We start from the raw sequence: 461,373 nt of genomic DNA, 5'->3' as shown, positions 1-461,373 counted from the left end.
CTACGACGTTGTTCCATTTGAGCCGTTGTCCGTATCCCACCTGAACGATGGCACCAGCGTCCTGGCCTTGCTGCCAATAGCCACCTACGCCAGCCAGACCTTGCTGCGTCCACACGGTGTCATAATGGCGGTAAAGAACCTGCTCCGCGCTCAGACCCGGTACCACGGAAAAATCACTCTTCGGGTTGTAATACGGCACATTCTCTTTGGTGTTGGTGCTCCCGCCGATGCCCGGGGTAAAGTCCAGGGTGAAGCGCGGCGTTGTCCACATGCGCTCTTTTCCGCTGAGTCCGTATTCGATGCGATCGTTACCATCTGAGAAATGTGATGCGGCAAACGACAGTTGATATTCACGTCGTTCGTTTTGATACCAGCGAACAAACATATCGCCGCCGTTGGCATACACGCCGCTACGCAGCGCGCGCAGTGGCGTATTACGCGACAAGCGCTCGGCCGAACCGCCTACGCGCCAGTTGTCATTGAAGTCATGCCAGCCGGAAAGACGACCGCCAATTTTCTGACCATCGCCATAATTTCGGCCAGAGACTTCCATTTCTGCCCAGTAGTCGCGGGAAGTCCATTCCGCCCCCGCCGCCAGATCGCGGCTGATGCCTTTACCTTCCTCAAATTCGCCAGTAGCAAAGTTGAATCCAGTAAACAATCGCCAGTTGTCGTTAATTGGCGGACTGTAAATGGCAGTATTGATATTGAAGTCATTCTTACCGCTGACCGGGCTATCGGACGAGATCCCTTGTGTGCCGCTAATGCGCACTTCCGACATTTTGTGGACATCACGAATACGCGCGAGGCGCAGCGTCGCTTCATCATCCGGGCTACGGGCGATGACGTCATCCGTCAGTTCATCGGCCTGCCTCCATTCCTGGAGATCCAACGCAACATAAGCCTGCTGACGCTCCAGTTCCAGGTTACTTGGCTCAATCACTTCCGCCAGCTTCAGCTCTTTCTCCGCCGCATGCGGCAAGCCACGTGCTTCAAGAACGGAGGCATAAGATATGCGCAGCCCCTGGTTACCTGAACCTGTTCGCGCCAGATGCTCTGCGAGCTTTTCAGCCTCAGGTAGTTCATTGGCAGCAATATAATATTGCGTCAGCATCGACTGTCCGAGCAGCCAGTTATCGTTAGGCTGCGGCGTTGGCGAACCATAGATGCGTCGCAGGTACGGACTCTCTTTGATTAGGTTCTCGGCCTGTTTTTTAGCGGCATCAAAGTTTTCATTATCGATATGCGCGTAGAACAGATCCTGTTGATCCTCAGGACCAAGCGGCGTAACGGGAATCGGTCCATTCGGGTAGTAGATGCTCATCAGCATCGCTTCGGTTTTTTCTGGCTGGCGTTCGCTTAACCATGCCGATGCTACCCAGCGTTTTGCGTAGTTTGGCACTTCGCCGCTCGCAGAAAGCGATTCGTATTCCTTAATCACTTCAGACGTTCGCTTACGAACCAGCAAAGCCCCCATGCGGTCAATTCTCGCCCGACGGACATCATTCTGCGCGGACGGCTCATCCTTCCAGGCAGCCAGCAACTGGTCATAACGGGCCAGCGCTTTATCCGCCACGATAAACCGCTCTTCTTCATTACGTGCGGACGTATAGGAGGAACGTACCATTTCGGCGGCCGCATCAAGCTCAAGGCGGCGCTTCACAGGATCTGCCGTAGGCACTACCTCCGCCATATTTAAGGCGGGCCCGGAAACACGGTTTGCTGACAGAGCAGACAGCAGCGTAGATTTTGCATTTTTGTTGCCAGGATCAACGTCATCCGCCTGGCTGGCAACCAACAGCGCGTCCCAGTTTTTTCCCTGAGAATGATATACGTAGGCAAGTAGCGCATCGGAGTCAGCCCCCGGATGTGCCTGTGCCCATTTATTCGCTTCAGTAAGGGCTTGCTGATTGTAGCGAGCATCTGCCAACGTCATTATCCAGCCGGTGCGTACGTCAACGTTGTCAGGCTCTTCCTGTAAAACGCTTTCCCATACCGCCAATGAATCATTCCAGTTTTTCTGGTTACGGTACGCACGTGCAGCGGCGACTTTGCCGCGTGCAGGCACATCCATCTGCCCACGATAGCGCCGCCAGATTTCAATAGTGGCTTTATCGTTGTTATCAACCCAACTGGAAACTTGCAGCCAGTCGGCAACCTGATTTGGCGTTAGCGCGCTTTGCTTTCCCTGATCCTCTAGATAACGCAATAACGGTGCACTATTACCACCCCGCGCTTCAATAACCAAAGCGTCATAATCTGATGTCGCTGCAGAGATTTGCATAGGGAAAAGAACGCTTGCCGTAAATAAACAGCTTAAAGACTTAAAACGTTTAATGAAGTTGGCATGTCGACGCATACTTAACATATCTGCCCTTATAACTTACATCAGAGTAAAAATAAGCGTTTTCAATATATTACAGTCGGTTACTAACGATACCCGACCATGTAAGATGCACTGCCGCTTATTTTGCAATAGGGTTATGAAGCAATTAACTCTTTCGTCTTATTGACTACCCGCGCCTCGCCCTCTAATCGTGGGAAAGCAGGCGTAAACTCGAAAATTTTATCACTCAGCGTAGTTCGTGGCTATGCGATACGAAAACTCTTAGACAAAAAAGTATTTTAGACTAAATAATCCTAATACTCTTGGGATTGAATTCTGGATTTAGATTAAGTTTGCATGACGAAACCTTGTGACGATGATAACTATTGCTGGTTGGCATAGCTACACCGCGCAACTGTTTGCATGGTAACTATTGTGTGCGGATAGAGAAAGTTCTGATAATAATGCCCCTGATAACAACAAAGATAACAATGTAAATAATATAACCTAATTTTAAGTTTCGAACAGGGTCGATAAAATGAAATTAAAGGTACAGTCATAAGCAGAACTAAGTACAGTAAAAACTCAATAAAATCAAATGACTTCTTAACCTATCATTGAAATCTACCAAAATTGGTATTTTGGTATCCGCCATAATACGTGCGCGAAGAATTGTGCATTGCTCGACTCGCTAAAATATTTACCACTCTTGCGTATTATTGACAGTATCAACCACACTCACTTTACCCTTACAATTTGAAAGCTTATTTACATTGAAAATAATTTATATACCCTAAATAATTCGAGTTACATGAAGGCGGCAAGTGAGTAAATCCCCAGGAGCATAGCGAACTATGTGACTGAGGCGAGCTAGCGTAGCCAACGCACATGCAGCTTAAAGAATGACGGGTATAGACGCATAATTTTTTGCACTTACCTTCTCTCCAGCCTTTGAGGTAATTTGGACAAAGATGCCAATGGGAGCTGGTCAATGAAAATCGTTAACGCTGAAAAAAAACACATCCCCGCCATACGCGATATCTACGCCCATCATGTTAATCACGGTACCGGCAGCTTTGAAACTGACCCGCCGGATACCCGCGAGATGCAGGATCGTCTGGAAAAAATCCGCAGTCTGGGACTGCCGTGGGTTGTCGCATTGCAAGAAGATAAGGTCATCGGGTATTGCTATCTCACCCGCTACCGCGAGCGTTATGCCTATCGCTATACCCTCGAAGATTCGATTTATATTGACCCGACGGCACAGCGTCAGGGGGTGGGAAAAGCGTTGCTACGCCATGTAATTGAGTGGGCTGAAACGCAGGGTTATCGGCAGTTGATCGCTATCGTCGGCGACAGCAATAATCAGGGATCGCTGAAAGTCCATCAGCAGGCCGGATTTACGAAAATAGGCACGCTGACGAACATTGGATTCAAGCATGGGCTCTGGCTTGATACGGTATTAATGCAACGCAGCCTGGGCACAGGTAACAGTACGCTACCAGCGGATTTCGATGCCGCTATTTAACATCGCTAAGGGATGACTTCAGGATACTGTCTTCTGGTAACCCTCAGACAAACAGAACCACAATCAGGTATAACGTAGCTATTATATAATTCTCCGTTTTTCAGCTCGTTAGAACGAAAAAAGCACCCGAACGTTAATGAACGGATGCTTTCTAAATCGAATAACTCAGTTTTACTTAGCGGGCGGCCCCGCCTGGTGCGCCAAAGGCATCACGGGGCAAACGTCTTTTCAGCCCGAAGATGTTTCATCCCTGCGCGTGATATTTCGCCAAATCCCCCCCGACAGTCTCAGATTTTCAGGCCCGCTATTCAGGATTTGGGTTACACATTTCAGGTAATTGTCTTTCCAGCGCTCAATAAAAGAAGACTGGCTTTCGAACCTCTGCGGATCGACCATTTTCTCCAAAACAAAATGGATGCGCCCGTCTCGCCACACCGGAACACCAAATACGGTGGGTAAGTGCATTTTCCAGGCAAGTCGAGAGCAAAAGGTGGAGTAGGTAATCTGCTGGCCGAAAAAGTCGATAGTCGGCGCGCTCAAATTCAGCGCGCCGTCGATCGCCACAACAAGCGACTGCCCACTATGCAAGGTCTGTATGCAGGCTCTGACCACGTCCGCTTCGCTTTTGTCACTAACCGAAATCAACCGCTCACCGTAGCCCCCTTTGAGCACGCCAGGCGTGGAAGCCACCCATTTGCTGTTCATTTCCAGCAAGGAGAGGATCATCGGCCCGGCATACATTGCGCCCATATGAGCCGATACAACAATGCAACCACGCTTATCGAGCTGCAGCCGTTGGAAAAACTGCTCGACATGCGATATATCGGCCAACCGATACATCGGTTCGTCGGCCTGCTCTCCACGGCATTCAAGCCAGTCGAGGAGATAATTATCGGCAAGATACCCCCACTTCGCCCGGCGTTCCCATTCATCGCGCTCGATACCGGACTGTCTGCCGGCAACTTCCCATGCCCAGTCAAGGCGCTCAGGCGGTAGATTAACGGCAGATATTTGCCCATCAAGCGCCAGCAGCCCCTCTTCGAATGACTGAGGCAGATGGCTTGCTCTGGCCTGAATATAGTGCTCAAAGACGCTTTCCGCTTCGCTTGTTTTCCCCGCCTGTAACAACGCCGCCGCGGCATAACGGTTCCATTTACTGGTCGCCCCTTTTTCCCTTGCCAGTTGTACAAACTCATCGCTGGCAGCAGCGTATTGCCCAACCTGGCGCAGTGCTCGGGCATACATGGCTCTGACATAAGGAAGATCAGGATGAGTCGCGAGCGACTGCTGCAGTAACGGAATGGCTTTCTCATTCTGACCCGTTCTGATTAAGGCATCGGCATACAGGGTCACGATCCGTAAATTATCAGGGTTAAAATCCAGGGCATGACGCCAATGCTCAGCGGCTTGAAGCTTCGCTTCCCGGCTGCGGTCGGATTGATAGTAGGCAAGCCCCAGGCTACGACGCAGCGCCGCACCATCCAACCCACGGCCTAATGCGGACTCCCCAGTCTGAATGGCTTCCTGATATTTACCGACAGCGCACAGCGTATCAACCGCCAGCCCCGCCGACTCCTGGCTTTCTAACGCGAAGAAAGGGAGCAATGCGCGGGCCAGGTCATGATCTTCTGGTAGGCGGCTTTTATTTAAGAAACGGAGGCAGGTCTCAATCATATCTCCCCGCGGGGGAACTTCCTGCGCCTGTGTTCTGGCCAACGAGATTGCCTGTAACTCTTTATCCACCAGCGTCAGGCTGCGCAGATGGAGAGCAAAAATTTTGCTATTGCCCGAAAAAGCGAGCCATGCCCGCTCGGCTAAGTCAGCAACAGTCGCATATTGTTTACTCTTAAGCAGCACGCTTGCGACCAGCAGGACATCCTCCGGCTGGCACACATTCACCGCCAGCAGTTTGTTAACCACCTGTAGTACAGCGTCCCGATGATGTGATGCCAGCGGCGAAATAATCCAGCGTCGCAATAAATCACGGCTATTCTTTGCCGTCAGCACACGGTCTGACAACAAAGTCAGCGCGGCATCTGTTTCATCTTTACGCAAACACGCGATAGCGAAGAGAAGAATGTTTTGCTCATTTCCAGCACTATCTCGTACTTTTTCGGGATGCTGACCGAAATAGTGACATAGCCCCTCCCAATCCTCTTGTTTGAGCAGGGTGGTTGGCGATATTTTTTTACATGTAGAGTGCAAGCTCATCGTATTTCCTTACTCCGCCTTATTCACGCATCCGCCTGATGGTTATCAGGAGAGAAGTCACCAGGTACGCGATGCCCAGCAACACGAAGAACAGTAACCACTTTGTTCCATCGGCATAGCGAGTGGTGTCAGACACCACCATCGGTTGAGAAATGATCAGCAAATACCGTCTCTCACGTAGCGCTTGAAGCTTCCCTTGCTGTAAGGTCTGCAAGGCAGATTCCCAGCGTGTTTTGGCGATCTCACTCTGCAGGCGAAGATCTTCAAACAGGGACAGACTTTCTGAAGAACCTTGCGACCCTAACTTATTTGACAGGCGGTTACGTTGTTCGCCGATCTGCTTTTCCAGGACCTTGATTTTGGCCGACAGGCGAGGAATAAGGGGGTTCTGATCCAAACCATTAGCCATTAATTGCGCGTATTCCGCTTTCGCCTCCGCCAACTGCGTTTCAAAGCCAGCAATTAATTGATAAATCGCGGTCACGGTTTCCTGCGGTTCAATATCTTTCTGTATATGCTGTATTTTTAGCAATTCAAGCCGAGCGGCCCCCAGATTTTCCTGGGCCGATTTAACATCGTTTTCCAGCCATAAAATCCGTTCCTGCTGCATCCGCGCTGAAACGGTATTAACGTGCTGTTCAGCAAAAGCCAGAATGCGCTGGGCAAAAAACTCAGCCTGTTTCGCACTCCGCGCCTTGACGTTTAAACGCAGCATGCCCTGTTGAATATCGACAGCAACCGAGACTTTCGATAAATAGTAACGATAAGGATCATCATTAATACCCAGCGGTGCGAGGTAGCGGGAAAATAATGCGATATCGTCTTGCGCGAAATAAGATAAAAAACCGAGCTCTTTTTCCATCCGCTCCATCATTTCTTTCGAAAGTATAAACTCGCGAACCTGAAAGCCCTCCGACATCTCATTGCCTGCACCAAAGAAAGCTGTTCCAGAAAAATTATCCTGGCTGGCATCAGTTTGCACAATAAAGGTGGCATCCGCGCTATAAAAACGCGAAGTTAATAGCCACGACATAAGCATAATAACCAGCAGCGGCAAAGCAATATAAAGAAAGAGCCGACGTAGCGATTGTTTGGCTTGCTGAACACGCCGCTCTTTAATAACCAATGACGCTCTACGGACGGAATCAGCATCCGTCGCGGACCACCCGGCGTCTGGGCGATGATGACTTTTCGCATCGGCCGTTTTTTCCGTCTGGCGAAGGGCGCGTTCATCCTCTTTTTGTTGTAGTCGCGAGGCTCGGCTTTCTTCTGCTACCTTCGCCCTTTCCTCTTTCCATTTTTTAATACGTTCTGAATTTTCCACACTCTATCCGTATATTTTCTAATTATATATCAAAGGAATAATCATCAGTTTGAATCGTCGCCTGATTTGACTGATATTGTTCAAAAAGCGCAGATGCCTGTGCTAAATCTTCACACATCGTAATTTTTCCATGCAGCAGTACGCCAAACGCATGACAGTGTTCTTTAATAAGCCGAGGGTTGCGCGTTAGCACAATCAACCCTTTCTGTTGCAGCTCATAAGCTAGTGCCGCCTGCATACGCAACTGTGTGGCATTATCCCCGGTGTACAGCTTGTCATCGGCAATATAAAGGCGGCAGGGAAGCAGTAAATTAATGGCAAATGCCAGATGCGCTTTCATCGTGACAGAATATTCACTCACCCTGTCGGTATAGCGCTGTTCAAGCTGGGTCAATTGATAGCAGAAATGTGAAAACTCATCGCCATCCAGGCCATAAAGACTGGCCATCATGCGCGCATTCTCTTCGCCGGTTAACCCCGGCAGAACAAAAGCATTTGCCCCCAGTGGGAGCGCATCACCCCGTAGCCCAATAAAATCCCCTTCATCAGGAGCATCTATACCGCACAGCAATCGGGTTAGCGTCGTTTTGCCTGAACCAGGGGCCGCCAGAATACCGATATGCTCATGGTAATCCATGATAAAATCTGTTTTATCAAGGACCACCCGCGGGCCCTTATCAGACTCAAAATAGCGTGTACAACCTAATAAACCGAACACGAACGCGTCTCTCCTGAAGCTAAAGTCAGTGATTTTCAGTGTCACAAATCAGGTGAAAAATGATGCCCGCGAGGAATAACGTAGCGGAAAATGCCAGAGGGTAAAGAGGCTCAAGGTACAAGGAGTTATACCCCTCAAACATTCCTTCTCTGACTATCTCATTAGCATGAAGTAGAGGGTTCCAGCTGAATATGCTTAATAATGAATAGGGCAATTCATTCGCCGTATAAAAGACAGCTGAAATCAAAAACATCGGTCTTAGCACTACAGGAACGGCTTTGTAGACCAGCGGAAACCGTTCAGACAGTGCGTCACAAAAGTAACCAAACGATAATCCCAGAAGCCATGCGATAACCATCCCTTCAAAAATCAGGATCGGTTTCTGGGCTTCCCAACGGGAGAAGATAAGAAAGTTAATTAATGAAACAATAATATAAATGATAACCGCATTAACAAATTCGACTGCGGCAAGAGCAAAAATCACATGTCTTTTCTTAACCTGCGAGACAACCGCCAACGATGTAAAGAATGAACGGGTGCGCATGGTTGCGGTAATGGTATAACGAAATAACAGATACGGTAATATACCTGCAATAACAAAGCTGATATCGTCAGTGAATATTGGCACGGTGCGATTTAAATATTGAAAAGAAATAACGGTAATGGTTATCCATACCAATGGTACGGCCAGCACCATCATATAGTTTAGCAAATTACCGTTATAGCGTGTTTTGATATCGCGTGACATTAACAAAATGATTAACTCACAGACGGTAATGAGTTTCATAAAATAATAAGTATTATTTTTCAAAATATTCATATGGCGCGTTAGAAAGAATTAGAGCCGCGGATCAAAAAGCTATCGAATGCGGCTTTCACCTTAGCGAAATCAGTCAAGGAGGCGTTCGAGATATAGATAACATCGCCGTCTTCCACCCGCATGGCCTGTGCTAAAAACACCGAGTCAGGTTGGCTCATATCGACATGATAGATATTCAGCTTACGCATCTGCTGTTTCGCTTGCTCCGCTTCGTCATGCTTGTACAGAAAAACCGCCTGCGGATCGGCAAGATTGTCGTTTAATCCTTTCGCCAGCGCCAAAGCATCCACTACGCTGGAATGACGCTGAACCAGAGCATGTTTTCCCTGAACACCCGCCGCGCCGAGCACATTAACATACTCGGTCACTTGACGCAGAGTGATACGGTCATCCGGCTGTAAGACAATATCCAACCCGGGATACTGATAAATATCTGACAGTCGCGCATTGAAATAATGCTGCTGGCGCGTCACGTGAACTTCCATCATATCTGCGCTGGTATTTTCTACTGCCGCCGCCGTTGCCAAAAAATGACTAAGACGATTCATACTCTGTTCGAGAGGGTAGCGACCCGTTTTCCCGCTGCCCTCGACCGTCACCATAGCTCCGGTGCGGGCGGTAAGCGTCACCAGCACCTGAGGATTCAGGACAACGCGCGAAAGTCGCTTTCTGATCTCTTCAGCCAGTTGTGTCACATCCAGCCCGGTAACCGGAATGATCCCGGCATAAGGCACCTGAACGATATTACCGTCAGTCACAAGAATATTTTCAAAATCCGCCCGGTCGCCGTTCGCGTTATTGGATAAATACCCCGCCCCGCCCGAGGATAAAATAGTGATATGCAGCACATCGCCTTTAGCCAAAGATGTCCAGTGCCAATTATTTTCGGCAAAGACCGGATCGACAATAGTTTTCGGCACAGTATCGGCATCACTCAGTTTTAATGTCGGCGTGACTTCGACCAGATGATAATGAGGATCGTCCTGATTAATCAGGCTGGATTTAAATACCGCCCTGGGAATAGTGCATCCCGAAAGCAGAAAAAACGTCGTTAATAATATAATAATTTTTTTCATAACTTATTTTATAAATGAAATAGCTGAAAAAATGCTGCCCATTAATTAACGAGGCTGAGAGGCAATGGTTTGTACAAACGTTCCCACCATATGTTCCACGGTGAAGCGTTCTTGTAAAAATGACTGCGTCTGTTGGCAAATACCGGTTCTGCTGCGCCATAAATTGACCAACTGTTCTGCATAGCGGCAAGCCTGGTCAAGATTGACCGTCTGTGCATCATCAAGAATGAAACCCGAAACACCCTCAATAAAGCATTCTGCCGATCCACCTGCAGGGGTTGAAATCACCGGCACCCCGACCATTTGTGCTTCAATGAGCACATTGGGTAGCCCTTCATAACGCGAAAACAAAATGAATACGTCCATTTTTTGCAGCCAATACCCCACGTCACGCGAGACGCCAACGAATAGTATTCTCTCCAGAATCCCCAACTGTTCGGCGCGTTTCTGCGCTTCAGCGCGCAAATCACCATCGCCTACCAGCACAAAGCGTGTGGCGGGGTGGTGCTGTAAATAGCGTGCTGCAAAATCAATCCATGCAAAAGGGTTCTTATCGCCTACAAAGCGGAAAACGCCACCAATAGTCGTGTCCGCATCCTGTGTTTTTTGCGTAAACTGCTGCCAGATTTTATGTGGCACCTCAGAAGAGGGTTCGGTAGATGGCGGTAAGACGCCGTTATATACAACCTGGAAGTGCTTCGCCTCCAACTTTAGCCAGTCGGCATAATGGCGGGTCACACAATGGTTGTTACTCATAAAATCAACGCCAGGCACGACCGCCAGCGCCTGGTAGAGAGGCTCATATTCCGGCTTGAACAGACGCTTTCTCACCACCGGCGGTAAGCCACGTAATCCCAGTTGAATTCTGGGCACGCCAGCAATCAGCGCTGCAAGCGCAATCATCAGACAAGCGCCATCCTGCCAAACGGAGAGATAATCCAGCTTGCGCTCGCATAAGTGGGGGACCAGATGCTTGATACCGTAGTTACACACCGGCGGCAGATGAGAGAGCAATAAGCGCAACTCCGGAGATTCTATTGTCGTATCGTCAAAGAAGTTTCCGGTAATCTTCGCGATTTCAAGCACCTCGACCTGTTCTTCCAGCACTTCTTTCAGGAAAAAGTCTTGCCTGAGTTCCGGTGCCAGGGAGCGAATAATGAGCTCTACCGGCTCTTCTACTTTCAGGCCGCCAATTTTCCCCTGTTGCCGATATTTTCTGGCGATCTCAATAGCCAGCCTGGAAATCTGACGCTCTGCACCGCCGCTACCTAGCGAGCCTGTACAGAGCGCAAGGCGACCAAAAGATCCGACGGGAAGCTGCCGCGGCTGACGATTTCGATAGAACAAGATGGCATGCTTCATTGCAATAATACGGGTGTTGGTTCCCACAGGGATCGCTTCCCCTTCAAGGCGTTCAAGCAAATCGCAGATCTTATTTATTTTGCCTAAATAATTGTTATATTTTTTCTGCACGCCGGTGCTAACCTTTTTAAGAATTAGCTGCGCATCTTTGGCTAGCCCCGTATTATATAAACGACGCGCATACTCATAACGTGCTTCATCATTGTTTTGTGCAATCAGCGTTTCGTAGAGCGCGTATGCACGCGCCGTTTCATTGAAATCATGAAGAAATTCTGCTTTTTTTAGCATCGCTAATGAAGTTAAAGCCTCAGCCGGTAATTCGCTGTCAATTAACGCAACAGCTTGCGCAAGCTTCTTCTCTTGTTTCAATGTTAAAAGCGTTTTCCCTAGCGCAGCTAACTTTTCTTCCTGCGTAATCATTACGACTTCCCTGATGTATTTTTTTGTAATGCGGTAATGCAGGTCGAGATCTGCCTTGTCACCGGCTCCGTTGGCCCATTCACTTTCTCCAGTCGCTGCCAATACTGCAAAGCCTGGGTGTAGTCGCGTAAATGCATTGCGTTTAATGCGGCATATTTCAAGGCATAGGCATTTTCGCTATCAAAAACGAGTAATTTTTTCGCATAATCTAGATGTTCATAAGACGCGATAGTGCTACCGCCATCCTTCAGTGACTCATTAAATAATCTGATAATTTGCTTATATTCACGCATCAGGCGAGAAACATCAGGATCAATTCGTTTCAGGCTAATCAATACAGACAATGCTTCATCCAGACGCCCTTCAGTTTTCTTCTGGCGTACATATTTAAGGGCTCTGGTTGCAACATTGCGACACTCTTTCTCAAACAGCTCGTTCATCGAGGCATTCTGGAATGATGGAGAAATGCTCATGACGTTAGCAATCAAATCAATGAGGAACGGAATGTCGTTAATATGACGTATACTGCGTAACATAATCGACTGCAGGCTGGTAATATTCGAATTACGAATCAAGGTCATATGGGCCAACGTGCACGCGTCTTTCCAGGCACCAAGATTCACCAGCGTTCTTGCACAATATACGGTGCTAACGGGGTCGAACTCCAGAAGTGGCCACACTATTTTCGCCCCTGCCAGGATATTTTCATAATCCTCACGCTCATACATTTCTCTTAATTTCTCGCGCCATGCCATTTTAACTTCATTATTAAAGCGAGAAATACGTGCATGGGGATAAACCATAAATGCAGAGTAGCTGTAGACCAGCGAAGTACTCAGTGAGACAAAATCATCAACCGAATGTAGCGACAGCGCAGTATTGTTCCATGCCTCAAAAACGTCGTGGAGTTTATCTTTATACGAGGTGCTAAGCGCCTGATGATAGCTCATATTCTTGATGCAGAAAGCTGTGCGGATAACGAGACCGGTATCATGAATCGTCGACAATACCGTCAGCGCAAATTCTGACTCATGGCGGAGTAGCTGCTCGAGCGCATTCATGAAAATCAATTCATCACTGAATTTGATTGCCAAAGATAACGCTGTTTCCATAAACGCATCATTTAGGCGCTGCGATTGAATGCCGGCATGGAAAGCTTCGGAGAATGCGTTGCCATCATTGAAATATTGCGTGCTGCTCAGGAAATTAACCCATCCGCTTTGGGTTTCAGGATTTAATAACAGTACACGTTTCCAGTATTGATATGACTTATCAAACAGATGTAAAGCATCGGCTGAGCCGGCGGCAACGGTAAGGACTTCTTCATCTTCAATTTCATTGGAAAGCATCATCTCGGCCGTCGATAAGGCTTCCCGCCAACGCGCTAATCCATGTAGAGACCTCAGCCGACAACGTAATGTACTGTCCGTCGTACCGATAATTTTCTCAACATCACTAATATCCTGATAAGCCTGTTCATAATAACCTAAACGGCTGAAGATTACGGACCGAAGTTGGATTAGAACAGGCTCTTGCTGCTGATTTCTTAATGCGGCAAAAAGTTGCTGTGATGCAGTAATAATGTCGCCATCGGCAAGCAGCTTAGTGATCGATAGGGTAATCTCACGTATTTGGTCCTGTTTCTCTTGTCGCCCCTCATCAAGATGATGATTAGTATTATTGATCACTCCCTTAAAAATAGCCGCAACGATCGCGTCACCAAACATGTCGGTATAATGAGTAAGATCGTCGCCATTTTTTTCCAGGGCTCTTTTCTGTCCCCACTTTTCCATCAAATTTGTCGGATTAACGCAGGGAATATCCATCCTGGTGGCGATGGTCTCGACATTTTTAATCAATCGACTGCGGGACTGAATGACGGTTCCAGCACGAGTCACGGCATCAACATGGGTCATAAACATAACGCGATCGCGACCAAGAAGCTGAACGATTTCCATCATGTCCTGTTCGATAGCATGCTCATCCATCTGCTCAACATTGATATTGCTTAATAAGGCACGATCGTCTTCCGACATTCCGGCAAAACAGGGATCGTCTTTGAGATAGGCCAGCAGTTTGTGTTGATTTCCTTGCGTGGCCAGCGACCAGTACACACGCGCCCGCTCTGTTTGGCTAAAAAACTCATAGAAATGACGAGTTAAATAATTTATTTGTAAGCAGAACCCATAGGCCATAATCTTCTTCTGACTTGAAATCTCAACGATATAGAAATCAGAACGACTATGAACGTCGGTATTTGAATAATTTACGGCAGGTCTAAAAATAAAAGGCCGGACCTTTTCAGGAATATCTATCAAGCCTAAAATAAAACGAACCTGCTGTAATGCCTCGCTGCTCGTATGCGTAAAACCATATATCCTTTTAAAATTAGCCTTGAAATTAAAATAAGGCTGAGCTCGTTTTACCGGACTCACAATACGGCAACTACCAATGGCTGTAAGCGTAAACATCCCTGACGATTTCATTAAATTCATCCACGTGAAAGGAAAGTGAGTAGTTTTACTCAGGAATACAAAGCAGTCTTTTTATCGATATACCATTTTAGAGTCTGCTTAAGTCCTTCTTTGATATCAAACTCAGGCTCATATGAAAGAAATGTTTTTATTCTGGTAATATCTGCCTGACTATGCTTAACGTCACCGTCACGAAAATCTTTATAAATTGGTTCAGCACTAATTTGTTCGTCCCGCCATAAATTCAACCCATCGCGGATGAGATAATAAAGCTCATTTAGCGAAGTTCTGTCTCCAACAGCCACATTATAGACTTTATTTTTTGAGGCTAAATCATTAGTCGTTGCTGATAATAAATTGGCCTGAATCACATTTTCTATATAGCAAAAATCCCGGCTTGTTGAACCATCGCCATTGATATAAATTGGTTCATCTTTAAGAAGCGATAGTATCCAGCGAGGAATGACTGCAGAGTATGCTCCGTTAGGGTTTTGGCGACGGCCAAATACATTAAAGTAGCGTAGGCCAATAGCGTTAAAATCATAGCTGCGAGCAAACACCTCGGCGTACAATTCATTGACGTATTTTGTAACCGCATACGGGCTTAATGGCCGGCCGATCCGTTCCTCAATTTTAGGTAAGTCGGGATGGTCACCATAAGTACTACTGCTTGCGGCATAGGTGAAACCAGATACATGTGCATCTCTCGCCGCCGTCAACATATTTAAAAAACCATCAATGTTAGCGCTATTTGTCGTGATAGGATCCTGCAAGGAACGTGGTACGCTTCCCAGAGCGGCCTGATGTAAAACGTAATCGACATTCTTACAAACAGCCTGACAATCGGCAAACGACCGGATATCCCCATGAACAAAGGTAAACCGCGACCATTGTTCTTCACTGACAGCGGCACGCACATCCTCTAAATTATGTTGATAGCCAGTTGAAAAGTTATCCAACCCAATTACTGTTTGATTTAAATAGAGTAGTTCTTCTAATAATCCAGAGCCGATAAAACCTGCTACGCCAGTAATAAGCCAACGTTTTGGTTCAAGAACGAGTTGTATTCTTAATTCATCATAGGCTGTCATGATTATAACCTCACATCTGACTGCTCAGGCGAAAGGATATACTTCAAATCATAAAGCACATGTTTATCTTTTCCAAAGCCACGAATATCAGTACTCCCCATCTTCTTAAACTGCTCATGGCCAACGGCAACAATAATGGCATCATAAGAAGCCGCCTTGATTTCCGATACAGGTATAATCCCATATTCCTCTTCGACTTCCTCAGCATCCACCCAAGGGTCAAAAATATCAACATTACAGCTGTAATTGCCCAACTCTTTTACAACATCGATAATGCGGGTATTCCTGATATCCGGGCAGTTTTCTTTAAAGGTGAACCCCAGAATCAGAACGTTAGAACCCTCAACATTAATTCCTTTTTTGATCATGGCTTTGATCAACTGTCCCGAAACATAGTTACCCATATTATCGTTCAGTCGACGACCCGCGAGGATAATTTCCGGATAGTAACCGATGCCCTGAGATTTATGAGTCAGATAATAGGGATCGACGCCAATGCAGTGACCACCAACCAGTCCCGGACGGAATGGCAGGAAGTTCCATTTACTTCCCGCTGCTCGCAGCACGGCTTCAGTGTCAATCTCTAATCGGTTAAAGATAATCGCCAATTCATTTACCAGCGCGATATTGAGATCGCGTTGGGTATTTTCAATCACCTTTGCCGCTTCCGCGATCTTAATGCTTTCCGTTTTGTACGTTCCTGCCGTGATGATCTGTCGATAGATCTCATCAACCAGACAGGCCGTTTCTGCAGTTGAACCTGAGGTAATTTTCTTGATAGTTGTCAGACGATATTTTTTATCGCCGGGATTGATGCGCTCTGGGCTATATCCGACAAAGAAGTCTTTGTTAAATGTCATCGCTGACATACGCTCAAGGATCGGCACGCATTCTTCTTCAGTACACCCTGGATATACCGTAGATTCATACACCACGATATCCCCCGGCCTCAGTACTTTGCCAACAGTTTCACTTGCCATAATCAAAGGGGTGAGATCTGGTTGCTTATAATCGTTGATCGGCGTCGGGACGGTAATGATGTAAAAATTGCATTCTCTGATTTCATCAATTGATGAGGTAAACGTCAGATGGCGAGCATCACGTAGCTCTTCTTCTGTGGTTTCGAGATTGACATCGATCCCTTCTTTTAGCTCGAGTATACGTTTATGATTAACATCAAAACCAACCACCTGACGAATTTTCCCAAATTCAGCAGCCAATGGTAAGCCAACATACCCGAGTCCAATAATGGCAATTTTTACATCATCTTTGCTGATCATTACTGATAAGTCCCTTATTTAATAATTATTAACTTTAAATAAATCCCAGATGTTTTCTGGAACGCTACCGCCCCTGACGTTCTTAGCCAGCGTATCTATTCTTATCGAAATCACGACAGTTTCTAGTCTAAGCAAGGCTAGAAATTTTATATTTCCTAATTTTAGTTAAATGGAAGTCGTATGCAGTATCCGTTCTAAAACAACAATTAAAGATCGGATCTTTAATTGTAATTCTTAATGAGAAAACGCATAGCATTTTATTCTGGCAATAGAAGATATCGAGGGTCTCGCACGCCAAATTTAAGGGCAATCTCTTTTCTCCAACGATACAATGTTGACGGCGAGTTCATAAATCTATCCTGAAGCTCCTCCATACCGCTTTCGGTTAAGAAGTACTTCATCTTCATGATATCTTTGTTGCTAATCTTAAAGTTACATTCCCTTCGCCCTGCCGTTATCTTGTCACCATTTCGTCGATATAGGCTTATTTTCTTAATCATCTCCGACACAGATGTTGAGGTATCGAAAACAGCAATAACATTTTTGATATTATCCAGCCAAAAAAGAGCCAAAGGCATCAACCGTGAGCTGGAAATGATGATTATGATTTTATTGATATTTTTATTCCGTGAGAAAAAAACCAAGGTGCTACGTAAGCTATATTGATTAAGATTCACGAATAAATAATTTCTTTCGTTTGTAATCAGTGACATTTCATCAATAACACTAGCGACACCACCCCCAAAGTAAATATCATTAGGTGGCCAGAAATGTTGATACTTCATGAAGCCTCCATAACCTCAAAAAACTCTATTTCATCCATGGAAAGGTAAGTGTGTACTTTTAAGCACACCGACCCTCTAAAAAATACCTAACAATCGAGTAATTGATTTTATTAATATTGCTAAATACATGAGATGAACTTTTACACAACAAGGATGTGATATCAACCCCTCGCCATTCATAGCTAAAAGCTATCAATCACTCATTCTTAGATTTGAATTACTAATGGATACCGGCATTTCAATACGATTATTGGTTGTATTATTAGCACCACCTGTGAAACCGCACTTTCATCTTTTATTCAAAATGAGAAAATTCCCAAAACACAATGAAACATTTTCTTACAAATTACCAGCATACATACTGTGGTTAAAGGTAGCCTGACTGAATTGTCACCCATATATCTACCTTTAAATTCGTAGCTATACCGTGTGAGATTTTAATCAGTACAACTGAAGTCTATCTAACTATATTTGCTATATTTTTCAACAACAATGACAGAATATACACAAGGCTAACGAGCCCCCCGGCATAGCAAGCATTCAAAATGGTACAAAGTACTAAACTAACTCGTATATTTTTGTGTATCTACATAATTTCGTGACCGGATAATGAGAACAAAACTAGTCACCTTAAGAAGGTATTACTAATGATAAAACTACTGAAGATATTTTTAACAAAATAGATGTCCACCATGTTTATCCAGGTAAGATCCTACCAAGTCTAAACCATTTAAAACCTGTTACTACCGATTAGAGAAAATTGACCTACAAAAAGAATACATTACTTATTTATGAAGAATGACCAATCTTATATCGTGTTCAAAAAAGATAACTATTGAATTATAATCTAACAATTAACTACGTGACCTATATTAGCGTTGATATATTTTCAGACAGACAATCAAACATACTCCTTAAAATTTCTTAAATAAATTCAATTGATTGATAGTTGATTTTTTGTACCACGGGAGAAATGCGATATTTAAGACACCAGTATCGCGAATTGTAAGGATTAACCAGCATATACAAAGCTCTACTATCCGAGAGCGTCAAAGATTTCTCTTTGGCCCCTGTGGATAGTTAGTTTCATATGAGGTATCTCCCGCCAGGGGGGGCCTATCGTCTCCCACAATCGCTTTAGCCTGCATAGTCGTGCATTGAGTCTGTCTGACCGTTAAACAAAGAAACACATTGAGATTACGAAGGATAATTGAATCAGGAGAGTCAGTGAGAAGTAAGTCGTGGAGCGGGCGAAGGGAATCGAACCCTCGTATAGAGCTTGGGAAGCTCTCGTTCTACCATTGAACTACGCCCGCATTGGAGTGCGTAAGGGATTATAAACCTTACGCTCTTCTTGGCAAGGGACTAACTGACTGACTGGCGATTAATTCACCGTCAGCATTTTGGCTTACTGCCCTTTGGTGGCAAATAACGCAGCGGATCGATAGCCGTCGCCCGATAGCGGATCTGGAAATGCAGCCGCACCGTGGTCGCATCCGAGCTGCCCATCGTCGCGATCTTCTGCCCGGCTTTCACGTTTTGACCGTTGTTCACCAACATGGTGTCATTATGCGCATACGCAGTGATGTAGTCCTCACTGTGCTTAATCATAATGAGATTACCGTAACCCCGTAGCTGATTACCGACATAAACCACCTTCCCGGCTCCGGCGGCATAAATCGGCGTACCGCGCGCAGCTGAGATATCAATGCCTTTATTGCCGCCGTCCGCGGTTGAATAAGGCAGAATCACTTTACCGCTGGCAGGCCACTGCCAGCAACGCTGTCCGACCGGTGGCCAGGAGGACTGCGGTACGGACGAAGATGGTCTGACCGCCGCCGTTTTGGTTGAGGATTTCTTAGTTGTTTTGCCAGAGCCTGAACTGGTTTTTGCGCCGCCGCTGACCTTCAGCTTTTGCCCCACTTCAATGGTATAGGGCGGCGAGATATTATTCAGGCGTGCAAGCTCTTTTACGCTGGTCCCGGTGGCGCGCGAAATACGGTATAGCGTATCTCCCCGCTTCACGGTATACACGGAGCCGGAATAACTTCCTGTATCAGACGACTTGCTCCCGGAACAGCCTGCTAACAGCAGACCGACACACAGCAGCATCGCGATACTCAGGCCATTTTTCTTCAGGCGTCCTGCACTCAAAACAATACCTCGCAACATTTTCAGACGCTTTATCATAGCAGCCAGAAACCGGATGCCAAATCATATCGCGCAACTAAGCGTCGACTCTGGCATTTCACACCCTCTGTTAATCATTCTGACTTAATAAAGCATATAATGTGAATGCTTAAGATTGATGGTGGACGCTATGCGACAGGAACATGTCATTTTATTGAATGAGCAGGGCCAGCCCTGTGGAACACTGGAAAAGTATGCGGCGCATACCGCCACAACCCCCCTGCACTCTGCTTTCTCATGCTGGATATTTAACGAGCAGGGTCAACTGCTGGTCACCCGCCGTTCGCTGCACAAAAAAGCCTGGCCAGGCGTCTGGACCAACTCTGTCTGCGGTCACCCGCAGTTGGGTGAAACCACCGAAGCCGCTATTATCCGCCGGGCTTGCTTCGAACTGGGTGCAGACATCGACTCGCTCAGCCCCGTGTATGCTGATTTTCGTTATTGCGCCACGGATCCGAGTGGAATAGTGGAAAACGAAGTATGCCCGGTTTATGCCGCACATATCGTCAGTGAGCTACAGCTAAACCCAGATGAAGTGATGGATTCCCAGTGGAGCAAGCTTGAGGATGTTTTAAGCGGGATTGACGCGACGCCGTGGGCTTTTAGCCCGTGGATGGTAATGCAGGTTTCAGATGTTAAGGCGCGAGAGTTACTGCGCAAGTTTGCCAACGGGAATTGATTGCCTGACGGGGCTACGCCCATCAAGCCTACATAACGCATCGTAGGCCTGATAAGGCATCAGCCGCCATCCGGCATTTCACATCTTACTTAACCGGGCGCATTGCCGGGAACAGGATTACGTCGCGGATAGTATGGCTGTTTGTGAACAGCATAACCATACGGTCGATACCAATGCCCAGGCCCGCAGTCGGCGGCAGACCGTGTTCCAGAGCGGTAACATAGTCTTCGTCGTAGAACATCGCTTCGTCGTCACCTGCATCTTTGGCGTTAACCTGATCCTGGAAACGCTGCGCCTGATCTTCTGCATCGTTCAGCTCGCTGAAGCCGTTACCGATTTCACGTCCGCCAATGAAGAATTCGAAGCGATCGGTGATTTCCGGATTTTCATCATTACGACGCGCCAGCGGAGAAACTTCTGCCGGGTACTCGGTAATGAAGGTCGGTTGAATCAGGTGCGCTTCTGCAACTTCTTCAAAGATTTCTGTCACGATACGGCCCAGACCCCAGCTCTTCTCAACTTTGATGCCGATAGATTCCGCAATCGCTTTTGCAGAATCGAAGTTATCCAGATCGGCCATGTTGGTTTCCGGACGGTATTTCTGAATCGCTTCGCGCATCGTCAGTTTTTCGAACGGCTTACCAAAGTCAAAGACTTCTTCGCCGTAAGGCACTTCAGTCGTTCCCAGAACGTTCTGCGCCAGCGTACGGAACAGCGATTCGGTCAGTTCGATCAGATCTTTGTAGTCCGCATAAGCCATGTAGAGTTCCATCATGGTGAACTCTGGATTATGGCGAACAGAGATGCCTTCGTTACGGAAGTTACGGTTAATTTCGAATACGCGTTCGAAGCCGCCAACCACCAGGCGCTTGAGGTACAGTTCCGGCGCGATACGCAGGTACATGTCCAGATCCAGCGCGTTATGATGGGTGATAAACGGACGCGCTGCCGCCCCGCCAGGGATCACCTGCATCATCGGGGTTTCTACTTCCATAAAGCCACGACCAACCATGAACTGGCGGATACCAGCCATAATCTGTGAACGCACTTTAAAGGTATTGCGGGATTCATCGTTAGAGATGAGGTCCAGGTAGCGTTGACGATAGCGCGCTTCCTGATCCTGCAGACCGTGGAATTTATCCGGCAATGGGCGCAACGCTTTCGTCAGCAGACGCAGCTCGGTGCAGTGGATAGACAGCTCACCGGTCTTGGTCTTGAACAACTTACCTTTCGCGCCGAGGATATCGCCCAGATCCCATTTTTTGAACTGCTCGTTGTAGACGCCTTCCGGCAGATCGTCGCGAGCAACGTACAGCTGAATACGGCCGCCAACATCCTGCAGCGTAACGAATGATGCTTTACCCATAATACGGCGGGTCATCATGCGGCCAGCAACGGATACCTCAATGTTCAGCGCTTCCAGCTCTTCGTTTTCTTTCGCGTCGAAGTCAGCATGCAGTTGGTCTGAGGTATGATCGCGACGGAAATCGTTCGGGAAGGGGATCCCCTGCTCGCGCAGGCTCGCCAGCTTCTCACGGCGCGTTTTCAGTTCATTGTTAAGGTCGGCTACCGCGTCAGCGCCCTGTACGTGTTGTTCAGACATGTTGGTTCCTCATAACCCTGCTTTCAAACTTGCTTCGATAAATTGATCCAGGCTGCCATCCAGCACCGCCTGCGTGTTGCGGGTTTCAACCCCGGTACGCAGATCTTTGATGCGGGAGTCATCAAGGACATAAGAACGAATCTGGCTACCCCAGCCGATATCTGATTTAGTATCTTCCATCGCCTGTTTCTCGGCATTCTTCTTCTGCATTTCCAGTTCATAAAGCTTCGCTTTCATCTGCTTCATGGCCTGGTCTTTGTTCTTGTGCTGGGAACGGTCGTTCTGACACTGCGTCACAATCCCGGTCGGGATGTGGGTGATACGCACCGCAGATTCGGTACGGTTAACGTGCTGACCGCCCGCACCAGAAGCGCGGTAAACGTCAATACGCAGGTCCGCCGGGTTGATATCGATATCAATATCATCGTCAACTTCCGGGTAGACAAACGCAGAGCTGAACGACGTATGGCGACGACCGCCGGAGTCGAATGGGCTTTTACGCACCAGGCGATGTACACCGGTTTCGGTACGCAACCAACCGTAAGCATATTCGCCAGCAATTCTGATGGTCACGGATTTAATACCCGCCACTTCACCTTCAGATTCTTCAATAATTTCAGTCTTAAAGCCGCGCGCTTCAGCCCAACGCAGGTACATACGCATCAGCATGCTTGCCCAGTCCTGTGCTTCCGTACCGCCTGAGCCAGCCTGAATATCGAGATAGCAATCTGCGCTATCATATTCACCGGAGAACATACGACGGAATTCCAGCTGGGCCAGCTTATCTTCCAGCGTATCAAGTTCTGCTACGGCTTCGTTAAAGGTTTCTTCGTCGTCGGCTTCTACAGCCAGTTCCAGCAGGCCGGAGACATCTTCCAGGCCCTGGCTCATCTGATCGAGCGTATCGACGATGGCCTCAAGGGAGGAACGCTCTTTACCCAGCGCCTGCGCGCGTTCGGGTTCGTTCCATACGTCCGGCTGTTCCAGCTCGGCGTTTACTTCTTCCAGACGCTCTTTCTTGGCATCATAGTCAAAGATACCCCCTAAGAACGTTAGAGCGCTCCGTGAGGTCCTGAATGCGGTTATTTACCGGATTAATTTCAAACATTGTCTGATTTCTTTTATTGGACTAGTCAAAATGCGGTTATAAGAGCGGGATTGTAACGAATCCACACCCTTTTTTATAGCGAATATACACATCATCCTTCAAGCTGCCTCTTTGTTGGCTGCGCGATTTCTCCCCGGTCACGTACTACTCGTACGCTCATGGAGACTCATCCACTTGCCGCCTCGATGCAGCTTGAATGATTTTGTGTAAAGTGACGCTAAAGTGGCCAGATATTATCGATTATAATCTGCAGGCTGCGGTTGCCGCGAAACTCATTAATATCCAGTTTGTAGGCAAGCTGAACTTCGCGAACACCGTTATCCGGCCAGCAGGTGGTATCAACGTTAAACGCAATACCGTCCAGCAACGGTCCACCACCGACGGGCTCCACCATCACCTTCAGATGACGCTCACCGACCAGACGCTGCTGAAGCAGACGGAAATGCCCGTCAAACAGCGGTTCCGGGAACATTTGTCCCCACGGTCCGGCATCACGCAGCATTTGCGCGACCTCCATGGTCATCTCCGCCGCGCTCAGAGCACCGTCTGACACCACTTCGCCCTGCAGTAAGGCGGGGTCCAGCCACTCGGTTACCAGTTCGCCGAAACGCTGCTGGAAACGCTCAAACTGCGCCTCTTCCAGCGACAAACCCGCCGCCATAGCGTGACCGCCAAACTTGAGGATCATACCTGGATGAAGAGTGTCCAGGCGCTCCAGCGCATCGCGCATGTGCAACCCCTGAATCGAGCGCCCGGAGCCTTTCAGCGTACCGTCACCGGCCGGGGCAAACGCAATTACCGGACGGTGAAAGCGCTCTTTAATACGCGATGCCAGAATCCCCACCACTCCTTGATGCCACTCGGGATGGTACATCGCCAGACCGCCCGGTAGCGTATCGCTACTGCGCTCCAGCTTTTCACACAGAGTCAGCGCTTCCGCCTGCATACCCTGCTCGATCTCTTTACGCGTCTGGTTGAGTGCGTCCAGCTCATTGGCCAGCACGCGTGCTTCACCAATGTTGTCGCACAGCAACAGCGCCACGCCAACGGACATATCGTCCAGACGCCCCGCTGCATTCAGCCGTGGCCCGAGGGCAAAACCTAAATCACTGGCAGCCAATTTGAGTGGGTCGCGATTGGAAATCTCCAGCAGCGCTTTTATACCAGGGCGGCACTTTCCGGCACGAATACGGCTTAAGCCTTGCCACGTCAGAATGCGGTTATTGGCATCCAGCGGGACCACGTCGGCCACCGTACCAAGCGCAACCAGATCGAGCAAATCCGCCAGGTTCGGCGGCGCAATTCCTCGTTCATCAAACCAGCCTTTGTCACGCAGGAAGGTGCGCAGCGCCAGCATCAGATAGAAGGCCACGCCAACGCCAGCCAGCGATTTAGACGGGAATTCACAATCGTGCAGGTTAGGATTGATGATCGCTTCAGCGCCCGGCAGCGTGTCCCCTGGCAGATGGTGATCGGTCACAACGACCGGGATCCCCAGCGTTCTGGCATGTTCAACACCCGCGTGGGACGAGATGCCGTTGTCGACGGTGACAATCAGTTGAGCGCCACGGGCATGGGCCTGATCAACGACTTCCGGGCTTAAGCCATAACCATCTTCAAAACGATTAGGCACCAGGTAGTCCACGTTACTGCAGCCCAACGCGCGCATCGCCAGAATGCTGAGCGCGGTGCTGGTCGCGCCATCGGCGTCAAAATCGCCGACCACGATGATTCGGGTTCCTTCGCGAAAAGCGTTATAGAGGATTTCAACCGCTTTTTCGACACCGTTCAAATGCTGCCACGGCAGCATGCCTTTCACACTACGCTCAAGCTCCTGCGCGCTGCGCACACCGCGGCTGGCGTATAAACGGCGCAGCAATGGCGGCAAGTCGGCAGGTAGCTCGGCGGTCTCGTCGGCTTCACGCCGACGAAGTTGTATCTGTTGTTTCACGCGAATTATTTACCGCTGGTTTGTTTTGCATGTGCGTCGAGGAATTCTTTCATCTCTTTCGGGCCCTGATAGCCAGGCACTACATAGCCATTGCTCAGCACAATCGCCGGCGTACCGCTGACGCCGAACTGTACGCCCAGCGCGTAGTGGTTAGCGATGTCCACATTACAGGTCGCTGGCTTCACATCTTTGCCAGCCATGGCGTCGTCAAAGGCTTTGTTTTTGTCCTTCGCACACCAGATAGATTTCATATCCTGCTCGGCCTGGCTTTCCAGTCCCTGACGAGGGAAGGCCAGATAGCGTACGGTAATCCCTAACGCATTGTAGTCTTTCATCTCTTCATGCAGCTTGTGGCAGTAGCCACAGGTGATGTCGGTGAAAACGGTAATGACGTGTTTTTCCTGCGGCGCTTTGTAGACGATCATCTCGTTTTCCAGCGCGTTCAAATGCTTCATCAGCAGTTGGTTGGTGACGTTTACCGGGCTTGCACCGCTCACGTCATACATCGGTCCCTGAATAATATGTTTACCGTCTTCGGTAACGTACAACACGCCGCTATTGGTCAGTACAGTTTTCATGCCCGCAACCGGAGCAGACTGAATCTCGGTACTCTTAACACCCAGCTTCGCTAATGACTGGCGAATCGCCGCATCGTCTGCATGTACCATGCCGGAAAACGCCGTCGCCAGCAGGGTGAATATCATAAAACGTTTTTTCATAACCTATCCTTTCCTGTCAGCACTCACGCTCGCGGGTGATGCTGTTGATGTAGTTGCCGCAAGCGCTCCGTTGCGACATGAGTATAAATCTGCGTTGTCGAGAGGTCGCTATGCCCCAGTAGCATCTGCACCACGCGCAGATCAGCGCCATGGTTGAGCAGATGCGTGGCAAACGCATGCCGCAGAACGTGCGGGGACAGCTTTTCGCTGTCGATTCCAGCCAACACAGCATAGTGTTTGATACGATGCCAGAAGGTTTGACGAGTCATCTGTTGCGCCCGCTGGCTGGGAAACAGCACATCTATTGATACACCGTTGAGCAACCACGGACGCCCATGCTCCAGGTACGTTTCCAGCCAGTACACCGCCTCCTCACCTAACGGGACAAGGCGCTCTTTATTACCTTTACCGATCACCCGAACCACGCCCTGACGCAGGCTGACGTCACTCATCGTCAGCCCCACCAGTTCAGACACGCGCAGGCCTGTGGCATACAATACTTCCAGCATGGCTTTGTCGCGAAGTTCCAGCGGTTGTTCTATCAGCGGCGCCTGCAGAAGTCGTTCGACCTGTGCTTCGCTGAGATCTTTGGGCAGACGCTGCGGAAGTTTAGGTGATGCAAGCGAGGCGCTGGGGTCATCTTCGCGATATTTTTCACGGTACAGATGCTGAAAAAAACGCCGCATTGCACTGAGCAAGCGTGCGGAACTGGTGGCTTTATATCCCCCATCCATCCGCTCAGCCAGCAATGCTTGCAGGTCATCACTCTGCGCGGTCGCAAGCGAGGCGCCGCGGTGATGTAGCCATTCAACAAGCATGGTCAGATCGCGACGATACGCACTTAGCGTGTTTTCCGCCAGATTTCGTTCCAGCCACAGGGCATCAAGAAACTGCTCGATGCGCGCCAGATCCTGTTCCACTCGCGCCCCTTATTTCACTCTCATTTTTGATGCATTATGCCTCATTGTGCCGAGAATGCGGCGATTCTGTTACACTACCCGCAACGCTACAGCAGAATTGAGATGTTTACGTCATGAACATGGGTCTTTTTTACGGTTCCAGCACCTGCTATACCGAAATGGCAGCAGAAAAAATCCGCGATATCCTGGGTCCCGAACTGGTGACACTGCACAACCTCAAAGATGATTCCCCGACCTTAATGGAGCAGTATGACGTGCTCATTTTAGGCATCCCAACCTGGGATTTCGGTGAAATCCAAGAGGACTGGGAAGCGGTCTGGGAGCAACTGGACGACCTCAACCTGGAAGGCAAAATTGTTGCGCTTTACGGTATGGGCGATCAGTTGGGATACGGTGAATGGTTCCTGGATGCGCTGGGTATGCTGCACGATAAACTGGTCACCAAAGGCGTAAAATTTGTTGGTTACTGGCCAACCGAAGGGTATGAATTTACCAGCGATAAGCCCGTCATTGCCGATGGACAGCTGTTTGTTGGCCTGGCACTGGATGAAACAAACCAGTACGATCTCAGCGATGAACGCATTCAGGCCTGGTGCGAGCAAATCCTTGGTGAAATGGCCGAACACTGGTCCTGATAACCATTTTGCCGGATGTAGGCTTAAACGCCATATCCGGCCTACATGCCGCACCGAACCGTAGACCTTAACGCTGCACGCCATCAGGCATTCATCAGCATTATCCCTGCTTCGCCTGTTGCAGTATTAACCGCCGCAAATCCCGCCACTCCGCGTCATCCATACTGTCTGCCGCCAGCCACAAATGCTGACGTTTTCCGGCATCGGAACGTAAACGCAGCATCATGCCTGTTTTGACCATCCAGGGTGCGCTAGCAATAGTCCACTCTTGCCCTTGCCAGCGCAGACGACCGTCCATCAACAGCCGAATCTCGCCCTGACAGGCATTGATTCGGCGCTGGCTACGGACGCTATCGAACACCACCAGAGAGAGCAGAACCAGCCATAATGGGGTGTAGCTCAATGGCCAGGGCATCAATAATATAAATACCGCGACCAGCCCATGAATGAGCAACGAAAGCCATTGCGCGCGCCATGAAACGCGTAAATCAGATTGCCACTGGACCACGTTCCCGATTCCGTGTCTGGATAAGTCGCACCATCTGCTCTAGCTGAGCATCAGCCGGTTTCCCATGATTCATCAACCAGTTAAATAAGTCTGGATCATCACATTCTAGCAGACGGATAAAGATACGTTTTTCTTCATCACTTAAGCTGTCATATTCATGTTCGAAAAACGGCATGATCGAGATGTCCAGCTCACGCATACCGCGACGGCATGCCCAATGAATACGTGCTTTGTTGTTAATATCCATGTTCTTCTTCCTGTCTCGCGAAAACGAAGTATCCCGCTATTGTAACGTGTTTTTCCCTCATATTTACGGGAATATCAGCAAACGGAAGCGTGCTCGCTAAATAAAACCACATTAAGTCAAAGGATTCAGCATTTTTGGATGTCTCCTCGCAAAGCTTAATATATGGCACAAATAGCCTGTTTAAACCGCTTGCAATGGGCCATAGCTCTTTTACCATTAGTCATTATCACTGCGTTAAGCAAATCAGGACATTAATTATGGCTTTTATATCTTTTCCTCCTCGCCAGCCTTTCGCGTCAACGCGCTTGCCTCTGACGCTAATGACGCTCGATGAATGGGCGCTCGCCACCATCACCGGTGTCGACAGTGAGAAGTATATTCAGGGTCAGGTCACAGCGGATGTCAGCCAGATGACTGAGCATCAGCACGTGTTGGCAGCACATTGTGACGCCAAAGGTAAAATGTGGAGCAACCTGCGTCTGTTCCGCCAGGGTGACGGTTTTGCATGGCTTGAGCGCCGTAATCTGCGCGATGCGCAGCTCACCGAACTGAAAAAATATGCGGTCTTCTCGAAAGTGGCGATTGCCCCGGACGACGAGCGCGTACTGCTGGGCGTCGCGGGATTCCAGGCGCGCGCAGCGCTGGCCAATCTCTTTAGCGAATTACCAAACAGCGATAAGCAGGTCATTACTGAAGGTTCTTCCACCATATTGTGGTTCGAACATCCCTCTGAGCGTTTCCTGCTGATCGTTGATATTGCAACGGCGGAAACCCTGGTAGAGAAGCTGCGCGGTGAAGCGGAGTTAAATAACAGCCAACAGTGGCTGGCGCTGGATATCGAAGCAGGTATTCCGGTGATTGATACTGCCAACAGCGCACAGTTTATTCCGCAAGCCACCAATCTGCAGGCTCTGGGCGGGATCAGCTTTAAAAAAGGCTGTTATACCGGTCAGGAAATGGTTGCTCGCGCAAAATTCCGCGGAGCCAACAAACGTGCCATGTGGACGCTGGCAGGTGCGGCCAGTCGGGTACCGGAAGCAGGTGAAGACCTGGAGCTGAAAATGGGTGAGAACTGGCGTCGTACCGGCACCGTACTCGCCGCGGTGCAACTGGCGGATGGACAGGTACTGGTGCAGGTTGTGATGAATAACGACATGGAAGCCGACAGCGTGTTCCGCGTTCGTGACGACGCGAAAACGCTGCATATCGTACCGCTGCCTTATTCGCTGGAAGAGTAAATCGCCGGGTGGTGACTTTATCTTACCGGGTCACGAGTTTTAAAGACCCGGTAAGCACAGCACCGCTGGGTAATAATAATTACGCCTGCCCCACGTACAGGTAGATCGCCAGGAAATGGCAAACGCTGCCACCCAGCACAAAGCCGTGCCAGATCGCATGGTTGTATGGAATGCGCTTACAGACGTAGAAAATAACGCCCAGCGAATACACCACACCACCAACTGCCAGCAACGTCACACCACCCACCGCCAGCTTAACCGCCAGTTGATACACCACAATCAGCGATAGCCAGCCCATCGCCAGGTAGGTTACCAGCGACAGGACCTTAAACCGGTGCGCAATGGTCAGTTTGAATAAAATACCGAGCAGCGCCAGGCTCCAGATAACAATCATCAGTCCACGTGCCAGCGGCGAATCCAGCCCCACCAGCAGAAATGGCGTGTAGGTCCCGGCAATCAGCAGATAAATCGCGCAGTGGTCGAACTTTTTCAGCCAGACTTTCGCTCTTTGATGGGGGATCGCGTGATATAAAGTTGAGGCAAGGAACAGCAGGATCATGCTGCCGCCATACAGGCTATAGCTGGTTATCGCCATGGCGCTGGCGTTGGTATCCACTGCCTGAACCAGCAACAATACCAGTCCGACAATCCCAAACACCAGCCCGATACCGTGACTGATGCTATTGGCTATTTCCTCTGCCAGCGAATATCCCTGCGCAATTAATGGCTTCTGAACCATATTTTACTCCCGAGAAACGAACACTATCGTGATTGCTCCTCTAGCGTAACTGAGAATGGTTCCAGTGAACACCTGTTAGCTAAAATATTTGCCAACTAAATAACAATCCATAAAAATCATGACATTATATTTTAATATTCAGCTAACAGGCGTACCGTTAAAATCAAAGACATTTAAAATCAATCACATAAAATTGTGTTTGATCCGGGTAAATCTCGGCAATCACGTGTTTAAGTTCTTCTAGCGTCATGTTTTCCTGGCGAGCATGTTTCTCCGTCAGCGTATCCAGCGTGACGGTTGAGGTGCCAACAACCTCAATCGTGCAGAAGTACCCCTCATCTTCGAAGCGCCCAACCCGTAGAATGTCACCGGCTTTGAAGTGTGATTCGGACTCGTCACGAATCGTAATGGTTTTGCGTCCGGCCAGAATGTCATCCTGGAAACGCTGAAAAAAAGTGATGTCATTTGGCTGCATGTTATTATTCCCTGTAGATGAAGTCTGATGAGTGAGTTTTGCCATTGTGAGTATGTTCTCCCACGCTGCCATCGCCAGTCTCAACAATCTTGAGATGCTGGTCTACAACTATGTCATCAAAAACCGTGACAAAGTCATGTACATGACCATTCGCGAACTGGCGGATGCCGTGGGCGTTTCCACCACCACCGTACTGCGCTTTTGCCGCAAGCTTAAGTGTGAAGGTTACTCAGAATTTCGCGTACGCTTCAAATTATATTTAGAGCAGAATGAACCGCAACAGGCTAATTTCGGTGCCAGCGAAATTATCAGCTTCTTTAAAGGCGTCAATAACGACGAGTTCGACAAACTACTCGATCAGGCTGTTGATATTATATTATCTTCCGAGCGTATTATATTCGTCGGGGCGGGAACATCCGGAGCCCTGGCAAAATATGGTGCACGATTTTTCTCAAACGTCGGAAAATTCAGTAATCACATCGATGATCCTTATTTCCCGGTAACAAATGATATGGCCAGAAACGCGCTGGCGATTGTGCTTTCCGTTTCTGGAGAAACCGAAGAGATCCTTCGCTTTGCCAGCCAGTTCAGCCTGCATAACTGTAAGGTTCTGTCGGTCACCAGCCATGAACATTCGCGCCTCGCGAAACTTGCCGACTTTAATCTCTCCTGGCACGTTCCACAGACGCGCATTGCCGGGGTATACGATATAACCACGCAGATCCCCGTTATTTATATTCTGGAATCACTCGGTCGCAAACTGGCGAAAAGAATAGCGTAAAAAAACAATATGTTTTTTTGATGTAACAAATCACATTAACGCTATTTTGTTATATCGTGACATTTATCTTTCCTTTGTTAGACTCAAAATCAGATTGTATTAATTTGAGACTGAGCGCAGATGAAAAAAATTACCTTACCAAACGATTTTTTATGGGGCGGCGCGGTTGCGGCGCATCAGGTTGAAGGCGGCTGGAATAAAGGTGGCAAAGGGCCCAGCATTTGCGACGTACTGACCGGGGGGGCACACGGAGTTCCGCGAGAAATCACTCAGGACGTCGTGCCAGGTAAGTACTACCCCAACCACGAAGCCGTCGATTTTTACGGTCATTACAAAGAAGACATTAAGCTGTTTGCCGAGATGGGCTTCAAATGCTTCCGTACGTCAATTGCCTGGACCCGTATCTTCCCCAAAGGGGACGAAACCCAGCCAAACGAAGAAGGGCTAAAATTCTACGACGACATGTTTGATGAACTGCTGAAGTACAATATCGAACCGGTCATCACCCTTTCCCACTTCGAAATGCCGCTACACCTGGTTCAACAGTACGGTAGCTGGACCAATCGTAAAGTCGTCGATTTCTTTGTCCGTTTTGCTGAAGTGGTCTTTGAGCGCTACAAGCACAAAGTCAAATACTGGATGACCTTCAACGAAATCAACAACCAGCGTAACTGGCGTGCACCGCTGTTTGGCTATTGCTGCTCCGGCGTGGTGTATACCGAGCATGAAAACCCGGAAGAGACTATGTACCAGGTGCTGCACCACCAGTTCGTGGCCAGCGCTCTGGCGGTGAAAGCCGCACGTCGCATCAACCCTGAAATGAAAGTCGGCTGCATGCTGGCAATGGTCCCACTATACCCGTTCTCCTGTAAGCCTGAAGATGTGATGTTCGCGCAGGAATCGATGCGTGAACGCTATGTATTCACCGACGTTCAACTACGCGGCTACTATCCATCTTATGTACTGAACGAGTGGGAGCGCCGCGAATTCAATATTCGAATGGAAGCTGGCGATGAACAAATCCTGCGTGAAGGTACCTGCGACTATCTCGGATTTAGCTACTACATGACCAACGCGGTAAAAGCGGAAGGTGGTAGCGGCGATGCAATTTCCGGTTTTGAGGGCAGCGTGCCGAACCCGCACGTCAAAGCATCCGACTGGGGCTGGCAGATTGATCCGGTCGGCCTGCGTTACGCCTTATGCGAACTGTACGAGCGTTATCAGAAGCCGTTGTTTATCGTTGAAAACGGATTTGGCGCTTACGACAAAGTGGAAGAAGACGGCAGCATCCACGATGACTACCGCATCGACTATCTGCGCGCCCACGTCGAAGAGATGATGAAAGCGGTAACGTATGACGGCGTAGATCTGATGGGCTACACGCCGTGGGGCTGCATCGACTGCGTCTCGTTCACCACCGGCCAGTACAGCAAACGCTACGGTTTTATCTACGTGAACAAACACGACGACGGCACCGGCGATATGTCGCGATCGCGTAAGAAAAGTTTTGAGTGGTATAAAGCGGTGATTGCCAGCAACGGCGAGAATCTGTAATTTTTTGCCGGATGGCGCTGCGCTTATCCGGTTTACGGGAACTGAACCTGTAGACCAGAGCAGACATTTACGCCGCCATCCGGCAAGCAACGCATTACTTCCCGCCGGCCAGGTCCAAAAAACTGCCCGTGACGTAAGACGCCTTCTCACTCAGCAGCCAGGTTATCGCCTGCGCGACCTCTTCCGGCTGTCCGCCGCGCTGCATAGGCAACATGGATTTCACGCGATCCACCCTTCCCGGCTCGCCGCCTGACGCATGCATTTCCGTGTAGATAAGACCGGGTCTCACGCAGTTCACGCGTATCCCCTGCGCCGCAACCTCCAACGCGAGGCCGGTGGTAAGCGTGTCCACCGCACCTTTTGAGGCTGCATAATCAACGTATTCGAACGGGGCGCCAAGCCGTGACGCCGCCGAAGAGACATTCACAATCGCCCCGCCCTGACCGCCGTGCTTAAACGACATGCGCTTTACAGCTTCCCGACAACACAGAAAATAACCGGTAACATTAGTCGCCAGGACGCGATTAATACGCTCAGCGGTTAGACTTTCCACCGTGCTCTGTTCAAACAAAATCCCGGCATTGTTCACCAGCGCAGTCAGCGGCTCACCCTCGCGGTCAATGGACTCAAACATCGCCCCGACCTGGCTTTCATCGCTGATATCTGCCCGCAGAGCAAACGCCTTTCCTCCCGCAGCGGCGATATTGTTCACCACCTCCGTTGCCGCACGAATATTGTGATGAAAGTTAACGGCGACCGTGTAACCCTCTAGCGCTAACTGCAGCGCGGTTGCCCGACCAATACCGCGACTGCCCCCCGTAACCAGTGCTATAGCCATCACTATTCTCCCCAAAAATAAAGGCGCCGAAGCGCCTTTAAAAGATAGCTGAATCAGTCGATTACTGATAATCGCTCAGCGGCACGCAGGAGCAGAACAGGTTACGGTCACCGTAAACGTCATCAAGGCGTTTCACGGTCGGCCAGTATTTGTTCGCTACGCCCGCCGGGAAGACGGCGATTTCGCGGCTGTAACCGTGATTCCACTCCGCGACCAGCTCATTTTGCGTGTGCGGGGAGTTAACCAGCGGGTTATCTGTAAGCGACCATTCACCGGCTTTCACGCGATCGATCTCAGCGCGGATTGCAAGCATCGCATTGATAAAGCGATCCAGTTCCACTTTGCTTTCCGATTCAGTCGGTTCCACCATCAGCGTACCCGCTACCGGGAACGACATGGTCGGCGCATGGAAACCGTAATCGATCAGACGCTTGGCAATATCCAGTTCGCTGATGCCGGTCTCTTCTTTCAGTGGGCGAATGTCGAGAATACATTCATGTGCCACTCGACCATCGCGACCGGTATACAGCACCGGATAGGCATCTTTCAGACGGCTGGCAATGTAGTTAGCATTGAGAATCGCCACCTGGCTTGCCTGCTTCAGACCTTCTGCCCCCATCATACGGATGTACATCCAGCTGATCGGCAGAATGGATGCGCTACCGAACGGTGCCGCAGAAACCGCGCCCTGACGGGTGAGCATCCCTTCAATCTGTACTACGCTATGACCCGGCACGAACGGCGCCAGATGCGATTTAACACCGATTGGACCCATACCTGGGCCGCCGCCGCCGTGCGGAATGCAGAATGTTTTATGCAGGTTAAGGTGTGAGACATCGGCACCGATAAAGCCCGGTGTGGTGATCCCAACCTGAGCATTCATGTTCGCGCCATCAAGATAAACCTGGCCGCCAAACTGGTGCACAACGTCGCACACTTCACGGATCGTTTCTTCATACACGCCATGAGTAGAGGGATAGGTCACCATGATACAGGAGAGGTTTTCACCCGCCTGCGCCGCTTTTTCACGCAGATCGCCAAGATCGATGTTGCCGTTTTTATCACAGGCGACAACCACTACCTGCATACCCGCCATCTGTGCGGAGGCCGGGTTGGTACCGTGGGCAGAGGCCGGGATTAGACAGATATCGCGATGGCCTTCGTTACGGCTTTCGTGATAATGGCGAATCGCCAGCAGACCCGCATACTCGCCCTGCGCGCCGGAGTTCGGCTGCATGCAGACTGCGTCATAACCGGTCAGTTTTACCAGCCATTCGGAAAGCTGGCCGATCATCTGGTGATAACCTTCTGCCTGCTCTGGCGGGCAGAACGGATGCAGTTCAGCGAATTCCGGCCAAGTGATAGGGATCATCTCGGCGGCAGCGTTCAGCTTCATGGTGCAAGATCCCAGCGGGATCATTGCCTGGTTCAGGGCCAGATCTTTGCGCTCCAGCGAGTGCATGTAACGCATCATCTCGGTTTCGCTGTGATAGCGATTAAACACCGGATGGCTGAGGATCGCATCATCACGCAGCATGCTGTCCTGAATGGAACGGCTGTCGAGCGCCACGTCTTTGTCCAGCGTATCGATGTTCAGACCGTGGCTGTCTCCCAGCAGAACATTGAACAACTGCACCACGTTTTCACGGGTGGTGGTTTCATCGAGCGTAATACCTACCGCGTTATGGATATCGCTACGCAGGTTGATTTCTGCCGCTTCAGCACGCGCCAGTACCGCAGCCTTATCGGCCACTTCAACACACAAAGTGTCAAAGTAGTGCGCATGACGCAGCTTTAATCCTTTTTGTTGCAGACCGGCTGCCAGAATATCGGTCAGACGATGGATGCGATTAGCGATGCGTTTCAGGCCAACCGGGCCATGATAAACGGCATACAGGCTGGCGATGTTGGCCAGCAGAACCTGCGAGGTACAAATGTTGGAGTTCGCTTTCTCGCGGCGGATATGCTGTTCGCGAGTCTGCATCGCCATGCGCAGGGCGGTATTACCCGCTGCATCTTTGGAGACGCCGATAATACGGCCTGGCATGGAGCGTTTGAATTCGTCTTTAGCGGCAAAGAATGCCGCGTGCGGGCCGCCGTAGCCCATCGGTACGCCGAAGCGTTGCGCAGAGCCGAAAACGATATCCGCGCCCTGTTTGCCCGGTGCAGTCAGCAGTACCAGCGCCATAAAGTCGGCAGCGACGCTGACCACTATTTTACGGGATTTCAGCTCAGCCATCAGGGCGCTGTAGTCGTGCACTTCACCGGTGGTGCCAACCTGCTGCAACAGCACGCCGAACACATCCTGATGATCCAATGCTTTTGCCGCGTCATCAACAATGACGTCAAAACCAAAAGTTTGCGCACGAGTACGCACTACGTCCAGCGTTTGCGGATGAACATCAGCCGCCACAAAGAAACGGTTGGCGTTTTTCAGTTTGCTGACGCGTTTGGCCATCGCCATGGCTTCAGCTGCAGCAGTAGCTTCATCCAGCAGAGAAGCGGAAGCCATGTCCAGGCCGGTCAGGTCCAGCGTCACCTGCTGGAAGTTCAGCAATGCTTCCAGACGGCCCTGGGAGACTTCCGGTTGATACGGGGTGTAGGCGGTGTACCAACCCGGGTTTTCCAGCATGTTACGCAGGATAACCGGTGGCAGCTGCACGGCGGTGTAGCCCATGCCAATGTAGGACGTGAAGCGCTTGTTACGCCCGGCGATGGCTTTTAATTCAGCCAGCGCAGCGTATTCGGTCGCCGCCTCGCCCACCTGTGGCGGGGTTGCGAGCTGAATGTCTTTCGGCACAATCTGGCCGATCAGCGCGTTTAACGACTCGGCGCCAACCGCATTCAGCATCTCTTGCTGCTGCGCGGCGTCCGGTCCGATGTGGCGTTCAATGAAAGCGCCGCTATTTTCAAGCTGGCTTAACGTCTGTGTCATGGGCGATGGTTCCTGAAACGTGCAGTGAATCGTAGGTGTCTCTACTTACCTGAATACGCAAAAAATTCGCGTTGCAGGAAGGCGGCGACGCAGCACATCCCCAGGAGCTTACATCAGTAAGTAACTGAGGTGTGCAAGAAAGCCAACACACCTGCAACGTGAAGAATGAAGCGTATTTATTCGTCTTCTAACAAAGCTTCATATGCAGTCGCATCCAGCAGCGATTCAATTTCGCTTTCATCGCTGGCTTTGATTTTGAAGATCCAGCCCCCTGCATACGGCTCGCTGTTGACCAGTTCCGGGGAGTCGCTAAGCGCGTCGTTAACCGCAACAATCTCACCGCCTACTGGCGCATAAATATCGGATGCCGCTTTTACGGATTCCGCAACGGCGCAGTCATCGCCCGCGCTGACGGTTGCGCCAACTTCGGGCAGGTCAACGAAAACCATGTCACCTAACAGCTCCTGAGCATGTTCGGTGATCCCAACGGTGTAAGAGCCGTCAGCTTCTTTGCGCAGCCATTCGTGTTCTTTGCTGTATTTCAGTTCTGCAGGTACGTTGCTCATCAATCAATCTCCAAAAAAGGATGAATTACGCGACGGCTTTGCCGTTACGCACAAAAACAGGTTTAGTCACTTTTACCGGCATTTCGCGGTTACGGATCTGTACGATCGCATTCTCACCAATACCCGCAGGGACACGCGCCAGCGCGATGCTGTAACCCAGGGTTGGGGAGAATGTCCCGCTGGTGATAATGCCTTCCTGCTGATTGCCGGAAGCATCGGTGAAACGCACCGGCAGTTCATTACGCAGTACGCCTTTCTCGGTCATCACCAGTCCAACCAACTGTTCGTGGCCTTTTTCACGCTGCATTTCCAGCGCTTCCCGACCGATAAAGTCGCGGTCAGTCGGTTCCCACGCGATAGTCCAGCCCATGTTGGCCGCCAGCGGGGAAATGCCTTCGTCCATCTCCTGACCGTACAGGTTCATGCCGGCTTCCAGACGCAGCGTGTCGCGCGCGCCAAGACCGCAAGGTTTGACACCTGCTTGTACCAGCGCACGCCAGAAGTCTGCCGCCTTTTCACTCGGCATGGCAATTTCATAGCCTGCTTCGCCGGTATAACCGGTGGTTGCGATAAACAAATCACCCGCCTGAACGCCGAAGAACGGCTTCATGCCTTCTACCGCCTGGCGCTGCTCGTCAGTAAACAATGTGGCTGCTTTTTCCTGCGCGTTTGGGCCCTGCACCGCAATCAGCGATAGATCGTCTCGAACGGTGATGTCGATGGCGTAAGGTTCAGCGTGTTGGGTAATCCAGGAGAGGTCTTTTTCGCGGGTGGCGGAGTTTACAACGAGGCGGAAGAAATCTTCAGTGAAGTAGTAGACAATCAGGTCATCTATCACGCCGCCCGAAGCGTTGAGCATACCGGAGTAGAGGGCTTTACCCGTCTTCGTTAGCTTCGCGACGTCGTTTGCCAGCAGATAACGCAAGAACTCCCGGGTGCGGCTACCGCGCAGGTCGACGATGGTCATATGTGACACATCAAACATTCCGGCATCGGTGCGAACAGCATGGTGTTCATCAAGCTGAGAACCGTAATGCAGTGGCATCATCCAGCCATGGAAATCTACCATGCGCGCGCCACATAGCGTGTGTTGTTCGTACAAAGGAGTCTGTTGAGCCATCTTTTCCTCGTTGAATAAGCGGGGCTACCAACTCTTTCGCGGTGAAATTTTCGCCACGAAACCCAGCACCGCAGCCGCTCCAGGGGCCACGACGCAAACGTTCTCTTTGTCCTGAACTTACCACCGAAACAGACGCTAAACCATAAGGCAAAATTAACCATCACATTAGCTTATGGCCAAAAACAGCAAAATCACCGGCAGAACAAAACCCCATCCATACGGCAAATAATCAGAATAAAAAATAAATACAAGCTGGAATTAACAGCACCAACCAACATTAAATGTGGAAAAATTGTCAAAAATGGCGTTATGAAAAAAACGTAATATAAAAAAAACTAATGCGAAAAAAGGCGTGGAATTAGATTATTTCAAATGAGAGAAGCACCCCGGCGCTCAGGCCGGGAGTGGAAAGTGTGACGGGTCTCAAACTCTTAAGATTGTCCTTACGGACGCTAGCGTAACCACTCAGGAAGATCGTTCAGTCCCATCGCCTGGCGGATGAGCTGTGGTTTTACGCCTGGCAGGGTATCGGCCAGTTTCAGACCAATATCACGCAGCAGTTTTTTCGCCGGATTCTCGCCTGCAAACAGTTCACGAAAGCCCTGCATACCGGCCAGCATCATCGCTGCGCTGTGCTTACGGCTGCGCTCGTAGCGGCGCAAATAGAGATACTGACCAATATCTTTGCCCTGACGCTGGAGCCGCTTCAGCTCATCGATCAGCTCCGCCGCATCCATAAATCCAAGGTTAACCCCCTGACCCGCCAGCGGGTGGATGGTATGCGCCGCATCCCCCACCAGCGCCAGACGATGAGCAGCGAACTGACGGGCATAGCGTCCCGTCAGCGGAAACGCCTGACGCTCGCTTTCAAGGCTGCACAGCCCCAGGCGATTATCAAAAGCGATATTCAGCGCCTGATTAAACTCGTCAACGCTTGCCTGCTGCATGCGTTCTGCTTCCTGCGGCGAAAGCGACCAGACGATAGAGCACAGGTGCGGGTCACTGAGCGGCAGGAACGCCAGGATCCCCTCACCGTGAAACGCCTGCCGCGCAACCGCGCCGTGAGCTTCCTGCGTACGGATAGTCGCCACCAGCGCATGATGACGGTAATCCCAGAAAGTGAGCGGAATATCCGCTTTGTTGCGCAGCCAGGAGTTAGCGCCATCGGCGCCGACCACCAGGCGAGCTGTCAGCATTGCGCCATCTTTCAGGGACAGAAATGCCTCATTCTCACCCCAGGCTACCTGCTGTAACTCAGCGGGCGCCATCAGCGTAATATCCGCTGAACGCTGCGCTTTTTGCCAGAGTGCGTAATGGATCTCTGAGTTTTCAACGATGTGGCCTAAATGGCTGTAGCCCATGCTCTGGTCATCAAACGCAATACGCCCAAAGCTGTCTTTGTCCCAGACTTCCATGCCGTGGTAGCAACAAGCGCGACGGGCAACAATGTCGGACCAGACGCCCAGTCGGCTAAGCAGTTTTTCACTGGCGGCATTAATGGCCGATACGCGAAGCTGAGGAGGTGCATCCGCCGCCAAAGGCTGCGGAACATGTTGTTCTAACACTGCAACGCGCAACCCGCTGCCCTGCAAGCCGCAGGCAACCGCCAGCCCCACCATGCCGCCACCAACAATTGCTACATCAACACTTTGCACTGTTTGCTCCTGAAAATAGGACAATCAAAAACCGTAGGCAGGATAAGGCAAAGCCGCCATCCGGCATTACTTCCGCGACATTGCCTGATGGCGCTGCGCTAATCAGGCCAACTTCTTTAATTCGGCCTACAGGATATATCTATCGCGCAACCCAACCGAGGGTCCGCTCCGCCAGCGCATCGCGCGCAGGCGTGAATAATTCCATCGCCATCAGCCCGACATTACGCCCAACGACCAGCGGGGCCCAGCGATTGGCAAACAAATACACCAAATTGTTGGTCACACCAATCGTCGTTTCGCGATCGCGTTCGCGGCGCTGCTGATAGCGTGCTAGCACCGCATAATCACCGATATCTTCCGCGCAGTTTTGCGCCTGCGTCAACGTCTCAGCCAGGCTCATCACGTCGCGCAGACCAAGGTTGAAACCTTGTCCGGCAATGGGATGCAGCGTCTGTGCTGCGTTCCCCACCAGCACAGTACGATGGGTAATGGCTTTTTGCGCCGAGGTTAATGAAAGCGGATAGGCGTTGCGTTTACCGGCCTGGGTAATACGCCCCAACCGCCAGCCAAACGCAGTTTGCAGTTCGCGGCAAAATTGTTCGTCGGACCAGGCCATAATCTCATCACGCCGCTCCAGCGGATGGCACCATACCAGCGAGCAGCGACCATCAGACATCGGTAGCATTGCCAGCGGACCATATTGCGTGAAACGTTCGAACGCTCGCCCGTCATGCGCAACGGAGGTCGTGACGTTGGCAATCACCGCCAGTTGTTCATAGGGTTGTTGCTGCCAGTCAACGCCGCAGGCGGTAGCCAGCGCGGAACGCGTGCCATCGGCGGCCACCAACAGGCGACCATTGATCATCTCGCCATTTTCCAGCGTAACCTCAACGCGTTCCTGCGTGCGTGACACGCTGGCTACACGGTCGGGGCAGTGCAGCGTGATGCCCGGCGCTTTACGCAGCAGCGCAAACAAACGCAGCCCGACATCGTGCAGTTCCACCACCTGGCCCAGCGCCGGAATACGGTATTCCTGCGCATCCAGCGTCACAAATCCGGCATGGCCGCGATCGCTGACGTGAACCGTTTTGATCGCCGTTGCGCAATCGGCAATCGCCTGCCATACGCCAATTCGCGCCAGCTGTTGGCAGGTCCCTGCCGCCAGCGCGATCGCCCGGGCGTCAAACCCTGGATGGCGGTCAGTTTCAGGTTCGCTCGCTTCTATCAGGTGAACAGGCAGAGTCCCGTGGCTGAGCTGAGAAATGGCCAGCGCCAGCGTCGCACCGACCATACCACCACCAACGATAATCACGCTCATTGCAGTCGCGCCGCAGCCATTAAGGCTTCAATGTCATCCGCTTTCTTCACCACGCTGGCGGTCAGGTTCTCATTGCCGTCCTCGGTGATGAGGATGTCATCTTCAATACGAATGCCGATACCACGATAAGCAGGCGGCACATCGGCGTCCGGCGCGATATACAGCCCCGGTTCGACGGTGAGCACCATTCCTGGCTCGAGAATACGTGAGCGGTCCTGACCATAAACGCCAACGTCGTGCACATCCAGTCCCAGCCAATGGCTAAGACCATGCATAAAGAATGGGCGATGCGCATTTTCGGTAATCAGTTGGTCGATCTCGCCGTGCAAAATGCCAAGCCTCACCAGACCCGTAATCATGATGCGCACCACTTCGCCGGTGACTTCCTGGATGGACGTCCCCGGGCGATACAGGCGCAGACTGGTCTCTAATGACTCCAGTACGATGTCGTAGATTTCACGCTGAGCAGGGGAAAATTTGCCGTTTACCGGGAAGGTACGCGTAATGTCGCCCGCATAACCTTTGTATTCACACCCGGCGTCAATCAACACCAGATCGCCATCGCGCATTGCACTTTCATTTTCAGTGTAATGGAGAATACAGCCGTTTTCGCCGCTGCCGACAATCGTGTTATAGGATGGGTAACGCGCGCCATGGCGAGTAAACTCGTGGTGAATCTCCCCTTCCAACTGGTATTCAAACATTCCCGGACGGCATTTTTCCATCGCGCGGGTATGCGCCAGCGCACTGATCTCTCCGGCACGGCGCATGACCGCAATTTCTTCTGGTGATTTGAACAGGCGCATTTCATGCACCATTGGACGCCAGTCGATGATCGCGGCGGGTGCGTGCAGATTTTGTCTGGAGCCTTTACGCAGTTTATCCAACGCCGTGCATACAATCTCGTCTGCCCAGGCATATTCGCCCTGCGCGTGGTACACCGCGTCCAGGCCATTGAGCAACAGATGCAGCTGTTGGTTGATTTCACTGAAGGCCAGCGCCCGGTCAACGCCGAGTTTTGCCGGTGCAGCATCCTGGCCCAGACGACGGCCAAACCAGATCTCCGCCGTCAGATCGCGAACCCGATTAAACAAAACGCTGTGGTTATGAGTGTCATCACTTTTAATCAGCACCAGCACGGCTTCCGGTTCGTTAAAACCGGTGAAGTACCAGAAATCACTGCTTTGGCGGTACGGGTATTCACTGTCCGCGCTGCGCGTCGCTTCAGGCGCGGCAAAAATCAGCGCGGCGCTGCCGGGTTGCATTTGTGCCAGTAAAGCCTGGCGACGACGCTGGAATTCTTGCTGAGATATCTCGCTCATCACACTCTCCTTTGCGTTTCGTTCTTAGTGCAGAGTCGGTTTACGGACTTCCGGCGCGGTCGGCTGCTGACGCGTAAACGTGTCATGACACAGCAAGGCGGCTACGCGCACGTATTCGATAATCTCTTCGAGCGACATTTCCAGCTCTTCCTGATCTTCGTCTTCGTCATATCCCAACTGAGCGATATTGCGCAGGTCGTCAATCGCTTCACCGGTTTCACCGGTCACTTTGTCGAGCTTTGGCTGCGTAACGCCAAGGCCCAGCAAAAAGTGGTTTACCCACCCCGCCAGCGCATCGGCACGATCAAACACGCTAACGTCGTCGCCTTCAGGCAGATAAAGCTGAAAAAGGAAACCGTCGTCCTCGAGGGCATCGCTGGTGGCAGAGTGCATTTTCATCAGTGCCTGAGCCAGCTCGTGACCGAAGGCCAAACCTTCGTTCGTCAGGTCGTGCAGCAGCGGCTGCCATGAGCTGTCGTTGTTGCCGCCGCAAATCATCCCGCTGATCAAGCCGTGCATTTCGGCCGGGGTTAATCCAGCCCCTTGTTGGTTCAAAAACTGGCTAACGTCGTTGTAGCCAGGCATTTCGTTCTGTATAGACATAAGCATTCGTCATCAAAGGGAGGAATATTCATGGTATGCTACCACTTTGGGCCCTGGTGGACCAGAAAAGGGCTTGTATCTTGATACCAGGGTAGCTATAGTGTCGCCCCTTCGCGGACCCAAGGTCTGGAGACGAAGGCAGCGCAGTCAATCAGCAGGAAGGTGGCATGTCTGCACAACCCGTCGATATCCAAATATTTGGCCGTTCACTGCGAGTGAATTGCCCGCCTGAACAAAGGGATGCGTTGAATCAGGCTGCGGACGATCTTAATCAGCGATTGCAAGATCTGAAAGTTCGCACTAGAGTCACAAATACTGAGCAGTTGGTTTTCATCGCCGCGTTGAACATCAGCTATGAATTAACTCAGGAAAAAGCGAAGACGCGTGAGTACGCGGCGAGCATGGAACAACGTATTCGGATGCTACAACAGACCATCGAACAGGCGTTGCTTGATCAGGGTCGCATAACCGAAAAAACGGGCCAAAACTTTGAATAACACTTTTCGGTTTACTGTGGTAGAGTGACCGTGAAGACAAAATTTCTCTGAGATGTTTGCAAGCGGGCCAGTCCCCTGAGCCGATATTTCATACCACAAGAATGTGGCGCTCCATGGTTGGTGAGCATGCTCGGCCAGTCCGAGAAGCCTTAAAACTGTGACGACGCATTCACCTTGAACCAAGGGTTCAAGGGTTACAGCCTGCGGCGGCATCTCGGAGATTCCCTTCTACCTGGCAACAGCCATGACACTACTTTCTGAACTCCCTTTATCCCGGCAAGAAATTCGTCAACTGATTCGACAGCGTCGTCGCGCGTTGACCTCTGAACAGCAACGACAATACGGTCAGCAAGCCGCGACCCGAATGCTCAGTTTTCCCCCTGTTGTACTCGCGCATACTGTGGCGGTATTTCTCTCGTTCGATGGCGAACTCGATACCCAGCCGCTGATAGATCAGCTGTGGCGAGCGGGCAAACGCGTTTACCTTCCGGTTCTTCATCCCTTCAGTCCCGGTAATTTACTGTTCCTGCACTATCATCCGCGCAGCGACCTGGTGACCAATCGCTTAAAGATCCAGGAACCACGGCTTGATGTACGCGACGTATTGCCGCTGTCAAAGCTGGACGTACTGATTACGCCGTTAGTGGCATTTGATGAGGACGGGCAGCGCCTGGGCATGGGCGGTGGATTTTACGACCGCACGCTACAAAACTGGCAGCAGCATAAGATCCAACCCGTGGGCTACGCGCATGACTGCCAGTTGGTAGAAAAATTGCCGGTTGAAGAGTGGGATATCCCGCTACCAGCGGTGGTGACGCCGTCCAAAATCTGGGAGTGGTAGCCGTTTTTTGCCGATTGACAGCGCCGTTTTTTTGACCTAAATTCCTCGGTGAAGGGTGAGGGAGGCGAACCTCCCTCCTGCGTACTCTCTGTTAATATGCTGGGCAAGCGATGATTAACAGGATCAGCAGCATGATGACGTATCTCATCATCGTCCCTTTCCTTTTTAGAGCCCCTGCTTCGGTAGGGGCTTTCCCGTTTCAGCGCTATGCTGCGCCCCTATCGTAAATTCCTTTTATTGCTGTACAACACGCAATGCTGCCTTTAGTTGCCAACTGCGGCAAAGCTCGAAAACAGAATGTATGCGTTACAGAAAGAGATTTTGAGGCAGGGAAATCAGAGGAAAGATGGGCAGGTCAACCGCCTGCCCATGTAGAGGAAATCAGTACAGCAGACGAGCGCGAATGGTTCCCGGAAGGGCTTTCATCGCCAGCAGCGCTTTCTCCGCCACATCTTCATCCGCTTCAATATCAATAACCACATAACCTACCTGCGCTGAAGTCTGCAGATACTGCGCGGCAATGTTGACGCCCTGCTCGGCAAAAATCTGGTTAAGTGCCGTCAGTACGCCCGGACGGTTTTCGTGAATGTGCATCAGACGACGACCACCGTGCAGCGGCAGCGAAACTTCCGGGAAGTTTACCGCAGACAGCGTAGACCCGTTGTCGGAATACTTGGTCAGTTTCCCAGCTACTTCCAGACCGATGTTTTCCTGCGCTTCCAGCGTTGAACCACCAATGTGCGGCGTCAGGATCACGTTATCGAAATCACACAGCGGCGAAGTGAAAGGATCGCTGTTAGTTGCCGGTTCGGTTGGGAATACGTCGATTGCAGCCCCCGCCAGATGTTTAGTCGCTAACGCGTCGCACAACGCAGGAATATCAACAACCGTACCGCGTGCGGCGTTAATCAGCAGTGCACCCGGTTTCATCAGCGAAATCTCACGCGCGCCCATCAGGTTTTTGGTGGAGGCATTTTCCGGCACGTGCAGACTCACCACGTCGCTCATATTGAGCAGATCGGAAAGATGCTGTACCTGCGTGGCATTGCCAAGCGGGAGTTTATTTTCAATATCATAGAAAAAGACATGCATCCCGAGCGATTCCGCCAGAATGCCCAACTGAGTACCAATGTGGCCGTAGCCGATGATCCCCAGTTTTTTACCACGCGCTTCAAAAGAGCCGGTAGCCAGTTTATTCCACACGCCGCGGTGCGCTTTGGCGTTCGCTTCGGGTACGCCACGTAGCAGTAGCAGCAGTTCACCAATCACCAGCTCAGCAACGGAACGTGTGTTAGAGAATGGTGCGTTAAACACAGGGATCCCGCGCTTTGCCGCTGCACTTAGATCAACCTGGTTGGTGCCAATGCAGAAGCAGCCAATCGCGACCAGTTTCTCTGCGGCGTCAATCACATCTTCAGTCAGATGGGTACGGGATCGCAGGCCAATGAAGTGGGCATCACGGATGGACTCTTTCAGTTGTTCAGTGTCCAAAGCACCTTTGTGAAACTCGATGTTGGTATAACCTGCTGCACGAAGGCTTTCGAGTGCTTTTTGGTGCACGCCTTCAACCAGCAGAAATTTAATCTTATCTTTCTCCAGTGATACCTTTGCCATTTCCCCGACCCTGTCTTTTTTTGTTCAAACTGATGTGTTGTGTGTGGGATTTTCATCCGTCTCTTCAACATATCAAAAAATAATATTGCGGCAATATGAACGTTTGCGTCGCCGTGCTGAAGAAATGTCATTCAACGGGAAATGTCAGAGGAAAATACTGGCGATAACTTTTTCTTTGGAGAGATCGGCAGGACAATATTATAAACGTGACACAAGTCACCAAATTTGCCCTGCCAAAATTTTTTTAACGGGAGAAGACGCTCCCGTCAGATCATTTTACGATAGTTTTCACGCCGTCAGGCGTACCGATCAGCGCGACATCCGCGCCACGGTTGGCAAACAGGCCGACGGTTACCACACCTGGAATCGCATTGATGGCATTTTCCAGCGCGATGGCGTCGAGGATCTCCAGACCGTGCACATCGAGGATCACGTTGCCGTTGTCCGTCACGACGCCCTGACGGTATTCAGGACGACCGCCCAGCTTCACCAACTGGCGAGCCACAGCGCTGCGCGCCATTGGGATCACTTCGACCGGCAGCGGGAAGTTGCCGAGAATATCGACTTCTTTAGACGCATCCGCGATGCAAATAAATTTCTTCGCCACGGAAGCAATGATTTTTTCACGGGTCAACGCTGCGCCGCCGCCCTTGATCATCTGCATGTGACCGTTGATTTCATCCGCGCCGTCAACGTATACGCCGAGGCTATCCACTTCGTTAAGATCGAACACGTGGATGCCAAGGCTTTTGAGTTTTTCAGTCGATGCGTCCGAACTGGATACCGCACCTTCAATCTGACCTTTCATTGTGCCCAGCGCATCAATAAAGTGTGCGGCTGTTGAACCTGTACCTACGCCCACAATGGTGCCGGGCTGTACATACTGAAGTGCCGCCCATCCTACTGCTTTTTTCAGTTCATCCTGCGTCATGATCGTTTCGCCTGTGGTGTGAATATGGTGGGAAAATTCACGCGCATTATAGAACATTGTGCAGAAAAATGTCCCCACACCCGCTCGCAAGCGGCGGATTTCGTCTTTACCCAATCAAAAATTGTGTCATAGTGCAGAACAAGCAAAAATTTCAGGAGTGCGTCAAAGCAATGAAACGTCCGGACTACAGAACACTACAAGCACTGGATGCGGTTATTCGTGAACGAGGATTTGAGCGCGCGGCGCAAAAGCTGTGCATCACGCAATCCGCTGTTTCACAGCGCATAAAACAGCTTGAGAATATGTTCGGACAACCGCTGCTGGTGCGCACCGTACCGCCGCGCCCAACGGAACAGGGACAGAAACTACTGGCGCTTCTGCGCCAGGTTGAACTGCTGGAAGACGAGTGGCTGGGCGATGAACAAACCGGCTCGACGCCGCTTCTGCTTTCGCTGGCGGTGAACGCCGACAGTCTGGCGACCTGGTTACTTCCGGCGCTGGCCCCGGTACTGGCTAATTCACCGATTCGACTGAACCTGCAGGTTGAAGATGAAACCCGAACCCAGGAACGTCTGCGTCGTGGTGAAGTAGTCGGTGCGGTGAGTATTCAACATCAGGCGCTGCCAAGCTGTCTGGTGGATAAACTGGGCGCGCTGGACTACCTGTTTGTTGGCTCTAAACCTTTCGCCGAGCGTTATTTCCCAAACGGCGTCACCCGTTCCGCCCTGCTGAAAGCCCCGGCGGTCGCGTTTGACCATCTTGATGATATGCACCAGGCGTTCTTGCAACAAAACTTCGACCTGCCGCCGGGCAGCGTACCGTGCCATATCGTTAACTCGTCTGAAGCCTTCGTCCAGCTAGCCCGTCAGGGAACAACCTGCTGCATGATCCCACACTTACAGATTGAGAAAGAGCTGGAAAGCGGTGAGCTTATCGACTTAACGCCAGGCCTGTTCCAGCGTCGAATGCTGTACTGGCACCGCTTTGCGCCAGAAAGCCGCATGATGCGCAACGTCACCGACGCGCTGCTGGCCTATGGCCACAACGTACTGCGTCAGGATTAATTCCTCGAACAGAGGCCGGATAGCGGCGTAACGCTTTATCCGGCCTACAAGCCTTTCCCCTCATTTCATGCTATTCCCGCCACGTCTTTGAAATACATCACAAAATAAAACACGCCACACGGCAAAAAACGACGCCCTGTTGGCTATTTTTTGCTGGCGACAAGCCAAATGAAAAAGCACACCGTATTCGCAAAGATTCAACTTATTGCGTAATACGGAGCAAAAAATGGCAAACGTGCAGGAGTGGCAAACACTCGCCAATAAAGAACTCAGTCGACGGGAAAAAACCGTTGAGTCGCTGGAAAGACAGACGGCGGAAGGGATTGTCATCAAGCCGCTGTACACCGAAGCGGACCTCGATAATCTGGAAGTCACGGGCACCCTGCCCGGTCTGCCGCCTTACGTGCGTGGCCCGCGCGCCACTATGTATACCGCGCAGCCGTGGACGATTCGCCAATACGCCGGTTTCTCTACCGCCAAAGAGTCCAACGCTTTTTACCGCCGTAACCTCGCCGCTGGGCAAAAAGGGCTTTCCGTCGCCTTTGACCTTGCCACTCATCGTGGCTATGACTCAGACAACCCGCGCGTAGCGGGCGACGTCGGCAAAGCCGGCGTGGCGATCGATACCGTCGAAGATATGAAGGTGCTGTTCGACCAGATCCCGCTGGATAAGATGTCCGTTTCGATGACCATGAACGGCGCGGTACTGCCGGTGCTGGCGTTTTATATCGTCGCGGCGCAGGAGCAAGGCGTGACGCCGGAACAGCTCACCGGGACCATTCAGAACGATATTCTGAAAGAGTACCTGTGCCGCAACACCTACATTTATCCGCCAAAACCCTCCATGCGCATTATCGCCGACATCATCGCCTGGTGCTCAGGCAACATGCCGCGCTTTAACACCATCAGCATCAGCGGCTATCACATGGGTGAAGCCGGGGCAAACTGCGTACAGCAGGTGGCGTTTACGCTGGCAGACGGTATTGAATACATCAAGGCCGCGCTTTCCGCCGGACTGAAAATTGATGACTTCGCCCCGCGCCTGTCATTCTTCTTCGGCATCGGCATGGATCTGTTTATGAACGTCGCCATGCTGCGCGCTGCAAGGTATCTGTGGAGCGAAGCGGTCAGCAGTTTTGGCGCGACCAACCCGAAATCTCTCGCTCTGCGTACCCACTGCCAGACCTCAGGCTGGAGCCTGACCGAGCAGGACCCGTACAACAACGTGGTACGAACCACCATTGAAGCGCTCGGCGCTACGCTTGGCGGCACTCAGTCTCTGCATACCAACGCTTTTGATGAAGCGCTCGGTCTGCCCACCGATTTCTCCGCCCGTATTGCGCGTAATACGCAGATCATCATTCAGGAAGAATCAGAGATCTGCCGCACCGTCGATCCGCTGGCCGGATCGTATTACGTCGAATCACTCACCGATCAAATCGTGAAGCAGGCGCGCACGATCATCAAGCAGATTGATGAGGCAGGCGGCATGGCGAAGGCGATTGAAGCCGGGCTTCCTAAACGGATGATCGAAGAAGCGTCCGCGCGCGAACAGTCGCTGATCGACCAGGGTAAGCGCGTTATCGTCGGGGTGAACAAATACAAGCTGGATAAAGAAGACGACACGTCGGTACTGGAGATCGACAACGTGAAGGTGCGCAACGAGCAGATTGCCTCACTGCAGCATATCCGCGCCACCCGCGACAATGATGCGGTTAAAGCCGCGCTATCCGCGCTGACCCACGCCGCGCAACAGAATGAAAATCTGCTGGCAGCCGCCATCAACGCCGCCCGCGTTCGCGCCACGCTCGGCGAAATCTCCGATGCGCTCGAGGCCGCCTTTGACCGTTATCTGGTTCCCAGCCAGTGTGTTACTGGGGTGATTGCGCAAAGCTATCACCAGTCCAACAAATCCGCCGATGAGTTCGATGCCATTGTTGCGCAAACCGAACAGTTCCTCGCAGAAAATGGCCGCCGCCCGCGTATTCTGATCGCCAAGATGGGTCAGGACGGCCACGATCGCGGCGCAAAAGTGATCGCCAGCGCCTACTCCGATCTCGGCTTCGATGTCGATCTCAGCCCGATGTTCTCCACACCGGAGGAAATTGCCCGTCTGGCGGTAGAAAACGATGTGCATGTCATTGGCGCATCATCGCTGGCGGCGGGTCATAAGACATTGATCCCGGAGCTGGTCACCGCGCTCAAAGGCTGGGGACGCGAAGACATTTGCGTCGTCGCCGGCGGGGTTATTCCGCCACAGGATTACGCTTTCCTGCACGAGCATGGCGTGGCAGCCATATATGGCCCAGGCACGCCAATGCTCGACAGCGTCCGCGATGTGTTAACCCGTATCAGTCAGCATCATGATTAACGCCGCCACGCTTGAGGATACCGTCCGCCGCTTGCGACTCGGTGAACGGGCTACGCTCGCCCAGGCGATGACGCTGGTCGAAAGCAATCACCCGCGCCACCAGCCGCTGAGTACGCAATTGCTGGACGCGATTATGCCGTTCACCGGTAACGCCCTGCGTCTGGGGATCACCGGCACGCCGGGCGCGGGTAAAAGCACCTTTCTGGAAGTATTCGGCATGCTGTTAATTCGCCGCGGGTTACGGGTAGCGGTGATCGCCGTCGATCCCAGCAGCCCGGTCAGCGGCGGCAGCATTCTTGGTGATAAAACCCGCATGACGGAACTGGCTCGCGCAGAATCTGCGTTTATACGTCCGGTTCCTTCCAGCGGTCATTTAGGCGGCGCCAGCCAGCGCGCCCGCGAATTAATGCTGCTGTGCGAGGCGGCGGGCTTCAACGTGGTGATTGTGGAAACCGTCGGCGTTGGGCAGTCAGAAACCGAAGTCGCAGGCATGGTGGATTGCTTTCTCTCACTGCAAATCGCCGGCGGTGGCGACGATTTGCAGGGCATCAAAAAAGGCCTGATGGAGATGGCGGATCTGGTCGTCATCAACAAGGACGACGGTGATAACCGTACCAGCGTTACCATCGCCCGCCATATGTACGAATCCGCCCTGCATATTCTGCGCCGCAAATATGACGAGTGGCAGCCGCAGGTTCTGACCTGTAGCGCCCTGGAAAAACGCGGCATTGAGGAGGTTTGGCAGGCGATAACCGACTTTAAAACGTGCCTTACCGCCAGCGGTCGACTGGAAAAAGTCCGCCAGCAGCAGGCGGTGGAATGGCTACACAAGCAGGCTGAAGAAGAAGCCCTGCATCTGCTGTTTGCCCGGGCTGATTTCGACCAGTATTTCCAGCAGACGCTGCTGGCCGTCAAAAACAATGATCTTTCGCCGCGCACCGGCCTGCGGCACATCAGCGAATTTATTCAGCATCATTACTTTCAATAAAGAGAACATTATGTCTTATCAATACGTCAACGTGGTCATCATCCAGAAAGTCGCGGTCATTGAGTTCAATTACGCCCGCAAGCTCAATGCCCTGAGCAAAGTGTTTATTGACGATCTGATGCAGGCGCTGAGCGACCTCAATCGTCCGGACATTCGCTGCATCATTCTTCGCGCCCCGAGCGGGGCCAAAGTGTTCTCTGCCGGGCATGATATTCATGAGCTCCCCACCGGACGTCGCGATCCGCTCTCTTATGACGATCCGCTGCGTCAGATAACTCGCATGATCCAAAAATATCCGAAGCCGGTGATCTCCATGGTTGAAGGCAGCGTCTGGGGCGGCGCGTTTGAGATGATCATGAGTTCCGATCTGATCATCGCAGCCAGTACGTCTACCTTCTCCATGACCCCGGTCAACCTCGGCGTGCCCTATAACCTGGTGGGCATCCACAACCTGACCCGCGACGCTGGTTTTCACATCGTTAAGGAGCTGATTTTTACCGCCTCGCCCATCACCGCTCAACGCGCCATGGCGGTCGGGATCCTCAACCATGTCGTTCCAACCGAGGAACTGGAAGATTTCACCCTGCAAATGGCGCATCACATCTCGGAAAAAGCGCCGCTGGCAATCGCCGTCATCAAAGAAGAACTGCGCGTGTTGGGCGAAGCACACACCATGAACTCTGACGAATTCGAGCGCATTCAGGGCATGCGCCGCGCGGTGTATGACAGCGAGGATTATCAGGAAGGGATGAACGCGTTTATGGAAAAACGTAAACCTAATTTTGTTGGCCATTAATCACGTCCGACGAAGGAGACGGCCATGAAACGGATGAGCGCCGAACAGGCGGCAGAAATTATCCAGCACGATGATATGGTGGCGTTCAGCGGCTTTACCCCCGCGGGTTCGCCAAAAGCGTTACCCACCGCAATTGCCCAACGCGCCTGCGAACGGCATCAGGACGGGCAGCCTTTTCAGATCCGCCTGCTGACCGGGGCGTCAATTGGCGCCGCCGCTGATGATGCACTATCCGCGGCGGATGCCGTTTCCTGGCGTGCGCCTTATCAAACCTCATCTGGCCTGCGCGAGAAAATTAACCAGGGCCAGGTGAGGTTTGTCGATCTCCATTTGAGCGAAGTCGCGCAGATGGTTAATTACGGCTTTTTTGGCGATATCGATGTTGCCGTCATTGAAGCTTCCGCCATTGCGCCGGATGGCCGGATTTGGCTTTCCAGCGGTATTGGCAATGCACCCACCTGGCTGCTGCGGGCGAAAAAGGTGATTATCGAGTTGAATCATTACCATAATCCACGCGTGGCTGAGTTTGCCGACATCGTAATACCCGGCGCACCGCCGCGGCGTAACAGCGTGCCCATATTTCATACCATGGATCGCGTGGGCAGTCAGTGCGTGCAGATAGACCCCAGGAAAGTGGTCGCGGTGGTGGATACCGAGCTGCCCGATGCCGGGAATGTGTCGGATAAAACCAATCCGGTCAGCCAACAAATTGCCGATAACGTCGTCACTTTCCTACTGGCAGAAATGGCGCACAAACGCATTCCAGCAGAGTTTCTGCCCTTACAAAGCGGCGTGGGCAATATCAATAACGCGGTAATGGCGAGACTGGGAGAGAATCCGGATATCCCGCCCTTTATGATGTATTCAGAGGTGTTACAGGAATCGGTGGTGCATCTGCTGGAAACGGGCAAGATCACCGGTGCCAGCGCCTCCAGCCTGACCATCTCAGCCCCGTCGCTACAGAAGATTTACGACAACATGGACTTCTTCGCCAGCCGAATTGTGCTGCGCCCGCAGGAGATCTCCAATAACCCAGAAATCATCCGTCGGCTGGGGGTCATTGCACTCAACGTTGGGCTTGAGTTTGATATCTACGGCCATGCCAATTCCACGCACGTTGCGGGCGTGAACCTGATGAACGGTATCGGCGGCAGCGGGGATTTCGAGCGCAACGCCTATCTGTCTATCTTTATGGCGCCGTCGATTGCCAAAGGCGGGAAAATCTCAACCATCGTGCCGATGTGCAGCCATGTCGACCACAGCGAACATAGCGTTAAAGTGATCGTGACCGAACAAGGGATTGCCGATCTGCGTGGGTTATCTCCGATGCAGCGGGCGCACACGATTATCGATAACTGTGCGCATCCCCTTTACCGGGACTACCTGCACCGCTATCTGGAAAAAGCGCCTGGCGGGCATATCCATCACGATCTCAGCCATGCGTTCGATCTGCATCGCAACCTTCTCGAGACAGGATCGATGCTCGGTTAACTTGCCGTACCGTCACGATCTTCAGCAATATGCTGGAGCATGGTGCCGGTATAGCGATGATTTTTCAGCGAATAGAGAAACTCCTGCATATACATGGGGCTGCCGGGCGCGTCGAAATACTTTAGCGTCGACGGATTCACCAGCCGCCAGGCAAAATGAGGGATCACCGTCAAAAACTGCCCGCGCTCCACCGCGCTAATCTTGGCCATAAAGCTGTACGGACGGTAGATAATCGTCGGATTGATCCCACAGGGCTGCATATAAGCATCCAGCATTGCCTCAAAGTTGGCGCGATTCTGGAAGCGCATTTGCAGCCAGGGTAGCTCGCGCAGCAGATCCTGCGGCTGTTTCTCTTCGTAGCGCCGGGAAACGAGAAACCCCAGACGTAGCGGAGGCAGTTCGCTGATCGCCAGATTTTCCAACTCCTGTACGCGGGGGGAAACGTGCTGTGGCGAGATAATGAAATCCAGTTTGCGGTCGAACAGATTATCAATCACCCCATTCTCACTGAATTCAACGGCCTGGGCCGTCACGCCGTCATATTTATCGCCAAGGCTAATCAACTGGTCAAAAATAATCGTTGGATAAGTATTATCGATACCGATGACGATTTCCCGCGAGCGACAAGAGGCGTTATGGATTTCGTTATCAATAGCAGAGAGGCGTTGATAGACGGGAAACAGCTTCTGATACAGCTCCTGTCCGGCTTTATTCAGGCTGATGTTGTTATCTTTACGGGTAAACAGCGTATAGCCGATTTGATCTTCCAGTGCAGCAATGCTTTTACCGAAAGGCGATGCGGTCATATGTATTTTTTCTGCCGCTCTGGCGATGTTATTGGTTTGCGCCAGCAGAATGAAATTACGCATCTTTTTCGAGATAAAAATATCCATAGCGTCCCCTTAAAAATCGCTATGGCCTATCCTCATTACCACGAAAAAAAAGACTGAATGTGAGGTCTCATTTTTACAGTTGCTCACAGAAAAAACCGGCTGGAATATTTTGTCGGCCTGATGAGACGCGTAAGCATCGCCATCAGGCTAAAAACTTGCCGGATGGCGACTTACGCCTATATCAAGACTACTTATTGGTTACTGTAGGCTCAATCTGGAAGACGACATCAACCTGATCATCAAACTGAATAACCGGCTGTTCGTAGGTTTCCTGAGCGGAGGTTGCAGGCGCTGCATCTGCTTTCATCATCCGTACCATCGGGCTCGGTTGATAATTGGAAACGTGGTAACGCACACTGTAAACGGGACCCAGTTTGCTATTAAAGCCCGCGGCCAGCTGTTCAGCCTGATGAACCGCATCATCAATCGCCGCTTTACGCGCTTTGTCTTTGTACGCATCCGGCTGGGCAACGCCCAGCGATACCGAACGAATCTCATTCAGACCGGCCTTCAGCGCGCCATCAAGCAGAGCGTTGAGTTTGTCCAACTGACGCAGCGTGACTTCAACGGTGCGCACTGCACGATAACCTTTGAGGATGCTTTTGCCGTTCTGGTAGTCGTAGTCCGGCTGCGTACGCAAGTTTGCAGCGCTAATGTCTTTCTTCGCTATCTGGTTCTGTTCAAGGAAAGACAGATATTGCGCCACGCGCTCATCGGCCTGCTTCTTCGCGGAAGCCGCATCCTTTGCAGCAACGTTCACTTCAATCGCCAGGGTGGCGATGTCTGGTGTTGCATCTACGCTTGCCGTTCCGGAAGTCACGATGTGCGGTCCATTTGGCAACTCATTTGCCTGTACCGATAGTGCGCTGAATCCGACTAATGCCGCCAGGGCCATTATTTTGAACTTCACGGTCGTTCCTCCATGTTTCATTAATTACCCCAAAACTCAGGGCACATGCAGGCAAGCTTAGCCGATCTCGCTGCGTTGTCCATCAGACAACACTTAGTTGAACAGCGCTTGAACGTGCGCAACACCTTCTTTTGCCAGCTGAAAAGCAATAAACCACATCACTAATCCTACCAGCGTATTGATGATGCGCTGTGCTTTCGCAGTTCGCAGACGCGGTGCCAGCCAGGCCGCCAGCAATGCCAGACCGAAGAACCACAGGAACGAAGCGCTGACGGTTCCCAGTGCAAACCAGCGTTTAGGCTCAACGTCCAGTTGTCCCCCCAGACTCCCGAGCACCACAAAGGTATCCAGGTAAACATGTGGGTTGAGCCATGTCACCGCCAGCATAGTGGCGATGATTTTCCAGCGCCCCTGCTTCATCACCTCGGCGCTGGCCAGTTCCAGATTACTGCTCATCGCCGTTTTTAGCGCACCGAATCCGTACCAGAGTAAAAATGCGACCCCGCCCCAGGTGACCAGCGCCATCAGCCATGGCGACTGCATCAGCAAGGCGCTACCGCCGAAGATACCCGCGCAAATCAGCACTAAATCGCTGATGGCGCAGAGTAAAGCAATCATGATGTGATACTGACGACGGATCCCCTGATTCATCACGAAGGCATTTTGTGGACCAAGCGGAAGTATCATGGCTGCACCAAGCGCAAGCCCTTGAAAATAGTAGGATAACATGTAAAACATCTCACATAATTGTCTTGTGGGCAGACTATACTGCGCGGGATTCATTAGAGGAAATGGATAATATTAATCAGTAATTAGCATTATTAATAATACCGTGCACACTCCCCTCCATATTCAGTCTCTGACAATAGCGATTGTGCGTTACCCGGGGTATGCTGAAAGATAAATCTGTCTATACCAAAGGAATGGGTATGAAGCATAACGCGAACATTTTTCTCTTCTGTGCCTCGCTGATAGTTACCAGTTTGTGGCCCACTGTCGCCAGCGCAGACAGAACGCTGCGCTATACCGATCACGAGCCATATGGCAACATGCGTACCCGGCTCATAAAAGAGACTTTTTTTCGTGCGATCGAACAAGAGTCGCTTGGACGTTTGAAAATCGACGCTCACTGGAACGGCGAGCTGTCCACCAGCTATGACGCCTTAAAAACGATCGGCCAGGGCAGCGTGGCGGATATGGGGATCGTGGTCCCTGAGTACACGCCCGAACAACTGCCGCGACACCAGATTTTTAAGAGCTTCCCCCTCGGACCGGGCCGTGGTGAAGCGCAGGTTAACGCCTTTCAGCGGATTTTCCGCGAGTATCGCCAGTTTGGTCGCGAGCTGGAAAACAACAATCTGGTGAATCTTCAGTTTTTCCTCGGCTATCCGGTTGGATTTTTTACTACCAAGCCGAACGTCGATTTGGCACAGCTGAATGCAAGCCAATGGCGGACCGCCAGCTTTTGGCATCAATCATTTTTACGCAACGCGGGCGGCGTGCCGGTCAGCATGCCATGGAATGAAAAAATTATCGATGCGCTTCAGACCGGACAGCTTGACGGCCTGATGGTTAACCTCGACAGCGGAGATGATATCCATGCCCAGCGGGCGGCCCCCTATATTCAGCTCTCCCCTTCGCTCTGGCTCGGACACGTTTATCTTCTGGTGATGAATAAAGACGTCTGGGATAGCCTGGATGTGAAAGATCGCGCAGCCATCAATCGGGCCGCCGCCATGACGCAAAAGCGTATTGGCGCAGTGCAGGACGCAAGCCTGACCGCAATGGCGAAAAAGATGGCAAAAGAGGGCGCACACGTTCACTACCTGAGCAACAGCGAGCTGAATGCGTGGCAAGCCGCTACCGGTTATCAGCACGTTCAGGCCGAATGGATTGCTCAACAGGAAAGTAAAGGAATAAGCGATGTTGGCGAGCTGATGCAGGGTGTCAGCGCAATTCTTAACAAGACGAGATAAATCAACGCCCGCCTCTCTCTGGCGGGCGTTTTTAGCTGAAGTTACTCGGTCGCGTTCTCTTTCACGCGTTTAAAGTTCACATCCATCTGCGGGTACGGGAAGCTGATACCGTTGGCGTCAAACTCGCGCTTAATACGCTCCAGTACATCCCAGTAGACGCTTTGCAGATCGCTGCTGTTACTCCAGACACGTACGACGAAATTAATCGAGGAAGCGCCCAACTCATTCAGGCGTACCGTCATTTCACGGTCTTTTAGGATGCGATCTTCAGACTGGATGATATCAGTGAGGATTTTTTTCACCTGATCGATATCGGAGTCGTAGGCCACGCCGATAATAAATTCGTTACGACGGACCGGCTCGCGAGAGAAGTTAATGATGTTCCCGGCAATGATTTTACCGTTTGGGATCACCACAATCTTACCGTCTACGGTACGCATAGTTGTGGAGAAAATCTGCACGTTAAGCACGGTTCCCGCAACGCCGCCAAGGTCTACATATTCACCCGCACGGAAGGGACGGAACATCACCAGAAGCACGCCTGCGGCGAGGTTGGACAGCGACCCTTGCAGTGCCAGACCGACAGCTAAACCTGCGGCACCGAGAACGGCGATCACGGAGGCAGTTTGCACCCCAACGCGACCCAGCGCGGCAATCAGCGTGAAAGCGATAATACCGTAGCGCACCAGTGCAGAAAGAAAGTCGGCAACGGTGGCATCAATTTTACGCGCCAGCATCAGGCGGTTAACGGTGTTTGATACGATACGCGCCACGATCATACCGATAATGACAATCGCGATGGCCGCAACGATGTTGACGGCATAGCTCAACAGTAGCTCCTGATTGCGGACCAGCCAGGTGCCCGCACCGTTTATGCTGTCGACAACATTCAAATCTTCCATTCAATATTCCTTTTTTGCTTACCCAAACGGGAGAAATAAAGCCGCCCTAACGGGACTGGCAACCTGACAAGGGTAAACAATAAACTCAGATTTTGCCAAACAGATCACAGAATTCTCTGTCAGCAGCACATTGAAATGGCAATAAAAAAGGCCCGCATTTGCGGGCCTCATGTCACGTTGGACGGCGTAAATTACAGAACGTCAACCGCGTTCAGTTCTTTGAAAGCCTGTTCCAGACGGGTGATCATAGTTGCCTGACCAGCACGCAGCCATACGCGCGGATCGTAGTATTTCTTGTTCGGCTGATCTTCGCCTTTCGGGTTGCCCAACTGACCCTGCAGGTAAGCTTCGTTTGCTTTGTAGTAGTTCAGAACGCCTTCCCAGGTAGCCCATTGGGTATCGGTGTCGATGTTCATTTTCACTACGCCGTAGCTTACGGAGTCTTTGATTTCCTGAGCAGTAGAACCGGAACCACCGTGGAAGACGAAGTTCAGGCTGTTATGAGGCAGGTTATGTTTCTTAGAAACATAGTCCTGAGAGTCGCGCAGGATGGTCGGGGTCAGAACTACGTTACCCGGCTTGTAAACGCCGTGTACGTTACCGAAGGACGCTGCGATGGTGAAACGCGGGCTGATTTTGCTCAGCTCGGTGTATGCGTAGTCAACGTCTTCCGGTTGGGTGTACAGTGCAGAAGCGTCCATGTGGCTGTTGTCCACGCCGTCTTCTTCACCACCGGTGCAACCCAGTTCGATTTCCAGAGTCATGCCCATTTTGGACATGCGCGCCAGGTATTTGGAGCAGATTTCGATGTTCTCTTCCAGAGACTCTTCAGACAGGTCGATCATGTGAGAAGAGAACAGCGGTTTGCCTGTTGCTGCGAAGTGTTTTTCACCCGCGTCCAGCAGACCGTCGATCCACGGCAGCAGTTTCTTCGCGCAGTGGTCAGTGTGCAGGATAACCGGAACACCATAGTGTTCAGCCATCTGGTGAACGTGATGCGCACCAGAGATAGCACCCAGGATTGCAGCGCCCTGAGGAACGTCAGACTTCACGCCTTTACCCGCGATGAAAGAAGCACCACCGTTGGAGAACTGGACGATTACCGGCGCTTTAACTTTTGCAGCGGTTTCCAGAACGGCGTTGATGGAGTCGGTACCAACGCAGTTAACAGCTGGCAGAGCAAAGTTGTTTTCTTTAGCTACCTGGAAAACTTTCTGTACGTCATCACCAGTGATTACGCCTGGTTTTACGAAATCAAAAATTTTAGACATGTTGCGAGTCCTGTATCTTCGGCCTTGGAAAGGGGGCGCGCTCGACAGCGCGCTAATAATTGGGCAGGTTTCCCTGCCCATCAATGTCTTACTTTTTAGCACGCTCTTCGAGCATGGCTACTGCTGGCAGTACTTTGCCTTCCACGAATTCGAGGAATGCGCCGCCGCCAGTAGAGATGTAGGAGATTTTGTCAGCAATGCCGAACAGGTCGATTGCTGCCAGGGTGTCACCGCCGCCTGCGATAGAGAATGCTTCGCTGTCTGCGATAGCATTAGCAACGATTTCAGTACCTTTGCGGAAGTTCGGGAATTCGAACACGCCAACCGGGCCGTTCCACAGAATGGTTTTCGCATTCTTCAGAATGTCAGCCAGCTGCTGTGCAGAAGCGTCGCCGATATCCAGGATCTGCTCGTCTTCTTTTACATCGCTAACGGATTTAAGCGTAGCCGGTGCAGTTTCAGAGAATTCAGTCGCTACGCGAACGTCAGTCGGGACCGGGATATCGCAAGTCGTCAGCAGACGCTTAGCTTCATCAACCAGGTCAGCTTCGTACAGGGATTTGCCGACGTTGTGGCCTTGAGCAGCAACGAAGGTGTTCGCGATACCACCACCAACGATCAGCTGGTCAGCGATTTTTGACAGAGAGTCCAGAACGGTCAGTTTGGTAGAAACTTTAGAACCACCAACGATAGCCACCATCGGACGAGCAGGTTCTTTCAGCGCTTTACCCAGCGCATCCAGCTCAGCAGCCAGCAGCGGACCAGCGCAAGCTACGTCGGCGAATTTACCGATACCGTGGGTAGAAGCCTGCGCACGGTGAGCGGTACCGAAAGCGTCCATTACGAATACGTCACACAGCGCAGCGTATTTTTTGGACAGTGCTTCGTCGTCTTTCTTCTCGCCTTTGTTGAAGCGAACGTTTTCCAGAACAACCAGTTCACCGGCAGCGACTTCAACGCCGTCCAGGTAATCTTTTACCAGGCGAACCGGAGCAGACAGTTTGTCTTTCAGGTAGTTAACAACCGGCAGCAGAGAGAATTCTTCGTTGTACTCGCCTTCGGTAGGACGACCCAGGTGGGAAGTTACCATCACTTTAGCACCCTGTTTCAGGGCCAGTTCGATGGTCGGCAGGGAAGCACGGATACGCGCATCGCTGGTTACTTTCCCTTCTTTAACTGGTACGTTCAGGTCCGCACGGATAAAAACGCGTTTACCAGCCAGATCCAGATCGGTCATCTTAATTACAGACATGGTGAATCCTCTCGTTGATTCATAAAGTTTTGTCGACGCTCAAGCGTCGAGCCTGAAACCAATAGCAGCCATCGCTAACGTTGTATCGAGCATACGGTTAGCAAAGCCCCATTCATTATCACACCAGACCAGCGTTTTGATCAGGTGAGCGCCACTCACGCGCGTTTGCGTACCATCAACGATGGCGCTGTGCGGGTCGTGGTTAAAATCTACAGAGACCAACGGTAATTCCGTATAGTCAACTATACCATGAAATGCACCTTGTGCTGCTTTTTGCAGCAACTGGTTGACTTCACTGGCTTTTACTGGTTTTTTCACCGTCACGCTTAAGTCGATCGCCGTCACATTTATGGTCGGTACACGCACCGCAATCGCTTCAAAACGATCGTTAAACTGCGGGAAAATTCGCGTGATGCCCGCCGCCAGTTTGGTATCAACCGGAATAATAGACTGGCTGGCCGCTCGCGTGCGACGCAGGTCAGGATGATAGGCATCAATAACCTGCTGATCGTGCATCGCGGAGTGGATCGTGGTGACGGTACCAGACTCAATGCCGTAAGCATCATCCAGCAATTTAATGACGGGTATTATGCAATTCGTGGTGCAGGAGGCGTTGGAAACGATCCGGTGTTCAGCGCGCAGCTGATCCTGATTAACGCCATACACAACGGTTGCGTCGATGTCGTGACTACCAGGATGTGAAAAGAGCACTTTTTTTGCACCTGCGGCAATATGCGCCTCGCCGTGTTCGCGGTTGCCGAAGACCCCCGTACAATCCAGCACAACGTCGACACTCAGTTCGCGCCAGGGAAGCGCATCGAGCGTTCGCTCATGCAGAATGCGGATCGCGTCATCGCCAACGATGAGCTGGTCACGTTCCTGACGAACATCCCAGGCAAAACGTCCATGGCTGGTGTCATATTTCAACAAATGCGCCATGCCTGCAGCATCCGCCAGTTCGTTGATTGCCACCACGGTGATTTCCGCCCGACGCCCGGATTCATACAAAGCACGAACCACGTTGCGTCCGATGCGACCGAAACCATTAATCGCTACGCGTACGGTCATAGGTCTCCTGCAAGGATTTCTCAGAAACGATGTGGCAGACAGAGTAATGCAGCAAATCGCTCAGGGAAACCTTACCTGTCGCAAACTGCGACTAATTGGTTAATTGTCGAACATTTAATCGACTGAAACGCTTCAGCTAGAATAAGCGAAACGCGGAATAAAAGGAATGATTGTCCAGCCAAAGAAAACAGTTATCTGACGTACATCACATTTTTCCCGCTGAGACCGGGGGAAATTATTCCAGTAAACCGTAATAATCATTACGGCTTAACAGGAATAATTGGCCTTCACGCAATCCGATATTCACCAGATTCCAGCATCTCCAGCGTCAGGTCTCCAGGGAGACTCGCTTCCAGTACCCGACGAACATTCGGTCCGTCGGTACGCTCATAAAACGCCTCAGCGTCTGCTTGTGATAGTCCGCCCGCCAGTTTACGGCCTACCAGTCGTGTACGGAGCGCGTTGGCAGGTGCACGAATAAACAGCGAGTAATCACAAAACTCAGCTAACGCCCGCCACCTTTCATCATCGCGTAATAACCAGTTTCCTTCCACAATCACAATCGGCGCGGTCACTGTTATAGCCGCTTCTACCGGATCGTGTTTTTGCCGGTCGTACTGAGGCCAGGTGCCCTCCCCTTCCCTTATCAAACGTAGATTCTGTGCAAGTTTATCCACATCAAAGGTTTCCGGCGCACCTTTGTATGCTCGCAGGTTATGAGCATCCAGCCAGGTGTTGTAGTGATGGAAGCCATCCATCGGCAGCGTCTGGATCTCCGGCAGGCCAGGCTCCTGACGGGAGAGATATTCCCAGAAAGTGGTCAGCGTCGATTTACCCGTACCAGGCGGTGCGCTGAGAAAAACGATCGTTCGTCGCTGCGGGTGAGTGGCATGTATTTTTGCCAGCTGTTGTAATAACGGTTTGTGGACGTTCTCTATCTCATCATCACGGTAATGTGCTTCAACCTGTAGCCCATTCACCGTTAGTTTGATTTTCACGGCGTTAATTCCTTTAAAATCGCCGTCACTGCCAGCGTCATTGCCGTCTTGACCATTGCGCTAAAGCGCACTTCGGACCACGCAGCAAAGTCGGCAAATTTCATCGACTCCAGCGCACCGTAGAGCGTTGCGTTGCGGGTGATACTGTTCACGTTGCTGACAAAATCCCAGGTAATGTCATCGGCAAAACCGGGGATATTATCCTGCTCGTTCAGGTACTGATAAAACTGAGAGAAATGGGTGATGTCGGCATAAAGCCATTTATCCATTTTTCCCAACGCATAAATCAGACGTAACGCAACGTCGATATCGTCAAGCGGTCCACTTTGGGCGAGTAACGGCTTCACTGCATATTCCACGATCTCTTCATCGTTATTAACGAACAGCGACGGTAGAAAGCGCTTAATGCCCTGGAGCAAAATGTTATGTGCCGTCGTCATAAACGAGAGTAAATTATTTTGAGCATCCAGTTGCTCAAGCACATCGTCTTCTGTCAGCGTCGTCATTCGTTTCTCGATAAATCACCATGAATGCAGAGAGTCTATTATATTACACGTTCGATCCGCGCCGCCGATCAGTAAAGTTTGCGTGCGCACACCATTCGCAACCTGTTGGATCCCTTTCACAAGATCGCCGCCCGTGACTCCTGTCGCGCTGAATAGGATCTTATTTCCCCCTACCAGTTCGTCCAGCGCGTAGATCCGGTTGATCGCAACGCCCATTTCCGCGCAGCGCTGATGTTCCTGTGCCGCAATCAGACGATTATCTGCGTTATTTCCTTTCGCTTCGCAAAAATCAATCAGTTCAGCCTGCATATCGCCCCCCAGCGCTTTAACCGCACAAGCTGAAATAACCCCTTCAGGCGCGCCGCCAATGGTATACATCAGATCATAAGGATTCTCCTGCATACAGGCCAGCACGCTGGCGGCCACGTCGCCGTCGGACAGAGCAAAGACCTTGACGCCAAGCCGTGTCGCCTCGGCAATCGCTGGTTGAAGGCGCGGCTTATCCAGCGTCACCATCCGCAGTCGCTCCAGCGGTTTACCCAACGCCTCTGCCACATTACGCAGATTATCTGCCAACGGCAGCGCCAGATTAATCGCCCCTTTCGCAAACCGATTAACAACCAGTTTTTTCATGTACATATCAGGAGCGTGTAACAAACTGCCGCGAGGGGCAAACGCCATGACGGCCAGCGCATTGCTTTGCCCCATAGCCACCATTCGGGTTCCTTCAATAGGATCAACGGCGATATCTACCTCAGGTCCGGTGCCGGTTCCCACTTCCTCACCAATCCACAGCATCGGGGCTTGATCAATCTCCCCTTCGCCAATAACGATGCGTCCGCGAATGGCAATACTGTTCAATGCTTCCCGCATTGCCGTCACAGCCAGACCATCAATCTTGTTTTTATCGCCGCACCCGGTTTGCGGCCAGGCTGCCAGTGCAGCCTGCTCCGTGATACGAAATAGCGGCCATGCCAGCGACATCATATCGCCGCCTCCCCGATATCAACGCCAAAGTGTGCCAAAAGGTATTTTTCTGCCTTTTCATTCCAGATACCGTGCGTCTCCTCCACCAGTAGCGCCAGTTCTTTGAATAATGGGTCAGTTTTCCCTTTCTCGGCAAAATCAGCAATGGCGGTTAGTGGCATGATAACGCCGTTATATATCAGCTTCTTACCGCCGGGGATCGCCGGTAAATTCAAAACAGTTTCCGGAACTGCATCAAGGCCGCCAATGTGCGTCACCATAAACGACGGTTGCAGTTGGCCAGTTGCACTGAGTGCAATGGCCTCTTTCATATCATCCGTTGAACCACCGGATGTCCCGACAACGTGAGTGCTGTTGTAGTGCACGTTATAAAAATTAAACGGCACTTTGAAGTTACTGTCCGTAGGACCGGCAAAAAAATTCAGGCAACCATCTTCCGCGAGTAAATCATCAGCCATCTCAACAACTGCAGGCACTGCCGCATACACAAAAACATCATCAAAACCTGCGTCATGAGTTAACGCTCGCAGCATCGCTGTCGGAGAATCCATGCCAGTAGTATTCACATAGATGAGCTCAATCCCCTTTTCTGCCGCCAGCTCAACGGGCAACAGTTTTTTAGCCTGAGCCAGTCGTGCTTCGTCAATGTCGACCACCACCACGCGCGACGGCTGAATATTCCCGTTAATGGCATAATCTATTGCACCAATACCCATCGGCCCGGCGCAGGCCAGAAGCGCAATGTTCCCCCCTGGCTTAATCCCCATGCGATGCTCATAAACGTAAGGCGTGGTGTGAAAATTCGCGTTATACGCGCCAATAATACAGCACATCGGTTCTGCCAATGAGGCGGCGGCAAAATAAGAGCCGTGGTAAGGCAAAACGCATCCCAGGTTAATCGCCACTTCCGGGATAATCATATATGTCGCATTGCCGCCAAAATATTCATAGCTGTATCCCGCTGAATATCCACTTGGCAATCCCATCGCGGGTTGCAACACAAAACGCTGACCTTTCTTATATTTATCCGTCAGGTTTTTTCCCACCTCAACAATAATACCTGCACATTCATGTCCGGTAATCACCGGATGGTTTTCCAGATCGTCCGGTACGCGTTTATGATCGCTCCCCAATGCTGCTGCTTTCCAGGTGGACAAACAAACGCTATCGGATATTACGCTTACTAACAATTCATTATCTGTAATTGCAGGCAGTTCAAATTCGCGGATACGAATATCCTGCTTGCCATATATGGCAGCAACTTTCGTTTTCATATTCACTCCAAAAATATAAGAAGGCTAGTTCGCAGTAATGCGTTTAAATAAATCATCCAACAATGGGTCACCAATATAGTTCTTAATCAGCACTAATGGCTTTTCACTTACACGTTTAACACGACCTTCAAGACTGGCATGGGTGACAATAATATCGGCATCTTGCGGAACGTTTTCGATAGCATAATGCGTCACAGTAATATTCAATCCCGCTTTCTCCAGACGCTTACGAAACGTGGTTGCCCCCATAGCACTGGAACCCATTCCTGCATCACAGACAAAAGCGACGCGTTTAATGTTTTTATAAGAGAATTTCCCTTCCTGCTTCATCGCTTTGACGGTTCTGGCTGATTCAGCAAAGTCATCTTCACTTTCTGTTTCAACGTTCTTTTCCATTTTCAGGATGACAGAGGTAATAACAAAAGTAACAACGGTTCCCGCGGTGACTCCTGCAATGGTCGCGAGGAAAGAACCTTTCGGCGTTAATGCCAGATAGGCGAATATGGATCCTGGGCTTGGCCCCGCAACTAACCCACCGTCCAGCAGGTGGAATACCCACGTCCCGGTCATTCCCCCGGCAATCATCGCGATCAGGGTCAGAGGCTTCATCAGCACATACGGGAAATACAGTTCATGAATACCACCGAGGAAGTGGATAATCATGGCGCCTGGCGCAGACTTTTTACTCATCCCTTTGCCAAAAATAGCAAAGCCGAGTAACAAACCTAATCCCGGCCCTGGGTTAGATGCCACCATGAAGAAAATTGATTTTCCCGTTTCAGAAGCTTGCTGCATCCCCAGCGGATAATACACCCCCTGATCGATGGCATTGTTCAGAAAGAGGATTTTTGCCGGCTCATTGATTACGGATAGCAACGGCAGATAGCCCGCATGAACCAACGCTTCAATACACTCCTTCACGAAATTATTGGCAATGAGAACCGCCGGGCCGATAACTTCAAACCCCAGCAAGCATAAAAGCATTCCCGCAATACCAAGAGAGAAATTATTGATAACCATCTCGAAGCCTGCAGGAATGCGTTTTTCCAGCAGACGGTCGATATGCTTAATCACCCAACCGCCAAGCGGCCCCATTACCATCGCGCCAAGGAACATCGGGATATCCGCGCCCACAATAACGCCAATAGAACCAATGCCCCCCATCACCGCACCACGTTTCCCGCCAACCAGATGTCCCCCAGTGGAGCCAATCATGACGGGCAGTAAATAGGTAATCATCGGACCGACAATTTTGGCGAAATGCTCATTCGGCATCCAACCAGTAGGAATAAATAATGCGGTAATAAAACCCCAGGCAATAAATGCGCCGATGTTGGGAATGACCATTGCAGTCAAAAACCCACCAAAAGCCTGGACTTTGGCACGAGCAGACTTGTTTTCCATAATAATGTCCTGAAAGGAAACCGTTAATTATGCTTGAGCGATAATATCCGCCAATTGTTTTTCTGATTTAGCCGCTAACAAAGCGGTTAGTGCTTCCTCTTCACATAATAATTCGCTTAAGGCCTGAATAGCGCCAATGTGTGAATCAGCATTAGCCGCCGACAATCCGATTAATAATCTGATACCTTCATCGTCTTCGGCAAATTTCACTTCCTGTTTGAGAAGCGTTAATGACATACCGGTTTTTAACGCGCCACACTCCGGTCGAGCGTGCGGCATGGCAACGCCTGGCGCTAAAATATAATAAGGACCATTGTTAGTCGTTGAGTCTTTAATGGCCTGAATATAATTTGAATTGACATAATGATTGGCAAGTAAGGATGACATAGAAAAGTCAATTGCCTCCTGCCAGTTCTTTGCTGAATTTTTTATTGAGATAGATGATTCGGGAAAGTAATCAATCAGCCGCATACATTTTCCTTATTTTATTTTTAGGGTACGAGTTAGCGTTAAAAATAAAATACGCGCACGGCGAAATGAAATCAATCGAGGAGAAAACTACATACAGCGCAGAATGTTTTTTGGTGATGCCTTTAAAAACAATGAATTGAGAAAAGAAATATAAAAGTCAACAGAAATAATGTGATTCAAGCTACAAATATAAAACATCGCTAAATATCATATTTGTGATGCAAATCTACATTTTCGGGTTGCGCACGACCAAATAAATTTAATTACTTTAAAAAAACGGGCCGCATAAGCGACCCGTTTTCACCTGTAATCAAAATTACAGCAGTTCTTTTGCTTTCGCGACAACGTTGTCGACAGTGAAGCCAAACTCTTCAAACAGCAGCTCAGCCGGTGCAGACTCACCAAAGGTAGTCATACCAACGATAGCGCCGTTCAGGCCCACGTATTTGAACCAGTAGTCTGCGATACCCGCTTCCACTGCAACACGTGCGGAAACAGCTTTCGGCAGTACAGACTCGCGATAAGCGGCATCCTGTTTGTCGAACGCGTCGGTAGACGGCATGGAAACCACGCGCGCTTTAACGCCTTCAGCGGTCAGTTTGTCCCAGGCAGCCACAGCCAGCTCAACTTCAGAACCGGTAGCGATGAAGATCAGTTCCGGCTGACCGGCGCAATCTTTCAGCACGTAACCACCGCGCGCGATGTTCGCCAGCTGCTCTTCGGTACGTTCCTGCTGTGCCAGGTTCTGGCGGGAGAGGATCAGCGCGGTTGGACCGTCCTGACGCTCTACACCGTATTTCCATGCAACGGCAGATTCAACCTGGTCACACGGACGCCAGGTGCTCATGTTCGGGGTCACACGCAGCGAAGCTACCTGCTCTACCGGCTGGTGAGTCGGGCCATCTTCGCCCAGACCGATGGAGTCGTGGGTATAGACCATCACCTGACGCTGTTTCATCAGCGCAGCCATACGCACCGCGTTACGGGCATATTCCACAAACATCAGGAAGGTGGAGGTGTACGGCAGGAAGCCACCGTGCAGAGAGATACCGTTAGCGATAGCGGTCATACCGAATTCACGTACACCGTAATGGATGTAGTTACCGGCAGTATCTTCATTGATAGCTTTAGAACCAGACCACAGAGTCAGGTTACTTGGTGCCAAGTCAGCGGAGCCGCCGAGGAATTCAGGCAGCAGAGGACCAAACGCTTCAATCGCGTTCTGAGACGCTTTACGGCTGGCGATTTTCGCCGGGTTAGCCTGCAGCTTAGCAATGAACTCGTTCGCTTTTGCGTCGAAGTCAGACGGCATTTCACCTTTCATACGACGGGTGAATTCAGCGGCTTCCTGCGGGAAGGCTTTCGCATAAGCAGCGAACTTCTCGTTCCATGCAGCTTCTTTTGCCTGGCCTGCTTCTTTCGCATCCCACTGCGCGTAGATTTCAGACGGAATTTCAAACGGCGCGTATTTCCAGCCCAGCTGTTCGCGGGTCAGTGCGATTTCTGCATCACCCAGCGGCGCACCGTGAGAGTCGTGGGTACCAGCTTTATTCGGGGAACCGAAACCGATGATGGTTTTGCACATCAGCAGGGACGGTTTGTCGGTCACAGCGCGAGCTTCTTCAACTGCGCGCTTAATCGCGTCAGCATCGTGACCATCAACGCCACGAACCACGTGCCAGCCGTAAGCTTCGAAACGCTTAGCGGTGTCATCGGTGAACCAGCCTTCAACGTGGCCATCGATAGAGATGCCGTTGTCATCGTAGAACGCTACCAGTTTACCCAGCTTCAGCGTACCGGCCAGGGAACATACCTCGTGAGAGATACCTTCCATCATGCAGCCGTCGCCCATGAAAGCATAGGTGAAGTGGTCAACGATGTCGTGACCAGGACGGTTAAACTGCGCCGCCAGCGTTTTTTCGGCGATAGCCATACCCACAGCATTCGCAATGCCCTGACCCAGAGGACCGGTAGTGGTTTCAACACCCGCGGTGTAACCCACTTCCGGGTGACCCGGCGTTTTGGAATGCAGCTGACGGAAGTTCTGCAGCTCGGACATCGGCAGATCGTAGCCGGTGAGGTGCAGCAGGCTGTAAATCAGCATGGAGCCGTGACCGTTGGACAGCACGAAGCGGTCACGGTCAGCCCAGGACGGGTTAGTCGGGTTGTGGTTCAGGAAATCACGCCACAGGACTTCGGCAATGTCAGCCATACCCATCGGGGCACCCGGGTGACCGGATTTGGCTTTCTGTACTGCGTCCATGCTCAGCGCACGAATAGCATTGGCAAGCTCTTTACGTGAGGACATTTTGACTCCAGATCGGATAATGAAGGCTGAGCCCTTAACGACTTGACGACAGCGCGTTTTGGGCTACGCCGGAAAAAAGTGCCAACAATGTAACCCAAGCCGCGTGTCATGTACATGGAGCATCCTTTTACCGCTTCAGAAATCTCTGGATCATGCGCGCAAGTTGCGCAATCTTCTCGCCCACTGAATGTTCTTTTCTTTATACTAAGGCCGAGCGTCGGTTTACCTGCAAGCGACGCATTTTTTAGAAAAATCCTGACTTTGTGCGGAAGAGAAAAAATGAAAATTCGCGCTTTACTGCTTGCTACGAGCATGGCGGCGGCATTGACCGGCTGCCAGAACATGGACTCAAACGGACTGCTTTCTTCTGGCGCAGAGGCTTTTCAGGCCTATAGTCTGAGCGATACTCAGGTAAAAGCGCTGAGCGATCAGGCCTGTAAAGATATGGACAGCAAGGCTACTATCGCCCCTGCCAGCAGCGAGTACGCAACGCGTCTTGGCAAAATCGCCGCCGCGCTTGGCGACAACATTAACGGCCAGCCGGTGAACTACAAAGTCTATATGGCGAAAGATGTGAATGCCTTTGCCATGGCGAACGGTTGTATCCGCGTGTACAGCGGCCTGATGGATATGATGACCGATAACGAAGTCGAAGCGGTGATCGGCCACGAAATGGGCCACGTCGCGCTAGGTCATGTGAAAAAAGGCATGCAGGTCGCGCTGGGCACTAACGCCGTACGTGCAGCAGCGGCTTCCGCTGGCGGCATTGTCGGCAGCCTGTCGCAGTCGCAATTGGGCGATCTTGGCGAGAAACTGGTGAACTCGCAGTTCTCCCAGCGTCAGGAATCCGAAGCGGATGATTACTCGTATGATTTGTTGCGCAAACGTGGGATCAATCCGGCAGGACTGGCCACCAGCTTTGAGAAACTGGCTAAACTGGAAACAGGACGCCAAAGCTCAATGTTTGACGATCACCCGGCATCTGCAGAACGTGCGCAACACATTCGCGATCGCATGAGCGCAGACGGGATAAAATAATCCTCGAACAGTGCCGGATGGCGGCGTGAACGCCTTATCCGGCCTACAAATTCAGCAATAATGTAGGCCGGACTAGCGTCAGCGACATCCGGCAAAATAGTCCGAAACCCGTTATTCGCCTTTCTTCGCCGCCTGGATATACAGCATTTCCAGTGCCAGCGTAGCCGCCGCCAGCGCGGTGATCTCTGACTGATCGTAGGCCGGAGCCACTTCCACCACATCCATCCCGACGATATTCAGATCTTTCAGACCACGTACCAGCTTGATCGCGCGATCGGAAGTCAGACCGCCGATCACGGGCGTACCGGTTCCTGGAGCAAACGCCGGATCGAGGCAGTCGATATCAAAGGTCAGATACACCGGCATATCACCAACAATCTGCTTAACCTGGGCGATGACGTCATCTACGCCGCGATCGTTCACCTGGCAAGCATCCAGCACGGTAAAGCCGTTATCTTTGTCGAACTCGGTACGAATACCGATCTGCACAGAGTGATTCGGATCGATCAGACCTTCGTTCGGCGCAGTGTAGAACATGGTACCGTGGTCGAATTCACAGCCGTTAGCGTAGGTGTCGGTGTGGGCATCAAAGTGCACCAGCGCCATTTTACCAAAGTGTTTAGCGTGCGCGCGCAGGAGCGGCAGCGTGACGAAGTGGTCACCGCCGAAAGAGAGCATGCGCTTACCGGCAGAAAGCAACTTCTCAGCATGCGCCTGCAGTTTTTCACTCATTTCACGGGCATCACCGAACGCATAAACCAGATCGCCGCAGTCCACCACGTTCAGACGCTCGCGCATATCGAAGTCCCACGGGAAGCGATTGTGTTCCCACGCCAGGTTAGTGGAAACCTGACGGATCGCAGCCGGACCATGACGACCGCCCGCGCGGCCAGACGTTGCCATATCAAACGGTACGCCGGTGATCACCCAATCGGCGTCGCTGTCATACGGCATGAAGTTCATCGGCAGACGCAAAAAACCAAAGGCGTTAGAAACCAGGGAGTTGTCGTATTGATGACCTAAGGTGCTCATGGCAAAAACCTCATATTCGTCGGTATAAAAAAACCCTTCCGCGTCGTTAGGCCCGACGAGGAAGGGTTAGATTTTTTAAAACAGATTTTGTGTAATTATCGCCTTAAAACTTCCCCGCTTCAAGCAGCGCTTTTATTGACGACATGGCGGCGGGGCATAACCATTACTGTCCGCCGGGAATGCCTGCGCAGAGCAAGGCGGGAGCGTTTTAACGACCAGGCCCTGCAAAGCAAATGCGGCGAAACCAATCACTCCGATGTTGCGCTTGTCACCCTGCGCAGAGTTAGCGGCGTAGGAGTTTGAAGCATCAGAAAACCGAAATTCGGCTTCAGTATACTTATCTTTTCGGAACCCTTTGATTGCCAGCGAATCTCCCGCATTAACAATATAACCGCTGTTATTCAGCGAACCAGGTTTGCCGTTAAGTACATCAAGCCCATCTACAGTCGCGACGATTTCATAGTTCGTATCTCGACTGTGATTGCGCACATACAATTGATAATTTGTCCCCACCCTGGCAGGAAGACTATATTGCCATTGCCCAACAGAAGAGTTGTAAAGACGGGTAATAGGGATAGAATTAAAATTAGCATCGCGAACAGCATATTCCAAATCACTAATGCGTATGCTGTATACTCTATCGTAACCCGTCGAATACTTTGCAGAATAATTTATTAATATGACTTCGGCAGGGTCGCGCTCCGCACGTTCTACAGATACGCCCGTTACCGTTGAGTGCACGTCGCCGCCCCAGGCCGTTCCCACGCCTGGCGAAGGTGCACTGCTATAATATGCAGGCACGGAACAGCCACCAGCAAGTAAAAAAATTACGGCAAAAAACACGTTCCACTTAAATCCCTTCATCTCGATTCCTTTTCTGTTTCCGAGTTATTACATCGGCAACAGTAGAGTTCTAAAAAGATAAAAGAAAGAGTTGCCACCATATTTCAGATTTCATTAATAAAAAAAGAGCCGGTTTATATAAATAAGCCGGCTCTCAAGCAGATATATCTTAATTACTCGTCTTCGAGATAGGTGTATCCGTACAGACCTGCCTCAAACTCTTCGAGGAACTGCTGCTGCAACTCGGTATCCAGATCGGTGTTTTTCACCTGGTCACGGAACTGCGTTAGCAAGGTGTTCGGATCCAACTGCACGTATTGCAGCATATCCGCCACGGTATCCCCTTCGTCAGACAGCTCAACCTCCACGCTGCCGTCAGGGAAGACGAACACGTCAACCGCTTCGGTATCACCGAACAGGTTGTGCATGTTGCCAAGGATCTCCTGGTACGCACCCACCATAAAGAAGCCCAGCATCGGCGGGTTCTCCGGGTCGTATTCCGGCATCGGCATGGTGGTCGCAATGCCGTCACCATCAACATAGTGGTCGATAGCGCCATCAGAGTCACAGGTGATATCCAGCAGCACCGCACGGCGCTCAGGAGCCTTGTTCAGCCCTTCCAGCGGCATCACCGGGAACAGCTGATCGATCCCCCACGCATCCGGCATCGACTGGAACAGCGAGAAGTTGACGTAAATCTTATCCGCCATACGTTCCTGCAACTCGTCGATAATCGGACGGTGCGCGCGGTTGCTCGGGTCGAGTTGTTTTTGCACATCGTGACACATGTTCAGATAGAGCTGTTCTGCCCACGCGCGTTCCTGCAGGCTAAAGGTTCCTGAAGAGTACCCAACGTGAATATCGTGCAGATCCATCTGGCTGTCGTGCAGCCATTCACGCAGCGAACGACGGGTTCCCGGCTCATGCATCTCTTGCCAGGTTTCCCACATGCTTTGCAGGGCACGCGGCGCATCGTCAGCCGGAGGCGTTGCTTCGGTATGCTCGCTACGCTCAACGCCGATAATATTAGACACCAGCACGGTATGATGCGCGGTAACAGCGCGACCGGATTCGGTAATTACCGTCGGGTGCGGCAGACCGTGCTCTTCACAGGCGTCGCCAATGGCCCAGATGATGTTGTTCGCGTATTCGTTCAGGCCGTAGTTTACGGAGCAGTCAGACTGCGAACGGGTACCTTCGTAGTCCACGCCCAGGCCACCGCCCACGTCGAAGCACTGGATATTTACGCCAAGCTTGTGCAGCTCAACGTAGAAACGCGCCGACTCACGTACGCCGGTGGCAATATCACGAATGTTCGCCATCTGTGAGCCGAGGTGGAAGTGCAGCAACTGAATACTGTCCAGACGACCGCGCTCGCGCAGCATTTCTACCAGTTGCAGCACCTGGTTTGCCGCCAGGCCGAATTTCGATTTCTCTCCGCCGGAGGACTGCCATTTGCCGGACCCTTGCGACGCCAGACGCGCACGCACGCCCAGACGCGGAACAACATTCAGTCGTTCAGCTTCATCCAGCACGATAGCGATTTCAGACATCTTCTCGATGACCAGATAGATCTTATGGCCCATCTTTTCGCCAATTAGCGCCAGGCGGATGTATTCGCGGTCTTTATAGCCGTTACACACGATCACGCTGCGGGTCATTCCGGCATGAGCCAGAACGGCCATCAGTTCAGCTTTAGAACCGGCTTCCAGCCCCAGCGGTTCGCCGGAGTGGATCAGCGATTCAATCACGCGACGGTGCTGGTTAACCTTGATCGGGTAAACGAGGAAATAGTCACCGTTGTAGCCGTAAGACTCACGGGCGCGCTTAAACGCGGCGTTAATCGAACGCAGACGGTGTTGCAGGATCTGCGGGAAGCAGAACAATGCAGGCAAACGCTGGCCCTGCGCTTCACGGGCTTTCACCAACTCAGCAAGGTCAACGCGCGCTTCTGGTACGTCGGGATCCGGGCACACGCTGATGTGGCCCAGTTCATTGACGTCATAGTAGTTATTACCCCACCAGGCAATATTGTAAGTACGCAGCATCTTGCTGGCTTCCTGGGAACTCATTGCAACCTCCTGCATGGAGCGTAGTACACCGTGTTCGCCTGCTGACGAAGGCGAACCCAAAGAAATGTCGTCAGACATAGCGAACCTCAAATTTTATTAACAAGTGTAAAACAGTTGACTACTATCGCAATCCGAAGACGCGATAACAACCCAAATACAGGCAGAATTTCCAGCAGATAGTGCTGACGCTCCGACTGTGCGACCGGTTTCTTTTTCATATCAATGTAAACACGTAACCGAACTTAATGCTGACGGTTCGGCGAAACCACGAGAAAACTCTTGTTTACCAAGAGCGCCCTTGTTCAGTTCTTAGTGACCGTTGCCGGCCCTGGAGTCCTGAGAAGCGCCGAGATGGGTATAACATCGGCAGGTATGCAAGATGCAGATTGCGGGGGACATATGTACACCAGAACGGTGCGACAGATTCAGCAGAATACAACGGTTCATTATCTCGTATCACCTCCACGGTTGCTCCTGACGGAACGAACCCACAAGCCAAAGCTAAAGTTTTAACCCGGCTGGAAGTGGCAACACGATGAAAACGTCGTGTGCTTTTTTGTCTATCCTCAATAAATCGAGTTGCGGGAAGGCGGCAACGCAGTGAATCCCCGGGCGCTTACAGGAGTAAGTGACTGGGCGAGTATTGCCAACGCACATGCAACTTGAAGTATGACGGATATGAGCCGCGCGCCGCGTTTTATACCGACAACAGTACGAAAAAGCAAAAGATAAATACGCGCATTGCCAGCACCGTCAGGAAAAATTTCCAGTTACATTTTCAGTACAATGCGAGCTCAATCAAAAAAAGCTGGAAATCAGGCGCAGAACCGCCTTAAAATAGCCGTCCAGATGTTAATCCATCTATACCGATTAACACTCAGACTGCCAGTGTCCGTCATCTGCAGACTCATGGTAGAATCTTCTACACATGGCTATTCCACTCGACAGTTTGAGCTAACTACATTCTCCTTAGGTGAAATTAAATATGGCAAAACACCTTTTTACGTCCGAGTCCGTATCAGAAGGGCATCCTGACAAAATCGCTGACCAAATCTCTGATGCCGTGCTGGATGCAATCCTGGAGCAGGATCCGAAAGCACGCGTTGCCTGCGAAACCTACGTCAAAACCGGTATGGTTTTAGTTGGCGGTGAGATCACCACCAGCGCATGGGTTGATATCGAAGAGATCACCCGTAACACGGTTCGCGAAATTGGCTATGTGCATTCCGACATGGGCTTTGATGCCAACTCTTGTGCGGTACTGAGCGCGATTGGTAAACAGTCTCCGGACATCAACCAGGGTGTTGACCGTGCGGATCCGCTGGAACAGGGCGCAGGCGACCAGGGTCTGATGTTTGGTTATGCAACCAACGAAACCGACGTGCTGATGCCAGCCCCGATTACCTATGCTCACCGTCTGGTGCAGCGTCAGGCTGAAGTGCGTAAAAACGGCACCTTATCCTGGCTGCGCCCGGATGCAAAAAGCCAGGTAACCTTCCAGTATGACGACGGTAAAATCGTCGGTATCGATGCGGTTGTTCTGTCGACTCAGCACTCTGAAGATATCGATCAGAAATCGCTGCAAGAAGCCGTTATGGAAGAGATCATCAAGCCGGTACTGCCGACTGAATGGCTGACAGCTTCAACCAAGTTCTTCATCAACCCAACTGGTCGTTTCGTTATCGGCGGTCCAATGGGTGACTGCGGTCTGACGGGTCGTAAAATCATCGTTGATACCTACGGCGGCATGGCCCGTCACGGCGGCGGCGCATTCTCTGGTAAGGATCCGTCTAAAGTTGACCGTTCCGCAGCTTATGCAGCCCGCTACGTAGCGAAAAACATCGTTGCCGCTGGCCTGGCTGACCGTTGTGAGATTCAGGTTTCCTACGCAATCGGCGTGGCTGAACCGACCTCTATCATGGTGGAAACGTTCGGTACTGAAAAAGTGCCTTCAGAACAGCTGACCCTGCTGGTGCGTGAGTTCTTCGACCTGCGCCCGTATGGCCTGATTCAGATGCTGGATCTGCTGCACCCAATTTACAAAGAAACCGCCGCTTACGGTCACTTTGGTCGCGAACATTTCCCATGGGAAAAAACCGACAAAGCCGCCCTGCTGCGTGAAGCTGCCGGTCTGAAGTAATTCCCCGACGGCTCAATGCTTATGAAGACCAGCCTCATGCTGGTCTTTTTTATGTCATTTGCTCTCCCATCCCCCATCGCTATAACCACGCTAATTTCATTTGCTTCAATAACAAATGAAAGCGATTACATAGCACAGTATTTCTATCTACCTTGAATTCACATCTCTTCGTTACCAGCATTGCATCACTGTTACATCATATTTCAGCAATGTCTTAAAATCAGCCAATCAACTTTATTCTATAATAATAAATAATGTTAACTTTCAACTCATTAAACAATAATCCACATGAATGCCAGTGTAACCGATTACACTAATGTGATGTGATTCGCATTTTTTTACCCCGTACTCACCTACCCTTAACATCAACAAAACTAGCTACCCAACGGAGGGCATCATGCCTGACAATAAAAAAACGGGGCATTCCAACAAAGCCATGACATTTTTTGTCTGCTTCCTGGCAGCCCTGGCTGGATTACTTTTTGGCCTGGATATCGGTGTTATTGCCGGTGCTTTACCATTCATCACCGACGAGTTCCAAATTACCCCACACACTCAGGAATGGGTGGTGAGTTCCATGATGTTTGGTGCGGCAGTGGGCGCCGTCGGCAGCGGTTGGCTCTCCTTTAAGCTGGGGCGTAAAAAAAGCCTGATGATCGGCGCAATCCTGTTTGTTGCCGGTTCGCTGTTCTCCGCCGCAGCGCCAAACGTTGAAGTGCTGCTGGTTTCCCGCGTGCTGCTCGGCCTGGCAGTCGGCGTTGCGTCTTATACCGCACCGTTGTACTTGTCCGAAATCGCCCCGGAAAAAATTCGCGGCAGCATGATTTCTATGTATCAGTTAATGATCACCATCGGTATTTTAGGTGCGTATCTTTCCGATACGGCATTTAGCTACAGCGGCGCATGGCGCTGGATGCTGGGCGTGATCATCATCCCTGCCCTGTTACTGCTGGTTGGCGTCATCTTCCTGCCGGACAGCCCGCGTTGGTTTGCGGCTAAACGTCGTTTTGTCGATGCCGAACGCGTTCTGTTGCGTCTGCGTGACACCAGCGCTGAAGCCAAACGCGAGCTGGATGAAATTCGTGAAAGCCTGCAAGTGAAGCAGAGCGGCTGGGCGCTGTTTAAAGAAAACAGCAACTTCCGCCGCGCAGTTTTCCTTGGCGTTCTATTACAGGTGATGCAGCAGTTCACCGGGATGAACGTCATTATGTATTACGCGCCAAAAATCTTTGAGCTGGCGGGTTACACCAACACCACCGAACAGATGTGGGGGACCGTTATTGTCGGTCTGACCAACGTGCTGGCAACCTTTATCGCCATTGGCCTGGTTGACCGCTGGGGCCGAAAACCTACGCTGATCCTCGGCTTTATCGTCATGGCCGTCGGTATGGGCGTGCTGGGTACAATGATGCACGTGGGTATTCACTCGCCAGCCGCACAATACTTCGCTGTCCTGATGCTGCTAATGTTTATCGTTGGCTTTGCGATGAGCGCCGGTCCGCTGATTTGGGTACTGTGCTCTGAAATCCAGCCGCTGAAAGGTCGCGATTTCGGCATCACCTGCTCTACCGCAACTAACTGGATTGCCAACATGATTGTCGGCGCAACCTTCCTGACGATGCTGAACTCGCTGGGCAGCGCCAACACCTTCTGGGTCTACGGTGGCCTGAACGTACTGTTCATCTTCCTGACCCTGTGGCTGATCCCTGAAACTAAAAACGTCTCTCTGGAACACATTGAACGTAACCTGATGAAAGGTCGTAAACTGCGCGAAATTGGCGCACACGACTAATCTCGTTAGGCTTCCTCCCCCGTGGGAGGGAGCCTTCCTCTTGCAGTCCCTTCCCTGTCGCACTATCCTCTGGCGTTATGAAAACCTCCCGTCTCCCGATCGCCATCCAGCAAGCCGTTATGCGCAGCCTGCGGGAAAAACTCGCTCAGGCCAATCTCAAGCTCGAACGCCAATACCCGGAACCAAAGCTGGTTTACCAACAGCGCGGAACCGCCGCGGGTACCGCGTGGCTACAAACCTACGAAATTCGTCTTAATCCAGTTTTGCTGATGGAGAATGTTGACGCGTTCGTTAACGAAGTGGTGCCCCATGAACTGGCGCATCTACTGGTGTGGAAACACTTTGGCCGCGTACCGCCGCACGGGAAAGAGTGGAAATGGATGATGGAGAGCGTGCTGGGCGTACCGGCCCGGCGCACGCATCAGTTTGAGCTGCAATCCGTGCAGCGTAAGACCTTTACATACCGCTGTAAGTGTCAGGAGCACCAACTGACCGTCCGCCGCCATAACCGCGTTGTACGCGGCGAAGCCACCTACCGCTGCGTTCACTGCGGTGAACCGCTGGTTGCAGAATAATCTTCAGAATTATCAGGAACTTTTCTGATCTAACTGATTGCATACAGGAATGACTTTCGCTACGTTGCGGGCTCGTTTTGACACGGAGTTCGTGATGTACCGTAATCTTTCTTTTGCTGCGGCCCTGTTAGCCGCTGCGTTTTCAGGCTCGGTTTTAGCCGAAGGCATCAACAGTTTTTCTCAGGCAAAAGCAGCAGGCGTTAAAGTTAACGCCGATGCGCCAGGCGATTTCTATTGCGGATGTAAAATTAACTGGCAAGGAAAAAAAGGGGTCGTTGACCTCGAATCCTGCGGCTATAAAGTGCGAAAAAATGAAAACCGCGCCAGTCGAATTGAATGGGAACACGTTGTCCCCGCCTGGCAATTTGGTCATCAGCGCCAGTGCTGGCAGGACGGAGGGCGTAAAAACTGCGCTAAAGATCCGGTCTATCGCAAAATGGAAAGCGATATGCATAACCTGCAGCCCGCGGTGGGTGAGGTCAATGGCGATCGCGCAAACTTTATGTACAGCCAGTGGAACGGTGGTGAAGGCCAATATGGACAATGCACCATGAAGGTTGACTTCAAAGAGAAAGTTGCCGAGCCGCCAGCCCGCGCCCGTGGCGCCATCGCGCGTACCTATTTTTACATGCGCGACCAATACAACCTGACGCTCTCCCGCCAGCAAACTCAGCTTTTTAATGCCTGGAATAAGCAGTATCCGGTCACCGATTGGGAGTGTGAGCGCGACGAACGCATTGCGAAGGTACAGGGGAACCATAACCCCTATGTGCAACGCGCTTGCCAGGCGCAAAAGAGCTAACCTACACTAGCAGCAATATTTTTTAACCATGCCCTGGCCTTTTGCAGCCCAGGGCCATGACGCGGATGTTTAACTATGCGCATTCCTCGCATTTATCACCCTGAGCCACTCACTTCCGGCAGCCAAATTTCACTGTGTGAAGATGCAGCCAACCATATCGGCCGCGTACTGCGTATGGGGCCAGGCCAGGCGCTACAGCTGTTTGATGGCAGCAATCAGGTATTCGACGCCGAAATCACCCACGCCAGTAAGAAAAGCGTGGACGTGAAGGTGCTTAACGCTGAACTCGACGATCGAGAATCGCCGCTGCACATCCACCTGGGCCAGGTGATGTCGCGGGGTGAAAAAATGGAATTTACTATCCAAAAATCGATTGAACTGGGTGTAAGCCTCATTACGCCACTTTTTTCTGAGCGCTGCGGCGTTAAACTGGACAGCGAACGCCTGAACAAGAAGCTCCAGCAGTGGCAGAAAATCGCCATTGCCGCCTGCGAACAGTGCGGTCGTAATCGGGTGCCTGAAATTCGCCCGGCGATGGATCTGGAAGCGTGGTGCGCCGAACAAGATGAAGGTCTGAAACTGAACCTGCATCCCCGCGCCAGCGCCAGCATCAATACGCTGCCGCTCCCGGTGGAACGCATCCGCTTGCTGATTGGCCCCGAAGGTGGGCTGTCGGCAGATGAAATTGCCATGACCGCACGATATCAATTTACTGATATTCTGTTAGGACCTCGCGTTCTGCGTACTGAGACAACTGCGCTCACCGCCATCACCGCGCTACAGGTGCGTTTTGGCGATCTGGGCTAACGGAGAAGAACAATGATCAAGCTCGGCATCGTGATGGATCCCATCGCAAGCATCAACATCAAGAAAGATTCCAGCTTCGCTATGCTGCTGGAAGCGCAACGTCGCGGTTACGAAATTCATTATATGGAAATGGCCGATCTCTATCTTATCAACGGTGAAGCCCGCGCCCGTACGCGTACCCTGAGCGTAGAGCAGAACTACGACAAATGGTATGAGTTCAATAGCGAGCAGGATCTCCCGCTGGCAGATCTGGACGTCATTCTGATGCGTAAGGATCCGCCGTTTGATACCGAGTTCATCTACGCAACCTATATTCTGGAACGTGCAGAGGAGAAAGGGACGCTAATCGTCAACAAACCGCAGAGCCTGCGCGATTGTAACGAGAAGCTGTTCACCGCATGGTTTGCCGACCTGACGCCGGAAACGCTGGTCACGCGTAACAAAGCGCAGCTGAAAGCCTTCTGGCAAAAACACAGCGACATCATTCTCAAACCGCTGGACGGCATGGGCGGCGCATCTATTTTCCGCGTGAAGGAAGGCGATCCGAACCTTGGCGTTATTGCCGAAACACTGACCGAGCACGGTACCCGTTATTGCATGGCGCAGAACTATCTGCCGGCAATTAAAGACGGCGATAAACGCGTGCTGGTGGTCGATGGCGAACCCGTTCCGTACTGCCTGGCGCGTATTCCACAAGGCGGCGAAACCCGTGGCAACCTGGCAGCCGGCGGTCGTGGCGAGCCGCGTCCATTAACCGACAGCGACTGGGAAATTGCACGTCGCATTGGGCCAACGCTGAAAGCAAAAGGTTTGATTTTTGTCGGTCTGGATATCATTGGCGACCGTCTGACGGAAATTAACGTCACCAGCCCAACCTGTATTCGTGAAATTGAAGCGGAGTTCCCGGTTTCGATTACCGGTATGCTGATGGACGCCATCGAGGCACGTTTGCAGAAATAAATAAGTTGCCGGATGGCGATGCCTTCGCGTCTTATCCGGCCTACATTTGCACCCCGTAGGCCGGATAAGGCAAAGCTGCCATCCGGCAAAGCTATCTTCAGAGGGTGACATCTTCGCGCTTTGCCCACATACTGGGCTCTGTTGCTTTTTTGAACCAGGAAACAGAACCTCTGACAATGAATTTACAGCATCACTTTCTAATTGCCATGCCTGCTCTCCAGGATCCGATTTTCCGCCGTTCCGTGGTGTATATCTGTGAACACAATGAGAACGGAGCAATGGGGATTATCGTCAATAAGCCTCTGGAAAACTTACAAATTGAAGGGATTCTGGAAAAGCTAAAGATTACTCCAGAAGCACGCGATCCTGCCATTCGTCTGGACAAACCGGTGATGCTCGGCGGCCCGCTGGCGGAAGACCGTGGATTTATTCTACACACCCCGCCGTCACGCTTTGCCTCCAGTATTCGCATTTCAGATAACACTATCATCACCACCTCCCGCGATGTACTTGAAACCCTGGGTACGCAGGAGCAGCCATCCGAAGTGCTGGTTGCGCTGGGCTATTCATCATGGGAAAAAGGTCAACTGGAACAAGAGCTATTGGATAACGCCTGGCTCACTGCTCCCGCAGACCTGAACATCTTATTTAAAACGCCGATTGCCGACCGCTGGCGCGATGCGGCGAAGCTTATCGGGATTGATATTCAGACCATGCCTGGCGTGGCGGGACACGCCTGATGAGCGGAACATTACTCTCTTTTGATTTTGGTACGAAAAGTATCGGCGTCGCGGTTGGTCAACGCATTACCGGTACGGCGAGACCCTTGCCCGCCATCAAAGCACAGGACGGCACGCCAGACTGGAGTTTGATTGAACGTCTGCTAAAAGAGTGGCAGCCGGACGAAATCATTGTCGGCCTGCCGCTCAACATGGATGGCACTGAACAACCCCTTACTGCGCGCGCACGCAAATTCGCTAACCGCATTCACGGTCGCTTTGGCGTAACCGTAACGCTGCACGATGAACGTTTGAGCACCGTCGAAGCCCGCTCAGGCCTGTTTGAGCAAGGCGGATACCGGGCGTTGAATAAAGGCAAAGTAGATTCCGCTTCTGCCGTTATTATCCTTGAAAGCTATTTCGAGCAGGGCTACTAAAGTCGTCCCTGCGCCTGGCGCTGCTGCTGACTTTGTGCAAACGTCTGCATACCTGTCTGCTGCCCGGTTTGAATCACACCGGGTAGCTGATGCGTTTTCCCTTCGCGGATCAAATTGCCCACGGCGGGCGTGTTGACGAGCAGTTCGAATAACGCCACGCGTCCTCCCTGCTTATCTTCCTCCAACTTTTGCGAAAGTACCGCCCGCAGGCTGTCTGCCAGCTGGTTACGCACCGGATCTTTCTCCTGAGCGGGAAAGGTGTCCACCAGCCGCGCGATGGCCTGCGCCGCCCCTCGCGTATGTAAGGTTGCCAACACCAGATGCCCGGTCTCCGCTGCCGTTAAGGCCAAACGAATAGTTTCCACGTCGCGCAGCTCGCCCAGCAAAATGACGTCGGGATCTTCGCGTAACGCGCCGCGCAAACCGGCAGCAAAAGAAGCGCAGTGTACGCCCACCTCCCGCTGTTGAATAAGACAACGCTGGCTGGTGTAGCGATATTCAATCGGATCTTCCAGCGTCAGAATATGCCCCGCAATATGTTGATTAAGGTACTCCACCATCGCCGCCAGGGTGGTTGATTTACCGCTGCCAGTGGCTCCAGTGACCAGAACTAATCCATTTTCACCGTGCAGCAGTTCAGGTATGGCCTCCGGAGTCTGAAGATCGTCTAAACGAGGACATTCAAGCGGTAGCAATCTTAGCGCCAGCGAGGTGCCCTGCTGATGAGCAAATGCGCTGGCGCGTAGACGCCGGGAGTCCGCCAGCGTAAGGGCAAAATCAATCTGCCCCTGTTCCCGCCACTGTACCTGTTGTTGCTCACTGAGCCAGCACATCAGCAGATTCTCCACGTCAGGGGGAGTAAATGGTGCTATTTCGACTTTTCCACGTATGCGCCAGCGCGCAGGCCATGCATTGCACAGGTGTAGATCCGACACGTTATGCTTTACACTAAGGGCCACTATTTCTTCCATATTCATATGAACATCCTCGGAAAATGAACGATATCGCGCATAACCTGGCACATGTCCGGGACAAAATCTCAGCCGCCGCGACGCGTTGCGGGCGGTCTTCAGAAGAAGTTATGTTGCTTGCAGTCAGCAAAACCAAACCTGCGAGCGCCATCGAAGAAGCCATGACCGCAGGGCAGCGTGCCTTCGGTGAAAACTATGTCCAGGAAGGGGTGGATAAGATCCGCTACTTTCAAGAAAACGGCGTTAACGATCTGCAGTGGCACTTTATCGGTCCGCTGCAATCGAACAAAAGTCGTCTGGTCGCTGAACATTTTGACTGGTGCCATACGATTGATCGTCTGCGTATCGCTGCCCGTCTGAGCGAACAGCGCCCGGCGGAACTGCCGCCGCTCAATGTGTTGATTCAGATTAATATCAGCGATGAGAACAGTAAGTCAGGTATTCCGCTTGCAGAGCTTGATGCACTGGCCGCTGAAGTCGCCGCGCTGCCACGCATTACCCTGCGTGGCCTGATGGCGATTCCGGCGCCAGAGTCAGATTATGTAAGGCAGTTTGAAGTTGCACAGCAAATGGCGGTAGCATTTGCCGGGTTGAAAACACGTTACCCAAGTATCGACACGCTCTCACTGGGGATGTCTGATGATATGGATGCCGCCATTGCGGCGGGTAGCACGATGGTGCGCATCGGCACTGCCATTTTTGGTGCTCGTGATTACACTAAAAAATAAGGAAAACTAAGGAACACCATGAATACGTTGACCTTCCTGCTCTCAACGGTAATTGAGCTGTATACCATGGCGCTGCTGCTGCGCGTGTGGATGCAATGGTCTCGCTGCGATTTCTACAACCCGTTCTCGCAGTTTATTGTGAAAATCACTCAGCCCATTATTGGGCCGTTACGCCGTATCATTCCCCCGATGGGGCCAATTGACAGCGCATCGGCATTAGTTGCGCTCGTTCTGAGCTTTATCAAGGCCATCGTGCTGTTTAAGGTGGTTACGTTCCAGCCGATCATCTGGATCGCCGCCGTGCTGATTGTCCTGAAGACTATCGGACTGCTGATTTTCTGGGTTCTGCTGGTGATGGCGATTATGAGCTGGGTCAGCCAGGGCCGCAGCCCTGTGGAGTACGTGCTGATTCAACTGGCGGATCCGCTGCTGCGTCCTATTCGTCGCTTACTTCCAGGCATGGGCGGGATCGATTTCTCGCCAATGATCCTGGTTCTGCTGCTGTATGTCATTAACATGGGCATCGCAGAAGTGTTACAGGCGACAGGTAACATGCTGCTGCCGGGGCTGTGGATGGCGCTATGAGTGCCGTTACCCCCTGCGATGACGGTCTGGTTTTACGGCTCTACATTCAGCCTAAAGCCAGCCGTGACAGTATTGTAGGTTTACATGGCGACGAACTAAAAGTCGCCATTACCGCCCCACCGGTTGATGGGCAAGCCAATAGCCATCTGGTGAAGTTTCTCGGCAAACAGTTCCGCGTGGCAAAAAGCCAGGTCGTCATTGAGAAGGGCGAGCTTGGTCGTCACAAACAGGTTAAAATCATTCATCCGCAACAGATCCCGCCCGAAATTGCGGCGCTAACTGATTAGGTATCCCATGCAAAAAGTTGTCCTCGCGACCGGCAACGCCGGTAAAGTGCGTGAACTCGCCTCCCTTCTAAGTGATTTCGGTCTTGATGTTGTTGCTCAAACGGATCTGGGTGTTGATTCTGCAGAAGAGACCGGGCTGACGTTTATTGAGAACGCCATTCTGAAGGCACGTCATGCCGCGCAAATTACCGGTTTACCCGCCATTGCTGATGACTCTGGTCTGGCGGTAAATGCCCTTGGCGGCGCGCCGGGCATCTATTCAGCCCGCTATTCCGGCGAAGATGCAACCGATCAGCAGAACCTGGAAAAACTGCTCCACACCCTGCAGGATGTTCCTGATGACAAGCGCCAGGCACAATTCCACTGCGTGCTGGTGTATATGCGCCATGCAGACGATCCAACACCTGTGGTTTGCCACGGACGCTGGCCGGGCGTTATTGCCCGTGAACCTGCCGGAAACGGTGGTTTTGGCTACGACCCAATCTTCTTTGTGCCCTCCGAAGGGAAAACCGCCGCCGAACTGACCCGCGAAGAAAAGAGTGCGATTTCTCACCGCGGACAAGCACTGAAGCTGCTGTTGGATGCCCTGCGTAATGGTTAAGCTTCCGCCGTTAAGTCTTTACATACACATCCCGTGGTGCGTGCAGAAATGCCCGTACTGCGACTTCAACTCGCATGCGCTTAAAGGCGAAGTCCCTCATGACGACTATGTGCAGCATCTGCTGAGCGATCTGGATTCTGAGGTGGCCCACGCCCAGGGCCGCGAGGTAAAGACGATTTTTATCGGTGGTGGTACGCCGAGCCTGCTTTCTGGCCCGGCAATGCAAACGCTGCTCGACGGCGTGCGCGCACGGCTGAATCTCGCCGCAGATGCAGAAGTCACGATGGAGGCGAATCCCGGTACGGTGGAAGCTGATCGCTTTGTGGATTATCAACGTGCTGGCGTAAACCGTATCTCCATTGGTGTACAGAGCTTTAGCTCCGCCAAACTCGAACGTCTGGGACGTATTCACGGGCCGGAAGAAGCCAAACGTGCAGCGCACCTGGCGAGCGGTCTGGGACTACGCAGCTTTAACCTCGACCTGATGCACGGTTTACCGGATCAGACGCTGGAAGAGGCGCTGGGCGATTTACAGCAGGCCATCGCGCTCAACCCGCCGCATCTTTCCTGGTATCAGTTGACCATCGAGCCGAATACGCTTTTCGGGTCCCGACCACCGGTATTACCGGACGACGACGCGCTGTGGGATATTTTTGAGCAAGGCCACCAGTTGCTGACCGCCGCGGGGTATCAGCAGTACGAAACCTCAGCCTACGCCAGACCGGGTTATCAGTGTCAGCACAACCTAAATTACTGGCGTTTTGGCGACTACTTAGGCATTGGTTGCGGCGCGCACGGCAAAGTCACTTTCACAGACGGTCGCATCCTGCGCACTACCAAAACGCGACATCCGCGCGGATACATGCAAGGACGTTATCTGGAAAGCCAGCGAGATGTCGCCGAGGCCGATAAGCCGTTTGAGTTCTTTATGAACCGTTTCCGGCTGCTGGAAGCCGCGCCTCGCGCGGAGTTCACGCAATATACCGGGCTTACCGAAGACGTTATTCGTCGACAGATCGATGAGGCCATTGCCCAGGGCTATCTGAGTGAATGCGATGAATACTGGCAGATTACCCAACACGGTAAGCTATTTTTGAATTCTCTGCTGGAGCTGTTTCTGGCGGAGTGATCTCTGTGCGCCTGTCGGTGCATTTTCTTCTACAAATTCCTTTAAATATTGTACTCGGAAAAACCGAGTACAATGCACGTCATTTATTGACAATAACCATATTAATTATTTTATTCATTTTAAATAGCCTCTTCACCAACGGTGATGCTGCCAACTTACTGATTTAGTGTATGATGGTGTTTTTGAGGTGCTCCAGTGGCTTCTGTTTCTATCAGCTGTCCCTCCTGTTCAGCTACTGACGGGGTGGTGCGTAACGGCAAAAGCACCGCCGGACATCAGCGCTATCTCTGCTCTCACTGCCGTAAAACATGGCAACTGCAGTTCACTTACACCGCTTCTCAACCCGGTACGCACCAGAAAATCATTGATATGGCCATGAATGGCGTTGGATGCCGGGCAACCGCCCGCATTATGGGCGTTGGCCTCAACACGATTTTCCGCCATTTAAAAAACTCAGGCCGCAGTCGGTAACCTCGCGCATACAGCCGGGCAGTGACGTCATCGTCTGCGCGGAAATGGACGAACAGTGGGGATACGTCGGGGCTAAATCGCGCCAGCGCTGGCTGTTTTACGCGTATGACAGGCTCCGGAAGACGGTTGTGGCGCACGTATTCGGTGAACGCACTCTGGCCACACTGGAGCGTCTTCTGAGCCTGCTGTCGGCCTTTGAGGTCGTGGTATGGATGACGGATGGCTGGCCGCTGTATGAATCCCGCCTGAAGGGAAAGCTGCACGTTATCAGCAAGCGTTACACTCAGCGCATTGAGCGACATAACCTGAATCTGAGACAACATCTGGCAAGGCTGGGACGGAAGTCACTGTCGTTCTCAAAATCGGTGGAGCTGCATGACAAGGTCATCGGGCATTATCTGAACATAAAACACTATCATTAAGTTGGAGTCATTACCTTCACCAACATAAATATATTGAACACAGCGCACAAAATAAGATCAAACTGCTGCCATGCAAAAGGTATGTGATCTATATAGTGGATAGATGTCTGACAACTATATTAATTTATCATACAGAAAAAGGTGAACCATCATCAGATGTCAACCAATTACTGTACCTTAAAGCACGGAGCTTACTTATGAAAATCAAAACCTTTTCCCGCTCGCTAGTCTGTGCGTCCTTGTTGGCGCTACTTAGCACTGGCGCAAATGCTGCTGAAAAAGTGACTCTCAAACTGGCACACAACCTTGAACGTAGCCATGTGGTTCACCAGGCTTTCGAAGAAATGGCCAAAGAGGTAAAACAACTCTCCGACGGTAAAATGATTGTACGTATATATCCCAGTAGCCAAATGGGTAATGCCCGAGAAACGATGGAGTTGTTACAAAATGGCGCGTTGGATATGACAAAAGGTTCTGCCAGTGATTTAGAGTCATTTGATAATATTTATGCCATTTATAATTTACCTTTCTTATTTAAAGATCAAAACCATTTCAATAACGTTGTATTTGGTGAGGTAGGTAAAGACATTATGGAATCCACAAAAGAAAAGGGATTCTTTGCGTTATCTGCTTACGTTGCCGGCACGCGTAGTTTTTATGCCAAAAAACCTATTACCAAACCAGAGGATCTGAAAGGTCTGAAAGTCCGCGTTCAACCCAGCCCCACAACCATTAAAATGGTTGAACTGATGGGCGGATCGCCGACCCCTATTTCCTTCGGTGAGGTTTATACCGCTATGCAACAAGGTGTAGTGGATGGCGCAGAGAATAACGTTCCATCGTGGGTGCAAACACGTCATATCGAAATAGCTAAAGTCTTCTCCGAAGATGAGCACGCCTCTATTCCAGATTTTCTCGTTATCTCAACCAAAACATGGAATAAGCTGACCCCGGAGCAACAACTGATCCTTCGTCAAGCGGCTAAAAATTCCGAGGCTTATCAACAAAAGTTGTGGGATAAAATCGATGCTGATACCCGCGCTCAAGCAAAAGCTATGGGTGGCGAGATTATCAAAGTTGATAAAGCCCCTTTCCGCGCCGCTGTTCAACCGCTGTTTGATGACTTCAAAAAAGACCCAAAACATGCAGCCCTGCTGGCGAAGTTTGAAGACGCAGTACAATAACCCTTTGGGCCATTGATTGGCCCTGTTTCACCAGGAAACTCACCATGATATTTAACCGCCTTAAGCTTGCGGTAGACCGCGTCATTGCCGCATTTTCGGTCATCGTAATGATTGCGCTGGTAGTGTGCGTAGTCTGGCAAGTTTTTAGCCGCTACGTGCTCAATCAGCCCAGCACCTTAACTGACGAACTGGCACGCTTCTTAATGATCTGGGTCGGATTATTAGGTGCAGCCTATACCGTAGGCGCCCAGCGCCACCTGTCTATCGATCTACTGTTCATGTCGATTAATAAACGTAAACAGGCGTTATTGAGCTTATTCATTAATCTGCTGATTTTTGGCTTTGCAGGTTCAGTCATCGTTACCGGCGGTATCAAGCTGATTAATAAAACGCTGGCAACGGTGCAAGTTTCTGCGGCTATGCAAATTCCAATGGGTTACGTGTATATCATCCTGCCGCTCAGCGGCGCAGTCATGATGTTCTATGCCCTGTGGTTTATTCACCAAAATATTCAGCAACTGAAACAATCTTCGCAGGGAGTAATTTGATGGAAGGCTATATCGCACTAACCCTGTTTGGCTGCTTCTTTGTCCTGGTGTTCATTGGCGTACCTATTTCGTTCTCCATCGGTATCGCCACTGTAGCCTCAATGCTGCTGATGTTTCCTTGGGATGTTGCCGTTATCACTGTCTCTCAACGTCTGGCAAACGGATTAGATAATTTTGCCCTATTGGCGATCCCGTTTTTCATTTTCGCAGGTACGCTGATGAACAGCGGTGGGATCGCCATCCGGCTAATTAACCTGGCGCAGGTGATGGTTGGGCGAGTTCCCGGCTCACTTGGTCATGTCAACGTGCTGGCAAACATGATGTTTGGTTCGATATCCGGCTCTGCCGTTGCCGCTGCTGCAGCCGTTGGCGGTACGCTTAATCCTATTCAGACAAAGCAAGGATACGACCCAACCTTCTCGACAGCCGTTAACGTTTCCTCCTGTATTACCGGGCTGTTAATTCCACCATCAAATGTGTTAATTGTGTTTTCTCTTACTGCTGGCGGTGTTTCAGTTGCTTCGTTGTTTATGGCGGGTTATTTACCAGGGATCCTGATGGGGCTTTCGATCATGGTGGTATGCGCCATTATCGCCAAACGCCGTGGTTATCCCCTGTCGGAAAGGCCAACCTGCGCACAGGCAGTAAAAGCACTTCTGGATGCGCTACCGAGTCTGTTACTGGTCATCATTGTGATGGGGGGTATTTTAGGTGGGATCTTTACCGCAACAGAAGCCTCAGCGATTGCGGTCGTCTACACCTTCATTCTCTCGGTGCTGATTTACCGGGAAGTAAAATGGCGTGATTTACCAAAGCTGATCCTGGAATCAGTCGTGATGACCTCTATCGTACTGTTACTGATCGGCTTCTCTGTCGGCATGTCCTGGGCGATGACCAATGCCGATATTCCCTACATGATCAGTGACACATTAATGGGTATTTCCGATAATCCACTGATCATCCTACTGTTAATCAATATTGTACTACTGGTTGTTGGGATCTTTATGGATATGACACCGGCAGTCCTGATCTTTACCCCCATTTTCTTGCCAATCGCTCAAGAGTTAGGTATGGATCCGGTACATTTCGGCATCATGATGGTCTCCAACCTGTGCATTGGTCTGCTGACACCGCCGGTAGGAAGTGCATTGTTTGTAGGCTGTTCGATTTCTGGCGTGAAGATCCAGCAATTGATCAAACCCCTGCTGCCGTTTTACGCCGCATTGCTGGTCGCACTCATGATGATCGTATACATTCCACAGATCTCTCTGTTTATTCCACAGATGCTGGGGTTGATGTAAATACGAAGAGTAACTGCTTCTGGAGAATGCCCCAACGCTACGGTAGGGGCATTTTTTATGCCATTAATACTGATTAAACATTTCCTGGATCTGCTTAGGATCCTTGGTTTGGGTCAGAGCCAATTGCAGCAGAACACGCGCTTTTTGCGGGTTCAGAGAGCCTGACGCCACAAATCCGTATTTCGCATCATCAACTTCAGCATCCTGGGTGGTGGCGCCCGTTGGTACACGGGATGAACGCACTACAACGGTACCTTTATGCGCGGCAGTAGCCAGCGTGTCGAAAATGGTTTTATACAGGTTACCGTTACCTACACCCGCACTGACGATCCCGGCGTAACCCGCGTCTACCAATGCTTTGGCTGGCAGATCGGAGGCGTTAGCGTAGTTGTAAACAATCCCAACTTTCGGCAGCTCGGTCAGCTTAGATACGTCGAACGGCGTGGATGTGGTGTGCTTACGCGCAGGCGTACGCTGGTAGTCGATTTTACCGTTATGGATATACCCCAGCGGACCATAGTTAACGGATTTGAAAGTAGCGACATCCGTAGTGTTAGTTTTGGTCACGTCGCGACCATCCATAACGGTGTCGTTCATCACCACCAGCACACCACGGTTGGCAGAGGCTTTGTCCGCGGCGGTTACCACGGCGTTATACAGGTTGAACGGGCCATCAGCGCTCATACCTGTAGACGGACGCATTGCGCCGACCAGCACCACCGGCTTGTTGCACTTGACGGTGAGATCGAGGAAATAGGCGGTTTCTTCCATGGTATCCGTACCATGTGTTACCACGAAGCCGTCAGTTTTATCACACTCGGTATTAATCTTTTTCGCCAGCGTTAGCCAGACTTCGTCATTCATATCCTGGGAGCCGATGTTTACCACCTGCTCGCCTTTCACAACGGCGATATCTTTCAACTGAGGTACGGCATCAACCAAATTTTCTACGCCGACTTTGCCTGCCGTGTAGTTAGATTTTGTTGCGGAGTCACCACCGCCGGCAATCGTCCCGCCGGTAGCTAAAATAGTGATGTTTGGCAGTGCAAGCGCCGCGCCGCTGAAACCCATAACCAGTGCGGCAAGTGCCGTTCTCTTGAAAAACTCCATGTTATTTCTCCAGTTACTTGAATTTGCAGCATTATGTCTATCTTACAGATGAATAATGTGACGCCATCCAATTAACCAGATTTATATCTCCATCAAATTGTTATTCTTAGAGATGGATATCAAAAAAACAGAAAAATACAAAATAAAACGGCACAGAATGTTTCTGTGCCGTTAAAAAGAGGTGAAGATTATTTCAGATTGCTAACCAGCGTCTTACGATCGTTTTCCAGCGTCACGACGCGGGCGCAGACATCTTTGCCAAACTGCTGGAAGTCTTGTTCCTGATTCTTCCATTCGTTCTGAATTGAGGTTTGCAAACCTCCGAGGCTTCCGAGCACGCCCTGCAGCGGATTACCACCGCCTTTGAGCACGGCTTTCGCCCCCATCTCGTTGATGCTGTCCTGCAAAATACCGCCCATCGCCTGATTGACCAGCTGTTGTCCATCCGCGCGGACCTGATCAATCGCCTTATAATGGAAGGTCAGGCCGTCAGTGCGATGCTCAATAATGCGGTTCATCTGCTCTTTCAATTGCGCATCCAGCTTAGTTAAGCGGCCACGCATGTTGCTGCTTTCGCCGACCTCTTTGGCGATGATTTTATCCAGCGCCACGCGACCTTTCTCCACGCGCGCTCTGGCACCTTCGTCAATCCACGGCAGGCTGCTACGCAACGCCGCCTGATAATCTTTAGCCTGCTCACGCTGCGCGGCGTTCAGGTTGTACTGTTTACCGTTAAAGGTGACATCACCGGCCTGGGTAATGACCAGGTTGCCGTTCTCACCCTTCACCTGTACCGTTTGTGGACTCAAAATCACATCGTCACGCGGGGTGACGCTGCACTGATAATCAGCATGTGCGGCCATCGCCGTGAACGTTAGGACTGCCGCCAGCAGCGTTTTGCGCATCATATCTTTCCCTCAATACAAATTGGGCCGGCATTTGCCGACCCTTTGCTACTTAGTCCCACCAAATATCGAAAAGTTCGCTGGTGCGCACTTCTTCGAGTTTGTGCTCTTCCAGCCACTTACGCACGATAGCCTGATGTTCTTCGGTGCATTTGCCGATTTCCTGCAGACAGATCAGACCTTCCCAGGCCAGATAGCCGCTGCCGTCAAAGGCCAGCTTGTTCGGTTCGATAACTTCATTGATAAAATCATCAACGATTTGATCGACCTGCTCTCCAGATGTACCTTCCGGGAAACGCCATGCAACCGAAAATCCTACTTCCTGGAATTCGTCGATGTGCATTTTTTTACGCAGACGACGGCTACGGTTCTTTGCCATTATTTCACCCTCTCGAACATTAAGTCCCATACGCCGTGGCCAAGACGATGACCACGTTGTTCAAATTTGGTTACCGGGCGCGATTCCGGGCGCGGTACATAATCGTTACTCTCTGACTGGTTTTTATACCCGTCAATCGAGGACATCACTTCAAGCATGTGCTCCGCATAGGCTTCCCAGTCGGTTGCCATGTGGAACACGCCGCCCAGCTTCAGCTTGCTTAAGATATGCTCAGCAAACGGTACCTGAACGATACGGCGTTTATTATGACGTGCTTTATGCCACGGGTCAGGGAAAAACAGCTGAACCATAGATAAAGAATTGTCAGGAATCATTTTATGCAGGACTTCGACGGCATCATGGCACATGACACGCAGGTTCTCGACGCCCTCTTCATGAGCTGAAGCCAGACACGCGCCAACGCCCGGTGAGTGAACCTCAATGCCGAGGAAATTTTGCTCCGGACGCGCTTTCGCCATCGCCACCAGCGAAGCCCCCATACCAAAACCAATTTCAAGCGTGACTGGCGCATCGCGACCAAACAGCGCAGCGAAATCCACAGGTTCTTCGCTGAACTCAACGCCCATCACCGGCCAGTAGTTTTCCAGCGCGTGTTCCTGCCCTTTCGTCAGTCGCCCCTGGCGACGAACAAAACTACGAATCCGGCGCAGAGGGCGGCCGTTTTCATCAAATTCCGGTGAAATGACGTCGTTCTTCATAAAAGTTTAGTCTGCTGTGTTTGAGTTCTGAAAACGGGCATTATCCAAAGTTAGTTGCCGGATGCAAGTAAAGGAAGAAAGTGAGCAGCGGAAAGTTCCGGTTTACACCCCGTTGCCGCTGTGCTGCAATCTTGCCCCCGGCAATAATGAAACGGTAATCATGCAAGCGTCTCAATTCTCGGCTCAGGTTTTGAGCTGGTACGACAAATACGGGCGGAAAACGCTGCCCTGGCAAATTGATAAGACGCCTTACAAAGTATGGCTCTCTGAGGTGATGCTGCAACAAACTCAGGTTGCGACCGTTATCCCCTACTTTGAGCGCTTTATGGCGCGCTTCCCAACGGTAACGGATTTAGCCCATGCGCCGCTGGATGAAGTCCTGCATTTATGGACCGGGCTGGGCTATTACGCCCGAGCGCGTAATCTGCATAAAGCCGCGCAACAGGTTGTGACGCTGCACGGCGGCTCATTCCCGCAAACCTTTGATGAAGTGGCCGCCCTGCCAGGCGTCGGACGTTCAACTGCAGGCGCGATCCTTTCTCTCTCCCTGGGTCAGCATTTTCCGATTCTTGACGGTAACGTCAAACGAGTGCTGGCTCGCTGTTATGCTGTAAGCGGCTGGCCGGGTAAAAAAGAGGTCGAAAAGAAACTGTGGGAATTGAGCGAGCAGGTTACGCCAGCCCATGGGGTGGAGCGGTTTAATCAGGCGATGATGGATTTAGGCGCCATGGTCTGTACGCGCTCAAAACCCAAATGTTCCCTGTGTCCGTTGGAAAATGGCTGTGTGGCGAGCGCCAATGCAAGCTGGGCGCTGTACCCGGGTAAAAAGCCCAAACAGACATTACCAGAACGGACGGGCTATTTTTTACTGATGCAGCATGAAAACGAGGTGTTGCTCGCGCAGCGACCACCCAGCGGCTTATGGGGTGGCTTATACTGTTTTCCGCAGTTTGATGATGAGGATGGGCTACGCGACTGGCTGGCGCAACGGCAAATTAACGCAGATAATCTGACCCAACTTAATGCGTTTCGCCATACCTTTAGCCATTTCCACTTAGATATTGTGCCTATGTGGCTTCCCGTGTCCTCATTCACCTCATGCATGGATGAAGGCAACGCGCTCTGGTATAACTTAGCGCAACCGCCGTCGGTCGGACTGGCGGCCCCCGTGGAGCGTTTGTTACAGCAATTACGTGCCGGCACACAGGTTTAACGTACCGGTCGATAAAGAGGATTTTTTATGAGCAGAACGATTTTTTGCACTTTCCTGCAACGCGAAGCAGAAGGACAGGATTTTCAGCTGTACCCGGGCGATCTGGGAAAACGCATCTATAACGAGATTTCTAAAGAAGCATGGGCGCAATGGCAGCATAAACAAACCATGCTGATTAACGAGAAGAAACTCAATATGATGAACGTTGAACACCGTAAGTTACTGGAACAGGAGATGATTAACTTCCTGTTTGAAGGTAAGGATGTGCATATTGAAGGCTATACGCCTGAAGAAAAAAAATAAGCATCGCTTGCTGGCAATCTCGTAGGCCGGATAGGGTGCTTGCACCGCCATCCGGCAAAACGATACAACAACAAACACAACACGCACTCCCGGAATGATGAAAAAATTTCTCGCGCTTGCCGTTATCGCGCCGTTGCTCATCTCCTGTTCCAGTTCGACCAAAAAAGGCGATTCCTATAACGAAGCCTGGGTCAAGGATACCAACGGTTTTGATATTCTGATGGGGCAATTTGCCCATAACATTGAGAATCTGTGGGGATTTAAGGAAGTGCTGATTGCGGGTCCGAAGGACTACGTAAAGTATACCGATCAGTATCAAACCCGCAGCCATATCAATTTTGATGACGGTACGATAACCGTCGAGACCATTGCCGGGACAGATCCCGCCGGACATCTGCGTCGAGCGATTATCAAGACGTTGCTGATGGGTGATGATCCGGGTTCTATCGACCTCTATTCCGATGTCGACGACATTAAGATTTCCAAAGAGCCGTTCCTGTACGGGCAGGTAGTCGATAATACCGGCCAGCCTATTCGTTGGGAGGGACGTGCAACCAACTTTGCCAACTACCTGCTACAAACGCGACTGAAAAAGCGCAGCAATGGCTTGCGTATCATCTATAGCGTGACGCTCAATCTGGTCCCGAACCACCTTGATAAGCGCGCGCATAAATACGTCGGCATGGTACGTCAGGCTTCACGTAAGTATGGCGTCGACGAGTCACTGATTCTGGCCATCATGCAAACCGAATCCTCGTTTAACCCGTATGCGGTCAGCCATGCCGATGCGCTGGGACTCATGCAGGTGGTACAACACAGCGCCGGAAAAGATGTGTTCCGTTCCCAGGGGCGCTCAGGCACGCCAAGCCGTAGCTTCTTGTTTGACCCGGCCAGCAACATTGATACCGGTACTGCCTATCTGGCAATGCTGAATAATGTCTATTTGGGCGGCATTGATAATCCGACCTCACGTCGCTATGCGGTGATCACCGCGTATAACGGCGGTGCGGGCAGCGTGCTGCGCGTGTTCTCGAACGATAAAATTCAGGCCGCAAACATCATTAACAGCATGTCCCCTGGGGACGTTTATCAAACGCTGACCACCCGACACCCATCTGCTGAATCACGCCGATATCTTTACAAGGTCAATTCCGCACAAAAATCATATCGTCGCCGCTAATGTATCCCTCTCTTGCCCCCTAAAACGGGGGCCTGAAGGAGGAAAAACGTTAACTCCATCACTCTTTTGCTTTGCAATCCGAAATTGTTTGCAAATATTTGTCACAGGTAACAAAAAAAGAGTGCCTCTCGTTGATAGAATCACATCATATAGCCACGGCAAATGTGCCTTTTAAAACATTCATCCGCATTACGGTGTGAGGAAATTAACATGAATCTTAAGCTGCAGCTGAAAGTTCTCTCGTTTCTGCAGTTCTGCTTATGGGGTAGTTGGCTCACTACCCTCGGCTCCTATATGTTTGTCACCCTTAAATTTGATGGTGCATCCATTGGCGCGGTGTACAGCTCGCTGGGGATCGCCGCCGTGTTTATGCCTACGCTGTTAGGGATCGTGGCTGACAAATGGATCAGTGCAAAATGGGTGTACACCATTTGTCACCTGGTCGGCGCAGCAACGCTGTTCGCCGCAGCCGAAGTCACCACGCCAGGTGCCATGTTCTTTGTGATCTTGCTTAACTCCCTGGCCTATATGCCAACGTTGGGGTTAATCAACACCATCTCTTACTATCGCCTGCAATCAGCCGGGATGGATATTGTTACAGACTTCCCGCCAATCCGTATCTGGGGCACCATCGGCTTTATTCTGGCGATGTGGGCGGTAAGCTTCTCCGGCTTTGAACTGAGCCATATGCAGCTGTATATCGGCGCGACGCTGTCCGTCGTATTGGCGCTGTTTACCCTGACGCTGCCGCATATCCCGGTCGCCAATCAGCAGAAAAACCAGAGCTGGTCTTCCATGTTGGGCCTGGATGCCTTCGCGCTGTTTAAAAACAAGCGTATGGCGATTTTCTTCATCTTCTCTATGATGCTGGGCGCAGAGCTGCAAATTACCAATATGTTCGGTAATACCTTCCTGCACAGCTTCGATAACAATCCGCTGTTCTCCGGCAGCTTCATCGTTGAACACGCGTCGGTGATGATGTCGATTTCGCAGATCTCCGAGACGCTGTTTATCCTGACCATCCCGTTCTTCTTAAGCCGTTACGGTATTAAGAACGTGATGCTTATCAGTATCGTGGCGTGGATGCTGCGCTTTGGCCTGTTTGCCTACGGCGATCCAACACCGTTTGGTACCGTGCTGCTGGTTCTGTCGATGATTGTTTACGGCTGCGCCTTCGACTTCTTCAACATCTCTGGCTCCGTGTTTGTAGAGAAAGAAGTTCGCCCTGAAATCCGCGCCAGCGCACAAGGCATGTTCCTGATGATGACCAACGGCTTCGGTTGTATTCTGGGCGGTCTGGTGAGCGGTAAAGTAGTTGAACACTATACGCTGAACGGTATTACCGATTGGCAGACCGTGTGGCTGATCTTCGCAGGTTACTCGCTGGTTCTGGCTTTTGCCTTCGTTGCGCTGTTTAAATACAAACACGTACGCGTTCCGGCAGGCGCCCAGACTATCGCGCACTAATCTTTATTGATTAAATAGGGTCACCTGATGGTGGCCCTATTTGGTCAGATGACGCTTACTTCAGAACATATCCATACAGACGTTTAATACCGTCTGCATCCGTTTCACTGTAAACCCCTTGCAGCTCCGGCGAGAAGCCCGGCAGCAGGTTTATGCCCTCTTCCAATGCCAGGAAGTAACGTTGCACCGCCCCGCCCCATACTTCGCCCGGTACCACGCACAGTACGCCCGGAGGATAAGGCAGCGCGCCTTCTGCCGCAATGCGACCAGCGGCATCACAAATACGCACCAGTTCAACATCACCGCGGATAAAGGCGCTGTTAGCATCCTGCGGGTTCATCGCCACGGCAGGTAAACTCTCCTGACGGAACATCGCTTTTTGCAGATCTTTCACATCAAAGCTGACGTACAGTGAGTGCATCTCCTGACACAGTTCACGCAGCGTGTAATCCCGGTAACGTACCGGATACTTGTTGAAGATGGTGGGCAGTACGTTTGCCAGCGGCGTATCGTCTTCAATATGTTGTTCAAACTGCGCCAGCATCGCGACCAGTTGCGCCAGTTTCTCAGCGCTTTCTGCCGGGGTCAGCAGGAACAGAATCGAGTTAAGGTCGCATTTCTCCGGCACGATACCGTTTTCACGCAGATAATGCGCCAAAATCGTCGCCGGAATGCCAAACTCAGTATATTGCCCGGTTTGCGCATCAATGCCCGGAGTGGTTAACAGCAGTTTGCAGGGATCGACAAAATACTGGTCGCGCGCATATCCAGAAAAACCATGCCATTTAGCACCAGGTTCAAAGCTAAAGAAGCGACGCTCGCTGGCAATCACCTGTGTCGGATAGCTTTCCCACGGTTTGCCATCCACTACCGGAGGAATAAACGGTTGAAGCAGCTTACAGCGGGTAATAATCGCTTTGCGGGCCTCGATCCCCAGCGTCACACATTCCGCCCATAGCCGACGGCCGCTCTCGCCTTCATGGATTTTGGCGTTAACGTCCAGCGCCGCAAACAGCGGGTAAAACGGGCTGGTGGAAGCATGCAGCATAAACGCATTGTTCAGACGCTTATGCGGGCAGAAGCGCGCCTGGCCGCGAATATGGTTATCCTTTTTATGGATCTGCGAGGTTTGCGAGAATCCGGCCTGCTGTTTGTGTACCGACTGAGTGACAAAGATCCCCGGATCGTTAGCATTGAGCTCTAGCAGCAGCGGCGACCCATCGGCCATCATCGGGATAAATTGCTCGTAACCGACCCATGCGGAATCAAACAGGATGTAATCGCACAGGTGACCGATCTTGTCGATCACCTGCCGGGCGTTGTAGATCGTACCGTCATAGGTACCCAACTGAATGATCGCCAGACGGAACGGGCGCAGTTGATCAGCCTTTTGCGGCGCAACTTCTCGAAGTTGCTGGCGCAGATACTCCTCATCAAAGCAGTGCTCATCAATGCCGCCAATAAAGCCAAACGGATTACGCGCCGCTTCCAGATAAACCGGCGTAGCACCCGCCTGGATCAGCGCCCCGTGGTGGTTCGATTTATGATTGTTGCGGTCAAACAGCACCAGATCGCCGCGCGTCAGCAGCGCATTGGTGACCACTTTATTGGCCGCAGAGGTCCCATTCAGCACAAAGTAGGTTTTATCCGCGTGGAAAACTTTCGCAGCAAATTTCTGCGCATGTTTCGCTGATCCTTCATGAATCAACAGATCGCCAAGCTTAACGTCAGCGTTGCACATATCCGCGCGAAACAGATTCTCACCAAAGAACTCATAGAAATGTCGGCCCGCAGGATGCTTCTTAAAAAACTCACCGTGTTGGTGTCCCGGGCAGGCAAACGTGCTGTTCCCCATTTCGACATACTGGGTAAGCGTGTCATAGAACGGCGGCAGCAGCTCTTCCTCATACTGACAGGCAGCAGATTCCAGCTCCAGCCAGTCCTGAGCCTGACCGCGAATTACCGCATTAACGCCCGCAGGCACATCAACATCAGACTCTGCGAACAGAAACACCGGTAGATGAAAACCGGTGCGTTTCAGCAAAGCCAGGATCCCACTGCGGCTGTCCGCAACGGTAATGACGACTGCCGCAACGTCAGTAAAATCAGTACTGTCCAGCGACACCACCTGACGATGGCTGGACAGACGAGAAACCAGTTCACTACTGGCGGCAATTTTCATTGATTTCATAAGCGCAATAACCCGTTTCGGGAAAATCAAAAGTCCCGGACAACGCCGCATGGCTTTGCCCACGAAATGACAGGTCAAACTGGTTACCAGCCCCGCCCGCCAGACATCAGTAAAAGCAGATAGCCTCTGATTTTACTGTTATCCTGCAGTGAGCGTGCGCTGCCCTCACCGCATGGTGGGAGCGTAAAGATAAGTCGCGGGAAGGGGCAAACGTCGCGCAAAAAGGCGATGTTGAAGGCGATGTAGGGGGAGTAATATCATCCCAGGCAGCCCCATTCAGACAGAAGAAAATTCGCGCAATCATGGCACCTTTCACTTACAGGCGCAAGATAAAATCCTGTGCGAAAACCTTACAGATAAGCAAGCATTTCGTCTGAAAGTTGCGGCATAATAATGCAATCTGAAACATAATTTCACCCAGCTAATTGCCTTTAGTATCAAGACGATGATGGGTATGCAGGAGCAAATGTGGTAATCGGACCCTTTATTAATGCCAGCGCCATTTTATTTGGTGGCATTCTCGGCGCGCTGCTCAGCCAGCATATACCAGAACGCATTCGGGTCTCCATGACCTCTATTTTCGGGCTGGCCTCGTTAGGGATTGGTATCTTGCTGGTTATCAAATGCGCCAATCTACCGGTGATGGTTCTGGCAACGCTCGTCGGCGCGTTAATTGGCGAGTTTTGTCATCTGGAAAAAGGGATCAATGCTGCGGTAGCCAAAGCGCAGCAGCTTTTCACCCGCTCGGACGCCAACGTTACGCACGAATCCTTTATTCAAAGCTATGTGGCTATCATTGTGCTGTTTTGCGCCAGCGGTACCGGGATCTTCGGTGCGATACATGAAGGGATGACCGGCGACCCGAATATTTTAATCGCCAAGTCATTTTTGGATTTCTTCACGGCCATCATTTTTGCCTGTTCATTAGGAATCGCGGTATCCGCCATTTGCATGCCGATGCTGGCAATCCAGTTAACGCTTGCCACCTGTGCAGCACTGATTTTACCCCTGACGACGCCAGCTATGATGGCCGATTTCAGCGCCGTAGGCGGTCTATTGCTGCTAGCAACCGGTTTGCGTATTTGTGGCATCAAGATGTTTGCGGTTGTGAATATGCTTCCTGCCCTGCTGCTGGCAATGCCGCTTTCCGCCGCCTGGACGGCATTTTTTGCCTGAGAATGCGTGCATTAGCAGCAATGTGGTGATAGATTGTGCAGTCTGCATTGATTTGAAGAAATTTCGTTGACGAAGCGAAGCGAATCGGGTTTAATGCGCCTCGTTGCCCGGATAGCTCAGTCGGTAGAGCAGGGGATTGAAAATCCCCGTGTCCTTGGTTCGATTCCGAGTCCGGGCACCACTAATTTTGCATCAAAGCACGCTGGTTAGGAGATGAGAACCTTAACGGGCGGTTAATACAGGGGCCGGTCATTACGGAATGTCCTCCGGTGTAGGCGTATCTGCACTGGTTAACGTTTCTGAATCAGTCCCTCAAGTGAGGGAGCCTGTTCGCGCAGGCTCCCTTCTCTCGATCACTGGCAATAATCCCAGTCAATCAGTTTTGTGTCAATAGTTGTAATTCCCTTTCTACACAGAGATCTGTGTGCAGGGACAATTCTTCTTCCAGTGTTTTTCCCACAATGTCCATCTTGAGTTCCACATATTCCATTGTTGTGCTTACGCTACGATGACCCAGTAAATCTTTAACCAGCTGAAGATTCCTTTCCGGTGCTTTCATCAGTTCTGTAGCCAGGGTATGTCTGAAACGGTGCGGCGAAACGGCAAAACCACATTCCTTTGACAGACGGCGAAAAAAGGAGCGGATCTTTTGATGCATCACTGTCACATCATTTCTGTCAAATTTTGCTTTTTTCCCGGCAATGTAAAAACTGACATCGAAGAGGTTATCTTTTGGCCCGGCTCCAGCCTCCGTTGCCCGTGTAAGAAGAAGCTGTAGCCGCAAACGCAGCTGCTTAACAACGGGAACGCGCCATTCCCTGTGCGTTTTACTCCCCTCAAGGCGCAGATCTATATAGCCTTCTGTCAGATTGACGTCCCTGAGCTGAATATGCAGCAGTTGATTTTGCCTCATTCCCGTATATCTGAGCGTATCCAGGACGGTTATCCAGAACCAAGCCGGGTAAAGCGCACTCCGCCCGCCACGTGCGAAAATTTTCCGGTTGGATTCAATTTCAGCCTGCTGCATTATCAGATAAAGGCGGGTTAGCTGAGAGCGGTTTAAAGTCCGTTTTTTCTTTCTGTCCCGCTGTACAGTGCAGTTGTTAAAAGGGTTTTTGCCCGCAGGCAATAAACCACTTTCCATAGCATAGTTATAGAGGGCCCTGAGATGTGCAATTTTATTGTTCCAGGTCTGCGCCGATTGTTGTTTTTCTCTGAGTACATATCGCCGCCATCTTAGAACTTCATGATGAGTAACCATTGATGGGGTTATGTCAGCCCCCGTAAATTTCAGGAACCCCTTTACAACCTTTGCGTAGCTCCATTCTGTTGCAGCGCGCAGGTTTCGGGCGAAGAAGTACTCCTCAAGCAATTCTTCCCATGTCGTATAATGGTTTTTGTCAGACATACAGCATTTCCTTTTTCTAAATCAAGCTGCCCTTAAGGGCCCTCATGGACTGCCCCTCCTTCACAGGAAAGACAGAAGCCCGCTGTCTTCAGGGGAAGACGCTCCTCTGAAAAGGTGTGTAGTCTTGACAAGATATCCACTTACAGGTTTAAACGTGCCTTCTTTGCCAGGAGAGTGGTACAGTTTCGCTTTAATAAAACGCTCTCCCCGGCGCACCTTGTGAATATGCAGCTTCTCAAATTCCATTTGTATGGTATCCCTGCTTAGCTCTGCTCCGCTTTCTCTGATGTAAAGATAAAATATGTCCGGAACCCTGAGAAAGATGAACCCTGCAACTGCATGCGCCCTCGAATCAGGCTGATTAATGTCAATTCGCTTGCTCTTAAGTCCTTCAGAAAGCCACCTGAGAAATTCAGTGCCAGTCTGTTTTTTTATCACTGTTTTTTGTGCGTCAATGTTAATGCTGTGTAAAGGGATGTTATCCTCTACAGCGTGTTCAGGGAAAGAGTCTTCTGCTACTGTCTGATTTATCTCAGGCTTATCAGCATCTGGAAGTAGTTCATTAAGGGGGGAAAATTCTGGCTCATTTTCTGTTCTCGTACTGATTGAAGACTCTTCATCACATGCTTCAGTCCCGGTCATATCAGGCTCTTCAATGGCACTGAAAAGGCTTAGCAGCATCTCTGTATCAGCCTTCTCTGTTTCGTTTGGATCACATTCCGTACTCTCGCCTGCCTTTTCATTGCTGACGAGATTGCTGCCATCAGCCATCGGCACCGGTGCAATAGAAGATGCGAGTTGAATTCCCTGCAAATCTGCAGCTTCTGGCGATGTAGTTTTCAGTGTTGTTTCTTCTGACGGTTCTAATTCAATCTCTTGATCAGACGGCGTTTGCGGAACTGAAAGAGCCGGCTCTATGAGGGTGTTAACTTTCTCATTTGCCCCGGATACCTCCAGCGAAGGCGATTCCACCTTTTCGGCAGCTTGCTTCATTAAGCTTCTGATAAGTGGCATCGCCGGATGCTGATTCCATAAGGAACCGGCAAGATTACCCAGAGCTTCGGGATTTTCTGCCAGCCATCCTGTAGCCTCTGCTGGCATAAGTTGTCCGGCTGCCAGCGCTGCAAAAGCTGAAGAGTTGTCAGCTTCACGGAAGCGAAATCGATAAGGCGAGTCCGGAACGGTTATTCCCGGAAGCCAGCGTTTACCGTCAAGCAACTCACCCTCCAGAGACGCCAGGAGCGGCAAATGCCAGAACAGTGCAGACCAGAAAATGACCGCATTCCACATCACGTTTTGCTCTGCCTGCTCTTCTGGCGCAGCGCCGGGTGGAAACATGTATCCTTTAGCCAGTCTGACCGCACAGGTTGTGAACTGCAGCGTAAGGTCCCCGAAGCCGTCTGACTGCGACCACTTTCCCTGCTGTGTTGCCGGCACATTCTGTACCCTGGCCAGTAAGCCATGCATTGGCGTTATATAAAGCCGGTGATAAACATCCGCCGGAAGTGAGCTGTTTTCCCATATTTGTTGCAGGCAGGTTTTTCTTAACGGACTACGGCACAGCGTATCGACCGTACGCGGAGTGTGGTAGCCGGCAGGTGTGACAACGGATACATGATGTACTGGTTCCGGTTCACCTTTTGAAAACAGAAACCTCAGGGTCCTGATTCTGTCGCGCATGATTTTCTCCTGGTATAGGGCTGCCCAGTGTTGTGACACTCCTCGCGCTTCACCATAAAAAACCAGTTACTCACTCTCAGAAGTTTTTCCCGTTTCTTCGTGCCTGTCGGCGCTCTCTCCATTTCCGGACGGTACGGTTTCGTACGTCGTCTCGCGGTTTTTTCCGACTTCATCGCTCAGCCAGCGCATCAGCTCGTTAAGCACAAGCGTTCTTCTGGCCCGGGTGACAGCCACGTACAGCAGGTTAGTCTCATCCTGCCGCTCATCCTCCGAAAGAAGCGGGTCGGTAATGTCAGTAAAATCCTCACTCAGCATTACCACCGGCCATTCCAGCCCTTTGCTGCGGTGTGCGGTTGAAACCGTGACCTGAGCGTCTTTTTCATGAGTGACTACCTGACGGCGCATAATGGCCAGCTTTTGAGGGAGCGGGAAAAAGTCATCGAGCAGGCGAATAGCCTGGTTCATCTCCACGTCCTGCGTGGCTTTGGCTATCGAGCAGTACTCGTCAAAATCCCGGTAGTCCCGGCTCAGGCGCGGGGACTGCATCTTTACAGGCATATCGGCGGAGAACCAGTACAGGTCTTCCAGCTCCTCCGTTTTGTAGCCTTCAATCCCTCCGACCCAGAAGACTTTTTTTTCCATGAGGCTTGCCGTCAAGGCGCTGCCAATCACGCCAGACACCGTCCGGCTCAGTACAGCTACGTGCTCAGCCTCATCCGGGATGCTGCTGACGACGGCGTCCTGCCCCCCGTTACCCGTCACCCGCTTTTCTTCTCCGGCACGCTCCAGCAGGATGTTGGCCATCCGCGCGACCTCAGGACCAAACCGAAAACTCGCTGTCAGCCACAATCTGTCTGCCTGCGCCAGCTGAGGGGCATTGAGCGCGTTATCCGCTCCGCGAAACCGGTAAATTTGCTGGTAGCGGTCGCCGACCAGGATGACCCGGCAGGGCTGATTTAGTACAAACACACTGGTCACCGGATTGGCGTCCTGTGCCTCGTCGAAGAGGATGGTGTCCCAGCGTTTTGACAGGTCAGGATGAGAGAGCTGGAACAGTTTAAGGTAGGTGTCGTGCGTGACGGGAAAGACTGAATCAGTACGGCTCATTTCATACCAGAGGATTTGGATTGCCCCCAGAATTTTACCTGCATCGAGACCGTGGCGATCATCCTCAGACGGCAGATGTATCATTCCCGGCTCGGGATCAGCACTGCAGAGGAACATGTTCAGCCCGCTGAGCGCCAGCCGCGCCAGCGGCCAGTGGCGGGTATTGAGCTTTCTGGCCACATCCGTAATGCGCAGACTGGCTGTCAGCCGGTCACGAAAATGCCTGCCGAAACGGGCCCATGCAAGCTGATGCGACGTTTTACACTCTACGTTAAATGGGAATTTGCGTTCAGCCTCATCCCGCACAGCGCGATTATAGGCGAGGTAAAGCATCTTACTTTCCGGGTTGGCTTCAGCGTAGTTCACTAACGTGGAGGTTTTTCCTGTGCCTGCAAACGCATTTACCACAAGATGATTACCCTTCCATTCGATGATGGCGTTTTGTTCAGCTGTTGTTTTCCAGGTCATAGGGTTCTCCGGAATCTGCATATGAAGATGCCAGACTGACAGTGGCCAGAGTAAACCGATATGAAAAACCAGAAACTGTTTTAAGAAATTGAATTGCTTAAGTCTAGTGAGGAAATGTTTCTGAAAAGAGGGGGGTTACTTCATGCGGGCACACCAGTTCAGGCGAAATCTAAGTAACCTCCTCTAACATGAATGGTCAATTCCAAGAATAAATGAAAATATGAGTTTCAATCAGCTTTTTCTATCATAAAATTCAATAATTTGCATGGCTACAGCAGCTATTTGTACCATCTCCTCTCGGGCTGTGCCGGCATGCTTACCACCGTAGAAATCATGTAAAATTGACTGGTTAAATTCACCTACTTCCTCACCAAGAATCGCAGCCCATAAAAAGGGATCCAAATCACGGTTAGCACCCCATTTTTCATCCTGGCGATCCATTTCTGCTAAAACCGACATGATCGCTTTTGAAGCTAAGCGTTTATTTTTCATGGTCTTAATAAGTTAGGTTCATTTTAGATATAGACTTTACATGATTACCATCAAAGAAGCTAATAATCTATACTCAAAAAAAAGTTCAATCTTTTGAGATTATTGGATTTATTTGCTATAAAAGATTAAAACATACAGTTGAATTGAAAAATGCTCGAAATCTCATTTCAAAGCATACATCTTAGGAATTTATGTGCAAGCGAACACTTTGCTAATACCTTACTAGGTGTAAAAGTTGCAACTAAGTTGAGAGCTCGCCTTTCAGACATATCTGTGTCTGAAAAACTGACTGATCTACCTGTAAGTAGACCTCAGTTTAGCTTTATCGATAACGTTGAATATATTATAATTAAGATAGACGCTGATATCGAGGCTGGTTTCATCTGCGTCCAAAGCAAGCCCCCGAAAAATCCAGATAATACAATAAATTGGGACTTAGTCAAAAGGATTAAGCTAATGTTTATAGGTACAGAAAAATGATTGTTACTCAGGACTTTAACCCAGACTGGGTCTCCCCGCCCGGAGACACGATCATCGATCTGATGGATGAACACGGTTTGTCTGATGAGCAGCTAAGCAGAAAAATGGGACTTCCCCTGCCTAAAGGTCAAAAGCTGCTTAAGGGTGAAATTTGCCTTGATGAAGTTATTGCCACAAAATTACAGGATATTTTTAACGTCTCCATTTCCTTCTGGTTAAAAAGGGAAATGGCTTATCGGTCCCAAGTAGCTTACATCAATAATGTTAATGATGAATGGTTAGCCTCTCTTCCCGTTAAAGATATGACAAAACTCGGGTGGATTGCTAAATGCAGTTCTAAAGAGTTAAAGTTAAAAAAATGCCTAGAATTTTTTGATATTAACTCTGTCAGAGATTTTTACGATAAGATAAATACTGAAGCTCCACTTGTTGCATTCAGAAAATCCTTAAGCTTCAAGACGGAACCTATGGCTGATTTAGCTTGGCTAACACGAGCTGCACAAATCAGTAAGCAACGGGATCATGTAGCCTGGTCTAAAGAAAAATTAAAATCTCTAATCCCAGAGATAAGAAAACTAACGACAGAACCTAAATTGAGTACGTTTATTCCTGCGTTAGAACAAAAACTTGCAAGTGCGGGTGTATCTTTTGTTGTTTTGCCTACTCCAGCTGGATGCAGAGCAAGCGGGGCAACTTGCTTTTTTGAATACAACAAACCAACTGTCATTGTTAGCTTCAGATATCTGACTGATGACCATTTTTGGTTTACACTCTTCCATGAGCTAGGGCATTTAATCTTACATGATGAACTGAGCGTGCGGCTTGAAGGAGATATCGATGTTTCTAATAAAGATGAACAAGAGGCCAATCGCTTCGCTGCAGACACGCTTATACCTTGCGAATTCCGAAAGCAATTGGAAAATTGTAGTGTAAAGAACTGGAAACCTATATTGCGTATAGCAAGAAAGATCGGAGTCTCTAAAGGGATTTGCTTAGGTTATCTTCAGCATAGAGAAATCATCCCTTATACTCACCTTAATAAGTTTAAGGTGAGATATAAAAAAGAAGATATCATTTAATATTTTAACCACCGAAATATAAATACTCGCTTGGGGATTTTTGCCAGTTACATAAAGAATCCTCAAGCACTTGCATTTTTAAATAAGGAATATCCAATATTTCCGCAAGAGCTTTCAATTTCTCGTCTAATAAATCCACTCTATCCCCATTCAATTTATCTCCGTTAAACAAGAGCCTACAACCTTTTACAGGCCCAGTCGATCCGCGCAAGAATAAATGCCCTGGTTCAACATCGAGTAATGATATTTTTTTTAGCATTGTAAGATAATCAAATTTTGCAGTTCTGCCGAAAGAAAGCACTGAATTCATATTTGAATATAACAGACTGAAGAGATCTTCAGGTGTTTTAGCTATGGTTTTTGCCTCCTCGAATCGTGCTTCATGGCTTTTCGTATTTCCTATAAAGTCCAAATAAGACCTAAATACTTTTGGTATTGAACGTTTTGAATTAGCCTTTAGTGTCTCATACTTTCTATGATTGCCATATTGTCTTAGAGTGCTATTTCTGACTAATTCTTGACTAGCATCGTTATACCATTTTTCAAAACCCACAAAATCATCTGTTATCTTATACCAGCTCCATATTTCCGTTCCTAATCCGCTATAAATATCACGACACAGCTGCCATTTCGTAGATATATTTTTGCCAAAGTGAGTAGCCAAAAAAACATTCCAGCATGCTTCATCGTACTCCCCCTTATTTAGATGTATATATGCTGCACGCAATGGGTCAAATATTTCAGAATTCGGATCTGCTCTAAGTTCATGAATTTTTTTATGAGAAGGAGAAATCTTTTCTACATATTCAATCCTTCTAATACTGTCAGCGATTTGTTTTGCAAAAGTAACAAAATGCATTTCACTTTTAAGTCCTTTTAGCAAAAAATCATGTTCAGAGAAATATTCAAGTTTTTTGATAATATCTGGAACAGCAACATGACGCCTCGGATTGGTATTTTCATAGCTCATATTATCTACTCTCAAAGAAAAGTCTATAATTTGTATTAGAAAGCTGCTTTATTTCATAGTCGGCAAAAATTTTATCCACTTGATTTTTTGACTTTAGTAAGAAATAAATCTTTATTATTCTAAATAGATCCTTCCAATAATCATCAATATCCAGTGAAAAAATATCGAGCATCTTGTCTTCCCTTAACAACTTCTCGATGGTCATGATTTTGTCAATAAAATCGAGCCCACTTATATTAGGCATTTCTCTCATGAGCGGCTTTGTACTCATGAAACCTTCATTTTGAAGGTTTTTTATTTTATCAACATCACTCTTGTAAATATGCATGCTCGCAACATAATGGTGATAATTACCGAGTTCGCATTTTAGCAATCTGGCTACAAACTCCTGTAACATAGTGAAGGCAAATACATCATGTGTAAAACCCTTAAAAGCATCATTGGAACGCATATTCACAAATAACTCTAGTTTATTTTCTCTTATAATGAACTGAAGTGAAATTGTGCATGGTATATCCTTATACTCTTCTATATTTTTATCTTCAGGGACCAAATCCTTTGCATCAAAAAGTTGGATTACCGTTCTTCTTGTTGAGTTCTTTTTTTTAAGGGTATTAATGATATTCTTTAACTGGTTAATATTCCCATGCATATTCATTATACGTGGGCCATAACCACCATGTACTTTATCATCAACCTCAGCAAATTCATGATAATTAGGAATATAATGCTTAATAAAACCTAATTCATTTTGTCCAGAAAAATACCATAGCAGCTCACCTAAGCAACTGATTATTTTACTGCGTGACTCAGTTCTACTAATTCTGGATATGGGATTGGTAAGAACAAGGTAAGCCCCTAATATTTCGTAGTTTTCTCCCTTTGTCGGAGAAACTAACGAACCGTTTTCTAAGATTTCCGCATGTAGAGAATGTATCAAATCATCAATGCAATCTTCTTTGATTAAAATAGGCATAGTTTTAGTTTTTCTAATGTATTTTGTTTTTAATATCACCACCCTGCTCATGCGTCAATGAAAATGTATGTCTTTTAAGTTAAACCTTTCCTACGTTAAAAAAATTGTGCAGTACTTTCCATAACTGAGATTAACATGTTAGTCAGGAGTGTGATTCTCAAGTCATCTGGCTTTTACGATAAAAAAGCCACGGCAGAGCCGTGGCTGGGTTAACGGAGGAACAGGCTTTTACCCCCGGACCTCACGATAAGATACTGCTTCCTGAGCCGGTAACGCCGGCTCATCGCTGACGAGATAAAGCACCTGTCCGGGTTGAGGCGCGCCGGACGCGCCTTTGTGTCCGTCAACATGTTCACCGCCGTCATAGCAGTCGTAACCGCTGAGCCCGCTCACGGGCTCGCTGTAGCTGTGACGCACCTCGCAGTCAAACACCGCTGAAATTTCCCCGACAACCTCACCTGACGGTGGGAGCCAGGGCGTATCCATCTGCAGCGTAAGACTGTTTAGCGTATGGCGCTGCCAGTTGACATTGTGCCCGGCCGGCCACTCCATGCCGTACTGCCGGCAGTAGAGGCTGGTTGTGGTCGACACACCGGACATCAGCCCACCGGCACCGTTCAGCTCTGCTGCCAGCCGCGTGGGTATGACGGCCAGCATATCGCAGGGCTGGGAGCGTTCAGGATACTGGCTGAGCCGCTCCCAGGCAGTTGCGGCATCAGACTCATCGCCGGCGCTGACCAGACCAAACCAGTCGGTGTACTGTCTGGCAATCAGCTTCGCCATAACCTCACGTGCCGGGTCGGGAATATTCTTCCATTTCAGCGCACCAAGACCTGACTGGTGATACAGCCGGTCAATGGCCCTGATAGTTTCCGCATCGAGGACAGCATCCTTCAGCAACAATATCAGCCAGCTTTCAAACGCCTGATTGGCCGCAGTGGAAAGCCCTGTGCCTGCACGGACCAGCCCCTGACAGGGCGGATACGACGTGGTCCGCACCGGCTTGAGTATCCCCGCCGCGCCGGCCAGAAACAGCTTTATGCTCTGCTGCACGGCGTGGCGGTGACGCGATACGTCAGTGCCGTTTATCCACTGCAGCATGACATCGATGCAGACGGATTTACCGGTGATTTCCAGGCGGTTATGACACCATTCGGACATAGTGAATACTCCTCTTTCATAAAAAAAAGAGGACACAGCCCCGTGAGGAGCGGTGTCCTCACGGGACGGCGACAGTTACGGAATAACCGTCACCGGATAAGTTAATTACGCCGCCACAGCCTGACTTTCAGGCAGTGCCAGCAGATATTCCGACGCTTCCCGGGCATGCCGGCAGGCGCGGAACAGGGCCTTTTTGTCAGATTTCAGCACCTTCAGCCAGTGGTCCACATAGCTGTCGTGCTGAACCTCACCGAACACCCCGAGTTGGGCACACAAAAACGCACTGCCCATTTCGGCGATGAGCTCCTCAAAGGCATACACCGGATCCCCGAACTTGCGGGATGAGGAGGTTATCCCCTCCCGGTTAAGTCGCTTCGCATGACCGGTACTGTGTACCAGCTCATGCAACAGCGTGGACCAGCAGTCCGCCTCCGTAAAAAACTGCTCAGCCACCGGCATCACAATTTCATCCGTCAGCGGGCGGTAATAAGCCCGGTTCTGAGGCAGCATCCGGTGTTTAACCCCTGTGGCGTTAAACATCCGGATCACCCTGTTCATCACGTCCGGACAGAGTATGCCGTCCTCATCCACCGTCGGGGGCTGTTCAGGAGAAGCCGCAACCTCTGCCGGCAACCCCTCACACTGCTCAGCGTTGAACAGCTGCAGGGGTTTGAGCATCGGCACAGTTTCCATCAGCGGTTTACCGTCACTGTCATAAAGGCGGTTGCCTTCGCGATCCTCCGCCTGCTTCGTCCAGTCCTTATAAACCACCGCCAGGGTGGCTTTCTCTCCCTTACACACCTGCCCGCCAGCCTGCTGCGCCTGCCGGTAAGTCATCCAGCGGTTATTGCGGAAACCCTGCTCTTCCGCTGACATCCAGAGAAGCAGGACATTCACGCCGCTGTAGTGACGTCCGGTTGTGGCATTCAGGGGCAGACCGGCCAGACCGCTGCCGGAAGCCGCGCGCCACGGCTTACGCCAGGGCGCGACGCCGTTTTCCAGCGCGACAACAATGCGGTCGGTGATCTGGCGATAAAGGTCAGTCTGTTTTGCCGGACGGCGGGCCGCCTTGTGTGAAGTCGTTTTTTTCATGAGATATACCTTTAATCAGAGGCATACCCCTGCGCCGGCGGGCGCAGAGATACGCCCGTCGACGGGAAATTCAGAAGTCAGTTACCATGCGGCATAAAACCACAGGTATTCATGTTCAAAGTCAAAATCACTGAGCAGGCTTTCCAGCCTGTCACGCAGGGTGAAAACGTACTGCAGCCGGCGTTGAAGAAGCGGATTATCCTCATTACCCTCTGTAAATGTCGCAATCGCACAGTCCAGCCTCTCTTTCAGTTGCTGAATATGCTCGCGTGACAGTTCCAGACAGGTCGCGTTTTCCACCTCACCGACATGCTTATCCACCCAGGTAATCAGTGAAAAATCGCGGCTCAGTTCACACACCGGATGATACGGTGCCGGTACTGCGACGATCTGCCGGTGCTGGCTGTAGAGAAAAATATCCAGTCCCATACGGGCCTCCTTCGGTTCAGAAAGAGGCAGGAACCTTTCCGGCAGGAAAAGTCCCTGCCGGGGTGAATTAACGTCCGGTTATTCTCAGCGCACCCTGCGGGGTCACCTGCGATAACCTGGCCTACAGCCTGCCACAGGCGTTCAGAAAGGTTTGATGATCTTCAGGCTTCGCCCGCTTACAGCTGATGAAGGCCGCCTGCGTCAGCAGACGCACGGCGTTTTCACGCCAGCGGCAGAGTTCATCAGGCCCGACACAGGCACTGAAGTGACAGACTGCACTCGCCAAAAGCTGATCGGCCTTCTGGCGATACTGCGCCACTTTCACCCGGTCAGTCGCTGCGGTGAGCACCTGTATCTGTGTGTCGGTAATCAGGATCCTCAGGTCCGTCCTGCCGGACAGTACAGAGGTGGCGATCGCGTCGCTTATCGTCAGTGATTCAATGAAATCATCGCCGCCGGCAAGCAGGCGCGCCGTGTCGTACCAGTCCTCATTTTTCTGAGGGTGACACCCTGCGGCATACGCAATACGCGGCACCGGATCGTTGCCCTGCCAGGCACCGGTGGCCGGCATCAGATAAACACCCTCATCCTTTGCCAGATGAAGCTGGCCTCCCTGCATGCGGGCGGTCAGCAGGACGTTCGTCAGGTCTTTATTGTCGAAAAAAAGCATGGGGCTCTCCTGTAAAAACGGGAGAGCCGCTCCGTCCGGAGTCATCTCTCCCGACGGGGTTAAAGTCATTACTGTTTAAAACGAGTCAGATGTTTCCGCGACCCGCTTCAGTTCGTACAAATGGAATTCCGCCAGCACGAATGCGTTCCAGTCCTCATTGCTCAGCACCCGCTCACCACCGGAGAGCAGCTGCAGCAGCAGGGAATCAAACGCGCCCTCGCCTACCGGTGTTTTTAGTACCGGCTGAGGCGCGCTCAGCGTCGGTTGCTCAGGCAGGCCGAGATGTTGTTCAATCCAGCGTAACGGTAACGCCCAGCTGCGACCCTCGTCTGAAGAATGTATCCGGAAGCTGTCCGGACACAGGTTATGCAGCAGGACCATCACAACACGCGCAAAGAAATCGCAGGGCTGATGCTGAAAATCCAGCTCCTGGATACTCAGCGTATTGTGGCTGCGCTCCCGCTCAATGGTCATGTTGACCGGCCAGAAACAGCCGCCTGAATCGCCACAGAACGCCATGACATCAGCAACCGGAAACAGGTCAGCCGCGCGGTTAAGCGACGGCAGATACATATTTCCCGGACGCAGACGCACCGGCAATTGCCAGAAGGTTTCTGTTACGGCCAGAACGAAAGCATGCCAGTGACGCAACGGAACCGTGCTGACGTGCTCGATGGTGTAGACAACCGACATGGAAGCCGGGGAAGAAGACAGGTCTTTCATTGATAAATCCTCCGCGAAGAAAAAAAAGGGGGATTTATCCCCCGGACGGGAGTAAATCCCCGTCAGGGTGTGTTCTGTCTGCTGGTTACATCCGTTCGAGAGCCGCTATAGCCCGATCACACCGGGCATCCTGGATACCTTCATCCACGGCCTTCTCCCAGAAGGGCCGGTTAATTTCTTTTCCCAGCTCGTCCAGCGTGAAGAGCAGATTTTTAGACGTATCAGGCAAAGGCGGAATATCGCCTTCCCCAAGTAAAAAGACAAACCAGCCATAAGCTGTGCCGGTCCCAATGATGGAATCTTCCAGAAACGTCAGTTCATTCGGTTCATCCCGGTCCGTATGTAGATCGAGACGCTGAAATGCCCTGATGCTCAGGAGTTCACTCTCAAGCAGGCAAAGCCAGCTGAGCGTGTCCAGTGGAGTTTTAAGCGTATAAACGTCTGTGTGCATGGGTATATCCTCAGGTAAATAACGGGATATTCCCTCCGACGGAGAGATATCCCCGTCAGGGTCCACAACATTTTACGGTCACGGCCTTCATCAGCCGATCAGTTCAGTGCATATGAATCAGATTGCTCCTGATACACATATTCAGGATTAAAGCGGAGGCGTTGCAGCACAGCTAACGACAGTGGATCGGTGAGATTTATGCCAGAAACGGCCACACCATCCAGTATGTCGCCGGCCTTAACCCGGGAAGAATATCCGTAATACTGACACCAGACACAGAGTTCGGGGTCAGCTGGATCACAATCACCGAGCGGTGCGACAAAAACCTGTTCGCCACAGGAGACGTTATCTCTGAGGATTTCGCCCCGGATGAAAACGCCACTTACGAGGCCATACTGAGCGGGACATACATCCCGTCGCGTCTCAGACATCGACAGAATACGGAAAGTGACATCGTGCAGTGCTTCAGTCATGAGAATGCCCTCCGGAAAGAAAACGGTAGCGCAGGTGTGCCAGATGCTGTGCCTGACGGCAGGCATAGAGGTATGCGTTTCGACGACCTGTGATTCCCTCAGGAAAGGAAACCGGCAGGCGGTGAAATACATACTCAGCGCGGTGGCAACCTGTACGAACGGTAAGAAAGACGTTAACGCCCTGATCTTTGACAGAAGAGATATGCGCACGGACGGCATAATTGCCCGAGCCGTTGACATACCAGCTGCTGTTGCGATGCAGATAAATGAAAGATTTCAATCTCCGGACAACTGCGTCAGCAGACTGCTGAAGCTGAGTAAGGAGATGTTCAGGGAAAACCGCAGAAGAGATGACAGACATTGTGTTTCTCCATAAAAAAAGGAAACACCTGCCTGACCGGGAAGTGTTTCCCGTCGGGGAGTCAGAAAAGACAACATTCTGACTGTCTGGTTAGTACAGAAGGAACCTTTATCGTCGCGTCATAGTGCGCTTACATTGACGATATCTGCTCTCAAAGGTGTGCAGATTTACCAAAGTTTGCTCCCTTTCAGGTTGCAGGAGCTTTTTTGTAGCCACCCGAGGGCGATTCTCACAGGCTACTGAACCATTGGTGGTTGCAAAAGCAACGTATAAGCCTGTTCATTTTCAGAGCAAATGGAGCTTATGTCAACTGTGGTATCAAATGGGTATGCTCTATATATACCACCCGAAAAAATACTGGCGAATGTTATTGTTACCACATAAGTGATACCATTATAAGCAAGACCACTTAAAAGTTACCAGAAGGACAAAATATGTTCGTTTTTGGTTACCTCCGGGCATCCACTTCAGAGCAGGATGCCAGCCGCGCAAAAAATGCGCTGAAGGCATTTGCAAACCAAAATGGCCACCGTATTGCTGGCTGGTATATCGATAATGTCTCCGGTACGACAATGAACCGTCCTGAACTGATCAGGCTTCTTGGTGATGCGGAACCTGGTGATGTGATTCTCATAGAACAGGTCGACAGGCTTACCCGCCTGGATGATGCAGGCTGGGAGACACTCAGAAAGCAAATTACCGATAAGCAGCTGGCCATCGTCAGTCTTGATCTACCGACCAGCCATCTGGCGCTATCCAGCACAGTAAGTGATGACTTTACCCGAAGCATGCTGAAGGCCGTAAATGGCATGATGCTGGATATGCTCGCCGCTATTGCCCGAAAAGATTACGAAGACCGTCGACGCCGTCAGTCAGAGGGTATCAGTAAGGCGAAAGCTGAAGGAAAATACCGAGGCAGGGTGGCCGATGCACAGAAACATGAATTGATACGCACTCTGCGTCTGGCCCACGGAAAATCACTGCGTGAAACAGCCCGGCTAGCTGGCGTATCAAAGATGACAGTAATCAGAGTCTGTAACGGCAATCATAAACAGGATACTGATTGACGATACTTATTCACGTTAGGTTCAGAACAAACAATTAAGCTTATGGGTAATGACTCCAACTTATTGATGGTGTTTTATGTTCAGATAATGCCCGATGACTTTGTCATGCAGCTCCACCGATTTTGAGAACGACAGCGACTTCCGTCCCAGCCGTGCCAGGTGCTGCCTCAGATTCAGGTTATGCCGCTCAATTCGCTGCGTATATCGCTTGCTGATTACGTGCAGCTTTCCCTTCAGGCGGGATTCATACAGCGGCCAGCCATCCGTCATCCATACCACGACCTCAAAGGCCGACAGCAGGCTCAGAAGACGCTCCAGTGTGGCCAGAGTGCGTTCACCGAATACGTGCGCCACAACCGTCTTCCGGAGCCTGTCATACGCGTAAAACAGCCAGCGCTGGCGCGATTTAGCCCCGACGTATCCCCACTGTTCGTCCATTTCCGCGCAGACGATGACGTCACTGCCCGGCTGTATGCGCGAGGTTACCGACTGCGGCCTGAGTTTTTTAAATGGCGGAAAATCGTGTTGAGGCCAACGCCCATAATGCGGGCGGTTGCCCGGCATCCAACGCCATTCATGGCCATATCAATGATTTTCTGGTGCGTACCGGGTTGAGAAGCGGTGTAAGTGAACTGCAGTTGCCATGTTTTACGGCAGTGAGAGCAGAGATAGCGCTGATGTCCGGCGGTGCTTTTGCCGTTACGCACCACCCCGTCAGTAGCTGAACAGGAGGGACAGCTGATAGAAACAGAAGCCACTGGAGCACCTCAAAAACACCATCATACACTAAATCAGTAAGTTGGCAGCATCACCCGGGATATGAACAAGCCAGAACCGCACTTTTCTAGCCTGTATCTCCATCGATGACTCATCGCTTTTTTACTGGATTGTGCCCGACTGAGAAGCTGCTAACTGGGGGCCGGTCGGAATGCTGTGGCGCTCAGTGCGGGTGTGAACGGCATTTATCTCTTACGAGCCAATCTCTATGTCGCTTTACAGATAAATCCGTTGACAGCGTGTCTGACGGGGGAATGTGGCGAGGTGATGAAGCTGTTTAATCGCTGTGGCTGGCTGAACTTGAGTCTGGTGACTCCCTGCCCCACCAGTATTCGCTGATGACCAGACAGGGAGTGCCAGGAAAGGGTGATTAGTGGCGGATCTGCGCCAGGTCGTCTTCAGTCAGACCAGTCATTTTTATGACGGTATTGCGGTCAATGCCGTTCTGGAGCATGGTTCGTGCAATTTTAAGGGTGGCTTCGCGCTCGCCTTTTTCAATGCCGCGTTGTTCACCGAGCTGAATCCCCTTCTCGATGCCCTTCTGTTCAAGCTGTTGTGCGATGGTCATAAGTGCGTCTCCGTGTTGCGGCACACGCTGTGCCAGTTCGCGTACAAAGGCTTCGGCGTCGGATGTTTCGCCTGCCTGCACTATATAGTGTACCAGCGATATCACCTGCGATGAAGACAAGTATCCCGCCAGCAAGATGGGTGCCAGCCGGTCGACCAGTTCTGCCAGGTCCCGCTGGTGAATATGCTTTTGCAGTAAAGTCAGGGCGGCCATGCTGCGATGGCCAGCGATTTCATCATCCGGAATGATCGTAACGTCTACCAGCGGGAAAGCGTTGCTGTAGAGTTTGCCTGCCAGCTCGGGAGCGTCAAATTCATCCAGCCAACGAGTAGAGTACGGATACGGGCTGCGCTTACCCGTATAGAACAGCACCGGTATCACCAGTGGCAGTTTTTTATGCCCTGCCTCCAGGTGGCGCTGCATGGCGGCTACCGCATAGCGTATGAGGCGGAAAGCCATATGTTTGTCCGGCGTTGACTGGTGCTCGACCAGAACATGAATATAGCCGTCGCCGGCTGTAGTTTTCAGGCTATAGAGGACGTCGCTGAAATACTGGCGGAGATCATCCTCAACGAACGAGCCTGATTCCAGTTTCAGCGTGCTGAGATCGCAGACTGCTCGCAGCTCTGCAGGCAGGTGGATTTCCATGAAATCCCGGGCAATATCCGGTTGCGTCAGGAACTGCCTGAACGTGGCATCGTGAGGAGTGGGTGTGCTGTTTTTCTTCTTCATCTGCCCTGGCTCTGAAAAATGACCCGGAGATGTTATCACAGCCTGGAAAAAGCTAATATTGGCGGTGAACGGAATTGCCATTCCTTCAGGGGGCCGTTCCGGGGTGGTTCGGTCCCCTCCCTAAACCATCTTTACTCATCATCAATTACTGCCTTAGCAACTTTCTTCCCTCTCTCAGATATTCTAAAACCTCTTCTCTCCGTCCTTCTGCGGCAGCTGTATATAATGTCGCGATACCGCTGACAGCCTGATGGCGGGTTATACTGCCTTTACTGAAATCATCCAGAACAGTACAAAGGAATTCCTCCAACAACTCCTGTTCTCTTTGAGATATTCTTTCAGCCATATTCGCTCCATAAGCTTGGTAATGACTCCAACTTAATGATAGTGTTTTATGTTCAGATAATGCCCGATGACCTTGTCATGCAGCTCCACCGATTTTGAGAACGACAGTGACTTCCGTCCCAGCCTTGCCAGATGTTGTCTCAGATTCAGGTTATGTCGCTCAATGCGCTGAGTGTAACGCTTGCTGATAACGTGCAGCTTTCCCTTCAGGCGGGATTCATACAGCGGCCAGCCATCCGTCATCCATACCACGACCTCAAAGGCCGACAGCAGGCTCAGAAGACGCTCCAGTGTGGCCAGAGTGCGTTCACCGAATACGTGCGCCACAACCGTCTTCCGGAGCCTGTCATACGCGTAAAACAGCCAGCGCTGGCGCGATTTAGCCCCGACGTATCCCCACTGTTCGTCCATTTCCGCGCAGACGATGACGTCACTGCCCGGCTGTATGCGCGAGGTTACCGACTGCGGCCTGAGTTTTTTAAATGGCGGAAAATCGTGTTGAGGCCAACGCCCATAATGCGGGCGGTTGCCCGGCATCCAACGCCATTCATGGCCATATCAATGATTTTCTGGTGCGTACCGGGTTGAGAAGCGGTGTAAGTGAACTGCAGTTGCCATGTTTTACGGCAGTGAGAGCAGAGATAGCGCTGATGTCCGGCGGTGCTTTTGCCGTTACGCACCACCCCGTCAGTAGCTGAACAGGAGGGACAGCTGATAGAAACAGAAGCCACTGGAGCACCTCAAAAACACCATCATACACTAAATCAGTAAGTTGGCAGCATCACCCAACAGTGCCCCTAATCGTGTTCAGCAGAATAGCCGGAGGAAGTTTCCTACTGTCGATAAGAAAGGATTGGCACAGGGAGTGTGAATATCGAAACACCATCACAGAATAATGCCAGATAGAAATGCGATAGTAGGGTTGGATATTTAAATAAGGAGCATCCCGACTTAAAATGAATATGACTGCGTAACCAGGCGCAATAAAAAAAGCGAAAGAATCGCTTTTATTCTGGTTGTTTTTTCGAAGAGTGACCGTTTTCTGAGATGACAAGAAATAAGGAAGTCCTATGATCGCTAGCGGAATAGTTCAAAAACTGAATGCGCAAATGAATCAGGAGTTTTATACCTCAAATTTGTATCTTCAGCTCAGCCAGAGGTGCAGCGAGAATAGCCTTAATGGCACCGCACTATTTTTGCGTCATCAGGCGCAAAATACGGTGACGCAAATGATGCGCATGTACGAATACATCAAACAGAGCGGCGCCACGCCGGTGTTACAGGAGCAACACGCCCGGTGCGGTGAATTTTCCACGCTGGAAGATCTGTTTGAGCAGACGGTAAGCGATTACCAGAAGCGCATTAATGCGCTGACCTCTTTGACGGAAGACGCCCAGGCAGCAAACGATAAGTCAGCGATTAACTTCCTGAAGCGATACAGAAAAGAGGAAATCGTGGACGGGACGCTGTTGCAAATCATTCTGGATGAAGTCCGCAGCGCTAAAAAAGCGGGCATCAACATGCAGCAAACCGACCACTATCTGGTTGGCGTGATCGATCGCTATCACTAAATCAATTTCGCAGTACGAGGAGGTTTTACGCCTCCTCAGAAAATCTGTTTTACATCAGAAACAGAGGTTTATGCCAGTGAACATTTGATACCCAACACGTCATAGTGATTTTTTAACTTAGCGTTTTTATATCGTGCCAAAAATGTCTCTGCTTGTGTCTTTATATTAAGGAAGGTGCGAATAAGCAGGTCATTTCTTCCCAAGCTGACTCGCTGATTAAAATTTCGCGGATCTGGGCCGATTTTTTTCCCGCAAACACATCGAATCAGCCTATTTAGGCTATTTTTTCCACCATTTCTGGCGTTATTTCCGGTTTTTACTGAGATCTCTCCCACTGACGTATCATTTGGTCCACCCGAAACAGGTTGGCCAGGGTGAATAACATCGCCAGTTGGTTATCGTTTTTCAGCAGCCCCTTGTATCTGGCTTTCACGAAGCCGAACTGCCGCTTGATGATGCGAAACGGGTGCTCCACCCTGGCACGGATGCTGGCTTTCATGTATTCGATGTTGATGGCCGTTTTGTTCTTGCGCGGATGCTGCTTCAAGGTTTTTACCTTGCCGGGACGCTCGGCGATCAGCCAGTCCACATCCACCTCGGCCAGCTCCTCGCGCTGTGGCGCTCCTTGGTAGCCGGCATCGGCTGAGACAAATTGCTCCTCTCCATGAAGCAGATTACCCAGCTGATTGAGGTCATGCTCGTTGGCCGCGGTGGTGACCAGGCTGTGGGTCAGGCCACTCTTGGCATCGACACCAATGTGGGCCTTCATGCCAAAGTGCCACTGATTGCCTTTCTTGGTCTGATGCATCTCCGGATCGCGTTGCTGCTCTTTGTTCTTGGTCGAGCTGGGTGCCTCAATGATGGTGGCATCCACCAAAGTGCCTTGGGTCATCATGACGCCTGCTTCGGCCAGCCAGCGATTGATGGTCTTGAACAATTGACGGGCCAGTTGATGCTGCTCGAGCAGGTGGCGGAAATTCATGATGGTGGTGCGATCCGGCAGGGCGCTATCCAGGGATAATCGGGCAAACAGGCGCATGGAGGCGATTTCGTACAGGGCATCTTCCATGGCACCGTCGCTCAGGTTGTACCAATGCTGCATGCAGTGAATACGCAGCATGGTCTCCAGCGGATAGGGCCGTCGGCCATTGCCCGCCTTGGGATAAAACGGCTCGATGACAGCGGTCATATTCTGCCATGGCAGAATCTGCTCCATGCGGGAGAGGAAAATCTCTTTTCGGGTCTGACGGCGCTTAGTGCTGAATTCACTATCGGCGAAGGTGAGTTGATGGCTCATGATGTCCCTCTGGGATGCGCTCCGGATGAATATGATGATCTCATATCAGGAACTTGTTCGCACCTTCCCTAAGGTACCAGCACTGGCTCAATGGCTACATACGGCACCTGGTTTACGATTACGATATAAAAGCTCAAGGATGATGAATTCTTTTCTTTATGATTTCGACGTTATTTGTCTCCTGCAACACCACGGGGTTGCTATAACCAGCGACGAACCCGTTGGGTATAGCGTTCCCATTCCAACCCGAAACGTTTTCGAAGCTGTACCTCTTCAACATGGATATGTAATCTGGCTACTACAAACATAAACAACGGTACAGCAAGTATCCCCACCAGGCTGCCAAAGCAGAGAGCAACGGATAACTGGAGCCCGCTCATTCCAAGGTAAATAGGGTTTCGACTCCATGCGTAACAACCGACAGTTACCAGCTTGGTGGTTCTATCCGGATGAATCGGATTAAGCGTCGTGCCGTTCGTGCTCATCTGCCAAGCGGTGTGCAGTATCATGGTAATACAAACACCGGTCAGCAACACGCTTAGCACTATATTCACGATGTCGAAGGTAAAACGCGGGATTGCAGTCAACACATCAGTGACGAAAAACAGCAATAAGATGAGTGGGGGCGGAAACCATACTCTCAATCGAGTCACGAAGTTACGCATTACACAGACCTATCTCTGAACTAAGCAGCCTGAAGGCTGCAAAATGAAAATCCAGTCCTTGCCATTCCTATAGTGACCATGAATCTGACATTATACGCCTGATCTGAAAAGTTATTTTTTTCATAACTGTCCTTATAACGGTGCGGGGTCAGTCCACACCTCTGTTCAGGTGAACAAATTCAGCAGACCACTTCACTGTTAAACCTGTGGCGATTCAGGGTGCCATGTGTATGGCACCTCATCTCTTATTTACTTATTGACTCCGTTACCGCCTGCCAGGTTATAAAGCCACCACTCAGATTATATGTCCTGAAGCCGTGGGCCTGAAGAATACGGTATGCCACATGCCCGCGCAGGCCACTCTGGCACCCTATAAAAATCTCTTTATCTTTAGGCACTTTTTCAAGATTCTCCCGCAGGGAATCCAGTGGAATGGATAGCGCGTCAGGATATTCGCCAAATTGTTTCAGTTCTGCAGGAGAGCGAATATCAAGTAAACAATAACTACCCGGTACCCGTTGTAACACATCGCGGACATGACAGATGACCGTATCTCCCTTGATGACATTTGCCGCCACCATTCCAGCCTGGTTAACAACGTCCCTTGCACTGTTAAAAGGAGGAGCATAAGTCAGCTCCAGATGCTCAAGATCGTTGACGGTAAGTCCCGCACGCTGTGCGACAGCCAGGACATCGATGCGTTTATCAACCCCTTTTTTCCCTGACGCCTGGGCCCCGAGAATTTTGCCAGTATCGGGGCTGAACAGCAGTTTAAGACTGATCATCGTTGCCCCCGGGTAGTAACCGGCATGATCAGCAGCATGGACGTAAACCTTCTCGTATCGGGTGCCGTGGGCTTTCAGTTGCTTTTCATTCGCACCGACGCTGCCAATACTCAGCGAAAATACCTTACAAATGGATGTCCCCTGACTGCCATGGTAAAGGCTGTGGTGATCAAGCATGTTATCAGCAGCAATGCGTCCCTGGCGGTTGGCGGGCCCAGCCAGAGGAATATTAGCGGGTTCCTGAAAAACAAGGTCAGGTGTTTCAACTGCATCCCCCACGGCGTAGATGTCAGGGATACTGGTCTGCATACAGGCATTGACACTTATGCCTCCACGTTTACCCACTTCGAGCCCGGCTAATGTGGCAAGGCTGTTCTCAGGTTTTACCCCGATGGCGAGAATAACCATGTCGGTCTGCACAAAGCCACCGTCAGACAGTGCAACGCGGAATCCCGTTTCTGTCCGCAGTACCTCGGTGAGTGCCGTTCTGAGACGCAGATCCACGCCATGATTCCGGATTTCCTGATGCAGGACTGATGCCATTTCAGGATCAACCGGAGCCATAACCTGTTCCCCCATCTCCAGCAGAGTGACACGGATCCCCCGTTCGCTCAGAGCCTCCATCACTTCAAGTCCGATGAACCCCCCCCCGACAAGCGTGGTGTGAGCTACGTTATGTTGCTCAATCCACGCCAGGATAGCATCCATGTCAGTAAGATTTCGGAGCGTAAAGACTCCCTCTTGCTGTAGCCCGGGCAAAGGAGGGACAACCGGCGCGGCTCCGGTACTGAGGAGCAGACGATCCCATACTTCGGTATGGATCTCGCCTGAGATCAAATTATTAACTGTTACAGTTTTATTAACCGGATCCACTGACGTCACTTCATGGCAGGTACGGACGTCTATGTTAAAGCGGGATTTAAAATCCTCCGGAGTCTTAAGAATAAGTGACTGCCGTAAGGGAATATTTCCGCCTATATGATAAGGCAATCCACAGTTGGCGAAAGAGACATCGCTTCCCCGTTCAAACACAACAATACTGACATCCTCTGACAACCGGCGAGCCCTGGCTGCAGCGGATGCGCCACCGGCAACACCACCAACTATCACTATTTTCATTACATCCTCTCTGTTCACTCGGGGCAAAATGCCTACCAGATATAATTAGTTACCCGGGTCAGCTGGACGCTGCAGACCTGGCGAACACGGTGGCAAAATTATGCCACTATCAGTATACTAAAATATATTATATAAAAACACATAATATGAGAAATCATCAATGCAAATGAATGAAGACACAAAACGTCAGACTGATATGAAAAATGCGGCCCTGAGGGCAGCGGATGTTTTACGGGGACTAGCCAACAGCGACCGGTTGCTGTTGATGTGCCAGTTAAGCCAGGGAGAAGCGAATGTGTCCGAACTCGAAGCGGCGGTCGGGATTACTCAGCCGACGTTGTCTCAGCAGCTTGGCGTCATGCGCCGCCTGAAGCTGGTTGAGACCCGACGGGCTGGTAAAATGGTATATTACCGTATCGGGGATAACCGGATCATGACGTTGTTAAATACCTTATATACTCTTTACTGTCCGCAGGCCGGGACAGGTAAAGGAAACCATAACAACGAATAATATGATTCTGCTTTCTCTGCAAACCGTTTTATCAGTGGATCATAAACTTGTTGAGGCTATGAAGTGCCTGGACGAAACTGTAACGGGAAAACGACAGTGATTCGGATATACCCGCCGGCAATCCCTTTCCGGACTGTTTAATCACTTGCCCGCTCACAGGTTTACTGGTTGATTTATCGGTTTTTATACTATTCCGGTCAGATAAAAGAGCCACAGGCACGCAGTGATACTGCTGCGTCAGAAATGGCCTGTGGCTGACAAACTGTTTATCTCTGCTGCTACCGGGTGACATCATTCAAGCAGGCTACGCAACATCCAGGCGGTTTTCTCATGCAACTGGATACGTTGTGTAAGCAGATCCGCAGTGGCTTCATCATTCCCACTATTAACGATCGGGAATAAAGAGCGTGCGGTTTTAACCACGGTCTCCTGGCCCTGGACAAGATTTTCAATCATGTTTTTTGCTGCCGGAATATCCTTGTGTAAGCGTGCAGTGAGAACCGTATTGACGAAGTGAAGCTGGTCAGGCAGGCAGAGTAACCCGCCACGGGAGCAGAGCACCCACCCGGTTCACAGGCCAGTCGGCGATGACATCAAGTACATAATGCAGATAGCGTTCCGGATCCACGCCGTTTAATTTGCACGTCCCGATAAGACTGTACAGTGACGCACCGCGCTCACCACCATGATCCGAGCCGAAGAACAGCCAGTTTTTTCTCCCCAGACTGACCCGTCGTAGGGCGTTTTCGGCAATGTTATTATCCACCTCCACCCAGCCATCTTCTGCATAGCGGATCAGCGCCGGCCACTGGTTCAGCGCATACCCGAACGCCTTCGCCAGTTCTGAGTGCCTTGAGAGGGTTTTCTGTTTCTCCCGCAGCCACCCCTCCAGTGACGCCAGCAGCGGCAGCACTTTTTGGTGCCGGACTGCCTGCCGTTCCTCTGCTCTTTTACCTCTGAGCTCCGACTCGATGGCATACAGCTCGCCGATCCGTTTCAGCGCCTCCTCCGTCAGGGCTGACGGGGTACGGACGTGAACATCGTGGATTTTTCGGCGGGCATGGGCCCAGCACGCGGCTTCCTTTATATGGCCGTCGCGGTAGAGCTCGTTGAACCCGGCGTAGGCATCAGCCTGCAGTACGCCACTGAAGCCTGCAAGATGGGTCTGAGGGTGGATACCTTTTCTGTCCGGGCTGTAAGCGAACCACACTGCGGGGGCCAGCGCTGATCCGGCGTTGCGGTCGTCTCGAACGTACGTCCATAAGCGCCCGGTCTTCGTCTTCTTATTGCCCGGCAACAGCACCGGGACAGGCGTATCGTCAGCATGGAGTTTGCCGTCGGTCAGGACATAGTGCTGAAGGGCTTCATCCAGCGGTGCCAGCAGACGACAACACGCATCCACCCAGCCCGACAGTACAGAACGACTCAACACTACACCCTGGCGGGCATAGATCTCCGACTGGCGATACAGCGGTGTGTGCTCTGCATACTTTGAGGTCAGCACTCGGGCCAGCAGCCCCGGTCCGGCGATCCCCCGTTCGATGGGGCGCGAAGGAGCCGGGGCCTGAACGATGCGATCGCACCGACGGCAGGCATGCTTTTCACGGACTGTCCGGATAACCCGGAAGGCGCTGCGCATCAGCTCCAGCTGTTCGGCGGCATCCTCACCCAGGTAACTCAGCGAACCACCGCACTCCGGGCAACACGGCTCAGTCGGCAGCAGCCGCTTCTCATCCCGTGGGAGTGACTCAGGGAACGGTTTGCGGGTGCGGGTCTGACGCAGCGGGCGCTGCACTGCCGGGTCATCCACCCGGCCGGTCAGCGTATCGCTTTCCTGCTGCAGCAGGTTCAGGTCAGCTTCCATTTGCGCGATACGGCGGGATACCTTTTCGGAACGACTGCCGAAGTTCATCCGGCGCAGCTTATCCAGTTGCGCCTGCAGATGGTCTATTTCGCGTTCCCGGTTGCTCAGCTTTTCCTGCAGGGCGTGGATCAACGCTTCCTGTTCGGCCAGGCGCTGTTTCAGCAGAAGGATGTCGTCAGAAGAGGTGTCGTTCATAAGCCTGTATTTTACCAGGCTTATTCTGCGACAACCAGGATAAAGAGCGCTACAACATGGTCAGGGATGTCAGTAACCGCTTTGGCTGTCGCCAGTCGATACCTTCCATCAGCATCGCCAGTTGCGCCGGCGTCAGGAACACTTTGCCATCGCGGGCTGAGGGCCAGGCGAAGCGACCACGTTCCAGTCGCTTTGTCAGCAGGCACAGACCATCGCCGGTGGACCAGAGCAGTTTTACCTGACTGCCGCTGCGTCCCCGGAAGATGAAGACGTGGCCGGACATCGGGTCATCTTTCAGCGCGGTCTGCACCTTTGCGGCGAGGCCATTGAAGCCGTTGCGCATATCGGTGATACCGGCAACCAGCCAGATTTTTGTGCCTGCGGGAAGATTTATCATACCGGCCCCCGCATCAGTTCGCGCAGGACAGTGCTCATGAGTTCAGCAGAGGGATGAGTCAGTGTTATTTCTCCTCCCCGACATTTTATGTGGCAGGTAGCGGGAGGAGAGCAGGATGGTAGTTCGAAGGTTGGGAGAGAAGAGCCCGCCTGAAGCTGCACGGGTATCAGGGCAGGAAGCGACGATGAGTTTTTTCGGGGCCGACAGACCCGCCCTTCACGCTGCCAGAGCCTTATCCATTTAAAGAGCAGGTTATCATTGACGTCATGTTTCCGGGCCAGTGCGGCAATACTGCCTTCTTCTTCAAGAGCCAGCCTGACCAGTTCCATTTTGAATTCAGGGGAATAGTGTTTCCGGGGAAGTCTTTCTTTAGCGCGCATGAGGTGTCCACCTGCAAAATAAGTGGGTGCTTAAGTTACAGGATCCTGGATTCGGGACCAGACGGTACTCAGACGACGCTTACATCCTTGTCTTCATTAACCGCAGTTAAACGTGAAAATTCATGATATGTGCCGGGCGCGAAACATCCGAGCGAGCGTATACGTTCAGCAATATCATCAACGGCGGTGGCCAGCTCATTGTATTGATTTTCAAACATTAAATGTAAGCTATTAAACATGGGGCCAGTTACATTCCAGTGATAGTAATGTGTTTTTATATACAGGGTATAGGTGTCAGCAAGAAGCCGGGACAGACCGTCTGCAATCTCCACCCGGGATGATTCAGCAATACCAATATCAATGATTTGTTTACTCATAACTACCTCTTACACGGTTTCAGTGGAATATACGATATGCGATTATTCTTTCCGGTCTGAGCAAAACACGCCTCAAATTTTTATAATAACCAGGTACACCTGTCGTCTGTCACACTAGCGATGCGCCAGAGCAATATCCTGCGACGGAACAATGAATTTCGCCGTGGCACGTGCCACTGTCTGCTGTCCTTTTGTCAGCCATGCTTCAAGCAGGTAAATCCCCCTGCGTTGCCCAAGCAGTCTGGCACATACCATCAGTTTGTCTCCGGTACAAACGGGTGAAATGAATCTTACCGTCAGTTCAGCCGTCAGGGCTTGCACACCCTGCATGAACAAACAATGAGTCATTGCTGCATCCAGCAGGGTACTCGTCATTCCGCCATGTAAAAGACCCGTATACCCCTGATGCCTGTGATTGGCCGTGTAGTCCGCACATACAGAGCCATCCGGGTGCTCTGAAAACATTAAGTTCACCGTATCAGGGTTGTTGTCGCGGGAACTACAGACCATACAACAGGTATGGGCCTTTCTGGCATCAAGATAACAATTCATCTGTTTCTGCTCAGCGTCCGGTTGTACTGACGGGAGGCATCCGGAATTCAGTCAGCTGAGGGGCTCCCCCGGCATCATTACTGCCTCCTCCACACATTCCGGCTCCTGGTTTATACACAATACGGGTCTGATAAAAATCACCGCCCGTGATGAAATAAACTCATGAATGGCAACAGCGCCCGTTTCCGTGATGATGCTGACGCCCACCCTGGCACGCATTTTCTGCTGTGTTCCCGTCAGAGTGACAGCATTTTTTCCCTTTCGCCTCATGATGAAAGGACTGGCGTCCCTGCTCCGGCTTATTCAGTTCAGTCAGAACACGGGTATCCGGATCACACAGTTCAGTGAACAAACGACGACCACAGTCAGTCTGGTACACCGCGATCTGATGCCCCAGTAATTTACCCAGCATCCGTTCCCCGATGTTACGGACCACAACGCGGCTGACTTGCTGTTGAACCAGCAGGTCAACCAGCTTCCGTTTACCTGAACAATCTGCGCCCAGCGCGGGATTTTCTGTCCGGCTGAGCTCCACACCGCGCTCATCCACCAGGACAAGGTGACTCGCTTTGGTAAAATGATTTGCTACCCGGTCGTCATTCACTGGAATGGCTGTGATCATCTTGTGTAACTCCTTCCCTTTCAGAGTGCATTATTAAGGCCTTGCCCTGAGTGAGACAGTCCACAACCTTAAAACGGGCTGCTTTCAGGACATTGGCCAGTGTCTGCCTTGAAACCCCCATTGCAACAGCCGCTTCCTGCTGTTGCATGCCCAGTAAATCGACTAGCCGTAACGCTTCAAACTCATCTTCTTTTAAATGAACATGTTCAAGCTGGCTCATCGGTCGCGCATTGGGCTTAAAACAGGTATCCGCAGGGCGGCCACAGATGTTACGGGGAATTCTGGGTCTTGGCATGAAGGCTCCTTATTGGCATATGCTATATATACACTCATAAACTGGCATATGCAATATACTCTGCTCACCGGTGGAGAATTTTTTGCTTTACCCTGGAGTCTGTAAGTGGGCAGCAGGTCATGAGAGATGAAGAGAAAGAAAACAGATACTGTATGAGACTCAATTTAAAGTGCTGCCATAAGGGGGTCGTCTCAGAAAACGGAAAATAAAGCACGCTAAGCCGGTGGCAGCGGTCGCAATGGCCTGAACTTCCCCGCACCGACCTTGGCACTGCTGCGCCATAGGTAATCGCCGGTCAGGTTGATATGCTCCCACCCCAGCGGGGACAGATAGGGCGAATGATTGGATCACCGCCTTGCCGTCGCTGCTCGCAGCAGCCAGCTTCATGGCCAGCGCCGCCTCGTGAGTCTGCGCGTCAAAGTTTCTGAACTTGGTCGCATCAGCGCCGAGGTAAGCAAGGATGCGCATTTTTTCAGTAAGCGGTGGCTCGGGGTGTGCAGCAACTTTTGGGGCGAGCTGAACGACCTGAACCCATTCCTCCTGCGAAATCGCACCGGTAATAGCCTGCATGTTGCGCCCGAGTTCCTGCATGATCTTGCGTAGCGCCAGTGGCTCAACCTGGGTAGCGTCACCAGCCCAAGCTGGCAACTGAAAACCCCATAAAAGCAGGCAGGCCGTAACGGTCAGGGTGATAGTTCCAAATGCGTGGCTGTGTTTGCGGTGGGTCATGAAATTCTCCTGTAATTCAATCGTTCTCTCATTCGAACTCCCGCCCTTCGCCAGCTTCCTCATGGGTCACGCCGTCGCGGATGTGGTAGATGCGCTTGAATGTGGGGATGATCTTTTCGTCATGGGTGACGACGATGATGGCGGTCTCGAACTTCCGGGCCATGTCGTTGAGGATGCGGATTACAGCCATGGCGCGCTCGGAATCCAGCGGCGCAGTGGGTTCATCGGCCAGGATCACCGGCGGACGATTGACCAGTCCGCGCGCGATGGCGACCCGTTGCTGCTCGCCACCGGAGAGTTGCGAGGGCATTGCGCGAGCTCGGTGTTGCACATCAAGCGCTGTGAGCAATTCCAGTGCCTTCGCGCGCGACTCTCCATTCGCGACGCCTGCAAGCATCGGCAGCAGCGCCACGTTGTCGGTGACATCGAGAAACGGAATCAGGTACGGCGCCTGGAAAACGAAACCGATCTTGTCACGCCGTAAGGCGCGCAGGTCGCGGACTTTCCAGCCATCGGCGTAGATCACTTCATCGTCCAGCGTCATGCGACCGGCGGTCGGTTCGATCACCGCACCCAGACACTTGAGCAGCGTGCTCTTGCCGGACCCGGAAGGGCCGATCAGTCCCACCACTTCACCAGGCGCAACATGCATATTCACGTCTCTCAAGGCAAAGACAGCGGTGTCACCATCGCCATACCGCTTGCTTAAACTTTCGATGTGTATCCCTTTGCTACTCATCTCAACCTCCAATGGCTTCGGCCGGATCGACCTTGAGTGCTATGCGAATGGCGACGAGGCTAGCTAGAACGCAGATCACGAGCACGGCAAAAAAACCGGCGACAGAATCCATTGGCGTGAGCAGGACATATTTTGGAAAAGCCGGTGCTGAAAAGGTGGCTGTGATCTTGCCGACCACGAAGCCAATCACGCCCAGGGCGAGCGCCTGCTGCATGATCATCGCGGCGATGGTTCGGTTGCGTGTGCCGATGAGCTTCAACACCGCGATCTCACGGATTTTGTCCATCGTCAGCGAATAGATGATGAAGGCAACGATGGCCGCGCTAACGATGGCCAGAATCACAAGGAACATGCCGATCTGCTTGGCCGAGGTGGCGATCAGCTTGCCGACGAGGATGTCTTCCATCTGTGCCCGGGTGTAGACCGTCAAACGCTTCCAGCGCTGGATGGATTCGGCAACCTCGTCCGGCGCATGACCAGGTTTCAGAGTGACCAGCACGGCATTGACGAACGCGTTGCTGCTCTGTGAAGCAATCACGGCATCCAGCAAACCTGGATCACCGGGTCGATTGAAGACCGGGTTGGCTTCGGTGCGACGCCGGCTTTGCCAGATGGCATCGTTGTCCTTGAGGAACTGGGCCTCCTGGGCATCTTTGAGCGGAATGAATACCATCGGGTCGCCGCTGGACGACACCATGCGCCGTGTCAGCCCCACGACGGTGTAATGATTGCGGCGAATGGCAAGACGATCTCCCAGTTTGAAGCCGGTGGCGATGTCGGCCACAGCCTCGTAGTGACCGCGCGTGATCTGGCGTCCAGCGACGAGATAAGGAGGCCATCCGGGTGTAGCCCCCAACGCACCGGGCGCGATGCCGACCACCATGGTGCGTACATCACTCTCGCCCTTGCGTACCTGCATGGTCAGGTAGGTCGCGTTCGCAGCCTGTGAGACTCCCGGCATGGCGAGAATGGCGCGATACACGTCATCGTTGAGGCTGGACGACTCCGCATAAGGACCCAGAGTATCCTTTTGCACCACCCAAAGGTCAGCGCCACTGTTGTCGAGCAACGCCTTGCCGTCGTCCACCATGCCTCGGTACACCCCAGCCATGACTAGGGTGACGCCGATCAGCAGACCCAGACCGATGCCGGTGAAGACGAATTTCCCCCAGGCATGGAGAATGTCGCGGCCGGCCAGGCTGATCATCGTGAAACTCCCGGGATATGCTCGACCACATGGATGCGGCTGCGCGCCGTCAGTGCCTTTTCGCTATAGGTCACAACCTGGTCCCCATTCTTGAGCCCTTCGCGCACCTGCACGTAACCATTGAGGTCGGAAGTGCCGAGCTTGACCGGGGAGAAATGCAGATCACCATCCACGATTTGCCAGACACCAACTTTATCGCCTTCACGCTGGACGGCAGCGTTGGGGATCAGTGGAGCGGCCGGGAGCGCCGGCAAGTCAACCGTGACTTCGGCCAGTTCACCCACTGGTGGCAAAGGTTCTGGTTTGTTATCGAATGTCACCTTGGCAAGCGTTTCCTCGGTTACCGCGTCGGCCTTGGGTTCCACCCGCAGCACGCGACCTTTCAAGGTCTGGCCACCACGCGAACGCAGGACGATATGAGCCGGCAGCCCCCCAGCCAGCCCCGATGCGCTGATCTGGTCGAAGCGCACATTGATCCACAAACTCTTGGGGTCGATCACTTCCACCACGGCCTGGCCCGCGACGATGGTCGTGCCGGGATCGGCATCGCGCACGGCGACTACACCGTCGACCGGCGCGATCAGGCGCAGATTGCTCCGCTGCGCGACGAGTGCTTCGCGGTCGGAGCGTGCCCGGGCAATATCTTCCCGAGCGGCGGATAGGGCGGCATCGGCGATCTGCAGTTCCTGCCGCTTGGTGGTGACGATTTCCTCGCTGGTCGAGCGCACCGCAAACAATTGCTCATAGCGGCGCGCCTGGGTTTGCGCGTAGGCTTGCCGGGCTTCTGCCTCGCGCAAAGCCGCTTCCGCCCGCTTGAATACAGACTCCTGTGAGCGCACCCGATCATCAAGGTCGACCGGCTCCATCTCGCCGAGCACCTGTCCGGCCTTGACCTGGTCGCCTACATGCACCTCCAGGCGTTTGACGCGCCCGGCAAACGTCGGTCCGATCTTGTAGGTGTAGCGCGCCTCCACCGTGCCGATGCCGAACAGCGCCGGTGTGATAGCCTGTGATTCCACGCTTGCCACCGTCACAGCGACCGGGGCGAGCGGCCCTGATCGCAGACCGACATAAATAAAAAGCACCAGCAAAGGAATGATGACGGCAAGCAGTGCCAGGGTGCGGCCTTGCAAGGGTAACTTTTTCATTGCGCACTCCTTATGCCACGCCGATAAATTGCAAAGACGCGCGGCGCATCGCGGTGCATACGTCCCACATCACCCGCCAACAGCGATTGCATGACCAAGCCCTGGATCGTGCCAATGAACAGCGTTGCCGCCGCCTCGTTGTCAAGCGAGGGAGACAACTCGCCGCTGGCCTTGCCTTTCTCGATGAGACGATGCAAACGTTCGCCGTAGCGCTGAATCAAGGTTTGCACCATGCGCTTGGCCGGTGTCGATTCGGCACGCTGAAGCTCACCAAACATCATTCTTGGCACGCCTGGGTGCTCAGCTACGAATTCGATATGACTCATGAACATCGCCTCCATGGCTGCCAAGGGCGACTCGATTCCTTGTGCGGATCGATCGATTCTGGCTAATAGGCGCTCTGCTACCCACTCCATGACCGCCTGCCAAATGGCTTCCTTGTTCGGGAAGTGCCGAAACAGCGCACCCTGGGTCAAGTTCATGTGTTTAGCGATAGCCGCAGTGGTTATCTCGCTTGGGTTTTGTGAACCGGCAAGCGCCACGACGGACTCGACAGTTACGGCACGACGTTCATCGGCCGGCAGATGCTTTGGATGGGTGTCCACGAGCACTCCTGGTAAGATAGTAATTGATTACTATCTTACCACAAGAGGCAACTCAAACAAGAGAAAACCCGACGTACTCGTCAATATCTAGAGTCTGCAATGGGCTTAACGTGCTTTATTTTCCGTTTTCTGAGACGTCCCCAGTATGGCAACCACGATCAGTTGTGTAGAGACATTAAAGTTGTATCCTTTAACCTGAAAAAGACTTTAAAGTTGTAAACTTTTAAAAAAAACACATACAAAACATGATACTAAGTGTGTATCACACGCTGTTCCAACATTATGCCTTGATGTTCTTGCAGGAACTGCAATTTACAGGAGGAAAAAGGTGTTTTTGTAGTTATCTGGCGTTACGTGACAGTGTTGGTCAGATACTTCCACCTCTTCAGAGTTAAAGTTTGATATATGGGAAAAAAACGCTCCCGGACGGGAGCGTAAGCCAGTGACTTCGGCGTCAAATGAGGGTCTAACAAGTGGAGCTGCGGGTTAATTCTGGGTGATCTGGCTGCGATGCTTTTCAGCCTGCTGCTGATGAATAACGGAAGATTGACCATTATTCGCCTTCTCATGCATAACAGCGGCTTTCTCATGCTCGTTCATTTCGGAAAATGATTTTGCTGTTTCGTTAGAAGCTGCTGGCTTGGATTTCATCATTTTTTTATGCATTTCAGCCATGTCCTGATGGGCAGCAGAATTGCCGTTTTGCATCATTTCATGGGACATTGCGGCCTGATCGTGACCGCTCATATCCATCATTTTCATGCTCTCCCCCTGAACTGCACTTTTTTCAGCGGATGATTGCATCTGATGGGCAGGCGCCTGGGCATTATTTACCTGGTCATGCATGTTCATTGTCTCTGCAGCCCAGGCAGATGAAGCGACAGCCATCATGGCAATAAAGGATACAAGGATCTTTTTCATGGTTGGGTCTCCGGTGTTTTCATACCCGAACAATCAATGCTTATAACAGAGAAAGCATTTGATCTCAGGGCTGGTTGATCATCACGCCAGGAACCGGGCGATTGAATTATCACGCTGTCCTGATTTATGGCTGATTATAAAAAACCGCCTCTGTTTATCGCGTGACTGAACGATGACATTTTTGTCACCTTCCGGGTTTCTCCTGAATAACGGTATTAATCCATTAACAGACGCACACTGAACACAATTTCCCGCCCCTGCTGTTCTGCTGACAGCTCGCCGCCGTGAGCATGAATGATCGACCTTGTAATTGATAATCCCAGCCCCGCGCCTTCCGTGTTGTAGAACCTTGATGAGTCTGCGCGATAGAACCGGTCAAACAAACGTTCCAGATTAGCGGGAACCTGGCCGGATATCGTATTCGTAATCATCACGTTCACACAGTCACTGTCACGCTCAAGGTGTATCGCTGTACAGGTGTTATCGGGAGAATACTTGATTGCATTGGAAAGCAGGTTACTGAAAGCACGTCGGAGCATATCGCTGTCTCCGGCAACAACGCCCTCTCCTTCAACCGTGATTGTCTTTCCTGTTTCGTCTGCCAGGGGCTCGAACAACTCACGTAATTCATTCAGTTCGGCTGCCAGATCCACATCATGTTTATCCAGCCGCAGCAGACCATGCTCTGAACGTGCCAGAAAAAGCATGTCACTGGTCATTCGTGACAACCTTTTCAGTTCTTCCAGGTTAGCGAATAAAATTTCGCGGTAATGCGAAACATCCCTTTCCTTAGCCAGTGCAAACTGCGTCTGCATCATCAGATTACTGACTGGTGTGCGCAGCTCATGCGCGATGTCAGACGAGAAATCTGACAGTTTCCGGAATGCCCCCTCCAGGCGATCAAACATATTATTGAACTCCTGCATGGTCTCAGAGATTTCCGGCGGAGCCAGATCGGGATTTAGACGCTGATCCAGGCTGTGTACAGTCATGGAGGAAGCCAGACTGGTCATTTCCCGTAACGGTTTCAGACCAATACGTGTGGTCAGCCAGCCCAGAAAAACAGAAATAAAGACCAGACCGATATTGAACCAGAACAGCCAGGTACTGAGTTTGTCCATAAACAGGGTGTGATACCCAGTATCCGTGGCAACCGTAATGATGACATGTTTGCTTTTACCCTGTTCCGGCGTCACGGCAACCCGCCGCGAGATACTGCGGTACACGGTGTTATTTTCTTCCGTCTGGATCATATAGTCGAGAATATCACCCGACTTATTAAGCAGGACCGCTGGAACAACAGAATTTTTGGCATAGAGTTCAACAATTTTTTCATTTTCCATGTTTTTTATAGAAATGAATAAACCATTGTGCCCTACCATCGCATCGTTTATTTTTTCTGATAATGACTTAATATCCGTTTTGTTCCGGAACGTCTCTGTTTTAAGAAACTCTTCGGTGAGCTGAAGTTTACCTGTCAGAAAATCGCGGTCCTGATTATCGAAATAGCCATTAAGGGTGCTAATCAGGATAAAACTTGATAACCACCATACCGTAAGCATCACCGCAGAAAAAATCAGGCTCAGGCGTGTGGTCAGGGAAATTTTGAACCTCACTCTTCTCTGATCTCCAGGACATATCCGGCACCGCGAACGGTATGGATCAGTTTTGGCTCAAAGTCATCATCAATTTTACTTCTCAGACGTCTCACGGCGACATCAATCACATTCGTATCACTGTCAAAATTCATGTTCCAGACCAGGGACGAGATAAGACTCCTGGGTAACACTTCTCCGGTGCGTTGCAGCAGCAACTCAAGCAGAACGTATTCTTTACCGGTGAGATGGATCTTCTTCCCCGAACGGATCACGGTCCGGCGCACCATATCAACGGTCATATCGGCGATGGTGCAGACTGTTGCGGCCTGCGAGCGTGCCCGGCGCAGTAGGGTTCTTACACGTGCAACCAGCTCCGTAAAATCAAAGGGCTTAATCAGGTAGTCATCTGCGCCAAGCTCCAGTCCTTTCACTTTGTCCCGCACGTTGTCCTTTGCGGTTAAAAACAGGACCGGTTCTTCGTGCCCGGACTCCCTCAGTGCGCTGATGATTTGCCACCCGTCGAGGAAAGGCAGCATCACGTCCAGTATTATCAAATCATACTGTCCCTTCGACGCGGCCCCGAGACCATCGCGGCCATTATTAAAGAGATCGGCCTGATAGCCTTCCTCAACCAGTCCCTGCTGCAGGTAACGACCTGTTTTTTGTTCGTCTTCAACGATTAAAATACGCTGCATGGTCAACTCGCTGATATGAAAGTAAAAATCTCACGCATGAGCTTTGGCTGTCCCCTAGCTGACCTGAGACGGAGCAAGCATTCCGAGCCACGCTACGGCGCCCAGAATGATAATCGCAACAACGAATTCTGTCAGGATGCTGTTTCGCATCAGGGCAACGCTGCGATCATAATTCCCTTCCCTGACCATAACTTCAAGCCGGGGACCCAGGTGAAACCGGTTTGCTGCAGCCAGAAGAAGCATCAGAACAAACAGAGCCGTCTTGGCAAGCAATATCCTCCCCCAGGAACTGTTGAATAAGGGAGTTAAGTTACCCTCAGCAATATACAGATAGTTGACCAGCGCACTCAGGATCAGGGCTACAACAATCACCGTTCCTGCCGTGGCAAATTTTGCCAGGGAGTCAGATATCACAATGACGCTCTGTGCATTATGCTCGTTTCTGCGCATCAGCAGGATAGCAAATGCAACCAGAGCACCTGTCCAGGCACCTGCAGCGCCGAGATGGGTCAGATCGCTCAGTAAATGGAGATAGTAATGCAGACCGTCATGCATAACGGCGTGTCCTCCCCAGGCAAGTGTAGCCAGCGCCACGCCCCCACTCATCGTCATCAGCAGGCAGGACAATACTCTCTTATTAGTGTAAAGGAACAAAGCACCGAGTGTGGTAAACAGGGCACAGAGCCTGACAATCCAGCTAATACCCACATCAGTTTCTTCTATCACCATCTCGATAACATGGATGGATAATTCTCTGAGGTCAGTTACTCCACTCATGGCATTAGATACCAGGAGCATATTAATGCCAGTAAGAATGATGCCTGTAACAACAGCAAAGGTTATAAACGACCTGAAATTAGTCAGGTTATAGGTTTCATATCTGACACCGCTTATTCCATATATCTGAAAAAATGGCAATCCAAATATTACCATCAAATCCAGATAAAGAAGAAAACGAATAACAATCATAATCAGGTCGTTCATAATATTACTTCACTGTAAAGGTGTAATTACCGGTAATAGGGTGCGTATCTGAAGAAACCGCGCGCCAGTCAACACGATAAGTGCCAGCGGGTAAAGGCTCTCGCGGAATAATGACCATCGATTTAGGGTCAGCGCCTGGCGCCACTTTTGCCGCGACCGGCATCGGAGAATGTGATGACATGCCTTTCATACCCGTCATCGTTAATTTTGCACCTGAGAATTTCACGGTCAGATTTTCCGAGAAATTAAGCTGAATCTTTTCCGGGGCCGCTACGGCTGAATCAGCCTGTGGCACAGAGCTTTTTAATTCCGGATGGGCCATAGCAGAGAAAGCAACGCCCATAACGAGGCCACCTGTAAGAATGGCTTTATTTAAAATCGACATTTTATTTACCTGTTTAGTTGAGTGTTTTATATCAGTGCGTTAAAACCAGATTCTGGCTCCCGCCAGGAATACTACCTGATGGTCTTTCTCACCTTCTCTTTTCGCCATATCGGATGTTTTCCCGTAAAGTTGATTCCAGGAAACGCCTATATAGGGTGCAAACTCACGGCGTATTTCATAGCGCAGCCGGAGCCCCAGCTCTGTGTCAGTCAGTCCCCTGCCGCGACCCCGCGATTCATCATCCTGACTGTAGAAATTCACCTCATAGGATGGCTGGAGTATGAGCCGGTTAGTCAGTAAAACGTCGTATTCTCCTCCCAGACGAAGGGCTGCTTTTCCGCCATTACTGACAAAACCCGTAATTTCAGACTCAAAATTATAGAGTGCCAGCCCCTGAAAACCGACAGCAGCCCAGGTCCGGGCAGAAGCAGGTCTGAAATCCTGCCTGACACCCGCAACCAAATCCCACCATGGGCCAACCGCATGTCCCCAGAGTAACTGCGCTTCAGCCGCCTCCGTTTCCCCATTGCTTCGTTCACCTTCACTCTTTAGCCAAATCCGATCTGTGTCGCCTCCAATCCAGCTGTTAACACTCCAGCTGAAATTGTTGGTGTTATCCGACCGTTGCCATTCCAGTTGATCCAGCAGAACCAGATAATTAATCGCACTGTCGTGAATCGCATGCCCCTGTAAATTGCCGAATGCAGCCTTCCGGTCGGCATCGGTAACAGGCGGAATTGGCGTTCTGCTCTCAGTTACAATGGGCTCCATTGACGTCATCTCAGTGAAATTCTCATCTGCTGGCATCTGCATGGCAGACATGTCGTGCCCGGCGTGGGGATCTGCAGAGACGGAGCCCGCCGCAATAGAAAGCTGTGAGGTAAACAAACCGGCGACCAGAACAGGTATGGCCTTCAAATTTCTCTTCATTCGCATCATTCCTCCACCCGGACTTCACGAAACATTCCCATTTCCATGTGATAGAGCAAATGGCAGTGATACGCCCAGCGGCCAAGCGCATCTGCTGTCACTCTGTAACTGCGTTTTGTACCAGGGGGAACATCTATTGTGTGTTTACGAACCATGAAATTACCGTTTTCATCTTCCAGATCGCTCCACATACCATGCAGGTGAATGGGGTGAGTCATCATGGTATCGTTGATCAGCGTGATCCTGAGCCGCTCACCGTATTTCAGCAGCACCGGTGCGGCATCTGAAAACTTGATTCCGTTAAATGACCAGGCAAACTTTTCCATGTGGCCGGTTAAATGCAGTTCTATGGTACGGCCAGGTTCACGTCCGTCAGGATCCTCAAAGCGGCTTTTCAAATCCGCGTACGTGAGAACCTTTCTTCCGTTATTTCGAAGACCAATACCCGGATCATTTAATTTCGGAGAGACGCTCATCGCCTGCATATCAACCAGTGGGTTATCCGTTTCTGACGCAGGATGACTTTGCATACCCGGCATTCCGGCCATCCGGGAATGATCCATACCGGCCATGCTGCTGTGATCCATGGGCGCGGAGGATGTCCCGCTATCCGGAAGGTCAGCACCGTCCATAGACATCATCTCTCCGCTGTTATCCATGCCTCCCATCTGGCTGTGGTCCATTCCTGCCATATCATGTCCCATTCCCCCCATACCCATATCTTCCATGGTCAACAGAGGACGGGGATCGAGGGGGGGAACGGCAGCACTTAACCCCTCTCTCGTGGCCAGTGTCCCTCGAGCGTAACCGGTCCTGTCCATGGATTGTGCGAAGATGGTATAGGCCTCACCCTGAGGCTCCACAATGACATCATAGGTTTCGGCAACGGCAATCCTGAATTCGTCAACGGTAACCGGGTTTACATACTGGCCATCTGCAGCCACGACCGTCATTTTCAGCCCGGGGATACGGATATCGAAATAGGTCATTGCCGAGCCGTTGATAAACCGTAAGCGTATCTTTTCACCGGGACGGAACAGTCCGGTCCAGTTTTTCAGCGGGGCCTGCCCGTTCATGAGATAGGTGTAGGTGTAGCCACTGACATCCGCGAGGTCAGTCGGATTCATTTTCATTTCAGCCCACATTTTCCGATCGGCAATGGTGGCTGACAGCCCCCTGGTATTCACGTCGCGGAAAAAAGAGCCAACGGTTGGTTTATTGAAATTGTAGTAATCCGACTGTTTTTTTAATTTTTTCAGCAGGCTGTGAGGATTTTCATCGGTCCAGTCAGACAACATGACCACATGCTCACGATCGTAAGCAAACGGTTCTGGCTCCCTGGCATCGATGATAATGGCACCGTATACCCCCTCCTGTTCCTGCAGACCGGAATGGCTGTGGTACCAGTAAGTCCCGTTCTGCTTAACCTTAAAGGTGTAAACGTAGGTATCATCAGGCTCTATGCCCATAAAACTCAGCCCCGGAACACCATCCATATTGGCCGGAAGAATAATGCCGTGCCAGTGAATGGACGTCTGTTCATTAAGACGGTTTTTGACCTTCAGGGTAATGGTGTCACCTTCTTTCCAGCGAAGAACGGGCCCCGGCAGGCCTCCATTGATTGTTTTGGCCTGACGCTCACTGCCCGTGATATTGACGGCCGTTTCACCAATGGTCAGGTCAAACTGAGTACCCTGCAGGGATGCGGCAACTGGCAGGCTCAGACTGGAACGCGCATTGAAACTCCATACGCCAAGACTTCCGGCTACGCCAGAGAGGGTTAACCCCTTCAGGAAAGTTCGTCGAGACGTTTTCAACAGCATGCGCATTCCCTTATTTAAAGTATGGTTACTGACAGAATTCGAGAACCGATTTAAATTAAATTACTGGTTCATCCACTTACAATGAAATGAATCTAGCACACCTTAAGAAACAAATTCATTACAATCGTGTAATGTACATAGCTGTATTACATTTACGTCATCTTCCCCACAGGTTGATTATTTTTATATATGATCATAAGGACATCTTTTATGTACCTCAGAAGGTAATTACACATGAATATATTAATCACGACCACTGCGTTTACAGCTTTATTTTGTGGGGCAGCTTTTGCTCAGTCCAGTGATATTGCCCATGAAGCACATCGATTTGTTAATAATGCCTCAGCCGTCAGTCATGTGAATTCCTCGACGCATGAAAACTTACCGGACAGGGTTAATAAAAACAACACGCCCTCATTCTCTGAAATGAATGAACATGAAAGGGCCATTGTTGCTCATTCATTTATGAACAACAGCGCGTCCTATGCGCATCAGAAAATGATTGAGGAACATAAAAAAATGCTGTCCGGCAGTGATGCAAATTCAAAGACCTCGTCTTCTTCTTTTAACGAACTGAATGCCGGAGAAAAAGCCGCTCTCGTGCATGAGCAGGTCAATAATGCCGGTGCGGAAGCACATCAGACGCAGGCAAGAAAGCTTCGCGGGCTGTATTCGACCAGGTAACTGCAGGCGGGTTAGTGCTTAGCGTCAGGTGCGCAGCAGGGCTTTACTGACGGGTTACGTAGCAGGACATGAGCCCCATATTGCTCTGCCGTAACCTGTTTCAGTCCCGTTAATCATCACCGTCGGGCTGGTCATACAGTTCCCAGAGCTTCAGGAGCAAACGGGAAACAAGATATGTTACAAAAATGACGACCATCAACGGTGCTCCCGATTAACTGACAGATGACACGCCTCCTGAAAACCCCTAGCATACGCCGCAGTGTTCATGCTAACGGCGAATTCCAGTAAATGTATTCTACCGATGTCGTAAAAGAAAATGCCTACCTTTCAGCCACCCGCTCGGGGCTGGAATCGAACGAGATCGCTACTCTTCAGCGCTCCTTGCCTTCCCGGTTTAATCTGCGGCATTTGAAAAAAAATGAATCATTAAAACTCGTACTGCAAAAGAAAGCGGGAAAATCACGTGTCGTGGCCTATAAATTTACGTCCGGTTCATTTAATTACACGGCGTATCGTATATCAGATAAAAAGTTCTATAACCTTTCCGATACTTCCGGGAAAGGCAGTCTCGATTATCCGTTACCGGCCACAGCAAGACTCAGTTCGCCTTTCAATCCTGCAAGACTTAACCCGGTATCGGGAAAAGTGAGTCCCCATAATGGCATTGATTATTCCATGCCCATGAACACGAAAATAGTCAGCGTCATCGACGGAAAAATCACCCGGGCCGAATACAACAGTACCATGGGATATTTTGTTGAAGTAACGGGAAAAGCCGGTGTTAAAACTCGCTATCTCCACCTCAATAAAATACTCGTTACTAAAGGGGCCAGGGTTACACGGGGAGGTGCTATTGCGTTATCCGGTAACAGCGGACGTTCATCCGGTCCTCATCTGCATTACGAGCTGGTCATCAATAACAACCCTGTTAACTCTCTGGCGTTCCGGGCAGCGGCACCCGCTGATAACAAACTCGAACAGCATGCCTTTGCGCATGCCAGAGACTACGAACGATACCTGGACTGATAACGGGACCGCGACGCGGCCCCGTCTGCCGGATTAATTTTTTTTATCGTTTTCACTTCCGTGATGTTGATGATCTCCATGCCCTCCGTGGCCGTGGAAAAGATGCATTAGCGGGCAGACCAGCAATAACAGATATGGCCAGTAACCTGCCACATGTGACCAGTGTTCGCGCAGGAGGGCAAATGCCGCGATCGCGGCGACAGCAATAAGCGCATAGGTGGTACTTTTCATACTGGACTCCTTCTGTTCGTAACTGACCCTTCACTCAGTGTTATTTCCCGAGCCTGACACTTTTCAGACGCAACGCATTCACAATGACGCTGACGGAGGAAAGAGCCATGGCCGCCGCCGCAATAACTGGCGACAGCAGTATTCCATACACAGGATAAAGCAGACCTGCAGCCACAGGCACGCCAAGTGCGTTGTAGATAAATGCAAAAAACAGATTCTGACGGATATTTTTCATGGTGATCTCTGACAGATGACGGGCCCTGTTCAGTATCATCAAGTCGCCTTTGAGAAGGGTGACTCCGGCACTTTCAATTGCCACATCTGTACCCGTTCCCATGGCTATACCCACGTCAGCCGCTGCCAGCGCCGGGGCATCATTCACACCGTCTCCGGCCATCGCAACCACATGGCCAGACTCTTTCAGTCGGGTTATCACTGCTTTTTTGCCATCCGGCAGAATTCCGGCTTCAACCTCATCTATTCCCAGTTTCCGTGCGACTGCTTCAGCAGTAAGCTGGTTATCCCCGGTGAGCATAACAATGCGGATCCCCGCCTGACGCAAAGCTTTAAGCGCATCCGGCGTGGTTGTTTTCACGGGATCCGAGATAGCTATCAGGCCTGCAAGGTCCCCGTCTGTGGCCACATAGATAACGGTAGCGCCTTCCATCCGCAACGTATCCGCAACGGCCTTTTGATTATCAATAACGATACTGTTTTCCTGCATAGCCAGTTCATTACCAATAACAACCCGTTGACCTTCGACATCGCCTGAGACACCTTTACCCGACGGTGCATCGAAATGAGTGACTGCGGGTATTGCGATCCCCTTTTCCTGTGCTGCTTTAACTACTGCCATACCCAGCGGATGCTGCGAGCCTTTTTCCACTGCGGCTGTTACACGCAAAAGAGATGTTTCCCCACCCGGATTGAGACTGATAATCCCTGTCACCGTAGGCGAACCTTCCGTGAGCGTGCCTGTTTTGTCGACAACCAGCGTGTCCACTTTTTCAAGACGCTCAAGGGCTTCGGCATTCCTGATTAACACCCCGGCCTGGGCTCCTTTGCCCACCCCCACCATTATCGACATCGGCGTGGCCAGCCCCAGCGCGCAGGGACAGGCAATAATCAGGACCGACACAGCCGCAATGAGACCGTGCGCCATCCTGGGCTCGGGCCCCCAGACAGACCAGATCACGAAAGCAACAACCGCGATAAGTATCACCAGAGGAACAAACCAGCCTGAAACGCTGTCAGCCATTCTCTGGATGGGGGCACGCGAACGCTGTGCATCAGCGACCATCTGAACAATTCGTGAGAGCATTGTTTCATCACCGACTTTCTCTGCACGGATGATGAGACTCCCTGTCTGATTAATGGTCCCCCCGATGACAGGGTCACCCTCCGTTTTGGTAACCGGCATAGATTCCCCGGTCACCATCGATTCATCAACGGTTGTTTTGCCTTCGATCACAATACCGTCGACCGGAATACTCTCTCCTGGTCTGATGCGGAGCTTATCGCCAGGCAGAACATCTTCCGCATTAATATCCGTTTCATGACCGTCATGATCCAGCCGCCTGGCGGTTTTGGGGGCAAGATTCAGTAGTGCAGTAATGGCACCTGAGGTTTGTTCCCGTGCCCGCAGCTCAAGAACCTGTCCCAGCAGAACAAGCACCGTAATAACTGCTGCGGCTTCAAAATAAACGGCCACCAGGCCATCCATGTTTCTGAACGATGCAGGAAACCAGGAGGGGAAGACGGTTGCAATGACGCTGTACACCCAGGCTACGCCGGTGCCCATTGCAACAAGGGTAAACATATTCAGGGAGCGGTTACGTAACGACATTCCGGCCCGGGCGAAGAATGGCCAGCCACACCACAACACGACAGGAGAGGCCAGAAGCAGCTGCAGCCATGTGTTGTACTGTGGCGGTACTGTATTCCTCAAGGCGGGAAACAGATGAGATCCCATTTCGAGTACCAGAACCGGAAACGCCAGCAACAACCCCAGCCAGAAGCGTCTTGTCATGTCGCGAAGTTCATCACTTGGCCCCGTGGATGCCGTAGCTACGAGCGGCTCCAGTGCCATTCCACAGACAGGACAGCTTCCGGGACCACTGCGGCGTATCTCCGGGTGCATCGGACATGTCCACACACCTTCAGAATTCTCTTTCTCCGCCTGGTGGTGAGGCTGTTTTATCTGATCAGGGCTGACTTCGTGATGATCGTGGTGATGGTGATGGGAATGTTCACTGGCATCTTCGGTAAGATAACGATCGGGATGGGCTTTAAATTTACTCTCACAGCTGGCGGAGCAGAAATAAAGTTGATGGTCCTGGTATCGAATGCTGCTGTGCGCCCTGTCGGGCAGGATGTCCATCCCGCACACGGGATCTCTCACCTTATGCAATACGTGGCCCTCGTCCGGGGATAATGTCTGCTCAGAAGCAGTCTGGTTGTTGTGTTGCACTGCATTGTCATTTTTCACAGTAACTCTCCTTATGCATACCGAAGCATCTTCTGTCTTCAGGGTATGTCATGGATGCGATTACCACGAATGCCGCCGGCATAAGAGTGCCTGCTGCCGGCGTCCCGTTATCAGCCGTTCCGCTGACTATTCGATTCGCTGGAAGACTTTTTTACTTCCATCCGGTGAGAATGCGATAACATCGTAAGCCTCTTTTCGGGCTCCCATCTCCATTCCAGGACTTCCTGCTGGCATACCGGGGGTGGCGAGACCGTATATACCTGAACCAGACTGCATTGCCTTATGTATCGTTGTCGCAGGCACATGGCCTTCAATGATCAAATTACCGGCAACCGCGGTATGACAACTTCGCAGTCCTGCAGGAATAGCATGCTTTTCTTTCAGGGCTGACAGCGCCTGATCATTCATGACGTGAGTTCGTACTTCAAACCCGTCTTTTTCCATCGCCTTGCCCCACAGGGAACAACAGCCACAGTTTTCAGATTTGTACATATCAATCACTTTTTCACTCGCCATCGCGGGCAGTGAAAGGCCGAGAGCCAGCGCCATCAGAACCACTTTTTTCATACTCACCTCTGTATATTATCGATTTAAACCCTGACGTCAGGGTGAATCAGTAAAGAAGGACACCCACAGGGGGTGCCCTTTCAGGTTCAGGACACGCTTTTTTTATGTCTGCGCAGCCAGATTAATTTGTAGGCGGCAGGAATAATGAACAGGGACAGCAGCGGAGCCGTGATCATCCCACCAATCATGGGTGCCGCGATACGGCTCATGACTTCTGAACCTGCACCGGTTCCCCAGAGTATTGGCAGCAGACCCGCAATGATCACCGCCACGGTCATGGCTTTCGGCCGGACACGCAGTACGGCACCATGATAGAGGGCTTCATCAAGGCCTTCCGGTGTGAACGTCTCTTTACGGGACAATTCCGGGTGCGCTTCAATGGCATGACGCAGATACATCAGCATGACCACGCCAAACTCTGCTGCCACCCCGGCCAGAGCGATAAACCCCGTTCCGGTTGCGACAGACATATGGAAGCCCTGCCAGTACAGGAACCATATCCCGCCAACCAGGGCGAACGGCAGGCTCATCAGGATCAGCAGGGCTTCATCAACCCGGCGGAATGCCAGATACAACAGGATGAAGATGATCATCACCGTCATCGGCACCATCAGCTTCAGTTTCTTGTTGGCATGCTCAAGCAGTTCAAACTGTCCGGAGAATGACACGCTGGTACCCGGTCTCAGTTTCACTTTCTGACTGATCGCCGTTTTAATGTCATTAACCACCGACACCATATCCCTGCCGCGCGCGTCAATGTAAATCCAGCTGGCTGGACGGGCATTTTCCGTTTTCAGCATAGTCGGCCCGGAAACGACCTTAATATCCGCAACATCGCCCAGCGTGATCTGCTGCTTCATCGGGGTCAGGATCGGCATCTGTTTCAGGGCCTGCGGGCTGTTCCGGTAATCCTGCGGATAGCGGATATTAATCGGGTACCGGGCCACGCCTTCAACCGTCTCACCCACCATAGCCCCACCGATGGCTGATGAGATGAACAGCTGCACATCGCCCACCGTCATTCCGTAGCGGGAGGCTTTTTCCCGGTTGATATCCACATCAATGTAGCGCCCGCCTTCCAGTCGCTCTGCGAGAGCAGACACTACGCCGGGTACGGTTTTGGCGACCGCTTCGATACTCTGCGCCGTTGCATCGATATCGGACAGAACCGTTCCGGACACCTTGATACCTATCGGGCTTTTGATCCCGGTTGAGAGCATATCAATACGGTTACGGATTGGCGGCACCCAGAGGTTTGCCAGCCCCGGTAAACGGACGGTCCTGTCGAGTTCTTCAATAATCTTGTCAATCGTCATGCCTGGACGCCACTGATCCTCAGGTTTGAGCTGGATCGTGGTTTCAACCATTTCGAGCGGTGCGGAATCCGTGGCGGTCTCTGCTTTACCGGTCTTGCCAAATACAGAGGCCACTTCAGGAACGCTTTTGATTAACTTGTCCGTCGTCTGCAGGAGCGCTGCAGCTTCAGCCGGAGAGACACCCGGCAGGGTCGACGGCATATACAACAGGTCGCCCTCGTTAATCTTCGGCAGAAACTCACCGCCCACCTGGCTCAGCGGCCAGATAACGGTGAAAATGGACAAGGCCGCAACCAGCAGGGTTGTTTTTGGCCAGTGGAGAACCCGCAACAGCAATGGATGATACGCTTTGATCAGTACCCGGTTCAGGGGGTTACTGGTCTCTGCAGGAATTTTCCCCCGGATCCAGAATCCCATCAGAATCGGAATGACGATGATGGCCAGCGCGGCCGCGCCCGCCATGGAGTACGTTTTCGTGAATGCCAGCGGGCCAAACAGACGTCCTTCCTGACCTTCCAGGGTAAAGATAGGAATAAAGGACAGGGTGATGATCAGCAGGCTGATAAACAGTGCGGGTCCCACTTCAACGGAGGCATCGGTAATCACCTTCCAGCGGGTGGCGTTGTCAATCTGCTCACCAGGATGCTGATGATCCCACTCCTCAAGCCGCTTATGCGCATTCTCAATCATCACAATGGCGGCATCCACCATCGCACCGACGGCAATCGCTATCCCTCCCAGCGACATGATATTGGCGTTCAGTCCCTGGAAGTGCATGACGATAAAGGCGATACACAGACCAAGCGGCAGAGAGATAATCGCCACCAGGGCAGAACGTACGTGCCACAGGAACAGGGCACAGACGATGGCCACCACGATAAACTCTTCCAGAAGTTTGGAACTGAGGTTATCAATCGCCCGGTCGATGAGCTGGCTGCGATCGTAGGTGGTCACGATTTCAACGCCTTCCGGCAGGCTGGCCTTCAGCGTCTCAAGTTTATCCCTCACTGCCGTGATAACGTCGCGTGCATTTTTACCCGACCGCAGGATCACCACGCCGCCAGCGACTTCGCCCTGGCCGTTCAGCTCGGCAATACCACGCCGCATTTCAGGCCCGGTCTGCACTCGGGCAACATCCCGCAGATAAACCGGCACGCCGTTCTCGCCTGTTTTCAGGACGATGTTATTAAAATCATCAATGCTCTGAAGATAACCGCTGGCACGGACCATATACTCAGCTTCGGCCATTTCAACGGATGAGCCACCGGCCTCCTGGTTAGACGATTCAAGGGCCTGTTTCACTTCGGGCAGGCTGATACCATACTGAGACAGTTTTACCGGATTGACCTGAATCTGGTACTGTTTCACCACGCCGCCAACCGAAGCGACCTCAGCCACGTTCGGGATGGTTTTCAGCTCAAATTTCAGGAACCAGTCCTGCAGAGAACGCAGTTCTGAAAGGTCGTGTTTTCCGCTGCGATCGACAAGGGCATATTCAAATATCCAGCCCACCCCCGTGGCGTCCGGACCGATTTCAGAACTCACACCGGCGGGCAGTTTTCCCTGTACCTGGTTCAGGTACTCCAGCACGCGGGAACGGGCCCAGTACAGATCGGTGCCGTCTTCAAAAATGACATACACATACGAATCACCGAACTGTGAAAAACCACGCACGGTTTTTGCGCCAGGCACGGACAGCATGGTGGTGGTAAGTGGATAGGTGACCTGGTTTTCTACAATCTGCGGGGCCTGGCCGGGATAGCTGGTTTTGATAATGACCTGCACATCTGACAGGTCAGGCAAGGCATCGACAGGCGTGTTAATAATCGTCCATGTGCCCCAGATGCTGAGAAACAGGGCCCCCATCATGACCAGGAAACGGTTGGCGACAGAGCGCCGGATAATCCATTCAATCATCGTCGTCTCCTCAGTGCCCTGAATGCATATTTACAGGCTGGTCAGACATTGCTGGCATACTGCTTTCTGTTTTTTCAGGGTGGCGCATACGTTCCAGTGCGCCCGTAATATTGGCTTCAGAGTCAATGAGGAACAGGCCACTGACCACCACGGTATCGCCTTCATTCAGGCCGGAGCCGATGCCGGACTGTTGCTGTGACTCATGCAGAACGTGGATCTGTTTCGGCACAAACTTGCCTTCATCATCAACAGTAATCACGCGCTGTTCTTTGCCGGTATCGATAACGGCCTGGCTTGGTATCAGCAGCATCTCCTGGCTTCTGGTATTCAGTTTCAGATAGGCATTCATGCCCGGCTTGAGAAACTCATCCTTATTAGAAACCTGGAGACGGACCTGAAGCGTACGGGTTGTCTGATCCACGCTGGGAAGAATATTCCATTTTTCGACATGGAATGTTTTATCCGGATAAGCCGGTACCGAAATTTCAAACTGCGACGTATCTTTCAGCAGATAGGCGATAGATTCTGGCACTGCAGCGCTGATCCAGACCGGGTCCATTCCCTGAATCTGAGCCACCACCTTATCTTTCGAAATATTCATGCCGGTGCGCAGGTCAAATGCAGTAATGACACCATCAATAGGTGCTTTAATGGTAAAACGGGTCTGAATGCTCCGGGTAGAACGCAGTCTCTGAATATCCTCTTCCGGCATACCTGCCAGGCGAAGCCGTTCCAGAACGCCTTTAATTTGCGTGGAAGTACCACCGGTGCTGGATAACAGAAGGAATTCACTCTGTGCTTCCACCCAGTCCGGAATGGTAATATCGATAAGTGGCGTCCCCTTCTTCACATGATCGCCAATCGTCATGGGGTAGACTTTTTCGACAAACCCGTCAGAACGCGCCTGCACAATAACAAACTGATACTCGTTATAGCTGACATTAGCCGGGATTGTCTGAGAATAATTCAGCATTCCTCGCGTGACTTTTTGCGTTTTTAATCCCAGATTCTGAACCTGGGTTGGGTCGATACGGATCCCGCCACTGCTTTTATCGCCACTGTCATCAGCATATTTTGGCACCAGGTCCATATCCATAAAGGGCGATTTTCCGGGTTTATCAAATTTGGTATCCGGTTTCATTGGGTCATACCAGAAAAGCACCTTTCGTTCCGGTGCCTTTTGTTCTGTTTTTTCTGTCTTTTGTGCTGAGTTTACATACTGCCAGGCAGTAACCGATATCAGCCCCCCTGCTATGAGGCTGCTGATAATTATTGCAGCATATTTTATCTTTAAAGAAGCCATACAATTTTCCGCTAAAAAATCAAAACACCTGGCATATGCGCCTGACGGTTAACTCACACATATACCTATGTGAATGTACAGGCGCACAGGATGTAATCGCTCCGGACAGCCAATCAGGACTGCGTCACGTTAATGCTTTTGAGTAAGGAGATATTGCCCTGCTGAATAAACGAGAAATCGACATGGTTGCCTGTTTTCAGGGCATTAATAGCATCGTCTGCATTAACAAAAGTAAAGCGCATGGTCATTGCAGGCCAGCCCACCGCTGGAATTGCTTCATGCGAAATGGTGATTTTCTTAGTATTCATATCAATGTCTTTAACGACACCGGTGCCCTTGATAACTTGCTGTACCGAAGCATCACTGGCAGTATTCATATCGCCATGCTGATGTGTTTCAGCATGAAGACCGGCAGAAAACATGACAGAGAAGGCACCAAATAAAACGGCTTTAAGTGAATTACGCATTTTAATTTCCTGATTAATTAAATAAATTTACTCTACCCAACCGCCACCCAGCGCGGTAAACAGATTAATTTCGTTAACCTGCCGGGAATAGGTAAGATCGAGAATGGTTTGCTGGGTAGCGAAGAGGGAACGTTCTGCATCCAGCACTTCGATGTAACTGACAGCACCACTTGCATACAATCCTCTGGCACGCTGTAGAGTTATCTGTAGTGAATCAAGATAACGCTGCTGTGACTCAAGTTGCTGGCTAAGGCTGTCGCGCAGCGCAAGCGTGTCGGAAACATTTTTAAAGGCTGACTGAATTTTTTGTTCGTAATTAACCACCGACTGTTGCTGGCGAATTTCAGCCAGCTTCAGATTGGCTTTGTTCCTGCCAGCATTAAATATAGGAATTTCAATTTTAGGAATAAAATTCCACATTCCACTTCCTGACGTAAAGAGGCTGGACAGCTCCGTACTGCTTGAGGAGAGACCACTGGTCAGGGTAATGGACGGGAAAAAAGCCGCTCGCGCTGCGCCAATATTGGCATCAGCCGCTTTCAACTGGTATTCCGCTTCCATAATATCCGGACGCTGCAGCAATATTTGTGACGACAGATTTGGTGGCAATTTTACTGGTGCGATCTCCCCACCTTTCATCCCTTTTTCTGACGGAACTGCGCGGTACGTTCCAAGCACCAGTTGCAGGGCATTGTTTGCCTGAGCCAGATCGCCTTCTCGTTTGGCTATTTCGGCGCGGGTACTTTCGATTTGCCCCCTGGCTTGTTCAAGCGCCAGAACGTTCGTACTCCCGGTCACCAGTTGTTGCTCAACGAATGCATAAGACTGTTCATAATTTTTCAGCGTTTCCCGCGCAATACGGAGTTGTTCGTACGCCAGTTGCTGGCTGAAATAGCTCTGTGAAACGTTGGAGACCAGCAGGATGTGTACGGCACGACGGGCTTCTTCGCTGGCAAAGTAGTTCTGGCGATCAGCCTCACTCATGTTCTTAAGTTTGCCAAAAAAATCGAGCTCATAGCTGAGCTCCAGACCCGCGTCGTACTCCTGCGTGGTCGGCTTGTCACCTTTCAGACCACCGCTGTATGTAATCCCGGATGAGGCATTCAGTTGGGGATAACGATCTGCATCCGTGACGTTGAACTGGGCCCGGGCCTCTTCAACCTTCAGGGCAGCCATTCTCAAATCACGGTTATTATTCAGGGCTTCACCGATCAGCCTGCTGACCTGGGGATCGACAAAAAAGTTTCGCCAGCCCGTATCCTGATAGCTGTTTACCGCAGGCGTCAGACTGTTTTTAGACAATGAAAACTGCTGGGGAACCGGAGCTGGCGGACGCTGATATTCAGGTGCCAGAGAAACACAACCTGCCAGGATGAATATGGTACTGATGCTAAGTAATTTTAATTTGAACATAACGCTTCTCGTACAGGCAGACCTGGTAAATGGTTCAAATGAAGTTCAGAGTATTACCAGGGTTACTTTACCGAACGCTCTCTGTTTGCCGGGTGACAGGATAATGACAATGTTGTCATTTTTGCTGTAATCCGTTGATAACGATCGTGGGCGCAATAGAATGACATTAGCAGCCAGCCGGGGAGCAAGATGAAAATATTGATCGTCGAAGACGAAATTAAAACAGGTGAATATCTCAGCAAAGGGCTTACAGAAGCAGGGTTCGTAGTGGATCACGCTGATAATGGTCTTACCGGATATCATCTCGCCATGACCGCCGAGTATGATTTAGTCATTCTGGATATCATGCTACCTGATGTGAACGGCTGGGATATCATCCGTATGCTGCGCACTGCCGGAAAGGGTACGCCGGTCTTACTGCTGACGGCCCTGGGCACGATCGAACACAGGGTCAAAGGACTGGAGCTGGGTGCGGACGATTATCTGGTTAAACCCTTTGCGTTTGCCGAACTGCTCGCCCGGGTGAGAACTCTTCTGAGGCGGGGAAACACGATGATCACGGAAAGCCAGTTTAAGGTGGCTGACCTCTCTATTGATCTCGTATCCAGAAAAGTCAGCCGCGCCGGGAACCGCATTGTGCTCACCAGTAAAGAGTTCAGCCTGCTGGAATTCTTCATTCGCCATCAGGGAGAAGTTCTTCCCCGCTCCCTGATTGCCTCTCAGGTCTGGGACATGAATTTTGACAGCGACACTAACGCGATTGATGTCGCAGTAAAGCGACTCCGCGCTAAAATAGACAACGATTACGAGACAAAACTGATCCAGACAGTGCGGGGCGTGGGCTACATGCTGGAGATCCCGGATGCATAGCAAACCGTCCAGACGACCTTTCTCACTCGCTCTGCGGCTGACCTTTTTTATCAGCCTGTCCACAATACTGGCGTTTATCGCCTTCACCTGGTTTATGCTGCATTCTGTTGATAAGCATTTTGCCGAGCAGGATGTCAGCGATCTGCAACAAATCAGCACCACACTAAACCGTATCCTGCAGTCTCCGGTTGATCCGGATGAAAAGAAAATAAGCAAAATAAAGGAATCGATCGCCAGCTACCGTAACGTTGCTCTTTTGCTACTTAATCCCCGGGGAGAGGTGCTGTACAGCTCTGTGCAGGGGGCTGCTTTACGCTCTGCTGTGAGTTCAGCCGATTTTAGCGAGCATAGCCGTGCACGTGATGTCTTTCTCTGGACGGTGGAGGATCCTGCGAGACCGATGGATACCGGGTCTGAAATGAAGATGGAAACATACCGGATTATCGCCTCCTCTGGCCAGGCGATATTTCAGGGCAAACAGCAGAATTATGTCATGCTGACTGGCCTCTCCATTAATTTCCATCTCCATTACCTCGATGCGCTGAAAAAAAATCTGATTGCGATCGCCGTCGTGATAAGCCTGCTGATTGTTCTGATCATTCGCATCGCTGTCCGTCAGGGGCACCTGCCCCTTCGTAATGTCAGCAATGCCATTAAAAACATCACCTCCGAGAATCTTGATGCGCGGCTGGAACCGACACGCGTTCCCATTGAGCTGGAGCAACTGGTTATCTCGTTCAATCATATGATTGGAAAGATTGAGGACGTCTTTACCCGCCAGGCCAATTTCTCTGCCGATATCGCGCATGAGATCAGAACGCCCATCACCAATCTGGTGACGCAGACTGAAATCGCACTGAGTCAGGATCGAACCCAGAAGGAACTTGAGGATGTCCTCTACTCCAGTCTTGAAGAGTATAACCGGATGACCAAAATGGTCAGCGACATGCTGTTTCTGGCACAGGCGGACAATAACCAGCTTATACCTGACAGGGTCCGTTTTGACCTCAGAGCAGAAGTCATGAAAGTCTTCGAGTTTTTCGAAGCCTGGGCCGAAGAACGCAATATCACGCTCAAATTTAACGGGATGCCCTGCCTGGTTGAGGGAGATCCACAAATGTTCAGAAGAGCGATCAATAATCTGTTATCCAATGCCCTGCGTTATACCCCGGAGGGACAGGCCATCACCGTCTCAATAAGAAAGCAGGAGAGCTTTTTTGACCTTGTGATTGAAAATCCAGGGAAACCGATCCCTGAAGAACATTTATCAAGGCTGTTTGACCGTTTTTATCGGGTGGATCCATCCAGACAACGAAAAGGAGAAGGCAGCGGCATCGGCCTTGCGATTGTGAAGTCAATCGTGGAAGCACATCACGGAAGAGTGCAGGTGGAATCAGACGTACGCTCCACGCGTTTTATCTTATCCGTGCCCAGACTGGAGAAAATGATCCCGGAAACCCAATGCTGAAAATAAAGATGTAAATGACAAAGATGTCATTAGCCTGTCATGCAGCAAACAGAAGCCATTCGATATAATTAGTGCAACTTATCAGGAAGGCTGGATTGCTTCATCAATACCCGGCGTCAGAGTACGCCAGGAAATGAATATCCAGCCCTCTTCCGGAGAAATAAACGCTGCCGAACTTGTTTCAGTTATGGAACTGAAAACATCGGTTGTACTTCCCCGGACATCACTAATTCAGAAATGGAGAGTTATCATGAAAAATATCGTATTAGCATCTTTGCTGGGCTTTGGTTTAATTTCATCGGCCTGGGCCACTGAAACCGTGAATATCCATGATCGCGTCAACAATGCACAGGCTCCTGCTCACCAGATGCAGTCTGCTGCGGCTCCTGTCGGGATCCAGGGGACTGCTCCTCGTATGACCGGTATGGACCAGCATGAACAGGCCATTATTGCTCATGAAACCATGACGAACGGCTCGGCGGATGCGCACCAGAAAATGGTGGAAAGTCATCAGAAGATGATGGGAAATAACACGGTATCCACGACCGTCCCGTCAACGTCTTACGCGGCGATGAATGAGCATGAAAGAGCAGCGGTTGCCCATGAATTCATGAATAACGGGCAATCCGGCCCACATCAGGCCATGGCCGAAGCGCACCGCCGCATGATCAATGCAGGCTGAATGCGACGGTAGTATCCGTGCTGTTACCTTTTCCCTGATAGATTTTCCTGAAACAACGTTGCTACATTTTTGCCCCCGTCAGGGGGCTTTTTTGTCTGACTCAGCTACACTTAACCGGTACCTGTCTGAAAGGAATTATTATAGGGGTCTGACGCTCAGTGGAACGAAAACTCACGTTAAGCGATTGTGGCTGAGAAAAACCAAAGGATCCGGCGAGGATCCTTTGGTGTGCTGACATGACCAGTTTCTTTTGGGATATTTTTTCCCTGCATGAAGTCCTTTATATCCTGATCATAATGCCATTAAAAATTCTATGCTATGGCTTCGCTATTTTAGACATTCCCTAACAGCTTTGTCTAAATCCGCCACATAAATTGGGGTAGGATGCCCAGATTTCATTTTCCATACAGTATATCCTCCCTTTGTTGCTTTGCCGCGCAGCTCTGTCTGCTTTCCTTCTGTGATTGACCTGCCCGGGGTCCGCTTGGAAAACGGAAAATATCCAACGCTAAGCGCGTTATTTATTCTTGGTTCAATTTATTGAACCAGCAAAACGTTACTTAGGCATTTAGTATATAGCCTCGGGCGTCGAGACTATATACTAAATGCCCCAGGGGCGAACTAACTGGTGACACTGGGCATACTTAGCTGATTTTTACGCTTTATGGCAACATCCTCCTGTGAGGATGTTGCATCGGCCAGTTGAATTCACAGTGAAAAGCGGACTTTTACGGACAACACCGAATTGTGAAGATGTCAGGGAGACAGATGAATTCTATTTTAGAATTCTAAAGTTTTTTCAGCATATAAACGTTGCAACTGTGGTGCCCGGTATTACCCAGTCTTTCAGATAAGTAATCGAACCCGAAAGCTTCGTACAGACGTATAGCATCTTTCAACTGGTGAAGCGTTTCAAGATAGCAAGCCTGATATCCCATCGAGGCGGCCTGGGACATAATGAAGGCAATCATGCGTCTACCTATCCCCATGCCTTTTATGTCGCTGCTGAAAAAGAGCTTCTGCATTTCACAAATACCTGTTTCACCGAAGAGTGGTGCAAATCCTGCTCCTCCGACAATTTTACCTTTGGCTTCTGCAACCCAGTATCCAGAGCCGGGATGTCTGTAGACGTCACTTAAACTTTCAAGTTCCGGATCGTGAAGGCTAACTCCTTCCAGATGATCGATTTGATTTTCCCGAAAGCTATTACGTATGACTTCAGCTATTGCAGCATTATCACTGGCTTCAATAGTTCGAAAAGTTAAACCCACTTCACGCTGGCGGCGTGCATTACGCAGGCTATGAGAGAACCCGGTAATGGTTCTGAAAAATTCTTCCACCTCTTTATCTGACGATGAGGCAAGAGCTTCCTGGGTAAATTTGTCGGCATTTTCTTCCAGAGACAAGAGAACCTGTTTTCCGGAATCACTCAAAGCGAACGTTGATGCTCTGCCATCCTGCATGTCATGTATTCTGAGAAGATGCCCGTCCTCTATCAATCTGCGAAGCGTTCGGCTCATACTAGCTTTTTCAACACAAAGCCTCGCCGCCAGTTCCGTAGCTCCTAAAGCCTCTCGATCAAGTTCAATGAGAATATGACTTTGGAGAGGTGATAGTTCGGTTCCGCTGCTTTTGCGGCTTAGCATGCCGAGTTCTCTTACCATTTCCCGCAATGCTGCACGAAATTCGCGTACTTTATCTTTACCCATTTTAAAATCCACATTAACCATTACGACTGACGACATACACAAACTAGTTAACAGGGTTAACTTGTTTGTGTATCATACTATGAAATTGCATAATCAGGTCGCTCATTATGAATAAAAAAAGTTCTGAGGATAAGGTGGCTCGCCGCATAGTTACATTGACAATTATTGCCATGCTTTCCATGTATATAGCTGTTTTAATTAGTCATTTTACTTAGTAAGATGCGAATAAGCATACGGTAGCGGAGCACGCATTACCTGGAAAATTATTTTAAAGCATACCGCCCCGTCTAAGCATGCTGCTCTCTTCTGTCACAGGTGGACGCATTTAAAATTTTTGAAGATGCAACATAAGTCAGTCAGGACTCTCTTTGTGCGGAAGCGTTCTTCCAGGTGCCGGGTTTAAGGTGCACAGGTTCGATTTATCGCTCACAGCAATGTCTGGATGCGTAATGACACCTATAAAAGATTGAGACTGAACTCAACTAAACTTGTGGTGTAAAAATTAATACATTGATAATTATAAAATCATCAAGCAGAGAAGGAATTTAAAATTGAAGAAAAAATTACTCTTTGTCACAGACCTATATTACCAGGCCAAAGGCAGAATCTATTATGAAGAAGATATGTTTCTCTCGGAAAAATTAGGTCAGTTTTTCGACTTGTGTCTTTGTCATCCCAAGTCAGCAACATCATTTATAGAAAATTCGAACGTTATCCTTTTCAGAAACACCGGTCCGGTAATGAATTTTGCCAGTCAGTACAACGAATTCAGGAGTAAGGCACTTGATACAGGCTCCAGGGTGTTTAACCAGCTTTCCGGTAAAGCGGACATGAAAGGGAAAAACTACCTGATTGAACTGACAAAAGCGGGATATCCAGTAATCCCGTCAGTTGATCGGCATAAAGATCTCAAATCACTTCCTGCTGTTGATAATTATATAGTCAAGCTTAAGCAAGGTGCGGACTCACTGGGGATGAATTTTGTCAGTGCCGACGAGCTTTCGCGCACAGAATTGACGGGCAGGCTCGTTCAGCCCGTAATTGACTTTGTATATGAAGTTTCGTTTTACTTTATAAATCATCAATTTCAGTATGCGCTATATGCACCAAATCCGGATGAACGGTGGCGGCTTGAACCCTATATCGCGACTCCTTCTGACCTGAAGTTTTCCCGCCGATTTATAGACTGGAATGGAATTGATTACGGCATACAGAGAGTCGATGCCTGCAGAACAAAGGATGGCGATCTTTTGCTTATGGAACTTGAGGATCTGAATCCTTATCTTTCTTTGGAACTACTGGATGACGAGACACGAGATTCATTCGTCCAAAATTTATCCAGCGCCTTAATTGCATACGCAGCAACCTAATTTTGTGCCCGCAAAGGATGAAGTGCCCTTCAGGAAGAAATTTAATCTCAGGGACTTACCTTACTGAGGGGCAGTCCTAGACTCTTCCAATCCTTGAACAGACTGCAATGGCGGGGGCAGTATGCAGACCTATTTCCCTGCAGCGGCTTTTGCTGATCAGGTCAATCTTAAATACGGTCAGGAGCCAGGCGTGCAGATTTATACGCATATTTCGGACCAATACAGCCCGTTTTACACCAAAGTCATCAGCCGCGTGCGGGATTCAACACACGTAATTGATGGTCTGCTGTACCACGAAACTGATCTGGAAATTACAGAGCATTACACTGACACAGCAGGTTTCACTGAGCATGTTTTCGCGCTAATGCATCTGCTCGGATTCGCTTTTGCGCCAAGGATCCGGGATCTTCATGACAAACGGCTGTTTATTCATGGTAAAGCTGAGTTGTATCAGGGGCTTCAGTCAATCATCTCGACAACCAGCCTGAATCTAAAGGAAACTGAAACCCACTGGCATGAGGTGCTGCGTCTGGCAAGTTCTATAAAGCAGGGAACGGTCTGGGATGGGAACATATCAACCTGAGCGGGGATTACGTCTGGAGAACGAACCTCAAACTGGGACAGGGTAAGTACCGCGCATTACGCTCAGTGAATAGTAATCTGTACAAAAAACAGGCTTAGCGTAGGATAATTTCCGTTTTCCAAGCGGACCCCTAAGAAAACGATATACCGACGGTCAGGAAGATCAACTGGGCGCACTGGGGCTGGTCACTAACGCCGTCGTGTTATGGAACACTATGTATATGCAGGCAGCCCTGGATCATCTCCGGGCGCAAGGTGAAACACTGAATGATGAAGATATCGCACGCCTCTCCCCGCTTTGCCACGGACATATCAATATGCTCGGCCATTATTCCTTCACGCTGGCAGAACTGGTGACCAAAGGACATCTGAGACCATTAAAAGAGGCGTCAGAGGTAGAAAACGTTGCTTAACGTGAGTTTTCGTTCCACTGAGCGTCAGACCCCTGTTAGCCGCAATTGCTCGTAAAGATTATGAAGATCGCCGCAGAAGGCAGATGGAGGGAATTACAAGCGCCAGGGAGAAGGGAAAATACAGGGGAAGGCTGGCAGACAAGGAAAAACATGAATTAATAAGAACTCTCCGCAAGAAAAACGGAAAGTCAATAAACGAAACGGCAAGGCTCGCTGGCGTATCACGCATGACCGTTATTAGAGCATGTAAGAATAAAGATTGATTTTGAATAAGCCACAGCCCTGATTGTGCTGTGGCGTTACATCCTAAAATTGAAGTGTAAAAACGTCTATTCTGTTTCCCCACGAAAATAAACCTGTTTGATATACCGCCCCCGGCCATCTCCGTGGCCTAGGTCCATTGAAACTAATGCCTCGGCTTCGTCTCGACTCATTCCATTTTTAATATGATGATTTACAGCATCCCGTGAGTAAGCATAACGTAAACTGTGCGGCGCATTTTTACCATTCATCCCTGCCTCTCTTACAATATTTCGGTAACGATCAATTGCGGTATGCAGAGAGGGTTTATCAATCAGCTTTCCGTTATGTTCACTGACATAATGAATTGCCTTATCCAGAATTGATAAAACTTTTTCACGATTGAAAACTGTTGTTTCTCTCGGCCGCCCGCCTTTCGTCCCGAAAACAACACGGACACGCTCATTATTGTTAATCAATGACTGCTTCCATGTTTTTAACGACTTTGCGGACTGCACGGTTTCTTCCGTTCTCAATCCAAGATATCGGGAAAGTTGTACCGCGAGCGCAACACCTTCATCTTTTTTAAGCGCAAAATTCACAACCGCATTAAGTTTTTCATCTGTAATAGGGAGTTTAGTTCCATCCCGGTTAGCACCAGAAATTCCCAGGGCCTGATTACTCAGGCTGGTATGATTGGGATCGGCCAGTTTATTTCTCCCTGCTGATAATAAAACAGAGCGGATAGCAGACATCTCATTCTGTAACGTCCGGAGAGACAAACTGTCTGCCTTCCTGCTCTCAATATACTTTTCAATATGGGAAGTTTTGATATGTTTTACGTCCCTAATCTGAATATTCAGTTCAGACAGACGTTCAGAAAAACGTTCTGCAATTCTTGAGCGGTCAGCCACAGTTTTATAACTTCCCCGTCCCTGACGAGCAAGTGTGACAAGTTGTTTGCACAGCTGTTTACTGAATCTGGACATTCCTATATCTCCACAGGGATACACGTCCCTCGGCTTGTAAATAAGCGGACGGATCTGTACCCCAGTAATTCATCCCCGACGACACGGTTGCTTTTGCGCTTCCTGCGTCTCAACTGGTATCTGTGCATCGGGGCGGCGAATTGTTGAGTTCTTGCGAGGCACCCCAGATCTCTGATCTGTTTGCTGCTTATGCAGAGCTGACTTACGTCAAGCTGCCTCCAACACTACTGTTCGTAGTGTCGCCATCGATACCGAGTCGATTTCCTCCTTACTGATAGTTGAACGTTCAGACGGCCTTCCGTCGTGCTTACGTTGATGTAAAAGTGAGTTTAATACCGTACTGACACGGACTACATGTTGGTCAGATGGTAGTAAAATGTTGAAAACCACGTCGTACGTGGGTTGAGACGTTATGCGCTGCGCGCGTCACTTGGTAGTGTCTTCGCCACTTCACAAGTGACGCCGCGCAGCTTCGTGCTCCTAATGCAACTCCGTAAGCGGCCAAATGTACCAAATGGCCTTATCCGTCGATGCAAAAGTCGTACGAAACTCAGGGCGTATCACTGCAAATGAGAAGACGTTGAACTGATGCCGTTCACAGAACGGAAGTGAATTGAAACTGGCAGATTTGCTACACAGTAAACCTTCATCGCCGCGTCATAGTGCGCTTTCATAGACGATATCTGCTTTCAAAGGTGAGCAGATTTGCCACATTTTTCATGTACTCCCTTTCAGGCTTAGAGAGTTTTATTGTGCAGTCACCCGAAGGCGCTCCTCACAGACTGCCGGAACATTGGTGGTCGCAGCTTAAGTGCGACTGTAGCCACCCGAAGGCGCTCATCACAGGCTACAAGAGCATTGGTGGTCGCCAGTGCGACAGTACAACAGTTTGATAGTACCAACAGGGAAAAACGACGTCAAATGAATGTAGACATCGTTTTTTGGGTGAGTAATATGTAGTTTTCTCCGATGAAAGTGGTTGATATGGATATTTTAAAACAACGCCTTATGATTCTGATTTTCGGATTATCTAACTTTTTATTCTTTTATTTATTATTAACCTCTATTGATCTAAATATATTCTTAATGACTAGGCTTGATTTCTCAATATTACATTTGCAGATAATTAAGCCTCTGATGATGCTTTTAATTTTTTTATCCATAACTCACTTATTAAATAACACCTCACTCTACCAAGGATTAACCTGGGGAAAACCTAACAAGCAGTCATTTGTTTTTTTCTTGCTCATAATTATTGCTTACACTGCTTCATAGTACCTTACGCCGAAAGAACCCTTCGTTACAGAATTTACTAAAGGTTTGTCACATGAAATGGCAGCTGTAAAAATCGCAGCCACAATTATTATTTTCCCTCTACTGGAGGAACTGGTTTTCAGAGGAATTATCCTGAGTTCTTTTTTAAACGCTCTTGGTGAAAAGGCGGGCTATATCATCGGTGGGCTGACAGTTTCTGTTTTGTTTGCAGTTATACACACACAGTATTCATTGCCCACCAAAATCCAAATGTTTTCACTTTCATTAATTTTCTGTGGAGCAAGATATCAAAGCAGAGGGCTTCTTTTACCAATTCTACTGCATGCTTTTTGTATCGCGCTTGGCCTATATATTGAGTTAAAATAAACCAACTACAAAAGGTAGTTATCATTAACACATAATGATAACTACCTTTTCCCGATAAAATATCACTCACCTATAGCCACGGAATGAATTTCCTTCATCAACTTCTGTACGCCAGAACCCGATAGCCTTTCTGCAGATGCCGATGAATATGTTATATAGAGTTTACTCCCACTCCCGTTTTTTTCAATTTCTACATCTAAATGATCGTTATCATTCCAGTCAGATCCCATTTTATAATAGCTACCAGGTATTGCCTCCCAAACTGGATGTGCATCATCTTCAGCGGCCGCTTTCCATGCCCCGTCATTAGAGCTATTCCGTAAACTATCCAGCTCCTGACTTGACATAAACTTGTAATGTCTTTTTATTCTGGCAGCAGCAGTATCTACATCAACAGCTACAGTATAATTTTTAGACTTGGATTCTTTTTTTAATGACTGAGGTAAATGCATTGGTGTCGTAACATCAGTTGATGGGTTAGAGTTTCCCCTCAAAGAGTTCATTATACCTGAAGCACCATCACTGATTTTCTTATTTGTATCTGCTATTTCCTGCATGCTACAGGCTGTGACAAGAACAGGAATTATTAAAATGGCGGTAAGACTCCTCACGATCCATATCCTCCAAACATATTTACTAAAAAAGCGGTCAATGAAAAGTACGCTTGACTTATTCACCATGTAACAGACTGTAAACCCTGCCGTATAGAGTTTGTAATGTCAATGGTGCGGTTTCGAGCAAATATAAAAAAGATGATTACCTTACTCTGACAATATCATCCAATCTGGTTGTAAAAGCGGGCGAAAGTCTTTCTCTTCGCATCTTCCAGCCTGTGGCATCACTTTTAATGCCCTGCCCTGCAAACCAGACTGAACCCTTACCAGAGCTGTTAATGCTGTCTATGAGTGTCATTAATTCATCGCTATTACGATGAGGCTGAAGGTCACCGAACAGGGTAAGTTGTGGTACTGCCGCGCTGCGAAAATCGGTGAGAATTACACCTGCGCGTTGATAACGATGCCCCGGGATGAATATTGTTTCAAGAGCTCTTACAGCCGCCTTGATGATATCCCGGGAATCACGGGCCGGAACAGCAAGCTCCGTTACAGCCTGATTTTTATAGAACGATTCATTCTCTGCAAAGGGACTGGTACTGATGAATACCGCTACGCGTTTACAAAACTGGTGCTCTGCGCGTAACTTTTCTGCTGCACGTTCGGCATGAGCGCAGACGGCCTGATGGATGCTGAATTCATCTGTAGGTTTTTCTCCAAAGGAGCGGGAGCATATGATTTGCTCCTTTGGAGCTGTAAACTCTTCAAGGCCCAGGCAGGGCGTGCCGTTGAGTTCTCTTACTGTTCGTTCAACAACCACTGAAAATTGCTTACGAATAAATGAAGGAGACAGCTCAGACAGCTGGAGTGCATTGTTAATCCCCATCAACTGCAATTTTTTACCGAGCCGACGGCCAATACCCCAGACCTCTTCGACTGGCACCAAGGCCATTAACTTTCGCTGTCGCCCTATATTGCTCAGGTCAACTACTCCTCGCGTAGCTGGCCAGCGTTTACTTGCATATTGGGCCAGTTTAGCCAGAGTTTTCGTTGGGCCTATCCCCACCCCCACGGTAAGGTGTGTCCTGCGCCTGATCTGCTCACGTATCTGATGGCCAAAAACCTCAAGTGATAAAAGACCACTTACTCCCGTAAGATCGCAAAAGGCTTCATCAATACTGTATATTTCTACGCGGGGAGCTAACATCTGCAAAATAGTCATCACTCTGTCAGACATGTCAGCATAAAGGCTGTAATTACTGGAAAAGGCAACAACGCCTCTTCTTTCCGCCTCGCGGCCAACCTTGAACCAAGGGTCACCCATTTTTAGCCCAAGTGACTTCGCAGCTGCTGAACGGGCTATTATGCATCCATCATTATTGGATAGTACAACCACAGGTTTGCCACGGAGGTCTGGCCTGAAAACGGTTTCGCATGAAGCATAAAAAGAATTCACATCGACCAGCGCAAACATGCTCAGGCATCCCGGAATTTGAAGGAGTGAACGAGATGACGTACCACACCAAAGACCACTGTTTCTATATCCTCAGTAAGGGGGATTGAAGAATAAGCTGGATTAGCCGGGACCAGAGCTGGTGATGGCAAGAGCTGAAGCCTCTTACAGGTAAACTCCCCATCTACGGCTGCAATGACAATGTCACCGTGCTTTGCCTCACGAATACACTCCACTATTAGTAAATCACCGTCTTTAATCCCGGCATTAAGCATCGAATCCCCCTCTGCTCGCACCAGATAGGTACTTTCCGGATAGCGGATGCAAAGGTCATCGAGGGAAAGACGTTTTTCGACATAATCCTGTGCTGGAGAAGGGAAACCACATGAAACCCCATCACCAAACAACGGAACGCATGCCAGTGATTGATTGCTACCTGTAAGTCTGGCGATCGCCGCCATCATCAAAACCGGTGTGTTTGCTGAATTTTTCTGCGAAATTTTATCCCAACACATCGTCTGTTCTAAAGGAATTGGCATAACTCGCCCCCTCAAATTATACTGTTTATAAATACAGTATAATAATGCATTTTCAACGATGACAAGCTGTAACTATCTTGAAAAAAGTAACCTGATGAGTTTTAAAGAATTAATTAGCGTTCTCAGTCAGGTATCATGGATGTTCGTAATTGCTCAAAAATTCCGCTATAGTCCCTTTAGAATTCATGTAATTCGGAGGGGGAGATGTATCAGTCTCAAGAGAAACGCGCCTGGAATCGTGGCGTCCGTTTTGCGGGTATATGGAAACGAGCCAGAACTACTCTATCAAACTGGGATAAATGGTGTGTGTCGTGGGCGGCTACTCATCGTCTACCGTATTGGTGTGGGCATATCCCAATGATACCCATTGCATGTTTTGTAATCCTCACTTTTGGATCATTGTTTCTCATTGGTGCCGTGCTCTCACCTCATAGAAAACATCTCTCCGAAAGTGAAAAAGCACCATGTGGGAACTTTATGGGAGAGCAGCCAGGTTATGGAAAATATCGTGATGGCCAGCATGGATGGGGATGGTACGACGCTGCAGGGCGTATGGTTAACGAGGATGAGTAAGGGTTCCCCCTTACTCATTTGTGACAATTTACCCTTACTTCATAGCTTTATTTGCAACAGCATTAGCTCCTGCCTCTCCCAACTTACCTCCAGAACTTTCAGCTTTTGCTGTTCCTTGCTGATATGCTGAGCTTAAAGCATTCCCGATGGTAACTCCTGCCCATGATAATGCCCCTAACCAAACGGCAGGAAGTACAAGAAACATAGTGCCCATAACCAGATTCATAATAAGGTCATCGGTACTGTTCTGTAGTCCCGCCATATTGAACCGACTGTGTGTATCCGAACTGTACAACGCGGTTAACAGCCAGCTGTCGAGCCAGCGCGCCAGTTCCCACCAGAATGTCAGGAAGTTAAGAGCAAACATAACAAAGGTCAACGTAATAACGGTTTTGAATTCGTAGGCCGCAAATGCCAGAATCAGCGGTAGCATGACATATATTGCCATCAGCAGGATAGCCTGCACCATTGGCAGCGCCTGCCGCATCGCATCGAACGCCGGGAACGCGGCCAGACTGCCGAGGGAAGTCCCGGCGACGGACGCCACGCGTGCCGCTGCATTATCCAGGGTAAAATCGGCGTTACCTCCATAGCCGGCATACACGTGACCATTCTGTGAGACCGTCAGGCTTTCCGGGCTGACCAGACGACGGATGACGGCTTCCTGATAGTCACTGTCGTTAAAGCCTGACATTTTCATTGCGGCCGAGATACGCAGCCACATATCCGGATCAGCCTGGTCCTTCACGCGGGCTTTCAGACCGGTATCCGCACTGCTCCACCATTCGCTGCAGGTGGGATAGCCTCCTCTTCCGGTATTGGGTCGGCCGCTGTCCCGGCTGTCGGTCCATGGGAACGCAGCCCGGGGCAGTTTGGACTGCAACGAAGGATAATACCGGCTCAGGAATGTACTGCTGCCAATCCATTCGATATCACGCAGCGTGGTTTTGTCCTTTGTCTGGCCCTGATCCTGTTGCTTCCACAGATACAACGCAACCGAATAGCAGTCGTTGGTGAAGTCCTGCAGCTCCTGCGCCAGCGCTTTGTTGTCGATACGCGTATGCTGCACTTCAAAGCGGATCTGGCGCATGTCAGGGCGGCAGGGAATGGTCGCCACGGCCGCCTGGGTTACCCCTTTTGAGAGTTTATGAATCAGCACCCACCATACCGGTGCAGCAGCCGTCTGGTCGTTGAGACTGGTGACCACGCCGGCATAGCCGCTTTCATCCGGCGCTTTTGGCGTCCACACACCACAGCTCTTTGCCCGGGTTGTGTCGTACTGCATCGTACTGAGGCTGACATTAATCAGCGGTACGCAGCAGGCAATCATCACCAGGAAACCGGCATACAGCGCGTTCTCGATACGGGGCAGCGACAGCATCCCCTTGTTGCCTTCATCCTCCCCCTCTTCACGGACCTTCAGCCAGATCCCCACCACCTTAAACGCCAGCGGCAGGACAAAAAGCCCGGTGCTCAGCAGGACATTCCACAGGCCGTTATTGATCACCCAGCCGAGCAGCGTGAGAAAATACTCAAGATAGCTGTTTGTTGTCATCGTCAGGCTCCCGGACCGGTAAACATCGCGTACTCACACAACGCGATAAAAAGCACACTGACCACACTGATGCGCAGCAGCGGCCGCCGGTATGCCTCCCGGAAGCCCGGCGCATGCCGGATTTTCCAGAGGCCCCAGGCAACCAGCGCATACAGCGCCAGTCGCCACATCAGCCAGCCGTAACGCGTCGACTGCATCCAGCTCCGGAATGCAGCAGCTTCAGTCGGATGTTTCATGGCGGTGTCAGCCATCATCAGTGAGACCACCATGAACAGCGCCATGCAGGCGAGGAAGATGCCGGCACGGGTAAGGACTTTCCTGACAGTCGTTTTATTACGCATCCTTATTCCCTCATTCAGCCGACTGCGGCGCTGCCATCTGGTTGAAGCGACTGTCGGTATTGTCATCAGACTGGGTCTGCGGGTTGGTTTCGACGCGCTGGTTCTCCCTGTCGATAATGGTCAGCACCGAATTACGTGACAGTTCACGCTTCATCTCCATCTCGTTTTTCAGCGCCGCAATTTCCCGATCCAGCGCCTCAATACGCTGGCTGGCGGTATCAATGGCCTTTGGCTGGGCAGCGGCATTCGGCTCCGACATACCGGTAACCATCATGCGACGCATCAGCAGCGCCGTTTCCACCGTGTCAGACATGGCCAGTTCGCCTGCAAGGCGGGCGGTCAGGGCAGCATTATCCGGATCACGCTGCAGGGCTTTAATCACGCCGGCCGTCACCGGCAGTCCGCCTGTTTTCAGCTTCGCCAGATTCGCGGCCGTGGGCTTTTCCGTACCGTTGACGAGCCTGACCAGCTGCTCAGCGTTGGCTTTGGTTGCCTCCTCCAGCAGTGGGGCAAAGCCGGTGCCGGCAACGGTCGTACCGGGCTGGTCATCCGCATCACCGCTGGTACATTCGCTCGCGTTGGCACAGGTGCGCATCGAACGATCGCCCAGCACCTTCACGGTCATGGCCGCCGCCTCTTCCGCGCTGCCGAATTTAGAGCATGCGCCACCGTTACAGCTGCTTTCGCCGACAGTCGAATTAGCGGTGACAGGTAAACCGTTCATCATGTTGTAGCCGGCAGCAACAAGGTCATGGGTGACACGGATGGCGGGCTGCCCCGCCCCCCCACGTTTCTGACCACCAATCCAGTTGTTGCCCGACGTGCCGGTGACTTTCCGCCCCGCCTCATCTGCACGAACCGCATCAGTATCTCCGCTGTTCACAACAGACTTGTATTCATCCATCATGGCCTGCTGCGTCCAGTTACTGCTGTCGCTGAAGTCCATCATCTTTTTCGCCATGTTCTGGCAGTTGAGCTGCGCCTTGTCGAATGACACATTGGCCTGAAGAACGCCGTTGGTGAGCATGTCATACAGACCGGGGTTGGCCCGCTGAATGACCATCGCCGGCAGACTGGCCACCGCGCCGGTGGCCCCCTGAATCACGTCGCCCATCAGGTTTTTAAAGCCGGATGTGACGCCGTTGAGCTGGTTGCCGACGGTGGTTTTCAGATCAAAGTTGCCGCACATCAGGTCACTGCTCCAGCCGGTATTCAGCCCCAGCTTCTGCATATTGCCGCGCGTGGCCGGCTGGGAAATGACCGACCCGCCCCCGAGGGTGTAGAACAGTTTGTCCGATACCGCACCATCGACGGACTTGCCGTAACCGATGGCGCTGTTGTTCACCTGCGGCAGGGACATACCGAGAATGGTATTGTCATCATCGGCCGCGTGCGCGCCCGGGAGGACAGTCAGCAGGGAGCCGGTCAGCAGCAGGCTTACGCGAACGGCTGAAAATGAAGGTGATTTTTTCACGGTTTTCCTCATCAGATATCAGTGCTGCCCAGAAATTTCTGCCCGCGCTTTTTGCAGCAGCTGTAGGGCTGCCAGAGCGCAAAGGCTTCATTGTTATCGCTCGCGGCGGTGTGGCCCCCGTCCGGGAAGACGGCACATGACTGAGTCATGTGGGGAGCCAGCCGCTGCCATTTGTGATTTTGCGTGCCGGTGTTTTCCGTGACCTCGCCCGGTGGCCAGTACCCGTCATGGCGGTTGCCCTTAAGCACCTGATACACATGCGGCTGGCCGGCGCGGGTGATAATGTCTGCCACACGCTGTGCCACCACGGCAGAGGCTTTGTCATCATCGGTCTGGCTGATAAACCCCGAACGGGGATAGACGTTGCCCCACATGTTCGCCGCTGCCTGACTGCCGATTTCCCGCTGGCCGGGCACAAGCGCTTCCGGATACAGGGACTCCGGCACGCCCGTGCGCCAGGCCGCCGAATCCAGCGTACTCAGGAAGTAAGGCATTAACGGGGTGGCTGCGGTATCACAGGAATAGCCCGGAATACTGCCGCCAATCAGGGAGGTGGCCGGGTGGCCAATCGCATCGGCATACTTGAAACGAACGGCGGACTTGCGCTGGCCGGGATTTTTCATGTCGGCCGGATTGGCTCCTCCGGCAGAAACACCGGAAAGCCCGCTGGTCACGGCACTTTCCAGCCCGCCGGCGGTCTGGCTGACAAACGCCATTTCCTGCCACGGGTTGCCGCCCGGTGCGACATAGGTCGAAACGACTGCCTGTGGGATGAAGTGGGTGACCTTGACCGACGTGCGCACTTTGCAGCCAAAGGGGGTGCAGAACAGCCAGTAACAGATGCCACTCACACGCCAGCTTATACAGTTTTGCGACACGGCGCTGGCAATAATCTGCGCAGTGTTAAGTGCCGCAACAGCTGCCGGCGCGGTTGCCGTACCCAGCACCGTGGCAACCGCCAGCGAGCACACCGTGGTTCTGATGCGGGAAGGTTTTGTATTCACTGACCACCTCCCCGGTTACGCAGGGAAGTGGCCACGTCAACATCCGTGGTGCCGTACACCACATCGCGGTCATCAAACACCACGGCCGGCACTTTTTTAATGCCCAGTTCCCAGGCCCGGACCACCTGGCGATAGGAGTCATTCAGCTGCAGCTGTTTTTGTTGCCAGGCAGATGATGCCATAACCTGCCTGACCTGTGCTTCGGCCTGCTGCGGGTCTGCAGGCAGTTCCCCGAACATCTCGGCCTGCAGTTGGTCAGGACCATCAAGAAGGACCACCGGCACGTCCGGCGGCAGATTTGCCGGCAGATGCTGACTGTCGGTGAAGATGACCGTGCCGGCCAGTACGGATGCCGGCAGCAGAGCCGGCAGGAAAACAAGAGAGGTCAGTTTCATGAATCGGGACTCCGTCAGACTGAATCGCCTGACAGCGTGCCCGTGGCCGCTCAGAAAAGCCGTAATAAACTCACTATGCTGACTCAAAAATTAATCAGAGAGCTTATTAACCGAGCTTTATACTCGGCTTAAAGCAGGAAGCTTGACGGAATTCTCAGTCTGAGATGGGAGACTTCTATAAACAATAAAAAACCCGCCGAAGCGGGCCATACAGTAATTTTTATTCAGGTCATGAAACCAATTCTCTGGCAGGAGTCGCGGGATATGATCAGTACAATGAATTTTTGTACCGTAGTCTGAAGTTTATTCGGGTCCCAAGGAGATGTGTCAAACATACGCCCTTTATTCCATGGTAAGAAACCGGTATGTCTGCCAATCCCCTTCTCACCAAGAACATCTTCAAACGATTCACCCTTCTCGTTGTAGATCCGCACCTCGCCAGCACGAACCATCGGGCCAGCCCAAATTTGCGCGCCAGCTATGGTCTGCATATCATCACAAACCAAATGCTCATACCAGTTAAGCAAGAAAAGGTAAGTCCTGCTCATGATGCCCTTGCGATGGCTTTTGGGTTGAATGTATGCCCCTGCGACTTGAAAGCAGTCTATGCGCTGACCGTCCTCTACAAAGCTGTAGTTTCGAAGCCCTACCCGACCAGCGGTGACATTCTGGGTCTGATCAATAATCCCGGCGCGAAAAAGCTCCTGAATGGTGCTTTGTTCATCCAAACCATCATCTTCATGATCTAAAATGAGGTTGCTCAACTCTACATCCCCGATGCGTGCGCCCACACGCTCAATAAGAATATATCGAATAATGTCATCTTCAGGAGCAAGTATTTCATGCTCTGAAACTTTGAAAAGGGAGGTGGAGGCAAGGAGGTAGCCAGAACGAACAAAGAGAGTGGCTCCAGTATGAGGCCACTCTCTTAAATCTTTAGTGTAGGATTCTATCAGTGTAGGTGCCATTTCTCAGCAGAACCATTAACTTTTCTGGTGCTTATGATTCTACCATTAGTATCAAAGAAACGACGAATAGAATGTTCAATAACCTCAACAAAGCCGGCCATTACTTTAGTCAGCTCTGGGTACTGTTTTGCAGGTTTAACGATGAAACGGACGCGATCACCGAGCAGAACGGCTTCTGCTAGCGGCTTAACTGTGGCATCAGCGTTGTCCACATCATCCTTGAAAGTGACAATGAAGTGAAAGTCTTCAGGCGCAGCCATGCCTACATTGTCAAGAGTGCGCACCTGGAGCAAATGCTGCTTGAAGGCGTGCGTGGCAATGATGCTGGTATGATCACGAATTGTCTGAATTGAACGCTTTTCGTTCAGTACGTCGTGCATGTGTCCACCTTAGCTGTGGGCGCTTTGGCCTCTACAGCGAAAACCGCGAGCTCTTCAGTTGCTGCGGTCAACTAAACCGTGGGTGTAATTCACCTCTCCGGCGTTCTCCAGCTAGGGAGAAAAGGCTACGAGTATGCGTAGGTCTACATTTACTATTGACGGATTCGTCATTAGTTGACTAAATCTACGTCATTACTCGAAAATGATCAAGCCACTGGTAGGTGTTTTACCGAGCGACAAAGGGGGTTTGCTGGGCAGATTCTGTAAGGGAAAGTTGTGACTTCATACACTATCCCTTTACAAAAAGCAGCTAACTACGGCCTCATTAAAAAAACTAACAGGGCATAAAAAAACCGGCCCTGGCGGCCGGTATGCAATATTGTTATTTTCTTTTTGTAATCATGCCCCTGGTGAAGGCAAGTCTGTAGTTATACGTCAAGCCCGTTAATCCACAGCATCAGATACACCAGGTCAGCCGAATCCGGCACCGTGATATACCAGCGCGGATGCGCATACTCCTCTTCCTGCGGCCAGCTCGTCTGTCCCGTCACGGTGATAAGAATATTCACCGCCTGCTTCAGCTTTCCCTCAAGATAGATGGCCACGCTGCTGCTGAGTCCCACCCGGTGCGGGTGACACGTCATTTTGACCGGCCCGGTCAGGCGCTGCCTGAGCATCGCCCGCAGCCTCACCAGATGCTGATGTGTCGCCGGGAGCACGCCGGGCTCCCCCTGAGGCGACAGGGTGAAAAGCGCACCGCCACTGTGCTCATGAATGGCGGGTTCAGGGTACTTCAGTGTCATCATACCGTGGCAGGCTCCTGTTGTTTCTCCGTCAGACCGCGCAGTCGGTCCAGATTCTGCGCGACGCGTTTTGCCGCCTCGAGTTCGCTGCAGTGAAATTCATTCATCAGCGCCCGGCGTTCGGCTTTCTCTTCTTTTTCCGTCATGCCCAGTGCCAGGAAGAGACTGGGCGGCACGGCACGAAACAGCGCTTCGATCCGTTTCGCCAGCACCACGCCTTCCGTATAACACCCCGACAGTTTACTGGCGGACAGCAGCACCGACTCCTGCTCCGGCGTGAGCGCGCGGAATCGGCTGATATCTTTCACCTCTTCCGGAGGCATGGTCAGACAAATCCACCATTCCGCCATGTTCAGCATTTTTTCGGCAATATCCGGGTAGTCTTTAAGGTTCTGGGTGGCCAGCCACAGCCATGCCCCGAGCTTACGCCACATCTTGACCACCTTCGTCATGTAGGGCGACAGCAGCGGGTTGACCGTCACGATATGCGCCTCATCCACCGTGAAGACAATATCCCGGCCCAGGAACTGGTCACGCTCCGCGATGTTGTTGATCATGTTGGTCATCGAGACCATGGTCAGGGCCATCTGCGCCTCGTAGCCCTCACGCGCCAGATGCCCCAGGTCGACCAGCGTCACGTCCGCTTCCGGCCACAGCGCCCCTTCGCGGTTGAACAGCTCCGCTTCAAAGCTGCCGGCCTGAGTGAACATGCCCAGGGATTCCGCCATTTCCGCCGCTTTCGCCTTGCGCTGAGCATTGCGGACATTGATGACGCCCTCATCGTTGTCAGAGGCAATGTCGTACAGCGCCTTCTGCAGGTCAGACGGCAGCATCTGCCGCCCTTCCTTATACGTGGCATGCGCCGCCATCAGCAGCGCCTCACGTATCATCGCCCTGTCGGCACGCTTAAGGTCAGCCTCTTCTTTCGGGTCGCCGCCGGTGATCATCATGCGCGCGGAGATTTCCATTTCACCGAGAACGTCACGCTTGTCATCCTCGCCATCGTCGTCCGTGTCGATATCCGGCAGGTCGCTCTCATCCACGGCCTGGGCGGCCAGGCCTTCTTCCACCAGTTTGTGAGCATCAGCAAACGGCGGCAGACTGACGCCGCTTCCGGGTTTGACGCTGATTTTATTCACCGTCAGCCCGAGGCTGTCAAAGAAGTCGGCCAGCAGGCCGAACGAGTTCCCGGCCTCCGCAATAAACAGCCGCGGACGATGGACGGCCATCAGCTGGGAGAGCGCGGCACACAGCGTGGCCGACTTGCCCGCCCCGGTCGGGCCGAACAACAGCAGATGCGCGTTCTGGGTGCGGTCGAGCTTGTTGAGCGGATCGAATGTCAGGGTATCCCCGCCGCGGTTGAAAAAGCTGAAGCCGGGGTGCCCCGTGCCGGTTTCCCGCCCGGTTACCGGCAAAAGTCCTGCCAGGTGCTGAACCCATGTCAGACGGGTATACCAGTGTTTTTTGTCGCTGTCCGGGTTAAAGCACATCGGCAGCGCCCGCAGCCAGCTGTTCAGCGGACCTTCTTCAAACTCCGGCCGTACCGGCTGCAGACCGGCCCCCAGCAATACGGTGGACAGCTCCAGCCGCTTGCGCTTCAGGCTGGTCATGTCGTCGCCGCGCAGCAGGAAGGTGATCCCCGCCCGGTACAGCTTGTGCCGGTTGCCCAGATACTCTTTGACCGTCTTCACATCCTGGCGGACGCGGCCCGACTCAGTATTCTCACCGACCGCATTTTTCGACAGCCGGTTAAACTGCTCTTCAAGCCGGTCCTGGGGCTGCACCACCACGGTCATGCACACCATGGTCCCTTCCGGAAACATATCCATCAGGGCATTAATTTTCTTTTCACCCCGGCTTTTCTCGCCGGTCAGGGTGCCCGGCTCCGGCGGTGTACGCAGTTTTTCTACCGCCACCGCGCAGTGCGGCTTGTTGTCAATCCACCACACGCCGTTTTCCGGGTCTGAAACCGGCGGCGTGAACCACAGAGTTTCGGCAAAATCATTGCTGACCGGCACGGTGCCTTCAGGTGTCTCGCGCGGGTCTGCGTAAGCAGCCTGCCGATAGAGCGTGGTTTTCTCCACCCAGTCCGGTGACGGATTGAACAGCCGCAGCAGCCAGCCATGCACCTGCAGGCCGTTCTGCCGGGTGCAGCGGATCCCCGCCCCGCCCAGGGCATTAACGACCCGGTCGCACACCTGGTTGAGCATCGCCACCGGCGGCATCGGATCCCGGCTTTTCCCAAGCCAGCGATAAACAACCATCCGGGTGCGGCGCTGCTGCCCGCGCCACGGCTGGCCGGTAATCAGCGAGTCAGTAAAAAGTCCCTCAGGCCGGGAGATACTGCGAATATGGCGCTCCATTTCACCCAGCCAGGCGTCGGTAAACGCCGTGCGCTGTGCATGCGGTTTGACATACCCGCGCAGCCTGTCCAGGTACGCGTCAGTGTCGTCCTCGTCCTGGCAGAAGAACTGCACGACCCAGGGATTCACGTCATGTTCATCAAAGCTGTCCTGAAGTGCATCCTCAACCGAGTCCCGGATCTGCTCCAGGCGCTCTTCGGTTCGCCCTTCGGTCGCCACCGGTGTCACATCATAAACGGCCCCCACCGACACGCCGTCATCAAGCAGGAGACACTGCTCTTCATCGAGAAATTCTGCCCAGGGCAAAAAGTCAATGATGGACGGATTGGCGTGATAAACCTTCTCCTCATCCTGGCGCGTCATTTTCCCGGGGCGCTTCAGGGGTTGCCGGCCCTTCACGGCCGCGGTCAGGGTTTCATCTGCCTGAACGGACTGGCCGTCATCAACCGGCGTCTGCCGGTTGGTGGATTTATTACGCGTAAACAGTGAAAGCATTACAGGGCCTCCGTGCGCTCGCCAGGCATGGCATACTGCGTCTGGCTGTAGAACGGGAACACGGTACTGTAACCGGGCACCGGCGTGTTACCGTCTGCCAGATGGGGATACAGGTACATCACCATGTCGGGGTTGGGCAGCCGGGGAAACTGCTGGGTGATTTCGCTTTCCTGAGTACGGCTGTAGCTGCGGTCGGCCTGCGCGTCCGCCTGCGTTTCGCTGCCCGTCAGCGGGCGTCGCAGCGTGTCGCGAGCCGCCGCAGACTGGCGGGAAGTACTGCCGCCACCATCCGCCCCGTTCCACAGTTCAAGCATGGTGTTATCGCCCGCCGGCAGCATTTCCTCTTTGGAGGTTGAGCAGCCGCTGAGCATCACACAGCTCAGGGCCAGAATGAAAACCGTTCTGTACATTACCGGTATCTCCTTTGTGAGGCGGCCGGATCGTAACCGCCGCAGATAAAAACGAACGCACTGACATTCAGCAGGTGCCCCAGCTCCCGTAATGTCATACGCGGGCAGTAAAGCCGGCGCGGGATTTTCGGGCTGCGCCACGAAACGGCACACTCCCGGGCACTGAGCGGCAGGGAGAACCTGCCGATATCCAGTAAAAGCTGGCCATCGCGCCAGCGCAGTAAAGGTGCGCCGGCAGGCAACAGCGCTACGGGTCGCAGCAACAGAACCGCAGAAGACGCAGGGATCACGTCAATATGCCAGCCTGCCCCGTCGCTGAACGTCCAGCACACGGATGAAAGAGGGAAAAACGTTATCTGTCCCGCCATGGCCGTGTACTCAGTCCAGTCCGCCGTTGTCACTGACGCCACCCGGCAGGGTGAAGTCGTAGCGCACCTTACGGCCCTTATCTTCATAATCAATGGCCAGCTGACGGGTGATATGCACGGCAAGACGGGCACCGGGCGGCACATAAATGGCATCAAACGCCATCCCGTAACGCTGTTTGATCCAGTCGGTGGTTTCAGACATACCGCCGGAAATGGCTTTCCCCAGCGCCGCCTGTCCGGCGTCGCCGGTCATGGTGGCGGAAATGCCATTCACGTTGTTCTGCGTCGTGTACTGCCCCTGGCTCATCGCTTCACCCGCCGCACCGGCAGCCGACAGGCCAAAGATGGTGGGCAGGTAGGTGGAGGCGTTGGACTTACGTTCGCCGCCAATGCACGGGATCCCGTTTTCATCCGAGATCCAGCCGATACCGCCACTGGTGCCGGTGTCCTGTTTAGCCTGAGCGTTATTATTTTGCCCGCCGGCGTTGTTACTGGTGTCGGGTCTGGGGAGGGTGCGTACCGTACCGTCGGAAAAGACAAAGGTGACGCTGTTAACCTGCCCGCGTACGCAGGCCAGCGTCCAGTCACCGCTGGCCGTCCCGGAAACAATCGCCCCTTCGACGTCCGGCAGCTCGATGCCGTTCGCCGTCAGGTTATCCTTACCGATAAGCACTTTGAACGGATAAGGATCGGTCACGGTGCCGTTGATGGGCACACGGCCAAGCAGTGCCGTCATGGCGCGGCTGCCGACCAGCGTGGAATTTTCCGGCAGCGTGTAAACCGGCTCGGCGCTCTCTTCCGCCCCTTTTTCATTCGTCCGTCCCTTCACTTTCTCCTCATAGGCGGCTTTCTGGCGGGTCAGCTCATTTTCCCCCAGAAAAGAGGTCGGGAACTGAGGTGAGGCTTTGCCGCTGGCCGCATCCCGCGGATCCGTCTCTTTCTGGTCCGTCGGCGCGACCCACATCATGCCGTCGCTGCCCTGAGAAGCGCTCCCCCCGGTGCTGCTGCCCATGCCGTCCAGTCCCAGCCCCAGCGGGATATCGCTGTCCGCCGTTTTTTTCTCGCTGTCAGGCTTTTTGAGTTTGTCAGTCAGCTCCTGGATTTTCGCCGTCAGGCTCAGTTGTTCGTTCTGAAGCTGAGCCTGCCGCTTGTCGTACTGCTCGCGCAGGCCATTAACAGCCTCATTCACTTGTCCTGAAACGTCCTGATTGCGTCGGCGCAACCGCTCGTTTTCTTTCACCAAATCCGCGTTCTGCTTATCCAGCGTTTTCTGGCGGTCACGCACATCGTTCAGCCGGCCGATGAGCGTGCGCAGGGTGTCCTCCGGCGTGTCGCCTTCCACCCCCAGCGCCTTCAGTTCATCCGGCGAGAGATTATGCAGGGGGCCGCCGCTTTGTTTTGCCTGAGATTGTTCTGCCGGTTCGTTTTTGCAGCTTTTGAGCCCCACGGCCAGCCCGGCAATCACCACGGCCGGCACGATAAACTTCACCAGGGCATTAGATTTAATCTGCATGGCGGGCCTCCTGTTTTACCGTGCGGGTCGCTTTACGCAGTGCAGACGGCTCAGCAATGAATGCGCTCTCCGGACGACCGGCGGTCACCACATACACCGTGGTGGTGTCTTCAGGCGTGCCGGCCGGACCGACCCAGCGGTGCTGGAAGGTGGCGGACACAAACTGTCCCTGCAGCGAGCGTGGATCCAGAACGACCTTACGGCTGCCGGTGTTCGTGAGCCTGAGTGCCACCACGCTGCGGTTTGCCACACCCCAGCCAGCCAGCGGCGTGACCGTTAATGGTTCAGAGGGATACAGCGTGCTGACACGTCGGGGCAGATGAGGATTGACCGGATGAATACCCGGGACCGCCTCGACCGTACGTGCCGGAGCATAAAGGCTCTGAGCGGCATATCGGGTCAGCAGCACCGGGATGGGGGCGCTGTAGCGGATTTTTTTACGCTTTGCCTGAGTACCATCATCGCTGCCGGTGGGAGCAGATGAGCCTGATCCGGAAGCAGCCCGGTCTGCACCACCTGGCTGACCGGCCGCATCGCCGGCGTGACTCAGCGTGCTGACATCTCCGCTGTAGACCAGCCGCACCGGCTCAGTCGGCCCTTTTTCACCGGCGGCGATATCAAACAGCAGAACCTCGCCGCTTTCCACATCCTGCAGCTGCACCCGCGTCTGCGGAAAGGCGCTGTCGGCTTTCAGGTAGACGGCACCTCCGGTGCTCTGCACCCGAAGTTTGCCGTTAAGCGCCGGCGGAAAACCGACGCGGACGTTTTTGTCCACAAAGACTACCCGCTCCTGCCCCACCTTCAGGGGGATCTGCAGCGGAATACGCTCCCATTTCATCAGCTCATCTGCGCTGGCAGGACGTGATACCAGCATTGCCAGGGGCAGCAGGGCGAAGGACAGCGCCATCAGCCCGGCGCGGTAGTGGGGGTTTTTACTCATCACTGAAACACTCCTGACTTCTCCGGTTTAGGTGCAGGCGGTGCCGCCTCCAGACGCTGGGGCACACCGGCATAACAGTCCAGCGCCAGCCCGAACGGGTTGCGCTCCGCATCACCTTCCCAGCGCACCACTTTAAGCGGGTAACGTACCAGGGCGCGTTTGACCGGCTCGGCATGGAAATATTCATCGGCGACCACGTCCAGGCGGGCAATCCAGTGATCGCGATCCTGTACGGTCACGCTCTGTGACTGGTAACCGCGACCGGGCACTTCATACACCACGCGCACGCGGTCGGTGAGCTCCCCGGCGTCACCGCGTTTCTTTGCATCCGCTTTCAGGAAATCCTGACAGGACGGCGTCAGATACGGCGACAGCGCATTGATTTTGGCGGAATAGTCCACCTCGCCGTTTTTCGGCCAGGCATTCAGCTGCTGAAAAATGTAAAACGCAAAGGAGTAGACCGTCGGGGGCGGCACTTCCCACCAGGGCCGCGTGCTGCCGGTACGTAAATCCGGCGGGTTATGCACGGTCAGCTTGCTGGGTGCCAGCATCCAGCCGGCACAGGTGAATAAAAGGAAAAAGGCGAGCACGGCGCAGGCGATGCGCAGCGTCTGAATATGCTGGTCGCGGTCTTTTACCGCATGGCGAAAACGGCTCATGAGGCTCTCCTGTTACGTTTCAGTGACCAGCCCCGGGCATCCACTATCAGTTTCGGATTGCCCATCCCCAGCCGGCGTTTTTTCGTCTCCAGTCGCTGCCAGAGCCAGTTCTCGGGCTTACCGCGCTTGAGCCTGGCCATCCAGCGGCCGCCGAACCAGACGAGCAGCAGCGGCATGACCAGCAGGCCGGTGGGAACGACAACCCATCCGGCAAGCGGGATAAACGGCAGTGACAGGAGCAGACCCGCACCCGCGCCGGCAAGGGCTGCCAGCCCCATCTCATGGGTGGTAAACCCGCGAAACACCACGGGCTCACTGTTGAGACGGTCAGGTAAAAAACGAATGGTCTGCATCGTCGCAGGCTCCTACAGCAGAATGTCGGCAGACTTGCCGAGCAGCCAGATAACGGCAACCAGCAGAACCACACCCACCACCACAATGGCCCCGAATTTGGTCCAGGTGGCTTTCTCATTGCGGACTTCGGTGAAGGTGTGCAGGGCGGCAATGGCAACGTTGATAAAGGCAACGGCCGCCACGACCAGCCCCCCGATAACAATGCCGTCCTGCAGGTAGCCCTTGATTTGTCCGGACAGCCCGCTTCCGCCTCCGGATTCAGGCGCTTCAACGCTTGGCAAGTCCGCAAAGGCCGGTTTGCAGGTGAGCCAGCCCAGGAGGGCAAGCGTACCGGCGCGGGTCAGCGTACGACTGGCGAGACGGCGCAGGCGGGCAACAACAGACTCAGAATGGTGCATGGAATTCATCTCCTGACTTAACGTTTTGAATGAGTTAACTGGCAAACATCCAGATACACACAAGCAACAGCAGCACGGTGCGGACGGCAAAACGCCCCAGGGCCGCGTCCCGCACTTTGGTGTTACTCCAGCCGGTCCAGACATCCGACAGCGCCCACGCGGCCCATAAAAAAAGAAATGCCAGCAGTGCCCCGATGCAGAGCAGATGAAGGATGTTCACATCAAGACTGCCGGAGCCGGCTTTAAACGCGTTCGTTTGTTCGGATGTCATGGGCATCAGGGCCGCTCCCGCCGGTAATTACCGGCCACATAAGACGGGTCACGCGGTTGCGCGCGGGAGGGCTCCAGATAGCGGTCAATGCCGCTGCGGATGGTGTTGAGATCGGATGTGGCCTGACGGTAATCAAAGAAAAAGCGGCCACGGTCAGCCGGGTCGGCCTGTGCAGCCGCCACGCGGGCCCGTTCAAGCGACGCCTGAACCTGGTCCAGCTGACGCTGAACAGACGCAAGCTCGTCTTTCTCGGATGCCTGTGCAGCAGCTGATGCCAGAAAGGTCAGCAATACCAGGCCAGTGATGCCCGGGACACGACGGTTGCGCCGCATGGCCGGACGATGTGAGTTCATACGCACCTCCAGAAGGATTAAGGGGTGCGGACAGGATGCGGAAGAGGGAGCGTCGGGTCAGCGATAAACCCTAAACAGGAATTTCAAAATTAATTGCAGGCCAGTGCCGGTGGCAGGTTTAGCTGTAAATAAGGGTTCATTGTGATATTAAGAAAACTCAACGGTAAACAGAGGAAAAATGAAAATGATGAAGACTGTTCTGAAGGCCACGTTAATCACTGCACTGATTACCGGCCCTGTTCTTGCGGCCGACGGTACTGGCAAAGTCCAGCTTTCAGACCTGCATTTCGCCACAGCAGCAAATGGTTTGCAGCAAATTGAAGGCACGGGAACAAACGTGTCAGGTGGGCCTGTGAAGACTGTAATTGTCAAATTCAACTTGCTTCAGAATGGGGCAGTAATAGGAAATACGGCAGCGATGGCTGAAAATCTGGAGCCGGGTCAGCAATGGAAGCTACAGGCCCCCTACGACAGCATAACCAACAAGCCAGACAGCTTTAAAGTGACAGAACTGACGGTATTTAATAACTGACACTGACGCGCCAGTAACGGTCGTTTCATGGCTTGTCTGCTGACGGCAGGCGCGCAAAACAAGTTTTGCACGCCTCCGTCCAGCCCTGATTTAAAGATACTTCTTGAACGACGCAGTGGTCACCGTTACGGCGATCCCCAGCAGAACAGCCGCCGGCAACAACAGCAGATTGGGGTAGACTGCCGTAGGCCAGGAAAGGTACAGCATGGCGGGCACCACAGCGGCCGGTTTGACCAGCTTCTTGGCATGATGATAGACAAACGAACTTTCATACCCCGCCCCGTACCGCCGCAGATCACGCCGCCCCAGCCCCTCAACCAGCGCCACCACCACGACCAGCACAAACAACGGCACGGACAGCACCAGGATGGTGACGCGTACCAGGGTGATAATGCTGATCCATACCGTGGCCAGCAGGTATTCACGCAGGTAGCCGGCAAGCCAGCCGCTCCAGCTGTTGATTTCCCGGGTGACGGCATTGTCACTGTGCATCTGGTGTGCATACTGCTGCCGGACCCAGTCCAGGAAGCCACTGTCCATAAAGGCCCACTGATAGGCGGTGCTCACCCAGCGCACAACCGTCACCGATGGTTCAGACAGCAGCAGGCTGCGGGTGAACTCTGTGGACAGCCACCCCAGCTCGGTGTTCATGACCGCTTCACTGTGCGCCGCCCCGGCTTCCGGCCAGAAGAAGGCGATGCCGATATATTCAATCAGCAGGCTCAGCAGCAGCGAGGACAGCACCACGCCCACCAGGGCCCATGGCCAGCCCCAGAGCAGATTATACAGAATGCCGTGCTTGCGTTCCGGCAGCGTCTGCTGCTGTGGGGGACGTTTTACCTCAGCCATTCGCCCCTCCTGTGACCGGCACGTTCAGGGCCGGACCGTCCCGCCACCAGGATTCGCCGCTGTGATAGCTGCGCCGCATCTCCTCCGCTATTTTCTCGATACTTTCCGGCATCAGCACATCATCAGCATCCCCGGCAGGCAGCGGCATGCGGATTTTCCACAGTTGCCCGCCTTCCAGCAGGGCAAACGCCTGCCCTTTTGGCAGCGTCACGATATCGGCCGGCTCCAGTAGTGGGACTTTTACCGTCCCGACGCGGTCCTGGGTGCTTGAGGTGAAGTCCTGGTCTGCATTGACATCGGCCGTGTCCTGGTGCCCGGAGACCAGCGTTTTGGTGTAAATCTCCACCTGCGGCAGCTGCGTGGTCAGCAACTCGGCGGTGCGGTTCTCCCTGACGCGCAGCATAATCAGGTTGTTAAAGTTACCCTGTACCTGGGCCGTCTTGGCCGCATTCCCGATGCGTGCCTCAATATCAGAAGACGTCTGGGTATAGGCCGTCACCTGCATGCCGGCACCGCCCCCTTTGTTGATGAGAGGAATAAACTCATCCCCCATCAGCTCGTTAAACTCATCGCAGTGCAGGTTAATCAGGGACTTCCCTTCTTTCCCGCCCGGCAGGCCAGCATTGATACCGTGTTTATAAATGTGCCCGGCCACACTCACCAGATCGGCGAACATGGAGTTACCGACCGCGCTCGCCACTTCACTGTCACTGAGCGCATCGAGCCCCACATACACCACGGCTTTTTTACGGATGATCTGTTCCCAGTCAAAAATCGGCCGCGTGTCGTCAATGTCCTGATAATCCGGCGACAGCAGCTCGGCGGTCTTGCCGGTGGTCAGTTTTTCCAGCAGCGGCAGCAGCGACGCCACGATTTTGTCAAAGTAAGTACGGTCATAACGTACCGCTGACCGCAGCCCGTCAAGGATGGGATCATAGAGTTTTTTACCCTCTTCTGAACTCAGGGCAACCTCAATGGCCCAGATACGTAAGGCATCCGGCTGACCCTGCATGTTACGGGGCACGTCGTCCTCTCCCAGCACCTGCTGATTATTCTCAATCTGCGTCTGCAGAGCCGGCAGCTGCGCCTGGATGATTTTTTCCGCATAGCGGATATAGAGATCGGCGATATTGTTCACGTAGCGCATAATCAGCGTGTAGTCAGGGCGCTCGCCCAGGGCGACCAGCGCACGGGCGATGATGTTGACGAACCGCCAGGCAAATTCGCGGAATGCCGCGCTGTTCCCCTCACCCGACAGCTGACCGGCCACGCGGGACGCCACCTCTGACACGCGACCAAAACGCCCGACGGCATTATAACGGGCTGAAATTTCAGGCCAGCCAAGATGAAAGATATACAGCTCGTCCCCGCGTCCGGCCCGGTGGGCCTCTGCCCAGACGCGTTTCATCAGGTCTGCGTCGCCTTTCGGATCAAACACGATGGTGACTTCATCCCGCCGGATATCCTGGGTGACCAGCAGCTCTGCCAGCCGGGTCTTCCCGACGCGCGTGGTGCCGTACACCACCGTATGGCCAACGCGCTCCCCCAGGGCCAGAGTGACGTCTTTTTCGTCGGGCTCGATGCCGTGCAGCGCCGGGTTTCCGCCCACCGGCGGTAACGGCCGCACCGGGTTCAGCGGCGTATCAGCACTCAGCAGCTTACCCAGCCAGGGCAGACGGTGCTCTGTCATCATTTCGAGCTGACGCGCCCCCAGGTAAAAGCGGTTTGGCTGCAGGTAACGGGCCACTTCAGGGCGCAGCGTATCCTGCAGCCGCTGGGTGTGTTTCTGCGTCCAGCGGAACCCCCGGCCTAGAAACAGGCGACGATGACTGACGGGGATCTGTTTAGTACTCATGACATAGCGCGGCAGGCGGCGGAGATTCCGGCGGTAGCGAATAATCTTCATCCCCTGATGCGTGCGGGTGACGGCCAGCGCCGCAAACCCGGCTGCGGTGACATAGCTGACAGACGGAGCCAGAGCGACAGCCCAGGGTGCCTGCACACAGACATACGCCGCTATGCCCGATACCACGGCGGTATTCAGCTCAACGGCCGGACGCAGCAGGGCCTCAATGACGTAACGGTTACTCATCGTCTGCCTCCTTTATAATTTTACCGTCGGCCATACGGATATACGTTCCCCTCCCGGCACCGGCTTCCCTGCAGGAAAGGGAGTGGTAACGCAGGGCATCCGCCAGTAAGCGCCAGAGCACATACAGAACATTCGACAGGATGAAAAAAATGATCCATACGGCCCGCAATGACAGCAGGTAATTGTTCGCCGCGGTTTCTGTGGAGACGGCAGTGACGGTACAGGCTGCCGGCTTTGCCTCAGGCGGAGCCGCATTATCAGGCACCGGGCATTCCTCCCACATGTAATGTCCGGGCGGCGCGGTGCGCCATGCCGTTGCCTCCTTCTGCAACTGGTCGTTCAGGTCACTGACCGGATGGCCGAAAACAAGCCAGGCGAGCAGGTAGACACCGCCGAAAGCGGCAGGCACGAAAACGGCATGACGGAATAAACAGAACACAAGCCACAAAGCGTAACGCAGGCTGTTCAGGATGATGTGCATAAGAGATTCCTCAGAGATACTGCCGGACGTCCTGACCGGCGAGAATGGCCAGCAGGCGTTGCCCGCTGATGATGCGCAGACGCGGTGACGCCGTGCGAAGGGTGCGGCTCATTTTTCCGGTACGGCCCGTGTGGATAAACAGCCCCCGGCGGCCGGACTGCAGGAGAAGCCGGTCGAAGTCCTCAACATGTGCGGGGGAAACAGCACGACTGTACCGTTTGGCCTGGATAAGCCAGTACTCGCCGTCGATGATGACCTGGCCATCAAGGCCGCCGTCACCGCTGTAGGAGGCATTGCGCACTACGGCCAGCCCCTGACGTTCAAAGGCAGACAGCAACAGCTCTTCAAAGACATAGGGGCTGATTTTGCGCAGATAGGTCAGACGCTGCCCGTCTCCCGGCAGGCTGTTAAGCTTATTCAGTACCCGCCCCGCCGTTGCCCGGTATCGCCGGTGACGGCGGGTGCTGGCTTTCTCACGCCAGCGCAGGTTCAGAAAGGCCATCACCACCAGGAAAAGGACGATCAGTATGACCGCCCCGTAAGGGTGTGCCATCAGCAGACCGTTGCTATCTGGCGCGCTCATTACGGCTTAACCTGCTGCGTCAGGCTGGTATCGGTGATGAGTACCGGATAATGCGCAATCTGCAGGCGACGGGCCAGCTCGCTCCCGGAAGCCGGGGCCAGGCTGACACCGGGTGCCAGTTCGCGCAGCTCGCGCACGGTATCCATGTCTGTGACGTTGACTATCATCCCGGCCGCATGCTGTTCAGCCAGCGCGCCGGCATTGGCTTTCAGCCATTCACGGGACAGAGCATCATCCCCGATCAGAAACAACGCCCCAATGCCGGGCAACTGCAGCGGCCGGTCTGCTGTATTCCCCGGGCTCAGTTCAGGTGTGTTAACGGGTAACATACCCGCCATCCCGTCAGCCAGCGGAACACCGTGGTCCGGCTGGCGTGAAGGCTGTACGTCACTGACGCCGGGCATGCCGGGCTGTTTATTAACGGCCTCAAAATACGGCGCAGCATCTTCACCGCCCAGATCAGCAATCACATTCAGTTCAGCATGGCCGGTCAGGGGAAGGAGGGTAAACAGCAGTAAGGACAGCGTTTTCATCAGGGTTATCTCCCGGGTTCAGTCCAGACGAAGCCTGGATCGGGGGTGAGCGCAGCAACCGAGCGGGGCGCTTCAGCTGCCGGCGCAGAAATGCGGGGTGCAGGGCTGATTTTTGCCAGATGCCCTCTCACAATGGCGCGGTAACGTGCAGCAGGCTGACCACCTGCGGGATGGTGGTAGCAGCCGGCCGCATCCAGCCAGCTGCCTGGCTTACGCGCCCAGCACTCACGCAGAATGGTGGCGGCGGCGTTCAGGTTGGTGTAAGGGTCAAACGCATCCCACGTCGAGGCAAAATGATGACCGTTCCAGCCCAGATTGACCTGGGCAATACCGACATCGATGCGCTTAAGCGGGTGACGCTTCATAAAGACCTGCAGCGCCTGCCAGGCCTGCAGGCGCGTCTCATAGCGATACCCTTTGCCTGCCACATTGATGGTCCAGGGCCATGGCCGTATTCCGCGGGGAAGTTTGCGCGATGACTCGCTCAGTGATACCGAGTAAAGCGCTTCGGGGGGCACGCCGTGCGCCATGGCCACGCGGACGTAACCCTCCGGCACCGTCTGGTCAGCATGGCCGTCAGGGACGGCCGCCATCAGTAAGCCCAGCGCCAGTGCGCCGGTCAGAATGCTGCGATTGCCCATTTACCGTCTCCCGCCTGCTGCAGTAAAACCGGCATCAGGCCGTTACCAAAGCGCATCCACCGGCCGCCGTCGTGGTTAAGCGTGATCTGGCGCTTGCGGACCTTTTCCACAGGAATGTGATGGTCCCGTGCCCAGCTGCGAAGCGCATCATCACTGCCCTGGCTGTCGACCAAATAGATGTCCACCGGCCGGTTGTCAGCCAGCACGGCAGACAGTTTCGCGTCGCAGGTGGCGCAGTCTTTTGACCTGACGAACAGCGCCAGGCGGCCACCACTGTCGTGCGCCACGCCGGAGGCGTTCCCCATATTGACCGGCAGCGTGCCCGGATACAGGCGCTGCCAGGCCGCGTTCACCTCACGCTGGAAATCAAGCTCCTTCTGGGTGCGGGCAAACTCTTCCTTCACCCACTTTTCAGCAAACTTACGGCGCTCTGCCGACGTCTGCGCCTCAATACCCAGGGTGGAAAGCGGATCGAGACCCGGCGACTGGATACCCCGGGGCCCCTTCATCAGCTGCTGATAACGCTGATAATCGTCGGCACTGAGTCCCCACTGACCGGCCTGCTGCTGCAGGTTTTGTTGTGCGGAGTCCGCCCGTTGTGTTGATTCCTGTCGGCTGACATCCGTCTGTCCTGATGTGGTCGCGGCCTGGGTCAGGGGACTCAGCAGCATGGCGGCTAAAAAGGTATGTTTCAGTTTCATCATTCGCTCCGTTATTCTGCTCTGAGCACAGTCAGGCGGCCGTTAACCCGAAACGTCGCCTCACCATAACCGGCACTGACCAGCGTCCAGCCGGCCATGGTTTCGCCCTCTCCGACCAGGGCCACCTGCGACAGGCTGCTGTAGCCCCGGGGCGCGATGGCAGCCCAGGACTCTGCCCCCCGCTTCTCCACGCCCGTCAGCACAAAAGGCGCATTGCGGGCCACGCGAAGGGACGGAGCAGCACGACGTGTGTCAGCGGGACGGGGCTTTTTTGCAGCAGGCGCGTTTTTTTTGACCGGTGCGGCGACAGGTGCGGCGGGTGCGGGTGCCGGCTGTGATTTCAGCGCTGTCAGCTGCTCAGTCAGCGCACTCAGGCGGGTTTCCAGCCCCTGCTGGGCGTCCTGAAGGGTTCGCAATGACTGACGCACGGCGTCGTCGCTGCCGGCCTGTTTCGCAGCAGCGCTCAGCTCCTGCTGCATCTCACCAAGTTTTTTCCGGGTATCCTGCAGGCCGGTGCTGAGCGTGGTCACATCTGACTGCAGGGCCGCGACTGTCTCAACAGTGGCCGCTGTACTGCCCTGAGATTCAAGGCGTGCAAGGCGTTCATCAAGGTTCGATATGCCCAGACTGAAGGCGGTGTAGCCCAGCGCCAGAATGCCGGCCAGCGCCACACCGCTGGCAGCGCCCCAGATGAGGCGGCGGCGGGGACGCCAGCTGAATCTTTTACGGGCCGGAGCGGGGTCAATATGGAATGGTTGCTGTTCGCTCATTTTCTCAGAAACCCTCCGCTGACAGGTTTAACGGGGACGGACTGAGGGGCGCTGATGGCCGGTTGTGATACGGCGGACGGCGCAGGCGTGGACCAGCTGCTGACCGGCGGCGGAAGCTGGGAGACCGGCAGCTGGTAGCCGTCGCGCAGGCTGTGGCAGACCACACGCTGTACATCATCCACCTCAAGCTGCCAGGCCGGACCGGCCAGGACCTGCAGGGCAGTACGCAGGCGCATCGGGCCCAGCTGGTACTGGACTGCCGGCAATGCCTGGCGGTAAAGCACGCCGTTGGCGGAACCGGTCGCGCACAGGGAATAACCGGACTGGCGCAGGGCGTAACGCAGCGCATCCGCCACGGTAGGATGCAGGGATGACGGGATGCGAATATCAATAATTTGCGAGAGAGGGTCACGCTGGGCCGCCTGCGGATCGGTACTGACCAGCAGATAACGATCGTAGCGCACCACTTCCGGCGTCCGCGCATACTCGTCCGGAGAGACCGGCTGAACGTTGCGGGTGACGGTGGTGCCGGGTGTCGGGTCGGCAGGCGCGCGTTGCTGCAACTTTTGCGGCTGGGAAACACAGCCCGCAAGGAGCAGCAGGGGAAGAACAGTGGCAAGCCTGCCTGGTGAAAATATGTTGTGAGAGGTGTTACGTTTCATCCGGAATTTTCCTGTACAGTGATAAAACAGCCCTCACTGTGCGGAATCGGTCCGGTTTCACTCAATTAACAACTGATTTTCCGTTGATGAAAAAAAACGCCGGCAAAAACCAGCGTTTTTCACTAATAGCGCGCTGTCAGGCTACTTTATGGGGACGATGGGTCACATCGCCGCGGCCTTCAAGCAAACCCGCAATAGAAATGTCTTCGTCCAGCGCGTCCCAGTGGATACCACGGGGACTCAGTTCATAGCTGTTAAGCTGTTCAGTTGAAGCATGCAACAGGCGTGGAAACCATGCCAGCGGCACACCGATGGTACGGGCGTCGTTGAGTTCAACCCACATCGTGGCCTCATCGAAGCTGACCCGTTTAGCTGAAATAGTCATTCCAGGCCTCCAGAAACAATGCTTGATTATCTTCAACGATCCCCGTCAGTTCTTTTAATACCCGTGAATTAAACCCATCGTTATTGGCCAGTGCCACTGATGGCGTTAACCAGAATTTGGCTTCACTACCTGCTTTCATTACGTGAATGTGTGCAGGTTCGAGCGGGTTACCTTCATTAGAATAAAAAAAGAACCGGAAACCGTTGATCCTCAGTATAACAGGCATGTCAGTTATCCTTAAATGCTGACCGGATTATGTGTAAGTTCAGAGCAACTGCCATAAAGGCTGTTCAGAGTGCATGGATTGCCGATTTTGGTACTCCATACCCGAATCCAATGAACGGTATATCGTCATCGAAGTCCATCGGTGGCGCACCGGCACTGCTGCCGGAGGCCTGGCCACTGTGAGTCGGTCCTAAAGGTTGCTGAGGCTGCCTCTGTCCGCTGCCGGACTGGCGGCCGCCAAGCATCTGCATGGTGCCACCAATGTTAACCACCACCTCTGTGGTGTATTTCTCCTGGCCGGCCTGATCGGTCCATTTGCGTGTGCGCAGATGCCCCTCGATGTAAACCTGGGAGCCTTTGCGCAGATATTCACCCGCAATTTCTGCCAGCTTGCCGAAAATAACCACCCTGTGCCATTCGGTCACTTCTTTCTGTTCGCCGGACTGCTTATCGCGCCAGCTCTCAGACGTGGCCAGAGAAAGGGTGGCAACTGCACTGCCGTTAGGAATATAACGAACTTCAGGATCCTGGCCGAGGTTTCCGACAAGGATAACCTTGTTAACGCCGCGTGAGGACATAATCATTTCTCCTGTAAGGAATAAAGAAACACCCCGCGAACGGGGTGTGTCAGGTGCGCATCAGAATGAGTTCTCTGCGTAGTTTTGCTGTGCGGCAGAGCCATTCTGCGGCGGCACGGAGTCAGATTTTTCAGTCTTGTAGACCATGTCCTGGCCTATTTTGATCCAGTCCACCTTTATCAGGCGGGCTTTCAGACTGACACGCTGTTCGCCGGCATGCTCGCCCTTGTTCAGCGTAAATATGTCCGTGGACGGATTACTCAGGTTAAAGCCCAGCAGGACTTTTTTGTCTTCATCGACGGCTTTCTGGCAGCGGGCGATAAGGCTGGTAGCCTCTTTACCTGCGACAGAAATGTCAAAACGGACGTAGGCCGGATTGTCAGTCGGACCGCTCAGTGCATTGATTACGCAGCTGAGGAACGAGCCATTCTGATGGTTAACCTGGCGGATGTTGCTGAGATACCCGATGCCTTTAATAGTCAGGTTGAAGTACTCAGATTTTGCAGATGCAGAAGTATTGTTTGCAGACATGATGTTTTCTCCATGGAGGTAAAAATGGGTACGACGGAGAAACCATCTGCCCTGACGGGAGTGGTTTCCCGTCGGGGGTCAGGATCGGTTGAATCCTGAGAGTCTGGTATGTTGAAGGAACCTTCATCGCCGCGTCGTAATGCGCTTGTACAGGCGATATCTGCTTTCAAAGGTGCGCAGATGTACCAAAGTTTGCTCCCTTTCAGGTTACAGGAGCTTTCGCTGTAGCCACCCGAAGGCGATTCTCACAGGCTACTGAATCATTGGTGGTCGTATGAACGACGGTTTAGCACTTTTATAATTAAACCGTCCTCCCGGAATGTCAACGGTCAAAATGGAAAACGTGATCCGTAAAAATAAAAGGGCACCGTTTCCGGTGCCCTGGGGTCAGTGCCTTTACCTGCGGTCGTCTCATCTGTCTCCGGGGAATAATCCCGACGCGGTTTTCACGGAGTGCATGCGTCTTACAGGTCAGTTAGTGTGCAATAACTTCCTGCCAGGCCTGCTGGGGGTAAATCCCGTTAAAGTTTACCTTACAGCACCGTGGCCAGCGGGGCACCTATGCATCAAAGCCTGGCAACAATAGCAGAACCCGGCCCGGGGTTGTACAGTGAAATAGTTTAATACTGCGCGGATTATTCTGTTTTAGCCTTAACCGATGTTTTTTTACGCTTCGCTGCTTTCTTCTTACCTGTACTGATAATTCCCTCACAGTCCGGATAGCGTATGCACCCCCAAAAATCACCATTTTTACCTTTACGTTTACGCGTGGGTCCTTTGCATAACGGGCAGGGAGGCGTGACGGGAGCAGTAATTTTCACACTGTCCTGGCGGCCTTTTTCGACAAGGTGACGGGTCCACTGCAGCTGCTTTTGCATAAAGACTGCAAGCGACATTTTCCCCTGCGAAATATCATCCAGTGCCTGCTCCCATAATGCGGTCATGCCCGGGCTCGTCAGCGTTTCCGGCAGGGCCGCAATCAGCTCCCGGGCCATCTGCGTTGAGTGGATGTGCTTCCCTTTTTTCTCCAGATAGTGTCGTTTGAAGAGGGTTTCAAGCACAGCCGCACGCGTCGCCTCTGTGCCCAGACCGGCGTTATCACGCAGCACTTTCTTCAGCTTCGGGTCACTGACGAAACTGGCCGCGTTCTTCATGGCAGCAATCAGCGTCCCCTCCGTGAACGGTTTGGGCGGACTGGTTTTCATATCCTTAACCTCAGAACCGGTGACAGCGCAAATATCCCCTTTTACCAGCGCCGGCAGCGCCATACTGTCACCGTCGACGTCCTCTTCATCGTCATCTTTTTCAGCCTGGAACAATGACTTCCAGCCCGTCACCACACCGACTTTCCCGCGTGTACGGAACAGCTGTCCACCGATATTGAAAGAGGCCTCCGTCACGTCAGATTCCTGCAGCGGAAGGAACTGGGCGAAATAATGCTGGCGAATCAGATGGTAGACCTTCTGCTCATCGGCGCTGAGGCGCGACAAATCAAATGCCTGTCGGGTGGGAATGATGGCATGGTGCGCGGTGATTTTCTTGTCATTCCAGACACGCGAGACAAACTGCCTGTCCAACTGATTCAGTACCGGGGCCACAGCGGGATCGGATTTTGCCACTGCTGCCAGAACGTCGGGTATTTCCTGCTGCATCGAAGTTGGAAGGAAACCGCAGTCTGTCCGGGGGTAGGTGGTCGCTTTATGGGTTTCGTAAAGTGCCTGAGCAATGGCGAGCACATCATTTGCGCCCATTCCGAATTTTCGGGAACAGACCTGCTGAAGGGTGCCCAGGTCAAAACAGAGGGGGGCCGCCGTTTTCTCCCGCTTCTGGGTCACCTCCAGTACCGTAGCCCTGCCCTGCTGCTGACAAAGCTGTCCCACCGCCCGGGCTGCCTGAGGATTGATGCAACGCTTTTCCTCGTCACAGTACTGCTCAACGGGCACCCAGCCAGCCCGGAACCGGACGCCCTCTTTTTCAATAAGCGCATGTACCTGCCACCAGGGCTTTGGCACGAAGGACGTAATTTCATTATCCCGGTTAACCACCATGGCAAGCGTCGGCGTCTGTACCCGCCCGACGGACAGCACTTCTGACACCCCTGAGTCACGGGCTTTGAGAGTATAAAGGCGGGTCAGGTTCATACCGATGAGCCAGTCAGCCTGGCTCCGGCCCTTGCCGGCATCGTACAGCAGGGCTGTTTTTTCTCCGGGAAGAATATTGCTAAGTGCTTCCTTCACACTGGCCTCATCCAGGGCTGACAACCAGAGCCGGCGTACCGCGCCACTGTAGCGGCAGTATTCCAGCAGCTCACGCGCGATCACCTCGCCCTCGCGGTCGGCATCGGTGGCGATGACCACCTCAGAGGCCTTTTTGAGCAGCTTACTGATAACAGTGAACTGCGATTTTGTCTGCTCCTTGACGACCATTTCCCAGGTCTCAGGCAGCACAGGCAGGACATCGGCACGCCATGGCCTGCCATACTGCTCACCATAGGCTTCAGGGCTGGCAGTTTCGAGTAAATGGCCGACCGCCCAGGTCACAACGATGTTACCGCCGCTGATAAATCCCTGCTCACGCTTGCTGATACCCAGCACGCGGGCAATATCCTTTGCCTGTGATGGTTTTTCACACAGAAAGAGTTGCATGTGTTGCCTCCCGCATCAGCGTTTTTCACCCGCTGCAACAGCGCGGACATCATTCATCAGCTTCGTGACGCCGGACCCGGCCAGACGCTGTGATGATGATGAGCGATAGACAACATAGAGCCTGCTGCCGGACCCGTTTTTCTCGATTTCGATATCCAGGTGATCACGTTCGTTCCAGTCGGAGCCCATTTTGTAGTAGCTGCCCGGCATGGCGTCCCAGACGGGATGCGCATCATCTTCAGCCGCCGCTTTCCAGTCCCCGTCATTTGCGGCCTGCCGCAGTGCCTCAAGCTCCTGCGTGGAGATAAATTTGTAATGGCGCTTCAGGCGGGCCGCCGCGGTATCCACATCGACCGGCACGGAGAACGTTTTATCGACGGACTGCATGGCCTGTTGCCTCGCCGGACTCATCAGAGGCATCCCGCCACTTTCTCCGCTGCTGTTGCCGCCCAACGTTTTTGTCAGGTTTGCGGCTGTGTCACTGACCTGTTTATTAATCGCAGCCCAGTCCGTTGTTGAGCATCCGCTCAGTAAAAAGAAGGAGGTGAGGAGGAACACAGGGCGAATCATATCATTCCTCCTCTGCTATGGTGTTTTTAAGCGGAGGTGAGAACGAAGAACGTTTTTTACCGCTTAACACATCCGGATCAGGTTCGCCATTTCGCTCAATGGCAACAAGCCCTTGCGTGGTTTTTTCTGCAATATCACGGCGAGTCACTGCAAGTGTTCGGTAAGGCTGAATCACGCCATAGACCTGACGAACAGCATGGCCACCATTGTCCAGGATAGCGTCACGTTGCGAACGCGAAATCAGTCCGTAATGAAAAGCCTGGAAAGCTTTCATTGCTAACTGATCATATCCAACCAGAAGCCATACGCACCGGTATCCTAACGGTGAACGGCTGAAAACGCTGACATTTAACGGATCGGCTGATTCAACTTCCGAGAGCGTTACCCCTTTGGGTACGGCTGACAATATGGCATCCAGTGAACTGACGTTTTCATTAATTTTAAGTGTTGCTCGTTGCAGGGCTTCTTCGAGCCGTACCAGAGCCATATCGGCATAGGGATTATCTGCCGCTGAGTCTCGGGAAGCATTACCAGCTCGCGCAATGGCTTGCGGCATGCTGATTATTTCAGGCCTCTTTTTTTTCACCCCTGTCTCGTCCGGAGCATCACGTTTCCTGCCCTCCCAAAGCCGGATTGCATAATGTGTATGGAGCAGGATATTAACAGAGGACTGTAGGGCCCCCGCTCGTGAAGCGGTTGTTCCGCCCTTTGTTTTACCATCAGACATGTCTAACGCCTCTCTTTAGTGGGTAATGAGTTTTGACACGCTTGAGATAGTCCGGGCGAGAGGGGTATATGAACAACTTAAAACCAGATCGTCACCATTACAAATTTGCAGGACCTTCATCTCTTTTATGGCGAAGAAATATTGCCTGGCTTTTAACCAGTGTTGCCACTGGCAACAGTGCTCGCTTTTTAGCCAGTGTTGCCACTGGCAACAGCGCTCACTTTTTAGCCAGCATTTTGCTGGCAAAAGTGCAAGACTTCATGCTCCGCTGCCTGTAAAAATCTGCAATCTCATGAATTTATGATTTTTTCCCGAATTTTCTTCACCAGATCCCTGATATTTTCCTCCGATACCGGGCGGGCAGAGGCGCGTGGTTCGGGTTTCCATTGTTGCTGTTCGGGACGCTGAACTGTTTTTTGCCCGACACTGTCAGATATATCGCCACCCTGACGGGGCGCGTATAACCTGCCCTCACGCGCCTTCTTCATCACGGCCAGCAACCAGCCAACCGGGTTGCTGAGCTGCTGGCGTGCCATCACCTTTTGCAGGCTGAGCAGCACAAGTTGTGCCTGTTCTTCAGGCAGCGCCTGCAGCTGTGCGGTCAGCATGGCAATATCTTCTGCCGGAACAAGTTCATGCAGACTGTCGGGAAGCACAGGTTTACCCGGTACGTACGTATTTTTATTCACACTGTGTGTGATACTACGTACGTAATGGTTCGGTTTCCGAACCTGGCCATAACTGCTTGTTTTTACTGGCAGTACGGATTCCGAACTCAGTGAGTTGTTATGCCTTTCTGGACTGAGTTCGGTATCCGAACCCTGTTTTTTAGCGGCGATTCCAGGCCGTTTATGACTGAGTTCGGTTTCCGAACCCGGTGCGGGACAGGGTATTCGGTGATGATGTTTCGCCATCTGGCTGGGCGTCTGTGGGCGGTCCAGACGCGATTCGATCAGCGCAAGATGGCTGCGATAATGGCGCATGGTGGGGTCGTTTTTTATATCGTCGAGCACTTCGCGGGCGGTCTGGCTGATAGTCCGGTTTTTACTCAGGCAGGCATCCGCCACCGTATCAAGGAAGCGAGGGTCGAGCATTTCCGCATCGCTGAACGTCAGGGGCTCATCATGCTGAGCATAGATATTCCCCCGCACCCGCCCTTTATCATCCCGCACGCGTTTACAGAGGCTGAGCCAGCCGGTTATTCGCAGCATAAGCAGGACGCGGCTTACCGTTTCCCTTGAGGCTTTCCCCTTTCCGGGTGAGGCAAGCTGCAGCTGCAGTTCGTCATAGCTGGGGAAAACCGCCCCCTCATTATTTTGTGCATACAGCCGGATCATCATCCAGCCCATCTTGTCCAGTGGTGACAACCGCGTGTCGAGCAACAGCCGGCGGGGAATGGAATCATGCACATTTCCGGTAAACAGCAGGCCGTTACGTATCCTGCCATCATCCCGCCGGGGACTGGCCGCAAGGCGGGCATTCATTTTATCCAGCGTATAAGCAATCAGGCTTTCTGCAGGCAGACTCATTATTTTTCCTTTTCGGCCGCCATCACGGCCGTTCTGAACTGTCAGTATGCTTAGTACTGCACCCGCGTACGGGTGCAGGGTAAACAGGCTGTCATGCTGCTATTTCCGTATGGCGCTGTTATAGCGTTCGTGGCTGAGAAGAAGCCACGTCCGGCCTTCGTTGCGACTCAGCAGACGCCAGAACGGGCCGAGATCGATTTTGTAGTAACCGCAGCCTTTCTCATCGAGCCGGGTGTAATTACGCGCCCCCTGCCGGAAACGGCGAACCTGACGTAACGCTTTCTGACAGCATTGCGGCGGCGTACCATGGGGAGCCCGCAGGCCCGGCGCAACCATCCTGTATTTCATGCCGTCTTCCTTACCGGCGTTCGTGCCGGAGAAGGCTGCCGGGTCTTGTGCCAGCCGCGGACCGCATGCCAGACCGACGTCAGCGAGACGTTCATCTGTTCTGCAGCCAGCATCATCACGTCCAGCCCGTCAGCACTTTCCGCATCTTCAACGCCGGACTTTTGCCACTGACGCCACAGGGCGGCGTTTTCCTCATCACCCAGTGCGTTACCGCGCCCCGGCCGGACATCGATACCGGCAATACGACGGCGGGCCGCCACGTCCGTACTGGAGAGCCCGAAGTAATTGGCCATCAGTTCAATGGAGCCGCCCAACGCCAGCGCCCGATCGATACGCTGGAGTCGTTTCTGTTCAGTCCGGGCCTGCTGCAGCATGCGCACCAGATTGCCGTGATTGATGCCCACACTGATGATCGACACCTCACTGCCGGAAAGGTAGTGAAGCTCTTCGAGCGAGAGCCCCTGCAGCATCTGCATTTCCTCGCGGTTCAGTCCCAGCGATTCGCAGCGGCGGAGATAGCCACTTCTGAGATCCATAACCAGCTGCATCAATAATCCGTTTGCAGCCTGAGATAAACTGTTCATCATTCCCCCTTAATCCTGACGGTAACCAATGGCTGCCGGACCCCGGCCGCTGACACCCTGATGAAGACGGGCATTTTGTCCGGCTTCATACCCCTGATAACGTGCTGTATCCGCCCCGCGGCAGGCTTTCAGTTCACGGGTTGTGACTGTTTTCATACTGCGGCTTTCCAGCCAGTGGCTCATCACCTGCTGCTCCTCGCTGCTGATGTCAGTTGCCGATATCACCTCACGCACACCACATACCCAGCCGTCACGGAACTGCTCCGCTCTCGCCCGGCGTGTGGCCAGTTTCAGCCGCTTACTCTGGGTTTTGAGATAAGAATTTGTGGCATCTTTCAGCTGGCGCGTCAGCACATCAAAGGCATAGGCTGCTATCTCAGGTTTTTCACTGAATCCGTAAAAGGTTACCGAACGGCGATACCCGGCAGAGGTCTGACGCCATGAGTAATAAGCCTGGCAGCCAAAGGCATGACAGACGCCCCGGACAAGGGTCACCATCCATTCCGGAACTTTTTCAGCATCCGAAGGGGCCGTGCGGGAAGACGCTTCGCGCACGGATGTAAGGCCGGCGTCAAGCTCGCTGATACCGTATCTGGCCATCAGCTTCTGGGCACGCTGCAGAGCCAGTCCTGCCTCATGGGCATTACTGTTGCTGCGGCCCAGCTTCAGCAGTTTCCTGACAAGATTCAGCAGTCGCAACTGTCGCTGTGAGTTATTCATCACTGTTATCCTCCCCGTACTTCAGACCGCGTTGCAGCTCCCGGAGACGGCGCATAACGCGCATCAGGCGGAGCAGTTTCAGAGCATCTTCATCTGTCAGGGCAGGTGCTTCCCCCTCACCCGGGCCGCCGGTGAAAAGCTCCGGCAGACCACACACCCCTGCCGCCGGATGCAGCACAGGCGCTTCGCCGGTCAGGCCCAGCAGAAATGCGGCGGCTTCAGAACACACCTCACCTGCCCCGACGTAACCGGCAGACGTGTCCTTGTCGCGTTGAGGAAGAATTTCATCTTCGCAGCCAAGGACCTCACCCAGCTCCCATGCCAGACGAAAAGCGGTATTTTGCAGGTGTTCGATATCGTCCTGATGGGCCGGCACATGCCAGATGCTGTCATTACTCACCGGCGCGTCATCCTGCAGGACAACTTCAGGTTCTGGTGTTAAAAGAGAAAGCAGGCCATCCTCCCCATTGTCCTCTTCTCCGCCATTCTCTTCTCCGTACCCATCGGAGAGGGTAACCAGCCCGCTAACATCCCCGCTCTCACCTGAAATAACCGGCGCGGCACCGTACATATCTGGCTGAACCTCATGCCGGGGGGGCTCATTAATCGGTGTTTCAGAAGGAGAAGACGCATTACCCGGAACGGGCGTTACAGCCCCTCCTGAGACCTCAGGACGTGAACTGGAGACAGGTAGCGGGACGCCTTCACTCTCATCTGAGCCTGTGGTATGCAGGGCGTGATCAGCATTAACAGGCTTGTTTGCGGCGGGAAAGGCAACCGTCTCCGGCTCGCCAAAGTGATGTCTGCGGTTGCGTTCTTTAGGATCGAGTTCCATCATCCAGCGGTCATAGTCCAGTTCCGGATGGGGTAACGCCTGCAGTAAATCACCAATAAATTCATCGCGAAACATCTCCAGAGACCACAGTTCCGGGGAGTTGAAACGGCCACAACACTGGCCAAAAACGTCGCTGAAGGATTTGTCGCCTGTGTCTGAAATCAGGCAAAACTCATCCCACACGCGTTCCGCATCATGCCGGAGCGCCAGCAGTGATGTTATTTGTGGCCTGCCAAGCCCGGACTCAAGCAGGTCTGGGATCCACGGATAAAGATATTTCAGCGCATCTTCCATACGGCTGACTGTTGAGTAATGGACTGGCAAACCTTCATGGGTCAGTAGCTCTGACAACTGACGCAACGAAACCGTCTTTCCCATCTGCTCTTCATATATAGAGCGGGCTTTGTGGATCCCCTGCGCTTTTTCAATAAAACTCAGCTCCCCGCGCACTTCATTCTCTGCCAGATGGCCAATAACACACTGCAGCCGTCCCGGCCACGGCTTGAACAACACATGGACGCGGAAAAACCGGTCTTCTCCGGTTTCCTGCCACAGTTCTGACAGGATCTGATAACGTGTATTACCCCCGTCGCTGAAGATGTACATATCGGGCTCACCATCCGGGTCACGGGTGACTTTGGGTACGGTGTCCAGCCCGCGCGAACGGATGGAAGCCTTGATATCGTCATAACGCGGATTGCGTGATGTTCGCGGATTATCAGGATTCGGGCTTAACTGGTCGAGCGTCAGGACCATGGGCATTTCAGCCGCCGGCATGACGCTGATATTGCCGGCCGCCTGCGACTGGCGTCCGGGCTGCAGCATGGCAGCCCCCACATTAGAACTTTTACGGCTCATGCCTGTTTCCTCCCTCTGCGGTAACCGAAGTCATAGCTGCCTTCCTGAAACTCCGAAAAGAGGGTATAACGCCCGTCAAATTTGACTTTCACCGTGCCGGTTGGCCCCTGCCGCTGCTTGCCGACAATGATCTCAGCCACCCCGGCATCAGGGGTGCCGGGGTTATAAACCTCATCCCGGTAAATAAACATGATGAGGTCCGCATCCTGCTCCAGCGCACCGGAGTCACGCAGGTCACCATTATTGGGGCGTTTATCGGCCCGCTGCTCCACTAGGCGGTTGAGCTGGGAAAGCGCCAGTACCGGACAGCCCAGCTCTTTACCGAGCGCCTTAAGCGAGCGGGAAATTTCCGCTATTTCCTGCGTGCGGTTTTCCTGCTCGGGGGAGCGGACAAGCTGCAGATAGTCCAGCATGATGAGAGAGGGTCTGCCGTATTTGCGGACATAGCGTCGGGCGCGGGCGCGCAGTGTGGCCGGGGTCTGGTAACTGGTATCATCAATGATCAGACGGTTTTTCCACTCAATAATGCGACCGGTTGCCTCGGACACGCGAGCCCAGTCTTCATCATCCATGTTGCCGCTGCGAAGCCGGGACAGTTCCACCCGGCCTTCCATCGCCAGCAGGCGCATCATCAGCTGCTCTGAGGGCATTTCAAGACTGAACACAAAGACGTGATCGTCAGGTTTTGCGCTCACGGCCGCTGTGCAGGCGGCCATGGCCAGCGACGTTTTCCCCATGGAAGGACGGGCGGCCAGCAGGGCCAGATCGCCGGGCTGGAGACCACAGGTCATCGCGTCCAGTTCACTGAACCCTGTCGGTGTCCCGGTGAGGCCGTCACTGGCGGACATGCTTTCCAGCTGCGTCAGCAGTTTATCCAGCGCCTCGTTAACACCGGTCTCACTGTTGAGCTGCATGGCTCCCTGTTCGGCAATGTTAAACAACTTACCTTCGGCCGACTCAAGAATGCCCGCCGAGCTGGCTTTCGGGGCCTGCACATCGGAAAGAAGACTGTTACCCACAGTCATCAGCTGCCGCAGGCGGCTTTTCTCCGCCACCACCCCGGCGTAAGCCAGGATATTGGCTGCAGACGGCGTGTTTTTACTCATTTCAGCCAGATAAGCAAAGCCGCCACACTGTTCAAGGTCGCCTCTGTTCTCAAGCCGTTCCGTAATAGTGATGAGATCGAGCGGTAGCCCTTCTCCGGCCAGCTCGGCCATCACGCGAAAGACCATACGGTGCGGCCGGGAAAACAAATCTTCCGGGGAGATTTGCAGTATCACCTCATCCCACCGGTCGTTATCAAGCATCAGTCCGCCCAGTACGGCCTGCTCAGCCTCATAAGAGCAGGGCATCATCATCTCAGACATGACGCACCTCCCGGGTCAGAACGTCACTGAAATGGCTCTGCCACTCGGGGAACAGTTCAGACGCGAGGTCGTGCATGGTGACGGCTGCGGCCGGACCTTTGCGGCGTGTTTTGTATTCCAGACGATGCACGGGCTGCTGCTTGACGTGCCCCAGTTTGAAAATATCCAGCGCCTCGATACGGGTATCGAGTAAACGATAAACGTCACGGTTGCCCAGCGCAGAGGCGTCGTAGTGTTTTTCGTTAATGATGGCGGCAAGACCGTCCATTGCTTCACGGTCAAGCAGAGTGTTTTCGATACAGTTGACGAGAATGGAAATATCAGGAAGGCGGATACCGTAATTTTCATAGGTTTTCAGGCGGGTAAGCATATGAAGGGAGCCGCGGATAAATTCACGGACATCCGGAAGGATGGGTTTAACAACGCCCATCACATTACCGGTAGAGGAAAGGAGGGAAAGCTCGGTCATGACGCCTGTTGCGCCTTTCGAATCCACAATAATGACGTCATAACGGTTAAAGAAAGGATGCTGAAGTATGTTACGCAGGCGCAGACGGCCGTCTGCAGCGTGGAGCATCGCGGTCGGCAACAGTTCGTCCGGGTCGTTAGAGTAGATGACATCGAGATTTTTTATGGCGGTCTGCGAAATGCATTGCGTATGGTCACTGACCATCTGCATCAGCAATTCATAGAGACCGAAAGGGGATTCATGCTCCAGCGCGAAGATACTGCTGGCTGTGGGCTGGGAATAGTCTGCATCCACAAGAAGGGTGTTCAGGCCGGCATCGGCAAGAAAACCGGCAAGGTAAGCAGCAAACGTGGATTTGCCTTCTCCACCTTTGGGAGAAATAACGGGAAGTATTTTCATTTTGCACACTCTTTACAGTATGCAAATACGCCTGTTTACAAACTATTAACTTTGACTCAGGGATTGAAAATCCCCGTGTCCTTGGTTCGATTCCGAGTCCGGCACCACTATTTAAAGAACCCAGCCTATGGCTGGGTTTTTGCTTTCTGGGGTTCCGGTAGATTTCAGGTCGCGCTGGCGGCAGATGTTACCCCCCTGCATCTGCCATCCAACATGAACATTTCTCTTAAGTAGCCACCAATCCCTCTGGTTGCTGTAGGCCCATCTGCCAGAATTCAAATTCCCAATAGACACTATTTCCATCATGCGTCATGGCTAATGAATTCATTGAAACAAGTCTGTACCCGGTCTTTGTCCGGTCTGAAGTAAAGCGAGAACCACAAACCTTGAGCCTAATGCCCAACCTTTTCCAACAATCCCTCTATATCACACTGAACGCTTTTCACCCCAATTGATTTAGCTTTAGTCATCTTTTGGGTATTATGCCTGCGATATCAATATGATTCATAAGGGATTATGGCTACGGGATACTTTCTGTATCATCTGGATAAAACCAGATGCGGGGGGCGAATTCTTTCCGGTGCGTCTGACACCGATTATGAAATCGGCGGCATTGTACGGCAGCAGGTCCGGGAGGGAGACCCGGTGACTTGCGGGAAGCATGAGGGGCTTTTCCGCGTCTGTGGCGGCATGGGAGACACCTACGAAGTCGGCGGTGTCCTGAAAGAGTGGGCGGGTTCGCTGGATAGTTACAGCTCCTGCCCCTGCCGGGCCCGGTTCGTTCCGACAGTATTTTCACACTATTATGAAAGTGATTGTAATGCCGGTCGCGTGGCCGAGCGGGAAGCCAAACAGGCTGAGGCTTCTGCTGAACTGGTCGGGAGCGGAGCACAGGGGGAAGGGTCTGATGGCGTGAAACTGGCCCCTGTACCAGTTTTTGCCAAATCTTGCCTGCGTGGGGCCGGATGTACCGATTCCGGAACCGAGGATGAGCCACAGGCAAACTTTGCTGCGATGAGCATTTACCAGTCACTGCCTGCTTCTCCGCCCCCAGAGTCATCCTCAACTGCAACCAGCAATGAGCCAGAACAGCACGCTCAGGCGGCGAAGAAGACAAAGACCGCCTCCGGGCTGACTGATGCCGTGCCGGAGAGGAAAAAATCCCTGTTTGATAAAGTAACGGGATTCTTCTTTGGTGAAGCGGAAGCAATGCCACTTCCCCCGCCTCCGATTGTTATGGGCGGTTCAGCCGAAGCAGGAATGGCTGCTTCGGCAGGAGGGGCTACAACAAAAGCGAATCAGGACGCAGCTAAGGCATTAATGTACCAGATGAAACACCTGTCCGGGCCAGCGGTATGGGAAAACCGGTTTGAACTGAATTTACCGTTCGTGGTCATGGGGGCAGTACTGCACTCAATGCTGAAAGGCGAAAAGTCTGACCTGCTGACAGCGGAGAAACTGCTCGCGGTAGCCCAAAGCGGCGGTACGGTACCAACACGGGTACGCTATAACTGGGTGGAAGACCCGGAAACCGGGCGGCTGAAAGCCGTGGGCTATCACACCAGCCCGGAAAGTGGGCGTGATCAGCTGAAAGTCAGGCTAATGGAAAAGCGATTTGACGGGAAATACCGCTTTTGGGGTGATGGACTGGGCGGAAAGGTACAAATAACATGGACACCAGCCGATGCTCCGGGCAACACAGATGCCAGTGGGTGGAACACCGGGAACCAAAGCCCACAGGCAGGAACGGTAGCAATTCCGGGGCTTGAACACCCTGACATTCAGAGCGTGACCATCACCACCACGCCACCGCCAGAGGAAAAGGACTTCCGGGACTATATTCTGGTGTTTCCGGGCAACGTCCATCCGCCGATTTACATCTATCTCAGCAAGCCTCCAGTGGAACTGCTGGAAGTTGACTTATATAGCAACTTCACAGGTAGAGCACGAAACGGTACTCATGCTGATCACATGCCCTCAGCCGCAGCAGTACGGGCCTACTTACGACGTGAATTCCCAGACGCAAAACCTGCCGAAATTGACCGTATGGCGAAAGACGTTGCGTCTATCATCATTCCTGCTGATATTCACCAAAAACTTAGTGCCACTTATGGCGGCAGAAATAGTCCTACGCAAATACAGCAAGACTCCAGAGATTTGCGAGCGGCTGTAGAACGCGACATTGAGCCCATACGCACTGAGCTTAAACAGCGTGGCGTAACAGATAGCCAAATCGATGAAGCAAAAGCTAAGATGCATCAATTAAATCAGGAACAGGGATTATACTAATGACCGTTAATGTCGAAGCATTGATTCGCTACTTAGGTAAGCCATATCAGGAAATTTTTGATGCCGGATTGATTCCCTACAAGACCAAGCCGACAGGCTACCCGGGAGATCCTGATCTAACGTTAAGCATGATGAATGAAGGAATTTACTTAGCCTTTAAGCGAGAAGGTACAACGCTTATTTCAATTGAGCTTTTTTTACAGAATGAGAAGAAAACAAACTATAAATTTCCTAATGAGCTGCCATCCCCACTACAACCTGAGATGGTGCGATCTTGGGTGCATTCACAATTCGGACCTCCTGACAGATTCTTGCCTCCCCGGAAACGGTTACGCCAAGAGATTGGCTACACAGATTTGTTCACAGTAACGGATTTTCATATTCCGATCAGTATGCAAGTCGATTACGACTTGCAGGAGCGAGTCAAAGAGGTGGCATTCATAGCAACATCTGAGCTCCGCTGGTAATGGTCATAACAGCACCTTTTGAATCGCCACAGGTTTAACAGACACCTCGGAGTCATTTAAAATGGCTTATAGAGAGGTGCACATGAGCAGTAAGCGTTATCCTGAAGAGTTTAAAATTGAAGCAGTCAAACAGGTTGTTGATCGTGGACATTCTGTTTCCAGTGTCGCAACACGTCTCGATATCACTACCCACAGTCTTTATGCCTGGATAAAGAAATACGGGCCGGACTCTTCCACCAACAGAGAGCAGTCAGATGCTCAGGTTGAGATCCGCCGACTCCAGAAGGAGCTGAAGCGGGTTACTGATGAACGGGACATATTAAAAAAAGCCGCTGTAGATTCAATCTGTCAATGCAACACCCCTTTCAATTATCTCTTTCGGTGTTTTGAACTTCAGTGTCTTTCTCGGTCTGTTGTTTAGCTGAGCAGCAACCAGATCTAGTTCATGTTGAGTATATTGGGCAAGACATGTCTTTTTAGGAAAGTACTGCCGAATTAGCCCATTTGTGTTCTCATTTGTTCCCCGCTGCCAAGGACTCTGAGGATCGCAGAAGTAAACTTTAACGCCGGTGCTGACAGTAAATTCTAGATGTCTGGCCAGTTCCATTCCTCTGTCCCATGTCAGTGATTTTCTGAGTTCTGACGGTAAACTCAGGAATTTGTCGGTAAGAGCCTGATTTACTGAGACAGAATCTTTGCCCCTGAGTCTAAGGATGATCGTATAACGTGATTTTCGGTCTACAAGTGTGGCTATATGAGAGTTTTTTGTACCTGAGACTAAATCGCCCTCCCAATGCCCCAGAGAGCGTCTGTTATCGATATTTCGGGAACGTTCGTGAATTGGTGTTCCGTTCACTATGTTAATCGTACCTCTTTCGCCTTTGCGGGTATGACGCCTGCCATGGCGAAGGCTATGCGACCGTCGCAGATGCTGTATATTCAGGTGGTGTAGCGCTTCACGGCTACGAAAGTACAGCGTTTTATAAATTGTCTCAGGTGATATTCGCAGCGTTTTTTGACGTGGTTTTGTTCGCCTTAACCATCCTGATATTTGCTCTGGAGACCATTTCATCTCCAGCTTTTCCAGAACAAGCTTTCGCAATGGTAAATTTTGATCCAGTAAGCACGGTTTTGGCCTTTTCGCCATTCTGTTGGCTCGGTTATTAGCATCAACAGCTTTGTAATAGCGTCTGCCCCGATTACGCTGAACTTCACGTGAGATCGTCGAAGGACTGCGATTCAGCGCAGTAGCTATCGCACGAATGCTCATTTTGGCTGACAAACCAGCTCGTATCTCCTCGCGCTCAGACAGTGTCAGGTGAGCTACAGCCCGCTTACGCTCATGGGGTTTTATGCCGCCAGTATCCCTTAACATAGTGAAGGTCGTTCCGGGTTTTGAACCCAGGATATTCGCTATTTCACTGAAGCCTGTTCCGTTCTTCCATAGTTCAAAAACAGAGGCTTTTTCCTCTGCTGTAAATGTTCGTCTCATTCAAAAAACCTCCGCAACCCCATGTTTTCACATAACTGTTGCGTTGACCAATTGAATCTACAGCGGCGTACTTCGTAAAGCTGTCCGACTGAGGTACGCCTTTATCCGTGACAACTCCTGTTGTTGGCCCGTTCGTCTACTCTGCCGGATTCTGAATGTTCATCCGAGTGGGTTTTACACCTGGCTTCAGCAGCCGCATTCACTACGGCTTCAGGCGGATCTCAGACTGACAGGACAAATCAAACAGTTCTGGCTGGAGTCCGGTTGCGTTTATGGCTATCGAAAAATCCATCTCGACCTGCGAGATAGCGGGCAACAATGTGGGATTAACCGGGTCTGGCGGCTGATGAAGCGTGCCGGGATAAAGGCTCAGGTCGGATATCGAAGCCCACAAGCGCGTAAAGGTGAAGTCAGTATCGTGACACCCAACAGGCTCCAGCGACAGTTCAACCCGGAAGCTCCGGATGAACGTTGGGTAACGGACATAACTTACAGTGTGCCCGGAGTTCAGGGCGGGCATGGATGCTTAAATGAACCGCGAGTCTGTCTGGAATATTGAACCGGTAACTCACGATGAGAAACCCAACAATCCCACCGGGTGTGACGGTGGAGAACCTGAGCGGCAGTGACCTGCGGCATGCCCGCAGGGTGATGTAACCCGCTGACAACGGGGATTGAGGCGAGATCACTAAGCCGAGATGATCCTCAAGGTTAAGTACTGAAAGGCTGAAGAACATGAACCCGTTAATCCGCCTCTGTGGGTTGAAAACGTCACCACGGCCTACGTGATCTGACAGGCCGTGCAGGAGGAACTGGCAGTGATACGTAAGCACTGCCGGTCGAAGGTGTTTTGACATGTATGCGAAACACCGGGGCAGCAGCGTCTATCACGCTTGCGTTGCTGACTTCTGCCAACTTGCGGCAAGCAAGGATAAAGAGTGCGACGGGCAGCCTCCTCAGTATGCCTGAGTCCAGGCAGGTAAACCGGGGAAGGTCAGCGACGGATGTTAAGGGGGCATGGCTCCGATGACGCGCTGGCTGGCGGAGCTTCCGTAGTAGTCCGCGATGGGGAAAGCCCATTACATGGCGAAGGGAAGCAGTTTGAATGTGTTTGCGACGTGAATTAACTGACCTAACGAGGTGAAGACCTTTGATAATCAGCGAAATGCAACGCAAGCTTGCCACATGGGCAGCCACCGATCCGTCCCTACGGATTCAACGGCTGCTGCGTCTGATAACACAACCAGAATGGCTGGCTGAAGCGGCGCGGATCACGCTTTCATCAAAGGGGGCGCATACCCCCGGCGTTGATGGCGTGAACAAAACAATGCTACAGGCCAGACTGGCTGTTGAGCTGCAAATCCTCAGGGATGAATTACTCTCAGGCCACTACCAGCCCTTGCCCGCCAGACGGGTTTACATCCCTAAAAGCAACGGCAAACTGCGACCACTGGGTATCCCCGCGTTGCGGGATCGTATTGTTCAGCGGGCCATGCTGATGGCGATGGAGCCGATATGGGAGAGTGATTTTCATACGCTCTCATATGGCTTCCGGCCTGAGCGCAGTGTCCACCACGCGATCCGCACGGTGAAATTACAGCTCACAGACTGCGGTGAAACCCGGGGACGCTGGGTGATTGAAGGCGACCTGTCCAGTTACTTCGACACCGTACATCATCGACTGCTGATGAAGGCTGTACGCCGCAGGATCAGTGACGCACGTTTCATGACTCTGCTGTGGAAAACCATCAAGGCGGGACATATCGATGTCGGTCTCTTTCGGGCGGCCAGTGAAGGTGTGCCACAGGGCGGTGTTATATCGCCGCTATTATCGAACATCATGCTGAATGAGTTCGATCAATACCTGCATGAGCGCTACCTGAGCGGGAAAGCCAGAAAAGATCGGTGGTACTGGAATAACAGTATCCAACGGGGCCGAAGTACGGCGGTCAGAGAAAACTGGCAGTGGAAACCCGCGGTGGCGTACTGCCGCTATGCCGATGATTTTGTCCTCATCGTCAAAGGCACCAAAGCACAGGCGGAAGCCATCAGGGAGGAGTGTCGGGGTGTGCTCGAAGGCAGTCTGAAACTCAGGCTGAACATGGATAAGACTAAAATCACCCATGTTAATGACGGCTTTATCTTTCTGGGGCACAGGATCATTCGCAAACGCAGTCGTTATGGCGAGATGCGAGTGGTCTCAACGATCCCGCAGGAGAAAGCCAGAAACTTCGCCGCATCGCTGACAGCACTGTTATCAGGCAACTACAGTGAAAGCAAAGTCGATATGGCTGAACAACTCAACCGAAAACTGAAAGGCTGGGCCATGTTCTATCAGTTCGTTGATTTTAAGGCCAAAGTCTTCAGTTATATCGACCGTGTCGTGTTCTGGAAGCTGGCTCACTGGCTGGCCCGCAAATACCGTACAGGTATCGCTTCCCTGATGAGGTGGTGGTGTAAATCACCGAAACCGGGTCAGAGCAAAACGTGGGTTTTATTTGGTAAAACCAATCACGGCAAGCTCAGCGGCGAAATACTGTACCGGTTGGTGGGGCAAGGCAAGAAGCTGTTCCGCTGGCGGCTACCCGAAGGTAATCCCTATCTGAGGACGGAGACCAGAAACACGTATACATCGCGCTTTACAGAAGTGGCAATGGCGTTCGCCAGCATTTAAATGGAGAGCCGGATGCGCTGAAAGGTGCACGTCCGGTTCGGGGAGGAGAGGCAGGGAAATAGTCCGACTACGCCCTGCCTCTTACTCTACTCCGAACCCACGAAGGCTGGCTGTATCTGGCCGTAGTTGTTGACCTGTTCTCGCGCAAAGTTATCGGCTGGTCAATGCCCCCCTGATGACAAAAGATATTGTTCTGAATGCGCTTTTGATGGCCGTGTGGCGACGTAATCCCCAAAAACAGGTGCTGGTTCATTCTGACCAAGGTAGTCAGTACACAAGCCAGGAGTGGCAGTCGTTCCTGAAATCACACGGTCTGGAGGGCAGTATGAGCCGTCGTGGTAACTGTCACGACAACGCAGTTGCAGAAAGCTTTTTCCAGCTAATGAAGCGTGAACGGATAAAGAAAAAGAGCTACGGAACACGGGAAGAAGCACGCAGCGATATTTTTGATTACATCGAAATGTTTTATAACAGTAAGCGTCGGCATGGTTCGAGTGATCAGATGCCACCGACGGAATATGAAAAACAATATTATCAACGGCTCGGAAGTGTCTAGATTATCCGTGGCGATTCATCCTGTATTTCGGGTTTCTTGTATGTATATCAGTCGGATGAACGTATTGCATTAGAGGAAGGGGGCAAAAATTTATTGGTCGCTGCATTATTTCCGCCCCCCCAAGAAAAAATAACTTTATTTCAGCCTACAATAGAACTCATATTAATTAGAGTAATTACCAAATGTATCACTTATATATTTTTCATAGTGATTATTTTGGCTAATTTATTTTATAACCTTGATATACTAAGACAAGAAATGATTAATAGTGAGTCATCCGTGCTAATCCACACACCAAAAAGGAGTTCAATACAGCGGTATAATCGGTATGAATTTCAATCCCAACGGGAGTGGAATGGGTTCTTTTTCTGGTGAACTCACAGAGTTGGATACTAATACTACATTTGATGTGCTGAGAATAATCCATTTCAATTATTTGATTGAGTAATATAGTTATTTTACATTATCAAATTTTGTTATTAAGAAAAATGTTAACGATTCGTCTGATGATCAGATGTTTAATCGACTGATGTTTGATTTGAACGCATCCGATCGTCGAATTCGAGTTGAAAGGGTGAAGGACAACGCTTTCCTTATCGAAAATACATTTAATCCGATTTCATTTGCACCGAAAGGTGATGAACTGGCAGTATAGGAACCGGAGGCATGAACAGAACTTCATGCCTAAAAACAAATAAATATTGGAATATAAACCTATATTTACATCACAACTCAACTAAATGTATTAATCGATAACCTTTTAGGGATATCGTTTGTATCAATCCTGAATTACTTAAGAGTTTTTTCCTTATGAGCATGAATGCTGATTATCTGGTGCCTGGTGAAACGTAATTCGGAATGAATATAATAAAAAAAGTTTACTAAAAAAGATGCAAAAGGCGAAATTAGTTTAGAAGTGAAAGCAATGAAATGGATGTTTCTTTAAATAACATTGAAAATCTTAATGAAACAATGCACCTTGCTAAAGGTCGTAAAGGACTTACTAACTTGAGTACCATATATCAAACGCTCAGCACATCTTCTGAAGCAGGATTGACAACAAGACAGATAGCAGATAATTGTGGACTATCCATTTACGTTACCCGGAACTGGTTAACAAAGCTAAATCAGGCTGGGTTGATATGTTGTCATCTTTTTGATGGAAAATCTTTATATTGGTCTATTGATTTGTAATGCTCTTTTCTATATCAATTGCGATAGTAGTTCGTACCTTTCATGAGAAAGGTATGCGTTCTAACATTTTCAATCCAGTTCTAATTAATTATTTTCCATCAACTCAATATATAACACCAATGATATATTTTAAATTTGATATAGATATTAGCTATATTACTAATGTATGTGTCTTATGCTTGAAAGTATATATAGCTCAAAGTCGGATGTAATGTCAGAATAAATGTTATTCATGTACTAAATGGGTATAAGTTATGAAAATAGTAGTATCAATAATGATAATTTTATGTTGTGTGTTTCTTCTCGCATCTAACTCAAAGGCAGTGATTATGGGTATGCCTTTACCTGACAGGTGCCCGAGTGGTTCAATCGAAGTTGCGAACTACAATACTGTATGTAAGCCGAACACACAAAATAGCTATTTTGGTGGAGCTACAACATGGTCTGGAAACAATGATTCACAGGCGACCATGTATGATGGTTTTGACTCCTATGTTCCATTTACTGGCAAATGGAGAATGGTTACTCACTTTTGCCCAGGAAAGGCAATCTGCAATTTGCAAAATGCAATTAGCCATTATGTAAGTTCTAAAGAAGTTGAATTGAATACAAGCAAAGGTATTTCTTCGCAAAGTCCTAACTTTGGGGGAGGGGCAGGGCCCTCACAATCTCAGGCCGGTACTGTATGCTTTACTTTTCAAGATGTACAAGGCAAACAGTGGGGCACTTCCGCAGACAGAACATGCCAAGATGCTACCCCGCTGCCCGAGGAACCTTCAATATGTTACATAAATTACAATAATAGTGATTTAAATGTTAGCATGGGTGATATTGAGCGAAGTGATATTACATCAAATCCCATGCTCGGGGCTGTCGGGAATATTAAAAAACAGCTAATAATTCTATGTAATGGCGAAGAAGCAAGTGTAACGTCTAGCACACAATTTAAGTTTACTCCCCTGTCAGTTGGAGGTAATCAAGTGATTCAGTCATCTCGCTCAGGCCTGGGCATCGCTTTATTTTATAATGGTAAAGCGGCAAGTACCACGGATATTATTAATGAGACATTTATGACTGGGAATAATGAGCGTAACATTGAATTTCAGATAGTACGAGACCCAAACATGAAACCTGAGGATATTCCTGCCGACGCATTTACAGCAAACGCTGTAATGATAATAACGATAGAGTAATATCATTCATTGTATTAAGCATAATATTTCAAAAGCATTCACTTTCCCAAATGAATGCTTTTTTGGTTCGGCAGCAGGAATGGAATTTAACATCGCCATACTGTAAACACACCCGTTTTAGTTCCACGCACTTCTTGAGATTTCCGTGTTTTTGGCCATCAGCCTGTATTCTTCCGCCCACTGCGCCGGTGCAGCGACACCAGTTCTGGCCCATTATCCATCCGCATCTTCAGCGGATATCGGGCTGATAAAAACACACTGTCCTGCTCAGCGATAAAGTCCTGCATGTCTGACGTAAGCTCATGCCAAATTGCACCGTCAGATAGCTGACGGGCTTGCACTTTATAGCTGGTTTTAAAACTTATTTTCGATGACGTCTTTCAACGCGCGGCATTCCAGACTGAGGTCGGCAAATATCTGTTTGAGACGCCGGTTCTCATCCTCAAGATCCTTTATCTTTTTAATATCAGAAGCCTCCAGGCCGCCGTATCTGGACTTCCATTTGTAGTAAGTGGCTTCAGAGATACCGGCCTCCCGGCAGACATCCTTAACAGTTCGTCCGGCTTCAACCGACTTAATCACGGCAATGATCTGATGCTCAGTAAAACGGGCTTTACGCATAGCAATCTACTTTGTTGGCAGATTGATTATGCCGGAGGATCTCTAAATGTGAATGGCACGATTATGCGGGATACTTACACATCGGCCCGTTGAACTCACAGTGATTACCGGTCTACAAGAGTGACGAAATGAGAGTTGTTCCTGTACCTAAATCCCAGGCTGCATTTGCAATAGGCAGATGAAACAGAATTATGACATGTAATAACAGGTATTACTTGATGATGGTTGTATCTAAAAAAGGGGGCAGAACAAGCGCCCCCATGAATTGCTGAATAACCTGACACAGGAAGAGTACAGGCTGATGACTTAAAGCCCGAATGTGTCAGAATTAACACGAGCGCGCTACATTTATTATACCAACATAAAAGAGCTAGCTAAATAATAGTAATACTTATCCCATCTAAGACCTCATTCGTGTATCCATACACTTTTTCTGGCAATGGGTCATTATAATGATCACATACGATCTGGACATAGAGTGTATATTTACCACTTGGAATATGTTCACTAACCTTCGAACTGATGGTGTTGGAAAAACTTTCATTTAAATAGATAAGTCCTTTTTCAGACCCTATTAAGTACTCATTAAAATCCTCATCTTTTAATTTAACATTGAACGTTACAATTTCCACACTTGGAAGATGCGAATATTCAATCATATATTGCGATGAAAATGTAACATCAAACTGTTCTAAATGATTGAATTCATTCTTACTCACTTCAATACTTTTAGTCAGGAACATAAAATCATAAGGATTCCGGTAAAATATATTGACTAGTGCTGGATTACTAACGGAAATATCTTCAGGCTTAACAATATATCGATTCTCATTATCGTCGAAATCACTATGCGTCAACCGTATTGAATATTCTGCAACAGGGTGTGACTGATCAACATTGAGTTGACCAGGGTTTATATTAAGGTCAATCTTAATTTCCCCCAGTTCTGTAACCCCATAACTTTTTTTATTACTCCTGATAATACGTCCGTTTACATCCAAATATTCAATGTAAAAATCGTAAAGCTTATTACCTTCAAAAACTATAGGTTGAATAACAACCTCAGATGGTGGGTAAGTTGCACCTGAATATAAAACATCTGGTAGTGGTATATTCTTTGATAAGGAAAAAAATTCACTATAATTTTCTTCTGATAAAATATAAACATCAGATTCAAATAAATCTAACTTCTCGAAAACGGGGAACACCTCTTCACTTTTTGTAGCAATAATAACTCTATAATTTTGTTCTACAGATATTTCATTGAAGTCGCCTTTAATTACAAATGGTGAGTTTTCACCATTATCTAAACGTACAATAGTACTACCTAGAGTTTTAATAATGTTAGTATTGATATCAGTAAGCAATAGGAAAAATTCTTTTTCCTCATCAATCTCACTATGTATTTTTATTTCTACTTCTATTTGACTTCCATAAGGAATAGTAGTGGGAATCACTACATCATTTACTAAATGTAATGTCTCACATACATGCCGATTAATCGTAACCTTTTCTTTTAAGATATTATTGCTACTATCCTTAAGCTTTTGCATCATACCATCTTTGCTAAGATACATTACTTCCACATATCTTTCGCCAAAAGATATATCAATCGGCATTTCAATAGGAATTATTAAACTAGACTCCTCACCTGATGCGAGGGAAATATTAACATTTTTGCTTATAACATTTCTTTTAAAATTATTTTTATCACAGGAAACTAAGTTCAAATGTCCCTCAAAACTAGTATCTGTAATATTTTTTATAACGACCTCAACAGAACTCGAAGATAGCTGGGTTAAAACATTATTAGTTACTAATAATTTTTCTGCTACCAACAACGGTTCAGATGATGGCCTAATGCCAAATATAATACACACTGGTTTACAACCCTGCATATCATTAGTTAAGTTATAGTAATAGCTACTGCCCCCCCCCCAGCCATAATTAAAAGAAAAAACACCATCCCCCATGTAACCATCACATACAGTTGAATGCCCTGGAATATCAACCAAAACAGGGAATCCCATTTGCAGGTTTTCTATAACGGCATCGTTTATAGTTGATTGTTGAATATAATCGGTATAGTTATTCGTCTCTTTGTATGAGATATATGATATGTCATCTTCATAGCTAAAGTTATCGACAAGCGCACTTATCTCTTCTAAAAAATCCAGTTGAGAGCTAGATGATAAACCAAAGCGCGTGTTGATTGCACATGCAACATGTCCAATCATAGTTGATATTGCATCTCGTGCTTCTTCTGATAGAGCCTTATCATCCATTAAATCCCAACGATACACATATCCATCAATATTAATTTGTGGATCTTCTGCCATAATACCATTAATCATCCCCTTACCTTTAGCTGGATAGGAATTAGCTCTCATTAATTGAGCAATAGCCAGAGCAGTACAACCAACTAAGTACGGTTTTACAAAGTTATTATACGGTGCCGATTGAATCCATTGGCTTGTTGTTAATGGTCCTATAAGATACTCTCTTTCTTTCACAGTTGCGCGTTTCATTTTCCATCCTCAATTTCAAAACAATTAATTAACACTTTATAGATTATTTAAATTTCTGACAGCAAATAATAAAAACCATAGACCTACAATGAATATCATTTTGACTTTATATTCTAAAATCAGTATTGCCCTCCCATCCTGGACCATACACCGGTAAAAAAAACCTCTTTAATTAATAGAGAAAAGATAAAGTTTCGTCGCAAAGACAATACAACCACATGCCTTAAGGAGAAACATTTAGTTGAACACATCAAAAATATAGATTTAAAATTCAATGAAAGATATACATACAAGATGAAACACTAATGATACTTAATGCAACTGAATCGACACAGATTTAACGGACACATTAGAGTGATTTAAAATAGTTAAAAAAGATAATGACCATAAACTGTAAACGTCAACACAACAATTTTAAGTTAAAACGTTAAAACGAATAGTTGAATGAGGTCATCCTGTTCATCAGAGCAGCATCACATATTTATATCGCATCTCAGAATATCTACACTAGGATAAATAAGTATAGCCGGAATTGTCTGCTAACAACGCACAGTCAAATACTCAGGCCGCCCCCTACAAATCCCAAAAGAACTGTAGCAGGTTACTAATGAGTGGCATATTTTACTTTGAAAAACCGTCTGAATGACATACACCTATATCCGTGACAATTGAATGAGTATCGTCCACATCCAGCACTGAATCATGGGTCAACATAAATACCTATAATGCTAATTGACAGCTATATCTATAAACATAGGGAAACAGAAGCCAGAGATTACTACCACTGACAATACTTTTTTTTTAAAATTTGTTTAAAAGTCTTGCATCTCAAATAGAACGCAAGTATTACAAATCAATAGTCCAACCTAAAGATTTTCCATCAAAAAGATGACAACATATTACCCCAGCCTCATTCAGCTTTGTTAACCAATTTCGGGTAACGTAAATAGATAATCCACAAATATCTGCTATCTGTCTCGTTGTCAATCCTGCTTCAGAGGTGGTACTAAGCGCTTGATATATAAGACTCAAGTTAGCGTATCCTTTACGCCCTTTAGCAAGACGCATTGTTTCATTAAGCTTCCCAATTTTTCTTAAAGCAACATCTGTTTTAATAGATGAATCACCACTTAATTCTTCTTTTGCATCTTTTTCAGAAAGACTTTTTCCAATTATATTTCTTTCCGTTTCACCCAACAACAAATAATAAACATTATCATTTACCGCATTACTGCTCATAAGAAAAGCCAACCTCGGAGTCATTCAGAATTGTTGCAAATGATATCCTCAAAACCCATTAAAACGGCATATTTAGTTAAAATAGCATATAAATATAGGTTAAAATTCCGTTTTTTAAATAATTTACAGAATAAAAATCTTTTGAGCGTTCTGATTTTTACACCGATTATTAATCATCTTTCAATGCAAATGAAAATCGGATTAAATGTATTTTCGATAAGGAAAGCGGTGTCCTTCAATCTTTCAACTCGAATTCGACGACCAGCTGTACTTAAATCAAACATTAGTCGATTGAACATCTGATCATCAGTTGAATCATTAACATTTTTCTTGATAACGAAATTTGATAATGTGAAATAGCTATAGTATTCAATCGAGTAATCGAAATATATAATCCTCAGTACATCAAATGTAGTATTAGTATCTAACTCTGTGAGTTCACCAGAAAAAGAAGCCATTCCAGTCCCGTTGGGATTAAAAGTCATACCGATTATACCGCTGTATTGAAATCCTTTTTTTGGCATGGGGATCAGTACGGGTGACTCACAATTAATCATTTCTCGCCTGGACACATCAAAGTAATAATATATATTAGCCAGAATAATCACAATGAAAGATATAAGTATGGTTAACTTAATAATTGCGCGCATTGATATACACTCCATTGCAAGCTGAAATAATATTATCTTTCTCACCAGAAATATTGCAACGACTAATAAATTCCCGCCCCTTACCCTCTAGTGAAATACGTTCATCAGATTGATACACATACGAGAAACCCTTAGTACAGGCTATGTTAAAATTTTCATTTTCAACCATCTTCTCAATCCTGGAGCGAATTGATGCAAAATCATGCTCGCTTACCTTTTTAAGCGTGTAAATTTTACAAGAATCTATTTTACCAAAATAAAAGAGCTCCTTGTTTGTTAATCGGTCTTTAAGGAAAAAAATTTGATATAATAAAACCATAAGCAAAATCATAAAACTTAGAATTGCAAAAAGATATTTACGAAAAAAAACATCCTTGAGCAAACTAAAACCACCATCTTTATAATTACTAACATTATCGCCAGATAAATAAAAACCAACGCGTGGTATTGTCTTAATTAACTCCTCTTGACATTCCAAGTCTGTAAGCGTTTTTCTTATAAAAGAAACATATTGAGTAAGACTGTTATTTGATGCAAGCATCTCATTTCCAGACCATACATAATCAAAAATCGCTTCTCTGGGGACAACCTTCCCTGCGTTGATTAACAAGCATGTAAGAACACGTGCAGCCATATGTGGTAAAACAATAATATCGTCCGCACTATTTTTGTTAACTAAAGAACCATCATCAGAATTGTAAACTATAGAATTGTTAATCAAAAATTTCATTTTGATAAATGTCTCTAACAAATTGATCAGCATTTGATGCAGATACGTATCAACATAATGGATAAATTATAGTCCTTACAGTTCTAACTTGCAGAAATTTATACTACTTATTTTTATTTTGATGATGCTGCCATGTCATTAGCAATGCTTTCTAGTATAGCTTCTGGCACCCTTTGTTGGTTGAAATACGTTTCGCACAAGGCTTTCTGCTCATTTTGCAACGGGTCTTTACCTCCGGATGAAAAATGATCTAACCATGGGACTAACATCTCTGGCTGCTCTGCTGGGATAGGATGAACCCCTTTCTTGACGTGAACGCCAAATGCATTGAAGGGGCTATGATCTTCACGCTCTAAAAACAATACAGGCTTTTGATTAAGCTGGTATTCAAGCAGAAAACTAATCCCATCAACGATCAGTAAATCGGAAGCCTTGAACGGACCGGCGTAGTCGCCATTTGTAAGTACTCCTGTATTCGGTAGTGCACACCATCTGGCACAAAATACATCAAACTCTGAAGAGGATGTGTTTGAAATTGATTGCATTTGGCTGACAAGCGCAGGATGAGGACTGAACAAAAAATCAATTTCAGGATGCACCTGTGCCAGATTCAGCATAAATGATTTCACCATCCAAAATGTACCGAAATTGGTCCATTCAGTACCCGTGGAGTGGTGAGCACTCCATATTATTTTAAAGTTATTTCCTGTATTTATCGGCCAGATGGGTTCTGCGTGACACAAATAATCAACTCGTGGATGCCCAGAAGTGATTACGGGTAATGTTGATGGCATAAACTCGCGTATTGCATCATTCGCAATAAATATTCCACTGGCTCGTCGATACAAAGGACTCGCCCGAAATCCTGAGACATGAATCGGGGCAATACTGTAATCTATATAATAAATCTTCGCAAAACCAAGCCATTCGGCAGCAAAAGCTGGCGATATATCAGCATCCCAATGTGATTGTCTAAAAATAATTTGAGGTTCTAATGCACGAAGAGTAGACAAGTCATCAAAAAGATCTCCCGAGATAATCCTGATATGCGGAATACCTTTAGATTTCATGCTATTATGGGTATTCTCTTCATTACAAAGCTTTTCGCTTCCAGGATACTTTCGCGGGATAGTCACAACTATCGGATCAAATCGAGGATCTTTACTCATTGCGAGCCAAACAGCGTGCAAACTACTCCATATTTCAACACTGTGGACAAGAAAAACACAACGCCATGGTGCTTTTCTTTTCATTATCAGACGCTCAGAATGATGAATAGATTGCGATACAACCAAAAGTTTCTGGCGAATATCATTCAGCTGAGAAGAGAGCGAGTCTATCTGCGATTGTTGATGAACACTGTTGCTTAAAATGGCGTTAATTGAGTCTATAAGCCGCCTATAACGCAGAGTTATCCCAGGAAATACTCTACGAATACCCATTGTGATCAGAGATCTAACCATTACTTTTGCCTTTTAAACCAAATCTGGACACCAGGCTACAGAGGGTTAAACGCATATAAAAGTTAAACATTTTACTTCCCATCTTCCTTGCCAGTAAGAATCGCTCAAAATGAGTGAGTGGAAATGATGCTCCAAGGCATTGTTTGAATATATTGTTCAGGTAATGTTTTTTTAGGGGCTCTTCAATAATAAACCATCCCCAATAGTGTGTATTTAACATCAATCTAAAAGCTTGCATTGCCGTGGAACGTGTTATCTCTGGTTTAAGGCGCAACATAAGCCATTCGAAAAGCTCAACATGTACCAATAAGCGTTCATCCTTGATGCCGATATCCTGTCCTGGCCTTGCCTGACGGTAAAAATAGTGACAATCCGTAATCGTTGTTAACTTTCGGGCTGCGAACAATGCTTCAAACTGAAAAGGAAGATCATCGAAACGACGAATATGTGCCGGGAATACAATTGCCTTTTCTTTCAGCATCGCTGTACGGTAGATCTTACGCCAAATCGTGGGACGCGAACTTAACTCATCACAAAGCAACGCATTCTCATTACCCAGGCATTCCACCTTCCCACCATCGGGATAAAATTCAGTCCAGCCGCATTGAGCCACATCAGACTGACGCAGCACAGCAGAACGGAATAGAGAGCTAAACATGTTCGGTGCAACAAAATCATCGCTATCAACAAACCCAGTAAATGTTCCCCGAACAGCTGAAAGACCGGTGTTTCGTGCAGTCGCACACCCAGAATTTTGTTGATGAATCGTTTTGAAGCGTTGCGGATATTGTATCTGCCATTTTTTTGCAATTTCCCCACTACCATCGGTTGAACCATCATCAACAACAATGACTTCCAGCCCGTCCAAATCCTGATGAGCTAATGATGAAAGGCACTCATCCAGCCAATCGACAACATTATAGACAGGTACGACAACACTAACGGGTACTGAAGACAAGCGCCCACTGACTTGCGTTGAAGCTTCATCCACCCACCAGCTAAAACGCTCACAATGTTTCGCTGAAAATTGGTACCATTGCAGCCAGTCTCCCGCTGAACGTTCCAGAACGCCGCAGACAACATCTGGAGCGTGAGAAAGAATTAATTTTTTTATTTGTTCCGAGTTGTTTTGGTCCAGCACAGCATAGAGTTCGTATCTCTTATCTACAGGAGATTTATTAATAAGCTGATTTATATCTGACACGACATAAATATCTGAATGCGAAAGTAACGAACTCCACCTTCGTTGGCCAGCAGATTCTGAGTCCACAATCCAGATAGGTGCCTCATGCTCTTTTAATGAATTAATCATATTTGGGCTAATCAATTTGTCACCCGGAATGATAATCAGTGGGATATCAGGACGCTGAGCAAAATAAGGGTGTCTGCCATCGATACAGGAAGAAATAACTTTCATTGTGAACCGCCTTTAATCATTTTCCCCATCAGACGAAAGATACCGAGCCATAACATCGGACGAAACAGTAAACCGGGGACCAAAAACGGCAGACTGCTCCATCGGTAGCCAGCAGCCAGTCGAGACAGTCCATGTGAGCTACCCACTAACAACGCCAAAGCAATAATGGCCTGCCCCGCTGGCAACCCAGCCTTGAATGCCGTAGCAAGCACCTGACGCGGACGGGCATGCTCAAACAGCGAACACGATGCAACATAGTAGGGTTTGCGATCTTCGGGTAGAGAAGCGACGCCACTCCAGTGCAACATACGTAATAGCTGCCCCATTAATATTCTGCAATGATTACTGGAAAGTGTTGCAGGCACTGCGTCAATGACTCCCGCTACTGCGTCTACCATATCGCGTCGGCGATGGCTTCGTTCCTCCGTGATTTTACCGGGCCTTCCTACCCGATAATAGTAACCGACTATGTCCATCAACATTATTTTTCCTTCGCTAAAAAGAACACGGTAATGAGGAACCAAATCTTCAAATACTTTGCCATCACGAAAAAAGCCAACGTTGTGCAACCAAAAATTCCTCCGATAAACTCCGGTATTAATATTTGGCTCAAGACCTAATAATTCAGGGGCCGCAATAAACGTAGTAACCCCATCATCACAATACTTGCGCGACTGAGAATAGCTCTTTTCATCATAGAAAGGAGACAGTGTCTGATTAATATCGTCATAAACCATACTGCGCCAAAAAACAGCATCAGCATGATTCCTTTCACCACGATCAATGGCCACCATTAGCGTTAATGCATTTAACCAGTCATCACTATCACAAAAAGCAATCCAGTCACCTCTTGCCAGACACACCCCTTTATTACGAGTAGCCGACAGTCCCTGATTGGGTTGCTTCAACAGAAGAACCTGTCCTGGAAATTTCGCCAACAAATCCGGCAAACACTTGAAACTATCATCGGTACTGCCGTCATCAATGACGATCAATTCAGCATTAGTCAGTAATGATGAGGACAATGAAGCAAGCGTCATTTCTACCCAAGCAGCTGTGTTATAAACAGGAACGACGATGCTCACCACCGGTATTTCTGCACTGCGAGTATCAAGAATAATGTCAGGTTTCAGGTTAATTCCCTCTCACTTAAAAATTAAATTCTGGTAGATGCTATACGCCCGGCGCAGCGCCCTCAGACGCCGTGAACCTCGTATACAATCCTGTATCTTCTGCCCTCCGATCCGAAACCACAGATGGCGATAAATGCGAATTAAACCATCCGATAACGTAAACCGAAGCTTGCCCATTGGAGTGCGGGGCGTTCTTAAATGCCTAAAATACTCGCGTCGAAGCGGATGACGACAGCCAGGAAGCCATGGCTTATCCGGGCCTGTAAAATGTAATATGACGGGTCCGGCCAGCGCTGCAACGTGCTCCTGGGCACTAAAAGAAGGTGTCAGGATGTCCGGCAAGTAACAACGCGTCTGGACGTTGTAAATTAAAGGCAGAGTATGAATTTCTCCCTGATGCGCCAAATTCAGCACATCCTGATCCTGCAATCGAATAACTTGCTGAAAGCGGTAATAAATGGTCAGGTATTCTTTTAATGGAGACGGATAACGCGCTCTGAGTGCATCCAGGTTGATAAGGAGTACCCCAGCATTAATGTAAAGGCTCTCAATACCAAGCCTCTGCGCTTGATCTCTTCCGCCCTCATCCGCGCAGGCTCCCATTACTACATTTGCCGGCAAATCATACTGCCAGAGAGGAAGAAGGTTGCCGCATACCACCATATCCGCATCCAACCACAGCACTCGGGATACATCAGTAAGCAATTCCGCAAGCAATAGTCGATACCACGTTCGATGGCTAATATGGCGTCGGTTATTGGGGAGATACTCAAGAGAGTTATGTGAAACCTGATGAAACTGAAAGCGGATGTTGTCACCCCTTTCGTTGGACAGGAGCGCTCTGCTTTTTTGAGATAATGTTTCATCGCACAGTAAATGGATGATGAGTCTTTGTTTCGGATGTAGCCCTGTAATCAGCGATGACAAGAATGTATCGGCATGAACAACATAGGCGTCATCGACTGCGATAGCGACTTGTATTGCCTCATCAATCAACTGGCTTCGATCTGGCTCTACGGGTTGAGAAGGCTTGAGGTATGCAGGAGAAACCCCTGTTGCAACCCCTGTTTGCCCAATCCTCATCTCTGGCCAACGCTGCTGAGCCGCAATGAGCCAGGCCTGCGTCAAACGCTCGGCAAGAAAGCCCCAAACTCGCTGCTGATAATGCGTGTAATGTTCAAGAGAGCGTTGTTGCGATTCCGGTAGTAATACTCCAAAAAGAAACGAACAGTAATCCTGAAAATAAGGATGTCGCATCACCACAAGATTACCCGTGACCATCGAAGTTCGTGAAAGGCAGTCAATCAGAGGGAGATAGAAATCTGGCCAGTCTCGCTTCACTCTTTCAACAATGCTTTCCAGATCGGCACCATGATGTGCACGATGATAATACTCTGCCACCGTCATTATCTGTTCAGGCAACCCAGGGGGATGTACCGGTAGCGCAGGAGCGGTCATGACATCATATGACTCCAGACACTCATTGACCTGTTTCTCCGTCCAGCCAAAATAATGGAGGGTATTTTCATCCAGTTTAGAGAATGTTCCGTTCAGGATCTTATTCTTACGAAACGTCAGCATGCGCCGATAGTGCATCAGCCCATACCAGTCGGCATCGACATTTTTCCATATCCAGTAAAGGGCCGTAAGCTCACTCCAGAAGGGATTTTGAGACGAAATATTGTCCCCTTCGTCGTCCCCCGCCGCGTAATCAAGACGAGTTGAAACAACAGATCGACCTGCCTGAATGGGTGTAAAATAACGATTTCGAAAGTATGGTGCCGGGCGATGATGGCATACGAAAAAACGGACCACGGGTTCAGACATTATTTTCCTCCCCCGGACCAGCCAGACCGTCACGAAGCCCTATACCCCAGTGCCAGATATTGCGGAGTTTTTCAGGGCCACTCATTGCGCCAGCCAATTGCCCAAGCACCCTCAACGCAGTGACATTGTTATTCCATGGAGCACCCGAACGGGTTCTTGATAGCCACAAAAGGTTTCGTGTTAATAACTTACGGCGCTCGGGAGAGACGCCGCTGCGGCTGTTAATATCATGTTGAAATCGTAGCGATGGACACCACAGCATCCTGACACCTTGTCTTGCAAGCGCGGCTCCGGCGGCCAAATCGTCAAAATAAAGAAACAATCTTGTATCCAGTACATCCAGCAATTGCCGTACGACTCTACGCTCAACGCAGCAACCCACAAACGTCAGCGTACAGACCGACGTTATATTGGGCTCTCGGGGCAGCCATCGCTCAGGGAAGAAAAGATAGCCCAACGATTGTCGTAAGGTTTGCGGCAAACGCTTAAACGGCATGTTCATTCGGCAAGGTTGATTGAGTGCATCTCGAACATGACTCAACCAAATATCGGCCTGAGGCTGCTTTGCCAGTTCACAAAGCCAATCCGGTGCAGGTTGCGCATCATCATCGTAAAGACAGACGTGCGTCCAACCCGTCACCGCCGTTAACGCTTCTAATCCTGCTGCAAAGCCACCCGCACCACCACGATTCTCAGGTTGATGCAATACAGTCAGCCTTAGCTCATCCAGGCTATCCAGCCATTCTTTGGTTCCATCGGTGGAGGCGTTGTTAACCACCAGCACCTGGTCGAATGACATATTTAGCGTGTGGACCAGCGTCCTTTTCAGCATCGTTAACCTGTTAAAGGTAACAATCAGCGCAGCCACTTTCATGCGTTATCATCCGGCCAGGCCAAAAAGTGCTCACCTGCTGGGGTTGTTATAAAATGCTTCGCGATCGATATGGCCTGGCGTAGCGTAACGTCCATATCCATATAGCGATAAGTCCCTAATCGCCCGATAAATGTCACACCAGTAAGAGCCGAAGCACGTTCGCGGTAGTGAGTCAGCAGCCGTTCATCATCTGCCATTCGCAGCGGGTAATAAGGGATATCATTCTCTTTGGCCTCCCGAGGGATTTCCCTGACTAAAAGCGTTTGTTGATGCTGCTCCCAGGGACTCAGACGCGCATGGTCAGTAATGCGCGTCCAGGGAACAGATTTATCAGCATAATTCATGACGGCACACCCCTGAGCGTCAGCCGTTGCAGCCTCCCGAATAAAATCCAACGTCCTCCAGCGCAAGCGCCCCGCATCATGATTAAACCAGGCATCAAGTGGACCAGACCAGAAAACATGTCCTTTCTCCATCAACTCACGTGCAATTTCTGCCGTCACAGTGACGTCAGTCTGCACCTTAATATTGGGGTGTTGCAGCATAGATTGAACCATCGCGGTATACCCGTCCTGTGGCATACCCTGAAAACGGCTATCAAAATAGCCATCTGTATAGTCAAACCTGAATGGAAGGCGCTTGAGAATAGAAGCCGGAAGCTGCGTAGCCGAACATCCCCACTGCTTTTCGGTGTAATCACGGAAAAACGTCTCATAAAGGGGAGCCCCCATAAGTTCATGCGCATGTTGCTGAAGATTTTCTGCGCCGTCAGGCGTTGAAATCGTCATTGAAGCAAGCCATTTTCGCGCTTCATTGGGCGTCATTGCCGCTGAGCGAAACTGGTTTAAGGTGTGCAAATTTACTGGCAAATTCCAGACCTGCCCCTGGCTGGTCGTAAACACACGATGTTGATATGGCATAAATCGTGCGAAGCGCTGGACAAACTGCCAGACTTCTTCATCGTTGGTATGGAATATATGCGGTCCGTAACGGTGCTCACGCACCTGAGTATGCGGGCATCGTTCATCGTGGCAATTTCCCGCGACATGGTCACGTTGTTCAAAGATGCTAACCTGAGCACCCTGTTCGGCCAACAGCCGAGCGATGGTCGCGCCGGATAAACCAGCCCCTACGATATAGATATTTTTATTTTTCATTTTTTACTCGCTTCCTGCTGCATAGCTTCTTGATAGAGTGGAAGAATGTCGTTTGGTGAGCCATCGGCAATCATCTGATGGTTTTCGAACCACAGCACGCGATCGCAGAATTGTTGAATATCCTTTGGATTGTGGCTGACGAAAAGAAGGGTGACGCCCTGGGCCCGAAAGCGTTTTAGTACTTCATAGCAGCGTTGGCGGAAAGCAGCATCCCCCACGGCAAGTACCTCATCTACAAGCAAAATATCCGGAGAGATTTGAGTCATAACCGCAAAACCCAGCCTGGCTAACATTCCGCTGGAATAGATTCGTACCGGTTCGTCAATAAAGCGTCCAAGTTCAGCGAAATCGATAATCGCCGGCATCGCTCGTTTAACTTCCTCCCGACGCAGACCCAGCAGCGTTGCATTTAGAGCAATATTTTCCCGACCGGTGAGCTCAGGATGAAATCCGGCCCCCAGCTCCAACATTGAGGCTACGCGGCCACATACCTTTACCTGTCCGGTTGTAGGGGAAAGCACGCCTGCGACAAGTCCCAATAGCGTACTTTTCCCTGCGCCATTGCGGCCTATCAGCGCCACGGATTCTCCACGACGAATACGAAAACTCACATTTTCCAGCGCTGTGTGCTGATGTTGCCTGATCAGAGCTTTAAGCTGTCCTGGATGTAGCAATAGCGATTTAAGACCAGAACCGAGGTGGTGCCAAAGCGGGTAGCTCTTACTTACCTTGACAAGTTCAACCGTCGATGACATCACAAAACCTCCGCGAATCGGGGAGCAAGCCTACGGAGCACTTGATATCCAACCAGTAACATCACGACGGAAAACACAAACATTGACAGCAAATGTTCGCCAGAAAGTCGTCCATGCATAAAAAGTTCACGCCATGCCAGAATCAAAGGTGCCAATGGATTAAGATTGAGAAGCCATTGCCAGCGTGCAGGTACCATTTCAGGCGAATAAAGCACCGGCGTGGCGTAAAACAAGAGCATCAGCCCAAGCTGTACAAAGCGTTCAAGATCGCGCAGAAACAACGTTAGTGACGATAAAAGACAAGACAGTCCAGTCAGAAGAATAAATTGCACTAAAAACAGCAGTGCTCCGCCCCATAGCCAAGCAAATGTAGGTTCTGAACCTGTACGGCTGACCAGCAAAAATAGAGCCAGCACCGGGAGGCTAAATAAAAAATGTACCCCCTCCGTTAACACCTGAGTAATAGGCAAGACTATGCGTGGAAAGGTGGTTTTTTTGATAATGGCACTATTTACAAAAAACAAAGCAGGTGCCGTACTCAGGCAGGACGTAATCCACTGCCAGGGAAAAAGACCGCACAACAAAAAAAGCGGGTAATCAGCAATAGGCACCCGCATGACCTGCCCGAAGATCAGCCAGTAAATAGCCCCGAACATCAGCGGGTGCCCTACAGACCACAGCCAGCCGAACAGACTGTTTTTGTAGCGTACCTTTATCTCTTTTTGGACCAGCACACGAATAAGATCCCGCTGCCACAGTAACGACAAAATAAAACGTTTCATTTTTCAAGTTCCATGACGCCAGAGATCGCGGAGAGACTCAGCACTCGCTCATAACAAGAGAGGTTCTTAGCCGCAGCATGAGAGGCCGTCAGAGAATGAAGCACACGCTGTCGTCCTGTTTCACCCTTGCGTTCACAGCAAGCAGGGTCCTGCAATAGCCGCCTCAGGGCAGCAGCAAACGCAATATCATCGCCATCTTTTATCAGCGCGCCACAACTGTTATCAGCGGGTAAAATGGTACGGCATCCACCGCGATCAAAAGCCACTGAAGGACGACCGCAGCTGGCCGCCTCCAGGAGAATGCGCGGCACCCCTTCTGCATAACGCGATGGAAGCGCAATAATATTGGCCTGAGCAATCAACGCTGGCATATCATGTCGTGCCCCCAACCACTCAATCTCCCCCTCGTGGTGAAGCTGAACGAGCTCTGCTTCGGGAATACGATTCACATCACCTGGGGCTGCGAGTCCTGCCACCTGCAGGCGCAGAGCAACGCCCTCTGAGCGCAACTGTCGACAAATGTTAAGCAACGTGTCGAGCCCTTTAGGGCGAATGAGCCTCCCCGCAAATAACACAACCGGTACGCGATTTCTGGGGAAAGACGAATAAGGAAAAGCATCGGGATTAACCCCTGAGCAACCGGTCACCATCGTGCGGGATATTGTGATACCGCAACTGTCCATGAGCGTCTTGCGATCGCCTTCGTGCTCAAACACCAGCAGGGTTTGAGGTTTTCGAGCAGCCCTACGCCACCACCATCCAATGATTGCCCTGGCCGGTCTCGCGAACGGAAAGGTGCTACTCCACAAGCGGCCTAATCCAGGGAAAGTCAGTGCTACCGGCCAGCGGCCAGCAAGACCGGCACCAATCAGGCAGGGTTTTAGCGTAATACAATGCACCAGATCAGGCTTCAAACGGCGCAACCAACGCGATATTTGCAATCCGCTTTGTATCAGGTTAAACGGGCTTGCTGACGGGCCTTTCAGTGAAATTTCATGCCAGTGAATTCCTGCCTGATGCAATTGGCGCATAACAAACTCATCACCCTGACGGCATAAAAGATGAACGTCATAACCGGCCTTTTTCGCCGCACAGGCGCGGTCCAGCCAATGCAAGGCAAAATAGGCCGCATCGTTAACGATAAAGCAGAGTTTCAAAGATCACCTCGGAGGAAGCGGGGATCGAAAGGAAAATCACGATGCCCCCGGATGCGCCATTGCTCCGCCGCCTCCAGGTCACCTTTCGATTTTGCAATGGTAATTAACGACGCTGTTACATTGGCGTCGTTATGCACATGCAGCCACGCGCTGGCACAGCGTTCAAATTGATTCAAATGAGAGGTTTTTCGGGTCTGATTGAAAGCCATAAGCTCACTGACACACCGGTTAAATTGCAATCGGTCATACTGTGCGATTGAATTTGGTACATCCTTCAGTAGCTCAGTATCCGTTAACCCACTTATTTCAGCGGTGCGCAGGATTGCGCGCGTCTGCCAGGCCGTATGCAAAAAAAACATGCCCCATAAGCAGAGGCCCCCCACTGCAATCAGGATGAAGCGTTTCAGGTTGAGTGAAACTTCCCGAGGTTTAAGCAAACGAACCGGCCAGCTCAGACGAAGCAAAAGCAAAAAAATGACGGCATGCACGGCTGACAGATAAAACGGATACTCTGTCATGCAGTGCAGGGCAATAGGCAGCGTGAGGGCCCAGATCGTACGCGAACGATGCGACCCCTTAATCAAAGGGATGCAAAAAATGCCGGCAAACAACAGCAGCCCGCTCAATGCCACAATGCCGCCTTCAGCCAACACGAAGAGTATTTCATTGTGCGGATGCGTCACCGTATGCTCAAAGCTGGAAACTTGCCCCGTACTTGCGAGCGCATCAGGCCACACGCTTTCAAAACTGCCAGCCCCCGCACCCAAAAGAGGATGCTGTTTTATCAACGCAACACTTCCTTCCAGCATTTGCCTGCGCTGGATGGAAGATTCAGCCCGCATGCGCTCAAGGCTGAAAGCCGATGCATCTTTTGCATCAGAATTTATTGCCGTTTTATCAGCCTGGGATTGCATCTGGTGTTCAGCTGGCACGAGAATTGGGATCCCTGGCGATGGAATGATTTGCACCAGTAGCCAGCAGCCAACGATCAGGCCGGTTATCAGTAGTATTGTTTTTCGACGCATTTTCGCCGGAGAAAAAATAACCAGCCCCACCATGGCAATAGTGGCCCCCAGCCATCCTGTTCTGGAGTGGGTCAAATAAAGGGCGAAACCGATCGTCAATAGAATGACAACCCAGGCAAAAATTGAATTTTTACGGCGGCATTGCACCACGGACCACAGCGTCGCACCGAGGCCCGTCGCCAAAAATGATCCCAGAAGATTTACCTGTCCAAACATACCTAATGGCCGGCCTTCCGCCGCCAGTGGATTGTGATGCAACCAGCGCCATGAAAAATAAGGCGCATAGAGCTGAAGGATGGCAGCGATGGCCTGAAGTAAAGCGGCACCGGCTATTGCCCCAATAAATACTCGGGCATCAAACCACGTCAACTTACATTGCAGCAGTAACCCAAAAAAAACCGTCATAAAAATAATAAATGCAGCTCTGGATAGAGCATTAATTCGCCATCCGTTATCATGTACGATGAATAGTGATATATTCATTAAAATGAGAGCCATAAGCAGCCAGTGGTAATATTTCCCTCCGCGAAATGCAGAATTACTCCATTGACGGATAACAATAACCAAAGACTGCAAAGCAATTACCCCCCAGGTAACAACACTGTGCGCTGAATTGAGCCCTACAGAAGTAACATTATCTGTTGGAAATTGAATAGCAATGAAAAGAAAGGCCAGCACGATATAAAAAAAAACATCTCGACCACTTTGGAAAACAAAAGGAATAATCACCCCCTAATTAACGAGTCTAGTGGTTTTTGGTAATCATCAGCACTATAAAGAGGACTATCCCTTAACTTGCCCGCTTCTATAAGCTCATGAAGATAGCGTGCAATATCGGCCAGTATTTTAGCCACTTCAGGATTATTATTCTCCAGAAGGAACTTTCCGACCAATGCTCTTCTTTCAAGAGTAAAAATACCGTCACTATAATGAATAACTGCGTTCTCCAGAATCTGAAGTCGTTTTAACTCACAAATATCGCATAAAAGAGCGTCAAGCATACACAACCTTTTACTAAAAAATTTAATGAGAACACCAGTCTGATGGCTAAATTCTAAGGCACCTAAAGCGCCTTGTTTACAGAGATTATTTTTACTTGCAGCACCAATCCCAAACACCGAAGAACACGCAAGACTACAATGCGATATAAAATCCAATGAAAAGAAAAGAAATGTATTTTTTTATAAAACTCATAATTATATATACTCTGCTATAAGGGTAGCAGTGCATGAAAACGGGCCTTCTTCAGGATCCTCTGCGGGATCAGTAATTAGTTTCACCATTAACTTAGGTGGAGCAGTAACGTTTTCAACCTTAAACTCTTCGTTCAGTTTCAGCGGAACGCTATCTTTATAAAATTGGATCCATAGGCCTTTGCGACCAGAGTCAATAATACTACCGTCAGATGGCACTGGTGTTGCCTTAAGGGTCAATAAAACCGTATTCGCTCCGCCAACGCTGCCACAATCAAGCTCGTAGTCAATGTTTCGTGTATAATTTTCGCTTTCTATTTTATTGATCCCAATGTTGCCAAAAGCGATTTCAATGGTCCGGTCATTATTAATGGAACATGCCGTCATAGCCTGAAGCAGCCCGGTAAAGGTGAAATCCACGCTGTCTCCCGTTTGCTTCGAAATAGCCAGCATGCTACACGATACTGTCCCAAAAAAAATGAAAGCCAGCATCAGGATGAATTTTTTCATCTTCATTTCTCCTCCCCCTCTCAATCAAATGCCATTAATAACGTGGCGGAGGAGGTAATTCGATTACCGCTGATCAGTTTATTGCTGACGTCTGTTTGCACCAGTTGAGCTTCCAAAGTGGGAAACTGCCCAACCTCCACGGCAAACGGCGTATTCACATCCTGAATCTGTCCATTCACTTTAAGTGCGATCCCAAGTCCTGTGGCGGCCACCCCGCCTTCGATACCGACTTTTAGCAATTTATTGCCGTTGTAATCTTGCGAACTGCCGTCTTTTGAGGAAAGCTTCATCGTCGCCGAGCCCGCCGAATCACCCGAGCAGGTCATATCACTGACCAGCGGTTCAATATAGGTTCTTCCTAATTCATTACTCGTGGAGCTAAAACGGATATCACCAAAATCGACCAGTAGCTCTCCCCCCTGATTGAACGTGCATTTGCCTGTCACGACAATCGTGCCTGAAATATTAATATTTATTTCAGACCGATTCGCTGCATAGCTACTGTCGGCATGCGCCATGCCTGCAGCACATAGCAAAAGGATTAGTAAGACCAACCCAAAACGGTAAATCCATGAGCCCCACAACAAGGGATGGCACACTACCGTTCGGGTAATTAAGCCCCAGTTTCTTCTCTTCACGGATAATCCACCTTAAAAGTCGCCGTCACTGCGAAGGGCCCAGGCTTTACAGTGTTAGTTTCAATAGCCTCTGGCTCCGCCTCGATATACCCCTGTAAGGTAATCACCGACTCTTTGTTGCTCAGAAGAAAGAGCGGACTTGGCTTGTTAATGGGGATCAATTGTGGTGCCACTTCCGAATCGGCATCTGGCAAGGTTTCAATTCCGAAAGCCAGACCATTTTCCTCACCGTTATTGGTGGCCAATAGCCCCGGTAAGGACCCGCTTTCCGCCCCGAGGAAGGTAACCGTCGCACTGTTGCCCATACTGGTATCGCAATCAGTGAGCTTGATAGAAAAACGAATACCCGGCGTGCGCTTAGCCGTTTGAAAGTACTTACCGACAATCGTGCCAAAATCCAGTGGAATATCCGCTGATTCCGGAGCTAACGTGCAGGGTTCGGTGACTAAATTGCCGGTGATTTGAATATTATTTTCCACTGAGTGAACAGGCATAATAGACATATAACCCAACAACACGGCCAAAATCATCCGGGCGTTCATTAATCATACTCCAGTGCGAAATTCACCGTGGCGTAGTACTCACCAGCCGTAAGTGGGGCGGAAGTTCTCTCTACGCTCACGCTGTAAACCAGTTCATCCTGTTCTGGTGAGATAAATTGAGCCGGCCCCTGCTCGCCTAAGCGAACATCCAGCCCCCGGTGATCCGTCAAACGAAGGCCTATACCTTTTACGCCAATTACGCCAACCAACTCGGGGTTATCAGCGTCTGCCTGCGCCTGAAATCGAACGGAAAGAACGGGCTGAATAGCGTCCCAGGCGAGACTGCCGGTTCGTTTATCCACCAGACTGCCGCCTTTACGGGTGCAATCTTTCAGACGCAGCAAAAATGTAACGGCTGCACTGCGATCGCCCGGATGCTGCAACTCGATAGTGGGCGTCGCTCCCAGTTCAACATCCTGCCAGCGGGAAATCATATCGAGGTGACATACGCCTTCGGTCAATGCACCACGCACCTGAATTTCCCCGTGCGCTCCTTCCACATCCCAATGATCCACAGCGAAAGTGGTGACAGGCAGTGCCACCATAACTACCGTTAAAAACGATGTCAGCAATTTCAGTCTGGTACGCATCATTTACCCCTCCATTTTCCACCAGACGTCCTTCGCGAAAACATCCGGTAGAATGGCCTTAACCGACCTTAGTGCTTTTAAGCGTGCAGCTATTTCCTGCGCAGCTAAAAATCAGTTTTGGGCGACCGCCGTAATCATTGACATAGGTCAGGACAGGGCTGTTGCCCACCGCTGAAACCGGCACGCCTAATGGTGCTTTCCCCATAGGTTCCAGCATCAATGGTTTGAAATCATTTATATTTTCCCCGCCTGATTCCGTCGACACCGCGGTAAAGGTGATAAAATAAGGCGTTGGGTTATGCACCACATATTTGCCCCCCTCTTTAGTCAAAGTCACCTGCTCCTGCCAAGGCTTACTGTTTGGCTCAACCTTCAGTGCTGCCGGGCGATAAAACAGTTTGATGCGCGTCTGTAATGCAATCTGCAACGTATTGGGTTTACTACTCTTCGGCGGGATCTCACGCAAGTTAAAGTAGTAAAGGCTCTCCCGGTCCTGCGCCAGCAGGTTCATTCCAGGAGTGGCCTGCACTTTTACCTGGGTTTTGGCGCCGGGTTCGATACGCTGCACGGGTGGAAGCGCAGTCAGAGGGCTGGTAATCTTGTTACCTTGCGCATCGTCAATCCAAACCTGCGCTAGATATGGCAGCTCTTTATTCTGGTTCGTCACCCCCATTGAGACAGAGTTATCTCCTCCATCCAGCACCACGCGAGTGCGATCCAGAGCAAGGGCAGCATTCGCAGATTGTGAAAGCCCCATTAACACCAGAGTAATTGCACACGCCCTGGAGGTAATGGCCAAACGGGATTGAATAGTCATTTTCATATTTCGCTTATCTATTAATATTACTGATAATCATCTACCCGATTCACCGATTAATTATTTTACGTCGGCAACACAGGGTAATAACAAATTTCCATCTGGCAGTGTGGCAGGCAGTGTGATAACACACTGAGTCTCCCCATCCCAGTTCACTTCCATTGTTTCTTCAGGTTTAATACCTGTTAACCAGACCATACCGTCTTCACTGATAATTCCCGTCTGGTCTTTATTTTTATTCAGTATCGTTGCACCAAATGGTGGTGTACTGCCATCCGCTAGTTTGATAATGGCCATCGCTTTATGTCCGGCGATAATACCAAAACGACGATAACCAATTGCTCCCTGAGTCAGAGTTCCCTGTACAACCGAACGCGTGGCTTCCACATCCTCGCCCAATTTATTCAAATCTATATTAATATTATTGCGGTAATAACTCGCCACATCACCAACGACTGTTTTACCAAACATATTTGAGTACGACGGTGCACCTGTATTTCTTACCGGGACATTCGACACGCCACCGGTATCCACCATCATTCGCGTTCCGCCTGTAGCACCAATGCGATGTAATGCCGCTCCCTTCGTCGTGGCTGTAATCCCGCCTCTCATAGAGGCTCCCGCAGCGCGATAGCGATTTCCCTCAAAACTACTGTTAAAGTTCATGTCGCTGAAATCGCCCTGGTGCGATAGATAGCCGCTACCGCTGATTCTATTGTCTCGTGTTACCCCCGCACTCAGACTATAATTGTCATGGTCACCCATGCTATTAGAGTAAGTCGCCCTTTGAGAATTTGTACCACCACTGTAGGATGCATCGTAACTTAATGTCCCCCCCCCACCCCATGGAATGGAAAGGCTGACAAAAGCACCGTCATCTTTCAAGCCATTATATTCACTGCGAAATGCGGAAACATTTGCACTCATACTTTTAAACATCATGAAATCAAAATATCGCGACATTGATATATTATATGTGTTATTTGTCGGATGATCCCAATAGGTCTGATGGCTGTAATTTAAATAAAGCGATGTACGCCAGTCTCGTAATTGTTGGCTAAAACTGATGGTATAAAGCTGCTTGCTGCTATTAGCCTGCTTATATCCCTGATATTTCGCGTTCAGGTATTGGTTTACGTTCATAAAGTTTCGTTCCGAAAAACGATAACCTGCAAACGTCACCTGACTGTCAGTCTCATCAAAACGCTTGGAATAACTAAGGCGATATGAACCACCTTGCTTTGTCCCCTCTTCCGGTACTACCGCCCGAGACTGCGTAATATCAAATGATAATGCACCGAAGGCCATTAAATCACGCCCTACCCCCAACGCGAGTGAAGTGTAGTCCCCTGCGGTCAGGCCCCCACCAAATAGTGACCAGCCGTTAGTGACACCCCAGGAAAACTCTCCAGTGCCAAACACCGGCCCTTGGCTGTGATGATCATAATTCGACGGTTTACCGGTCGAAAATTTATAGCGCACACGTCCGGGCCTGGACAAATAAGGAATGGTCGCAGTATCAACCTGATACTGGCTGCTACTGCCATCCTCCTCCGCAACTTTCACATCAAGTTTACCGCTGATGGCATTGCTCAAATCCTGAATACGGAATGGACCAGCAGCAACGGTAGTTTCATAAATCACTCGCCCCTGCTGACTGATCGTGACTTTGGCATTGGTCTTTGCAATCCCGGTAACCTCTGGTGCATAACCACGCAGGTTAGGTGGCAGCATGCTGTCATCCGAAATCAGGCTGGCCCCGGTGTAGCGGAAACTGTCAAATATGTCGGAGGATAAATAATCTTCCCCGAGGGTCAATTTCGCCCGGGCGGCAGCTATCGACCGGTATAAATAGTAACGATTCCAGCTCCAGTCCTGCTGATTACCACCACTATTATTCGTTCGATGACTGTAGTTTCCCTGCCAGTCAGCTCGAAAACGCCATGCGCCAACGTTAATCCCGGCAACCCCATTGCCGCTGAGCGTTTTAGCATCGCTGCCCTGTTGCTGGTGAGTTGTCTGACCATTCACACTGTAGTCAAACAATACGCCGGGGATCCCTTCATCCCAGCGAGACGGAGGATCCCAGTTTTCTGAGGTGTACTCCAGATAAGCCTGGGGTAAATTAACTTTCACCGCGCTGGCACCGAGGTCTCCAGCCACAGACATACCGGGAAGAGATGCGGGGTCCATACATTCGTTATTGTGCCACCAGGTGAGCTTTTTGGCAGAAGCTTCCGTCAGCCCTAACTGTTCCACAACATCATGAGTCAGGCATGCATAGCTTTTATTTGCATCATCATCTGGGGCAAAAAATTGAATCTCTCGTTCCGGCAACGTATTGTTATTAATCTGAACAGCCAGGGTATAGCTCCCGGGCATCACATACCCGGCCTGTGAAAACTGGCTCAAATCAATTTGAGAACGATCTTTAAGGTCAAGTACATCCGTATTAAACTGAACATTATCGTCAGCCACTGCAATCTGACAACTGGAAAGTACCAAAAATATTTCGAGCGCAAGCGGACGAATTTTCCCCAAACATCCTGGATTATGTTTCATTAAAAATAATCCACCTTAAAGCGAATAATACTATAGTAATCACCAGGCCTGATTTCCTGGCCATTACCTTTCAAATGAAGTTGGTAATTCAGTGCCATTAACCCCGGTGAAAGCATTCCTGCGGGTAACGCCTTTCCAGGAATGGCTATATTCCCGTTATGATCGCTAATTTCAAGCGCAATACCTTTGGCTTCACCTGTAACATTAAATAACTTTCCGTCATCAGATGAACCATCGAAAGTGACCTGAAAGTGGCTCCACTGTTTTGGGGGAGGACCATCAGACTGTAACGAGCAGCTTTCGAGATTAATATGAAACGAAACGCTTACCTTTTCGGCGGGCTGAATAACCATCGCAACGGGTTGGGTTGTTATTTGTACGGTCTGGTAGCGGTCATCCATAGTAATACTGCAGGCAGTATCAATGATACTCCCCTGCATGTTGACTCGGCCACGACTCTGTTGAGAAGCGGTAACATGACATGAAAATGCTGTAAGCAAGAAGCAAGTTAGGATTGTAGATTTTATTTTTTTAAAATAATGCATAGCTACTGTTCTTTCCTGCTTGCCGCCATTGGCAATTTAAATACAGGCGCAAACATCTGTCAGCGCCTGAGTTGTTTATTCTAAATATCAGAACAACAGCTAAAACTTACTCGTAAGACATTACGAAGTTAGCAGTAGAGGTAAACGTACCTGGCACAACCGCGCCGGAGGTAGTAGCACCCTGAACATAAGCCTGGAACTGCAGTTCGTTGTCGCCATCGTTAAGTACGATCGCTTTTGCACTTGTATTTGGAGCAATAACATTGCTACCCATATCGGTAATAGTCACGCCCACACCTTGAGCCTGACCGGTAACAGCAAAGGAGCTTTCCAGACCCGCAGTTTTATCGCCTTCATAACCGTTAAAAGCAACATTCACTTCATTGACGGTGTCGAAAGTACAATCGTGCAGCTGGATGCTGAAATCTACAGGAGTAGAACGGTTGCCACCCTCTAAAGCACCTTTGGCAATAGCACCCAATTGAACGGTCTGATCAAGGCTTTCTGAATCAATTGAACATGGGGCATCAACAACAGAACCCTTAAAGGTAATTTTACCGTGGCCCTGATCCTCAGCGGCATGTGCACCAGTAATCATTACAGAGGACATAGCTACCGCGAGAAGAATTTTTTTCATAATAAGTACTTTTCCTGAATTTAGAGACATTCCTGTCTATTTAGAATGAAATGTAGTTCGAAAATATATATTCCCGAATACGCGCTTATTATTAAACAGCATCTGCAGCGCAGTCAAACTCCATCAAAAATAAACCAACTTACTGAATTTAAAGGAAATATCAAAAATACATAAAACCATAAAAAATATAATCACTGCAAAAACACCCCCACATTAAAATCTAGATATAATATTCTGCTATTTTATAAAATACGAGATTAAAAACCTAAACACTACCAATTTTACAGATTTATAAACCAAAAAAGCTAAATTGATCCACATATGTTACCAAAAGTTAAAATTTCAACCATAAAACCAACAAAAAACACACATTTAACACTTAAAAATTTTTAATTTTAATTTTAATCATCAAATAAATATTTCATGACTGAATAACGAAAATATAAGATTAGCAAAGTTAAGAAAGGGAAGGTGCGAATAAGCAGGTCATTTCTTCCCAAGCTGACTCGCTGATTAAAATTTCGCGGATCTGGGCCGATTTTTTTCCCGCAAACACATCGAATCAGCCTATTTAGGCTATTTTTTCCACCATTTCTGGCGTTATTTCCGGTTTTTACTGAGATCTCTCCCACTGACGTATCATTTGGTCCACCCGAAACAGGTTGGCCAGGGTGAATAACATCGCCAGTTGGTTATCGTTTTTCAGCAGCCCCTTGTATCTGGCTTTCACGAAGCCGAACTGCCGCTTGATGATGCGAAACGGGTGCTCCACCCTGGCACGGATGCTGGCTTTCATGTATTCGATGTTGATGGCCGTTTTGTTCTTGCGCGGATGCTGCTTCAAGGTTTTTACCTTGCCGGGACGCTCGGCGATCAGCCAGTCCACATCCACCTCGGCCAGCTCCTCGCGCTGTGGCGCTCCTTGGTAGCCGGCATCGGCTGAGACAAATTGCTCCTCTCCATGAAGCAGATTACCCAGCTGATTGAGGTCATGCTCGTTGGCCGCGGTGGTGACCAGGCTGTGGGTCAGGCCACTCTTGGCATCGACACCAATGTGGGCCTTCATGCCAAAGTGCCACTGATTGCCTTTCTTGGTCTGATGCATCTCCGGATCGCGTTGCTGCTCTTTGTTCTTGGTCGAGCTGGGTGCCTCAATGATGGTGGCATCCACCAAAGTGCCTTGGGTCATCATGACGCCTGCTTCGGCCAGCCAGCGATTGATGGTCTTGAACAATTGACGGGCCAGTTGATGCTGCTCGAGCAGGTGGCGGAAATTCATGATGGTGGTGCGATCCGGCAGGGCGCTATCCAGGGATAATCGGGCAAACAGGCGCATGGAGGCGATTTCGTACAGGGCATCTTCCATGGCACCGTCGCTCAGGTTGTACCAATGCTGCATGCAGTGAATACGCAGCATGGTCTCCAGCGGATAGGGCCGTCGGCCATTGCCCGCCTTGGGATAAAACGGCTCGATGACAGCGGTCATATTCTGCCATGGCAGAATCTGCTCCATGCGGGAGAGGAAAATCTCTTTTCGGGTCTGACGGCGCTTAGTGCTGAATTCACTATCGGCGAAGGTGAGTTGATGGCTCATGATGTCCCTCTGGGATGCGCTCCGGATGAATATGATGATCTCATATCAGGAACTTGTTCGCACCTTCCTTAGCATAGCCCTCAAATTACCATCAGGTAAATCATGAGTATTCCGTAAAACTGGATAATCAGGTACAAATCCAGTTGGCTTTTGCTTACCGGTCAGATAACTCGGCAATTCTGGCGAAGTTTGCACAGATGCTGCAAAGCCTGCAGCTGTTTCTCCAGCGGAAGATCCACTGATCTTCTCGTACGTATCATCCATCATCGACGGAATAAACTTCGCCTTACAGGGGCAGGTACTGTAGCTGTCGAGGGTTCCGGCCATTCGCCGGTCATGAATGGTATCGTTGTCGATGCCACCGGCTATCTTGAAAAGCCCGGCATGTTTACCGCAGGTCACACTGTCCTGCTCCCGGGCAACCGGTTTATCAAACAGAGTGTGATCCTCTGCACCCGTCGTTATTCTCCCGCCGCAGGTCGTCTTGTCGCCCTGCACCAGGTAAAAGCCTTCTGCTGCCATATTTTTCCCTTTAGCTGAATTCAGTCCAGGTTACCCGCAAAGCACTGCACTGCTTGCCGGATCGAGCGCAATCAGACCGGACAGAAGCAAATCCATCTCGGGCTGAAGCCGTGATTTATCGGTTTCACTGCGTGTGGCTTTCATACGCAGCAGTCTGAGGCGACGCGATTTCACTTCAAACAACAGTGCAGGAGTCCACTGTGTGAGGGTGATTGACTGTGCTGCACCATCGAGCTCACCCAGCAAATGCAGCGCCAGTCGGGGGTGAACTCCACCACCGACATCGACGGAATGGTTCGCAGATAATGTGGCCACAGCAGGATGACCAGCCCTTCGGTCAGTTCCGGTAGATCGTCATCAAGTTTCTCGCGCAAACGGCCCATCAGGAAGGCAAAGACCTCGAACAGACGCTCCACGTACGCGTCGCGCGCGCCCGCTTTATCGAGATTGAGCATTGCCGCCTGCTCGGGATGGGTCCGGGAGAACTCTTCGCCCGCTTCCAGCAGGTAGCGCATTTCAGCGTCATAATAACGCAGGGTTAAATCATCCATCTTTATTCTGCTTAGTAAATTGCTGCGTGTTAAACACTGAAGCAGACTCCGGGAGTCTGGCACGGGTAATCATAAAGAAAAGAGAATCATCAATGCTGAGTACAAAGGGACGGTTCTATGGCATATTTTTTTGCCATGCCAAGCATCCAACCCGAAGGGATCCCCTGGCACTCTGTGTAACCTTTATGCATTAAAGATGTTGTGTATTTTTCTTGAAAGATAAACATTCCCAGGACAGTTAACCCTAAGATGATAAACGTGGTTTTCAGTAATTTTTTACCTGATGCAATGGTTATCTGCTTCCCGGTAAAAATAACAGGAAAAATCATCGCCAATAACGGTGAGAAAAAAAAGAAAAATGCGGCAGCAAAAGTTACCCAAAAAGAGAAGTTAACGACATCGGGGTAAGAAAGGTATTCACGCAACTTAAAAATGCCGAGATATGAAATCCCGATAGAAATCACCAGGAAGAATACCACCCCGAAAAATGTAATTACACGTTGTTTAAGAGGATACATTGCTTGCCAAGTCCGTCAAGATTTCATGGACAAATGCCATTAGAGCTAATTTCAAGACAAATGAAATTCTCGTCTTTATCAGACACGGTTTTCAGCAAAGGATATATGTTAGCTCCAGAGTATTTTTTTGATGATCACCATCCCCTGTTGTTAAATTAAATCCACCACCATATTTCTCTGAAAACAACCATTCTAGATTCTGGTCTTTACTGGATCGTTGAAACTGAGCAAATGCTTTCTGTTGTCCGACTGCAAGCGTAAAATGTTCATCAGTATTTCCTCCCAATGAAGAGATATAGCCAGAGAATTCTGAAACCGAGACAGAAAGCGGTGCATCGCAAGGATTTTTTATAAAAATAACGCCGGGGTATGGTTTTTGTGACGAACACGCTGACACGCTCAAAAAAATACAAATAAGAAGTAATTTAGTCATTGAATTTTACCCTACTCAGCCAGATCAAACCTTTTAAATCCTCTTCAGCCGCTACTGAATGTTTACCCTAGATGTCCAATGATTGCTGTTTATTTAACATTAGGTACATCAATGTTCAGTAACAATAAATTTATCAAAAAATCATTATGGACATAAAGAACTATCATTAATCTCATAGACTACATTGCGTGTTTCCAAATTTCTTTCCGTAGTCACATTTTTCAACAACAAAAATATTTGATTGCCTTTTAAAACTTTTTCACTATGACCATCTGAAATACTCACAATAAAATCTTGTCCATTAGCATTAAAATGCTCAGAAAAATCTTGTTTTAAACTTACTAAAGAGAACACAGCAATAATGCCACGTTCTTTAGGCAATAAAGATAATACTTCAGAACCTTGTCCATTCTGAGACGTTATAGAACCAGTGTAGTTTTTTGTGATAATGGAAACTCTTACTGGGCACGGGTTAAAAATATAAACAACCCCATCATATGTCAACTGGTTAGAGCATCCTGTCAAAAAAACAAAAACAATAATAATAACAGATAATCTAATCATTAAATTCAACCCGAGAGAGCCATATTAATCCCTTTACATCTTCATTCGCCGCTATAGAATTACTATACTGAATAAGTGCTGGCGCTGGGTTATCAGAATATTTCATAAGATCTATCTCTCCTTGTCTCGGCATTTTGAAACCAGGTAAAGGTTCCTGTGTAAGCACCGTAGATGTTTTTTTATGAGACCACGAATAATCTGGACTTGATCCTGCACCATATTTATTGAGAAGGATATGTCCCATTTCATGAGCAGAATATAATTTAAACCTTGATTCGGCAGCAGCATTATAGTCAGGTTCTAATCCTTGAATATAACGACTATAATAAAAACCATAATTATGGCAGATTTTTCTAAATCCAGCAAGACTCGAGGAACGACCATATTCACTTTCCAAGCATTCTACCAAACTAAATGAAGGCATGGATGCTGTAGTATTAACGCCAACAGAAACAGAAACCTTGTATTTACCCTGACGGGTTATGATGCCATCACCAATACCCGGAACTCTTGTACCATTTCGGGACCAGTAAAATTCTATTCCTTGCTTTGCCAGTTTCTGCAAATCAATATAACTCACGGGTTGGAGCAATTGATTCATACCGTCAATACCGCCATCATCAAAAGCGACCCGCCAGAAGACATCAACTGTGGTACTGGTTCTATTGATTAGCACATCCACCCAATCTTGTTCTTTAGGTGAATTATTTAATGCCAGATCTACCTTTATCATTTGATCGCCCCTAAGGGCAATTAACCTGACCGTTAATGACTTACTTTTAAGCTTACGAGTATCCAGTATTCCTGCATTACTGTAACCATCCCAGTACCATTCATGCTCGCCTTGCTCAAATAAGCTGGAAGTATACTTTTCACTGTAAATAAGTTCAGCACCATCCACAACCTCAAGGGAAAGCCCTTCTGCCTCATCGCCTTTATTGATGATTCGGAAACCAATTTTCTCAGTGTTGTTGGTACTTCCTCCCTTTATCATCTCATCATAGTCTGGAATTGAAAGAGGCGTAAGGACCTTATTTCCTGACAACAGGATTTTATAATCCAATTTTTCATCGCTTTTTTTATTATTCTTATTTGCTGACTGTGCATGTTGTTCAGGTTCGCTCTGGCCTGAGGTTGTCTTCTCGTACGTATCATCCATCATCGACGGAATAAACTTCGCCTTGCAGGGGCATGTACTGTAGCTGTCGAGGGTTCCGGCCATTCGCCGGTCATGAATGGTATCGTTGTCGATGCCACCGGCTATCTTGAAAAGCCCGGCATGCTTCCCGCAGGTCACACTGTCCTGCTCCCGGGCAACCGGTTTATCAAACAGAGTGTGATCCTCTGCACCCGTCGTTATTCTCCCGCCGCAGGTCGTCTTGTCGCCCTGCACCAGGTAAAAGCCTTCTGCTGCCATATTTTTCCCTTTAGCTGAATTCAGTCCAGGTTACCCGCAAAGCACTGCACTGCCTGCCGGATCGAGCGCAATCAGACCAGCCAGAAGCTGGTCCATCTCCGGCTGAAGCCGTGATTTATCGGTTTCACTGCGTGTGGCTTTCATACGTAGCAGTCTGAGGCGACGCGATTTCACTTCAAACAGCAGCGCCGGTGTCCACTGCGTGAGGGTGATGGACTGCGCAGCACCATCGAGCTCGCCCAGCAGATGCAGCGCCAGTTCATTCTTGCCCTTCTGCTCGACTACACGGGCCATCAGCAGGCGCAGCAGCCATTTGTCTTTTGTGGAGTCGGTGCCCGGAAGGGTCTGCAGCCAGTGTAGTGTGGCATCCAGACCGTCAGTGTCCGCTTTCTCCAACGCTTCCGGCTCAAGGGCCAGAATATCGTTGTCCGTCTCACTGACGGCACTGACCGGCTCATCCCGCCAGCCGGACATATCGTCCAGTACGCTCTGATTTATCCAGTTCAGCGTCACTTCATCCGCAAACGGCGTCCCGTCGTTAAAGGCCAGAGTTTCAAGCCCGGTGAGGCGGCGCAGCAACCCTTTCAGGTCTGCAGTGATGATATCGGCCAGTACATCCTGCCCTGACTTCATCAGTGCCTGGTGGATATACCACTGCAAATCCAGCCAGAGGTGATTGGCACCGCGCGAGAAGGTATTGTCCGCCTGCTCCAGTATTTCCAGCCAGCTCTGCTGCAGATACAGGCGTTTGAGCATGGCCCGCTGGTCAGCGCGCGGCGGTTCGATGCGCGTTTTCCCTTCGGCATCCGGTGCCGGAATAGCACTCAGCGTGTCATGACGCAGGCTTTTCATCAGCCGGTGTGCGGCGAGCCAGCCATCGGGCTGCTCACGCAGATATCCGGTCAGGGTACGGGCCTGGGCCAGCAAATCCTGACCAGAGGTGATGCGGCTCAAAACCGGCGTGTCTGACTCGATGGTATGCGTAGCGCTCTGTGACTGAGCCTTATTACCAGCGTTCTGCGGTACCACAGCATCCACGCCACCGGCCTTCATCAGGCGAGATTCCAGAGCACTGTATAGTGCATTGAGCTCTGGCCGTGACGCTTCTGGTTCTGGCTCCAGACTGTCGCGGATGAGCAGCAGCGCACCGGCAGTGCGCAGTGCATCATCGCGTACCACTTCCGGCCAGAGTGACAGGCTGTCCAGAACGCGGGAGCCTGCGAGCCACTCCAGCGCCGGTTTACGGCTCCGCTCACGTTGAGGATGAAGCTGCGTTCCATAACGCTGTATCAATCCCGCCAGCAGTTCAAGCCCTTCAGCAAAGCCGGCTTCACCATCCTGGTGCAGGCGCGCCCAGCAATAATAGGTGGCAATCCGGATATCTTTGGCAGTTGTGGTCAACAACTTTTCGGCAAGCGTGCAAATCAGGCCGGTATCGATGCCGGATAGTTTATTGACCTCCTCGCGGATACGCTGAAAATCATCGTCATAACCGGGGTCTTCTCCGATCAGACTGGTGTCATTTACCGGAGCAAGCCAGGGCTGCCAGTTTTCCGTGCGTGCCTGCGCCTGTTGCCGCAACTGAGTTTCGTCAGCCTGACAGGCGGCAACCAGATTCTGCAGTGTGCTCATTATTCGCCCCCCTCCATGTCATTGTTTCTGCTGTTGGCCATCAGCGCCTGCTCGGTGGCCTCGCTGTCAACACTGAATATCTGATCCGGCAGCGTGAAACCACGCAGTTCCAGCAACGCCAGCGGACCTTTTCCGAGTTGTGAGCGCAGCACCCACTGCAGGGTGCGACCATCCGGGGCGGTAAAGCTCATCATCCACTGACTGCGGTCAAGCTGCTGGCGCTTGCCCTGGTCCAGCCAGCGAATAAAGCCCCAGGTCCCACTGAAATCCCCGAACAGACGCGCACCGGCATTGACCGTGGTCCAGGTCAGCATCGTCCCCGGCTTGTAGGTATCACCCGGCCAGCGGAAGCTTTGCCAGTCGGCCATCTGGTTGAAGTAGTGCAGCTTTTGTCCATCAATGGTCAACTGGGTCTCCACCACCTGCGGCACAGGACGCGCCTGCAGTTCAAAGCTGATGCCCTGGCTGCCATCTGTGAACAGAATGTCTGACAGTTGGCTCAGTTGGTTAATGGCCCGCAGGAAGGCCGGGTTAAAGTTCAACCTCTGGCTGTTGACCTTATCCGGTACCCACTGACTACCCTCTTTGTGCAGCACACCGTTGAGCTCTGTCGTCAGGAAGCGCTCTATACGTCCGCTGTCCTTACGCACAAATTCAGCCAGCATCGGCAAAGAGGCATCACTTTTACTCACCGCAAACGGGAAGCGCCCGTCAAAGGCCGTGTGCCAGTTCGCCACCACGGCGCGGCTCCATTTATCATTCAGGCTCGCCGCCGACGGCTGCAGCACCGTTTCCCAGGCTTGAGTCAGTGGCAACACGAACATCGTGCTGCCAAAACTGCTCCACTCTTCGCCAAGGCTTGCCGAAATAAGGCTACCGTATTGCTGGGTGTCGGTCAGATCGACGCTCTTGCCCTTAAACACGGTCTGGGCGAGAGTCTGCATCATCTCCTGTGGATCAGAAGCGCTTGCCACCTGCTGCAGGCGCAGACGCACGCGGGTGATACGGGTCAGATAGGTCTGCAGGCTCAGCGAAGTGTCAGCCGACATGACGTTGCTGCCTTTGTTTTTACCCAGAAGCTGAAGCAGCGGACCAAAGGTTTCATCCAGCGGACCCTGCGGCCCTGACGCAGACTGGTCAATCACCGGTTTGTCTTTCCCGCCGACAAGATCCTTAGCCGATTTGATAATGGAATCCGAAAGTCCCTCGCTTTGCTGGCCGGTCTGCCCCTGCCAGGCGAGAGTATTCATCAGAGCAATCAGTGGCGACTGGCGCACATCACTCATCAGCGTCAACTGGTCAGTGACGTCTGCAATATTGTTTGCCGGGTTAAGCCGCAGGCTGTTGAGAAAATTCAGCCAGCTACCCGCAAAATCAGTGAAGTAACGTTGCGTCAGGCGCGCTTTCAGGGCTTCCGGCGACAGGTCTGAGGACACCGCTTTTCGGCTGTCGCTCAGCACCCAGTCAATTTCGTCACGACGGGAGTTAGCCGCTTTCTCTATCGCCTGCTGAATACCGCCCTCCCACGCCTGACGGGTAAACATGCCTGGTATCACTTCATCAGTGGTGAACAGGCGGCGGGCATCAGTACCACTGGTCATGTCCTCCAGAGATACATCTGCAAAGTTACGGCGCACCGATTTGAGCATGTTTTCATACAGCGTACTTTCCGCGTTGCGACGCCCGATTTGCTGCAACAGCACCTGGCGGCTCTGGCTGACCAGTTGCGCATCCGGGGCGATTTTCCACTGTGGCTGTTTTGGGAGTGTGGCGATATAGAAGGCCCACAAATCCGGCGACAGGCTTTGCCACAGACCGGTAGAAATGCCCGTCCGCGCTGGCTGCACGGTTTTCAGGGTCTGCGCGTAGAATGCGCCGTCGGCTTTATCCGGCCGGGCCATCATCATCCACGCCTTCAATTGGTCATAACCGGGTTTAGCAAGCTGCGCACGCCGATCGCTGTTCGGCACAGAGTTGATCAGCGCGGTCAGTTTTTCCGTCAGAGCGGCATTGGCCGAATCGCGAATCAGGCGATTATTCGCGACACCGTACCACGGCAGCAACGTGCTCAGCAGCTGTTGGCTATGATCAAGGCCAAAGCGCTGATACAAAGGTGCGCCATTCTGAATGTGATGCTGTAAACGACCCGCATCGTTACGCAGTTCATGCAGTGTCGTCAGCTGGTAATCCGATACGGAAGGATGTTCCACCAGGTTGCGTGCTTTTGTCGCGACAGAAGAGATTTGCCCGTAGTTCAGTGAAAACGAAAGCAGCGTCCCGCCCCCCCAGACCCCGATAATGATCATCAGTATCCAGGCAAGCGTTTGTTCCCACGCCATCCCGACACGGCGGCCACGTACACGGGGGCAGTCGTCAACGATACCCTGCCAGGTCGCTGGCAGAGTCAGCGCATGGCGCTGTGATTCCGGGACATATTTCTCCGCATCGGCGTAAGCAACTGCGTTTTCAGGCGACTGACTTCCCGGCAGGCTGAACATCAGGCCACGCAGCGGAATACGTGGCTGGGAGGCAGCCAGCCATGGCACCAGTTGCTGAGCCCAGCGGGCAATGCCACCGTCTCTGAGGTGCTGGCCCAGGCGCAGCAGGAAGTCATGGCTGTTGTTCTCAGCGATCTGACTGACGCCCTGTGCCCGCAATTCCGGCAGTATCCTTTCAAGCTGGCGGGTAATATCGTCTTCTTTTGCACGCAGCGGAAAACGTGCCCCGACAGCCTGCTCAGGGCGTGTTGTCTGCGACCAGTTGCTGTCGCATAACTGCCACAGCCAGACCGGGGCGGAATAACGCAGCAGCTCGCTGATTTTTTCCAGCCCGCGTAAATCGTTGTCACTGACCTGTGGCGTCAGGTTAAGCGACTGCGGCATGACGCGGACAATCCCGTCCAGTGGGCGTCCACGACGCAGCTTGCGCAGCGCGGCGTATTTTTCGCGGTCAGGCTCCGATGTCAGGCTCCCGCCGTAAATCAGCACGGTACGGTTGCCTTCGAGCCACTGCTGACTTTGCAGGCCAGGTACCAGCTGTTCGATTGCCGCTTCATCACCAGTGATTAACAACAGACGGGTTTTACGACGCCAGTAAAGGCCAATACGGGAGCGGAGATGTCCCCGAATCTTGTTACACATGACCACCGCAGGGTGAACAGGTGCTTTATCATTTTCCCGCTTCTTTTTCTCATCATCACCGTTGGTGTTGTCGACAAGCGCATTAAACTCCTGCTTACCGGCACTACGTACTGCCGCCAGGAGCACTACGGATACGATAAGGGCGCAACCTGAAATACATCCGCCGGCGATAAGCCAGTAAATTTGCTGCTGACTTCCGTCTTCAATCCCGGCTACATCCGGATGCTTCCAGACCATGAACGTCATAACGGCTAACAGCAAAAAGAAAATCAATGCGACAGCAAGATAGCGGCCTTCCGTAGTCTTCGGTGTTAAAGGTAGCTTCACGGATCTATCTCCTGTCGGGAAGCAATCGGGGTAATGAGCGTGCTCCACAGCACATTCTGTGTCGTATCACCGCAGATAATCATCTGTGGGGACTGAGTTTGTCGGGCGATTTCAGTGGCGGCAGCGATAGCCAGCCAGGGGGCAGCGGCACCGGCATGTCCCATAGATGTATCGAGCGAAATGACGGCTTCGTCCTCTACAGACTGCGCAGGGTGCGCATTCTGGCACTCAATAACTTCTGCACGCTGCTCACCCGTCAGCCCGGCGAGCCATAAATTTTTCACGATATTTTCTTTGAGCGGGACATTATAGGCGGCCATGTTCATCCCCTCCCTCAGCTCACAGGTTGGAGCAGCATCTGGACGGTGCAGCAACGCGAGAGGTTCGAGTGATTCCTGGGTCAGGCGGTTGCCAAGAAGCAGAGCAACGGCTGCTTCAGCAGTATTGTTTGAAACAACCGGATCAATCTGGAGACCAACAATCAATAACATCGCATCATCTTTAATGCGGTGATCCAACCAGTGGTTGACTACCCCCGGCCCATTGCTGTCTGTGTACTCAAGCGAGCAGGTTATGCCACTCTCCTGCCAGGCTTCATGCCAGATATTTCTGACAGCAGGTAATGGCAGAGATGATGAGACATCGAGGATGACAACAAGCGAAGCGTTCTCAGGAAACTGGTGAACTGGAAGATCGGCAATAAGCTCAGAGAACAAACGTGAGATAACCAATCCAAGAGTATCTTCTGGTTCTGCCGTAATACGGCTCAGCCTCCTGCTTTTTTCGCCTTTCCAGTCCGACTGCGAAATGATAATGCTGTGATTATTGAGCATATTATCAGCAACAGAACGCTGGTCGTCTTCCTGATGGGCTGTAATAAATGTCGTATTCAACACCTGAAGTGCACGACGAGCCCTACGGGTCTCACTCAAGATCCATTGCTCCCGGCGCCGGTCAAAACCATTCGCTTTACTGTCCTGTAATGACCAAGCCCACATGCGAATAGTGAAACACACAATCCACACAACCAATGGTGTGCCAATGGCCAACATCCAGAAGTGACTATCATCGATGTATCGTCCGAATATTCGCATAAGGATCACGCTGATGGCCAACATCGCCACAAGGACAGCAATCCAACGTGTTTTTTTTGGTGTGACCGGTCGCGGATAACATTCAGGAAGATGCTTTAGGGAATAAAACATATTTTCTCAGCCAAATAACCACAATAAAACTTCAAACACTATACTTAACAAACTTCAAATCAGATGCCCCAGCATTTTTTTGCAAGACAGCATCTAAGAATCAAACTTATGAAGTTATAATGTGTTGGTTTTTTTTACCAGACTTTGACAACTGATATACTTCTTCAATTAAATATTTATTTTTATCCAAAATCAGATGATATTCAAAATAATCCATATCAGTGTCCGTATCTCAAAATATAGACGACACTCCTGTTTTAATTATAACCTCCTGATCATTTTTTTAGTACTGAGTATTTTCCCCATCAGCAATATGCAACGAGTATTGACCATAGACATCATAACCAATCCTGCTTGTAGATTGAGTGCAATACTTATTAAGTAATTTAATGTACTCATCTTTTGCCTGAAAACCAGTATCTTCACTTAGATTTTGCATAGCCTCTTCATTCCACTGCTCATAGTCACTTATAAAATTAATAACTGTCTGTTGAGGAGTTGATTTTGGATTTGAACTCATTGCAAATGCAGAAAAGGTCATCACCACAAATAACACGATTAGCAATTTTATAATTTTCACACTTATTCCTTGTTGGCATAGCAATCGAATCCTTGCCCTGCTGGAACGTTCAGCACATACCTAGCTTGCTCAAACGTAGGCCACCTGAAATATTTAAGCACTATTTCTCTAGATTTATTATCTAAGCACTGATTTTTTATCAGGCCGATAGTTAATACCTGGCCTACCTAATTCTCACGAATATATCGACAATCTTTTTACTTTAGGGTATTAAGTGGCATAGTGCATGATTTTGGAGCGTTATCATCATAAATTGCATTGATTAAATTTTCACCATCAATTCGAATATTAACAAAATCGTCACCGCATGTAGGTTTGATCTCTTTGAATTTCTTTTCAGCCAGAATAAATATAAATAATCTATAAATTTTATAGGTTCCCATACCTTCATCTAAATGCCATACACTGAAGTCTTTATAGCCATCACGATTATAATCCTCGATTGTAATGTGATTTTTTTTCTCGGATGAAATATCTATATCTTCTGTACTAAAAACCTTACCATTATTTAATATCGATACTGACAATGAATCATTGCCTTTCAGAAAAACATTCGCAGAAATCCCTTCTACACTATTAACATCAAAAACTGTATTATTACAACCTAATGCAACGTTTGTAAAAACACATAAAAGAAAAATAATATATTTCATAATAGCCCCTTATGATTTTGTTAAGTCTACAATAATGCGTGATTTTCCAGTAGGGCTCACACTGACAGTTGCATCAGTATTTATTTCATCCATTAAATAAATACCAATAAATTTCGAATAGGCTTGTCTTTCATAGTACCCATTCGGTCCCCCATTAACCAAACGATTGATTAGCCCAACATTGTCTGCTGTTAAATCTTCATCCGCGACTCTGTTCATTGAGGTTTTTCGTTTGTAAACCTTCGAAGCCCAGTAAAATCCACCAGAATCACAAGAATTGTATTTATCTTCAGCTACGATATCGGGGTCGAATCTTGGAGACCATCGGAATAAAGTACCACCATCATCGGGATGGGCTGAATAGTGTGTTGAGATTGAAGTAAGCCGAGGAGCCTCAGGGTGTAATCTATCAGTATATGGGCCTGAATGATTCGGAAACCGCCGATACTCACCGTAGGTTTTATACAGTCCTGCCCATGTAAGTTGCATAATCCCTCGACCATAAAAAACAGTATAATACTCCGTTGCAGGATTCACTGAGTTATAACGGCCAAACCCCCACTCATGTAATAACCTTTTACTTCCACCTAAATCTCTCCACTGCGCAGTTTCTAGCAATGTTTGAGGTAGGAAAAATGACATCCTTTTCTTATCTCCCCCAATGTATTTCCTAATACATAAATTCAACGAGCTATAATTTGACTCAATCCTACTTTTAGCTTGCGTATGATTTATTGAATACACACTTGCAGGCTGCTTTTGAGCAGTTCTTGGGTTGCCGTTTGATGAGTAAAATAAATACTTCGGAAATGTGGCAGCTAACTCGTCAAGACTAATCCAACTACATTTTCTAAAATGCTCAATAAATGCCTTCGGTTCAAAATGCCATAGTCTTCCGCTACTGAGAGATCCCGAATCAAAGCACAGCGCCTCTGCGTGCTGTTTGAACTTCCCGAAGTCTTCTTCACTCATCAGGACCCGGTCCTTCGTTTCCTGCGTGCCCGGGACCGTTCATATGGCCGTTTTTTCCGGCGTACACTGCTCCCAGGGCAGACCGGTCATCAACCATTTATACCTGGCTTCTATTGTGCTTTTTTCCCACTCGAACGGTAAACAGCAGATAAGTCTGCTGCTTTGAGCTTCGTACCTGCCCTCTTCCTGCAACTTTCTGATGATCGCCGAATTACACTGGCTGTGGGTATCTTTGTCATCATCTACCAGCCGCCATCCCGTCCAGTGGGGAAAATCCGCATCGCTAAACTTTTTAATGCCGGGATCGGCAAGATTTACCACCCCAGTTCCACCCGGATAACTGACCGTCATCCATAACGGCGCGTCTGCCGGCACCAGCGTTTCATGATCCGTATTGATAACCCGACCAAATCGAAGTAACTCAAACCCGGCGCTGGGGCTCTCCTTATAATTCCGCATCGCAGTGTTATAGAGATTGTATTCGTAATCTTCACCATCGGCGTTAACCAGGGACTCCCCCAGCAGATCATACTCCCCGTCATTTTGCGCATTCTTTTGCCGGGTCACCATCGTACAGTTGCCTTTTGCCTGGGTCATGCTGACATACAGAGGCGCATTACTTGTATAGCGTTCAGAAATACCTGTAGTGGAGGTACTGTTGTTCGTTGGAGCTTTATCGTAAAACGTTGTTCCTGCTGGCAGATAAAAATGGATATCACCGTAAACAGCATCAGTGCGACCATCTTTCGAAATATCCAGTTCCTTCGTTTTTCGTCCCGCCAGTTTACTGATGTTGGCTTCATCGCAGAAAATCTGGAAGTGAAATTCATTCTGGCCGTCAGTCATTCCGGAAGAGCCAAGCGGGTCTTTCCGGTAAATTTTGGCGTCAGCTTTTATCTCAGCTTCCAGAAACTTCAGATGCATATACAGAGAGTAAAATACTACCTTACCGTCCTCTCCGGAACCTATTTCAGTCTCATGTTTCAATAAAACATAACCATCATCCGTACCCCTTATAGGGGCATACTTTAGTGGGAACTGGTCTCTTTTTTCTGGCGGAGATGGCTTGCGGAACGACACCACGGTCCCGTCAGCGATTGCCCTCACTTTCTCCGGTGTTATGCCTGCATCCGTATGTAATATATGGATACCGCCATGCCAGGACTCTGAGGCATTGAGAGGATATCCCCGGCGGGAATTGACAGGCATCATCGCGTCAATCCAGTCTGCGTCAGACTGAGTGGCATCTTTGTCTCTCAGAAACGGAGGACTGATAATCATGTTGTGACTCCTTGTCAGGAAAAACTGAAGGTACTGGAGGGTTCGGTCGTTTCAGGTGCCACATTCGGGAAGTCTTTTGGCTCACTGGCCTTATCTTTTCGCCCGTAATGCCCCGCTTTGGTCCGATACTCCCCCTGAGTGGCAGATTCAATACCATTGGCATCAAGCGTGATATAACTTCCGCCCCCGTTAATCGTGACTTTTTTCTTCGCAGTTATATGGATTTCATCTTCGGTGCTGGTGAGATTCAGTTCGCCGCGGGCTATTAGATCCATCAAATCATTCTGCGCCTGTATTTTCACCGGCCCCTGGTTCGCGATGAGCTTTATCCCCAGCTTACGAACAAATACGCTCAGGGCATTACCCACCCCGATGAACAAATTTTTCACCACGCTGATATCAGCATTTTTACCCGCCGTGGCAATCAGGTTCTGACCGGCTGACACCTGCAGGTGATGTCCACTGGTCAAAGCAATACCATCCGGAGCACTCAGCAGCAGCACCGATTTTTTGAGGTCTGTCAGCTGTTGTTCCAGCAACGCTATCTGCGCCTGCAGATCGGCCGGATTCGCGGTCGCCTTCTGCGCGTCACCAGAGATGGACGTCATCTGCTCCCGGGCATCCCCCAGATTGCTGACCGCCGGCTGCATCTCCAGCACCTGGCCCTGTGCTTTCGCCTGGCCATCAGCGCTGATGAACATCCCTTTCTGTGCCCGGATGGCTCCCCAGCTGTCGGTTCTGAGCTCAAACCCCTCACCGCGCTTCTGCTTCTCCGCATCCACTAAATGTCCGAGATTCAGCTGACTCTTGCCGCCGTACTCAGTGGAAACCTTGATATGCTCCTGGTCACGGCTGTCATCGAGGCGGATTTTGTTGTTCGCCGGTGTGCGCAACACGTTACGTTTGTAGTTGCGGATGGTGACGTGATCGCCGTGGGCCGAGTCGTGCATTACGCCGGAGATATACGGTCTGTCCGGGTTACCGTCCTCGAAGCCAATCGCCACTTCGGTGCCCGCCAGCAGCGGCAAATGCAGGCCGTAAGTGTCGCCGGCATACGGGCGGGACTGGCGCACCCACAGGCTCTCGAATCCGGTTTCCCAGTTATCACGGTCAAACAGCATGTTGACGCGATAGCGGCCATCTTTATCGATATGGCCGTAGGTGTCGTTCTCGGTGGTGCTGGTGACGCGGGCCGGCAAGGTGCCGGCCATCACCGGGCGTGAGCCAGGCTCAGGGCGGAAACTAAAATCAGTGCTGTCCGGGATGCCGTCGAACCTGACGCCGAAGTCTTCATCACGGCGCGCATGGCTGTGCATCGCTGTGACGACCACGCCCTGAGCAAACACCTCTGCCACTTCGTACCCGCCGGTGACTTTCAGCAGCATACCCGGAGAGAGGGTCGGGCAGCTGGTGATGGCGCGGGTCTGCGTCTGACCATTCAGGTAGCGCTCATGACGAATGCGGGCGTAGAACGCCCCCGATTCCGGCGCCGGATTGCGGTCGTATGCGCTGCCCGGCGTCAGATAATTGTCGGCATAGTGGTAGGCATCACCGTAGGTGGTGGCATCCCCGCGGGTCGCATCGACCCGGGTGTTCATGTCATCCGTGGCCTGGCGGTAGTTGTAATCACGGGTGCTGACCTGCTTCTGCACCACGTTATGATGGCTCTCCATGCCCCAGACCGAGTTCACGCCTTTTGAATGCTGTCCTGATGGCGGCACCGATGGCAGCGTCAGGCCTTTTTCATACCCCTGCTGGCCGTCATAAAATTCCACCACGTCGATGTTCAGGCGCGTATCAGTGGTCAACCGGAACCAGATGCCCACCTCACCCAACAGACGGGTAATAAAGTGCAGGTCATCCTCGCCGTACTGCATCACCTGCTCACGACGCGGGTACTCTTTTGCAAGCGAGAACAGAAAATCCTGACCGCGCATGTTGTGGCGCTCGCGCAGAATTTTTTCCACGATTTGTGGGACCGACATGTCCTGATAAATGGCGTTCTGATGCGAACGGTCAAGCAGCGCCAGGCGTGGCTGGAGCGTCAGGGCATAGTGGGTTTCATCTTTGGAGGTACTGAGGCGCTCAAAGCCGCTGACCACTCCCTGAAGGGTGCGCACGGCCTGTTGCATTTTGATGCCGTAACCCTGGTCAACCGGGGCCTGCAGCGTCAGGGAAGCCGCTTTCATCAGCATCATTTCTTTGCTGATGGCATGGTCACCGCTGGTGAACTCAATCCGGTAGCTGAACGGCGTGCTCAGGGCTTCATCGCCTTCAAACGCCAGCACATCGAGCTCTGCTGCACAGCCCTTCACCGCCAGCAGGTGATGGTTGTGGCTGAATCTGATTGGGGGATTGTTGCTCATTGTATTCCTTACACATCGGCAGAGAAATTATGTTCTGAAAAAATCAGACATGCATTAAGTAATTTAATTATTGTTTAATTTTTATCGCATATTATTTATGAAAGTCTTTGCCAAAATGGATTATTAATTCACGCCCAACCTTTCATGTCTGCTGATAAGATGAAAAAAATAGTTATGTACTTCATCAAGCCATAAGTATTTATCACACCCATCCACTTGAAATGAATAATATAAAATTACTTACAGTTAGGCTCTGGCTATTGAATGCCTATTTTTTAGCATAACTGAAAAACAATCAATCCACTGCATGAATAATGTACCTCTCGCAGTTAATCCCTCTGCTAATTCAATCATTAATTTTATACAACATGTTATAACAATTCTCTTCAGAAGATAAATCATATCTATAAAAACAATAATCTGAGAATTGCTTGAGCTCTTTGTCATTTAAATTACTAAGTAATGGTGTATCACAACCTGCATTGCAATTTATTGGATCAACAAAAAAAATTTTTTCACTCATATGCTTTTTAATAAAAAAGTCATATTCTGTATCTTCCTTGAATTCACCAGACACCTGCTCAACACCAACAAAAAGCCATGCAAGGGACAATATTAATGCCATTATGACAGCAACCCAACAATAATTTACTCTGTTAGCATTACCCATACCCCCCCCTAAGATTGTTTATATTTAGTTGGTTTACCCAGCTTAAATTCTTTTCTCAATTTCCCAACAAACTCCATACCTAAATTACCAGGGCAGGTTCTTTCGATTAGCTCGTTAGGCTTTTTGGGATTACGGTAAAAAACTTGGTGTTCCTTGTGCCCACCAAGTTCCGTAATATTAAAATAATTAAGCAACGTGGATATGATTTTTTTTACTGCCTTTTCTTGCAAAGGGGTTACCTCATCATCAGGATCCCACCATTGTTCATCTAAGTCAGACATTAATACAATACCTATAATAGATGTGTTACCAAAACTAATGTGAGCACCTTTATTTCTTATATCCTGCCCTTCAAAAATTTCACCATCACATCCAATAGCATAATGATAACCAAACTGGTTAAATTTACCCATATGTTCCTCTTCAATTTTTTTTATTTTATCACCATCCAAACTTGAGCATGAATAACTATTTCCAGCATTATGAATGGCGATTTTAGTATAATTCCAGTCAGGGGAAACTTTCTGACTATCATTAGCCCTCCAGGCTGACCGAGTTTTGAATATACATCCACTCTTTCTCACCTCTGATATTATCGCTTGCCGCACTGCGGCTCTATTATCTAACTGAACAGGAGTGATTTTATAATCTTTCTTATCTAATTGCTGCACCGATACTACTGTAAATTCCGAATTAAAATTATTATTCCTTAAATCATCATCATCTGACATAACCTCATTATCCAAGAAAACCTCTTTTTTGGGTGAAATAAAATTAAATGAAACCGTTGGTGTTTCCCCTGTAAATCGTATTGGTTGAGTAAATCCAAATTGATCGGTTCTCCCACCACATACCTTTCCCGGCTTGAAATTGATATAGTAATCAACATTTTTTTGAGACTCCCCAGTATGTTTGTCTACTGCGCGAGCCAGACCTATTTTATTAGCATTAATCAGCACTATTGAATGAGGCTTTGATTCAGCCAGTTCAGTAGAATGCCTTAAAGAATTCTCATTTAACTGAGTCATTTATACCATCCTCAGACACAAAGTTTGCAACTATTTCAAACTGAAGAGGCCTCTCCCCAGTTTTTATTAACACGCGACCTTTTTCATCAGCCGCCCCTGTATTTATTGTTCCATCTTCAAATTTTATTGTATAATCCACAAAAGGAACAGGTTCACCGGTTATACTATTTTTGAAATCTATGAAACGAATGTATTCATCTAGCTTAATTATCGGTAAGACCGTCATTTCAGGCTTATGCTGTGCTTTTTCCCGCCTAACGTAATACCCGGCCCTTGTTCTGTACTCACCTGCCGTCGCTGATTCAATGGCATTAACATCCAGAGTGATATAACTCCCCCCGCCGTTTACCGTCAGCTTCTTCTTCGCGATGATTTTGATTTCATCCTCCGTGCTGACAATGCTGATTTCTTTACGGGCCAGCAATTCCATCAGGTCGTTCTGCGCCTGTATCTGCACCGGCCCCTGATTCGCAATGAGCTTAATACCGAGCTTACGCACAAATACGCTCAGGGCATTACCCACCCCGATGAACAAATTTTTCACCACGCTGACATCAACATTTTTACCGGCAGTGGCTATCAGGTTCTGCCCGGCAGATACCTGCAGATGTTGTCCGCTGGTCAGTGCGATGCCGTCCGGAGCACTCAGCAGCAGCACCGATTTTTTGAGGTCTGTCAGCTGTTGTTCCAGCAACGCTATCTGCGCCTGCAGATCGGCCGGATTCGCGGTCGCCTTCTGCGCGTCACCAGAGATGGACGTCATCTGCTCCCGGGCATCCCCCAGATTGCTGACCGCTGGTTGCATCTCCAGCACCTGACCCTGTGCTTTCGTCTGGCCATCAGCGCTGATGAACATCCCTTTCTGTGCCCGGATGGCGCCCCAGCTGTCGGTTCTGAGCTCAAACCCCTCACCGCGCTTCTGCTTCTCCGCATCCACTAAATGTCCGAGATTCAGCTGACTCTTGCCGCCGTACTCAGTGGAAACCTTGATATGCTCCTGGTCACGGCTGTCATCGAGGCGGATTTTGTTGTTCGCCGGTGTGCGCAACACGTTACGTTTGTAGTTGCGGATGGTGACGTGGTCGCTGTGGGCCGAGTCGTGCATTACGCCGGAGATATACGGTCTGTCCGGGTTACCGTCCTCGAAGCCAATCGCCACTTCGGTGCCCGCCAGCAGCGGCAAATGCAGGCCGTAGGTATCACCCGCATAAGGGCGGGACTGCCGCACCCACAGGCTCTCGAACCCGGTTTCCCAGTTATCACGGTCAAACAGCATGTTGACGCGGTAACGGCCCTCTTTGTCGATATGGCCGTAGGTGTCGTTCTCGGTGGTGCTGGTGACGCGGGCCGGCAAGGTGCCGGCCATCACCGGGCGTGAGCCAGGCTCAGGGCGGAAACTAAAATCAGTGCTGTCCGGGATGCCGTCGAACCTGACGCCGAAGTCTTCATCACGGCGCGCATGGCTGTGCATCGCTGTGACGACCACGCCCTGAGCAAACACCTCTGCCACTTCGTACCCGCCGGTGACTTTCAGCACCTGCCCAGGAGAGAGGGTCGGGCAGCTGGTGATGGCGCGGGTCTGCGTCTGACCATTCAGGTAGCGCTCATGACGAATGCGGGCGTAGAACGCCCCCGATTCCGGCGCCGGATTGCGGTCGTATGCGCTGCCCGGCGTCAGATAATTGTCGGCATAGTGGTAGGCATCACCGTAGGTGGTGGCATCCCCGCGGGTCGCATCGACCCGGGTGTTCATGTCATCCGTGGCCTGGCGGTAGTTGTAATCACGGGTGCTGACCTGCTTCTGCACCACGTTATGATGGCTCTCCATGCCCCAGACCGAGTTCACGCCTTTTGAATGCTGTCCTGATGGCGGCACCGATGGCAGCGTCAGGCCTTTTTCATACCCCTGCTGGCCGTCATAAAATTCCACCACGTCGATGTTCAGGCGCGTATCAGTGGTCAACCGGAACCAGATGCCCACCTCACCCAACAGACGGGTAATAAAGTGCAGGTCATCCTCGCCGTACTGCATCACCTGCTCACGACGCGGGTACTCTTTTGCAAGCGAGAACAGAAAATCCTGACCGCGCATGTTGTGGCGCTCGCGCAGAATTTTTTCCACGATTTGTGGGACCGACATGTCCTGATAAATGGCGTTCTGATGCGAACGGTCAAGCAGCGCCAGGCGTGGCTGGAGCGTCAGGGCATAGTGGGTTTCATCTTTGGAGGTACTGAGGCGCTCAAAGCCGCTGACCACTCCCTGAAGGGTGCGCACGGCCTGTTGCATTTTGATGCCGTAACCCTGGTCAACCGGGGCCTGCAGCGTCAGGGAAGCCGCTTTCATCAGCATCATTTCTTTGCTGATGGCATGATCAGCGCTTGTGAATTCAATCCGGTAACTGAACGGAGTGCTCAGGGCTTCATCGCCTTCAAACGCCAGTACATCGAGTTCTGCTTCACAGCCCTTCACCGCCAGCTGGTGATGGTTGTGGCTGAATCTGATCGGGGGATTACTGCTCATTGTATTCCTTACACATCGGCAGAAAAATTATACTCTGAAAAACCTGACATGCATTAAGTGAGTTAGTTACTGCTTGATCGTTATCGTATATTTCTTATAAAAATCTTTACCGGAATGTATTGTGCCAAGAGTAAATCCAGAAACAGTTACGCTATAATCACCTGATTTTTTCGGGATACCAGATACAATAAAAATTAAAATATAAATTAAATATTTAATTTAGCTCAATGATTTAAATATGACGACTCCAATAAAGCGCTTGAGGACATATTCTAAAGCTTTATTTAACTTGGTTTTTGACTATGCCCCATGAAAAGCCTCAATAAAAAAGCACCTCTAAGTAAGTTTCATTAGTTCTTCAAACTAAAACGGGTCTATTTACGCCGGAAAATCATGCTCATGGCACCTTCTGTCAAATACGCTGAAAATAAAGATAGCAAGATGACAAGGTTAAAACTTATCAGTGAATATATTAGGCATCTAAGTGTTTGTAAGTCCGCCTCATGTATTTGGCATTAGCATACAATATATTACATGAGCTCCATTCACTACTAACATAATATGCTTAACTATATCATCTAGTAAAAACGATACATTTAGCATGTCATTATCAAAAGACATATAAGGACACATAATTTATTCTTCAAATTTAGAAATTACCTCAGCAAAATCCTTTTTTGTTAACGTGCTTCTTTTTAGCAAATGCACAAGATCATTTCTTGTTAGAACCTTATTATTTTCCGTCTTAAAATCAGCAGGAGGTTTAGACAGGTACAATTCACTTATAATATCGCTACCAGCGTTGTCTGAGATGGTTTCTAACTCACCAGGAAGAGACTGATAATTAATGTAAATCACATACCCATTTTCATGCTTATAACCATCCACAATGGGGTAAAGAGCAACACCCGCGGGCAATATAGAATACTCAGAACCACGATAATCATGAATAATCAGAGGGGTTTCTGTGAAAAAATATTCGTTACCGATTACCATTGCATTATCCTCAGAATGTGGCTTACCATTAAAAAAAATAAAAAAGATAACAATAGAACATCTCAATAAAAAAAAGAAACTATTTCTTTGCAATTTCATCATCCCACTTCCTCAGTATATCTATCAGTTGAGACCGAGTTATTCCACTATTTTTTATTATGGCAAGGAGATCTGATTTTGATATAGGGTGGTAAAGAATCAAGCTTTCGATATCAACATCTGAAGCAGAAGATAACCAGATAGGATGAATCATTCCGTCGCTTCTCTTATTGTGATTAAAACCCCTCTCAACTTTAACCTTTAATGCATAGCGAGAAAATCCTTCATCAAATGACTGCTGGGGATTCAATGTTACTTTTGGCGGTAATATAGAGTACTCCTGACAATCCATATTAGTTCCAAAAAATAATGGAATCGTTGTATACTCTAATTTAGAAAGTTTCAAAGTAGCACCTCTTGAAATACTGACCATTAGGGAACATATAATAAAAAAGAATAATACTTTAGTCTTACATTCCATCCACACCTCATTAAACAAGAATTATATAACGCATCATAAAAACATGCCAGAAATTTTCATTCTGCAATAATCATATTGATATAATTAATTTCCATACTGATTTATTTTTACTGGTTTAGGCTTATCTCTACTTTTCAGCATAACGCCAGCATCCGCAGGCATAAAAACTCTATCAGGCCATCCAGAAACCTTTGCCGCAAGCTTTTCTTTCATACTAAGACCTTGTCCATTATTGTATTGCGCTTGTGAGTTATCAATCTCTGAAATTGCAATTTTGGCTCCATCAAAACTTACCGTAGTACAGTTCCTTTTCAAAGCATCATATTCGTACTTTGTCTTATACGAAGTCATCACTTTACTTTTTGCAACAACACCAGCACCTTTAACAAACTCATCATAATACTCGATAACTTTTTTTGCATCTTCATCTTTTATACTAAACATATACCCTACAGTTTTTCTCCCTGTAGCATTTTCACCTGCTATATATTTTTTAAAGCTCGACCAAACCCTAATTATTCCATCACCTTCATCATTAAAGACCCCTCGCGTTGCGCCATATCGACCATAGTCGTAAGTATAATCCTTTTTAAGTGCAATAATTCTTATTGCAACATGTCCATACGTTTTATCTTCACCATCTTTAACATATGGACCACCAATTAATATCTCCATTAATGAACCCTGGACTACAGCTTGATGCCGCTCTCCAGTTTTAGCTCTAACATTTTGATCTTTTGAATTTATGTTAATTTTATCTGCCATGTATTAACTATCCCTTTTAACATTAGGAAATACCACATCACATATGCCAGATGCAATATTTTCAATTCGAGCGACTCCATCCCCTCCAAGAAATCCCTCTATAATCACTCCATCGGATGTAGTTAATCGATAATGTTCATAAGGAATTGGTTGGTCGTAATCATCTACTAAAATAATTTCAAACCAATCTTTCTCATTTAACAAATCATCAATATCTGCCTGGGATGATTTTGCTGCTAAGACGGGTATTGTTGGTCTATTCTGCGCTCGCGTCTGTCTGGCATAATGCCCGGCTTTTGTCCTGAAATCGCCCATTGTCGCTGATTCAATGGCATTAACATCCAGAGTGATATAACTCCCCCCGCCGTTTACCGTCAGCTTCTTCTTCGCGATGATTTTGATTTCATCCTCCGTGCTGACAATGCTGATTTCTTTACGGGCCAGCAATTCCATCAGGTCGTTCTGCGCCTGTATCTGCACCGGCCCCTGATTCGCAATGAGCTTAATACCGAGCTTACGCACAAATACGCTCAGGGCATTACCCACCCCGATGAACAAATTTTTCACCACGCTGACATCAACATTTTTACCGGCAGTGGCTATCAGGTTCTGCCCGGCAGACACCTGCAGATGTTGTCCGCTGGTCAGCGCAATTCCATCCGGCGCGCTGAGCAGCAGCACTGATTTTTTGAGGTCTGTCAGCTGCTGTTCCAGTAGTTTAATTTGCGCCTGGAGATCGGCCGGGTTCGCGGTCGCCTTCAGCGCATCATCGGAGATGGACGTCATCTGCTCCCGGGCATCGCCCAGATTGCTGACCGCTGGCTGCATCTCCAGCACCTGGCCCTGTGCTTTCGTCTGGCCATCAGCGCTGATGAACATCCCTTTCTGTGCCCGGATGGCTCCCCAGCTGTCGGTTCTGAGCTCAAAACCTTCACCGCGCTTCTGCTTCTCCGCATCTACTAAATGTCCGAGATTCAGCTGACTCTTGCCGCCGTACTCGGTGCTGACCTTGATATGCTCTTTCCCGCGCTCATCGTCGAGGCGGATTTTGTTGTTCGCCGGCGTGCGCAACACGTTACGTTTGTAGTTGCGGATGGTGACGTGATCGCCGTGGGCCGAGTCGTGAAGTACGCCAGAAATGTACGGTCTGTCCGGGTTACCGTCCTCAAAGCCAATCGCCACTTCGGTGCCCGCCAGCAGCGGCAGGTGCAGGCCGTAGGTATCACCCGCATAAGGGCGGGACTGGCGCACCCACAGGCTCTCGAATCCAGTTTCCCAGTTATCACGGTCAAACAGCATGTTGACGCGATAGCGGCCATCTTTATCGATATGGCCGTAGGTATCGTTCTCGGTGGTGCTCGTGACGCGGGCCGGCAATGTGCCGGCCATCACCGGGCGTGAGCCAGGCTCAGGGCGGAAACTAAAATCAGGGCTGTCCGGGATGCCGTCGAACCTGACGCCGAAGTCTTCATCACGGCGCGCATGGCTGTGCATCGCTGTGACGACCACGCCCTGAGCAAACACCTCTGCCACTTCGTACCCGCCGGTGACTTTCAGCACCTGCCCAGGAGAGAGGGTCGGGCAGCTGGTGATGGCGCGGGTCTGCGTCTGACCATTCAGGTAGCGCTCATGACGAATGCGGGCGTAGAACGCCCCCGATTCCGGCGCCGGATTGCGGTCGTATGCGCTGCCCGGCGTCAGATAATTGTCGGCATAGTGGTAGGCATCACCGTAGGTGGTGGCATCCCCGCGAGTCGCATCGACCCGGGTGTTCATGTCTTCCGTCGCCTGACGGTAGTTGTAATCACGGGTGCTGACCTGCTTCTGCACCACGTTATGATGGCTCTCCATGCCCCAGACCGAGTCCACGCCTTTTGAATGCTGTCCTGATGGCGGAACCGATGGCAGCGTCAGGCCTTTCTCATACCCCTGCTGGCCGTCATAAAACTCCACGACGTCGATGTTCAGGCGCGTATCAGTGGTAAACCGGAACCAGATGCCCACCTCACCCAACAGACGGGTAATAAAGTGCAGGTCATCCTCGCCGTACTGCATCACCTGCTCACGACGCGGGTACTCTTTTGCAAGCGAGAACAGAAAATCCTGACCGCGCATGTTGTGGCGCTCGCGCAGAATTTTTTCCACGATTTGTGGGACCGACATGTCCTGATAAATGACGTTCTGATGCGAACGGTCAAGCAGCGCCAGGCGTGGCTGGAGCGTCAGGGCATAGTGGGTTTCATCTTTGGAGGTACTGAGGCGCTCAAAGCCGCTCACCACTCCCTGAAGGGTGCGCACGGCCTGTTGCATTTTGATGCCGTAACCCTGGTCTACCGGGGCCTGCAGCGTCAGGGAGGCCGCTTTCATCAGCATCATTTCTTTGCTGATGGCATGATCAGCGCTGGTGAACTCAATCCGGTAGCTGAACGGCAAGCTCAGGGCTTCATCGCCTTCAAACGCCAGCACATCGAGCTCTGCTGAGCAGCCCTTCACCGCCAGCTGGTGATGGTTGTGGCTGAATCTGATCGGGGGATTACTGCTCATGCGTGCACTCCTTGTGTACGGTCAAACTCCAGCCCGATACCCTCTTCCTCACTCCAGCTAAGGCATAGCGACTGTGGTTTCTGTTTCACAGCCATGTGGGTCAGCAGTTGCTGGCTCAGCACCGGCAGAATCTGCTGATTCAGCAGGCTGTCGACGTTACGCGCCCCGGTATCCGGCAGCAGGCAGGCGGCGGTCAGCGCGTCGTAGAGACTCTCTTCAATATTCGTGGTCAGGCCGTAGTGACGGTTGAGGCGTTTGCTCACCTGCGCCAGCTTCATTTCCACTATGGTGCGCATGGCGGCCTTATTCAGCGGACGGTAAATTACCGTCTGGAAGCGGGCCAGCAGCGCAGGCTGGAAGTGGTCACGCAGAGTCGGGCGCAGCAGTTCGTGCAGGTCGCCTTCGCTGGCCTCCGGCTGTTCGTCCAGCAACTGCATGATGTGGTCGCTGCCGAGGTTCGAGGTCATCAGAATAACCGTGTTGCGGAAGTCGATTTCGCGCCCTTCGCCGTCGCGCATAAAGCCACGGTCGAAGACCTGGTAGAACAGGTTCATCACGTCGCGGTGCGCCTTTTCCACTTCATCGAGCAGCACCACGCTGTACGGACGCTTGCGGACCGCTTCGGTCAGAATGCCGCCCTGACCGTAGCCGACGTAGCCCGGCGGCGAGCCTTTCAGCTGGGACACCGTGTGCGGCTCCTGGTACTCGGACAGGTTGATGGTGATGAGTGACTTCTCGCCACCGTACAGCACATCCGCCAGCGCCAGTGCGGTTTCAGTTTTGCCGACGCCACTTAGACCGACCAGCAGGAACACACCCTGCGGACCATTCTCTGACGTCAGCCCGGTCTTCGCCGCGCGCAAGCGCTGGGCGATAGCGTTGAGTGCCACGTCCTGACCCACCACGCGTTTGCTGATTTCATTTTCCAGGGTCAGCAGCTCAGTCTGCTCGTCTTTCATCAGGGAAGAGAGCGGCACACCGGTCCAGTCGGCAATCACATTGGCGACGGTGCGGACGTCCACATCCACCGACAGCAGCGGGTTGCTGTGCTGTATGCCGTTCAGCGCCTGTTGCAGCGCGTGCATCTCACTCTGACGGGAGATGTCCTGGCGGCTTTCCAGCAGTTGTTCGGTGAGTTTCAGCTCCTCGCCGTACCGGGCTTCCAGTTCGTCAAGTTCAGCGATAAGGTCCTTCTCTTCCTGCTCAATGGCGGTCAGGCGTTCGCCGTGGCTCTGATTGCCGACTGCGATATCTTCCAGCAGCGCCTGCTTCTCTATGTCCAGCGAGGTCATCAGCGCGCGAATACGGGTCAGCGGCTCCGGCACGGTGTCGAGGCTCATGCGCACGCGGGCGCTGGCCGTATCGAGTAAATCGACGGCCTTGTCCGGTAGCTGGCGTCCGGTCAGGTAACGACGGGACAGCGTGACGGCGGCGCGTACCGCATCGTCAGTAATATGCACGCCATGGTGTTCGGCATAACGGGATTTCAGGCCACGCAGCATCAGGCAGGCCGTATCGTCATCCGGCTCGTCGACTTTCACCATCTGGAAGCGGCGCTCAAGAGCCGCATCACGTTCAAAATATTGTTTGTATTCAGACCAGGTAGTGGCGGCGATGGTGCGCAGTTCACCGCGGGCCAGTGCCGGTTTCAGCAGGTTGGCCGCATCCGCGCCACCGGCTGAATTCCCTGCGCCGATAATGGTGTGTGCTTCATCGATAAACAGCAGGATGGGCACCGGCGACTGCTGCACGGCATCGATGACGTTTTTCAGGCGCTGTTCAAATTCGCCCTTCACGCCAGCCCCCGCCTGTAACAGGCCAAGATCAAGGGTACGCAGTACCACGGTTTTCAGGCTTTCCGGAACGTTACCTTCTGCGATACGTAAAGCCAGACCTTCCACCAGCGCGGTTTTGCCGACACCCGGTTCACCGACCAGGATCGGATTGTTTTTGCGACGCCGCGAGAGAATATCCACCATCTGGCGGATTTCCGTGTCACGGCCGAACACCGGGTCAATCTTGCCCTCTTTCGCTTTAGCAGTGACGTCGAGCGTGAATTTATCCAGCGCGTTTTGCAGCGCCGGGGTCAGTTCCCCCTCTTTCAGCTCTGCACCGACCGGGCGGCCGACAAATTCCACCTCACTGCCATGCTCCTGGGCCAGTTCAGCCTCAAACTGCAGCTCCGGGCGTTCATCAGATTGTGCATCCAGCAGCGGGCGTAGTCGGGACAGCTGACTCATCCCGAGCGTCAGCAATGGCCACAGACCGTCGCAGTGAGCAAGTCGTGGATTTTCCGTCAGCGCCATCAGCAGATGCACGCTGCGGATGTGTTCTTCGCCAGCGAGGGAGGCCAGTAGCCAGGCCTCCTGCAGCAGGCTCTGAATGTTGTCAGAGAGCTGTGGACGGCTGCGCACCGAACGCGACAGATTGTCGAGCCACGCCAGCAAATCCTGCCACAGTGCATCCATATCCCACTCATAACGGCGCGCCAGCACCGTCAGGTCGCCCTCGCCCTGCTCCAGCAGTTTCAGCAGCCAGTGCTCAGGCAGAATTTCCGCATGGGCACGGGTCTGGCAGAGCGAGGCAGCCCCTTCCATCGCGCGGGCACAGTACGGATTCAGACGACGTAACAGGATGGCTGGATTTTCCATTTTTCTCTCTCTTGATGGCTTCCGGGCACGCTACCGCCCTTCGCTGTTTCCCGTTCAGGGGACCAAAGCGCATGCGGTCGGGCTGGCGGCTTGTGTTTTTTTTGCTCAACGCCCGCACAGGCAGACGCTCAGCAAAAAGAAAAGCGGACAGAGAAGCTCTGCCCGCTCGTGACTTACGCGGTGGCGCGTTCGTTCCAGGAATCGGAATGAATGATGTTGCCGTCTTTGTAGGTCCAGGTGATTTTTTCGTAACGCAGTTCAATGCGCTCAAGGTGGTTGTGCTTCTCTTTAGAAGGATCCTTGATGTCATACATTTCAGGATTCACTTTCACCACTTTCACGTTTTCCAGTTTGGTGTTGAAGTACTCCACTTCCTGGCCCGCGTCGTTGATTTTGTACCACCTGAATTCCGCAGACTTGAGGGTCTGACCGGTAGTCACCGCCTTGTACAGATACGGGCTGGACGAGTCGATTTCCTTGGTGAACAGGAACGGGGTGTGGATACGGGTACCGGTCAGCTTGCCGGTGTTGTTATCGGTCGGGATGTACAGGTTATGCTCCTGAGCGACAACTTCGATGCTGCCTTCACGATCCTGAACGTCCACAGAACCTTTAATGTCCGCGCCGCCGTCGTCTTTCAGCCAAAGATAAACAGGAATTGCCATGTGATTTACTCCATTACAGTTTTATCTGCGCCATCATCCGATGACGCCTGGGGATTGCCCGGTATCTGACAGGCATCGGCCTGCGGTACCAGACTGATTTCGACACGACGGTTAAGTGCGCGCCCTTCCGGGGTGTCGTTCGTTGCGATCGGGCGGCTTTCGCCATAGCCCTGCACCGCAAAACAGCTCTCCGGCACATCGCCGGTGTCACGCATCCAGTTACGTACCGCTTCGGCACGCTGAAGTGAAAGCGTCTGGTTCAGTTTTGGATTGCCGGTGTTGTCGGTATGACCTGACACCACAATCAGCCAGCCCGGTTTAGCTTTGATGCCAACCAGGGAGGTCACCAGCATTTTGGTGGAGCCCGGCTTGAGGTCGGATTTACCGGAATCGAACAGCGACATGCTGTCGAGGCGGACAATTTTCGGTACCGGTTTGGATTTCGGCTGTGGTTCAGGCGGCGGAGGTGGAGGCACCCAGGAACGGATCGCATCCAGCACAGGCATTCGCAGACGCTCCCCCTGATACAGACCGAGCCCCATCCGCATCGGTACGCCATTACGAGCCTGGTCATTCAGCTCTGCCGCATCGTCACGCAGGACAGCAACGGCATCGGCTTTGGGTCCGAAATCATGCATCGGGATACGGTCATAGCGGGCAATATCGAAGCTCACACGCTGCAGCAGCTGGCGATTGTTCCAGCCACTACTGAGCAGCGCAGCAATGGCCGCCAGCGTGAAAATCCCGAGCGCACAACGGAAGGCTCGCCCACGCGGCGTCAGGCCTCGCCCTTCGGGCAGCAGTGGCAGGATAAAATCCGGGAAGGGGGAGATAACCGTACTGTCCGTTCCTACCGGCTGCCAGCCCGCTACCTGCTGCATCGCAGTGTGACGGGAAAGCCACGCAGTCCAGACAGATGTGGCCAGACTTCCGGCAAGGATCGGTCCCATTCCCCACAGCACCGCAACAGGCGCAATGACAGGAACGTCGGGGTTCTCATCCATAAAGACAGCTTTGACGTGCTGATGGAACCAGCTCATCAGGCTGTTCATCAGCACCTGTTGCTGCATTGCAGGCGACCCACCGGTGGTAACCCACGTAGCGATTGAACTCGGCGCTGAAGATTCACGCCAGACCCTCACCCCTTCCCCCGGGATAGCCGCCTGCCAGAGCAGATCATTCGTCATCGCGCTGCCAACCTGACCATTCAGAACCAGCGGCACGGAATGCCCGGTTTCTTTACGCAACTGGCTGATTTGCCAGCGCAAGGCCAGCAGACGACTGGTAAGGCGCTCGCTGTCGGCGTGTTTCTGTGGACAGATGCTGACCATCACCGACAGCTGGCGACCCCAGTCAGGTCGCAACCACAGTACCTGGCGGGCTGCCTGCTCCAGATCCTGATGATCCTCCACGCGGATCCAGCATCCCTGCGTGACAGTGAGCACCGGTGACTGCTGCATACATGCCAGCGGCAGATCGCCACAGACCAACACCACGGGCTGACGGTAAGTGGCTTCCGGGAGGTCATCCAGACGCAGGGTGACGTCATGCTCCACACGACGACTGGCGACATACCAGAACGCCAGAATAAGCCCCAGCATCGCCAACAGAACAAGCACAGAAACCAGTCGGGACACCGGCAGGAAACCCAGGCAGACCACTGCACTCAGCAGGGCGGCCCACAACGCAAGCCCGCGCTGTTGTTCAGGACTCATTTCACGGCTCCCGGCAGCAGGGTCAGCAGCGTCTGATCCAACCAGTGATCCAGTCCCCACCAGAGTGCGGCGACTACCATCACGCTCAGGCCGATACGCACGGGCCATGACGCCAGCCAACCACCCATACCTCGTCCGGTACGGCTTTCTGCCAGTATCGGGTGAGCCTGCGGATAGCTGAACGGCGTGACATGTGCACTGAGCGCGTTGACGAGTTTCTGGCGCTCCGGATCGTTCAGCGAGCGGAAACTGCCGAGAAACCCCAGCATCATGACCCGCTGGAAGCAGGTCACAACAGCGTGGTCGGGCGCCGGTTCACGCAGCACATCGCGCATCCGATCGCACAGCGTATCACCGGCATCCATGGTGCCAAGGAAGTGCCCCTGCAGAGGAATGTCATACCACTGCAGGCAGGCATCATCCTCCACACCGCGACCTTTGACGGCTTCATCAAGCAGCGCACACTGTGCAGTGAGAATATGCTGACAGCTGGCTTCATCGAGTTCGCTCGCTTTCAGCTCACGCTGCACGCGTTCGACATCAGCAATGCAGCGCTCCCACAACGTGCGCCCTTCTCCATCCTGAAACTTCGGACCGTGACGCAGGCTGATCACCTGCAGCCAGGTGTCCTGCAGCAGGGCATCAATATCAATGGACGCAGCAGCGCTGCGTTTGGACTCACTCATGTTCTCAGTACCGCAAAGAGTTCAAGTTCAAGCTCGCCGAGCATGCCCGGAACGTAAAACATACAGGTGCCGCCCTGAAGCATTTCGCTGGCCAGAGGATGAGAGACATCGAGGCTGAAATACTGGTTTTCCAGACGCAGTGGGATGGCGGCTGGCACATGACGCAGGGGCATCAGGGGCACACCTACCCGTGATGAATTGACGATACTCCTGACATGATCCGGACTGCCGACCTTGCACTGGCGCGGGAACTGTTCCTGCAGCTGTGCCACCGGTATCGGTGAACGCACGGAGAGGTAGTAATCCGCCCCTTCGCGCAGGCGTGGGTCATGCAGACGGGCCTGCCAGAAGTGAAGCCGGGCATCATGCTCAAGCTCGATCGCTACCACCCGCGACGGCAGGCTGGCTTCCAGCAGGTCGCCCAGCAGGTCAAAGAGCGGCGGGAAGACGTTATTCAGTTGCTCATGCTGCCAGACAGGAATAGCACTCACCTGGTGTTCCAGCGAGAAGGTCAGCAGACTGCCCGCGAGCCTTGCCAGCTCCGGATACAGACGCTCCGGCGGACTTTGCGGGTGTCGCTGAAACTGTCCGAGCACGGGTTCTGCGCTGTTCAGGGCATTGAGCAACCAGAACAGAGACACGTCAGCCACGGCAAAATCGGCCATGCGCTCGTTACTTTCACGACGCATGTCCATCAGGCGACTCAGACGGGCACGCAGTTGCATCATCAGCTGTTCCAGCTGGGTCACCAGCCAGCGGCTGCCCTGCAGAGCCAGCAGTGGCGGAAGAAAGGTTTCATCGAGTGCCCAGCTCCCCTGTGAATCCTGCTGTAGACGGGCGACCGGACAGGTCAGGTAATCACTGTTGTTCTGATGGGCGAAACGCAACGTCAGCTCGGGCTGCATCACCGCAATCTGGCGGGTATCGTCCCCAAAGGCGTTACGGACATCCCGCCAGCGCTGGCGATAACGCACAGGGCGCTCGGCCACCTCATCGGGTTTAAGACAGTTGCCGCCATTTGCCCGCAGTAGCGGAAGCGCCAGAACCACCGCCACTTCCTGTGATTCGCCCTCAAGCGCCAGCACCGGCGGCAGAGAGTCGGCATTATCCGTGTCGATAAGCGTGCCGTCGGGGAAACGGATGTGCAGATGACGGGCCTGCAGGCGGCCCAGTTTCAGTGCATCCGGTTCGAAAGTGGCATCAATCATCCCCCAGGGATGGGAGAGGCCCAGTCGGGCAATGCATTCCGCAGACCAGGCCGCGTATGCGGCCTGTTGCTGGAAGTGCTGGGGAGAGACCATAACGCCCCTGCCCCATAACGGTTGTTCCGTTTTCATTGGCTTCCTGCCTTAGCTTATGACTTGGCTTTCGGCATCTGGGAAACCAGTGACAGGTTGACGTCCATCCCTTCCACCTGGAAGTGCGGCACGGCGTACAGCTTCACGCGGAAGAAGCCCGGGTTGTCTTCGATGTCTTCCACCACCACTTTTGCATCACGCAGCGGGTGAGAGGCCTGCAGCTCGTCGCCCGGATCGGTCATTTCGGTCACCAGACTGCGCACCCAGGTGTTGAGCTCCAGCTCCAGCAGACGACGATCTTTGGTGGTGCCGATGTTTTCGCGCTGGATAAGCTTCAGGTAGTGTGCAATACGCGACAGCAGGAAAATGTACGGCAGACGGGCATTGATACGGCTGTTGGCGGTCGCATCCGCGGTGTCGTAAATCGCTGGCTTTTGGGTGGAGTTGGCGGAGAAGAAGCAGCTGTAGTCGCGGTTCTTGTAGTACGACAGCGGAATGAAGCCCAGATTGGCGAATTCAAATTCGCGGGTTTCCGGGATCATCACTTCTGACGGGATCTTGACCTGATTGCCGGTGCCCAGATCGTACAGATGAATAGGCAGATCCTGCACGGCACCACCGGCCTGTGGGCCACGGATTTGCACACACCAGCCGTTGTTGATGAAGCTGCGAACCATGTTAGACGCAAAAGCAAACGAGGCGTTAGTCCACAGGTATTTGTCGTGATCCGGACCTTTCACTTCTTCCACATAGTTGAAGCTGCGCACTGGCACGGTGTCCGGACCATAAGGCAGACGCCCCAGTACACGCGGCATCACCAGACCGATATAGCGGGCATCGTCCGTCTCGCGGAAGGATTTCCACTTGATGTACTCCGCACGGTCAAAGTAGTTACCAATATCTTTGATGGCCGCCACTTCCTCCATTGAATCCTTGAGGAAGAATTTCGGGCCAGCAGAGCCGATAAACGGCATATGCGCTGCAGCAGACACTTTTGAAATATTGCGCAGCAGGGCAACATCCTGCGCAGACGCATCAAACTCGTAAGCGGAAATCAGCGCGGCAATCGGTTCACCGCCCGGGGTGTCATACTCATCAATGTATGTATGTTTATACAGTCCACTCTGGATGATTTCCGGGCTGTCTTCGAAGTCCTGACGCAGGTCTTCTTTGGACATATCCAGCAGTTCAACCTTCACGTTCTGACGGAAATCAGTTTTGTCGACCAGGGATTTCACGCCGCGCCACAGGCTCTCCACAGCCTGGAATTCTTCGCTATGCATTACCGCATCCAGCTGACGGCTAATCTGGTAGTCCAGCTCTGCGATATGGTGGTCAATGAGGTTTTTATCGAGTTTTTCAACTTTTGAGCCCGCTTTCGTCAGGCATTCGAGAAATACCTGCATCCCCGCCGTTAGACGCTCATCCGCAGTCGCATCCGACATCGCCTGCGCGTCCTGCCAGATATCCAGCGCACTCAGCTCAGAGACCGGGTTCAGGTTGATTTTTTCAAACAGGGACGCATAAACCCCGCCCGCAACAGGACGTTCCAGCACCACGCTTTCGCCACCAGTCGCATTCTCATTTTTTACAGACATCAGCATCTTCCTTTTTAATCCGTTAAATCATCGTGACCGTTATGGCTGTTTAGGTGCCAGAGCAGACAGCTCTGAGCGGAGTTCTGCGCTTAACGCCGGGTCGAGCAGAATTTTTTCCAGCTCCTTTCGGAAAGCCTGATTGTCCAGCAGGTTCGCTTTTAAATCGCGAAGCAGGTTACGCATGGAAAGCATTGCCTTCAGCTGAGGGATCTGTCGGGAAACCTGCTCCGGGGTGAAATCTTTCATGCTCTGGAATATCAGACTGATATTGTCTTCGCTACCATCACTGGCGAGCGTGTTTTTAACGGTCAGATTGACTTTTGGGGAATATTCGGAAAGAACTGAGTCGAAATTATTCTTGTTCAAGTTAACTTTTTTGCGCTCAGACAGTGGTGCAGATTCCTGACCATTACTGAAGTCGCCCGCCACCAGTAATTTCAGAGGGAGCTCAGTTTTCTTGCTAGCTCCCCCTGTATGCAGGTCAAGCTTTAGATTAATACGTGCCTTTGGCACTTCATTCTGGAAACTATCAGCCATCTCATCATCCCTCGGTTTATCACTGCGTGCATCTTTCAAACGAAAGTTCTTTACATGTGATAATAGAACAATGATCGACAATAGATCAAATTTACCGATCTTTAATCTATTTTAAGTAAATTCTTAGGAATTTTCCTCTAAATGTTAATAGTGAATAGTGCTGAGATGTCAGTAAAATGGACTATTACCAGCACACAAAACAAACATTTATGTCGCAGCAGTTAAAATGAACGGATAATTATTAATAAAGCGATCTTGAATTGATCTACATCAATATAAGAAAGTTAAAAACACCAATGTGCTTTCAAGGAAATGGTTTGAGATCAGAAAGAAATAAAAGGGGGCAGTAAATCATAGCCTTGCTTCATGTGGGAAACACTGCAGTAGCCATATGGAAAGCGTCAGGAACATAATCGGTTTTATGTCCCGAAAGAGAGCGTTTCATTTAATGTCAGGGCTGCATGACGCCTGGGAGGGCATGGGCCTGGAAAACCGCCATACACGATGACAAATCGCCAGTCACAAGAAATTCAATCGGTGTAATCAGCCTGCCCTCATCCGGAAGCCTCTCAGCGTTGCCATGGTCACGATACTTCTTGCGCCAGCAAAACCATGGTTGATGTTATGCAACGCCAGAACCTGACCGCGTAATACAGCCCGTCTGCCGTCTGTTTTTTCACTGCTGCGATGAACCACGAACACGTGGCAGAATGAGCATATCACCTCTGTTCAGGTGGCCAAATTCAGTGTTCCACTACAAAATCCAGAGAATGCGCATACCATTTTCTGGATTTTTTTATGTCCGCACTTTATCCGTTCAAAAGCCAGTATCTAGCCCTTTCTCTCGTTCTGATCGCTAACGCTGCAACTATTTTCCGGTTCCTCAAATTCACGACAAATTAATGTGGTGCTTTCCATGGGAATTGGCTCTTCTGTTAAACCACACCAGAGATGCCCATTTATCGACTGATGAAACCGGCAAAAACGGCACTCACCAAACATTCTGGCCCCCTGATTTTTCTGCATACTCCGCAGATGGGCCAGAAAAACTGTTTTCAGTTGTTCCTCAGAAAAAGCTAATGAATCCCAAGGCTCCTGCAGTGTCTCCTGCATGATGGTATGCATCACTTCACTCGCTTTGGATGTCAGAACCAGATGGACAACCCGTTTATCCTTGCCGTCATTTTCTCTTCTAATCCAGCCTTCACGCTCTAGTTTATTCAGGGACTGCGATACCGTGCCTTTAGTCAGCCCGAGGTATTCCGTTGTTGCAGCGGGCGTATTGGAATAACCATTGCATCGCGTTAAATAGAAAAGAATCTGAACCCATGTTGTGGGGAGTCCTTTCAGTTGCGGATGGCGATAAAAGCTGCCCATTTGCAGGCTCACCAGGCGTTCAAGAATATCAAAGAGTGTCACAGTTACCTGCCTCTGCTTGCCGGGATACGTGCTGGATAAGCAAACGTCCAGACTTTCTAACGATGGGGATTTACTGTCATCAATAGTATCGATTCAAAACCATATTGACAATATTTTCAGTGTGTGTGTAATATCAAATGGTATCGACTCGATACCATTTGATATTACACAAGGAAAGTCATCATGAGTAAAACAGCCGTTTTCTTTCATGCAGGTTGCCCGGTATGCGTAGATGCAGAACACCAAATCGCACTGGCACTGGATCCCGCTCAATACACGTTAGAAATCGTTCATCTCGGAAATGATAAAACGCGACTGAATGAGGCCATCGAAGCTGGTGTGCAATCTGTTCCAGCCCTGGTACTGGATGGCGGTATCCCGCTTCACATCAACTTTGGTGCGTTTATTAAAGATCTGCTTTAAGGATAAAAATGAAACGTATTGCGATTGTATTAGCAATGGCTATCGCCACCTCTGCCGGTGCACATGGCAATGAGCCTCATCAGGGCGGTATTAAAACCAGCACCGACAAGGCTGTATTGGCTGAGTTTGATATTGTGCACACTAAAGTCACTACCGAAGGGAATGTTGCCACCTTCCATATGGCAGTTTCCGGCAAGGCAGGTAAAAGTAAGCCTGCAGTAACAGGTAAGCTGGCGGGAACGGAAATTTTCTCTTATGTCTGGCCGACAACGATCGATCCGTATGAAGTGGGATTTGAACATAAGGCCGGTATCCTGGCGCTGGCGGTAACATCCCATCCTGATCTGGATGATACGCCGCTGTATGATGAAAATGGCGATGGTAACCGCAACAATGATGGCGATCTGTGGCATACCCACTGGGTGGTGCTGAAGCCTAACGAGGTCTGCGGGCCTGGCGCACTGGCCGTAGTTGATATTCCTGAGGGACAAAAACCCCGGCTGCCAAAAACCTGGCCTGGCTTGCCGGTACTGTTGGACAGTCCGGGCTGGAATCCTACGCTGACAGGCGAAACTGTAGAAGTGAAAGTTCCGTTCGATAATATTGGCGTGGTCACTGCCAGCCAGTTTGATGGTGTAACTGCCGGGCTACGAGTGAATGCGTCCGTTCATGCGCCGCTACTTTGCGTCGAGGATGTATTTAAAGTGGCCTCTGGTAAGCTGACGCTGCCGGGGAAAGTAAACCAGTAACGGAAATTAACCCGCACAACAGTGCGGGTTCTGGAGTTAACATGAATATCATTCGCCATCCGCGAGCACCAACATTGACAATTGAACGCTGGTTTAATACATCACAGCCGATAACCCTGGAATCATTACGCGGCAAGGTCGTGGTAATGGAATCATTTCAGATGCTGTGTCCTGGCTGTGTTTCCCATGGACTGCCGCAGGTTTCACGTGTGTACGCCACTTTTCCACCGGATAAGGTGGTCGTTATTGGCCTACATACGGTTTTTGAACATCATGAAGTAATGACCGCACAGGCACTGGAAACCTTTCTATCAGAATACCGCATCCCTTTCCCCGTCGGGGTGGATATGCCGTCTCCTGACAATGATGTCCCCCAGACCATGCTGTCCTACGCTATGCGCGGTACACCTACGTTGACGTTAATTGATCAGCAGGGATACCTACGCCAGCAATATTTTGGTCAGGTAGACGACCTCGCACTGGGAGCAGAAATCGGGGCGTTATTGAATGAGTCGTTGTCTGTTTCCGAGGACGCGTCTATGGCATCAGGGTGCAGTGATGGGCAGTGTGCCACTACATAATGAGATACTGGATATGGCGGAGAGTTTTTTCCTGCCCGTGGGAAGGGTGAAACATTATCCCCGGGCAGTGAAAAAGAAACCGCAACGCTATGCATTACGGTTTCCATCAAAAGCTAAACTGACAAGCATTAGGAGATATACTCCGGGTTTTCGCATTTCAATCAAGCACTCGCAAAAAGATTACTCTTCCTTCACTACAATCAGCGGCTCGATATCGCTCTCTTTTTTAATCACCAGCGACTCATCGCCGCGCAGGCAGGTCCCCCCATAGTTACCGCCTACGGTGAAGGTACAAACCTGAATATATTTACCAGCAATTTTTGGCAGACACCAAAGCTGCTGATAAATGTTCTTCTGCTCGGCAAACTTACCGCTGGTTTTATCCAGTAACTCTTCCTGATGGCTCACCAGATCGATGTTGCTGCCACAACGTCCTGCAATAGGTTTCACTGCATAACCGGTTTGCGCCAGCTCTTCATTAACAGTGAAATCAGTATCAAGCAGATAGCGGTGGTGTGGGAACAGTTGCCACAGGATCGGCAGAATCGCTTTATTACCAGGGATCACCGTCCACAGAGGTTCAAAGACCAGCACTTCCGGGCGCAGCAACACGTCGATTAAACGCACTTCCTGATTCGTATGCCCGGTACGAATTGGTACCGCGGCGTACTCCGTTTCACTGACCTCTCGCACCTGCTCAATCGCGGTTTCCCACGCCCAGGTTTTCCAGACGCAGTTCACCAGACGACCGTCCCCGTCAATCAGCTGACCGGCGTCATCCCAACGTAGCTCATCGAGGCCACGCAGAATTTTACTGTCAAACCCGGCCTGACGTAGCGCCTGCTGCATAAACTGAGCGTGGTAGTTTTCCTCTATATCTTTATCCTGCATGATGTGGACAAAAGGACGCGCGCGGCTGTGCTTCCAGGCCCCCGCCAGTTCGTTGATCAATCCTTCAGCTGGGTTGTGTCCCTGTCCTGTATAGCCCTGCTCGGCCCATCTTTCGAGGATCAAACCAGCTTCGGTATGGCACGATGCGGAATCGGCGTTGTACTCATACACCTTCAGTCCGCGTTCATCCATACAGAAATCCATACGTCCCGTAATCATATGATGCCGACGACGCTGCCAGGAAAGGCGCAGACGCGGCCAGAGGATTTTCGGGATATCGAACAGCGCCAACAGGTTGTCATCTTTCAGCACTTTGTCGGTCGCGTGCAGATACATCAGGTGCAGCTCGTTGGTGGCTTTGATCAGCTCCTGCTCTGCACTCTCGGTAATGGTGAAGTACTGATGCGGATCCTGATTAATCACGTGGCCGTTCGCCAGCACGTAGGCTTTCTGCAGCGGATCCTGTTCATCAAGCCATTTACCGTCAAACTGCCCGTTATCTTCCAGTCGCGCGCCGCCAATTTTCAGCGAGTCATTGGCGATCTCCGGCTGCGGCAGGCTGTCACGGGTATCATCGGTCTGGATCATCCAGCCAAGGATGGTGGTGTCGTCAAAGGTATCACGCAGGGTGTAACAACCGTTTTCAACCACCATCTCCAGTTCGCGGGTCCACTGCTGTCCGGGAGGTAACGGCGTATGGAGCACGTTCTGTTCGGCAATACGGATTTTGTTTTCCAGCAACTGGGTGACGACCGCCACATGGCCGGTACCGTTAAACTCACCGCCTTTTTGCCAGATAAGCAGAGCACCGGCTACCGGCGCGCGGGGTGAACCATTCGGAAATGCCTGTAACGGCAGGATATTGTCATTCACCACTTCGCGCAGAAAGCGTAAGGAAAAGATCTCCCAGGCCATGCCTACATCGGTGAAGACCACGCCATAATTAAGGAAGAGAAAGCGGCGTGCGAACTCTACGCACTGCCATTTGTGGCCCATGTATTCGTCGTCGATATAGCTGCGAAATGCCGCATCATCGTCGTAGTCCCGTGGGTCGAGGGAGCTGTAATCTGAAGAGTAGATTGCTACGCCGCCTGGGGCGTAGCCCAATAATGTCCCGAATGGGGCATCCTGACTGGTCGTTCCTTTGCTCATGCACCTTACCTCAAAACAATACAGCCTGAGCAGGTTGGCGTGAATTTTTCGCTCTGATTGCCTGCTCTGCGACACTAACCGGACAGAGGTCAACATCATCATACACCTCAACGCAGCGGCTGGCGCTCAGAGGCGAAAAATTCACAGCAGGAACTACGCTTTTGTCAGGGTGACCGGTACGCTTTTATACGCCGGAGTCAAACTTTGTGTGTCCACCGCATCCAGCGAAAGCAGGACATTCGCTTCTGGCAGATAAGCGCCTATTGAGCCCACCGCCATGTTGTAAATCACCACCGTCAAGCCGTGCATAATGCGATCCGAACAGGGCTGGCCGCTGTCGTCCAGCGCCTGAACGTTGACCACATCTCCCTGGTTCAGACCGCGAGTCGCCGCTTCTTCAGCGTTTAAAAACACCACATCCCGACGACCGGTAATGCCACGGTAGCGATCGTTCATACCATAAATAGTGGTGTTGTATTGATCGTGGCTGCGCAGCGTCGCCAGAACCAGTGCATCGGCAGGCTGATTTTCTCGCTCTACCGCCCGCTGATGGCTGACGATAAAGTTGGCTTTACCATTCGCCGTTCGCCATTCACGGCGCGAAGCGGGCGTATCCATACGAAATCCGCCCGGCTCGGCAATACGGGCATTGTAATCGTGGAACGCCGGGATCACGGCTTCAATGGCGTCACGGATCAGCGCGTAGTCCCCGGTTAACGCTTCCCAGTTGATCGGCGAAAGCGGCAGAGTGGCGTGTGCCATGCCCGCCACAATCGCGGGCTCCGATTTTAACCAGCGGGAAGCTGGCTTCAGCGCGCCGCAGGAAGCATGGACCATCGACATCGAGTCTTCGACGGTCACCGACTGGCTCCCCGTCGCCTGAATGTCGCGCTCCGTTCGACCTAATGCAGGCAGCAGGTAATTATGCTTTGCCAGCAGCAAATGCGATCTGTTCAGCTTGGTCGCAATATGCACCTGCAGATCCAAATTTTTCATCGCCGCAAAGGTACGCTGCGGCTGCGGCATCGCCACCGCCAGGTTGCCACCCATGCAAATGAGCGCTTTTGACTCTCCCCGTTCGATGGCCCGAATACTCTCCACGCTGGAGCGGCCATGTGTACGCGGAACACGGATAGAAAAATGCGTCTCAAGGCGTTGCAGGAAATCTTCGGATGCCGCTTCGTTGATCCCCACGGAACGGTCGCCCTGCACGTTAGAATGACCGCGCAACGGGCAGATCCCCGCCCCTGGCTTACCCATATTACCTTTCAGCAGCAGCAGGTTTATCAGTTGCTGGACGTTCTCAGTACCGTTTTTATGCTGGGTGATGCCCAGCCCGTAACAAATAATAGTGGCACGAGATTTACTGTAGCTGTGTGCCAGGTCTTCCATCTGACTGCGCGTCAGGCCCGAGTCCTGTTCCAGCTCCGCCCAGTTATGCTGACGTAAGTCATCATACAGCGCTGCATATCCAGCGGTATGCTCATCGATAAACGCATGATCGAGTGTCGGTTGCTGATCCAGTAAGATCCGCGCTTCATCCATTTCGATCAGCGCCTTCATGATGCCTTTGAGCAGCGAGGCGTCACCGCCCATTTTTACCTGGTAGTAGTCGTTGCTCAGCTGCGTCGACTGACCAGTGAACATCTCTTTCGGGCTTTGCGGGAAACTAAAGCGCTCAAGCCCCCTTTCGTTCAGCGGATTGATAGAGATAATTTTATCCCCGCGTTTGGCAACGTCGCGTAAGGTGGTCAGCATACGTGGATGATTAGTGCCAGGGTTATGCCCGATACAAATCACCAGATCGCAATGGTCAAAATCGTCAAGTTCAACGGTCCCTTTTCCAAGGCCAATGGCCGGCGTTAGCCCTGCGCTGGTCGGTCCGTGGCACATGTTTGAGCAATCAGGAAAGTTGCTGCTGCCATATTCACGGGCAAAAAGCTGATACAGGAACGCCGCTTCATTTGACGTTCTGCCGGAGGTGTAAAACTCAACCTGCTGGGGTGAATCATAGCTGCGCAGACGCTCGCCTATCTCCTGGAAGGCGATATCCCAATCCACCGCCTGCCAGGTATCTGATGCTGCATCGTATTTCATCGGATGCGTCAAACGACCGATATTTTCCAGCTCATAATCGCTGTAGTGCCAGAGTGTGGAAACCGGGTGACGGCTGAAAAATTCCGGTGACGCTTTTTTACTGGTTGTCTCCCAGGAGACCGCCTTAACGCCATTTTCGCACAGCTCCATTGGCGCACGGTGCCCTGGGTCCGGCCACGCACAGCCCGGACAGTCGAACCCTTTCACCTGGTTCATTTTGAACATCGCGATAATGTCGCGGGCGACAGCCTTTTGCGAAAACACCGAAGCAGTGACGGCTTTTACCGCGCCCCACCCACCCGCCGGGCCCTGATAACCGCTTACTCCTGGAACACCATTTTTCATTATTACTGCTTATTCACCGCCAATTTTTAATGGTGAATACGGTAGCAATTTCCGTCCAACATTGATTTCCTCTTCATGGAGTACGGAGCGAGTACAATGAACGGGTTAGATTTATCTTCCCCTTTCAGCACAAAGCGACATAAAGTCCCAATCTGTTAAATTGAGTTCTACCTAACTGCTACACTGCATCAACACAACCACTCAGAAGGCAGGTCAATATGTCAGACAATACCTATCAGCCCGCGAAAGTCTGGACGTGGGAAAAATCGAACGGGGGCGCATTCGCCAATATCAACCGCCCGGTTTCCGGAGCCACCCACGAGAAAACGCTGCCGGTTGGCAAACATCCGCTGCAGCTCTATTCGCTGGGTACGCCAAACGGGCAGAAAGTGACGATCATGCTGGAGGAGTTGCTGGCGCAGGGGGTGAAGGGCGCGGAATACGATGCCTGGATTATCCGCATTGGCGATGGCGATCAGTTTTCCAGCGGCTTTGTTGAGGTGAATCCGAACTCGAAGATACCGGCGCTACGCGATCACTCGCAAAACCCACCGGTTCGCGTATTCGAATCTGGCGCAATCCTGCTCTATCTGGCGGAAAAATATGGTTATTTCCTGCCGCAGGATTTGGCAAAACGCACCGAAACGCTGAACTGGTTGTTCTGGTTACAAGGCGCAGCGCCGTTCCTCGGCGGAGGCTTTGGCCACTTCTATAACTATGCTCCGGTAAAAATTGAGTACGCTATCAATCGCTTCACCATGGAAGCCAAGCGCTTACTCGACGTGCTGGATAAACAATTGGCGCAACATCAGTTTGTGGCCGGAGATGAATACACCATTGCCGATATGGCGGTCTGGCCATGGTTTGGCAATGTGGTTCTGGGCAACGTCTACGACGCAGCAGAGTTCCTTGACGCAGGAAGCTACGCGCACGTACAACGCTGGGCAAAAGAGATTGCAGCGCGTCCGGCGGTTAAGCGTGGTCGTATTGTAAACCGCACCAACGGACCGCTGAACGAGCAGCTTCATGAACGCCATGACGCCAGCGACTTCGATACCCATACCGAAGATAAGCGCCAGAACTAAAATAAATTGCCGGATGGCAACCGCTATCCGGCAATTTCATTCAGGATTTGTCACGCGCTGGTGACGTCGTACTCCATGCGGCGAAGTGCGTCTAACGTGGCTTTAGCTTCATCTTCATCAATGATGCTCATGGCGAACCCTACGTGCACCAGCACCCATTGCCCGACCAGCTCAGCTGTATCACCTTCACAAATCAGGGCAATATTGACATCACGTTTGATGCCGCACACTTCAACCTGCGCAAGCTGGTGAATATCTTCACCAACGGCCAGAACCTGACCAGGGACTCCAATACACATATCTGACTCCGCCCCATAGCAACCTATGGGTTATTCGACTTCAATACTTTTCACTTTCAGTGAATCGCCAGCATCAACCCGCAGACGATCGCCCTGACATTGTGGACACTGCGCATCATGCTGGGTGATTTCCACAACCTGACTGCAATCCCAGCACCATGCCTGGGCTGGCTTGTAATCAATATGCAGCTCACAACCCTGAGCCAGCGTCCCCTGACAGACGATGTCGAAACTGAAACGAACGGCGCTCTCTTCAACGCAGGAGAGCGCCCCGATTTCCAGCCAAACACCGGTTACACGTTTGACACCGTGCTGCTCTGCCTGCTGTTGAACAATCTCAACCGCGCTCTGACAAAGGGACAGCTCATGCATTTTCGCAGTTCCGACGCCCCAGCAGCAACGCGCGGCGATTAAGCTGCGGCGCATTCGGATCGCTAACCGGCAGCGATAACAGCATTCGCGCGCAATCGTCAGTCAGACGCATGCCTTCTTGCGCCGACATACTGTGCGAAAGCGGCGACATCAGTGAGCAGGAAAGGTATTGCGATACGCCCTCCAGTTCACCAACGGTAAATGTCATCTCGCCATACGGCAGACGCAGTCCGATTTTTTCGCTGACTTTACGCACCGGCCAGATCTGGTCCGGTCCGGGGAAAATCAGTGCGCTGAGCATCCAGGGCGTGATAACACACCCCGTCCACTGTCCTTCAAACAGCGTAAATTCAGAGACATATACTGGCATGTTCGGATGCAGGAAAGAGAGATCGTGCATTGAACGCCGGGCAACCTCTTCAAACGCTGCCTGAATTTGCATCTTCGGGGCCGTCTGAAAACCGACAAACTCCTCAGACATGAGCCGCCTCCCGCGGGATCGCTTCAACACCTGATTCGCGAAGCGCGGCAAGAACCTGCTCAAGCGCAGGTTCAATCATCGCTTCAACCGTTGGCGTTAGTCCGATATGCGGCTCCAGCGATTCCGGAATAACACCGACTAACGTCAGCTTTTTCGGAAACTCGCCGGTGAAACGCAGGGCCGACAATACGTCGGCCAGACCAAGCTGGTGCGGTGAGATTTTGTTGGTAAACAGCGCCGGGATCTCTTCATCCCGCAGGACCATCATCGTTCCTGGCGTGTTTTTCTTCGACACAATGGCGTCAGCAATGATCAGATGATCTCTGTTCGCCATATCACCGAGAAGCTCCATCCCAGCCGTACCACCGTCCAGAACATCAACAAAGTCTGGCAGGACGTACCGTTGTTCTAATGCCTCAACGATACGTACCCCGATGGCTTCGTCGGTCAGCAAAATATTGCCGACCCCTAAGACTAATATCCGCATTACAGAACCTTAACTGAGACCACTTCGTTCCCATCAACGTCCACCACATGCACCGCACATGACATACAAGGGTCGAAGGAGTGAATGGTACGAACCACTTCCAGCGGTTTGTTTGGATCGGCAATCGGCGTACCTACCAGCGAGCGCTCATACGGTCCCACTTCATCATTAAAGTTACGTGGGCCAGAGTTCCAGGTTGACGGTACTACCGCCTGGTAGTTGCTGATAATGCCATCTTTGATCACCATCCAGTGAGACAGCATACCGCGCGGCGCTTCGAGGAAACCGACACCTTTAAATTCACCCGTTGCCGGGATATCCGGTTTCACGAAGGTAGTGTGGTCGCCTTTGCCGATGTTCACAATCAGCGCATTGTACTGATCCTGCAGAACGTTCTGCAGTTCACAGCAGTGAACGGTACGGCCAATAATACGGCCCAACGTAGAGTGCAGCTGTGACACTTCGATAGTTTTACCGGTCAGCTTGGTGTAAATCGCGATGATTTCATTCAGCTTGGCATGGGTAGACTCGCGTTTGGCCGCCAGTTTACACAGCATGTTGGCCAACGGACCCACTTCAACCGTTTTACCGTAGAAGGTCGGTGCTTTAACCCAGGAGTACTTGCCGTCATCTGACCAACCGGTGTAATCAGGAACCGTTGTGCCTTCCCACGGAGCCTGCGGCGCTTCGTCTTTGTACCACGCGTGTTTCGCACTCTCCTGAATCCCTTTGATCAGGTACTCATCGGAGTGAGAGGTGATCGGACGATAGGTCGACAGATCTTCATTGGTGATGTAACCACCCGGGAACAGGAAGCTGCCGTTTTTACCGTCAGTCGGGAATTCCGGTGCGCTCAGATAGTTAACCGCACCTTGACCACGTTCCAGCCACTCAGGGTAGAACGCAGCAATCACCGCGGTATCAACCTTGTAAACCTGTTCAACGAAGTCGCTCAGCTTATCGATAAAGGACTTGATATACATCAGGCGCTCGAGGTTCAGCACGCCAAGGCCGTCGAGGTTAATTGGGTTAGCAACCCCGCCTACCGCCAGGTTCTGAATGTGCGGCGTTTTACCGCCCAACAGCGCCACAACACGGTTAGCATCACGCTGGCATTCCAGCGCCTGCAGGTAGTGAGCGACCGCAATCAGGTTCACTTCTGGCGGCAGCTGCATCGCCGGGTGACCCCAGCAACCGTTGGCAAAAATGCCTAACTGACCGCTGGCAACAAGGTCTTTGATCTTGTTCTGAACCTTAGTGAACTCTTCTGCGCTGTTCAGGTGCCAGGAGGACACGCCGTTCAGCATGGCAGACGCTTTCGCTGGATCTGCTTTCAGTGCAGAGGTGATATCCACCCAGTCCAGCGCAGAGAGCTGATAGAAGTGAACAATGTGGTCATGCGTGGTGTGCGCGGCCAGAATGATGTTACGGATATACTGTGCGTTCACCGGAACATCAATATTCAGCGCGCTTTCTGCTGCACGAACGGAAGAGATAGCGTGAGTGGTAGTACAAACGCCACAGATACGCTGCACAATCATCCAGGCATCGCGCGGATCGCGGTTTTTCACGATCTCTTCCATGCCGCGCCACATGGTACCGGAAGCCCATGCTTTAGATACCACGCCATTTTCGATTTCGCAGTCGATGCGTAAATGACCCTCAATACGGGTTACCGGATCAATAGTAATTCTCTGGCTCATGCTTTGCTCGCCTCATGACGATTTTGATCGTTTTGTTTTAAAGGAGGAAGTATCGGCAGTAGACGAATGAGTACGATGTATGCACAAATCTCAATAGCCACAAAACCAATAGAAATCAACAGTTCTTCCCAGGTCGGGAAGTAGTGGTAGCCACCACCAGGATTGAACGCCACCAGCGAATAGGACAGACGCCATGTCGCACAACCCAGCAATGCGCTCAGCGCAGACAGATACAGCATGCGCGAGTCGTTACGCAGCTTAGTGACGCGCAGCACCACCAGCGGGAAGACCATCAGCACGACTTCAATCCAGAACATCAGGGAGTAAAGATCGCCTGAGAACGCATAGGACAGCTTGTCGCGATAGATCAGTTCGCCAAAGCGCAGAACCACGAAAATCGCCAACAGTACGCTGATGGTATTCGTCAGCTTGATGAACAAACTTTTCTCGTCTGGACCATTACCTTTCAGCCCGGCTTGTACCAACGAGCCTTCGAAGATGACGATCGAGAAGCCCATAATAAAAGCGGTTAATACGGAGAAAAGCGGCAACATTTCATAAGCTTGCCATAGCGGATGCACCTTATAGCCCGCAGAAATCATCAATGAACCCATTGAAGACTGGTGCATAGTTGGCAGCAGTGCGCCAAGGGCAATAATAAAGAACATCACTTTATTCAAACGTTTGAGAGAGACTTTCCACCCCAGACGTTCAAACAGAGCCGGAGCAAATTCCAGCGCCATGATGCCGATATAGATGGTCATACAGACCGCCGTTTCGAACAGTACCGAGTTCACGTTGAAGTGGCCCGGAATGTAGAAATACGGCAGGTTCCAGTAACGACCGACGTCAATGGTGATCGACAGACCACCCAGCGAGTAGCCAAACAGGCTCGCCAGCAGCGCCGGACGTACCAACGGATGGTATTGTCCTCTGTTGAAAACATACACCGCCCACGCCAGAGCCCAGCCACCGCACGCGAAGCCGGTACCAATCAGCAGGTCAAACGCGATCCATACACCCCATGGGAAACCGCCGTTCAGATCGGAGACTGAGCCCAATCCGAAGACCAGACGTTTCACGATCAGGAGCATACACAGGACGATAAGCGGCCCAAAAATAATGACCGGTTTGCTGATTATTTTTCCGCCCAGCGGTTTAGGATCATGACTCATGATCGTCTCCTCCATCGTGATGGTCGTTTTTCGTGTTACGACGAACCAGCACGGTTAAGCCCGCCAGCGCAGCCAGGGGTAATATCATGCCCTTGTACAAGGAATGTTGAACATGTTCGGAACGCGCACCGGTTGAAAGATCATCCAGTTTCGGCAGATCCAAATCCTCGTAAGGAACGCCCGTCAGTACCATAACCTGTGTACCACCACCCTCTTTCTCGCCGTACAGATGGGGGTAATACTTCGGTACCGTATGCAGATAGGTATCGCCTGCTTTCACCGTCTGACGCGGATAGTGGTATTCGCTGCCAGGCTTCAGCGCGAGACGTTTTTTCGCCTCAGCCATCAGCTCTTCACGCGTACCAAAAATCACCGCACCGGCAGGGCACACTTCAACACAACCCGGTAAACCGCCTTTATCCAGACGCTCAACACCTTTCTGGTTACACAGTTCACATTTGTGAAGCGCACCAAACGGGTTGTTGTAGTCATACTTAGGCACATTGTACGGGCAGGCGACCATGCAGTAACGACAGCCCGTGCAGACATCTTTGTCATAGTGGACGATGCCAGTTTTCGGATCTTTCTTCAGCGCGGAGACCGGGCAAACGGAGACGCAGTTCGGATCGACACAGTGCATGCACTGCTTCTTAATGTATGCGTAGCCGTTTTCTTCCTGGTCTTTGTTAACGCCTGTTCCGCTACGCCACACCTGGATGATGTTATTGGTATACGGTGACAGTTTGTCGTTGTTCGACCAGGTCTGCTCGCCTTCCGGGTTACGCGCCGGGAAGTTGATATCCTGACACTTGGTGACACAGGCCTGGCAGCCTACGCACAGCGTCGAGTCATAGAGCATCCCAAGAGAACCAGGGATCGGCGGACGGTTTTCTGCAGCCGCATGGCTGATGGACGGCGCAGCGCCCAACAGCAATGCCCCGCTGGAGGCTGCTTTAATAAAGTTACGTCTGTTCACGGTTATTCTCCCCGTGAGTCAGCGTTATCTTTCTTCTGCTGACGCCCCAGTTCACGAACCGCCATCACGCTGACACCGGCAACCAGTCCTACTACGCCACCAAGCAGCCCAATCGCCCCGGCAGAAATATTGCCGCCTTCTTTCATATTGACGTCAGGTTTCTCGGAACGCGGTGTTTGGTTTTCCACATGAGCAAGCTGGTGAATACCTTTATGGAAACCGACACCTTCTTCGTTACAGCCGTAGCAAGGGTGACCGATAGCCACCGGCCACACGCCGCCAACATCGCAGAATTGCAGCGTTGAGCAGTTGCCGTAGGTTTCTGGTCCTTTACAGCCCAGATGGTAGAGGCACCATCCTTCACGGTGACCTTCATCGCCAAACTCTTTAGCAAAACGACCTGCATCGAAGTGCGGGCGACGTTCGCAGTGTTCGTGAATCAAACGACCATAGGCAAATGTCGGACGGTTTTTAGTATCCAGCTTCGGCGGCTTACCGTAAGTGATGATATGCGCGACCGTTGCAAGGAAGTTGTGCGGGTTCGGAGGACAGCCGGGGATGTTGATGATGGTTTTGCCTGGCAGAACTTCCTGCAAGCCGACGGCACCCGTTGGGTTAACGCCAGCAGCAGCAACCCCCCCCCACGCGGCACAAGAGCCGATGGCAATGATAGCGGCAGCGCCTTCTGCGGCCCGGCGGATGTGATCTACGATCGGCTCACCGGCAACCATGCAGTAAATACCATTGTCTTTCAGTGGGATAGAACCATCTACAACCAAAACATATTGCCCTTTGTACTTCTCCAGAGCGTTATGTTTATTCTCTTCGACCTGGTGGCCGAAAGCGGCAGAGAGTACCTCATGGTATTCCAGAGAGATTGTCTCCAGAACGAGGTTTTCCACTGTAGGGTGTGTCGCGCGAAGTAGCGATTCAGTACAACCCGTACACTCCTGCGCACCAATCCAGATAACCGGTGGACGCTGAGGACGAGAAACTGATTCGGCCATTTCTGCGGCGGCTTTGCTACTGAGCCCCATGGTAGCGGCCAGTGCTGCACAAAGCTTCATGAAATCACGGCGATTGATGCCGTTCGAATTGATGAGAGAGTTATCTCCAGTCATTTTATAGTTATTCCGTTGCGAAGACCTGGCTTTTATTTTGCACCTTTCGCATGTTGCATATTGCGATCGGCGCGCCATTTACCACACTTTTTATATGGTTATGTGCATTATAATACTTCGGCGGAGCAACAAAACGAAGGCGTAGGTCAATAGTGTAATTAATTAAAGCAAGATAATACCCCTTTCGGATCAAGCTTCGAGACGATAGCCAGCCATGAAAAAACGAATTGTTGTACTGGACTGGTTCTCTTTAAAGAAATCCATAATCATCTCTTTATCCAGCCCATAGCGACGCGTGAGGATCCCCGCTTCCCACGCGCTGAGCTGTCGATCGCCCGTTTTTTCAAACATTCGATGAGAAAATCCCAGCACAAAACCGCGTTTATAATCAGCACAAAAATTGGCCGCCGTGCGTGCGCTATCCGCACTTGACGCGTTTAATCCGGCCATCAAGCCTTTTCCAAAATGGTTGTCCATGCATAACCTCCAATCGCTATATAATAAATTATATAGCGATTTTTTAAGCAAAGACCAGAGGTATCACGTACTTTTTTATGCCCGCTTAAAAGGACACCCATTCATCCTTTTTAGCGGCCGCAGACGTTTTGCTGTCTGCTGAAGGGGAAGCGGTGCTGGTGGCGGCGTACTGCACATCGTTTGCTGAAAGGCGGAACTGTTGTACCGAGCGTTGCAGCTCTTCCGTTTGCCGTTCAAGCGCCACAGCTGCGGCGGAAACTTGCTCTACCAGCGCGGCGTTCTGTTGCGTTACGCTGTCCATCTGCGTGATCGCCACGCTCACCTGCGAAATGCCCTTATTCTGTTCTTCTGAGGCAGAAGCAATTTGCTTCATGATAACGGTCACTTCGGTGGCTCCGCGCAGAATCGCCTCCATGGTTAATCCCGTCTCTTTAACCAGTCGAGCGCCCTGATCGACGCGACGCGACGATTCGCCAATCAGCGTCTCAATCTCTTTCGCCGCCCCGGCGCTACGGCTGGCGAGGTTACGCACCTCACCGGCAACAACGGCAAAACCACGCCCCTGCTCACCTGCTCTGGCAGCTTCAACTGCCGCGTTCAGCGCCAGAATATTGGTCTGGAAGGCAATGCTATTAATAACCGACGTAATTTCCGCGATCTGTTTAGAGCTGGCGGCAATGCCGTCCATCGTCTCAACCACTTCTGAAACCAGGCTGCTCCCTTTACCTGCCGTCTCTGTCGCCGTATCGGCAAGCTGGCTGGCTTCACGCGCGTTTTCGGCGTTCAGTTTTACCGTTGCGGTCAGTTGCTCCATACTGGCAGCGGTCTCTTCCAGCGCCGCAGCCTGCTCCTCAGTACGCGATGAGAGATCGTTATTGCCGGTGGAAATTTCCGTAGCCCCTCGCCAGATGTTGTCACTACCTGAGCGAATTGTACTGACGGCTTCGCGCAGGCTGTCCTGCATCGCGCACAATAACGGCACCAGTTGGCCCACGCAGTTACGGCCAAAATCTTCGATTGGATGGCTGAGATCGCCCTGAGCAATCTGCTGGAACTGCTGGCGGATACGTCCCAGGGGTTTCACCATCATGGCGACGAGGTAACGGTCTGTGAAGAACAGGAGAGCAATACCGAGGATCACGGCGGTAATAATTAGCGTCCGGATGATAGACGTTTTGCCATCGACCATGACGCGCGTGGTATCAAGCCGCTCACCTGCCGTGGCGTTAAAACGTTCGGCACTGGCGCCAAATTCACGGCTCAGCGCTGGCGTAACGGTGCTGGCATGCTCCGCAAAGGCCGTAAGCGTGCCCTGCTGCGCCAGTTGCATTTGCGGAATCACCCCGTTATCCAGCAGCGCCTGCCACTTCGTCAGTACCGCCGCGGCAACGTCCGGATCCATAGGCCCCGGTGACAACGTTTTCATCTCCTGGAGTTTTTTGCTCATATTCTCCAGGGACTGCTGCGCTGGTGCAAAATCAGGCGTTCCGCCACTCATTTTGACATCCATGGCGCGACTTAAGCGCGTTACGAAGCGAAAATACTGATCGTTCCCCTGACTGAGCACCGTCATCTGATGGACAAGATGACGGTCAATATCATTGCCTTCAGATATTTTTGATAAAGAATGAAGACTGAATAAACCCACGCCCGACCAGAGCAGGCAAAAAAGTCCCAGTATTGCCAACATGACAATACGAATAGTGAAGTTTTTCAGCAAACGCATAATAATTTCCTTGCCGTTGATGAGGAATTCGCCATCAGGCGATACTTATCCTTGTTATCGGCAGGCAACAGAGAAGATATAATGCATTCTTTATTTTTTTACTTTCTTAAGTACATCCAATATTATTTACACTATATCAACATGAATGCTAATGAAATTAGCTAGCATTATTATTCAGATAATTAACCTGAGGCATTAAATAATCCCTTGTTTTCTATCGTAAATATTTGTTAAACCATGCAAGAGTACGCTCCCAGGCCAAATCAGCGGCAGCATTATCATAACGCGGTGTCGAGTCATTATGAAAACCATGATTCACGCCGGGATAGATATATGCCTCATAGACTTTCTTATTGGCTTTGAGCGCCGCTTCATAGGCAGGCCATCCCTCATTAATTCGGGTATCTAATTGCGCATAGTGCAGTAATAAAGGCGCTTTGATTTTAGGGACATCTGATGCAGGAACCTGACGCCCATAAAAAGGCACTGCGCAGGCCAGTTCAGGAAAAGCAACGGCTGCGGCGTTCGACACGCCGCCACCGTAGCAAAATCCGGTGATACCCACCTTTCCCGTCGCGCCTGAATAACGCTGCATAAATTCAATGGCGGCAAAAAAGTCATTCATCAGCTTTACGGGGTCAACCTGCTGCTGCAACTCCCGACCTTTATCATCATTGCCAGGATAGCCCCCCACTGAACTTAAGCCATCAGGCGCGAGCGCAATATAGCCCGCCTTTGCCACCCGCCGTGCCACATCCTCAATATACGGATTCAGCCCACGATTCTCATGCACCACCACTACCGCCGGAACTTTCCCCGTCGCTTTCGCAGGTTTGACCAGATACCCACGCACATCACCATGCCCTTCAGGTGAAGGGTAAGTCATGTATTCCGCCAGGATATCAGGATCGGTGAACTCCACCTGCGTTGCGAGGGCATAATTGGGTTTCAATACATTGAATAAAGCCAGCGCCGTCATACCACCGACTGCATATTTCGCAGCAAGATTGAGAAACTCGCGTTTCGTTATTTTGCCATGAGCGTAATAGTCATAGTAGTCGAGCAATTCTTGCGGAAAGTCTTTGGCAGTTAGACGCGGCATGGCAGCACTCCAGATCGATGTTTTTTTAAGCAAAGCACAGTGGTCTGTTTTTGCCCAGTTTTTCATTCCAGTGTGACCTGGTGAACGGGATATTCATCATGAACCCGCTAGAATAGAAACGTTGTTTCGAAATTCACCTGCACTAAGGAGATCTCATGGACTGGTTTGCCAATCCTGAACGTTACGAGCAGATGCTCTATCGCTACTGCGGGCGCAGCGGTTTACGTTTACCCGCACTATCGCTGGGTTTGTGGCACAGTTTTGGGCACGTTCAGGCGCTGGATTCACAGCGCGCTCTGCTGCGTAAAGCATTTGATTTAGGCATCACGCATTTTGATTTAGCCAATAACTACGGGCCGCCTCCGGGCAGCGCAGAAGAGAATTTTGGCCGATTACTGCGCGAGGATTTTGCACACTATCGTGATGAACTGATCATCTCCACCAAGGCAGGCTATGACATGTGGCCAGGGCCATACGGTTCTGGCGGTTCGCGCAAATACCTGCTCGCCAGCCTCGACCAGAGCCTGAAACGCATGGGCCTCGACTATGTCGATATCTTCTACTCGCACCGCGTTGACGAAAATACGCCAATGGAAGAGACCGCCTCAGCGCTGGCCCATGCGGTGCAAAGCGGTAAAGCGCTGTATGTCGGCATCTCATCCTATTCCCCGGAGCGTACGCAGAAAATGGCCGAGCTGATGCGGGAATGGAAAATTCCGCTGCTGATCCACCAGCCTTCTTACAACCTGCTTAACCGTTGGGTAGACAGCAGCGGTCTGCTGGATACGCTGGAATCCAACGGCATGGGCTGCATCGCATTTACGCCGCTGGCCCAGGGGCTGCTGACGGGGAAATACCTCAACGGCATTCCGGAAGGTTCACGCATGCAGCGTGAAGGGAAAAAAGTTCGTGGGCTGACGGAAAATATGCTGACGGAAGAAAACCTTAACAGCCTGCGTTTGCTCAATGAGATGGCGCAACAGCGCGGACAGTCGATGGCGCAAATGGCCTTAAGCTGGCTGCTGAAAGACAACCGGGTGACGTCGGTATTAATTGGCGCCAGCCGACCGGAGCAACTGGAGGAGAACGTTCAGGCGTTGTCTAACCTGACGTTCAGCGCCGAAGAACTGGCGCAGATCGATAAACATGTCGCGGATGGTAAGCTGAACCTGTGGCAGGCCTCATCTGACAAATAGCCGTTTGTAACTCTGTGCCGGGAAGCGGCGTTAGCCTCCCCGGCACGTAACAGGGCCAGCCAATCCCTTCACACCTCTTCCGCTTTGATCTCTGGACGTTGAAATTCCGGCCACACCAGCGCGACAAGCGCAGGATAAGCCTCCAGACTGAACTCCCTGAAGCACTGGCGTAAGTTAAGCACATCCAGATCGGCATGCGGGACTTTCTCACCGCTCAGACAGCGCTTTTTTATATTGTCGTAATATTTATACACCGCAGAGTTGAGATCGCTACAACGCCGCTGTGCATCAAATAGCCCTGGCGTCTCATTTAGCTCCACCATTGTCATCCGCTTGATCGTTGAGTGGATAAAATCGATATATTCGTGATTAACGCGCCAATACCATACTGGGGTAATCGAATTCATCAGTACCGAAAAATGATCTTCCCCCTCTTCTTTACTCAGCATTTCCGGCTGGTTTTCAGAGTGCCCATTTTCTGCATATCGGTTTTTATTTGCACTGCGCATCAACAAAAGTACCCCGCAGGTAAGCAATAGCAGGGTAATAACAGAATAAAATATACTGTTCATATACTGGCTCCATTTTTTTTGATTTTAAAATTACGCCATGCTATTGTCAACGCAGCCTGGTTTATTTAGAACAACATATCATTGGCATCAAAGGATATTTCAACATGCTTCCCGAGCATCTTGTTCCCTCGCGTTTTCACTTATCCAGCTCATCTACTAATACCAGTTCCACAGATAATAGTGAAAATTTGACTCAGGGAAAGAGAACATTAAGCGATTACGAACCCGATATTTTGATTAGCTCTACCGCTAACGGCCAGGCGCGCAATATGTTATTTGAAGAGTGCGATCGCCATTTAAAAGAGCGCCTGTTTCGTGCCGCAAAAATTGAGTCCTTCACTCGCCTGCTCAATTCACTACAAGCGGAAGGCGACATTAACGCTCAAGAATTAAGTAAAATTTTATCGACAAAAACAGCCAGCGTAAATGAACAGGGCAATAAAATTTGGCTTAATTTAATTACGCGTGAGACCAGCGATCCTATTTTTTATTCTCTGGAAGAGAAATAAAATGAAAGATGTTGAGGATAATAATGTTTATTTGGCTTTAGATGACCATAAAAGCGATGAGTTTGTCTTAAAGCAAAATTTGGCCGTATTGATTGCCAATAAAAATGCGACGTTGGAAAGCGTTGCCCAGGAGATGGTCTCTATTCCCGCCGCGCTGGTGCGGATGAAATGGCAAAATCGTCGCGAAATTTATGCGCTGCAGGCTAAAGAAGAGATCTATGGCGCCGCGATTGAAGCCATTATGGAGCAGCTACCAGAACTACGGGACAAAATCATGGCCCGGCTGGAGAGCACATACCAGCATATACTCAAGCGAGAAACAGCCACCTTATGCCTGACGCGTAAACTGTCTGAAGGGAACTACGAACCTACCAGGATAACGGCAGTCGCACTGGATGAGGACAGATAAGGGCGTGTGGGGAGAGCTGAATCAGGAGAGGAAGGCCGGGTAAGGCAACAACCATTACCCGGCAATCAGGATTACTTCGCTTTCACGGTCTCTTCACCGACCAGACCAATCTTCAGGAAACCCGCCTGATGCAGCGTATCCATAACTTTCATCATGGTTTCATAATCGACGGTTTTATCCGCACGGAAGAAAATCGTGGTGTCTTTCTTCCCATCGGTCAGCGTATTTAATTCGCTAATCATGGTGTCATCCGTCACCTGATTGTTGCCAATAAACATACTCTTATCGGCTTTAACAGACAGGTAAACCGGTTTTTCCGGACGCGGCTGCGGCGTGCTGGTGGAAGCCGGGAGATTCACCTTCACATCCACCGTTGCCAACGGTGCGGCCACCATAAAGATGATCAATAAAACCAACATAACATCGATAAACGGCGTCACGTTGATTTCATGCATTTCACCGTTATCGTCCAGGTTTTCATTAAAGCTCATTGCCATGGAACATTATCCTACACGTAATTTCTGCGCAGCACGTACCGGATGGGCAGAAGCGCTAGCGTTCAGGTCCAGATCGCGACTTTGCAGCAACAGTACCTGTGCCGCGACATCGCCCAGCATCGCTTTATAGCTGCCAATCTGACGTGCGAAAATGTTGTAGATAACGACCGCAGGAATTGCCGCGACCAGACCGATCGCCGTCGCTAACAGTGCTTCTGCGATACCCGGCGCAACAACGGCCAGGTTGGTCGTTTGGGTTTGTGCAATCCCGATGAAGCTATTCATGATGCCCCATACGGTACCGAACAGACCCACAAATGGAGAGATAGCCCCGATGGTGGCCAGGTAGCCGTTACCACGTCCCATATGACGACCTATCGCCGCCACACGACGCTCCAGACGGAAGCCGGTACGCTCTTTAATACCTTCGTTGTCGTCGCTGCCTTCTGACAATTCCAGTTCGTTCTGCGCTTCGTAAATCAACTGTGCGCCCAGGCTTTTGCCATCGAATCCTGCAGCAATCTCATTTGCCTGGTCTAAAGAGCGGGCGTCCGCCAGCAGTTGCTGTTCACGCTTAAGGCGGCGTTTCTGAGTAAAGAACTCAAGGCTCTTACTAAAGAAGATAGCCCAGGTGACCACTGATGCCAAAATCAGCCCAATCATCACGCACTTAACCACGATATCGGCGTGCTGATACATACCCCAGACGGAAAGATCCGTCTGCATCAAATTATTACCCACTCTGTATCTCCAGGACGCAAATCACAAAATCTGAGCGTAATGATATCAAAACGACGTCGAATTGATAGTCGTTCTCATTACTATTTACATATTGCCGCACCTTTGGTTTCTTTTCCTTGCGCTTACGCAGTAAAAAAGTCACCAGAAGCATTTTGAGATTATTTTCTACTGTATGACCGTTCTGCAGGATGCGTCATCTTTGATTCATGGTAGTTTAGACATCCAGACGTATAAAAACAGGTAAGACGACATGGCAGATAAGCAACTTGAAACCAAACTCGTTCACGCAGGACGCAGTAAAAAGTACACGCTGGGCGCGGTAAATAGCGTGATCCAGCGCGCTTCTTCGCTAGTGTTTGACACCGTAGAGGCCAAAAAGCAGGCTACGCACAACCGTGCTAACGGTGCGCTTTTCTATGGACGTCGCGGAACCTTGACGCATTTTTCCCTGCAGGAGGCAATGTGTGAACTGGAAGGCGGCGCGGGTTGCGCGTTGTTCCCCTGCGGCGCGGCGGCCGTTGCCAACACCATCCTCGCCTTTGTGGAACAAGGGGATCATGTGCTGATGACCAACACCGCCTATGAACCCAGCCAGGATTTCTGCACCAAAATTCTCGGCAAACTCGGCGTATCCACCGGATGGTTCGATCCGCTGGTTGGTGCCGATATTGTGAAGCACATACAGCCGAACACTAAAGTCGTATTTCTGGAATCTCCCGGCTCTGTCACCATGGAAGTACATGATGTTCCTGCTATTGTTGCCGCCGTCAGAAGCGTCGCGCCGGATGCGATCATCATAATTGATAACACCTGGGCTGCCGGGGTGCTGTTCAAAGCACTGGATTTTGGCATCGACATTTCTATTCAGGCTGGTACCAAATATCTGATTGGCCATTCCGACGCCATGGTCGGCACTGCGGTAGCTAATGCCCGTTGCTGGGATCAACTGCGCGAAAATGCCTATCTGATGGGGCAAATGCTGGACGCCGATACCGCCTATATGACCAGCCGCGGACTGCGTACGCTAAGCGTTCGCCTGCGCCAACATCATGAAAGCAGCTTAAAGGTCGCCGAGTGGCTGGCCAGCCATCCGCAGGTCGCCCGCGTGAACCACCCCGCGCTGCCCGGCAGTAAAGGCCACGAATTCTGGAAGCGTGATTTCACCGGCAGCAGCGGTCTGTTCTCATTTGTATTGAATAAGAAACTAAATCATGAAGAGCTGGCCGCGTATCTGGACCACTTCAGTCTGTTCAGCATGGCCTACTCCTGGGGCGGATTTGAGTCGCTGATTCTCGCTAATCAACCGGAACACATTGCGGCAATCCGTCCGCAAGGCGAGGTGGACTTCAGTGGAACGCTCATCCGTTTGCATATCGGTTTAGAGAATGTTGACGATCTGATTGCCGATTTGGCCGCAGGATTTGCCCGAATCGAGTAAAATTGCCATAGATGGACATATATGCAGACACTTCTGGTGGAAAAGTCTGCAATTGTTGCGTCCGGGATCAAGGCATCCCGGACAATTCAGGAGTACAATCCACACATAAACGCTGTTCCACAGGAAAGTCCATGGTAGTCATTCAAGATATTGTCTCCGCGCTTTGGCAACACGATTTTGCCGCGTTGGCGGATCCGCACGTTGTGAGCGTGGTGTACTTCGTAATGTTCGCCACACTGTTTTTAGAAAATGGCCTGCTGCCTGCCTCCTTTTTACCCGGAGACAGCCTGTTATTGCTGGCAGGGGCGCTGATCGCTCAGGACGTGATGAGTTTTATACCTACCATAGCTATTCTGACTGCCGCAGCCAGTCTGGGCTGCTGGCTGAGCTACATTCAGGGACGCTGGCTGGGCAACACACGGACGGTAAAAGGCTGGCTGGCGCAATTACCTGATAAATATCATCAGCGCGCTACCTGCATGTTTGACCAACACGGGCTGATGGCACTGCTGGCTGGGCGTTTCCTGGCATTCGTTCGTACCTTGCTGCCAACAATGGCGGGAATTTCGGGCCTGCCAAACCGTCGGTTCCAGTTTTTTAACTGGCTGAGCGGTCTGCTGTGGGTCACCGTCGTCACCGGCTTTGGCTATGCGCTGAGCATGATCCCGTTCGTCAAACGCCATGAAGACCAGGTGATGACCTTTTTAATGATCCTGCCGATTGCCCTGTTAACCGCGGGTCTGTTGGGAACCCTGTTTGTCGTGATTAAAAAAAAATACTGTAGCGCCTGAGTATTAACCGTAGGCCGGGGTTCCCCCGGCATTTTCGCCTGATGACGTTTCGCTTATCAGGCCAGCGCTGAGCAAGTTTAACTCCCCTGCATCATTCGAATTCTGGCTGCATCCTCCCCCGGTGTTACGCCAAAGAAACGTTTGAATTCCCGACTGAATTGCGATGCGCTCTCATAGCCGACGCGCATGGCAGCCGCACTGGCCTTCATCCCGTCGTGGATCATCATCATCCGTGCTTTATGCAGACGATAACTCTTCAGGTATTGCAGCGGCGACGTGCTGGTCACCGCTTTAAAATTATGATGAAACGCCGACACGCTCATGTTCGCTTCTGCCGCCAGTTGTTCGACATTGAGATTTTCGGTGTATTTGGTTTCAATGCGCTTCAGCACCCGGCTTATCAAACTGAAATGCGTCTGGCGGCTAACCAGCGCCAGTAATGCGCCGCCGCGCGGCCCGGTCAACACATGGTAGAGGATCTCGCGAATAATCTGTTTCCCCAGAATACGCGCATCCAGCGGTCGCTCCATCACATCCAGCAGGCGCTCAGCGGCGCACAGTATTTCGTCAGAAAGCGTCGCGGAGTTGATCCCGCTGGCCGCCATGGCGGGCTGGAACAGCTCATCTTCCCCAATGTCCATCAACAGCTCCTGCAATTGCAGAATATCGACATTCAGGTAGATACCGGCCAGGGGAACCTCCGGCGTTGCATACGTTTCACATTCAAAGGGTAACGGTACGGTTAGCAACAGGTATTCGTTGGCGTCATAACGAAATACACGTTCATTGATATAACCAATTTTATGTCCCGAAAAGAGAAATATGATTCCTGGCTGATACATTACCGGTGTACGCGCTGCCGGCTCAGTGCCGTGCAGCAGGCGGACATCTGGCAGCAGTTCGCTGAGTTTATTTTCATTGTTTTTCAGCTGCTTAATTTTATCTGTCAGCAGAAGGCAGATCTCATCACGGTTCATAGAGCACCATTTCATCATCGGTTTGCAACCCTGACATAATGCGCAGATTTATCCGTTTTCTCCAGCAGTCTGTAGAAATGGGCAAGACATCGGCAGAAATGAGCATTGAGAGCAGCGCGGCTGACGACCACAATGTTCATCATCCGGCAGACACTCTCCTGCCCTCTTTTTTACCCACATAAGGGAACGAGCAATGAACAACTTTAATCTCCATACCCCAACCCGCATTCTGTTTGGTAAAGATGCGATTGCTGAGCTGCGCGATCAAATCCCTCAGGATGCTCGCGTATTGGTTACCTATGGCGGCGGTAGCGTGAAAAAAACCGGTGTCCTGGCACAGGTTCAGGATGCGCTGAAAGGCCTGGATGTGCTGGAGTTTGGCGGTATTGAGCCGAACCCGTCTTATGAAACGCTGATGAACGCGGTAAAAATCGTGCGTGATGAGAAAGTGACGTTCCTGCTGGCGGTAGGCGGCGGTTCGGTGCTGGATGGCACCAAATTCATCGCGGCTGCGGCACAATACGCTGACGGCATCGATCCATGGCGCATTCTGGAAACCCACGGCAACGACGTAACAAGCGCTATCCCGATGGGCTCCGTATTAACCCTGCCAGCAACCGGCTCTGAATCTAACTCCGGCGCGGTCATTTCGCGTAAAACCACCGGCGATAAGCTGGCCTTTATGACCCCATTTGTGCAGCCGGTATTCGCCGTGCTGGATCCGGTTTACACCTATACCCTGCCGCCGCGTCAGGTTGCGAACGGCGTCGTAGATGCCTTCGTACATACCGTTGAGCAGTATGTGACTTATCCGGTAGACGGGAAAATTCAGGATCGCTTTGCTGAAGGTATTCTGCTTACGCTGGTAGAAGAAGGCCCGAAAGCATTGCAGGAGCCGGAAAATTACAACGTGCGTGCGAACGTTATGTGGGCGGCAACCTAGGCGCTGAACGGTCTGATTGGCGCAGGCGTACCACAAGACTGGGCAACGCATATGCTGGGCCACGAACTGACCGCAATGCACGGTCTGGATCATGCTCAAACATTGGCGATCGTTCTGCCAGCGCTGTGGAATGAAAAACGCGATACCAAACGTGCCAAACTGCTGCAATACGCAGAGCGTATCTGGAATATCACTGAAGGTTCCGATGACCAACGCATCGACGCCGCTATTGCCGCAACCCGCGCTTTCTTCGAACAAATGGGCGTACCGACTCGTCTGTCTGACTACGGCCTGGACGGTAGCTCCATCCCAGCGCTACTGGAAAAACTGCAAGCGCACGGCGGTACAAAACTGGGCGAACATCAGGACATTACGCTCGAGGTCAGCCGTCGGATTTACGAAGCTGCCCGCTAAGGTTTTTTCACCTCCGCCTTTCATTTTTGGGTATTTATATTCTAAATATTTCGAGTTGCATAAAGGCGGCAAAGGAGAGAATCCCCAGGAGCTTACATAAGTCAGTGACTGGGGGTGAAACGACAAACCTGCCGGGAGCAGATTTGAACGCTGCTTGCAGCGGACCTGAAAGGGCGAGGCTCATGGATGGGCCGCGTAATAAAGCCAACGCATATGCAGCTTGAAGTATGACGAGGATAGGCCAGACTTAAGTCACACCTAACTTACCGGGGCTTGCCTCGGTAAACTCAATTCAGGGGAGGAATTATGACCGGTCCAACCATTATTAAACTACAGGATGGTAACGTCATGCCGCAGCTGGGCCTGGGGGTCTGGAAGGCAAGTAACGAAGAGGTCATCACCGCCATTCATAAAGCGCTGGAAGTGGGGTATCGCTCAATTGATACCGCTGCAGCGTACAAAAACGAAGAAGGTGTCGGCAAAGCAATACGCGATGCGGGCGTACCGCGGGAAGAGTTATTCATCACCACCAAGCTGTGGAATGATGACCAGAAACGCCCTCGGGAAGCCTTGCTCGAAAGCATGGAGAAACTCCAGCTCGATTACCTCGATCTTTATCTGATGCACTGGCCAGTGCCGGCGATCGACCACTACGTTGAAGCGTGGGAAAGCATGATCGATCTGCAAAAAGAAGGGCTGATTAAGAGCATCGGCGTGTGTAACTTTCAGATCAATCATCTCCAGCGACTGATGGATGAAACCGGCGTACCACCGGTGATTAACCAGATAGAACTTCATCCGCTTATGCAACAGCGCCAACTGCACGCCTGGAACGCAACGCATAAAATCCAGACCGAATCCTGGAGCCCGCTGGCGCAGGGCGGCAAAGACGTCTTTGATCAAAAGATCATCCGCGATCTCGCAGAGAAATATGGCAAATCACCGGCGCAGATTGTCATCCGCTGGCATCTGGATAGCGGCCTGGTGGTTATTCCGAAATCAGTCACCCCTGCGCGTATCGCAGAAAACTTTAACGTCTGGGACTTCCGCCTGGATAAAGATGAATTAGGCGAAATCGCAAAGCTCGATCAGGGCAAACGTCTGGGACCAGACCCGGACCAGTTCGGCGGTTAACCCCTTCTCTCCTGCCCGACCTCTCGTCGGGCCTTTACTGATTTGAATTTCGACGTAGACCACGTGCACAGCTAATTGAGTCCCATGCGCTCTGCCCCACTGGAAGCCGATTGAATCGCAGCAGAACCAATTTTTCGAGCAGTATGAAGGATATCTGTCGTCACACGATCATGAACGGGCAGATGATGCAAAACTGGCCGCATTAGCGGCCAGAATTCGTGAGGCATAAATACTGAGCACTTCTGCCAGATGGCACCTTATCCGGCCGACGGTCTTTCAGGCCCGGTAAACATTTCACTCCCGGGCAAGACAGATTAGCGCCCTGCTACTTTCCCACGTTTTTTGTTCGCGGCAGGCGTCTGGCGCTGATGCGCCACAGGCGTGTGCTTGGTCAACGCCGGACGGGTATGACGGTTCTGGCGACGCGCTTCGCGCATCTCTTCCAGCGTAGGCGCCGGAACCAGACATTCGCGACGACCACCGATCAGATGCTTTTTACCCATATCTTCCAGCGCCTGGCGGATTAACGGCCAGTTGGCTGGATCATGGTAACGCAGCAGCGCTTTATGCAGACGACGCTGTTTATCACCTTTCGGCACCACCACGTCTTCACTCTTGTAACCAATTTTACCCAGCGGGTTTTTCCCGGTGTAATACATGGTTGTGGAGTTCGCCAATGGTGATGGATAGAAGTTCTGCACCTGATCCAGACGGAAACGACGTTGCTTCAGCCACAGCGCCAGATTCACCATATCCTCGTCACGCGTCCCAGGATGCGCAGAAATAAAGTATGGGATCAGGTACTGCTCTTTACCGGCCTGTTTAGAGTAGGTGTCGAACAATTCCTTAAAGCGATCGTAGCTGCCCATCCCCGGCTTCATCATCTTCGACAGCGGGCCTTCTTCAGTATGCTCTGGCGCAATCTTCAGATAGCCGCCCACGTGGTGGGTAGCCAGCTCTTTGATATAGCGCGGATCTTCAACCGCGATGTCATAGCGCACACCTGAAGCGATAAGGATCTTTTTAATGCCTTTCAAATCACGCGCACGGCGATAGAGGTTAATCGTCGGCTCGTGGTTAGTATCCATATGCGGACAAATATCCGGGTAGACGCATGACAAACGACGGCAGGTTTGCTCCGCACGCGGTGACTTACAGCGCAGCATATACATGTTCGCCGTTGGGCCGCCGAGATCGGAAATCACGCCGGTAAAGCCCGGAACGGTGTCGCGAATAGCTTCGATTTCATTGATGATCGAGTCTTCAGAGCGGCTCTGGATGATGCGGCCTTCGTGCTCGGTGATCGAACAGAACGAGCAGCCGCCAAAACAGCCACGCATAATGTTGATCGAGAAACGGATCATCTCGTAGGCCGGAATGCGGCTGTCGCCATACGCCGGATGCGGCACGCGCTTGTACGGCAGCGCAAAGACGCTGTCCATTTCTTCGGTAGAGAGCGGAATGGCTGGCGGGTTGATCCAGATGTAGCGATCGCCATGCTTTTGCATCAGCGCGCGCGCACAGCCTGGGTTGGTTTCGTGGTGCAGGATGCGCGACGCATGTGCATACAGCACTTTATCGCCCTTCACTTTTTCGAAGGACGGCAGCAGCACGTAGGTTTTTTCCCACGGTTTCGGGCGCGGCGGCTGTACGGTTACCGCTTTCGCTTCCTGCTTTTTCGGTGCGACAGGTTTGTTGTCGGCACACGGCAAATCCTCGCCGTACGGATGCGGGATCGGGTCAATTTTGCCCGGCGTGTCGAGACGCGTGGAATCCACCCCACTCCAGCCCGGCAGCGCTTCTTTAACCATAATCGCGGTGTTACGCACGTCGCGGATCTGATCGATAGTTTCCCCCATCGCCAGACGATGCGCCACTTCCACCAGCGGACGTTCGCCGTTACCGAACATCAGCATGTCAGCTTTTGAATCCACCAGCACGGAGCGACGAACGGTATCAGACCAGTAGTCGTAGTGCGCGGTACGGCGCAGGCTGGCCTCAATACCGCCGAGAATAACCGGCACATCTTTCCATGCTTCCTTACAGCGCTGGGTATAGACCAGTGTCGCGCGGTCCGGGCGTTTGCCCGCCACGTTGTCTGGCGTATAAGCATCGTCATGGCGCAGTCGGCGATCGGCGGTATAACGGTTGATCATCGAATCCATGTTGCCCGCGGTAACACCAAAGAACAGGTTCGGTTTACCCAAACGCATAAAATCGTCTTTGTTGTTCCACTCCGGCTGGGCGATAATCCCAACACGAAAGCCCTGCGCTTCCAGCATACGGCCGCAAATTGCCATGCCAAAGCTGGGATGATCGACGTATGCATCGCCGGTAACCAGAATGATGTCGCAGCTATCCCAGCCAAGTTGGTCCATTTCGTCGCGTGACATCGGCAAAAATGGTGCCGGGCCAAAACAGGCAGCCCAGTACTGCGGCCAGGAGAAAAGGTCTCTGTCCGGCTGGATCAGGGATATTGCGCTCATAGTGCTTCCAAAAATGGTAAAAAAATAATCAAAGGCCGGGGATTATACGCTGTATGTCGGCAAGAAATGAAGTGGAGTCTGAGTCAGACAAGTAGAAAGTGATTTAAATTGTTAAATGTTACGACGCCCATTTTTATCATTCATAATTAACACCATGCCGGCCAGCTGAGATAACTCTTTTTCGGCGGGGGATTTTTCATTGCGACTCAACGATTCACTGCATATTTCCCAGTTACGGGTAGTTGTTCACCTATGCGGATTTCTGGTTCTTCTCTACAGCTTCTCCATGCTGCCGCCGATGACCATTGCTCTGTTAAATAAAGAGCGGAGCTTTTTCGCCTTTTTCAGCACATTTATGACGTTCTTTACCCTCGGCGGTGGAGCGTGGCTGGCAACCAAACATGCAGGAATTCAACTACGAACCCGGGATGGCTTCGTCATTATCGTCCTGTTCTGGCTGCTGTTTTCGTTTATCAGCGCCATGCCGATGTGGATGGACGATGGCTTAAATCTCTCCTTTGCCGATGCCCTGTTCGAAGGGGTTTCCGGGATAACCACCACTGGCGCTACGGTAATTGACGACGTCAGCGCCTTGCCGAAATCGTATCTGTACTATCGGGCTCAGCTCAATTTTATTGGCGGCCTGGGGGTTATTGTCCTTGCCGTGGCGGTATTACCCCTGCTGGGTATTGGTGGTATGAAGCTGTATCAGTCTGAAATGCCAGGTCCCTTTAAAGAAGAACGCCTCACGCCAAGGCTTGCTGATACCGCACGTACGCTGTGGCTGACCTACGTCATTCTCGGCCTTATTTGTACCCTGGCCTACTGGGTTGCCGGGATGTCGTTTTTCGATGCCTTATGCCACGGGCTGTCGACGGTCTCTCTCGGCGGATTTTCCACCCGTAGTGAGAGCATCGGGTTTTATAACAGCCACGCTATTGAGTTAGTCGCCGGACTGTTTTCACTGCTGTCTGCGTTTAACTTCACCCTCTGGTACGTAGCTATTGTGAAACGTACCTTTAAGCCCTTTCGTCGTAATGCCGAGCTGCGTTTCTTTCTGCTTATTGCGCTGGTTGTCACCCTGATCGCCACCTGGCAGGTCTGGCGGGCGGGTATGTACGGGATAACGGACAGCCTGGTGCATGCCTTTTTTCTGGCCAGTTCGATGCTGACAGATAATGGCCTGTCGACGGCGGATTATGCGCAGTGGCCTTCGCACACGATATTCATGCTGCTCAGCGCCAGTTTCTTCGGCGGTTGTATCGGCTCGACCTGCGGGGGGATTAAGGTGCTGCGTTTTTTGATTATGTTCAAGCAATGCCGTCAGGAGTTACACCAGCTCGCGCATCCTCGCGCCCTGCTGAATATCAAAGTGGGCAATAACGTGGTAAGTGACCGAGTAGTGCGTTCGGTATGGAGCTTTTTCTTTCTCTACGTTTTATTTACCAGCTTTTTTATCTGGGCGCTCAATCTGATGGGCTACGATCTCTTCTCCTCTTTCGCCACCGTTGCCGCCTGCATCAATAACATGGGGCTGGGATTTGGCATCACCGCAACGACGTTTGGCACCTTAAACGAGGAGGCAAAACTTCTGATGTGCGCGGCCATGATCATGGGGCGTCTGGAGATTTACCCCATTCTGATCCTGTTCTCGCGCATGTTCTGGCGGGCGTAACGGAAACTCCGGCGCATTACGGCGCCGGGTTCACCAACATCTGTCCGATCGAGCCACGATCCGCCATTTCCAGCGTCTGACTGTTAAAGTAGAACGGGAAATGAGCCCAGGAAGGTTGTCCGTAGTAGACCAGTAATTCAACCTGGCCGTCGACCCAGACGGTATCTTTCCAGCCCCGGTCTTCCGGGAACGGCATTGCGCCATTCACATTACGGATCAGGAACGAGACGCCTTCGATATGGAAAGACTGAGGCATATCCGCTCGTACCGTCCAGCGCTCCCAGGAGCCCTGCTGAGCGGTAATATCCATGCGGTTGACGTCCCACAGCTGACCGTTGATGCCGGGATCGTCATCCAGACTGATATCACGGCTGCGAATCGGTGAACCACTGAGGATTTCGGTTGGCAGCAGGCGCATTGGCAGACTGTCGGTCACCAGCGGCAGGAGACCGGTCGGGCGCAGCGTCAATACCAGCGTGGAGATGAGAATACTGGAAGGCTCAAAGAATCCGCGGATCCTGTCGACAATGCTGGCCGCCTCACCACAGGTGATAGAGACCTCATTTCCGTTAGTCATATCCACCAGGATCTCACGGCGCTCGCCAGGCGCCAGCGAGAGCTGCTTCACCGAAACGGGCGCAGGTAAAAAGCCCTGATCGCTGGAAATCACATGCAGCGCGCGGCCATCGCTCATTTGCAACTGGTAACGACGCGAGTTTGAAGCGTTCAGCAAACGCAAACGCACCCAGCCGCGAGAGACTTCGACATACGGGCTTTGCGCCCCGTTGACCAGCAGCGTATCACCGACAAAACCACCGCTGCCGGGTTCGCTGTACTCCGGCGTACCAAAGTTGTCCAGACGCTTGTCCTGGATAATGATCGGAAAATCATCCACGCCGTAGTGGTTGGGAATAGACAGTGATTTACTCACTTCATCTTCAATCAGCCACATCCCGGCAAGACCGTTATAAACCTGCTGGGCAGTACGATTTGGCGTATTGGCGTGATACCACAGCGTAGCGGCATTCTGACGAATCGGCAGCACTGGTGCCCAGTCTGCATTAGGGGACATCATGCGCGCCGGGCCGCCCATCAGCGGGCCTGGCACCTGTAATCCAGCGACAGTCATCGAGACATTTTCAGTCAGACGGTTGCTGTAGATAAGCTTGACGTCATCCCCTTTCCAGACGCGGATCGTCGGTCCCAGGTAGCGACCGTTAATCCCCCAGACAGGTGCGCGCGTGCCTTGCGTGAAGGACCAGTGGGCGCGTTGCAGCGTCATAAATAACGGCTGCCCCCGACGGGACTCCAGCAGCGGAGGTACGGGTAACGGTTGTTGCTGACCGGCAGCATTAGCCTTCAGCGGAACAGCACCTGCACACAGTGCGATCCCCGATGCCTGAATGAACTGACGCCGACTGAATGACATATAAACTCCATGAAAAACTGGCGATTAACACGCAGGAAATCTTTTCCTGTAACAAACCCGAATTGCGCGGATTAAACCTTACCGGCGGCTTCCCGCTCAGCAACTTCTTTATCGAGTTCTGCGATTTTTTGTTCCATCAGCGTGCGGCAATGTGCTGCCAGTTCACGAACCTGATCTTTGCCAAAGTGGCTAATATCCACCGGCGGCAACATCTCGACAATCGCCAGACCATTATTGAGTCGGTTGAGTTTTATCTTGTTCGAGGTGGTTGAAACGCACACCGGAATAACCGGGACACCCGCCGCAATCGCCGCATGAAACGCGCCGGTTTTAAATGGCAGCAGACCGCGACCACGGCTACGCGTTCCTTCCGGGAACATCCAGATAGAAATACGACGTTTTTTGAAATGATTCACCACCGCCGCAATGGTGCTGTGCGCTTTGGTACGGTTGTTTCTGTCAATCAGCAGGTTGCCGGTTAACCAGTACAGCAGCCCGAAGAATGGGATCCACAACAGGCTTTTTTTACCTACCGTCACCGTCGGCGGCTGAACAATATTCGCAGCGGTAACCATGTCATAGTTGTTCTGATGATTACAAATATAGATAGCATTACCATAGTTCTGCGCGTCTGCCGGCATGCGGCACTCAACCTTCAGGCCATAAAGGGGAGCCAGGCGGCCAAACATATGACCGAACGTTGCGACGTGTTTTGGATTTCGTGGGCTGAACAAACAGTATATGCAACCGAAAATACAGACCAGAACGCAGTAAATAACAGTAATGATTAAACGAAAAATATATAGCATAACAACCTCTGAGGCCTAAGAGCCTGGCATTTTACGTCACCTGATTCATCACGCAGTATCAGGTTAGGGCTTTGTTAAGGGCGGCTCTCTGGAAAAGCGTATTGTTAATCGCAACGCACGAATAAACAACGGTTTCACGGGAATTTTTAACGTTGGCTCTCCCCGGGCTAAAACAGGGAGAGCCGGACGGTAGCGTTATTCTTCGCTGTCGCCGTGACTGGCGCGTCGAGGCGAGTCAATGTCAATGCGATCGATACGCTGCAGACCACGCATTAGCGTACCGCGACGGCCACGCTCGCCGGTCACTTTCTGCAACTCTTCAGGACGCAGTTTAATTTTGCGCTTACCAACGTGGATAGTCAGCGTGCTTTGTGGCGGCAGCACGTAGAGCTGCGCCAGGCCATCTTCACCTTTCGCCGCTTCCGCTGAAGGGATATTGATAATCTTGTTCCCTTTGCCTTTTGACAATTGCGGCAAATCGCTTACCGGGAACATCAACATGCGACCGGCCTGGGTGATTGCCAGCAGCATATCGGTTTCATCTTCAATCACAACCGGCGGCATAACGCGCGCATTTTCTGGCAGCGTAATCAATGCCTTACCCGCACGATTACGAGCTACCAGGTCGTTAAAGGTGCAGACAAAACCGTAACCCGCATCGGATGCCATCAGCAGTTTCTGATCGTCGCCTTCCATCAGCATGTGCTCAACCGTCGCGCCCGGCGGCAGCGTGAGCTTCCCGGTCAGCGGTTCACCCTGTCCACGCGCCGACGGCAGCGTAATCGGGTCGATGGCGTAACTGCGTCCGGTCGAGTCCACGAACACCACTGGCTGGTTGCTCTTACCCTTCACCGCAGACTTAAAGCTGTCGCCCGCTTTATAGCTTAATCCCGGCGCATCAATGTCGTGGCCTTTCGCGCTACGCACCCAACCACTCTGGGACAGCACAATGGTCACTGGCTCTGACGGCAGCATGTCGTGCTCGCTCATCGCCTTCGCTTCTTCACGTTCCTGCAGCGGAGAGCGGCGTTCGTCGCCATAGGCCTCGGCATCAGCCTGCAGCTCTTTCTTCAGCAGGTTGCTCATTTTACGCTCGGAAGCCAGAATGCCTTGCAGCTGATCGCGCTCTTTCGCCAGCTCATCCTGCTCGCCGCGGATTTTCATCTCTTCGAGTTTGGCAAGGTGGCGCAATTTCAGCTCAAGAATGGCTTCAGCCTGGGTTTCAGAAATGCCAAACCGCGACATCAGCTCGGGCTTAGGTTCATCCTCATGACGAATAATTTCGATCACTTCGTCAATGTTGAGGAACGCCACCAGCAAACCTTCAAGGATATGCAGGCGTTTAAGCACTTTTTCCAGACGATAGTTCAGGCGACGACGTACGGTATCGCGGCGAAACGCCAGCCATTCGGTGAGGATCTCCAGCAGATTTTTCACCGCCGGACGACCATCAAGACCGATCATATTCAGATTGATGCGGTAGCTTTTTTCCAGATCGGTGGTGGCAAACAGATGGTTCATCACCTGCTCCATATCCACACGATTGGAGCGCGGGACAATCACCAGACGGGTCGGGTTTTCGTGATCCGATTCGTCGCGCAGGTCGTCTACCATCGGCAGCTTTTTATTGCGCATTTGAGCGGCAATCTGCTCCAGCACTTTTGCCCCGGAAACCTGATGCGGCAGTGCGGAAATCACCACCGCGCCGTCTTCTTTCGTCCATACCGCGCGCATACGTACGGAGCCGCGTCCGTTTTCGTAAATCTTACGAATCTCTGCCCGCGAGGTAATGATCTCCGCTTCGGTCGGGTAATCCGGCCCCTGCACGATGTCCAGCAACTGATCCAGCGTCGTTTTCGGCTGCTCAATCAGGGTAATCGCCGCTTTCGCCACTTCACGCAGGTTGTGTGGCGGAATGTCCGTCGCCATACCAACGGCAATACCGGTCGTGCCGTTCAACAGAATATTTGGCAGACGCGCAGGCAGCATCTTCGGCTCCTGCATGGTGCCGTCGAAGTTTGGCACCCAGTCCGACGTTCCCTGGCCGAGTTCACCCAGCAGAACTTCCGCATATTTAGACAGGCGGGATTCGGTATAACGCATCGCCGCGAAGGATTTCGGATCGTCCGGCGCCCCCCAGTTCCCCTGCCCGTCAACCAGCGGATAACGGTAAGAGAACGGCTGCGCCATCAGCACCATCGCTTCATAACAAGCGCTGTCGCCGTGTGGGTGGTATTTACCCAGTACGTCACCGACGGTACGGGCGGATTTTTTAAATTTGGCGCTGGCATTCAGCCCCAGTTCGGACATCGCGTACACGATGCGACGCTGAACGGGTTTCAAACCATCGCCAATAAACGGCAACGCCCTGTCCATGATGACGTACATGGAGTAGTTCAGATAGGCGGTTTCCGTGAATTCATGCAGCGCCAGGCGCTCTGCCATATCGCTCATTAATCGTGGTTCCTCAACTTTGTACCCCTCTATTGAAGGGCAATATTGCCGCAGATACTACCCTATCTGGCGTGTTGAGTCACAAAGAAAAGGGCCACGAGTGCGGCCCTGATGGGGATTATTTGGCAACTTTGGTAATCTGTTTCACGTCGATTTCAACGGAGTTCCAGTCTTTATCCACTTCACCCTGGATTTCAACCACATCCTGCGGTGTGACGGTTACGCCGTTCCAGCGCTTGTGGTCGATATCCACATTCACCGTGCCGGTCGCATCTTTAAACACATACAGGTCGTCGGAAATACGCTCAACGATGTTCCCGCGCAGGGTAACCCAAGTGTCATCACGCAGTGATTTGGCGCTTTCTACCGTCGCGCTGCTACCATTCGGGCCGACAAATCCGCCATTTTGGCTTTGCGTGGTGGTTGTCGGTCCAGAGAAACCGCCCTGCTGCGCTGCCAGAACAGGTGCGGAACACAGTGCCATTACAGCAACCATTGCAGCTAATTTTTTCATCGTCATGTCTCCCTTTCATTTTGGTTTACGACTATTAAATAAGTTAATCCTTAACAAGTTCTTAAGGCAAAAAAAGATACTTTTTTTGCTGTACAGAGGCTGTAGTCACAAGGTTTACTGACGCTAATGAGAGCGGCTGCAGGGAAGAACATATGCGTATTTTACTGATCGAAGATGACACATTGATCGGCGACGGCCTGAAAACAGGTCTGAGTAAAATGGGTTTCAGCATCGACTGGTTTACCGAGGGTCGCCAGGGGAAAGAAGCGCTCTACAGCGCCCCTTATGATGCGGTGATCCTCGACCTGACGCTGCCAGGAATCGACGGACGGGACATCTTGCGCGAATGGCGAGCCAACGGAAAGCAGGAGCCAGTGCTGATTCTGACCGCTCGCGACGCGCTGGCGGAACGCGTTGAGGGTCTGCGTCTCGGCGCGGATGACTATCTGTGCAAACCCTTTGCGCTGATCGAAGTTGCCGCCAGGCTGGAGGCGCTGGTGCGCCGTGCCAGCGGCCAGGCGAGCAACATATTGCGCCATGGCCAGGTGACGCTCGATCCCGGTGCGCTGGTTGCCACGGCGGCAGATGAGCCTTTGTCTCTCAAACCCAAAGAGTTCGCTCTACTGGAACTGCTGATGCGCAATAAGGGTCGCGTCCTGCCCCGCAAACTGATTGAAGAAAAACTGTATACCTGGGACGAAAACGTCTCCAGCAATGCGATTGAGGTACACGTCCATCACTTACGCCGTAAGCTCGGCAGCGACTTTATCCGTACCGTGCATGGCATTGGCTACACCCTGGGTGACGCATGAAACTCACACAACGCCTCAGCCTGCGCATCAGGCTAACGCTTATTTTTCTGATTCTGGCATCGGCAACCTGGGCCGTTTCGAGCTTTGTAGCCTGGAAGCAGACCACCGACAATGTCGATGAGCTGTTTGATACCCAACTGATGTTGTTCGCCAAGCGGCTTAGCACGCTGGATATCAGCGACGTCACCACCTCAAGCAATATGGCTCGCACGCCGAAGAAGCTCAAGCACGGCCATATTGATGACGACGCGCTGACGTTTGCCATCTTCACCATCGACGGCAAAATGGTATTCCACGATGGCGACAACGGCCAGGACATTCCCTACAGCTACACCCGCGAAGGCTTTACCGATGGCCAACTCAAGGGGGACAACGACGCATGGCGTTTTCTGTGGCTGAATTCCGCTGACGGCAAATACCGCATTGTGGTAGGCCAGGAGTGGGAGTATCGAGAGGATATGGCGCTGTCGATCGTCACCGCCCAGTTAACACCGTGGTTGATTGCGCTGCCGCTGATGTTGCTAATCCTGGTGGTCATGATTAGCCGTGAACTCAGGCCGCTGAAAAAACTGGCGCAGGCTCTGCGCTGGCGCTCACCGGAATCGGAAGAGCCGCTCGATCCGAAAGGTGTACCTAGCGAAGTGCGCCCGTTGGTTGAATCGCTCAATCAGTTGTTTACCCGCACCCATTCCATGATGGTCCGCGAACGGCGCTTCACTTCTGATGCTGCCCACGAGCTGCGCAGCCCGTTGACCGCGCTTAAAGTACAAACGGAAGTGGTGCAACTGTCAGACGACGACCCGCAAACGCGGGAAAAAGCGCTGGTACAGTTGCATGCGGGAATTGAACGCGCCACCCGACTGGTCGATCAGTTACTGACGCTTTCACGCCTCGACTCCCTCGACAATCTTCAGGATGTGGCGGAAATCTCGCTGGAGGAGCTTTTGCAATCCGCGGTGATGGATATCTACCATCCAGCCCAGCAGGCGCACATCGACGTGCGTTTGCAGATTAACGCGCATAACATCATGCGCACAGGACAGCCGCTGTTGCTGAGCCTGATGATACGAAATCTGCTGGATAATGCGATCCGCTACAGCCCGCGGGGTAGCATTGTGGAAGTGACGCTCAACGCCCGTAATTTTAGCGTCAAGGATAATGGTCCTGGCGTTGCGCCAGAGGTCCTGACGCACATCGGGGAACGCTTTTATCGTCCACCGGGACAAAGCGTGACCGGCAGCGGTCTCGGCCTATCGATTGTCCGCCGTATCGCAATATTGCATGGAATGTCAGCCTCGTTTGGCAACGCTCCGCAAGGTGGCTTTGAAGCGAAGGTCAGTTGGTAATTGCGTTATTATTGCTCAAATAGCAAAAGACTTTGCACATTTTGCTAATTTCACCGCGTCGCTGGTAGGGGTAAAATCGTCTTCAAACGTATTTCCCTGAGGACACAAAATGAGCAACATTCTGATTATCAATGGTGCGAAAAAATTCGCCCACTCCAACGGCCAGTTAAACGACACCCTGACCGAGGTCGCGGATGGCCTTCTGCGCGACCTCGGGCATGATGTTAAAATCGTGCGCGCCGACAGCGACTATGACATTTCTGATGAAGTACAGAACTTCGTCTGGGCCGATGTGGTTATCTGGCAAATGCCTGGCTGGTGGATGGGTGCGCCGTGGACCGTGAAAAAATACATTGATGACGTGTTTACCGAAGGTCACGGTACGCTGTACGCCAGCGATGGTCGCACGCGTTCAGATGCGTCTAAAAAATACGGCTCCGGTGGGCTGATTCAGGGCAAAAAATACATGCTGTCACTGACCTGGAACGCACCGATGGAAGCTTTTACTGAAAAAGATCAGTTCTTCCATGGCGTTGGCGTTGATGGCGTTTATCTCCCGTTCCATAAAGCAAACCAGTTCCTGGGAATGGAAGCGCTGCCGACCTTTATCACCAATGACGTGATTAAAATGCCGGACGTCCCGCGTTATATCGCAGAATATCGCAAGCATCTGAACGAAATTTTTGGTTAACTGGTAACCTGGAATTAGAAGGAGTTAACCATGCTTACCGTTATTGCAGAAATCCGTACACGTCCAGGTCAACATCACCGCCAGGCGGTACTGGATCAATTCGCTAAAATCGTTCCAACCGTATTGAAAGAAGAAGGCTGCCACGGCTACGCGCCGATGGTCGATCATGCTGCTGGCGTCAGTTTTCAGACCACAGCCCCGGACTCAATCGTGATGGTTGAACAGTGGGAAAGCATTGCGCATCTTGAAGCGCATTTGCAGACACCGCATATGAAAGCCTATAGCGAAGCCGTGAAAGGCGACGTGCTGGACATGAGTATTCGTATTCTGGAGTCTGGCATTTAAGATTGTCGATTTGCCGGGTAACGCCATAAACAGACGTATCCGGCTTATATTGCAATCCTCAGGCCTGGTAAGCCCAGCGCCACCAGGCATTCACGGTCAATTACCCTTCGAGATCCGCCAGGTCGCCTTTCTCCTGCAACCAGTTACGGCGATCTTCAGAACGCTTCTTGGCCAGCAGCATATCCATCATTGCGTTGGTACGCTGATCGTCTTCGTCATCGATGATGAGCTGCACCAGGCGGCGGGTGTTCGGATCCAGCGTGGTTTCACGCAGCTGCATCGGGTTCATTTCACCCAGACCTTTAAAGCGCTGCACGTTCGGCTTGCCTTTCTTGCGTTTTAACTGCTCCAGCACGCCCGCTTTCTCTTCTTCCGTCAGCGCGTAATACACCTCTTTACCGAGGTCGATACGGTATAACGGCGGCAGCGCCACATAGACGTGACCGTGTTTCACCAGCGTACGGAAGTGTTTTACAAACAGCGCGCACAGCAGCGTGGCGATATGCAAACCATCGGAGTCCGCATCCGCCAGAATACAGATCTTACCGTAGCGCAGCTGGCTCAGATCATCACTGTCCGGATCGATGCCGATCGCCACCGAAATATCGTGAACTTCCTGCGAAGCCAACACTTCATCGGAAGAGACTTCCCAGGTGTTGAGGATCTTACCTTTCAGCGGCATGATCGCCTGATATTCACGATCGCGCGCCTGTTTCGCCGATCCGCCCGCCGAGTCACCTTCGACGAGAAACAGTTCGGTGCGATTAAGATCCTGTGCGGTACAGTCCGCCAGTTTCCCCGGCAACGCCGGACCGCTGGTCAACTTCTTACGCACCACTTTTTTCGCCGCACGCAGACGACGTTGGGCGCTGGAAATCGCCATCTCAGCCAGCAGTTCGGCTGATTGCACGTTCTGGTTCAGCCACAGGCTGAAAGCATCTTTCACCACGCCAGAGACGAATGCCGCGCACTGCCGCGAAGAGAGGCGCTCTTTGGTTTGTCCGGCAAACTGCGGATCCTGCATTTTTACTGACAGCACGTAAGCACAGCGATCCCAGATATCTTCCGCCGACAGCTTCACGCCGCGCGGCAGAATATTGCGGTATTCACAGAACTCGCGCATTGCATCCAGCAGACCTTGGCGCAGGCCGTTAACGTGCGTACCGCCCTGCATGGTTGGGATCAGGTTCACATAGCTTTCAGTCAGCAGCTCGCCGCCTTCCGGCAGCCAGAGCAGCGCCCAGTCCACAGTTTCTGTTTCACCGCTGAAATTACCGATAAACGGTTTTTCCGGCAGCGTCGGCAGGCCATTTACCGCTTCGCTCAGATAGTCATTCAGGCCATCCTGGTAGCACCAGCGCTGTTCACTGTTATTGACCTCATCCTTAAAGGTGATCTCAACGCCTGGGCACAGCACAGCTTTGGCTTTCAGTACGTGCGTTAAGCGCGAAACGGAAAAACGCGGGCTGTCAAAGAAGCTTTCATCCGGCCAGAAGTGCACGCTGGTTCCGGTATTGCGTTTACCGCAGGTACCGACAACCTGTAAATCTTGCACCTTATCGCCGTTCTCAAACGCGATGTTGTACACCTGCCCGTCGCGGCGCACGTTCACTTCCACACGCTTCGACAGGGCGTTTACCACGGAGATCCCTACCCCATGTAAACCACCAGAGAACTGATAGTTTTTGTTGGAGAACTTACCGCCCGCGTGCAGACGACAGAGGATCAGCTCTACCGCCGGAACGCCCTCTTCAGGGTGAATGTCAACCGGCATGCCGCGGCCATCATCAATAACTTCCAGAGACTGGTCGGCATGTAAAATCACGTCCACGCGTTTTGCGTGGCCCGCCAGTGCTTCATCCACACTGTTATCAATCACTTCCTGTCCAAGATGGTTCGGACGGGTTGTATCGGTGTACATCCCCGGGCGACGGCGTACCGGCTCAAGCCCAGTGAGTACCTCAATGGCATCAGCGTTATAAGTTTGCGTCATGGTTTAAATAAGCAATTCGAATTGATCGTCAGAAACTGTGCAGTCCAAGGAAATCGACAATCGGGTTGAAATAATCTTCGAAGCCCGTGAATGCGTGGTTTCCGCCCTCAATAACTGTCTGGCGGCAGGAGGCGTAATACGCCACCGCCTGGCGGTAGTCCAACACTTCATCGCCCGTTTGTTGAAGCAGCCAGATCAAATCCGGCGCTTCCAGCGGGTCAATCTGCATGACTTTAAGATCGTAAATATGGCGTGACTCTAGCACATATTGCTGCCCCGTGTAGGGGTTCTCGTTTTGACCGAGATAGTCGACCAGCAGTTCATAAGGTCGGACAGCAGGGTTCACCACCACCGCGGGCAGCATAAAACATTGCGACAGCCAGGTGGCGTAATAGCCTCCCAGCGAGGAACCGACAATTCCCAGCGACTCTCCGCCATGTTCAAGAATGATCGATTCCAGCATCTCTGCGGCCTGGGCCGGATACGGTGGCAACTGGGGTACGATCATCTCAACGTGCGGATGATGCTCCGCCAGCCAGTTTTTCAGCAAACATGCCTTCGCCGAACGAGGAGAACTATTAAATCCGTGAAGATAAAGAAGCGTAGACATCAGTAGCCTTCTGAAGCGGTATCAGGGTGGAACCGATTACCCTGCAGACGGCGTACCTGCGTCTGCAACGTCCCGTCAGCAAAAAGCTCCAGCGTCCGCCAGCCTGGGCTGATGGTATCTAGCGTGAAGTTGGAACAGTGTGGCTTAAACTGCACACAGGTCGACGGCGTCGCCAGCAGGCGGCGTCCGTTCCAGTCCAAATCCAGTTCCTGATGAATATGCCCACACAACAAATACTTGGCACGAGGATAATTCACCAGCACGTTATCCAGCTCTGCGGCATTACGCAGGCTATGCTGATCGAGCCAGCTACAACCTGCTGGCAGAGGATGATGATGCAGAAGCAGCAAAGTATTGCGCTCAGGCGCATCGGCAAGTTTACGTTCCAGCCATTCGAGCTGAAATTCGCTTAATTCACCGTGGGGAACGCCGAACACCTGGCTGTCCAGCAACAGGATTTGCCACTGTTCACCAATAAAGACGCGTTTAGCGGGTGAGATCCCCGCGTCCTGTAGCGCGCTGTACATTGCCGGCTGAAAATCGTGATTGCCCGGTAGCCAAACGCAGGGCGCACGAAAGCTTGCGATGCCCTCAGCAAAATGCTGATAGGCCGCAGCGGATTGGTCCTGCGCCAAATCACCAGTCGCGACGATCAGATCGTATTCAGGCGACTCTGCATGTATTGCATCCAGTACGGATTGATAGCTGTCCCAGGTGTTTACACCCAGCAGCGTTTCATGCTTTTCGGCAAACAGGTGAGTGTCTGTAATTTGTAAGATCCTGACTCTGGCCTCACCAGCCAAAGGAAGGGTTAACAGGCTTTCCAAATGGTGTCCTTAGGTTTCACGACGCTAATAAACCGGAATCGCCATCGCTCCATGTGCTAAACAGTACCGTAACCAGTCGGCCAGAAACTGATTAATTTGATGCTTTTCGTCGCGTTGATGCAACTTTTTATTTGGATAATCATACCGCGCTTTGAAGCGAAAGATCTGCTGACTCGAACACACTTCGGCCACCCTCGCGTCATGATACAGGCGGACTGTCAATGACGGCAGGCTCCAGTAAGTGACCGCGGGTGCCGTTTGTTCGATCGCGACAAGCGTAGTGTATCGGGTCGATTCAACGATCGTTAACCGATATTGTGCGTTTGCGACCTGATAGCTCACTGTTTCATCGGCTGCGTCATTACGCGGCAGCAGACGGCGCAATTGCGAATAGTTGGTTTCGCACAGGCGCATCATTTCAGGGAAGTCAGGTGTGTAACGCTTCATTTTTTCCACTCAGTTTTTAACTCTTGATAGTGCAGCTGTAACCATTGCAAGGCGATGACAGAAGCCGCGTTGTCGATTTTCCCCTCTTCAACCCATTGATAAGCCTGCTCCCGGCTCACCACATGAACACGAATATCTTCGTTTTCATCAGCCAGACCGTGGATCCCGCTCGCGGTCGTGGCGTCCACTTCGCCAACTAAAATAGACAGGCGCTCACTGGTGCCGCCAGGGCTTGCCAGATAGCTCAGAACGGGCTTGGTACGTTTAACTTCCAGCCCGGCCTCTTCCATCGCTTCACGACGAGCCACATCCTCAACGGTTTCGCCCTCTTCAATCATTCCGGCCACCATTTCCAGGAGCCAAGGGCTTTCGCTGGTATCAAACGCTGCGATACGGATCTGCTCGACCAAAACAACTTCGTCCCGCTCAGGGTCAAAGGGTAGCAAGACTGCCGCGTGTCCGCGCTCAAAAATTTCGCGCTTTACCTCACCGCTCATACCGCCGTTAAACAGGCGATGGCGGAACCGATAAAGATCCAGTGAAAAAAAACCGCGGTATAGCGTTTCTCGTGCAATAATTTCTACATCATTTTTAGTGAAAGTCATTGGCAAGTTGTCTGGTTTACGCATTGTGCTGTCCTGAAACCAATAGTGATTAAAATGTGAATTTCAAGGTCGTTTGACTGATGTTTGAACGCCCTTGTGTTAAATTGATGCAAATTAACGCCGTATGGCACGTAACGCCAACTTTTTGAAGTGGCGGATTCTGCTAGAATCAGCAAATATTTTTACAATTTGATCAGCGCTAAATACTGCTTCACAACAAGGAATGCAAATGAAGAAATTGCTCCCCATCCTTATCGGCCTGAGCCTGTCGGGGTTCACTACTTTGAGCCAGGCAGAAAACCTGATGCAGGTTTATCAGCAAGCACGCCTGAGCAACCCGGAATTGCGTAAATCCGCCGCCGATCGCGATGCTGCATTCGAAAAAATTAACGAAGCGCGTAGCCCATTACTGCCGCAACTAGGTTTAGGTGCCGATTACACCTACAGCAATGGCTACCGTGATGCAAATGGCGTCAACTCCAACGCAACCAGCGCGTCATTACAATTGACTCAGACGCTGTTCGACATGTCTAAATGGCGTGCCCTGACGCTGCAAGAAAAAGCAGCAGGCATCCAGGACGTAACGTATCAGACCGATCAGCAAACGCTGATCCTGAATACCGCTACCGCTTATTTTAACGTACTGAACGCGATTGACGTGCTGTCTTACACTCAGGCACAGAAAGATGCGGTCTATCGTCAGTTAGATCAGACTACACAGCGTTTTAACGTGGGCCTGGTCGCCATCACTGACGTACAGAACGCCCGTTCACAATACGATACCGTACTGGCGAACGAAGTTACCGCGCGTAACAATCTGGACAACGCGGTAGAACAGCTGCGCCAGGTGACCGGTAACTACTACCCGGAACTGGCTTCGCTGAACGTTGATGGCTTTAAAACCAACAAACCGCAGGCGGTGAACGCGCTGCTGAAAGAAGCAGAAAACCGCAACCTCTCATTATTGCAGGCGCGTTTGAGCCAGGATCTGGCGCGTGAACAGATTCGTCTGGCACAGGATGGTCACTTACCGACGCTGGGTTTGACCGCCTCTACCGGCGTTTCTGACACCTCCTACAACGGGTCGAAAACCAACACCTCCCAGTATGACGACAGCAACATGGGCCAGAACAAAATCGGTCTGAACTTCTCGCTGCCGCTGTACCAGGGTGGGATGGTTAACTCGCAGGTGAAACAAGCGCAGTACAACTTTGTTGGCGCGAGCGAACAACTGGAAAGCGCGCACCGCAGCGTGGTGCAAACCGTGCGTTCTTCGTTCAACAACATTAATGCTTCTATCAGTAGCATTAACGCGTACAAACAAGCGGTTGTCTCTGCCCAAAGCTCTTTAGATGCGATGGAAGCAGGCTATTCCGTAGGTACCCGTACCATCGTGGATGTGTTGGATGCCACCACCACGCTGTACAACGCCAAGCAGCAACTGGCGAATGCGCGTTATACCTATCTTATCAACCAGCTTAACGTCAAATCTGCGCTCGGTACGCTGAACGAGCAGGATCTGGTGGCGCTGAACAATACGCTGGGTAAACCGATCCCGACTTCTCCGGATAACGTAGCGCCGCAAAATCCGCAGCAAGATGCCGCTGTGAATGACTTTAACAGCAACGGCAATATGCCTGCGGCTCAACCAACGGCTGCACGTTCAACCAGCAGCAACGGTAACAACCCGTTCCGTAACTGATGCTGATGACGGGGCTTCGGCCCCGTCTGAACGTAAGGCAACGTAAAGATCCGCCCCTTCTTCCGCATTCTCGCCTCTTCCCGCTTCAATTTCGACCAGTCATCCTCTATTCTGAGCAGAGTTACCACTGGGTCCTGGAAGACATAAATGAAACGGACAAAATCTATACATCACGCCTCGTTCCGCAAAAGCTGGAGCGCGCGCCACCTGACTCCTGTCGCTCTGGCAGTTACCGCTGTTTTTATGCTCGCGGGCTGTGAAAAGAGTGACGAAACGGTTTCGCTTTATCAGAACGCGGACGACTGCTCTGCAGCTAATCCGGGTAAAAGCGCCGAATGTACCACCGCGTTTAACAATGCGCTGAAAGAAGCTGAACGCACCGCGCCAAAATACGCCACTCGCGAAGACTGTATCGCTGAATTCGGCGAAGGCCAGTGCCAACAGGCACCTGCACAAGCGGGCATGGCGCCGACCGGTGAAGGCCAGGCTCAGGCGCAGAATCAAAGCAGCGGCAGCTTCTGGATGCCGCTGATGGCAGGCTATATGATGGGCCGCATGATGGGTGGCGGTATGGGCGCTCAGCAGCCGCTGTTCAGCTCGAAAAATCCGGCCAGCCCGGCATACGGCAAATATACGGATGCTGGCGGCAAAAACTACGGCGCCGCAACGCCGGGTCGCACCATGACCGTACCGAAAACCGCCATGGCGCCGAAACCGGCTACCACCTCTACCGTAACCCGCGGCGGATTTGGCGAATCTGTGGCTAAACAGAGCACCATGCAGCGTAGCGCAAGCGGTACTACCACTCGTTCAATGGGCGGCTGATCGTCATGGAAAGAGTCAGTATTGTTGAGCGCCCGAACTGGCGCGATAAAGCCACCGAATACGGTTTCAACTTTCACACTATGTACGGCGAGCCGTACTGGTGTGAGGATGCGTATTATAAGCTCACGCTTGCTCAGGTCGAAAAGCTGGAAGAGGTCACCGCAGAGCTGCATCAAATGTGCCTCAAAGTGGTGGAAAGGGTCATCGCCAGCGATGAGCTGATGACCAAGTTTCGCATTCCGAAGCATACCTGGGGCTTTGTCCGCCAGTCCTGGCTGACACAGCAGCCGTCGCTCTATTCGCGTCTCGATCTGGCGTGGGACGGCACGGGCGAGCCTAAGCTGTTAGAAAACAACGCCGATACGCCAACCTCTCTGTACGAAGCTGCGTTTTTCCAGTGGATCTGGCTGGAAGACCAACTCAATGCAGGCAACCTGCCGGAAGGCAGCGATCAATTCAACAGTCTGCAGGAAAAGCTGATCGAGCGTTTCGCCGAGCTGCGTGAGCAGTATGGTTTTCAGTTGCTACATCTGACCTGTTGTCGCGATACGGTGGAAGACCGCGGAACGATCCAGTATCTGCAGGATTGCGCTGCCGAAGCTGAAATCGCCACTGAATTCCTCTATGTCGAAGATATTGGTCTTGGTGAAAAAGGTCAGTTCACGGATATGCAGGATCAGGTCATTGCTAACCTGTTCAAGCTCTATCCGTGGGAATTCATGCTGCGCGAAATGTTCTCCACCAAGCTGGAAGACGCTGGCGTTCGCTGGCTGGAACCAGCCTGGAAGAGCATCATCTCCAACAAAGCGTTATTACCGCTGTTGTGGGAAATGTTCCCGGATCATCCGAATCTGCTGCCTGCGTATTTCGCCGAAGATGACTATCCTCAGATGGATAAATTCGTCGTAAAGCCGATCTTCTCACGTGAAGGCGCGAACGTTTCCATTATCGAAAACGGTAAAACGATCGAAGCAGTGGAAGGGCCGTACGGCGAAGAAGGTATGATCGTGCAGCAATTCCATCAGCTACCGAAGTTTGGCGACAGCTATATGTTGATCGGCAGCTGGCTAATCAACGATCAACCAGCTGGCATTGGCATTCGCGAAGACCGTGCGTTGATCACGCAGGATCTCTCGCGTTTCTATCCACATATTTTTGTCGAATGACTGAGAGTGCCGGGTGGTGGCTGCGTCTTACCCAGCCTACAGCATGAACTGTAGGCTCGATAAGCGCAGCGCCATCGGGCATTTATCATCCGACCTGCACCGACAACATACTCAAACTTCCCATCTCAATCCCGTCAACAGGAATAGTCACCGGCTCTTTGCCGTCCCAGGCACCTAATACATACAGCAGCGGCAGATAGTGATCCGGTGTCGGGTTCGATAACGATCCCCCTTCATGATCGAGATAGTTCACCAGCGGGTGCTGTTCAACCGGTCCCTGCCATGTCAGGTTTGCTTTAACATATTCGTTGAATGAGGTCGCCCACGGATATGGCGTGTTCTCTCCGTGCCAACGCGCAGTGCGCAGGTTATGCACCACGTTACCGCTGGCTACCAGCATAATGCCCTCATCACGCAGTGCCGCCAGCTTGCGGCCAATTTCAAAATGCCAGGCCGCAGGTTTGGTACTGTCAATGCTCAGCTGCACCATCGGAATATCCGCATGCGGGTACATCTTGATCAGCACGCCCCATGAACCGTGGTCAAAACCCCACGCCTCTTTGTCTAAGGTAACGGGCACCGGGGCCAGCAAGTCAACCAGATGCTGCGCCAGTTCCGGTGATCCAGGAGCCGGGTAATGGGTGTCATACAGCGCCTGCGGAAAACCGCCAAAATCGTGGATCGTTTTAGGCGCTTCCATCGCCGTCACGCCCGTGCCACGAGTGAACCAATGCGCCGAGACCACCACAATGGCTTTCGGGCGCGGCAACGTTTCCCCCAGTTGCTGCCAGGCGCGGGTATAAACGTTATCTTCCAGAACATTCATCGGGCTACCGTGACCCAAAAACAATGCTGGCATACGAGTTGAAGACATGATGATATCCTTACTGAGGGAGTCATTTTGATACCACCACAATACGCTTATTCGGCTGATGAAGAACTCAGATAACCATGATGAAGATCATCAGTTATTTTGACGATCCGACCCGGACAGCAGATTGATAAGGAGTTTTATTTGTCGATGTCAGTACCTTTACTTCTGACTTTACTGGCAGGCGCCGCCACGTTTATCGGCGCATTTCTCGGCGTGTTAGGGCAAAAACCCTCCAACCGCGTACTCGCCTTTTCTTTAGGCTTCGCCGCAGGGATTATGTTACTGATCTCACTGATGGAGATGCTCCCAGCCGCACTGGCTGCTGAAGGTATGTCGCCGGTATTGGGCTACGGAATGTTTATCGTTGGCTTACTGGGATACTTTGGCCTGGACCGCCTATTGCCGCATGCGCACCCTCAGGATCTGGTACAGAAAACCACGCGGCCTCTGCCCGGCTCCATTAAACGTACCGCGATTTTATTAACGCTCGGCATTAGCCTGCACAACTTCCCGGAAGGGATAGCGACGTTTGTTACCGCCAGCAGCAACCTCGAGCTGGGCTTTGGTATTGCCCTTGCCGTCGCATTACACAATATTCCTGAAGGATTAGCCGTTGCGGGTCCAGTCTATGCAGCCACGGGCTCCAAACGTACGGCGATATTCTGGGCCGGGATCTCGGGCATGGCGGAAATCCTGGGCGGCGTACTGGCGTGGTTAATTCTGGGGAGCCTGATCTCACCGGTAGTGATGGCGGCAATAATGGCAGCAGTCGCAGGAATTATGGTGGCGCTGTCCGTCGATGAGCTAATGCCGTTGGCAAAAGAGATCGACCCGAATAATAATCCCAGCTATGGGGTACTTTGTGGAATGTCGGTGATGGGGTTAAGTCTTGTCATCCTCCAGTCCATGGGGATCGGCTAATTCAGAGGGCGGATGCCACCCTGCTAATTTACAGCATCCGCTCATCCATAGCAGAACGTGAAGGACTATTCCTGTTCCTTAACCGCGCTGTTATCTTCGCCAGAACGACGGAAGAGTTTGTTTCGCGCCTCGAGTAAAGCATCCCGGTCTTGCCGAAATGCCCGACAATAACGCTTCATATGGCAATAATAACCAACTGCAACGAGTGCAATTAATACAATCCAGTACCAGGCGATAAACATTCTTTTACCCTTAAAATTTAACATCATTAAACATTTAACGTTAAAATTTTACACAACCTTATTCTGACATACTCCTATAGTGGCATATTCCAGAAACAAATATATGATTTCGATCATATAAACCAGCAGCTATGCAAATAGTTAACACCGTTATAAAAAATAAAACAATGTCGACAAGATCACACTGCGCAATAATAAATATTGCCCTTAAAATAACGCACTCATACCATCCCAAAAATAATAAAAATTAGCACCTGAAAAATAATACATTTCATCAATATTAATATATTCACCATAAAAGTAGCATCAGTAATACCATTTTTATTATATTCACATCGTAAAAACATAATATATTCAGCACTGTTATATTTAAAGATAATATAAGGAGATATATCCATGTTTACACAGTACCGAAAAACACTTCTAGCCGGAACGCTTGCACTGACGTTTGGCTTTGCCGCAGGGAATTCGTTTGCCGCAGGTTTCCAACCAGCCCAGCCTGCAGGAAAATTGGGTGCGATAATCGTTGACCCATACGGAAACGCCCCTCTTACCGCACTGGTTGAATTAGATAGTCACGTTATTTCGGATGTTAAAGTCACCGTTCATGGTAAAGGTGAAAAAGGAGTCCCAATTACCTATACCGTCGGCAAAGAATCTCTCGCCACCTACGATGGGGTTCCTATTTTTGGCCTTTATCAAAAGTTCGCTAATAAGGTCACTGTTGAATATAAAGAAAATGGCAAGGCCATCAAGGAAGATTACGTGGTGCAAACATCTGCCATCGTTAATCACTACATGGATAACCGTTCTATTTCTGATTTACAGCAAACAAACGTTATTAAGGTCGCACCTGGCTTTGAAGACCGTCTCTATCTGGTGAATACCCACACCTTTACCGCACAGGGCGCAGAATTCCACTGGCATGGTGAAAAAGATAAAAATGCCGGTATCCTGGATGCTGGTCCGGCCGGTGGCGCATTACCCTTTGATATCGCACCCTTTACCTTTGTCGTTGATACGGAAGGCGAATATCGTTGGTGGCTGGATCAGGACACTTTCTATGACGGTCATGACATGGATATCAACAAGCGCGGTTACCTGATGGGCATACGGGAGACACCGCGCGGCACCTTCACCGCCGTACAGGGCCAGCACTGGTATGAGTTCGATATGATGGGCCAGATTCTGGCCGACCATAAGCTGCCGCGCGGATTCCTCGACGCATCGCATGAGTCCGTCGAAACGGTGAACGGCACCGTACTGCTTCGCGTGGGTAAACGTGATTATCGTAAGGAAGATGGCATTCACGTCCAAACTATCCGCGACCAGATTATTGAAGTCGACAAATCCGGTCGTGTTGTTGACGTGTGGGATCTGACAAAAATTCTCGATCCGATGCGTGATGCACTGCTGGGTGCGTTGGATGCGGGCGCGGTATGCGTCAACGTGGACCTCGCTCATGCCGGCCAGCAGGCAAAACTGGAGCCAGATACCCCCTACGGTGACGCCCTCGGCGTGGGTGCTGGTCGTAACTGGGCGCACGTTAACTCTATCGCCTTTGATGCTAAAGATGACGCCATCATTATCTCTTCCCGCCATCAGGGGGTTGTCAAAATCGGTCGCGATAAACAGGTGAAGTGGATCCTTGCACCGTCTAAAGGCTGGAATAAGGCGCTGGCAAGCAAGCTGTTAAAACCGGTTGATGATAAAGGCAACGCACTGAAATGTGATGAAAATGGCAAGTGCGAGAATACCGATTTTGATTTTACCTACACTCAACACACCGCATGGCTCTCCAGCAAAGGAACGCTTACCATTTTTGACAACGGCGATGGCCGTGGACTCGAACAACCGGCGTTACCAACAATGAAATACTCCCGTTTCGTAGAATATAAAATTGACGAGAAAAAAGGGACCGTCCAGCAAATTTGGGAGTACGGAAAAGAGCGCGGTTATGATTTTTATAGCCCTATCACCTCGGTTATCGAATATCAAAAAGATCGCGACACCATGTTTGGCTTTGGTGGTTCGATTAATTTATTTGACGTTGGACAGCCAACCATCGGCAAAATCAACGAAATTGACTACAAAACAAAAGAAGTCAAAGTCGAAATTAATGTCCTGTCCGATAAGCCAAATCAAACTCACTACCGTGCATTGCTGGTTCATCCACGCCAAATGTTTAAATAATTACGTTAGATTAAGGATTAATTATGTCATCTAAATGGATCACTTCATTATTTAAAAGCGTGGTATTAACCGCCGCGCTTGCCTCACCGTTTGCAGCATCAGCGTTTACTGAAGGCACTGATTATATGGTTCTGGAAAAACCAATTCCCAACGCCGATAAGACGTTGATCAAGGTATTCAGTTACGCCTGCCCATTTTGCTACAAATATGATAAAGCCGTGACAGGGCCCGTGTCAGACAAAGTCGCCGATGTCGTTACTTTCACTCCGTTTCATCTGGAAACCAAAGGGGAATACGGTAAACAGGCCAGCGAAATCTTTGCCGTAATGATTGCCAGGGACATGGCTGCAGGTATTTCATTGTTTGACGCCAAATCACAGTTTAAAAAAGCCAAGTTCGCTTATTACGCCGCCTACCACGATAAGAAAGAGCGCTGGTCAGAGGGTAAAGATCCCGCCTCATTCATCAAAACAGGGTTGGATGCAGCGGGCATGAGCCAGGCTGATTTTGACGCGGCATTGAAGGATCCAGCCGTCCAGCAAACGCTGGAGAAATGGAAAGCAGCATATGATGTCGCCAAAATCCAGGGCGTTCCGGCTTACGTCGTCAATGGTAAATACCTGATCTACACCAAAAATATCAAATCTATTGATTCCATGGCTGAGCTTGTCAGAGAGCTCGCGAAAAAATAAACAGGGACCCGGCTATGGCTTTCATAAAAGGATCATGGCGAGACTTACGCAATACACCGGTTGATACCCTGGTGAGATGGCAGGAACAGCGCTTTCTGTGGCTGTTGATGGCTTGCGCAATGGGTGGATTGATTATTCTGGCGCATTCGTTCTTCCAAATCTATCTCTACATGGCCCCCTGCGAACAATGTGTCTACATTCGCTTTGCCATGCTGGTGATGGTTTTTGGCGGATTGATTGCGGCAATCAACCCCAAAAATGTTGTTCTGAAGCTCATCGGTTGTATCGCGGCATTTTACGGCAGCATCCTGGGCATTAAGTTCTCCATCAAACTTAACGGCATTCATTATGCTGTACATAACCCGGACCCGGATTCGCTGTTTGGCGTACAGGGATGTTCCACCGATCCGACATTCCCTTTCAATTTGCCTCTGGCCAACTGGGCACCGGAGTGGTTTAAACCCACAGGAGATTGCGGCTATGACGCTCCCATTGTTCCCGACGGCGTGGCGCTCAGCAGTACGCAAAAGTGGTTTGTCGATCTGTACCAGCAGTCAGAAGGCTGGTATCTGATCCCGCCTTGGCATTTTATGAACATGGCGCAGGCCTGTTTGTTGGCCTTTAGTTTGTGCTTACTGTTGCTCGTCATTATGAGCGGCGCATGGGCATTAAAGCGGGTGAGAACCAAATAATCGGAGCAAGAAACAAAAAAACCGAAGCCTGGAAGATGGCTTCGGTTTTTTATGCTTACCGCGACTAACGTGGTAATTTGCGATTAGCTGGCTTTGCGCTCATGCGCCTGACGGTAAGCCACCAGGTCTTCGATAGTAACTACCGCCATATTATGCTTGCCGGCAAATTCGATACATTCTGGCGCACGCGCCATGGTGCCATCGTCATTGGTCAGTTCGCACAGCACGCCTGCCGGTTTAAACCCTGCCAGCGTCATCAGGTCGATGGTTGCTTCAGTGTGACCACCGCGGGTCAACACTCCACCTGCCTGAGCACGCAGCGGGAAAACGTGCCCCGGACGGTTAAGATCGGAAGGTTTAGCGCCATCCTGAATTGCCGCGCGTACCGTGGTAACACGGTCCGCAGCGGAAACGCCGGTGGTCACGCCTTCTGCTGCTTCAATGGTCACGGTAAAGCCGGTACCGTAAGCGCTGGTGTTATTTTCCACCATCATTGGCAGATCGAGCTGTTTGCGTCGGTCTTCAGTGATGCACAGGCATACAATACCGCTGCCGTGACGGATGGTCAGAGCCATCTGTTCAACAGTCATGGTTTCTGCCGGGAAAATCATATCGCCTTCGTTTTCACGATCTTCGTCGTCAAGCACCATCACACCGCGTCCTTCACGCAGCGCAGACAGCGCAAGTTCAACACGTTCGAAAGGCGTACCAAAAGAGGAAAGTAGCGTCTGATTCATGGTAAAAAAACCTCACTAAAATTATGGTTACCAGAATCAGGGCAGTCTTAGGAGTACCGTCTAAGCGGCAAAAAAATAACGTGAGCGGGTCCATGCCCGACTGGATCGTTACTCTCTCCCATCCGGACTCTAACCGTCGGCCCCGGAATTACACCGGATCTGCTGACCTTTGAGTTTGCACCCAAAGCGCTCGCGGGCTTTCAACCTGAGTTGATTTACCGCCGGTGGGGAATTTCGCCCCGCCCTGAGAATAAGCGGGTTAACTATAACGCTATTGATTACCTTCATCAACGCCTTTGCTCGTCTTAGCTTCACACAATTCTGGTTTATGCCTGTGCCAGTTCGCACTACAATAGGCAACAACACGTACCAGTTCAGGGAAACCACAATGATTGACCCGAAAAAAATTGAGCAGATTGCTCGTCAGGTTCACGAGTCGATGCCGAAAGGGATCCGCGAGTTTGGCGAAGACGTCGAGAAGAAAATTCGTCAAACGCTGCAGTCACAGCTGACCCGTCTGGATCTGGTAAGCCGTGAAGAGTTTGATGTACAGACTCAGGTTTTGCTGCGTACCCGTGAAAAGCTGGCGCTACTTGAGCAACGTCTGACTGAGCTGGAATCGCGTGAAAAAACGGCAGAAGTTAAACCTGCTCCCGCGATCCCGTCAGTCGATCCGCAAGAGTAAAAACGACAACGGGCCGCAAGGCCCGTTTTTTCTGTTAGTGTTCCAGTTCTAGCTTCCTGGCCTCCGTCGCCTGCTGGCAGTACAGCGCATAGCGTTTGCAAAACCAGCTACGATGTTCTTCATCCATATTCCCAGTTATCGCCTGGATATCTACGGGATGGCCCTCAGCTTGCATCCTGGCAAAACTACGGGCCAGGAAATCGAAATTGTTCATTGAATACATATTGCTGTTCATGAGCATACCCTCCAGTTATTGAATATCTGTTAAGGCCATATGCTTTTTCTAATTTCAGTATTTCCCTGGATGCGAAGTTATTCTGTACATATTGTGCGCAAAAGCACTGCGCTGGTTCACAGTTTCCCACGAAATCTAAGAGGGGTCGGATTTAAGGTCAGCGTGACGCACGCTTATTGTGACGTCATGTAAAAGTAAATCGGGGGGGGAGAAAGCCCTTCTCCCCTTATTCCTTTACTCTGGGTTGAAGAAAACAGCAGCATCAATAGCAAGAAACGTATCGAATCCAAAAGTTCGATACGTTTCCAGCATTTGTTATTTATCGCTGTCTTTTTGGATCTTCTTGATGATATTGGTCGTTGAGCAGCCATCTTCAAAGTTCAGCACCAGCACTTCTCCGCCGTTCGCCCACACTTCTTTGCTGCCCGCAATATCTTCCGGCTTATAGTCGCCGCCTTTTACCAGCAGATCCGGCAGGATGCCGGCAATCAGACGCTGTGGTGTGTCTTCTTCAAAAGAGACCACCCAGTCGACGGCTTCCAGCGCGCCCAGCACGATCATGCGCTGTTCCAGCGGGTTGACCGGACGCGTTTCGCCTTTCAGACGTTTGGTCGAAGCATCGCTGTTTACCGCCACGATCAGACGATCGCCCAGCTTGCGCGCATTCGCCAGATAGGAAACGTGGCCCGCATGCAGGATGTCGAACACGCCGTTGGTCATCACCACTTTCTCACCGCGCTTGCGGGCGCTGGCTACGGCCTGTTTCAGCTCAGACTCGCTCATCACGCCAAAGCCAGTGTCGGCCCGACCGCGCACGGCGTTTTCCAGTTCAATCGGGGAAACGGTTGAAGTCCCCAGTTTACCGACGACAACACCCGCTGCGGCATTAGCAAAATAGCACGCCTCTTCCAGAGTGTTCCCCGCCGCCAGCGTCGCAGCCAGCACGCCGATCACCGTATCGCCCGCCCCCGTCACGTCATACACTTCCTGCGCCTGCGTCGGCATATGCAGTGGCGATTTGCCCGGTTGCAGCAGCGTCATACCCTGTTCGGAACGCGTGATCAGCAGCGCGGAAAGGTCGAAATCTGCAATCACTTTCATGCCGCGCTCAACCAGTTCATCTTCGCTTTTGCACTTACCGGCCACCGCTTCAAATTCAGACAAATTCGGCGTCAGCAGCGTTGCGCCACGATAGCGTTCAAAATCGGTCCCTTTCGGATCGATAAGCACCGGCACCCCAGCCTTACGCGCCAGAGCAATCATCTGCTGCACGCTAGCCAGCGCGCCTTTGGCGTAATCGGAGAGCACCAAAGCGCCAATGGAGCCCAGAGCCTGGTTAATACGCTCATGCAGTGGCTGCGGATCCACGCCTTCAAAACCTTCTTCGAAATCCAGGCGAATCAGTTGCTGGTTGCGGGAAAGCACGCGCAGTTTGGTGATTGTCGGATGAGTTGGCACAGAAACGAAGTCACATTTTACGTTCACATCCGCCAGCGTTTTGCTCAGCGCACGCGCCGCGTCGTCAATCCCAGTCAGGCCAACCAGACGCGAATTCGCTCCCAGAGAGGCAATGTTCATCGCCACGTTTGCTGCGCCACCGGGACGTTCTTCAATGGTATCAACCTTCACCACCGGAACCGGCGCTTCAGGTGAAATACGGCTGGTAGGACCGTACCAGTAGCGATCTAGCATCACATCACCGACAACCATGACTCCTGCACGTTCAAACTCTGGCAGCGTTACTTTCATTCCTGTCTCCTGAGAGATTCTCTGAGGGTCTTAAAATTTGCGCGCGATAATAGCACACTTCACTCGGCAACCAGCCACTTCTGCCAGCTGTCACGCACCAGCGTACGTTCAGCGTCGAAGTGCTCCGGCGCCACATGGCCCGGAAGTTCCTGCAATGCAAGATGATGAAGTTCATCGCGCAGCGTCGTATAAGCACGGGTAAGCGCCAGCGCTTCCTGCTCATCCATAATGTCGTTTTGCGCCAGTAACTCCAGAATGCGCACGTTATCCGACCAGCGCGTCAGCTTCGGTTTTTCATGCGCATAGCGCAGCACCAGGTATTGCGTAATAAACTCAATGTCGGTGATGCCGCCTTCATCCGCTTTGATATCAAAACGATCGCGATGCTTATTGCCCAAATGGGCCCGCATTTTCTCACGCATTTCGCGCACATCGGTCTGCAAGGTTTTCGCATCGCGGACGAGGGTCATGATATCGCGACGAATCGCATCAAACTGAGAGGTCAACCGAGGGTCGCCGTACACCACTCGAGCGCGCACCAGCGCCTGATGCTCCCACGTCCAGGCTTCGTTGCGCTGGTAATCAGCGAAAGCCTCGGTTGATGTCACCAGCATTCCCGCCGCGCCGGACGGACGCAACCGCGCATCCACTTCATACAAAATACCGGATGAGGTGCGGGTGCTGAAAAGGTGCATAATGCGCTGCGACAGACGCAGATAGAACTGTCGCCCGTCAATCTCACGCTCACCATCCGTCATCACGTCCATAGGACAGTCATGCAGGAAGATCAAATCAAGATCCGAACTGTAGCCCAGCTCCCAGCCGCCCAGTTTGCCATACCCGACGACGGCAAAACCGCGCCCCTCACGCTCGTCAAGATGAGTGGGTTGCCCGTAGCGAGCGACCATCTGCATCCACGCCTGCTGGACTACCGCATCAATAATAGCTTCCGCCAGCCAGGTTAAGTGGTCGCTCACCTTCATCACCGGCAGCGTACCAGCGATATCTGCCGCGGCAATGCGCAGCAACTGCGTTTGCTTAAACTGACGCAGCGCTTCCAACTGCTGCTCTTCGTCATCTTCCGGTACGCGCAGCAAATACTGGCGCAGTTCATCACGGTAGGCATCCGTCGCAGTGGGTTGATACAGGGTGTTCGGATCCAGCAGTTCATCGAGCAACAGCGGATACCGCGCCAGCTGGCTGGCGATCATCGGCGAGGCAGCACATAACGAAATCAGATGCTTAAGCGCTCCGGGGAATTCGCTCAGCAGCTCCAGATAGGTCGTACGGGTCACAATGCCTACCAGCAGCGGTGTGATGCGCGACAGCGGGACTGAGGCGTCGTCACGCGAACAGACATCGCTCAGCAGATGTGGCATTAAGTGATCCAGCACCTGGCGTCCGCGTGGGCCAATGGTGCGTTTATCCAGCTCTTTGCGAAAATCGGCAATCAGAGACAGCACGCGCCGGCGATCGTCATCCGCCAGATGCGTCAGCACCGGCGAGGTGTCATCTTCCTGTAATGCGTCCTGCCACAGTTCACGCCACTGTTCTGAGAGCGACTCTTCCTGGGTTTCTGCTTCGTCATCGCCAATCAACTCGTTAAACACCCGGCGCACGTTGTCCATATGACTGGCCAGCACATCGGTTAGCTGCCGCCAGTCATCGACGTTCATCCCCCACGCCAGCCGCGCGCGGTTCAGTTCATCGCCTGGCAACGTCTGGGTCTGCTCATCATTGATACTTTGCAGCAGGTTCTCCAGACGACGTAAATAGAGATAGGCTGCGCGCAGTTGTTCCGCGTCGGTATCTGACAGCAGGTGCAACGCATTGATGGCGCTGAGCGTGGGTAACAGCGAGCGGGATTGCAATGACGGCTCGCGCCCACCGCGAATAAGCTGGAATACCTGCACGATAAATTCGATTTCACGAATACCGCCCGCGCCCAACTTAATGTTGTCTTTCAGGCCACGGCGGCGCACTTCGCGGGCAATCATTCCTTTCATGTTACGCAGAGACTGGATCACGCTGAAATCAATATAGCGGCGGAAAACAAAAGGCCGCAGCATAGCGCGAAGCTCACTGACGTAAGTACCGTCGCAATCGCCCATAATGCGGGCCTTGACCATCGCATAGCGTTCCCAGTCGCGCCCTTGTTCCTGATAATAATCCTCCAGCGCAGAGAAGCTCAGCACCAGCGGGCCGCTGTCGCCAAACGGGCGTAAACGCATATCCACCCGATAGACAAATCCATCCATTGTGGGCTGATCCAGCACTTTGATAAGCCGCTGGCCCATACGGGTAAAGAACTGCGCGTTATCCAGCTCGCGACGTCCACCCTGCGTACTGCCGTGCTCCGGCCAGGCAAAAATCAGATCGATATCAGAGGAAAAATTGAGTTCGCCGCCGCCCAGTTTCCCCATGCCTAAAATCAGCAGCGGTTGCGCAACACCTTGTGGATTACAGGGCGTACCCCATTCACGACAGCAGGCGGCGTATAACCAGTCACGCGCGGCGACGATCAACGTTTCAGCCAAATGGCTTAGCTGCTGCAAGATACTCTCTTCCGTCACCAGCGACAGCGTCTGCGCCCAGGCGATACGCACCATTATGCGACGGCGAAACAGGCGCAGCTCACGCATCAGCGTGTTTTCATCGCTAACGTCGACCAATGCTTTCTGTAACCAATCAGCATAGTGTTGCCATTCATCCGCCCCGGGTGGCGTGCTTTCCAGTTCGACCAGCCATTCGGGATGGGCAATAATGCTGTCGCGAAAAAAATCACTGAATGTAAGCACTGACTTCGCCTGAATGCTAAGCGAGGATTCAGATATTGCTGCTGGCAGCCGCTCAACAACGGTCGGCCAGTACTGCTGTAACGGTGAAGAGAGCTGCTTCATTTATGGATTATCCTTTGAATAGTACCGGGCAGCGGCATGTTGCCTTATCCAGCCTGCATGACGCTTCCGCCCATCGCGTAAGCCTGATAGGCGCAGCGCCATCAGGCATCCCGGCCTCACCCTGATTATCGTTTTCCGCTGTGCAGCCAGAACGGTTCCAAAGCAATCGCCTCGTTGCGGAAGTGTTCAATTTCAATGTATTGGTTAGCCGCAATGGCGTGACGTAAACCCTGCCAGGTGGCGATCCATTCCGATGCGACATTTTCGTCGTAGTATCCCGCCAGCATCAGCATGCTATCAATATTGCGCGTCAGGCGCGGAAGTTGATCGGCGTACTGATCGCCCAGCGGCTGAGCAAAAGCTGTTTTCAGTTCAGCGGCATGGCGCGAGAGATGGGTATCTGAGAAACGCTTAAAGGAGTCGGCTATTTTACCCTGCGCCTTCGCATCAAGGAACGGCTGCCACCCTTTGGTCACCAGCCATTCGGTCAGCGCCAGCTTGGCCATCGCCGTTTGCGTGCTGTAAACCGCGGAAACGGCAGAAACGTCAGACGCAATGATCGCTTCCGACTGGGTTAGCAAATCACGTAAGTGAGCACTCGCTTTTCGTGGCACATTACCGCCAAACAGCATCAGAATGTGACGCACCAGGCCCATCGCAGCCAGCACCTCGGCTTTCGCCCCTTTGACGCCGCGCACCCACAGCTCTTCATGGTACTGCCACTGTGATAATGCCAGCTCCAGCGCCGCTTCCAACCCTTGCTCAATACTCGCTTTTGCCGGAACCTTCAAAATGCGCGTCGGTTTGAGTTCACGCGGTGCATTCCCCTGAGCCAGATGATAGCCGCGCGCCGCTTTACTCAGGCTGCCCTGGCGTAAACCGGTTTGCGATACCAGCTGGTTTGCCAGCTTCAATACCGCACGGGTATCGCCGCTTAACAACTCCAGTTCAAGCTCACAGATAGGTTCAGCCAACTCGCCCGCTTTCACTTCCCCGAGATCGAGGGCCATTTCAATGCGGCTACCGTCGATATCAAGGTGCCATTTCTCACGGTAAAAATCGGTGCTGAAGAGCGGCTGTACCTGAGAGGCAAGTTCAGCGGGCTGTTTGCCATCAGGCCAGACTTCCGTTGGAAACAGGGAGAGATCCAACTCTGGCGCGTTCAGCGCAACGTTAAACTCCGGCCGCTGATGCAGGCCACCCGTCACTCGTCCGGCAATTTTCATGGTCATTTCGTAATGACCGTTCTCACCGCGAATACGCAGCCCCATATCGTGACCACGCAGCCACGCATCGGGCGTTTCGTAGTAGATATTCAGCAACTGGCTGGGCGCATGATGCTCTCCCCCCAGCGTATTCAGACGTTCACGTAGCGCATCTACAGCGTCACTATTGACGATAAATTTTAATTCGATTTCCTGGGCCATGGTCTTGTACTTATGGGTTATGTCACAGTTGAGAAAACTGACTGCGAACTAAGCTCGTTCTTTATGGTCAGTAGATAGTATTTTGCGCCAAATTGCCATGCAACGAGCAATTTGACGGGCGTAAAAGTTTCGAGTGGTGGCAAAAAGGACACAGATGATTCCGATTGATGTCGAATGCTTTGCGTAGAGACACTGATGCCACTACTATCGTTCCACTTTCTATGACAATAACGACAGCCTGATGCCAAAATTACGCCTGATTGGATTAACTTTACTCGCACTTAGCGCCACTGCAGTCTCTCATGCCGAAGAAAAGCGCTATGTTTCTGACGAACTGAACACCTGGGTCCGCAGCGGTCCGGGAGATAATTATCGCCTCGTGGGTACGGTTAACGCCGGCGAGGAAGTCACGCTATTACAGACCGATGCCAACACTAACTACGCCCAGGTGAAAGACAGCACCGGACGTACCGCCTGGATCCCACTGAAAGAGCTGAACAGTACGCCGAGCCTGCGTACCCGCGTTCCCGATCTGGAAAACCAGGTTAAGACCTTGACCGATAAGCTCAATAATATCGACACCACGTGGAATCAGCGCACCGCCGATATGCAGCAAAAAGTGTCGCAAAGCGACAGCGTAATCGACGGGCTGAAACAAGAAAACCAGAAGCTGAGGAACGAGCTTATCGTGGCGCAAAAGAAGGTCAGCGCAGCCAACCTTCAGCTTGATGACAAACAGCGCACCATCATCATGCAGTGGTTTATGTACGGCGGCGGCGTGCTGGGTCTTGGTTTGTTGCTCGGCTTGGTTCTGCCACACATGATCCCCAGCCGTAAACGCAAAGATCGCTGGATGAACTGAATCGCCTTCTCCGCCACACTGACATATGATTAAGGGATCATAATTTCAAAAGGAAAGTGGTGTGAAGATTTATCTGGTCGGTGGTGCTGTTCGGGATGCGTTATTAGGGCTACCGATTAAAGATAAAGATTGGGTTGTTGTCGGCGCCACGCCGCAAGAGATGCTCGACGCGGGCTACCAGCAGGTAGGCCGCGATTTTCCCGTGTTTCTGCATCCGCAAACCCGGGAAGAGTATGCGCTGGCGCGTACCGAACGCAAATCAGGCTCGGGGTATACCGGATTCACCTGTTACGCCGCGCCGGATGTGACGCTGGAGGCCGATCTTCAGCGTCGCGATCTGACCATCAACGCAATGGCCCGCGATGACGACGGCGAGATTATCGATCCGTATAACGGACGCGACGATCTGGAAAACCGTCTGCTACGCCATGTGTCCCCCGCCTTTAGCGAAGATCCATTGCGCGTGCTGCGCGTGGCGCGCTTTGCTGCCCGCTATGCGCACCTCGGTTTTCGTATCGCTGAAGAAACCATGACGCTGATGCGCGATATGAACGCCGCAGGGGAACTGGAGCACCTGACGCCAGAGCGGGTGTGGAAAGAAACAGAAGGTGCTTTAACCACCCGCAACCCACAGGTATTTTTTCAGGTCCTGCGCGACTGCGGCGCACTGCACGTCCTGTTTCCGGAAGTAGATGCCCTGTTTGGCGTTCCCGCGCCCGCGCAATGGCACCCGGAAATTGATACCGGTATTCACACGCTGATGACGCTGTCGATGGCGGCCATGTTAAGTCCGGAGGTCGACGTGCGTTTCGCCACGCTGTGCCACGATCTTGGCAAGGCATTGACGCCAAAAGCGCTGTGGCCACGCCACCACGGTCACGGTCCGGCTGGCGTTAAGCTGGTCGAGCAACTGTGCCAACGCCTGCGCGTGCCGAATGACATCCGTGATTTAGCCAAACTGGTAGCCGAGTTCCACGACCTCATTCATACCTTCCCGATCCTGCAGCCGAAAACCATCGTTAAGCTGTTTGATTCCATCGATGCCTGGCGCAAACCGCAGCGCGTGGAGCAAATCGCCCTGACCAGCGAGGCCGACGTGCGTGGGCGAACCGGTTTTGAAGCGGCGGATTATCCGCAAGGCAGGCTGTTGCGTGAAGCCTGGCAGGTTGCGCAGGCGGTACCAACGAAAGACGTCGTTGAGGCGGGATTCAAAGGTCAGGCTATTCGCGAGGAACTGACCCGGCGTCGTATCGCGGCGGTAGCCGACTGGAAAGAACAACGTTGCCCGAAAGCGTAGACAGTGCATTGCCGGATAAGCGTTAACGCCGCTATCCGGCAAGCTAGTAAAATCAGAAGAACACGACGTAAACGGCAGCCGCCACAATAAAGCGGTAAATCGCAAACGGAATAAACGAGATGCGCTTAATCAGCTGCAGGAAGGTTTTGATCGCCACCAACGCCACGATAAACGCCGTCACGAAACCAACTGCAAACATCGGAATATCTGATGCGCTGAGGAACGTCCAGCTTTTGTAGAGATCCAGCGCCGTTGCGCCCATCATCATCGGCACGGCCAGCAGGAAGGAGAATTCGGAGGCCGCGTAACGGCTTACTCCCATCAGCATACCGCCAGAAATCGTCGCCCCGGAACGAGAAAAACCCGGCCACAGCGCCAGACACTGGAAACAGCCAATCATAAACGCCTGGCGATAAGTCATATCATCCAGACCCGGCGCACGCGGCTCTTTCGGCTTCAGGCATTCTGCGGCAATCAGCAGCACGCCCCCTACCACCAGCGCATACATCACGTTGATCGGGTTAAACAGCGATTTGATGATGTCGTGGAAAATCAGTCCCAGTACGACGGCAGGAACCATCCCCAACAGGATATGGCCCAGCGTCAGCCGACCTTTGCCAGTGCCTTCATGTGGGACCTTACCGAAGTGAATACCAATCAGGCCAAACAGACGTCGCCAGAACATCACCACGACCGCCAGGATAGAGCCCAACTGGATTACCACCTCAAATGTTTTTGCGGTGTCACCCTCAAAACCCAGCAAGTGGCCAACAATAATCATATGGCCGGTACTGGAAACGGGTAAAAACTCCGTCAATCCTTCGACCACACCCAAAATTGCCGCCACCAGCAGCGAGTGCATATCACTCATTAATGAACCTCTAGATAGATAAACCACGGCGAAAACGAGCCGACATAAAGACCCTTTTATACCCGTTTGGTTTAGATATTATTATTTTAATTATTTTCTTTCAGATTATTGCCACGCTCAATGATAACCCCGACGTTCGCCGCACGGGCTACCGCGCCAGGTTTACTGAGTTTGATCCGCACCCATGGAGAATTAAAACGGCTCAGCAGCAGATCCGCCACCTCTTCCGCCACGCGTTCGACCAGCGCAAAGCGCCCGCCTTCCACATGATTAACAACCGTTTGAGCAATATCAGCATAGCTCAGGCAATCAGCCACATCATCGCTTTTAGCCGATTTACGGTTGTCCCACGCCATTTCGATATCGAACACCAACTGTTGTTCGATCGTTTGTTCCCAGTCGTAAACACCAATAGTGGTGATTACAGAAAGTTGCTCTATAAATACAATATCCATCACGACCTGCCTGCTTTTTGGCTAACCCGGATACCACTTCCGGCGAAATATGCGTATTATCCACAGAAGTAGCGTTTTACACGACATTTTCAAAACGGAACAGCTTATGAGTGCAATCGCGCCTGGAATGATTATCTTCGCGTACCTCTGTGGCTCAATTTCCAGTGCTATTCTGGTATGCCGCCTTGCTGGATTACCGGACCCGCGTGACAGCGGATCTGGGAATCCGGGCGCGACAAACGTATTGCGCATCGGTGGCAAAGGAGCCGCCGTCGCGGTGCTGATTTTCGACGTCCTGAAAGGTATGTTACCCGTCTGGGGTGCCTATGCGCTAGGCATTAGCCCCTTCTGGCTGGGATTGATCGCGATCGCCGCCTGTCTGGGTCACATTTGGCCGGTCTTCTTCGGCTTTAAAGGTGGGAAAGGCGTTGCCACCGCCTTTGGCGCAATTGCGCCGATTGGTTGGGATTTAACCGGCGTGATGGCCGGAACCTGGCTGCTGACCGTCTTATTAAGCGGCTATTCATCACTAGGCGCTATCGTCAGCGCGCTGATCGCCCCCTTTTACGTCTGGTGGTTCAATCCCCAGTTCACTTTCCCGGTGTCCATGCTGTCGTGCTTAATTCTGTTACGCCACCATGACAACATTCAGCGTCTGTGGCGTCGTCAGGAGCCAAAGATCTGGACCAAGCTGAAGAAAAAACGCGAAAGAGACCCAGAGTGATTTTAATGTCGGATAGCGACGCAACAGCGTCTTATCCGGCGTGGGGAATGTGATACCCCTCTACCGGTTTGCCTAATCGGTGCTGGCACCACGTCGCCAGAAACTCCACGCACACCCGAAGCTTCACGCTGCGGTACAGCGGCTCCTGATAAACCGCCCAGATATTGGCGCTTTGCGCATAGTCCGGCAGCACGCGCACCAGTTCACCGCTTGCCAGAAACGGCTGCAGGTCCCATTCGGAACGCAGCATAATCCCTTTTCCCTGTAGCGCCCACTGCAACACAATCTCGCCGCTGTTAGAGGAAAGATGTCCCGCCACCTTGACCGACTTTTTCTCCTGGCCGTTATCCAGCTCCCACACCCCGTGCGTCATATCGCGTTCTTTAGTGACCAGGCAATCATGACGACTTAATTCCTGCAGCGTTGTCGGCTCACCGTATTTTTGTAAATACGTCGGCGCTGCACATAATATTCTTCTATTTTTCGTTAACAAATGCGCAATATAATAATCCGGAATCTCGTCATTAATACGAATATCCAAATCGATATTATCCTGCGCCAAATCAATTTGCCGATCATAAAGTTCAAAATGCACCTGTAATTCAGGATAGCTATGCATCAGTTCGGTAATAGCCGGTGCAATATAACTGCGCCCAAAGCCAAAGCTACAGCCGATACGAATCATCCCTGCCGGGCGCGTTTTGAGTTGCGTGACGTCATCGACCAGATGCTGATAGCCCGCAAGAATAGCCTGCGCATGTTCATAACAACGTTGACCACTCTCCGTGAGTATCACGCCGCGCGCGGAGCGGCTTAGCAGCGTCGTCCCCAGCGTGGACTCAAGGATCTGAATGCGTTTCGTCACAAACGCGGGTGTTTGGCCCAGCGCCGCGGCGGCGGCACTGAAGCTGCCGCTATGAACAATTTCAACCAGGACCTGCAGGTCTTTCGCGAGGGGATACGTGTTCAGCATGATAGGTATATCCGTAAAGTTGTTAACCGCAGTGTAATTCCCTCATGCGTATTAAACCCTGCCTTTGCGCAATTTTTATTGCTTATCTGAACATCATTCACGATCTGTTAATTGGATATTCACAGTGGCAAATAATATAAACCCACATTTTTAGTGGTAGTTTGTGGCGGAGAATTTATTTCCAGATAAATAAAAGAACTGGAGTTAACAAGATGAGCAATCAAAATAACCAAAATGCGATAACTACGCTGACAAACATTGTCGCCGATTTTACCGCCATGATTTCTACCCGCATGCCTGACGACGTCGTAGATAAATTAACACAGCTGCGTGAAGGCGAAACTTCGCCGATGGGTAAAATCATCTACCACACCATGTTTGACAACATGCAGAAAGCTATCGACCTGAACCGTCCGGCCTGTCAGGACACCGGCGAGATTATGTTCTTTGTGAAGGTCGGCTCCCGTTTTCCGCTGCTGGGCGAACTGCAAAGCATCCTGAAACAGGCCGTTGAAGACGCCACGGTAAAAGCGCCGCTGCGCCATAACGCGGTCGAGATTTTTGACGAAGTGAATACCGGCAAAAATACCGGTACCGGTGTGCCGTGGGTCACCTGGGACATCATCCCTGATAACGACGACGCGGAAATCGAAGTCTACATGGCAGGCGGCGGTTGTACGCTGCCGGGACGTTCAAAAGTGTTAATGCCTTCTGAAGGCTACGAGGGCGTGGTGAAATTTGTCTTCGAAAATATCTCCACGTTGGCAGTCAACGCTTGCCCGCCGGTGCTGGTGGGCGTAGGTATTGCCACCTCCGTGGAAACCGCCGCCGTCCTTTCTCGTAAAGCGGTGCTACGTCCTATCGGATCACGTCATCCGAATCCAAAAGCGGCCGAACTGGAACTGCGTCTTGAAGAAGGGCTGAACCGTCTGGGCATTGGCCCGCAAGGGTTGACCGGGAATAGCTCGGTGATGGGCGTGCATATCGAATCCGCCGCACGCCATCCGTCGACTATCGGCGTTGCCGTTTCTACCGGCTGCTGGGCACACCGTCGCGGCACGCTGTTGGTTCATGCTGACCTCTCCTTCGAAAACCTGTCTCACACCCGGAGCGCGTTATGAAAAAGATCCTCACAACCCCGATCAAAGCCGAAGATCTGGCCGACATTCGCGTTGGCGATGTCATCTACCTGACCGGTACGCTGGTGACCTGTCGTGACGTGTGTCACCGCCGCCTGATCGAACTGAAGCGCCCGATTCCTTATGACCTGAACGGCAAAGCCATTTTCCACGCGGGGCCCATCGTACGTAAGAACGGTGAAAAATGGGAGATGGTCTCCGTTGGCCCAACCACCAGCATGCGTATGGAAGCGTTTGAGAAAGACTTTATCGAGCAGACGGGCGTCAAACTGGTGGTCGGCAAGGGCGGCATGGGACCGCTAACGGAAGCAGGCTGCAAACAGTTTAAAGCGCTGCACGTAATCTTCCCGGCAGGTTGTGCGGTCGTGGCGGCAACCCAGGTTGAAGAGATCGAAGAGGTACACTGGACCGAACTTGGCATGCCGGAGTCCCTGTGGGTATGTCGGGTTAAAGAGTTCGGCCCGCTGATCGTTTCCATCGACACCCACGGCAATAACCTGATCGCCGAAAACAAAAAGCTGTTCGCTGAACGTCGCGATCCTATCGTCGATGAAATCTGCGAGCACGTGCACTACATCAAATAACCCTCCCGGAGAGGCGCTGCGCCTCTCCCTTTTCGTAGGGATACAACAATGGCACCTTTAGCTGGTTGGTGGCGATACCTGGCTCCGCTGGTGGTCATCGCCATTATTGCTGTACTGCCCGTCCCCAACGGTCTTGAGAGCCACACCTGGCTCTATTTTGCCGTTTTTACCGGTGTGATTGTGGGCCTTATTCTGGAACCTGTACCGGGCGCGGTGGTAGCGATGATTGGCATTTCGATTATCGCCGTCCTTTCACCGTGGCTGCTGTTCAGCCCGGAGCAACTCGCGCAGGACGGTTTTAAATTTACCGCCAAATCGCTGTCATGGGCGGTCTCTGGTTTTTCAAACTCGGTAATCTGGCTTATCTTCGCGGCCTTTATGTTTGGTACCGGCTATGAGAAAACCGGGCTCGGTCGACGTATCGCGCTGATGCTGGTGAAGAAGATGGGGCACCGGACGCTATTTCTTGGCTATGCGGTGATGTTCTCTGAACTTATCCTCGCTCCCGTCACGCCGTCCAACTCCGCGCGCGGGGCCGGAATAATCTACCCGATTATCCGCAACCTGCCGCCGCTGTATAACTCGCAGCCCAATAGCGCCAGTTCTCGCTCCATTGGCTCGTACATTATGTGGATGGGCATTGTCGCCGACTGCGTCACCAGCGCCATTTTCTTAACGGCGATGGCGCCGAACCTGCTGTTAATCGGCCTGATGAAAGGCGCGTCCCACACGGCGCTGAGCTGGGGCGACTGGTTCTTAGGCATGCTGCCGCTGAGTATTTTACTGGTGCTGATTGTGCCCTGGCTGGCGTACGTGTTGTATCCACCGGTACTGAAATCCGGCGATCAGGTTCCGCGCTGGGCGGATACAGAGCTAAAAGCAATGGGACCGCTCTGCGCACGCGAGAAAAAGATGTTGGTGCTGATGGTCGGCGCACTGGTGCTGTGGATCTTCGGCGGCGATTACATTGACGCCGCGATGGTCGGATACAGCGTAGTGGCGTTGATGCTGGTACTGCGCATCATTAGCTGGGATGACATCGTCAGTAATAAAGCCGCGTGGAACGTCTTTTTCTGGCTGGCCTCGCTGATAACGCTGGCGACCGGGCTCAATAACACCGGTTTTATTACCTGGTTCGGCAAGCTGCTGGCAAACGGGTTGAGCGGTTATTCGCCGATGATGGTGATGGTGGCGCTCATTGTGGTGTTCTATCTGCTGCGCTACTTCTTTGCCAGCGCCACGGCGTATACCTCCGCCCTGGCACCGATGATGATTGCCGCCGCACTGGCAATGCCGGAAATTCCACTTCCGGTCTTCTGCCTGATGGTCGGCGCAGCCATTGGTCTCGGCAGCATTCTGACCCCGTATGCCACCGGTCCTAGCCCTATCTACTACGGCAGCGGCTATTTGCCGACGGTAGATTACTGGCGACTCGGTGCTATTTTTGGCCTGATTTTCCTTGTGCTGCTGGTGATTACCGGTCTGGTCTGGATGCCCCTCGTTTTACTGTAAAACCCCATTGGGGCGGCATATTGTCGCCCCTTTATCCATAAGCTTCTCATATGATCGATTTCCCGATGCGCTGAGGCATACTTTTTTGTATGCAAACACCCTCATGCTGATAAGGGAAACGCTCTGGACACGGTTGCGCACGAGACACTCACACGGGGCTGGCAGGCCGAACTGGATCTGCATTTCACCCGCACTGGGCACAACACGGTGCTCGCCTCGGCGCGTCATCAGGGTCCATTGACGGTTCAGCGCCCGTTTTACCCGGAAGAGGACGTCTGCCACCTCTATTTGCTTCATCCACCCGCGGGGATCGTCGGCGGGGATGAACTACACATTGCCGTAACTCTCAACGAAAACAGTCATGCGTTAATCACCCAGCCCGGCGCGGGAAAGTTTTATCGCAGCGGTGGCCCGCAGGCGTTGCTGCGCCAACATTTCACGCTCGCGCCGCACGCCACGTTGGAGTGGCTCCCCCAGGATACGATCCTCTTTCCCGGCGCCAACGCCACTATCCAGTCCGTCTTTCACATCGCGTCGGAGAGTCGACTGCTGGCCTGGGATCTGCTGTGCCTCGGGCGACCAGTTATGCAGGAGTCCTTCAGCCACGGCTCGCTGCAAAACCGTCTGGAAGTGTGGCGAAATGGGCAGCCGTTGCTGATAGAGCGCTTGCAGTTGCAGAAGGGGGAGCTGAGCGGCGTCGCGCACCATCCGTGGGTCGGCACGTTGCTGTGTTATCCGGCCACTGAAAACATGCTGGAAGGCACGCGCGAGCGGCTGATGCCGCTTGGCGATTACGCCGGGGCAACGCTTAACGACTCACTGCTGACGATCCGCTTTCTTGCCGACGACAACCTGATTGTTCAGCGCGTTATGCGTGACATCTGGCAATTTCTGCGCCCGCTTTTGACACACAAACCGCCCGTACTACCGCGAATCTGGCAAACCTAAGAGACCCCGTATGGAACTGACCCCCAGAGAAAAAGACAAGCTGTTGCTGTTTACCGCCGCGCTGGTGGCAGAACGTCGCCTGGCCCGCGGGCTGAAGCTGAACTATCCGGAATCGGTGGCGCTAATTAGCGCTTTCATCATGGAAGGGGCACGCGATGGTCAAACCGTGGCCTCGCTGATGGAAGACGGGCGTCACGTCCTGCGCCGCGATCAGGTGATGGAAGGCGTTCCGGAGATGATCCCAGATATTCAGGTTGAAGCGACGTTTCCGGACGGATCAAAGCTGGTCACCATCCACAACCCGATCGTTTAAGGAGCGGCAATGATCCCAGGTGAATATCAGATAGCCAAAGGCAATATCGCGCTCAATCAGGGGCGGGAAACCTGTACGATCGTGGTGGAAAATCATGGCGACAGACCCATCCAGGTGGGATCGCACTATCACTTTTCCGAGGTGAACCCGGCGCTGCGCTTTGACAGGCGGGCTGCACGCGGCTTTCGTCTAAACATTCCTGCGGGCACGGCGGTACGTTTTGAGCCGGGACAAAAACGCGAAGTCGAACTGGTGCGCGTCGCTGGCGCACAAAGGATCGTGGGTTTTCGCAGCGAAGTGATGGGGGCACTGGAGGCAAATGATGAGTGAAATTTCACGGCAGGCGTACGCCGACATGTTTGGCCCAACCACCGGCGATAAGGTACGTCTGGCGGATACCGACCTGTGGATTGAGGTGGAAAAAGACTTCACCACCTACGGCGAAGAGGTCAAATTCGGCGGCGGGAAAGTGATCCGCGACGGCATGGGTCAGGGACAAATGCGCGCGCAAGCGTGTGTGGATCTGGTGATAACCAACGCCCTGATCGTCGATCACTGGGGGATCGTGAAAGCGGATATCGGCATCAAGGACGCCAGGATCTTCGCCATCGGTAAAGCGGGTAATCCCGATATTCAGCCCGACGTCACGATCCCGATAGGTGTGGGAACTGAAGTCATCGCCGGGGAAGGCAAGATCGTCACCGCGGGCGGTGTGGATACGCATATTCACTGGATCTGCCCACAGCAGGCACAGGAGGCGCTGGTTTCCGGCGTAACGACGATGATCGGCGGCGGCACCGGCCCGGCAGCAGGAACTAACGCCACCACCTGCACGCCGGGTCCGTGGTACATCGCGCGCATGCTGCAGGCGGCAGACGCCTTGCCGGTTAACATCGGTTTGCTCGGCAAAGGCAACGGCTCAAACCCTGACGCCCTGCGCGAGCAAATCACCGCGGGCGCCATTGGCCTGAAAATCCATGAAGATTGGGGCGCTACGCCAGCCGCCATCAACTGTTCCCTGGAAGTAGCAGAGGAGATGGATATCCAGGTGGCGCTGCACAGCGATACGCTCAATGAGTCCGGTTTCGTTGAAGATACGCTGGCGGCGATTGGCGATCGCACCATTCATACTTTCCACACCGAAGGCGCGGGCGGCGGCCATGCGCCAGATATCATCACCGCCTGCGCGCATCCGAATATTCTGCCCTCCTCCACTAACCCGACGCTGCCCTATACCGTCAACACCATCGACGAGCATCTCGACATGCTGATGGTTTGCCACCACCTCGATCCGGATATCGCCGAAGACGTGGCTTTTGCCGAATCACGCATTCGCCGGGAAACGATCGCTGCCGAAGATGTGCTGCATGACATTGGCGCGTTTTCCCTGACCTCGTCCGATTCACAGGCGATGGGGCGCGTGGGCGAAGTGATCCTGCGCACCTGGCAGGTGGCGCACCGCATGAAGGTTCAGCGTGGTCCGCTGGCAGAAGAAACAGGAGACAACGACAACCAGCGCGTTAAACGCTACGTCGCCAAATACACCATCAACCCGGCGCTAACCCACGGCATCGCCCACGAAGTTGGCTCCGTTGAGCCTGGCAAACTGGCCGATCTGGTGCTGTGGTCCCCAGCCTTTTTTGGCGTAAAACCAGCGACGATCGTAAAGGGCGGGATGATCGCCTGTGCGCCGATGGGCGATATCAACGCCTCGATCCCCACCCCGCAGCCGGTGCATTACCGCATGATGTTCGGCGCACTTGGCGCGGCGCGGCATCGTACTCGGCTGACCTTTATTTCGCAGGCCGCTAACGCGCAAAACATCCCGCAGCAGCTCAATTTGCAAAGCGCCATCGCCGTCGTCAAAGGCTGTCGGACGGTGAAAAAGGCCGACATGATCCACAACGGCCTGCAACCCAATATTACCGTCGATGCTCAGACTTATGAGGTGCGCATTGATGGCGAACTAATCACCAGCGAACCGGCAGACGTTTTGCCGATGGCGCAACGCTATTTCCTGTTTTGAGGAGTGACGATGATCTACCTGACCCAACGCCTTGACCACGCCCACCGCGTCACCGCAAGCGTCACGCTACCCATTGATATTCGAGTAAAAAGCCGTGCCAGAGTGACGTTGAACGACGGTCGCGAAGCCGGGCTAATGCTTCCGCGCGGTTTGCTGTTACGCAGTGGTGATCTGCTGACCACCGAAGATGGCAGCGAGGTGATCGAAGTGATCGCCGCGCCGGAGTCAGTTTCCGTGGTGCGCTGCGCCGATCCTTTCCTGCTCGCCAAAGCCTGTTATCACCTCGGCAATCGCCACGTTCCGCTGCAAATTCTGCCGGATGAGTTGCGCTACCATCACGATCATGTGCTGGACGCCATGTTGCGCCAGTTCAGCCTGGAGGTGACGTTCGCTCAACTACCGTTTGAACCGGAAGCAGGCGCTTATGCCAGTGAATCACACGGGCATCATCACGCCCATGCGCACTGATGCATAACATCCAACAGTTGCGTCTGATGCAGCTCGCCAGCAGCGCTCTCCCGGTGGGGTCGTTTACCTGGTCCCAGGGTCTGGAGTGGGCGGTTGAAATCGGCTGGGTGAAAAGCGCCGATGACTTCTCTGACTGGCAAATCCAGCAGATGGAGCAGAACTTCTTTACCGTCGACCTACCGCTACTGGCGAGACTGTATCGCGCCTGCGAGCAGGACGATCTCGCTGCAGCACGCCGCTGGAGCGCTTACCTGTTGGCCTGTCGGGAAACCCGCGAACTACGGGATGAAGAACGCAGTCGGGGCGCGGCGTTTACGCGGCTGGTCACCGACTGGGAAGCGGATTGCTCGCGGGAGTGGCGCGCGCTCTTTGTCGACAGCCAACTCTGCGGTATGGCCTGGCTGGGCGTGCGCTGGAAAATCCCCCTGACGGAGCTGGCGTTAAGCCTCGGCTACAGCTGGATTGAGAGCGCAGTGATGGCTGGCGTCAAACTGGTCCCTTTTGGGCAGCAGGCGGCCCAGCGTTTGATCTTTGCGCTCTGCAACCGGTATGCACAAGGTCTGGCACAGGCGCTGGCGTGTCCTGACGCCAGCCTCGGCTCCGCAACGCCGTTGGCGGCCATCGCATCTGCCCGGCATGAAACCCAATATTCCCGATTATTCCGCTCCTGAGGAGAAAAAATGAGTAACAACAAGCATCCCCTGCGCGTGGGCGTTGGCGGCCCGGTTGGCTCCGGCAAAACGGCGCTGCTGGAAGCGTTATGCAAATCCATGCGCAGCAGCTATCAACTGGCGGTGGTAACCAACGATATCTATACCAAAGAAGATCAGCGCATTCTCACCGAAGCAGGCGCACTGGAGCCAGACAGGATCGTCGGCGTGGAAACCGGCGGTTGCCCGCATACCGCTATCCGTGAAGATGCGTCGATGAATCTGGCCGCCGTAGAGGCGCTGAGCGAGAAATTCGGCAATCTGGATCTGATTTTTGTGGAAAGCGGCGGCGATAACCTGAGCGCCACCTTCAGCCCGGAATTAGCGGATCTGACGATCTATGTGATCGACGTTGCCGAAGGTGAGAAGATCCCGCGTAAGGGTGGCCCGGGGATCACCAAATCTGATTTTCTGGTGATCAATAAAACCGATCTGGCCCCTTACGTGGGCGCCTCGCTGGAGGTGATGGAGCGCGATACCCTACGCATGCGCGGCGAGCGTCCGTGGACGTTTAGTAATTTAAAATCCGGAGAAGGTCTGGAAAAAATTATCGCGTTTCTGGAAGAGAAAGGGATGCTGCGGGAGTAGAGTATTGCCCGGTGGCGCTACGCTTACCGGGCCTACAATATTATGTACTTATGCCGCCGGTAATTCCGCCAGCGGCCAGCGAGGACGCACGGTCACGCCAAGATCCGCCGTTGCACCCGCTTTAAAACGCACCATGCCCGCGTAGGCGATCATCGCCCCGTTATCGGTGCAAAATTCCGGACGCGCGTAAAACACTTCGCCACGACGCTTTTGCATCATCTCGGCCAGTTTTGCACGCAGCGTACGGTTAGCGCTCACGCCCCCCGCCATCACCAGACGTTTAAAACCGGTTTGATCCAGCGCACGTTTACACTTGATCATCAGCGTATCAACCACAGCATCTTCAAACGCACGGGCGATATCTGCACGCGTCTGATCGTCATTTTCATTATTACGAATGGTATTCGCGGCGAAGGTTTTCAGGCCGGAGAAGCTGAAATCCAGACCCGGACGGTCAGTCATCGGGCGCGGGAAGACAAAGCGTTTTTCAACGCCTTGCGATGCAAGCTTTGACAGCATTGGGCCGCCAGGATAATCCAGCCCCAGCAGCTTGGCCGTTTTATCGAACGCTTCACCAGCGGCATCATCTATCGATTCACCCAGTAATTCATACTGCCCAATACCGGTGACGCTGATCAGCTGCGTGTGACCGCCGGAAACCAGCAGCGCAACGAATGGGAAAGCAGGGGGATTATCTTCCAGCATCGGTGCCAGCAGATGCCCTTCCATATGGTGCACAGGAATTGCCGGTACGCCCCAGGCGAATGCCAGCGAACGTCCTACGGTTGCGCCGACCAGCAGCGCGCCAACCAGACCAGGACCTGCGGTATACGCCACCGCATCAATCTCTTTTGCCGTCAGTCCCGCTTCTTTCAGCGCGGCCTGGATCAGCGGTACGGTTTTACGTACGTGATCGCGCGAGGCCAGTTCTGGCACTACGCCGCCGTAGTCAGCGTGTAATTTCACCTGACTATACAATTGGTTGGCTAAAAGACCTTTTTCATCGTCGTAAATGGCGATGCCGGTTTCATCGCAGGATGTTTCAATACCCAGTACACGCATGACTTGTTTTACCTCGCTCTATTACCGCGCAGTGTAGGACCAATGCGGGTTGATGTAAAACTTTGTTCGCCCCAGGAGTTCCGCTCGTGTATACTCCTTATCCTTATAAAAGTCCCTTTCAAAATCGCGTCGGTGCTTTACAAAGCAGCAGCAATTGCAGTAAAATTCCGCACCATTTTGAAATAAGCTGGCGTTGATGCCAGCGGCAAACCGAATTTATAAAGGTGAGAGTTACATGCCGGTAATTAAAGTACGTGAAAACGAGCCGTTCGACGTAGCACTGCGTCGCTTCAAGCGTTCATGCGAAAAAGCAGGTGTTCTGGCGGAAGTTCGTCGTCGTGAGTTCTATGAAAAACCGACTACTGAACGTAAGCGCGCTAAAGCTTCTGCTGTGAAACGTCACGCGAAGAAACTGGCTCGCGAAAACGCACGCCGTACTCGTCTGTACTAATCCATTGAGAGCCAAGGCTCTCAATTCAGACAGAGTTGTAGTTGTAAGGCCGTGCTTCCGGAAGGAATGCGCGGCTTGTTTTCGTTTATACGCGTCATCATTCAAGCTGCCTCTGCGTTGGCTGCAGTCGTTCCCTCCAGTCACGTACTGATGTACGCTCCTGAGGATTCGCTCCCTTGCCGTCTTGAAGCATCTTGAATGATTTTGTGTATATAAGTCATAAAAAAATAAACGGGGCATATGGCTGGACGAATTCCACGCGTATTTATAAATGACCTGCTGGCAAGAACCGACATTGTCGATCTCATCGACGCGCGGGTAAAGCTGAAGAAGCAGGGCAAAAATTATCATGCGTGCTGTCCGTTCCATAACGAAAAAACCCCCTCTTTCACCGTAAACGGTGAGAAACAGTTTTATCACTGCTTTGGGTGTGGCGCACATGGCAACGCCGTCGACTTTCTCATGAACTACGACAAGCTCGAGTTTGTGGAAACCGTCGAAGAACTGGCCGCAATGCACAACCTTGAAGTGCCCTATGAAGCAGGCAGTGGCCCTAGTCAGATAGAGCGCCATCAACGGCAAAGCCTTTATCAATTAATGGACGGCCTGAACACTTTTTATCAACAGTCTTTGATGCAACCCGCCGCTACCCCCGCGCGCCAGTACCTGGAAAAGCGAGGATTAAGTAGCGACGTTATCACCCGTTTTGCTATTGGTTTTGCGCCCCCCGGCTGGGACAACGTCCTGAAACGATTTGGCGGCAATGCTGAGAATCGTAAATCGCTGGTCGATGCGGGAATGTTGGTCACCAACGATCAGGGACGCAGTTACGATCGCTTCCGCGAACGGGTGATGTTCCCCATCCGCGACAAACGTGGTCGAGTCATTGGTTTTGGTGGACGCGTGCTGGGCGATGCCCTGCCGAAGTATCTCAACTCCCCGGAAACCGATATTTTCCATAAAGGTCGCCAGCTGTATGGCCTTTATGAAGCCCAGCAGGATAACGCCGATCCGCAGCGCCTGTTAGTGGTAGAAGGCTATATGGATGTGGTGGCGCTGGCGCAATACGGCATTAACTACGCTGTGGCATCCCTTGGGACGTCAACCACCGCCGATCACATCCAGTTGTTGTTCCGCGCGACGAACAACGTAATTTGCTGTTACGACGGTGACCGTGCCGGACGCGACGCAGCATGGCGCGCGCTGGAAACCGCACTGCCCTATATGACAGACGGACGCCAGCTACGCTTTATGTTTTTACCTGACGGCGAAGACCCCGATACGCTGGTGCGTAAAGAAGGGAAAGAGGCCTTTGAAGCCCGGATGGAGCAGGCGCTGCCACTCTCCGCGTTTTTATTCAACAGCCTGTTGCCGCAGGTGGATTTGAGTACCCCGGACGGACGCGCACAGCTCAGCACGCTGGCATTACCGCTGATTACTCAGGTACCAGGCGAAACGTTGCGCATTTATCTGCGACAGGAGTTGGGAAACAAGCTCGGCATTCTGGATGACAGCCAGCTTGAACGTTTAATGCCAAAACTGGCAGAAAATGGGGCTTCCCGCCCTGTTCCACAGCTAAAACGTACGACCATGCGTATACTTATAGGGTTGCTGGTACAGAACCCGGGTCTCGCCCCGCTGGTTCCGCCGTTAGGCGCACTGGATAGCAATAAACTGCCTGGACTTGGCTTATTCAGAGAACTGGTCAACACTTGTCTGGCTCAGCCAGGTCTGACCACCGGACAACTTTTAGAACACTATCGTGGCACAAATGATGCTGCGACCCTTGAAAAACTGTCGATGTGGGACGATATAGCAGATAAAGATATCGCAGAAAAAACCTTCACCGACTCACTCAACCATATGTTTGATTCGATGCTTGAGCTGCGCCAGGAAGAGTTGATAGCTCGGGAGCGCACACACGGTTTAAGCAGCGAAGAACGCCGGGAACTCTGGACGCTGAACCAGGAACTGGCCAAGAAATAACAGAAAGACAAAAGTATTTAACGGCTTAACTGCCGAATATCGCTCGGGAAGCCCCCGACAGCCGCACGGAGAGGCAGCGGCAAAATATAAGTATGCCCTCGTTTTGCCGTTGGCGGTTTTACCGCCCAACACCAATCAAACGAATTAAGTGTGGATACCGTCTTATGGAGCAAAACCCGCAGTCACAGCTGAAGCTACTTGTCCAACGTGGTAAGGAGCAAGGCTATCTGACCTATGCCGAGGTCAATGACCATCTGCCGGAAGATATCGTCGATTCAGATCAAATCGAAGACATCATCCAAATGATCAATGACATGGGTATTCAGGTGATGGAAGAAGCACCTGATGCCGATGATCTGCTGCTTGCTGAAACCTCCAACAGCACCGATGAAGACGCGGAAGAAGCGGCTGCCCAGGTTCTGTCCAGCGTTGAGTCCGAAATCGGTCGTACAACTGACCCGGTCCGCATGTACATGCGTGAAATGGGTACCGTTGAACTGTTAACCCGTGAAGGCGAAATCGACATCGCTAAACGCATCGAAGACGGGATTAACCAGGTTCAATGCTCCGTTGCCGAATACCCGGAAGCCATCACCTACCTGCTTGAGCAATACGATCGTGTAGAAGCTGAAGAAGCGCGTCTTTCCGATCTGATCACCGGCTTTGTCGATCCGAACGCGGAAGAAGACATGGCGCCAACGGCGACACACGTCGGTTCTGAGCTCTCTCAGGAAGAGATGGATGACGATGCAGACGAAGATGAAGAAGATGACGACGACAGCAGCGATGACGACAACAGCATCGACCCTGAATTAGCGCGTGAAAAATTCGGTGAACTGCGTACTCAGTACGAAATCACTCGCGACACCATCAAAGCGAAAGGCCGCAGCCATGCTGCCGCGCAGGAAGAAATTCAGAAGCTGTCTGAAGTGTTCAAACAGTTCCGCCTGGTGCCGAAGCAGTTCGACTACCTGGTAAACAGCATGCGCGTCATGATGGACCGCGTGCGTACTCAGGAACGTCTGATCATGAAGCTCTGCGTTGAGCAGTGCAAAATGCCGAAGAAAAACTTCATCACCCTGTTCACTGGCAACGAAACCAGCGAAACCTGGTTCAACGCGGCAATCGCGATGAACAAACCGTGGTCTGAAAAACTGCACGACGTGGCAGATGATGTTCACCGCGGACTGCAGAAACTGCAGCAGATTGAAGAAGAAACCGGCCTGACCATCGAGCAGGTTAAAGACATCAACCGTCGCATGTCCATCGGTGAAGCGAAAGCCCGCCGTGCGAAAAAAGAGATGGTTGAAGCGAACTTACGTCTGGTTATCTCTATCGCCAAGAAATACACCAACCGTGGTCTGCAGTTCCTGGATTTGATTCAGGAAGGTAACATCGGTCTGATGAAAGCGGTTGATAAGTTTGAATACCGTCGTGGTTACAAGTTCTCTACCTATGCAACCTGGTGGATCCGTCAGGCGATCACCCGCTCGATCGCGGATCAGGCACGTACCATCCGTATCCCGGTACATATGATTGAGACCATCAACAAGCTCAACCGTATCTCCCGTCAGATGCTGCAAGAGATGGGCCGCGAGCCGACGCCGGAAGAGCTGGCTGAACGCATGCTGATGCCGGAAGACAAGATCCGTAAAGTGCTGAAGATCGCTAAAGAGCCTATCTCCATGGAAACGCCGATCGGCGACGATGAAGATTCGCATCTGGGTGATTTCATCGAGGATACCACCCTCGAGCTGCCGCTGGATTCTGCTACCACCGAGAGCCTGCGTGCCGCAACGCACGACGTTCTGGCTGGCCTGACCGCCCGTGAAGCGAAAGTTCTGCGTATGCGTTTCGGTATCGATATGAATACCGACCACACGCTGGAAGAAGTCGGTAAACAGTTCGACGTTACCCGCGAACGTATCCGTCAGATCGAAGCGAAAGCGCTGCGTAAACTGCGCCACCCGAGCCGCTCTGAAGTGCTGCGTAGCTTCCTCGACGATTAATCTCGCCGCATAAGCATAAACGCCACCGCAAGGTGGCGTTTTTCTTTATAGTCCCCGCCTGGCCAGGGCGTCATTCACTTCCCGATACGCCTCCACCAGTTTATCCAGAGTAATCCGGCTTAACCCGCTGGGATTCGGCAAAACCCATATTTGCGTCGCGCCAATAGTCAGCGTTTGTTTTCCCCACTGCGCCCCACGCTGGCTGAGGCCCTGCTCAAATGCCTGCTTCCCAAGGATTGCGAGTGCAGCAGGCTGATACTCTTCTATTTTCTCAATGAGCTTACGACCGCCGTTGCGCATCTCCTGTAGCTTCACTTCATTGGCTTGCACCGTCGGTCTGTCGACAAATTTAGTCACCCCGCAACGGAAGTCCAGCAGGTGTTGTGCCTCTTCGGGTTTGAGCTGGCGATCGGTAAATCCCGCCTGATGGATGACCTTCCAGAAGCGATTAGCGGGATGTGCAAAGGGGAATCCTGTACCTGCGGAAGACAACCCCGGATTGATGCCGCAAAACACCACCCGCAGCCCCGGCGCCAGTATGTCCTTAACCATAATTACTCCCATCAATACATCAGAGGAACAAGTATAACGGACTGAAAATACATTGTTTATAAAAACAGCATCCGTACGCTTATGTCTGGATTGCAACGCGGAGTTACTTTATAATCCACCGCCACGGCCCCTTAGCTCAGTGGTTAGAGCAGGCGACTCATAATCGCTTGGTCGCTGGTTCAAGTCCAGCAGGGGCCACCAAGATTCAAGGACTTGCGAGAAATCGCAGGTCCTTTTTTTTGGGGGTTCTTCCGTAGCTGTTGGCGCGAGCCAAAAGGATTCCTGCTGGAACAAATCAATATCTGTTCGCACCAAAATGTGAAATAAGAGCCGGGAAGAATACGGCAGGCGGGGCCTGAAGATATATTACGGGATGCCTCTGTCCAGCAACAAGCTGGTCACTGTCCCCCTCTGGACGTCGCCATCCAGAGATGGAAACGTCCGTTAGAGTTTGATTCGATAGTCAGCTCAAACTAGCTCTTTGAGCTGCTCCTGCATATAGGTTGAAAAATACTCTGGGTTCTTGATAAGGATGCGGTTACCGGAGGCCACTTTTTCTGCCCATCCAGCCACTTTTTTCGTGAACTCGGGATTCCATCCCTCCTGCTCACCCCGTGCCATCACAGCTTCCGGACTCGCTGGCACACCTAAGTCATGCAAATACTTTAAGATTCCCTTAGCGGTACTTTCATCCATTGAATGGGGTACTGACGCCGAAGTGTTCATACCACCAATAAAATCCAATGCTTTCTCAATTGCTGTTGGCATGCTCTTATCCTTAAAATTAACCACGTGAGAGACACATTTATACTATGTACCCAACTCCGCCGGGATATCAAAGAGAACATCACCTTTATTTGATTTACCCCGCAGCTAAACGCTTGCGGCGGCTGTTTTCTGCACGATTAATTCGCTATCCCGGCCAAAACCAGCCCGGTCGCTACCGCATTACGCGGCCCTTCGGTACCACGGATGTTGCCCTGTCCGGCAACCACGCCGTAATGCGCCAGCGCGTCGGTGATCATCTGCGGGATTTCGAAATCCAGCGAGGAGCCGCCCACCAGCACCACAAAAGTCATATCACGAATAGAGCCCCCGGGTGATACCTGGCGTAAAGCGCGCAGGCAGTTGGTCACAAAAACCTTCTCTTTGGCCTGTCGGCGCACCAACCGAATTTTTTCCAGCGAGGTCTGGTTATCTACGGGGATCAGCTCGCCGTTTTTCAGATAAACGACTTTGGCAAACACTGACGGACTGAGCGGTTCGCGAAAAAACTCCACCGCGCCGTTCTCGTGGCGAATGCTGAACAGGCTCTCCACTTTTGCCAGCGGGTATTTTTTAATTTCCTCCGCCAGAAACGGATCGCTTAAGCCCAGCTCGGTTTGAATCAACAGGCTGACCATATTCCCCGCGCCAGCCAGATGGACCGCTTTCACAACGCCATCGCTATTGATAATGGCGGCATCGGTAGAGCCTGCGCCTAAATCGAGGATCGCCAGCGGTGCAGCACATCCGGGCGTTGTTAACGCACCGGCAACAGCCATGTTGGCCTCCACGCCGCCGACTTCAACCGGGATGTTTAAACGGGCGCTCAGCTCACTGGCGATGGCCTGCATCTGTAAGCGATCGGATTTCACCATCGCCGCAATGCCTACGGCGTTCTCCATTGAACACTCCCCGGCAATACCGCCCTGCACCTTGCGGGGAATAAACGTATCCACCGCCAACAGATCCTGAATATACACCGCGTGCATGTCGTGACCGGTCAGCGAGGCCATCACCTTACGCACCCGCTCCAGCATGCCACCTGCATGCGTACCTGCTTCACCACGAATATCGCACACGGGCGCACAGGTGCTCATCGCCTGCATAATGGCCTGTGCGCCTTGCGCTACGTCGGCTTCACCGCCACGCTTTTCGCCGCGGATAAAGATCTTACCCGCCGGGATCACCCTTGAGCGCACATCACCCTGCGGGGTTTTCAGCACCACGGCGGAACGGTTGCCAATTAGCGCCCTGGCGATGGGGACGATGGTTTGCGTTTCCTCGGGCGTCAGGGTAAAGAAGGTCGCGATGCCGTAAGGATTCGACAGCACTCGCACCACCTGTCCTGGGGCCGCCACTTCCACCGCCGCCAGCACACCTTCCGGCACCTTCTCCAGGAGGGTGACTTCATCTACCACCGGCATTGTTCGACGCAGACGATTGTTCACCAGCACGCCATCATCTTTTTTCAGGATCGCCGCCACCACGTTGACACCGCGATCCAGCGCCTCATTGATAAACCAAACCGCCTCGAGGAAATCCCTCTCCTCACCGACCAGCGGGATCCAGCCCTGGGTAAACCGATCTTCACTCAACGCCGCCAGCTTCTCCACGGCGATGGTGGTTCCCATTCCCACGCCAACGCCGCCGGGCGTTTGCGGGTTATGCCCAATCATTGTTGATTCGGTAATGATGGTTTCAGTGATGGTTTCCATCGCCACATCGCCAATCACCGGTGCCGCCTCGTTGATGCAGATTTTCGCCACATCCTGAAGCGACCACGGGGTGTTATTCAGCGCCTGCTGCAGGGAGGCCACCACCCCGGCAATATTGTCCCGTGTACCTTTCATACCGGTCGTGGCGACAATCCCGCTGGAGATAAACCGGCCATGCTGCGCCAACGCCACTTCGGTGGTGGCGTTGCCGATATCAATCCCTGCAATTAACGGCATACAACCTCCGTCACTGGCTGCCTTTACGCAGCTTGTTTCTCTGCTGATACACCTCTGCCGACTCGCGGACAAACCCGGCGTTCACCGTGGCATGCCAGGTATGTTCCAGTTCATCGGCAATGGCCTGAAGCTCGGCGAACGAAGAACGAAACGGCCGCAGCGCGTTGTAAATTTCAAGAATACGGGCATCCGGGATTGCTATAAGCTCCGCCGCACGACGGAAATTACGCGCCACGGCGTGACGCTGCATCTGTTCGGCAATCTGCGCCTGGTACTCCAGCGTTTGCTGAGAAATACGCACATCCTGCGGACCTACGCGGCCCGCCAGCACATTCTCAAGGGTAATCTCGGTTAGCGGTTTGCCGGTAGGAGTCTGGATTTTCTCCGGGCAGCGGGTTGCTAATGGATAATCCTGCGCGGTCATGATGTTGTCGTTCATGGTCATTCCCTTACGAGTGCAATATGCAGCGTGACAGGCGCAGCATCCTGCACCACGTGTTTGGTCTCTTTGATATGAAACAGCGCGGCCTTGGCCATAAATTTGGGGCGTACCATCTGGTCATTAACCACTGGCACTGGCGAAGGCGACTCTTTACGTGCATAGCGCGCGGCGTTTTTACCAATCTGGCGATAGGTTTCCAGCGTCAGCAGCGGAGCCTGAGAGAACAGCTCAAGGTTGCTCAGAGGCAGCAGATCGCGCTGATGAATCACCGTGGTTCCTTTCGACTGGATACCAATCCCGATGCCAGAACCGCTGAGATTTGCCGCATCCCATGCCATAAATGAAACATCCGAGGTGCGCAGAATCCTCACCACCCGAGCATGCAGGCCCTCTTCTTCAATGCCGGCAACCAGTTCTTTCAAAATCGCTTTGTGCGGCATATCAATCAATGTTTTGTGCTGATACTTATCAAAGGCCGGGCCGACGCCTATCACGACTTCATCCACGCGTTCGTCCGCTTTAGCCGCCTCGCCTTCGCTCACCTGCAAGGTGAAAACCGGCTTACGTTCAGTTGTGCATTCCACTGTGTACCGCCTTATTCGATCGAGCCAGGCTGAACCACGCCCGCAATATTTTTAATTTCCGCCCAACGTTCGGCAGAGATGCGATAGCCGGTGCCGGGTCCCTGATAATCGTTGATGTCATTAACGGCGCTGACGACGTCGAACTGACGATCCAGAATGGCCGACGTTTGCAGGTAATCACCAGTAACACGCTGCCTCAGCATGTTGAGGATATTGCTGGCGATGTCTTCGAAGCCGCTGGAACTCAACGCGCCGACGATATCCAGCCCGGTGATATTGCGCTTCATCATCTCTTCCACGGCAGCCAAATCTTCCACCACATTGCGCGCGGGCATATCTTTGCTGCCGTGAGCGTAAGTGGCGGCCTCCACCTCTTCATCGCTAATCAGCGGCAGGCCCAGTTCGCGGAACACCGCCTGAATGGCGCGCGCGGCCTTATTGCGGATGGCGATTGTCTCCTCTTCCGTGACCGGACGCAGGCCCCCGTCAACCATCAGATCGCGTTGCAGAATGTTGTAATCATCGAAGTCTTCAGCGTCGAAGTTCGACCCGGCAAACATGTTGTCGTAGTTCGGTACCGCGCTATAGCCGGAGAAGATAAAGTCGGTGCCCGGCAGCATCTGCATCAGGGTGCGGGCAGTACGACGAATATCGGAGTGGGAAAAGGTCTGGTCATTGGCGGAGGCCACTTCAAGGTCGAGCATAGAGGCAATCAGGTTTTCCGCCAGCACCGCGCGAATCCCCGACGGCACAGCGCCGGTCATGCCGATACAGCTGACCGCACCGTTTTGTAACCCCTGTACGCCCGCGCCTTTAGTGATAAAAATGCAACGCGACTCCAGATAAAGCATCGATTTACTTTCGGAATAGCCCATCAGCGCTTCCGAACCGGTGCCGGAGGTGTAGCGCATCTTCAGACCACGAGAAGCATACGCCGAGGCAAGAAACGCTTTTGACCACGGCGTATCATCGCCATCGGTAAACACCGACTCCGTGCCATATACCGACACCGTTTCGGCGTAGCTGGTTAACCCGCGCATTCCCAGTTCCAGCTCCGTGGCCTCTTCAACGGAGCATTGCGTCAGCACGCCGGGGCGACCGCATTGGGACCCCACCAGCAGCGCCAGGGCGTTAAACGGCGCATAGCGGGCGATCCCGACCGTTGTTTCCTGTTCGGAAAAGCCACGGATCCCCGCTTCAGCAGCGTCGGCAGCAATCTGTACCGGGTTATCTTTCAGGTTGGTCACGTGGCACTGATTGGAGGGGGTGCGTCTGGCGCGCATTTTTTGCAGCGCCATCATCATCTCCACCACGTTCATTTGCGCCATCACCTCCACCGCTTTCGCCGGGGTGATGGCAGTCGTAATGGCAATGATCTCTTCCCGACTGACGTGGATATCCACCAGCATTCTGGCGATCTCCAGCGCGTCGAGCTGCATGGCGCGCTCGGCCTCGGGCACGTTAATCGCGTAATCGGCAATGAACCGGTCAATCATGTCGAACTCGGCGCGGCTCTTGCCGTCCAGCTCAACAATACGACCATTTTCCACCTTCACCGACGAAGCCGGATCGTAAGGGCTTTCCATTGCGATCAGCCCCTCTTCAGGCCATTCGCCAATTAGCCCATCCTGATTTACAGGCCGCTGGGCAAGCACTTCAAATCGTTTTGATCTTCTCATAGTTTATGGACTCAAAAGATAAAAAATAGGGACGCCGGGCCGTATTGCCGGGGACACAACACCCGGCATTCGCCTTTCATCAGCAATAGCCGAACTCTAAATGAGCAGGACAATAAAAAAATAAAATTAATTTCGTTCCAATTTGGTACGTAATAAAAATCCATCGTTTCATATTGAAACGCGGCTCAGGAATATTCACCGTGAATTGTGACGAGGTTAAATGATCATTATCAATAAACGCCACAACAGGAAACTGAACGTAATATTTTTGAAATCCCCACCCTATTGACTTAATAACGCGGGGCGAGAAAATAAGATAAAGCCAATGATAAAAATAGCTGTTGCGCGATATTTTCGTGACCTCAGCCCTACAACCTTTTCAGGAGAGACTGTGAATAAGAGCCAACAAATCGCCACCATTACGCTGGCGGCTGCAAAGAAAATGGCGCAGGCCGTCGAGGCTAAAGCGCTTGAAATCAACGTTCCGGTGGTGTTTTCCGTGGTGGATCACGGCGGGAACACGCTGCTAATGCAACGTATGGACGACGCGTTTGTCACCAGCTGTGATATCTCTCTTAATAAAGCTTATACCGCCTGCTGCCTGCGACAGGGTACCCACGAAATTACCGATGCGGTACAACCAGGTGCCTCTCTATATGGCTTGCAGCTCACCAATCAACAACGAATTGTTATTTTTGGCGGCGGTTTACCTGTCATATTAAACGGCAAAGTAATCGGTGCCGTTGGCGTAAGTGGCGGTACCGTCGAACAAGACAGATTATTAGCAGAAACCGCACTGAATTGTTTCTCTGAATTATAATTTAAATCTAAGAAGGTATATTATGAGCTATCGTATGTTTGATTACCTGGTGCCAAATGTGAACTTCTTTGGCCCCAATGCTATTTCCGTGGTCGGCGAACGCTGCAAACTGTTGGGCGGTAAAAAAGCGCTGCTGGTCACTGATAAAGGTCTGCGGGCGATTAAAGACGGCGCGGTAGATAAAACCCTCACACATCTGCGTGAAGCCGGTATTGACGTCGTGGTTTTTGACGGCGTTGAGCCAAACCCCAAAGACACCAACGTGCGCGACGGCCTGGAGGTCTTTCGGAAAGAGCATTGCGACATCATCGTTACCGTTGGCGGCGGTAGCCCGCATGACTGCGGTAAAGGCATCGGTATCGCCGCGACTCACGAAGGGGATCTCTACAGCTATGCCGGGATTGAAACCCTGACCAACCCGCTGCCGCCGATCGTTGCGGTGAATACCACCGCCGGTACCGCCAGCGAAGTCACCCGCCACTGCGTGCTGACCAATACCAAAACCAAAGTGAAGTTTGTGATTGTCAGCTGGCGCAACCTGCCGTCGGTCTCCATTAACGATCCGCTGCTGATGCTCGGCAAGCCAGCCCCACTGACTGCGGCCACCGGGATGGACGCCCTGACCCACGCCGTGGAAGCCTACATTTCCAAAGATGCCAACCCGGTCACCGACGCTGCCGCTATCCAGGCGATCCGCCTGATCGCCCGTAACTTGCGTCAGGCCGTGGCGCTGGGCAGCAACCTGAAAGCTCGCGAGAACATGGCCTACGCCTCCCTGCTGGCGGGTATGGCCTTCAACAACGCCAACCTCGGCTACGTTCACGCGATGGCGCATCAGCTTGGCGGTCTTTACGACATGCCGCACGGCGTGGCGAATGCCGTACTGCTGCCGCACGTAGCGCGCTATAACCTGATCGCTAACCCGGAAAAATTTGCCGACATCGCAGAGTTTATGGGCGAGAACACGGACGGACTCTCCACCATGGATGCCGCCGAGCTGGCCATTCATGCTATTGCCCGCCTCTCCGCCGACATCGGTATTCCGCAGCATCTGCGCGATCTGGGCGTCAAAGAAGCCGATTTCCCGTATATGGCGGAAATGGCGCTGAAGGACGGCAACGCCTTCTCCAACCCGCGCAAAGGGAACGAGAAAGAAATTGCCGAGATCTTCCGTCAGGCATTCTGATAACGCAGGGGGCGCAATGTCACTTTCATCACCGGGCGTAAATCTGTTTTATCACTCACGCTGGCTGGATACTCGCGTGCTTGATGAGCTGTGCTGGGGACTGGAAGAGCAAGGCGTCCCTTGCCGGGCAATCTGTTGCGACGAGCATGACTGCGCGCTGGCATTGAGCAAACTTGCGGCCAAAAGCTCAACGCTACGTGTCGGTCTGGGTCTTAATGCCACGGGTGATATTGCTTTAACCCACGCCCAGTTGCCCGAAGATCGGGCGCTGATCCGTGGGCATATCCGCGCCGGAGCAGCCCAGCTCCGCGTCCTCGGCGCCAATGCCGGTCAACTGGTCAAAGTACTTCCCTTCAGCGAGATAAAATAAATGTACCGCATCTACACCCGAACTGGCGATAAAGGCACGACCGCGCTGTTTGGCGGCAGCCGTATCGACAAAGATGACATCCGCGTTGAGGCCTATGGCACGGTGGATGAACTGATTTCCCAGCTTGGCGTCTGCTATGCCAGCACGCACCAGGCTGAACTACGCCAGGATCTGCACGCCATGCAGAAGATGCTGTTTGTACTGGGTGCGGAACTCGCCAGCGATGAGAAAGGACTCGCGCGCTTACAACAGCGTATTGGCGAGGAGGATATTCAGGCGCTGGAGCAGCTTATTGACCGCAATATGGCGCAAAGCGGTCCGCTCAAAGAGTTTGTTATTCCGGGGAAAAATCTGCCATCGGCACAGCTACACGTTGCGCGCACTCTGACGCGCCGACTGGAGCGGATCCTTATCGCGATGAGCAGAACGCTGACGTTACGCGATGAACCCAGACGCTATATCAACCGACTGTCAGACGCGCTGTTCTCGATGGCGAGAATTGAAGAAACTAGTCCAGATGCTTGCGCTTAAACTGGCTGGCATCAATATCGTATTGCTTCATCTTGCGCCACAAGGTAGTGCGACCAATGTTCAGCAGTTGCGACATCTCCTGTACGCGTCCGCTGGTGACGCGAGCAGCATGGATAATCGCCTCTTTTTCGATAGCGGTAAAGGTCAGACTGGCTGGCAGCAGTGAAGACGCAGTCTCCAGACCAGGACGTTCGGCAAACAGATAATCCGGTAGATTGCTCAGCCGAATATGGCCGTTATCACTGCTGATGGCGATGTTTTCGATAATGCTGTTGAGCTCAAAGTCATTGCCCGGCCACGAATAGGCCACCAGCTGTGCCAGCGCGTCGTCGTCGATCTTCAAACTGGATGAAAAACGTTTTTTCAGGCTATTCAGCCGCGTATAAATCAGCGAGGGAATACTGTTACGCCGCGCCCGCAGCGGGGGGATCACTATCTCAAAAGAGTGCAGCGCGTAATACAGCTGACGGCTAAAGCGGTTTTGCTCCACCAGATTGGCGAGATCAACCGTGGTGGTGGCGATCACTTTGACATCCACCGGAATCAACCGACGGGCATCCAGGCGGGTTAATACCCCCTGCTTGATCACCTGTAACAGCGCGGATTGCAGCTCCGGCGCCAGATATTCAATTTTTTCCAGAAACAGCGTGCCGCCGTTCGCCAGTTCAAGACGGCTCAACCGGCCATTTTCATCGTCGGTTGGCGCACTGCCCATAAAATCCTGCCCCAGCACGCTGTTGGCATAAAGCTGACAGTTCACGGCGATATACGGCCCGCTGGCGCGCTCGCTTTCGTTGTGAATGGCCTGGCTCAGCAGCTCCTTACCAACGCCCTCTTCCCCGCACAGCAGGATCGGGAAACTCCCCCTCGCTGCCTGGCGACCAAAATGGATCAAGCGGCGGGTTTCCGGATCGTCAGTCGACATCTGCTCAAAGGTGTGGCTCACCTTGCCGAGCTGGCTGGTCATCAGCTGGCGCATTTGCTCCACCGGATGCAGTAGCAGGATAAAGCTGTTGCCCTGCTCCTCAACAATCGGTTTCAGGGTGATGACGGCATCAACAAACTGATGCTGGCTTTCAAAGGTAACTTCGACGTGATTCAGGCCGCGGGCATGTTTGATCGCCCGGCGCAGCAGCATGGGGAGATTGAGCAGATCGTGAATGTTTTTTCCCTGACTGGCCTGCGCATCGAGATGCAAAAGCAGCGCCGCACGCGCATTGAGGAACTGCAATACGCCCTGTTCGTTCCAGGCCATCACACCATCATCCATACTCTCCAGCAGCCCGTACATCTGGTTCAGATGGCGGTTGGATTCAGCCAGCAGGCTGTCGGTCAGCAAAGAGTTGCCGACTTCTCTGGCAATCGCCAGCGTCAGGGATAAATCAGAAACGCACTCATGCTCCACCAGACAACACAGCGAGATGGAGCCGAACAGTCGACCATGGTTATCGAAGACCGGCGTCGAGCAGAACGACCACGGATGCAGCGCCTGTTTAAAATGCTGTTTACCAGAAGTTTTTGTCGGCTGGCCCGGCATCGTCGCCAGCGACAGCGCACAACTGCCAATGATGCTTTCCGCACAGTAGCTGCCGTCGCGAAACCCAAGCTCCGCCAGCTGTTCCACCGTCTGTGGATCACCGCAACGGCTGAGAATACAGGCTGATTCATCCAGAATCAGCAGCGCGCACGGGCGGCCGTCCATAAACTCCCAGGCATCTTCCAGCGCAGCCTGAGCAATCGTCAGCAACGCCGTCTTGCGACGACAAATCGACTCAAAGGTCAGCCCTTGCGCCTGATGCGGCGCCTGCCAGGTTTCCCGCTGCATAAACTTGCTGCAACGATGCCATGACTGGGCAATGACTGAAGAGACTTCCTTCCCGATGCTATGCGTGTGCGCCGTCATATCCCTTTCCGCTGTTTAACCATAGACAACCCCTCCGGCAGAGACTGTCAGAGGGGGAGAAGATGCCGGATAAAAACCTACCGACGACTGATTAACGCGCCAGCCACTGCTGTCCCAGCAGGTCTGCCGTCAAAATAGCGGCATGTACGCTTTCAGGCGTTACCGGGAACGGCATATTGTGGATGGTTTCACCTTCTGCACAGGTCGCTTTTGCTACGGCCATGATCTTGCCGTCAACGTCTTCTTTCACGCCCATTTCCGCTAACGTTACCGGCAGGCCTACTTTCTGACAGAAATTCAGCACGGTTTCGATCTCTTCCATCGGGCTGTTTTGCAACACCAGCTGCGCCAGCGTACCAAAGGCGACTTTTTCACCGTGGTACAAATGGTGGCACTCTTCCAGAATCGTAAAGCCGTTGTGGATCGCATGCGCCCCTGCCAGACCGCTGCTTTCAAAGCCGATGCCGCTGAGGTAAGTGTTAGCTTCGACAATACGCTCCAGCGCATCGGTCACCACGCCGGCCTGCGCGGCAAAGCGTGCCTTCTCGCCTTCCGCCAGCAGGGTATCATAGCACAAGCGCGCCAGGCTCAGCGCCGCCACGGTGGACTGTCCGCCCGCCATGCTGGTCGCTCTGGCGTCATAACAGGCTTTCGCTTCAAACCAGGTCGAGAGCGCATCGCCCATCCCGGCCACCAGCAGACGTACCGGCGCTTTGGCAATGATTGCAGTGTCCATCACTACCATATCCGGGTTTTTCGGGTAGATCAGATACTCTTCAAACTCACCGGCTTCGGTATAGATAACGGACAGCGCGCTGGTTGGCGCATCGGTAGACGCGATAGTCGGGATCACCACCACCGGCAACTTCTGGTAGTAGCCAATCGCTTTGGCGGTATCCAGCGTTTTCCCGCCACCAATCCCAACCACGCCGCGGCAACCGTGCTGTTTCAAAATGGCAATCAGGCGATTAATTTCAACATGGCTACATTCACCGTTAAAGCGTTCCGCATGGCAGCTAATGTCATGACTGTGCAGGCCGTTTAGTACCTTCTCTCCCGCCAGCTTCATCACGAAGTCATCCGCAATCACGAAAAAGCTGTCCGCCAGATTTTTAGCGTATTGACCAAACAAGGTGGAAGCGTCAGGACCCTGGAGATATTTGGCTGGAGATTGAATAACTTTTAGCATTCCTTTCATCCTCAAATAAGTACATGTTTTTACATGGTGAGCCCTGGCGTTAACCCGTTTAGCCTGATGTTGACGGCGAAAGCGGACGTACCGGAGCGATGTAATAACTGTATGGCGAGGCGTGTACAAAAAAATCTTTCGTCATTTTGTTCTGATATGGAACAGATAAAAATGACATGCGTTTCATATTGGAACGCTTAACCACAAAAATAATGAGATTTGCGATCTCGATCCGTTCCGTTACCGCGAAATCACCGACAAACACGATGATAAATTTCCCCAATTACGCGCCATCCTGGGTAAAGCCCCGCAAAAAAGACTGACTGCGCCGTGTGGCCTGCTCTGATCGCAGGAGGAAAAAGTCGAGCGAGTTCGCATTGTGATGATTTCTTGCCTAATTAAGTTTCATTTCGGAACAAAAAACAGCAATCACGTTTCGTAATGAAACTCATTTTCGTGTTGTTTTTTTCCATGCTGACTTCGCCAGAATCTCTCTATCGCCTCCGCACCATGAACATGCATTCGGGGGTTTGTCTTACACTCAACCTCGAGGAGCCGTTATGTCTCAATTCTTTTTTAATCAACGCCCCCATCTCGTTAGCGACGTGATCGACGGTACAATTATCACCAGCCCGTGGAATAACCTGGCGCGTCTGGAGAGCGATCCGGCCATTCGCATCGTGGTTCGCCGCGACCTTAACAAAAATAACGTGGCGGTGATCTCCGGCGGCGGTTCAGGACACGAACCCGCGCACGTTGGGTTTATCGGCAAAGGAATGCTTACCGCGGCGGTCTGCGGCGACGTGTTCGCCTCCCCGAGCGTGGATGCGGTACTGACCGCTATTCAGGCAGTGACCGGTGAGGCTGGCTGTCTGTTGATCGTGAAGAACTACACCGGTGACCGTCTTAATTTCGGTCTCGCCGCCGAGAAAGCGCGACGCCTGGGCTACAACGTTGAAATGCTGATAGTCGGTGACGATATCTCCCTGCCGGATAACAAACATCCGCGTGGCATTGCGGGAACCATCCTGGTGCATAAAATCGCCGGCTATTTCGCTGAACGCGGCTACAACCTCGCCACCGTCCTGCGTGAAGCGCAGTACGCAGCCAACAACACCTTCAGCCTGGGTGTTGCGCTTTCCAGCTGTCATCTGCCGCAAGAAACCGACGCCGCGCCGCGCCATCATCCGGGTCATGCAGAGCTGGGCATGGGTATTCATGGCGAACCGGGAGCCTCGGTTATCGATACCCAAAACAGCGCGCAGGTGGTCAACCTGATGGTGGATAAACTGCTGACGGTCCTGCCTGAAACCGGCAGAGTGGCGGTGATGATTAACAATCTTGGCGGTGTATCCGTTGCCGAAATGGCTATTATCACCCGCGAACTGGCAAGCAGTACGCTGTACCCGCGTATCGACTGGCTGATTGGTCCGGCCTCGCTGGTCACCGCGTTGGATATGAAAGGATTCTCACTGACGGCCATCGTGCTCGAAGAGAGCATCGAAAAAGCGCTGCTGACCGCAGTGGAAACCAGCAACTGGCCGACTCCCGTCCCACCGCGTGAAATCAGCTACGCGCCATCATCCCAGCGCAGCGCGCGCGTGGAATTCCAGCCCTCTGCCAACGCGCTGGTCGCCGGGATTGTGGAGCTTATCACCGGAACGCTTTCCGGTCTGGAAGCACATCTCAACGCGCTGGATGCCAAAGTCGGCGATGGCGATACGGGTTCAACCTTTGCCGCCGGCGCGCGTGAAATTGCCAGCCTGCTACAGCGTCAGCAGCTTCCGCTGGATGACCTTGCCACGCTGTTCGCGTTGATTGGCGAACGTCTGACCGTGGTGATGGGGGGTTCCAGCGGCGTGCTGATGTCTATTTTCTTTACCGCCGCCGGGCAGAAACTGGAACAGGGAGCTAGCGTTGCCGAAGCGCTGAATACAGGTCTGGCGCAGATGAAGTTCTACGGCGGCGCAGACGAAGGCGATCGCACCATGATAGATGCCCTGCAACCCGCACTGACCTCACTGCTGGCGCAGCCGCACAACCTGCATGCCGCTTTTGACGCCGCGCAAGCCGGAGCCGAACGAACCTGCCTGTCGAGCAAAGCCAATGCAGGTCGCGCATCCTATCTGAACAGCGAAAGCTTGTTGGGTAATATGGACCCCGGCGCGCATGCCGTCGCAATGGTATTTAAAGCGCTGGCGGAGAGTGAGTTGGGTTAAGTCATAAATGCCTGATGCGCTTCGCGCATCAGGCAGAACGTTAACGATAAACGCGGAGGCCACCCTCGACGCCGCGACTAAACAGTACCTGCCAAAGCTCAATATCTCTGGCGCGGAAAGCCCCAGCGCAGGCGCATAAATAGTAATTAAACATTCTTCTGAAGGTGGCGGAGTAACGTGAAGACAGCTCCGGCCATGCCTGATTAAAACGCTCATGCCAGGCCATCAGCGTTTTATCGTAATCGCTGCCAAAGTTATGCCAGTCTTCCATTACAAAGCGCGATTCGCTGGCCTCGGCAATATGCGAAATCGCCGGTATGCAACCGTTCGGGAAAATGTATTTATTGATCCACGGATCGACGCTCATCCCCTTTTTGTTGCTGCCAATGGTATGCAGCAGGAACAGCCCGTCCGGTTTTAAACAACGGTCGGCGATGCTGAAATAGGTGTCGTAGTTTTTCGGCCCGACGTGTTCGAACATCCCCACGGAGACAATGCGATCGTAGTGTTTATCGAGGTCACGATAATCCTGCAGCAGAATGTTAACGTCCAGCCCTTCACAGCGCTGTTGCGCCATTTTCTGCTGCTCTTTTGAGATAGTGACGCCTTCGACCGCCACGCCATAATGACGCGCTGCATATTCCGCCAGTCCGCCCCAGCCACAACCGATATCGAGTAAACGCATACCCGGTTTGAGTTGTAGCTTCTCACAAATCATTTTCAATTTGGCATTTTGCGCTTCGTCTAATGTGGTGGCGTCTTTCCAGTAACCACAGGAATATTGCATGTGCGGATCCAGTATCAGCGAAAAAAGATCGTTCCCAATATCATAATGTTCTTTGCCGACAATCCACGCGCGGCTCCGCGACTGCAAATTAAACAGGCGGGCGCTGACAATGCGTAAAATATCTTTCAGGTTGCCCGGCATTTGGGTGATGCTGCCAACTTACTGATTTAGTGTATGATGGTGTTTTTGAGGTGCTCCAGTGGCTTCTGTTTCTATCAGTTGTCCCTCCTGCTCAGCTACTGAAGGCGTAGTGCGTAACGGTAAAAGTACTGCCGGACATCAGCGCTATCTCTGCTCTCACTGCCGTAAAACATGGCAGCTACAGTTCACTTACACCGCCTCTCAGCCCGGTACACACCAGAAAATCATTGATATGGCCATGAATGGCGTCGGATGCCGCGCCAGTGCACGAATTATGGGCATTGGCCTCAACACGATTTTACGACACTTAAAAAACTCAGGCCGCAGTCGGTAAACTCACGTATACAACCGGGCAGTGACGTCATTGTTTGCGCGGAAATGGACGAACAGTGGGGTTACGTCGGCGCTAAATCCCGCCAGCGCTGGTTGTTTTACGCGTATGACAGGATACGGAGGACGGTTGTGGCGCACGTATTCGGTGAACGCACGTTGGCCACGCTGGAGCGTCTTCTTGGCCTGCTGTCGGCCTTTGAGGTCGTGGTATGGATGACGGATGGCTGGCCGCTTTATGAATCACGCCTGAAGGGAGAACTGCACGTTATCAGCAAGCGATATACGCAGCGCATTGAGCGGCATAACCTGAATCTGAGGCAGCATCTGGCAAGGCTGGGCAGGAAGTCACTGTCGTTCTCAAAATCGGTGGAGCTGCATGACAAAGTCATCGGGCATTATCTGAACATAAAACACTATCAATAAGTTGGAGTCATTACCCAGTTTTTGGGGGCACCTCAGAAAACGGAAAATAAAGCACGCTAAGGCATAGCTGACCTTGCCAGGCCTGCTTCGCCCTGTAGTGACGCGATCAACGGGCAGGAAACATTCCCCTTTCGTGCATGGCAGGCGCACACGAGTTCAGACAGCACGGTTTCCATGCGCGCCAAGTCGGCCATCTTCTCGCGCACGTCCTTGAGCTTGTGTTCGGCCAGGCTGCTGGCCTCCTCGCAGTGGGTGCCATCGTCGAGCCGCAACAGCTCGGCAATCTCGTCCAGACTGAACCCCAGCCGCTGTGCCGATTTCACGAATTTCACCCGAACCACGTCCGCCTCCCCATAGCGGCGGATGCTGCCGTAAGGCTTGTCCGGTTCCGGCAACAGGCCCTTGCGCTGATAGAAGCGGATTGTCTCCACGTTGACCCCGGCCGCCTTGGCAAAAACGCCAATGGTCAGGTTTTCCAAATTATTTTCCATATCGCTTGACTCCGTACATGAGTACGGAAGTAAGGTTACGCTATCCAATCCAAATTCAAAAGGGCCAACGTATGTCTGAACCACAAAACGGGCGCGGTGCGCTCTTCGCCGGCGGGCTGGCCGCCATTCTTGCATCGACCTGCTGCCTGGGGCCGCTAGTACTGGTCGCCCTGGGCTTCTCCGGTGCTTGGATCGGCAACCTGACGGTGCTGGAACCCTATCGACCGTTGTTCATCGGCGCGGCGCTAGTGGCGCAGTTCTTCGCCTGGAAGCGGATTTACCGGCCCGTGCAGGCATGCAAGCCAGGTGAGGTCTGCGCGATTCCGCAGGTGCGCGCCACCTACAAGCTGATTTTCTGGATCGTGGCCGTGCTGGTCCTGGTCGCGCTTGGATTTCCCTATGTCGTTCCATTTTTCTATTAACCAGGAGTTCATCATGAAGAAACTGTTTGCCTCCCTTGCCCTCGCCGCCGCTGTTGCCCCGGTGTGGGCCGCTACCCAGACCGTCACGCTAGCGGTTCCCGGCATGACTTGCGCCGCCTGCCCGATCACAGTCAAGAAAGCGCTCTCCAAGGTCGAAGGCGTGAGCAAGGTCGATGTGGGCTTCGAGAAGCGCGAGGCCGTCGTCACTTTTGACGACACCAAGGCCAGCGTACAGAAGCTGACCAAGGCCACCGCAGACGCCGGCTATCCGTCCAGCGTCAAGCAGTGAGCCAGCAAGCCAACGACAACAGCGAGAGCCGCTTCATGGGACTGATGACACGCATTGCCGATAAAACCGGCGCGCTCGGCAGCGTCGTTTCCGCGATGGGCTGCGCCGCCTGCTTTCCAGCCCTCGCCAGCTTCGGCGCGGCCATCGGGCTGGGCTTCTTGAGCCAGTACGAGGGACTGTTCATCAGCCGCCTGCTGCCGCTGTTTGCCGCGCTGGCCTTCCTGGCGAACGCGCTGGGTTGGTTCAGTCATCGGCAATGGCTGCGCAGTCTGCTCGGCATGATCGGCCCGGCCATCGTGTTTGCGGCCACGGTCTGGCTGCTCGGCAACTGGTGGACGGCGAACCTGATGTACGTCGGCCTGGCCTTGATGATTGGGGTGTCGATCTGGGACTTCGTGTCGCCGGCGCATCGCCGTTGCGGACCGGACGGCTGCGAACTCCCCGCCAAGCGCTTGTGAAAGACGGCTGACCGTGCGACACGGCGGCCCACACGAATAAGGAACGATGGTATGAGCACTCTCAAAATCACCGGCATGACTTGCGACTCGTGCGCAGTGCATGTCAAGGACGCCCTGGAGAAAGTGCCCGGCGTGCAATCAGCGGATGTCTCCTACGCCAAGGGCAGCGCCAAGCTCGCCATTGAGGTCGGCACGTCACCCGACGCGCTGACGGCCGCTGTAGCTGGACTCGGTTATCGGGCCACGCTGGCCGATGCCCCCTCAGTTTCGACGCCGGGCGGATTGCTCGACAAGATGCGCGATCTGCTGGGCAGAAACGACAAGACGGGTAGCAGCGGCGCATTGCATATCGCCGTCATCGGCAGCGGCGGGGCCGCGATGGCAGCGGCGCTGAAGGCCGTCGAGCAAGGCGCACGTGTCACGCTGATCGAGCGCGGCACCATCGGCGGCACCTGCGTCAATGTCGGTTGTGTGCCGTCCAAGATCATGATCCGCGCCGCCCATATCGCCCATCTGCGCCGGGAAAGCCCGTTCGATGGCGGCATCGCCGCTACCACGCCGACCATCCAGCGCACGGCGCTGCTGGCCCAGCAGCAGGCCCGCGTCGATGAACTGCGCCATGCCAAGTACGAAGGCATCTTGGAGGGCAATCCGGCGATCACTGTGCTGCACGGCTCCGCCCGCTTTAAGGACAATCGCAACCTGATCGTGCAACTCAACGACGGCGGCGAGCGCGTGGTGGCATTCGACCGCTGCCTGATCGCCACCGGCGCGAGCCCGGCCGTGCCGCCGATTCCCGGCCTGAAAGACACTCCGTACTGGACTTCCACTGAAGCGCTGGTCAGCGAGACGATTCCTAAGCGCCTGGCCGTGATTGGCTCATCAGTGGTGGCGCTGGAGCTGGCGCAGGCGTTCGCCCGACTCGGAGCGAAGGTGACGATCCTGGCTCGCAGCACGCTGTTCTTCCGCGAAGACCCAGCTATAGGCGAAGCCGTCACGGCCGCATTCCGCATGGAGGGCATCGAGGTGAGGGAACACACCCAGGCCAGCCAGGTCGCGTATATCAATGGTGAAGGGGACGGCGAATTCGTGCTCACCACGGCGCACGGCGAACTGCGCGCCGACAAGCTGCTGGTCGCCACCGGCCGCGCGCCCAACACACGCAAGCTGGCACTGGATGCGACGGGCGTCACGCTCACCCCGCAAGGCGCTATCGTCATCGACCCCGGCATGCGTACAAGCGTGGAACACATCTACGCCGCAGGCGACTGCACCGACCAGCCGCAGTTCGTCTATGTGGCGGCAGCGGCCGGCACTCGCGCCGCGATCAACATGACCGGCGGTGACGCGGCCCTGAACCTGACCGCGATGCCGGCCGTGGTGTTCACCGACCCGCAAGTGGCGACCGTAGGCTACAGCGAGGCGGAAGCGCACCATGACGGCATCAAAACTGATAGTCGCACGCTAACGCTGGACAACGTGCCGCGCGCGCTCGCCAACTTCGACACGCGCGGCTTCATCAAACTGGTGGTTGAAGAAGGCAGCGGACGACTGATCGGCGTGCAGGCAGTGGCCCCGGAAGCGGGCGAACTGATCCAGACGGCCGCACTGGCGATTCGCAACCGGATGACGGTGCAGGAACTGGCCGACCAGTTGTTCCCCTACCTGACGATGGTCGAAGGGTTGAAGCTCGCGGCGCAGACCTTCAACAAGGATGTGAAGCATCTTTCCTGCTGCGCCGGGTGAGGACAAGGAGGTGTGCGATGAGCGCCTACACGGTATCGCAACTGGCCCATAACGCTGGGGTGAGCGTACATATCGTGCGCGACTACCTGGTGCGCGGCTTGTTACGGCCGGTGGCCTGCACCACGGGCGGCTACGGCGTGTTCGACGATGCGGCCTTGCAACGGCTGTGCTTCGTGCGCGCGGCCTTCGAGGCGGGTATCGGCCTGGATGCCCTGGCGCGGCTGTGCCGTGCGCTCGACGCAGCGGACGGCGCACAAGCCGCAGCGCAGCTTGCCGTGCTGCGCCAGTTGGTCGAGCGGCGGCGCGCGGCGTTGGCCCATCTGGACGCGCAACTGGCCTCCATGCCAGCCGAGCGGGCGCACGAGGAGGCATTGCCGTGAACGCCCCTGACAAACTGCCGCCCGAGACGCGCCAACCCGTTTCCGGCTACCTGTGGGGTGCGCTGGCCGTGTTGACCTGCCCCTGCCATCTGCCGATTCTCGCCGCCGTGCTGGCCGGGACGACCGCCGGTGCCTTCCTTGGCGAGCATTGGGGTGTTGCCGCGCTCGCGCTGACCGGCTTGTTCGTTCTGGCCGTAACGCGGCTGCTGCGCGCCTTCCGGGGCGGATCATGACGAGTTCGCAGCCCGCCGGATGGACGGCGGCCGAGTTGGCGCAGGCGGCGGCGCGCGGACAGCTTGACCTGCATTACCAGCCGCTGGTCGATCTGCGCGATCACCGGATCGCTGGCGCGGAAGCGTTGATGCGCTGGCGGCATCCGAGGCTTGGCCTGTTGCCGCCCGGCCAGTTCCTGCCGCTGGCCGAGTCGTTCGGCCTGATGCCGGAAATAGGCGCGTGGGTGCTGGGCGAGGCCTGTCGCCAGATGCACAAGTGGCAAGGACCGGCATGGCAACCGTTCCGTCTTGCCGTCAATGTGTCCGCCAGCCAGGTTGGGCCAACGTTCGACGACGAGGTAAAGCGGGTGCTGGCCGATATGGCCCTGCCCGCCGAGCTTCTGGAGATCGAACTGACCGAATCGGTCGCATTCGGCAATCCAGCCCTGTTCGCCAGTTTCGACGCCTTGCGCGCCATCGGCGTGCGCTTCGCCGCCGACGACTTCGGCACCGGCTATTCCTGCCTGCAACATCTGAAATGCTGCCCCATCACCACATTGAAAATCGACCAATCCTTTGTCGCCAGGCTCCCGGATGATGCCCGTGACCAAACTATCGTGCGGGCGGTGATCCAGCTCGCGCACGGGCTGGGCATGGAGGTGGTAGCCGAGGGTGTGGAAACACCCGACTGCCTTGCGTGGTTGCGGCAGGCGGGTTGCGACACGGTGCAGGGTTTCCTGTTCGCCAGGCCGATGCCGGCGGCGGCCTTCGTCGGCTTCGTCAACCAATGGAGGAACACCACCATGAACGCCAATGAACCGAGCACCAGTTGCTGCGTGTGCTGCAAGGAAATCCCGCTCGATGCCGCCTTCACGCCGGAAGGGGCCGAGTACGTGGAGCATTTCTGCGGGCTGGAGTGCTATCAGCGCTTCCAGGCGCGGGCCAGCACTGCGACCGAAACCAGCGTCAAACCGGACGCTTGTGATTCGCCGCCGTCAGGTTGAGGCATACCCTAACCTGATGTCAGATGCCATGTGTAAATTGCGTCAGGATAGGATTGAATTTTGAATTTATTGACATATCTCGTTGAAGGTCATAGAGTCTTCCCTGACATTTTGCAGGGAATTCCATGACTGGACAGCGCATTGGGTATATCAGGGTCAGCACCTTCGACCAGAACCCGGAACGGCAACTGGAAGGCGTCAAGGTTGATCGCGCTTTTAGCGACAAGGCATCCGGCAAGGATGTCAAGCGTCCGCAACTGGAAGCGCTGATAAGCTTCGCCCGCACCGGCGACACCGTGGTGGTGCATAGCATGGATCGCCTGGCGCGCAATCTCGATGATTTGCGCCGGATCGTGCAAACGCTGACACAACGCGGCGTGCATATCGAATTCGTCAAGGAACACCTCAGTTTTACTGGCGAAGACTCTCCGATGGCGAACCTGATGCTCTCGGTGATGGGCGCGTTCGCCGAGTTCGAGCGCGCCCTGATCCGCGAGCGTCAGCGCGAGGGTATTGCGCTCGCCAAGCAACGCGGGGCTTACCGTGGCAGGAAGAAATCCCTGTCGTCTGAGCGTATTGCCGAACTGCGCCAACGTGTCGAGGCTGGCGAGCAAAAGGCCAAGCTTGCTCGTGAATTCGGAATCAGTCGCGAAACCCTGTATCAATACTTGAGAACGGATCAGTAAATATGCCACGTCGTTCCATCCTGTCCGCCGCCGAGCGGGAAAGCCTGCTGGCGTTGCCGGACTCCAAGGACGACCTGATCCGACATTACACATTCAACGATACCGACCTCTCGATCATCCGACAGCGGCGCGGGCCAGCCAATCGGCTGGGCTTCGCGGTGCAGCTCTGTTACCTGCGCTTTCCCGGCGTCATCCTGGGCGTCGATGAACTACCGTTCCCGCCCTTGTTGAAGCTGGTCGCCGACCAGCTCAAGGTCGGCGTCGAAAGCTGGAACGAGTACGGCCAGCGGGAGCAGACCCGGCGCGAGCACCTGAGCGAGCTGCAAACCGTGTTCGGTTTCCGGCCCTTCACCATGAGCCATTACCGGCAGGCCGTCCAGATGCTGACCGAGCTGGCGATGCAAACCGACAAAGGCATCGTGCTGGCCAGCGCCTTGATCGGGCACCTGCGGCGGCAGTCGGTCATTCTGCCCGCCCTCAACGCCGTCGAGCGGGCGAGTGCCGAGGCGATCACCCGTGCTAACCGGCGCATCTACGACGCCTTGGCCGAACCACTGGCGGACGCGCATCGCCGCCGCCTCGACGATCTGCTCAAGCGCCGGGACAACGGCAAGACGACCTGGTTGGCTTGGTTGCGCCAGTCTCCGGCCAAGCCAAATTCGCGGCATATGCTGGAACACATCGAACGCCTCAAGGCATGGCAGGCACTCGATCTGCCTACCGGCATCGAGCGGCTGGTTCACCAGAACCGCCTGCTCAAGATTGCCCGCGAGGGCGGCCAGATGACACCCGCCGACCTGGCCAAATTCGAGCCGCAACGGCGCTACGCCACTCTCGTGGCGCTGGCCACCGAGGGCATGGCCACCGTCACCGACGAAATCATCGACCTGCACGACCGCATCCTGGGTAAGCTGTTTAACGCTGCCAAGAATAAGCATCAGCAGCAGTTCCAGGCGTCAGGCAAGGCCATCAACGCCAAGGTACGTCTGTACGGGCGCATCGGTCAGGCGCTGATCGACGCCAAGCAATCAGGCCGCGATGCGTTTGCCGCCATCGAGGCCGTCATGTCCTGGGATTCCTTTGCCGAGAGCGTCACCGAGGCGCAGAAGCTCGCGCAACCCGATGACTTCGATTTCCTGCATCGCATCGGCGAGAGCTACGCCACCCTGCGCCGCTATGCACCGGAATTCCTTGCCGTGCTCAAGCTGCGGGCCGCGCCCGCCGCCAAAAACGTGCTTGATGCCATTGAGGTGCTGCGCGGCATGAACACCGACAACGCCCGCAAGCTGCCAGCCGATGCACCGACCGGCTTCATCAAGCCGCGCTGGCAGAAACTGGTGATGACCGACGCCGGCATCGACCGGCGCTACTACGAACTGTGCGCGCTGTCCGAGTTGAAGAACTCCCTGCGCTCGGGCGACATCTGGGTGCAGGGTTCACGCCAGTTCAAGGACTTCGAGGACTACCTGGTACCGCCCGAGAAGTTCACCAGCCTCAAGCAGTCCAGCGAATTGCCGCTGGCCGTGGCCACCGACTGCGAACAATATCTGCATGAGCGGCTGACGCTGCTGGAAGCACAACTTGCCACCGTCAACCGCATGGCGGCAGCCAACGACCTGCCGGATGCCATCATCACCGAGTCGGGCTTGAAGATCACGCCGCTGGATGCGGCGGTGCCCGACACCGCGCAGGCGCTGATAGACCAGACAGCCATGGTCCTGCCGCACGTCAAGATCACCGAACTGCTGCTCGAAGTCGATGAGTGGACGGGCTTCACCCGGCACTTCACGCACTTGAAATCGGGCGATCTGGCCAAGGACAAGAACCTGTTGTTGACCACGATCCTGGCCGACGCGATCAACCTGGGCCTGACCAAGATGGCCGAGTCCTGCCCCGGCACGACCTACGCGAAGCTCGCTTGGCTGCAAGCCTGGCATACCCGCGACGAAACGTACTCGACAGCGTTGGCTGAACTGGTCAACGCTCAGTTTCGGCATCCCTTTGCCGGGCACTGGGGCGATGGCACCACATCATCATCGGACGGACAGAATTTCCGAACCGCTAGCAAGGCAAAGAGCACGGGGCACATCAACCCAAAATATGGCAGCAGCCCAGGACGGACTTTCTACACCCACATCTCCGACCAATACGCGCCATTCCACACCAAGGTGGTCAATGTCGGCCTGCGCGACTCAACCTACGTGCTCGACGGCCTGCTGTACCACGAATCCGACCTGCGGATCGAGGAGCACTACACCGACACGGCGGGCTTCACCGATCACGTCTTCGCCCTGATGCACCTCTTGGGCTTCCGCTTCGCGCCGCGCATCCGCGACCTGGGCGACACCAAGCTCTACATCCCGAAGGGCGATGCCGCCTATGACGCGCTCAAGCCGATGATCGGCGGCACGCTCAACATCAAGCACGTCCGCGCCCATTGGGACGAAATCCTGCGGCTGGCCACCTCGATCAAGCAGGGCACGGTGACGGCCTCGCTGATGCTCAGGAAACTCGGCAGCTACCCGCGCCAGAACGGCTTGGCCGTCGCGCTGCGCGAGTTGGGCCGCATCGAGCGCACGCTGTTCATCCTCGACTGGCTGCAAAGCGTCGAGCTACGCCGCCGCGTGCATGCCGGGCTGAACAAGGGCGAGGCGCGCAATGCGCTGGCCCGTGCCGTGTTCTTCAACCGCCTTGGTGAAATCCGTGACCGCAGTTTCGAGCAGCAGCGCTACCGGGCCAGCGGCCTCAACCTGGTGACGGCGGCCATCGTGCTGTGGAACACGGTCTACCTGGAGCGTGCGGCGCATGCGTTGCGCGGCAATGGTCATGCCGTCGATGACTCGCTATTGCAGTACCTGTCGCCACTCGGCTGGGAGCACATCAACCTGACCGGTGATTACCTATGGCGCAGCAGCGCCAAGATCGGCGCGGGGAAGTTCAGGCCGCTACGGCCTCTGCAACCGGCTTAGCGTGCTTTATTTTCCGTTTTCTGAGACGACCCCTATCGGGATGGAGGCGTGCTCCGGGGCTCATTACTGGGCAAGACTGTTTCGGCAGTATGGTCATGAGCCGCGTCTGATGGCCGCTAAATTTGTATCGCCTTACCGCATGGCTGGTAAATCAGGGAAAAATGATGCAGCTGATGCTCAGGCTATCTGCGAGGCGGTTCGTCGCCCACATATGCGGTTTGTGCCGGTTAAGGATGAGAGCCAGCAGGCAATGCAGTGTCTGCATCGTACCCGACAGGGTTTTATCGAAGAGAAAACAGCAACATATAATCGTCTCCGGGGGTTGATATCTGAATTCGGCGTTATCGCCCCACAAAGTACAGATGCCCTGCGCCACATAGTTTTTGAGCAGAAGAATTCTTTACCACTTCAGGTTCAGCAATGTGTTGATGATTTGCTGGAGCACGTTGCTCGCATTGAAGATAACATCGCTGAATATGACCGAATTTTGTCCCGCATGGCCAAAACAGATCATCGCAGTCAGCGGCTGATGGAATTGAAGGGCGTTGGCCCCACAACGGCCTGTGCGCTGGTCGCCAGTATCGGTAATGCACATGATTTTAAGAATGGGCGCCAGCTGGCAGCCTGGCTGGGACTGACACCATCGCAGTACAGCAGCGGCGGAAAGTCGAAGCTTGGCAGGATAACGAAAGCTGGCGATTCGTATCTGAGAACACTTCTGGTTCAGGGTGCCCGCTCGGTACTGATCGGGGCGGAGAAAAGGACTGATTTATTCAGTCGTTGGGTCTGCTCACTGGTCGAACGCAGAGGATACTGGCGCGCTGTTGTTGCCATCGCTGCCAAAAATGCAAGACTGTGCTGGGCATCATTGCATTACGGTGATGATTTCAGGTTGTACTCAGCCAGCTAAAGTACAAAGCTGTATGACCATCTGTTCTGCAACTCGTTGATGATAAAGGGTTAGACCCCGTGAGGTATATCTGCTTATTGTACAGGGCAAGTGTACCCGACTAACGAACTAGAGCCTCACGAGCGTCTTTCATCAGGGTCCGAATCGATGACGATTCATCATGACCGTTTATAGTACCGCAGTCTCTCCCCTTTATTTTTTTACTATAGTGCAGACAGAAACCGTAAACACCGGCGTTGACATGCCGGGGAAGCCCTTATAGTACAATAATTTCCGATCTCCAAACTGACCCCTAAATAGGCTGATTCGATGTGTTTGCGGGAAAAAAATCGGCCCAGATCCGCGAAATTTTAATCAGCGAGTCAGCTTGGGAAGAAATGACCTGCTTATTCGCACCTTCCCTAAGTTCATACCAGTAAGGTGAAAATTCAACTACATGCACCATCAGTACATGGACTGCCCCTCATGGTCGCCATGAGCGTAACAATTCCGGTCCTATCAATCAGCGTGCTCCCTGATTATCTTCGGGGTTGTACGCCAGTATTTTATCAATGAGTGCTCTTCCCCTGTGAGGGAAGAGCATGTGTGTGTATGGAGTTCTGTCACCTTCTCAAAGGATTATTAATTTTTGCATAGTCAAAAGGGCTGACACTCTGTTCCCTGTTAGCATCCAGAAAATCAGCCCACCACTGCAACATCAGCTTTCGCTCATCCAGATGTTCCGCTTTATGGATATACGCCGCCCTCACCGAATTACGTTCCATATGGCTCATCTGCCGTTCTACCGCATCCTTCGACCATAGCCCTGACTCAATTAACGAACTACAGGCCATTGTGCGGAAACCGTGACCGCAAACCTCAACTTTAGTGTCATAGCCCATCACCCGCAATGCACTGTTCACGGTGTTTTCACTCATGGGTTTACGCGGATCGTGATCGCCAATAAAAATGAGTTCATGTTCACCACAGAACTGTTTTATCTGCTTCAGGATCGCCAGCGCCTGCTTTGAAAGCGGCACCAGATGAGGTGTACGCATCTTTGATCCTCGCTGAGAATGTTTCACGCCGGGAATAGGCTCTCGCTCTGGCGGAATGGTCCACATTGACGTGTCAAAATCGATCTCTGACCAGCGAGCAAAACGCAGCTCACTGGACCGAATAAAGATAAGCAAAGTGAGTTCCGTTGCCCAGCGGGTTAGCGGCCTGCCGGTATAGCCGTCTATTTTCTGGAGTAATTCAGGGATGCGCTTTAACTCCAGCGCCGGACGATGCTGCCGATTACTGGAAGCTACCGCCCCCGCCATCTCCTGCGCCGGGTTGTAATCAATTAACCCGCTTTGCACTGCATAACGCATGATGGCCGTGGTGCGCTGTTGAAGACGGGAAGCCACTTCAAGACGTCCAGATGTCTCCACGGCTTTAATGGGAATTAACAGATCGCGAGTACCCAGTTCAGCAATATTGCGAGCACCAATTGCCGGGAAGATATTGTCCTCCAGGCTCTTTTTTACGCGATTAGCATGATCTTCCGACCATTTCTGATTGGTCAAGAGCCACTCTCTGGCAACCTTCTCGAAAGTAATAATCTCTTTTGCCTGCTCTTCTTTCACAGCACGTTTATGCTCACGAGGATCGATACCAGCAGCTACCAACCTTCTGGCCTCTTCCCTTTTCTTCCTGGCATCAGCCAGCGAAACATCCGGGTAAACGCCGAACGCCATCAAATGTTGTTTACCACCAAAACGGAAACGAAATCGCCAATACTTTGAACCGTTAGGTTTTACAAGTAAGGACATGCCGTCGCCGTCAACAAGTGAATACTCTTTCTCCTCAGGTTTTGCAGAACGAACTTTAGTATCCGTTAGGGCCATAATGGTCCTCCTTCCATTGGTATCTCGTGAGTATACAAGCAATATCGAATCGGCAAATATACTCATTAGTATACTCACAAGCTTGTTGATGTGGGTTGACTCAGGTTGACTTCAGTTGAGGAGAAATGCTGGAAAAGCCTTGTATAGCGCGGATTTCAGACATAAAAAAAGACCTCAGTTGAGGTCTATTTACATACTTTTGGTGCCGAAGGCCGGACTCGAACCGGCACGTATTTCTACGGTTGATTTTGAATCAACTGCGTCTACCGATTTCGCCACTCCGGCACGGAAGGGATGCGGAAAACGTTGTGGATTATACCTGTCATGCGCCACCATGCAAGCACCAGCGTGTGCCTGACTCGCTAAGTGTTGAAAATTTCAGCATTCCCTTTCTCACCTGCAACCATCGTCACAGTTTGCCCCCTTATTAATCCCCCCTTCTGCGAAGCGTCCCGTTTCCCCATGCTCTACACTTCCAGTTCAACACCACACTGAGGGAAACACGATGTCGATGATAAAAAGCTACGCCGCAAAAGCGGCGGGCAGCGAACTCGAACTCTATGAATATGATGCAGGCGAGCTTAAGCCGGAAGATGTCGAAGTCCAGGTCGATTACTGCGGTATCTGCCATTCCGATTTGTCGATGATCGACAACGAATGGGGGTTCTCTCAGTATCCACTGGTTGCCGGGCATGAGGTGATTGGTCGCGTGGCGGCGCTCGGCAGCGCGGCGCAAGATAAAGGTCTGAAGGTTGGTCAGCGAGTCGGCATTGGCTGGACGGCGCGCAGCTGCGGGCATTGCGACGCCTGTATCAGCGGCAATCAGATTAACTGCCTGGAAGGTTCCGTTCCCACTATTCTCAATCGCGGTGGCTTTGCCGAGAAGCTGCGGGCCGACTGGCAATGGGTGATCCCGCTGCCGGAAAGCATCGATCTGGCGGCGGCGGGTCCCTTGCTGTGCGGCGGTATCACGGTGTTCAAACCGCTGCTGATGCACCATATCACCGCCACCAGCCGCGTTGGGGTGATCGGCATCGGCGGCCTGGGGCATATCGCCATTAAGCTGTTACACGCGATGGGGTGCGAAGTGACCGCGTTCAGCTCCAATCCGGCGAAAGAGCAGGAAGTGCTGGCGATGGGGGCGGATAAGGTGGTTAACAGCCGCGATCCGGATGCGCTAAAAGCGCTGGCGGGCCAGTTCGATCTCATTATTAACACGGTTAACGTCGATCTCGACTGGCAGCCTTATTTTGAAGCACTGGCCTACGGCGGTAACTTCCATACCGTCGGCGCGGTGCTGAAGCCGCTGCCGGTGCCAGCGTTCACCCTAATTGCCGGCGATCGCAGCATCTCCGGTTCGGCAACCGGTACGCCGTTCGAACTGCGCAAGCTGATGAAGTTTGCCGGGCGCAGCAAGGTGTCGCCCACCACCGAACTGTACCCAATGTCGCAAATTAACGACGCTATCCAGCACGTGCGTGACGGCAAAGCCCGCTACCGCGTGGTACTGAAAGCCGACTTCTGATGCAAGGCTCAGTCCCGCAAGGGGCTGGGCTTATTGCCCGTTACGAAACGCGAGCACCGCCTGGCGGCACTGTTCCGTCACATGCTCGATGTCATGGTTCACGTCGATGCGGGCAATATCACGTTCGTCCTCCTGCGGGCACTCCAGCGCATCGAACTGGCTTTTGAGTAATCCCACCGGCATAAAATGCCCTGCACGACGCTGCATGCGTGCCAGAATGGTCTCGTAATCGCCGTCCAGCCACAAAAAGTGCACATTCGGACTGCCCTGCCGCAATATATCGCGATACTGTTTTTTTAATGACGAGCAAACAATAAACCCGGTCTCATTCTTTTTATATAAACTGTATGAAGCGTCATTTAATCGCGCTAGCCACGGTAGTCGGTCTTCATCGGTTAATGGAATACCTTCAGACATTTTATCAATATTTTTGGCCGGATGGAGATCGTCACCATCAATGAATTTAGCCGATAATACTGCAGCAATTTTGCTGCCAATTAAAGATTTACCGCTACCCGAAACGCCCATCAAAATATAACTTTCCCCGGCCATTGAAAAAACTCCAGATTCATATTCCATGGCGCGATACTACGCCTTCCACATTGCAGAATTCACCTTTTTTCGGCGTGGCTGAGCAGATTTATAAGGCGCATCACGTTATGCGTAACATTGTAGTGTAACAATTTTCCAGCGTGATCTTTATCACAAATAATAACAATCAAAACCGTTTAAATGCTGCCGAGGTTACTACCTGACCAGTGAGGCATTTATGCAAGTCAAAACCCAATCCTGCGTTGTCGCGGGTAAGAAAACTGTTGCCATTACCGACCAAAATATTGAATGGAATAATAAAGGAACGCTGGTACAAATTACCCGAGGAGGAATTTGTGGTTCCGACTTACATTATTATCAGGAAGGAAAAGTCGGTAATTTTACCGTTAAAGCACCGATGATTTTAGGCCATGAAGTTATTGGTAAAGTGGTGCACAGCGACTCAAAAGAATTACATGAAGGTCAGTCGGTGGCTATTAATCCGTCGAAGCCCTGTGGCCACTGTAAATACTGTCTGCAGCACGAAGAAAACCAGTGCACGGAAATGCGCTTTTTTGGCAGCGCCATGTATTTTCCCCACGTTGACGGCGGCTTTACCCGATTTAAAACCGTCGATACCGCGCAGTGCATCCCCTACCCCCAGCACGCCGATGAAAAAGTCATGGCCTTTGCCGAACCGCTGGCAGTCGCAATCCACGCCGCGCATGAAGCAGGAGACCTGCAGGGCAAACGCGTGTTTATCTCCGGCGTGGGGCCTATCGGCTGCCTGATCGTCAGCGCGGTGAAAACGCTCGGCGCAGCAGAAATTGTCTGTGCTGATATCAGCCCGCGCTCGCTGTCGCTGGCCCAGCAGATGGGTGCTGACACGCTGATTAACCCGCAGCAGGACTCGCTCGATGAGTGGAAAAAAGAGAAAGGCTACTTCGACGTTAGCTTCGAAGTCTCCGGTCATCCGTCCTCAATCACCACCTGCCTGGAGGTCACCCGCGCGAAAGGCGTGATGGTGCAAGTCGGCATGGGCGGTGCGGTACCGGACTTCCCGATGATGATGCTGATCGGCAAAGAGATCGCGCTCAAAGGCTCGTTCCGCTTTACCACCGAGTTCAACACCGCGGTGTCGTGGCTGGCGAATAACGTTATCGATCCACTGCCATTACTGAGCGCCGAATATCCGTTTACCGAGCTTGAACAGGCGCTGATCTTTGCCGGGGATAAAACCCAGGCAGCGAAAGTCCAGCTCGTTTTTGCTGAAACAAAATAAGGAAGAACATAATGAACGATCTTTTTTCGCTGGATGGCAAAAATATTCTGATCACCGGTTCGGCCCAGGGTATTGGTTATTTACTGGCGACCGGGCTGGGTAGATATGGCGCGCAGATTATCGTCAATGATATTACGCCGGAGCGCGCGGAGGCTGCCGTCGCTAAACTGCAACAGGAAGGGATCCGCGCCGTTGCCGCGCCCTTCAATGTTACGCAGAAACAGGACATTGATGCCGCCATCGACCATATCGAAAAAGACATTGGCCCAATCGATGTGCTGGTGAATAACGCCGGTATTCAGCGCCGACATCCGTTTACCGAGTTCCCGGAGCAGGACTGGAACGATGTGATTGCCGTTAACCAGACGGCGGTGTTCCTGGTCTCGCAGGCGGTAACGCGTCGCATGGTGGAGCGTCAGGCCGGGAAGGTCATCAACATCTGCTCCATGCAGAGCGAACTGGGCCGCGACACCATCACGCCGTATGCCGCCTCGAAAGGCGCGGTGAAAATGCTCACCCGCGGTATGTGCGTTGAGCTGGCGCGCCACAATATCCAGGTCAACGGTATCGCACCGGGCTACTTCAAAACCGAGATGACCAAAACGCTGGTCGAGGATGAAGCCTTCACCACCTGGCTGTGCAAACGTACGCCAGCCGCGCGCTGGGGCGATCCGCAGGAGCTGATTGGCGCAGCGGTCTTCCTCTCTTCCAAAGCATCCGATTTTGTTAACGGGCACCTGTTGTTTGTCGATGGCGGCATGCTGGTCGCCGTCTGATACAACACAACGCAACATCACGCAGCGCCCAGGCGCTGCATTTTTGGCCACCCCTAAATAATTCGAGTTGCAGGACGGCGGCAAGTGAATGCACCCGATGAGCTTACTTGAGTAAGTGATTCGGGTGAGTGAGCGTAGCCAACACACCTGCAACTTGCAGTATGACGGGGATATAAGAGAAACGATTATGCCATTAATAATAATTGCGGCAGGCGTCGCGCTGCTCCTGGTCCTGATGATTGGTTTTAAAGTTAACGGCTTTATTGCTCTGGTCCTGGTGGCGGCGGTCGTCGGTTTTGCCGAAGGGATGGATGCCCAGGCCGTTTTGCACTCAATACAAAATGGGATCGGCGGGACGCTCGGCGGTCTGGCGATGATCCTTGGCTTCGGTGCAATGCTCGGTAAGCTGATTTCCGATACCGGCGCGGCTCAGCGCATCGCCACCACGCTGATTGGCACGTTTGGTAAGAAACGCGTGCAGTGGGCGCTGGTGATCACCGGTCTGGTGGTGGGTCTGGCAATGTTTTTCGAAGTCGGCTTTGTTCTGCTGCTGCCGCTGGTGTTTACGGTGGTGGCCTCTTCCGGCCTGCCGCTGCTGTATGTTGGCGTCCCGATGGTAGCTGCGTTGTCCGTGACCCACTGTTTTCTGCCGCCGCATCCGGGGCCGACCGCGATTGCCACCATTTTCGAGGCTAATCTCGGCACCACCCTGCTGTACGGCTTTATTATTACTATCCCGACGGTGATTGTTGCCGGGCCGCTGTTTTCTAAGTTGCTGACCCGCTTTGAGAAAGCGCCGCCGGAAGGGTTATTCAACCCGCATCTGTTCAGCGAAGAAGAGATGCCGTCGTTCTGGAACAGTATCTTTGCCGCAGTAATCCCGGTCATACTGATGGCGGTCGCCGCAGTGTGCGAAATCACGCTGCCGAAAACCAACAGCGTACGGGTGTTCTTTGAGTTTATCGGTAACCCTGCGGTCGCGTTGTTTATCGCTATCGTGCTCGCCATTTTTACCCTTGGTCGGCGTAACGGACGTACGATCGAGCAAATTATGGATATCATTGGCGACTCTATCGGTGCGATTGCGATGATTGTGTTTATCATCGCCGGGGGCGGCGCGTTTAAGCAGGTTCTGGTCGACAGCGGCGTCGGGCAATATATCTCGCACCTGATGACCGGCACGTCGCTTTCTCCGTTGCTGATGTGCTGGACGGTCGCTGCCTTGCTGCGTATCGCGCTCGGTTCAGCCACCGTAGCGGCGATCACCACCGCAGGCGTGGTACTGCCGATTATTAACGTCACTCACGCCGACCCGGCGCTGATGGTACTGGCTACCGGCGCGGGCAGCGTGATTGCCTCCCACGTTAACGATCCGGGATTCTGGCTGTTTAAAGGCTATTTTAATCTCAGCGTCGGGGAAACGTTGCGTACCTGGACGGTAATGGAGACGCTGATTTCCATTATGGGGCTGCTGGGGGTTCTGGCGCTGAACGCCATTCTGCATTAAGACAGTCATCACCGGGGAGCACAGATCCGCGCTCCCCGGCACTGGAGAGAAAATGAGGAACCACAGAATTTCTTTGCAAGACATCGCCACGCTGGCGGGCGTGACCAAAATGACGGTGAGCCGCTACATTCGCTCGCCAAAAAAGGTCGCAAAGGAAACCGGTGAACGCATCGCGCAGATTATGGAGGAGATTAATTACATCCCCAACCGCGCGCCCGCGATGCTGCTGAATGCGCAAAGCTATACGCTTGGCGTGCTGATCCCCTCGTTTCAAAACCAACTGTTCGCTGACATTCTGGCCGGCATTGAGTCGGTCACCTCGGATCATAACTATCAGACGCTGATCGCCAACTACAATTACGACCGGGAATCCGAGGAAGAGTCGGTGATCAACCTGCTGTCGTATAATATCGACGGCATTATCCTGTCCGAGAAATACCACACCCTGCGCACGGTTAAGTTTCTGCGTTCAGCCAACATTCCGGTGGTAGAGCTGATGGATATTCAGGGCGATCGTCTGGACATGGAAGTGGGCTTCGATAACCGTCAGGCGGCATTTGATATGGTCAGCACCATGCTGGATAAACGCCAGCGGCACAAAATCCTCTATCTCGGTTCGAAAGACGACGTCCGCGATGAACAGCGCTATCGCGGCTATTGCGATGCCATGACGCGCCGGGATCTGGTGCCGCTGCGCGTCAATCCGCGTTCTATTTCGTCCATCCATCTCGGCACCCAGATGATGCGGGACGCGCTCGCCGCGCATCCGGATTTAGACGGCGTTTTTTGCACCAACGACGATATTGCGATGGGCGCGCTGCTGCTGTGCCGCGAGCGCGATCTGGCCGTTCCGGAACAGATCTCGATTGCCGGTTTCCACGGGCTGGAAATGGGCAGGCAGATGATCCCAAGCCTCGCCAGCGTGATCACCCCGCGTTTTGACATTGGCCGCATGGCAGCGCAGATGTTGCTGAGCAAAATCAAGAACAACGACCATAACCACAACACCGTGGATTTGGGGTACCAGATTTATCACGGCAATACGCTTTAAGTCATTTTCTCCGGCCATCGCATACTCTCTTTGATGGACATTGCCTATACTCCAGGCAAGATAAATGGAGGAAATCTCAATGAGCGCACCCCTGCTAATTGCCCGCACGCCGGACACCGAACTGTTTTTACTGCCAGGCATGGCCAACCGTCACGGACTGATTACCGGCGCGACCGGGACCGGTAAAACCGTCACGCTACAGAAGCTGGCCGAATCGCTGTCTGAAATTGGCGTACCGGTATTTATGGCCGATGTGAAAGGCGACTTAACCGGCGTGGCCGAGGAAGGGCAGGCCTCTGAAAAGCTGCTCGCCCGCCTGAAAAATATCGGCATTACCGACTGGCAACCGCATGCTAATCCGGTCACGGTGTGGGATATCTTCGGCGAAAAAGGTCACCCCGTGCGGGCCACGGTATCTGACCTCGGCCCGCTGCTGCTGGCCCGTTTGTTGAACCTCAACGACGTGCAGTCCGGCGTGCTGGATATTATCTTCCGCATTGCTGATGACCAGGGCCTGCTGCTGCTCGATTTCAAAGACCTGCGAGCTATTACCCAGTACATCGGCGATAACGCCAAATCCTTCCAGAATCAGTATGGCAATATCAGCAGCGCCTCGGTCGGGGCAATCCAGCGTGGACTGCTGTCGCTGGAGCAACAGGGGGCGGCGCACTTCTTTGGCGAACCGATGCTGGACATCAAAGACTGGATGCGAACTGACGCCAGCGGCAAAGGGATGATCAACATCCTCAGCGCAGAGAAGCTCTACCAGATGCCCAAACTGTACGCCGCCAGCCTGCTGTGGATGCTCTCCGAACTGTACGAACAGCTGCCGGAAGCAGGCGATCTGGAGAAGCCAAAACTGGTGTTCTTCTTCGATGAAGCTCACCTGCTGTTCAACGACGCCCCGCAGGTACTGCTGGATAAAATCGAACAGGTGATCCGCCTGATCCGCTCGAAAGGGGTCGGCGTGTGGTTCGTCTCGCAAAACCCGTCAGATATTCCAGACAACGTGCTCGGTCAGTTGGGGAACCGCGTGCAGCACGCCCTGCGCGCGTTTACACCGAAGGATCAGAAAGCGGTGAAAACCGCCGCGCAAACCATGCGCGCCAACCCGGCATTTGATACCGAAAAAGCCATTCAGGAACTGGGAACCGGCGAGGCGCTGGTGTCGTTTCTGGACGCTAAAGGCAGCCCGTCTGTGGTTGAACGAGCAATGGTGATTGCGCCGTGCTCGCGGATGGGACCGGTGACGGATGACGAGCGTAACGGGCTGATTAATCACTCCTCGCTGTACGGTAAATATGAAGAACAGGTCGACCGCGAGTCCGCCTATGAGCGTTTACAGCAAGGCGTGCAGTCCAGCACCGAGCAGCAAAATACACCTCCCGCCAACGGTAAAGCGATCGATGTGGACGGCGGTATTCTCGGTGGATTGAAGGATATTCTGTTTGGCAGCACCGGACCACGCGGCGGCAAGCGCGATGGCGTGGTACAAAGCGTGGCGAAAAGCGCGGCGCGACAGGTCACCAATCAGATAATCCGCGGCATGTTGGGGAGTTTGATGGGCGGGAGAAAACGCTAGCAGGAAGGCGTCCCTCCCGCACAGCGGGAGGGACGAATATCAGGACTTACGCAGCATCAGCCACAGGCTTATCAGGAAGAAGCTGGCGCTTGGCAGCAACGCACCGATAATCGGCGGAATGCCGTACACCAGCGTCAGCGGGCCAAAGATTTGGTCCAGCACATAGAACACAAAGCCGAAGCTAATCCCTGTCACCACGCGCACGCCCATCGGGACGCTACGCAGCGGACCAAAGATAAACGACAGCGCCATCAGCATCATTACCGCCACAGACAGCGGCTGGAAGACTTTGCTCCACATATTGAGCTGGTAGCGTCCGGCGTCCTGGCCGCTCGACTTCAGGTACTTCACGTAGTTATGCAGACCACTAATCGAGAGCGCATCAGGATCCAACGCCACGACGCCGAGCTTGTCGGGTGTAAGGTTGGTTTTCCAGGTGCCGCTCACCGTCTGCGAGCCGGTGATTTGCTTCGGATCGGTCAGGTTGGATTCATCCACCTGCGACAAACGCCAGACCTTCTGCTCCGGGTCAAACGTCGCACTTGCTGCATAGCGGACGGACTGCAAACGGCGCTTGTCGTTAAAGGAGTAGATGCTAATTCCGCCTAACTCGGCGTCACTTTTCACCCGCTCAATGTAGACAAAGCTATCGCCATCTTTCGCCCACAAACCTTGCTGGGTAGAGAGCAGCGAGCCGCCGTACATCTGCTGCGCACGGTAGTTACGCGCCATCTGTTCGCCCTGCGGCGCCACCCATTCGCCGATGGCCATCGTCAGCAACACCAGCGGAATCGCGGTTTTCATCACCGACAACGCCACCTGCATACGGGTAAAGCCAGAAGCCTGCATGACCACCAGTTCACTGCGCTGCGCCAGCATGCCCAGCCCCAGCAAAGCACCCAGCAGCGCCGCCATCGGGAAGAAGATCTGGATATCTTTCGGCGCGCTGAGCAGGGTATACAGCCCGGCGCCCATCGCATCGTAGCTCCCCTGCCCGGCTTTTTTCAGCTGGTCGACAAACTTGATGATCCCGGAGAGCGACACCAGCATGAACAACGTCATCATGATGGTGGTGAAAATGGTTTTACCGATATAGCGGTCAAGTACACCAAAAGGCTGCATTATACCGCTCCTTTACGCATAAAACGGGCACGTAAGCGGCGCATCGGCACCGTATCCCAGAGGTTAAGCACAATCGCCAGCGCCAGATACGCCAGGTTAACCGTCCACATCCAGAACACCGGATCCAGCTTACCTTTGCCGCCATTCGACTTCAGCGATGTCTGAACCAGGAAGAACAGCAAATAAAGCAGCATTGCTGGCAGCATGGACAGTACGCGACCCTGACGCGGGTTCACCACGCTCAGCGGTACAACCATCAGCGCCATCATAAATACGGTGAATACTAACGTGATACGCCAGGTCAGCTCCGCACGGGCGCGATCGGTGTCGGTGGTCCATAGCGTACGCATGGTCATCTGGTCGGTATCGTTTGGATCCAGCGCCACGGCCTGATGACCGATAATCGCCTGATAATTCTGGAAGTCGGTAATGCGGAAATCGCGCAGCAGCGCGGTCCCTTCAAAACGCGTCCCCTGGTTCAGCGTCACGACCTGAGAGCCATCGCGCAATTGGGTAAGATGACCGGAGTCCGCTACCACCACCGAAGGACGGGCGTTACCTTTCGGGCGGATTTGCGCGAGGAACACATCGTTGAAGTTACTGCCGTCAACGCTTTCGATAAACAGCACCGAGCCGCCGTTAGTGGCCTGCTGGAATTGCCCCTGAGCAAGCGCCGCCATACCGGGGTTCGCTTTCGCCTCCGCCAGGACTTCGTCCTGATGTCTGGAGGACCACGGTCCGGCCCACATCACGTTGACCGCCGCAATAATACTGGTAAACAGCGCCAGCACCATCGCCGCTTTCACTAAGACAGCCTTGCTCAGCCCGCAGGCGTGCATGACCGTAATTTCACTTTCGGTATACAGTTTGCCCAGCGTCATCAGCAGCCCGAGGAACAGGCTTAATGGCAAGATAAGTTGCGCCATTTCTGGCACGCCCAGCCCCAGCAGCGAGAGCACCAGATTCGCCGGGATATCACCGTCAACCGCCGCACCAAGGATCCTGACTAACTTTTGACAAAAGAAGATCAAAAGCAGGATGAATAGGATCGCAAGTTGGCTTTTGAGCGTTTCCCGAACCAGATATCTTATGATTATCACTTTAAATACGCCCGTAAAAACCCGTCTTTTGCCGGAATTTAGCTTGTTTCATGGCTTAAACGTCATTTATTCTCTTGAGTCGTCGAAATCGTCGCTAAGATCATTATACTCAACGGATCCACCTCTCAGAAATTGTTCTGACGTGCCAATGCCGTAATAACGTTAAGATTAACACGAAGTCACCGCAACAGCGGGTATGAGTTACGAAAGCTTGCAATTCTATCCGTAGCCACCGCCGTTGTCTTTAAGATTCAGGAGCGTAGTGCATGGAGTTCAGTGTAAAAAGCGGTAGCCCGGAGAAACAGCGGAGTGCGTGCATCGTCGTGGGTGTCTTTGAACCACGCCGTCTCTCTCCGATTGCAGAGCAGCTCGACAAGATCAGCGACGGGTACATCAGCGCACTGCTGCGTCGTGGCGAACTGGAAGGCAAACCAGGTCAAACCCTGTTGCTGCACCATGTTCCTAACGTTCTGTCTGAGCGAATTCTCCTCATTGGTTGTGGCAAAGAGCGCGAGCTTGATGAGCGCCAGTACAAGCAGGTCATTCAGAAAACCATCAATACGCTGAATGATACTGGCTCAATGGAAGCCGTCTGCTTCCTGACTGAGCTGCACGTCAAAGGGCGCAATAACTACTGGAAAGTGCGTCAGGCCGTTGAGACGGCACAGGAAACGCTGTACAGCTTTGATCAACTGAAGACCAACAAAAGCGAGCCGCGTCGTCCGCTGCGTAAAATGGTCTTCAACGTACCGACCCGCCGGGAACTGACCAGCGGTGAGCGTGCGATCCAGCACGGTCTGGCGATCGCCGCCGGCATTAAAGCAGCAAAAGATCTCGGCAACATGCCGCCGAACATCTGTAACGCCGCCTACCTTGCCTCTCAGGCGCGCCAACTGGCAGACAGCTACAGCAAAAATGTTGTAACCCGCGTGATCGGCGAGCAGCAGATGAAAGAGCTGGGCATGCACTCTTATCTGGCCGTCGGTCACGGCTCGCAGAATGAGTCGCTGATGTCGGTCATCGAGTACAAAGGCAATCCATCCGAAGACGCGCGTCCGATCGTGCTGGTCGGTAAAGGGTTAACCTTTGACTCCGGCGGTATCTCCATCAAACCTGCCGAAGGCATGGATGAGATGAAATACGACATGTGCGGCGCGGCAGCGGTATATGGCGTGATGCGCATGGTGGCCGAGCTTCAGCTGCCAATCAATGTCGTCGGCGTGCTGGCAGGCTGCGAAAACATGCCGGGTGGCCGCGCGTATCGCCCAGGCGACGTGCTGACCACCATGTCTGGTCAGACCGTTGAAGTTCTCAATACCGATGCCGAAGGCCGTCTGGTCCTGTGCGACGTATTAACCTACGTCGAGCGCTTTGAGCCAGAAGCGGTGATTGACGTCGCAACCCTGACCGGCGCGTGCGTGATTGCGCTGGGCCATCACATCACCGGACTGATGTCGAACCACAACCCGCTGGCGCATGAGCTGATCGGTGCGTCCGAACAGGCTGGCGACCGCGCGTGGCGTTTGCCGCTGGGCGATGAATACCAGGAGCAGCTAGAGTCCAACTTTGCGGATATGGCGAACATCGGCGGACGTCCTGGCGGCGCCATTACCGCGGGCTGCTTCCTGTCACGCTTTACCCGTAAGTACAACTGGGCGCACCTCGATATCGCCGGTACCGCATGGCGTTCAGGGAAAGCCAAAGGCGCAACCGGTCGTCCGGTGGCGCTGCTGTCGCAGTTCCTGCTCAACCGTGCCGGTTTTAACGGCGAAGAGTAAGGCGGTAAGCACAAGCAATAAGACCCGTAGGCCGGATAAGCGCAACGCCATCCGGCCTACGGTTGTGCATCATGGCAACGCATTTAAATTCACCAGAAGAAGCCCCATATATGAGAAACGCAACTTTCTATCTTCTGGACAATGACACGCAACACGATGGCTTAAGCGCCGTCGAGCAGTTGGTGTGTGAAATTGCCGCAGAACGTTGGCGTGCTGGCAAGCGCGTGCTGATCGCCTGCGAAAACGAAAAGCAGGCTCTTCGACTGGATGAAGCCCTGTGGGCAAGACCGGCAGAAAGCTTTGTTCCGCATAATCTGGCAGGTGAAGGCCCCAGAGGCGGCGCACCGGTAGAAATTGCCTGGCCGGAGAAACGCAACAGCAGCCCGCGCGACCTGCTTATCAGTTTGCGCGTTGGCTTTGCAGATTTTGCCACCGCTTTCACAGAAGTGATAGACTTCGTTCCTTACGAAGATTCTTTGAAACAATCGGCACGCGATCGCTACAAAGCTTACCGCGTGGCTGGTTTTAACCTGAATACGGCAACCTGGAAATAATGGAAAAGACATACAACCCACAAGATATCGAACAGCCGCTTTACGAGCACTGGGAAAAGCAGGGCTATTTCAAACCTAACGGCGATGAAAGCAAAGAGTCCTTCTGCATCATGATCCCGCCGCCGAACGTCACCGGCAGTTTGCATATGGGTCATGCTTTCCAGCAAACCATCATGGATACCATGATCCGCTACCAGCGCATGCAGGGTAAAAACACCCTGTGGCAGGCCGGTACCGATCACGCGGGTATCGCAACCCAGATGGTGGTTGAACGTAAGATTGCCGCTGAAGAAGGTAAAACCCGCCACGACTACGGTCGCGAAGCGTTTATCGACAAAATCTGGCAGTGGAAAGCGGAATCCGGCGGCACCATCACCCGCCAGATGCGCCGTCTCGGCAACTCCGTTGACTGGGAGCGCGAGCGCTTCACCATGGACGAAGGTCTTTCCAATGCCGTGAAAGAAGTCTTCGTTCGCCTGTACAAAGAAGACCTGATTTACCGTGGCAAGCGCCTGGTGAACTGGGACCCGAAACTGCGCACCGCGATTTCCGACCTGGAAGTGGAAAACCGCGAGTCGAAAGGCTCAATGTGGCACATCCGCTATCCGCTGGCCGACGGTGCGAAAACCGCTGATGGTAAAGATTACCTGGTCGTCGCCACCACCCGTCCGGAAACTGTACTGGGCGATACCGGCGTGGCCGTCAACCCGGAAGATCCGCGTTATAAAGATCTGATTGGCAAGTTTGTTGTTCTGCCGCTGGTTAACCGCCGCATTCCCATCGTCGGCGATGAACACGCTGATATGGAAAAAGGCACCGGCTGCGTGAAGATCACCCCGGCGCACGACTTTAACGACTACGAAGTCGGGAAACGTCACGGCCTGCCGATGATCAATATTCTGACCTTTGACGGCGACATCCGTGAAACCGCGGAAGTGTACGACACCAAAGGCGAAGAGTCCGACGTTTATTCCAATGAAATCCCGGCTGAGTTCCAGAAGCTGGAGCGCTTTGCCGCGCGTAAAGCGGTGGTTGCCGCTGTTGATGCGCTGGGCCTGCTGGAAGAAATTAAACCGCACGACCTGACCGTACCTTACGGCGACCGTGGCGGCGTGGTTATTGAACCGATGCTGACCGACCAGTGGTACGTCCGTGCCGACGTGCTGGCGAAACCGGCGGTTGAAGCGGTTGAGAACGGCGACATTCAGTTCGTACCGAAGCAGTACGAAAACATGTACTTCTCCTGGATGCGCGATATTCAGGACTGGTGTATTTCCCGTCAGCTGTGGTGGGGTCACCGTATCCCGGCATGGTATGACAACGACGGCAACGTCTACGTTGGCCGTACAGAAGACGAAGTGCGTCAGGAAAACAACCTCGGTGCCGACGTTCAGCTTCGCCAGGACGAAGACGTACTCGATACTTGGTTCTCCTCCGCACTGTGGACCTTCTCTACCCTGGGCTGGCCGGAAAACACCGACGCGCTGCGTCAGTTCCACCCAACCAGCGTGATGGTTTCCGGTTTCGACATCATCTTCTTCTGGATTGCCCGCATGATCATGATGACCATGCACTTCATCAAAGATGAAAACGGCAAGCCGCAGGTGCCGTTTAAGACCGTCTACATGACCGGTCTGATCCGCGACGACGAAGGCCAGAAGATGTCCAAATCCAAGGGCAACGTCATTGACCCGCTGGATATGGTCGACGGTATCTCCTTGGCAGAACTGCTGGAGAAACGTACCGGCAACATGATGCAGCCGCAGCTGGCCGAGAAGATTGCCAAGCGTACCGAGAAGCAGTTCCCGGACGGCATCGAGCCGCACGGCACCGACGCACTGCGCTTCACCCTGGCGGCGCTGGCCTCTACCGGTCGCGACATCAACTGGGATATGAAGCGTCTGGAAGGTTACCGTAACTTCTGTAACAAGCTGTGGAACGCCAGCCGCTTCGTGCTGATGAACACCGAAGACCAGGATTGCGGCTTCAACGGCGGCGAAATGACCCTGTCGCTGGCGGATCGCTGGATCCTTGCTGAATTCAACCAGACCATCAAAGCGTACCGCGAAGCGCTGGACAACTTCCGCTTCGACATCGCCGCGGGCATTCTGTACGAATTCACCTGGAACCAGTTCTGCGACTGGTATCTGGAGCTGACCAAGCCGGTAATGAACGGCGGTTCCGAGTCTGAACTGCGCGGCACCCGCAATACGCTGGTCACCGTTCTGGAAGGTCTGCTGCGCCTGGCGCATCCGATCATCCCGTTCATCACCGAGACCATCTGGCAGCGCGTGAAGGTGATTTCCGGTATTACCGCCGACACCATCATGCTGCAGCCGTTCCCGGAATATAACGCCGCACAGGTTGATGAAGCCGCACTGGCTGATACCGAATGGCTGAAGCAGGCGATCGTTGCCGTACGTAACATCCGTGCGGAAATGAACATCGCCCCAGGTAAACCGCTCGAACTGCTGCTGCGCGGTTGCAGCGCTGATGCGATGCGCCGTGTGAACGATAACCGCAGCTTCCTGCTGAACCTGGCGCGTCTGGAAAGCATCACCGTACTGCCAGCCGATGACAAAGGTCCAGTCTCCGTGACCAAAATCATCGACGGCGCCGAGCTGCTGATCCCGATGGCTGGCCTCATCAATAAAGAAGATGAGCTGGCGCGTCTGGCGAAAGAAGTGGCGAAAATCGAAGGTGAGATTGCCCGTATCGAAGGCAAACTTTCCAACGAAGGTTTCGTTGCTCGCGCACCGGAAGCTGTTATCGCCAAAGAGCGTGAGAAGCTGGACGGTTATGCGGAAGCGAAAGCGAAGCTGATTGAGCAGCAGGCGGTCATCGCCGCGCTGTAAAGCTGTTTGTCGGATAAGCGTATCGCATCCAACACCGCAGACGATAAAAGCCTCTGACGCATATGCTCAGAGGCTTTTTGTTGAATTATCCTCGCTTGCGCTTCCCCTTACCGCAGTGGTATTAACTGCATATGTCTCACTTTTATGTCATGAGTTCGCTATGAGTGCCATTACCTCCGTCGCGGCGACGCTGCGCCGAATCACCGCAGCAGATAATGCCGCTATCGCTGCGGTGATCCGCAATGTTTCCGCTGAATACGGGCTTACTGCCGATAAGGGTTATACCGTTGCCGACCCTAATCTGGATGAACTATTCCAGGTTTACAGCCAGCCGGGCGCGGCCTACTGGGTGGTTGAGCAAAACGGTGAAGTCGTGGGCGGCGGCGGCGTTGCGCCGTTAGGATGTAGCGAACCGGACATTTGCGAACTGCAAAAGATGTACTTCCTGTCGAGCGCACGCGGTCAGGGGCTGGCGAAAAAGCTGGCGCTGATGGCCCTCGAACATGCCCGTGAGCAGGGTTTCAAACAGTGCTATCTGGAGACCACTGCGTTTCTGACCGAGGCAATCCGCCTGTATGAACATTTAGGGTTTGAGCATATCAGCGAAGCGCTGGGCTGTACCGGGCACGTGGATTGCGAAGTGCGGATGTTAAAGCCCCTCTGACTTCAGCATGAGGGGCAATGGTTGCGTTACTGCATTTCGGCGGAGAGCATCAGCCGAATGACGCCAGCCGCGCGAGCGGTTGGCAGCGTCAGCACCTGTGACCATAAATCCTGCACCATTTCACAAGCGACTTTCTCTTTGCCCACACCTTTACTCGGATCAGCCATAATCTGGATATCCGGTCCAAAGCGCTGTACCAATCCCGGGCCGATGGATTGCAGATCCTGAAGCGCCAGCTGTTTCTCTTGCGCCGTAACCGTATGTTTGTTCGGGCCATAAGCCGCGTGCATCATACTCATGTCGCTGGCCATACGACGATTCATCAGCTCCCGCGGAATAATACGCACCGGGTTAATCCCGCCTTTCACCGCCGGGAACAGAAAGCGAAAACACTCGTCATCGCCCACTTTTGCCACCGCAGCAATCTGCTCGAGGTTAATTTTCATATACTCAATCACATTGGCATCGGGTGCCTGCTGCAAACGCGCCATCTGTACCTGCAGGATTTGCGGCTGAATAGCGTCGATAATCTGTTGCTCGCTTTTCCCAGCTTCTTTCAGTTGCGTTGCCTGGTTGAGGATATTCTGCCATAACGCGGGTTCTTGCTCTTTAAGTACCTGATAAACAGGCATTGCCAGCATCGCATTTTCAAATTTCTGCGCGTCCGTCAGCCCATAATCAGGGCTTTCGCGCGGGATCAGGTAGTGCACATCAAACAGATTCCACGCGACAATCGCCACCACAAAAACCACCGCGCCGGAGATCTTGCCCAGCCAGCCTTTTTTGCGAAACATGCCAACGACGATAGCAATCACCGCCCCGATATAACCCGCCAATAATACGTGTGCCCAGTTCATTAACCATCCTTATGCAAAACAGTCTCTGTTGCGGGGATATATTTCCCCTTCGTGTGTTTTGATTATTACGGCAGCAGCGAGCGATTTCCAGCCACCAGATTTTGCTAATGGAAACAGGAAAGGTTAAACCGTGCGACGATTAGCGCCGCGCGTCAGAGAAGGGAGTCAGGCTGGCACGCCGCTGTGGAAGCGGAATTCATCGTCGGGAGAAGTAATCAATGCGGCTTCTACTTCGCCAAAGAACCGCACCCGACTACTGATATCGTCGGCAGAAACCTGCTGTGCCAGCGCCAGATAGTCCTGATAGTGCCGCGCCTCGGATCGCAGCAGAGAAAGATAAAATGCCTGTAAATCGTCATCCAAATACGGCGCCAGCGCGGCGAACCGTTCACAAGAACGCGCCTCAATGTAAGCCCCGCAAATCAGTTTGTCGATTAGCGTTAATGGCTCGTGGGTTCGCACCTCTTTGAGCATGCCTTTGGCATAACGGCTGGCGGTAATTTTGACGTAGGGAATGTTGCGGCTCATCATCGCTTCACGCACCTGCCAGAAGTGGTGCAGCTCTTCTTTGATCAGCAAAACCATGCTGTCGATTAGCTTGCGCCCCCACGGGTCGTCAGTTTGCGGCATTACGCTTTTACTTATCTGTTTATTCAGCGCGATAAAATCCGGTTCATCCCCTTCTCTGAAAGCATACGCTTCATAGGGTTTCAGCCAGTCCAGTAGCGCCTGCGATCCCTGTTTATCTGCAACATACTTACGCACCAGCAGCATGGCCGTTTGCGCCGCTTTCAGCTCGCAGACGAGATGATCCGTCAGTAACAGAGGGAGATTCGCCGGGGCTCGCGCTTTATCAAGCCAGGCCTGGGGCGTTTTACAGTGCAGGAAGTTGTGGATCGGGGAGAGTATTTGCAGGTAATCCATACGTTATCCTTGGCCTACGGCAGCAGACGCTACCGTAGGTCAGCAGATGACTTAGTGACGCACGCCGTCATCATCTTCGTCGACGAGGTCTTCATCGTCGCCGTCTTCACCTTCTTCGCCGTTCGGGTCTTCAAAATAGGTGCCCCAACCGTCGTATTCCACATCAAATTTTTCAGCCAGGTTCATCAGTTGCTCAACCTGAGCGTCGATCAACTCGGCATTCAGAGCACATTCGCTCAGGATGTCACAGCAAATAACCGTGTCGCCCTCTTCCACTTCCAGCTCTTCCGGCTCGGTCACTTCATAACCCAGCTTGAAGGCTTCTACTGCCGCTTTTTCCAGGGTTTCAAAGTCGTCCGCGGAAAGGTGATGCTCGATGGTGTACAGCGCGTCTGGATCGCTGCCATCTTCGAGTAACTCTTCAATAATCAAGCGCGTTTCTTCACGCTGTTCTTCCAGTAGTTCCGGGTTTGCCATGGCTCATTCCTCATAATGTCCTGCCGATACTCTTATTGTCACATACCGCTGTCATTGCCTCCACCTTTCCAGGAAAGATTTGTTAAACAAGGTTGCAAATGAATAAACATCCATATAAATTGAATTTTAATTCAATAAATGGCCTAAGCCATGTGAGGGAACTATGTCTGCGTTTTATCAGAAACATTTTTTGAAACTGCTTGATTTCACCTCTGCTGAACTCACGTCACTGCTCCAGCTCGCCGCGCAGCTCAAGACGGATAAGAAAAACGGTACCGAGGCCGCTAAACTCACCGGTAAAAACATCGCGCTCATCTTCGAAAAAGACTCAACCCGCACCCGTTGCTCTTTCGAAGTTGCCGCATACGATCAGGGCGCGCGCGTGACGTATCTCGGGCCGAGCGGCAGCCAGATTGGTCATAAAGAGTCGATCAAAGACACCGCCCGCGTACTCGGTCGTATGTACGACGGTATTCAGTATCGGGGCCACGGTCAGGAAATTGTCGAGACGCTGGCGGAATATGCCGGAGTTCCGGTTTGGAACGGATTAACCAATGAATTTCACCCCACCCAGTTGCTGGCGGATTTACTCACGATGCAGGAACACCTGCCGGGTAAAGCGTTTAATGAGATGGTGCTGGTCTACACCGGCGATGCCCGCAACAATATGGGCAATTCCATGCTGGAAGCCGCTGCGTTAACCGGACTGGATCTGCGTCTGGTCGCGCCCCAGGCCTGCTGGCCGGAGGAAAGCCTCGTTGCAGAGTGCAAAGCGCTGGCACAGAAAAACGGCGGCAATATAACGCTAACCGAAGATGTCGCCACGGGCGTGAAAGGCGCGGACTTCATCTATACCGACGTATGGGTATCGATGGGCGAAGCGAAAGAGAAATGGGCCGAACGTATTGCGCAGTTGCGTAAGTACCAGGTTAATAGCGCGATGATGGCGTTGACCGGCAATCCGCAGGTGAAATTCCTGCACTGCCTGCCCGCGTTCCATGACGATCAAACCACGCTTGGCAAACAAATGGCGCAGGAATATGGTCTGCACGGCGGCATGGAAGTGACCGACGAGGTGTTTGAGTCACCCGCCAGTATCGTATTTGATCAGGCGGAAAACCGAATGCACACCATCAAAGCGGTGATGGTCGCGACGCTTTCCAAATCATAGCGTTGCGTGATTGAATTGCCGGATGGCGATGCTGACGCACCCTATCCGGCCTACCATCGTGCTTCCGTAGGCCGGGTAAGTCACACCCGGCAAACTGGTTTATGCTACCCGCATTTTCACCACGGCTTTGCGTACCAGCGCCGGAGCGCCGACCGCGCACAGCGGTTTATGCACTTCGCCCGGATAAAAGACGACGAAGTCACCTTCGTTCAGCACCACCGTTTTCTCCTGTTCGCCTTCCGGCAGAAAGGCGATATCTTTATCCGCCAGCCAGTCAGTTTCCGGTGCGCCCGCAGGCTGCGTGCTGAAAGTCATGCCTTCCTGACCTTTGAGCAGGATCTGAATATCCAGATAGCGAGCGTGATATTCGGCGCGGCGCTGCGCAAACGGCTCCGTCATATCTTCAGCAATCAGATAGAACAGACGTTCGCCGTCGATGTCGTGTTTACCCTTTTCCGTCGCATCCGTTACGTGCGCTTTAATGTGCTCAATCGCCTGACGCAGCTCTTCCGGCAGCCAGGCATCCAGGTTGTGAATATTGCCGACAATCATTTCAAACCCCTTAATTAAAACATCGTTTCATTTTAGTTGTTATACGAAAAAACGGTCTGCCATACCACTGCTATTTGCCAATATTTTGCGTCAACGCATGTTTATCGCTGATGATGTTAAATAATTGCTAATAGCCAGCAACAGGTTATGCATAAACTCTGCATAACTTTCGTCTCATACTTTTCAAGTCAGTCACTAACTCACTGTTATAGAAAGCTTTGTTATAAAAACCAGCAATCGATCACAGTTTACGTCTCCTTCGTTATCTTTCTTCATCGTCATATTTATTTTGAAATAAACCTTACAGCACAAATAATAAAATAATAGATTCGCATAAAAATTCATTAAATATAGAAAAACATATAAAAATCAACGCACTATTTAATTTATTAAATATTTAAATATGTACATAAAATTAACACAGTTAAATAACAAGACATATTCCTGCGTAGTAATTCAATTATTCATGTTTTTATTTTTTAAATTCTCAGAGCCATCTCATAAATTAAACAACAAATGCCAAACATCGACCTGACTGTGAAATGAATCACGTTTCTATATCAGATAAGATCTAAATATAGATTCTGAAATCAGCTGAAAAACCATGACTGCAATAAACATTATTTGCAGGCACCTCCTCTTTATTTTTTAAAATCGTATTAAAGGAATAATGATGGAAAAGCATTATGTCGGGTCTGAAATCGGTCAATTACGTAGCGTAATGCTACATCGCCCTAACCTCAGCCTAAAAAGGCTGACGCCGTCAAATTGCCAGGAACTGCTTTTTGATGATGTTCTTTCGGTAGAACGTGCAGGAGAAGAGCATGACATTTTCGCCAACACGTTACGTCAACAGGGAATTGAGGTTCTGTTACTCACTGATTTATTGACACAAACTCTGGACATCCCCGATGCCAAAAGCTGGCTACTGGATACACAAATTTCTGATTATCGCCTTGGCCCCGCTTTCGCCACGGATATTCGCGCCTGGCTTGCAGATATGCAGCACCGGGAGCTCGCCCGACATTTAAGCGGTGGGCTGACATACGGAGAAATTCCTGCCTCAATCAAAAATATGGTAGTCGATACTCACGATATTAATGACTTTATTATGAAGCCATTACCAAACCACTTATTTACCCGCGACACCTCATGCTGGATATATAACGGCGTATCCATTAATCCGATGGCAAAAACTGCACGTCAACGAGAAACTAATAACTTGCGGGCGATTTACCGTTGGCATCCACAATTTGCCGATGGTGATTTTATTAAATATTTCGGCGATGAAAATATTAATTACGACCACGCCACATTAGAAGGTGGAGATGTGCTGGTCATTGGTCGCGGCGCAGTTCTCATCGGTATGTCGGAACGTACCACGCCGCAGGGCATTGAATTCCTTGCCCAGTCGCTCTTTAAGCATCGCCAGGCAGAACGCGTCATCGCAGTCGAACTGCCGAAACATCGCTCCTGTATGCACCTCGATACCGTCATGACCCACATCGATATCGATACCTTCTCCGTCTACCCGGAAGTGGTGCGCCCGGATGTCCAGTGCTGGACCCTGACACCAGACGGGCGCGGCGGCCTGAAACGCACCCAGGAAAGTACGCTGGTACATGCCCTCGAAAAAGCACTTGGCCTCGACCAGATCAATCTGATCACCACCGGTGGCGACGCTTTCGAAGCTGAACGCGAACAGTGGAATGACGCGAACAATGTTCTGACGCTGCGCCCCGGGGTTGTGGTGGGCTACGAACGCAACATCTGGACCAACGAAAAATACGACAAAGCTGGCATCACTGTTTTACCCATACCTGGCGACGAACTGGGACGTGGGCGCGGCGGTGCGCGCTGCATGAGTTGCCCGCTGGAACGCGACGGTATTTAAGGAGACGTTATGGAAAACAAACCTACCCTGGTTGTGGCACTGGGCGGCAATGCACTACTCAAACGCGGCGAACCGCTGGAAGCCGACATCCAACGCAAGAATATTGAGCTGGCGGCAAGAACTCTCGCTCAACTCACGCAGCAGTGGCGCGTAATTCTGGTACACGGCAATGGCCCGCAGGTTGGACTTTTGGCGTTACAAAACAGTGCTTATGCCAACGTCACCCCCTATCCGCTCGATATTCTCGGCGCAGAAAGTCAGGGAATGATTGGCTATATGCTGCAACAGGCCCTGAAAAACCAGCTCCCACAGCGTGAAATTAGTGTCCTGCTGACTCAGGTTGAAGTCGATGCCCACGATCCGGCCTTCAGCAATCCCACCAAATATATCGGGCCGATTTATGACGAACCCCAGGCCCACGCGTTACAGGCGGAAAAAGGCTGGGTTTTCAAAGCCGATGGTAAAGCGTTCCGCCGTGTTGTGCCCTCTCCACAACCCAAACGTATCGTGGAAAGTGACGCCATTCGCACACTGATCGCCCGCGATCATCTGGTTATCTGCAACGGCGGTGGCGGCGTACCGGTAGTGGAAAAAGCCGATGGCTACCACGGTATTGAAGCGGTGATCGACAAAGATCTCTCCGCCGCCCTGCTCGCCAAACAAATCCACGCCGATGCGCTGCTGATCCTGACCGATGCCGATGCGGTGTATCTCGACTGGGGCAAACCTACCCAGCGCCCGCTGGCCCAGGTTACGCCGGAAAGGCTCAGCGAAATGCAATTCGACGCCGGTTCAATGGGCCCCAAAGTCACCGCCTGCGCGGAATTTGTCTCTCACTGTCACGGGATTGCTGGCATCGGCTCATTGGCTGATGGTTCGGCCATTCTCGCCGGTGACAAAGGCACGCTAATTCGGCGCGAAGCCACTGATGTTAACGCTTAAGGCTTTTTTTGCTGGGTAAAGCGAAGCCTTATCCAGCCTACATAAGGATATTTTCATGACTGTTAACCTGAAAAATCGCAATTTTCTCAAATTGCTGGACTACACCCCAACGGAAATCCAGTACCTGATCGATCTGGCTATCGAGTTAAAAACGGCAAAAAAAGCCGGACGCGAAAGGCAAACGCTGGTCGGTAAAAATATCGCGCTAATCTTCGAAAAAACGTCAACTCGCACCCGCTGCGCCTTTGAAGTCGGCGCTTTCGATCAGGGCGCACAGGTGACCTACCTTGGCCCAAGCGGCTCGCAGATTGGTCATAAAGAGTCGATGAAAGATACCGCCCGCGTGTTAGGTCGCATGTATGACGGTATTGAATACCGCGGCTACGGCCAGGAGATCGTGGAAGAACTGGGGCAGTTCGCTGGTGTGCCGGTCTGGAACGGGCTGACGAATGAATTCCACCCTACGCAGATCCTCGCGGATCTGATGACCATGCTGGAACACACCCCGGGTAAAACCTTACCCGAACTGAGCTTCGCTTACCTCGGTGACGCCCGCAATAACATGGGCAATTCGCTGATGGTCGGCGCGGCGAAAATGGGGATGGATATTCGTCTGGTCGCACCGAAATCCTTCTGGCCGGACGAGGCGCTGGTTGCCGAATGCCGTGAAATCGCCAGCGTGACGGGCGCGCGCATTACGCTCACAGAGGATGTTGAGGAAGGCGTTTACGACGTGGACTTTCTCTACACCGATGTCTGGGTTTCGATGGGGGAACCCAAAGAGGCGTGGGCAGAACGCGTCAGCCTGATGACGCCTTATCAAATTAACCAGCAGGTCATCGATGCGACCGGCAATCCCAATGTGAAATTCATGCACTGCCTGCCCGCCTTCCATAACGAGCACACCAAAGTGGGCCGTGAAATCGAAGCGGCTTACGGCCTGAAAGGGCTTGAAGTCACGGAGGAGGTATTTGAGTCAGCGCATTCCATCGTCTTCGACGAAGCAGAAAACCGGATGCATACCATTAAAGCGGTCATGGTAGCGACACTCGGCGACTAACCCCAGCGGGCATGTGTCGCCTGGCGGCATATGCCCAAGCTATCCGGAGAACATCATGGGCAAATTCAAATTTCCCAGCGCGTATACCATCCTGTTTATTCTTATTGCGCTCGTCGCCGTTATGACCTGGATTGTCCCTGCCGGGAAATACCAGATGGCGATGAATGCCACCCTGGGCAAAGAAGTGCCGGTTGCCGGTACCTATGCCCCAACAGAGGCGCATCCACAAGGTTTAACGGCTGTACTGCTGGCTCCGATTGACGGGCTTTATAACCACGAAACCTACACCGCAGGCGCGATTGATGTGGCGTTGTTTGTCCTGATTATTGGCGGGTTTCTCGGCGTGGTAAACAAAACGGGCGCCATCGACGCAGGAATCGAACGCGTGACGGTCAGGCTGAACGGCAAAGAAGAGTGGATGATCCCCATCCTGATGGGACTTTTCGCCGCCGGAGGCACGATTTACGGCATGGCGGAAGAATCACTTCCTTTCTACACCTTATTGGTTCCGGTCATGATGGCTGCGCGCTTTGATCCACTGGTTGCTGCTGCAACCGTTTTGCTTGGCGCAGGCATCGGCACCCTCGGTTCAACAATCAACCCTTTCGCAACGGTTATCGCCGCTAACGCCGCCGGGATCCCCTTCACCCAGGGAATGCTGATGCGCATTCTGCTGCTGGTCGTCGGCTATGTTATCTGTGTGGTATGGGTCATGCGCTATGCACGGAAAGTTCGCAGCCATCCTGAGCTTTCCATCGTGGCCGATAAAATGGAGGAAAACCGTGCCCATTTTCTCGGTAGTCGCGCCAATACCAATCTTGAATTCACGGCTACGCGTAAGTGGATCCTGCTGATATTCGCCGCCGCCTTTGCAGTGATGATTTATGGCGTCGCGGTGCTCGGCTGGTGGATGGCGGAAATATCTGGGGTTTTTCTGGCATCTGCGATTATCGTCGGCGTGATTGCCCGCATGAGTGAAGAAGCATTCACCAGTACCTTCATTGACGGGGCTCGGGATCTGCTCGGCGTGGCGCTGATTATCGGCATTGCGCGCGGTATCGTCGTGGTGATGGACAACGGCATGATCACCCACACCATTTTGCACAGCGCCGAAAATTTAGTCTCCGGTCTGTCCACCACCATTTTCATCAATGTGACTTACTGGCTGGAAGTCTTGCTCTCCTTCCTGGTCCCTTCCTCGTCTGGCCTGGCGGTGCTCACGATGCCCATTATGGCCCCGCTGGCTGACTTCGCCCATGTGCAAAGGGATCTGGTCGTCACCGCGTATCAATCCGCTTCCGGCATTGTGAATCTGATTACCCCCACCTCAGCGGTTGTGATGGGTGGGTTGGCCATCGCTCGTGTTCCTTATGTGCGCTACCTGAAATGGGTCGCACCACTGCTGCTAATTCTGACGGTGCTGAACATGGTTGTTCTGAGTATCGGCGCGATGCTGTAGTCCTGCTGGCCGTCGGATCACGACGGCTTTTTTGAGCGCGCTCTCGTTTTTCTGCACAACCGTCCGTTTGAGCCGTTATTGATACTGCAAATGTGGTGAATTTCGCCATCGCATTGATACAAATGATAAATTTAGGGTGTTTTTATGAAGGAATTCGATGATTACTCGACCAAAGAGCAGAAACAGTTGGCGATTTGTCAGCGCCTGATTAGCGAAAAAAGCTACCTGTCTCAGGAAGCGCTTCGCCGCGATCTACAACACCATGGTTTCACCGGGATTAGCCAGTCAACGGTATCTCGTCTGCTGAAACTGCTCGGTGCTATAAAAATAAGAAATACAAAAGGGCAAAAAATTTATTCTGTAAATCCGCAATTACGACCCGCACCTGATGCAGCCCGATCGATTGCTGAAATGGTGGTCAGCGTGGAACACAATAGCGAGTTTATCCTCATCCACACGGCGGCTGGCTATGGTCGCGCCGTAGCCAGAATCCTCGATTATCACGCGTTGCCAGAAATTCTCGGCGTCATTGCCGGTAGCAGTATTGTCTGGGTCGCGCCGCGGGTGGTACAGCGAACGGGCCTGGTCCACAAGCAGATTAATTATCTATTCAAAATGAATTAAAATTCATAAGAACCGTTTGCGATGAATAAATAGTGCATTTTTCGCTTGATCCCATAACGGAGCTGAGTATAATCGCGGACAATTTGCCGGGAGGATGTATGGTTCAGTGTGTACGACATTTTGTCTTACCGCGTCTGAAAAAGGACGCTGGCCTGCCGTTTTTCTTTCCGTTGATCACCCATTCCGAGCCCCTCAATTGAGGGGCTTTTTTTTTGCCCAGGCGTCAGGAGATAAACATGGCTAACCCGCTCTATCAAAAACACATCATTTCCATAAACGACCTCAGCCGCGATGACCTCAATCTAGTCCTCGCGACGGCGGCGAAATTAAAAGCTAACCCGCAGCCCGAGCTGTTAAAACATAAGGTCATCGCCAGCTGCTTCTTTGAAGCGTCAACCCGCACCCGTTTATCTTTTGAAACCTCCATGCACCGTCTGGGCGCCAGCGTGGTGGGTTTCTCTGACAGCAGCAACACGTCGCTTGGCAAAAAAGGCGAAACTCTGGCCGACACCATTTCCGTCATCAGCACCTATGTCGACGCCATCGTGATGCGTCATCCGCAGGAAGGCGCTGCGCGTCTGGCAACCGAGTTCTCCGGTAACGTGCCGGTACTGAACGCCGGCGACGGTTCCAACCAGCATCCCACCCAAACGCTGCTGGATCTGTTTACCATTCAGGAAACGCAGGGTCGCCTGGACAATCTGCAAATCGCCATGGTGGGTGACCTGAAATATGGCCGCACCGTCCACTCCCTGACCCAGGCGCTGGCAAAGTTCGAAGGTAACCGCTTCTACTTCATCGCCCCGGACGCGCTGGCCATGCCGCAATACATTCTGGATATGCTGAATGAAAAAGGTATCGCCTGGAGCCTGCATGGCACTATCGAAGAGGTAATGGCGGAGGTCGATATCCTCTACATGACCCGCGTACAAAAAGAGCGTCTGGACCCGTCCGAATACGCCAACGTGAAAGCACAGTTTGTTCTGCGTGCCAGCGATCTAAACGGTGCCAGAGCGAACATGAAGGTGCTGCATCCGCTGCCGCGCATCGATGAAATCACCACCGACGTCGACAAGACGCCGCACGCCTGGTATTTCCAGCAGGCTGGCAACGGCATCTTCGCCCGCCAGGCGTTACTGGCACTGGTACTGAATAGCGAACTGGCACTGTAAGGGAGAAAAAGAGATGACACACGATAACAAACTGCAGGTTGAAGCCATCAAACGTGGCACCGTAATTGACCATATTCCCGCACAGGTTGGTTTTAAGCTGCTGACGTTGTTCAAACTGACTGAAACCGACCAGCGTATCACCATCGGCCTGAACCTGCCGTCTGGCGAAATGGGCCGTAAAGACCTGATTAAAATCGAAAATACGTTCCTGACCGACGAGCAGGTAAACCAGCTCTCCCTGTACGCTCCGCAGGCAACGGTAAACCGCATTGACGATTATGACGTGGTGGGTAAATCACGTCCGAGCCTGCCTGAACGTATCGATAACGTGCTGGTTTGCCCGAACAGCAACTGCATCAGCCATGCTGAGCCAGTATCGTCCAGTTTTTCAGTGAAAAAGCGCGCTGACGACATCGCACTCAAATGCAAATACTGTGAAAAAGAGTTTTCGCATTATGTGGTGCTGGCCAACTAATTGGTGTTGGTAATGATTTCCCGGCTCCCTATAATGGCCGGGAACATTCTATTACCGCTGTAATTCAGGAGAAATCATGAGCAAGACTATCGCGACGGAAAATGCACCAGCAGCAATCGGCCCATACGTTCAGGGCGTTGACCTGGGTAGCATGGTAATCACTTCCGGTCAGATCCCGGTCGATCCGAAAACCGGTGCCGTATCGGAAGACGTGTCCGCTCAGGCGCGTCAGTCGCTGGAAAACGTGCAAGCTATCGTTGAAGCAGCAGGCCTGAAAGTGGGCGACATCGTAAAAACTACCGTCTTTGTTAAAGACCTGAACGATTTCGCAACCGTAAACGCGACCTACGAAGCGTTCTTCACCGAGCACAACGCCACTTTCCCGGCGCGTTCTTGCGTGGAAGTTGCCCGTCTGCCGAAAGACGTGAAAATCGAGATTGAAGCGATCGCCGTTCGTCGCTAAGTCTTTTTGTGCCGGATGGCGGCTTCGCCTTATCCGGCCTACGCAAGCATAGTTTGCAGGCCCGGTAAGCGCGAGCGCCACCGGGCGTTTATCACATCACACCAAACAGTCTCGGCAGGAACAGCGAAATCGCCGGAATGTACGTGACGATCATCAGCACCAGGAACAGCACGAAGTAGAACGGCAGCATCGCCTTCACCACCTGCTCAATTTTCTGCTTACTCACCGCACTGGCCACAAACAGCACCGACCCTACCGGCGGCGTTATCAGGCCGATCCCTAAATTCACCAGCATGATCATCCCAAAATGGACCGGATCAATGCCGAGCGCGTTGGTCACCGGTAGCAAAACCGGCGTCAAAATCAGGATCAGCGGCGCCATATCCATCAGCGTACCGATCAGCAACAGCATGATGTTAATGCACATCAGGATGACGTATTTGTTGTCCGAGATGCTGGTGAAAGCTTCGGTGATACGCATCGGCAACTGCATATAGGTCATGACGGCACCGAACGCGGCGGCAAAACCTATCAGGATCATGACGATAGTGACCGTTTTCACCGTACGGAACATCAGCTTCGGCAGTTCAGACCATTTATAGTCACGATAGATAAACATGGTGACAAAGAAGGCCCACAGACAGGCAATCGCCGCAGATTCCGTCGCGGTAAATATACCTGACAAGATACCGCCCATGATGATCACAACGGTCATTAAGCCCCACAGCGTATCGACGAATATCTTCAGCGCCTGGCGAAACGGTACGCGCTCCCCTTTTGGATAACCGCGTTTGTGCGCAAAAGCGACGCACATCACCATCAGACTGAAGCTTAACAGCAGGCCCGGTAGGATCCCGGCGATGAACAGCGCGGCAATCGACACCGTCCCGCCCGTTGCCAGCGAGTAGATAACCGAGTTATGGCTCGGCGGCGTGAGGATCGCCTGCACCGAGCCGCTGGCAGTGACCGCTGCAGCAAAGTCGCGCGGATAACCTTTTTTATCCATCTCCGGGATCATTACCGAACCGATAGACGCGGTATCGGCCACCGACGATCCAGAAATTGCGCCAAAAAAGGTCGATGCCACAATGTTGACCAGCGACAGCCCGCCGCGAATAAAGCCAACGAAAATATAGGCAAAGTTTACCAGCCGCCGCGCAATGCCCCCTTCGGCCATAATAGCCCCGGCCAAAATAAAGAACGGGATCGCCAGTAGCGAAAACTTGTTCACCCCACTGGTCAGTTGGATCATCACCGCTTCCAGCGGAATATCAATGTACCAGGCCCCAATGATGGCGCTAATGCCAACCGCGTACGCTACCGGTACCCCAATCGCCAGCATAATGCCGAGCGTAAAGACGAGAATAAATGCATCCATCTGCTTTCCTTTCTGAAATGGGGGCGGTAACTAGCTGGTCGATCCCAGCATGACAACAGGACGTTGGTACTGCGAGCCACGGCAGATCTTCTCAACGATAAACAGCAGCGTAATAGCAGAGCCAATCGGCAACGGGAGATAGTTTTGCCCGGCGCTTAAAATTGGGAATTCCGCCACGGGCTGTTCCCACAGTTCGAGGCATAGCATGGAGCCGTACCACAGAATGAACAGGCTTATCGCCATTAACATAACGTCTGCGACTACCGAGCAGTAACGGCGGGAAGATTCCCCCAGACGGTCAATCACCATGCTTACCGCGATATGCGAACCTGCGCGATAGCTCACCGCCGCGCCAATAAAGGTGAATGTCACCATACAAAGAATGGCGACTGGCTCAGGCCATGACAGGGCGTTATTCAGGACATAACGCGCGAATATGCCAATGGGGATAATGGCGACCATAACCAATAATGCGATACCGGCAATCCACATTGACACTCGATAAAGAAAATCCATTACCGATGAATAGCATTCACCCATAATCATCACCTCGAATTAATCAAAAGACTCAGGCGGAGGATTGATATCCTCCACCCGATGAATTACTTCACATCCTGAATACGTTTGATCAAATCCTGGTGGTCTTTACCGTAATTATCCCGTACTGACTGCGTGGCTTTATAGAAATAGTCCGTATCAATATCGTGGAACTGAACACCGTTGGCTTTCATGGTCTCCAGCGATTTCGCATTATAATCCTGCCAAAGTTTACGTTGCTCTACCTGGGCCTCTTTAGCGAGTTTAATAATGAGTTCCTGGTCTTCTTTTTTTAACTTATCCCATTTGGCTTTCGAGAACAGAAAAAGCTCAGGAATAATAAAGTGTTTACTCCAGGTATAGTTTTTCACGACCGGCAAATAGTTATGCGCAACAAACGTTGGCGGGTTATTTTCCGTACCATCAATAACGCCGGTCTGCATGCCGCTAAATACTTCACTGACGCCCATCACAATGGAGTTAGCGCCCATCGCTTTTAGGGTATCCAGCGCTATCGGACTGGCCTGAACGCGGATTTTCATGCCGTGCAAATCTTCCGGTTTTACTACCGGATTCTTGGTGATCAGGTTGCGCGTTCCCGCATCCATCCAGCCAAGGAACACCAGTCGTGATTTGGTATTGGCTGTCAGACGGTCGCCAATCTCCTGACCAATCATGCCGTCGAGAACCTTATGCATATGGTCCTCATCGCGGAAAATATATGGCAGGGTAAACACGTTTATTTCAGGGAGAATTGCGGCAACTGGCGTCATTGAGACGCGAATAATATCAATGGCGCCTAATTGCGCCTGTTCAATCATCTGTTTTTCATCGCCTAACACACCACCTGGAAATGTTTTGATCTCCAGACGACCTTCGGTCGCGGCGCTAAGTTTCTCCCCCATATGTTTCACTGCAACAACGTTCGGGTAATCAGCCGGATGCACATCTGCGGCGCGAAAGGTTTGTGCCAGCGTTGCATGACTCGCCAGTAATACAGACGCGCCAATACACAGACTTAACAGGTTTTTTGTCAGTTTCATTTGTCCTTCTCCAGAAGTTCATAATATCCATTAACAGGAATAGCTTGCAGAGCAAATGACTGCCGGAATTAAAAACGGGCAGCGAGAAACTTTCTTAACGACGTTACCTGCGCAGACTAACTGGTGTAACAATTTATTTCGATGACTGCGTTCACAAAAAATCGCAGATGCTTATAATTTTTAGCACGCTGTTTCATTTTTGCAACGCAGATCGTTTTATTGATAAAAAAACAACGCAAAGAAGGCAATTTGATACTAATTACCCGCGTTAGCATTTCAATAAAAATAAAACACCAATATTTCGGGAGAATATCTTTCGAATGAAAAAGAGAAATGCAGGAGAGTATTAACACCCTCCTGCAAAGAAGTTGAGGATTACTGCCAGCCGTAGCGGCGGCTATAAAAACCTTTCACGAGCTGGGTTAACGTCATGTAGCCCGCCAGAATCGCAATCAGCCACGGGAAGTAGCTCAGCGGCAGCGCCTGCAATTGCAGATAGTTGGCCAGCGGCGAGAACGGTAATGCAATGCCTACCGCCATGACCACCAGCGTCATCAGCATCAGCGGCCATGCGGCGCGGCTTTGGATGAACGGCACGCGGCGAGTACGGATCATATGCACAATCAGCGTTTGCGACAGCAGGCCTACCACGAACCAGCCAGACTGGAACAACGTCTGATGTTCTGGCGTATTCGCATGGAAGACGAACCACATCAGGCAAAATGTCAGAATGTCGAAGATCGAGCTGATTGGTCCAAAGAAGATCATAAAGCGCCCCAACTCGCTGGGATTCCAGCGCTGCGGCTTTTTGATCTGCTCTTCGTCGACGTTATCAAACGGAATCGCCACCTGGGATACATCGTACAGCAGGTTCTGAATCAGTAAGTGCAGCGGCAACATCGGCAGGAACGGTAAGAAGGCGCTCGCCACCAGCACGCTAAACACATTACCGAAGTTAGAACTGGCCGTCATTTTGATATACTTCAGCATGTTAGAAAAAGTACGGCGTCCTTCGATCACCCCTTCTTCCAGCACCATCAGACTCTTTTCCAGCAGGATGATATCAGCCGCTTCACGCGCAATATCAACCGCGCCGTCAACGGAGATACCAATGTCCGCCGCACGCAGCGCCGGGGCATCGTTAATGCCATCCCCCATAAAGCCAACCACATGACCTTCGCGCTTGAGCAGCGTGACAATGCGCTCTTTGTGCATCGGTGTCAGACGAGCAAACAGCGTGGTGCGCTGGGCCAGCGTTGCCAGCTCATCGTCGCTTAACCCTTCAATGTTGCTACCGATAACCACATCGCCCGCATCCAGCCCCACTTCGTGACACACTTTCGCCGCCACCAGCTCGCTATCGCCAGTCAGGATTTTCACCGTAATACCGCTGGCTTTCAGCGCTTTGAGCGCTGGCGCGGTGGTCTCTTTCGGCGGATCGAGGAACGCAATATAGCCTTCGAGGATCAGATCTGATTCATCAATACGCTGGTAATCGCCCTCACGCGCAGGCAGGTATTTCGTCGCCACCGCCACCACGCGCAGCCCCTGGCGGTTCAGCGTATCCGTGACGCGCTTCACCCGACGCAGCATGTTGTCATCTAACGGGACAACCTCACCGCTGTAGCGCACCTGGGTGCAGACGCTGAGGATCTCCTGCAGCGCGCCTTTGCACACCAGCTGATGCACATCGGTTTCTTCAGCGACCACCACCGACATGCGGCGGCGTTCGAAGTCAAACGGGATCTCATCAATTTTCTGCCAGCGGGTAGAGAGCTGGCGGGCTGATTCTTCGTCCACGCCTTCCAGCACTGCCGTATCCAGCAGATTCTTCAACCCGGTCTGGTAATGACTGTTCAACCACGCAGAATGCAGGACGTGCTCGCTGGGCTTACCAGATATATCTGTATGATTCTCAAGTACAATTTTGTCTTGTGTCAGGGTGCCCGTTTTATCGGTACACAGGATATCCATCGCGCCAAAGTTCTGAATGGCGTCGAGGTGTTTGACGATGACCTTTTGTTTTGACAGCTTCACCGCCCCACGCGCCAGCGTCGAGGTGACGATCATCGGCAGCATTTCCGGGGTCAGCCCCACCGCGACAGACAGGGCAAACAGCGCCGCTTCCCACCAGTCGCCTTTGGTATAGCCGTTGATGATGAGCACAATCGGCGCCATCACCAGCATAAAACGGATCAGCAGCATGCTGACGCGGCTGATCCCTTTCTGGAAAGCATTCTGCTCGCTTTCCTGCTCGCTGACACGGCCCGCCAGTTGCCCGAACCAGGTATTGGCTCCGGTCGCAATCACGATGGCCTGCGCCGTGCCGCTCACCACGTTGGTGCCCATAAAGCACAGGGTATCGCATTCGAGCGGGTTGCTTTGCTGCGGGTCGCGGCAGGTTGCGACTTTCTCCACCGGCAGCGATTCACCGGTCAGCGAAGCCTGGGCCACGAACAGGTCACGAGCCTGCACCACACGCAGATCGGCCGGGATCATATCCCCTGCCGCCAGCTTAATGATATCGCCGGGAACTAACTGGTCGATCGGCAGTTCAACCCAGCCGTTCTCTCCTTTCTCGTTGATAACGCGCAGCACCGTAGCGGTGTTACTGACCATAGCTTTCAGCGCATCTGCCGCTTTGGTGGAACGCGCCTCCTGCACAAAATTCAGCAGCGTAGAGATGACGACCATCAGAGCAATGACGCCAGCGGCAAACAGATCTTCGGTGGCATAGGAAATCGCACCGAGGATGGTCAACAAAATATTAAACGGGTTGCGGTAGCAGACCCACAGATGCACCCACCACGGCGACGGCTTCTGCGCCGGCAGTTGGTTCTCGCCATGTAATTCGCGAGCGTTTTCCACTTCTGCGGCGTTTAATCCTTCCGGGTGCGCGCCAAACGTTTTCCACAGCGCGGCTTCGTCCATCAGCGCCATTTTCAGACAATGTTCGCTCAGCGATGGTGGGATCGGCGTGCTGGCAACGGTCTGGGCATTAGGCAACGGATCGCGATGCACCAGACGATGTGGTAAATGGCGGTTTAGCCGGGCAAATAGCTGGCGAGTAATATTTTTGAACATAGGCAGTCCCTCTGCGCCAGTCTCAACAGGCGCAGTAAATCCTTCAGGCGTGGCAAAGCCTTACCTGATGGCAATATTAAAATCACAACAGGGACGTCAGAACGTCACTGTCTTACTGCTCCGGTAAGACAGTGAAAGACAGGCTTACCGGAAAGGGGAGTTTCTCCATCTCGGGAGAGGGGTGGGATCGGGATCCATATAGCCTCCGGTAAGTGAATGATTTGCGCTGCGGATTATACGCAGAAAACCATAAGGTTTGTGGCAATTATGGCAGTATGATAAACCATGGAAACTAAACCAAACGTATACCAGACTTTGCCCATTGCGCTGCGCTTGAGTAAAGTTATTCTCTATTTGGCATAACTTCACACGCAACACGGGAAAACAGGATGCAAAACCGGCTGACAATTAAAGACATCGCCCGCTTAAGCGGTGTGGGAAAATCAACCGTTTCCCGTGTGCTTAACAATGAAAGCGGCGTGAGCGAACGCACCCGCGCACGCGTTGAAGCGGTGATGAATCAGCACGGTTTTTCCCCTTCCCGCTCCGCACGCGCCATGCGCGGACAAAGTGACAAGGTGGTGGCGATCATCGTCACGCGTCTGGACTCGCTTTCGGAAAATCTCGCCGTGCAAACCATGCTGCCCGCCTTTTATGAGCAGGGTTACGACCCGATCATGATGGAAAGCCAGTTCTCGCCCGAGCTGGTTGAAGAGCATCTCGGCATGCTCAGACGCCGCAATATTGACGGCGTGGTGCTGTTTGGTTTTACCGGCATAAGTGAATCCATGCTCGCCTCCTGGCAGGATTCGCTGGTGCTGCTGGCAAGAGATGCCAAAGGCTTTGCCTCCGTCTGCTATGACGATGAAGGCGCCATTCGCACCCTGATGCAGCGTTTATACGATCGCGAGCATCGCCATATCAGCTTTCTTGGCGTTCCCCATAGCGACGTGACCACCGGTAAGCGCCGCCATGAAGCCTACCTGGCGTTCTGTAAGAAACACAAACTGCATCCTGTTGCCGCGCTACCGGGTCTTGCCATGAAGCAGGGTTATGAGCAGGCCGCCAACGTCATCACCCCGGAAACCACTGCCTTAGTCTGCGCGACGGATACCCTCGCCCTTGGTGTCAGCAAATATCTGCAAGAGCAGCGAATTGAGAATCTACAGCTGGCGAGCGTGGGCAGTACGCCGCTGATGAAATTCCTCCATCCGGAAATTATCACCGTCGATCCAGGATATGCCGAAGCCGGACGACAAGCGGCCTCGCAGCTGATCGAGCAGATCAACGGCCGTAGCGAACTACGACAAATCGTTATTCCTTCCACCCTCTCCTGATCGCTTTCTGAGCGTTAATTTGTGATCTTCGCTGCGTTTCGGGAACGTTCCCATTTTTAAAAAATCATCGACGATATACTCTGGCCACAGCAACGAGAGAGTTGCCAGATGGCGATGCTAAAACGTCTTATCCGGCCTACGGGGAACACACATCATCATGAGCAAAATAAAACAAGCAGACATCGACCGGCTGATTGAGCTGGTAGGCGGGCGCGACAATATCGCCACGGTAAGTCACTGCATTACTCGCCTGCGTTTTGTGCTGAATCAGCCTGCGAATGCCAGGCCAAAAGAGATCGAACAGTTGCCGATGGTCAAAGGCTGCTTCACCAACGCCGGGCAGTTTCAGGTAGTGATTGGCACCGAAGTGGGCGATTACTACAAAGCGCTGCTGGCGACAACCGGTCAGGCCAGCGCCGACAAAGAGCAGGCGAAAAAAGCCGCGCGGCAGAATATGAAATGGCACGAACAGCTGATTTCTCATTTTGCGGAGATCTTCTTCCCGCTGCTGCCAGCGCTGATTAGCGGCGGCTTGATCTTGGGGTTCCGTAATGTGATTGGCGATCTGCCCATGAGCAACGGGCAGACGCTGGCGCAGATGTACCCTTCGCTGAAAACCCTTTACGACTTCCTGTGGCTAATTGGCGAAGCGATCTTCTTCTATCTGCCGGTCGGGATCTGCTGGTCAGCAGTGAAGAAAATGGGCGGTACGCCGATCCTCGGTATTGTGCTGGGCGTGACCCTGGTTTCACCGCAGCTAATGAACGCCTATCTACTCGGTCAACAGGTACCGGAAGTGTGGAACTTCGGCCTGTTCAGCATTGAGAAAGTGGGCTATCAGGCGCAGGTTATTCCGGCACTGCTGGCCGGTCTGGCGCTCGGGTTTATTGAAACACGCATGAAACGCATCATCCCGGATTATCTATATCTGGTGATCGTCCCGGTGTGCTCGTTGATCCTTGCGGTGTTCCTCGCGCACGCCTTTATCGGTCCGTTTGGCCGCATGATCGGCGACGGTGTCGCGTTTGCGGTCCGTCATCTGCTGACCGGCAGCTTTGCCCCGATTGGCGCGGCGCTGTTCGGCTTCCTGTATGCCCCGCTGGTGATAACCGGCGTGCATCAGACCACGCTGGCTATCGACATGCAGATGATTCAGAGCATGGGCGGTACGCCGGTATGGCCGCTGATCGCACTGTCGAATATCGCTCAGGCCTCTGCGGTAGTCGGGATCATCATCTCCAGTCGCAAACACAATGAACGTGAGATCTCCGTTCCTGCCGCGATCTCCGCCTATCTCGGGGTCACTGAACCGGCCATGTACGGGATCAACCTGAAATACCGCTTCCCGATGCTGTGCGCGATGATCGGTTCCGGTCTCGCCGGACTGCTGTGCGGCCTGAACGGTGTGCTGGCGAACGGAATTGGCGTCGGCGGTTTGCCAGGCATCCTCTCCATCCAGCCGACTTACTGGCAGGTATTTGGCATGGCAATGGTCATTGCGATTGTTATCCCCATGGTACTGACCTCATTCGTTTATCAGCGTAAACACCGTATGGGCACACTACAAATTGTCTAACTTTTCTTCGGGGCGCAGTTGCGCCCCATCGTATTTCCAGGAAACAACCATGAATATTCCCTACTGGTGGCAAAACGGCGTCATCTATCAGGTTTACCCCAAGAGTTTTCAGGACACCACCGGCAACGGCACCGGCGATTTACGCGGCGTGACGCAGCGTCTCGGCTATCTGCAAACGCTGGGGGTTGATGCCATCTGGCTAACGCCGTTCTATATTTCGCCGCAGGTTGATAACGGCTACGACGTCGCGGATTACATGTCTGTCGATCCGGCCTACGGAACGCTTGCAGACTTTGACGAACTGGTGGCGCAGGCGAAAGCGCGCGGCATCCGTATTATTCTCGATATGGTGTTTAACCACACTTCAACCCAGCACCCCTGGTTTCGTGAGGCGCTGGATAAAGACAGCCCGTATCGTCAGTTTTACCTCTGGCGCGACGGTACGCCAGACAGTCTCCCGAATAACTGGCACTCCAAATTTGGCGGCAGCGCCTGGGGCTGGCACGCCGAAAGCGAGCAGTACTATCTGCACCTCTTTGCTCCGGAGCAGGCAGACCTGAACTGGGAGAACCCGGCGGTCCGCGCCGAGCTAAAAAAAGTGTGCGAGTTCTGGGCCGATCGCGGCGTGGACGGACTGCGTCTCGACGTGGTGAATCTTATCTCTAAAGATCAGGACTTCCCGAGCGATCCCGACGGCGATGGGCGGCGTTTTTATACCGACGGCCCGCGCGCGCATGCGTTTTTACGTGAAATGAATCGCGACGTCTTCACGCCCCGCGGCCTGATGACGGTCGGCGAAATGTCCTCCACCACGCTGGAAAACTGCCAGCAGTACGCCGCACTCGATGGCAGCGAACTGTCGATGACCTTCAACTTCCACCACCTGAAGGTGGATTACCCCAACGGTGAGAAGTGGACGTTAGCCAAACCCGACTATGTGGCGCTCAAAACCCTGTTTCGCCACTGGCAACAAGGCATGCACAATCAGGCCTGGAACGCGCTGTTCTGGTGTAACCACGACCAGCCACGCATCGTGTCGCGTTTTGGCGATGAAGGTAAATACCGCGTTCCGGCCGCAAAAATGCTGGCGATGGTGCTGCACGGTATGCAGGGCACGCCCTACATCTACCAGGGTGAAGAGATCGGCATGACCAATCCGCACTTCCGCCAGATTACCGATTACCGCGATGTGGAAAGCCATAACATGTTTGCCGCCCTGAACGGCCAGGGGCGCGATGCGCAAGAACTGCTGGCGATTCTCGCCAGTAAATCGCGCGATAACAGCCGCACGCCGATGCAGTGGGATGCCAGCAAACACGCGGGCTTTACCCAGGGTGAGCCGTGGATCAATCTGTGCGACAACGCAGCGGATATCAACGTGGCGGCAGCGCTGCGCGATACCGACTCGGTGTTCTATACCTATCAGAAGCTGATCGCATTGCGTAAAGCAGAGCCGGTTATCACCTGGGGCGACTATCAGGATCTGCTACCGGACAGCCCGCATCTGTGGTGCTATCAACGTGAATGGCAAGGACAGCGGTTGCTGGTCATTGCTAATCTGAGCGATACCTTCCAGAGCTGGCAGCCGACCCAGACCGACGGCAACTGGCAGGTGCTGATGCACAACTATGCCGAGGTCGCCAGCCAACCCGCAGACATGACGCTGCGTCCTTTTGAAGCCGTCTGGTGGTTGCAAAAATAGCTTGCAATTATGTTCAGGCCCGGTACGCATAACGCTGCCGGGCTTTGATGCCTACGCTCAGCTTACCTTTCTGTTTTTGTTGAATAATTAATCAGAATTTTCTGCCCACAATTTACAATCGGCTGTAGTGCCCGTCATCTGTACGCTCCGATTTTTACTTTGCGCTACATCAAATAAATCGTAAACATCCTTGATGCAAATCACTACATATAGAACTTAAAATGCACGCCGACCCAATATGTTGTATTAATCGACTACAATTGCTACAACTACAGTGCACCGCTTCACGGTGGAATTGTGGATAAAGTGGGTCAGGATTGCGGGAAGTCATTGGCAATAGAGATGAATAAAGCCCTGATGGCTTCCCCAACCTCTGTGGATAACCTGTTCTTATAAATATGGAGTGATCATGACACCGCATGTGATGAAACGAGATGGCTGTAAAGTGCCGTTTAAATCAGAGCGCATCAAAGAAGCCATTCTGCGTGCAGCTAAAGCAGCGGGAGTCGATGACGCAGATTACTGTGCCACCGTCGCAGAAGTCGTTAGTAGCCAGATGAATGAGCGCAGCAAGGTCGATATCAACGAGATCCAGACAGCGGTAGAAAACCAGCTAATGTCTGGCCCGTACAAACAACTCGCCCGTGCGTACATCGAATATCGCCACGACCGTGATATCCAGCGTGAAAAACGTGGCCGTCTGAACCAGGAAATTCGTGGTCTGGTTGAGCAAACCAACTCTGCTCTGCTGAATGAAAATGCCAACAAAGACAGCAAAGTGATCCCGACCCAGCGCGACCTGCTGGCCGGTATCGTTGCCAAACACTATGCGCGTCAGCACCTACTGCCGCGTGATGTCGTCCAGGCGCACGAGCGTGGTGATATTCACTATCACGATCTCGACTACTCTCCGTTCTTCCCAATGTTTAACTGCATGCTGATCGACCTGAAAGGCATGCTGACGCAGGGCTTTAAGATGGGTAACGCGGAGATTGAACCGCCAAAATCCATCTCTACCGCGACCGCCGTCACCGCGCAAATTATCGCGCAGGTCGCCAGCCATATTTATGGCGGCACCACCATTAACCGTATTGATGAAGTTCTCGCGCCGTTCGTTACCGAGAGCTTTAATAAACATCGTAAAACCGCTGAAGAGTGGCAGATCCCGGACGCCGACGGTTATGCCCATTCCCGTACCGAGAAAGAGTGCTACGACGCATTCCAGTCTCTCGAGTATGAAGTGAACACCCTGCATACCGCCAACGGTCAGACGCCGTTCGTGACCTTTGGTTTTGGTCTGGGAACCAGCTGGGAATCGCGTTTGATCCAGCAGTCCATTCTGCGTAACCGTATTGCCGGCCTGGGTAAAAATCGTAAAACCGCAGTGTTCCCGAAACTGGTGTTCGCGATTCGTGACGGTCTGAACCACAAGTTTGGCGATCCGAACTACGACATCAAGCAGCTGGCACTGGAGTGCGCGAGCAAGCGTATGTATCCGGACATCCTGAACTACGATCAGGTCGTCAAAGTGACCGGCTCGTTCAAAACGCCAATGGGCTGTCGCAGCTTCCTCGGCGTGTGGGAAAACGAGAACGGCGAGCAGATTCACGACGGGCGTAACAACCTCGGCGTTATCAGCCTCAACCTGCCGCGTATCGCGCTGGAAGCGCATGGCGATGAAGCCACCTTCTGGAAACTGCTTGACGATCGTCTGGTGCTGGCGCGTAAAGCGCTGATGACCCGCATTGCGCGCCTGGAAGGCGTGAAGGCCCGCGTGGCGCCAATTCTGTATATGGAAGGGGCCTGTGGCGTGCGTCTGAAAGCGGACGATGACGTGTCAGAAATCTTTAAAAATGGTCGTGCATCCATCTCTCTGGGCTACATCGGTATTCACGAAACCATCAATGCGCTGTTTGGCGACAAGCATGTGTATGACAGCGAGCAGCTGCGCGCCAAAGGTATCGCCATTGTGGAACGCCTGCGTCAGGCGGTCGATCAGTGGAAAGACGAAACTGGCTACGGCTCTAGCCTGTACAGCACGCCAAGTGAAAACCTGTGCGACCGTTTCTGCCGTCTGGATACCGCCGAATTTGGCGTGGTCCCGGGCGTGACCGACAAAGGCTACTACACCAACAGCTTCCATCTCGATGTGGAGAAGAAGGTTAACCCGTACGACAAGATCGATTTCGAAGCGCCGTACCCGCCGCTGGCAAGCGGGGGCTTCATTTGCTACGGCGAATACCCGAATATTCAGCACAACCTGAAAGCGCTGGAAGACGTCTGGGATTACAGCTATCAGCACGTGCCCTATTACGGGACCAACACGCCAATCGATGAATGCTACGAGTGCGGCTTTACCGGTGAATTTGAGTGCACCAGCAAAGGTTTTACCTGCCCGAAATGTGGTAACCACGACGCCGCCCGCGTATCGGTCACCCGCCGCGTCTGCGGTTATTTAGGCAGTCCGGACGCACGTCCGTTTAACGCCGGTAAGCAGGAAGAAGTGAAGCGCCGCGTTAAGCATTTAGGGAACGGGCAGATCGGTTAATTTAGACGATTTTATTGCCCGGCGATGCGACGCTTTTCGGGCCATTATTTCCGCAACGCAATTCACGTCATAGCAAGGCAGCAAATGAGTAAGTCCCGGGGAGCTTACATAAGTAAGTGACTCGGGCGCACGAACGCAGCTATGGCGCGAATTGATAAACGGATGAGAAGCGAAAATGAATTACCATCAGTATTACCCTGTCGACATCGTTAACGGTCCCGGCACTCGCTGTACCCTGTTTGTTTCAGGATGCGTGCATGAATGCCCCGGTTGCTATAACAAAAGCACCTGGCGGCTCAATTCCGGCCAGCCGTTTAGCAAAGAGATGGAAGACAAGATCATTGCCGATCTGAACGACACGCGTATTCACCGTCAGGGGATCTCGCTCTCCGGCGGCGATCCGCTGCATCCACAAAACGTGCCGGATATTCTGCAACTGGTGCAGCGCATTCGCGCTGAGTGTCCGGGAAAAGACATCTGGGTGTGGACCGGCTACAAGCTCGATGAACTCGATGCCGCGCAAATGCAGGTTGTCGATCTCATCAACGTGTTGGTCGATGGCAAATACGTGCAGGATCTCAAAGACCCGGCGCTAATCTGGCGCGGGAGCAGCAACCAGGTTGTGCATCATTTGCGTTAATTTCCAGCAGTAGAGGTTCTGTTTTCCACCCCTCAAAAACGGCTCACACACTCCATTGCAACTGTTTTGAACTCGCTGAAATTCCGGCATGCGCAGAGTCGCGTCATCGCGCGCTCGCGCAGGAAGGTGACGAAAATATCGTAGATCGCCATCGCTTCTTCGTATTCGCTTTTGCTGATGGCGAGCAGGAAGATCACATGCGCCGTTTCATCCCCCCAGGCGATACCCTGCGGGGCAAGGATGGTGTAGACCACCGTTTTCTTTGCCAGCAGACCGAGGGCGTGCGGCAGGGCAATGCTGTCACCCAGCATGGTGCTGACGATGGCCTCACGTTCAACCACCGAATCAAGAAACTCCGCATCGACAAAGCCTTCATCCTGCAACTGGCGACATAAAACGTTGAACAACGTTTGTTGATCCATTGGCTCGTCGATCACACGAAAATGGGCGGCATCGAAGAATTTGTTCAACATCCACGGACGGGTTCTGTCGACCAGCACCAGTTTGCCAATTTGCTCCAGTTGATAATCGGTAGGGAACGGTGCAATCATCACCACAGGCTTATCTTTTTCACCAACCCGCGCGGTAGAGATTACGAAATCTTCGCTGATACTTTCCCGCTGTTCGTAGTCGCGTAGCGTCACAGTATCGACGATTTCTATCTGCGGATACTTACGCGCCAGCACCGCTTCAATCATCCGCGCCATCGCATTTCCAGCATCGCATACCAGCAGAACTTTCGGCTGCCTCTGGTAACCGATGTTGTAACTACGCTCCAGCCCGACGCCAATATGCAGCACAAGGAAGCCAATCTCATTTTCACTGATGGTGTACGGCGTATATTTTCCCCATCCCGAGACGGCGGCCAGCGTCATGTCCCACGCCATCGGGTAGTGCTGTTTAATATTTTCCAGTAGCGGATTGGGGATCATTATCTGGTAACGCACCCGGGTGATCATCGTCTTAATATGCGTCAGCAGATCAGCATGTAACTGTTTGTCATTCAACAGGTTGTAGTTGTACTGGCTGTTGATAAACCGCAGGATGTAATTGACCAGCGCTTCGTCATCATCCGCATTGATGGCGCTGGGGGCGATCTCTTGTACCTGGCGGGCGGCGATATGCACCTGCAGCCAGTTCTCTTCGGAAACGGTAAGCGGTTTATCCGCCAGTCGGTGCAATACCGCTGCGATTTCCCGCGTGGCCAGGCACACTGATTGCTCGGCTTCTTCTGCGGCAAACTCCGGGAGGGGATACCCTTCGCTAATCCGCCGTACCGCCACCGCGCAGTACAACCGCAAAAACAGCTCCCCCTCATCGGTCAGGCGAATGTGAAAACGGGCAAAAATATCCTGCAAAACAGGTTGTAGCTGTTCAGGGATCCCGGCATTTAGTGCCTCTTGCGTCACTAGCGGGTGCTGTGGATCCTGCTGCGCCAGCGTCCATAGCAGATCGGTCAAACAGGCGCGGATCGCCATCTCGCTGCCAAACAGCTTCATACCGTGACGGGGGCGCGTTTCCAGCGTCAGATGATAACGTTGCAGATGCTCGCGCACCTCAGCCATATCGTTTTGCAGCGTCGCGCGGCTGATAAACCATTCATCAGCCAAATCCTCCAGCTTCAGCGAAAAGGCCGACGTCAGAAAACGAACCACCAGCCAGTGCACCCGCTCCTGGCTGGTGCGAGGGATGCGCAGCAACGCGTCTGGTCGCTGCGTTTGCAGGGCATGATAACGTACCGGGTCGTCAACTTTGAGTTGATAACCGTTACCTCGGCTGAGGACAAACTGCGCGCCGTACTGGCTGAGCAGCGCGTTTAGCGCGGTGATATCCGCTCGTACGGTGCGTGTGGAAACCGACAACCGCTGCGCCAGCTCGTCCTGTGGAAGCGCTTCGTTTTGCAGCATGCCAAACAGCTGCGCTAAACGTTGGTTGGGGAATCGCACGTCAGTTTCCTCATCAGTCAGTTAGCCTACGCAGGCCCGGGTCATCGCCATCAGCTGGCGCACGTCGTCCGGTCGGGTGTTACCACTCACCTTATCAATAATCGAACTATAGATGTGAGGAATGATTTTGCTCACTCCGGCATCCAGGGCGATCTGCAAAATTTCAGTGAAATTATCCAGATCGATACCGCCAGTTGGCTCCAGCCAGAAGTCATGGCGGGCGCAGGCCTGGGCAACTGCAATGTATTCCTCACGGCACTTCAGGCCACCCATTGGGAAGTATTTAATCGAGCTCCCCCCCATGTCTTTGAGCAACGCAATCGCGGTTTCTACCGGCACAATGCCGTCCGGCGTCTGGCTGCTCAGCGGACCGGTGGAGATTTTCACCCTGCCCGGTGTGCCGGTTGGCGAGACCAGACCGTTGACCACCGTCTCCTGCTGACCCAGCAGCCCGCGGCTGGTCGCCACGCCGGTAAAGACCTGATTAACATGCTGTGGCTGCACCTGACGGGAGATTTCACTGACCATCGCCGACTGGTTTGGATCGCCCGCCCCCAGCCCCACGGAGAGGGCATTGTCGATAAGCGCTGCGTATTCACGCATATCCGCAACCGCGCTTGCGACATCCGGGTAATTTTTTGACAACACACCGACCAGCACGTGTCCTTCCGCCGCCGCGTAAATATCCCGGGCATTTTCTTTGGAGCCCGCCAGCACGTTCAGGCAGACGCGGTCGCGATAAAAGTTAGGGGTCAGTTTCATGCTTTTTTCTCCTGCGAAATCACTTCACCAATTCGACGGGCCACAATCTCCAGTTGCGCGCGATCCACGCTGCGCACATCGGCTTCGATAATGCCTTCGTTAGCTTTGTAACCACGGAAGTAAATCGCGTACTCTCCCTGCTTGAGCGCGTCGACCAGTTCACCTGTGGCGATGCCGGTTGCCGCTTCGTCAAACTTAATTTCCGTGCGCGCGATGTCGCGCCCTGCGCTGTCCCACACCACGCGGGCGCTTACGCCGTGAAGCTGGTTTAACGCATTAATGAACGGCGTCATTTTCTCGACCATCTCCGCGCCGCTCTCTTTCTGCGCGTTCAGATACAGTTCGATGGCGCAGGTCAGGCCAAGAATCCCCTCTTTGCCCACCTTCATCGCCCGACCAATCCCCGCGGTCTGGCGCTTCACCCACTCAACGTATTGGGTTTTGCCAATCACCAGGCCGCTGGTTGGCCCTTCAATCGCCTTCGCACCGCTATAAATCACCAGATCCGCACCAACCCGGTAGTAGCACTGCAAATCCTCTTCCGCCGCCGCATCCACGATTAGCGGCAGATTATGCGTACGCGCCACCACCGCAGCCTGTTCCACGCTGAGCATACTTTTCTGGACGCAGTGGTGAGATTTGATATACAGAATGGCCGCCGTGCGTGGCGTAATGGCCGCCGCCAGCTGAGTGGCGGAACATTCGTTGGCATAACCCGCTTCCACGAGCTTGCCGCCGCCGAGCGCCACCATGGTGCCAACCGGAGCGCCAAAGTTGACGTTGTGGCCTCTGGGCAGCACGATTTCGTTGTTCTCGATCGGCGCGACGTGCAGGTTCTCCAGCAGCCAGTCGCTGCCCTTAACCAGCACTCCAGCCACTGACAGGGCGATTCCGGCCGAAGCGCAGGAGACGACGGTAGCCCCTTCCACCTCCAGCAATTTCGCAATGTAGTCACCGGTCTTATTGACCAGGTCTTTCATCTCAAAATATTGATTCATCCCCGCCATTGCAGCCTCAACCACTTCTGGTCGTGGCGTAGAAACGCCGAGCGCCGTCATGCGGCCTGAGGTGTTAATCACCTGTTTTAAATTGTATTTCTCAAAAATCGAAGGCATGTTCCGCGCTCCCTTGTTCGGTCATATAGCCCTTGCCCGCACGTATTGCGGCAAGCGGCACCAGCAGTTGTTCAGCCTGCAGGCTGTCGTTTTCTGCATCTACCAGCACGGTTGGCTGGCGCTTAAGCGTAAAGAGGGTTAAATCGGCATCCAGACCAACCTGCAGTCGCCCTTTCTGTTTCAGGCGCAGACCATCGGCGGCATTGGCAGTAACGCACTCAATGACCTGCGGTAGCGACATCCCAATGGCGAGAAATTTCGACATCACATTCGCCAGGGAATACACCGGGCCGCTGATACGGTTGCGACAATAAATATCGGAGCTGATGGTGTGCGGCAAAATGCCCAGACCAATAGCGCGTTTTGCCACCGCAAAGCTCAGGCTGGCGGTGCCATGCCCAACGTCCAGACGCACACCGCGTGAAATCGCCCGCGTCACTGACGCCCGCAACTCGCCTTGCGGCGTCAGAATGCGATTCGGCTTACCGTTGTAGCAGTGGGTAATGATGTCGCCCGCGGTCAGGCGTTCGGCGATCTCATCCAGATCCGGCGGATTGTTGCCGATGTGCACCATCAGCGGCAGGTCACCGTTCTGCGCTTGCATCGCTTTGGCGCGCTCCAGTGGCGTAATGCCGTTTTCACCGACCACGCTGCTGCTCATGCGCGCCTTCAGGCCGACGATAAAATCAGGATGGCGCTTCACCGCCTGTCGCACCGCATCGGCGTCAATGTTGGCCATATTAGCCAGCTCGTTCTGGGCGATAAGCCCAACGCGGGAAATATTCAGCAGCGCATACACTTCGGTGGTCGCTTCCCGGGTCAGGGTATAAAAATCATCGATATCATCCGCCCCGGTACTGCCCGCATCCACCACCGTGGTAACGCCGGTAGCTATACCGACGCTGTCCGGCTGGTCGTGATAAATCGGGGATTTCGGGTAGCAGTGAACGTGGGAATCAATCCAACCTGCGCTGACGTAGTACTCGCCGCCCAGTTCGATGGTTTTCAGCGCCGGGCCATCAACGTCGCCCAACGCCGCAATTTTGCCGTCTTTGAGCGCAATATCGCTCACCGTATCGTCAACGAGGCGCGCACGGCGCAGGAGTAAATCAAACATCGCACTCTCCTTTGCCGGATGGCGGCGCAACTGCCTCATCCGGCCTACAAATCAACAGTTAGCTAATGGCAATCGGGAAGATGGACCCGAGGATCATCGCCCCAAGGATCGCCCCGCCGGTGATCGGTTTCTGCCACAGGTAAAACAGCAGCGCGCCCGCCAGTGAACCGATGCCGATAGGGATAGACGCCGTCATCGCGCTGAGGATAATCAATGGCCCGAGGAAGCGGCCGGAGGCGTTACCGGCCCCCATCATGACATCCGCACCGTAGGTCGAGTCGCTCTGATTGATGGTGAACTTACGCGCCAGAATAATGATGTAGCCAATCGCCAGACCAATCACCAGACCGGTGACCAGCGACGCTGCGAAGTTGGCAACCGGGAAGATAATACCTGCGCCCAACAGCAGCGCCGGAACACCTAACCCGACCCCGGTCTGAATCGCCCCGCCAATATCCAGAATCCCCACCAGCGAACCTTCAATGATGCGGGCAAACAGGAAGCTTGCACCAAATGCCGCCACCGCCCCGTAGGAGCCAGTGTCCATTCCCGCCTTCAGCATCGCCACAAAAGCGACTTCGTTAAATGCGCCAATCCCGTACAGGTAGTACATGTGCGTTCCGGCAAATACGCCAGAGGAGAGCAGGCCAACGAAGATCGGGAACGACCAGTCAGCGAACCAAAAACCTTTATTCTGTTCCATGATGGCCTCCGTTATTTGCCGCTGAGCGAGTTGTGGATAAGTTCGAGCCAGTTAGGCACGGTCAGATGGAAGGATTCGATCATCTTCATGTCGAAGCCGCGGAAGAAGCCGCTCAGGACAAACAGCGCGACGATAGCCACCATCATCACTTTAGTGACGTGGTTCCAGCCGCTCTCTTCCACGCCTTTACCGATCAGAATGCCAAGGACCAGACCCGGAACGGCGTTGCCCATAATCAGCTGCGCCGCGCCGCCAAAGACGGTGGCCCAGAAGCCTGATTTTTTACCGGCATCGATCGCCGCCAGCCAGAAGATCACTGGCATCACGGTGTTAACCAGCAGGTTAGCCGCAGGCACCAGCACCTTGACGGCGGTCACCTGCAACGCTTCCGGTACGGATGACGCTGTGAGGTTCAGGAAGGTCACGACGATCATCCCGATAACGCCGCAGGCAATCGCCATGCGCTTGGGATCGTGCAGCGTTTCACCGACGTTGCGGTTTTTAACCATCAGCGCAGCAGCGCCCCAGTTGGGGATGATGCGATGGTCGACGTCCTGAGTGAACGCCCCCGCCGCAACGGAGGAAGCCCAGGCGTTAAAGAAAAAGCCCAGGCCGAACGAGAAGTGAGAAGCCGGATCCCCTTCGCAGGAATTCAGTTCTCCCAGAGTACGAAACGCGCCCATCCCTTGAGTGGTAGGCGCATGAAACATGCGTGCAGCCCCAGCGCCGACACCGACGCCAACCAGGCCGCCGATGATGAGCGATTTTATTAATATTATCAGGAACATAATTATGCCTTTTAATAAAGAATCAGCGTTGCGTAACGAAATCCACCTTGTCGAGATTGATGGCAGTCACGTTGACGGTCACGTCCAGCTCCACGCTGAAGGTGCGTCTTTCCCGGCGCAAAAAGAGGAATAAAAATGCCTCTTTGCGCACCGATTCACGCGCTTGAACAACCTGCACATCCTGTGGCTCAATACGCAGTAAGATATGCGGCGACGCTTTCATCACCGCTGCCTGAACGTGGTTCAGGGCATCGGCAAAGGCGCGCGCTTTGGCCTCGCCCTTGCCAGTGACTCTCACCGTGGTGGTGAATTGTTCTTTCATGCTTAAGCGCCGTGTTTCTTTTGCCACGCCTGTACCAGGCGCTCACCGAGTTCTTCTTTGTCCATAAAACCGAACCCCAGCACGTTGCAACCTTCGTTGATGGCCGTGACCCCTTCATCAACCGAGCGCATGCCGTATTTCGCCTTGTAGCCGTATTTGGTCTGCGCGGTAATCGCACCCGCGCCGCCACTGCCGCAAAACGAGATGCCAAAGGTGGCGTTTTCCGCTTTCATCACGTCACCCAGCTTCATATCTGCCGCAACGCCCGGCACCACAACCGCACGGCCGCCCGCTTTCTCAACGCCTGCCGCCACTTTCTGGCCTTTACCCAGACGATCGCCAATCACTACGGTAATCTGTTCCATCTTTTGCTCCTTAAAGGTTGTCTTTCGCGACTTCGAAGTGCACCGACAGCAGCCAGGCCTCTTCCTCAGGAAGATTGCCAAACTCAGCGACCACGTCACGGGCAAGCGCCATTGATTCGGCAGAAATTTCATCAAACAAGCTGGCATCGACTTCTGGTAAGGGTTCACCCGTTACCGAGCGGTGCGCCATGGCGCGAACATGCGACGTCAGCATCTGTTCCTGTACAGCGTTGGGAATAATGTGGCGTTCACGCAGCAAGGCATACACCTGCGCCAGCATGCGGTCGGCCAGTTCCACCGATTCCCCCATGTCATTCATTACAGCTCCGTTATTCACTCGTCTTACCCCACTAGTGGCTCTGAGGGTAACTTAGCGGCGGGGGTTAAAAGTTTGTAGCGAGTTGTTTTCCACTTCGAAGTGGAAAGGGGCGCAGCGATAGTGATCTGTGCCGCAAAAAGGGCTGGGACCACGATTAATCACTGGAAGAATGTGATTGAGATCGCAAGAGTGAGCAGCAAAATGGAAGGAAATGCGAACAATGAATGGACGATAAAAATGAAAAAATGTGATGGGGATAGCGTTTACTTATGGGATGCAGGGGCGCAGCGTCTTATCCGGCCTACGGTTATGCAGGCCGGACAGAGTAGATTAGCGGAACTTCTTGTGGTTTTCGTTGCGCGTTTTTTTCAGGTCTTCCGCAACGGCTTTGGCCTCTTTGACTTTACCTTCGTTCGCCAGTTTAAGCGCGCCGTCAATCTGACCGATCAGCGTGTCAAAGCCGTGGCGGAAATCTTTCATCTCCGCACTGTCCGGGGATTTGCTCTCCAGCTTCGGCGGCGTTCCCTTTTGAGCATCCAGCGCGGCTGCACGCATTTTGGTCAACGCGTCTTTCAGTTCAGTCGCATTGTCCGTTTTTTCGACGATCTTCAGGTTGTCGTTGAGGATCCCCATGTCATCTTCGAGATCGGCTGCAAACGCAGAAGAACCAAGAACCAGCGTTGAAGCCGCGACGATCGCTAACAGGTGTTTACGCATTGCTCACTTCCTTTTTTATTATTAAAAAAATTAACGCCTTAACGAGTATCATTGCCCGGCGATTTTCATCTCCGGTAACAATACAGAACCGCACTGTATATTACTGCGTGTTTCAATATCGTTGCCTACGGTCACAATATTGCGCCACATCTCTTTTAAGTTCCCGGCGATGGTAATTTCACTCACCGGATACTGAATTTCGCCGTTTTCGACCCAAAAACCCGCCGCGCCGCGCGAGTAATCGCCGGTAATGCCGCTAACGCCCTGCCCCATCAGCTCGGTAACCACAAGACCTGTGCCCATCTCTTTGAGCAACTGCTCGAAGCTTAGACCCTGTCCCGGAATTCGCCAGTTGTGGATCCCGCCCGCATGACCGGTGCTCTTCAGTCCCAGCTTACGTGCGGAATAGTTGGTCAGCAGCCATTGGGTCAGCACGCCGTCTTTAACAATGTCACGGCGTTCGGTCCGTACGCCTTCGCTATCGAACGGCGACGACGCCAGCCCTTTCAGCAGGTGCGGATGTTCTTCAATAGTCAGCCATTCCGGCAGAATTTGCTTGCCCAGCGAGTCGAGCAGGAAGGTGGATTTACGGTACACCGAACCACCGGCAATCGCGCCGACCAGATGTCCGAACAGCCCAGTCGCTACTTCGTTGGCAAAAATCACCGGCGCTTTCATGGTGGAAAGTTTACGCGGAGAGAGGCGAGATAAGGTACGGCGAGCACAGTCTGCCCCCACCCATTCCGGCGTTTGCAGATCGCCCATCGCCCGGCCAATGGTGTAGGCGTAATCACGCTCCATATCGCCATTTTCTTCCGCGATGACGCAGCTGGAAAGAGAGTGACGCGTGGAACAGTAGCCCTGCAGCATCCCGTGACTGTTACCAAACACTTTGATGCCATAGTGGCTGTTAAAACTGCCACCCTCGGTATTGGTGATACGCTTATCGGCCTGTAGCGCCGCCTGTTCCGCGCGGGCTGCCAGTTCGATAGCTTCGTCAGGGGACACTTCCGCCGGGTGGAACAGATCCAAATCGGGCGCATCAAAGGCCAGCAGTTCTTTATCTGCCACGCCCGCGCACGGGTCCGGTGAGGTGTAACGTGCAATATCCAGCGCGGCCTGCACGGTACGTGCAATCGCCTGCGGGCTTAAATCGGTGGACGATGCGCTGCCCTTACGGTTTTGGTGATAAACCGTAATCCCCAGCGCGCCATCGCTATTGAATTCTACGTTCTCCACTTCACCATAACGGGTGCTGACGCTAATACCCGTGGTCTTGCTCACAGCGACTTCCGCGCCATCCGACTTACCTGACGCTAATTCCAGTGCCGTCGAGACCGCTTCTTCCAGAATCTTACGCTGCGCTTCAACTTGTGAGATTACTTTCATCGCAAATGCCATAATGTAGAGAGAGTTTCTCTGAAGTCTAACAGAGAACCGTTTTTCAGTGCGCATCTTAACTGGTAACATTAGCCTCTTTTTTTAAGGAGCCTGACATGACTAAGCAGCCCGAAGACTGGCTCGACGACGTTCCCGGTGATGACATCGAAGACGAAGACGATGAAATTATCTGGGTTAGTAAAAGTGAAATAAAACGTGACGCCGAGGAGTTAAAACACCTGGGTGTGGAACTGGTGAAACTGGGGAAAAACGCGCTGGATAAAATCCCGCTCGACGCGGATTTACGTGCCGCGATTGAGTTGGCCCAGCGTATTAAGATGGAAGGTCGCCGCCGCCAGCTGCAGCTGATTGGCAAAATGTTGCGCCAGCGCGATGTTGATCCTATCCGTCAGGCGCTGGACAAGCTGAAAAACCGTCACAACCAACAGGTTGTACTGTTTCACAAGCTTGAGCAACTGCGCGATCGCCTGATCGCCGAAGGTGATGATGCGGTAGCGGAAGTGCTGAACTTGTGGCCAAACGCCGATCGCCAGCAGCTTCGTTCTCTGGTTCGCAATGCGAAGAAAGAGCAAGAAGGCAACAAGCCGCCGAAATCAGCACGTCAGATTTTCCAGTATCTGCGTGAACTGGCGGAAAACGAAATCTAACCTCTTCGTCTGCAGAAAGTGCCGGATGATGTAAATACTTCATCCGGCCTGGATTCTGTGCTCTTACTGCTGGGGCTGCATTTCGCCCATAGCGTTCTCTGACTGACTCTCTTCATGCAGATACTGCTTATCTAAAATCTTCACGAACGGTGTATAAATCGCGGTGGCGATAACCAGATTCACGGCCTGTAAAACAATGCCTGAAATCCCGGTGGTGAGGAAACCAGAAATAAAGATCGGCGTTGTCCAGGGAATGGAGATACCAGAGGTGGGGGGAACCCAGCCGAATGCGATAACCACATAAGTAACCGTACACAGCACCATTGGGGTAATGATAAACGGGATAAGCATCAGCGGATTAAGCACGATTGGCAAACCAAAAATAACCGGCTCATTAATGTTAAAAATTGCCGCCGGTGCCGCCAGCCGTGAGAGCTGCTTTAATCGCGTACTTTTGGCAACCATAAAGATGCTAATCAACAGTGCCCCGGTAAAACCCGTACCGCCGGCAATCAAATAGACATCCCTGAACTGCTGAGTAATGATGTTGGTCGCTACCAGCCCGGCCTGAGTTTGCGCCAGGTTCTGCGCACTGAGCGTTTGCCAGATAGGCCCCATTACGGATGTCATGATAGAGTCGCCATGGATCCCAAAGAACCAGAAGAAACTGATCATCATCTCAGCAATCAGTTGCGATAAGAGGGAATTCCCCAGATACAGCAACGGCTGTTGCAGCATGACGCTGATAAATTTCCCCGGCGTACCAAAAGGCGTGTTCTCAAACAGCACCTTGACGATAATCCAGAACAGTAGCACTAAGAAGATAGGTACCAGCGATTTAAACGACCTGGCAATCTCTGGCGGGACACTCGCAGGCATCTTGATGGTAAAAGCCCTGTTTTCCAGAAACTGAACCACCTTGATGGTGACCACAGTGACGATAATCCCTAAGAACATCGATTCAGAGCTAAAGTCGATCAGCGCGTAAGCATCGACGACGATTTCTCCCGATCCTGTCGTAATATGACCAGGCGACATTAAGAAGAAGATCGCCACCGGTAAAATAGCGGAACTTTGGCTGAGATTAAGCTTTTCAACTAACTCCTTTGAGAAGGTGATAATCACCAGCAGCGTCATTAATCCGTAGCTGGCGTTAATCCCGTAATTGAGCTTATCCAGCACGCCTTCCCCTAACAGCGAACTCATAAACTCGTGATAGCCGTTAACAGGAAAGTTGGTTAACAATACGAAAAATGAACCGACAATCAAAAAGGGAATCAGGGCAATAAACGCATTTTTTAGTGCGGTCAGGTAGATGTTTGACGAGATTTTCTCGGCCAGTGGCAACATCTTTTGTTCGAGTAGAGAGGTTATGCTCATGCCCGCTTACCCTATAAGGTTTTTTGTCACGTAATAATTAACCTGCGGGAACTGCTTGATATAGATGGCAGGAACCTGAGTGTGGTGCGCATCGCCGTTAACAATCCCCTGATAAATATCTTTTTTCGCATCGTGGTTGATGATGACAATCACCTTTCCAGCCTTGATGATTTTATTCAGCCCGACGGTAATACCCTCGGTGAGGGTGACATCTCCGGAGAAGTATTTATGGCTGGCGACGTTAATTGTTACGTCATCCAGTTGAGTTTGTAGATAATCCTCATCAAACGGCACGCCCGGCTCGTTTAAGCCGATATGCCCGTTCATTCCCACGCCCAGAATTACATAGTCAAACTCTTCACCGTTGAGCGCAGTTTGGTAATGGGCAATATTTTGTGCCGTAGAGGCAAACGGATTGAAATGGACTAACCGCACCGGATAGGCACATTTGTGCACAAAGTCCTGATTAATCATGTTCAGGCAGCTGCCATCTGATTCGCTGGGCACGTTGACCCACTCATCCAGCGCAAAGAAGGTAAGGCGTTCGGCAAACGGTGTCGCTGCCAGTGCTTCGTAAATCCAGTGAGGCGTGCTACCGGAGGGGATCAGCACGCGAGAATGTGGTTTGAGCGCGGATAGCTCACTAACGACCTGTTCAGCCAGCGCGGCATTGGTATCAAACGTTGTACATTTCATCCGTTTCTTCTCGCTATTAAAGTGATTCAATCTTTTTGGCGAATAAAGGAAGATACTTTTTATTGGCCAGCAGCATCTCTTTGACTAACGCCACGCCCGAAGTGTCGCTTGAGCATAATGGGTTGAAAATAAAGCCAGAAATAAGCGCTTGATAATCGCCGGTGGCGGCGGCTTTGACGATCAGCGCTTCATAGTCTTTCATCATGGAAACAATCCCTTTCGCAGGAGATGGGATCTCACCAGTACAAATTGGAATCGGACCATTACGGGTAATCACACAGTTCACTTCAACTACCGCCTCTTCCGGTAAATTAGTGATAGCACCGCCGTTACGAACGTTGACGGTTTGAATGCTCTTATCGTCGAGGTAAATAGCGCGAATAACGTTCAGCGCGGCGGTGGAATAAAGCGCACCGCCGCGGGCTTCCAGCTCTTTAGGCTTATCCTGAAGCGTAACGTCGCTGTATTTTTTAAACAGTTCGGCTTCGATATTTTTGACGATCTCACCCCGTGATTGCTCGGCTGCTTCCTGCTCGGCCAGCATTTCAGTCGTCTTGAGGTAGTATTTTAAATAGGAAGAGGGGATCAGATTGGTGGCGGCCAGCAGCTCTTTATTAAACTGCTCATTGCTGATGTTTTTAAAGCTCAATGCATCGACGTCAGCGGCGTTGATTATCTCGATGGTTTCACGGGTACGGTCGACGCCGTTATGCAAAATTTTGGTAATAAAGTTCATATGGTTGGAGCCTTTGAACTCGACGTATAAATCCTCTACGTTGGCATTCAGCAGCCCGGCCACCTGATGGGTCATATTGACAGGACCATTGCACAGGCCGATGACCCGATTGTTGTGGCTGTATTTGAGTACCGCTTCTGTCACCATGGAAGCTGGATTGGTGAAGTTAATCAGCCAGGCGTTTGGACAAATCGCCTTCATTTCATTCGCTATTTCAATGATGACCGGAATGGTGCGCAGAGCTTTGAACATCCCGCCCGCGCCGTTGGTTTCCTGGCCAATAAAACCGTATGACTTCGGCAGTTTTTCATCAACGATTCGGGCATCGATACCACCGACGCGCAGTTGAGTCACCACGAAGTCGGCACCCAGCAGCGCTGTTTTGCGGTCAAAAGTTTGGATGACATCAATTGGTAAATTTGCTTTGGCAAGCATTCTTTTGGTGAGATCGAAAATGATGTTCATTTTCTCTTTACCCATTTCAACGTCGACAAAAGCGATGTGAGAGATGGGAAGCTGGTGGTAGTTTTTAATTACACCTTCAATCAGTTCTGGCGTATAACTGCTACCCGCACCTATCACCACGAGTTTTAGTTTTTTCATTAGTCCTCTACTTTTGAATTAAATTTCAACGACACTTTTCTGACATTGGATAAATGGAAAAGCATAATATCTACGATGGCTATCTGGATCGGATAGCTTATATTTTCGAAAGCAGTATCTTTAATAATGGCGTTTTTGTAGATCAAGACCGCATCGGCCTTAAGCGCCAGCGTAGAGTTTTCCCGGCTGGTAATCGCGGCCACCTTGATGCCGTTTTTTCTGGCATTAAAAATTATCTCTTCCAGCATTTCTGACTCACCGCTGTTGGAAACAATCAGCATACAATCGTTAGCGGTCAGAAAGCGGCTGCGGACATTACAGTTGGTGTAGTCTGTTTCATTGAGGATATTAAAGCCCAGCACCATCAGATTATAGCTAACATAGTTCGCCACGCTATCTGATGTACCGTATCCCCAGGTGATAATCGTATTGCAGTCGGACAAAAAATCACAAAAGACTTTGACTTTATTCTCAGACACTCTGGTTAAAGCATCCTGCATTTCTTGTATATATTCGCTAACAAACGCGTTATGGTGCTGCGAGTTTTGCGATCTGGAGAATACGTCCCGAATGTTGACCTTAAACTCCTGGAAATTATTAAAGCCTAATTTCTTTACCAACTTAGAAATAGATGGCGCGGTAGTATAAACGCGATCTGCCAGTTCATGAATTTTCATTTTATAAACATCAGCAGGGTTCTCCTGACAGAATTTATAAACTCGCAGTTCATTATTGGTTAAATTTTTTCGCATGGAGCGCACCTTTTATTATGTGGCACTTACGCCACATTGGCTCTCGAGGGGATATTAGCAAGGGAAAAGCGGAAATAGATTTTATGATTTAGAAATTAATTTCTGCGATCTGAGTTATAAATTTCCATATGGAGGCTTCCCATTCCGTTGAGAAGTATGGCGTAACCAGAAGGCCGGATGGCAACGGAGATCGTGCTCCTGAGAAAGTGCCGGATAACGGTGTAAACACCTTATCCGGCCCACAACGGAGCGTAGGCCCGGTAAGCGTAGCGCCACCGGGCATTTTTTTACTCTTCTTCTGCCTGGGCTTTCTTCGCCAGGCCATCCAGCAGTTTTTGATGGATGCCACCAAACCCGCCGTTACTCATCACCAGGATGTGATCGCCAGGCTGTGCAGTTTTTACCACCATATCTGCCAGCGCATCCACATCGCCGCTCCAGTGCGCAGGCTGAACGCAGGCTTCAGCGACTTCTGCTACCTGCCACGGAATATGCGGGGGTTGCAGCAGGAACACTTCGTCCGCACGCCCTAACGACGGCGCCAGGTCATCTTTGCACAGGCCCATTTTCATGGTGTTCGAGCGTGGTTCCAGCACCGCGATGATGCGCGCCGTGCCACCTACTTTACCGCGCAGCGCCGCAAGCGTTGCCAGAATGGCCGTTGGGTGATGGGCGAAATCGTCATACACCGTCACGCCATTGGCTTCGCCGCGCAGCTCAAGACGACGACGAGCGTTGATGAACGAGCCCAGCGCATTGGCTGCATCCGCAGGCACGACGCCAACATGGCGCGCGGCAGCAATCGCCATCAGACCGTTGTGCATGTTGTGCTCGCCTACCAGGTCCCACTTCACCACGCCAACATTTTCACCGTCCAGCCACACTTCCCATTCGGATGCATCAGTGGTCAGCTTTTTCGCCTGCCAGTGACCTTGTTCACCAACCAGCTCTTGTTCGCTCCAGCAGCCCATCGCCATCGTCTGTTTCAGATTGATGTCGTTTTCCGGGTAGATAATGCGTCCCTGGCCCGGCACGATACGCACCAGGTGGTGGAACTGTTTCTGGATCGCTTTCAGATCGTCAAAGATATCAGCGTGATCGAACTCAAGGTTGTTGAGGATCAGCGTACGCGGGCAGTAATGTACGAATTTAGAACGCTTATCGAAGAAGGCGCAATCGTACTCATCCGCTTCAATAACGAAGAAGTCGCTCTCACCCAGGCGCGCGGAAACCTCAAAGTTACCCGGTACTCCGCCGATCACAAAGCCAGGCTTATAGCCGCAGGCTTCGAGGATCCAGGTCGCCATTCCGGCGGTGGTGGTTTTGCCGTGCGTCCCCGCAACCGCCAGTACCCAACGATCGCGCAGTACAAAGTCATGCAGCCACTGCGGGCCGGACATGTACGGAATGTTCTTTTCCAGCACCGCTTCCACACACGGATTACCCCGGGTCATGGCATTGCCAATGATCACCAGGTCCGGCTGCGGATCGAGCTGGCTGGCATCGTAACCCTGAATCAGATCAATGCCTTGCTTCTCAAGTAAGGTACTCATCGGCGGATACACATTGGCGTCCGAACCGGTTACTTCATGACCGAGTGAGCGCGCCAGCATCGCCAGACCGCCCATAAAAGTGCCACAAATTCCCAAAATATGAATGCGCATACGTCACTATCCTTTTTTAATCTGGGGGCCATTTTACGCACATGTCCGGCAAGTGAGAAACGCATTTCAGGATATTCCGTAGTTTGCTGGCGCGATTCACCTAAGCGCGGCAATAGAAATATTTGTTAATATTGTTGCGGTCGCTTTACTCCACATAAATTGCAGGGAAAGTGTTATGAAAACGTTAGGTGAATTTATTGTCGAAAAGCAGCACGAGTTTTCTCATGCTACCGGTGAACTCACTGCTTTGTTGTCGGCAATAAAGCTGGGCGCCAAGATCATCCACCGCGATATCAACAAGGCCGGTCTGGTCGATATCCTGGGTGCCAGCGGTGCTGAGAACGTGCAGGGAGAGGTTCAGCAAAAACTCGATCTGTTCGCGAACGAAAAACTGAAAGCTGCACTGAAGGCGCGCGACATTGTGGCGGGCATTGCCTCGGAAGAAGAAGATGAAATCGTCGTCTTTGAAGGCTGTGAACACGCAAAATATGTTGTGCTGATGGATCCTCTGGATGGCTCATCCAACATCGATGTTAACGTCTCTGTCGGTACGATTTTCTCTATTTATCGCCGCGTAACCCCAGTCGGCACGCCGGTCACGGAAGAGGATTTCCTGCAACCAGGCAACAAGCAGGTTGCTGCGGGCTACGTTGTTTATGGTTCTTCCACCATGCTGGTGTATACCACCGGCTGTGGCGTACACGCCTTCACCTACGATCCTTCTCTGGGCGTATTCTGCCTCAGCCAGGAACGTATGCGCTTCCCGGCGAAAGGCAGCACGTACTCCATTAACGAAGGCAACTATATTAAATTCCCGAACGGCGTGAAGAAGTACATTAAATTCTGCCAGGAAGAAGATAAGTCAACTCAGCGCCCGTACACCTCGCGCTACATTGGCTCTCTGGTTGCGGATTTCCATCGTAATCTGCTCAAAGGCGGGATCTACCTGTACCCAAGCACAGCCAGCCACCCGCAAGGGAAGCTGCGTCTGCTGTACGAATGCAATCCGATGGCCTTCCTGGCCGAGCAGGCGGGCGGCAAAGCGAGCGATGGTAAAGATCGCATTCTGGATATCACCCCGGAAAGCCTGCACCAGCGTCGCTCCTTCTTCGTAGGTAACGACCATATGGTTGAAGATGTAGAACGCTTTATCCGCGAATTCCCGGACGCGTAATACGCTTTGCCGGATGAGACGTGTTAACGCCATCATCCGGCAAATTTATCCCCTACGCCGTTTGTACTTTAAACGCCGCCATTGCTTCGAGCAGCGCATGTGACTGCTCTTCCAGCGAGCGGGTAGCCGCTGAAGATTGCTGTACCAGCGCCGCATTTTGCTGCGCCGTTTCATCCATCTGAATCACCGCGATATTCACCTGCTCAATGCCGCGACTCTGTTCCTGCGACGCGCTGGCAATTTCACGCATCAGTTTGGTCATGCGCATCACTTCATTGGCAATCTCATCCATGGTTTCGCCCGCCTGCTGCGCCAGCTCGCTGCCTTCTCCCACGTGGGTGTGTGAATCGCTGATTAACGTGCGGATCTCTTTTGCCGCCTCGGCGCTGCGGCTGGCCAGATTACGCACTTCACCCGCAACGACCGCAAAGCCCCGCCCTTGCTCACCGGCACGCGCCGCTTCAACAGAAGCATTGAGCGCCAGGATATTGGTCTGGAAAGCAATACCGTCGATTACGCTGAGGATGTCGGCGATTCGGCTGGAACTGCCGGAAATATCGCGCATTTTCTCAATCACATAGCACACCATCTCACTGCCGCGATCGGCGGTATCCGACACTGATTTTGCCAACTGGTGTGCCTGTTCCGCGTTTTGCGCATTCTGTTTCACGGTCGCCGTGAGTTCTTCCATACTGGCGGCGGTCTGCTCCAGCGAAGTGGCTGTCGATTCAGTACGTTGTGCCAGATGCTGGTTCCCGGCCGTCAGCTCACGGCTACCAATATCAATTTGCAAACTAGCATCACGGACACGCTGTACCGAGTCGCCCAGCGCATGGCGCATTTCATCCATTGCCGCGTTCAGACGGTTGAATTCGGCGCTGGCCGACAGCGCGGTAACCGGCGACAAATCCCCCGTCGCCAGGCGTTCCAGTTGCTCAACCATATTATCCAGCGGCTTGAGAAACTTATTTCGCAGCATGAACCAAATCACCGCCAGCAATGCGAGGGCAGCCAACATCGAGGCACTCATAATACCGTGGTAAATCAACGAAGTAATGATACGGGTAGAGGCATACAGCCCCATACCGCCGGTCAGCAACAGAAGGAACGTCAGCAGAGACAATAACACCAACAAACTTGATCGAATTGAAAGGGATTTTGGCATCGTTATATTTCCGGTTGTAGGGTTAAAACAGACCTGTACAGAACCTATCGACTACAACCGGAAAAAGTTTAGGTATTTAAATGTTTAGTGAAAAATCAGGATGTTACTTTGGTATTGCCGCCGTCCCCACTCTGGTTACTGGCGAGCTTTGACGATTTTCCCAAAGTACCGTCAGGCCGCGCTGTAAGGCAATAAAAATAAACAATAAAATGCCAATCGCGATCTTCGTCCACCAGGAACTTAATGTGCCATCAAAATTAATGTAGGTCTGGATCAACCCCTGAATGGCGACACCAAACAACGTTCCTAACACCGTACCGACCCCGCCGCTCAACAGGGTTCCGCCAATCACGACTGAGGCAATCGCATCCAGCTCAACGCCGACGCCCGCCAGCGCATAACCCGCCTGGGTGTAAATTGAAAAGACAATGCCAGCAAGCGTCGCAAGCCCGGTCGACAGCATATAGATACGGATGGTCGTGCTGCGGGTTGAGATCCCCATCAGGTTGGCAGAGGTGGCGTTGCCGCCAATCGCGTAAACCTGATTACCAAAGCGCGTACGGTGCGCCAGGAATATGCCAATGACGACTACCGCCAGCATCAGCAATCCCATTGCACTCAGGCGACCGCCGCCGGGAATTTTCCATGCCAGGCTTGAGAGCATGTCATAAACCGGATGGTTAATTGGGATCGACTCTTCAGACACCAGATAGCTGACGCCGCGCAGGAAGAACATTCCCGCCAGGGTAATAATGAATGCCGGGATCTTCAGTGCATCAATCAGTAACCCCATAAACGCGCCAAACGCGCAGCCCATCAGCAGAATCAGGGGAAACGCCAACAGCGGAGATATACCCCAGTAGCCAATGGCCTTCGCCAGAAATACGCCGGTAAACGCGATCACCGAGCCAACGGACAGGTCGATCCCGCCAGAGAGAATCACGAAGGTCATGCCCACGGCGATGATGCCCAGAAAAGCGTTATCGGTCAGGATATTGCAGATAACTCTGGTTGAAGCAAAAGCCGGAAACTGTGTCAGGCAGTAGAGGTAACCTAGCACAAACACGCCGAGGGTGATCATCAGCGGTAAATTACGTTTTATCATGACCACGCACTCCTTTTATCAGGCTGATAAAGCGTTGTGATTGCACGACCAGCACACACAACACCACCACGGCTTTGACCACTTGATTTAGTTCTGGCGGGAAGCCCGACAGTAAAATCCCGGTGTTCATGCCCTGAATAATCAATGCCCCGACCACCGACAGCAGCAGATTAAAGCGCCCGCCCATCAGCGAGCCGCCGCCGATAACTACCGCCAGGATGGCATCCAGTTCCAGCCACAATCCGGCGTTATTGGCATCTGCCCCGCGGATATCCGCCGTGACGATAATGCCGGCGATAGCCGCACACAGACCGCTCAGCACATAGGTGAGCATCACGATAATGCGCGTGTTCACCCCGGCGTTTTTTGCCGCACGAATGTTGATGCCTACCGCTTCAATAAACATCCCCAGCGCCGTTTTACGCGTCAGTAGCCAGAACACCACCAGCGTTAGCAGTGCAATGATCACTGGCGTGGGGAACAGTAAGAGCGAGCCGCTGCCAAACCACGACAGTTCGGGCGAGTTGAAGGTGACGATCTGCCCGGAGGTGATAAGCTGCGCCACTCCGCGTCCGGCCACCATCAGGATTAGCGTGGCAACGAACGGTTGGATCTTGAGGATTGCCACCAAAATCCCGTTCCATAACCCTGCCAAAATGCCGGAGCCTAAGGCGGCAAGCAGCACCACCGGCAAACTGTGCCCGGCCACCGTCATCGCCGCGGTGGTGGCTCCGGCAATGGCCATGACGGCGCCTACGGAAAGGTCGATGCCGCCGGTGGCAATCACCAGCGTCATGCCAATCGCTAACAGCGCCACGGGGGCGGCACGGTTGAGAATATCAATCGGGCTACCGAACAGCCGACCATCTTGCAAAATCACCTGATAAAAGTGCGGCGCGACCAGGCTATCCACCAGCAGCACCAGCAGTAGCGCCACCAGTTGTGGCATGCCTTTTGGCCAGCGGAATCGCCGTTGCGGCGGAGTGGATTGAGGGAGAGATTGAGGCATCACCATAGTCTCCTTAGGCCGCAATGGCGTTCATAATCGCCGGCACGGACAGTTCAGCCAGCGGGATCTCGGCCACCTGTTTGCGATCGCGCATAATAATGACCCGATCGGCATAGCCCACTAACTCTTCCAGTTCGGATGAAATCACCAGCAGCGCCAGACCATCCGCGCACAGCGTTTCGATCAGGCGGATGATCTCGGCATGCGCGCCGACGTCGATCCCACGCGTGGGTTCATCGAGGATCAGGAACTGCGGTTTGGTCAGTAACCAGCGCGAGAGCAATACTTTTTGCTGATTGCCGCCGGAGAGGAATTCGATCGGCTGTTCAGCGTTGGGGGTGCGAATTCCGAGCTGGCGGATAAAACGCTCGGCAATCTCATTTTGTTCTTTCCGCGGAATAGGCCGCAGCCAGCCACGCTGCGCCTGTAATGCCAGAATGATGTTTTCACGCACCGAGGCGGCGGCGATAATGCCATCCGTTTTGCGATCCTCCGGACAGAAGCCGATCCCCAGACACGAAGCCTGATGCGGCGATCGCAAGGTCTGCGCTTTGCCTTTGATCAGCGCACTGCCGCTGTCGGCGGGTTTAATACCGAAGATTACCTCCGCCGTTTCCGTTCGCCCGGATCCCAGCAGTCCAGCGAGACCGACGATCTCACCAGGACGCACCTGAAGATCAAACGGCGCGATGGTGCCTTTCTTGCCAAAGTCGCTAAAGGCCGCCACTGGTTTATCACTCAGCAACGTACGGCCCGCACGCTGTAGCGCATGGGTATCCAGTTCGCGACCCAGCATCATTTTGACCAGTTCGATCTGTGGCAGCTCGCGGGTTTCACGGCAGCCAACGAAGCCGCCGTTACGCAGGACGGTAATGCGATCGCTGACCTGATAGACCTGATCGAGGAAGTGGGTAACGAAGATCAGACTGACGCCCCGATCGCGCAGATGCCGCATCAGGCCGAACAGCATTTCTACTTCCTGGGTATCAAGACTGGCGGTGGGCTCATCGAGGATCAGCACTTTCGCGGAGAGATCGATCGCCCGACAGATAGCGACGATCTGCTGCATCGCCACGGAAAAGCGGTTCAGCGGCTCGCGCACGTCGAGGGAAAAACCGTATGACGCCATCAACTCCGTCGCGCGTTTTTCCATCTGCTTGCGCAGCAGCAGGCCAAAACGCCGCGGTTCACGGCCAATAAACAAGTTATCCGCTACCGACATATTGGGCAGCAGATTCACTTCCTGATACACGGTACCGATCCCCAACTGCTGGGCATGGGCGGTATTTTTGGGGGAGATAGGCTGGCCTTCGAGCCAGATCGTGCCGCGATCGGCATGGTAAACGCCGGTCAGCGCTTTGATCAGCGTCGATTTACCGGCTCCGTTTTCTCCCAGCAGCGCCATAATCTCACCGCGACGCAAGCTGAAATCCACGTTATCCAGCGCTTTGACGCCGGGAAAGAATTTGCTTAATCCTTCGGTGCGGAGGATTTCCTGATGGGGGTCGGTGGTCATGGCATTCCTCCGGTACGAAATCACGGCCTTTTCGTAGGCCTGATAAGCGCAACGCCATCAGGCCTACGGAAGACCGGCAGCAAAACTAGTAGCCCATGTTTTTCTTCTTCTCTAACTCTTCTTTCGCGGTATCCGGCAGATAGAGGATCGACTTGGTAATGGTCAGCTTTTCAGGCATCGTGCCGTCTTTTTTGAATTTCTCCAGCGCGTCGAATGCCGGGCCTGCCATATTCGGCGTCAGCTCGACGCTGGCGTTGGCTTCACCGTCAATCATTGCTTTGTAGATATCCGGTACGCCGTCGATGGAACCGGTCAGAATATCTTTGCCGGGTTTCAGGCCCGCTTCTTTAATCGCCTGGATCGCCCCGATCACCATGTCATCGTTATGGGCGTAAACCATGCAGATGTTCTTGCCATTGTTTTCCGCTTTGATAAAGCTCTCCATCACTTCTTTCCCTTTACTGCGGGTGAAGTCGCCGGACTGTGAGCGGATAATCTTAATGTTTGGCGCGTTGGCGATGGCTTCAGCAAACCCTTTTTTACGATCGATGGCCACGCTGGCCCCGACGGTCCCTTGCAGCTCAACGACGTTACACGGCTTGCCGTTCACCTGTTTAATCAACCAGTCGCCGATCAATTTACCTTCCAGCACGTTGTCGGCGGTGACCGTGGTCATATAGAGAGATTTGTCTTTTACATCGATGGAACGATCGAGCAAAAAGACCGGAATGTCGGCATCTTTAGCTTCTTTTAAAACCGGTTCCCAACCCGTTGCCACGACCGGCGCAATAAAGATGGCGTCAACGCCCTGCGCAACAAATGAGCGAACTGCTTTAATCTGGTTTTCCTGCTTTTGCTGGCCGTCAGCGATTTTCAGCGTAATACCACGCTTTTCAGCCTCGCTTTTCGCAACGTTGGTTTCTGCGGCGCGCCAGCCGGATTCAGAGCCAACTTGCGAAAATCCTACGGTTAAAGGGGCTGCCATTGCCATAGACGACATGGCTGCCGAAACTGCTGTGACTAAAAGTAAGCGCTTCCACATAAGTGCGTCCTCGTAGGGTGATTATTGTTGGTTAATAAACCGTCGCGAAAAAACTATAGACAATTGAGCATGTAACGAATTGCGTTACATCACACTTCAAAAAAGTAAATAAAACGTTAATCACAACTTTGTAATCGCTTTCATCCCGCTATGAAAAATGCGGCTGAAGATATGGATTTTTCTGTCACGAGAGAGGGGTAAAAAGAAGAAAATGAGCGCAGAGAAAGCGAAAACAAGCGGAGACATTCAGCGCGAGTTGGCTATAATACCCGCCACTTGTTTGCCATAGCTTATTTAAAGGAAACAGACATGAGCTTACTCAACGTCCCTGCCGGTAAAGATCTGCCGGAAGATATCTACGTTGTTATCGAGATCCCTGCCAACGCAGATCCGATCAAATACGAAGTTGACAAAGAGAGCGGCGCCCTGTTCGTTGACCGCTTCATGTCCACCGCGATGTTCTATCCGTGCAACTACGGTTACATCAACCACACCCTGTCTCTGGACGGTGACCCGGTAGACGTTCTTGTCCCGACTCCGTACCCGCTGGAGCCAGGTTCAGTGATCCGCTGCCGTCCGGTTGGCGTGCTGAAAATGACTGACGAATCCGGTGAAGATGCGAAACTGGTTGCGGTTCCGCACACTAAGCTGAGCAAAGAATACGATCACATCAAAGATGTGACCGACCTGCCGGAACTGCTGAAAGCACAGATCACCCACTTCTTCGAACACTACAAAGATCTCGAAGCGGGCAAATGGGTGAAAGTTGACGGTTGGGACAACGCTGAAGCCGCTAAAGCTGAAATCGTTGCTTCTTTCGAGCGCGCGAAGAAGTAAGTTCGCGTTAGCTTAAAACCCTGAACGCCAGTCTCTGGTTAGTAAGGGTTTTTAAATTTCTACGTTCTACCACCTCTCCCCTTCGCTGTTTTCTTTTTGACCTACCAGAATGGGTAGTCACATTTCATTTATCTTAATTGCGAATGATATTAGATCTCATTATCATTCTCAGCATGTAAATAAATGTGAATAAAAGTCAATGAACCTCCACAATGTGAAGTCCCTGAAACGCTATTCCTGCGTGGCACTCGCCACAGCGCTGTTATTTACCAGCCTGTCCAGCGTGGCGCAGACGCTACCTGAGAAAGATTTTCTGACCCGCGATGTCGGTAACGGCGTGTATGAGCTGGCGGTTGATAGCCAGCAGAATGCACTTTTTGTCGCCTCGTCGCCGTCGTTTGATAAAGATAAAACCAGCGGGCTTATCTACAAACTCGATCTGGAGAAACTCACGACGACTGAAGTCATCGACACCAGTCGTCGTGCCTTTGCCACCGCGCTGGATGAAGAAAACCAGGTGCTGTATGTCGGCAACACGCTGGAAGGTTCAGTAACGCTAGTCGATACCCGCAGCGGTAAAGAGCTGGCGATACTGCAACTGAGCGAAGCCAAAAACCCGAAAGATATTGTTCATACGCGTGAAATGGTGCTCGATAAACAGCACCACCGTCTGTACGTTTCCGGCGTGGCTGAAAAGGGCATAGTCTGGGTGGTGGACACACAAAAGCGCGAGAAAATCGCCACCCTCGAGAACATGGGCCAGTACCCGACCGGCATGGCCGTGGATGCAAATAAGAACCGCCTGTATGTTGTGAATGGCCGAAACGAACTTATTACGCTGGATACCACCAACCATCAAATTATTAATCGCTTTACCATTGAGCCAGATAAAAAACATTTTTTCCTGAATATTGCCCTGGATGCAAAAAATAACCGTGCATTCCTGACCGATCCGGATTTAGCGGACGTACTGGTTGTTGATATTAATACCGGTAAGGTTATTGCACCAATTAAGGTTATTAACTCGCTGGCAGTGATATATAACGAAAAACGCCAGGAAGTTTATATCACCCACCGTAATGCTAAACGCATCAGCATTGTGAACAGCAAGACCTACCAGGTAAAACAAAGCATTGAAACCAATGCCTTACCTAACAGCTTGGCGCTCTCGGCTGATGCTAACACCTTGTACGTCAGCGTCAAACAGTCGGAAAAAATGACAGGTGTGAAGCCCGACTACGTGCTGAAAATCGATCTCTCTAAATATTAATAATTAAAAAACTATCTGCACCTTGCAGCTTTTTTGAGCTGCAAGGTGATGTTTTTATTTTTTACTTTTCAGGTGTCTATATTATGAAAATGCGTCAACTTATTACGCTGACAGGGATCGTTGCATTCTCAGGCGGTGTTATTTTCCCCACCCAGGCAGAAGAACTCACCGAGACCTCACACACTAGCGAAGATGAAATGGTGATCACCGCATCCGGATTCTCGCAGCAAAAACGCGAAGCGCCGGCCACTATTTCAGTTATTGATCGTAACACGCTGGATATTCAGCCGGACCGTAGCATCGGTGAAGCCATTAAAAACCTTCCCGGCGTCTCGGTCACCAACAGCAGCGGCATGAACGCCGGTAGCATTATGATCCGCGGCATGGACCCGTCCTATACCGCTTTTATGGTCAACAGCGTCAAACAAAATACCGGTGAATCTCGCCCTTACGGACATGATATTGGTACTGAAGCCAACTTCTTACCGCCAATGGAGGCCATTGAGCGTATCGAAGTTATCCGTGGGCCGATGTCCTCGCTGTACGGCTCAGACGCCATCGGCGGTGTGGTTAACGTCATTACCAAAAAACCGTACGGCGCAAAAGAGTGGACCACGGCAATTGCTGCCAATACCTGGCTGCAGGAACACCAGTATTTAGGTAATACCAGCCAGATGAATTTGTTTACCATGGGGCCGATTGTGCCCGATGTTCTCGGCCTTAGCGTGGCGGCCGACTGGCTTGACCGTCGCGATGACGATCGCAATAACTATTTTGGCAAACACAATCGTAAATCCGTTGATATGACATTGGGCCTGGCCGCCAGCGAGAATAACCTGTTCGATCTCAACGTGGTCACCGGTGAGCAGGAAAAAAACCGTACCCAGAAACGCGGTGCGCCGTGGTCATGGCTGTTCGATCGTAACGCCGCCACCCTGACGCATACCGGCTGGTATGCAGACGACACCATCGCGACGACCAACTACATAAACTATGAAAAAGGCCGTTCGAAGTACGTTTATGACGGACAGTCCCCGCAGTATGTGCAGATGGAGAACTACGTCGCCAATTCGCAAACCACTTTCACGCTCGACACCCATAAACTGACCGTTGGGGCGAATTTCACGCGCGAAGAGCTGAATGACCGCTTTGATGTGGCCAACAAAACGCTGCCCGGATCTGACCCGGTGACCAAAATCAGCCGTAACGGTTGGGCATTGTTTGCTGAAGACGGCTGGAGCATTGGCGATTTCATCCTAACCACGTCAGCGAGGATGGACCAGGATGACAATTTTGGCACACATATTACGCCGAAAATGTACGGTAACTGGGCCTTTAGCAATGACTGGGCGCTGAAAGGCGGCGTTTCCGCAGGCTATAAAAAACCGGAGCTGCGCGCGACGTCCAGCAACTTCGTAACCCCTTACGGCTCAACCGTACCTTATCCCTTCCTCACCGTTGGTAACGACGACCTGAAACCTGAACAAAGCGTTAACTCTGAACTGGGCCTCTACTGGACGGGAGATGCGCTATCGCTCGACAGCACCGTCTTCTATACGCAGTTCAAAGACAAAATTGCTGAACAAACTATTTGTGAAACCACGTCGACGAACCAGTGCTCCGTCAACGGCTACAACGCGGATTCCGTCAGTAAATACTTCAACGTCAGCGAGGCGGATGTATACGGTATAGAACTGAATGCCGACTGGCAGATTACCGCCGATGTAAAAGCCAACGCTAACTACACCTGGAACCACAGCGAACAAAAAAGCGGCGTTAACAAAGGCTACGCGCTAAACGATTATCCGCGCCATATGGCGAATCTGTCGCTGAACTGGGCGGCAACGCAAAGCCTGGACGTATGGAGTACGGTGAATTATCGCAGCAGTAACCGCAACAGCGGCAATAACTATAAATACGATGACTACACGATGGTGGACGTAGGCGTACGTTATCAGCTCAATAAGCACACGCAACTGATGGCTGGGGTCTACAACGTGTTGGATGAAGATCCGAAACTGACAACCGCGTGGAACGAATCCGCACAGGTGGAAGGACGCCGCTATAACCTCGGCGCGCGCGTGGAGTTTTGAATCCAGAATAAAACAACGCCACCCGAGGGTGGCGTGTTCATATCAGTACTGGTCTCGGTCTAACCAGTTACCGCTTTCAATCAGCGTTAAGCCATCAACCGGACGTTGGTACACGTACATCCATGCACTTCCGTACGGCGTTTGAATTAACTGGCGTGCGTATTCACCGCCACGGGTACGCAGAGCGTCAAGCTCTGCCAGCGTGGCGTTATCAATACGATAAACTTCCCCGTGTACTGTTCCCTCTCCTGGAACGGCGCCTGGATAGTGGCCCAGGCTATACAACTGGTAGTTGTCGATACTGAAATTTCCCAGCAACAGGGCATTGGTCATCCAGTGGCTGTTGCCTTGTTTGGTTCGTAAACTGCCGTAGACAAATATTCGCATTGCTAAAACTCGAACTGATAGAGCAAATCAAGTGCCTGATCTACGCCAGACACTGCTTCCAGATATAGCTTAGGCATCAGACGATAACGTAGCGTGAGTGTCGCTAAGGAGTCAAATATACCCACACCATATTTCACCTGCAGACCTGGCAGTACGTATCCGCTGACAACCACCTGAGATGAATCACCCACCCCTTGTGTGTCCAGTGCCAGATTGCTTACGCCAAATGTCTCCCCGATTTTACCCACAACCTGACCACTTTGTGCAACCCCCAGACCAATAAGCATTGAAGTCATTGCCGCGCTGTCGCTCTGTTCGCTATCCAGTCCTTGTCCGCGTAGCAGGTAGGACAGCGCCATTTGCTGCGACATCGCCGGGTCGGAGAAGATTTCCGCCTTCGGTTCATCGGCAGTGCCCGTGACGCGAACCCCGGCGATCACGTCGTCTTCGGTGGCTTCCGGGTTACGAATTGCTTCGATGTTGAGTAACGGCTGATCAGGCGGACCGGAGAACAACAGCTCGCCCTTACGCACAATCAGATCCTGACCATAGGCATGGAAACGTCCGCTCGGAATATTAATTTGTCCGTTCAGCCCCAGCCCCTGCTTATCCTGCACCACTTTCAGATCGCCCGTCAGACGCGCTTTTAGACCAAAGGCGTCAATACGCACGTTGTTACCGACGTGGATGTTCAGGTTGCTGTTGATCGGAATACCTGCTGTCTGCGGTTTCTCCGGTTGCAGATTGTTGTTAAGCATGACCATATCGCTGGAAACCCCTACCGCGCTCTCCGGCAGGTCGTGTACCACGATACGCGCCCACGGCACATCCACGTTGCCATCAAGGGTAAACAGGCTCGGCGTGGCTTCAAAGACCACGTCCGGCGATACGTCCAGGCGGACCATCGGCGGCACGGTAATACGAACCCTGCTGCCTTTAGCCGCAACGCGCGCCCGCCAGTTGTCTATCTGACTCCAGTCGGCATCGCCGCTCAGGTTAATTTCGCCCTGCTGCGTACGTACCACGCCCGCCAGCGTTGAGCGTGTTCCGGTGAAGTTAACGGCTAACTGGCTTGGCTGCATGTCAAACGGCATAAAGTTGCCGTCGATATCCAGACCGCTCAGCTGCAACTGTCCGAGCAGCTGCGGGCTTTGCACATCGCCGCCCAGACGTAGGTTGGCGTTGATCACCCCAGCCGCTTTTTCACCGCGCGAGAAAATGGGGTTCACCATCGCCAGATTGAAGTTGCGGATGTTGACGTTGCCGCCGAGACTGCGGCGTCCTTGCGGATCCGTCACCTGCACCTGGCCGTCAAACTGCCCGTTGTTGGTCAGGCGAATCAGCCAGCCCAGCTCGGCACGGTTATTGTGCAGGTCGGCGGTCAGATTCAGCGTTTCAAACGCCACAGGGAGCGGCGCATCGTTCACGCTTTGCGTGACCTTCACATTACGTCCGCTCAGCGTAACCTGCCCCTGCGGCAGCCCCTCTTTGGTGGTGTCCCAGCTCACATCTGCTTTGCCAGTGAAAACACCGCTGGCCTGGGTTGTATCCGGCATAAACGGTTTTAGCATCGCCAGGTCAAAGCGGTTAAGGTTCACCACCGCGCGTCCTTGTGCACCGGCATCAATGGTTTGCGGTACGCACAGTTCCGCATTCGGGTTGTTCCAGCAGTGCGGCCCAATGCTGATTTTCTGTTCCTGATTGCGATAATCCAGCGCGACAGGGCGGTTAAGGGACCACGGACCGACCGGCGTCTGGAAGCGGGTATCGCTTAACGCACCTTTCCAGCGCTGCTCTTGGCGATCAAAGCTACCTGCCAGGGAGAGCTGCCCGGAGACCGGTTCCCCCTGAATGCGCAGCTGCAGCTCATGCTGCTTTTCGCTACCTTTGGCATTGAGCGTCACCAGGCCAATATTCACGTCAGGCTGTACAATCCGCTCTACGCGAACGTTGAGATTACCAGCGATTTGCTCTGCCGATTTCACGTCGCCTTCGACGCGCACCTGAGCGACGGACAGCTCCTGCCAGCGCAGACCCCGTGCGGTGATATCCGCCAGCAGCTGTGGCGCTTCAACCGTACCGCGAACTTTTACCAGCCCTTTCGCCGTACCGCCCAGTCCCGGCAGCGCGTTATCCAGGCTCGGGGCATCAATCGTCGCGTCGAGATTGAGGTCTTTGACCCCCAGTTCCCCTTTCACATCCGCGCTGTTGCGTCCCAGTTCCAGATGCAGGCCCGGGATCGTCCACTGCAGGTAGCTGTTACCCTTCAGCGAACCGTGTACATTAACCTTGTTCTGCTTCACGTTGCCGGTCAGCTTCAGCTCGGGCACCTCCATCTGCCAGCTTCCGCCGTACAGACTGCCGCGAGTTTTCACCAGGCCATTCAGTTTTGATGGCCACTCCGGGATCGCTTTCGCCGTGTTGATGCCATCCAGCGTTAGCTCCCCGCGCCAGCTGATCGCCTGCTGCCAGTCCACCAGCGCTTTCAGCTCAGTTTTCCCTTCCAGCGCCGCAACGCTGAGTTTGTCGAGATTGATCTGCTGTTCGTTGCCTTTGGCGTCCAGCGTGATGGTAGCCGGAGGAATATCCTGCCCTTTCACAGCGGTACGCATCGACAGCGTATAGTCGGTCATCTTACCGGTCAGTTTGAGCTTGATGTCATCAGCCTGGAACTGCTTGTCGCCAGTAAACGGCCAGTAAACCTGCTTACTCACCACCTCAAGGTTGAGCGGCAATCCGGCTTCCTCCAGACGCGCCTGCGCCCGCAGATCCATATCCACCGGACCAGACAGATTTACGCCGACTTCCAGCTGTTCACGCAGCGCGCCGCCGACCTTCAGCTTCACCTTTTCGCCTTTTAACGGGTCGACGTTGAGCGTGCTGTTTAACGTAATATCGACCGGCCACGTGTCGGTCAGTTGCGCCGTGCCGCTGGCTTTTACCGTCCCCTGATTCGAGTCGATATCCAGTGCATCGAGTTTCATGTTGCCGTCAATGCTGCTCACTTTCAGCAGCATGTTATGTACCGTTAAATCCGTATCCCCGGTCACGCGCAGCTGCTCGCCGCGAAACGCTTCAATGTTGAGATTGAGCGGCAGATGGACATCGGTCATTTCCGGCAGCACCGGCTTTGAGAACAGATCTTTTAGCGTTTCGCCGAGCGGTTTTTCATCCGGTTGCGGATTTTGAATCTTCGGTTCGACAACCTCTTCCTGCGCCACTTCCGCCACTTTAGGCAGGGCAATCAGCAGCCCCTGTAATGACGTTGGCTTCAGGGTTAGCGTTTTTTCCTGCCAGTTCAGGCCGGAGGTAAATTCCAGCACCGAAACCGTGGTGTCATCGATTTTGATATTGATGTTGTTCAGCGCCACGCGCGAAAGCGTGATTGGGTAAGGTGTGGAAAGGTTAAGCGGACCGCTCTCTTCCTCTTCAACCGGCGCTGATGGCGGCATCTTTTTGCTGTCGATCGCCACGTTGATATTTTTCAGCGACAGATCGTTGACGCACAGGCTGCTGTCCCACAGGCAGTTAAGCCCCACGGCCAGATGCACTTCGCCAGCATTCACCGCCACGCCAGGTTGGTCATAACGAATATTTTTGAGCGATAAATCCCGCCAGCCGCCGGTGACCTGACCAATCTCCAGCCCCGGAACCCAACGATTCGCCGCTTTGAAGATCAGATGCAGGCCCGAGGTGGTGCCGACGAGGAACGCCACCGTGCCTAACAACAGCAGGATAAAAATCAGCACGCCGAGGCTTATCTTCTTCCATAAACTCATAATTCAGGCCCCAGACCGATGTAAAACTGTAAACCATGTTCATCTTTGTCGCCCACAGGGACAGCAAAGTCGAGCTTGATGGGTCCCACTGGCGATTGCCAGCGTACGCCGACCCCGGCACCGGTTTTGAAATCGCTTCTGCGGATATCGCTGACCGCTTCGCCGCTATCGACAAACATCGCGCCCCACCATTTTCCGGTCACGTTGTACTGATATTCCAACGAGCCGGTCGCCAGCTTCGAGGCCCCTTTCAACTTGCCGTCGCTGCCTTCAGGCGAAATAGATTTGTATTTGTAGCCGCGAATGCTGCGATCGCCCCCGGCGAAGAAACGCAGATCCGGCGGTACTTTGTCGAAGTCCCCGGTTTCGATCCAGCCGAGGTTGCCGCGCATCACAAAGCGATGACGATCGTACAACGTGCGGATCCAGACGTTTTGCGCCTGGAAGACGGAGAAATCAACGTCTGAGCCCCAGGCCGTGTTGGAGTAATCGATGGAATAACGTTGGGAGTCGCCCCAGACTGGCATCAGACCGCCGCGCGAGCGCGTCCGGCTGATCATCACGCCCGGATAGAGCAGCATGGTGGTGTTAGTGACGTTACCCTGGGTAAAGTGATCGAGGCTCCAGCGCAGGTTGATCGCGCGCTGCCAGCCGCTGGAGAGATCCCAGTAGCGGGAAACCGCAAGCGTAGTGGAGTCCTGCTCGGTATCGTTTAAATCGGTACGCTTAAAGCCCCCCTGCACCAGGTAATACTGCTCCAGCGGGTTCTTTAATAGCGGCATTTTATAACTGAAATCAAGAACCTGCTCTGGCGCAGAGATGCTGGCGCTGGTGGTCAGGCTGTGGCCATAGGAGTTCATCCACGGCTTTTTCCACGAGGTCTTCACCCGTGGACCGACGTCAGTTGAGTAACCGACCCCGGTTTCGATGGTATTTTCAGTTCGCGGCGACACCACGCCTTTCAGCGGCAGCACTTTGGTTTCACGGGCTTTATCAAATTCCGGTGCGACGACCACGGAATTAAACCATCCGGTCGCCGACAGACGACGGTTCAGTTCGCCCAGATCTTTCGACTCGTACTCTTCACCCTCTTTAAAGGGCACCAGATTTTGCAGGTACTCATCGCGAATTTGCGAGCCTTCAAAAGTGACATGCCCAAAGCGATAGCGTTCACCGCTGTTGTAATCGATATCCCAGAATGCCTGGCGGCGTTCGAGCGCTATCCCAAGCTGGCTTTTATTAAATTCACTGTCGAAATAGCCTTTGCGCAGCGCTACGCTGGTGAGTGATTTTTTGAAGTTATCATAGTCCCCCTGATTCAGCACGGTGCCGATTGCCGGTCGCGTTTTCAGCAGATCCAGGTAATCTTTATCCGTACGTGCGCCACCGCGCAGAATCACTTCGGTGCCGCCAATCAGCACCGGCTCACCAGGGGTCACTTTGGCAATCAACACCTGGCGTCCTTTCGCCGGCGGCGGACGCAGCTCAAAATCAATGGTGGGCTCAAAGTAGCCCAGCGCTTTTAGCCCTTCGCGGATGGCATCATCAACGCGCGCACGAAAGCGTCGGTCTGGAGTGACTTCATCACTTTGAATCGTGGATAGCTGCGCACGGACGTTTTTCTCCAGCGGTCCTGATAATCCTTCGACCTGTAAGCGAACATTCGCTGCGGCGGCGGAGCCACTTAAGCACAGTAATCCCACCCAACATAACTGACGGATATGTGGCACATTTTCTCCTGAATATCCTTTTTTCCCACCCCTGGAAAAAAATACTATGCCGTTCCTCGGCTTAACAAAAAATCAACAATAAGAGTTGAAAAACAGACGACAACCCAAATATTTCTTATGTTTAACTCTAGACGTATTCACGCCGTTTATTGTGGGCAAAGACGCGTCTCGTTACAACCTTAACCCAAATGACTGATTTCGGGAGAACGGCCATGAGTTTATTTGATAGAAAGCATCTTGTTACTCAAGCAGATGCCCTACCTGGACGCAACACCCCGATGCCAGTGGCAACGCTGCATGCGGTTAATCAACATTCGATGACCAACGTGCCCGACGGTATGGAGATAGCCTTTTTCGCCATGGGATGTTTCTGGGGCGTTGAACGTTTATTCTGGTCATTACCCGGGGTATACAGCACGGCGGCTGGATATACCGGCGGCTACACCCCTAACCCAACCTATCGGGAAGTGTGTTCCGGCGATACCGGACACGCCGAAGCGGTACGCGTCGTCTATGATCCGCATGTTATCAGCTACGAGCAACTGCTGCAGGTGTTCTGGGAAAATCACGACCCGGCACAGGGCATGCGTCAGGGGAACGACCAGGGGACGCAGTATCGCTCCGCCATTTACCCGTTAACGCCGGAGCAAACCGTCGCGGCACAGGCAAGCCTTGAGCGTTTTCAGGCAGCAATGACCGCCGCTGGCGACGAGCGCACTATTACAACGGAAATCACTACCGCAACCCCGTTCTACTATGCCGAGGACGACCACCAGCAGTATCTGCATAAAAATCCTTATGGGTACTGCGGCATTGGCGGGATTGGCGTTTGTCTGCCGCCACAAGGATAATCGCCACCCTCTGGCGGCTTTACAGTACCTTACGCTATACTAGCTCCTGAAATTGCCGGTCCACTCCCTTCGGACCGGTTTTCAATGTGTATTTCACACGGATTTATCAATTTATCCCTTCCGAGGATCTGGCCTTAACGGTCGGATAAGATATGTTAAACAGTATTTTAGTCATTCTCTGCCTGATCGCCGTGAGTGCGTTTTTCTCGATATCCGAGATCTCGCTTGCTGCATCACGCAAAATAAAACTTAAACTGCTTGCTGATGAAGGCAACGTAAACGCACAACGTGTTTTGAAGATGCAGGAAAACCCCGGCATGTTTTTTACCGTTGTGCAAATTGGCCTTAACGCGGTCGCTATTCTCGGTGGTATTGTCGGTGATGCGGCATTCTCCCCGGCGTTTTACAGCCTTTTCTCGAAGTACTTCACTCCAGAGCTGTCCGAACAGTTAAGCTTTATTCTGTCGTTCTCGCTGGTTACTGGCCTGTTCATCCTGTTCGCGGATTTAACTCCGAAACGCATCGGTATGATTGCGCCAGAAGCTGTGGCTTTGCGTATCATCAACCCGATGCGCTTCTGCCTGCTCGTCTTCCGCCCGCTGGTGTGGTTCTTTAACGGTCTGGCAAATAACATCTTCCGTCTGTTTAAGATCCCGATGGTGCGTAAAGACGACATCACCTCGGACGATATTTACGCCGTGGTCGAAGCGGGTGCGTTAGCTGGGGTTCTGCGTAAGCAGGAACATGAGCTGATTGAAAATGTGTTCGAACTGGAATCCCGTACCGTACCGTCTTCCATGACCTCGCGCGAGAATATTATCTGGTTCGATCTCCACGAAGATGAGCAAAGCCTGAAGAACAAGGTGGCGGAACATCCACACTCCAAATTCCTGGTGTGTAACGAAGATATCGACCACATCATTGGCTATGTCGATTCAAAGGATCTCCTCAACCGCGTACTGGCGAACCAAAGCATGGCGCTGAACAGTGGCGTACAGATCCGCAATACGCTGATTGTGCCGGATACGCTGACGCTCTCTGAAGCGCTGGAAAGCTTCAAAACCGCAGGCGAAGACTTTGCCGTCATCATGAACGAGTACGCGCTGGTGGTGGGGATTATCACGCTCAACGACGTTATGACTACGCTGATGGGCGATTTAGTCGGTCAGGGTCTGGAAGAGCAGATCGTGGCGCGCGATGAAAACTCATGGTTAGTCGATGGCGGTACGCCGATTGATGACGTTATGCGCGTCCTGGATATCGATGAGTTCCCGCAGTCCGGCAACTATGAAACCATCGGTGGCTTTATGATGTTCATGCTGCGTAAAATCCCGAAACGCACCGACTCGGTGAAGTATTCAGGCTACAAATTTGAAGTGGTGGATATCGATAACTACAAGATTGATCAGCTGCTGGTGACGCGTCTGGACAGTAAACCTACCGTACTGGTACCAAAACTGCCGGATGCAAAAGAAGAGGCAAAGGCGTCTTAGCGTCCTGCAGAAACATCAACGGCTCCCATCCAGGAGCCGTTTTTTTAACTACCGCATAGCACTTTGATCAAGCCATCTCAGTTTGCAGACGCAAGACCTGACGGTTAACTTCGGACATCACGGAAAAATGCAGTTTGTCCTTCACTTTTGGGATAAGAATCTTACCCTTATCAAATTCAAAAGCGCCTACATCCTTGATATATAACCGTCCACGAAACAGGATCTTCACGTACTTCGCCACCTGCAGCGGGTTGTATCGTTGGAAAATTTTCATTGTTGTCTCCTGCTGAGCATTACGCCTTTGCGGTACCACAATCGGTCCGACAATCCTCAGGCGCAAATTTTAATGCCCTATGACTATAGACTATCTCGCTCATGTTTCCAGCGTGTATAAGTTTATTTACCTTCAGGTTACAAATATTCAGAATTATCTTTTCAACGCTTCGCTGTCTTCAGTATAAGCCTTCATTTTTCGCAGGATTTGTGCGCCCGTCCGCAAACTGGCATCGCGCTTGCGGGAAAAAGCATCAATCGCACATATGATTAAATTCCAGACCCAAGTGGTCGGATCACCTGCAAAATAAAGAAAGAAGGAAAACCTATGACCTTACAAAAACTGCTGGCGCTGTCGTGCCTGCTGCTGCCGATGATTGCCTGTGCGCATTCGTTTGAGACTAACCAGCGCGTACCGCCGGTGGGGATCGCCGATCGTGGCGAACTGATTCTCGATAACGATAAGTTTAGCTACAAAAGCTGGAATAGCGCGCAGCTGCCAGGGAAAGTGCGAATTGTGCAACACATTGCCGGACGCACCTCCGCCAAAGAGAAAAATGCTACGCTGATCGAGGCAATCAAAGCGGCCAACCTGCCGCACGACAAATACCAGACCACCACGATCGTCAACACCGATGACGCCATTCCTGGCTCCGGTATGTTTGTGCGCAGCAGTCTGGAGAGCAATAAGAAGCTCTACCCGTGGTCACAATTTATTGTCGACAGCAATGGCATTGCGCGTAAAGCCTGGCAACTGGATGAAGAGAGCTCCGCTATCGCCGTACTTGATAAGGACGGACGCGTTCAGTGGGCAAAAGATGGTGCGTTGACGCAGGAAGAGGTGCAGCAGGTTATTGCCCTGCTGCACAAATTACTCAGTAAATAGCAACGCGGAAGCCGGGGTTGAGGAATGATTCACGTGGGGTGTAATCCAGAGATTTCCCCTGCCAGTCGTGAACGTGCGCCCCGGCTGCGGCGGCAACGGCGTGGCCAGCGGCGGTGTCCCATACGTTAGTTGGCCCAAAACGTGGGTACAGCTGTGCCTGCCCTTCCGCCACCAGGCAGAACTTCAGCGATGAGCCAATCGACGTGGTCTGGTGCTCACCCAACTGTTGCAGATACTCTTTTAACTCATTGTCAGCATGCGAGCGGCTAATCACCACTAACGGCGGACGCGCGTCACGAACATGGATTTGTTTGCGCACGCCGCACTCTTCTTTCCACGCTTTACCTTCTGCCGCGCTGTACATCACTTTCATCACCGGCGCGTAAACCACGCCCAGTACCGGCTTTCCTTGCTCGATAAGCGCAATATTGACGGTGAATTCACCGTTACGCTTAATGAACTCTTTGGTACCGTCCAGCGGGTCTACCAGCCAGTAGCGCTGCCAGTGCTGGCGAACATCCCAGCCAGGAGGCGCTTCTTCAGACAGGAC

Annotated in this window: 429 protein-coding genes, 4 tRNA genes, 1 other RNA gene, 18 pseudogenes and 1 riboswitch (2 of these 453 cut by a window edge); of the genes and pseudogenes, 155 read left to right on the top strand and 297 right to left on the bottom strand. The window is 52.0% G+C overall.

What is annotated here, in order from left to right:
* Positions 1-2,368, bottom strand: partial view of a poly-beta-1,6 N-acetyl-D-glucosamine export porin PgaA gene (pgaA, locus tag HV229_RS04780; protein ID WP_047357811.1) — the 5' portion only. It extends 95 nt beyond the left edge of the window; 2,368 of the gene's 2,463 nt are visible here — the first part of the coding sequence; its start codon is at positions 2,366-2,368; the stop codon falls past the left edge of the window.
* A gap of 949 nt (positions 2,369-3,317) precedes the next feature.
* Here pgaA and HV229_RS04775 point away from each other — a divergent pair.
* Positions 3,318-3,854 carry a GNAT family N-acetyltransferase gene (locus tag HV229_RS04775; RefSeq protein WP_016157400.1) on the top strand — a complete coding sequence of 179 codons (537 nt, stop codon included), beginning with the start codon at positions 3,318-3,320 and terminating at the stop codon, positions 3,852-3,854.
* 228 nt (positions 3,855-4,082) lie between these two features.
* On the opposite strand, the gene vexE is transcribed toward HV229_RS04775, so the two are convergent.
* The 12 genes from vexE to actS all read right to left on the bottom strand — a co-directional run bounded on the left by vexE (position 4,083) and on the right by actS (position 19,569).
* Positions 4,083-6,065 (bottom strand): Vi polysaccharide transport protein VexE, encoded by a 1,983-nt coding sequence (gene vexE / locus HV229_RS04770; RefSeq protein WP_181546985.1) that lies wholly within the window; start codon positions 6,063-6,065, stop codon positions 4,083-4,085.
* Positions 6,066-6,084: 19 nt separating this feature from the next.
* Complete coding sequence (gene vexD, locus HV229_RS04765; protein ID WP_149330253.1) at positions 6,085-7,389, bottom strand: Vi polysaccharide ABC transporter inner membrane protein VexD; 1,305 nt, start codon at positions 7,387-7,389, stop codon at positions 6,085-6,087.
* 22 nt (positions 7,390-7,411) lie between these two features.
* Complete coding sequence (gene vexC, locus HV229_RS04760) at positions 7,412-8,107, bottom strand: Vi polysaccharide ABC transporter ATP-binding protein VexC (RefSeq protein ID WP_046276114.1); 696 nt, start codon at positions 8,105-8,107, stop codon at positions 7,412-7,414.
* Positions 8,108-8,132: 25 nt separating this feature from the next.
* Entirely contained in the window at positions 8,133-8,927 is a 795-nt protein-coding gene (gene vexB / locus HV229_RS04755) for a Vi polysaccharide ABC transporter inner membrane protein VexB (protein ID WP_016154312.1), read from the bottom strand.
* An 8-nt stretch (positions 8,928-8,935) separates the two neighbouring features.
* Complete coding sequence (vexA, locus tag HV229_RS04750; protein ID WP_181546983.1) at positions 8,936-10,003, bottom strand: Vi polysaccharide ABC transporter protein VexA; 1,068 nt, start codon at positions 10,001-10,003, stop codon at positions 8,936-8,938.
* Positions 10,004-10,048: 45 nt separating this feature from the next.
* Complete coding sequence (gene tviE / locus HV229_RS04745) at positions 10,049-11,785, bottom strand: Vi polysaccharide biosynthesis glycosyltransferase TviE (RefSeq protein WP_016154314.1); 1,737 nt, start codon at positions 11,783-11,785, stop codon at positions 10,049-10,051.
* Positions 11,785-14,280, bottom strand: coding sequence for a Vi polysaccharide biosynthesis protein TviD (gene tviD / locus HV229_RS04740; protein WP_181546980.1), 2,496 nt, complete (start codon positions 14,278-14,280; stop codon positions 11,785-11,787). Before tviD ends, tviE begins: the two co-directional genes overlap by 1 nt.
* Before the next feature lie 29 nt (positions 14,281-14,309).
* Positions 14,310-15,350: a Vi polysaccharide biosynthesis UDP-N-acetylglucosaminuronic acid C-4 epimerase TviC gene (tviC, locus tag HV229_RS04735; protein ID WP_047357818.1), complete on the bottom strand. Its 1,041-nt coding sequence runs from the start codon at positions 15,348-15,350 to the stop codon at positions 14,310-14,312.
* 2 nt (positions 15,351-15,352) lie between these two features.
* A complete protein-coding gene (gene tviB, locus HV229_RS04730; protein ID WP_016157409.1) occupies positions 15,353-16,630 on the bottom strand; it encodes a Vi polysaccharide biosynthesis UDP-N-acetylglucosamine C-6 dehydrogenase TviB in 1,278 nt (425 codons plus the stop codon).
* Positions 16,631-16,887: 257 nt separating this feature from the next.
* A complete protein-coding gene (locus tag HV229_RS04725) occupies positions 16,888-17,415 on the bottom strand; it encodes a Vi polysaccharide biosynthesis protein TviA (protein ID WP_046274927.1) in 528 nt (175 codons plus the stop codon).
* Positions 17,416-18,657: 1,242 nt separating this feature from the next.
* A tRNA-Gly gene (locus HV229_RS04720) sits at positions 18,658-18,731 on the bottom strand.
* 79 nt (positions 18,732-18,810) lie between these two features.
* A complete protein-coding gene (actS, locus tag HV229_RS04715) occupies positions 18,811-19,569 on the bottom strand; it encodes an amidase activator ActS (protein WP_181546979.1) in 759 nt (252 codons plus the stop codon).
* Positions 19,570-19,735: 166 nt separating this feature from the next.
* Between actS and idi the strand changes: the two genes are divergently transcribed.
* Positions 19,736-20,284, top strand: a complete 549-nt coding sequence (idi, locus tag HV229_RS04710; RefSeq protein WP_016154343.1) for an isopentenyl-diphosphate Delta-isomerase — start codon at positions 19,736-19,738, stop codon at positions 20,282-20,284.
* A gap of 85 nt (positions 20,285-20,369) precedes the next feature.
* Here the strand turns inward: idi and lysS are convergent, their stop codons facing one another.
* From lysS to xerD, 5 genes are all read right to left on the bottom strand, one after another.
* A complete protein-coding gene (gene lysS, locus HV229_RS04705) occupies positions 20,370-21,887 on the bottom strand; it encodes a lysine--tRNA ligase (protein WP_005123357.1) in 1,518 nt (505 codons plus the stop codon).
* Between the two features lie 9 nt (positions 21,888-21,896).
* Positions 21,897-22,995 (bottom strand): peptide chain release factor 2 gene (gene prfB, locus HV229_RS04700; RefSeq protein ID WP_100250065.1). Its coding sequence is split into 2 segments (ribosomal slippage): positions 21,897-22,919 and positions 22,921-22,995, totalling 1,098 coding nucleotides; the frame shifts between segments, so codons are not numbered across the junction.
* A 217-nt stretch (positions 22,996-23,212) separates the two neighbouring features.
* Positions 23,213-24,946, bottom strand: coding sequence for a single-stranded-DNA-specific exonuclease RecJ (recJ, locus tag HV229_RS04695; RefSeq protein ID WP_016157413.1), 1,734 nt, complete (start codon positions 24,944-24,946; stop codon positions 23,213-23,215).
* A gap of 5 nt (positions 24,947-24,951) precedes the next feature.
* Positions 24,952-25,665 (bottom strand): bifunctional protein-disulfide isomerase/oxidoreductase DsbC, encoded by a 714-nt coding sequence (gene dsbC / locus HV229_RS04690; RefSeq protein ID WP_181546976.1) that lies wholly within the window; start codon positions 25,663-25,665, stop codon positions 24,952-24,954.
* 23 nt (positions 25,666-25,688) lie between these two features.
* Positions 25,689-26,585, bottom strand: coding sequence for a site-specific tyrosine recombinase XerD (gene xerD, locus HV229_RS04685; protein WP_016154346.1), 897 nt, complete (start codon positions 26,583-26,585; stop codon positions 25,689-25,691).
* Between the two features lie 113 nt (positions 26,586-26,698).
* Between xerD and fldB the strand changes: the two genes are divergently transcribed.
* Entirely contained in the window at positions 26,699-27,220 is a 522-nt protein-coding gene (gene fldB / locus HV229_RS04680; RefSeq protein ID WP_016154347.1) for a flavodoxin FldB, read from the top strand.
* Positions 27,221-27,320: 100 nt separating this feature from the next.
* Here fldB and HV229_RS04675 read toward each other — a convergent pair whose 3' ends face one another.
* Both HV229_RS04675 and sdhE read right to left on the bottom strand, forming a co-directional pair.
* A complete protein-coding gene (locus HV229_RS04675) occupies positions 27,321-27,728 on the bottom strand; it encodes a protein YgfX (protein WP_016154348.1) in 408 nt (135 codons plus the stop codon).
* On the bottom strand, positions 27,709-27,975 hold the full coding sequence (gene sdhE, locus HV229_RS04670) for an FAD assembly factor SdhE (protein WP_016154349.1): 267 nt from the start codon (positions 27,973-27,975) through the stop codon (positions 27,709-27,711). Before sdhE ends, HV229_RS04675 begins: the two co-directional genes overlap by 20 nt.
* Before the next feature lie 257 nt (positions 27,976-28,232).
* On the opposite strand from sdhE, the gene ygfZ reads away from it, so the two are divergent.
* Positions 28,233-29,213: a tRNA-modifying protein YgfZ gene (gene ygfZ / locus HV229_RS04665; protein WP_181546974.1), complete on the top strand. Its 981-nt coding sequence runs from the start codon at positions 28,233-28,235 to the stop codon at positions 29,211-29,213.
* Positions 29,214-29,292: 79 nt separating this feature from the next.
* Here the strand turns inward: ygfZ and HV229_RS04660 are convergent, their stop codons facing one another.
* Together HV229_RS04660 and yqfB are read right to left on the bottom strand one after the other, a co-directional pair.
* Positions 29,293-29,952, bottom strand: coding sequence for a hemolysin III family protein (locus tag HV229_RS04660; protein WP_016154351.1), 660 nt, complete (start codon positions 29,950-29,952; stop codon positions 29,293-29,295).
* Between the two features lie 163 nt (positions 29,953-30,115).
* Positions 30,116-30,427 carry a N(4)-acetylcytidine aminohydrolase gene (yqfB, locus tag HV229_RS04655; protein ID WP_016154352.1) on the bottom strand — a complete coding sequence of 104 codons (312 nt, stop codon included), beginning with the start codon at positions 30,425-30,427 and terminating at the stop codon, positions 30,116-30,118.
* A gap of 52 nt (positions 30,428-30,479) precedes the next feature.
* On the opposite strand from yqfB, the gene HV229_RS04650 reads away from it, so the two are divergent.
* The gene (locus tag HV229_RS04650; RefSeq protein ID WP_003838265.1) at positions 30,480-31,208 is read left to right on the top strand and encodes a MurR/RpiR family transcriptional regulator; all 729 of its coding nucleotides are present in this window, start codon (positions 30,480-30,482) and stop codon (positions 31,206-31,208) included.
* A gap of 120 nt (positions 31,209-31,328) precedes the next feature.
* The gene (gene bglA, locus HV229_RS04645) at positions 31,329-32,762 is read left to right on the top strand and encodes a 6-phospho-beta-glucosidase BglA (RefSeq protein ID WP_181546972.1); all 1,434 of its coding nucleotides are present in this window, start codon (positions 31,329-31,331) and stop codon (positions 32,760-32,762) included.
* A gap of 94 nt (positions 32,763-32,856) precedes the next feature.
* Here bglA and HV229_RS04640 read toward each other — a convergent pair whose 3' ends face one another.
* The 8 genes from HV229_RS04640 to HV229_RS04605 form a co-directional block, all read right to left on the bottom strand.
* A complete protein-coding gene (locus tag HV229_RS04640) occupies positions 32,857-33,600 on the bottom strand; it encodes an SDR family oxidoreductase (protein ID WP_181546970.1) in 744 nt (247 codons plus the stop codon).
* Positions 33,601-33,661: 61 nt separating this feature from the next.
* The gene (gene gcvP / locus HV229_RS04635; protein WP_095716014.1) at positions 33,662-36,535 is read right to left on the bottom strand and encodes an aminomethyl-transferring glycine dehydrogenase; all 2,874 of its coding nucleotides are present in this window, start codon (positions 36,533-36,535) and stop codon (positions 33,662-33,664) included.
* Positions 36,536-36,711: 176 nt separating this feature from the next.
* Complete coding sequence (gene gcvH / locus HV229_RS04630) at positions 36,712-37,101, bottom strand: glycine cleavage system protein GcvH (RefSeq protein ID WP_003026965.1); 390 nt, start codon at positions 37,099-37,101, stop codon at positions 36,712-36,714.
* A gap of 25 nt (positions 37,102-37,126) precedes the next feature.
* Complete coding sequence (gene gcvT / locus HV229_RS04625; protein WP_016157417.1) at positions 37,127-38,221, bottom strand: glycine cleavage system aminomethyltransferase GcvT; 1,095 nt, start codon at positions 38,219-38,221, stop codon at positions 37,127-37,129.
* Between the two features lie 452 nt (positions 38,222-38,673).
* A complete protein-coding gene (gene ubiI / locus HV229_RS04620; protein WP_016154357.1) occupies positions 38,674-39,876 on the bottom strand; it encodes an FAD-dependent 2-octaprenylphenol hydroxylase in 1,203 nt (400 codons plus the stop codon).
* Positions 39,877-40,015: 139 nt separating this feature from the next.
* Positions 40,016-41,194, bottom strand: coding sequence for a 2-octaprenyl-6-methoxyphenyl hydroxylase (ubiH, locus tag HV229_RS04615; RefSeq protein ID WP_016154358.1), 1,179 nt, complete (start codon positions 41,192-41,194; stop codon positions 40,016-40,018).
* A complete protein-coding gene (pepP, locus tag HV229_RS04610; protein WP_181546968.1) occupies positions 41,191-42,516 on the bottom strand; it encodes a Xaa-Pro aminopeptidase in 1,326 nt (441 codons plus the stop codon). The genes ubiH and pepP overlap by 4 nt, the downstream gene beginning before the upstream one ends.
* A 24-nt stretch (positions 42,517-42,540) precedes the next feature.
* Complete coding sequence (locus HV229_RS04605; RefSeq protein ID WP_016157420.1) at positions 42,541-43,119, bottom strand: YecA family protein; 579 nt, start codon at positions 43,117-43,119, stop codon at positions 42,541-42,543.
* 167 nt (positions 43,120-43,286) lie between these two features.
* Between HV229_RS04605 and zapA the strand changes: the two genes are divergently transcribed.
* The 3 genes from zapA to HV229_RS04590 all read left to right on the top strand — a co-directional run bounded on the left by zapA (position 43,287) and on the right by HV229_RS04590 (position 44,457).
* Positions 43,287-43,616: a cell division protein ZapA gene (zapA, locus tag HV229_RS04600; RefSeq protein ID WP_003026980.1), complete on the top strand. Its 330-nt coding sequence runs from the start codon at positions 43,287-43,289 to the stop codon at positions 43,614-43,616.
* 41 nt (positions 43,617-43,657) lie between these two features.
* Positions 43,658-43,841: non-coding RNA, 6S RNA (ssrS, locus tag HV229_RS04595), on the top strand.
* A gap of 19 nt (positions 43,842-43,860) precedes the next feature.
* Complete coding sequence (locus HV229_RS04590) at positions 43,861-44,457, top strand: 5-formyltetrahydrofolate cyclo-ligase (protein ID WP_016154362.1); 597 nt, start codon at positions 43,861-43,863, stop codon at positions 44,455-44,457.
* Positions 44,458-44,838: 381 nt separating this feature from the next.
* On the opposite strand, the gene serA is transcribed toward HV229_RS04590, so the two are convergent.
* Together serA and rpiA are read right to left on the bottom strand one after the other, a co-directional pair.
* On the bottom strand, positions 44,839-46,071 hold the full coding sequence (serA, locus tag HV229_RS04585) for a phosphoglycerate dehydrogenase (RefSeq protein WP_016154363.1): 1,233 nt from the start codon (positions 46,069-46,071) through the stop codon (positions 44,839-44,841).
* Positions 46,072-46,342: 271 nt separating this feature from the next.
* Positions 46,343-47,002 (bottom strand): ribose-5-phosphate isomerase RpiA, encoded by a 660-nt coding sequence (gene rpiA, locus HV229_RS04580; RefSeq protein WP_016154364.1) that lies wholly within the window; start codon positions 47,000-47,002, stop codon positions 46,343-46,345.
* Between the two features lie 170 nt (positions 47,003-47,172).
* On the opposite strand from rpiA, the gene argP reads away from it, so the two are divergent.
* The 5 genes from argP to HV229_RS04555 all read left to right on the top strand — a co-directional run bounded on the left by argP (position 47,173) and on the right by HV229_RS04555 (position 53,712).
* Entirely contained in the window at positions 47,173-48,066 is an 894-nt protein-coding gene (gene argP, locus HV229_RS04575; RefSeq protein ID WP_003825477.1) for a DNA-binding transcriptional regulator ArgP, read from the top strand.
* 226 nt (positions 48,067-48,292) lie between these two features.
* On the top strand, positions 48,293-50,437 hold the full coding sequence (gene scpA, locus HV229_RS04570) for a methylmalonyl-CoA mutase (RefSeq protein WP_181546966.1): 2,145 nt from the start codon (positions 48,293-48,295) through the stop codon (positions 50,435-50,437).
* Complete coding sequence (gene meaB / locus HV229_RS04565) at positions 50,430-51,425, top strand: methylmalonyl Co-A mutase-associated GTPase MeaB (RefSeq protein WP_181546964.1); 996 nt, start codon at positions 50,430-50,432, stop codon at positions 51,423-51,425. Before scpA ends, meaB begins: the two co-directional genes overlap by 8 nt.
* 10 nt (positions 51,426-51,435) lie before the next feature.
* A complete protein-coding gene (gene scpB / locus HV229_RS04560; protein WP_049041966.1) occupies positions 51,436-52,221 on the top strand; it encodes a methylmalonyl-CoA decarboxylase in 786 nt (261 codons plus the stop codon).
* A gap of 24 nt (positions 52,222-52,245) precedes the next feature.
* On the top strand, positions 52,246-53,712 hold the full coding sequence (locus HV229_RS04555; protein WP_016154368.1) for an acetyl-CoA hydrolase/transferase family protein: 1,467 nt from the start codon (positions 52,246-52,248) through the stop codon (positions 53,710-53,712).
* Here HV229_RS04555 and HV229_RS04550 read toward each other — a convergent pair.
* The 3 genes from HV229_RS04550 to argO form a co-directional block, all read right to left on the bottom strand.
* Positions 53,709-54,605: a LysR family transcriptional regulator gene (locus HV229_RS04550; RefSeq protein WP_169329847.1), complete on the bottom strand. Its 897-nt coding sequence runs from the start codon at positions 54,603-54,605 to the stop codon at positions 53,709-53,711. The genes HV229_RS04555 and HV229_RS04550 overlap by 4 nt on opposite strands.
* 187 nt (positions 54,606-54,792) lie before the next feature.
* Positions 54,793-55,515, bottom strand: a complete 723-nt coding sequence (locus tag HV229_RS04545; protein WP_029139653.1) for an oxidative stress defense protein — start codon at positions 55,513-55,515, stop codon at positions 54,793-54,795.
* Positions 55,516-55,608: 93 nt separating this feature from the next.
* Entirely contained in the window at positions 55,609-56,244 is a 636-nt protein-coding gene (argO, locus tag HV229_RS04540) for an arginine exporter ArgO (RefSeq protein WP_016157426.1), read from the bottom strand.
* 200 nt (positions 56,245-56,444) lie between these two features.
* Between argO and dctP the strand changes: the two genes are divergently transcribed.
* Positions 56,445-57,491, top strand: a complete 1,047-nt coding sequence (dctP, locus tag HV229_RS04535) for a TRAP transporter substrate-binding protein DctP (protein WP_181546962.1) — start codon at positions 56,445-56,447, stop codon at positions 57,489-57,491.
* A 41-nt stretch (positions 57,492-57,532) separates the two neighbouring features.
* On the opposite strand, the gene HV229_RS04530 is transcribed toward dctP, so the two are convergent.
* The 11 genes from HV229_RS04530 to tkt form a co-directional block, all read right to left on the bottom strand.
* Positions 57,533-58,393: a small-conductance mechanosensitive channel MscS gene (locus HV229_RS04530; RefSeq protein ID WP_016154372.1), complete on the bottom strand. Its 861-nt coding sequence runs from the start codon at positions 58,391-58,393 to the stop codon at positions 57,533-57,535.
* A 191-nt stretch (positions 58,394-58,584) separates the two neighbouring features.
* Entirely contained in the window at positions 58,585-59,664 is a 1,080-nt protein-coding gene (gene fbaA / locus HV229_RS04525; RefSeq protein ID WP_003027029.1) for a class II fructose-bisphosphate aldolase, read from the bottom strand.
* Positions 59,665-59,752: 88 nt separating this feature from the next.
* The gene (gene pgk / locus HV229_RS04520) at positions 59,753-60,916 is read right to left on the bottom strand and encodes a phosphoglycerate kinase (protein WP_003027032.1); all 1,164 of its coding nucleotides are present in this window, start codon (positions 60,914-60,916) and stop codon (positions 59,753-59,755) included.
* A gap of 39 nt (positions 60,917-60,955) precedes the next feature.
* A complete protein-coding gene (epd, locus tag HV229_RS04515) occupies positions 60,956-61,984 on the bottom strand; it encodes an erythrose-4-phosphate dehydrogenase (protein WP_016154379.1) in 1,029 nt (342 codons plus the stop codon).
* 287 nt (positions 61,985-62,271) lie between these two features.
* Positions 62,272-62,982, bottom strand: coding sequence for a nucleoside/nucleotide kinase family protein (locus HV229_RS04510; RefSeq protein ID WP_047414447.1), 711 nt, complete (start codon positions 62,980-62,982; stop codon positions 62,272-62,274).
* A complete protein-coding gene (locus HV229_RS04505) occupies positions 62,979-63,488 on the bottom strand; it encodes an MltR family transcriptional regulator (RefSeq protein ID WP_016154381.1) in 510 nt (169 codons plus the stop codon). The genes HV229_RS04510 and HV229_RS04505 overlap by 4 nt, the downstream gene beginning before the upstream one ends.
* 15 nt (positions 63,489-63,503) lie before the next feature.
* Positions 63,504-64,475, bottom strand: a complete 972-nt coding sequence (gene glpX, locus HV229_RS04500; RefSeq protein WP_019077647.1) for a class II fructose-bisphosphatase — start codon at positions 64,473-64,475, stop codon at positions 63,504-63,506.
* Positions 64,472-65,749, bottom strand: a complete 1,278-nt coding sequence (locus tag HV229_RS04495) for a zinc-binding dehydrogenase (protein WP_065554321.1) — start codon at positions 65,747-65,749, stop codon at positions 64,472-64,474. Before HV229_RS04495 ends, glpX begins: the two co-directional genes overlap by 4 nt.
* A gap of 24 nt (positions 65,750-65,773) precedes the next feature.
* Positions 65,774-67,153: a PTS mannitol transporter subunit IICB gene (locus HV229_RS04490; RefSeq protein ID WP_016154384.1), complete on the bottom strand. Its 1,380-nt coding sequence runs from the start codon at positions 67,151-67,153 to the stop codon at positions 65,774-65,776.
* A 27-nt stretch (positions 67,154-67,180) separates the two neighbouring features.
* A complete protein-coding gene (cmtB, locus tag HV229_RS04485) occupies positions 67,181-67,624 on the bottom strand; it encodes a PTS mannitol transporter subunit IIA (RefSeq protein WP_149382396.1) in 444 nt (147 codons plus the stop codon).
* 316 nt (positions 67,625-67,940) lie between these two features.
* Positions 67,941-69,932: a transketolase gene (tkt, locus tag HV229_RS04480; RefSeq protein WP_016154386.1), complete on the bottom strand. Its 1,992-nt coding sequence runs from the start codon at positions 69,930-69,932 to the stop codon at positions 67,941-67,943.
* Between the two features lie 279 nt (positions 69,933-70,211).
* On the opposite strand from tkt, the gene HV229_RS04475 reads away from it, so the two are divergent.
* Positions 70,212-70,970 carry a M48 family metallopeptidase gene (locus tag HV229_RS04475; RefSeq protein ID WP_103284207.1) on the top strand — a complete coding sequence of 253 codons (759 nt, stop codon included), beginning with the start codon at positions 70,212-70,214 and terminating at the stop codon, positions 70,968-70,970.
* Positions 70,971-71,081: 111 nt separating this feature from the next.
* On the opposite strand, the gene speB is transcribed toward HV229_RS04475, so the two are convergent.
* The 5 genes from speB to HV229_RS26460 form a co-directional block, all read right to left on the bottom strand.
* The gene (gene speB / locus HV229_RS04470) at positions 71,082-72,002 is read right to left on the bottom strand and encodes an agmatinase (RefSeq protein ID WP_049282160.1); all 921 of its coding nucleotides are present in this window, start codon (positions 72,000-72,002) and stop codon (positions 71,082-71,084) included.
* Between the two features lie 132 nt (positions 72,003-72,134).
* A complete protein-coding gene (locus tag HV229_RS04465; RefSeq protein ID WP_101700209.1) occupies positions 72,135-72,866 on the bottom strand; it encodes a hypothetical protein in 732 nt (243 codons plus the stop codon).
* 152 nt (positions 72,867-73,018) lie between these two features.
* The gene (gene speA, locus HV229_RS04460) at positions 73,019-74,995 is read right to left on the bottom strand and encodes a biosynthetic arginine decarboxylase (RefSeq protein ID WP_016154389.1); all 1,977 of its coding nucleotides are present in this window, start codon (positions 74,993-74,995) and stop codon (positions 73,019-73,021) included.
* An 8-nt stretch (positions 74,996-75,003) separates the two neighbouring features.
* Entirely contained in the window at positions 75,004-75,135 is a 132-nt protein-coding gene (gene yqgB / locus HV229_RS04455; protein ID WP_049041971.1) for an acid stress response protein YqgB, read from the bottom strand.
* A gap of 91 nt (positions 75,136-75,226) precedes the next feature.
* Entirely contained in the window at positions 75,227-75,364 is a 138-nt protein-coding gene (locus HV229_RS26460) for a hypothetical protein (RefSeq protein ID WP_269149342.1), read from the bottom strand.
* A gap of 538 nt (positions 75,365-75,902) precedes the next feature.
* On the opposite strand from HV229_RS26460, the gene metK reads away from it, so the two are divergent.
* The 8 genes from metK (at position 75,903) to ruvX (ending at position 83,149) form a co-directional block, all read left to right on the top strand.
* Entirely contained in the window at positions 75,903-77,057 is a 1,155-nt protein-coding gene (gene metK / locus HV229_RS04445; RefSeq protein WP_003027071.1) for a methionine adenosyltransferase, read from the top strand.
* 397 nt (positions 77,058-77,454) lie between these two features.
* Positions 77,455-78,849, top strand: coding sequence for a galactose/proton symporter (gene galP, locus HV229_RS04440; RefSeq protein WP_016154390.1), 1,395 nt, complete (start codon positions 77,455-77,457; stop codon positions 78,847-78,849).
* A 77-nt stretch (positions 78,850-78,926) separates the two neighbouring features.
* Complete coding sequence (locus tag HV229_RS04435) at positions 78,927-79,424, top strand: SprT family zinc-dependent metalloprotease (RefSeq protein WP_016157438.1); 498 nt, start codon at positions 78,927-78,929, stop codon at positions 79,422-79,424.
* A gap of 94 nt (positions 79,425-79,518) precedes the next feature.
* Positions 79,519-80,226, top strand: a complete 708-nt coding sequence (gene endA, locus HV229_RS04430) for a deoxyribonuclease I (RefSeq protein ID WP_016154392.1) — start codon at positions 79,519-79,521, stop codon at positions 80,224-80,226.
* 75 nt (positions 80,227-80,301) lie between these two features.
* Positions 80,302-81,033: a 16S rRNA (uracil(1498)-N(3))-methyltransferase gene (rsmE, locus tag HV229_RS04425; protein ID WP_016154393.1), complete on the top strand. Its 732-nt coding sequence runs from the start codon at positions 80,302-80,304 to the stop codon at positions 81,031-81,033.
* 12 nt (positions 81,034-81,045) lie between these two features.
* Positions 81,046-81,993 carry a glutathione synthase gene (gene gshB, locus HV229_RS04420; RefSeq protein WP_016154394.1) on the top strand — a complete coding sequence of 316 codons (948 nt, stop codon included), beginning with the start codon at positions 81,046-81,048 and terminating at the stop codon, positions 81,991-81,993.
* A 176-nt stretch (positions 81,994-82,169) separates the two neighbouring features.
* Positions 82,170-82,733: a YqgE/AlgH family protein gene (locus HV229_RS04415; RefSeq protein WP_016154395.1), complete on the top strand. Its 564-nt coding sequence runs from the start codon at positions 82,170-82,172 to the stop codon at positions 82,731-82,733.
* The gene (gene ruvX / locus HV229_RS04410) at positions 82,733-83,149 is read left to right on the top strand and encodes a Holliday junction resolvase RuvX (protein ID WP_003825428.1); all 417 of its coding nucleotides are present in this window, start codon (positions 82,733-82,735) and stop codon (positions 83,147-83,149) included. The genes HV229_RS04415 and ruvX overlap by 1 nt, the downstream gene beginning before the upstream one ends.
* Here the strand turns inward: ruvX and HV229_RS04405 are convergent.
* Positions 83,146-84,126: a type IV pilus twitching motility protein PilT gene (locus HV229_RS04405; protein WP_016154397.1), complete on the bottom strand. Its 981-nt coding sequence runs from the start codon at positions 84,124-84,126 to the stop codon at positions 83,146-83,148. The genes ruvX and HV229_RS04405 overlap by 4 nt on opposite strands.
* A gap of 17 nt (positions 84,127-84,143) precedes the next feature.
* Between HV229_RS04405 and HV229_RS04400 the strand changes: the two genes are divergently transcribed.
* The 9 genes from HV229_RS04400 to HV229_RS04360 all read left to right on the top strand — a co-directional run bounded on the left by HV229_RS04400 (position 84,144) and on the right by HV229_RS04360 (position 91,376).
* Positions 84,144-84,848, top strand: a complete 705-nt coding sequence (locus HV229_RS04400) for a YggS family pyridoxal phosphate-dependent enzyme (protein ID WP_094168639.1) — start codon at positions 84,144-84,146, stop codon at positions 84,846-84,848.
* An 18-nt stretch (positions 84,849-84,866) separates the two neighbouring features.
* Entirely contained in the window at positions 84,867-85,433 is a 567-nt protein-coding gene (locus HV229_RS04395) for a YggT family protein (RefSeq protein ID WP_016154401.1), read from the top strand.
* Positions 85,430-85,720 carry a DUF167 family protein YggU gene (gene yggU / locus HV229_RS04390; protein WP_005123286.1) on the top strand — a complete coding sequence of 97 codons (291 nt, stop codon included), beginning with the start codon at positions 85,430-85,432 and terminating at the stop codon, positions 85,718-85,720. Before HV229_RS04395 ends, yggU begins: the two co-directional genes overlap by 4 nt.
* Before the next feature lie 7 nt (positions 85,721-85,727).
* Positions 85,728-86,321, top strand: coding sequence for an XTP/dITP diphosphatase (locus HV229_RS04385; protein ID WP_016154402.1), 594 nt, complete (start codon positions 85,728-85,730; stop codon positions 86,319-86,321).
* Complete coding sequence (hemW, locus tag HV229_RS04380; protein ID WP_181546960.1) at positions 86,314-87,450, top strand: radical SAM family heme chaperone HemW; 1,137 nt, start codon at positions 86,314-86,316, stop codon at positions 87,448-87,450. Before HV229_RS04385 ends, hemW begins: the two co-directional genes overlap by 8 nt.
* A gap of 195 nt (positions 87,451-87,645) precedes the next feature.
* A protein-coding gene (locus tag HV229_RS04375) for an IS1 family transposase (RefSeq protein WP_223335778.1) occupies positions 87,646-88,343 on the top strand; the annotation gives its coding sequence in 2 pieces (ribosomal slippage) (positions 87,646-87,895 and positions 87,895-88,343; 699 coding nt in all).
* A 197-nt stretch (positions 88,344-88,540) separates the two neighbouring features.
* The gene (locus HV229_RS04370; RefSeq protein ID WP_141875634.1) at positions 88,541-89,527 is read left to right on the top strand and encodes a TRAP transporter substrate-binding protein; all 987 of its coding nucleotides are present in this window, start codon (positions 88,541-88,543) and stop codon (positions 89,525-89,527) included.
* Between the two features lie 44 nt (positions 89,528-89,571).
* Positions 89,572-90,075 (top strand): TRAP transporter small permease, encoded by a 504-nt coding sequence (locus HV229_RS04365; protein WP_065554317.1) that lies wholly within the window; start codon positions 89,572-89,574, stop codon positions 90,073-90,075.
* Entirely contained in the window at positions 90,075-91,376 is a 1,302-nt protein-coding gene (locus HV229_RS04360) for a TRAP transporter large permease subunit (RefSeq protein WP_047499276.1), read from the top strand. The genes HV229_RS04365 and HV229_RS04360 overlap by 1 nt, the downstream gene beginning before the upstream one ends.
* A 63-nt stretch (positions 91,377-91,439) precedes the next feature.
* On the opposite strand, the gene ansB is transcribed toward HV229_RS04360, so the two are convergent.
* The 4 genes from ansB to trmB all read right to left on the bottom strand — a co-directional run bounded on the left by ansB (position 91,440) and on the right by trmB (position 94,489).
* Positions 91,440-92,486 (bottom strand): L-asparaginase 2, encoded by a 1,047-nt coding sequence (gene ansB, locus HV229_RS04355; RefSeq protein ID WP_016154404.1) that lies wholly within the window; start codon positions 92,484-92,486, stop codon positions 91,440-91,442.
* Positions 92,487-92,674: 188 nt separating this feature from the next.
* Positions 92,675-93,394: a DUF2884 domain-containing protein gene (locus tag HV229_RS04350; RefSeq protein WP_016154405.1), complete on the bottom strand. Its 720-nt coding sequence runs from the start codon at positions 93,392-93,394 to the stop codon at positions 92,675-92,677.
* A gap of 49 nt (positions 93,395-93,443) precedes the next feature.
* A complete protein-coding gene (locus HV229_RS04345; RefSeq protein ID WP_016154406.1) occupies positions 93,444-93,770 on the bottom strand; it encodes a YggL family protein in 327 nt (108 codons plus the stop codon).
* Complete coding sequence (gene trmB / locus HV229_RS04340; RefSeq protein ID WP_016154407.1) at positions 93,770-94,489, bottom strand: tRNA (guanosine(46)-N7)-methyltransferase TrmB; 720 nt, start codon at positions 94,487-94,489, stop codon at positions 93,770-93,772. Before trmB ends, HV229_RS04345 begins: the two co-directional genes overlap by 1 nt.
* Before the next feature lie 160 nt (positions 94,490-94,649).
* Here trmB and mutY point away from each other — a divergent pair, with 160 nt between their 5' ends.
* The 4 genes from mutY to HV229_RS04320 all read left to right on the top strand — a co-directional run bounded on the left by mutY (position 94,650) and on the right by HV229_RS04320 (position 98,652).
* A complete protein-coding gene (gene mutY, locus HV229_RS04335) occupies positions 94,650-95,702 on the top strand; it encodes an A/G-specific adenine glycosylase (protein WP_049268553.1) in 1,053 nt (350 codons plus the stop codon).
* A 27-nt stretch (positions 95,703-95,729) separates the two neighbouring features.
* The gene (locus HV229_RS04330) at positions 95,730-96,005 is read left to right on the top strand and encodes an oxidative damage protection protein (RefSeq protein ID WP_016154409.1); all 276 of its coding nucleotides are present in this window, start codon (positions 95,730-95,732) and stop codon (positions 96,003-96,005) included.
* A 94-nt stretch (positions 96,006-96,099) separates the two neighbouring features.
* The gene (mltC, locus tag HV229_RS04325; protein ID WP_181546958.1) at positions 96,100-97,185 is read left to right on the top strand and encodes a membrane-bound lytic murein transglycosylase MltC; all 1,086 of its coding nucleotides are present in this window, start codon (positions 96,100-96,102) and stop codon (positions 97,183-97,185) included.
* 210 nt (positions 97,186-97,395) lie between these two features.
* A complete protein-coding gene (locus HV229_RS04320) occupies positions 97,396-98,652 on the top strand; it encodes a nucleoside permease (protein WP_016157449.1) in 1,257 nt (418 codons plus the stop codon).
* 55 nt (positions 98,653-98,707) lie between these two features.
* On the opposite strand, the gene HV229_RS04315 is transcribed toward HV229_RS04320, so the two are convergent.
* Positions 98,708-100,843: an ornithine decarboxylase gene (locus tag HV229_RS04315; protein ID WP_181546956.1), complete on the bottom strand. Its 2,136-nt coding sequence runs from the start codon at positions 100,841-100,843 to the stop codon at positions 98,708-98,710.
* A 468-nt stretch (positions 100,844-101,311) separates the two neighbouring features.
* Between HV229_RS04315 and HV229_RS04310 the strand changes: the two genes are divergently transcribed.
* A complete protein-coding gene (locus tag HV229_RS04310) occupies positions 101,312-102,019 on the top strand; it encodes a DUF554 domain-containing protein (RefSeq protein WP_047357842.1) in 708 nt (235 codons plus the stop codon).
* Between the two features lie 105 nt (positions 102,020-102,124).
* Positions 102,125-102,200 (top strand) — tRNA-Phe (locus HV229_RS04305).
* Positions 102,201-102,395: 195 nt separating this feature from the next.
* On the opposite strand, the gene HV229_RS04300 is transcribed toward HV229_RS04305, so the two are convergent.
* The 4 genes from HV229_RS04300 to HV229_RS04285 form a co-directional block, all read right to left on the bottom strand.
* Entirely contained in the window at positions 102,396-103,427 is a 1,032-nt protein-coding gene (locus HV229_RS04300) for a site-specific integrase (RefSeq protein ID WP_031624621.1), read from the bottom strand.
* Between the two features lie 60 nt (positions 103,428-103,487).
* Entirely contained in the window at positions 103,488-105,107 is a 1,620-nt protein-coding gene (locus tag HV229_RS04295; RefSeq protein ID WP_042998076.1) for a TraI domain-containing protein, read from the bottom strand.
* 66 nt (positions 105,108-105,173) lie between these two features.
* Entirely contained in the window at positions 105,174-106,682 is a 1,509-nt protein-coding gene (locus tag HV229_RS04290) for a UvrD-helicase domain-containing protein (protein WP_042998077.1), read from the bottom strand.
* A gap of 231 nt (positions 106,683-106,913) precedes the next feature.
* The gene (locus HV229_RS04285) at positions 106,914-107,174 is read right to left on the bottom strand and encodes a MazG-like family protein (RefSeq protein ID WP_045332302.1); all 261 of its coding nucleotides are present in this window, start codon (positions 107,172-107,174) and stop codon (positions 106,914-106,916) included.
* A 476-nt stretch (positions 107,175-107,650) separates the two neighbouring features.
* Between HV229_RS04285 and HV229_RS04280 the strand changes: the two genes are divergently transcribed.
* The gene (locus HV229_RS04280) at positions 107,651-108,733 is read left to right on the top strand and encodes an XRE family transcriptional regulator (RefSeq protein ID WP_042998080.1); all 1,083 of its coding nucleotides are present in this window, start codon (positions 107,651-107,653) and stop codon (positions 108,731-108,733) included.
* A gap of 4 nt (positions 108,734-108,737) precedes the next feature.
* Here the strand turns inward: HV229_RS04280 and HV229_RS04275 are convergent, their stop codons facing one another.
* The 10 genes from HV229_RS04275 to HV229_RS04230 all read right to left on the bottom strand — a co-directional run bounded on the left by HV229_RS04275 (position 108,738) and on the right by HV229_RS04230 (position 116,039).
* Positions 108,738-109,703, bottom strand: a complete 966-nt coding sequence (locus tag HV229_RS04275; protein ID WP_045332305.1) for a hypothetical protein — start codon at positions 109,701-109,703, stop codon at positions 108,738-108,740.
* 1 nt (position 109,704) lies between these two features.
* Positions 109,705-110,718 carry a thymidylate synthase gene (locus tag HV229_RS04270; RefSeq protein WP_229532635.1) on the bottom strand — a complete coding sequence of 338 codons (1,014 nt, stop codon included), beginning with the start codon at positions 110,716-110,718 and terminating at the stop codon, positions 109,705-109,707.
* Between the two features lie 189 nt (positions 110,719-110,907).
* Complete coding sequence (locus HV229_RS04265; protein WP_042998081.1) at positions 110,908-111,840, bottom strand: DUF1281 domain-containing protein; 933 nt, start codon at positions 111,838-111,840, stop codon at positions 110,908-110,910.
* A 105-nt stretch (positions 111,841-111,945) separates the two neighbouring features.
* On the bottom strand, positions 111,946-112,932 hold the full coding sequence (locus tag HV229_RS04260) for an ArdC-like ssDNA-binding domain-containing protein (protein WP_042998082.1): 987 nt from the start codon (positions 112,930-112,932) through the stop codon (positions 111,946-111,948).
* 81 nt (positions 112,933-113,013) lie between these two features.
* Entirely contained in the window at positions 113,014-113,361 is a 348-nt protein-coding gene (locus HV229_RS04255) for a hypothetical protein (protein ID WP_029591441.1), read from the bottom strand.
* 121 nt (positions 113,362-113,482) lie between these two features.
* A complete protein-coding gene (locus HV229_RS04250) occupies positions 113,483-114,031 on the bottom strand; it encodes a DUF3085 domain-containing protein (RefSeq protein WP_048231899.1) in 549 nt (182 codons plus the stop codon).
* Positions 114,032-114,106: 75 nt separating this feature from the next.
* The gene (locus HV229_RS04245) at positions 114,107-114,754 is read right to left on the bottom strand and encodes a hypothetical protein (protein ID WP_042998083.1); all 648 of its coding nucleotides are present in this window, start codon (positions 114,752-114,754) and stop codon (positions 114,107-114,109) included.
* Between the two features lie 85 nt (positions 114,755-114,839).
* Positions 114,840-115,205: a hypothetical protein gene (locus tag HV229_RS04240; RefSeq protein ID WP_006781400.1), complete on the bottom strand. Its 366-nt coding sequence runs from the start codon at positions 115,203-115,205 to the stop codon at positions 114,840-114,842.
* Positions 115,206-115,303: 98 nt separating this feature from the next.
* The gene (locus HV229_RS04235) at positions 115,304-115,678 is read right to left on the bottom strand and encodes a hypothetical protein (protein WP_042998084.1); all 375 of its coding nucleotides are present in this window, start codon (positions 115,676-115,678) and stop codon (positions 115,304-115,306) included.
* A complete protein-coding gene (locus tag HV229_RS04230; protein ID WP_155985506.1) occupies positions 115,671-116,039 on the bottom strand; it encodes a hypothetical protein in 369 nt (122 codons plus the stop codon). The genes HV229_RS04235 and HV229_RS04230 overlap by 8 nt, the downstream gene beginning before the upstream one ends.
* Before the next feature lie 434 nt (positions 116,040-116,473).
* On the opposite strand from HV229_RS04230, the gene HV229_RS04225 reads away from it, so the two are divergent.
* Positions 116,474-117,106, top strand: coding sequence for a recombinase family protein (locus HV229_RS04225; protein WP_042005150.1), 633 nt, complete (start codon positions 116,474-116,476; stop codon positions 117,104-117,106).
* Between the two features lie 60 nt (positions 117,107-117,166).
* Here the strand turns inward: HV229_RS04225 and HV229_RS04220 are convergent.
* A protein-coding gene (locus HV229_RS04220; RefSeq protein WP_223852547.1) for an IS1 family transposase occupies positions 117,167-117,864 on the bottom strand; the annotation gives its coding sequence in 2 pieces (ribosomal slippage) (positions 117,167-117,615 and positions 117,615-117,864; 699 coding nt in all).
* A 160-nt stretch (positions 117,865-118,024) separates the two neighbouring features.
* Between HV229_RS04220 and HV229_RS26225 the strand changes: the two are divergent.
* A pseudogene (locus HV229_RS26225) lies at positions 118,025-118,257 on the top strand (hypothetical protein); the annotation flags it as partial.
* On the opposite strand, the gene HV229_RS04215 reads toward HV229_RS26225, so the two are convergent.
* From HV229_RS04215 to HV229_RS04205, 3 genes are all read right to left on the bottom strand, one after another.
* A complete protein-coding gene (locus HV229_RS04215; RefSeq protein WP_040113343.1) occupies positions 118,254-119,183 on the bottom strand; it encodes an Rpn family recombination-promoting nuclease/putative transposase in 930 nt (309 codons plus the stop codon). The pseudogene HV229_RS26225 and the gene HV229_RS04215 overlap by 4 nt on opposite strands.
* 145 nt (positions 119,184-119,328) lie before the next feature.
* Entirely contained in the window at positions 119,329-119,529 is a 201-nt protein-coding gene (locus tag HV229_RS04210) for a hypothetical protein (protein ID WP_045358108.1), read from the bottom strand.
* A 32-nt stretch (positions 119,530-119,561) separates the two neighbouring features.
* Positions 119,562-120,259 (bottom strand): IS1 family transposase gene (locus tag HV229_RS04205; protein ID WP_223335778.1). Its coding sequence is split into 2 segments (ribosomal slippage): positions 119,562-120,010 and positions 120,010-120,259, totalling 699 coding nucleotides; the frame shifts between segments, so codons are not numbered across the junction.
* A gap of 339 nt (positions 120,260-120,598) precedes the next feature.
* Here HV229_RS04205 and HV229_RS04200 point away from each other — a divergent pair.
* Complete coding sequence (locus HV229_RS04200) at positions 120,599-121,099, top strand: non-heme ferritin-like protein (RefSeq protein ID WP_001752509.1); 501 nt, start codon at positions 120,599-120,601, stop codon at positions 121,097-121,099.
* Positions 121,100-121,415: 316 nt separating this feature from the next.
* Here HV229_RS04200 and HV229_RS04195 read toward each other — a convergent pair whose 3' ends face one another.
* The 3 genes from HV229_RS04195 to HV229_RS04185 form a co-directional block, all read right to left on the bottom strand.
* Positions 121,416-122,396 carry an IS5-like element ISKpn26 family transposase gene (locus tag HV229_RS04195; protein ID WP_000019445.1) on the bottom strand — a complete coding sequence of 327 codons (981 nt, stop codon included), beginning with the start codon at positions 122,394-122,396 and terminating at the stop codon, positions 121,416-121,418.
* A 200-nt stretch (positions 122,397-122,596) separates the two neighbouring features.
* Positions 122,597-123,061 carry an isoprenylcysteine carboxylmethyltransferase family protein gene (locus tag HV229_RS04190; RefSeq protein ID WP_042998085.1) on the bottom strand — a complete coding sequence of 155 codons (465 nt, stop codon included), beginning with the start codon at positions 123,059-123,061 and terminating at the stop codon, positions 122,597-122,599.
* Positions 123,062-123,306: 245 nt separating this feature from the next.
* A complete protein-coding gene (locus HV229_RS04185; protein WP_045332352.1) occupies positions 123,307-124,965 on the bottom strand; it encodes an FAD-dependent oxidoreductase in 1,659 nt (552 codons plus the stop codon).
* Positions 124,966-125,125: 160 nt separating this feature from the next.
* On the opposite strand from HV229_RS04185, the gene HV229_RS04180 reads away from it, so the two are divergent.
* Entirely contained in the window at positions 125,126-125,476 is a 351-nt protein-coding gene (locus HV229_RS04180) for a metalloregulator ArsR/SmtB family transcription factor (protein ID WP_040115257.1), read from the top strand.
* A 291-nt stretch (positions 125,477-125,767) separates the two neighbouring features.
* Here the strand turns inward: HV229_RS04180 and HV229_RS04175 are convergent, their stop codons facing one another.
* From HV229_RS04175 to pcoA, 19 genes and pseudogenes are all read right to left on the bottom strand, one after another.
* Positions 125,768-125,932 (bottom strand): ferritin-like domain-containing protein, encoded by a 165-nt coding sequence (locus HV229_RS04175; protein WP_276569464.1) that lies wholly within the window; start codon positions 125,930-125,932, stop codon positions 125,768-125,770.
* A gap of 67 nt (positions 125,933-125,999) precedes the next feature.
* A complete protein-coding gene (locus HV229_RS04170; protein ID WP_016239903.1) occupies positions 126,000-127,535 on the bottom strand; it encodes an IS66 family transposase in 1,536 nt (511 codons plus the stop codon).
* A 49-nt stretch (positions 127,536-127,584) separates the two neighbouring features.
* Positions 127,585-127,932, bottom strand: a complete 348-nt coding sequence (gene tnpB / locus HV229_RS04165) for an IS66 family insertion sequence element accessory protein TnpB (RefSeq protein WP_000609174.1) — start codon at positions 127,930-127,932, stop codon at positions 127,585-127,587.
* Positions 127,933-128,392: 460 nt separating this feature from the next.
* Positions 128,393-128,689: pseudogene (locus tag HV229_RS04155) on the bottom strand (ferritin-like domain-containing protein); the annotation flags it as partial.
* Between the two features lie 114 nt (positions 128,690-128,803).
* Positions 128,804-129,064 (bottom strand): hotdog domain-containing protein, encoded by a 261-nt coding sequence (locus HV229_RS26120; RefSeq protein ID WP_017901299.1) that lies wholly within the window; start codon positions 129,062-129,064, stop codon positions 128,804-128,806.
* A 337-nt stretch (positions 129,065-129,401) separates the two neighbouring features.
* A complete protein-coding gene (locus tag HV229_RS04145; RefSeq protein ID WP_000626969.1) occupies positions 129,402-129,863 on the bottom strand; it encodes a NifB/NifX family molybdenum-iron cluster-binding protein in 462 nt (153 codons plus the stop codon).
* Positions 129,838-130,158, bottom strand: a complete 321-nt coding sequence (locus tag HV229_RS04140) for a DUF134 domain-containing protein (protein WP_001137910.1) — start codon at positions 130,156-130,158, stop codon at positions 129,838-129,840. The genes HV229_RS04145 and HV229_RS04140 overlap by 26 nt, the downstream gene beginning before the upstream one ends.
* Positions 130,159-130,317: 159 nt before the next feature.
* Complete coding sequence (locus HV229_RS04135) at positions 130,318-130,887, bottom strand: cytochrome C (RefSeq protein WP_080975551.1); 570 nt, start codon at positions 130,885-130,887, stop codon at positions 130,318-130,320.
* 28 nt (positions 130,888-130,915) lie between these two features.
* Complete coding sequence (locus HV229_RS04130; RefSeq protein ID WP_181546954.1) at positions 130,916-131,626, bottom strand: ABC transporter ATP-binding protein; 711 nt, start codon at positions 131,624-131,626, stop codon at positions 130,916-130,918.
* 1 nt (position 131,627) lies between these two features.
* Complete coding sequence (locus tag HV229_RS04125) at positions 131,628-132,833, bottom strand: ABC transporter permease (protein ID WP_022652303.1); 1,206 nt, start codon at positions 132,831-132,833, stop codon at positions 131,628-131,630.
* A complete protein-coding gene (locus tag HV229_RS04120; RefSeq protein WP_022652304.1) occupies positions 132,830-133,981 on the bottom strand; it encodes an efflux RND transporter periplasmic adaptor subunit in 1,152 nt (383 codons plus the stop codon). The genes HV229_RS04125 and HV229_RS04120 overlap by 4 nt, the downstream gene beginning before the upstream one ends.
* Positions 133,978-134,586 (bottom strand): TetR/AcrR family transcriptional regulator, encoded by a 609-nt coding sequence (locus HV229_RS04115; RefSeq protein ID WP_004393990.1) that lies wholly within the window; start codon positions 134,584-134,586, stop codon positions 133,978-133,980. Before HV229_RS04115 ends, HV229_RS04120 begins: the two co-directional genes overlap by 4 nt.
* Before the next feature lie 486 nt (positions 134,587-135,072).
* The gene (gene pcoE, locus HV229_RS04110) at positions 135,073-135,507 is read right to left on the bottom strand and encodes a copper resistance system metallochaperone PcoE (RefSeq protein ID WP_038633679.1); all 435 of its coding nucleotides are present in this window, start codon (positions 135,505-135,507) and stop codon (positions 135,073-135,075) included.
* 215 nt (positions 135,508-135,722) lie between these two features.
* Entirely contained in the window at positions 135,723-137,123 is a 1,401-nt protein-coding gene (pcoS, locus tag HV229_RS04105; RefSeq protein WP_006785898.1) for a copper resistance membrane spanning protein PcoS, read from the bottom strand.
* Entirely contained in the window at positions 137,120-137,800 is a 681-nt protein-coding gene (gene pcoR / locus HV229_RS04100) for a copper response regulator transcription factor PcoR (protein WP_001188930.1), read from the bottom strand. The genes pcoS and pcoR overlap by 4 nt, the downstream gene beginning before the upstream one ends.
* A 54-nt stretch (positions 137,801-137,854) precedes the next feature.
* Positions 137,855-138,733, bottom strand: coding sequence for a copper resistance inner membrane protein PcoD (gene pcoD / locus HV229_RS04095; protein ID WP_306453573.1), 879 nt, complete (start codon positions 138,731-138,733; stop codon positions 137,855-137,857).
* Between the two features lie 55 nt (positions 138,734-138,788).
* Positions 138,789-139,169 carry a copper resistance system metallochaperone PcoC gene (gene pcoC, locus HV229_RS04090; RefSeq protein WP_000025662.1) on the bottom strand — a complete coding sequence of 127 codons (381 nt, stop codon included), beginning with the start codon at positions 139,167-139,169 and terminating at the stop codon, positions 138,789-138,791.
* A 39-nt stretch (positions 139,170-139,208) separates the two neighbouring features.
* Positions 139,209-140,099: a copper resistance outer membrane transporter PcoB gene (gene pcoB / locus HV229_RS04085; protein WP_001378118.1), complete on the bottom strand. Its 891-nt coding sequence runs from the start codon at positions 140,097-140,099 to the stop codon at positions 139,209-139,211.
* Between the two features lie 5 nt (positions 140,100-140,104).
* Positions 140,105-141,922: a multicopper oxidase PcoA gene (gene pcoA / locus HV229_RS04080; protein WP_000925242.1), complete on the bottom strand. Its 1,818-nt coding sequence runs from the start codon at positions 141,920-141,922 to the stop codon at positions 140,105-140,107.
* A gap of 234 nt (positions 141,923-142,156) precedes the next feature.
* Between pcoA and HV229_RS04075 the strand changes: the two genes are divergently transcribed.
* The gene (locus tag HV229_RS04075) at positions 142,157-142,606 is read left to right on the top strand and encodes a copper resistance protein (protein WP_001023257.1); all 450 of its coding nucleotides are present in this window, start codon (positions 142,157-142,159) and stop codon (positions 142,604-142,606) included.
* 288 nt (positions 142,607-142,894) lie between these two features.
* A complete protein-coding gene (locus tag HV229_RS04070; RefSeq protein WP_000287501.1) occupies positions 142,895-143,632 on the top strand; it encodes a peptidoglycan DD-metalloendopeptidase family protein in 738 nt (245 codons plus the stop codon).
* Between the two features lie 33 nt (positions 143,633-143,665).
* Here the strand turns inward: HV229_RS04070 and HV229_RS04065 are convergent, their stop codons facing one another.
* The 7 genes from HV229_RS04065 to silC form a co-directional block, all read right to left on the bottom strand.
* Positions 143,666-143,863 carry a DUF2933 domain-containing protein gene (locus HV229_RS04065; RefSeq protein WP_000843494.1) on the bottom strand — a complete coding sequence of 66 codons (198 nt, stop codon included), beginning with the start codon at positions 143,861-143,863 and terminating at the stop codon, positions 143,666-143,668.
* 40 nt (positions 143,864-143,903) lie between these two features.
* Positions 143,904-146,351 carry an Ag(+)-translocating P-type ATPase SilP gene (silP, locus tag HV229_RS04060; protein WP_023331515.1) on the bottom strand — a complete coding sequence of 816 codons (2,448 nt, stop codon included), beginning with the start codon at positions 146,349-146,351 and terminating at the stop codon, positions 143,904-143,906.
* A gap of 126 nt (positions 146,352-146,477) precedes the next feature.
* Positions 146,478-146,918: a DUF411 domain-containing protein gene (locus tag HV229_RS04055; protein ID WP_000758228.1), complete on the bottom strand. Its 441-nt coding sequence runs from the start codon at positions 146,916-146,918 to the stop codon at positions 146,478-146,480.
* A gap of 86 nt (positions 146,919-147,004) precedes the next feature.
* Positions 147,005-150,151: a Cu(+)/Ag(+) efflux RND transporter permease subunit SilA gene (silA, locus tag HV229_RS04050; protein ID WP_032620969.1), complete on the bottom strand. Its 3,147-nt coding sequence runs from the start codon at positions 150,149-150,151 to the stop codon at positions 147,005-147,007.
* Positions 150,152-150,161: 10 nt separating this feature from the next.
* Entirely contained in the window at positions 150,162-151,454 is a 1,293-nt protein-coding gene (silB, locus tag HV229_RS04045; RefSeq protein WP_000157620.1) for a Cu(+)/Ag(+) efflux RND transporter periplasmic adaptor subunit SilB, read from the bottom strand.
* Positions 151,455-151,567: 113 nt separating this feature from the next.
* On the bottom strand, positions 151,568-151,921 hold the full coding sequence (gene cusF / locus HV229_RS04040; protein WP_001246155.1) for a cation efflux system protein CusF: 354 nt from the start codon (positions 151,919-151,921) through the stop codon (positions 151,568-151,570).
* Positions 151,922-151,948: 27 nt separating this feature from the next.
* Complete coding sequence (gene silC, locus HV229_RS04035; RefSeq protein WP_048242262.1) at positions 151,949-153,334, bottom strand: Cu(+)/Ag(+) efflux RND transporter outer membrane channel SilC; 1,386 nt, start codon at positions 153,332-153,334, stop codon at positions 151,949-151,951.
* Between the two features lie 189 nt (positions 153,335-153,523).
* On the opposite strand from silC, the gene silR reads away from it, so the two are divergent.
* The 3 genes from silR (at position 153,524) to silE (ending at position 156,354) form a co-directional block, all read left to right on the top strand.
* Positions 153,524-154,204 (top strand): copper/silver response regulator transcription factor SilR, encoded by a 681-nt coding sequence (gene silR, locus HV229_RS04030; protein ID WP_000697970.1) that lies wholly within the window; start codon positions 153,524-153,526, stop codon positions 154,202-154,204.
* Positions 154,197-155,672, top strand: a complete 1,476-nt coding sequence (gene silS, locus HV229_RS04025) for a copper/silver sensor histidine kinase SilS (RefSeq protein ID WP_001548141.1) — start codon at positions 154,197-154,199, stop codon at positions 155,670-155,672. Before silR ends, silS begins: the two co-directional genes overlap by 8 nt.
* 250 nt (positions 155,673-155,922) lie before the next feature.
* Positions 155,923-156,354: a silver-binding protein SilE gene (gene silE, locus HV229_RS04020; protein WP_000790483.1), complete on the top strand. Its 432-nt coding sequence runs from the start codon at positions 155,923-155,925 to the stop codon at positions 156,352-156,354.
* A 788-nt stretch (positions 156,355-157,142) separates the two neighbouring features.
* Here the strand turns inward: silE and HV229_RS04015 are convergent.
* Positions 157,143-158,063 (bottom strand): bifunctional helix-turn-helix transcriptional regulator/GNAT family N-acetyltransferase, encoded by a 921-nt coding sequence (locus HV229_RS04015; protein ID WP_042998086.1) that lies wholly within the window; start codon positions 158,061-158,063, stop codon positions 157,143-157,145.
* A 551-nt stretch (positions 158,064-158,614) separates the two neighbouring features.
* Between HV229_RS04015 and HV229_RS04010 the strand changes: the two genes are divergently transcribed.
* The 4 genes and pseudogenes from HV229_RS04010 to HV229_RS03995 all read left to right on the top strand — a co-directional run.
* Positions 158,615-159,433 (top strand): hypothetical protein, encoded by an 819-nt coding sequence (locus HV229_RS04010; RefSeq protein ID WP_042998087.1) that lies wholly within the window; start codon positions 158,615-158,617, stop codon positions 159,431-159,433.
* Between the two features lie 160 nt (positions 159,434-159,593).
* Positions 159,594-159,992: pseudogene (locus HV229_RS04005) on the top strand (Tn3 family transposase); the annotation flags it as partial.
* Positions 159,993-160,140: 148 nt separating this feature from the next.
* Positions 160,141-160,395 (top strand): annotated as a pseudogene (locus tag HV229_RS04000) (Tn3 family transposase); the annotation flags it as partial.
* Between the two features lie 65 nt (positions 160,396-160,460).
* Positions 160,461-160,691 (top strand): annotated as a pseudogene (locus tag HV229_RS03995) (serine recombinase); the annotation flags it as partial.
* 66 nt (positions 160,692-160,757) lie between these two features.
* Here HV229_RS03995 and HV229_RS03990 read toward each other — a convergent pair.
* The gene (locus HV229_RS03990; protein ID WP_006786007.1) at positions 160,758-161,657 is read right to left on the bottom strand and encodes an integrase domain-containing protein; all 900 of its coding nucleotides are present in this window, start codon (positions 161,655-161,657) and stop codon (positions 160,758-160,760) included.
* 1,332 nt (positions 161,658-162,989) lie between these two features.
* Between HV229_RS03990 and HV229_RS03985 the strand changes: the two genes are divergently transcribed.
* Positions 162,990-163,298: a CPBP family intramembrane glutamic endopeptidase gene (locus HV229_RS03985; RefSeq protein WP_045332314.1), complete on the top strand. Its 309-nt coding sequence runs from the start codon at positions 162,990-162,992 to the stop codon at positions 163,296-163,298.
* 62 nt (positions 163,299-163,360) lie between these two features.
* Here HV229_RS03985 and HV229_RS03980 read toward each other — a convergent pair whose 3' ends face one another.
* The 21 genes from HV229_RS03980 to HV229_RS03880 all read right to left on the bottom strand — a co-directional run bounded on the left by HV229_RS03980 (position 163,361) and on the right by HV229_RS03880 (position 181,461).
* Positions 163,361-163,855, bottom strand: a complete 495-nt coding sequence (locus tag HV229_RS03980; protein ID WP_050149002.1) for a hypothetical protein — start codon at positions 163,853-163,855, stop codon at positions 163,361-163,363.
* Positions 163,856-164,054: 199 nt separating this feature from the next.
* Complete coding sequence (gene umuC / locus HV229_RS03975) at positions 164,055-165,326, bottom strand: translesion error-prone DNA polymerase V subunit UmuC (protein ID WP_042998093.1); 1,272 nt, start codon at positions 165,324-165,326, stop codon at positions 164,055-164,057.
* Positions 165,327-165,328: 2 nt separating this feature from the next.
* Positions 165,329-165,766: a translesion error-prone DNA polymerase V autoproteolytic subunit gene (gene umuD, locus HV229_RS03970; RefSeq protein ID WP_045332329.1), complete on the bottom strand. Its 438-nt coding sequence runs from the start codon at positions 165,764-165,766 to the stop codon at positions 165,329-165,331.
* A gap of 685 nt (positions 165,767-166,451) precedes the next feature.
* Complete coding sequence (locus tag HV229_RS03965; RefSeq protein WP_042998094.1) at positions 166,452-167,972, bottom strand: conjugal transfer protein TraG N-terminal domain-containing protein; 1,521 nt, start codon at positions 167,970-167,972, stop codon at positions 166,452-166,454.
* A gap of 2 nt (positions 167,973-167,974) precedes the next feature.
* Positions 167,975-168,313 carry a hypothetical protein gene (locus HV229_RS03960; RefSeq protein WP_032636816.1) on the bottom strand — a complete coding sequence of 113 codons (339 nt, stop codon included), beginning with the start codon at positions 168,311-168,313 and terminating at the stop codon, positions 167,975-167,977.
* Between the two features lie 10 nt (positions 168,314-168,323).
* Positions 168,324-169,799 (bottom strand): integrating conjugative element protein, encoded by a 1,476-nt coding sequence (locus tag HV229_RS03955; RefSeq protein ID WP_042998095.1) that lies wholly within the window; start codon positions 169,797-169,799, stop codon positions 168,324-168,326.
* Positions 169,799-170,791 carry a TIGR03756 family integrating conjugative element protein gene (locus HV229_RS03950; protein WP_042998096.1) on the bottom strand — a complete coding sequence of 331 codons (993 nt, stop codon included), beginning with the start codon at positions 170,789-170,791 and terminating at the stop codon, positions 169,799-169,801. Before HV229_RS03950 ends, HV229_RS03955 begins: the two co-directional genes overlap by 1 nt.
* Positions 170,788-171,186 carry a TIGR03757 family integrating conjugative element protein gene (locus tag HV229_RS03945; protein WP_042998097.1) on the bottom strand — a complete coding sequence of 133 codons (399 nt, stop codon included), beginning with the start codon at positions 171,184-171,186 and terminating at the stop codon, positions 170,788-170,790. The genes HV229_RS03950 and HV229_RS03945 overlap by 4 nt, the downstream gene beginning before the upstream one ends.
* 224 nt (positions 171,187-171,410) lie before the next feature.
* Positions 171,411-172,154 (bottom strand): hypothetical protein, encoded by a 744-nt coding sequence (locus tag HV229_RS03940; protein ID WP_042998098.1) that lies wholly within the window; start codon positions 172,152-172,154, stop codon positions 171,411-171,413.
* Complete coding sequence (locus tag HV229_RS03935) at positions 172,139-172,534, bottom strand: hypothetical protein (RefSeq protein ID WP_042998099.1); 396 nt, start codon at positions 172,532-172,534, stop codon at positions 172,139-172,141. The genes HV229_RS03940 and HV229_RS03935 overlap by 16 nt, the downstream gene beginning before the upstream one ends.
* A gap of 428 nt (positions 172,535-172,962) precedes the next feature.
* The gene (locus tag HV229_RS03930; protein ID WP_004115528.1) at positions 172,963-173,340 is read right to left on the bottom strand and encodes a hypothetical protein; all 378 of its coding nucleotides are present in this window, start codon (positions 173,338-173,340) and stop codon (positions 172,963-172,965) included.
* Entirely contained in the window at positions 173,337-176,195 is a 2,859-nt protein-coding gene (locus tag HV229_RS03925; protein ID WP_042998100.1) for a conjugative transfer ATPase, read from the bottom strand. Before HV229_RS03925 ends, HV229_RS03930 begins: the two co-directional genes overlap by 4 nt.
* Positions 176,195-176,605 (bottom strand): TIGR03751 family conjugal transfer lipoprotein, encoded by a 411-nt coding sequence (locus HV229_RS03920; protein WP_006785978.1) that lies wholly within the window; start codon positions 176,603-176,605, stop codon positions 176,195-176,197. The genes HV229_RS03925 and HV229_RS03920 overlap by 1 nt, the downstream gene beginning before the upstream one ends.
* Positions 176,605-177,006 (bottom strand): hypothetical protein, encoded by a 402-nt coding sequence (locus HV229_RS03915; protein ID WP_223479954.1) that lies wholly within the window; start codon positions 177,004-177,006, stop codon positions 176,605-176,607. Before HV229_RS03915 ends, HV229_RS03920 begins: the two co-directional genes overlap by 1 nt.
* Positions 176,984-178,486: a TIGR03752 family integrating conjugative element protein gene (locus tag HV229_RS03910; RefSeq protein ID WP_042998101.1), complete on the bottom strand. Its 1,503-nt coding sequence runs from the start codon at positions 178,484-178,486 to the stop codon at positions 176,984-176,986. Before HV229_RS03910 ends, HV229_RS03915 begins: the two co-directional genes overlap by 23 nt.
* On the bottom strand, positions 178,476-179,426 hold the full coding sequence (locus HV229_RS03905) for a TIGR03749 family integrating conjugative element protein (protein ID WP_042998102.1): 951 nt from the start codon (positions 179,424-179,426) through the stop codon (positions 178,476-178,478). Before HV229_RS03905 ends, HV229_RS03910 begins: the two co-directional genes overlap by 11 nt.
* Positions 179,426-180,085: a PFL_4703 family integrating conjugative element protein gene (locus HV229_RS03900; protein ID WP_004115533.1), complete on the bottom strand. Its 660-nt coding sequence runs from the start codon at positions 180,083-180,085 to the stop codon at positions 179,426-179,428. Before HV229_RS03900 ends, HV229_RS03905 begins: the two co-directional genes overlap by 1 nt.
* Positions 180,082-180,438, bottom strand: coding sequence for a TIGR03750 family conjugal transfer protein (locus HV229_RS03895; RefSeq protein ID WP_042998103.1), 357 nt, complete (start codon positions 180,436-180,438; stop codon positions 180,082-180,084). Before HV229_RS03895 ends, HV229_RS03900 begins: the two co-directional genes overlap by 4 nt.
* Before the next feature lie 12 nt (positions 180,439-180,450).
* Positions 180,451-180,837, bottom strand: a complete 387-nt coding sequence (locus tag HV229_RS03890; protein WP_006785968.1) for a TIGR03745 family integrating conjugative element membrane protein — start codon at positions 180,835-180,837, stop codon at positions 180,451-180,453.
* A 34-nt stretch (positions 180,838-180,871) separates the two neighbouring features.
* On the bottom strand, positions 180,872-181,114 hold the full coding sequence (locus tag HV229_RS03885) for a TIGR03758 family integrating conjugative element protein (protein WP_003029734.1): 243 nt from the start codon (positions 181,112-181,114) through the stop codon (positions 180,872-180,874).
* Positions 181,114-181,461: an RAQPRD family integrative conjugative element protein gene (locus tag HV229_RS03880; protein WP_032608292.1), complete on the bottom strand. Its 348-nt coding sequence runs from the start codon at positions 181,459-181,461 to the stop codon at positions 181,114-181,116. Before HV229_RS03880 ends, HV229_RS03885 begins: the two co-directional genes overlap by 1 nt.
* Positions 181,462-181,645: 184 nt before the next feature.
* Between HV229_RS03880 and HV229_RS03875 the strand changes: the two genes are divergently transcribed.
* On the top strand, positions 181,646-181,993 hold the full coding sequence (locus tag HV229_RS03875; RefSeq protein ID WP_016808262.1) for an FxLYD domain-containing protein: 348 nt from the start codon (positions 181,646-181,648) through the stop codon (positions 181,991-181,993).
* Positions 181,994-182,083: 90 nt separating this feature from the next.
* On the opposite strand, the gene HV229_RS03870 is transcribed toward HV229_RS03875, so the two are convergent.
* From HV229_RS03870 to HV229_RS03795, 16 genes are all read right to left on the bottom strand, one after another.
* Positions 182,084-182,842, bottom strand: coding sequence for a TIGR03747 family integrating conjugative element membrane protein (locus tag HV229_RS03870; protein ID WP_042998104.1), 759 nt, complete (start codon positions 182,840-182,842; stop codon positions 182,084-182,086).
* Positions 182,835-184,934: a type IV conjugative transfer system coupling protein TraD gene (traD, locus tag HV229_RS03865; protein ID WP_042998105.1), complete on the bottom strand. Its 2,100-nt coding sequence runs from the start codon at positions 184,932-184,934 to the stop codon at positions 182,835-182,837. The genes HV229_RS03870 and traD overlap by 8 nt, the downstream gene beginning before the upstream one ends.
* On the bottom strand, positions 184,927-185,415 hold the full coding sequence (locus HV229_RS03860) for a hypothetical protein (RefSeq protein WP_042998106.1): 489 nt from the start codon (positions 185,413-185,415) through the stop codon (positions 184,927-184,929). The genes traD and HV229_RS03860 overlap by 8 nt, the downstream gene beginning before the upstream one ends.
* A gap of 10 nt (positions 185,416-185,425) precedes the next feature.
* Entirely contained in the window at positions 185,426-185,998 is a 573-nt protein-coding gene (locus HV229_RS03855; protein WP_042998107.1) for a restriction endonuclease, read from the bottom strand.
* A complete protein-coding gene (locus tag HV229_RS03850) occupies positions 185,998-186,531 on the bottom strand; it encodes an integrating conjugative element protein (RefSeq protein WP_045332316.1) in 534 nt (177 codons plus the stop codon). The genes HV229_RS03855 and HV229_RS03850 overlap by 1 nt, the downstream gene beginning before the upstream one ends.
* Positions 186,532-186,536: 5 nt before the next feature.
* Positions 186,537-187,172, bottom strand: a complete 636-nt coding sequence (locus HV229_RS03845) for a transglycosylase SLT domain-containing protein (protein WP_006785961.1) — start codon at positions 187,170-187,172, stop codon at positions 186,537-186,539.
* On the bottom strand, positions 187,151-187,873 hold the full coding sequence (locus tag HV229_RS03840) for a TIGR03759 family integrating conjugative element protein (protein ID WP_042998109.1): 723 nt from the start codon (positions 187,871-187,873) through the stop codon (positions 187,151-187,153). Before HV229_RS03840 ends, HV229_RS03845 begins: the two co-directional genes overlap by 22 nt.
* An 11-nt stretch (positions 187,874-187,884) precedes the next feature.
* Positions 187,885-188,643: a hypothetical protein gene (locus HV229_RS03835; protein WP_169328770.1), complete on the bottom strand. Its 759-nt coding sequence runs from the start codon at positions 188,641-188,643 to the stop codon at positions 187,885-187,887.
* Positions 188,640-189,305, bottom strand: coding sequence for a PilL N-terminal domain-containing protein (locus HV229_RS03830; protein ID WP_045332317.1), 666 nt, complete (start codon positions 189,303-189,305; stop codon positions 188,640-188,642). Before HV229_RS03830 ends, HV229_RS03835 begins: the two co-directional genes overlap by 4 nt.
* Positions 189,306-189,441: 136 nt before the next feature.
* Entirely contained in the window at positions 189,442-189,690 is a 249-nt protein-coding gene (locus tag HV229_RS03825; protein WP_004115558.1) for a DUF2442 domain-containing protein, read from the bottom strand.
* Entirely contained in the window at positions 189,674-189,916 is a 243-nt protein-coding gene (locus tag HV229_RS03820) for a DUF4160 domain-containing protein (RefSeq protein WP_042998111.1), read from the bottom strand. The genes HV229_RS03825 and HV229_RS03820 overlap by 17 nt, the downstream gene beginning before the upstream one ends.
* 64 nt (positions 189,917-189,980) lie before the next feature.
* The gene (locus tag HV229_RS03815; RefSeq protein ID WP_042998112.1) at positions 189,981-190,493 is read right to left on the bottom strand and encodes a single-stranded DNA-binding protein; all 513 of its coding nucleotides are present in this window, start codon (positions 190,491-190,493) and stop codon (positions 189,981-189,983) included.
* Between the two features lie 60 nt (positions 190,494-190,553).
* Complete coding sequence (locus HV229_RS03810; RefSeq protein WP_016807974.1) at positions 190,554-191,024, bottom strand: STY4534 family ICE replication protein; 471 nt, start codon at positions 191,022-191,024, stop codon at positions 190,554-190,556.
* A gap of 635 nt (positions 191,025-191,659) precedes the next feature.
* Entirely contained in the window at positions 191,660-193,669 is a 2,010-nt protein-coding gene (locus HV229_RS03805) for a DNA topoisomerase III (protein WP_042998113.1), read from the bottom strand.
* Between the two features lie 15 nt (positions 193,670-193,684).
* The gene (locus HV229_RS03800) at positions 193,685-194,239 is read right to left on the bottom strand and encodes a hypothetical protein (protein ID WP_042998114.1); all 555 of its coding nucleotides are present in this window, start codon (positions 194,237-194,239) and stop codon (positions 193,685-193,687) included.
* A gap of 1 nt (position 194,240) precedes the next feature.
* Positions 194,241-194,966, bottom strand: coding sequence for a PFL_4669 family integrating conjugative element protein (locus HV229_RS03795; RefSeq protein ID WP_004115569.1), 726 nt, complete (start codon positions 194,964-194,966; stop codon positions 194,241-194,243).
* A gap of 68 nt (positions 194,967-195,034) precedes the next feature.
* Between HV229_RS03795 and HV229_RS03790 the strand changes: the two genes are divergently transcribed.
* The gene (locus tag HV229_RS03790) at positions 195,035-195,244 is read left to right on the top strand and encodes a hypothetical protein (protein ID WP_048231903.1); all 210 of its coding nucleotides are present in this window, start codon (positions 195,035-195,037) and stop codon (positions 195,242-195,244) included.
* A 12-nt stretch (positions 195,245-195,256) separates the two neighbouring features.
* Here HV229_RS03790 and HV229_RS03785 read toward each other — a convergent pair whose 3' ends face one another.
* The 7 genes from HV229_RS03785 to HV229_RS03755 all read right to left on the bottom strand — a co-directional run bounded on the left by HV229_RS03785 (position 195,257) and on the right by HV229_RS03755 (position 202,075).
* Positions 195,257-196,495, bottom strand: coding sequence for an STY4528 family pathogenicity island replication protein (locus HV229_RS03785; RefSeq protein ID WP_042998115.1), 1,239 nt, complete (start codon positions 196,493-196,495; stop codon positions 195,257-195,259).
* A gap of 99 nt (positions 196,496-196,594) precedes the next feature.
* A complete protein-coding gene (locus HV229_RS03780) occupies positions 196,595-196,843 on the bottom strand; it encodes a hypothetical protein (RefSeq protein ID WP_004115572.1) in 249 nt (82 codons plus the stop codon).
* Entirely contained in the window at positions 196,840-197,430 is a 591-nt protein-coding gene (locus tag HV229_RS03775; protein WP_006777722.1) for a DUF2857 domain-containing protein, read from the bottom strand. The genes HV229_RS03780 and HV229_RS03775 overlap by 4 nt, the downstream gene beginning before the upstream one ends.
* Positions 197,431-197,436: 6 nt before the next feature.
* Positions 197,437-198,147, bottom strand: coding sequence for a DUF2786 domain-containing protein (locus HV229_RS03770; protein WP_016807979.1), 711 nt, complete (start codon positions 198,145-198,147; stop codon positions 197,437-197,439).
* Entirely contained in the window at positions 198,140-199,840 is a 1,701-nt protein-coding gene (locus HV229_RS03765; RefSeq protein ID WP_045332319.1) for a ParB family protein, read from the bottom strand. The genes HV229_RS03770 and HV229_RS03765 overlap by 8 nt, the downstream gene beginning before the upstream one ends.
* Positions 199,837-201,207: an SPI-7-type island replicative DNA helicase gene (dnaB-PI, locus tag HV229_RS03760; RefSeq protein ID WP_042998117.1), complete on the bottom strand. Its 1,371-nt coding sequence runs from the start codon at positions 201,205-201,207 to the stop codon at positions 199,837-199,839. Before dnaB-PI ends, HV229_RS03765 begins: the two co-directional genes overlap by 4 nt.
* The gene (locus tag HV229_RS03755; protein WP_016807981.1) at positions 201,200-202,075 is read right to left on the bottom strand and encodes a ParA family protein; all 876 of its coding nucleotides are present in this window, start codon (positions 202,073-202,075) and stop codon (positions 201,200-201,202) included. Before HV229_RS03755 ends, dnaB-PI begins: the two co-directional genes overlap by 8 nt.
* Before the next feature lie 516 nt (positions 202,076-202,591).
* Here HV229_RS03755 and HV229_RS03750 point away from each other — a divergent pair.
* From HV229_RS03750 to HV229_RS03740, 3 genes and pseudogenes are all read left to right on the top strand, one after another.
* Entirely contained in the window at positions 202,592-204,364 is a 1,773-nt protein-coding gene (locus tag HV229_RS03750) for an S-type pyocin domain-containing protein (RefSeq protein WP_181546952.1), read from the top strand.
* A complete protein-coding gene (locus HV229_RS03745; protein WP_181546950.1) occupies positions 204,364-204,831 on the top strand; it encodes a DUF6392 family protein in 468 nt (155 codons plus the stop codon). Before HV229_RS03750 ends, HV229_RS03745 begins: the two co-directional genes overlap by 1 nt.
* Before the next feature lie 82 nt (positions 204,832-204,913).
* Positions 204,914-205,159 (top strand): annotated as a pseudogene (locus tag HV229_RS03740) (transposase); the annotation flags it as partial.
* Positions 205,160-205,171: 12 nt separating this feature from the next.
* Here HV229_RS03740 and HV229_RS03735 read toward each other — a convergent pair.
* Complete coding sequence (locus tag HV229_RS03735; RefSeq protein WP_181546948.1) at positions 205,172-206,323, bottom strand: IS30-like element IS30 family transposase; 1,152 nt, start codon at positions 206,321-206,323, stop codon at positions 205,172-205,174.
* 64 nt (positions 206,324-206,387) lie between these two features.
* Here HV229_RS03735 and HV229_RS03730 point away from each other — a divergent pair.
* The 5 genes and pseudogenes from HV229_RS03730 to HV229_RS03710 form a co-directional block, all read left to right on the top strand.
* Positions 206,388-206,816, top strand: a pseudogene (locus HV229_RS03730) (IS3 family transposase); the annotation flags it as partial.
* A gap of 672 nt (positions 206,817-207,488) precedes the next feature.
* Positions 207,489-208,997, top strand: a complete 1,509-nt coding sequence (gene ltrA, locus HV229_RS03725) for a group II intron reverse transcriptase/maturase (RefSeq protein WP_001189111.1) — start codon at positions 207,489-207,491, stop codon at positions 208,995-208,997.
* An 80-nt stretch (positions 208,998-209,077) separates the two neighbouring features.
* Positions 209,078-209,553 (top strand): annotated as a pseudogene (locus HV229_RS03720) (IS3 family transposase); the annotation flags it as partial.
* Positions 209,554-210,483: 930 nt separating this feature from the next.
* Positions 210,484-210,747, top strand: a complete 264-nt coding sequence (locus tag HV229_RS03715) for a FaeA/PapI family transcriptional regulator (protein WP_072058784.1) — start codon at positions 210,484-210,486, stop codon at positions 210,745-210,747.
* A gap of 254 nt (positions 210,748-211,001) precedes the next feature.
* The gene (locus HV229_RS03710) at positions 211,002-211,940 is read left to right on the top strand and encodes a hypothetical protein (protein ID WP_181546946.1); all 939 of its coding nucleotides are present in this window, start codon (positions 211,002-211,004) and stop codon (positions 211,938-211,940) included.
* 238 nt (positions 211,941-212,178) lie between these two features.
* On the opposite strand, the pseudogene HV229_RS03705 reads toward HV229_RS03710, so the two are convergent.
* The 56 genes and pseudogenes from HV229_RS03705 to HV229_RS03435 form a co-directional block, all read right to left on the bottom strand.
* A pseudogene (locus tag HV229_RS03705) lies at positions 212,179-212,561 on the bottom strand (transposase); the annotation flags it as partial.
* A 374-nt stretch (positions 212,562-212,935) separates the two neighbouring features.
* Positions 212,936-215,089, bottom strand: coding sequence for a C10 family peptidase (locus HV229_RS03700; protein WP_181546944.1), 2,154 nt, complete (start codon positions 215,087-215,089; stop codon positions 212,936-212,938).
* Between the two features lie 846 nt (positions 215,090-215,935).
* Positions 215,936-216,328, bottom strand: a complete 393-nt coding sequence (locus HV229_RS03695; protein WP_165500015.1) for a FaeA/PapI family transcriptional regulator — start codon at positions 216,326-216,328, stop codon at positions 215,936-215,938.
* A 173-nt stretch (positions 216,329-216,501) separates the two neighbouring features.
* Positions 216,502-216,978, bottom strand: a complete 477-nt coding sequence (locus HV229_RS03690; RefSeq protein ID WP_053389974.1) for a hypothetical protein — start codon at positions 216,976-216,978, stop codon at positions 216,502-216,504.
* The gene (locus tag HV229_RS03685; protein ID WP_158083361.1) at positions 216,962-217,708 is read right to left on the bottom strand and encodes a winged helix-turn-helix domain-containing protein; all 747 of its coding nucleotides are present in this window, start codon (positions 217,706-217,708) and stop codon (positions 216,962-216,964) included. Before HV229_RS03685 ends, HV229_RS03690 begins: the two co-directional genes overlap by 17 nt.
* A 113-nt stretch (positions 217,709-217,821) precedes the next feature.
* Positions 217,822-219,171 carry a hypothetical protein gene (locus tag HV229_RS03680; RefSeq protein WP_052951280.1) on the bottom strand — a complete coding sequence of 450 codons (1,350 nt, stop codon included), beginning with the start codon at positions 219,169-219,171 and terminating at the stop codon, positions 217,822-217,824.
* A complete protein-coding gene (locus tag HV229_RS03675; RefSeq protein ID WP_181546942.1) occupies positions 219,164-220,588 on the bottom strand; it encodes a glycosyltransferase in 1,425 nt (474 codons plus the stop codon). Before HV229_RS03675 ends, HV229_RS03680 begins: the two co-directional genes overlap by 8 nt.
* A complete protein-coding gene (locus HV229_RS03670) occupies positions 220,585-221,673 on the bottom strand; it encodes a glycosyltransferase family A protein (RefSeq protein ID WP_131351402.1) in 1,089 nt (362 codons plus the stop codon). The genes HV229_RS03675 and HV229_RS03670 overlap by 4 nt, the downstream gene beginning before the upstream one ends.
* 60 nt (positions 221,674-221,733) lie before the next feature.
* Entirely contained in the window at positions 221,734-223,548 is a 1,815-nt protein-coding gene (locus HV229_RS03665; protein ID WP_047358696.1) for a DUF4422 domain-containing protein, read from the bottom strand.
* Positions 223,541-224,422, bottom strand: a complete 882-nt coding sequence (locus HV229_RS03660) for a glycosyltransferase (protein ID WP_053389970.1) — start codon at positions 224,420-224,422, stop codon at positions 223,541-223,543. Before HV229_RS03660 ends, HV229_RS03665 begins: the two co-directional genes overlap by 8 nt.
* On the bottom strand, positions 224,419-225,579 hold the full coding sequence (locus tag HV229_RS03655; protein WP_181546940.1) for a UDP-galactopyranose mutase: 1,161 nt from the start codon (positions 225,577-225,579) through the stop codon (positions 224,419-224,421). Before HV229_RS03655 ends, HV229_RS03660 begins: the two co-directional genes overlap by 4 nt.
* Positions 225,576-226,334 carry an ABC transporter ATP-binding protein gene (locus HV229_RS03650; RefSeq protein ID WP_047358694.1) on the bottom strand — a complete coding sequence of 253 codons (759 nt, stop codon included), beginning with the start codon at positions 226,332-226,334 and terminating at the stop codon, positions 225,576-225,578. The genes HV229_RS03655 and HV229_RS03650 overlap by 4 nt, the downstream gene beginning before the upstream one ends.
* Complete coding sequence (locus HV229_RS03645) at positions 226,334-227,116, bottom strand: ABC transporter permease (RefSeq protein WP_047358693.1); 783 nt, start codon at positions 227,114-227,116, stop codon at positions 226,334-226,336. The genes HV229_RS03650 and HV229_RS03645 overlap by 1 nt, the downstream gene beginning before the upstream one ends.
* Complete coding sequence (locus tag HV229_RS03640) at positions 227,113-228,273, bottom strand: glycosyltransferase family 4 protein (RefSeq protein ID WP_094169461.1); 1,161 nt, start codon at positions 228,271-228,273, stop codon at positions 227,113-227,115. The genes HV229_RS03645 and HV229_RS03640 overlap by 4 nt, the downstream gene beginning before the upstream one ends.
* Complete coding sequence (locus HV229_RS03635) at positions 228,270-230,027, bottom strand: O-antigen ligase family protein (RefSeq protein ID WP_181546938.1); 1,758 nt, start codon at positions 230,025-230,027, stop codon at positions 228,270-228,272. The genes HV229_RS03640 and HV229_RS03635 overlap by 4 nt, the downstream gene beginning before the upstream one ends.
* Positions 230,024-230,416, bottom strand: coding sequence for a hypothetical protein (locus HV229_RS03630; RefSeq protein ID WP_131351411.1), 393 nt, complete (start codon positions 230,414-230,416; stop codon positions 230,024-230,026). The genes HV229_RS03635 and HV229_RS03630 overlap by 4 nt, the downstream gene beginning before the upstream one ends.
* Before the next feature lie 78 nt (positions 230,417-230,494).
* The gene (locus HV229_RS03625; protein WP_052951276.1) at positions 230,495-231,001 is read right to left on the bottom strand and encodes a fimbrial protein; all 507 of its coding nucleotides are present in this window, start codon (positions 230,999-231,001) and stop codon (positions 230,495-230,497) included.
* A gap of 20 nt (positions 231,002-231,021) precedes the next feature.
* On the bottom strand, positions 231,022-231,639 hold the full coding sequence (locus HV229_RS03620; RefSeq protein ID WP_131351414.1) for a fimbrial protein: 618 nt from the start codon (positions 231,637-231,639) through the stop codon (positions 231,022-231,024).
* Positions 231,636-232,181 carry a fimbrial protein gene (locus HV229_RS03615; protein ID WP_052951275.1) on the bottom strand — a complete coding sequence of 182 codons (546 nt, stop codon included), beginning with the start codon at positions 232,179-232,181 and terminating at the stop codon, positions 231,636-231,638. Before HV229_RS03615 ends, HV229_RS03620 begins: the two co-directional genes overlap by 4 nt.
* Entirely contained in the window at positions 232,181-232,774 is a 594-nt protein-coding gene (locus tag HV229_RS03610) for a fimbrial protein (protein WP_249417784.1), read from the bottom strand. Before HV229_RS03610 ends, HV229_RS03615 begins: the two co-directional genes overlap by 1 nt.
* A gap of 55 nt (positions 232,775-232,829) precedes the next feature.
* Positions 232,830-233,528, bottom strand: coding sequence for a fimbria/pilus periplasmic chaperone (locus HV229_RS03605; protein ID WP_053389978.1), 699 nt, complete (start codon positions 233,526-233,528; stop codon positions 232,830-232,832).
* A gap of 120 nt (positions 233,529-233,648) precedes the next feature.
* Positions 233,649-236,150, bottom strand: a complete 2,502-nt coding sequence (locus tag HV229_RS03600; RefSeq protein WP_181546936.1) for an outer membrane usher protein — start codon at positions 236,148-236,150, stop codon at positions 233,649-233,651.
* Positions 236,150-236,695 carry a fimbrial protein gene (locus HV229_RS03595; RefSeq protein WP_181546934.1) on the bottom strand — a complete coding sequence of 182 codons (546 nt, stop codon included), beginning with the start codon at positions 236,693-236,695 and terminating at the stop codon, positions 236,150-236,152. The genes HV229_RS03600 and HV229_RS03595 overlap by 1 nt, the downstream gene beginning before the upstream one ends.
* A gap of 106 nt (positions 236,696-236,801) precedes the next feature.
* Complete coding sequence (locus HV229_RS03590) at positions 236,802-237,332, bottom strand: fimbrial protein (RefSeq protein ID WP_249417783.1); 531 nt, start codon at positions 237,330-237,332, stop codon at positions 236,802-236,804.
* Positions 237,333-237,733: 401 nt separating this feature from the next.
* Positions 237,734-237,964: a hypothetical protein gene (locus HV229_RS26490; RefSeq protein WP_346655010.1), complete on the bottom strand. Its 231-nt coding sequence runs from the start codon at positions 237,962-237,964 to the stop codon at positions 237,734-237,736.
* Positions 237,946-238,926 carry an IS5-like element ISKpn26 family transposase gene (locus HV229_RS03585; RefSeq protein ID WP_000019445.1) on the bottom strand — a complete coding sequence of 327 codons (981 nt, stop codon included), beginning with the start codon at positions 238,924-238,926 and terminating at the stop codon, positions 237,946-237,948. Before HV229_RS03585 ends, HV229_RS26490 begins: the two co-directional genes overlap by 19 nt.
* 243 nt (positions 238,927-239,169) lie before the next feature.
* Positions 239,170-239,448: pseudogene (locus HV229_RS03580) on the bottom strand (PAAR domain-containing protein); the annotation flags it as partial.
* 30 nt (positions 239,449-239,478) lie between these two features.
* A pseudogene (locus HV229_RS03575) lies at positions 239,479-239,706 on the bottom strand (type VI secretion system protein TssA); the annotation flags it as partial.
* Positions 239,703-239,999 (bottom strand): annotated as a pseudogene (locus HV229_RS03570) (type VI secretion system baseplate subunit TssF); the annotation flags it as partial. The pseudogenes HV229_RS03575 and HV229_RS03570, both read right to left, overlap by 4 nt.
* 89 nt (positions 240,000-240,088) lie before the next feature.
* Positions 240,089-240,517: a hypothetical protein gene (locus HV229_RS03565; protein WP_095715348.1), complete on the bottom strand. Its 429-nt coding sequence runs from the start codon at positions 240,515-240,517 to the stop codon at positions 240,089-240,091.
* A 91-nt stretch (positions 240,518-240,608) separates the two neighbouring features.
* A complete protein-coding gene (locus HV229_RS03560) occupies positions 240,609-240,950 on the bottom strand; it encodes a hypothetical protein (RefSeq protein ID WP_141244077.1) in 342 nt (113 codons plus the stop codon).
* A 144-nt stretch (positions 240,951-241,094) separates the two neighbouring features.
* A complete protein-coding gene (locus tag HV229_RS03555) occupies positions 241,095-241,514 on the bottom strand; it encodes a hypothetical protein (protein ID WP_181546930.1) in 420 nt (139 codons plus the stop codon).
* Positions 241,507-242,931, bottom strand: a complete 1,425-nt coding sequence (locus tag HV229_RS03550; RefSeq protein WP_181546928.1) for a PAAR domain-containing protein — start codon at positions 242,929-242,931, stop codon at positions 241,507-241,509. The genes HV229_RS03555 and HV229_RS03550 overlap by 8 nt, the downstream gene beginning before the upstream one ends.
* Positions 242,932-242,961: 30 nt before the next feature.
* On the bottom strand, positions 242,962-244,563 hold the full coding sequence (gene tssA / locus HV229_RS03545) for a type VI secretion system protein TssA (protein ID WP_181546926.1): 1,602 nt from the start codon (positions 244,561-244,563) through the stop codon (positions 242,962-242,964).
* On the bottom strand, positions 244,563-248,030 hold the full coding sequence (locus HV229_RS03540; protein ID WP_181546924.1) for an ImcF-related family protein: 3,468 nt from the start codon (positions 248,028-248,030) through the stop codon (positions 244,563-244,565). Before HV229_RS03540 ends, tssA begins: the two co-directional genes overlap by 1 nt.
* Complete coding sequence (locus tag HV229_RS03535; RefSeq protein ID WP_181546922.1) at positions 248,027-249,235, bottom strand: hypothetical protein; 1,209 nt, start codon at positions 249,233-249,235, stop codon at positions 248,027-248,029. Before HV229_RS03535 ends, HV229_RS03540 begins: the two co-directional genes overlap by 4 nt.
* Before the next feature lie 283 nt (positions 249,236-249,518).
* Positions 249,519-249,815 carry a hypothetical protein gene (locus HV229_RS03530; RefSeq protein WP_095715608.1) on the bottom strand — a complete coding sequence of 99 codons (297 nt, stop codon included), beginning with the start codon at positions 249,813-249,815 and terminating at the stop codon, positions 249,519-249,521.
* Positions 249,816-250,012: 197 nt separating this feature from the next.
* Positions 250,013-250,468 (bottom strand): hypothetical protein, encoded by a 456-nt coding sequence (locus HV229_RS26220; protein ID WP_249417782.1) that lies wholly within the window; start codon positions 250,466-250,468, stop codon positions 250,013-250,015.
* Between the two features lie 9 nt (positions 250,469-250,477).
* Positions 250,478-252,721, bottom strand: a pseudogene (locus tag HV229_RS26485) (M23 family metallopeptidase).
* Positions 252,722-252,735: 14 nt separating this feature from the next.
* Complete coding sequence (vgrG, locus tag HV229_RS03515; RefSeq protein WP_181546920.1) at positions 252,736-255,087, bottom strand: type VI secretion system tip protein VgrG; 2,352 nt, start codon at positions 255,085-255,087, stop codon at positions 252,736-252,738.
* Positions 255,088-255,433: 346 nt separating this feature from the next.
* The gene (locus HV229_RS03510; RefSeq protein WP_181546918.1) at positions 255,434-255,757 is read right to left on the bottom strand and encodes a hypothetical protein; all 324 of its coding nucleotides are present in this window, start codon (positions 255,755-255,757) and stop codon (positions 255,434-255,436) included.
* A gap of 8 nt (positions 255,758-255,765) precedes the next feature.
* A complete protein-coding gene (locus HV229_RS03505) occupies positions 255,766-256,785 on the bottom strand; it encodes a peptidoglycan recognition family protein (protein ID WP_181546916.1) in 1,020 nt (339 codons plus the stop codon).
* On the bottom strand, positions 256,769-259,306 hold the full coding sequence (vgrG, locus tag HV229_RS03500) for a type VI secretion system tip protein VgrG (protein WP_181546914.1): 2,538 nt from the start codon (positions 259,304-259,306) through the stop codon (positions 256,769-256,771). Before vgrG (HV229_RS03500) ends, HV229_RS03505 begins: the two co-directional genes overlap by 17 nt.
* A 636-nt stretch (positions 259,307-259,942) precedes the next feature.
* Positions 259,943-260,404 (bottom strand): hypothetical protein, encoded by a 462-nt coding sequence (locus HV229_RS03495; RefSeq protein ID WP_181546913.1) that lies wholly within the window; start codon positions 260,402-260,404, stop codon positions 259,943-259,945.
* Positions 260,382-260,747 (bottom strand): hypothetical protein, encoded by a 366-nt coding sequence (locus HV229_RS03490; protein ID WP_181546911.1) that lies wholly within the window; start codon positions 260,745-260,747, stop codon positions 260,382-260,384. Before HV229_RS03490 ends, HV229_RS03495 begins: the two co-directional genes overlap by 23 nt.
* 159 nt (positions 260,748-260,906) lie before the next feature.
* Positions 260,907-261,587, bottom strand: a complete 681-nt coding sequence (locus HV229_RS03485; RefSeq protein ID WP_181546909.1) for a hypothetical protein — start codon at positions 261,585-261,587, stop codon at positions 260,907-260,909.
* A gap of 3 nt (positions 261,588-261,590) precedes the next feature.
* Positions 261,591-264,131, bottom strand: a complete 2,541-nt coding sequence (vgrG, locus tag HV229_RS03480) for a type VI secretion system tip protein VgrG (RefSeq protein WP_181546907.1) — start codon at positions 264,129-264,131, stop codon at positions 261,591-261,593.
* Complete coding sequence (gene tssH, locus HV229_RS03475) at positions 264,128-266,782, bottom strand: type VI secretion system ATPase TssH (protein ID WP_181546905.1); 2,655 nt, start codon at positions 266,780-266,782, stop codon at positions 264,128-264,130. The genes vgrG (HV229_RS03480) and tssH overlap by 4 nt, the downstream gene beginning before the upstream one ends.
* 173 nt (positions 266,783-266,955) lie before the next feature.
* The gene (gene hcp, locus HV229_RS03470) at positions 266,956-267,447 is read right to left on the bottom strand and encodes a type VI secretion system effector Hcp (protein ID WP_033758542.1); all 492 of its coding nucleotides are present in this window, start codon (positions 267,445-267,447) and stop codon (positions 266,956-266,958) included.
* 5 nt (positions 267,448-267,452) lie between these two features.
* Positions 267,453-269,162 (bottom strand): OmpA family protein, encoded by a 1,710-nt coding sequence (locus HV229_RS03465; protein ID WP_095715604.1) that lies wholly within the window; start codon positions 269,160-269,162, stop codon positions 267,453-267,455.
* Complete coding sequence (gene tssL, locus HV229_RS03460; RefSeq protein ID WP_095715603.1) at positions 269,159-269,848, bottom strand: type VI secretion system protein TssL, short form; 690 nt, start codon at positions 269,846-269,848, stop codon at positions 269,159-269,161. Before tssL ends, HV229_RS03465 begins: the two co-directional genes overlap by 4 nt.
* Positions 269,845-271,185, bottom strand: a complete 1,341-nt coding sequence (gene tssK, locus HV229_RS03455; protein ID WP_053388769.1) for a type VI secretion system baseplate subunit TssK — start codon at positions 271,183-271,185, stop codon at positions 269,845-269,847. Before tssK ends, tssL begins: the two co-directional genes overlap by 4 nt.
* A gap of 17 nt (positions 271,186-271,202) precedes the next feature.
* Positions 271,203-272,750 (bottom strand): type VI secretion system contractile sheath large subunit, encoded by a 1,548-nt coding sequence (gene tssC / locus HV229_RS03450; protein ID WP_047358630.1) that lies wholly within the window; start codon positions 272,748-272,750, stop codon positions 271,203-271,205.
* Positions 272,751-272,783: 33 nt separating this feature from the next.
* The gene (gene tssB / locus HV229_RS03445; RefSeq protein WP_016154481.1) at positions 272,784-273,281 is read right to left on the bottom strand and encodes a type VI secretion system contractile sheath small subunit; all 498 of its coding nucleotides are present in this window, start codon (positions 273,279-273,281) and stop codon (positions 272,784-272,786) included.
* 555 nt (positions 273,282-273,836) lie between these two features.
* A pseudogene (locus tag HV229_RS03440) lies at positions 273,837-274,001 on the bottom strand (IS3 family transposase); the annotation flags it as partial.
* Between the two features lie 111 nt (positions 274,002-274,112).
* Entirely contained in the window at positions 274,113-274,700 is a 588-nt protein-coding gene (locus HV229_RS03435) for a MarR family winged helix-turn-helix transcriptional regulator (RefSeq protein WP_181546902.1), read from the bottom strand.
* Positions 274,701-274,883: 183 nt separating this feature from the next.
* Here HV229_RS03435 and HV229_RS03430 point away from each other — a divergent pair, with 183 nt between their 5' ends.
* From HV229_RS03430 to HV229_RS03420, 3 genes are read left to right on the top strand one after another with little or no spacing between them, the layout of a single operon-like run.
* The gene (locus HV229_RS03430) at positions 274,884-275,123 is read left to right on the top strand and encodes a thioredoxin family protein (RefSeq protein WP_181546900.1); all 240 of its coding nucleotides are present in this window, start codon (positions 274,884-274,886) and stop codon (positions 275,121-275,123) included.
* A gap of 8 nt (positions 275,124-275,131) precedes the next feature.
* On the top strand, positions 275,132-275,872 hold the full coding sequence (locus tag HV229_RS03425) for a hypothetical protein (protein WP_095715602.1): 741 nt from the start codon (positions 275,132-275,134) through the stop codon (positions 275,870-275,872).
* A gap of 41 nt (positions 275,873-275,913) precedes the next feature.
* Positions 275,914-276,453, top strand: a complete 540-nt coding sequence (locus tag HV229_RS03420; RefSeq protein WP_115190183.1) for a redoxin domain-containing protein — start codon at positions 275,914-275,916, stop codon at positions 276,451-276,453.
* A 180-nt stretch (positions 276,454-276,633) separates the two neighbouring features.
* Here the strand turns inward: HV229_RS03420 and gss are convergent, their stop codons facing one another.
* Complete coding sequence (gene gss, locus HV229_RS03415; protein WP_181546898.1) at positions 276,634-278,496, bottom strand: bifunctional glutathionylspermidine amidase/synthase; 1,863 nt, start codon at positions 278,494-278,496, stop codon at positions 276,634-276,636.
* Between the two features lie 153 nt (positions 278,497-278,649).
* Positions 278,650-280,938: an FdhF/YdeP family oxidoreductase gene (locus HV229_RS03410; RefSeq protein WP_181546897.1), complete on the bottom strand. Its 2,289-nt coding sequence runs from the start codon at positions 280,936-280,938 to the stop codon at positions 278,650-278,652.
* 218 nt (positions 280,939-281,156) lie between these two features.
* Here HV229_RS03410 and yghU point away from each other — a divergent pair, with 218 nt between their 5' ends.
* A complete protein-coding gene (gene yghU / locus HV229_RS03405; protein ID WP_181546895.1) occupies positions 281,157-282,023 on the top strand; it encodes a glutathione-dependent disulfide-bond oxidoreductase in 867 nt (288 codons plus the stop codon).
* A gap of 50 nt (positions 282,024-282,073) precedes the next feature.
* Here the strand turns inward: yghU and hybG are convergent, their stop codons facing one another.
* From hybG to yghX, 11 genes are all read right to left on the bottom strand, one after another.
* Positions 282,074-282,322, bottom strand: a complete 249-nt coding sequence (hybG, locus tag HV229_RS03400; RefSeq protein ID WP_003024459.1) for a hydrogenase maturation factor HybG — start codon at positions 282,320-282,322, stop codon at positions 282,074-282,076.
* Positions 282,323-282,352: 30 nt separating this feature from the next.
* Positions 282,353-282,694, bottom strand: coding sequence for a hydrogenase maturation nickel metallochaperone HypA (hypA, locus tag HV229_RS03395; protein WP_016157467.1), 342 nt, complete (start codon positions 282,692-282,694; stop codon positions 282,353-282,355).
* Complete coding sequence (hybE, locus tag HV229_RS03390) at positions 282,687-283,175, bottom strand: hydrogenase-2 assembly chaperone (protein ID WP_016154490.1); 489 nt, start codon at positions 283,173-283,175, stop codon at positions 282,687-282,689. The genes hypA and hybE overlap by 8 nt, the downstream gene beginning before the upstream one ends.
* On the bottom strand, positions 283,168-283,662 hold the full coding sequence (locus HV229_RS03385) for a HyaD/HybD family hydrogenase maturation endopeptidase (RefSeq protein ID WP_016157468.1): 495 nt from the start codon (positions 283,660-283,662) through the stop codon (positions 283,168-283,170). The genes hybE and HV229_RS03385 overlap by 8 nt, the downstream gene beginning before the upstream one ends.
* Positions 283,662-285,365, bottom strand: coding sequence for a hydrogenase 2 large subunit (gene hybC / locus HV229_RS03380; RefSeq protein WP_003024476.1), 1,704 nt, complete (start codon positions 285,363-285,365; stop codon positions 283,662-283,664). Before hybC ends, HV229_RS03385 begins: the two co-directional genes overlap by 1 nt.
* Positions 285,362-286,540 carry a Ni/Fe-hydrogenase cytochrome b subunit gene (gene hybB, locus HV229_RS03375; protein ID WP_016154492.1) on the bottom strand — a complete coding sequence of 393 codons (1,179 nt, stop codon included), beginning with the start codon at positions 286,538-286,540 and terminating at the stop codon, positions 285,362-285,364. Before hybB ends, hybC begins: the two co-directional genes overlap by 4 nt.
* Positions 286,530-287,516, bottom strand: coding sequence for a hydrogenase 2 operon protein HybA (gene hybA, locus HV229_RS03370; RefSeq protein ID WP_003828357.1), 987 nt, complete (start codon positions 287,514-287,516; stop codon positions 286,530-286,532). The genes hybB and hybA overlap by 11 nt, the downstream gene beginning before the upstream one ends.
* Before the next feature lie 2 nt (positions 287,517-287,518).
* Entirely contained in the window at positions 287,519-288,637 is a 1,119-nt protein-coding gene (gene hybO, locus HV229_RS03365; RefSeq protein WP_016154493.1) for a hydrogenase 2 small subunit, read from the bottom strand.
* A gap of 189 nt (positions 288,638-288,826) precedes the next feature.
* Positions 288,827-289,114, bottom strand: coding sequence for a DUF2623 family protein (locus HV229_RS03360; RefSeq protein WP_114681209.1), 288 nt, complete (start codon positions 289,112-289,114; stop codon positions 288,827-288,829).
* Positions 289,115-289,199: 85 nt separating this feature from the next.
* The gene (locus tag HV229_RS03355) at positions 289,200-290,840 is read right to left on the bottom strand and encodes a methyl-accepting chemotaxis protein (RefSeq protein ID WP_151222300.1); all 1,641 of its coding nucleotides are present in this window, start codon (positions 290,838-290,840) and stop codon (positions 289,200-289,202) included.
* Positions 290,841-291,054: 214 nt separating this feature from the next.
* The gene (gene yghX, locus HV229_RS03350) at positions 291,055-291,942 is read right to left on the bottom strand and encodes a YghX family hydrolase (RefSeq protein WP_047499231.1); all 888 of its coding nucleotides are present in this window, start codon (positions 291,940-291,942) and stop codon (positions 291,055-291,057) included.
* A gap of 155 nt (positions 291,943-292,097) precedes the next feature.
* Here yghX and HV229_RS03345 point away from each other — a divergent pair, with 155 nt between their 5' ends.
* Positions 292,098-293,138, top strand: a complete 1,041-nt coding sequence (locus HV229_RS03345; protein ID WP_046276176.1) for an aldo/keto reductase — start codon at positions 292,098-292,100, stop codon at positions 293,136-293,138.
* A 68-nt stretch (positions 293,139-293,206) separates the two neighbouring features.
* Here the strand turns inward: HV229_RS03345 and HV229_RS03340 are convergent, their stop codons facing one another.
* Positions 293,207-293,710 (bottom strand): hypothetical protein, encoded by a 504-nt coding sequence (locus tag HV229_RS03340; RefSeq protein WP_016154498.1) that lies wholly within the window; start codon positions 293,708-293,710, stop codon positions 293,207-293,209.
* Between the two features lie 104 nt (positions 293,711-293,814).
* Here HV229_RS03340 and HV229_RS03335 point away from each other — a divergent pair, with 104 nt between their 5' ends.
* Both HV229_RS03335 and HV229_RS03330 read left to right on the top strand, forming a co-directional pair.
* The gene (locus HV229_RS03335) at positions 293,815-294,219 is read left to right on the top strand and encodes a hypothetical protein (protein ID WP_016154499.1); all 405 of its coding nucleotides are present in this window, start codon (positions 293,815-293,817) and stop codon (positions 294,217-294,219) included.
* Position 294,220: 1 nt separating this feature from the next.
* Positions 294,221-294,628 (top strand): cytoplasmic protein, encoded by a 408-nt coding sequence (locus HV229_RS03330; RefSeq protein WP_137380605.1) that lies wholly within the window; start codon positions 294,221-294,223, stop codon positions 294,626-294,628.
* A gap of 71 nt (positions 294,629-294,699) precedes the next feature.
* Here the strand turns inward: HV229_RS03330 and exbD are convergent, their stop codons facing one another.
* Positions 294,700-295,125 (bottom strand): TonB system transport protein ExbD, encoded by a 426-nt coding sequence (gene exbD / locus HV229_RS03325; RefSeq protein ID WP_016154501.1) that lies wholly within the window; start codon positions 295,123-295,125, stop codon positions 294,700-294,702.
* A 6-nt stretch (positions 295,126-295,131) separates the two neighbouring features.
* Positions 295,132-295,866: a tol-pal system-associated acyl-CoA thioesterase gene (exbB, locus tag HV229_RS03320; RefSeq protein WP_181546893.1), complete on the bottom strand. Its 735-nt coding sequence runs from the start codon at positions 295,864-295,866 to the stop codon at positions 295,132-295,134.
* A 250-nt stretch (positions 295,867-296,116) separates the two neighbouring features.
* On the opposite strand from exbB, the gene metC reads away from it, so the two are divergent.
* Positions 296,117-297,304: a cystathionine beta-lyase gene (gene metC / locus HV229_RS03315; protein ID WP_016157474.1), complete on the top strand. Its 1,188-nt coding sequence runs from the start codon at positions 296,117-296,119 to the stop codon at positions 297,302-297,304.
* 131 nt (positions 297,305-297,435) lie between these two features.
* Complete coding sequence (yghB, locus tag HV229_RS03310) at positions 297,436-298,095, top strand: DedA family general envelope maintenance protein YghB (protein ID WP_016154504.1); 660 nt, start codon at positions 297,436-297,438, stop codon at positions 298,093-298,095.
* A gap of 77 nt (positions 298,096-298,172) precedes the next feature.
* On the opposite strand, the gene HV229_RS03305 is transcribed toward yghB, so the two are convergent.
* Positions 298,173-299,072, bottom strand: a complete 900-nt coding sequence (locus HV229_RS03305; protein WP_029139662.1) for an AraC family transcriptional regulator — start codon at positions 299,070-299,072, stop codon at positions 298,173-298,175.
* Between the two features lie 193 nt (positions 299,073-299,265).
* On the opposite strand from HV229_RS03305, the pseudogene yqhD reads away from it, so the two are divergent.
* From yqhD to HV229_RS03290, 3 genes and pseudogenes are all read left to right on the top strand, one after another.
* A pseudogene (gene yqhD, locus HV229_RS03300) lies at positions 299,266-300,429 on the top strand (alcohol dehydrogenase).
* Between the two features lie 306 nt (positions 300,430-300,735).
* Positions 300,736-301,563 (top strand): 2,5-didehydrogluconate reductase DkgA, encoded by an 828-nt coding sequence (dkgA, locus tag HV229_RS03295; protein WP_016154506.1) that lies wholly within the window; start codon positions 300,736-300,738, stop codon positions 301,561-301,563.
* Positions 301,564-301,611: 48 nt separating this feature from the next.
* Positions 301,612-301,792 (top strand): annotated as a pseudogene (locus HV229_RS03290) (hypothetical protein); the annotation flags it as partial.
* A gap of 85 nt (positions 301,793-301,877) precedes the next feature.
* Here HV229_RS03290 and HV229_RS03285 read toward each other — a convergent pair.
* Positions 301,878-304,049 (bottom strand): YgiQ family radical SAM protein, encoded by a 2,172-nt coding sequence (locus tag HV229_RS03285; protein WP_003024532.1) that lies wholly within the window; start codon positions 304,047-304,049, stop codon positions 301,878-301,880.
* Between the two features lie 199 nt (positions 304,050-304,248).
* On the opposite strand from HV229_RS03285, the gene HV229_RS03280 reads away from it, so the two are divergent.
* A complete protein-coding gene (locus HV229_RS03280) occupies positions 304,249-305,724 on the top strand; it encodes a TrkH family potassium uptake protein (protein ID WP_080859500.1) in 1,476 nt (491 codons plus the stop codon).
* A 16-nt stretch (positions 305,725-305,740) separates the two neighbouring features.
* Here the strand turns inward: HV229_RS03280 and ftsP are convergent, their stop codons facing one another.
* The 4 genes from ftsP to HV229_RS03260 form a co-directional block, all read right to left on the bottom strand.
* Positions 305,741-307,153, bottom strand: coding sequence for a cell division protein FtsP (ftsP, locus tag HV229_RS03275; protein WP_016154508.1), 1,413 nt, complete (start codon positions 307,151-307,153; stop codon positions 305,741-305,743).
* A gap of 71 nt (positions 307,154-307,224) precedes the next feature.
* Complete coding sequence (gene plsC, locus HV229_RS03270; protein WP_016154509.1) at positions 307,225-307,962, bottom strand: 1-acylglycerol-3-phosphate O-acyltransferase; 738 nt, start codon at positions 307,960-307,962, stop codon at positions 307,225-307,227.
* A 195-nt stretch (positions 307,963-308,157) separates the two neighbouring features.
* Positions 308,158-310,416: a DNA topoisomerase IV subunit A gene (gene parC / locus HV229_RS03265; protein WP_049283274.1), complete on the bottom strand. Its 2,259-nt coding sequence runs from the start codon at positions 310,414-310,416 to the stop codon at positions 308,158-308,160.
* Between the two features lie 118 nt (positions 310,417-310,534).
* Positions 310,535-310,930 carry a YgiW/YdeI family stress tolerance OB fold protein gene (locus tag HV229_RS03260; protein WP_016154511.1) on the bottom strand — a complete coding sequence of 132 codons (396 nt, stop codon included), beginning with the start codon at positions 310,928-310,930 and terminating at the stop codon, positions 310,535-310,537.
* Between the two features lie 152 nt (positions 310,931-311,082).
* Here HV229_RS03260 and qseB point away from each other — a divergent pair, with 152 nt between their 5' ends.
* The 4 genes from qseB (at position 311,083) to HV229_RS03240 (ending at position 314,124) form a co-directional block, all read left to right on the top strand.
* On the top strand, positions 311,083-311,742 hold the full coding sequence (gene qseB / locus HV229_RS03255) for a quorum sensing response regulator transcription factor QseB (RefSeq protein WP_016154512.1): 660 nt from the start codon (positions 311,083-311,085) through the stop codon (positions 311,740-311,742).
* Entirely contained in the window at positions 311,739-313,088 is a 1,350-nt protein-coding gene (qseC, locus tag HV229_RS03250) for a quorum sensing histidine kinase QseC (RefSeq protein ID WP_181546891.1), read from the top strand. Before qseB ends, qseC begins: the two co-directional genes overlap by 4 nt.
* 109 nt (positions 313,089-313,197) lie before the next feature.
* Positions 313,198-313,779, top strand: coding sequence for an NAD(P)H-dependent oxidoreductase (locus HV229_RS03245; protein ID WP_047358646.1), 582 nt, complete (start codon positions 313,198-313,200; stop codon positions 313,777-313,779).
* A gap of 30 nt (positions 313,780-313,809) precedes the next feature.
* Complete coding sequence (locus HV229_RS03240; protein WP_016154515.1) at positions 313,810-314,124, top strand: putative quinol monooxygenase; 315 nt, start codon at positions 313,810-313,812, stop codon at positions 314,122-314,124.
* A gap of 100 nt (positions 314,125-314,224) precedes the next feature.
* Here HV229_RS03240 and parE read toward each other — a convergent pair whose 3' ends face one another.
* The 5 genes from parE to nudF are packed head-to-tail and all read right to left on the bottom strand — an operon-like array spanning position 314,225 to position 318,630.
* Complete coding sequence (parE, locus tag HV229_RS03235; protein ID WP_003024571.1) at positions 314,225-316,117, bottom strand: DNA topoisomerase IV subunit B; 1,893 nt, start codon at positions 316,115-316,117, stop codon at positions 314,225-314,227.
* Positions 316,118-316,145: 28 nt separating this feature from the next.
* Positions 316,146-316,727, bottom strand: a complete 582-nt coding sequence (yqiA, locus tag HV229_RS03230) for an esterase YqiA (RefSeq protein ID WP_003024575.1) — start codon at positions 316,725-316,727, stop codon at positions 316,146-316,148.
* Positions 316,727-317,554, bottom strand: a complete 828-nt coding sequence (gene cpdA, locus HV229_RS03225) for a 3',5'-cyclic-AMP phosphodiesterase (protein ID WP_016154517.1) — start codon at positions 317,552-317,554, stop codon at positions 316,727-316,729. Before cpdA ends, yqiA begins: the two co-directional genes overlap by 1 nt.
* A 24-nt stretch (positions 317,555-317,578) precedes the next feature.
* On the bottom strand, positions 317,579-318,001 hold the full coding sequence (locus tag HV229_RS03220) for a DUF1249 family protein (RefSeq protein WP_016154518.1): 423 nt from the start codon (positions 317,999-318,001) through the stop codon (positions 317,579-317,581).
* On the bottom strand, positions 317,998-318,630 hold the full coding sequence (gene nudF, locus HV229_RS03215; RefSeq protein ID WP_016154519.1) for an ADP-ribose diphosphatase: 633 nt from the start codon (positions 318,628-318,630) through the stop codon (positions 317,998-318,000). The genes HV229_RS03220 and nudF overlap by 4 nt, the downstream gene beginning before the upstream one ends.
* A gap of 199 nt (positions 318,631-318,829) precedes the next feature.
* On the opposite strand from nudF, the gene tolC reads away from it, so the two are divergent.
* The 3 genes from tolC (at position 318,830) to HV229_RS03200 (ending at position 322,299) form a co-directional block, all read left to right on the top strand.
* The gene (tolC, locus tag HV229_RS03210) at positions 318,830-320,308 is read left to right on the top strand and encodes an outer membrane channel protein TolC (protein WP_088583064.1); all 1,479 of its coding nucleotides are present in this window, start codon (positions 318,830-318,832) and stop codon (positions 320,306-320,308) included.
* Between the two features lie 147 nt (positions 320,309-320,455).
* Positions 320,456-321,133 (top strand): DUF1190 family protein, encoded by a 678-nt coding sequence (locus HV229_RS03205; protein ID WP_016154521.1) that lies wholly within the window; start codon positions 320,456-320,458, stop codon positions 321,131-321,133.
* A gap of 5 nt (positions 321,134-321,138) precedes the next feature.
* Positions 321,139-322,299: a glutathionylspermidine synthase family protein gene (locus tag HV229_RS03200; RefSeq protein WP_181546889.1), complete on the top strand. Its 1,161-nt coding sequence runs from the start codon at positions 321,139-321,141 to the stop codon at positions 322,297-322,299.
* An 85-nt stretch (positions 322,300-322,384) separates the two neighbouring features.
* On the opposite strand, the gene ygiD is transcribed toward HV229_RS03200, so the two are convergent.
* Entirely contained in the window at positions 322,385-323,173 is a 789-nt protein-coding gene (ygiD, locus tag HV229_RS03195; RefSeq protein WP_016154523.1) for a 4,5-DOPA dioxygenase extradiol, read from the bottom strand.
* A 147-nt stretch (positions 323,174-323,320) separates the two neighbouring features.
* Between ygiD and zupT the strand changes: the two genes are divergently transcribed.
* Complete coding sequence (zupT, locus tag HV229_RS03190; protein ID WP_016157488.1) at positions 323,321-324,094, top strand: zinc transporter ZupT; 774 nt, start codon at positions 323,321-323,323, stop codon at positions 324,092-324,094.
* 65 nt (positions 324,095-324,159) lie between these two features.
* On the opposite strand, the gene HV229_RS03185 is transcribed toward zupT, so the two are convergent.
* Complete coding sequence (locus tag HV229_RS03185) at positions 324,160-324,336, bottom strand: hypothetical protein (protein WP_016154525.1); 177 nt, start codon at positions 324,334-324,336, stop codon at positions 324,160-324,162.
* Positions 324,337-324,732: 396 nt separating this feature from the next.
* Here HV229_RS03185 and HV229_RS03180 point away from each other — a divergent pair, with 396 nt between their 5' ends.
* The 3 genes from HV229_RS03180 to dsbI are packed head-to-tail and all read left to right on the top strand — an operon-like array spanning position 324,733 to position 327,913.
* Positions 324,733-326,529, top strand: coding sequence for an aryl-sulfate sulfotransferase (locus HV229_RS03180; RefSeq protein ID WP_094761928.1), 1,797 nt, complete (start codon positions 324,733-324,735; stop codon positions 326,527-326,529).
* A gap of 23 nt (positions 326,530-326,552) precedes the next feature.
* Positions 326,553-327,221, top strand: coding sequence for a thiol:disulfide interchange protein DsbA/DsbL (locus tag HV229_RS03175; protein WP_019077701.1), 669 nt, complete (start codon positions 326,553-326,555; stop codon positions 327,219-327,221).
* Positions 327,222-327,235: 14 nt separating this feature from the next.
* Entirely contained in the window at positions 327,236-327,913 is a 678-nt protein-coding gene (gene dsbI, locus HV229_RS03170) for a protein-disulfide oxidoreductase DsbI (protein WP_103928607.1), read from the top strand.
* 83 nt (positions 327,914-327,996) lie between these two features.
* On the opposite strand, the gene ribB is transcribed toward dsbI, so the two are convergent.
* Entirely contained in the window at positions 327,997-328,650 is a 654-nt protein-coding gene (ribB, locus tag HV229_RS03165) for a 3,4-dihydroxy-2-butanone-4-phosphate synthase (RefSeq protein WP_016154529.1), read from the bottom strand.
* Between the two features lie 106 nt (positions 328,651-328,756).
* Positions 328,757-328,906, bottom strand: a riboswitch (FMN riboswitch).
* Between the two features lie 132 nt (positions 328,907-329,038).
* On the opposite strand from ribB, the gene ubiK reads away from it, so the two are divergent.
* Entirely contained in the window at positions 329,039-329,335 is a 297-nt protein-coding gene (gene ubiK / locus HV229_RS03160) for a ubiquinone biosynthesis accessory factor UbiK (protein WP_003024618.1), read from the top strand.
* A gap of 34 nt (positions 329,336-329,369) precedes the next feature.
* Here ubiK and glgS read toward each other — a convergent pair whose 3' ends face one another.
* The 4 genes from glgS to HV229_RS03140 form a co-directional block, all read right to left on the bottom strand.
* Complete coding sequence (gene glgS, locus HV229_RS03155) at positions 329,370-329,576, bottom strand: cell surface composition regulator GlgS (protein ID WP_019077704.1); 207 nt, start codon at positions 329,574-329,576, stop codon at positions 329,370-329,372.
* A gap of 309 nt (positions 329,577-329,885) precedes the next feature.
* On the bottom strand, positions 329,886-331,319 hold the full coding sequence (hldE, locus tag HV229_RS03150; protein WP_016154530.1) for a bifunctional D-glycero-beta-D-manno-heptose-7-phosphate kinase/D-glycero-beta-D-manno-heptose 1-phosphate adenylyltransferase HldE: 1,434 nt from the start codon (positions 331,317-331,319) through the stop codon (positions 329,886-329,888).
* Positions 331,320-331,378: 59 nt separating this feature from the next.
* Positions 331,379-334,219 (bottom strand): bifunctional [glutamate--ammonia ligase]-adenylyl-L-tyrosine phosphorylase/[glutamate--ammonia-ligase] adenylyltransferase, encoded by a 2,841-nt coding sequence (gene glnE / locus HV229_RS03145; RefSeq protein ID WP_181546887.1) that lies wholly within the window; start codon positions 334,217-334,219, stop codon positions 331,379-331,381.
* A gap of 125 nt (positions 334,220-334,344) precedes the next feature.
* The gene (locus HV229_RS03140; protein WP_181546885.1) at positions 334,345-335,646 is read right to left on the bottom strand and encodes an inorganic triphosphatase; all 1,302 of its coding nucleotides are present in this window, start codon (positions 335,644-335,646) and stop codon (positions 334,345-334,347) included.
* A gap of 241 nt (positions 335,647-335,887) precedes the next feature.
* Between HV229_RS03140 and HV229_RS03135 the strand changes: the two genes are divergently transcribed.
* The gene (locus tag HV229_RS03135) at positions 335,888-336,508 is read left to right on the top strand and encodes a TIGR04211 family SH3 domain-containing protein (RefSeq protein WP_016154533.1); all 621 of its coding nucleotides are present in this window, start codon (positions 335,888-335,890) and stop codon (positions 336,506-336,508) included.
* 61 nt (positions 336,509-336,569) lie between these two features.
* Positions 336,570-337,805, top strand: coding sequence for a multifunctional CCA addition/repair protein (locus HV229_RS03130; RefSeq protein ID WP_047358654.1), 1,236 nt, complete (start codon positions 336,570-336,572; stop codon positions 337,803-337,805).
* Positions 337,806-337,857: 52 nt separating this feature from the next.
* Here HV229_RS03130 and bacA read toward each other — a convergent pair whose 3' ends face one another.
* A complete protein-coding gene (gene bacA / locus HV229_RS03125; protein WP_016154535.1) occupies positions 337,858-338,676 on the bottom strand; it encodes an undecaprenyl-diphosphate phosphatase in 819 nt (272 codons plus the stop codon).
* 86 nt (positions 338,677-338,762) lie between these two features.
* Positions 338,763-339,131, bottom strand: coding sequence for a bifunctional dihydroneopterin aldolase/7,8-dihydroneopterin epimerase (gene folB / locus HV229_RS03120; RefSeq protein WP_003828442.1), 369 nt, complete (start codon positions 339,129-339,131; stop codon positions 338,763-338,765).
* 106 nt (positions 339,132-339,237) lie between these two features.
* Here folB and plsY point away from each other — a divergent pair, with 106 nt between their 5' ends.
* A complete protein-coding gene (gene plsY / locus HV229_RS03115; RefSeq protein ID WP_016154536.1) occupies positions 339,238-339,855 on the top strand; it encodes a glycerol-3-phosphate 1-O-acyltransferase PlsY in 618 nt (205 codons plus the stop codon).
* Positions 339,856-339,886: 31 nt separating this feature from the next.
* On the opposite strand, the gene HV229_RS03110 is transcribed toward plsY, so the two are convergent.
* On the bottom strand, positions 339,887-340,828 hold the full coding sequence (locus HV229_RS03110) for a LysR family transcriptional regulator (protein ID WP_016157496.1): 942 nt from the start codon (positions 340,826-340,828) through the stop codon (positions 339,887-339,889).
* 212 nt (positions 340,829-341,040) lie between these two features.
* On the opposite strand from HV229_RS03110, the gene ttdA reads away from it, so the two are divergent.
* From ttdA to ureG, 10 genes are all read left to right on the top strand, one after another.
* Positions 341,041-341,949: a L(+)-tartrate dehydratase subunit alpha gene (ttdA, locus tag HV229_RS03105; RefSeq protein ID WP_047358656.1), complete on the top strand. Its 909-nt coding sequence runs from the start codon at positions 341,041-341,043 to the stop codon at positions 341,947-341,949.
* Positions 341,946-342,551: a L(+)-tartrate dehydratase subunit beta gene (ttdB, locus tag HV229_RS03100; protein ID WP_016154539.1), complete on the top strand. Its 606-nt coding sequence runs from the start codon at positions 341,946-341,948 to the stop codon at positions 342,549-342,551. Before ttdA ends, ttdB begins: the two co-directional genes overlap by 4 nt.
* 48 nt (positions 342,552-342,599) lie before the next feature.
* Positions 342,600-344,063, top strand: coding sequence for an anion permease (locus HV229_RS03095; protein WP_049283285.1), 1,464 nt, complete (start codon positions 342,600-342,602; stop codon positions 344,061-344,063).
* A 123-nt stretch (positions 344,064-344,186) separates the two neighbouring features.
* Positions 344,187-345,011: an urease accessory protein UreD gene (locus HV229_RS03090; RefSeq protein ID WP_220132594.1), complete on the top strand. Its 825-nt coding sequence runs from the start codon at positions 344,187-344,189 to the stop codon at positions 345,009-345,011.
* A 10-nt stretch (positions 345,012-345,021) separates the two neighbouring features.
* Positions 345,022-345,324 carry an urease subunit gamma gene (locus HV229_RS03085; RefSeq protein WP_181546880.1) on the top strand — a complete coding sequence of 101 codons (303 nt, stop codon included), beginning with the start codon at positions 345,022-345,024 and terminating at the stop codon, positions 345,322-345,324.
* Between the two features lie 9 nt (positions 345,325-345,333).
* Positions 345,334-345,654, top strand: a complete 321-nt coding sequence (locus HV229_RS03080; protein ID WP_016154543.1) for an urease subunit beta — start codon at positions 345,334-345,336, stop codon at positions 345,652-345,654.
* Complete coding sequence (ureC, locus tag HV229_RS03075; protein WP_019077710.1) at positions 345,647-347,350, top strand: urease subunit alpha; 1,704 nt, start codon at positions 345,647-345,649, stop codon at positions 347,348-347,350. Before HV229_RS03080 ends, ureC begins: the two co-directional genes overlap by 8 nt.
* A gap of 9 nt (positions 347,351-347,359) precedes the next feature.
* On the top strand, positions 347,360-347,818 hold the full coding sequence (gene ureE / locus HV229_RS03070) for an urease accessory protein UreE (RefSeq protein WP_016157501.1): 459 nt from the start codon (positions 347,360-347,362) through the stop codon (positions 347,816-347,818).
* The gene (locus HV229_RS03065; RefSeq protein WP_053388746.1) at positions 347,818-348,489 is read left to right on the top strand and encodes an urease accessory protein UreF; all 672 of its coding nucleotides are present in this window, start codon (positions 347,818-347,820) and stop codon (positions 348,487-348,489) included. Before ureE ends, HV229_RS03065 begins: the two co-directional genes overlap by 1 nt.
* 9 nt (positions 348,490-348,498) lie before the next feature.
* A complete protein-coding gene (gene ureG / locus HV229_RS03060) occupies positions 348,499-349,116 on the top strand; it encodes an urease accessory protein UreG (RefSeq protein WP_016154547.1) in 618 nt (205 codons plus the stop codon).
* Positions 349,117-349,164: 48 nt separating this feature from the next.
* Here the strand turns inward: ureG and tsaD are convergent, their stop codons facing one another.
* Positions 349,165-350,178, bottom strand: a complete 1,014-nt coding sequence (gene tsaD, locus HV229_RS03055) for a tRNA (adenosine(37)-N6)-threonylcarbamoyltransferase complex transferase subunit TsaD (RefSeq protein ID WP_003024694.1) — start codon at positions 350,176-350,178, stop codon at positions 349,165-349,167.
* Positions 350,179-350,413: 235 nt separating this feature from the next.
* Here tsaD and rpsU point away from each other — a divergent pair, with 235 nt between their 5' ends.
* From rpsU to rpoD, 3 genes are all read left to right on the top strand, one after another.
* Complete coding sequence (rpsU, locus tag HV229_RS03050) at positions 350,414-350,629, top strand: 30S ribosomal protein S21 (RefSeq protein ID WP_001144069.1); 216 nt, start codon at positions 350,414-350,416, stop codon at positions 350,627-350,629.
* A 240-nt stretch (positions 350,630-350,869) separates the two neighbouring features.
* Positions 350,870-352,615 carry a DNA primase gene (gene dnaG, locus HV229_RS03045; RefSeq protein ID WP_003828467.1) on the top strand — a complete coding sequence of 582 codons (1,746 nt, stop codon included), beginning with the start codon at positions 350,870-350,872 and terminating at the stop codon, positions 352,613-352,615.
* Between the two features lie 164 nt (positions 352,616-352,779).
* Positions 352,780-354,624, top strand: a complete 1,845-nt coding sequence (rpoD, locus tag HV229_RS03040) for an RNA polymerase sigma factor RpoD (RefSeq protein WP_016154549.1) — start codon at positions 352,780-352,782, stop codon at positions 354,622-354,624.
* A 45-nt stretch (positions 354,625-354,669) separates the two neighbouring features.
* On the opposite strand, the gene mug is transcribed toward rpoD, so the two are convergent.
* Positions 354,670-355,176, bottom strand: a complete 507-nt coding sequence (mug, locus tag HV229_RS03035; RefSeq protein ID WP_103767095.1) for a G/U mismatch-specific DNA glycosylase — start codon at positions 355,174-355,176, stop codon at positions 354,670-354,672.
* Positions 355,177-355,301: 125 nt separating this feature from the next.
* Between mug and HV229_RS03030 the strand changes: the two genes are divergently transcribed.
* Positions 355,302-355,377 (top strand) — tRNA-Ile (locus tag HV229_RS03030).
* Positions 355,378-355,644: 267 nt separating this feature from the next.
* On the opposite strand, the gene HV229_RS03025 is transcribed toward HV229_RS03030, so the two are convergent.
* From HV229_RS03025 to HV229_RS03005, 5 genes are all read right to left on the bottom strand, one after another.
* Positions 355,645-355,968, bottom strand: a complete 324-nt coding sequence (locus HV229_RS03025) for a DUF1889 family protein (protein ID WP_071524484.1) — start codon at positions 355,966-355,968, stop codon at positions 355,645-355,647.
* 113 nt (positions 355,969-356,081) lie between these two features.
* Positions 356,082-357,893, bottom strand: coding sequence for a diol dehydratase reactivase subunit alpha (locus HV229_RS03020; RefSeq protein ID WP_181546878.1), 1,812 nt, complete (start codon positions 357,891-357,893; stop codon positions 356,082-356,084).
* A gap of 10 nt (positions 357,894-357,903) precedes the next feature.
* Positions 357,904-358,332, bottom strand: coding sequence for a diol dehydratase small subunit (locus HV229_RS03015; protein WP_016154578.1), 429 nt, complete (start codon positions 358,330-358,332; stop codon positions 357,904-357,906).
* Positions 358,333-358,334: 2 nt separating this feature from the next.
* Positions 358,335-358,919, bottom strand: a complete 585-nt coding sequence (locus HV229_RS03010) for a propanediol/glycerol family dehydratase medium subunit (RefSeq protein WP_016154579.1) — start codon at positions 358,917-358,919, stop codon at positions 358,335-358,337.
* A gap of 11 nt (positions 358,920-358,930) precedes the next feature.
* A complete protein-coding gene (locus HV229_RS03005) occupies positions 358,931-360,598 on the bottom strand; it encodes a propanediol/glycerol family dehydratase large subunit (protein WP_016154580.1) in 1,668 nt (555 codons plus the stop codon).
* 391 nt (positions 360,599-360,989) lie between these two features.
* On the opposite strand from HV229_RS03005, the gene HV229_RS03000 reads away from it, so the two are divergent.
* Genes HV229_RS03000 through HV229_RS02985 form a run of 4 tightly spaced genes read left to right on the top strand, consistent with a single transcriptional unit; the run spans position 360,990 to position 363,505 of the window.
* Complete coding sequence (locus HV229_RS03000) at positions 360,990-361,418, top strand: heme-binding protein (protein ID WP_019077737.1); 429 nt, start codon at positions 360,990-360,992, stop codon at positions 361,416-361,418.
* A 22-nt stretch (positions 361,419-361,440) separates the two neighbouring features.
* On the top strand, positions 361,441-362,604 hold the full coding sequence (gene dhaT / locus HV229_RS02995; protein WP_016157511.1) for a 1,3-propanediol dehydrogenase: 1,164 nt from the start codon (positions 361,441-361,443) through the stop codon (positions 362,602-362,604).
* A gap of 16 nt (positions 362,605-362,620) precedes the next feature.
* Entirely contained in the window at positions 362,621-362,974 is a 354-nt protein-coding gene (locus HV229_RS02990; protein ID WP_016243885.1) for a glycerol dehydratase reactivase beta/small subunit family protein, read from the top strand.
* The gene (locus tag HV229_RS02985; protein WP_016243886.1) at positions 362,975-363,505 is read left to right on the top strand and encodes a cob(I)yrinic acid a,c-diamide adenosyltransferase; all 531 of its coding nucleotides are present in this window, start codon (positions 362,975-362,977) and stop codon (positions 363,503-363,505) included.
* On the opposite strand, the gene dhaR is transcribed toward HV229_RS02985, so the two are convergent.
* Positions 363,483-365,408: a dihydroxyacetone kinase operon transcriptional regulator DhaR gene (gene dhaR / locus HV229_RS02980; protein WP_016243887.1), complete on the bottom strand. Its 1,926-nt coding sequence runs from the start codon at positions 365,406-365,408 to the stop codon at positions 363,483-363,485. The two genes, HV229_RS02985 and dhaR, sit on opposite strands and share 23 nt — an antisense overlap.
* 91 nt (positions 365,409-365,499) lie before the next feature.
* A complete protein-coding gene (locus HV229_RS02975; RefSeq protein WP_003024745.1) occupies positions 365,500-366,597 on the bottom strand; it encodes a glycerol dehydrogenase in 1,098 nt (365 codons plus the stop codon).
* Between the two features lie 560 nt (positions 366,598-367,157).
* Here HV229_RS02975 and HV229_RS02970 point away from each other — a divergent pair.
* Positions 367,158-368,816, top strand: a complete 1,659-nt coding sequence (locus HV229_RS02970; RefSeq protein WP_016243888.1) for a glycerone kinase — start codon at positions 367,158-367,160, stop codon at positions 368,814-368,816.
* Between the two features lie 40 nt (positions 368,817-368,856).
* Here the strand turns inward: HV229_RS02970 and cfa are convergent.
* Positions 368,857-369,747, bottom strand: a pseudogene (gene cfa, locus HV229_RS02965) (cyclopropane fatty acyl phospholipid synthase); the annotation flags it as partial.
* Positions 369,748-369,802: 55 nt separating this feature from the next.
* Between cfa and HV229_RS02960 the strand changes: the two are divergent.
* Positions 369,803-370,500, top strand: a protein-coding gene (locus HV229_RS02960) for an IS1 family transposase (protein WP_249417763.1) whose coding sequence is annotated in 2 segments (ribosomal slippage) — positions 369,803-370,052 and positions 370,052-370,500 — 699 coding nt in all. Because the reading frame shifts where the segments join, the coding sequence is not laid out codon by codon here.
* 56 nt (positions 370,501-370,556) lie between these two features.
* Here the strand turns inward: HV229_RS02960 and merR are convergent.
* Positions 370,557-370,991 (bottom strand): Hg(II)-responsive transcriptional regulator, encoded by a 435-nt coding sequence (gene merR, locus HV229_RS02955; RefSeq protein WP_005303925.1) that lies wholly within the window; start codon positions 370,989-370,991, stop codon positions 370,557-370,559.
* A gap of 71 nt (positions 370,992-371,062) precedes the next feature.
* Between merR and merT the strand changes: the two genes are divergently transcribed.
* The 10 genes from merT to HV229_RS02905 all read left to right on the top strand — a co-directional run bounded on the left by merT (position 371,063) and on the right by HV229_RS02905 (position 380,067).
* Positions 371,063-371,413, top strand: a complete 351-nt coding sequence (merT, locus tag HV229_RS02950) for a mercuric ion transporter MerT (protein WP_181546876.1) — start codon at positions 371,063-371,065, stop codon at positions 371,411-371,413.
* Positions 371,414-371,426: 13 nt separating this feature from the next.
* Positions 371,427-371,702 carry a mercury resistance system periplasmic binding protein MerP gene (merP, locus tag HV229_RS02945; protein WP_000732292.1) on the top strand — a complete coding sequence of 92 codons (276 nt, stop codon included), beginning with the start codon at positions 371,427-371,429 and terminating at the stop codon, positions 371,700-371,702.
* Between the two features lie 35 nt (positions 371,703-371,737).
* A complete protein-coding gene (merC, locus tag HV229_RS02940; protein ID WP_001340589.1) occupies positions 371,738-372,160 on the top strand; it encodes an organomercurial transporter MerC in 423 nt (140 codons plus the stop codon).
* 51 nt (positions 372,161-372,211) lie between these two features.
* Positions 372,212-373,906 carry a mercury(II) reductase gene (gene merA, locus HV229_RS02935; RefSeq protein ID WP_016240396.1) on the top strand — a complete coding sequence of 565 codons (1,695 nt, stop codon included), beginning with the start codon at positions 372,212-372,214 and terminating at the stop codon, positions 373,904-373,906.
* 17 nt (positions 373,907-373,923) lie between these two features.
* On the top strand, positions 373,924-374,286 hold the full coding sequence (merD, locus tag HV229_RS02930; protein ID WP_001277456.1) for a mercury resistance co-regulator MerD: 363 nt from the start codon (positions 373,924-373,926) through the stop codon (positions 374,284-374,286).
* Complete coding sequence (gene merE / locus HV229_RS02925; RefSeq protein ID WP_000993386.1) at positions 374,283-374,519, top strand: broad-spectrum mercury transporter MerE; 237 nt, start codon at positions 374,283-374,285, stop codon at positions 374,517-374,519. The genes merD and merE overlap by 4 nt, the downstream gene beginning before the upstream one ends.
* The gene (locus tag HV229_RS26480) at positions 374,516-375,502 is read left to right on the top strand and encodes a DUF3330 domain-containing protein (protein WP_016240397.1); all 987 of its coding nucleotides are present in this window, start codon (positions 374,516-374,518) and stop codon (positions 375,500-375,502) included. The genes merE and HV229_RS26480 overlap by 4 nt, the downstream gene beginning before the upstream one ends.
* A 125-nt stretch (positions 375,503-375,627) precedes the next feature.
* Positions 375,628-376,188, top strand: coding sequence for a recombinase family protein (locus HV229_RS02915; protein WP_016240398.1), 561 nt, complete (start codon positions 375,628-375,630; stop codon positions 376,186-376,188).
* Positions 376,189-376,190: 2 nt separating this feature from the next.
* Positions 376,191-379,157: a Tn3-like element TnAs3 family transposase gene (locus HV229_RS02910; RefSeq protein ID WP_001138064.1), complete on the top strand. Its 2,967-nt coding sequence runs from the start codon at positions 376,191-376,193 to the stop codon at positions 379,155-379,157.
* Position 379,158: 1 nt separating this feature from the next.
* Entirely contained in the window at positions 379,159-380,067 is a 909-nt protein-coding gene (locus tag HV229_RS02905; RefSeq protein ID WP_249417781.1) for an IS110 family transposase, read from the top strand.
* A 403-nt stretch (positions 380,068-380,470) separates the two neighbouring features.
* Here the strand turns inward: HV229_RS02905 and HV229_RS26200 are convergent.
* From HV229_RS26200 to HV229_RS02895, 3 genes and pseudogenes are all read right to left on the bottom strand, one after another.
* A pseudogene (locus HV229_RS26200) lies at positions 380,471-380,623 on the bottom strand (tetratricopeptide repeat protein); the annotation flags it as partial.
* Between the two features lie 46 nt (positions 380,624-380,669).
* On the bottom strand, positions 380,670-381,938 hold the full coding sequence (locus HV229_RS02900; protein WP_001219050.1) for an integrase arm-type DNA-binding domain-containing protein: 1,269 nt from the start codon (positions 381,936-381,938) through the stop codon (positions 380,670-380,672).
* A gap of 200 nt (positions 381,939-382,138) precedes the next feature.
* Positions 382,139-382,223 (bottom strand) — tRNA-Leu (locus HV229_RS02895).
* A gap of 220 nt (positions 382,224-382,443) precedes the next feature.
* Here HV229_RS02895 and HV229_RS02890 point away from each other — a divergent pair.
* A complete protein-coding gene (locus HV229_RS02890) occupies positions 382,444-383,463 on the top strand; it encodes an NAD(P)-dependent alcohol dehydrogenase (RefSeq protein WP_016155584.1) in 1,020 nt (339 codons plus the stop codon).
* A 30-nt stretch (positions 383,464-383,493) separates the two neighbouring features.
* On the opposite strand, the gene idnK is transcribed toward HV229_RS02890, so the two are convergent.
* Positions 383,494-384,015, bottom strand: a complete 522-nt coding sequence (gene idnK / locus HV229_RS02885) for a gluconokinase (RefSeq protein WP_047358547.1) — start codon at positions 384,013-384,015, stop codon at positions 383,494-383,496.
* A gap of 217 nt (positions 384,016-384,232) precedes the next feature.
* Between idnK and idnD the strand changes: the two genes are divergently transcribed.
* From idnD to HV229_RS02860, 5 genes are all read left to right on the top strand, one after another.
* Positions 384,233-385,276, top strand: coding sequence for an L-idonate 5-dehydrogenase (gene idnD / locus HV229_RS02880; protein ID WP_016155582.1), 1,044 nt, complete (start codon positions 384,233-384,235; stop codon positions 385,274-385,276).
* A gap of 11 nt (positions 385,277-385,287) precedes the next feature.
* Positions 385,288-386,052 (top strand): gluconate 5-dehydrogenase, encoded by a 765-nt coding sequence (idnO, locus tag HV229_RS02875; RefSeq protein ID WP_181546874.1) that lies wholly within the window; start codon positions 385,288-385,290, stop codon positions 386,050-386,052.
* A gap of 187 nt (positions 386,053-386,239) precedes the next feature.
* On the top strand, positions 386,240-387,559 hold the full coding sequence (idnT, locus tag HV229_RS02870; protein WP_181546872.1) for a gnt-II system L-idonate transporter: 1,320 nt from the start codon (positions 386,240-386,242) through the stop codon (positions 387,557-387,559).
* A gap of 52 nt (positions 387,560-387,611) precedes the next feature.
* On the top strand, positions 387,612-388,610 hold the full coding sequence (locus tag HV229_RS02865) for a LacI family DNA-binding transcriptional regulator (RefSeq protein ID WP_065554566.1): 999 nt from the start codon (positions 387,612-387,614) through the stop codon (positions 388,608-388,610).
* A gap of 79 nt (positions 388,611-388,689) precedes the next feature.
* Entirely contained in the window at positions 388,690-390,192 is a 1,503-nt protein-coding gene (locus HV229_RS02860; RefSeq protein WP_181546870.1) for a helicase HerA-like C-terminal domain-containing protein, read from the top strand.
* 39 nt (positions 390,193-390,231) lie between these two features.
* Here HV229_RS02860 and lptG read toward each other — a convergent pair whose 3' ends face one another.
* From lptG to HV229_RS26115, 3 genes are all read right to left on the bottom strand, one after another.
* The gene (lptG, locus tag HV229_RS02855; RefSeq protein ID WP_181546868.1) at positions 390,232-391,314 is read right to left on the bottom strand and encodes an LPS export ABC transporter permease LptG; all 1,083 of its coding nucleotides are present in this window, start codon (positions 391,312-391,314) and stop codon (positions 390,232-390,234) included.
* On the bottom strand, positions 391,314-392,414 hold the full coding sequence (gene lptF / locus HV229_RS02850; protein WP_016151506.1) for an LPS export ABC transporter permease LptF: 1,101 nt from the start codon (positions 392,412-392,414) through the stop codon (positions 391,314-391,316). Before lptF ends, lptG begins: the two co-directional genes overlap by 1 nt.
* 62 nt (positions 392,415-392,476) lie before the next feature.
* A complete protein-coding gene (locus HV229_RS26115; RefSeq protein WP_212723231.1) occupies positions 392,477-392,527 on the bottom strand; it encodes a hypothetical protein in 51 nt (16 codons plus the stop codon).
* A gap of 153 nt (positions 392,528-392,680) precedes the next feature.
* Here HV229_RS26115 and pepA point away from each other — a divergent pair, with 153 nt between their 5' ends.
* The 4 genes from pepA (at position 392,681) to HV229_RS02830 (ending at position 398,265) form a co-directional block, all read left to right on the top strand.
* Positions 392,681-394,192 (top strand): leucyl aminopeptidase, encoded by a 1,512-nt coding sequence (gene pepA / locus HV229_RS02845; RefSeq protein ID WP_003025870.1) that lies wholly within the window; start codon positions 392,681-392,683, stop codon positions 394,190-394,192.
* A gap of 110 nt (positions 394,193-394,302) precedes the next feature.
* Positions 394,303-394,746 carry a DNA polymerase III subunit chi gene (gene holC, locus HV229_RS02840; protein ID WP_016151505.1) on the top strand — a complete coding sequence of 148 codons (444 nt, stop codon included), beginning with the start codon at positions 394,303-394,305 and terminating at the stop codon, positions 394,744-394,746.
* Positions 394,746-397,601, top strand: coding sequence for a valine--tRNA ligase (locus HV229_RS02835; protein ID WP_016151504.1), 2,856 nt, complete (start codon positions 394,746-394,748; stop codon positions 397,599-397,601). Before holC ends, HV229_RS02835 begins: the two co-directional genes overlap by 1 nt.
* Before the next feature lie 160 nt (positions 397,602-397,761).
* Positions 397,762-398,265, top strand: coding sequence for a GNAT family N-acetyltransferase (locus tag HV229_RS02830; protein ID WP_181546727.1), 504 nt, complete (start codon positions 397,762-397,764; stop codon positions 398,263-398,265).
* A 26-nt stretch (positions 398,266-398,291) separates the two neighbouring features.
* On the opposite strand, the gene HV229_RS02825 is transcribed toward HV229_RS02830, so the two are convergent.
* The 3 genes from HV229_RS02825 to rraB all read right to left on the bottom strand — a co-directional run bounded on the left by HV229_RS02825 (position 398,292) and on the right by rraB (position 400,523).
* Positions 398,292-399,122: a hypothetical protein gene (locus HV229_RS02825; protein WP_019078255.1), complete on the bottom strand. Its 831-nt coding sequence runs from the start codon at positions 399,120-399,122 to the stop codon at positions 398,292-398,294.
* 165 nt (positions 399,123-399,287) lie between these two features.
* Complete coding sequence (miaE, locus tag HV229_RS02820) at positions 399,288-400,046, bottom strand: tRNA isopentenyl-2-thiomethyl-A-37 hydroxylase MiaE (protein WP_019078254.1); 759 nt, start codon at positions 400,044-400,046, stop codon at positions 399,288-399,290.
* Between the two features lie 51 nt (positions 400,047-400,097).
* A complete protein-coding gene (gene rraB, locus HV229_RS02815; RefSeq protein WP_016151501.1) occupies positions 400,098-400,523 on the bottom strand; it encodes a ribonuclease E inhibitor RraB in 426 nt (141 codons plus the stop codon).
* 163 nt (positions 400,524-400,686) lie between these two features.
* Here rraB and argF (HV229_RS02810) point away from each other — a divergent pair, with 163 nt between their 5' ends.
* On the top strand, positions 400,687-401,694 hold the full coding sequence (gene argF, locus HV229_RS02810) for an ornithine carbamoyltransferase (RefSeq protein WP_181546866.1): 1,008 nt from the start codon (positions 400,687-400,689) through the stop codon (positions 401,692-401,694).
* A gap of 99 nt (positions 401,695-401,793) precedes the next feature.
* On the opposite strand, the gene HV229_RS02805 is transcribed toward argF (HV229_RS02810), so the two are convergent.
* Positions 401,794-402,246: a YhcH/YjgK/YiaL family protein gene (locus tag HV229_RS02805; RefSeq protein ID WP_016151499.1), complete on the bottom strand. Its 453-nt coding sequence runs from the start codon at positions 402,244-402,246 to the stop codon at positions 401,794-401,796.
* A 673-nt stretch (positions 402,247-402,919) separates the two neighbouring features.
* On the opposite strand from HV229_RS02805, the gene arcA reads away from it, so the two are divergent.
* The 5 genes from arcA (at position 402,920) to HV229_RS02780 (ending at position 408,225) form a co-directional block, all read left to right on the top strand.
* Positions 402,920-404,140 carry an arginine deiminase gene (gene arcA / locus HV229_RS02800; protein WP_016151497.1) on the top strand — a complete coding sequence of 407 codons (1,221 nt, stop codon included), beginning with the start codon at positions 402,920-402,922 and terminating at the stop codon, positions 404,138-404,140.
* A gap of 9 nt (positions 404,141-404,149) precedes the next feature.
* On the top strand, positions 404,150-405,082 hold the full coding sequence (arcC, locus tag HV229_RS02795) for a carbamate kinase (RefSeq protein ID WP_019078251.1): 933 nt from the start codon (positions 404,150-404,152) through the stop codon (positions 405,080-405,082).
* A 55-nt stretch (positions 405,083-405,137) separates the two neighbouring features.
* Complete coding sequence (argF, locus tag HV229_RS02790; RefSeq protein ID WP_094761002.1) at positions 405,138-406,142, top strand: ornithine carbamoyltransferase; 1,005 nt, start codon at positions 405,138-405,140, stop codon at positions 406,140-406,142.
* Positions 406,143-406,197: 55 nt separating this feature from the next.
* A complete protein-coding gene (locus tag HV229_RS02785) occupies positions 406,198-407,601 on the top strand; it encodes a YfcC family protein (RefSeq protein WP_047499900.1) in 1,404 nt (467 codons plus the stop codon).
* 144 nt (positions 407,602-407,745) lie between these two features.
* Complete coding sequence (locus tag HV229_RS02780; protein WP_181546864.1) at positions 407,746-408,225, top strand: arginine repressor; 480 nt, start codon at positions 407,746-407,748, stop codon at positions 408,223-408,225.
* Here the strand turns inward: HV229_RS02780 and HV229_RS02775 are convergent.
* Complete coding sequence (locus HV229_RS02775) at positions 408,222-408,344, bottom strand: hypothetical protein (protein WP_085951096.1); 123 nt, start codon at positions 408,342-408,344, stop codon at positions 408,222-408,224. The genes HV229_RS02780 and HV229_RS02775 overlap by 4 nt on opposite strands.
* On the opposite strand from HV229_RS02775, the gene HV229_RS02770 reads away from it, so the two are divergent.
* The 4 genes from HV229_RS02770 to ridA all read left to right on the top strand — a co-directional run bounded on the left by HV229_RS02770 (position 408,320) and on the right by ridA (position 410,335).
* The gene (locus HV229_RS02770; RefSeq protein ID WP_230131637.1) at positions 408,320-408,469 is read left to right on the top strand and encodes a hypothetical protein; all 150 of its coding nucleotides are present in this window, start codon (positions 408,320-408,322) and stop codon (positions 408,467-408,469) included. The genes HV229_RS02775 and HV229_RS02770 overlap by 25 nt on opposite strands.
* Complete coding sequence (gene pyrB / locus HV229_RS02760) at positions 408,462-409,397, top strand: aspartate carbamoyltransferase (protein ID WP_016151493.1); 936 nt, start codon at positions 408,462-408,464, stop codon at positions 409,395-409,397. Before HV229_RS02770 ends, pyrB begins: the two co-directional genes overlap by 8 nt.
* Before the next feature lie 13 nt (positions 409,398-409,410).
* Positions 409,411-409,872 (top strand): aspartate carbamoyltransferase regulatory subunit, encoded by a 462-nt coding sequence (gene pyrI / locus HV229_RS02755; protein ID WP_016151492.1) that lies wholly within the window; start codon positions 409,411-409,413, stop codon positions 409,870-409,872.
* A 76-nt stretch (positions 409,873-409,948) separates the two neighbouring features.
* On the top strand, positions 409,949-410,335 hold the full coding sequence (gene ridA, locus HV229_RS02750; protein ID WP_016151491.1) for a 2-iminobutanoate/2-iminopropanoate deaminase: 387 nt from the start codon (positions 409,949-409,951) through the stop codon (positions 410,333-410,335).
* A 91-nt stretch (positions 410,336-410,426) separates the two neighbouring features.
* On the opposite strand, the gene HV229_RS02745 is transcribed toward ridA, so the two are convergent.
* The 4 genes from HV229_RS02745 to mgtA all read right to left on the bottom strand — a co-directional run bounded on the left by HV229_RS02745 (position 410,427) and on the right by mgtA (position 416,377).
* Complete coding sequence (locus tag HV229_RS02745) at positions 410,427-411,713, bottom strand: TRAP transporter large permease (protein WP_016151490.1); 1,287 nt, start codon at positions 411,711-411,713, stop codon at positions 410,427-410,429.
* Between the two features lie 30 nt (positions 411,714-411,743).
* Positions 411,744-412,253 (bottom strand): TRAP transporter small permease, encoded by a 510-nt coding sequence (locus tag HV229_RS02740; RefSeq protein ID WP_046275813.1) that lies wholly within the window; start codon positions 412,251-412,253, stop codon positions 411,744-411,746.
* Between the two features lie 62 nt (positions 412,254-412,315).
* Positions 412,316-413,293, bottom strand: coding sequence for a TRAP transporter substrate-binding protein (locus tag HV229_RS02735; RefSeq protein ID WP_016151488.1), 978 nt, complete (start codon positions 413,291-413,293; stop codon positions 412,316-412,318).
* A gap of 375 nt (positions 413,294-413,668) precedes the next feature.
* Positions 413,669-416,377: a magnesium-translocating P-type ATPase gene (gene mgtA / locus HV229_RS02730; RefSeq protein ID WP_181546862.1), complete on the bottom strand. Its 2,709-nt coding sequence runs from the start codon at positions 416,375-416,377 to the stop codon at positions 413,669-413,671.
* 389 nt (positions 416,378-416,766) lie between these two features.
* On the opposite strand from mgtA, the gene treR reads away from it, so the two are divergent.
* The 5 genes from treR to nrdG all read left to right on the top strand — a co-directional run bounded on the left by treR (position 416,767) and on the right by nrdG (position 424,180).
* Entirely contained in the window at positions 416,767-417,714 is a 948-nt protein-coding gene (treR, locus tag HV229_RS02725) for a trehalose operon repressor TreR (RefSeq protein WP_181546860.1), read from the top strand.
* A 157-nt stretch (positions 417,715-417,871) separates the two neighbouring features.
* A complete protein-coding gene (gene treB, locus HV229_RS02720) occupies positions 417,872-419,290 on the top strand; it encodes a PTS trehalose transporter subunit IIBC (RefSeq protein ID WP_181546857.1) in 1,419 nt (472 codons plus the stop codon).
* A gap of 49 nt (positions 419,291-419,339) precedes the next feature.
* Positions 419,340-420,992 (top strand): alpha,alpha-phosphotrehalase, encoded by a 1,653-nt coding sequence (gene treC / locus HV229_RS02715; RefSeq protein WP_181546855.1) that lies wholly within the window; start codon positions 419,340-419,342, stop codon positions 420,990-420,992.
* A gap of 409 nt (positions 420,993-421,401) precedes the next feature.
* Positions 421,402-423,540: an anaerobic ribonucleoside-triphosphate reductase gene (gene nrdD, locus HV229_RS02710; protein WP_181546853.1), complete on the top strand. Its 2,139-nt coding sequence runs from the start codon at positions 421,402-421,404 to the stop codon at positions 423,538-423,540.
* Between the two features lie 175 nt (positions 423,541-423,715).
* Entirely contained in the window at positions 423,716-424,180 is a 465-nt protein-coding gene (nrdG, locus tag HV229_RS02705; RefSeq protein WP_016151476.1) for an anaerobic ribonucleoside-triphosphate reductase-activating protein, read from the top strand.
* A gap of 32 nt (positions 424,181-424,212) precedes the next feature.
* Here nrdG and HV229_RS02700 read toward each other — a convergent pair whose 3' ends face one another.
* From HV229_RS02700 to pmbA, 11 genes are all read right to left on the bottom strand, one after another.
* Entirely contained in the window at positions 424,213-426,126 is a 1,914-nt protein-coding gene (locus HV229_RS02700; RefSeq protein ID WP_181546851.1) for a PRD domain-containing protein, read from the bottom strand.
* Between the two features lie 21 nt (positions 426,127-426,147).
* Entirely contained in the window at positions 426,148-426,888 is a 741-nt protein-coding gene (locus HV229_RS02695; RefSeq protein WP_181546848.1) for a KDGP aldolase family protein, read from the bottom strand.
* A complete protein-coding gene (locus HV229_RS02690; RefSeq protein ID WP_181546846.1) occupies positions 426,885-428,003 on the bottom strand; it encodes a DgaE family pyridoxal phosphate-dependent ammonia lyase in 1,119 nt (372 codons plus the stop codon). The genes HV229_RS02695 and HV229_RS02690 overlap by 4 nt, the downstream gene beginning before the upstream one ends.
* Complete coding sequence (locus HV229_RS02685) at positions 427,987-429,120, bottom strand: amidohydrolase/deacetylase family metallohydrolase (RefSeq protein WP_047358560.1); 1,134 nt, start codon at positions 429,118-429,120, stop codon at positions 427,987-427,989. The genes HV229_RS02690 and HV229_RS02685 overlap by 17 nt, the downstream gene beginning before the upstream one ends.
* A gap of 58 nt (positions 429,121-429,178) precedes the next feature.
* The gene (locus tag HV229_RS02680) at positions 429,179-429,823 is read right to left on the bottom strand and encodes a DUF4310 family protein (protein WP_003830379.1); all 645 of its coding nucleotides are present in this window, start codon (positions 429,821-429,823) and stop codon (positions 429,179-429,181) included.
* Positions 429,824-429,834: 11 nt separating this feature from the next.
* On the bottom strand, positions 429,835-430,611 hold the full coding sequence (locus HV229_RS02675; protein WP_005134210.1) for a DUF4311 domain-containing protein: 777 nt from the start codon (positions 430,609-430,611) through the stop codon (positions 429,835-429,837).
* Positions 430,612-430,633: 22 nt separating this feature from the next.
* Positions 430,634-430,933 (bottom strand): DUF4312 family protein, encoded by a 300-nt coding sequence (locus tag HV229_RS02670; protein ID WP_016151468.1) that lies wholly within the window; start codon positions 430,931-430,933, stop codon positions 430,634-430,636.
* A gap of 2 nt (positions 430,934-430,935) precedes the next feature.
* Complete coding sequence (locus tag HV229_RS02665; protein WP_003830384.1) at positions 430,936-431,298, bottom strand: SFCGS family glycine-rich protein; 363 nt, start codon at positions 431,296-431,298, stop codon at positions 430,936-430,938.
* Positions 431,299-431,308: 10 nt separating this feature from the next.
* Positions 431,309-431,617 carry a PRD domain-containing protein gene (locus HV229_RS02660; RefSeq protein ID WP_016151467.1) on the bottom strand — a complete coding sequence of 103 codons (309 nt, stop codon included), beginning with the start codon at positions 431,615-431,617 and terminating at the stop codon, positions 431,309-431,311.
* Positions 431,618-431,947: 330 nt separating this feature from the next.
* Positions 431,948-432,334, bottom strand: coding sequence for a cytochrome b562 (gene cybC / locus HV229_RS02655; protein WP_016155540.1), 387 nt, complete (start codon positions 432,332-432,334; stop codon positions 431,948-431,950).
* Between the two features lie 48 nt (positions 432,335-432,382).
* Positions 432,383-433,735, bottom strand: a complete 1,353-nt coding sequence (pmbA, locus tag HV229_RS02650; protein ID WP_047358563.1) for a metalloprotease PmbA — start codon at positions 433,733-433,735, stop codon at positions 432,383-432,385.
* Positions 433,736-433,830: 95 nt separating this feature from the next.
* Between pmbA and yjgA the strand changes: the two genes are divergently transcribed.
* Positions 433,831-434,382: a ribosome biogenesis factor YjgA gene (gene yjgA / locus HV229_RS02645; protein ID WP_016151465.1), complete on the top strand. Its 552-nt coding sequence runs from the start codon at positions 433,831-433,833 to the stop codon at positions 434,380-434,382.
* A 63-nt stretch (positions 434,383-434,445) separates the two neighbouring features.
* On the opposite strand, the gene HV229_RS02640 is transcribed toward yjgA, so the two are convergent.
* The 5 genes from HV229_RS02640 to mpl all read right to left on the bottom strand — a co-directional run bounded on the left by HV229_RS02640 (position 434,446) and on the right by mpl (position 440,213).
* Positions 434,446-435,762, bottom strand: coding sequence for a PTS transporter subunit EIIC (locus HV229_RS02640; RefSeq protein ID WP_049270638.1), 1,317 nt, complete (start codon positions 435,760-435,762; stop codon positions 434,446-434,448).
* Positions 435,763-435,768: 6 nt separating this feature from the next.
* On the bottom strand, positions 435,769-436,458 hold the full coding sequence (locus HV229_RS02635) for a 6-phosphogluconolactonase (RefSeq protein ID WP_181546844.1): 690 nt from the start codon (positions 436,456-436,458) through the stop codon (positions 435,769-435,771).
* Positions 436,459-436,474: 16 nt separating this feature from the next.
* On the bottom strand, positions 436,475-437,797 hold the full coding sequence (locus HV229_RS02630; RefSeq protein ID WP_115191066.1) for a 6-phospho-beta-glucosidase: 1,323 nt from the start codon (positions 437,795-437,797) through the stop codon (positions 436,475-436,477).
* Entirely contained in the window at positions 437,797-438,549 is a 753-nt protein-coding gene (locus tag HV229_RS02625; RefSeq protein ID WP_016151461.1) for a MurR/RpiR family transcriptional regulator, read from the bottom strand. The genes HV229_RS02630 and HV229_RS02625 overlap by 1 nt, the downstream gene beginning before the upstream one ends.
* 287 nt (positions 438,550-438,836) lie before the next feature.
* Positions 438,837-440,213 carry a UDP-N-acetylmuramate:L-alanyl-gamma-D-glutamyl-meso-diaminopimelate ligase gene (mpl, locus tag HV229_RS02620; protein ID WP_181546842.1) on the bottom strand — a complete coding sequence of 459 codons (1,377 nt, stop codon included), beginning with the start codon at positions 440,211-440,213 and terminating at the stop codon, positions 438,837-438,839.
* A 175-nt stretch (positions 440,214-440,388) separates the two neighbouring features.
* On the opposite strand from mpl, the gene fbp reads away from it, so the two are divergent.
* Complete coding sequence (gene fbp, locus HV229_RS02615; RefSeq protein WP_016151459.1) at positions 440,389-441,387, top strand: class 1 fructose-bisphosphatase; 999 nt, start codon at positions 440,389-440,391, stop codon at positions 441,385-441,387.
* Positions 441,388-441,439: 52 nt separating this feature from the next.
* On the opposite strand, the gene HV229_RS02610 is transcribed toward fbp, so the two are convergent.
* The 5 genes from HV229_RS02610 to ytfQ form a co-directional block, all read right to left on the bottom strand.
* Positions 441,440-442,552 carry a methyl-accepting chemotaxis protein gene (locus HV229_RS02610; RefSeq protein ID WP_016155535.1) on the bottom strand — a complete coding sequence of 371 codons (1,113 nt, stop codon included), beginning with the start codon at positions 442,550-442,552 and terminating at the stop codon, positions 441,440-441,442.
* Positions 442,553-442,655: 103 nt separating this feature from the next.
* Positions 442,656-443,657, bottom strand: a complete 1,002-nt coding sequence (gene yjfF / locus HV229_RS02605; RefSeq protein ID WP_131351718.1) for a galactofuranose ABC transporter, permease protein YjfF — start codon at positions 443,655-443,657, stop codon at positions 442,656-442,658.
* A complete protein-coding gene (ytfT, locus tag HV229_RS02600; protein ID WP_016155534.1) occupies positions 443,644-444,666 on the bottom strand; it encodes a galactofuranose ABC transporter, ATP-binding protein YtfT in 1,023 nt (340 codons plus the stop codon). Before ytfT ends, yjfF begins: the two co-directional genes overlap by 14 nt.
* A gap of 13 nt (positions 444,667-444,679) precedes the next feature.
* Entirely contained in the window at positions 444,680-446,182 is a 1,503-nt protein-coding gene (gene ytfR / locus HV229_RS02595; RefSeq protein ID WP_046275826.1) for a galactofuranose ABC transporter, ATP-binding protein YtfR, read from the bottom strand.
* Positions 446,183-446,267: 85 nt separating this feature from the next.
* Positions 446,268-447,224 (bottom strand): galactofuranose ABC transporter substrate-binding protein YtfQ, encoded by a 957-nt coding sequence (ytfQ, locus tag HV229_RS02590; RefSeq protein ID WP_016151454.1) that lies wholly within the window; start codon positions 447,222-447,224, stop codon positions 446,268-446,270.
* A 309-nt stretch (positions 447,225-447,533) separates the two neighbouring features.
* Between ytfQ and ppa the strand changes: the two genes are divergently transcribed.
* From ppa to HV229_RS02575, 3 genes are all read left to right on the top strand, one after another.
* Positions 447,534-448,061, top strand: coding sequence for an inorganic diphosphatase (gene ppa / locus HV229_RS02585; RefSeq protein ID WP_003025726.1), 528 nt, complete (start codon positions 447,534-447,536; stop codon positions 448,059-448,061).
* 199 nt (positions 448,062-448,260) lie between these two features.
* Positions 448,261-449,331 carry a YncE family protein gene (locus tag HV229_RS02580; protein ID WP_131405536.1) on the top strand — a complete coding sequence of 357 codons (1,071 nt, stop codon included), beginning with the start codon at positions 448,261-448,263 and terminating at the stop codon, positions 449,329-449,331.
* An 83-nt stretch (positions 449,332-449,414) separates the two neighbouring features.
* Entirely contained in the window at positions 449,415-451,424 is a 2,010-nt protein-coding gene (locus tag HV229_RS02575; protein ID WP_181546840.1) for a TonB-dependent receptor, read from the top strand.
* A gap of 42 nt (positions 451,425-451,466) precedes the next feature.
* Here the strand turns inward: HV229_RS02575 and HV229_RS02570 are convergent, their stop codons facing one another.
* The 3 genes from HV229_RS02570 to tamA are packed head-to-tail and all read right to left on the bottom strand — an operon-like array spanning position 451,467 to position 457,320.
* Positions 451,467-451,811 carry a gamma-glutamylcyclotransferase gene (locus tag HV229_RS02570; protein WP_016151451.1) on the bottom strand — a complete coding sequence of 115 codons (345 nt, stop codon included), beginning with the start codon at positions 451,809-451,811 and terminating at the stop codon, positions 451,467-451,469.
* Between the two features lie 2 nt (positions 451,812-451,813).
* Positions 451,814-455,590 carry an autotransporter assembly complex protein TamB gene (gene tamB / locus HV229_RS02565; protein WP_181546838.1) on the bottom strand — a complete coding sequence of 1,259 codons (3,777 nt, stop codon included), beginning with the start codon at positions 455,588-455,590 and terminating at the stop codon, positions 451,814-451,816.
* Positions 455,587-457,320 carry an autotransporter assembly complex protein TamA gene (gene tamA / locus HV229_RS02560; RefSeq protein WP_016155528.1) on the bottom strand — a complete coding sequence of 578 codons (1,734 nt, stop codon included), beginning with the start codon at positions 457,318-457,320 and terminating at the stop codon, positions 455,587-455,589. Before tamA ends, tamB begins: the two co-directional genes overlap by 4 nt.
* Positions 457,321-457,532: 212 nt before the next feature.
* Between tamA and msrA the strand changes: the two genes are divergently transcribed.
* Both msrA and HV229_RS02550 read left to right on the top strand, forming a co-directional pair.
* A complete protein-coding gene (gene msrA, locus HV229_RS02555) occupies positions 457,533-458,171 on the top strand; it encodes a peptide-methionine (S)-S-oxide reductase MsrA (RefSeq protein WP_046275831.1) in 639 nt (212 codons plus the stop codon).
* A 152-nt stretch (positions 458,172-458,323) separates the two neighbouring features.
* Positions 458,324-459,664 carry a hemolysin family protein gene (locus tag HV229_RS02550; RefSeq protein ID WP_003830418.1) on the top strand — a complete coding sequence of 447 codons (1,341 nt, stop codon included), beginning with the start codon at positions 458,324-458,326 and terminating at the stop codon, positions 459,662-459,664.
* Between the two features lie 67 nt (positions 459,665-459,731).
* Here the strand turns inward: HV229_RS02550 and HV229_RS02545 are convergent, their stop codons facing one another.
* The gene (locus HV229_RS02545) at positions 459,732-459,938 is read right to left on the bottom strand and encodes a DUF1107 domain-containing protein (protein WP_003025710.1); all 207 of its coding nucleotides are present in this window, start codon (positions 459,936-459,938) and stop codon (positions 459,732-459,734) included.
* A 327-nt stretch (positions 459,939-460,265) separates the two neighbouring features.
* On the opposite strand from HV229_RS02545, the gene HV229_RS02540 reads away from it, so the two are divergent.
* Positions 460,266-460,823, top strand: coding sequence for a YtfJ family protein (locus HV229_RS02540; RefSeq protein WP_016151446.1), 558 nt, complete (start codon positions 460,266-460,268; stop codon positions 460,821-460,823).
* On the opposite strand, the gene cysQ is transcribed toward HV229_RS02540, so the two are convergent.
* Positions 460,813-461,373, bottom strand: partial view of a 3'(2'),5'-bisphosphate nucleotidase CysQ gene (cysQ, locus tag HV229_RS02535; RefSeq protein WP_181546837.1) — the 3' portion only. Its footprint extends 180 nt past the window's final position; only the last 561 of its 741 coding nucleotides appear in the window; its start codon lies off the right edge, out of view; its stop codon occupies positions 460,813-460,815. The two genes, HV229_RS02540 and cysQ, sit on opposite strands and share 11 nt — an antisense overlap.

It is taken from the genome of Citrobacter sp. RHBSTW-00524, from assembly GCF_013747755.1.
GTDB lineage: Bacteria > Pseudomonadota > Gammaproteobacteria > Enterobacterales > Enterobacteriaceae > Citrobacter > Citrobacter braakii.
Note: the sequence above shows the minus strand (reverse complement) of the source record. Positions and strands in the feature narration are given on the sequence as shown.

Coding starts and splice junctions, on each gene's coding strand:
- HV229_RS04775 (WP_016157400.1), top strand. CDS start 3,318: ATGAAAATCGTTAACGCTGAAAAAAAACACATCCCCGCCATACGCGAT.
- vexE (WP_181546985.1), bottom strand. CDS start 6,065: ATGAGCTTGCACTCTACATGTAAAAAAATATCGCCAACCACCCTGCTC.
- vexB (WP_016154312.1), bottom strand. CDS start 8,927: ATGAATATTTTGAAAAATAATACTTATTATTTTATGAAACTCATTACC.
- vexA (WP_181546983.1), bottom strand. CDS start 10,003: ATGAAAAAAATTATTATATTATTAACGACGTTTTTTCTGCTTTCGGGA.
- tviE (WP_016154314.1), bottom strand. CDS start 11,785: ATGATTACGCAGGAAGAAAAGTTAGCTGCGCTAGGGAAAACGCTTTTA.
- tviD (WP_181546980.1), bottom strand. CDS start 14,280: ATGAATTTAATGAAATCGTCAGGGATGTTTACGCTTACAGCCATTGGT.
- tviC (WP_047357818.1), bottom strand. CDS start 15,350: ATGACAGCCTATGATGAATTAAGAATACAACTCGTTCTTGAACCAAAA.
- tviB (WP_016157409.1), bottom strand. CDS start 16,630: ATGATCAGCAAAGATGATGTAAAAATTGCCATTATTGGACTCGGGTAT.
- HV229_RS04725 (WP_046274927.1), bottom strand. CDS start 17,415: ATGAAGTATCAACATTTCTGGCCACCTAATGATATTTACTTTGGGGGT.
- idi (WP_016154343.1), top strand. CDS start 19,736: ATGCGACAGGAACATGTCATTTTATTGAATGAGCAGGGCCAGCCCTGT.
- lysS (WP_005123357.1), bottom strand. CDS start 21,887: ATGTCTGAACAACACGTACAGGGCGCTGACGCGGTAGCCGACCTTAAC.
- dsbC (WP_181546976.1), bottom strand. CDS start 25,665: ATGAAAAAACGTTTTATGATATTCACCCTGCTGGCGACGGCGTTTTCC.
- fldB (WP_016154347.1), top strand. CDS start 26,699: ATGAACATGGGTCTTTTTTACGGTTCCAGCACCTGCTATACCGAAATG.
- sdhE (WP_016154349.1), bottom strand. CDS start 27,975: ATGGATATTAACAACAAAGCACGTATTCATTGGGCATGCCGTCGCGGT.
- ygfZ (WP_181546974.1), top strand. CDS start 28,233: ATGGCTTTTATATCTTTTCCTCCTCGCCAGCCTTTCGCGTCAACGCGC.
- HV229_RS04660 (WP_016154351.1), bottom strand. CDS start 29,952: ATGGTTCAGAAGCCATTAATTGCGCAGGGATATTCGCTGGCAGAGGAA.
- yqfB (WP_016154352.1), bottom strand. CDS start 30,427: ATGCAGCCAAATGACATCACTTTTTTTCAGCGTTTCCAGGATGACATT.
- HV229_RS04650 (WP_003838265.1), top strand. CDS start 30,480: ATGTTCTCCCACGCTGCCATCGCCAGTCTCAACAATCTTGAGATGCTG.
- bglA (WP_181546972.1), top strand. CDS start 31,329: ATGAAAAAAATTACCTTACCAAACGATTTTTTATGGGGCGGCGCGGTT.
- HV229_RS04640 (WP_181546970.1), bottom strand. CDS start 33,600: ATGGCTATAGCACTGGTTACGGGGGGCAGTCGCGGTATTGGTCGGGCA.
- gcvP (WP_095716014.1), bottom strand. CDS start 36,535: ATGACACAGACGTTAAGCCAGCTTGAAAATAGCGGCGCTTTCATTGAA.
- gcvH (WP_003026965.1), bottom strand. CDS start 37,101: ATGAGCAACGTACCTGCAGAACTGAAATACAGCAAAGAACACGAATGG.
- gcvT (WP_016157417.1), bottom strand. CDS start 38,221: ATGGCTCAACAGACTCCTTTGTACGAACAACACACGCTATGTGGCGCG.
- ubiH (WP_016154358.1), bottom strand. CDS start 41,194: ATGAGCGTGATTATCGTTGGTGGTGGTATGGTCGGTGCGACGCTGGCG.
- pepP (WP_181546968.1), bottom strand. CDS start 42,516: ATGAGCGAGATATCTCAGCAAGAATTCCAGCGTCGTCGCCAGGCTTTA.
- HV229_RS04605 (WP_016157420.1), bottom strand. CDS start 43,119: ATGTCTATACAGAACGAAATGCCTGGCTACAACGACGTTAGCCAGTTT.
- zapA (WP_003026980.1), top strand. CDS start 43,287: ATGTCTGCACAACCCGTCGATATCCAAATATTTGGCCGTTCACTGCGA.
- HV229_RS04590 (WP_016154362.1), top strand. CDS start 43,861: ATGACACTACTTTCTGAACTCCCTTTATCCCGGCAAGAAATTCGTCAA.
- serA (WP_016154363.1), bottom strand. CDS start 46,071: ATGGCAAAGGTATCACTGGAGAAAGATAAGATTAAATTTCTGCTGGTT.
- rpiA (WP_016154364.1), bottom strand. CDS start 47,002: ATGACGCAGGATGAACTGAAAAAAGCAGTAGGATGGGCGGCACTTCAG.
- argP (WP_003825477.1), top strand. CDS start 47,173: ATGAAACGTCCGGACTACAGAACACTACAAGCACTGGATGCGGTTATT.
- scpA (WP_181546966.1), top strand. CDS start 48,293: ATGGCAAACGTGCAGGAGTGGCAAACACTCGCCAATAAAGAACTCAGT.
- meaB (WP_181546964.1), top strand. CDS start 50,430: ATGATTAACGCCGCCACGCTTGAGGATACCGTCCGCCGCTTGCGACTC.
- scpB (WP_049041966.1), top strand. CDS start 51,436: ATGTCTTATCAATACGTCAACGTGGTCATCATCCAGAAAGTCGCGGTC.
- HV229_RS04555 (WP_016154368.1), top strand. CDS start 52,246: ATGAAACGGATGAGCGCCGAACAGGCGGCAGAAATTATCCAGCACGAT.
- HV229_RS04550 (WP_169329847.1), bottom strand. CDS start 54,605: ATGGATATTTTTATCTCGAAAAAGATGCGTAATTTCATTCTGCTGGCG.
- argO (WP_016157426.1), bottom strand. CDS start 56,244: ATGTTATCCTACTATTTTCAAGGGCTTGCGCTTGGTGCAGCCATGATA.
- dctP (WP_181546962.1), top strand. CDS start 56,445: ATGAAGCATAACGCGAACATTTTTCTCTTCTGTGCCTCGCTGATAGTT.
- HV229_RS04530 (WP_016154372.1), bottom strand. CDS start 58,393: ATGGAAGATTTGAATGTTGTCGACAGCATAAACGGTGCGGGCACCTGG.
- fbaA (WP_003027029.1), bottom strand. CDS start 59,664: ATGTCTAAAATTTTTGATTTCGTAAAACCAGGCGTAATCACTGGTGAT.
- pgk (WP_003027032.1), bottom strand. CDS start 60,916: ATGTCTGTAATTAAGATGACCGATCTGGATCTGGCTGGTAAACGCGTT.
- epd (WP_016154379.1), bottom strand. CDS start 61,984: ATGACCGTACGCGTAGCGATTAATGGTTTCGGTCGCATCGGACGCAAC.
- HV229_RS04505 (WP_016154381.1), bottom strand. CDS start 63,488: ATGACGACGCTGACAGAAGACGATGTGCTTGAGCAACTGGATGCTCAA.
- glpX (WP_019077647.1), bottom strand. CDS start 64,475: ATGATGTCGCTGGCATGGCCGCTATTTCGTATCACGGAGCAGGCTGCA.
- HV229_RS04495 (WP_065554321.1), bottom strand. CDS start 65,749: ATGAAAACGAAAGTTGCTGCCATATATGGCAAGCAGGATATTCGTATC.
- HV229_RS04490 (WP_016154384.1), bottom strand. CDS start 67,153: ATGGAAAACAAGTCTGCTCGTGCCAAAGTCCAGGCTTTTGGTGGGTTT.
- cmtB (WP_149382396.1), bottom strand. CDS start 67,624: ATGCGGCTGATTGATTACTTTCCCGAATCATCTATCTCAATAAAAAAT.
- tkt (WP_016154386.1), bottom strand. CDS start 69,932: ATGTCCTCACGTAAAGAGCTTGCCAATGCTATTCGTGCGCTGAGCATG.
- HV229_RS04475 (WP_103284207.1), top strand. CDS start 70,212: ATGAAAATTCGCGCTTTACTGCTTGCTACGAGCATGGCGGCGGCATTG.
- speB (WP_049282160.1), bottom strand. CDS start 72,002: ATGAGCACCTTAGGTCATCAATACGACAACTCCCTGGTTTCTAACGCC.
- HV229_RS04465 (WP_101700209.1), bottom strand. CDS start 72,866: ATGAAGGGATTTAAGTGGAACGTGTTTTTTGCCGTAATTTTTTTACTT.
- speA (WP_016154389.1), bottom strand. CDS start 74,995: ATGTCTGACGACATTTCTTTGGGTTCGCCTTCGTCAGCAGGCGAACAC.
- yqgB (WP_049041971.1), bottom strand. CDS start 75,135: ATGAAAAAGAAACCGGTCGCACAGTCGGAGCGTCAGCACTATCTGCTG.
- HV229_RS26460 (WP_269149342.1), bottom strand. CDS start 75,364: ATGAACCGTTGTATTCTGCTGAATCTGTCGCACCGTTCTGGTGTACAT.
- metK (WP_003027071.1), top strand. CDS start 75,903: ATGGCAAAACACCTTTTTACGTCCGAGTCCGTATCAGAAGGGCATCCT.
- galP (WP_016154390.1), top strand. CDS start 77,455: ATGCCTGACAATAAAAAAACGGGGCATTCCAACAAAGCCATGACATTT.
- HV229_RS04435 (WP_016157438.1), top strand. CDS start 78,927: ATGAAAACCTCCCGTCTCCCGATCGCCATCCAGCAAGCCGTTATGCGC.
- endA (WP_016154392.1), top strand. CDS start 79,519: ATGTACCGTAATCTTTCTTTTGCTGCGGCCCTGTTAGCCGCTGCGTTT.
- rsmE (WP_016154393.1), top strand. CDS start 80,302: ATGCGCATTCCTCGCATTTATCACCCTGAGCCACTCACTTCCGGCAGC.
- gshB (WP_016154394.1), top strand. CDS start 81,046: ATGATCAAGCTCGGCATCGTGATGGATCCCATCGCAAGCATCAACATC.
- HV229_RS04415 (WP_016154395.1), top strand. CDS start 82,170: ATGAATTTACAGCATCACTTTCTAATTGCCATGCCTGCTCTCCAGGAT.
- ruvX (WP_003825428.1), top strand. CDS start 82,733: ATGAGCGGAACATTACTCTCTTTTGATTTTGGTACGAAAAGTATCGGC.
- HV229_RS04405 (WP_016154397.1), bottom strand. CDS start 84,126: ATGAATATGGAAGAAATAGTGGCCCTTAGTGTAAAGCATAACGTGTCG.
- HV229_RS04400 (WP_094168639.1), top strand. CDS start 84,144: ATGAACGATATCGCGCATAACCTGGCACATGTCCGGGACAAAATCTCA.
- HV229_RS04395 (WP_016154401.1), top strand. CDS start 84,867: ATGAATACGTTGACCTTCCTGCTCTCAACGGTAATTGAGCTGTATACC.
- yggU (WP_005123286.1), top strand. CDS start 85,430: ATGAGTGCCGTTACCCCCTGCGATGACGGTCTGGTTTTACGGCTCTAC.
- HV229_RS04385 (WP_016154402.1), top strand. CDS start 85,728: ATGCAAAAAGTTGTCCTCGCGACCGGCAACGCCGGTAAAGTGCGTGAA.
- hemW (WP_181546960.1), top strand. CDS start 86,314: ATGGTTAAGCTTCCGCCGTTAAGTCTTTACATACACATCCCGTGGTGC.
- HV229_RS04370 (WP_141875634.1), top strand. CDS start 88,541: ATGAAAATCAAAACCTTTTCCCGCTCGCTAGTCTGTGCGTCCTTGTTG.
- HV229_RS04365 (WP_065554317.1), top strand. CDS start 89,572: ATGATATTTAACCGCCTTAAGCTTGCGGTAGACCGCGTCATTGCCGCA.
- HV229_RS04360 (WP_047499276.1), top strand. CDS start 90,075: ATGGAAGGCTATATCGCACTAACCCTGTTTGGCTGCTTCTTTGTCCTG.
- ansB (WP_016154404.1), bottom strand. CDS start 92,486: ATGGAGTTTTTCAAGAGAACGGCACTTGCCGCACTGGTTATGGGTTTC.
- HV229_RS04350 (WP_016154405.1), bottom strand. CDS start 93,394: ATGATGCGCAAAACGCTGCTGGCGGCAGTCCTAACGTTCACGGCGATG.
- HV229_RS04345 (WP_016154406.1), bottom strand. CDS start 93,770: ATGGCAAAGAACCGTAGCCGTCGTCTGCGTAAAAAAATGCACATCGAC.
- trmB (WP_016154407.1), bottom strand. CDS start 94,489: ATGAAGAACGACGTCATTTCACCGGAATTTGATGAAAACGGCCGCCCT.
- mutY (WP_049268553.1), top strand. CDS start 94,650: ATGCAAGCGTCTCAATTCTCGGCTCAGGTTTTGAGCTGGTACGACAAA.
- HV229_RS04330 (WP_016154409.1), top strand. CDS start 95,730: ATGAGCAGAACGATTTTTTGCACTTTCCTGCAACGCGAAGCAGAAGGA.
- mltC (WP_181546958.1), top strand. CDS start 96,100: ATGATGAAAAAATTTCTCGCGCTTGCCGTTATCGCGCCGTTGCTCATC.
- HV229_RS04320 (WP_016157449.1), top strand. CDS start 97,396: ATGAATCTTAAGCTGCAGCTGAAAGTTCTCTCGTTTCTGCAGTTCTGC.
- HV229_RS04315 (WP_181546956.1), bottom strand. CDS start 100,843: ATGAAATCAATGAAAATTGCCGCCAGTAGTGAACTGGTTTCTCGTCTG.
- HV229_RS04300 (WP_031624621.1), bottom strand. CDS start 103,427: ATGTCTGACAAAAACCATTATACGACATGGGAAGAATTGCTTGAGGAG.
- HV229_RS04295 (WP_042998076.1), bottom strand. CDS start 105,107: ATGCGCGACAGAATCAGGACCCTGAGGTTTCTGTTTTCAAAAGGTGAA.
- HV229_RS04290 (WP_042998077.1), bottom strand. CDS start 106,682: ATGACCTGGAAAACAACAGCTGAACAAAACGCCATCATCGAATGGAAG.
- HV229_RS04285 (WP_045332302.1), bottom strand. CDS start 107,174: ATGAAAAATAAACGCTTAGCTTCAAAAGCGATCATGTCGGTTTTAGCA.
- HV229_RS04280 (WP_042998080.1), top strand. CDS start 107,651: ATGATTGTTACTCAGGACTTTAACCCAGACTGGGTCTCCCCGCCCGGA.
- HV229_RS04275 (WP_045332305.1), bottom strand. CDS start 109,703: ATGAGCTATGAAAATACCAATCCGAGGCGTCATGTTGCTGTTCCAGAT.
- HV229_RS04265 (WP_042998081.1), bottom strand. CDS start 111,840: ATGTCCGAATGGTGTCATAACCGCCTGGAAATCACCGGTAAATCCGTC.
- HV229_RS04260 (WP_042998082.1), bottom strand. CDS start 112,932: ATGAAAAAAACGACTTCACACAAGGCGGCCCGCCGTCCGGCAAAACAG.
- HV229_RS04255 (WP_029591441.1), bottom strand. CDS start 113,361: ATGGGACTGGATATTTTTCTCTACAGCCAGCACCGGCAGATCGTCGCA.
- HV229_RS04250 (WP_048231899.1), bottom strand. CDS start 114,031: ATGCTTTTTTTCGACAATAAAGACCTGACGAACGTCCTGCTGACCGCC.
- HV229_RS04245 (WP_042998083.1), bottom strand. CDS start 114,754: ATGAAAGACCTGTCTTCTTCCCCGGCTTCCATGTCGGTTGTCTACACC.
- HV229_RS04240 (WP_006781400.1), bottom strand. CDS start 115,205: ATGCACACAGACGTTTATACGCTTAAAACTCCACTGGACACGCTCAGC.
- HV229_RS04235 (WP_042998084.1), bottom strand. CDS start 115,678: ATGACTGAAGCACTGCACGATGTCACTTTCCGTATTCTGTCGATGTCT.
- HV229_RS04230 (WP_155985506.1), bottom strand. CDS start 116,039: ATGTCTGTCATCTCTTCTGCGGTTTTCCCTGAACATCTCCTTACTCAG.
- HV229_RS04225 (WP_042005150.1), top strand. CDS start 116,474: ATGTTCGTTTTTGGTTACCTCCGGGCATCCACTTCAGAGCAGGATGCC.
- HV229_RS04215 (WP_040113343.1), bottom strand. CDS start 119,183: ATGAAGAAGAAAAACAGCACACCCACTCCTCACGATGCCACGTTCAGG.
- HV229_RS04210 (WP_045358108.1), bottom strand. CDS start 119,529: ATGGCTGAAAGAATATCTCAAAGAGAACAGGAGTTGTTGGAGGAATTC.
- HV229_RS04200 (WP_001752509.1), top strand. CDS start 120,599: ATGATCGCTAGCGGAATAGTTCAAAAACTGAATGCGCAAATGAATCAG.
- HV229_RS04195 (WP_000019445.1), bottom strand. CDS start 122,396: ATGAGCCATCAACTCACCTTCGCCGATAGTGAATTCAGCACTAAGCGC.
- HV229_RS04190 (WP_042998085.1), bottom strand. CDS start 123,061: ATGCGTAACTTCGTGACTCGATTGAGAGTATGGTTTCCGCCCCCACTC.
- HV229_RS04185 (WP_045332352.1), bottom strand. CDS start 124,965: ATGAAAATAGTGATAGTTGGTGGTGTTGCCGGTGGCGCATCCGCTGCA.
- HV229_RS04180 (WP_040115257.1), top strand. CDS start 125,126: ATGCAAATGAATGAAGACACAAAACGTCAGACTGATATGAAAAATGCG.
- HV229_RS04175 (WP_276569464.1), bottom strand. CDS start 125,932: ATGATTGAAAATCTTGTCCAGGGCCAGGAGACCGTGGTTAAAACCGCA.
- HV229_RS04170 (WP_016239903.1), bottom strand. CDS start 127,535: ATGAACGACACCTCTTCTGACGACATCCTTCTGCTGAAACAGCGCCTG.
- tnpB (WP_000609174.1), bottom strand. CDS start 127,932: ATGATAAATCTTCCCGCAGGCACAAAAATCTGGCTGGTTGCCGGTATC.
- HV229_RS26120 (WP_017901299.1), bottom strand. CDS start 129,064: ATGACGAGTACCCTGCTGGATGCAGCAATGACTCATTGTTTGTTCATG.
- HV229_RS04145 (WP_000626969.1), bottom strand. CDS start 129,863: ATGATCACAGCCATTCCAGTGAATGACGACCGGGTAGCAAATCATTTT.
- HV229_RS04140 (WP_001137910.1), bottom strand. CDS start 130,158: ATGCCAAGACCCAGAATTCCCCGTAACATCTGTGGCCGCCCTGCGGAT.
- HV229_RS04135 (WP_080975551.1), bottom strand. CDS start 130,887: ATGACCCACCGCAAACACAGCCACGCATTTGGAACTATCACCCTGACC.
- HV229_RS04130 (WP_181546954.1), bottom strand. CDS start 131,626: ATGAGTAGCAAAGGGATACACATCGAAAGTTTAAGCAAGCGGTATGGC.
- HV229_RS04125 (WP_022652303.1), bottom strand. CDS start 132,833: ATGATCAGCCTGGCCGGCCGCGACATTCTCCATGCCTGGGGGAAATTC.
- HV229_RS04120 (WP_022652304.1), bottom strand. CDS start 133,981: ATGAAAAAGTTACCCTTGCAAGGCCGCACCCTGGCACTGCTTGCCGTC.
- pcoE (WP_038633679.1), bottom strand. CDS start 135,507: ATGAAAAAGATCCTTGTATCCTTTATTGCCATGATGGCTGTCGCTTCA.
- pcoR (WP_001188930.1), bottom strand. CDS start 137,800: ATGCAGCGTATTTTAATCGTTGAAGACGAACAAAAAACAGGTCGTTAC.
- pcoD (WP_306453573.1), bottom strand. CDS start 138,733: ATGGTAATATTTGGATTGCCATTTTTTCAGATATATGGAATAAGCGGT.
- pcoC (WP_000025662.1), bottom strand. CDS start 139,169: ATGTCGATTTTAAATAAAGCCATTCTTACAGGTGGCCTCGTTATGGGC.
- pcoB (WP_001378118.1), bottom strand. CDS start 140,099: ATGAAGAGAAATTTGAAGGCCATACCTGTTCTGGTCGCCGGTTTGTTT.
- pcoA (WP_000925242.1), bottom strand. CDS start 141,922: ATGCTGTTGAAAACGTCTCGACGAACTTTCCTGAAGGGGTTAACCCTC.
- HV229_RS04075 (WP_001023257.1), top strand. CDS start 142,157: ATGAATATATTAATCACGACCACTGCGTTTACAGCTTTATTTTGTGGG.
- HV229_RS04070 (WP_000287501.1), top strand. CDS start 142,895: ATGTATTCTACCGATGTCGTAAAAGAAAATGCCTACCTTTCAGCCACC.
- HV229_RS04065 (WP_000843494.1), bottom strand. CDS start 143,863: ATGAAAAGTACCACCTATGCGCTTATTGCTGTCGCCGCGATCGCGGCA.
- HV229_RS04055 (WP_000758228.1), bottom strand. CDS start 146,918: ATGAAAAAAGTGGTTCTGATGGCGCTGGCTCTCGGCCTTTCACTGCCC.
- silA (WP_032620969.1), bottom strand. CDS start 150,151: ATGATTGAATGGATTATCCGGCGCTCTGTCGCCAACCGTTTCCTGGTC.
- silB (WP_000157620.1), bottom strand. CDS start 151,454: ATGGCTTCTTTAAAGATAAAATATGCTGCAATAATTATCAGCAGCCTC.
- cusF (WP_001246155.1), bottom strand. CDS start 151,921: ATGCGTAATTCACTTAAAGCCGTTTTATTTGGTGCCTTCTCTGTCATG.
- silC (WP_048242262.1), bottom strand. CDS start 153,334: ATGTTCAAATTAAAATTACTTAGCATCAGTACCATATTCATCCTGGCA.
- silR (WP_000697970.1), top strand. CDS start 153,524: ATGAAAATATTGATCGTCGAAGACGAAATTAAAACAGGTGAATATCTC.
- silS (WP_001548141.1), top strand. CDS start 154,197: ATGCATAGCAAACCGTCCAGACGACCTTTCTCACTCGCTCTGCGGCTG.
- silE (WP_000790483.1), top strand. CDS start 155,923: ATGAAAAATATCGTATTAGCATCTTTGCTGGGCTTTGGTTTAATTTCA.
- HV229_RS04015 (WP_042998086.1), bottom strand. CDS start 158,063: ATGGGTAAAGATAAAGTACGCGAATTTCGTGCAGCATTGCGGGAAATG.
- HV229_RS03990 (WP_006786007.1), bottom strand. CDS start 161,657: ATGTCCAGATTCAGTAAACAGCTGTGCAAACAACTTGTCACACTTGCT.
- HV229_RS03985 (WP_045332314.1), top strand. CDS start 162,990: ATGGCAGCTGTAAAAATCGCAGCCACAATTATTATTTTCCCTCTACTG.
- HV229_RS03980 (WP_050149002.1), bottom strand. CDS start 163,855: ATGCAGGAAATAGCAGATACAAATAAGAAAATCAGTGATGGTGCTTCA.
- umuC (WP_042998093.1), bottom strand. CDS start 165,326: ATGTTTGCGCTGGTCGATGTGAATTCTTTTTATGCTTCATGCGAAACC.
- umuD (WP_045332329.1), bottom strand. CDS start 165,766: ATGGCGGCGATCGCCAGACTTACAGGTAGCAATCAATCACTGGCATGC.
- HV229_RS03965 (WP_042998094.1), bottom strand. CDS start 167,972: ATGACAACAAACAGCTATCTTGAGTATTTTCTCACGCTGCTCGGCTGG.
- HV229_RS03960 (WP_032636816.1), bottom strand. CDS start 168,313: ATGCGTAATAAAACGACTGTCAGGAAAGTCCTTACCCGTGCCGGCATC.
- HV229_RS03955 (WP_042998095.1), bottom strand. CDS start 169,799: ATGAGGAAAACCGTGAAAAAATCACCTTCATTTTCAGCCGTTCGCGTA.
- HV229_RS03945 (WP_042998097.1), bottom strand. CDS start 171,186: ATGAAACTGACCTCTCTTGTTTTCCTGCCGGCTCTGCTGCCGGCATCC.
- HV229_RS03940 (WP_042998098.1), bottom strand. CDS start 172,154: ATGGCACCTACACTGATAGAATCCTACACTAAAGATTTAAGAGAGTGG.
- HV229_RS03935 (WP_042998099.1), bottom strand. CDS start 172,534: ATGCACGACGTACTGAACGAAAAGCGTTCAATTCAGACAATTCGTGAT.
- HV229_RS03930 (WP_004115528.1), bottom strand. CDS start 173,340: ATGATGACACTGAAGTACCCTGAACCCGCCATTCATGAGCACAGTGGC.
- HV229_RS03925 (WP_042998100.1), bottom strand. CDS start 176,195: ATGCTTTCACTGTTTACGCGTAATAAATCCACCAACCGGCAGACGCCG.
- HV229_RS03920 (WP_006785978.1), bottom strand. CDS start 176,605: ATGTACAGAACGGTTTTCATTCTGGCCCTGAGCTGTGTGATGCTCAGC.
- HV229_RS03910 (WP_042998101.1), bottom strand. CDS start 178,486: ATGCAGATTAAATCTAATGCCCTGGTGAAGTTTATCGTGCCGGCCGTG.
- HV229_RS03905 (WP_042998102.1), bottom strand. CDS start 179,426: ATGAGTAAAAACCCCCACTACCGCGCCGGGCTGATGGCGCTGTCCTTC.
- HV229_RS03900 (WP_004115533.1), bottom strand. CDS start 180,085: ATGAGCCGTTTTCGCCATGCGGTAAAAGACCGCGACCAGCATATTCAG.
- HV229_RS03895 (WP_042998103.1), bottom strand. CDS start 180,438: ATGCAGACCATTCGTTTTTTACCTGACCGTCTCAACAGTGAGCCCGTG.
- HV229_RS03890 (WP_006785968.1), bottom strand. CDS start 180,837: ATGCACCATTCTGAGTCTGTTGTTGCCCGCCTGCGCCGTCTCGCCAGT.
- HV229_RS03885 (WP_003029734.1), bottom strand. CDS start 181,114: ATGCCCATGACATCCGAACAAACGAACGCGTTTAAAGCCGGCTCCGGC.
- HV229_RS03880 (WP_032608292.1), bottom strand. CDS start 181,461: ATGAACTCACATCGTCCGGCCATGCGGCGCAACCGTCGTGTCCCGGGC.
- HV229_RS03875 (WP_016808262.1), top strand. CDS start 181,646: ATGATGAAGACTGTTCTGAAGGCCACGTTAATCACTGCACTGATTACC.
- HV229_RS03870 (WP_042998104.1), bottom strand. CDS start 182,842: ATGGCTGAGGTAAAACGTCCCCCACAGCAGCAGACGCTGCCGGAACGC.
- traD (WP_042998105.1), bottom strand. CDS start 184,934: ATGAGTAACCGTTACGTCATTGAGGCCCTGCTGCGTCCGGCCGTTGAG.
- HV229_RS03860 (WP_042998106.1), bottom strand. CDS start 185,415: ATGCACATCATCCTGAACAGCCTGCGTTACGCTTTGTGGCTTGTGTTC.
- HV229_RS03855 (WP_042998107.1), bottom strand. CDS start 185,998: ATGAGCGCGCCAGATAGCAACGGTCTGCTGATGGCACACCCTTACGGG.
- HV229_RS03850 (WP_045332316.1), bottom strand. CDS start 186,531: ATGAAAACGCTGTCCTTACTGCTGTTTACCCTCCTTCCCCTGACCGGC.
- HV229_RS03845 (WP_006785961.1), bottom strand. CDS start 187,172: ATGGGCAATCGCAGCATTCTGACCGGCGCACTGGCGCTGGGCTTACTG.
- HV229_RS03840 (WP_042998109.1), bottom strand. CDS start 187,873: ATGAAACTGAAACATACCTTTTTAGCCGCCATGCTGCTGAGTCCCCTG.
- HV229_RS03835 (WP_169328770.1), bottom strand. CDS start 188,643: ATGAGCGAACAGCAACCATTCCATATTGACCCCGCTCCGGCCCGTAAA.
- HV229_RS03830 (WP_045332317.1), bottom strand. CDS start 189,305: ATGAAACGTAACACCTCTCACAACATATTTTCACCAGGCAGGCTTGCC.
- HV229_RS03825 (WP_004115558.1), bottom strand. CDS start 189,690: ATGACTATTTCAGCTAAACGGGTCAGCTTCGATGAGGCCACGATGTGG.
- HV229_RS03820 (WP_042998111.1), bottom strand. CDS start 189,916: ATGCCTGTTATACTGAGGATCAACGGTTTCCGGTTCTTTTTTTATTCT.
- HV229_RS03815 (WP_042998112.1), bottom strand. CDS start 190,493: ATGTCCTCACGCGGCGTTAACAAGGTTATCCTTGTCGGAAACCTCGGC.
- HV229_RS03810 (WP_016807974.1), bottom strand. CDS start 191,024: ATGTCTGCAAACAATACTTCTGCATCTGCAAAATCTGAGTACTTCAAC.
- HV229_RS03805 (WP_042998113.1), bottom strand. CDS start 193,669: ATGCAACTCTTTCTGTGTGAAAAACCATCACAGGCAAAGGATATTGCC.
- HV229_RS03800 (WP_042998114.1), bottom strand. CDS start 194,239: ATGATTCGCCCTGTGTTCCTCCTCACCTCCTTCTTTTTACTGAGCGGA.
- HV229_RS03795 (WP_004115569.1), bottom strand. CDS start 194,966: ATGTCTGATGGTAAAACAAAGGGCGGAACAACCGCTTCACGAGCGGGG.
- HV229_RS03790 (WP_048231903.1), top strand. CDS start 195,035: ATGAACAACTTAAAACCAGATCGTCACCATTACAAATTTGCAGGACCT.
- HV229_RS03785 (WP_042998115.1), bottom strand. CDS start 196,495: ATGAGTCTGCCTGCAGAAAGCCTGATTGCTTATACGCTGGATAAAATG.
- HV229_RS03780 (WP_004115572.1), bottom strand. CDS start 196,843: ATGAAATACAGGATGGTTGCGCCGGGCCTGCGGGCTCCCCATGGTACG.
- HV229_RS03775 (WP_006777722.1), bottom strand. CDS start 197,430: ATGATGAACAGTTTATCTCAGGCTGCAAACGGATTATTGATGCAGCTG.
- HV229_RS03770 (WP_016807979.1), bottom strand. CDS start 198,147: ATGAATAACTCACAGCGACAGTTGCGACTGCTGAATCTTGTCAGGAAA.
- HV229_RS03765 (WP_045332319.1), bottom strand. CDS start 199,840: ATGAGCCGTAAAAGTTCTAATGTGGGGGCTGCCATGCTGCAGCCCGGA.
- dnaB-PI (WP_042998117.1), bottom strand. CDS start 201,207: ATGTCTGAGATGATGATGCCCTGCTCTTATGAGGCTGAGCAGGCCGTA.
- HV229_RS03755 (WP_016807981.1), bottom strand. CDS start 202,075: ATGAAAATACTTCCCGTTATTTCTCCCAAAGGTGGAGAAGGCAAATCC.
- HV229_RS03750 (WP_181546952.1), top strand. CDS start 202,592: ATGGCTACGGGATACTTTCTGTATCATCTGGATAAAACCAGATGCGGG.
- HV229_RS03745 (WP_181546950.1), top strand. CDS start 204,364: ATGACCGTTAATGTCGAAGCATTGATTCGCTACTTAGGTAAGCCATAT.
- HV229_RS03735 (WP_181546948.1), bottom strand. CDS start 206,323: ATGAGACGAACATTTACAGCAGAGGAAAAAGCCTCTGTTTTTGAACTA.
- ltrA (WP_001189111.1), top strand. CDS start 207,489: ATGCAACGCAAGCTTGCCACATGGGCAGCCACCGATCCGTCCCTACGG.
- HV229_RS03715 (WP_072058784.1), top strand. CDS start 210,484: ATGGATGTTTCTTTAAATAACATTGAAAATCTTAATGAAACAATGCAC.
- HV229_RS03710 (WP_181546946.1), top strand. CDS start 211,002: ATGAAAATAGTAGTATCAATAATGATAATTTTATGTTGTGTGTTTCTT.
- HV229_RS03700 (WP_181546944.1), bottom strand. CDS start 215,089: ATGAAACGCGCAACTGTGAAAGAAAGAGAGTATCTTATAGGACCATTA.
- HV229_RS03695 (WP_165500015.1), bottom strand. CDS start 216,328: ATGAGCAGTAATGCGGTAAATGATAATGTTTATTATTTGTTGTTGGGT.
- HV229_RS03690 (WP_053389974.1), bottom strand. CDS start 216,978: ATGCGCGCAATTATTAAGTTAACCATACTTATATCTTTCATTGTGATT.
- HV229_RS03685 (WP_158083361.1), bottom strand. CDS start 217,708: ATGAAATTTTTGATTAACAATTCTATAGTTTACAATTCTGATGATGGT.
- HV229_RS03680 (WP_052951280.1), bottom strand. CDS start 219,171: ATGGTTAGATCTCTGATCACAATGGGTATTCGTAGAGTATTTCCTGGG.
- HV229_RS03675 (WP_181546942.1), bottom strand. CDS start 220,588: ATGAAAGTTATTTCTTCCTGTATCGATGGCAGACACCCTTATTTTGCT.
- HV229_RS03665 (WP_047358696.1), bottom strand. CDS start 223,548: ATGTCTGAACCCGTGGTCCGTTTTTTCGTATGCCATCATCGCCCGGCA.
- HV229_RS03660 (WP_053389970.1), bottom strand. CDS start 224,422: ATGAAAGTGGCTGCGCTGATTGTTACCTTTAACAGGTTAACGATGCTG.
- HV229_RS03655 (WP_181546940.1), bottom strand. CDS start 225,579: ATGAAAAATAAAAATATCTATATCGTAGGGGCTGGTTTATCCGGCGCG.
- HV229_RS03650 (WP_047358694.1), bottom strand. CDS start 226,334: ATGTCATCGACGGTTGAACTTGTCAAGGTAAGTAAGAGCTACCCGCTT.
- HV229_RS03645 (WP_047358693.1), bottom strand. CDS start 227,116: ATGAAACGTTTTATTTTGTCGTTACTGTGGCAGCGGGATCTTATTCGT.
- HV229_RS03625 (WP_052951276.1), bottom strand. CDS start 231,001: ATGAAAAAATTCATCCTGATGCTGGCTTTCATTTTTTTTGGGACAGTA.
- HV229_RS03615 (WP_052951275.1), bottom strand. CDS start 232,181: ATGAACGCCCGGATGATTTTGGCCGTGTTGTTGGGTTATATGTCTATT.
- HV229_RS03610 (WP_249417784.1), bottom strand. CDS start 232,774: ATGATGCGTACCAGACTGAAATTGCTGACATCGTTTTTAACGGTAGTT.
- HV229_RS03605 (WP_053389978.1), bottom strand. CDS start 233,528: ATGGGGCTTTCACAATCTGCGAATGCTGCCCTTGCTCTGGATCGCACT.
- HV229_RS03600 (WP_181546936.1), bottom strand. CDS start 236,150: ATGAAACATAATCCAGGATGTTTGGGGAAAATTCGTCCGCTTGCGCTC.
- HV229_RS03595 (WP_181546934.1), bottom strand. CDS start 236,695: ATGCATTATTTTAAAAAAATAAAATCTACAATCCTAACTTGCTTCTTG.
- HV229_RS03590 (WP_249417783.1), bottom strand. CDS start 237,332: ATGAAAAAAATTCTTCTCGCGGTAGCTATGTCCTCTGTAATGATTACT.
- HV229_RS03585 (WP_000019445.1), bottom strand. CDS start 238,926: ATGAGCCATCAACTCACCTTCGCCGATAGTGAATTCAGCACTAAGCGC.
- HV229_RS03565 (WP_095715348.1), bottom strand. CDS start 240,517: ATGTATCCTCTTAAACAACGTGTAATTACATTTTTCGGGGTGGTATTC.
- HV229_RS03560 (WP_141244077.1), bottom strand. CDS start 240,950: ATGACTAAATTACTTCTTATTTGTATTTTTTTGAGCGTGTCAGCGTGT.
- HV229_RS03555 (WP_181546930.1), bottom strand. CDS start 241,514: ATGATTAGATTATCTGTTATTATTATTGTTTTTGTTTTTTTGACAGGA.
- HV229_RS03550 (WP_181546928.1), bottom strand. CDS start 242,931: ATGGCAGCAGAAGGCTTTTACCTGGTGCAGGGCGACAAGACGACCTGC.
- tssA (WP_181546926.1), bottom strand. CDS start 244,563: ATGAGCACACTGCAGAATCTGGTTGCCGCCTGTCAGGCTGACGAAACT.
- HV229_RS03535 (WP_181546922.1), bottom strand. CDS start 249,235: ATGTTTTATTCCCTAAAGCATCTTCCTGAATGTTATCCGCGACCGGTC.
- HV229_RS26220 (WP_249417782.1), bottom strand. CDS start 250,468: ATGAAATATATTATTTTTCTTTTATGTGTTTTTACAAACGTTGCATTA.
- vgrG (WP_181546920.1), bottom strand. CDS start 255,087: ATGAGCAACAATCCCCCAATCAGATTCAGCCACAACCATCACCTGCTG.
- HV229_RS03510 (WP_181546918.1), bottom strand. CDS start 255,757: ATGGGTAATGCTAACAGAGTAAATTATTGTTGGGTTGCTGTCATAATG.
- HV229_RS03505 (WP_181546916.1), bottom strand. CDS start 256,785: ATGACTCAGTTAAATGAGAATTCTTTAAGGCATTCTACTGAACTGGCT.
- vgrG (WP_181546914.1), bottom strand. CDS start 259,306: ATGAGCAGTAATCCCCCGATCAGATTCAGCCACAACCATCACCAGCTG.
- HV229_RS03495 (WP_181546913.1), bottom strand. CDS start 260,404: ATGATGAAATTGCAAAGAAATAGTTTCTTTTTTTTATTGAGATGTTCT.
- HV229_RS03485 (WP_181546909.1), bottom strand. CDS start 261,587: ATGGCAGATAAAATTAACATAAATTCAAAAGATCAAAATGTTAGAGCT.
- vgrG (WP_181546907.1), bottom strand. CDS start 264,131: ATGAGCAGTAATCCCCCGATCAGATTCAGCCACAACCATCACCAGCTG.
- tssH (WP_181546905.1), bottom strand. CDS start 266,782: ATGGAAAATCCAGCCATCCTGTTACGTCGTCTGAATCCGTACTGTGCC.
- hcp (WP_033758542.1), bottom strand. CDS start 267,447: ATGGCAATTCCTGTTTATCTTTGGCTGAAAGACGACGGCGGCGCGGAC.
- HV229_RS03465 (WP_095715604.1), bottom strand. CDS start 269,162: ATGAGTCCTGAACAACAGCGCGGGCTTGCGTTGTGGGCCGCCCTGCTG.
- tssL (WP_095715603.1), bottom strand. CDS start 269,848: ATGAGTGAGTCCAAACGCAGCGCTGCTGCGTCCATTGATATTGATGCC.
- tssK (WP_053388769.1), bottom strand. CDS start 271,185: ATGAAAACGGAACAACCGTTATGGGGCAGGGGCGTTATGGTCTCTCCC.
- tssC (WP_047358630.1), bottom strand. CDS start 272,750: ATGCTGATGTCTGTAAAAAATGAGAATGCGACTGGTGGCGAAAGCGTG.
- tssB (WP_016154481.1), bottom strand. CDS start 273,281: ATGGCTGATAGTTTCCAGAATGAAGTGCCAAAGGCACGTATTAATCTA.
- HV229_RS03430 (WP_181546900.1), top strand. CDS start 274,884: ATGAGTAAAACAGCCGTTTTCTTTCATGCAGGTTGCCCGGTATGCGTA.
- HV229_RS03425 (WP_095715602.1), top strand. CDS start 275,132: ATGAAACGTATTGCGATTGTATTAGCAATGGCTATCGCCACCTCTGCC.
- HV229_RS03420 (WP_115190183.1), top strand. CDS start 275,914: ATGAATATCATTCGCCATCCGCGAGCACCAACATTGACAATTGAACGC.
- gss (WP_181546898.1), bottom strand. CDS start 278,496: ATGAGCAAAGGAACGACCAGTCAGGATGCCCCATTCGGGACATTATTG.
- HV229_RS03410 (WP_181546897.1), bottom strand. CDS start 280,938: ATGAAAAATGGTGTTCCAGGAGTAAGCGGTTATCAGGGCCCGGCGGGT.
- yghU (WP_181546895.1), top strand. CDS start 281,157: ATGTCAGACAATACCTATCAGCCCGCGAAAGTCTGGACGTGGGAAAAA.
- hybG (WP_003024459.1), bottom strand. CDS start 282,322: ATGTGTATTGGAGTCCCTGGTCAGGTTCTGGCCGTTGGTGAAGATATT.
- hypA (WP_016157467.1), bottom strand. CDS start 282,694: ATGCATGAGCTGTCCCTTTGTCAGAGCGCGGTTGAGATTGTTCAACAG.
- hybE (WP_016154490.1), bottom strand. CDS start 283,175: ATGTCTGAGGAGTTTGTCGGTTTTCAGACGGCCCCGAAGATGCAAATT.
- HV229_RS03385 (WP_016157468.1), bottom strand. CDS start 283,662: ATGCGGATATTAGTCTTAGGGGTCGGCAATATTTTGCTGACCGACGAA.
- hybC (WP_003024476.1), bottom strand. CDS start 285,365: ATGAGCCAGAGAATTACTATTGATCCGGTAACCCGTATTGAGGGTCAT.
- hybB (WP_016154492.1), bottom strand. CDS start 286,540: ATGAGTCATGATCCTAAACCGCTGGGCGGAAAAATAATCAGCAAACCG.
- hybO (WP_016154493.1), bottom strand. CDS start 288,637: ATGACTGGAGATAACTCTCTCATCAATTCGAACGGCATCAATCGCCGT.
- HV229_RS03360 (WP_114681209.1), bottom strand. CDS start 289,114: ATGGACAACCATTTTGGAAAAGGCTTGATGGCCGGATTAAACGCGTCA.
- HV229_RS03355 (WP_151222300.1), bottom strand. CDS start 290,840: ATGCGTTTGCTGAAAAACTTCACTATTCGTATTGTCATGTTGGCAATA.
- yghX (WP_047499231.1), bottom strand. CDS start 291,942: ATGCCGCGTCTAACTGCCAAAGACTTTCCGCAAGAATTGCTCGACTAC.
- HV229_RS03345 (WP_046276176.1), top strand. CDS start 292,098: ATGGACTGGTTTGCCAATCCTGAACGTTACGAGCAGATGCTCTATCGC.
- HV229_RS03340 (WP_016154498.1), bottom strand. CDS start 293,710: ATGAACAGTATATTTTATTCTGTTATTACCCTGCTATTGCTTACCTGC.
- HV229_RS03335 (WP_016154499.1), top strand. CDS start 293,815: ATGCTTCCCGAGCATCTTGTTCCCTCGCGTTTTCACTTATCCAGCTCA.
- HV229_RS03330 (WP_137380605.1), top strand. CDS start 294,221: ATGAAAGATGTTGAGGATAATAATGTTTATTTGGCTTTAGATGACCAT.
- exbD (WP_016154501.1), bottom strand. CDS start 295,125: ATGGCAATGAGCTTTAATGAAAACCTGGACGATAACGGTGAAATGCAT.
- metC (WP_016157474.1), top strand. CDS start 296,117: ATGGCAGATAAGCAACTTGAAACCAAACTCGTTCACGCAGGACGCAGT.
- yghB (WP_016154504.1), top strand. CDS start 297,436: ATGGTAGTCATTCAAGATATTGTCTCCGCGCTTTGGCAACACGATTTT.
- HV229_RS03305 (WP_029139662.1), bottom strand. CDS start 299,072: ATGAACCGTGATGAGATCTGCCTTCTGCTGACAGATAAAATTAAGCAG.
- dkgA (WP_016154506.1), top strand. CDS start 300,736: ATGACCGGTCCAACCATTATTAAACTACAGGATGGTAACGTCATGCCG.
- HV229_RS03285 (WP_003024532.1), bottom strand. CDS start 304,049: ATGAGCGCAATATCCCTGATCCAGCCGGACAGAGACCTTTTCTCCTGG.
- ftsP (WP_016154508.1), bottom strand. CDS start 307,153: ATGTCATTCAGTCGGCGTCAGTTCATTCAGGCATCGGGGATCGCACTG.
- plsC (WP_016154509.1), bottom strand. CDS start 307,962: ATGCTATATATTTTTCGTTTAATCATTACTGTTATTTACTGCGTTCTG.
- parC (WP_049283274.1), bottom strand. CDS start 310,416: ATGAGCGATATGGCAGAGCGCCTGGCGCTGCATGAATTCACGGAAACC.
- HV229_RS03260 (WP_016154511.1), bottom strand. CDS start 310,930: ATGAAAAAATTAGCTGCAATGGTTGCTGTAATGGCACTGTGTTCCGCA.
- qseB (WP_016154512.1), top strand. CDS start 311,083: ATGCGTATTTTACTGATCGAAGATGACACATTGATCGGCGACGGCCTG.
- qseC (WP_181546891.1), top strand. CDS start 311,739: ATGAAACTCACACAACGCCTCAGCCTGCGCATCAGGCTAACGCTTATT.
- HV229_RS03245 (WP_047358646.1), top strand. CDS start 313,198: ATGAGCAACATTCTGATTATCAATGGTGCGAAAAAATTCGCCCACTCC.
- HV229_RS03240 (WP_016154515.1), top strand. CDS start 313,810: ATGCTTACCGTTATTGCAGAAATCCGTACACGTCCAGGTCAACATCAC.
- parE (WP_003024571.1), bottom strand. CDS start 316,117: ATGACGCAAACTTATAACGCTGATGCCATTGAGGTACTCACTGGGCTT.
- yqiA (WP_003024575.1), bottom strand. CDS start 316,727: ATGTCTACGCTTCTTTATCTTCACGGATTTAATAGTTCTCCTCGTTCG.
- HV229_RS03220 (WP_016154518.1), bottom strand. CDS start 318,001: ATGAAGCGTTACACACCTGACTTCCCTGAAATGATGCGCCTGTGCGAA.
- nudF (WP_016154519.1), bottom strand. CDS start 318,630: ATGCGTAAACCAGACAACTTGCCAATGACTTTCACTAAAAATGATGTA.
- tolC (WP_088583064.1), top strand. CDS start 318,830: ATGCAAATGAAGAAATTGCTCCCCATCCTTATCGGCCTGAGCCTGTCG.
- HV229_RS03205 (WP_016154521.1), top strand. CDS start 320,456: ATGAAACGGACAAAATCTATACATCACGCCTCGTTCCGCAAAAGCTGG.
- HV229_RS03200 (WP_181546889.1), top strand. CDS start 321,139: ATGGAAAGAGTCAGTATTGTTGAGCGCCCGAACTGGCGCGATAAAGCC.
- ygiD (WP_016154523.1), bottom strand. CDS start 323,173: ATGTCTTCAACTCGTATGCCAGCATTGTTTTTGGGTCACGGTAGCCCG.
- zupT (WP_016157488.1), top strand. CDS start 323,321: ATGTCAGTACCTTTACTTCTGACTTTACTGGCAGGCGCCGCCACGTTT.
- HV229_RS03185 (WP_016154525.1), bottom strand. CDS start 324,336: ATGTTTATCGCCTGGTACTGGATTGTATTAATTGCACTCGTTGCAGTT.
- HV229_RS03180 (WP_094761928.1), top strand. CDS start 324,733: ATGTTTACACAGTACCGAAAAACACTTCTAGCCGGAACGCTTGCACTG.
- HV229_RS03175 (WP_019077701.1), top strand. CDS start 326,553: ATGTCATCTAAATGGATCACTTCATTATTTAAAAGCGTGGTATTAACC.
- dsbI (WP_103928607.1), top strand. CDS start 327,236: ATGGCTTTCATAAAAGGATCATGGCGAGACTTACGCAATACACCGGTT.
- ribB (WP_016154529.1), bottom strand. CDS start 328,650: ATGAATCAGACGCTACTTTCCTCTTTTGGTACGCCTTTCGAACGTGTT.
- ubiK (WP_003024618.1), top strand. CDS start 329,039: ATGATTGACCCGAAAAAAATTGAGCAGATTGCTCGTCAGGTTCACGAG.
- glgS (WP_019077704.1), bottom strand. CDS start 329,576: ATGCTCATGAACAGCAATATGTATTCAATGAACAATTTCGATTTCCTG.
- hldE (WP_016154530.1), bottom strand. CDS start 331,319: ATGAAAGTAACGCTGCCAGAGTTTGAACGTGCAGGAGTCATGGTTGTC.
- glnE (WP_181546887.1), bottom strand. CDS start 334,219: ATGAAGCAGCTCTCTTCACCGTTACAGCAGTACTGGCCGACCGTTGTT.
- HV229_RS03140 (WP_181546885.1), bottom strand. CDS start 335,646: ATGGCCCAGGAAATCGAATTAAAATTTATCGTCAATAGTGACGCTGTA.
- HV229_RS03135 (WP_016154533.1), top strand. CDS start 335,888: ATGCCAAAATTACGCCTGATTGGATTAACTTTACTCGCACTTAGCGCC.
- bacA (WP_016154535.1), bottom strand. CDS start 338,676: ATGAGTGATATGCACTCGCTGCTGGTGGCGGCAATTTTGGGTGTGGTC.
- folB (WP_003828442.1), bottom strand. CDS start 339,131: ATGGATATTGTATTTATAGAGCAACTTTCTGTAATCACCACTATTGGT.
- plsY (WP_016154536.1), top strand. CDS start 339,238: ATGAGTGCAATCGCGCCTGGAATGATTATCTTCGCGTACCTCTGTGGC.
- HV229_RS03110 (WP_016157496.1), bottom strand. CDS start 340,828: ATGCTGAACACGTATCCCCTCGCGAAAGACCTGCAGGTCCTGGTTGAA.
- ttdA (WP_047358656.1), top strand. CDS start 341,041: ATGAGCAATCAAAATAACCAAAATGCGATAACTACGCTGACAAACATT.
- ttdB (WP_016154539.1), top strand. CDS start 341,946: ATGAAAAAGATCCTCACAACCCCGATCAAAGCCGAAGATCTGGCCGAC.
- HV229_RS03095 (WP_049283285.1), top strand. CDS start 342,600: ATGGCACCTTTAGCTGGTTGGTGGCGATACCTGGCTCCGCTGGTGGTC.
- HV229_RS03085 (WP_181546880.1), top strand. CDS start 345,022: ATGGAACTGACCCCCAGAGAAAAAGACAAGCTGTTGCTGTTTACCGCC.
- HV229_RS03080 (WP_016154543.1), top strand. CDS start 345,334: ATGATCCCAGGTGAATATCAGATAGCCAAAGGCAATATCGCGCTCAAT.
- ureC (WP_019077710.1), top strand. CDS start 345,647: ATGAGTGAAATTTCACGGCAGGCGTACGCCGACATGTTTGGCCCAACC.
- ureE (WP_016157501.1), top strand. CDS start 347,360: ATGATCTACCTGACCCAACGCCTTGACCACGCCCACCGCGTCACCGCA.
- HV229_RS03065 (WP_053388746.1), top strand. CDS start 347,818: ATGCATAACATCCAACAGTTGCGTCTGATGCAGCTCGCCAGCAGCGCT.
- ureG (WP_016154547.1), top strand. CDS start 348,499: ATGAGTAACAACAAGCATCCCCTGCGCGTGGGCGTTGGCGGCCCGGTT.
- tsaD (WP_003024694.1), bottom strand. CDS start 350,178: ATGCGTGTACTGGGTATTGAAACATCCTGCGATGAAACCGGCATCGCC.
- rpsU (WP_001144069.1), top strand. CDS start 350,414: ATGCCGGTAATTAAAGTACGTGAAAACGAGCCGTTCGACGTAGCACTG.
- dnaG (WP_003828467.1), top strand. CDS start 350,870: ATGGCTGGACGAATTCCACGCGTATTTATAAATGACCTGCTGGCAAGA.
- rpoD (WP_016154549.1), top strand. CDS start 352,780: ATGGAGCAAAACCCGCAGTCACAGCTGAAGCTACTTGTCCAACGTGGT.
- mug (WP_103767095.1), bottom strand. CDS start 355,176: ATGGTTAAGGACATACTGGCGCCGGGGCTGCGGGTGGTGTTTTGCGGC.
- HV229_RS03020 (WP_181546878.1), bottom strand. CDS start 357,893: ATGCCGTTAATTGCAGGGATTGATATCGGCAACGCCACCACCGAAGTG.
- HV229_RS03015 (WP_016154578.1), bottom strand. CDS start 358,332: ATGAACGACAACATCATGACCGCGCAGGATTATCCATTAGCAACCCGC.
- HV229_RS03005 (WP_016154580.1), bottom strand. CDS start 360,598: ATGAGAAGATCAAAACGATTTGAAGTGCTTGCCCAGCGGCCTGTAAAT.
- dhaT (WP_016157511.1), top strand. CDS start 361,441: ATGAGCTATCGTATGTTTGATTACCTGGTGCCAAATGTGAACTTCTTT.
- HV229_RS02990 (WP_016243885.1), top strand. CDS start 362,621: ATGTCACTTTCATCACCGGGCGTAAATCTGTTTTATCACTCACGCTGG.
- HV229_RS02985 (WP_016243886.1), top strand. CDS start 362,975: ATGTACCGCATCTACACCCGAACTGGCGATAAAGGCACGACCGCGCTG.
- dhaR (WP_016243887.1), bottom strand. CDS start 365,408: ATGACGGCGCACACGCATAGCATCGGGAAGGAAGTCTCTTCAGTCATT.
- HV229_RS02975 (WP_003024745.1), bottom strand. CDS start 366,597: ATGCTAAAAGTTATTCAATCTCCAGCCAAATATCTCCAGGGTCCTGAC.
- HV229_RS02970 (WP_016243888.1), top strand. CDS start 367,158: ATGTCTCAATTCTTTTTTAATCAACGCCCCCATCTCGTTAGCGACGTG.
- merR (WP_005303925.1), bottom strand. CDS start 370,991: ATGGAAAATAATTTGGAAAACCTGACCATTGGCGTTTTTGCCAAGGCG.
- merT (WP_181546876.1), top strand. CDS start 371,063: ATGTCTGAACCACAAAACGGGCGCGGTGCGCTCTTCGCCGGCGGGCTG.
- merP (WP_000732292.1), top strand. CDS start 371,427: ATGAAGAAACTGTTTGCCTCCCTTGCCCTCGCCGCCGCTGTTGCCCCG.
- merC (WP_001340589.1), top strand. CDS start 371,738: ATGGGACTGATGACACGCATTGCCGATAAAACCGGCGCGCTCGGCAGC.
- merA (WP_016240396.1), top strand. CDS start 372,212: ATGAGCACTCTCAAAATCACCGGCATGACTTGCGACTCGTGCGCAGTG.
- merD (WP_001277456.1), top strand. CDS start 373,924: ATGAGCGCCTACACGGTATCGCAACTGGCCCATAACGCTGGGGTGAGC.
- HV229_RS26480 (WP_016240397.1), top strand. CDS start 374,516: ATGACGAGTTCGCAGCCCGCCGGATGGACGGCGGCCGAGTTGGCGCAG.
- HV229_RS02915 (WP_016240398.1), top strand. CDS start 375,628: ATGACTGGACAGCGCATTGGGTATATCAGGGTCAGCACCTTCGACCAG.
- HV229_RS02910 (WP_001138064.1), top strand. CDS start 376,191: ATGCCACGTCGTTCCATCCTGTCCGCCGCCGAGCGGGAAAGCCTGCTG.
- HV229_RS02900 (WP_001219050.1), bottom strand. CDS start 381,938: ATGGCCCTAACGGATACTAAAGTTCGTTCTGCAAAACCTGAGGAGAAA.
- HV229_RS02890 (WP_016155584.1), top strand. CDS start 382,444: ATGTCGATGATAAAAAGCTACGCCGCAAAAGCGGCGGGCAGCGAACTC.
- idnK (WP_047358547.1), bottom strand. CDS start 384,015: ATGGCCGGGGAAAGTTATATTTTGATGGGCGTTTCGGGTAGCGGTAAA.
- idnD (WP_016155582.1), top strand. CDS start 384,233: ATGCAAGTCAAAACCCAATCCTGCGTTGTCGCGGGTAAGAAAACTGTT.
- idnO (WP_181546874.1), top strand. CDS start 385,288: ATGAACGATCTTTTTTCGCTGGATGGCAAAAATATTCTGATCACCGGT.
- idnT (WP_181546872.1), top strand. CDS start 386,240: ATGCCATTAATAATAATTGCGGCAGGCGTCGCGCTGCTCCTGGTCCTG.
- HV229_RS02865 (WP_065554566.1), top strand. CDS start 387,612: ATGAGGAACCACAGAATTTCTTTGCAAGACATCGCCACGCTGGCGGGC.
- HV229_RS02860 (WP_181546870.1), top strand. CDS start 388,690: ATGAGCGCACCCCTGCTAATTGCCCGCACGCCGGACACCGAACTGTTT.
- lptG (WP_181546868.1), bottom strand. CDS start 391,314: ATGCAGCCTTTTGGTGTACTTGACCGCTATATCGGTAAAACCATTTTC.
- pepA (WP_003025870.1), top strand. CDS start 392,681: ATGGAGTTCAGTGTAAAAAGCGGTAGCCCGGAGAAACAGCGGAGTGCG.
- holC (WP_016151505.1), top strand. CDS start 394,303: ATGAGAAACGCAACTTTCTATCTTCTGGACAATGACACGCAACACGAT.
- HV229_RS02835 (WP_016151504.1), top strand. CDS start 394,746: ATGGAAAAGACATACAACCCACAAGATATCGAACAGCCGCTTTACGAG.
- HV229_RS02830 (WP_181546727.1), top strand. CDS start 397,762: ATGAGTGCCATTACCTCCGTCGCGGCGACGCTGCGCCGAATCACCGCA.
- HV229_RS02825 (WP_019078255.1), bottom strand. CDS start 399,122: ATGAACTGGGCACACGTATTATTGGCGGGTTATATCGGGGCGGTGATT.
- miaE (WP_019078254.1), bottom strand. CDS start 400,046: ATGGATTACCTGCAAATACTCTCCCCGATCCACAACTTCCTGCACTGT.
- rraB (WP_016151501.1), bottom strand. CDS start 400,523: ATGGCAAACCCGGAACTACTGGAAGAACAGCGTGAAGAAACGCGCTTG.
- argF (WP_181546866.1), top strand. CDS start 400,687: ATGTCTGCGTTTTATCAGAAACATTTTTTGAAACTGCTTGATTTCACC.
- HV229_RS02805 (WP_016151499.1), bottom strand. CDS start 402,246: ATGATTGTCGGCAATATTCACAACCTGGATGCCTGGCTGCCGGAAGAG.
- arcA (WP_016151497.1), top strand. CDS start 402,920: ATGGAAAAGCATTATGTCGGGTCTGAAATCGGTCAATTACGTAGCGTA.
- arcC (WP_019078251.1), top strand. CDS start 404,150: ATGGAAAACAAACCTACCCTGGTTGTGGCACTGGGCGGCAATGCACTA.
- argF (WP_094761002.1), top strand. CDS start 405,138: ATGACTGTTAACCTGAAAAATCGCAATTTTCTCAAATTGCTGGACTAC.
- HV229_RS02785 (WP_047499900.1), top strand. CDS start 406,198: ATGGGCAAATTCAAATTTCCCAGCGCGTATACCATCCTGTTTATTCTT.
- HV229_RS02780 (WP_181546864.1), top strand. CDS start 407,746: ATGAAGGAATTCGATGATTACTCGACCAAAGAGCAGAAACAGTTGGCG.
- HV229_RS02770 (WP_230131637.1), top strand. CDS start 408,320: ATGTATGGTTCAGTGTGTACGACATTTTGTCTTACCGCGTCTGAAAAA.
- HV229_RS02775 (WP_085951096.1), bottom strand. CDS start 408,344: ATGTCGTACACACTGAACCATACATCCTCCCGGCAAATTGTCCGCGAT.
- pyrB (WP_016151493.1), top strand. CDS start 408,462: ATGGCTAACCCGCTCTATCAAAAACACATCATTTCCATAAACGACCTC.
- pyrI (WP_016151492.1), top strand. CDS start 409,411: ATGACACACGATAACAAACTGCAGGTTGAAGCCATCAAACGTGGCACC.
- ridA (WP_016151491.1), top strand. CDS start 409,949: ATGAGCAAGACTATCGCGACGGAAAATGCACCAGCAGCAATCGGCCCA.
- HV229_RS02745 (WP_016151490.1), bottom strand. CDS start 411,713: ATGGATGCATTTATTCTCGTCTTTACGCTCGGCATTATGCTGGCGATT.
- HV229_RS02740 (WP_046275813.1), bottom strand. CDS start 412,253: ATGGGTGAATGCTATTCATCGGTAATGGATTTTCTTTATCGAGTGTCA.
- HV229_RS02735 (WP_016151488.1), bottom strand. CDS start 413,293: ATGAAACTGACAAAAAACCTGTTAAGTCTGTGTATTGGCGCGTCTGTA.
- mgtA (WP_181546862.1), bottom strand. CDS start 416,377: ATGTTCAAAAATATTACTCGCCAGCTATTTGCCCGGCTAAACCGCCAT.
- treR (WP_181546860.1), top strand. CDS start 416,767: ATGCAAAACCGGCTGACAATTAAAGACATCGCCCGCTTAAGCGGTGTG.
- treB (WP_181546857.1), top strand. CDS start 417,872: ATGAGCAAAATAAAACAAGCAGACATCGACCGGCTGATTGAGCTGGTA.
- treC (WP_181546855.1), top strand. CDS start 419,340: ATGAATATTCCCTACTGGTGGCAAAACGGCGTCATCTATCAGGTTTAC.
- nrdD (WP_181546853.1), top strand. CDS start 421,402: ATGACACCGCATGTGATGAAACGAGATGGCTGTAAAGTGCCGTTTAAA.
- nrdG (WP_016151476.1), top strand. CDS start 423,716: ATGAATTACCATCAGTATTACCCTGTCGACATCGTTAACGGTCCCGGC.
- HV229_RS02695 (WP_181546848.1), bottom strand. CDS start 426,888: ATGAAACTGACCCCTAACTTTTATCGCGACCGCGTCTGCCTGAACGTG.
- HV229_RS02690 (WP_181546846.1), bottom strand. CDS start 428,003: ATGCCTTCGATTTTTGAGAAATACAATTTAAAACAGGTGATTAACACC.
- HV229_RS02685 (WP_047358560.1), bottom strand. CDS start 429,120: ATGTTTGATTTACTCCTGCGCCGTGCGCGCCTCGTTGACGATACGGTG.
- HV229_RS02680 (WP_003830379.1), bottom strand. CDS start 429,823: ATGGAACAGAATAAAGGTTTTTGGTTCGCTGACTGGTCGTTCCCGATC.
- HV229_RS02675 (WP_005134210.1), bottom strand. CDS start 430,611: ATGTTCCTGATAATATTAATAAAATCGCTCATCATCGGCGGCCTGGTT.
- HV229_RS02670 (WP_016151468.1), bottom strand. CDS start 430,933: ATGAAAGAACAATTCACCACCACGGTGAGAGTCACTGGCAAGGGCGAG.
- HV229_RS02665 (WP_003830384.1), bottom strand. CDS start 431,298: ATGGAACAGATTACCGTAGTGATTGGCGATCGTCTGGGTAAAGGCCAG.
- HV229_RS02660 (WP_016151467.1), bottom strand. CDS start 431,617: ATGAATGACATGGGGGAATCGGTGGAACTGGCCGACCGCATGCTGGCG.
- cybC (WP_016155540.1), bottom strand. CDS start 432,334: ATGCGTAAACACCTGTTAGCGATCGTCGCGGCTTCAACGCTGGTTCTT.
- pmbA (WP_047358563.1), bottom strand. CDS start 433,735: ATGGCATTTGCGATGAAAGTAATCTCACAAGTTGAAGCGCAGCGTAAG.
- yjgA (WP_016151465.1), top strand. CDS start 433,831: ATGACTAAGCAGCCCGAAGACTGGCTCGACGACGTTCCCGGTGATGAC.
- HV229_RS02640 (WP_049270638.1), bottom strand. CDS start 435,762: ATGAGCATAACCTCTCTACTCGAACAAAAGATGTTGCCACTGGCCGAG.
- HV229_RS02635 (WP_181546844.1), bottom strand. CDS start 436,458: ATGAAATGTACAACGTTTGATACCAATGCCGCGCTGGCTGAACAGGTC.
- HV229_RS02630 (WP_115191066.1), bottom strand. CDS start 437,797: ATGAAAAAACTAAAACTCGTGGTGATAGGTGCGGGTAGCAGTTATACG.
- HV229_RS02625 (WP_016151461.1), bottom strand. CDS start 438,549: ATGCGAAAAAATTTAACCAATAATGAACTGCGAGTTTATAAATTCTGT.
- mpl (WP_181546842.1), bottom strand. CDS start 440,213: ATGCGCATTCATATTTTGGGAATTTGTGGCACTTTTATGGGCGGTCTG.
- fbp (WP_016151459.1), top strand. CDS start 440,389: ATGAAAACGTTAGGTGAATTTATTGTCGAAAAGCAGCACGAGTTTTCT.
- HV229_RS02610 (WP_016155535.1), bottom strand. CDS start 442,552: ATGCCAAAATCCCTTTCAATTCGATCAAGTTTGTTGGTGTTATTGTCT.
- yjfF (WP_131351718.1), bottom strand. CDS start 443,657: ATGATAAAACGTAATTTACCGCTGATGATCACCCTCGGCGTGTTTGTG.
- ytfT (WP_016155534.1), bottom strand. CDS start 444,666: ATGCCTCAATCTCTCCCTCAATCCACTCCGCCGCAACGGCGATTCCGC.
- ytfR (WP_046275826.1), bottom strand. CDS start 446,182: ATGACCACCGACCCCCATCAGGAAATCCTCCGCACCGAAGGATTAAGC.
- ytfQ (WP_016151454.1), bottom strand. CDS start 447,224: ATGTGGAAGCGCTTACTTTTAGTCACAGCAGTTTCGGCAGCCATGTCG.
- ppa (WP_003025726.1), top strand. CDS start 447,534: ATGAGCTTACTCAACGTCCCTGCCGGTAAAGATCTGCCGGAAGATATC.
- HV229_RS02580 (WP_131405536.1), top strand. CDS start 448,261: ATGAACCTCCACAATGTGAAGTCCCTGAAACGCTATTCCTGCGTGGCA.
- HV229_RS02575 (WP_181546840.1), top strand. CDS start 449,415: ATGAAAATGCGTCAACTTATTACGCTGACAGGGATCGTTGCATTCTCA.
- HV229_RS02570 (WP_016151451.1), bottom strand. CDS start 451,811: ATGCGAATATTTGTCTACGGCAGTTTACGAACCAAACAAGGCAACAGC.
- tamB (WP_181546838.1), bottom strand. CDS start 455,590: ATGAGTTTATGGAAGAAGATAAGCCTCGGCGTGCTGATTTTTATCCTG.
- msrA (WP_046275831.1), top strand. CDS start 457,533: ATGAGTTTATTTGATAGAAAGCATCTTGTTACTCAAGCAGATGCCCTA.
- HV229_RS02550 (WP_003830418.1), top strand. CDS start 458,324: ATGTTAAACAGTATTTTAGTCATTCTCTGCCTGATCGCCGTGAGTGCG.
- HV229_RS02545 (WP_003025710.1), bottom strand. CDS start 459,938: ATGAAAATTTTCCAACGATACAACCCGCTGCAGGTGGCGAAGTACGTG.
- HV229_RS02540 (WP_016151446.1), top strand. CDS start 460,266: ATGACCTTACAAAAACTGCTGGCGCTGTCGTGCCTGCTGCTGCCGATG.